The sequence below is a fragment of the Brucella sp. IR068 genome (assembly GCF_049065885.1).
GTDB classification, from domain to species: domain Bacteria; phylum Pseudomonadota; class Alphaproteobacteria; order Rhizobiales; family Rhizobiaceae; genus Brucella; species Brucella intermedia.
Genome location: NZ_JBAKHE010000001.1, coordinates 285,287 through 636,238, shown reverse-complemented (window position 1 = coordinate 636,238; position 350,952 = coordinate 285,287). Strand labels below are relative to the sequence as shown.

Sequence of the window (350,952 nt, the reverse complement as noted above, 5' to 3'; positions counted from 1 at the left end):
CTCAAAGCTAAAGCCGAAGAGGTGGATATTCACCCGCCCCCATTCCTCGCTTGCAACCCTGACCAGCCTCTCGGAATGGGGGCTGAACGTCAGCACCTGTCGCATCTCTAATTTGCTGAAAACGTCGCAACTTTAACTTGCTAAAACAATGCGCGGACCCTCAGGCCTGTTCCCGCAAAGAAAGAAGCGCCTTTTCAGGCGCTTCCTCTATCATCAGAATGTCCGCTGCAGCATGATCAAGCCTTGCCAGGCGTCTGTCCCGTTGAGGACCGACTTCTTGTCGCGCCACCGCACATAAGAAATCTCCGGCGTGACGGTGAAGCCCGGAACCATTTCGTAAGCGACATTTGCGGTGGTGTAGAATGTATTCACGCCGTCATAGGAAAGCTCGGCATTGAATACGCTCTTGTTGGACATCTTGTAGGCGCCGCCGCCCCAGACCGCCCAGTCGCCACCCCATTGGCCGTAGAAACTGTTGATCGCGCGAACCTGCCCCGCGACCTGTCCGTCCTCGCCCTTGACGTCCATATAGCTGTCCTTGTTGGACTTGTAGGCTCCCATGGCCCAAAGGGACAGCTTGTCGGTAATGTTGAGATTGCCGCGCAGCTTGCCCGCCCATTCTTCGTTCCGGGCATCATAGGCAGCGACTGCGATGATGGCGCCCCAGTCCTTGGAGTATTTCACGCCGCCAACGACATGCGGGGCGTAATCGCTTATGGTGCCGTCGTAGCCGTAATCATGATCGGTGTCCTTATTGTTACCCTGTTCGAGCGCAAGGACAGCCGACCAGCCATCTTTGCCGGTATAGGTATAGCTGATCGCGGCGGTGCGTGCGCCGCCAGCCGGGATAACATCGTCGTTGAAGACGTCGCCAAGATAGCCGACGAAAGATGTGAAGACCGAATAATCAAGACCGACACGCAGCCCGCCCAAATCCACATATGCAACGCGCAACGACCCGGTGGAGCTGGAATCCGCGCCATTGCTCCATTCGAAACGGGTTTCCGCATAGGTTTTGAGCGTACCCAACTCCGTCTCGGATGCTGTGCTGGCGCGAAGCGTGAAGCGTGTGGAAATATCCCAGGTGTCGCGCTTGGTGGAGCGTTGCAGATATGGCGCACCGTCCTTGTCGGTAAAGCCGCGGCCATAGACATCATCGCCGCCCTGCATGAGATAGCGGACATAGCCATGCACCCGCAGGCAGGTTTCGGTGCCGGGTATGTAGAAATACCCAGCGCCATAGGCATCGCAGACCCTGACATATTGTGCTGCGTCCGGCTCGGGTGCGACTATGTTGTCCGCACCATATGCCACGGAAAGGCTGCTCAGAGTCGCAATGGAACTCATCGATCATAAAGTAAATCTCATTTCCCCTCACAAATATTTAAAAAGTTATTGTCAAAGATTTGCTTCGTCTTACGATCCGTGAGAATGATAGATGAAAGGAATATTTTTCTCTAATCGCAAGTTGTATTACATTAATTGTATCGCACAATTAGTTGCACGTTATTGGAGAGGAAGTGGCAATAAAGCGGGGGTAATTACTTAAAATAGTAAGCCTGACACTGAACGGATACAGTTACTTATTCTCGCGGCCCTTGGGGCCGCTTTGTCATTGGGAGGGTTTCATGTATCTACGTTTCGTTCTTGCAAGCGCTTGCTGGCTTTCCTTGGCTGGTGCCGCATCGGCTGAAATCGTGCTTAACCGCGACAGCGGCAGCGATCCGTCATCGCTGGATCAGCATCGGACAACAACGGCGCAGGAAGGCGCCCTGCTGCGTGATCTTTACGAAGGGCTCGTCACGGAAGACGGCAAGGGAGAGCTGATACCCGGCGTTGCGCAGTCCTGGGATATTTCGTCCGATGGACTGACCTATACGTTCCGCCTGCGGGAGAACGCGAAATGGTCGAATGGCGATCCCGTCACGGCTGGAGATTTCGAGTATTCGTTGCGCCGCATCATGGACCCGAAAACCGGTGCTGGTTACGCCAGCATCCTCTATCCGATCAAAAATGCGCGGGAAATCAATACGGGCAAACTGCCGGTCGATCAGCTCGGCGTCCATTCGCTGGACGATCATACGCTGAAAATCACACTGGCCTCCCCCACCCCTTATTTCCTTCCCATACTGGCCCATCAAACGGCCTTGCCGCTCAACCGGAAAGCGGTCGAGAAATACGGCGACAAGTTCACCATGGCAGGAAACATGGTGTCGAACGGTGCATACACATTGGTGAGCTTCACGCCGAATGCCCAGATCGTCATGAAAAAGAACCCGTATTTCTGGGATGCCGGAAGCGTCAGGATCGACGTGGTGAACTGGGTCCCGTTTGAGGAGCCTGCCTCGTGCATGCGCCGGTTTGAATCCGGCGAGATACAGATTTGTGGCACGGTTGCTGCCGAGCAGATGGACTATATCAAGGCAAATCTGGGAAAGAATCTGCGCGTCGCCCCCTATTTCGGCATCTATTTTGTCAGCGTCAAAGGCGAACCCGATGGCAAGTTGCGCGATCCACGGGTGCGTCAGGCCATCTCGATGGCAATCGATCGCAATTTTCTGGCCAGTGAAATCAGGCGCGGAATGATGGTGCCCGGCTATTCGATGGTGCCTCCCGGCACCCAAAACTATGTCGAGGATGCGCCACGTCTGGAATATAAGGACCAGGATATTCTCGATCGCGAAGACAGGGCGAGACAATTGCTGGCGGAGGCAGGCGTCAAGCCGGGCAGCCTTTCAGTCAAGCTGCGTTATGCCACCTCGATCAATAACAAGAACTCGATGATCGCCATTGCCGACATGCTCAAGAATATCGGCATAGAGGCGTCGCAGGATGAAGTCGAAAGCACGACCTATTTCAACTATTTGCACGAAAAGGGCATGTATGATTTTGCCTATCAGGCGTGGATTGGCGATTACAACGATCCCTATTCCTTCCTGAGCCTGTTCACCACCGGCAATTACTTCAATATGTCCGACTGGTCGAACAAGGATTACGATGCCCTCATCACCCGGTCGGAAACCATGACCGACGCCAAGGCGCGGGCGGAAACGCTTGCCAAGGCCGAGCGCATCCTGTTGAAAGAAGTACCGGTCATTCCCCTGCTCTATCCCTTGTCGCAAGCGCTCGTATCGGAACGGGTCGAAGGTTATAGCGACAATCTGACGAACGTGCACGCAACCCGCTGGCTGTCCCTCAAAACCAAATGAGGCATGCTCCATTGCAGTCTATCGCGCTTGGGCAGGGATGATCCCTGCCCTTGGCACTTCATTGTCGAAACTCAAAAACGGCTCTTTGCAAAACGTTGCTGCAGCCATTGGGCGGCGGGCCCCTGTCGCCGCCGCTTGTTCCAGATCAGTTCCAAGGCGACCGGATGTGCGCCCTCGTCGAACTGTAACCGGGGAATGACGAGTTCCGGCGCCAGCGGCGAATCCTGCAGTATATGTTCGGGAATGAACGCCCAGCCGATCCCTCTTGTGAGGATTTGCAGGATGACCCAGTGGCTTTCCACCCACCACACATCAGCGCCGACCCGCAGGCGCTGGCTTTCAGCCGTATCGCTGTGCTTTCGCGCCATGATCTGGCGAAACGAACGCAGATCTTCCCAACTGACCGCTGTTTGCGCCAGCGGGTGCGTGCGTCCGCAGACCAGCACCAGAGGCACCCAGCCGATTGTATGGAAGCCAAGTTCATCCGGCATCTGTTCGGCGCGCCACATGACCCCAAGGTCGGCCTTTCCGTCCAGCACAAGCCCGCTTATCGCGGTCGAGGGCGGGAATTTCAGTTCCAGTTCGACATGCGGAAATTCCTGCGCGAAAGCGGCAAACAGCGTGGCGATGGCGGGCTCAGGATAAAGCTCGTCTATCGCGACGACGAGGCGGGTTTCAACGTGATCGCCGAAATTTCTGGCGACTGAAATCAGGTGTTCCCGCCGGGCAAGCAGCAGGCGCGCTTCCGGCAACAGCCGCGCTCCGGCCTCCGTCAGTATCGGATTGCGGGAAGCACGGCTGAACAGTTTGACGTCGAGATCGTCTTCCAGCGAGGAAACCAGCGTGCTGATGGCGGATTGCGCCTTGCGCAGGTGCCGCGCGGCAGCCGAGAACGAGCCGTGGTCCGCGGAGGCCACAAAGGCTTCGAGTTGCTCCAGTTCAATGCTCATCTATCTGAAATCCAGATAATATCTAACTTTTCTTATCGTCAGAATAAGATAGAAGCACGCCCGTTAACAACAGGGATTAAAGGAAATGCGCAGTTTTATGGACCGTGTCCGCCATGCAATGATGTTTGAAATCATCGGTCTGGCGATCTTCATACCCGGTTCGGCCTTCATTCTGGACAAGCCTGCGGCAGAGATGGGCGTCATCGGCATTGTTTCGGCTACCACCGCGACCGTGTGGAATTTTCTGTTCAATCTGGGCTTCGACAAGGCGATGCTGCGCTTCACCGGCAGCGTCAGCAAGAGCATGATTGTCCGGGTGCTGCACGCGATCCTCTTCGAGGGCGGGCTGATCGTGCTCCTGATCCCGTTCATCGCCTGGTATCTTGGAATTTCGCTGTTGGCCGCGCTTGTGATGGATATAGCGATTGTCGTCTTCTATCTGGTCTATGCGTTTGTGTTCAATATCGCATATGACAAGCTGTTCCCCTTGCCTGTCGGTCAGGCCGCGCACGCGGTTTGACCTTTCTTCAGGAGTGATGCAGCCGCACGGAGCGAATTTGGCAGCCGGGCTCTCAACAGGGAGCGCGGCGCTTGCGCAAATTCGCCTGACGCTGTTCCCATGCGATGAGCAGCAGGCTCGCCAGCACGATCAGGAATGCACCGGCGAAGACATTTGTTGCCGGAACTTCCGCCCAGATCAGATAGCCATAGATAAAGGCCCAGATCAGACCGCTATATTCCACCGGCGCCAGCGCGGAGGCCGGTGCGTGGCGAAACCCTTCGTAAAGAAGGAACTGGCCGAGCGTCGAAACCAGCCCGAGACAGATCATCAGCACCCAGCCGGAAAGGTCGGGCTCCTGCCAGGTCCATGGAAAGGAAAGCGCGCAGGCCAGACCGAACAACAGGCTGGTCGCATACATCTGCGTCATCGTGGTTTCGCTGCGGCTGACAAGCCGGATCAGGATCGTGCTCCATGCCCAGCAGAAGCCCGCAACGATGCACATGGCGGCGGGAATGAGATTGGGCGAATGGGTCGGGTTCGCAGCCACGGTCACGCCGATGAAACCGATGGCGCAGGCGATCCACCGCCCCGGCCCGATCTTCTCTTTCAGCACGAGGATCGACAGGAACATGACCATGATCGGCGCGGAGAAATAGAGCGTGGTCAGTTCTGCAAGCTCGAGATGGCGAGCCGCATTGTAGAACAGCAACCACGCGCCGAGCATCAGGCCCGCGCGGAGCACGATGGTGTTGCGATAAGGGCTTTTGAAAATCGACGGATGGCGGTGATAGCGGATCAGCACGCCCGTGATGAGCACGATCACCAGGCTGCGCATGAACAAGATCTGCGGCACCTGATAGGTCGCGACGAGCCATTTCACCATTGCGTCCTGAAGGGCAAAGCAAGCGTAGCCGCCGCAAGCGAGGGCAATGCCTGCAAGCGGTCTTGAACTGACTGACCCGGTATTCATGGATTCCCCGATCCGGTCCAGGAATCCCGTAGCGGGATGGACCACGAACGCTGAATTTGCAGGACTGGAGCCCATAAGCAAGAGGCTGATATATGACGGCTGCAGACGGGAGCGTCAATGTAGCCGGAATGCAACAAATTGGGAGCCTGGAGCGGTTCCGGTTAAAACGGAATCGTCGGAACCGCTCTAGGTATTTGTCTTGTCGCATTATCCACCGCGTAGACGCTTCGCGCTTTTGCTGGAAATGCTCTAGAACACCAGGGATCGATGCGCCGCGGTTCCCGCCGTCACCCCGTCGGCAACCGACCACGCAACGCTGTGCGCACCGCGCGTAATGTCGCCTGCCGCAAAAATGCCCGGCACCGTCGTCGTCTTCAGCCCGTCCGTCCGTATCGTTCTGCCGAGCGGCAGTTCATCCATCGCGCAGCCGAATATGCCGGCAATTTCGCTGTTCAGGCGATTACGGGGGCCGATGTAAAGCGCATCGGCGGGCACCAGTCGCCCGTCGTCAAGCTCGACCTGCGAAAGTTCTTTCCCCTGCCCGCAGAGCGCGCGGACGGGGCTGCGTTCAATCTTCACGCCGCGCCGTTGCAGTTCTGCGAATGCCTCGGCATCTGGCTCCATTCCCTTGTCGATGAAGAAGGTTGTCGGTCCCCATTCGGAAATCAGCATGGCCTGATGCACCGACATGGGTGACAGATTGAGAACGCCAAGCTGCCGGTCGCTGAATTCGTAGCCGTGGCAATAGGGACAATGAATGACGGTATTGCCCCATCGCTCCGCGAGGCCGGGAATATCCGGCAGTTCGTCCGATATGCCGAAGGCAAGGATCAGCCGCCGCCCCTCGACGATCTCGCCACTATCGAGTTCGATCCTGAAATTGTCGATTTCGCCGCTGCCGGAAATGGCCTTGCCTCGTGTGAAGGTCACGGTCGGATAGGCTTCGACCTGCGCTTTCGCGGTTTCCAGCATGGTAAGCGGGTTGCTGCCGTCCTGCGCAAGGAAACCGTGCGAATGTTCGGCAAAACGGTTGCGCGGTTTTCCGGCGTCGATCACGCGGACAGTTCCCCTGCCGCGCGCCAGATAGGTTGCCGCAGACAGGCCGGCGAAGCTGCCGCCGATAATGATCGCATCATGACGCATGACTGCTCTCCAGATCGAACTTTACGCCGCGTTCCAGCGCGCGTTGATGAAAATCCGCGCTCAGCATGGCGAGCGTGACCTCGCCAAAACGCTCCAGAAGAAGGTTTTCAGCGTCGCTGAATGCCTTGCCGAGCGAAGCGTTAACCGCCTGTTCCACCAGGCATTCAGGCTTTTCGGCGCGGTTTCCCATGGCCAGAAGTGTCGGTTCCCCAATGGCTTCGTAAATGTCGCGCAGCGTCACCTTGTCGAGATCGCAGGCGATTTCCCAGCCGCCGCCGTGTCCCTTTTCCGAGCGGACATAGCCCTGCTCGCGCAGACCGCCCATCACGCGCCTGACGACGACCGGATTGGTGGTCATGGCCTTGGCAAGGACCTCCGATGTGACCGGCCCTCTATGTTCCGCCATGTGAAGAAGGACGTGCAGGACGCCCGATAGTTTGCTATCTCTTTTCATGTAACTATAAATGTTACGAGAATCGGCAGATGTCAACACACCCGGCGAAAAACACCGGATCAGATAAATGTGATAGCTATGGCGCGGGCTTGATTATGTAGCTGTTTCAGGCCTGTAGCAGCGCCGTTACATCACCGGGCGTATGATCGTTTTCAAGCCGTTGGCCTCACCGGCTATCAGCCGGGCATAGGCGCGTGGCACTTCATCGAGCGATATTTCCCGGTCGACAAGCTGTAAGAGCTGCGCCTCAAGATCGGGCAGAAGCCTAGCGATTTCATGCAGTTCGTCCTGATAGGCGTGGCAGCCGATCAGGCTTGTTTCCCGCTCGACCAGAATGTTGGGATCGAGTTCTATCCTGCCATGGGATATGCCGACCAGTGCCAGCGAGCCGCCGCTGGAAAGCACGTCGAGTGTTGCCTTGAGGACATTGATATTGCCGGTGGCGTCGATCGCATGGCGGATCGGCTGGCCATTGATTGCGGCTTCAATCGCCGCCTTGTCGAGAGGCACTGCGGTCGCGCCGGTAACGCTTGAAACGAGATTGGCGCGTTGGTCATTGCGGTCGCAGACCAGCACCGGACCGTCATGCAGGCGGGAGAGCAGCAGCGCTGCAAGCCCGCCGATCGGCCCACAGCCGACAACGAGAACGGCCTCGCCCGACGGCACACGCTGCCTGCGGATGGCGTGCAGCGCCACCGACAGCGGCTCGCCCATGGCGGCGACCACCGGATTGATGGCCGGGTCGTAATGAACGAGCAGACGGGCGGGAAGTGCTGTCTCCTCGGCAAAGCCGCCATCGCAGACTTCACCGATGAAGCCCAGCGTTTCGCAGACATTGTGCCTGCCGCTTTTGCAGGACGGGCATTCGCCGCACCAGTAACGGGAGTCCGCGATCACCGTATCACCCGGTTTGAAGCCGGTCACGCCATCGCCAGTCGCGGTCACGATGGCTGCAAATTCATGGCCCGCGACCGAAGGGGAACGGCTGATCCACTGTCCGGTCATGAAATTGTGCAGGTCCGAGCCGCATATGCCCGCAGCCGTCACCTTGAGCCGGACCCAGCCCGGCGCGGGATGCGCCGGCGGGTCGATGGTCTCGACCCGCAAATCCTTTGCCGCATAAAGCCGGACAGCCTTCATCGCAGCCCTCCCGGCCTTAGAGGTAATCCTTGCGGATTTCCGACACGGCGTTCTCGTGCGAGGAGAAGCCTTCATAACGCGCCAGCGTGCGGGCGTGTTTTGCAAATTCCGGATAGGCGGATGCCGTCACATAGCCGATGGACGAACGTTTGACGAAATCCGTTACAGAGAGCGGGCCATAGGTGCGCGCCCAGCGGCTGGTCGGCAGCACGGCGTTCGGGCCGAGGCCGAAATTGCCGATAACGACCGGCGTGTGGGGTCCCATCAGGATTTCGGCTGCTTCGGTGATGTGGCCGAGATGCGCGAACGGATCGGTCGAAAGAAGCTCCAGATGTTCCGGCGCATAGTCGTTGATGAACCTGTAGCTCTCTTCCACGGATGACGTCAGGACGATGCCGCCATATTTGCCGGTAAGCACGGTCCTGGAGAAGCCGACGCGCTGCTCGGTCATGCGCGCCCAATGGTCCGGCAATGCGGCCAGCGCTTCCTCCGCTACGCGGCGGCTGTGCGTGACGAGCCATGCCGATGAATCCGGACCATGTTCGGCCTCGATCAAAAGGTCGAGCGCCGCAAGCCCGCCCTTCACCGTATCGTCGGCGAAAATGACGGCTTCGGAAGGTCCGGCAGGCAGGCCTGGATCGATCACGCCGCCAAGCAGGCGCTTGGCCGCAACCACCCACGGGCTGCCGGGGCCGACGATCTTGAGCGCCGGTTTCACCGTTTCCGTGCCGTAGGCGACGGCAGCGACAGCTTGCGCGCCGCCGACCTTGTAGACGGTTTCCACACCGGCAAGCCGTGCTGCGACGAGCGTGGCAGCATCGACTGAACCATCCGGCGTTGGCGGAGTGACGATGGCAAGATCAGGCACGCCTGCAACGACAGCCGGAACCGCGGTCATCATGGTGACGGACGGAAACGCCCCCTTGCCGCGCGGAATATAGAGCGCGACGGAGCGGATCGGCGTGAAACGATCGCCCGCAAAGGCGCCGGGACGCATTTCCTTCAGCCACATGGCCTCTGGCTTCTGTTCCTCATGGAAATGGCGGATATTGTCGATGCCGAACTGGATGGCCTCGATCACGTCCTTTTCCACCTTGTCGAAGGCGGCATCGAATTCGGCTTCCGTCGCCTTGATGTTGGCCGGGTCGACCTCGGCCTTGTCGAGATCGCGCGCAAAGCGGACGAGTGCCGCATCGCCTTCCGTGCGAACGGCTTCGATGATCGGCTTCACCTTCTCGATAAAACCGGAGAGGTCGGTTTCCGAACGCTTGAGCAGTTCGGCGCGAGCTGCATCGTCCAGTTTTGCCAGTTCGTGAAAAGAAACATCGGACATGATCGGCTCCTTGCCGGTTGCTGTGGAGGCGCAACCGGTCATTTCGATTTGAGGAAGATGTCGAGCCCGACCAGCTGGTCGAGCAGGAATATGGCGGCGGCGGCACAGGCGATGAAGACGACGGAGATGGCCGCAAGGTCCGGCGTGATGATGGACCGGATCGAATTGTAGATCTGCACCGGCAGGGTGACGATGCGGGCATCGACCAGAAGCAGGCTCACCAGAAATTCGTTCAGCGCCAGAATGAACATCAAAAGCGAGCCGCTAATGACGCCCGGCACCACGACCGGCAGGGTGACGAAGAAGAAGGTCGAGATCGGCCCTGCCCCGCAATTGGCGGCGGCAAGTTCCAGATCGGCATCGAGATTGGCGGCACTTGCCGTGACGGCCCAGATCATGAAGGGCAGATTGATGACGCAGGCTGCAATCCCTACCGGCCAGAGCTGGCCCAGTATGCCCGCCTGACCGAAGATCAGCATAAGGCCGATACCGGAGCCGATCAGCGGAATGGTAAAGGGCAGCAGCAGGTAAATCTGGATCGTCTTTTCAAACCGCACGGCATATTTCGCCAGAGCTATACCAGCGAGCGTTCCGACCGGAATGGCGACGATAGTGCAGATGAAGGAGACGTAGAGCGAGCGCAGGAATGCATCCCAGAGGTCGCTCGTTCCGGCGATCTTCTGATACCATTTCAGCGAAAATCCTTCCGGCGGAAAGGTGATCATGTTGCCCGATGTGAACGACGCGCCAAGCACCACGATGGTCGGTGCGGAAAGCAGCACCAGAACGGCGATAACGAATGACCATATGACGATGGATTTCGACAGCGGCGAGGTCATTTGCGCGCCCTCCCCATGGCAAGCGTGCCTGCCCCGAACAACGTGAATACGATCCCGACGAGGATGGAGCCGACGCCGACCAGAAGCAGTGCCAGCGTCGCGCCCAGTCCCTGATCGGACGTGCGGAAGAACTGGTCATAGATCGCATTGGCGATGAAATCCTGCGATCCGCCGCCCAGAATAGCTGGTACGGCGAAGTCGGTAAGCGAAAGCGTCATCACCACCAGTCCCGCGCCGATCAGGCCCGGACGCGCCATGGGCAGCACGACATGGGCGAAGGTCCGCAGCCAGTTCGCGCCGAGCGAGCTTGCAGCCGCTTCCATTTCTTCCGGAATTGCAGTCAATGCCGGTGCGAGCATCAGTACGGCGAATGGCAGCATATACTGGATGAGACCGAACAGAACCGCCGGATAGTTATAGAGGAGCCGCATCGGCGCGATGCCGACAAGGCCAAGCGCCTCGTTGACCATCCCCTGATTGCCGAGAATGATGAGCCAGCCATAGGCGCGCACCACCTGCCCGATGAAGAACGGCAGGAACAGCGCGATCAGCAGGAATTTGCGCAAGGCAGCCGATGGCGTGCGCACCATGAGATAGGCGTAAGGAAAGGCCAGAACGAGCGTGAACACGGTCACGACGAGCGAGCCGAACAGGCTGCGCCATGCCACGGTTGCAAAGAGGCTTTCCGTCAGCGCGCGCTTGTAGTTGGCGAGCGTGTAATAATCCGACATCAGGAATGTCGAAGTGTCGAGCGTGCGCAGGCTGGTATCCGCGATCTGGATCAGGCCCAGCACCAGCAGTCCGACCAGGACAATCGCCGGAAGCAGCATCAGATAAGGTACTGCGCGATTGAACCGCGCAGGCCACAGAAAGGCTGCGATTGCTTCCAGCGCATCCATGATGCGCCAGACAACCGGATAGGCAGTGCGTGCCGCTCGCATGTCTCAATTCCTGAATATCTGAATGGGGAGCCGCCCCTGAAGGCAGCTCCTGCAATAAGGGGGTATCAGCCCTGCATGATGGCCTTGAACTTCGAGAACCACTCGCTCTCGTTTTCCACCTGCACCTTTGCCGAAATGCGGATGAGGTGTTTGAAATCCTCGTCCTTGGTCGGATAGGCCGGATCGTTCACAAGATCGGCGGGCGGGGTCAGGCCCGGCACGACGCCCGGCAGGCCAAGTCCATCGAGCCAGACCTGCTGCGCATCCTTGGTGAGCGCGAAGTTGATATATTCCTTGGCCCAGTAAAGCTCGTTTTCCGGCAGGCCCTTTGGAATCCACAGACCGTCCGTGTCGAACTTCGCGCCCTCTTCCGGGACGGTCCAGTCGATCTTGACGCCGTTCTTCTGGGCTTCGCGTGCATTGGTGGAAATGGTGCAGGCCAGATCGATTTCGCCCTTCTGGAACCAGGTGGTGAAATCCGGGTCCTCACCGAGAAGCGGCTGCTGCTGCTTCACCTTGGCGATGAAATCCCATGCGGGCTGCATATTGCCGGGAATGTCTTCCAGCTTGCCGCCACCGGCAACCTGCGCCGGGAAGTGGAAGCCGATGCCATCGTTATAAAGCGCGATGCGGCCCTTGAACTTCGGATCGAGCAGGGCGTGCCACGACTTCGGCGGGCCATCCGGGAAGGCTTCCGGACGATAGGCCAGCACATAGACATAGCCATATGTGTTGACTATCGGATAGCCATCGAGACCAACCGGCTTGGCAAGATCGGTGGTGTTCTTGAGGTTCGACAGGTCCGAAAGGTCTTCCGTCACGCCGCGCAATGCCGATTTGGTCGCATTGGTGGTCGTATCCCAGTTGACGTGGATCGGCGGAACACGCTTCTGCGCGACCGCAGCCCAGAGCTTCGGCTGGATTTCGTTGTCTTCGGTCAGGTCGTGGCGGACGGCAATGCCGGTCTTGGCAGTAAACGGATCGGACACGCCAGCTTTCAGCGCATCCACCCAGCTGCCGCCCCAGGCCCGCACGATCAGTTCCTTCGGCTTGGCCGGTTCTTCGGCAAAGGCGCGCGAAAGGCCGAGCGACGTCGTGCCGGCTGCGGCGGCAAGAGCGCCCGCGCTTTGCAGGAAGCGACGGCGGTCGAGGATCAGAAAAGGCTTCTTCAGATTGTTCATTTTGTTTCTCCTGTGGAGTTTCCCCGTAATGTTTCACTCATGCGGCAAAGACGATGAGATCGCGGGCGTTCCAGCCAAGATGCACGGTCTCACCTTCCGCAAACTGGCTGTGGCCGATGGGATCGTGGTCGAAGACACGCATCAGCGCGTCTCCCAGGGCAGGAACCCGCAATTCGTAGACGATGCGTTCGCCTTCAAAGATCGCATCGGTTACGATGCCTTCGAGCACTGTATCGAGTGCTCCATGCGCTGCGGCGCTGCCGCCAATGCGGATTTGTTCGGCGCGGATTGCGCAGGAGACATTCGCGCCGGGGGCAACGCCTCCACGCCCCTCGCCTGCCGTGCCTGCCAGAGCCGTTCCCGCATCGACCCGCACCAGATTGCCGTCGACTGAAGATGCCTTGCCGGAAATGAAATTGGTGACGCCGATGAAGTTCGCCACAAAGGCATTGGACGGGTTGCGATAGGTTTCGGACGGCTCAGCCATCTGCTGGATTTCGCCGCCATCCATGACGATAATCTCGTCGGATACGACGAGCGCCTCGCGCTGGTCGTGGGTGACGTTGATCGTCGTGACGCCGAGTTCCCGCTGGATACGACGGAATTCAAGCTGCATTTCCTCGCGCAGCTTGCGGTCGAGCGCTGCCAGAGGTTCATCGAGCAGAAGCAGGTCCGGCTCGAAAACGAGGGCGCGCGCGATGGCGACGCGCTGCTGCTGGCCGCCGGAAAGTTCATGCACACGCCGCTCGCCGAGGCCGTTGAGGCGAACGAGGTCGAGATAGCGTTCTACCCGCTCGGGGATGGAGCGCGCATCGAAACGGCGCATTTTCAGCGGAAAGGCGACGTTTTCAGCCGCCGTCATATGCGGAAAAAGCGCGAGCTTCTGGAAAACCATGCCGATGGAGCGCTTGTGCGGCGGCACGGCGCTGACGGCTTCACCATTGATGAAGATTTCGCCGATGCTCGGTTTCTGGAAACCGGCGATGAGCCGCAGGAGCGTCGTCTTGCCGGAGCCGGACGGCCCCAGAATGGTTAGAAAGCGGCCCTTGGCGAGATCGAAAGATGCCGCACGCACGGCGTGGAAGCCGTTATAGATCATGCTGACATTGTTGACCGATACGGCAGCCGGTCCGTTTGAGATTTTACGGCCAGGTCCGGTGTCGGTTGTATTCATCGCAGTTTCCCATTTCAGTCAAAGCACCGGAAGATGCTTTATGATGTTATTGCAGTCCTGTTTCGCGACTTGCTGATATTCCACTTCAGGAAAATCAGATCGAAGCGAGGTAGCCTCCGTCAATCGGTATCACCTGCCCGGTGACATAGGACGATGCGGCGCTTGCCAGAAACACCACGGCGCCCGCGACATCTTCCATCGCGCCGAAACGCCCCTGCGGAATTTTGGCCAGCATCGCCTTCTGCCACTCGTCATTCTCGTAAAACACATCGGTCATGGCGGTACGGAAATAACCCGGTGCGATGCCGTTGACGCGAATGCCGGAAGGCGCCCATTCGCTCGCAAGCGCGTGGGTCATGCCCATGAGGCCGGATTTGGAGGAGCCGTAAGGCACGGCGGTCGGCACGCCGACATAGGAGGTCAGCGAGCAGAGATTGATGATCGAACCGCCCTTGCCGTTCTCCGTCATCTGGCGGGCAGCGGCCTGCGCGCAGAAGAACGCGCCCTTGAGATTGGTCGAAACGATACGCTCCCAGAGCGCTTCGTCCACATCGAGCGACGGGCGGATTTCTTCATAACCTGCATTGTTGACGAGGATATCGAGACCGCCGAGCGTTTCCGCTGCCCGTGCGACGGCGGAGGCGCAGGCGGCGACATCACGCACATCGAGCGAAAGACTTGCCGAGGCGCGCCCATGAGCGGCGATACGGGATGCCGTTTCGGAAAGATCGCCGGACTTGCGCGCTGTAACAGCGACATCGGCACCAGCTGAGGCAAGCGCTTCGGCAATGGCCTGTCCCAGTCCCCGGCTCGCACCGGTAACCAGCGCTTTACGCCCGCTGAGGTCGAAAAGCGATAAAACCTGCATCATGTTCCCCTGCGGACCTTTGGCAAAACAATATTGTTGCCGAACTTCTACTCGTTCCGGCACTAATGTTTAGCAATTTTTTGTGGTCTCACCGACATAGGACCATCTTTTTTATATGTTGTCTATACATATATAAGCAAAATTGGATTTTAGACTTGGCCAGTCTCTCCTAAAGGCTGCTGACCGGCAAAAAGCTGCGGTCCGGCAGGGGCGAACGCACCGGAAAGTGCGGTCATGCGCTCTGATTCGGCCCCTTTCCACGGCTCCGGCAGTTGTTTCAGTTTGAAAGCAGGTTTCGGGAGGCTGTCGTCTGTTCTTGTGCTAGAAAGTTCCCATGAGAGACCTTTTCGACCAGATGGAACCGCGAGAAGTTCTTGCGCCCGGAGCCGTGCTTCTGCGCGGCTTTGCGCTTTCCCGCGAGGATGCCGTTCTGAAAGCGGTAGCGGATGTTGCTGCTGCCGCGCCCTTCCGGCATATGACGACGCCCGGCGGTTATCGCATGTCGGTTGCGATGACGAATTGCGGGAATTTCGGCTGGGTTACGGACCGGAGTGGGTATCGTTACAGCACCGACGATCCGGAAACCGGCCTGCCCTGGCCTGCCATACCGGAAGCGTTTCGCACGCTTGCCCGGACTGCCGCCGGAGAAGCCGGTTATTCCGATTTCGTGCCGGATGCCTGCCTCATCAACCGGTATGAGCCGGGTGCGAAACTTTCATTGCATCAGGACAAGGATGAACAGGATTTCAACCAGCCGATTGTTTCGGTGTCGCTCGGCCTGCCCGCGACTTTCCAGTTCGGCGGGTTGAAACGAACCGACCCAATCGCGAAATATATCCTGCATCATGGCGACGTGGTTGTGTGGGGCGGACCGTCGCGCCTCTTCTATCACGGCATACTTGCCTTGAAGCGCGGCGAGCATGAAAAACTGGGTCCGTTTCGCTTCAATCTGACGTTCAGAAAATCGCGTTAACCGTCATTAAACGCGATTTTTCGAACAAAAAACGTCATAAAACGCTTCTCAAATGCGGCGAACGCCCGTTCTTTCTGTGGCTATTTTGTGGCAGACGGGGTTTCAGTTGAATGCCCCGCCATCGCTTTTGCTCTCCGGGCGCTCCCTGGCAACCTTGTCGCGGTAGCCGCTCGCCCTGTATGCGGCAATGGGTTCGATGGCCCCGCCGGTGCGGCGGCGCGCTTCCGCAAGGATCGGTTCGACGTCTGTCCGGTAGGCCCGTTTCAGCGTATCGGAAGCCATCAGCGCATCGTTTTCCCGCTGGTAGATTTCCAGTGCCTCGCGGTCCACCAGCAGCGCCTGCGCATAGGCGCGGCGGATTTCATTTGCGGATGAGATGAGGCTTTCCAGCGGATCGGTGACATTATGCGACTGGTCGATCATGTGGGCGGGATGGAAATCCGCCACACCGCGGTAGTCGGCATCCACCAACTCATTGAAAACAAGGAACAATCGATAGGGATCGATGGAGCCGGCGTCGAGGTCGTCGTCACCATATTTGCTGTCGTTGAAATGGAATCCGCCGAGCTTTCCGAACTGGATCAGCCGCGCCACGATCATTTCGATATTGGTGTTGGGGGCATGATGGCCAAGGTCGACCAGACATTGCGCCTTCGGCCCAAGCGTCGAGGCGATGAGATAATTGGTGCCCCAGTCCTGAACCACCGTCGAATAGAAGGCCGGTTCATACATCTTGTGCTCGGAGAACAGCCGCCAGTCGTCTGGCAAGGCCTTATAGATTTCCCCCATCGAAGCCAGATAACGCTCGAAGGCGCGCGTGAAATTCTGCTGGCCCGGAAAGTTTGAACCGTCACTGAGCCAGACGGTCAAGGCCTTGGAACCTATGGCTTTTCCGATTTCGATGCACTCGATATTGTGCTCGACGGCCTGCGCCCGCACTGCCGGGTCGACATGGGTCAACGACCCGAATTTATAGGAAAGCTTCTGGTCCGCCGCATCGGCAAACGTATTGGAATTCATGGCGTCGAAGCCGAGACCAAGCGCCTGCGCATGGGCTTTGAGCTTCTTCGGATCAGCCTTGTCCCATGGAATATGCAGGGAAACATTCGGCGTTGCACGGCATAGCTCGTTGATGACCGCGCAATCGTCGAGCTTGTCGAAAATGCCACGCGGTTCGCCCCTGCCCGGAAAGCGCCCGAACCGTGTGCCGCCCGTGCCGGTGCCCCATGAAGGCACGGCGACGAAATAAGCCGCCACCTTTTCGGTGATCCTGTCGATCTCGATGCCACGGCGCAAAAGCTGTTCGCCAAGCGCCTGATAATCGCTTTTCAGGGCGTCTTCAAAACCGGAATTATGCTCGGCGATGAAATCTGCCGCAATGCGTTGCTCGGACATGGTTCCTCCCAGAATGTCCTGAATTTCATGGACAAAAGGCGCGAAAGCAAGGGCTGTCGCGCCTTTCCCGGATCAGCGCGGAAAGCTCTGCTGGTTTCCGGCGTCCACATTGATGATGTTGCCGGTCGACTTGGCCGAGGCGTCGCTCGCAAGGAAATAGATCGCCTCCGCAATGTCTTCGGGGAAGACATTCAGCTTCAGCATGGAGCGCTTGCGATAATGTTCCTCAAGCTCGGAAACGTCGATTTTGGAAGACGCCGCCCGCTGTTCGCGCCATTCGCCGTCCCATATCTTGGAGCCGCGCAGAACCGCATCGGGGTTGACCACATTGACGCGAATGCCCGCATCCGCGCCTTCCAGCGCCAGACAGCGCGCCAGATGGATTTCCGCAGCCTTTGCAGCGCAATAGGCCGAAGCATTGGGCGAAGCGGCAAGCCCGTTCTTGGATGCGACGAACACCACGTTGCCGCCGATCTTCTGGCGGCGGAACAGGCGGAATGCCTCTCGCGACACAAGGAAATAGCCGGTCGCCAGAATGTCGATATTGCGGTTCCACATGGAAAGTTCGGTGGTTTCCACCGGCGCGGATGAAGCGATACCGGCATTGGACACCAGAATATCGATGCCGCCAAGCTCGACACTGGCTTCAACAAAGGCGTTGGCTACGCCGTGCTCGTCGGTGACATTCAGTTCGACGCTGCGCACCTGATCGGCACCAAACCGCTTTACGAGATTTTCGTGAGCGGTTTTGAGCGATCCTGCGTCAATATCCGCCAGAACCACGCAAGCACCCTCGCCCGCCAGCTTTTCGGCGGTCGCAAAACCAATACCGCCAGCGCCGCCGGTGATGAATGCAACGCGGCCCGCAAGGCTCTTTGGCTTCGGCATACGTTGCAGCTTTGCTTCTTCAAGCAGCCAGTATTCGATATCGAAGGCTTCCTGTTCCGGCAGGCCCTGATATTCCGATACGCCGGATGCACCGCGCATCACATTGATCGCATTGACATAAAACTCTCCGGCAATGCGCGCCGTCGCCTTGTCGCGGGCAAAGGACAGCATGCCGACACCGGGGATCAGGAAGATCACCGGATTGGGATCGCGCATCTTCGGCGAATTGTCATGCCTGCACGCCTCATAATAGCGTTTGTAATCGGCACGATAGGTTTCCAGTGCGCCTTCAAGCCCCGCAACGACCGCATCAACATCCGGCTTGGCGGGATCGAAATCGATGACCAGCGGACGGATTTTGGTGCGCAGGAAGTGGTCCGGGCAGGATGTGCCCAAAGCTGCGAGTGGGCGCAGTTCCTTCGAATTCACGAATTCCAGAACGGAATCCTGATCGTCAAAATGGCCGAGCTTGCGCTCATCCCTGCCGATAAGCCCGCGAATTTCCGGCATCAGCCGCGCGGCGATGGCGCGGCGTTCGGAAGCGGCCAGGCTTTGCGCGGCAGCGCCGCCGAAAGCAGCCTTGCCTGCCGTCTTCTGGTCCAGCCATTCGATGGCCTTGTTGATGATGGCGAGGGTGGTTTCATAGCAGGTCTTCGCATCGTCGGCCCAGGTGAAAAGCCCATGGCTTTCAAGGACAACGCCCCTGGCGTCCGGGTTTGCCTTCACGAAGGCTTCAAGATCGAGGCCAAGCTGAAAACCGGGGCGACGCCATGGCAGCCAGCCGATTTCGTCACCGAAAATCTCGGCCGTCAGTTCACGGGAGTTTTTGGAGGCTGCGATGGCAATGATCGCATCCGGGTGCATGTGGTCCACATGCTTGAAAGGCACGAAGCCATGCAGCGGCGTGTCGATGGAAGCGGCGCGCGGGTTGAGATTGAACGTGCAGTGCGGCAGGAAGCCGACCATGCGGTCCTCGTCCTCGACGCCTTTATAGATGCCTTTCAAAGCGTTGAGCTTGTCCTGATAGAGCGTGGCGAAACCGTCGAGCTTGATCGTGCCGACATCGCCGCCCGAGCCCTTGACCCAGAGAACCTGCACCTTCCCGCCGGTGAGCGGATCGGTTTCCTCGACCTTGGCGGAGGTGTTTCCGCCGCCGTAATTGGTGATGCGCTTGTCGGAACCGAGCAGATTGGAGCGATAGAGCAGCTTGCCCGGCTCATCCATCGTTGCCGCCCTGGCGTCATCCCACCGGTTTTCGAGAAGCCTGCTCTGGGCCACCATGTCATCCTCCCAATGCTGTTATGGTGGATCGCAATCCGCATGTCCGGGCCATGTGCCCGTCCGATGCGCCAGCGATCATGTTAGCGGCAGATATGACGTATGAAAGGAATTGCTGTCAATCACAAACAATCATCTTCAATCATTAATGTGATTTTTGTGCGCTGTTGTGATTGTTTGTGATTGACACGCGCAGGCTTTTTGCCCGATACAAGAAAAAGGAGGAGCCATGCACGAACGAGAGCGCCACCGCATCATCCTGAGCGCAGTTCAGGAAAAGCCGGTGATCACCATTCAGGATCTGGTGGAACTGACGGAAGCGTCGGAAGCGACCCTTCGCCGGGATATCGCGTCGCTCCATATGCAGGGCCGCATCAAGCGCGTGCGCGGCGGGGCCGAGGCCATCCATCCGCCGCAGTTCGCCAGCCTGACCGGACGTCCATTCAAGGTTTCGGAATCGGAAAATGCGGATCGCAAGCGCGCCATCGCCCGCGAGGCCGTGGCGCTTTGCGAGGAAGGCGACAGCATCATCATCAATGGCGGGTCCACGACTTTCCAGATGGTGCATTATCTCGCCCCGCGCCGCTTGCAGGTGCTGACCAATTCCTTTGCCATCGCGGAACATCTTCTGCGCCAGTCGAAAAGCACGGTGATCGTGCCCGGCGGCGCGATCTATCGCGACCAGAGCCTGATCCTGTCGCCGTTTGACAACGACGTCATCCGTAACTTCTACGGACGACGCATGTTCATGGGCTGTCAGGGCATCAGCCCGCTCGGGGTGATGGAGTCCGATGCGCTGATCATCCAGAGCGAACAGAAGCTGATGGGCCAGGCGGACGAACTTGTCCTGATGGTCGATTCAACGAAATTCACGCGCCGTTCCAGCCTCATCCTTTGCCCTCTCGACCGGGTCAGCACGCTGATCACCGATGACGGCATTTCGGACGAAGCGCGGCGCATGGTGGAAAATGCGGGCATCCGGCTCATCGTGGCGCAGGTTTCCGCAAATGCAGGCAGGGGTGACGAAGGCGAAGGTTCCGCCGAGGTAGCCTGAGCCGGACCTGACTTACGCTCCGGTTCCGAACCGGACGAAGCAAACATATGTCTTTATACTGGGAGGAATGAGACATGAAACTTTTCAAGAAACTTGTACTGGGTACAGCGCTGGCCGTGGCCTTCATGGCCACCCACGCGCAGGCCGCCGACATGAAGATCGCGCTTGTCGCAAAGTCGCTCGGCAACGGCTTCTTTGAAGCTGCCAACAAGGGCGCGCAGGAAGCCGCCAAGGAACTGGCCGAGGGAGGGGATAGTGTAGAGGTCATCTATACCGGCCCGACCACGACGACGGCGGAAGGCCAGATCGAGGTCATCAATTCCCTGATCGCGCAGGGCGTTGACGCAATCGCCATTTCTGCCAACGACCCGGATGCGGTCGTCCCTGCCCTGAAGAAAGCCGCGCAGCGCGGCATCAAGGTCATTTCGTGGGATTCGGGCGTCGCACCTGAAGGCCGCATCGTTCACCTCAATCCGTCCTCGAACGAACTGATCGGCAAGATGTGCCTCAAGCTTGCCGCCGATCACCTGCCGGATGGCAAGGGCGATTTCGCGATCCTTTCCGCCACCACCACCTCGACCAACCAGAATATCTGGATCGGCGAGATGAAGAAGCAGCTGAAAGACTTCCCCGGCCTCAATCTGGTGACGACTGTTTACGGTGACGACCTGGCCGACAAGAGCTATCGTGAAGCACAGGGCCTCCTGAAGTCGAACCCGAACGTCAAGGTCATCGTGGCGCCGACCACCGTTGGCGTCCTCGCCGCCTCGCAGGCCGTGAAGGATGCGGGCAAGATCGGCGAAGTCTATGTGACGGGCCTTGGCCTTCCCTCCGAAATGGCCGGTGCCATCAAGTCGGGCGCGACCAAGGAATTCGCGATCTGGAACCCGATCGACCTCGGCTATTCGGCAACCCAGATTGCCTATCACCTCGTCAAGGGCGATGCCGATGGCAAGCCGGGCTCTGAAATCGAAGCCGGACGCATGGGCAAGATCAAGATCGGCGATAACGGCGAAGCTGCGATGAGCGATCCGTTCGTCTATGACGCGTCGAATATCGACGAGTTCTCCAAGGTCTTCTGATCGGAAAAGCGCATCCCGAAAAGTGGAAACCGGTTTTCGGGATGCGCGCACGAAAGATGCATTGGGTGTCGCACCCAATGCCGCCTGTCGCTTTCCAAACCCGATTTCAGGTATCTGCGATGAATGCAGCCTTTCTATCCAACGGCCAATCCGGCGGCCAATCCGGCGGAGAGCCGGCACTTGCCGCCACGGACCAGCCCATTCTGGAAATGCGCGGCATAGCCAAGACCTTTCCGGGTGTGCGAGCGCTTGATGACGTGAACATCGCGCTTTATCCTGGCAAGGTGACGGCGCTGATCGGCGAGAACGGCGCGGGAAAATCCACGCTCGTGAAAATCCTGACCGGTATCTACCAGCCCGACGAAGGCGAAATCCTTATCGACGGCAAGCCGGTGCATTTCGCGACGGCGCAGGATGCGACCGATCACGGCGTTACGGCCATTCATCAGGAAACCGTGCTTTTCGACGAATTGTCGGTGGGCGAAAACATCTATCTCGGCCATGCGCCGCGCACGAGGTTGGGCTTTGTCAACTGGAAGGCCGTTTATGCGCGCTCACAGGCGCTGCTGTCGTCGCTGGAAACGACCGTCGATGCGCGTATCAAGCTGAAGGAACTGTCCATCGCGCAACGCCATCTGGTCGCCATTGCCCGCGCCTTGTCGGTGGATTCACGCATCGTCATCATGGATGAGCCCACCGCTGCGCTGTCGCGCAAGGAAGTGGACGATCTGTTCCGCATCGTGGCGCGGCTGAAGGCGCAGGGCAAGGCCATCCTGTTCATCAGCCACAAGTTCGATGAAGTTTATGAAATCGCCGATAATTATGCCGTTTTCCGCGACGGTCACGCCGTGGGACACGGCGCGCTGGCCGATACGCGGCAGAATGATATCGTGCGCATGATGGTCGGGCGCTCCGTCGAGCAGGCTTTTCCCAAGCAGGTTGTCGCCATCGGCAAGCCCGTGCTGAAGGTTGAAAACTATTCGCATCCGACCGAATTTCGCGACATTTCATTTGAGCTGCGCAAGGGTGAAATTCTCGGCGTTTATGGACTTGTCGGTGCTGGGCGTTCGGAGTTCGCGCAGTCGCTCTTCGGCATCACCAGGCCTTCGAGCGGCCGTGTCGTGCTGGAAGACCGCGAGATCAGCATCCGCCGCCCCGGCGATGCGGTGGCGCATGGGATCGTCTATGTGCCGGAAGAGCGCGGACGCCACGGCGCCGTGCTGCAATTGCCGATCTTCCAGAATGTGTCGCTGCCCTCGCTTGCCCGCACGTCACGCAACGGCTTTCTGCGCATGGCGGAAGAACTGGCGCTGGCGCGCAAATATGCCGAGCGTTTCGACCTGCGCGCCGCCGCACTTTCGGTCCCTGTCGGAACCCTATCCGGCGGCAACCAGCAGAAGGTCGTCATCGGCAAGTGGCTTGCCACCAGCCCGAAGGTCATCATTCTCGACGAGCCGACCAAGGGCATCGACATCGGCTCCAAGGCCGCGGTCCACGCCTTCATCAGCGAACTGGCGGCAGAAGGCTTGAGCATCATCATGATCTCGTCGGAACTGCCGGAAATCATCGGCATGTCGGACCGGGTGATGGTGATGCGCGAAGGGCTGATGGAAGGCATGTTCGAGCGCGCCAGTCTCGACGCGGAAGTGCTGGTGCGCGCCGCCACCGGAAACACGGAGTAGACGATGAAACAGTTGCTCAAGCAGCGCGAACTCCTGCTCCTCGTTATCATCGCGCTTATGGTGGGGCTGTTCGCAAGCCGCGCGCCGGGCTTCGCCAGCGCCGGAAATCTGGCGAATATTTTCAACGATACGTCGATCCTGATCATCATCGCGCTCGGGCAGATGGCGGTGATCCTGACAAAATCCATCGATCTGTCGGTCGCCGCCAATCTCGCCTTTACCGGCATGGCGGTCGCGATGCTGAACGCGACCTATCCCGGCCTGCCGCTGGTGCTTCTCATCGTGCTGGCCGTTGGCATCGGTGCGGTTCTGGGTGCGATCAACGGCATTCTCGTCTGGAAGCTCAACATTCCGGCCATTGTCGTCACACTGGGTACGCTTACCATCTATCGCGGGATGGCCTTCGTGCTCTCCGGCGGCGCGTGGGTCAATGCGCACCAGATGACGGCGCCGTTTCTCAACACGCCACGCACGGTGGTTTTCGGCCTGCCGCTGCTTGGCTGGACGGCGATCCTGATCGTCGCGCTGATCTATGTGCTGTTGACGCGGACCTTCTTCGGGCGCGCGCTTTATGCCTCGGGCGGCAACCCGACCGCCGCCGTCTATACCGGCATCGATGTGGGGCGCACGCGCTTCTTCGCCTTTGTGCTGTCGGGCGCGCTTGCCGGGCTTTGCGGCTATCTCTGGGTGTCGCGCTATGCCGTCGCCTATGTGGATGTTGCAGCCGGGTTCGAACTCGACAGCGTCGCGGCCTGCGTCATCGGCGGCATCTCGACGCTTGGCGGGATCGGTACGGTTGCCGGTGCGGTGCTGGGCGCGCTTTTCCTCGGCGTCATCAAGAACGCCCTGCCGGTCATCGACATATCGCCCTTCTGGCAGATGGCGATCTCCGGTTCCGTCATCATTCTGGCCGTGATCTTCAATGCGCGGCAGGAAAAGCGGCGCGGACGCATCATCCTGCGCGACAAGGCCGCAAAGACTTATGAGGAGGCTGCGGCATGAATAACGAACAGCGCCGTCACATTCCCGACCGGCTCGGAACGCCTTTCTCGCGCATCTTCGCAAGCTGGGAAATGCTTCTGCTTGGCGTGGCGATTGCGATCTTCATCGCCAATTCCTTCGCCTCGCCTTATTTCCTCAATGCCTGGAACCTGTCGGACGCCACGTTCAACTTTACCGAAAAGGCATTGATCGCCTTCGCGATGACGCTTCTGATCATTTCCGGTGAGATCGACCTTTCGGTCGCCGCCATCATCGCGCTTGCCTCCACGGCCATGGGCGCGGCGGCGCAGGCTGGCGTCGGCACTCCCGGCCTCGTCCTGATCGGCATCGGCACGGGTCTTGTCTGCGGCGCGATCAATGGCGGGCTGGTTGCAGGGCTGAAACTGCCCTCTATCGTGGTCACCATCGGCACGATGAGCCTGTTTCGCGGCATTTCCTATATCGTGCTCGGCGATCAGGCCTTTGGCGGCTATCCGGAAAGTTTTGCCTATTTCGGACAGGGCTATGTGTTCTGGGTGATCTCGTTCGAATTCGCGCTGTTTGTGCTCTTTGCCCTGCTGTTTGGCGTGCTCCTGCACCGGACCAGTTTCGGGCGCCGCATCTATGCCATCGGCAACAATGAATTTGCGTCGCGCTTTTCCGGCATTCCGGTCGAGAAAACCAAGTTTGTGCTTTTCCTCATGACCGGGGTGATGAGCGGCATTGCTGCGGTCTGCCTTACCTCGCGCCTCGGCTCCACGCGCCCGTCCATCGCGCAGGGCTGGGAACTGGAAATCGTCACCATGGTGGTGCTTGGCGGCGTGTCGATCCTCGGCGGCTCGGGCACGATCGTCGGCGTGGTGATCGCCGCTTTCGTGATGGGCCTCGTGACCTTCGGCCTTGGTCTTCTCAATGTGCCGGGCATCGTCATGTCGATCTTCATCGGCCTGCTTCTGATCGTCACCATTTCACTGCCCATCCTTGTCAGGCAGCTCAGGGCGAGGCGCGCTGCATGACCAGTGAACGCTATGCATTTCGCATGAAGCTGAACCCCGGCATGGAAGCGGAATATCGCCGCCGCCATGACGCGATATGGCCGGAACTGGTGGAACTCTTGCACAAGGCTGGCGTGTCGGACTATGCCATCTATTTCGATGAGGAGAGCAGTGCCCTCTTCGGCGTGCTGACGCGCAGTGCCAATCACGGCATGGCCGCCCTGCCCGATCATCCGGTGATGAAAAAGTGGTGGGCGCATATGGCCGACATCATGGCGACCAATCCGGACAATTCGCCGGTTTCGGTGGACCTCAAGCCTGTCTTTCATATGCCATGAAGCGCCCATGAAACACATTGCCATTCTGGATATAGGCAAGACAAACGCCAAGGTCGTTGTGCTGGATGCGGCGAGCGGCGAAGAGATTGCGGCCAGCCGCATGCCCAATATTGTGCTGCGCGATGGTCCCTATCCGCATTATGACATTGACGGGCTGTGGCGCTTTTTCTTGAAAAGTCTTGCAGCTTTTGCCCGAGATCCGGGCTTCGACGCCATTTCAATCACGACGCACGGCGCATCAGCCGCCCTTGTCGCGGCGGACGGCACTCTGGCGATGCCTGTCCTCGATTATGAACTCGACTATCCGGCAGAAATCCGTGCCGCCTATGCCGCCATCAAACCCGATTTCAAGGATACGTTTTCCCCGTCGCTTTCGCTCGGCCTCAACCTTGGTGCGCAGCTTCATTTTCTGAAGACCACGTTTCCAGACGATTTTGCGCAGGTGCATTTCATATTCACCTATCCCCAATATTGGGCGTGGCGCCTGACCGGCATAGCGGCCACGGAAGTGACGTCGCTCGGGTGCCACACCGATCTATGGCTGCCGAAGGAATCCGCCTTCTCGCCCCTCGTTGACCGGCTGGACATTCGCGAGAAATTTCCGCCGCTTCGCTCTGCCTTCGATGCGCTCGGCAATGTGCTTCCTGAAATTGCCGAGGAAATCGGCCTAAGCCGGTCTGTGCCGGTTCATTGCGGCATTCACGATTCTAACGCCTCGCTGCTGGCGCATCTGATGGATCGCGATGGTTCGTTTTCGGTGGTTTCGACCGGGACATGGGTCGTCAGCTTTGCCGTTGGCGGCAATCTCGACGGGCTGGACCCGGCGCGAGACACTCTGGCCAATGTCGATGCCTATGGAAGAGCGGTGCCTTCTGCGCGTTACATGGGCGGGCGCGAGTTCGACCTCATGACCGAGGGATTGTCCGTGCCTCCGGCCGCCGAATTGCCTGATATTGTGGCGCGGGTGCTGGAGCGGCGGATCATGGCGCAGCCTTCGGCCGTTCCCGGCTGCGGCCCCTACCCGCATTCCAGCCTTCGCTGGATCAACGCGGAGACGACCAGCGATGCGGAGCGCCATGTTGCCGCCTGCATCTATGCCGCGCTGATGACGGAAACTTGTCTTCGGCTGCTGGGTGCCGATGGCCCGGTCATTGTCGAAGGCCCGTTTGCTGGAAACGTGACCTATCTTGAAGCCCTCGCGAACTTTACGGGCCGCGATGTTGAAGCGGTCACGGGATCGACCGGCACCGCGCTTGGCGCCGGATTGCTTGCAGGCGCAACCGTTCCCGAAAAACATGGCAGGATATTCAAGCCACGCAACGACGCCTATGCCGCCTACCGAAGGCAGTGGCTGGCGAATACAGTATAGCTGAATAAGCCGGAAGCCGGATTGGCTTCCGGGCCTGATCGTCAGTCCAGCGCCTTCTGCCGCGTTTCCACATCGATGAAGAAGGCGATGATGCCGGCCAGCGCCAGAAGCCCCGCAAACAGTGCTACTGCCACATAGAAACTCTGGCTGATGACGAGCGCCAGCGCGGACGGTGCAAGCAGGCCGCCAAGGCGAGCCATCGCGCCTGCCGCTCCCATTCCGCTTGCGCGCAATCCGGTCGGGTAAAGCTCCGGCGTGAAGGCATAGAGCGCGCCCCATGTGCCAAGCAGCGCAAAGCTCATGATGAGAATGGACGCACCCACGACTGCGGAACTGTTGGCGACGGTAAAGAGCGCGCAGGCGGCAGCGCTGATGAACAGGAAGGCAATCAGCGTCTTCTTGCGTCCCCACGCCTCGACGCCATAGGCGGCAAGCGCGTAGCCCGGCAATTGCGCCAGTGCAACCACGACAAGGAAGCCGTAACCGCGGACAAAGCCGAAGCCGTCACCGGCGAGCTTTGCCGGTATCCAGGTGAAAATGCCGTAATAGGAAACCGAAACGAGAAACCAGATCGCCAGTGTCGTCAGCGTGCGCTGGCGCAGATTGGGCGAGAGCAGCTTTTCATTCGTGACCATGAGCGGCGCTTCGAGGCGGGCTTTCGGCGGCAGTTCTGGCTTGCCGTTGCGGCGAAGCACGCGGTTCATGACTGATTTCGCTTCTTCCGGGCGTTCCGACTTGAGAAGATGCATCGGGGATTCCGGCACCCAGAGGCGCAGCCAGATGCCGATAAGAGCGGGGGCTGCCGTGACGATGAAGATATAGCGCCATGCATCCTCGACGCCCGCGAGACTTGTCGCCCAGGCCGCAAGCGCAATGATAACCGTGCCGACCGCCCAGAAGCCTTCCAGCATCACGAGCCAGCGGCCACGGTTCCTCGCGGGCAGGAATTCCGCCATCATCGCGTAATCGACCGGCAAGGTTCCACCCACTGCCACACCCGTCATGAAGCGCAGGGCAAGCAGAATGCCGAAATTTGGCGCAAATGCCGAAAGCAACCCGAACACGGCATCGCAGGCGACGGTAATCAGAAGCACGCGGCGACGACCGTATTTGTCCGCCAGCCTGCCGAATGCGGCAGCACCGATCAGCATGCCGAGGAAAAACAGCGTGCCGGTCTGCAAGGCCTGCGGGATGGTGAGCCCGAATGTCCGCGCGATGGATGCGCCGGTAAAGCCGACCGCCAGCACCTGCATGGCGTCGGCGGCCCAGACCAGACCGAACACGCCCAGAAGACCGCGTTGAAATGCGCCCGTACCTGCCTGATCGAGCGTCTGTTCAATGGTAACTTTCATGCCGCGATGTGTCCCCTGCTACCGGCTGAAGATATGTTGCCTTTTACAGCGCTGACAGCGGGGTGCTGTCAATCGCCCTTTTCAGATATTGCCCGATCTTTTGCCTGCAAATATTCCCAGAAGCTTTCTGCATGGGCCGGAAGTGCTGCATCATGACGATAGATGCGGATTTCGACAGTGACGTCCCAGTAGGGATCGGCAGAAGCCGGTACGAGCTCGCCTCGCCGCAATTCGTCGTAGATGAGGCTCTCCGGCAGCCATGCGGTGCCCCAGTCGGCAACCGCCATGGCCTTGAGACCGATCGACATGGTGTTCTCGTGGACTACCTGACGCTCGAACGCGTTGCCGGATGCAAATTTCTGCGACAGTACGGCCCCGAAGAAGGAAAAGTCGCCATAGCTCAGATATGGCAGCGCTTCTCCGCTGGCAATGGCGTGGTCGAGCGTCGGCCCTGCCGGCGAAGGGCGCGAGACCGGCAACAGCCGTTCCGTGCCAAGCACGATATAGGGAAATTGCGTGCGGTCGATGAGGATCGGCACCGAACTGTGCGCATAGGTCAGGAAGAAATGTACCTCCCCTTCCGTCAGCGTCGCTATGTTGTCCTCGAAGCCGCCGCGATCCGGACTGAGCATTGAGCGTATGCCGCCAATGTCATTCTCGATCTGCTTCAGCCAGTGGGGGAAGAAGGTGACCGTCAGCGTGTGCAGCGCTGAAAATGTGAGGACGGGGTTTTGAACCTCGCGGCTCGGCTGCAGCGCCTTGCGCGTGTTGTAGAACTGGCGAACGGTTTCCTGCGCGACAGGCAGGAAGGTCCGTCCCTCGCGGGTAAGTTCGGCCGGAAACGTCGCCCGGTTGACCAGTGTAACGCCCAGCCAGAGTTCAAGCTGCTTGATGCGGCGGGAAAACGCGGATTGCGTCACATGACGGGTATCTGCCGCGCGCGAGAAACTCGACGTTGCCGCCAGCGCGATGAAGTCTTCCAGCCATTTCAGTTCCATGGGGCGGGCCTTCTCAAGGGGAGGTGATGCGTATGATCATAATTAGCGCTTATTTTCTTCTACACTAATTGCAAATGAAAACGTCATCGGCTCACCATGCCGAAACCCGATTTCGCAGATGTTCTCATGAAATATATATGTAAATAGATTTGAAATTTTTAGGCGATTATTCAATTCAAATGCAGGTGATCTGTCATAGTGGGAATTGAATATAGGTAGTGTAAAAATTGAAATACCAGTCAAATATATAGGTGTTGCGGCAAGTGATGCCGAATGTATATATCACCACGTGATCCGAGAAACGATTTTTCCACCGTGGAAGGATGATAATGCGTTTATATATTTATAGTTTGTGTTTCTTGTCTTCTTTCTCTCTGTTCGTTCCTTTGTCCGCTCATGCGGATGCCAATAACACCCCCGGCGTGAAGAGTGAAAAACTGCTGGAGTCCGAACAATCGTGGGATGGGACGGTTTACAAGTCCTATCCGGAAGGTACGCCTCAGCTCTCTGTTTTGAAAATTACCATTTCACCTTTCACACGTCTGGCGTGGCATGAACATCCGGCCCCGAATGTTGGCTACGTCTTGGAGGGGGTTCTAACCGTGGAGAAAAAATCCACCGGTGAAAAACGCACCTTGAAGGCGGGAGAGGTGCTGCCGGAAACGGTTGATATTGCTCACCGGGGTTATACCGGCAAGGAGGGAGCCACGATTCTGGTCTTCTACGCTGGCAAGAAAGGGCTCCCCCTCTCCCGCCCCGCGCAATGATTTGAAAGGCTGCGGGCCGCGCCGATGCCTGAAGTATGAGAGGCGATCTTCCGTCTCTCATACTGCCGTTCTCGTTTGTTTCCCCACCTCTGCCCCTTATGCAATTTCTGCATAGTTATTGCAAAACATAGCATTGGCGGCTCCAAAAGTTTTTTCCTACCGTCCCGACCAATCAATCACACAGATGTCCGAGGACGTGTTTTGGCCAGGGTAATTTATTTGAACGGCGCTTTCGTCGCTGAGAATGAAGCGAAAGTGTCGGTGTTCGATCGCGGCTTTCTTTTTGGTGACGGGATTTACGAAGTCAGCGCTGTCATCGATGGCCGTCTTGTCGATAACGAACTTCACCTGGCTCGTCTGGAGCGTTCCGTCAAGGAACTCGGAATACCATTGCCTGCCTCGCTGGATGCGATCCGCGCCGCGCAGATCGAACTCATCGTCCGCAACAAGATGCACGAAGGAGTCGTCTATATGCAGGTGACGCGCGGCGAAGCCGAACGCGATTTCGTCTATACGGATGACATCAAGCCCAATTTCGTCATGTTCACGCAGGCGAAGAACCTCGCCAATGCGCCATCGGTCCAGAACGGCGTGCGTGTGGACGTTGCGCCGGATACGCGCTGGGCGCGCCGCGACATCAAGACCGTCATGCTTCTGGCGCAGGTGCTGGCGAAGAAACAGGCCAAGAGCAAGGGTTTCCACGAGGTCTGGCTGGTCGAAGACGGCTTCGTCACCGAAGGCGGCTCCTCGACGGCATTCATCATCACGGCTGACAATGTGCTGGTAACGCGGCCCAACTCGCATGCCATCCTGCCCGGCTGCACGCGCCGCGCCGTCATCAAGATCGCGGAAGAACAGAACCTTCGCATCGAGGAGCGCCTGTTCACGGTCGATGAGGCAAAGGCCGCCAAGGAAGCATTCCTCACGAGCGCATCGAGCTTCGTGACGCCGATCATCGGCATTCAGGATCACACAGTCTCTGACGGCAAGCCCGGGCCACTCACCCGCCGTCTGCAGGAGATCTACATGGACATGGCTCGCACGGGAGCGGAGCCGGTATTTCAACCTTAACCTCAAAAAATGAAAGCAAGAGGGGAAAATGACAATAAAAAGACTACTGAAACAGACAGCCTATGGTGCACTTTTTGCCAGCGCGGCAGCGCTGGCAGGTGCGGGAACCGCATCGGCAGCCACCGAAGGTTACGGCGACTGCCCGCTGACCGGTGAAAAGGGTTCGGCCAAGATCAATCCGGCGGTCGACGGACAGTTCACCGTCATCATCAACCTGCCCGCCCTTGGCCAGTTCAACGGCGATACGCCCGATACCATCAAGGACGGCTATGAATTCTGCATGGCCGTCAACATCGCGCATCGTCTGGGCCTCGACAAGGTAAAGCTCGTCAACGCCTCATTCGATTCCATTGTGGCCGGACAGAACAAGGATTACGACATCGCGCTCGCGCTGATCTCGGTCACCGAACCGCGCAAGAAGGTCGTGGATTTCTCGGTTCCTTACATGAGTTCCGCTTACGGTGTCGCCGCGCGCGCCGACAAGCCGGTGACGGAAGCCGACATGAAGACCGGGAAGATCGGAACGCAGGCCGGTACGACGCTGGTTCAGTTCGCACAGGACACGCTGAAGGTCGCAAGCCTCGACGTGTTCGACGATACGGCGTCGATGTTCACCGCCCTTGCCGCAGGCAAGGTCGATGCCGTGATGACCGATCTTTCGATCATTCTCGGACAGGTGCACAATTCCAACGGAAAGCTGGCGGTTGTCGGCAAGTATGAGTCCGGCGGCCAGACCGCAGGCATCTACCCGAAGGGTTCGGAAAACAAGAAGGTCATCGATCAGCTGATCGAGGACATGGAAAAGGACGGCACGCTGAAGAAGCTCGAAGCCGCCTACCTGCTTCCGTCCTGGGGTACGTCGCCTTCCGACGTTCCGCTCTGGAAGCCTTGATCTGACGGTTCCCGGGTCGCAGCCGCAACGTCGGTTGCGGCCCGGACCGACTGTTCCCCATACTGTTTCAGCGAGAATAAATCATGTCTTATCCGGCACCGGATGCAGGCGCGGAACGCGCGCGGCAATGGCGTGTCCGAAACAAGGTTCGCACCCATGGCGGTCGTTCCCTGTTCGCTTTCGTCTTTTCCTTCCTCACCCTTCTGGCTGCGGGCCAGACGGTCTATAGCGTTTCGGCCTATACGATTTCGCAGGGCTGGCCCGAACTGCCCGTCGTCGCGGTCGGCACGGCCTTGCTGCTGGCGCCGCTCGCCGTCCTGTGGTTTGCATGGCGCGCCGTGCAGATTTCGGGCGAATCCGGAAAGAGCACGGACATTTACCGTGGCCGCGAACTCGGTGCAAAGGCATCCGACCTTTCCTGGCAGGTGATTTCCTATGCGGTGGCGGTCCTCATCATCTGCGCCGGCGCGTGGTTCATGATCGTTAATGACGCAGCCGTCAGCCGGACCTTCTTCGACGTCAGCCTGATCGCCAAATCGGCGGGCACGGTGCTGAAGGCCTTCGGCACGAATATCGTCATCTTCTTCGTCTCGGCCATACTCATCCTCGTCTGGGCGCTCGTCATCGCCATTGCGCGCACCCTGCCGGGTAAGGCTGGCAAGCCGATCCGCGTGCTTGCAACGCTTTACAGCGATCTGTTTCGCGGGCTTCCAGCCATCATCACGATCTATCTCATCGGTTTCGGCCTGCCGCTGACCGGCCTGCCGATCCTCAAGGACCTGTCGTCCAACGCCTATGCCATCATCGCGCTGACGCTGACCTACGGCGCCTATACGTCGGAAGTCTATCGCGCAGGCATTGAAAGCGTGCATCCAAGCCAGATCGCGGCGGCGCGTTCGCTCGGCCTCTCCTATGCGCGCACCATGCGCTATGTGGTTGTGCCGCTGGCCGTGCGCGGCATCATTCCGCCGCTGATGAACAATTGCATCAGCCTGCAGAAAGATACCGCACTGGTCGCCATCATCGGCACCATCGATGCCTTCAACCAGTCGAAGATCATCGCGGCGAACTACTTCAACCTGTCGGCTGTCACCACTGTCGCCATCCTGTTCATCGTCATCACCATTCCGCAGGCCCGCTTTGTCGATCGCCTGATCGAACGTGATCGCAGAAAAATGCGCTCGAGCATGTAAGGGGACGGACAATGGCACTCGTAGAAATCGACAAGGCATACAAGCGCTATGGCGCGCTGGAAGTTCTGTCCGGCATCAGCCTCAACATCGAGGAACATCAGGTCGTGTGCCTGATCGGACCTTCCGGCTGCGGCAAGTCCACATTGTTGCGCTGCATCAACCGGCTGGAAACCATCGACGAAGGCGAAATCCGGCTGCACGGCGACCGGGTCACCGGGCCGGGCGTGGACCTCGACATTCTGCGCCGGGAGATCGGCATCGTCTTCCAGGGCTATAATCTGTTTCCGCACATGACGGTGATGGAGAATGTCACGCTGGGACCGACGAAGGTGCTGGGCATGCCGGTGAAGGAAGCCCAGGAAAAAGGTCTGGCGCTGCTCGCACGCATCGGGCTCGATCACAAGGCGAAGGAATATCCGGACCGCCTGTCCGGCGGCCAGCAACAGCGCGTCGCCATCGTGCGCGCCCTGCTGATGGACCCGACGCTGCTGCTGCTTGATGAAATCACCTCGGCGCTCGATCCCGAACTGGTGTCGGAAGTGCTGGACATTGTGCGCGATCTTGCCAAGAAGGGCATGACCATGGTTCTGGCCACGCATGAAATGGGTTTTGCCCGCGAGGTTGCGGACAAGGTCTGTTTCCTGCAAAACGGCAAGGTCTATGAAGAAGGCCCTCCGTCGCAGATTTTCGGCAATCCGCAAGGGGAGCGCACGCAGGCTTTCCTCAAACGCATCATCGAGGCCGGGCGTCTTTGACGCCCTGCCCCTAGAGCATTTCCTGTTTCCTTGAATCATTGGAAATGCTCTATCTATTTGTTTTGTCGCATTATCCTACGCAAAACCGCTTCGCACTTTTGCTGGAAATGCTCTAGCATCAACGGAAAATGACCATGACTGGCAAGGCACGCGACTACGGCATCATTTGCGGCATCATGCAGCCGGGCGAGAATAACGCCATCACCGATGTGCCGGGCGTGCGCGTGGGGCACCGCACCTTGCGCAGCGGCGATATAAACACCGGCGTGACGGCGATCATCCCGCATGACGGCAACCTGTATCGCCGCAAGGTGCTGGCCGCTTGCGATGTCATCAACGGGTTCGGCAAGAGCACCGGTCTCGTGCAGGTCGAGGAACTGGGCACGCTGGAAACGCCGATCCTGCTGACCAACACGTTCGGCGTCGGAACCTGCGCCAATGCATTGATCCGCGAGGCGATTGCGGCCAATCCCGATATTGGCCGTACCACGGCAACCGTCAATCCGGTCGTTCTGGAATGCAATGACGGCCCGCTCAACGATATTCAGGCGATGGCCGTTACGGAAGCTGACGCAAGGGAAGCTCTGAAGTTTGCTGAAACGACTGTTGGCGAAGGCAATGTCGGTGCAGGCACCGGCATGAGCTGTTTCGGCTTCAAGGGCGGCATCGGCACCTCCTCGCGCCAGTTCGAACTGGGCGGCAAGGTGCATCATCTCGGCGTTCTGGCGCTCACCAATTTCGGTCGGGCCGGTGATCTGGTTCTTCCCGATGGACGCAGGCCCTCGCCCAAGGCCGAAGCGCAACCGGAAAAGGGTTCGGTCATTCTGGTGCTTGCGACCGATGTTCCGATGGAACACCGCCAGTTGAAGCGCGTGACGCGCCGCTGCGGCGCAGGGCTGGCGCGTCTCGGCGCCTTCTGGGGCCATGGAAGCGGCGATATCGCCATCGGCTTTTCGACGGCGGTGACATTCGATCACGATGAAGCGCGTGATGTGGTCGAGATCGCCGTGCTCAATGAAAACCGCATCGATACCTTGTTCCGCGCGGCAGTGGAGTCTACGCAGGAAGCCGTTCTCAATTCAATGTGCATGGCCGAACCGATGCGCGGGCGCGCCGCAAACCGCTGCTCGCTTGCCGACTGGCTGGAAAACGACAGAGGCTAGACCTTGGCGGAAGCTGACGGCTTCCACACACAATCCTGATATTTCCTGTGCATTGCCACAATTGACTTCGATCATCCGCTGATGGTCGAAGGCGAAGGATGGCATTATGCCACCCAAACGCGACTCGACGTGGCCCAAGGTATACTCCCACGAGCTTGGGGTGCCTGGGTGCTGCCGTTGCAGATATAAGGGCGTCTTGTTTTCGGTGGGTGAATACCGTCCGAGGACAGCACCGGAATTTCAGGACCCATTTATTGACGATATCGCTTGTTCGCCTGACCGTATTAGGAAGCATCCTGCCAATGCTGGCGGCGTGCGTCACTGTTGGTCCCGATTATCAGACGCCGAATGTGGTGACGCCTGCCGGTTGGAACAGCAGGGCTGACAGCCGTATCCCGCAACTGGGCGACTGGTGGAAAAAGCTGAAGGACCCGGTTCTGGATCAGCTGATAGCGGACGGTATTGCAGGCAGCCCCGATGTCGCGACTGCGAAGGCAAAGGTGCGGCAGGCTCGCGCCAATTACACTTCGGCGGGCGGCGCGCTTTATCCGAAGCTCGATGGCGACGGGAGCTACAAGCGATCTGACACCCCGGCGACATTCGCCACCAATCAGTCGAGCATGGGCTTCAACACCACGTGGGAACTCGATCTTTTCGGCGGCAACAAGCGCGGCGTGGAAACTGCCTATTACAATGTCGAATCCGCAAATGAACAATTGCGGGCGGCGCTCGTCACGCTGATCGGCGATATCGCCACCAATTATGCCCGGTTGCGCGGTGCGCAGGCCGATATTGCCATTGCGCAGCGCAATGCCGCTTCCCAGCGACAGACCGTTGCACTGACGCGCAGCCAGCTTGAAGCTGGCCAGATTTCTCAGGTCGATCTTCTGAATGCGGAAACGCAGGCCAGCAGGACAGAATCCCAGGTGCCGGGACTGCGGATCAACTATGCCCAGTATCTGAACCAGTTGTCCGTCCTGACCGGGCGGTCTTCATCGTCGCTGGCCAGCGTTCTGGACAAGCCGCGTCCGGTCCCGGCCATTCCGGGCAAGATATCAGCCGGACTTCCGGCCGATCTGTTGCTGAGCCGCCCCGATGTCCGTGCAGCCGAACGCGATTATGCAAGTTCCAATGCCAGCGTCGGCCAGAAGCAGGCCCTGCTCTATCCAAGTGTTTCGCTCACGGGGGCCATCAATACGGGCGGCGCCAATTTCGGCGATCTTGGAAAGCTGTCGACGATCAGCTGGAACTTCGGCCCAAGCCTGACCGTCCCGATCTTCCAGGGCGGGAGATTGAGCGCGGATGTGGATGCCGCGCGCGCTGCGCGCGACCAGTCCTTCATCGCCTATCGCAAGGTCATCCTGACGGCGCTCAGCGAAGTTGAAAATGCCAGCGTATCGCTCAACCAGAACCGTCTGCGCGTTGCGCAACTGCAGAAAATCGTGAGCAACAGCCGGAAGATCAACGAGTTGACGCTGGAGCAGTACAGGGCGGGCACCAAGAGCTTCGTGGATGTGCTGACGGCGCAACGCGATCTTCTCGGCGCGGAAACCGAGCTCAGTCAGGCGCGGACCGAGCTTGTGCTGAATTATGTCGCCTTGCAGAAAGCGCTTGGCGGCGGCTGGAACGGCATCATCGACGTTGCGAAGCCGGAAGTCGTTGACAGCTATACAGGCCCCCGCATCGTCAAAACGACACGGATTCCTCCGCTGACAACCGATAAGAGACCACTATGAAACCCAAGTCGAAACGCCGTTTTCGCTGGCGCCTGTGGCTGGCGGTCCTCATCGCGTTGCTGATCGTCGGCTATTTCGTCGTTCGTGCGCTGACCAAGGAAGAGCCCCTGCCCGCCACGACAGAGATCAGGCGCGGCGAGATTGAAAGCTCGGTTCTTGCCACCGGCACGCTGCGGCCTAAAAATCTGGTCGCAATCGGCGCTCAGGCGACGGGCCGCATTCTTTCCCTGAAAGTGAAACCGGGCCAGCAGATAAAAGCCGGAGAGGTCGTCGCCCTGATCGACTCGACCAACCAGCAGAACGAACTGAACAAGGCCCAGGCGTCACTTCGCCAGAACGAAGCCACCCGTGCCCAGAATCTTGCCGATCTGGAACTGGCCCGGCAGGATCTGGCGCGTAACCAGATGATGATCGGCAAGAATGCCGTAGCGCGCGCCGATTACGACAAGGCGGTCAGCACCGTGAAGGTGAAGGAAGCGCAGGTCGAGAACAGCGAAGCGGCAATCGCTGCCGCGAAGGTCGAGGTGCAGATCGCCGAGACCAATCTCGCTTATACCCGCATAACCGCGCCCATCGATGGAACGATCCTCGCGACCGTGGTTCAGGAAGGCCAGACCCTCAACGCGCAGCAGAGCGCGCCGACAATCGCCATTCTGGGCCAGCTCGACACCATGAGGGTGGAGGCGGATATTTCGGAAGCGGACGTGACGCAGGTTCGCGAGGGGATGCCGCTTTATTTCACCATAGCGGGACAAAATTCGAAGCGTTACGATGCCGAGCTGGAAAAGATCGAACCCGCACCGGATTCCATCGTCAGCGACAAGAGCTTCACGACTACGGCAGTAAGTTCGTCCTCCAGCACTGCCACCGCTTCCGCCATTTATTACAAGGGCATTTTCACGGTTCCCAATCCGGATGGGCTGCTCAGGACCTATATGACCACCGAGGTTCATATCGTGCTCGCACGGGCAAAAGACGCCTTGATCGCGCCCGTAACCGCTCTGCAAGACACGGACGAACCCGGCAAGGCCAAGGTGCGCGTCGTGACCGGCGCTGGCAAGATCGAAGAACGGACCGTCGAAACCGGCATTACCGACAAGGTGAATATAGAAATTCGTTCGGGCCTGAACGAAGGGGACAAGGTCGTGACCGACAATCAGGTCGCGGCCCCCGCCCCGGCTGGTAGCTGACATGGCTGATGCGCCGCTGCTCTCGCTCAAGGGCGTCTCCCGGCATTACCCCTCGGGCGACGACTTCACGACGGTTCTGAACCATGTGAACCTGACCATCGAGCGGGGCGAGATGGTGGCGATCATCGGTGCGTCCGGTTCGGGCAAATCGACGCTGATGAACATTCTCGGCTGCCTGGACCGGCCGTCTGAAGGCGAATATCTGATTTCCGGCCGCGCCACATCGGAACTTGAAGCCGATGAACTGGCGCAGTTGCGGCGTGAGCATTTCGGTTTCATCTTCCAGCGCTATCATCTGCTGGGCGAGCTGGATGCGGTGGGCAATGTCGAAATTCCCGCCATATATGCAGGCCAGAAAAAGGAAGAACGGCGTCAAAAAGCCCGCATGATCCTGCAACGACTCGGGATGGGCGAACGCACGCATCATCGCCCGAGCCAGCTTTCCGGCGGACAGCAGCAGCGCGTTTCCATCGCCCGCGCGCTCATCAACGATGCGGAGGTCATTCTTGCCGACGAACCGACCGGCGCGCTCGACAGCCATAGCGGTGAAGAAGTTCTCGGCATCCTTCAGGAGCTCAACCGTGAAGGGCGCACCATCGTCATCGTGACGCATGACCGGCAGGTCGCCGCCCGTGCGCAGCGCATCATCGAAATTCGCGACGGCGAGATCATTTCGGATACGAGAAACGGTGAAACCGAACGCCCTGCGACGTCCGTGCCGGTTGAACAGGCCCCCGCCAGGCCAAGGCTTTTCGCCGGGATGTGGGATCGCTTCAACGAGGCGTTTTCGATGGCGCTTCGCTCGATGAACGCGCACCGTCTCCGCACCTTTCTGACCATGCTCGGCATTATCATCGGCACGGCATCGGTTGTCTGCGTGGTTGCACTGGGACAGGGGTCGCAGAAGCAGATTCTCGAGCAGATCAGCGATCTGGGCACCAATACGCTCTATATCAGCCCCGGCAAGGGATTTGGCGACCTGAAAGCGGCGCTTATCACCACGCTCAATCTGGCGGATGCGACCGAAATCGCGAAGCTGCCCTACGTTCTGGCGGCAACGCCGTCCAGTTCGACCAGTTCGACGATCCGCGTCGAGGACAAGGAAGTCAGCGTTTCCGTGAGCGGGGTCGGCGCAGATTATTTCGTTACCCGCAACAGCAAGCTGCTCGAAGGCCGCTTTTTCGATCAGCGCAACGTCAACGATCTGGCGCAGGTGGCGGTGGTCGATGAAACCGCCCGGAAGACGCTCTTTCCTCACGAAGCGGGTTCGGTCGTCGGCAAGACTATCCTTCTGAGCAAGGTGCCGGTACGGATCGTCGGCGTGGTCAAGGCCGAGGAACGCGGCATGGGTAGCGCGCAGCGGCTCGAAGTCTATGTCCCTTACACCACCGTGCAGACACGCATGACCGGCTCGCGTTCCCTGCAGATGATCCTTGTGCGCGTCGCTGACACGATGGACCCGTCTGAAGCGGAAAAGCTGATAACGGCATTCCTGACCAAGCGGCATGGCGAAAAGGATTTCTCGATCTTCAACACCGACAGCCTGCAAAAGACGATTCAGGCCACCACTGCGACGCTTGCCCTTCTCGTATCCAGCATCGCCGGCATATCGCTTTTCGTTGGCGGCATCGGGGTGATGAACATCATGCTCGTCGCCGTGTCGGAAAGAATCAACGAGATCGGCGTCCGCATGGCGATCGGCGCACGCCAGAGCGACATCCTGCAGCAATTCCTGATCGAGGCGATTCTGGTCTGCCTGATCGGCGGGGTTCTGGGCGTACTCATCGCCGTCGGTTTCGGCCTGCTGTTCGCGCAGTTCAACTCGATGTTCCAGCTCATCTATTCGCCGGCATCCATCGTGGTTGCGCTTGTCTGCTCCAGCCTGATCGGCATCGGTTTCGGCTTCATTCCGGCCCGAAATGCCTCGAGGCTCGACCCCGTCGTCGCGCTGGCACGGGACTGACGGGTGAGTCTGCCCGCGTCAGCGGCATTTACCTCCGGCGATGCGTGGAATGGCAAAATTAACAGGCCGCCGTCGCTACCTGTAATTGTTCGAATTCGAATAAATCAATATAAGAAACGTCTTTATCAAGCTGTTATTGTTTGGTTTTGTGTTGCAACCGATGGTGATATGCGTTGCGAACTGCCTTCCGGCGGCACGATTTGGCTGCAAGAAATTTCTGTCGTCTGGGCTGTTTCGGAAGGGGGTTGTTAACCTTCATTTTTTATTACTTGGGCTCATTCAGGCGACAGTATCTATGGTTCAGGTATCATGCGTAATTTGAGAGAAAATTTCCCCCCATCGACAGGAAATCGTGCAGAGAACGCTCAGGACCCGAAGCAGCCTCGCGGCCAGACGGGAAGCCACAATCCTGCCAGCGATGATGCCTGGAAAATCCATTTCTCGCTCGGTGAGAATGTTCGCTTTACCCGCACGCCGGAAGTCGAGCTCATGCGTCGCCGGGGCGAGGAACTGCCGAGCATCAATGAGCGGACGCAGGCGCATGCAGCCGACGCGGCGCCAGTGATCAGCGTTGAAAAGGTTGCCGAAGAGCAACCCATGGCTGTTGCCGAGCTTCAGAAAACCGTATCGCAGGGCATGGTTCGTTCGCCGGTGGCGCCCGTTCCCCCTGCAATGCCCGCGGTCCCCGTTGCTGTCGTCACACCGCCTGTAGAAGCCGCCCCGGAAGTGGTTGCTGTTGTAACCGAGCCTGCAACTCCCGAGCAGCCGTCGGCATTCACCTATCTATCCGACTTTGCCTTCTGGGAAGGCTGCGGCGTCGATACTGCGCTTGTGCCTGCGGAGCCTCTCGTTTCGGCTGTTCCGGCTGAACCGCGCAAGCCTTTGCCAACGGTCGAATCCATTCTGGCGCAGTTCCGCATTCGCGAATGGAACAAGCAACCTGAGCCGGTTGCTGCCGCCCCTGTCGAGCCAGTCGCGGAGACGCCGGTTGCCCCTGTTCCGGTCGAAGTGGCTGCACCGCAGCCCGTTGCTGTGACAGAAGTGGAAGCGCCTGCGCCACAGCCTGTCGCGGCCGAGCCGGAGATTGCGCCGGAAGTCGTCGGCGAAGCCACCGAAGATGAAATCGTGCTGACCGTTTCGGAAGCGGAAGAGCATGTCGTCGGGGACGTGGAAGTTGCCGAGCCGGTGATTGAAGCGCCTGCGCCGGTTGCAAAAGCCGCGCCTTCAATTGCGCTTTACCAGCCGCAGCCCCTCCCCCGTGCAGAAGCGCCCGTCATGCACGGCGCTTATGAGTTCCCGCCGCGCGACCTGTTGCAGATGCCGCCCGAACAGGACGGAAATGTCATCACGCAGGAAATGCTGGAACGCAGCGCCGGACTCCTCGAAAGCGTGCTGGAAGATTTCGGCGTGCGCGGCGAAATCATCCATGTCCGCCCCGGCCCGGTCGTCACGCTCTATGAGTTTGAACCGGCGCCCGGTGTCAAATCCTCGCGCGTCATCGGTCTGGCAGACGATATTGCCCGCTCCATGTCGGCGCTTTCCGCCCGCGTTGCGGTCGTTCCGGGCCGCAATGTCATCGGTATCGAACTGCCGAACGCCAACCGCGAAACCGTCTACTTGCGCGAAATGATCGACAGCCGCACCTTCGAGGCATCGAACTATCGCCTGCCGCTTTGCCTCGGCAAGGGGATTGGCGGCGAGCCTATCATCGCGGAACTGGCAAAGATGCCCCACCTTCTGGTGGCTGGCACCACCGGTTCAGGCAAGTCGGTTGCCATCAACACGATGATCCTGTCGCTGCTCTACCGCTTCAAGCCGGAAGAATGCCGCCTGATCATGGTCGATCCGAAGATGCTGGAACTGTCCATCTATGACGGCATTCCGCACCTGCTGACGCCGGTTGTTACCGACCCGAAGAAGGCCGTGGTTGCCCTTAAATGGGCCGTGCGCGAGATGGAAGAACGCTATCGCAAGATGGCCCGCCTCGGCGTGCGCAACATCGAGGGCTTCAATGCCCGTGCTGCTTCCGCCAAGGGCAAGGGCGAAACCGTGATGTGCACGGTCCAGTCCGGCTTCGACAAGGAAACGGGTGAAGCTACCTATATTCAGGAAGAACTCGACCTGACACCAATGCCTTACATCGTGGTCATCATCGACGAGATGGCCGACCTGATGATGGTTGCAGGCAAGGATATCGAAGGCGCAGTCCAGCGTCTTGCCCAGATGGCTCGGGCCGCCGGCATCCACCTCATCATGGCAACGCAGCGCCCGTCGGTCGACGTTATTACCGGTACGATCAAGGCCAACTTCCCGACCCGTATCTCCTTCCAGGTCACCTCGAAGATCGACAGCCGCACCATCCTCGGTGAAATGGGTGCCGAGCAGCTTCTCGGTCAGGGCGACATGCTGCATATGGCAGGCGGCGGACGCATCGTCCGTGTCCATGGTCCGTTCGTTTCCGACGAGGAAGTGGAAAAGGTGGTCAATCACCTGAAGGAACAGGGACGCCCGGATTATCTGGCAACCGTCACGGAAGACGAGGAAGAAGAAGACGCAGCGCAGGAAGCGGCTGTGTTCGACGCAACCGCGATGGGCTCGGAAGATGGCGATGACGTGTATGAGCAGGCCGTCAAGGTGGTGATGCGCGACAAGAAGTGCTCCACCTCCTATATCCAGCGCCGCCTCGGTATCGGCTATAACCGTGCCGCCTCCCTCGTCGAGCGGATGGAAAAGGACGGCCTGGTCGGTCCGGCCAATCATGTTGGAAAGCGCGAGATCCTGACCGGCAACCGCGACTGACCAGTAAGGCATGACAGAATGAAGCCGGATCGCGCCTGCGATTCGGCTTTTCTTCATGCTTTGCAATGGGTTGCAGACTGTTGCGCAGATGCGCTTGTCAAGACATAAAAATTGGTTAATACTTAGTTCATTCGTACATTCTTGATAATCGGTCGAGGCAGCCTCGGAAGCCGTCTCGTGCCCAGAATATAGGGAGAATGATCGATGAAAAGCATTATTATCGGTCCAGCAGCGAGCGATAAGGAACGCACAGTTACGCAGCAGATTCTGCGGCGCATCCATGAACAGATGCCAAAGCCTTCGAAAGACAAGACACAGGTCTGCAACGTATTGCGCCTGTCGAAGGGCGGCTATTCACACCGCAGACGTAAAATCCATAAACTTGCCTGATAACCAAGCGATATACTGAGATTTTTCCCAGCGCCACGCATTCGTCCCGAATGCGGCAGGCGCTGTAATTTTTTTTTGGACAGGCTGTTCAGTGCCGAAGAGCGAGCGCGCTGTAGAGCTTCGCGTCCTCTGGTTCCCCGGTCATACGCTCCGCCAGAATCCGCCCTGTCGTAGGCCCAAGCGTGAACCCCTGATGCCCGTGCCCGAAATTCAGCCATAATCCCTTGTGTCGCGGGGCTTCTCCAACGACTGGCAGCATTCGCGGCATGCAGGGTCGGCTGCCGAACCATGGCGTATGCTCCACGGGTGCGCCAATGTCGAAAAGCTCGCTTATGGCCTTGATAGACCTGTTCAGCTGCTCGTGTCGCGCCACGCTGCCGAGCGGCGTCAGCTCTGCCCCTGTCAGGATGCGCAATCCGGCGCGCATGGGTGTTGCAACGGTCGAATTGCTCACATCGAGAACAGGCACCTTCGGTCCCGCACCGGAGAAATGCTGATGGTATCCCCGTTTGATAACCAGCGGAATTTTATAGCCGAAAGTGCGAAGGATTTCCGGGCTCCACGGGCCGAGGGCGAGCACGACGTGGCGCGCAGCATGTGGGCCATCCGCCGTATCAATCTGCCAGCCGGAACCATCCTGCCGCAAGCCTCGCGCATCGCCTTGCACGAAAGTGCCGCCGCGCTTGACGAACAGGCTGGCATAGGACTGGACGAGCGCGCCGGGATCGGAACATGACCAGGGATCGGTCCAGTGAATGGCTCCGGCCAGATTTGCCTTCAAGGATGGCTCGGCGGCGCTGACTGCCTTGCCGTCCTCGATGATGCTGGCGACGCCGAATTCCTGCCTTTTCAGCTCCGCGTCACGTGCGGAAAGGTCGAACGATCGGGCAGACCGATGCAGTTCGCGCAATCCCGCCCGCCTGATAAGGTTTTCAGCGCCCGCCGCTTCGATCAGCGGCGCATGATCATCGGCAGCGCGCCGGATCATGCGTGCATAGAACTGCGATGCCGTGCGGTGACGCCCCGCTTCCGAATTATGCCAGTAGCGCCACAACGGGCCGACCTGGCGTGGCATGTCGCGAAGCCGCCATGCGACCTGATTATTGGCGCCGAACGCCGCCCTCAGCAGTTCCAGAGGGGCGCGTGGCAAGGCATAGGGGCTGACGGCCTCTGTCTGGATAATTCCAGCATTGCCATAGCTCGTTTCAGTTCCCGGACCGCTTCGGTCCACAAGAAGCACCGACCAGCCCCTTTCCTGCAAGGCGAGCGCTGTACCGACACCCACCATACCGGCACCCACAACGATGCAATCCGTCATATTCAGCCACTTCCAGAACTGGTGCGATTCTCTTTCCGCCACTATGGGAAATCCGGCTCGCAGATGACAAGTTCAGCGATCACGTTCTTTTGTGGTTCTGCCCTTTCTCGCCATTGCATTTTTGCTATAGAAGGCCACTTTCTCTATCAGGCTTTGTAGCTGCCGTGATTGAAGGACAGGATGATGCCCTCCCCCAAGAATGAACAACCCGTCCAGAAGCCTTCCTCGCGTTTCTTCATCGGCCTGTTTTCGGTGCTGGGCGCGGTTTTCTTCGTTCTATTCATGGGGCTTGGCATCTGGCAGGTGGAGCGCCTGCAATGGAAGCTCGATCTTATCGAACGGGTCGATGCGCGGGTCCATGCCGAGCCGGTCGCCGCACCCGCACGGGACGACTGGGCCAATGTCAACCAGAAGGATGACGAGTACCGCCGCGTCAAGCTGACCGGAACCTACCTGAATGACAAGGAAATACTGGTTCATGCGCTGACCGAACGCGGCGCGGGCTATTGGGTTCTGACCCCGATGCGCTCGCCCGACGGTGCGCTGACTTTCATCAATCGCGGCTTTGTTCCGAGCGACAGGCGCGATCCGTCTTCCCGCCACGAAACGCAAATTGCCGGGGAAACGACCGTAACCGGACTATTGCGCATGCCGGAACCGGACGGGTTTTTCCTGCGTCCGAATGATCCGGCGCGTAACGACTGGAACTCGCGCGATGTCGCAGCCTTTGCGCAGAAGCTCAATCTGGGTCAGGTCGCTCCCTATTTCATCGATGCCGATGCAAATTCCGCTGCCGGAGCGCTGCCCATCGGCGGTCTGACGGTCGTGAAATTCCGCAACAGCCATTTTTCCTATGCAATCACATGGTTCGCGCTTGCCGCCATGGTTGCCGGTGCCGCCATCTTTCTCTGGCGGCACGAGCGTAAATCATCAAACATGTAAGGCGTGACCGAGCGCCTTCATGCTGGCTTCGACAAAACCCTCGCTCAATGTCGGATGCGCGTGGATCGTTGCCGCGATGTCTTCCAGCCTTGCACCCATCTCCACGGCTTGCGCGAAGGAAGATGAAAGCTCGGATATGCCAACTCCGACGGCCTGAATACCAAGGATCAGGTGGTTATCCGCACGTGCGACGACACGGATCATGCCGTCTTCCCGCTCGACGGTCATTGCCCGGCCATTGGCCTGGAACGGGAAGATGCCGACCTGAATTTCATGGCCAGCCTTGCGGGCTTCATCCGGCGACAGGCCGACAGTGACGATTTCCGGATCGGTGAAGCAGACGGCAGGGATGCAGCGCTTGTCCCATACCTGGTTGCCGCCGGCAATGATCTCCGCCACCATCTCGCCCTGCGCCATGGCGCGATGGGCCAGCATCGGCTCGCCGGTCACGTCGCCGATGGCGTAGACGCCGCGCATGGAGGTGCGGCAGCGCTCGTCAATCCGGATGAAACGCCCATCCATATCCAGCCGGATTTCGCTCAAGCCCCAGCCATCGGTCTGCGGCTTGCGGCCTACCGTAACAAGTATCCTGTCTGCCTCGATGGTTTTCGTGGTTCCATCGGCGGTCAGGACTTCCAGCCCGGCCTCATCCTTTGAAAGTCCCTTGGCCGAAGTGCCGGTCAGGACTTCGACGCCGAGCGCCTTCAGGCGCGCCATGATGGGCCGCGTGAGTTCCGCATCATATTGCGGCAGGATGCGGTCTGTCGCCTCGACCACGGTGACCTTCGCACCAAGCTTGGCAAAGGCAGTGCCGATCTCAAGCCCGATATAGCCGCCGCCGACGATGGCGAGCTTTTCCGGTATCTTTTCCAGCGACAGCGCCTCGGTGGATGAAATGATTTTTCCGCCGAAAGGCAGCGCCTGAATTTCAACGGGAACCGAGCCGGTCGCGATCACGATGTTTTCGGCGTGGATCGTCTGGCGACCCGTATCGGTTTCAACGAGAACGGTCTTTCCGTCGAGAAAACGCGCCTGTCCATGGAACATGCGCACACGCGAGCGTTTCAGGAGACCGGCAACGCCGCTGTTGAGACGGTTGACGATGCCGTCTTTCCATTCGAGCGTTCTGGCGAAATCGATGGCCGGGTTCTCGGCGGAAATACCGAGCGCGCCCTTGGATGCAAAGACGGAAAGCCGGTGAAATTCGTCGGCCGCATGGATCAGCGCCTTGGACGGGATGCAGCCCACATTGAGGCAGGTGCCGCCAAGGCGCGTCTTCTCCACCAGCACCGTATCAATGCCAAGCTGGCCCGCCCGGATGCCGCAGACATAGCCGCCGGGGCCGCCGCCGATGATCAGGAGTTTGCAGGAAATCTCGCTCATTCGATCAGCCTTCTACAAAAATCATCGCAGGCGCTTCCAGAAGGCTTTTCAGCTTCTGCACGAAGACCGCCGCATCCCAGCCGTCGATCACGCGGTGGTCGAAACTGCATGACAGGTTCATCATCTTGCGCGGCACGAACTGCACCCCGTCCCACATCGGACGCACGGCCATCTTGTTGATGCCCACAATCGCGACTTCCGGACGATTGATGATCGGCGTCGTGGCGATTGCGCCGAGAGCCCCAAGCGACGTGATGGTGATGGTGGAACCGGTCAGTTCCTCCCGCTTGGCGGTGCCGTTGCGGGCGGCATCGGTCACGCGCGACAATTCGGAAGCCGCCGCAAATACGCTCATGCTTTCCGCGTGGCGCACCACCGGCACGATCAGGCCGTTCGGCGTCTGTGTGGCAATGCCGACATGCACGCCGCCGAACTGGCGGATGATGTCCGCTTCGTCATCGAAATGCGCGTTGAGGCCGGGCTGTTCCTTCACGGCTTTCACAATTGCCCGGATGATGAACGGCAACAGCGTCAGGCGCGGACGGCCTTCCTTCTTCTCGTTATTGAGACTATTGCGCAGTTCTTCCAACTGCGTGACATCGACCTCTTCGACGATAGTGATATGCGGAATGTGGCGTTTCGCTTCCGCCATGCGTTCGGCAATCTTGCGGCGAAGGCCGATGACCTTGATCTCATTGACCGAGGTGTCGGTCGCGTAGCCGGATAGAGCGGGAGCCGCGCCGGTTTCCTGCTGGAAATAGAGATCGAGATCGTCATGCGTGATGCGTCCTGCCGGTCCGGTGCCGCGAACCCGGCGCAGATCGACGCCCCCGTCGCGAGCACGCAGCCGGACAGAAGGCGTGGCAAGCGGCTTTTCACCTTCCTGGCGAACCGGTCCCGCGCCGGAGAAGGCACTGCCTGCGGCTTCGCGCTTCGGTACAGCGGGTTTCGGTGGAACAGGCGTCTGCAACAGAACAGGTGTTTCAGGCGCCGGCGCCGGTAGGGGTTTGGCCGCTTGCGCTGCCGCTGGAACCGGCTTTTCCTCAGCCTGTTCCTCCGGCGAGCCGCCCTCGATCTCCAGACGGACCAGTTCGGACCCGACCGCGATCTTCTCGCCTACCTCGCCATTGATGGCGATGACCTTGCCAGCGCGCGACGAGGGAATTTCCACCGTTGCCTTGTCGGTCATGACGGCTGCGAGAAGATCATCCTCGCGCACGACATCGCCGACCTTCACATGCCATTCGACGAGTTCGGCCTCGGCAACGCCTTCACCAACATCGGGGAGCTTGATCGTAAAATGTGCCATTTGCTTCGCCCCCTCAAGCTTCCATGATCGATGTAAGCGCGCGGCCCACCCGGTCCGGACCGGGGAAATAGGCCCACTCCTGCGCATGCGGATAAGGCGTATCCCATCCTGTGACGCGGATGATTGGCGCTTCCAGATGGTAGAAGCAATCACGCTGCACGAGAGCGGCAAGCTCCGCGCCATAGCCGCAGGTCAGCGTCGCCTCGTGCACGATCACGCAGCGCCCGGTCTTCTTCACCGAAGCCATGATGGTGTCGGTGTCGAGCGGCAAAAGCGTGCGAAGATCGATCACTTCCGCATCGACGCCGGTTTCCTCGACGGCGGCAAGCGCCACATGAACCATCGTGCCATAGGCAAGCACGGTCACGTCGCTGCCTTCGCGGCGAATAGCGGCCTTGCCAAGCGGCACGGTGTAATAGCCTTGCGGCACATCGCCGAGATCATGCTTTTTCCACGAGGTCACCGGGCGATCATGATGCCCGTCGAAAGGCCCGTTATAAAGGCGCTTCGGCTCGAACATGATAACCGGATCCGGGTCTTCGATCGCCGCCAGCAGCAGGCCCTTCGCATCGGCAGGCGTGGATGGCATGACGGTTTTCAGGCCCGACACGTGTGTGAACAGCGCCTCCGGGCTCTGGCTGTGCGTCTGCCCGCCATAGATGCCGCCGCCGGAAGGCATGCGGATCACGATAGGACAGGTGAACTCGCCCGCCGAGCGATAGCGCAGTCGCGCCGCTTCCGAAACGATCTGGTCATAGGCCGGGTAAACATAATCCGCAAACTGCACTTCAATGCAGGGGCGAAGGCCGTAAGCCGCCATGCCGATGGCAGTGCCCACGATGCCAAGCTCGCTGATCGGCGCGTCGAAGCAGCGTTCCTTGCCGTATTTCTTCTGGAGGCCAGCCGTACAGCGGAAAACACCGCCGAAATAACCCACATCCTCACCGAACACGACGACATTCTTGTCGCGTTCCATGGCAATGTCATGGGCGTTCTGGATCGCCTCGATCATGGTCATCTTGCTCATGGATTAAAACCCCGCTTCCTGGCGCTGGCGGATAAGATGCGGCGGCGTTTCAGCATAGACATCCTCGAACATGTCGCGCATGGATGGCTTGCGGCCATCATGCAGTGTGCCAATGGCTTCCGCCTCGCGCTGTGCGGCCACCACCAGATCCATCACCTCGGCTTCCGCCTGCTTGTGACGCTCGTCCGACCAGACACCGCGCTTGATAAGATGGTTCTTCAGTCGCAGGATCGGATCGCCAAGTGGCCATGCATCGCTTTCGGCTTTAGGGCGATAGGCGGACGGATCATCCGAGGTGGAATGCCCGCCAGCGCGGTAGGTCACATATTCGATGATGGTTGGCCCGAGATTGCGCCGGGCGCGTTCCACCGCCCATTTTGCAACCGCATGGACGGCCAGATAGTCGTTGCCGTCGACGCGAAGCGCCGGAATGCCGAAACCGTGCCCACGTGCGGCGAAAGTGCCGGAGCCGCCGCGTGCAATGCCCTGGAAGGTGGAAATGGCCCACTGGTTGTTGACGATGTTCATCACCACCGGGGCCTTGTAGGTCGAAGCAAAGACCAGTGCCGCGTGGAAGTCGCTTTCGGCTGTCGAGCCATCGCCGATCCATGCGGCGGCGATCTTCGTATCGTGGCTGATGGCCGACGCCATGGCCCAGCCGACGGCCTGCGTATATTGCGTTGCAAGATTGCCGGAGATGGTGAAGAAGCCGTGCTCCTTCGAGGAATACATCACCGGAAGCTGGCGGCCTTTCAGCGGATCGTGCTCATTGGAGAAAATCTGGTTCATCATGGTGACGAGCGGATAATCGTCGGCGATGAGCAGTCCGGCCTGACGATAGGTCGGGAAATTCATGTCGCCCTTGCGCAATGCCTTGCGGAAGGCGCAGCTTACCGCCTCCTCACCCAGATGCTGCATATAGAACGACGTCTTGCCCTGGCGCTGCGCCATCATCATGCGCGCATCATAGGCGCGCAGGATCATCATGTGGCGAAGACCCTCTTTCAGTTCGTCGTCGGTAAGTGTTCCTGCCCACGGGCCAACCGCCTCGCCATCACGATTGAGAACGCGGATGATGCTGAAAGCCAGATCGCGCATCGCTTCCGGTTTTTCATCGATCTCCGGTCTGCGAACGCTGCCCGCGCGCGGGATTTTGACATGGGAGAAATCCGGCGCGTCACCTGGCCGCCATTCCGGCTCGGGAACATGCAGGGATAGTACGACATCATCGCTCATGCGGGGAACCCTCGAAACTGGCCTGGCCACTGGCCTCGCAAATTTACGGAATGTCGAACGGGAAAATTTAAGACTGGTTCCGGAGCCCCCGGACCCGCTTTCGGCGCGTGAATATCACGCCGCCGATCTTGCTCCTCCCATGCGACATGGCGCCGATTTCCTCCTTCGGCACCATCCGCATTCAGGGTGGAACGGGTTCAAAAATAAAGCAAGATTATTTTTCGTGCCCCTTGGCACTCTTTCGTGAAACGGGTTCGCTCCTACCTGACCAGGGGGCGACGTCCATTGGACGAAACAAGCTTAGTTCCGCGATTTAAAAGGGATTTCAACTCGAATGTTTAGCGTCCCGATACCGCAACATTATTGCTTTTGATTGACGATAACGTCAGTACCCATCGGTACTATTCCGGCTCGTGCGAGCCATGTTGCCATCACTCATGAAACCGTGTGAGGCGTTTTGTCCATATTGGCCCGGCACGATTTGCAGCCACCGGACCAACCCGATTCTCCAAAAGAAAAGCCGCACCCGCGAGGGTACGGCTTCAATAGAAACTACGAATGTGGCTCTAGCGGATCGCCTTGCCGTTCGCATCGAACCGATGCACCTTGCCGTCATCGGGCGTGATGAAGATCACGTCGTCCTCATTGTAGTGGTGCTCGCCGAAGAGCCGCACTGTGATCAGGCCTGCTGCTTCTGTTTCGACGTAAAGGATCGTATCGGCCCCAAGATGTTCGGCATGGATAACCTTGCCTTTCCATCTGCCGCTATCGCGGCTGACGGAAATATGCTCGGGCCGGATACCGACCGTCTTCGCCCCTTCGTCGCCGATGCGGGTGCCGTCAACGAAATTCATCTGCGGCGAACCGATAAAGCCCGCGACAAAGAGATTATCGGGCTTGTTATATAGCTCCATCGGCGAGCCTACCTGCTCGATGCGACCGGCATTGAGAACGACGATGCGGTCCGCCAGCGTCATGGCCTCGACCTGATCGTGCGTGACATAGATCATCGTCGCCTTCAGCTCGCGGTGCAGCTTGGCGATCTCAAGCCGGGTCTGGACGCGAAGTGCCGCATCGAGGTTCGACAGCGGTTCGTCGAACAGGAACAGTTCCGGTTCGCGCACCAGTGCGCGGCCGATGGCGACACGCTGGCGCTGGCCGCCCGACATTTCCGCCGGGCGCCGTTCCAGATACGGGTCGAGCGACAACATGGCGGAAGCCTTCGAAACGCGCGTTTCGATTTCGGCTTTCGGCGTGCCTGCCTGCTTGAGGCCAAGTCCCATATTGTCCTTGACCGACAGGTGCGGATAAAGCGCATAGGACTGGAACACCATCGCAATGCCGCGCTTGGAGGGCGGCGTCACGGTTACGTCCTCACCATTGATGAGCACCTGCCCGGAGGAAACGTCTTCCAGCCCGGCGATGGAACGCAGCAGCGTTGACTTCCCGCAGCCGGACGGCCCGACGAAGATGATGAATTCCCCGTCCTGCACTTCCAGATTAATGTCTTTCAGGACTTCCTGCGCACCGTAGCGCTTGTGTACCGATTTGAGTAGCAGCGATCCCACGTATCAAATTCCCTTACAATTTGACCGGCTTGCCGGTGCGCACACTTTCATCCGCTGCAAGGCAGATGCGCAGCGATTGAAGCGCGTCATCCATATGGCGGTTGAGATCGATATCCTCGCGAATGGCCTTCAGCATGTAGGCCTGCTCGCGTTCACACAATTCCTGATGCCCCGGCTCGTCTGCCATGGAGAGGTCCGTATCCGGTTTCAGGAACTTGCCATCGGCTCCACGCTCGGCGCGGTGAACGCGGATGGTCGAGGTCTTGGTATGCGCGTCTACATCGTCGGATTTCGTCACGGCCTCGTTCATGACGATCGAGACGCAGCCATTGGGCGAGATGACGTCCTTCACGAAGAAGGCGGTCTCCGACATCATCGGGCCCCAGCCCGCCTCGTACCAGCCCACCGTACCGTCATCGAACAGCACCTGTAGATGGCCGTAATTATACATGTCTGGCTTGATCTCGTCGGAAAGGCGCAGGCCCATGCCGCGCACTTCCACGGGCTTGGCGTCGGTAATCTGGCACATGACGTCCACATAATGCACACCGCAGTCGACGATGGGCGACGTGGTGTTCATCAGGTTCTTGTGGGTTTCCCAGGTCGCGCCGCTGGACTGCTGGTTGAGGTTCATGCGGAAGACATAAGGTCCGCCAAGCTGGCGCGCCTCGGAGATGAGCCGCATCCAGGATGGATGATGGCGCAGGATATAGCCGATGACGAGCTTGCGCCCATTGGCCCGCGCGCAGTCGATCACGCGGCGCGCATCTTCGACCGTCGTTGCAAGCGGCTTTTCCACGAACACATGCGCACCCTGCTCCATCGCGGCGACGGCATAATCCGCATGGCTTTCCGAATAGGTGGCGACGCAGGCGAGATCGGGCTTCAGTTCCTTCAATGCTTCCAGGAAGGAAGGATGAATTTCATAGCCCGCCAGCTCGTCCGGAACCGCAACCTTGGTGCGATTGACGAGACCGACAATCTCAAAACCGGGATTGCGATGATAGGCGAGCGCATGGCTGCGGCCCATATTGCCGAGACCGGCGGAAAGAACACGAACAGGATTTTGCATTGCAGAACTCATTTTACAGCTCCCGCGGTAATGCCGCGGATCAGCTGCCGCGAGAAGAGAACATAGAGGATGAGGATCGGGAACATCGCCAGTGAAAGGGCCGAAAGAACAGCGTTCCAGTTGGTGACGAACTGACCGATGAAGAGCTGAGAACCGAGCGTTACCGTCTTGGTGGCTTCGCTTGGCGCAAGGATCAGCGGGAACCAGAGGTCATTCCAGATCGGGATCATGGTGAAGACGGCGACGGTCGCCATGGCAGGCCGGATAAGCGGCAGCACCAGCTTGAAGAAGATGGCATATTCCGACATGCCGTCTATTCGCCCGGCATTCTTCAAATCGTCGGACACGGTTCGCATGAATTCCGACAGGATGAAGATCGCCAGCGGCAGGCCCTGCGCGGTATAGACGAGGATAAGAGCCGTCAGCGTATTGACCAGACCGACCGCCACCATGCCTTGCAGCAGGGCCACCGTGCCGAGCCGGATCGGGATCATGATGCCGATGGCGAGATAGAGGCCCATCAGCGTATTGCCCTTGAAGCGGTATTCGGCGAGCGCGAAGGCTGCCATTGCTCCGAACAGGATCACGAAGAATATGCTGACCACGGTAACGATGGCGCTGTTCTGGAAGTAGGTCAGAAACGAGCCTTGCTTGAGAACCGTCTCATAACCGATGAGACTGAAACTTTCCGGTGTCGGAAACTGCAACGGCGTGCGGAAGATTGCGTTGCGGTCCTTGAAGGAATTGATCAGCGTCAGGGCCACCGGAAACACGGCGATCAGCATGTAGAAGATCAGGGCCGCATGGACGAGCGTGGTGCGAAGGGGCGATGTGCGTGCTTTCGACATGGTCTCGTCCTCAGAACTGATAGCGGCGCATGCGGCGCTGGATGCCGAACAGGTAGAGCGACACGCCTGCCAGAATGATGAGGAACATCACGGCGGCGATGGTCGCGCCCATCGACGGATTGCCAAGCTGCAACTGGAAGCCGAAGAAAGTGCGGTAAAGGAACGTGCCCAGAATGTCGGTCGACTTGTCCGGTCCCGCCAGCGCGCCCTGCATCGAATAGATGAGATCGAACGCATTGAAGTTGGCAACGAAGGTCATCACCGAGATCAGGCCGATCGATGGCAGGATCAGCGGCAGCTTGATCTTGAAGAACTGGCTCCAGCCGGTAATGCCGTCGCATTCCGCCGCCTCGATGATTTCATCGGGAATATTGAGCAGCGCCGCGTAGATCAGCATCATCGGAATACCGACGAACTGCCAGACCGAGACGAGTGACACAGTGACGAGAGCCGTATCGGCCTTGCCGAGCCACGGGCCGAACAGCCATTTCAGCCCGACGAGATCCATCATCCATGGAGCCACGCCCCAGATCGGCGACAGGATCAGTTTCCAGATGAAGCCGACGATAACGAAGGACAACAGCGTCGGAAGAAAGATCGCCGTGCGGTAGAAGGCGGCGAAACGCAGCTTCGGCAGCGACAGCATGGCCGCCAGCAGAATGCCGATCGGATTTTGAACGAGCATGTGAATGCAGAAGAATATGAAGTTGTTTTTCAAGGCATTCCAGAAATCACGCGACCAGTTCGGATCGCCGAAAAGTGCCTGGAAGTTCGCGAACCCCACGAAAGTGCGCTGTCCGTCGACGACATTGAAGAATGCCTGCCGCAAGGTCTCGATCAGGGGCAGGACCATCACTGCCGTGTAGATCAGGACGCAGGGCAGAAGAAACACAAGTATATGCCAGCGCCTCGGGCGCTTGTGCACGATACCTGTCATGTCGGCAGATTGGCTCATATAGGCATTCGCTCTTCAAGAGCATTTCCAGCAGAGGATGAACCGCTTGCATTCGGAAATGCATAAAACCGATGGCTGGCGTTCTTTCTCACGAGAAAGCGTGCAAACCGGAGAAAGCCGGGCTTCCCCTCCCCGCACGCTCGCGTCATTTTAAACTGACACGGAATGCACCGAATGCAAAACGGCATGTCGATGCGCCAGACGAAAAGATATGGGCGGCGCGCCCCCGCGATCGCCGCCCATAAAGCCCCGCGTGTTTATTTCGCAGGCTTGAACCAGCTGTCGAGACCTTCCTGAAGCTTCTTCGCAGCGTCTTCCGGCGTTACGGTGCCGTTGATGACGTTGGCCGACTGAACCCAGGTTTCATTTTCGAGGTTCGGCGTGCCACGCGACAGAATCTGGTAGGTCGAACGAATGGTCGGCTTGCACTTTTCGCGCCAGGAAACAAATTCCTGCGCCAGCGGATCGCTCATCTTCACCGCGGTCGAGTTCAGGCTGAAGAAGCCCGGCAGCGCGTTGGCGTAGATTTCAGCGAATTCAGGCGAAGCAACCCAGTTCAGGAACACCTTTGCCTGTTCTGCGTGCTTGCTCGAAGCGTTGAGACCGAGGCCGATGTCGTTGTGGTCGGAGATGTAGCAGGTGTCGCCTGCATTCTTGACCGGCGGCGGGAACGCGCCCATCTTGAACTGCGCCTGCGTATTGAACAGGCCGATTTCCCACGAGCCTGCCGGATAGATGGCCGCGCGACCGAGGGTGAACAGGTTCTGGCTGTCCGGATAGGTCTGCGCTTCGAAACCGTCGCCCAGATAGTCCTTCCACTTGGCAAGAACCTTGAACGGCTCCACCCACTGCGGGTCGGTCAGCCTCTGCGTACCGGCGATCAGTGCCTTGCGGCCCTCTTCGCCCTTCCAGTAGGTCGGGCCGATGTTCTGGTAGCCCATGGTTGCGGCTTCCCACATGTCCTTCGTGCCCATGGCCATCGGGATGTAGTTGCCGTCTGCCTTGATCTTTTCGAGAACGTCAAAGAATTCGGCTTCCGTGGCCGGAACCTTGAGACCCAGCTTGTCGAAGGCTTCCTGATTGTAGATGAAGCCGTGAATGACCGAAGCCATCGGCACGCAGAAGGTCTTGGAACCGTCGTCGGTGGTCCAGGCGGACTTGGCGACGTCGGAGAAGTTCTTCATGCCTTCCAGATCGGTGAGATCGGCGAGCTTGCCCTTGTTGAAGAGCTCAAGCGAAGTGTCGAAAGGACGGCAGGAAATGAGGTCGCCGCCCGAACCGGCGTCAAGCTTGGCATTGAGGGCCGCGTTGAATTCGGTTGGCGCGCTCGGTGCGAAATTGATCTTGATGCCAGGGTTCTTGGCTTCAAAAGCCGGAATGATCTTTTCCTGCCATATCTGCAGATCGTCGTTACGCCAGCTTTCAACCGTCAGCGTAACGTCTTCGGCCAGCGCAGCCGATCCCGACGCCAGAAGCGTGGAACCCAGCAGCATGAGTTTGAACGTATTACGAACCATTTGACCTTCTCCCGTTTTTTGAGCGCGGATGCGCAAAAGAGGCGAAAGCACGCCAGACCGCTTCGGTACGATCACTCCTCGCGTTACGGGATTGTACCGGGCCCCCGCCGGTTGTCTCCATCCCAAATCCGCGTGACCCACGCACTCAGCGGCACTGCGCTCCCCTTCTGCTGAAATTAATGCCAAAAACGTACCAATTGTCCAGAGAAGTTTACAACTTTCGCGCAGAAAAATTCAGAGCGGCTTTGTTTCCTTAATTGTTTCAATGAATTAATCAAATTTTTCACAAGTCGACAAATCTGCTTGGTTAATGGTATTTTTTTGGTATCTTCAAGCCGGAGGTATCTTCATGACTGAATTCTTCATTGGCGTTGATGGCGGTGGCACCGGATGCCGTGCTGTTGTGGCCGGCAGCGATGGTGCGATTCTGGGTTCAGGGCGCAGCGGCTCTGCCAATATCGTCACCGATCCGCAGACGGCGCTGATCAATGTGATCGCGGCGGTCGACAACGCTTTTGACGATGCCGGGCTGGACAAGGCGCACTATGCAAACAGCCACGCGGTTCTTGGCCTTGCCGGCGGCAATGTCGAGGGTGCGGGCGTACCGATAGAACGCGGCCTGCCCTTTGCGCACTCCGATGTGGAATTCGACGGCGTGATTGCGCTCCAAGGCGCGCTTGGCGATCAGGATGGCATCGTCGCCATTCTTGGAACCGGTACGGCCTATATCACGCGACGGAACGGCCGCATCCATTCGGTCGGCGGCTGGGGTTTTCCCTTGGGCGACCTCGGCAGCGGCGCGCGGCTCGGTCAAAGCCTGCTGCAGGAAAGCCTGCTTGTGCATGACGGCATTCATCGACGCACGCGCCTGACGACCGATCTCCTCGATGAGTTCGACAATAACCCCGACAATCTGGTCGAGTTCGCCTGGACGGCAAAACCCGGCGACTTCGGCAAATATGCTCCGCGTGTTTTCCAATATGCCAGTGAAGGCGATGAAACGGCGCGTATGCTGCTGGAGCGCTCCGCCGGTTATATCAGCGAAACGCTCGACATGCTGATCAATCAGGGCGCCGAACGCATCAGCCTGCTTGGCGGCATGGCGCCGCTCTATGTGGAATGGCTGCCTCCCCACCAGCAGGCGCTTCTGGTCGCCCCCGCGGCGGATGCATTGACAGGCGCGCTTCAGCTCGCTCTCAAGCGATATGGGCCGCAAAATGGAAGGGCGCGCGAATGAGCGGAAATTTCAGCGCTTTCCTTCCCAAGAACCTCCAAGGTTCCGCCCCTTCTTCCGGAGGGCCGCTTTACATGCAGTTGCGCCAGTCGCTGGAAGCCGCGATCCGCGCCGGACAACTGGTTGACGGCGAAGCCCTGCCGCCGGAACGCGACATCGCCGAATATGCCAATATCAGCCGCGTCACTGTGCGAAAGGCCGTGGACGATCTGGTAAAGGCCGGGCTTCTGGTGCGCCGTCACGGTTCCGGCACTTTCGTCGTGCGTCCGAGCGAGCGCGTGCAGCAGTCGCTTTCCATGCTGACCTCGTTCACCGAAGACATGGCACGACGCGGTATCACAACGCAATCCAAATGGCTGGAACGCGGTCTTTACTATCCCTCGCCCGAGGAAATGATGAAACTGGGCGTTTCCTCGGAAACCCGCGTTGCCCGCCTTGGCCGTCTGCGCATGGCGAGCGATCTGCCGCTGGCCATCGAACGGGCCAGCCTCTCGAGTGAAATCCTGCCCGACCCGGATGCGGTCAAGGGTTCGCTCTATGCCGAACTGAACCGTAACGGGTTTCGCCCCGTTCGCGCTGTCCAGCGCATCGCCGCCTGCAACATCAAGGACCCGGATGCACGCATTCTTGGCGTCAAGGAGGGAGACGCTGGCCTGTCCATCGAGCGGATTTCCTATCTGCCCTCCGGCCGGGTGGTCGAATTTACAAAATCACTCTATCGCGGCGATGCTTATGATTTCGTGGCGGAGCTGACGATACCGCAGCCTTGAATGAGTTTATCAATGAAAACGGCCCGTTTCCGGGCCGTTTTGGTTCGTATCAATGATGTTTCTTGCCTTCCCGGGCCATATCCGCCGTCGGATCTGCCGACAGGCGCCTGCGCGCCCGGTCGTCCATCAGCTCATACCACATGGCATTGAGCACGGCGAAAGCTGCTGCAAGCGGAAGCCCCAGTAACCAGGAAAAATACCACATCTTGCTTCCTTTCCGATTAGAGCATTTCCAGCAAAAGTGCGAAGCGGTTTTGCGTAGGACAATGCGTAAAACAAAGAGATAGAGCGCTCCAGCGGCTCCGGTTGAACCGGAACCGCTCTAATAGGCGTGGTTGCTGTCGTCTTCGATCATGTCCTTTTCGACCTTGCCCCACAAAACCTTGTAGACCCAGGACGTGTAGACGACGATCAGCGGCAGGAAGATGAGCGTCACCACCAGCATGATGAACAGTGTCATATGGCTGGAAGACGAATCCCACACCGTCAGGCTGGCGCGTGGATCGAGCGACGATGGCAGGATGAACGGGAACATCGACACGCCGACCGATGAAATGATGCCGAAAATCGACAGCTTTCCAAACAGCAGCGGCGCGACTTCACGACGGCTGCGCAGCGCGACGAAGACCGCAAGCGCTCCAAGGATGCCGAGCGCCGGAGCAATCAGCAGGATTGGATAGTTCGCATAATTGGCGAACCATGCGCCGTGATCCAGTTCCACCGTCTTGCGCAGCGGATTGGACGGGCCGTCCGTGACGACAGCGCTTGTGATGCGGTAGCCCGAAATCCAGAGCCAGCTGATCACCCCGGCCAGAACATAAAGGACAACGGTCAGAAGCGACGCGATGCTGCCATAGAACCGCGCACGCGCCTGTACTTCCCCGGTCGTTTTCAGGACCAGCCACGAGGCGCCATGCATGGAGAGCATCGTGACTGAGAGCACACCGCAAAGCAGCGCGAACGGATTGAGCAGGCCGAAGAACGAACCTTCGTAGAATATCTGAAGGTCGTCGGCGAGCCGGAAGGGAATGCCCTGCAGGACGTTGCCGACGGCAACGCCGAAGATGAGGGCAGGCACGAAACCGCCGATGAACAGCGCCCAGTCCCAGCCCTTTCTCCAGGCTTCGCTGTCCCGCTTGGAGCGATACTTGAAGCCGACCGGACGCAGGATGAGTGCGAACAGGATGACAAACATCGCCAGATAGAAGCCCGAGAAGGACACCGCGTAGAGCGGTGGCCAGGCGGCGAAAATGGCGCCGCCGCCCAGAATCAACCAGACCTGATTGCCTTCCCAGACCGGGCCGATCGTGTTGATGATGATGCGCCGCTCCACATCGGTCTTGCCGACCACCGGCATGAGAATGTCCACGCCGAGATCGAACCCGTCCATCGCGGCGAAGGCAATCAGCAATACACCGAGCAGTACCCACCAGATGATGCGCAGGGTTTCATAGTCCAACAAATCGCTGAGTATCATGATCCTTACTCCGCAGGTGCGATGCTGGCCGGGGCGAGAATTGCTTCCGGCTTGCTGTCGGGTTCAGGTCCGGCCTTGATGGCGCGGATCATCAGGCCCATCTCAATGATGAAGAGAACCGTATAGATCGCCACGAAACCAAGTATCGTCAGCAGCACTGTGGACGCCCCGAGGTTTGAGACGCCGACCGCCGTCGGCAATATGCCCTCGATGACCCAGGGCTGACGGCCGAACTCGGCCACGATCCAGCCCATTTCGGCTGCGATCCACGGCAGCGGTATCGCAAATACGGCTACCCGCAGCAGGAACGGATAACGGTCGAGCTTGCGACGGGCGGACAGCACGAAGAATGTGCCCGTCAGCAGGATCAGGAAGAAGCCGATGCCCACCATGATGCGGAATGCCCAGAACAGGGGCAGCACGCCGGGAACCGTGTCGTTGGCGGCCTGCGTGATCTGCGCGTCGGTTGCCTGACGCGGATCGTCGACATAGCGCTTCAGCAGAAGCGCATAGCCCATCCACTGGCTGTTATCGGCAAAAACGTCCTTCACTTCCTGCGGAACGGCGTTCGTATCGCCAGCCGCGCGGATTTTCTGCAAGGCGTCATAGGCGACGATACCGTTCCTGATATGGTTTTCCGCATTCTGGACCAGATCGTTGATGCCCTGGATCGGGGTTGTGAGAGAGCGGGTGCCGATCAGGCCCATGACCCATGGAATACGCACCGCGAAATGGGTTTCGCGCGCCTCCTGATTGGGGAAGCCGAAGACCGTAAACGGCGCAGGTGCCGGTTCCGTTTCCCACATGGCTTCGATGGCGGCGATCTTCATCTTCTGGTGTTCATTGGCCAGATAGCCGCTTTCGTCACCGAGAACGACAACCGAAAGCGAAGCGGCCAGACCGAAGGAAGCCGCGATGGTGATGGAACGCTTGGCAAGCTCTACCGAACGCCCCTTGAGGAGATACCAGGCGGAAATACCCAGGACGAAAATGGCTGCTGTGACATAACCGGCTGATACCGTATGCACGAACTTTGCCTGGGCGACCGGGTTCATCAGCACGGCGAAGAAATCGGAGATTTCCATGCGCATGGTTTCGGGATTGAACGCCGAACCGACCGGATTCTGCATCCAGCCATTGGCGATCAGAATCCATAGCGCCGAGAAGTTGGAGCCCGCCGCAACCGCATAGGTCGCCATGAGGTGCCCGACTTTCGACAGGCGATCCCATCCGAAGAAGAACAGGCCCACGAAGGTCGCTTCGAGGAAGAATGCCATGAGGCCTTCAATGGCGAGCGGTGCGCCGAAGATGTCGCCGACATAGTGGCTGTAATAGCTCCAGTTCATGCCGAACTGGAATTCCATCACGATGCCCGTCGCAACGCCCATCACGAAGTTGATGCCAAACAGCGTACCCCAAAATTTCGTCATCTGCCGCCAGATGAGTCGCCCCGTCATAACGTAAACGGTTTCCATGATGGCAAGCAGCACGGAAAGACCCAAGGTCAGAGGTACGAAGAGGAAGTGATAAAGTGCCGTGATCGCAAACTGCAATCGCGACAGGGAGACAATATCGAGTTCCATCTCTTTAAGCCGGTAGATCCGGCCCTCCTGGTGTTATGAGCTGCGCTCCAGCGCTGCCCCCTTTGAAAGCGGGCGGGTTCCTGAAAACCCGTTTCCCGCGCTTCAATTCCAACTACCGGTCCAAGTTCCGGTTAAGCCACCGACACGAGCCTTAACCGTCCCGGTGCTGTTCGCTCACCTCATGTTTTCGAGGATTTCGTCAAAGCGCCCTGTCTCCTTACCTACGGACTCAATTAGAGCGCCTTGATTTAAAACAATGATCCGTTCACAAATTCGCGCCTCGCGACGGATATGCGTGGCGATCAGCAATGTACGTGAACCCGCCCGCGCCTTGAGGCGCTCAAGGACATCCTCGGCTGTCGCATTGTCCAGACCCTCGGTCGGTTCATCCAGCAGCCAGAGCGGCGCATCGGTCAGAAACAGCCGCGCAAGGGCCAGGCGGCGGGCCTGCCCGCCCGACAACCCCAGACCGCCCTCGCCCAGCATCGCATCCAGCCCGGCTGGCAATTCCCTGATAAATGTCCCAAGGCCAGCGGCGTCCAGCGCATCCATCAGTTCATGATCGCCTGCATCGGCGCGCGCCAGACGCAGATTATCGCGAAGACTGTCCTGAAAAAGCTCGGTCCGCTGTGTGAGAAGGCGTGTCGGCAACACCGCGACACTGCCCTGCGTTGCTTGAATTTCTCCTGCGAGCAGACTGAACAGCGTCGATTTGCCTGCGCCGCTTGTGCCGACGATGGCGACACGCTCACCAGCAGCAATATCGAGCGTGATATTTTTGAGGGCATCGCGTTCGGCACCCTCATGGCGAGCGGAAACGCTTTTCAGCTGAACCGCCTTGCCATTCGCTGGCCGTTGCGGCGCTGCGGGTTCGGCCTCATCCGTCAGTTGAGGCGCGACGCGCTTCGCAGCGAGGACTGTGCGGCCAAGTTCCATCGCGCCGCGCCGCAATGCGGAAAAAGGCTCCATCGCGCCAAGAATGACGAGCATTCCGAGCGCTGCGACGGGGGCTCCTATCGTCTCTGCCTGCATCAATAATCCAACAGCGACGAGACCGCCTGCAAGCAAGGATGCGTGAACGATGCCGAAACCGGCGCCGGTAACGATTTCTATGCGGTTGAGCCTGCGATCCGATGCGGCGATGTAACCATCGGCGCGGGCCAATGCGAGCTTCTGATCTGCAAGCCGCCCGGCCATCAGAAGTTCGGTCTGACCGGCCACAAGATCGACCGTGCGGGCGCGCAGCGCTTCCGTGCCCTTGGCGCGCCGGCGCATGGATTTTTCGGAACGGCGGGCAGCTGCAAGCGGAATACAAAGACCAGCCGCAAGTAGGACGGTCGCCACCACCAGCCCAAAAATCGGGTTCATCAGACCGAGCGCGATACCGGCAACAAGGGCGGTGGCAAGCGCAGCGCCAATCGGCACCACCACGCGCAGATAAAGCGAGTCGAGCGCATCGATGTCCGCGGTCAGACGGAAGAGAAGGCGCGCCGGACGTTTTAGCAGCGTATTTGCAGCGCTTGGGCGCGCCCAGCTGCGGAACAGTTTTTCGCGCAGGGCCGCGAGGATCGCGAGCGTCGCATCATGGGTGACGAGCCGTTCGAGATAGCGTGAACCGGTCCGCAGGATCGCAAGCAGGCGAATACCGGCGGCGGGCGCGAACACGTCGAACACAACCGCCGTGGCGATGCTCATGCCTGCGATTGCCGTTGCGGTTATAAACCACCCCGACAGGCCAAGAAGTGCAATGCCGGCGAGGACCGTTACGGTTGCCGTTGCGATACCTGCAAGGAGAGCTGTTCCCTTGGTGCGGAAAAAGAGCCTGAGGATCGGCTGCAATGACTGGAAACCATTCATTCAGCTGCCCTCCTCTGCCAAAGCGGATCGTTGCTCACGCCGCCATCCAGACGGACGACGCGATCCATCCTGCGGGCAAGGGTTTCGTCATGGGTAGCGACGATCAGAGTCTTGCCTCTGGCAAGCTTCAAAAGACTGTCGGCAATGAGCGTTGCCGTTTCCTGATCAAGATGAGCGGTCGGTTCATCAGCCAGGAGAATATCTGCACCGGGATCGACAGCCGCACGGGAAAGCGCCAGCCGCAGGGCCTCGCCCCCGGAAATGCCGGCCCCGTTTTCACCAATCAGGCTGTTGCCGGTAACGCCCAGAACATGACCAAGCGCCATGTCGTCGATAATGGCCCTGGTGGCTTCCACGTCGGTGTGTCGGCCAAGGGTGATATTTTGACGGGCCGATCCGGCAAAGATGTGCGGTTTCTGTCCGATCCAGCTCATCCTTGCACGAAGTGCTGCTGCGGTTTCATCTGTCAGCGCCACGCCGCCGATCTCGATCCGGCCAGCCTGCGGAGCCGTCAGCCCGGCAACAAGCGCCAGAATGGTGGATTTTCCGTAGCCACTCGGCGCGAGCAGAGCTACGTGTTCTCCAGCCTCGATGTTGAGGCTGAATTCGTTGAGAACCTTGGCTCCCGTCCCGTAACTGAAGCCGATATTGTGCAAGCCCACTGTGGGGGTTCCGCTCATTGCTGTCGGGCTTTCGCTCTTTCCGACAACGGTCATCGGATGTTCGGAAAGCTTTTCCAGCGCGTCGATAGAAGCTTCACCCGCAGCGCGGTCATGCCAGACGGCGGAAAGATCGCGTAGCGGCTCAAAGAACGCAGGCGACAGAAGCAGGACGAAAAGACCTTCCGCCAACGTCAGCTTATGGCCCCACGCTCCGAAGTTGAGCTGGCCCAGCAAATGAAAGCCAATGTAGACCGCGACCATGGCGACGCCAATTGCCGCGAAAAGTTCAAGCACGGCGGATGACAGAAATGCGATGCGCAGGACGGACATGGTTTTCGAGCGCAGGGTTTCCGCATTCTCGCGCAACCGGTTCGCGGTAGCATCCACGGCATGGAATGTGCGGATGGTGGCAAGGCCGCGCAGGCGGTCGAGCAGAAAACCGTTCATGCCGCCAAGAGCGATAAGCTGCTTTTCACTGGCCGCTTTTGCGCGCCAGCCGATCAGCGCCATGAATATCGGTATCAGCGGGGCTGCAACCATCAGGACAAGCGCCGCAGCCCAGGAATACCAGAGCACGACTGCAATTATGGCCAATGGAACCAGCATGACGCGAATGCGCACCGGCACGAAACGGGAAAGATAAGGAACGACCATTTCCGCTTGTTCGGCAAGAATGCTTGCAGCCTCGCCGGATGATGGGCGCATCACATCGAGGGGCGAGCGCTCCGCAAGCGCCGCAACGGCATTGGTTCGCAGTCGGGAAAGCTCTTGCCGGGCGGCATCGAAAGCCTTCGCCGCACCTGCACTTTCGAGAATGCTGCGCAGGCAGCCAAGAATGAAGATGCCTGCAGCACTGTAATAGACGGAATTGTCGAAGCCGGTATCGGCCAGCCGCCCGATCGCATAAGCGAGAATGCCCGCCTGCGGCAGCCACAAAAGTGCGGCCAATGCCTGAAGATATGCCCCCCGCTTCAGCAAGGACGGAACAGGACGACGTTGCGGGCGGCGCGAACTTTGCCGGATGCCCGTCACTTCGCCGCCTTCTGCCGTCAATGTTTCCGTTCGGGGGACAACGGATGTCACTCTCGCTTAGGCTCCTTTTTGGCCGATGTTCGCCCGCGCCCCAGCGCCACGATCCTGTCCGTGGTCTCAAGGAAGCGGGTCACCTTGGCGCCAAGCGCCAGGAGACTGGTCAAACGGTCCGTATCGAGCCGCTTGACGTCGTCGTACCAGTTGGTCAGCCTTTCGATCAGGCCGTACATGTCCTTCATGCGATCCTGCGCATAAAGATCGCTTTCGCCCTTCGGCTGTTCCATGAGGATCTCGCGCAGAACGGTAAGCGTGGGATCGATCTCGCGCTTCTTGCGCTCCTCGGCGAGCGTGCGCAGGATCTGCCACACATCGTCGGGCGTCGTGAAGAAATCGCGACGATCACCGGGAATGTGCTTCAGCAACACCAGATTCCAGCCTTGCAACTCGCGGATACCCATGGAGACGTTCGAACGTGACACACCGAGAGCGTCGACGATCTGGTCGGCGCAAAGAGGGTCAGGCGATATGTAAAGCAGCGCATATATCTGCCCCACGGTGCGGTTGATGCCCCAACGGCTGCCCATTTCTCCGAAGTGGAGCACGAACGATTGAACGATTGGCGACAATTCCAAAATTCTCTCTCCCGTAAATTCTGAATTTTCAGAAATTACTGAAAATCAGATAATTCAAATGGTCAGTTCCTTCAATCCGCTTGCCCCCGGGTCTGGCCCGAATGGACAATTGGCCGCAGCCCCGGGACACTCCTCCAAATGCCCGAAAAGACGATAGGCCGCTGCATCCCGCTCCGCGGTCGGTGGGCAATGATGCAGGGGATTCGGCAAATGGCAGATAAAGTTCCGGTCGGCAGGATAGCCGGTCTTGAAGCGAACTCCAAAACAGGTCTCCGGTCAGCCCGGAAGCGACAGCCGCCGTCTCCTGTCGGAGCAGGCGGTTTTCCCCATTTGGTGCGGCGGAAAACGCTGGCTTTCCGCCCTCTCCGCACCCTCGAACATCAAACCGACTATAGCGGGTCGGAAGATGAAGGCAGCTCCTTGCTGTCCTGCGTTCTGTCGCGATGGATCACGGCGCGGCTGAGCAGCATGAGCGTTACCGGCGTTGTGACAACCACAAAGACGGTAATGACCACTTCATGCAGAATCGGCTTCGATTGCAAGATGGAGAAAAATATAATCGACGCGATCAGGATCCCGCCCGCTCCGAACGACGAGCCGAGCGTGGGCGCATGAACGCGCTCGTAAAAGCTCTTGAAGCGGACGAGGCCGATGCATCCGACAAGCGTCAGGAACGCGCCGCCCAGCAGGAAAAATGAAATGATGACAGCGGCCCAGACGGGAATTTCGCCTGCATTGATCATTCGATCACCTCCCCGCGCATGAGGAATTTGGACAGCGCCACGGTAGCGACAAAGCCGAGAAGAGCGATAATCAGCGAGGCTTCGAAATAGATGATGCTGCCCGTGCGTATGCCGAATGTAATCAGCAGCAGCAACGCGTTGAGGTAAAGCGCATCGGTCGCAAGAATGCGATCCTGTGCGCGCGGACCGACCAGAAGCCTGTAGACTGCGCAGGCCATGGCGCCAAGAAGCATCAGCTGAGCGAAAAGCAGGGACCAGAAGATGATGACTGCGCTCATGCGGATTTCTCCCCCTCGATGATGTCGGCGGCTGTAAATATCTTGATGAGCGGCTGCTCATACCGTCCCTTGATCGTATCCCGCCACGCCTGCGCATCGTCCAGATCAAGCACGTGGATCGTCAGTTCGCGCCTTGCGGCGTTATAATCCACCCAAGCCGTGCCTGGCGTCGCGGTGATTATGCAGGCGAGCACGGCAAGCGCAGTCCGGTTTTCCAGATCGAGCTGGATGACGACGAAGCCCGGACGCCGCTTGCGCTTGCGCGACAGGATGATCCCCGCAACGGCGATATTCGATTGCAATATGTCATAGCTTATGGCTCCGAACAGCCAGAGCATGGTCGGGACAGAGCGAATATGGTTCTTCTGCGGCTGCAAGGCCGTCATGATGAGGCATGCAATGATTGCGATGATCGCACCGAGCAGGAACTGCGCCCGTGTGAAGCCATTTAAAAGCAGCCAGAACAGAAGCAGCGAGGCGAACAGAAGCGGATAAGGCAGGATTCTCTTCACTGTGCCTCCTCCGTTTGCATGCCAGCGCGCGGCGCATTGAGAACGCTGCTGATATAGGATGCAGGATTGTGCAGCGAACGCGCCGTTTCGTCCATGTAACGCATCGCCGGACCGGCTGCGATCGTCAGCGCCAGACAGATTGCCAGAAGTCCTGCGATCGGCACAACTTCGCGCACCAGAACACGCGGCACGTTACCTTCGAGCGAAGCCCAGAAGGTACGGATGCCGGTACGTGTCATCGCGATCAGGGCCGACAGGCCGGATAGGAGAACAAGCGCAACCAGTGCCCAGCTTGCCGGGCTGACCGGCATTGCAAGCTGCGGGGTTGCACCCTCTCCGTTGAACACCGCCGCCAGGATCAGAAATTTGGCGATGAAGCCCGAAAACGGCGGAAGACCGATCAGCAATATCGCGCAAATCCCGAAGAACGTGCCTAGGACGGCAAGGGTCGCAGGCAATACCGCGCCGATCTCGTCCTCTTCTTCTTCCTCCTCATCGTCACCATAGGCTTCCATGGTAACGGCGAGAACGTTGGCGGCTGCGTCCTGCCCACGTTCGATCAATTCGATCAGCAGGAAAAATGCGGCAATTGTGAGTGTCGAACTGACCATGTAGAAAAGTGCCGCACCTGTCATGGCGGTGTTGCCGCTGCCGATGGCGGCCAGCAAGGTGCCGGAGGATACTAGAATGCTGTAGCTGGCGAGACGTCCCATCGCTTGCGATGCGACGACGCCGATCAGGCCGAAGGCAAGCGTTACCATCCCGCCGAAATAGAGCCAGTCATTGCCGAAGCCATAGGATGAACCGGCACCGATGCCGAACATCAGCGGCGACAGGCGCAGAAGGACGTAGATGCCGACCTTGCTCATGATGGCGAAGACGGCCGCAACCGGTGCTGCTGCTGCAGTATAGGTTGGCGCGAGCCAGAAATTGAGCGGCCACATGCCTGCCTTGACGAGGAACGCTACGCCCAGCACCGCGGCGCCTGCTTCAAGCAGCATACGATCTTCGGGCGCTACCTGTGAAATCTTCTGCGCAAGATCGGCCATGTTCAACGTGCCGGTCACACCGTAGATCAGGCTGACACCGATCAGGAACAGCGACGAGGCGACGAGGTTGACGGCGATATAATGCATGCCGGCCTTCACGCGCGCCGGACCGGAGCCGTGTAGCGCCAGCCCGTAGGACGCAGCCAGCATGACTTCGAAGAACACGAAAAGGTTGAACAGGTCGCCGGTCAGGAATGCGCCGTTCAGTCCCATCAGCAAAAGCTGGAATATCGTATGGAAATGCGGACTGGCCTTGTGCCAATGGGCAAGCGCAAAGCTGAGCGATGCCATGCCGAGCAGGCTTGTCAGCACCAGCATGAGGGCCGCGAGGCGATCAAGCACCAGAACGATGCCGAATGGCGCGGGCCAGTTCCCGATCAGGTAGACCAGAGCGTCGGGCGCCCTTTCGCTCGCCATGCCTGCAAGCGTGATGGCAATCGCGATCAACCCCAGGGTCGAAATGGAGTTGATGGCCATCTTGAGCTTGCGCTTGCGCTCATCGAACAGCAGCAGGACGGCCGCCGTGACGAGCGGCAGGACGATTGGCGCAACGATGAGATGTGTTTTCCAGTCCAACATCAATTCTCCTTGCCGTCCACGTGGTCCGTACGTGTCAACCCGCGTGAGGCGAGCAGCACGACAAGGAAAAGTGCGGTCATTGCGAAGCCGATGACGATGGCGGTCAGAACGAGCGCCTGCGGCACAGGATCGGTATATTGCGTGGCCTGAACGTCAACACCGTTATCGAGTACGGGGGCCGCATTGGTGCGAAGCCGCCCCATCGAAAAGATGAAGAGATTGACCGCGTAGGAAATCAGCGACAGGCCAATTGCCACCTGGAAGGTGCGCGGGCGAAGGATCAGCCACACGCCGGATGCCATCAACACGCCGATTGCCAGAGCAAGAACGAGTTCCATCAGTTCTCCTCCTTCGTTGCGGCCAGTTTCTCGACACGGTGTTTGCGGAGCGATTGGTGCGCGAGAGCGATCAAAACGAGCACCGTAGCGCCGACCACGAGGGTGAAGACACCAAGATCGAACAGCAGGGCGCTGGCTGTCGGCATTTTTCCGATATGCGGTATCTCCGTATACTGGAAGAAGGTTGTGAGGAACGGATAGCCGAAGAACCACGATCCCGCGCCTGTTGCACCGGCCAACAGCAGGCCCATCCCGATCCAGCGCAGGGGCAGGATGCGCAGGCGGTCCTCCACAACGCGCGCGCCTGACGCCAGATATTGCAGCAGGAATGCAATTGCGAGCGTGATACCGGCCGCAAACCCGCCACCCGGCAGATCATGACCACGCAGGAACAGATGCACTGCCAGCACAACGATCACCGGGAAAAGCCATTGCATGATGACGGACGGCACGGCCAGATAATCGGCCAATGTTTCACCTGCCTTGCGGTCGGGCGCTGCCTCGTCATAGGCGTCCTGTATTTTCTGTTGGGCGGTCGATCCGGTCGTGTCAGGCGCTGGACGAAAACGTCGCAGCAGCGCAAAGACCGTAAGACCGACAATACCAAGGACGGCGATTTCGCCGAACGTATCAAAAGCGCGGAAATCGACCAGAATGACATTGACGACATTCTTGCCGCCGCCGCCCGAATAGGCGTTTTCGAGGAAATAATCGCCGATGCTGCTGGGAGACAGGCGCGTCATCACGGCATAGGCGATGACAGCCACACCTGCCCCGCTGCCGATGGCGAGCAACAGGTCGCGATAACGGCGGATGCGCGGGCCGATCTGCACCGGAAGCGGATCCGGATCTTCCCAACGCTTCGGGAGCCAGCGAAGCCCAAGCAGCAGCAGGACGGTGGTTACGATCTCGACGAGCAACTGCGTTACCGCAAGATCGGGCGCGGACAGCCAGACGAAGGTGATGCAGGTGATGAGCCCCGCCCCGCCCAGAAGGATAAGCGCTGCCAGCCGGTGATACTTGGCCTGATAGGCCGCCCCGACGGCACAGGCCCCGCCAAGTATCCAAAGTCCGGCGAAGATCGGGTCCACCGGCTGCGGACCAAGCGAACCGGATTGCAGGCCGGAGGCGAAAATCGGCCAGGCGGCGGCAAGGACCGCCACCGCGACCACGATACGGAGTTGCGGCTGCAGACGGCGCGTGCTGAGGAAAGCTTCCGCCTTGCGCGCCCAGTTCCACGACAGGGTTACAAGAACACGCTCGAAAATGCGCTGTCCCTGCAAGTGCCGGAAAAGCGGAGGGCCGTCTTCGCTCGTCGCGAGATAGTTCTTCAGCATCCAGTGCAAAAGAATGCCGCCGATCATGGCCACGATACTCATCATCAGCGGCAGGTTGAAACCGTGCCAGACCGAGAGGCTATATTCCGGCGTCGCATGACCCAGCACCGACAGCACGGCCGAATGCAGGAACGGCCCGATCGACAGTCCCGGAATGATGCCGATCAACAGGCAAAGCAGAACCAGAAGCTCGATAGGACGGCGCATCCAGTGCGGCGGTTCATGCGGCTCATGCGGCAGATCATGCGGCGGCGGTCCGAAGAACGTCGAATAGATGAAGCGCACCGAATAGGCGACCGTGAAGATGCCCGCGATGGTGGCCACGTAAGGCGTGATCGTGTCGAGCCAGGACGCCATATGGGTTTCGACCGCTTCGGCGAAGAACATTTCCTTGGAAATGAACCCGTTGAGCAGCGGCACACCGGCCATGGCCGCGCTCGCCACCATGGCAAGCGTCGCCGTATAGGGCATGGGGCGCAGGAGCCCGCTCAGCCTGCGCATGTCACGTGTGCCGGTTTCGTGATCGATGATGCCGGCGGCCATGAAAAGCGATGCCTTGAAGATCGCATGGTTAACCATGTGGAAGATCGCGGCGACTGCTGCCAGCGGACTGCCAAGCGAAAGCAGGACTGTAATCAGGCCAAGATTGCTGATGGTCGAATAGGCGAGCAGCCCCTTGAGGTCCTGCTGGAAAACCGCAAAGAAACTCGCGATCAGAAGCGTGATCAGGCCCGCCGAACCGACGATCCAGAACCACTCCTCAGTTCCGCTTAAAACCGGCCAGAGGCGGGCAAGCAGGAAAACGCCAGCCTTCACCATTGTTGCCGAATGCAGATAGGCCGATACCGGCGTCGGCGCTGCCATGGCGTTCGGAAGCCAGAAATGGAACGGAAACTGCGCGCTTTTGGTGAATGCGCCAAGCAGGATCAGGATCAGCGCCACGCTGTAGAGCGGATGCGTGCGAACGAGGTTGCCCGCTACCAGGACCTTGTCGAGATCGTAGCTTCCGACGATATGCCCCAGGATCAGAACGCCTGCCAGCAGACAGAAACCGCCTATGCCGGTCACCGTCAGCGCCATTCGCGCACCATCGCGGGCGCTGGCATTGTGATACCAGTAACCGATCAGCAGAAACGAGAAGATGCTGGTCAGTTCCCAGAATACCGCAAGCAATATCAGATTGCCCGACAGAACCACGCCGAGCATCGATCCCATGAAGGACAAAAGGAACGAGAAGAACCTCGGCACGGGGTCTTCCGGCGACATGTAGTAACGCGCGTAAATGACGACCAGAAGGCCGATGCCCGTGATGAGCATCGCGAAAAGCCAGGCAAAGCCGTCCATCCGGAAGGTGACGTTGAGACCATAGGCAGGGAGCCATTCCACGGTGCCGCGAAGCACCTTGCCGTCCGACACGATGGGATAAAGGCTGGCGGTGACGATAAAGGCGACAAGCGCAATCGCTGCCGTAAACCAGGCCGAACCGCTGCGATCCGCCCCCCTGAATAGTCCGGTTATGGCGCTGCCGAGAAATGGTAGAAGGACAAGCAGGAAAAGCATTCTGCCGTCCATCGTCATGCGCCACAGGCCTCCTAGCCGAAATCAAGGTTGATCCGAAGCAGGCACCGCTCAAGAAAACAGCAACAGAATCGCTCCGGCAAGTTGTAGAGAGGAATCATATGTTCCGATGGCGTTATTATGACGGGCCACGGAACATTATGGCAATAGCTTTCAATGGCTTATCGCGCGAATTTGAATCATTTTATGGTTCATCTTGCCGGAAAATCTATAATTTGTCGGTTGCTGCGGACCGCGATGCCCGACGATTGGACATATTGTCCCGAATATCTTTCAGCCGAATGACATGATCTTATTGGGACGATTGCCGCAGGAATGGCTTTTGGAGAGGTTCTTATCCTTCAAGCAAGATCGCTGACAGCCGCTCGGCCTGAACGCGGATATCCGGTACGGCTGTGACCTCCCAGAATGCGCCTTTCGTGACTGGCCCGATCGCGAAGAACGGACCTGATGGTTCGCCTCGCGCATTGAGAAGCTGAAGGTCGCGGGTAACATCCAATCCGAGATCGAGCGCATCCGGCCGTGCCAGCCCATGCTCCATGAGGCCGATCAAAGCCGCATTGCGGGTTGTCGAGAAACGCGGATTTCCGCCACGGCAATCAATGACGGTCGCGACATGCTGCTTTTCGATCTTCTCACTGCGGCGCGGGCGATAGCGAATTTCCATCCCTCCCCCTTCGTCGCGTACTGAAACGAGATGACCGGCCGTGATTTTGAGTTGCCCGTGCTTCATGGCAGATTCGATGCGATCCGCCACGGCGGGAGCCATGCGGTGACGATGGACATCCCACCATGGGCGCAGATGCCGGAGGAAACTGCGACGCTGTGAGGTCGGCAACCCCGCCCAGACATGCTGTGTATGCGGCCGCAGACCGTCCATTACGCCGCGCCAGCCGGAACCCGATTTTTCCGCTTCCGCCATCATGGTGCGCACGCGTCGCATGAGCTTGGAAAGCCCGAGCGAGACCGGAAGGTCGTCGGCTGCGACGGGAAAAACCTGCGCAGGGGCATGGCGTGCCGGAAGAAGCCCACGGCGCGAAATGGCATATATTTCCGCACGATGACCATTGTCGAGCAGCGACAACACGCTGTCGATCATCGAGAGGCCTGTACCAAATATCGCCACAGGTGCATCCGTCGGCACATCGAAATACCCGTTGCTTGCCCAGTATTCCGCAATCTGGCCGCCCGATTTCGCAATAGCGGCCTCATTGCCCGTTGCAAGAATGACCGCATCCGCGGCGAAGGTTTCGCGGGTTTCGGTGACAACCGTCGGCCTGCCAGCTTTGAGCGCCACATCGACGACGCCTGTCCTTTCGACCGTCAATCGTGAGCTGCCGGCAGAGAGATAAGGCTCAATCAGATGCTCCAGATAGGCGCGATAGACTTTGCGCGGCGCAAAACCGTGCGGTTCCCACCGGTCGCCACTCTCCTGCAACCAGTTGAGGAAGTGATCCGGCTGGTCGGGAAACGCGCTCATATTGCTGGCGCGCACATTAAGCAGATGGCTGGGATTTTCCGTCGCGTAAGCGATCCCCGCTCCCAACCTGCCCGACCGTTCGAAAATTCGCACAGACGATTCCGGTGAACGCCCGAGCAACTGTGCAGCCAGAATGATGCCGCTTGCCCCGGCGCCGATGATGATAAATGACTTCAAACTATCGTGACCTCATCCCAATTCCCGACAACGACCCGAATAGAGCGCCGTCAAAACCCGCCCTATAAATCTCACTAATTTAGTTAGATTCCAATAAAGAACCGCTCTTGTAAACCCCGCAAAACCGGGCCAATTGCCGTACGGCTGATGGACAATGAACCCGTGTTCGCTCCAGGCACATGGCGGGAAAGTAAACAGTCAGGAGAAACCAGCCACGTATCGTTGACAGTGTGTTTCAGAAACACGGGCTGGCCTCAACCGCCCGAATAACAATATCTAGCCCAACACTATCCCAACAGGTTGCCTCGAAATCCCAAGCCGGACAGCCTGCCAGACCGCTGAAACACAGGACCCAGTCATGAATAATTCCCTGCTGAATTCCATCAAGAAGCGCCGTACGCAGTATGCTCTGGGCAAGTCCCTTCCGCTGTCGAACGAAGATGTGGCCGAGCTGATCCGCGAAGCGGTCAAGCACACCCCTTCGTCCTTCAACTCGCAGAGCTCGCGTGCCGTGATCCTGTTTGGCGCCGAGAGCGAGAAGCTGTGGAGCGTCGTGAAGGAAACGCTTCGCCAGATCGTTCCGGCCGACGCTTTCGCGCAGACGGAAGCCAAGGTCGACAGCTTCGCTGCCGGTGCCGGTACGGTTCTGTTCTATGAAGACCAGAGCGTTGTTAAGGGGCTTCAGGAAAACTTCCCGCTTTATGCCGACAACTTCCCGGTCTGGTCCGAACAGTCCGGCGGCATGGCACAGCATTCGGTTTGGACCGCGCTCGCCAATGCAAATATCGGCGCCAGCCTCCAGCACTACAACCCGCTGATCGATCAGGAAGTTGCCCAGACTTGGGACATTCCAGCCTCGTGGAAACTCCGCGCCCAGATGCCGTTCGGCTCAAACGAACAGCCTTTCGGCGAAAAGGCTTTCATGGACGACGGCGACCGTTTCAAGGTTTTCTTCTAATCGTTCATTGTATCGAAAAAGACCGGGCCGGAGGAGTTTCCTCCGGCTTTTTCGTTTTGGCGGTAAAATATTTCACCAGGCCGTTGTCCCCTCTCCAAAAGCTGGATGTAATGGAGATGCTTCAAGAGAGTCGCGCCCAAGCGACAAGCTTGTGAAGCTTCATCAGAACGGGCCGCAATTGCACGACATGTGCAGATTGCGCGGTCCGAAGGGGAATTTGCATGACAACCGTAATACCGCCATTTGCTCATATCAAGGCAGCCCACAACAAGCGCGGCGTTGCACGAAAGCTGCTGCGCGCATCCATGCCGGCTGCGCTCGCGATCACTCTGCTTCTGTCAGCGTCGCCAAAAGCGGTGGAAGCCGCAACACCGGCCGACACGCTCGTCATAGCGATGAGCATCGATGATGTCATTTCACTCGACCCGGCTGAGATCTTCGAGATCACCACATCCGAAATCCTGACCAGCACCTATGAGCGGCTCATCACGACCGATACCAAGGACCCGACCAAGATCGTCCCGCAGATTGCCGAAAGCTGGACCTTCTCCGACGATGGCAAGTCGATTACGTTCAAAATCCGCAAGGGGCTGAAATTCGCCTCCGGCAATCCGCTGACCGCGCAGGACGCCGCCTATTCGCTGCAGCGCGCCATCAAGCTGGACAAGAGCCCGGCGTTCATTCTGAGCCAGTTTGGCCTCACCCGGGAAAACGCCGATCAGAACATCGTCGCGACCGATGACGAAACGCTTGTTTTCACTACGGGCAAGGCATTTGCGCCAAGTTTCGTCCTGAACTGTCTCACTTCCAGCGTGGCGTCGATTGTCGACAGCAAGCTGGTGAAGGAGCATGAACAGAAGGCGGAAAAGACCAAGGATTACCCCTACGAAACCGACTTCGGTTACGAATGGCTGAAGAACAACTATGCCGGTTCCGGTCCCTTGGCGCTCAAGCAATGGCGTGCCAATGAAGTGCTGCTTCTCGAACGCAACGAAAACTATTCCGATGCAAAACCGGCGATGAAGCGCGTCATCTATCGCCATGTGAAGGAGGGTGTTTCACAGCGCCTGCTCCTTGAGGCGGGCGATATCGACATTGCGCGCAATCTGGAACCCGGCGACATTGAAGAACTGAGCAAGAACCAGAAGTATCACGTCCTCAATGCACCAAAGGGCCGCGTCTATTATCTGGTGGCCAACCAGAATGTGCCGGAACTTGCAAAGCCCGAAGTCCGGCAGGCGCTCAAATACCTGATCGATTACGATACGATCGAAGCGAAACTCATCAACGGTATCGGCCGCACACATCAGTCCTTCCTGCCTCTCGGCATGTTCGGCGCTGTCGGTGACAAGCCGTTCTCCTATGATGTCGATAAAGCCAAGGAGCTGCTTGCAAATGCAGGTCTCAAGGACGGCTTCAAGGTGACGCTCGACGTGCGCAACACGCAGCCATTTGTCGGCATCGCGGAAAGCATCCAGCAGACCATGGGCAAGGCGGGCGTTCAAGTGGAAATCCTGCAGGGAGACGGCCGGCTGACGACCACCAAGGTTCGCGCACGCAAGCATCAGATGGCGCTTGGCATCTGGGGGCCGGACTATTGGGACCCGCACACCAATGCGGTCACCTTCACCAACAATCCCAACAATGGCGAAGACGTCTCAATGCGCACGAGCGCATGGCAGGCCCATTGGGATATTCCGGAGTTGACGGCGGAAACCATGGCTGCCGCTGAAGAGCGCGATACGGCCAAGCGTGAGGAGATGTATCACGACCTCCAGAAGAAGTTTCAGGAAACCAGCCCGTTCGCGATCATCTATCAGCAGATCGAAACAGCTGTGACGGCTCCGAATGTGCACGATTTCAACATGGTTGCCGACGCCAACTATGTCCAGACCGTAACGAAGGACTGACGCGATGCGAAAAGGCCGGGCGCTTTGCCCGGCCTTCTTATTTCCCGTCCTCGAAGCTGAAGGGCGGCAATTGCTCCAGCGCCGATTTCAGCGCTTCCGACCAGCTTTCCGATACTGTCTGATAATAAGGATCGGTAGCCTCGAGCCGTTTGCGCGCGCCATGCGCGAAACTGTCGGCTTCGTAAATCTGCATGTCGAGCGGAAGTCCCACCGAAAGATTGGCTTTCAGGGTGGAGTCGAACGAGACGAGCAGCAGCTTCACCGCCTCCTCGAAACTCATCTGCTCCTGATAGGCGCGGACGAGGATGGGTTTACCGTACTTGTTTTCCCCAATCTGGAAGAAAGGCGTGTCTGCGGAACTCTCGATGAAATTGCCTTCCGGGTAGATATAGAAAAGGCGCGGCTGGCCGCCCTTGATCTGCCCGCCGAGAATGAACGAGGCGCCAAATGCATCGGCGTTCTGGCCGCCGGTGGCGGAGTTCTGGATGACTTCCTTGACCGTATCGCCGACAAGACGTGCGACCTGGAACATTGAGGGCGCATCAAAGACCGACGGGTGCCGGTCTGCAGGAGCCTTCATGCGTTCTTCCAGAAGACTTGCCACCGCCTGGGTAGTCGCGAGATTGCCTGCTGAAAGCAGAACGATCACACGTTCACCGGGCTTGGACCAGCTTCGCATCTTCGAGAAAACGGAGATATTGTCGAGCCCGGCATTCGTCCGCGTATCGGACATGAACACAAGGCCGCGATCGATTTTCATTCCAACGCAATAGGTCATAAGCAATATCCGGCAGGCAACTGGCTATTCAGAAGGATCACTGCCCTACATTGATGTGAACCGCAAGACTTTCCGCAGCACCGCCGAGCCGGACGCCCGAGATCGGCGCAGCGTCGCGATAGTCCAGCCCGGTTGCAATCCGCACATAACGGTCATTCGGACAGATATTGTTGGCGGCATCGAACCCCACCCATCCAAGGCCGTCGATATGAGCTTCGGCCCAGGCATGGCTTGCGGTCTGTTCCTCGACGCCTTCCATCATCAGATATCCCGATACATATCGGGCGGGAACGCCGATAAGCCGGGCCGTCGAAAGAAAGATATGGGTGTGATCCTGACAAACGCCCTTGCCGGCGTTCAGTGCATGTTCGGCATCCGTGGAAACGCTCGTCGTTCCCGGCATATAGGCAACCGCCTTGTGTATGGCGTTCATCAGATCGTGCATCAGGGCAAGTCGTTCCTGCCCTGTCGGGAGGTCGCCAGCCAGCGCCTTGATCCGCTCGCCCGGCATCGTCAGCGGTGTCTCACGCTCGAAAAGCCAGAGCGGTGCAAAGCCATATACGGGCCCGAGCACACCGACCCTGTCTTCCACATCGATGCTGCCGCTTGCCGTTATGACGATCTCGCTGACATTGCGGGCGTGCTGGACCAGATCGGTCTTGTTGCCAAAACCGTCGACATAGGAAACCTCCGGCTCGCCTCCTTCAATTTTCAGTTCCCAGTGTTTCACGACCTGACCCGGCACCGTTGGCGGACGCAGCCGCACCCTCTGCACCGCATAGGGAACCGGGTGGTCGTAGCGATAATGCGAAACGTGCCGGATATTGAGCAGCAAGCGAAGACCTCAATAGAAATTATAGGTTTCAGCGATCTCGTTGCCGAGCCGGTTGTTGCGGGTGATGAACTCGGTCAGGAATTCATGCAAGCCCATATCGAAGATCGCAGATATGTCCTGATTTTGCAGGCTTGCATAGATTTTGTCCGCTGTCTCGTGACAGGCGGCGCGATTGTCATAATCTTTCGACAGGTAGTCGAGATGCTCTGCGATGCTGCGATAGCAGTAATGAAGCGAACGCGGCATGCGACCGTTCAAGATAAGATAGTCAGCGACCTGTGCCGGACGATAGTCGCCATCATAGACCCAACGGTAGGAACGATGCGCGGACACCGAGCGGAGAATGGACTCCCATTGGTAATTGTCGAGCGTGGTGCCGACATAGGAAATCGCAGGCAGCAGAACATAGTATTTCACATCAAGGATACGGGCCGTGTTGTCCGCGCGTTCGATGAACGTGCCGAGGCTTGCAAAATCGAAGATTTCGTTGCGCAGCATCGTGCCGTGGAAAGAGCCGCGAATAAGTGCCGTTTCGCGCTTTATCTGGTCGAGGAGTTGCGGAAGGTCGCTTTCCTTCAACGGCTTGCAGAGCGACTTTTTCAGCGACATCCATGCTTCGTTGACGCTCTCCCACGCTTCCCGTGTCAGTGCCGTGCGCACCATGCGGGCATTGGAGCGCGCGGTCTCAAAGCATGTCATCACGCTCGACGGATTATCCGCATCGCGCAGCAGGAAATCGGCGACATTGGCGGCGTTATAGACATCGTATTTTGCCGAAAAACCCTGACTTGCGCCTGCCGAAACCGCCACCGATGACCATTCTTCGGGTGCATCTGAAGTTTTCGTCAGTGCCATGCGAAGACCCGCATCGACAAGGCGCGCCATGTTTTCGGCCCGCTCTATATAGCGGAACATCCAGTAAAGTCCGTTTGCCGTACGGCCAAGAAGCATAAATCATTCCCCTCTTCGCGCCCTGATCTTGCCGTCAGTTGCAGCACGTCAATCCAATTGTTTCAGTCGTCGAGTACCCACGTATCCTTGGTGCCGCCACCCTGACTGGAATTCACGACGAGCGATCCCTCCTTCAACGCCACACGCGTAAGTCCGCCCGGCGTTATGCGGATGCGATCCGAAACCAGAACGAAGGGGCGCAGATCGACGTGGCGCGGTGCAAGTCCGCTCTTGGTGAAGATGGGCGTGGTTGAAAGCGCCAGTGTGGGTTGAGCGATATAGTTGCGCGGCCTTGCTTTCAATTTCTCGGCGAAAACATCGCGTTCGGCCTTTGTCGAAGCGGGTCCGACCAGCATTCCATAGCCGCCAGAGCCATGGACCTCCTTGACCACAAGCTCGGCAAGGTTGTCGAGCACATAAGCAAGGCTGTCCGGTTCGGAGCAGCGCCATGTCGGAACGTTTTCGAGAATGGCCTTGCGGCCCGTATAGAACTCCACGATTTCCGGCATGTAGGAATAGATCGCCTTGTCGTCGGCGATGCCGGTCCCCGGTGCGTTGGCAATCGTGATATTCCCGGCCCGGTAGACATCCATGATACCGGCAACGCCAAGCGTCGAATCCGGCCTGAATGTCAGCGGATCCAGAAACGCATCATCCACGCGCCGGTAGAGCACGTCGATGGCGCGATACCCTTGCGTGGTCCGCATCGCCACACGTCCGTCCACAACGCGCAGATCGCTTCCCTCGACCAGTTCGACGCCCATCTGGTCGGCAAGGAATGCATGTTCAAAATAGGCGGAGTTGTAGATGCCTGGCGTCAGCACCGCGACGGTCGGAACATCTTGCGTGCCGGGAGGCGCAACGCTTGCCAGCGACTGGCGCAGCAATTGCGGATAATTCTCGACCGGGCGAACCTTGACGTTCTGGAACAGCTCCGGAAAGAGCTGCATCATGGTTTCGCGATTTTCCAGCATATACGAAACGCCGGATGGCGTGCGGGCATTGTCTTCCAGCACATAGAACTGGTTTTCGGCTGTGCGCACGATATCGACGCCGATAATATGGGTGTAGACGTTGCCCGGCGGGCGGAAGCCGATCATTTCCGGCAGGAAGGCTTCATTTTTGGAAATCAGCTCTTTGGGAATGCGCCCTGCCCTGACGATCTCCTGACGATGGTAGATGTCATCGAGAAAAGCGTTCAGCGCCATCACGCGCTGTTCGATGCCCTGCGACAGACGCCGCCATTCCTGCCCTGAAATGATGCGCGGAATGATGTCGAACGGAATAAGGCGTTCGCCCGCCTCCTGGTCGCCATAGACGGCGAAGGTGATGCCCGTCTTGCGGAACACGCTTTCGGCGTCGTCGCTCTTCTGCAGAAGTTTGTGCGGATCCTGTTGGTCGAGCCATTGCTTGAGAAATTCGTAAGGCTGGCGGACATTCCCGCCATGGTTGAGCATCTCGTCGAATGGCTTCACTTACTTCCCCTTCTTTTTCCCTATTATTCAGTCCGGGCTCAGGGAAAAGCAAGTCAGGAAATCATGCAAAAGCGCAAAGCTGGGTTGCGCATTTTCATCGCGACAGCAGGACTATGACGCATTCTAATAGCCGCGCAAATGTTGCCCGCGATGGTTCAGCCCGGTCGATGCGCCTTAACGACGCCCGGATCGGTCTCGATACGCCCCGCCCCGATGAGGTCGAGACAATAAGGCACCGCCGGAAAAATCGCCTGCAAGGTCATCGCAATCGAAGCAGGCTTGCCGGGAAGATTGAGAATGAAGCTCTTGCCGCGACTGCCTGCCGTCTGGCGGGACAGGATGGCGGTCGGGGTCTGTTCAAGGCTGACGCGGCGCATCAGTTCGCCAAAACCCGGCAGTTCCTTGTGGAGGACGGCCTGCATGGCCTCCGGCGTTTCATCACGCGGGCTCGGTCCGGTGCCTCCCGTCGTTAGGATGAGATCACAGGCTTCGTTGTCGCAAAGATCGATAAGCGTGTCGCGGACCGATTCCATACCGTCCGGAATCACCCGGCGGACTGTTTCATAAGGTGTGACGACTGCGCTTTTCAGCCATGCTTCCATGGCCGGGCCGCTCTGATCTTCGTATTCCCCGCGACTTGCGCGGTCGGAAACAGTCACGAAACCGATCTTTACCATCACATTCTCACAGCAAGTTTCTGGCTCTCAATAAACGTCTGGCGGACTTATAGGCGCTCGCCGGTTTGATGTGAAGGTTTGCGCGCAAATGAAAACGCCGCCCGAAGGCGGCGCTTTACATAAGGCGTAACTCAGAAGTTATGGCGTAACGTCGAAGCCGAACCACTTTTCCGACAGACGCTTGATCGTGCCGTCAGCCTTCGCGGCTTCAATGGCATCATCAAACATCTTCTTCAGTTCGGTATCGTCCTTGCGCAGGCCGACGGCGACGCCACGGCCCAGAATGCCGCCCTTGAAGAACGGTCCGGTCATGACGATGTCTTCATTACCCGGCTTCTTGGCAGCGTCGGTGAGGTAAGCGAGCGAAGCCACGACGAGATCGACACGACCCGACTTCAGGTCCAGGTCATGCTGTTCCGTGGTCTTGTATTCACGAATGTCGATATTGTCCTTGAAGTACTTGTCGAGGAGCGACAGACCGAGCGAAGCGGACTGGACGCCGACGGTGCGGCCCTTGATTTCGGCAGATACTTCGTCAATTGCCTTCTGTGCGGCCGCTTCGTCCTTGGCGAGATAAAGGGTCTCGCCGGTGTGCGGCAGCTTGGCGTAAGGGCTGTCCTTCAGCGTTGCGAAGGTCTGCGGCGTCAGGCCGTAGGAAATCGAGAAGCTGATGGTTTCTTCGCGCTTCGGCGTTGCCGTGAGGCCGGCCATGATCGCATCGAATTTGCCGGCATTCAGTGCCGGGATGATGCTGTCAAAAGGCTGCGCGACCAGTGTGCACTCGACCTTCATGCGGGCGCAGAGATCCTTGTAGAGTTCGACTTCATAGCCGTCCAGCGAGCCATCGGGCTTGGTAAAGTTGTAAGGACGGAATGCGCCTTCCGTGGCGATGGTGATCTTCGTCCACTTCTTTTCCTCGGCATGGGCCGAAATGCTCGTCAGAGCGAGAGCGGAAATGAACACGGCTTTGAAAAGTCCGATGGTCTTCATTACAGTTATCCTATTGCGGGTGTTTCTGTCCGGCTGGCGCCGGAATACAGAATTTCGATAATCAGGCAGCGTTCTCGTGGCTGATGAATTTACGGAAGCGTTCCGACTTTGAGTTGGCGAAGACGTCTTCGGGCTTTCCGTCTTCTTCCACCAGGCCCTGATGGAAAAACACGACGCGGTTGGAGACGTCACGGGCAAAGCCCATTTCATGGGTCACGACCAGCATGGTGCGGCCCTCTTCTGCGAGGCCACGCATGACGCGCAGCACTTCACCGACCAGTTCCGGATCAAGGGCTGAGGTCGGCTCGTCGAACAGCATGACCTTCGGCTTCATCGCCAGCCCGCGCGCAATCGCGGCGCGCTGCTGCTGTCCGCCCGAAAGGTGCGCCGGATAGAAGTCACGCTTGTCGGCAATGCCGACCTTTGCCAGCAGCGCTTCTGCTTCCGCCACGCATTCCGCGCGCGGACGCCCCTGCACATAGATCGGCGCTTCGATGATGTTTTCCAGAATGGTCTTGTGCGACCACAGATTGAAGCTCTGGAACACCATGCCCAGTTCCGAACGGATGCGCGAAACCTGCTTCTTGTCGGTCGGATAGGCTTCACCCTTCGCATTCTTCGCCATGCGGATGGTTTCGCCCGAAACTGTCACCGTGCCTGATGATGGGGTTTCCAGAAGGTTGATGCAGCGCAGGAAGGTTGACTTGCCGGAGCCGGACGAACCGAGGATCGAAATGACCTCGCCTTCGCGCGCTTCAAGCGAAATGCCCTTCAGCACCTCATTCGCGCCAAAGCTCTTGCGCAGGTTTTCGACTTTCAGAGCCACCGGTGCATTGGGAGAGACGATTTTGCTCACGATGTTTGTCCTTCGGATGAGAGCTTGACGACGGGCTGGCGCAGATAAGGGGTGAGCCTGTATTCTGCAAACATCAGCACACGGGTCAGGACGAAGTTGATGGCAAGGTAGATCGCACCGGCGATCACGAAGATTTCGATCGCCCGATAGCTCTCGGCGATCAGCTTTGCCGCGATGCCGGTCACTTCCATGAGCGTGATGATCGATGCAAGCGAGGTTGCCTTGATCATCGAGATCATCTCATTGCCATAACCCGGCAGCGCCTGGCGGATGGCAAGCGGCATGACGATGCGGCGGAAGCAGGTGAAGGACGACATGCCGCAAGCTTTCGCCGCTTCGATCTGGCCATGCGGCACCGACAGCAGGCCGCCGCGGATGATCTCGCTGGCATAGGCCGCATTGTTCAAGGTCAGGGCGATGATCGCACACCAGTAGGGCTCGCGCAGGATGGGCCACAGGAAGGAATAGCGGATGGCGGGAAACTGGCTGAGGCCGTAATAGATGATGAATATCTGGACCAGAAGCGGCGTTCCACGGAACACGAAGACGTAAAGGCGGGCAATCCAGTCCAGCACCGTGAGGCCCGACAGGCGCATCAGGGCAAAGAGCAGGGCCAGGAAAGCGCCGAACACGATGGAGGATGCTGCAAGCTTCAGGGTCAGCGGCACGCCGCCCAGCATCTGGAAGAATGCATCGGAATAGAATTCAAGGTTCATTTTGCCCTCCTGACGCCGCGCGAGAAGTGGCGCTCGGCCAGTTGCAGAAGCCCGCCGGAAACCGACGAAATCAGCAGGTAGAGCGCTCCGGCAATGAGGAAGAAGTTGAAGGGAAGGCCAGTCGAGCCCGCACCGATCTGCGCTTGGCGCAGAAGCTCGACCACGCCGGCGACCGACACCAAAGCGGATTCCTTCAGCGAAACCTGCCAGACATTGCCAAGGCCCGGCAATGCGTGGCGCAGCGCAAGCGGGGCGATGATGCGGCGGAATTTCAGCATCCGGCCCATGCCGCAGGCGGTTGCCGCTTCGATCTCGCCTTTGAAGACGGCCCGGTATGCACCGCGAAACACTTCGGTGTGATGCGCGCCGCAGGAAATGCCGATTGCCAGCACGCCTGCCAGAAAGCCGGGAAAGCCGACGAAACCTTCCGCACCGAAATATTTGCCGATGGCGGTAACGGCGGCGCTGCCGCCGAAATAGAACAGATAGATGACGAGGAGATCGGGAATGCCGCGAATGATCGTGGTGTAGCCGTCAGCGACGGTGCGCAGCGTGCGTCCGCCGGAAATCTTCGCCCAGGCAGCGAACACCCCGATGGCCGCGCCGAGCAGAAAGCCCAGAACCGCCAAGGCTACGCTCACCAGTGCGCCCATCATCAGCACATAGCCCCAGCCGTCAGGACCGAAACTCAGAATATCGAGAAAGCCCATCTGCTTCATGATGCGTCAGGCCTTGTTGGAATTGGGGGAATGAATGTCATTTCTATTTTCAGAATCTGTCTGCTCGCTGCATCATTTTGCGGTTTCGGGCAGAGCGGGTTGAACGCTGTCTGGAATCGGATTGACGAAAACGGTTCCGCCGAGCCGTTTCTCGTGATCCTGCTTTGCTTTCTCGATCTGTGCCGGATCGCGAAACAGTTCGATGGCCGTGCTACCCATGATCTTTGCAGCATGCGCCATGCCCTTGTGCGCTGCCGGCAGCTTGCCCTGAGCCACCATCTGCCACGAATGAAGCGGCGTGCCGATTGCGCAGGTCGCACCGCGCATCTGCACGGTCGGCACTACCCAGCTCACGCTGCCCACATCGGTGGAGCCGACGAGGGTGTTGTCGCCCTTATAAGGCGTATAGATGTCTTCGCAAAGCGAAAGGCCGTCCTTGGGCTCGACACCGAAGCGGCGGAAGGCATCGGAAATATCTTCCCTGGAAAGCGTCTTCTGGAAGCGGCTTGCCGTTTCGCGGTCCTGATCGTCAAAGTCCGGTGGTCCGAGACGCTCAAGCTGCATCTGCATCAGCTGTTCTAGCGGTGTGTTCCCGATCAGATCCGCATCGCCGCTAACGATCTCGCTGCGCACCGTGGTTTCGGTCATCAGCGCGGCGCCCTCGGCAATTTTCTTGACGCGTTCGAGAAGCGTCTGCATTTCCGGCAGGCTGCGGGCGCGAACGAGATAACGGACCGTTGCCCTGGCCTGCACGACATTCGGCGCAAAGCCGCCTGTATCGGTTACAGCGTAATGAATGCGCGCCGTGGACGGCATATGCTCGCGCATATAATTCACGCCGACATTCATCAGTTCGACCGCATCAAGCGCACTGCGTCCGAGATGCGGTGCTGCCGAAGCGTGGGCCGCACGGCCGCTGAAGTGAAAATTGATTTCATTGCAGGCGAGCGAGACTGGATCGTTTACGCCCGCAAAAGGCGCAGGATGCCAGCAGAAGGCGATATCGACATCGTCGAACAGTCCTTCGCGAACCATGAAGCCCTTTGCCGAACCGCCCTCTTCCGCCGGGCAACCATAATAACGCACGCGTCCCTTGATGCCCTGTGCGGCAAGATAATCCTTCACGGCAGCAGCAGCGAGCAGCGATCCCGCACCCAGCAGATTGTGGCCGCAACCATGTCCGTGACCGCCTGCTTCGACAGGCTTCTCTTCTGCCAGTCCCGATACCTGGCTCAAACCCGGCAGGGCATCGAACTCACCAAGAATGGCAATGACCGGCCCTTCCTCGCCAGCTTCGCCCATTACAGCCGTCGGCAATCCAGCAATGCCGCGTTCGACGCGAAACCCTTCCGCTTCCAGCATCGCCGCGTGGGCATCGCTCGATCTGTATTCTTCATAGTTGGTTTCCGGATTATCCCAAACCGTATCGCTCAGTTCGAAATATGCGGCACTCTTGGCGTCGACAATATCCCAGATATCGTGATGGTTTTTCAACTTGGCTCCATCGCTCATTTCCCCGCCATGTCAGAAACTGGCGGGCCTCCGGAGGTTTCGGCATCGCAATTGCCGATCCTTCCGTGTGCTGTAATTTTTGATGATGCTGATAGAACTCAGGCCCCGCTCCCGCAAGGGCAGATCGGAGAGTTGACGCAAAATTGCAAATTTTCGGGCGGTTTTCAGCCCTCTGTTTGCCGTTCAGGTACCGTCAATCCGATTGAAGTTGGCTTCTGGCCTCCCACACGCCTCAATATTCCTCGCACCTGTACTGAGCAGTACCCGAGACGAATGGCGAGGAGTAGCCGCGATAGTGGTCAAAATTATCGCCGGTTTTTGCAATATGGCACGTTTCATGTGGCAAATTGGAAAAACGTCGCTTTTACGGGGCTGTTGCTTTGAGTATCTGCCCTTGAGTATCCATGGATGAAACGATAGTTCGTTCCGCGAACTGAACTTCCGGGGCAACGTTCATGGTACAGACAAAGAAGCTCGCAGATTTCGCTATGCGTCCGCTCGGAAGAAGCGAAGTGACGGACATCTGGCAAATCGACCGCAGCGAAATCATTGAGGAAATGTATCGCCTGCAAGACGACCAGCTCGTGCTGGAACCGCAGTTCTACGATGTGCGCGGCTGGCCGGAAGGCGAAGCGGAAATCTACACGCCCATCCTGCTCGACTGCTACGACCACGGCGGGGTTTTTCTCGGTGCTGAAGCGGATGGTGCACTGGTTGCCGTTGCGGTTACGGATGTGCGCCCTGTCGGCCTCTATCCAGAACTACATCAGCTTGGTTTCATGCATGTCGATAAAGCCGTCCGCGGATTGGGCCTTGCAGGCGAACTCTATCGGCGCAGCATGGCCGTTGCTAAGGAAGCCGGATCTGAAGGCTTTTATATTTCAGCGACCCCCACGCGGCGAACAATCGATTTTTATATGAAACAGGGCGCGAAAGTTACAATCAGGCCGGATCCGCTGCTCTTCGAGCGCGAACCCGAAGATATTCATCTGATTCATCGATTTACGAGCCAAGCTTCTTGACCCGGGACTGAAACCGCTATCATCGTCAGCCATGCGTATCCTGCTCGTCGAAGATAATCTCACCCTCGCAAACTGGCTGGCAAAAAGCCTGCAACAGTCAAACTATAGCGTCGATACAGTGCACGACGCTGCTGATGCAGAACAGGCGCTCGCCTTCACAGAGTACGATCTGGTGATTCTTGATCTCGGCCTTCCCGACAAAACCGGGCTGGATGTGCTGGAACACGTCCGCGGCAAAGGCAATGAAGTACCCGTCATCATCCTGACAGCCAATGCCAGTCTTGACGGGCGTATCCGTGGATTGGATGCCGGTGCCGACGACTATCTGGCAAAGCCCTTCGAGCTGAGCGAACTCGAAGCGCGTATCCGCGCGCATCTTCGCCGCGCCAGCCAGCGAACAGCGCCCGTTGTGACCTGCGGGCTTTTACGTTTCGACACCAATACCCGGCTATTCTCGCTTGGAGACGATCCGCTTTCACTTGCCCCGAAGGAACATGCAGTTCTGGAACAGCTGTTGCGGCGCATCGGAACCACGGTCAGCAAGACGGCGCTTGTGCAGGGCATCTACAATTTCGACAGCGAAACTGACGAAAACGCCATCGAAATCTACATTCATCGTCTCCGCAAGAAGCTGGAGGGCAGCCGAGCCGAGATCGTGACCTTGCGCGGTCTGGGCTATCTGCTGCGCGAAGCGAGTTGAGATGAAACGGCTGTTCACCCGCCTCTCCCAAAGCCTGCGCGCCCAACTCGTTTCGTGGATCGTAATCCCGCTGATTATCGTGGCAGGGATCAATCTCTGGACAGCATGGCGCGCATCGGAAAACATGGCCGGGATCGTATCAGACCGAATGCTGACAGCGTCTGCACGCGCCATCGGCGAAGCGACTGCCGCGTCGCACAATGCCATCGATGCCGTCATTCCGCCGGTCGCACTCGAAATGTTTTCAACGGGATATGGGGACCGGGTCTATTATCGTGTGGAGACGTCCGATGGACGTCTGCTGGCAGGATTTCCCGACTTGCCCATGCCGGCCGATATCACGAATTACGATCCTCTTCATTATGAAGGCATCTATCGCGACCGCCCCTTGCGCCTGGTTGTGTTGCGCCATCCTGTTGCCGCACCTTCCACGCTGCCACAAGCTGTCGATGTGGTCGTGGGCGTCACCCTTGCGGGATACACCGCCATGCAACGGGAACTCTGGCTGAACTCGGTGCTGGAACAATCGCTGCTCATCATCGTTGCCGGTGCTCTCTCGCTATTGGGCTTGCGCTTTGTGTTGCGCCCGCTGATCCGGCTTCGCAACGAAGTCCGCAATCGCACATCCAAACTGGAACCGTTCGATCCACAGACCGTCCAGACCGAACTTCGACCGCTCGTCACGGCGCTGAACCAGTATATGGAACGCGTACGCAAGCAGATGTCGGCGCAGCACCGTTTCATTCAGAATGCGGCACATCAGTTGCGCACACCGCTTGCGACGCTTTCGACACAGGCCAGCTTCGCAGAACGGGCAACCGAAGAAACTGACCGCAAGGATGTCCTGGCTGGCATCAAGAATACGGCCATGCAGCTGTCACGGCTGGCCGGACAGTTGCTGACGCTTTCCCGCGCCGAACCGGGCAGCAGGCGTCCACGCGCTGATCGGGTTGATCTGGCGGAGGCGGGACAACAAATTCTGGAAAGCCTGGCAGGCAAGGCGTTCGACCGCAAGATCGATCTCGGGTTCGAGCTTAAAGCGACCAAGCCGGTCATTTCAGGCGATGGAACCATGCTGCGCGAGATGATCGTCAATCTGGTGGACAATGCCCTCACCTATACGCCGGAAGGCGGCACGGTCACGCTTGTGATCGATCAAGATGGACACAAAATCAAATTACGGGTCGAGGATAACGGCCCCGGTATTCCGGTCAGCGAATATGAACACGTTTTCGAACGTTTCTATCGTGTTCCGGGCACTCTGGCAGATGGAAGCGGGCTCGGTCTCGCCATCGTGCGTGAAGTGGCCAATGCCGCAGGCGGTGATGTGTCGCTTTCCGAAACGAAAGGCGGCGGGCTCACGGTGACTGTCACCCTGCCCGCCGCCTGAGCTGTTCAAATGTCTGGCTATCAGCTGCCCTGTTCGGAGAGCGCCTGTGGACGCCATTTCACCAGATGGTTTTCGATCAGCGTGATAATATATTCCACGACGAGCGCCAACACCGCCAGAATGACCATGGCAGCAAAGACGCCATTGGCATTGAATGTGCCCTGTGCCGTTGAGATCATCAGGCCGACGCCCTTCTTCGCGCCCAGAAACTCACCCACAACGGCACCGACGAGCGCAAAACCGAAGCTGACGTGAAGGCTTGCCAGAATCCAGCTCATGGCTGACGGCACGATGACGGTACGTGTGATCTGCGAACGGGAAGCACCCAATATCTGTGCATTTGCAATCAGCGCACGATCAGCTTCGCGTACACCCTGAAACGCATTGGCGAACACGACGAAGAACACCATGACGACGGCCAGCGCCACCTTGGACGCCATGCCGAGCCCAAGCGCGATGATGAAGATCGAACCCAGCACGACGCGCGGGATGGAATTGGCGATCTTGATGTAGATCGAGAACACATCGGCGAGGAACTTGTTGCGGCCCAGCAGGATGCCGCAAATGACGCCGCCAACCGCACCGATCAGGAAGCCAAGCGCTGTTTCCTCAAGGGTTACGATGATCTGCTCCGAAAGCGGCCCCTGTGACGTGCCTTCCGTGATCCATATCCATATCTGGTCGGCAATACCGGAAGGGCTCGCGAAGAAGAATGGATCGATCAGGCCCGTCCGTGCACCGAGTTCCCAACCACCCAGAACGGCGACCAGAATGGCGAGGCGCACAAGGATAACCACGGCACGGCGGCGGCGCATTGCAGCGCGAAATTTCGCTTCGGTGCGTGCAAGTTCGTCCGTACTTGCACTGGACTGCAAGTTTGCTGACGCGGAGAGGGTTTGTGTTGTCATTTCATTTTCTCCGATTAGTTGCCGCTTGCCAGCGCGCGCTTCTGACCGATCTGCACTTCCTCGCGCAGATCGTCCCAGATGACCTTGGCAATATCGACAAACTGGCTGTCGTAGCGGATGTCTTCCATGACGCGCGGGCGTGGAATATCGATGTCGTAGACGCTCTTGACCGTAGCCGGACCGGCGGTCAGCACATAAACCTTGTCGGCCAAAGCAATCGCTTCCTCCAGATCGTGCGTAACGAAGATGACCGACGCGCCAGACTGTTGCCAGAGATCGAGCAATTCACCCTGCATCAAGGTGCGTGTCTGCACGTCAAGCGCGCTGAACGGTTCATCCATGAGCAGGATTTTCGGTTCGTTGATGAATGTCTGCGCCAGCGCCACGCGCTTGCGCATGCCGCCGGAGAGCTGGTGTGGATAGTGGTTTTCAAAGCGGGCAAGACCGACGCGGGCGATCCAGCTGCGCGCTTTCGCATAGGCTTCTTCCTTGCCCATGCCGCGATAGCGCGGGCCCGCGCTCACATTGTCGATGACGCTGAGCCACGGAAACAGAGCATCCGCCTGAAACACAAAGCCGATATCAGGGCTGATACCTTCGATGGGCTTACCCATCAGACGAACTTCACCGGCACTTGGCTTGGCGAGACCTGTCACGAGATTAAGCGTCGTCGACTTGCCGCAGCCGGTCGGGCCGACGACACAGGCAAATTCGCCCTGCGCAACATTCATGGTGAAGTCGCGCAATGCGGTCATCATCTTGCCGTCGGGGGTGACGAAACGGCGGGTTACATTGTTGAGCGCGATTGCAGGCACATTGTTGCCATCTGTTTCACGCGCAATGGTACTGGGGGCTTCCATCAGCATGGGTTCCTCGCGGGTATGCGGCACCGCTCGCACGCGACAGTTTCGTTATCGAGCATCCCGCACCAAAACGGTTTTTCCGTTTTGGAGAATTGCTCTGTCGCGTGCCTGCAATGCGGCTGAATATGTTGAAACAGTGAGACTGACGTTCTACCTGAACGTCAGTCGCAGGCTGGTCACTTCGCAGCGTCAAGCGCTGCGTTAGCCTTGTCCACGAACTCGGTCGTGAACGTCTTCGAAAGATCGACCTGTTTTTCCTGAAGCGGCTTCTTGAAGGTTGCGAGAACCTTGAGGACAGTTTCAGGACCATCTTTCGGCATGCGGCCATCCGGCGTGTACTGCGCCTTGCCCTCGGCAAGGCCCTTCACGTAGAGGTCCTTGTCGCCGACATAATAATCCTTGGGCATCTGGTCTGCGATTTCTTCGGCGCTGTGCGAAGCGATATAACGCATGGTTTTGACCAGTGCGTTGGCAAGTTTCTGCGCATCTTCCTTGTGTGTCTCGAGCCATGCGCTCTGCACGTAGAACGAAGCAGCCGGATATGGTCCGCCAAGGGCTTCGATGGTTTTATCTGGCGTGCGCATGTCGACCAGCACCTTCGCATCGCCGCTTTTCAGCATATTGGCGACAGTCGGCTCCGTGGTCATGCCCGCCTGCACGGCATCCTGCTTGAAGGCTGCAATGAAAGTGTTGCCTGCGCCGACCGGCAACAACGTATAATCGCCCTGCTTCAAGCCGTTGCGCATGGCAAGGTACTGGGTCAGGAAGTCTGTAGAAGAACCGAGACCCGTGACACCGAGCGTGTGCCCCTTGAAATCGGCGGGCGACTTGATCTGATCGGCATATTTGCTGGAAACGAGTTCCACTTCACCCGGCGCCTGGCTGAACTGTACGATCGACTGGATGAACTTGCCCTTCGATTGCAGATCGATGGTGTGATCGTAAAAGCCGACCACGGCCTGGGCTGCACCAGCCAAAAGCTCGTTTTCCGCATCGACGCCGGCGCGACTATTGATCAGCTCGACATCAAGGCCTTCATCCTTGAAGTAACCGAGCTTTTCCGTCAGCACGGCTGGAAGGTAAATCTGCTTTTCCATGCCACCAACGATTACCGTCAGTTTTTCGGCATGGGCCGCGTTTGCGCCAATTACCATCGCGCCGCCAATAATGGCTGCGCCAAACAGATGGCGATATGAATCTCTAGAGATTTTCATCTATGCTCCTCCGAGTGCTCCTGCTGGCCCGGCAAAACCAAGCCCCTCCTGATGCCGATTCCTCTATCGGTCTTGAATGGATATCGCAGGCAAGCTTTCAACCAGCTTTCAACACACTTGCAGCGGGATTTAGAGGCCAACGAAGTGGAAGACAGACTTTATCGCTGTTTGTATCCCATGAAACGGGGCTTTCGAAAACACTGTCCAACGTGGCTTGCGTCACTGTCATAAAACGATCAGTTGCATTCCCCTTAAATTAGGCGTTCAATCAGTCGAAGGGGAGGCCCCCAATGCCATTTCGCGGTAACAAATATCAAGGAACATACGCACCTGAAGACCTTCGGGTGCTTCAGGTTGCCTATAACCGTTGCTGTGCGGTTCTGGATCGCTGCCCGACAACACACGAAGATAAAGAGATACTCGCACGAGCAATCATCCGAACATATGAATCCGGTGCACATGACCCGGACAAGATTGCAGAAATCGTGGCCAAGCTCGAACTCTCGCGAGTCTAGTCTGTCGGCGTTGTGCAAGCGCTCGAACTAAGGACTGCCATGTAATTCTTTTGCACCCTGCCCTCACAGAGTATTTTACATAAAGTAAACAATTCTTCGATATAAAGTTTTGCAATCAGCTATATTTTAGTATAGTGGATCACACGGATTTATGGGCTGACAGGACGATCGGTCGGCCAGCCATATGCGGAATGCATAGAATGCCATTTTCGAGAGATTACTATTTCGGGCGCTTCAAACCCGCCGAGTTGAAAGAGCTGCAAGCGGCTTATGTGAAGTCGTGCGAAGCAATGGCGCGTTGCCCGATCACCTCTCCCCATAAGGACGAAATGGCACGCGAAATCATTCAGATTTATGAGTGCGGTGTCTGCGACGCCGAAAAAATCGCGGAACTTATGGTCCAGATCGAGGCGGTCAAGCCGCGTCCGATGAGCGAACTGTTGCTCGCACAGATAAGTGCGGCCCAACCCAAGACCGCCTGATCGAGATCAATTCCATGCGATAACCGGATGCGAGGCTCGCATCCGGTTATTTTTCGTTCAGCGTTTTGCAACGGGCCGGACAAGTGGCGTCACGCGACGGATGGTGACGCGGCGGTTCTCCTGCTCCGCTGCCTGTGTGCGAATTTTGAGGAAGCGTTCGCCATAACCCTGCGTCACGAGATTTTCAGCCGGGATATCATAGACTTCCGTCAAAAGGCTGGCGACGGACTCAGCTCGTTTGTCCGACAGGACCAGATTTGAGCGGTCCGACCCTACGGCATCCGTATGACCTTCGATAAAGAAGGTCTCGCCAGGATCCTTCGCCAGCACCTTCTGCATGGCGGTCGCAACCTTGCGCAAGGTCTTGGCTTGCGACATCGAAACCTCGGCACTTCCAGTCGCGAAGTGGATCGTATCCAGATCGATGCGGCGCACCTTGTCACGCAGACGGGCAGAGTGACGAACTTCATCGATTGTATAAACGCGCTCTACACGCTCCACCGGCGGCATGGCGAGGAAATCGTAGAAATCGCGATCCGGATCGTCGGCAACGTCAATGATATAATCTCTCACCGGAATGGTGAGACGCATTGGCGGCAGTTCATAGCCGACATCGATAATCGAAGCGCGCGGATTGTCATCGTATTCGGGCGCATAGATCATCAGATATTCGTTGCCGTCGCGGTCGATACGGGAACGCTGAAGAATGTCGCCGTAACGATCATAGATCGTGACAATCTGGTTCCCGCCGGGGCGAACGATGGTTTCGCGGGTACGTCCACGCGGCAATTCATCATAATAAGTCTGCTCGGCATCGCGGCGTAGCCTCGGGCGGTCATCCCCGCGAACGAAGATACGGTCGCCGACATCCAGGATGACGCGGTTGTCGACTTCCTCGATCACTTTGACGTTCGTGACATTGTTCGTCACGTTATTAACCGTCGTATTGTTTATGACTGTGTTGTTCACCACCGTGTTGTTGACGATATTGGTGGTTTCCGGCACGGCAAAGACAGGCGCTTCCTTGATCCGAGTGCCTTCTTCCTTGAGATTGGCCTCGATCTTCTGCGGCAGCGCTGCCTTCACTTCTTCCGGAATAGCGACCTGCGCCGCCGCATCATTTGCGGGTGGCGGGGCATTTTCCTCGGCTGAGCGCTGCTGCTCGCGCTGCTTGCGGCGATCTTCACGCGACTGGCTTCCCCCGGAATTGTCGGCATCCTTGTCGCTGTCGAGAATGGCGGCGCCATTTTCAACCGGCAAGACAACTGTGTCGTCGGTCTTCGCGGGATCTTTGGCAATCTCCTGCTTTTCCTCGGTCGAGCGCTGATCGACTATTTCCGGCGCAGGCTTTTGCTGGCCGTCGGTCGATTGCGGCTGTTCCACCGGTTGCGCAGGCTGCGCTTCGTTCTGTGGAGCTTCTGTTGCTTTCGGCTCCTGCGGCGGAACTTCTTCCGGATGCTCAACGATGGACTCTTCTGCAGGTTCTTTCTGCTGAGGCGTCGCCGGAGATGCTTCTGCCGGTTGCTCGGCAGGCTTTTCCGCTTGCGGAGCAGGAGCTTCCTTCCCGGGCTTCTCGGGTGCGGGTTGCTCGGGTTTCGCTTCGGGCTCACTTGCAGGAGCTTCCTTCACAGGTTTTTCGGTGGGCGCTGTCTGCTCCTGCTGTTCAGCATCCTTGCGAGCAGCCTCTTCCTCTGCCTTCTTCTGTTCTTCGGCGCGACGCTGGGCTTCTTCTTCAGCAGCCTTCTGCTGCTGTTGTTCGCTCTGGCGCTGCGCCTCCTCCTCGGCTTTTTTCTGCTCGGCCGCCTGCTTGGCCTGTTCTTCGGCCTGCTTCTGCGCTTCGCGCTCTGCTGCCTTCTGTTGTTCCTCGGCTTGTTTCTGTGCTTCTCGTTCGGCAGCCTTCTGCTGCTCTTCGGCCTGGCGCTGCGCCTCCGCTTCCGCAGCTCGTTTCTGCTCTTCCGCCTGACGCTGGGCTTCTTCCTGAGCGGCTTTCTGCTGTTGTTCTTCCGCCTGACGACGGTTTTCTTCGTCGGCAGCGCGCTGTTGCTCCTCAGCCCGGCGCGCTTCTTCCTCTGCCGCCTTTTGCTGTTCCTCAGCCTCGCGCTGTTGCAGCAATTGCTCGTCGGATGGCTGGTCCCCATTCTCCTGCGCCAACAGGATTGGAGCCGTCAGCGTATCTGCGAGCACGGGCTGCGCGAGAATGGAGGCCGACAGAACCGGCACCGCAACCGTGGCAAGAAGCTTCGAACGAATAGACATATATCCTTCTCCTTCTGGAAGGCAGAATTGGTGTGCGTCTGCCCATGGATTCGCAGGCAAGGACGCCGTACGTCGCCAGCGGTACCCACTGAATTGGGACAAATTCCGGCGACTTCACAAATCCGTTATCGCAATCCACATGAACGCAGGCTGAACTCAACCGTTCCTGAATTGAGAGATTTTTCGCATTCTTTTAGCCAGAAGTTCTATACCTTCCGCGATGCGGTTGAGTGGAATTGAAGAATAGGCGATGCGAAAATAACGGCATGGCCGGTCGTCGCTCCAGAAGAACGGCGCTCCGGACTCTATCAGCACGCCGTCCTCTCGCAGATCACGTGCGAGCTTGTCGGCATCCATGCCTTCAGGTCCCTCGATCCAGAACGCAGTACCGCCAAACGCGGACTTGCCCGCGATTTTCAAACCTTCCCGATCGAGAGCCTCGATCATGGCTATGTGACGCTTGTGATATTCGATCCGCATTCGGTGAATGACTGCATCATAATGGCCAAGCGCCAGAAAATAGGCGGCAGTTCGTTGCAGATGTCCGGGCGGATGACGCAGCATCAGCGCGCGCAACGCCCTCGCCTCGCGAATGACGGGAGCCGGGGCGACGAGATAACCGAGCCGAAGTCCCGGAAAAAGCGATTTGGAGAAGCTGCCCACATAGAGAACGCGACCATACTGGTCGAGCGATTTCAACGCCGGGGTCGGTGGCTGGAGAAAGCTCATCTCGAATTCGTAATCGTCCTCGACGATGACGAAATCTCGTTCCGCCGCCGCTTCCAGCAACGCGATACGCCGCGCCCGGGGCATGGTGGCGGCTGTGGGGGATTGATGACTTGGCGTAACGAAGACCGCGTCAATCCCGTCCGGCAGAAGTTCGGGCGGCAAGCCGCCTTCATCGACATCAAGTGCCGTAACGCGGGCTCCCGTCAGATGGAGCGTAGCGCTGATATCCGGATGGCCAGGATTCTCGCATACGACATGCGAACTCCGCGTCAAAAGCAGATGGCTGATGATCCAAAGCGCGTTCTGTGCGCCAACCGTAACCAATATCTCGTCCGGCTCCGCGCGTATCCCTCGGCTCGGCAGCGTACGGGAGCGGATGTAATTGACAAGTTCAACATCGTCCGCCGCGGCGAAATCACCTGCCATGAGGATGAAATCTTCCCGAGCAAGCGCACGCCGGGCGCAATCGCGCCATGCGGCCAGGTCGAACAGGGTCTGATCCATCTGGCCATAAAGGAACGGATAGCGGTATTTTCGCCAATCCAGCGGCTTGCGGATGGTCTTGGCGATATTGAAGCCGGGACGCAGTTTGGACGACCAGTCAACAGCGGTGTCGGGGGTCTGCAAGAAATCCCTGTCGGGATGACTGATGGGCGGTGTCGTGGCCACATGGTAGGCGCTGCGCGAACGCACTTCCAGATAGCCTTGGGAAACAAGTTCCTGATAGGCAAGCGTTACCGTCAGGCGCGAGACTTTCAGATAATCAGCCAGCCCTCGCGTCGACGGCATGCGCGCGCCCGGGAGAACGGCCCCAGACAGAATGGCCGATACAGTGGTTTCACGGATCTGCGATTGCAATCCGGTATTTCGGCTGCCGTCTATGAAGAATATCGTTGGCGAAACGGCGTCCAAAGCCCTGCTCCATTAGTAAATCTGCAACTGCGCCTCGGTTTGCGTCAGTTTTTCCGCTTCATGCTCCACTTAGCAATAGCGTTTCTTCTTTCTGATTTTCCCCATGGAATAATTGGGCCTGGCGAAAGTGTGTACATGTCCGCATCTCCGGCGGCACCGTCGCCGCCGCCAAACTGGACTTATTGACTATTCCAACTGGATATAAGGCAAATGTGATGACGTGGCTATCGTTTGTAATCGGAACTGGAGATTGGCGAAAAACGCCAACGGTCATGACCAAGTCAGACATGGTTCTTAAATGGAAGGGGAACTCCATGAACTATTTCAACAGCATAAAACGGGTGGTGTTATTTTCAGCCGCAGCAGCGCTTTCCACGTCTGCGGCCTATGCCGAAACCACGGTCGTGGTCGGTTATCAGCAGATCGTAGGGCCGTTTCTGACTGCGATTGCCAACGGAAAATTCGATGCGGCCGCCAAGGAGGCCGGATACAAGATCGACTGGCGCCAGTTCGCATCGGGCGGAGATATTTCCACAGCCCTTGCGTCCGGCAACGTGCCGGTAGGCGTGATCGGCTCGACAGGCATCGCGGCAGCTGCCACACGCGGGGTCGACCTCCAGCTCTTCTGGATCCTCGATAATATCGGCAAGTCGGAAGCACTGGTGGCGCGCGAAGGCTCCGGCATCGAGAAGCCGGAAGATCTCAAGGGCAAGAAGATCGGCGTGCCGTTCGTCTCGACCTCCCACTTTCATCTTCTCGTCGGCATGGACGACATCTGGAAGATCAATCCACGCGATGCGGAAATCCTCAACATGACGCCGCCGCAAATCGTTGCCGCTTGGCAGCGAGGCGATATCGATGCGGCCTATGTCTGGCCCCCTGCTCTTTCCGAAATTCTCAAGTCGGGCAAGGAAATTGCCAATTCGGAAGAAATTGGCGCAAAAAGTGTTCCGACTTTCGACGGGCTCGTGGTCGACAAGAGTTTCGCCAGCGAGAATCCGAAATTCATGACCGCCTTCACCGCCGTGCTCAAGGATGCCTATGCCGACTACAAGGCCAATGGTGGCCAGTGGACGGCAGATTCAGACCAGGTGAAGGGTATGGTCAAGCTGATCGGCGGCAATGCCGCTGACATACCCGGCGCGCTCGCACTGTTGTCCTTCCCAACAGTGGAAGAACAGGCCTCACCGAGCTGGCTCGGCGGTGGCAAGGACAGCGGCGCGCTCAAATCTGTCACCCAGAGCGCAAAATTCCTCGTCGATCAAAAACAGCTCGACAAGGCTCTGGACGACTATAGCGGCAACGTAAATGGCAGTTTTGCCGAAGCAGCCGCAAAGTAATTACGTGAAGTAATTCAAGCGCCTCCACCAGCGCATGTCTTTGAGGGACAGTCGCTGCACCGAGACGGTTCCTGCAATGATGCAACCTTTGGTTTATGCTGGAACCGCTTTCTCGTTCCCGAAAGGTGACGTTATGGAAACTTTGAACGTATCGAATGTCAGTCTGACCTATCCCGGTCTTTATGTGGAAGAAGCCGTGATTGCACTGAAGGGTGTCAATCTGCGGATCGACAGCGGGGATTTCGTGGTGGCGCTGGGTGCGTCCGGCTGCGGCAAGACCACGCTTCTCAATCTGATGGCTGGTTTCATGATCCCGTCATCCGGAGAAATCACGCTGGGTGGACGCCAGGTGCGCGGCCCCGGCGCCGACAGGGGTGTCGTGTTCCAGAAACACGCACTTCTTCCCTGGCTCAATGTCATCGACAACACCGAGTTCGGCCTGAAGCTTCAAGGCGTGCCGAAGGCAGAGCGCCGCGCACGCGCCACAAGAAACCTGGCCCTGGTAGGCCTGCAGGATTTTCATAATCACAAGATCTACCAGCTCTCCGGCGGAATGCAGCAGCGCGTGGGCATCGCCCGCGCTCTTACCTGCGATCCGGCGATGCTGCTCATGGACGAGCCGATGGCGGCGCTCGATGCACTCACCCGCGAGACGATCCAGGAGTTGCTGTTGCGGGTCTGGCAGGTGACCAACAAAATGTTCTTCTTCATCACTCACAGCGTCGAAGAAGCCCTGTTTCTCGGTTCGCGCCTGATCGTCATGTCGCCGCGTCCCGGACGGATCACTCACACCTACGATCTGGATTTCAACCGACGCTTTCTGGAATGCGGTGACGCGCGCGCCGTCAAGTCCAGTCCCGATTTCATCAAGATGCGTGAGACAATTCTGGGGATTATCTATGGCGATGAACGTGCATCAGGAAACCCGGAACTGGTCCATGCTTGAGTTCGTCACTCGGGCACGACCAGTCAAACCCGGTAAAATCTATGGCGCCCCCGGCGATGGCAACAGCGGCTTCATCAGCCTTGTGACCGCACTGATCTTGCTGGGGCTCTGGTTTCTCGTAACTGGAATGGGGTGGGTCAAGCCGCTGTTTCTCCCCTCTCCCTTTGCGGTCTATGGCAAGTTCATGGTGGCGATGACCGACGGTGTGGCAAACTCCACTCTGGCCGAACATACGCTCGCCAGCCTTGGACGCGTATTGGGCGCTTTCGCGATTGCCTGTGTCACGGCAATTCCGATCGGCATCATGATGGGGATGAGCAGTTTCGTTCGCGGCGTGCTGGACCCGATTATCGAGTTCTACCGTCCGTTGCCGCCGCTTGCCTATCTGCCCCTGATCATCATCTGGCTCGGCATCGGCGAATTTCCGAAGGTGTTCCTCATCTTCCTCGCCATCTTCGCGCCGATGGCTATTGCGGCGAGAGCCGGTGTTCGCTCGGTCTCGACGGAACAGATCCATGCCGCCTACGCCATGGGCGCATCCCGGACCCAGGTGATAACCCAGGTCATCATGAAAGCGGCAATGCCGGAAATCTTCACCGGCATGCGCATCGGCATCGGTGTGGGCTGGACGACGCTGGTTGCCGCGGAAATGGTGGCAGCACATCGCGGGCTTGGCTTCATGGTGCTCAATGCCGCGCAGTTTCTGGCAAGCGACACCGTCATCATGGGCATCATAGTCATAGGCGTGTTCGCTTTCGCCTTCGACCTCCTGATCCGCTATCTGGAAAAGGTGCTTATTCCGTGGAAGGGCAAAATCTGACGATGCCTCGACCGCATTAACAACCCGCCCGAAATCCAGTTCGCAACATCAACCGCGCGGCAGTGCTGCCGCGCCACGGGCAGGCTTTGCCCGAAAACAAGACGCATACCAGACTTGGCAGGGAGCAACCGAATGTCCGCAGGGCAACTCACAGAGAAACATTTTTCCGATCTTTTCGACGCCTTCAACCGGCACGACATCGACGCGATCATGGCCTTTTTCGCCGATGATTGCGTGTTCTTCACCATCGGCGGCGATGAGGTCTACGGCACCCGCATCGAAGGCAAGGACGCCATTGCCAAGGCTTTCTCCGGGGTTTGGGCTGCCATGCCCGACGTGAGGTGGGACGGACACCGGCATTTCGTGAGCGGCGACCGCGCCGTATCCGAATGGACCTTTCGCGGGACCGATGCCAGCGGCGCGCGCGTCGAGGCCGAAGGCTGCGATCTCTTCACACAGCGCGGCGGCAAGATCGTCCGCAAGCAGGCATTCCGCAAGAACCGGCCTTTGCTGAAGGCGTAAGCCCCAACATTGTCCGTCGGTGAATTGGAGGACCGACATATGGATACCCACACGCTCAACAGTTTCTCGGCCACCCAACCATTCGATCCCGCCTATGATCCGGTGGTCTCAAAAACGCCGGGACAAGGCCGTGACTATGCGCCGACCTATTGGATCGGAACCGCCGGTTCCGCGCCGGAAGATGACGGCCCCATTCGGGGCGACGTTGACGCAGATGTCGTCATCGTCGGTTCTGGTTACACGGGTCTTTCGGCAGCGATCCACCTTGCCCGCGACCATGGCGTCAAGGCTACGGTACTGGAAGCGAACGGCGTGGCCTGGGGATGCAGTACCCGCAATGGCGGACAGGCGCAGATTTCCGCCGGACGGCTCAAGCGATCGCAATGGATCGAGCGTTGGGGCGTGGACGTTGCCCGCAAGCTGCACAGGGAAATCGCCGAAGGTTTCGATCTCTTCCGGTCTCTGATTGCCGAACCCGAAATCGATTGCGACCCGCAGGACGGCGGTCATCTCTACATCGCTCATCGTGAGAAGGTTCTCCCATCGCTGGAGAAGGAATCCCGCCTGCTGAATGACGTGTTCGGCTATCGCACACGGATGGTCAGCCGCGATGAAATCCACCGCGACTTCATCCGCGATCAGGAAGCACGCGGTGCGATGTACGAACCGGACGGGATGGGCATTCACGCCGCAAAGTTGGCCTTCGGCTATCTCCGGCTTGCCCGCAAGCTTGGAGCGAAGGTACACACTTCAAGCCCCGTTCTAAGTTGCCGCAAGAGCGGCAGTGTTTTCCACCTCAACACGCCGAACGGCACGGTCAAGGCGCGACAGGTGTGCTTTGCGACGGCAGGGTATACCTCCCCCGGTCTTCATCCGCTCACCCGCTACCGGCTGATGCCGGTGCTGTCGAATTCCATCGTCACGCGGCCGCTGACAGCGGAGGAAATCGAGGCATGCGGTCCGAAAACGGGCATCCCGCTGACCGATACACGCACGCTTCGCCACTATTACCGATTTCTGCCGGATGGGCGGATGCAGATCGGCAGCCGCAGCGCCATTACAGGAGCTGATGCTCCAAACCCGAAGCACTACGATCTTCTGCTTTCTGGCCTTTACCGAAAATTCCCGGCCCTGAAAGGCGTCAAGATCGACTATTCCTGGTGGGGCTGGGTCGATGTCAGCCATGACATGATGCCCCGCATCTACCGTCCCGACCCGGCGCAGGAAATCTATTATGCCATGGGTTATGGCGGCAATGGCGTGATGTATTCGGCGCAGGCCGGACGCCGCGTCGCCCAATTGATGACAGGTGGCGGACAGGGACTGGACCTGCCGATCTTCACCTCCGAGTTGCCGAGCTACGGCATGCTCACTCCATTCAGGCGCATAGGCCAGCGCGCAATGTATCGCTGGTATGCGCTGAAAGACGAAGTTCTCTGAATTCCAAGGAAAGGTACGCGCCATGAAAATGACGACGGAAGAGGCATTTGTTAAGGTTCTACAGATGCACGGGATAGAACATGCATTTGGCATCATCGGTTCTGCGATGATGCCGGTGTCTGATCTTTTTCCAAAGGCAGGCATTACCTTCTGGGATTGCGCACATGAGACGAATGCGGCGCTGATCTGCGACGGCTATACGCGTGTGACCGGTAAGATGGGCATGGCCATTGCCCAGAATGGCCCCGGCGTGACCGGCTTCGTGACCGCCATCAAGACGGCCTACTGGAACCACACGCCCATGCTGCTTGTCACGCCGCAGGCTGCCAACAAGACCATTGGTCAGGGCGGCTTTCAGGAAGTGGACCAGATGGCGCTGTTCGAGGAAATGGTCTGCTATCAGGAAGAAGTGCGCGATGCGACCCGCATTCCCGAAGTGCTGAACCGGGTGATTGAGAAGGCATGGCGCGGTTGCGCTCCGGCACAGATCAACGTTCCGCGCGATTTCTGGACGCAGGTCATCGATGTTGACCTGCCGCAAATCGTGCGTTTGGAGCGCCCGAGCGGCGGTCGCGAGGCGATTGCCGAAGCCGCAAAGCTTCTGACGGAAGCAAAATTCCCGGTTATTCTCAACGGCGCGGGTGTCGTCATCGGGGGCGCGATCCCGGAATCCATTGCTCTTGCCGAAAGGCTCGATGCGCCGGTCTGTTGCGGCTATCAGCACAATGATGCCTTTCCCGGCACCCATCCGCTGTCCGTAGGCCCACTCGGCTATAATGGTTCGAAGGCCGCGATGGAACTGATCGCCAAGGCTGACGTTGTTCTGGCCCTCGGCACCCGCCTCAATCCATTTTCGACACTGCCCGGCTATGGCATTGATTACTGGCCGAAAGATGCAAAGATCATTCAGGTTGACATCAATCCGGACCGCATCGGGCTCACCAAGAAAATCTCGGTCGGCATTTGCGGTGATGCCAGGCAGGTTGCACAGCAGATACTCGATCAACTGGGAGCCAATGCGGGCAACACAGGTCGCGATGAGCGTAAGCAACTCATCCATCAGCGCAAGTCCGCCTGGCTGCAGCAGCTTTCCTCAATGGATCATGAGGATGACGATCCCGGCACACAGTGGAATGCGGAGGCAAGGGACCGCGAAAAGGACCGCATGTCGCCGCGACAGGCATGGCGCGCCATTCAGGCCGGCATGCCGAAAAACGCCATCATGTCGACCGACATCGGCAATAATTGCGCCATCGGCAATGCCTATCCAAGCTTCGAGCAAGGCCGCAAATATCTGGCGCCGGGCATGTTCGGCCCTTGCGGATATGGCTTTCCTTCCATCGTCGGCGCGAAAATCGGCCAGCCCGACACGCCGGTGGTCGGTTTTGCAGGCGACGGTGCGTTCGGCATCTCCATGAACGAGATGACCTCCATCGGCCGCAAGGGTTGGCCTGCGATCACCATGGTCATCTTCCGCAACTATCAATGGGGGGCCGAAAAGCGCAACACGACGCTTTGGTACGACAATAACTTTGTCGGCACAGAGCTCAATCCGAACCTGAGCTACGCCAAGGTGGCTGATGGCTGCGGCCTCAAGGGTGTGACCGTTGATAGCCAGCAGGCGCTCACCGAAGCCTTGCAGACGGCGATCGACGAACAGGCAAAGGGTGTGACCACCTTCATCGAAGTGGTGCTCAACCAGGAACTGGGCGAACCGTTCCGCCGCGATGCAATGAAAAAACCGGTTGTCGTGGCGGGCATCGACAAGGCCGACATGCGCCAGCAGATGCCGGTTTGACGATGATGCCGGGAGGTTTTCCTCCCGGCCACTCCGGGGAAACACACTTCCATGCTGCCATTAGAAAAGATTTTTGAAAAAGCGCGTTCGAGGCCGCGTCACATCGTGCTGGCCGAGGGCGAAGACCCGCGCATAATCGACGCGGCGCTGCGTGCGGAGCGCGAAGGCATTGCCCGCATCACGCTTATGGGGTCCGAAAACGTTGTAGGCAATGGATCATCAATTGCAGTTATCGATCCCAAGATATCGGATAGAAGTGTAGATTATGCGCACAAACTCTACCAGCTGCGCCAGGCCAAGGGCATGATGGAAGAACAGGCCGAGGCGATGGTGAGGACGCCGCTCGGCTTTGCTGCCATGATGGTGCGTGAAGACGATGCCGATGGAACGGTTGCCGGTGCGGTTGCGACGACAGCTGATGTGGTTCGCCACGTGTTGCAGATCATCGGCAAGGCCGAAGGAGCATCGCTTGTTTCAAGCTTTTTCCTGATGCTTTTATGTCAGACCTATCATCAGAAGAAAGGCGCTTTCGTCTTTGCCGATTGCGGGCTCGTGGTGGAACCGGATGCCGTACAGCTTGCCGATATCGCCATTCAGTCGGCAGACTCTTACCGCCAGCTTACCGAAAAAGACGCAGCCGTCGCCATGCTGTCCTTCTCCACCGGCGGCAGTGCCGCGCATGAGCGCGTGTCGAAGGTGGTGCAGGCGACGCGGACGGTCAGAGACCGGAAGCCTGATCTGTGCATCGATGGCGAACTTCAATTCGACACGGCTTTTGTGGAGGCGATCAGCCACGCAAAATCGCCGGATTCACCGTTGAAAGGCAACGCCAACGTGTTCGTTTTTCCCAATCTCGAGGCCGCCAATATCGGCTACAAGATTGCCCAACGCATCGGTGGCGCGCAGGCCATCGGTCCCGTGCTTCAGGGTCTGGCCAAACCGGCCAACGACCTTTCCCGCGGTTGCAGCGCTGACGATGTCCTCCACATGATCGCTATAACCGTCAATCAGGCAAAGTGAGGACATCGCGCTATTTGCAACAGCTAGGGCTTGAGGAAGCGCGCGGCTATGTCATAGAGAAACTGCGGCAGCACGGTAAAGGCATAGGGAGCGTAGACCCGTTCCAGCCGCTGATGGTACTCGCGGCCCCAAGGACCGATATTCACCACAGGATATGAAAGCGCCTTCGGATTGGCACGGTCTATGAATTGAGCTGCCGGTGTGTTGGCCGCAATGACCTCACTATCCGCCGCATCCGGCACATGGCCGAAGAAACTCATATCGGAGATACCGGCAAATATCTCCCGATACCGGATAGTCGTATCGAACTGGCGCTCCGCATCCACACGTGCGGTTTCCAGAGCTTCTGCAAAACGCTGTTCTTCTACAGTTTCAACTCCCATGCGAACATGCGGATAGACGAGACTTCCAAAGCCGATAACGACCGTCGGGCCAGTAACGCGCGCCTCCGCGACCATTCGGTCCACAAGTTCGCGCGTAATGAGGAGCGGGTTGTCGCTGCTTGAAAGTTCAGATTCCAAGGCTGTAATCCGTTCCAGCGCTGCATCGCCGCCAACGCGCCGAACCTCCTCGCGCAACTCGGCTGTGGTCAGAATTCGGCCCTTGTGATTGACGTTGGCCTCGCTGCCGACCAGCTTTGCAAACCGGTCCGCCTCGACATTGAAATGTGTGATTGCGCGATCCAGCGCCTCGCCGACAATCGACTTGAAACGCTGAAAGAGGGCATCTGGCGAGACAGAATGGGTCAGCCAGTTGAACGCAACCCATGTCCGTTCCGGCGTGGTCACTTCATAACCGCCCCGGAAATCTCGTGCTTCAAGACAGATAGGCGGAGGCGAGACCTCACCGTCGCCCGTATCGCAAACAGCCGCATTGGCTTCGACCGCCCGCATGATTTCGGACGCGATGAGATGCGCGCTGACACCTTCGAACGGATAGCTCGCATGGGAAGGCTGGCCAACCACGAAAGCAAAGGGAAGCTGTTTGCCGATGGTGCCACGATAGATGGCGCGGCCTTCCGCACCCTCGCCCTGATCGCTTGTCGCATCCAGATTGATACCGGCAGCGATATCGAGGCCCCAACGTTCGACAAGTTCCGGCAGGGCGTCGCGCAGACTGCGCATTCCCCGCGACCCGCGTTCTTCATCAGGTGTAGCGAACAGTATCAAATTGCCTTCCCGGTCCGGCTGTTGCGAGAAACGTTCCAATACCGCAATGCCTGCGGCGACCCCGCTTTTCATGTCGAGCATGCCTCGGCCGGGAATGTAATTTCCGCTCCTGAAATCGGCGAGAGCCTTTTCCTCGTTCGGTGCAAGTGGACGGCTCGAAAGGTCAGCAAGAAGCGCTTCGAGCAAGGCATCGGGTTCGAATGCCAAATGTTTCAAATCCCGGTAATTGCCGGTTTCCACCACATCGAAATGGCCGGCCAGCGCCAAAGTCCGCCGCCCGGTGCCGCGAACGACCGCAACGACATTCCTGGTCATTGGCGAACCGTGGCTGTCGATGACAGCAATGTCGTCAGGATTTTCCTGGAAGTAGGGAATCTCGCGCAAAAGTTCGGCAAGCTTGGGTCCGAACGATGCCTCGTCACGTGTTCCGGTCTCACTTGGCCATTTCACCATGCGATAGGAGAGTTCTCGCACCCGTTCCGTCGGGTTCCATTCATTTGGGCTTGCCACGGTCTTTCCTCGCTCAATAGTTCCCCGTCTCCGTACCTTGGGCAAGGTACAGGCGGGTCATGATCTGTTTTAAAAAGTCACTTACTGGTTGAGATGCTTTTTCAGGAACGCACGCGTTCTCTCATTTTCCGGATTGGTGAAGATCACATCCGGCTTGCCTTCCTCCACCACGACGCCCTTGTCCATGAACAGCACCTTGTCGGAGACTTCAGCCGCGAAACGCATTTCATGGGTCACGATCAGCATGGTCATATGCTCCTGCGCGAGCTGTTTCATGACTTGATTGACCTCCTCGACCAGTTCCGGATCGAGCGCGGATGTCGCTTCGTCAAACAGCATGACTTTCGGCTGCATCGCCAGTGCGCGGGCGATTGCCACACGCTGCTTCTGGCCGCCCGACAGACGCGACGGATACATGGAAGCCTTGTCGGCGAGACCGACTTTCTTCAAAAGGGAAACGGCCAGTTCCTGGGCTTCCTGCTTGCTCTTGCCCTTCAACTTGATAGGCCCGAGTGTGATGTTTTCCATAACATTGAGATGCGGGAACAGATTGAAGTGCTGGAAAACCATGCCCATCTGCTGGCGCACGGCATTGATATGCCGCTCGAAGGCACGTCCGCTCAACGACTGGTTCACCTGTACGCCGTCAAGCAGAATCTGGCCCGAATTGACTGTTTCCAGATGGTTGATGGAGCGAAGCAACGTGCTTTTACCGGAACCGGAAGGACCGATAATGGCAATGATCTGGCCGCGTTCGACCGACAGGTTGATGCCTTTGAGAACCTCGAGTGCGCCATAAGCCTTGTGGACGTCGCGCACTTCCACCATGGGTTTGCTGTTGCTCATCGGTAAGCCTCGACTTTCTTTTCCATCCAGTGCAATCCGGCTTCCAGGATGAGATTGAGTGCGTAGAAGATCACTGCGGCAGTGATGTAGAATTCAAATGGACTGTAGGTTTCACTGATCGCCTGCTGCGATGCATGCACCAGCTCGGTGATCCCGATTACCGACACGAGAGCCGTGTCCTTAAGAAGGGCAATCAGGTTGTTGCCCACCTGCGGCAGCGCATTGCGCACGGCCTGCGGTACGATGATGTAGCGCAAGGTCTGACCGCTGCCGAAGCCTAGCGAACGGGCGCCTTCGTTCTGCCCCGGATCGACGGTCAGGATCGCAGTGCGGAAAAGATCGGAATTATAAACCGCGAAATGCAGGCCAAGGCCTATAACGCCGGTCCACATGGCGGGAATGTTGATGCCGATCTGCGAGAGGCCATAGTAGAGCAGGAAGAGCTGCAGGAGCAGAGGCGTGCCCATGAACAGCCAGATGAAGAAACGAACAGGATACCGTACCAGCCAGTTGCCGTAAAGGACGAGCAAGGCAAACGCGATGCCGCCGAAGAAGCTGACGATAGATGAGGACACAGCGATGATGAGCGTCCACCAGACGCCGGTCATCAGCAGTTCGGTATAAGGCGGGACGATGGAGAAATCGAGTTGCATGGTGTCACCGCCTATTTGAGTGCGTAGCGGGCTTCGAGGAAATCGACGAAGCGTGCAACGATATAGATGAGGACCATGTAGATGGCCGCAGCGATCCCGAAGATTTCAAAGGGCCGGTAGGTCGAGCCGATGAAGCGCTGGGCCGTATACGTCAGTTCGACCACCGAAATCGCTGAAACCAGAGCGGACCCCTTGATGAGCATCACGGTGTTGACGCCGAGCGAGCGGATCATCAGGCGGGCTGCCTGCGGCAGCACTACAAAGCGCATCGACTGTCCGCTGCTGAAACCGATGGAACGGGCAGCTTCGTTCTGGCCGGCATCCACCGTCAGAATGGCGCCTCGCATGGCTTCGGCGTAATAGGCGCCGATATTGAGCCCGAGGCCAATGGCACCGGCTGCGAACGGCTCAAGATTGATGCCGATCTGCGGCCCGCCGAAATAGAGAACGAAGAGCTGCAGAAGACACGGGGTGCCGCGAAACACGCTGACGTAAGCGGCTCCGATAAAACGCAAGGGCCAGAAGCGCGATAGCTTCGCTGCTGTGGCAAGCGCGCCGACGCTCAGTCCTATAAGAATGGCCAGCGCCGATATTTCGACGGTAACCAGGGCGGCTTCCAGAAAATATGGAAAGACCTCCGCCATCAAAGAGAAATTCATCATCTCCCCTTTCCTGTCTGGAGAACCAAGTCGGAAAGACATGTTGCCGGGACAATTGTGGAACAGCCATCCCGGCAAGGGGTTTCAAATAGTTAGCGGATGTCGCGGCCGATCCATTTGGTCGAGATCTTCTCGTAGGTGCCATCGGCCTTCATGTCGTCGAGGGCCTTGTTGATGGCATCCTTCAGCTCGGGATTACCCTTGCGCAGGGCGATGCCGACATTGTCGGTGCCCTGAAGCTCAGGCGTATCGAGCTGGCGAACCTTCTCGCCGCTTTCCTTGATGGCGATCAGGATCGGAATATCATCCGAAGCAATGGCGTCCACGCGGCCTGAACGAAGCTCCAGCAGCAATTCCGGAATGCCCTTATAGGTGCGAACCGTCCAACCGCCCTGCTCGCGCGCCCACTTGTCGCTGGTTTCACCAAGCGTAACGGCGATGGTCTTGCCCTGCTTCAGTTCGTCCATGGACTTGATCGGGGAAGCTTCCGTCACGAAGATGCCACGGCCACCACGATAATAAGGGCCTGCAAAATCGACGGCCTTTTCACGTTCGGGCGTGATGCTCATGCTCCCGACGACCACATCGAACTTGCCCGCGCGCAGACCGGCAATGATGCCATCGAAAGCTGTGGTTACGACAACCGGCTTCACACCAAGGCGCTTGGCGATTTCAGTGCCGATATCGACGTCGAAGCCAACAACCTGGTTCTGACCGTCGACAAAGCTGAATGGCGGGAAAACGCCGCTCATGCCGATGCGCAATTCACCGCTCTGCTTGACCTTTTCAAGGTCATTCGCCTGCGCGGGTGCGAGCATCATCAGTGCACCGATGCCAGCGGCAACAAGTGAAGACAGAAGAGTTTTCATTTCGTTTTCTCCTAAGTGATCGTGACGCGATCACGGGCGACGCCCGTTCCGAGCGCCCGGCTGGACGCATCTTTCCAGATCACCGACGCCTGAAGGGCGGCGGCAAATTGCTCGGGAAAACAGATTCGGAACAGGCAAGATCGTCGCATCCTGGTGATCCAGGAGCGGAAAAACGAAACGTTTCATCGATCCACCTCCGAAATTCCCCCGCCGGTTGCGTTGCTGCTTGTCCGGCTTGTTTGTTTTCAAGCACGCTAACGGAGCAAAGGATCAACGAAAACGCCAATTCTGTATAGAAAAGTCCAGCAATCTGCGATAAACGCAATCAAACTGACGAAATCGTCAAAAGGCGGTGTGACGATGGATGATCTGGATCAACGATTAATCTCGGAACTGCGTATCAATGCACGCGCATCGATCCCGACGCTGGCAAGCATCCTTGGGGTAGCGCGCGGTACGATCCAGAGCCGGATGGAGCGTTTGATCGCATCGGGCGTCATTGCTGGCTTTACGGTCCGGCTGAAAGATCATGGGTCTACAGACATGATCCGTGGCATCATGATGATCGAACTGACTGGACGAAACATCAAAAGCGTTATCGCGACATTGCGTAAAAATCCGGGCTTTTCCGCAGTGAACACGACAAACGGCACCTGGGACCTGATCGCCGAGATCGAAGTCCCCAATATGAATGAATTTCACCGGCTGGTAACAGGCATTCGTGCCATGGACGGGATTGCAAAGTCCGAGACGCACATCTTTCTCGGACCCGCATAAGTCCCGACGGTTATTCGGCAGCTTCCGCCACGTAACCGAACTGCATAACCCCTTGCGGCGCAGAAACGCCGGGCACAATACGACCATCATTCACCGGCGTTCCCATCTGGATAGTCATGGGAATGACACCGGCCCAGATCGGCAGCGCATAATCGGCATCGTCATCTTTTGGCGGGCCGGAACGGACTTTTGCCGAAGCCTCGTTCAGTTCCAGTTCGAGTAGCATGGTGGCCTTCAGCTCCTTTGCCATCATCGGGCGCAAGCCTTCCCAGCGTCCGGGGAAAAGCCCGTTTACGAAACTGCGCAGGTGATGCTCCTTCATCGCGACGTCGGAAACTTTGCGCGCTGTCCCAAAAGCCATGACCGAGCGATAATTGCAGGAATGATGAAACGCGGAACGTGCGAGAACCAGTCCGTCGAGCAGGGTAAAACTGACGCAGACTTCCGCCTGGTCGCAGCTTTCCAGCATTCGGCTGGCGGATGACCCGTGCCAGTAGATGAAATTACCTTCCCGCCAGACAAGCGTCGGCGTGACATAGGGCGTTCCGTTGAACACATAGGCCACATGTGCCAGGGGTTGGGCATCGATGATTGCATGAACCGTGGCTGCATCATAGGCGCCGCGTTCGTGCAGGCGCTTTACGCGACTGCGTTCGGTGGGGGCTTTCGTCATGGCCGATATTTCTCCTTTATATCTGGCCAAACTGCCTGCATAGTGGCTTTGACAAAATAGCCACTTTGACCGAATACGAAGATGCCAATTTCCAATACACTTCCGGAGTTCGGGATCGATCGCGGCAGCGATATTCCGCTTACCGCCCAGTTGGTTGATCAGATAAGGCAAGCCGTTTTAGCCGGACGGCTGAAGCCCAATGCCAGATTGCCGTCCACCCGCGCCTTGTCCTTGGAGCTTGGCTTGTCGCGAACAACGGTCCTTGCGGCATTCGATCAGTTGATTGCTGAAGGTTATCTGGAGGGAAGGCTGGGTTCGGGCACTCACGTCGCCGCTGAACTTCCCGACAGCAGCCTGACCGTAAATCAACCGCCTCTTCATGTGATAGACCAGCAGCATTTTCATCGGGAGAATCCAAAGCCCTTTCGTCTCGGCGTCTTCGACAGCGATCATTTCCCCCACGATGAGTGGGGAAAGCTACTGGGCCGCATCTGGCGGAAGCCTTCCCCGGATCTGTTGAACAGTGACGATGTATTCGGCTTTCATCCTCTGCGTTCATCGTTGGCCCGCCATTTGCACGAATGGCGCGGCATGGTCGTGTCGCCGGAGCAGATCATAATAACCGGCGGCAGCGCAGATGCGCTTTCGCTGATCCGGGAAGCCTTGTTCACCCACGGTGACAGGCTATGGATGGAAGAACCCGGATATCCACCGGCGCGCAAGATTCTTGGCGTCAATGGCCTGGACATCATTCCTGTCCCGGTTGATGGCGGAGGGCTCGACGTTTCCAGCGGACGAAACAAGGCCGATGATGCGCGCGGTGCTTTTGTTACCCCGGCACGGCACCACCCGACAGGCGTAACCATGACCTTGGGACGCCGTCTCGAACTGATTGCCTGGGCAAGAGAACGTGATGCGATAATCATCGAGGACGATTACGACAGTGAGCATCGTTATATCGGCCAGCCGCTGCCGGCGCTGATGTCGCTGGACCCGGACCGTATTCTTTATATCGGAAGCTTCTCCAAGGTCTTCTCTCCCGTCTTGCGGCTCGGCTTTCTGATCGTGCCGTCGCATAGGGTGGCGCAATTTCGGGAGCTACGTCAGACGTTGTTTCCCGCGCCCTCGCCGCTCGCGCAGCCAGCCCTGTCCGCGTTCATTGAAACGGGGGCCTTTGCGCAGCACATAAGACGCATGCGCCGCATCCATGCCTCGCGCCGCCGCAAACTGATAGCTGCGCTTGCACCCGGAGAACCGAACCTGTTTCGGATTGAAGCCCCGCCTGCCGGACTATCCTTACTGTTGGCCTTGCCAGAGGGACAAAGCGATACACATCTCGCATCCGTTCTGGCAGAGGCTGATATCGAGGTTCATCCGCTATCTACGCTCTTTACAAAACTGACGCCACGCCAGGGACTTATCCTCGGCTTCTCAGGATTTGATGAAACCGCACTGGAAAATTCTGCAACAGCTTTGATAAAAATCCTCAAACAGTCGAATTAAAGAATTTGCATTAGCAATTTCGTAAACTTTGGATTCAGCTTTTCCCGGTAAGCTTTGATTAGCAATTAGCTCGGGAGGAGCGTTGCAGCCCATTTGTTTTGCGTCACGGGTGCTCATGCGTTCTTCGGTTGTATCAGTCATTGCCCTTGCCTGCGCCGCCTTGACGGGCTGTACGTCAAGCTCCGACGTCGACAGCATCATGCTCCAGTCGAAAACCTCGGCCGAGACCACGAGTTCGGTAGTCCGCCCGGTTCCGCCCGCTCCTTTGAGTGAAATGGCGAGCGCATCCCAACCGATGCCCGCCGCCAGCCAGGAGGAAGTACTGGCATGGGCAGGCCCAATTCCGGATGCCGGTCCATTCAAGGCAGAGCCCCCAGCACCTGTTGCACCGCGACCGCAGCCACAGGAGCGACCGCAAGCCCGCATTTCGGTACCGGCTCCGGAGGTCGCGGCCTACCCACCCGTGCGCCTTGCACCGCAGGAACGATCCAGAGTCTACAGCCACCGCTTTCGCGATGCGAAGCCAATCAATTTCGGACGTTCATCGCCGCGCAAGCTGGCGGTGCATGGCGTGGATGTGTCCCGCTGGCAGGGCGATATCGATTGGGTGAAACTGCGCACGCAGGGCGCAAATTTCGCTTATATCAAGGCTACTGACGGGGGTGACCACCTCGACCCAATGTTCCACAAGAACTGGCGCGAAGCGAAAGCCGCTGGCATCAAACGCGGTGCCTACCATTTCTTCTATTGGTGCCGCGTGGCAAGCCAGCAGGCCGATTGGTTCATCCGCAATGTTCCCAAGGAAGCCGATGCGCTTCCTCCGGTCATCGATGTGGAATGGAATGGCGATTCGTCCTGCAAGAGACGGCCATCCCCGGCGCAGGTGCGGGAAAAAATGCAGGTCTTCATGGACAAGCTGGAGCAGCATTATGGCAAGCGGCCGATCATCTACACCGCTCCCGATTTCTACGACGACAATCTGGAAGGTGCTTTCACCAATTATCCATTCTGGCTGCGCGCGGTTGCACAGCACCCATCCAAGGTCTATCCGGGTCGTCCGTGGACGTTCTGGCAGTATTCCGGGTCGGGCCTGTCACAGGGCGTGAATGGCAAGATCGACCTGAATGTGTTCCACGGTTCGGAAGACGACTGGCACAGATGGCTGGCGCGTGCCGCCAGCTGATTGCCCTCAAAAGCTGGCGACAGACCAGTTTGAATGATATGAGATCATATCAGGGATAACCGAAGCTTTGCCTCGAAACCCGGCATGCAACATCGCCATGCTGGGTCGCTTGTCGCCCGCATGGTGTTACCATGAAAGGGAACGGCAAACATGGATACCCGGATATTTGTGCTGGCGCTGGCAACATTCGTTACCGGCACCGCCGAGAATATTATTGTAGGCATTCTTCCCGGCATCGCCCGCGGCCTGGATGTTTCAGTCAGCGCCGCCGGTCAGTTGACCTCAATCTTCTCTATTACCTTTGCGCTTGCCGCTCCGCTGACGCTCGTCCTCACCACACGGTTTGAGCGGAAAGCCATTCTGGTCTCTGCGTTGGGTGTTTTCATTGCAAGCAATATCCTCGCGAGCTTGAGCCCCAATTACGGGGTTCTGTTTGCCGCGCGTATCGGGATGGCGATGGCAAGCGCGGCGGTTTGCCTGATCGCCACGATGCTGGCAACGGAATTGGTCACCCCGGCAATGCGCGGGCGCGCCATCGGAATCATATTTGTGGGTATCAGTGGTTCGATGGTCGCCGGTGTTCCCACGGGAATGATGATCAATGAGTGGCTGGGCTGGCGCACGGTTTTCCTTTGCCTGGCATCAACCGCAGCTTTGGTTCTGCTTCTGTCAATGCGTGCATTGTCCAGCGCGGGGCGCAGCCAGCGCGGCTTGCCGCCTTACACGCCGCACCTGAAATCTTTCCGGTTGGTATCGGCGCAACTGGTTTCCATCCTGATGATCGGCGGTCATTTCGTGTTGTTCGCCTATCTCACACCCTACCTTATGGAAGCGGTGCACGTCTCTTCGCAGAGAATTATATGGGCGATGTTGGCCTTTGGGCTGGCTGGCATGACGGGCGGGTATCTCGGCGGTCTGCTTGCTGACAAGCTATCACCGCGACTGGCCATCGTGCTGACGCCGCTCCTCTATCTAACGGCGCTGATGGCAATACCGATTGCGATCAACTCCAGCACTGTTTTCGGTATGGTGCTGATGATCTGGGCTTGTTTGAGCTGGATGATATCGCCCGTCGTGCAGAGTTTTCTCATGACAACCGATCCTGCGACAGGCGAGGCCGGCGTCGGGATCAACCTGTCTGCCATGCACGTGGGCGTGGCCCTCGGCACAGCAACAGGCGGGCTTGCGTTAGAATACATGTCATTGCAGGCCCTGCCCTGGACAGGGTCTGTTCTGGTCGGACTGTCCTTGCTATGTGCTCTTAACGCTTCCCGATCTTTTCCAGGTCGTATGGCGTCGATTGATACATCTCGTTGATCCAGTTTCCGAACAGAAGATGCGCGTGGCTGCGCCAGCGATTTTCCGGCTGGCGCGTCGCATCGTCTCCGGGGAAATAATTTGCCGGAACCTTCGTGTCGGGCTGAGCCTGAATGTCGCGGAAATACTCATCTGCAAGCGATGTGGTGTCATACTCCACATGATTGAACATATGCAGCGAGCGGTGATGCGGATCGTCCAACAGACAGAGCCCCGTCTCCGGACTGTCGACCAGTACCTTCAACCCGCTATCGGCCGGAATGTCACTCTTGCGCACTTCGGTCCACCGGGAAACCGGAATCTTGAAATCATCCGAAAATCCGCGGAGATATGGTGAAGACGGAGCAAGGTTGCGCTGGCTATAGACACCCGAAGCCTTGTCCGGCAGTTCATATTTGCCCATGCCATGGAAATGATGGACGGCAGCCTGCGCTGCCCAGCATATATTCAGCGTCCGGTGCACATGGGTCTGCGTCCAGTCGAAAACACGCTGCATTTCGTCCCAATAGGTGACTTCCTCGAATTCGAGACGCTCGACCGGAGCACCCGTGATGACAAAGCCGTCGAAGCGTTGCTCCCGCACATCTTCCCACGGCTGATAGAAGGACAGCATGTGATCGGCAGGCGTATGGCGCGCCACATGGTTGGTAATCCGAACGAGGGTCAACTCCACCTGCAACGGTGTTGCGCCGAGAAGACGCGCAATCTGCGTCTCGGTGGTGACCTTGTTCGGCATCAGATTGAGGAGACCGATCTTCAGCGGACGAATATCCTGACGAATGGCATCTGCTTCGCGCATGACCATAACGCCCTCGGCCTGGAGAACACTGGTTGCTGGCAGATCGTCAGGAATTTTAATCGGCATGTCGCGTCGGTCCCTAGTTTATGTCGGAGCTGACGCGAGTGGCTTTATCCGTATATTTGCCGGTTGGGCCACATCCTCCCTTTACAGAGAGTACCACCTTGCCCGGAGAGGCAGGTTGGCGTTGGGCGTCGCCCCAACTCTTGATGTGATGTAACTTCTACTCAAACTCTTTCAGGGTGGCAATAGGGTTTAAGTGCCACCTCGAACTGTTTGAGAAATTTCCTTTTCAGCGGCTGGCCACTGCGCGAAATCAGCACTGCCACAGACAAGGAATTTGGAATGAACAGCCTTTAAATATGTCCGATTGCGGCTTTCAACTCACTCACGCGCTGGGCTGATGTTCGAAATGATCGTTCCCCAGCGAAACCGAACGCGATTGCACGAGAATCCTTTTCTTCGACTGCGACGCGACATGAAGCATGAACTTCTGTCGCCCCCGTGGCTTCGATTATCCGACCTACATTGCCGGCACTGACGCCGCTGCCGGGCATAATGCTGATGCGTTTCCCGGCCTTTCCCGCCAAATGCCGCAGATTGTCCAGTCCCTCTTCCGCGGTCAGGGTGAGGCCGGACGTCAGGATGCGCTCGAAACCAAGCGCGATTGCCTGCTCCAGCGCGGTCTCCGCGTCAGGCACGAGATCGAAGGCGCGGTGAAGCGTGGTTCCGAGACCTTTTGCCTCTGCAATCAGTCTTTCCAGCAAGGTAACATCCAGAGAACCATCGGCGAGCGAAGCACCCAGGACGACCCCGGCCAAGCCGGCATTTCTGGCGTTGCCAATATCTGCCGCCATGATGACTTCGTCTTCAGCCGAAAAGCAAAAGCTGCCCGCACGGGGTCTGATCATCGCGTAGACCGGGATCGGCACTGTTGAAGCAAGCTCCATCAATGCCTGCGAGGGCGTCAAGCCGCCCAGTTCAAGGGCGGAACAGAGTTCGATGCGATCCGCGCCACCTTCGATCGCCGAATACAGGCCTTCGGCGCTATCCACGCAGACTTCGAGTAACACGCTCACGCCTGATGCCCCAATATTGCAGCCCCGACCAAACCGCCATCGCTGCCGAATATCCCGGGAACGACTATAGGCTGCTCCGTTTTGCGCAGGATTCGGGCTCTCACTGCCTCGTCAATCGCTGAAATCAGCTCGGACGCCGTGGCAAGCCCGCCACCCACGGGAATGATCGATGTGCCGGTTACGTTGACGACGGCAGCCAGCGGATCGGCAACCAGTTGGAGATAGGCGGAGATTGTCCTTCCGGCCATCTGACAGCCGTCGAGCCAATCCTGTATAATCTCATGGCTCGTTGCATCGGCGGCATTCAGAAAACGGTGCAGCCTCTCAATCCCGCGCGCGCCGCCGACGGTATCGACACAACCGCTTTGCCCGCAACCGCAACTGAAGCGCGGGACCAGTACAGTTTGTCCATCAAGGTCCACCGATGTGTTGAGGATCGGGCCATGTCCCCATTCACCAGTCAATCCGCCCTTACCTCGAACCAGCCGGCCATCGACAACAAGCCCACCACCGACGCCTGTGCCCAGCACTGCGCAGAAGACGATATCGTGGCCTTTACCGGCGCCTTCAATCGCTTCGGCAAGCGTCAGACAATCGGCATCATTGGCCGCGATGACCCGGCGCTGCAGTCGCTCTCCAAGTTCGAGACTTAGCTTGTGACCTGTAATGCAGGGAATATTTGCCGACAGAGCAGTCGTTGTATCCGGATCGACCAATCCGGCGATCGAGAGGGCAAGCGGCCACTCCTCGTTCGGCGCGTGAGTTCGTAGCGTCGTTTCCAGCGCACACCCAAATTCTTCCCAGCTGTCAGCGGGAGTGGGGAGCTTTTCGAGAAGCTCGATATTTCCCGGATGCGTCGAGCGCGCAAGCCGAATGAAGGACCCACCGACATCTGCCGCGAGAACAGTTCCAGACCTTTGAGACTGACGCGTGCTTCTGTCGTGCATGGGTCGATCTTCCGCCGATACGTTTCGATGTATCATCCAATCATCGCAAATGTACCGGCAGTCAATCGCGGGGCGCAGTCTTTTCTAAGGTTTCGACGCTACAAGCGAGATGTTCACACCTTGCGAGTCCTTGCATTGAACGACCCACTCGCCGTTCGGCACCTCCATAGGTCCTTGCAGGACGGCTCCGCCAAGAGACTTGACCCTGTCGGCTGCATCCTTGACGCCTTCCACCATGAAGTAAAAACCCCAGCCGACCGGTGTGCCGGGAGGCGCGGTCATGATGCCTCCATGATCGGCGCCATCGACGCTGAATACTTTGTAATTGCCCATAGGGCCCATGTCGAAATTGCGTGAGAGTTTCCAGCCAAACACTTTCTCGTAGAAGGGAAAAACCGTCTCGCAATCCTTCGCATAAAGTTCGTGCCAGCCCGGATGTCCCGGTTTGCGTGAACCGAAATCATCCGGTGCCGGCATATCCCCCATCGGTTCGAAAAGCGCAAAGATGCCGCCTTGCGGGTCGGACACAATCGCGAACCGTCCGATATTCGGGATATCCTGCGGCGCCCTCAAAACCTTGCCGCCTTCCGCTTCCACTTTCCGCGCATATTCGTCGGCATTCGCCACGCCGACATAACCGAGCCAACCTGCCTGGCCGCCGCAATCCTCCTTCGGCATGTCCGCCATCGACATCATGCCTGCGATCATGCATCCGGGCACTTCGAACAGCGTATATTTCATGCCGGGAACACCGGCGTCCTTCGCCGCCCAACCGACGACTTTGGTATAAAAATCCTGCGCGCTGTCCGTGTCTGTCGTCATAAGTTCGTACCAGACGAACGGAGATGAGCCCTGTTTCATTGAACGTACTCCCTTGGTTCTCTCTTTTGTTCGAACGATCAGCCACAACAGCTATGACCGGATGCCTTTGTTTCGTATTCATCGTGCCGCTTGACGAAATGCATCGTCCCGTTTTCGTTGCGGCCCTTGGGCGCCCGATCAAGGATCATCAACGTGCCTATCCATTCTTCAATGCCGCGGGCATAGCTGGAATAGGTGTGATAGATTGTGCCGTTTTCGTCCTTGTAGAAGGCGCTCATGCCCGGCAGCTCATCGAAGGCGTCTTCTGCGGCAAGCTTGTCGAAATTGTAGAACACCCGATTGTTTTCGAGCTCTTCCTTCGTGAAGGAGACGTGATAATCGAAGTTGAAATCGCTGCCTTCCGATGAGACCCATGGGAAATGCCAACCCATTCGCTTCTTGTAGGCTTCAAGCTTTGCCAGCGGTCCGCGCGAAACGGCAACGAGCGTTACATCATGATTGTTGAGATGCGCCACCGCGCCATCAAAATTGTCGGCAAGAAACGAACAACCCGTGCAGCCTTGATCCCAGTCAGGTCCGAACATGAAATGATAGATCAGCAACTGGCTGCGCCCGTCGAACAGATCGGAAAGCGTTTTCCGTCCCGAAGGCGTATCGAACGTATAGTCCTTGTCTACCTTCACCCATGGCAGGGCTTGCCGCTCACGATTGACCTTGTCGCGCAGATGGGTGGCTTCTTTCTCGCTTGCCAGAAGCGCACGCCGCGCCTCAAGCCAAACTTCTCGGGATACGACCTCGTTCATGGTGCAAGCCCTCCTCCGGCTTTTGCTCCCGCCCGTAGATATCAATGTTCCTGCTTGACGATTTACATTGATATCAATATTAATAAATCATGTCAAATAGCCGTGATGTACCTTTTGAAACAACGCTTCTGGTTCGTGATACCTGCCTTTGCTTGCATGTTCAGCGCGCCGCCCGCGCCCTCGCCCGCCGCTTTGACGATGCCCTGCGCCCGGTGGGGCTAACGAACGGCCAGTTCTCCTTGTTGATATCGCTCAATCGCCCGGTGCCTCCACCAATGAAGCCGGTCGCGGAGCTTCTGGCCATGGATCAAACCACGCTGACCGCGGCGCTGAAGCCGTTGCAGCGGCAAGGCTGGGTGGAGATCATCGTGAATCCCGACGACAGGCGCGAGCGATTATTGCAACTCACACCCGAGGGTAAAGCTATCCTTGCGGCAGCCGTGCCGATCTGGAAGGCTACCCATCTGGACATTGAGAAGCAGCTCGTAAATGGCAATGGCGACGAAGTTCGTCGCAACCTGCTGGTTATGTCATCGGTGTGATTGCTGCACCTCCTTCAGAAATCCCACCCCTCGCAGACAAGCGGTCTGGAAATCGCAATCTACAGGTATACATTGGTGTCGAACGGTCGCGTACTGCTGGGAACGGGCCGGTCACTCGCCGATTGATCCAGCAAGCAGGCGGAAGTAATGAGCGAACAGCGTGTCCCCCATCTTGTCGTTGTCGGCGCCGGTTTTGGCGGATTGCAATTGATCCACGATCTCAAAAACGTCAATGTGCGGATTACATTGATTGATCAGCGTAACCATCATCTTTTCCAGCCGCTTTTATATCAGGTTGCGACAACCATCCTCGCCACATCCGAAATTGCCTGGCCGATCCGCCAGCTGTTTCGCGACCGCACTGAAGTGACCACACTGCTGGGTACAGTTACCGACGTGGATACGGAACGCCGGCAGGTGCAGCTCGAAAACGGCACAGAAATTTCATACGATATGCTCGTCCTCGCCACGGGCGCACGCCATGCTTATTTTGGCAACGATCAGTGGGAAGCGCTGGCGCCTGGACTGAAGGCGCTTGAGGATGCAACAACTATTCGCCGCCGTCTGCTCCTCGCCTTCGAGCGCGCTGAACGCGAAACCGATGAAGCAAAACGGAAGGCGCTGCTGACATTTGCCATCGTTGGCGGCGGGCCGACTGGCGTGGAGCTCGCAGGCATTATTGCAGAGCTCGCCAAGCAAACCATATGGCCTGAATTTCGCAATATCGACACGCGGCAAACGCGCGTAATGCTGCTCGAAGCGGGTCCGCGCATTTTGGCAGCCTTTCCGGAAGATCTGTCCGACTATGCATTGAGAGCACTGGAAAAACTGGGCGTGGAAGTACGGCTCGGGATTCCGGTGAAGGACATAACAGCCGAGGGCGTTACAGTCGGCGAAGAGTTCATTCCGTGCCGCACGGCGATCTGGGCTGCTGGCGTTGCGGCTTCCCCTGCCGCAACGTGGCTGGGCGCGGAGAGCGACCGTGCCGGACGCGTCAAGGTTCTATCAAACCTCAATGTTCCCGGGCATGAAGATATCTTCGTCATCGGGGATACGGCCTGGGTTGAGGGACCGGACGGGAAGCCGGTTCCGGGCATAGCGCCTGCCGCCAAACAGCAAGGTGCCTACGTTGCCACGGTCATAAAAAGCCGCATCGAAGGACAAACGCCGCCAATGCCGTTCCGTTACAAGCATCAGGGCAATCTCGCCACCATTGGCAGAGGCGCTGCTGTGGTCGATATGGGGCGCTTCAAGCTGAAAGGCATCATCGCCTGGTGGTTCTGGGGTATTGCGCACATCTTCTTCCTGATTGGAACACGAAGCCGTGCCGCTGTCGCGTGGAGCTGGCTGTGGACTTATATTTCCGGCCAGCATAGCGCGCGGTTGATCACCCAAGGCAAATCTGTCGAACGATGAATACGAAACGGCCCGCCAGAAGCGGGCCGTTTCCTTTCAAGTCGTCACTATTATTCAGCGGGTTCCAGCTGCGGAATAACATCCGTGATGAGAGGCGCACCGTTCATCGCTGCGGCGAGCTTGTCCGTGTCGAGTTCAATTTCCCAACGCGCCACCACAATGGTCGCCACCGCATTGCCGACAAGATTTGTCAGTGCCCGGCATTCGGACATGAAGCGATCGATACCGAGGATTAGAGCCATGCCCGCAACCGGAACGGCCGGAACGACAGACAGTGTCGCCGCCAGTGTAATAAACCCGGCGCCTGTAATGCCCGCCGCCCCCTTGGAGCTCAGCATCGCCACCAGCAAAAGCAGAATCTGATCGCTCAACGACAGCGGGATGTCCGTCGCCTGTGCGATGAAGAGCGCGGCCAACGTCATGTAGATATTGGTGCCATCCAGATTGAACGAGTAGCCGGTCGGAATGACCAGCCCCACCACCGAACGCTTGCAGCCGGCCTTTTCCATCTTGTCCATCAGCGCTGGGAGGGCCGCTTCCGACGAAGACGTGCCCAGAACCAGAAGCAGTTCTTCCTTGATGTAGCGGATGAGCGCGAGGATCGAGAAGCCATTGTAGCGGGCGACCGCTCCAAGAACGACAAGCACGAACAGCAGGGAAGTAAGATAGAACGTGCCGATCAACAGTGCGAGATTGGCAATCGAACCGATACCATATTTACCGATGGTGAACGCCATGGCACCAAATGCGCCAATCGGGGCTGCCTTCATCAGGATTGCAACCAGCTTGAAAACCGGTGCAGTCAAGACATGAAGAAAATCGGTAACGGGCTTGCCCTTATCGCCGACCAAAGCCAGCGCGATACCGAACAGGACGGAGAAGAACAGCACCTGCAGGATGTCGCCCTCAGCGAATGCGCCGACAATTGTCGTTGGAATTATGTTGCTCAGGAAACCAGTGATGGTCTGTTCGTGTGCCTTGGCGGCATAATTGGCAACGGCTTTCGGATCGAGCGAAGCCGGGTCGATATGCATTCCTGCGCCCGGCTGCACGACATTGGCGACGATAAGCCCGACGATCAGGGCCAGTGTCGAGAATGTCAGGAAGTAGATCATCGCCTTACCGGCAACGCGACCTACCTTCTTCATGTCGGTCATACCGGCGATGCCGGTTGCAACGGTCAGAAAGATGACCGGAGCGATAATCATTTTGACGAGCTTGATGAACGCATCGCCAAGCGGCTTCAGCTGCGTTCCCAGTTCGGGGTAAAAATGACCAAGGAGAATACCGGCAGCAATAGCCACCAACACCTGTACATAAAGGTGCTTGTAAAAGGGAATAGGACCACGCGGCGAAGCCGCGGCGCCTGTCGGTACTGCAATCATGACGTCCTCCGTTCGGCCCAGCCTGGAACTCGTTCCAACCTCCCGAGCCATTCAGTCTCAAGTTTCAGCGATCAGAACCGCTGCTGAGTTGTTTCATTGCAATCTCCGTGCCAGTCTACGACTCTAGGTCTAAGTTATTGTTTTTAAATATTTTAATATGTCTTACGGTGACGGGCCTCGATAAAAAGTGCGATTATCCGCACATTTCTATTTCTCCCATGTCTGAAATATTGCACAATAAAGTGATGAGCCCGCACCCTTCCACCATGGACATTCTAACCCTGCCCACAAACGCCAGCCGTCGCCCATGGGCGCTGTTTGGTTTGTTTTGGGCGGTGGTTTTTGCACTCGCTTTCTGGATCGTCGGCGACCTGGCGCGAGACAAGGCCATGCTGGCATTGAGCGAGCAGGCCCGGATCGATGCCAACCTCAATACGGCATTGTTGCGCGCAGTGCTCGACAAGCAGCGCGCTTTGCCTCTGGTGCTGTCAAAGGACCGGGCACTGGAAACTGCACTGCAGGACAAGACGCCCACGACGATCACTCCCCTGAACGAAAAACTGGAGACGCTCGCGCGCGGCACGCAGGCAGCGGTCATCTATCTTGTCGGTATGGATGGCGTCGCCATTGCTGCAAGTAACTGGCGCGAACCGGACAGCTTCGTCGGCAACGATTACAAATTTCGCCCCTATTTTCACAACGCGCTGAGAAACGGAGATGCCGAATATTTCGCACTCGGCAATGTCAGCAATCGCCCTGGCCTCTACATATCGCGCCGCATTGATGGCCCGAACGGTCCACTTGGCGTGATCGTCGTGAAACTCGAATTCGACCGTCTCGAAAGCGACTGGAACAGTGCCGGCCGTCCAACCTTCGTAACGGACGAACGCAACATAGTGCTGATTACGAGCCTGCCGTCGTGGCGATTCATGACTATCGGGTCAATCGGTCAGGAACAGATCCAGTCAATCCGCGATAGCCTGCAGTTTGGAGACGCACCGTTGGCACCCTTGCCGCTTTCGGTGACTTCATTTGATAGCGGGGACTCTTTGTTGATCGACGCCCTGCTCCCGGGCAACGCCCGCAATACCGACTTTCTTGCAATCCGCTCTGCCGTGCCCTCCACTTCCTGGCAAATGTACAGTCTCGCACCAATTCGTCCGCAAATTCCTGCTGCCGTCCGAGAAGCACGGCTGTTCGCCTTTATCGTTCTGACAGCGATCGCGAGCTTTGCAGGACTTCTCCTGCGGCGCAAACAGAAGCTCGCGGCCCGCATTGCCGATGCCCGACGCACACGGATGGAACTTGAAGAGCGGGTGGAAGAACGCACCCGCGACCTCAGCCTGGCGCGGGACAGGCTGCAAGCGGAGATCAGTGATCATCGCCGCACCGAAACGATGCTGCAGGGCGTGCAGCAGGATCTTGTTCATGCCAATCGTCTCGCCATCATGGGTCAGGTCGCAGCAGGCGTGGCGCATGAAATCAACCAACCGGTTGCAACCATCCGCGCTTATGCAGACAACGCAAGAACCTTCATTGAACGCAAGAGACTTTCGGAGGCAGCCGACAATCTCAACGAAATCGCGGCGCTGACAGATCGAATCGGCACGATCACAGGTGATTTGAAAGCGCTTGCGAGAAAAGGACGTTCTCCCTCCGAGCCAACCTCGCTAAGCAAGGTTATTTCGGGAGCCCTGGTATTGTTGCGCAGCCGTTTTTCCGGACGGATGGACCAACTCGACGTCGTGTTACCACCGCCCGAACTACGCGTCATCGGGCATTCCATCAGGCTCGAACAGGTTTTCATAAACCTGTTTCAGAATGCACTGGAAGCAGTTGATGCAAAAGAAAATGATGGTCGGATAGAAGTCCGAACCCATGTGGAGAATGACAAGGTCATCATCACCGTCTCCGATAACGGACCAGGCATGCCACAGCATATTCGCGACAATCTGTTTTCGCCCTTCAATACATCGAAGGAAAAGGGACTCGGCCTTGGTCTTGTGATCGTCAAGGAAATCGTCACCGATTATGGCGGGACGATTTCTGCCGAAAGCGGCCCCGCCGGCACGTCTTTCCGCATCGAATTGAGAAAAGCATGATGGATAAATCACCCTCCGTTATTCTGGTCGATGATGACAGGGCGCTGCGGCGCGCCACCCGGCAGACGCTCGAGCTTGCCGGTTTCGATGTTGCAGATTTTCCGAACGCTCTGGATGCCTTGAACAGTGTTACATCTGCTTATGACGGCGTCGTCGTCACGGATGTGAGAATGCCGCAAATCGATGGCCTTCAGCTCTTTGCACGGATCAAAGCGGTTGACGCCGAACTGCCCGTCATCCTGATCACCGGTCATGGTGATATCCCGATGGCCGTGCAGGCCATTCAGGACGGCGCTTATGATTTCATCGCCAAGCCGTTTGCAGCCGACAGGCTCGTGCACAGCATCCGCCGCGCCTGGGAAACGCGCCGACTGGTCCTCGAAAACCGCGCTTTACGCGAAGCCGCGCAGAATGCGGAGGGCGATCTGCCGTTGATTGGCCAGACGCCCGCAATGGAAAACCTGCGTCGTACCTTGCGGGATATAGCCGATACCGATGTGGATGTGCTCGTAGCTGGCGAAACCGGCAGCGGCAAGGAAGTGGTTGCACAATTGCTGCACAATTGGAGCCGTCGCCGCAAGGGCAATTTCGTGGCTCTCAACTGCGGTGCCTTGCCCGAAACGGTGATCGAAAGCGAATTATTCGGTCACGAGGCAGGCGCTTTCACCGGAGCGCAGAAAAAGCGGCTTGGGCGGATTGAACATGCAAGTGGCGGCACGCTGTTTCTGGATGAAATAGAAAGCATGCCGGCTGCGACACAGGTGAAACTGCTGCGCGTGCTCGAGATGCGGGAGATCACCCCGCTCGGTACGAACGAGGTGCGCCCGGTCGATCTTCGCGTCGTGGCGGCCGCAAAGATCGATCTTGCGGACCCTGCACAGAGAGGCGACTTCCGAGAAGACCTGTATTACAGGCTGAACGTCGTCACCCTTTCCATTCCGCCGCTGAGAGAAAGACGTGAGGACATTCCGTTGCTTTTCGCGCATTTCCTGTCGCGGGCTGCAAAGCGCTTCAATCGCGACGTGCCCGCAATCGAAGCCCCTACGAACCGCTATCTTATGAGTCACGACTGGCCGGGAAATGTCCGCGAGCTCGCCCATTTTGCCGACCGTGTGGCGCTTGGGGTTGAGAAAGCGGTTCATTCGACAACGCTCACGAGCAGCAATCAGGAGCCGCTTCCCAAACGGCTGGAGCGCTATGAGGAAACGATAATTCGCGAAACACTTGCCGCGCATAATGGCAATGTTCAGGAAACGATTGAAGCCCTCGGTATTCCAAGGAAGACCTTTTACGATAAGATGCAGCGCCATGGCATCAATCGTGCGGACTACCGCAGCAACGGCGATTGAGGTTGATCTGTAGCGATATGGGAGGACCATGATGTCGCTGAAACTCTACCTGCATCCCTTCTCGTCTTATTGCCAGAAGGCCATAACAGCTTTCTATGAAAAGGACATAGCCTTCGAAGCAAGAATGCTCGACGGCACCGAACCGGTTGCCAGCGAGTTCGCCGCGCTCTGGCCTTTTGGCAAGTTTCCAATCCTGACGGACAATGGAAAGCTGGTCTTTGAAGCAACTGGAATAATCGAATATCTCGAAGCTGCCTATCCCCATTCCCGACGTCTGATCCCGTCCGATCCACTTGCAAGCGCTGATGTACGCATGTGGGATCGCTTCTTCGATAACTATGTAAACTACCCACAACAGCGTCTTGTCTATATTGCGCTTGGCCGCGAACATGATGATGGCGGCGACCGCTGGCGAGCGATGCTCGATACAGCCTATGCGTTTTTGGATCGGCACATGGCTGGGCGCGAGTGGGCTTCCGGCGATGAGTTCAGTCTGGCTGATTGCGCTGCGGCTCCCTCCCTGCTCTACGCAGATTGGACTTATGCCATTGCCGAAGAGTTCACCAATGTGTGGGCCTATCGCAAACGTCTGCTTGCACGCCCCAGCTATGCCCGCGCTCTGGACGAAGCACGACCATTCCGGCATCTGTTCCCGCTCGGAGCGCCAGAAGAAGGCCGGGATTGAAACGTGTTTGGTGAGGCAGACTACATAGACTGCATGAACGCATGCAATACCACAGCCTGATTATGCTCTTCGTCTTTCGCACCATATAACAGCGTCAGACGACCGCCTTTCTCGCCAGCTTTGGCCATTAGCTCTTTCAGCACGGGCTTTTTGCGTTCAAGCTCTTCGCGATACTTCTTCTGAAAATCGCTCCATTTTGCCGGATCGTGGCAGAACCATTTGCGAAGTTCGGCTGACGGAGCAATATCCTTGGCCCACAGATCTATATCGGCTTTTTCCTTCGTCATGCCCCGCGGCCAAACTCGATCCACGAGGACACGGTAGCCATCCTCCGGTGAAGGAGCATCGTAAATGCGCTTCAAATCGATCGTCGTCACGGCAACTGCTCCCCTTTGCAAAACCGAAAATATGGCCGTCGGAGAGGTTTCGGCAAGTCCACCCCGAACAAAAGAAAAGGCCGCTGCAAATCGGACATCTCATGTCCGACAGGCAACGGCCTTTGGTGGCAAGAACCGACTGCGAGGGAGCCGCCGGTTATCGCACGAAACGGAAAACTTAGTTCTTCTTGGCCGGAGCGGCCTTCTTGTGCGACTTCTTCGCGGTGTGATGCTTCTTGTGAGCCTTAGCCTTCTTCGCATGATGCTTGGCAACAGTCGTGTGCGTTGCAGCAGCCGGAGCAGCGTTAGCAGCGCTTGCCGTCAGCACAGGAGCGGACAGGCCCAGAACAGCGGCCACACCAAGAGCAGAAATAAGAGACTTCTTCATTTTCCGGTTCCTCAATTGGGTTTTCCGTTCGGGGTCTTCCCCGCTGGAGGTAAAGCACTTTCCTGTCCGCCCGTATCGGCCATGTCAGGTTTGATCCCTAGAAGCTTGAGGGCCTCGGCATAGGCTCGCAAGCCTTGAGCCTCTCTTCTGCTTGCGCAGAATTTCATCCCCCGCTTCTGCAAGGTCTCTGCCTGACGGGCCTGCCGTGTTTCGGCACGACCGGAAAGCGCGGTTTGCAGTTGATGCTGAAGCCTGTCACACCGTTCGCTACGTGTTACGAGTTGCGCTGCCATTGCTCCGTTGGGAAGCGGGAAGGACAGCAGACCCGCAAGACAAAGTGTTGAAAGAAACGCTTTCGTTGCTGTTTTCGATATGAAAACCGACTTGAACATACGAATTCAATCTTTCATTGGACTTCAGTTTCTTCAGCGAAACCGTTATGACACGCCTTGTTTGCCCTTGTTTTTCGCATCTGTTGCAATTTGTTTCTGGATTGTAGCGCTATCCAATTGCCGGTTGAAAACCATTGCCGAAGGCTTTTTATCGTCGCAATCCCGGCGCTACTATCTCGTAACCTTAGGCTATTACGGATACTTCAAATTGAAAGAAGACGCCCACGTTCTGATTGTCGATGACGATAAGGACATACGTGACCTTCTGCATGAATTTCTCAAACGGCGCGGCATGCGCGTTTCAATCGCCCATGACGGCGAAGAAATGCATGATGTGATGAGCCGGACGGCAGTCGACCTGATTATTCTCGACGTCATGCTTCCCGGAAAAAGCGGCATTGAAATCTGCCAGGATATCCGTCGTCATTCGCGGGTGCCGATCATCATGCTTACGGCAATTGCCGATGCTGCCGACAAGATACTGGGCCTGGAAATCGGCGCCGACGATTATCTGGCCAAACCGTTCGATCCGCGCGAATTGCTGGCCCGTATCCGTGCTGTACTCCGGCGCCTGGAAAACAACCGGGCGCCCAGCCGTCCCGTCACTCATAGCTACCGCTTTGCTGGCTGGACCCTCGATTGCGCGCGAAGGAGACTTACGTCCCCATCCGACGTGCGCGTGGAACTTACCACGGCGGAGTTCAATCTCCTCGAAGCCTTCGTCAAAAGTTCGCAGCACATCCTTAGTCGTGATCAACTGATGGAAATGGCCGGAAATCAGGCGGTATACGGCTATGACCGCAGCGTTGATATCCTGATCAGCCGGCTGAGGCGCAAACTGAACGACGATTCTCGCTCTCCCAAATTGATCCTCACCATTCGCGGTGGCGGCTATCAGTTTGGCCATGAGGTCGAGGTGGAATGAGGTTCCCTTTTCCGCGTTCTCTACCGAGCTGGCTTCTCACGATACTGATCAGCGGCCTTCTGATTACCCAGATAGCAACGCTCTGGATCGTTTCGCAGGACCGGAAGGAAGCCAACTATGCGCTTGAACTTTTTCGTCTCAGCGAAAGGGCGACATCACTCGTCAAGCTCTTGAACACGACGCCGGTCAGCGACTGGAACAGCCTTGCCTCCCGCCTGGCAAGCTCAGGTCAGGGCCTCACCATCACAGCGCAACCCGATGTGCCAACCGTGCTGGCGAGTGAAGAAGATCTTGCGGAACTGGAAGATGTCCTTGTCGCGCGTCTGGCGCGCTACGGTGTCATCGATGCCCGCATTCGGCGGGACAAGCTTGCCCACGGCCCGCACGCCACCGTCGTGCCGACCGCTGACAGCAGTGATATTGGTGATGTCGAAAAGCAGATCAATGATCTTGCCGCAACGGCAAATCTGGGCGCCAGCCTGACGACATCCCTGCAGTTTGGCGATGGGCGCTGGATCAATTTTAGCACCCGCATCACCCCGGCTGATCCAATCATCACGACCGAAACCATTCCACTTTTCGCGCTTGTGGCGCTCAGCGTGGTTCTTGTCGCAATATGGGCAACGCGGCGCCTGACCGCACCTTACCGTGTGCTGGAACATGCCGTCCACCGCATCGGAGGCGACTTGAAAAGCTCTCCGCTGCCCGAAGACGGCAGCAGGGAATACAAGGCAGCCGCGCGAGCAGTGAATACGATGCAATCGAAGCTTCTCGATTATGTGGCAGAACGCGAGCAACTTGCAGCCGCCCTTGCACACGACCTCCGCACGCCGCTCACCCGTATCCGGCTTCGCCTGGCGCTGGTTGAAGATGAAGCCCTCGCAAAGTCGCTGGCCAAGGATCTGAGCGATATCGAGGCTATTTCACGTTCCGTGATCGACTTTGCCACGTCAGAACTAGCGAATGAAGAGAAGGAGAAAGTCGATCTCTGGTCGCTTCTCCTTTCCATTGCGGACAACTATCCGGACGCAACTCTGGATGAAAGAAACTCGGACATGCTGGACGCCATAGCTTACTGCCAGCCAGTCTCAGTCCAGCGCAGCATCACGAACCTCATTGACAACGCCATTGCCTATGGCGGCAAAGCGAAACTGTCGCTGCGCCAGGAAAATAACGAGCTTGTGCTCCGGGTCAAGGACAATGGGCCCGGCATTCCGGCAGACCAGATCGAGGAAATGTTCAAACCTTTCAACCGTGTGGAAAAGTCCCGAAATCGGGACTCTGGCGGTTTCGGCCTCGGCTTAACTATCGCCCGCAACGTAGCGCGTGCCAATGCAGGCGATATTCTCCTGAAAAACAATCCGTCGGGCGGATTGATCGCTGAACTGCACTTGCCCGTCTGGCGGGCGTAGCCCCGAGGACTGACCTCGGGGGCAATCACTCATGCAAAGACGGTGTCGACAGCCTTTTTCGTAGCTGCAACAATCTTGTCCGCTTCCTCAGGCGTAAGGCAAAGTGGCGGCGCGAAGCCCAGAATATCGCCTTCTGGCATGGCTCGCCCGATAACACCGTTAGCCAGGAGCGCCGTCGAAACTTGTGCACCGATTTTGAGCGACGGATCGAAAAAACTGCGGTCGTCACGATCTTCGACAAACTCGATCGCCGCCATGAGGCCCTCGCCGCGAATTTCCCCGACATGGCGATGATCACCAAGAGCATCCGCCAATGCCTTGCGGAAATAGGCGCCTGTGGAACCGGCATTTCCGACCAGCTTCAGTTCGTCGATGAGTTTGAGGTTGGCCACGCCTGCCGCTGCACAGATGGGATGGGCCGAATAAGTCCATCCATGGCCGATCGGTCCCATCTTGTCCGATCCCTGAACCAGCACCTGCCACATACGGTCCGATACAATCGAGCCGGAAAGCGGTGCATAGGCCGAGGTCAATCCCTTGGCGATGGTGATCAGGTCGGGCTTCATGCCGTAATGATCGGACCCGAACATGCTGCCCAAACGGCCGAAACCGGTGACCACTTCATCAGCAACAAGCAGAATATCATAGCGATCAAGAACCGCCTGGATCTTCTGCCAATAGCCAGACGGGGGCGGAACGATGCCGCCGGTACCAAGAACAGGTTCACCGATAAAGGCTGCGATTGTATCCAGGCCTTCTGCAAGGATCATTTCCTCGAGCTTGTCGGCGCAATGTTGCGAGAACTGCTCTTCGCTCATAGAGCGATCCGCCCGGCGAAAATAATAGGGTGACTCCGTGTGCAGGACAGGCGCGCGCGGCAGATCGAATGCGTTATGGAACGTCGCAAGCCCGGTCATGCTGCCGGTCATTACGCCGGAGCCGTGATATCCGCGCCAACGAGAAATGATCTTCTTCTTCTCGGGGCGTCCGAGAATATTGTTGTAGTACCAGATGAGCTTGATGTTGGTTTCATTCGCATCCGAGCCGGAAAGGCCGAAGTAAACACGGCTCATATGTTCGGGTGCGCGGTCGATGATCATCTTGGCGAGCGTGATGGACACTTCGGTGCCATGGCCGACATAAGCATGATAATAGGCAAGTTTGCGCGCCTGCTCTGCAATCGCATCCGCGATTTCCGTGCGACCATAACCAACATTAACGCAATAAAGACCCGCGAAAGCGTCGAGGCTCTTTCGACCGTTCACATCGGCAATATAGACGCCCTCGCCGCCCTCCAGCACGCGCGTTGGTGTTTCACCCCGGGCATGCATGCCCATGTGGGTGGAGGGATGAAAGAAATGATCCCGGTCCCAGGCGGTGAGTTCATTGCTATTGTTCAACATGGGTATGTTCCTTTCCTGACGCCACGCTTTCACGCGGCGGTATCGATGCAGAGATATTTGAGTTCGGTAAAGGCTTCGATGCCCTGATGGGAGCCTTCACGGCCAAGCCCCGATTGCTTCCAGCCACCGAATGGGATCGGTGCGCCGGTGATCTTCGCGCGGTTGATGGCCACCATTCCATATTCGAGGACACGGCCCATCCGGAGTTGTCGTGCGCCGTTTGCAGTCACGACATAGGCAACAAGACCATATTGCGTGGCATTGGCACGAGCGACAACTTCATCCTCGTCGTCAAAAGCCGTGACGGCGGCGACCGGCCCGAATGTCTCCTCCCGCATGATTGCAGCGTCGTCCGGCACATCAACCAGCAAAGTCGGCTCGAAGAAAAGCCCGGCTTCTCCAAGCCGGTTGCCCCCGGTGACTATTCTGGCGCCCCGCTGCTTGGCATCGAGCACTTGCTCTTCGACCTTGGCGACCGCGCGACTATGCATCAGAGGGCCTATATCCGATGCCGGATCAAGCCCGTTGCCGACTTTCAGGGCGGCGATGCGCGTAGCAAACGCTTCGGTGAAAGATTTCAGAATACCGCGTTGGACGAAGATACGGTTTGCAGCAAGGCAATCCTGACCGGACGTTGCAAACTTGGCAGCCATCGCCACATCGACGGCCCGTTCAACATCAGCATCATCGAAAATGATCAAGGGTGCGTGACCGCCAAGCTCCATGACGAGCCGCTTCATCGTGTTAGCGCTCTTGGTAGCAATCAACTTGCCGATTTCGGTTGAACCGGTGAAGCTCAGTCCCCGCACCCGCTCATCGCGGCATAAAACATCGACGATAGGCGCAGCCTTACCTGTTACCACATTGAATATGCCTGCTGGCATTCCCGCGCGCTCGGCCAGTTCCGCCAGAGCAAGTGCGGAGAGCGGTGTTTCTGAAGACGGATGCACGACAACTGGGCAACCTGCTGCAATCGCTGCAGCAGCCTTACGGGTAATCATGGCATGCGGAAAATTCCAAGGGGTAACAAGCGCGACGACCCCAAGCGCTTCGCGACGTACGAGCATCTCGGCATTCTGGAGATGGCTTGCTATGGTTTCACCATTAAGCCGCTTCGCTTCCTCGGCAAACCATTCGATGAACGATGCGCCGTAGTCGATCTCGCCGCGCGATTCCGCCAGTGGCTTGCCCTGCTCCAGCGTCATCAGCAATGCGAGGTCTTCACGATGTGTCGTGACCAACTCGAACCAACGCCGCAAAACTGCTGATCGTTCCTGAGGCAGTTTATCCCGCCAGGACGGAAAGGCCTTTACAGCGGCATCAATCGCAAGTGCAGTCTCGGCTTCGCCGAGGCTTGTCACACGGGCAAGCCGCTGACCGGTTGCAGGATCGAGAACAGAAAAGGTTTCAGCCTTCTCTCCTGCTACCCAGCGCCCCTCAACATAGCCCAGTTCACGAAAAAGATGTTTATCGCGGAGCGTGCCAAGCCCGTCATGTCGTATCGGATGATCCAGAACGGCGTTCATTGTTCTTCTCCCAATTCAGGAAGAAGTCTGTCACAGAATAGTTCTGGATTCAGACCAAACCGATCTCCACGAACATGCGAAATGGACTAACTTTAAGAGCCAGACAGTCTGTTTGGGCTAGTCCGCGGCTTCCTTGAACAGCGACAAAGGCGCACTTGTCTTCTCGTCCTTGACCAACTTGGTTACGATATAGGTGAAGTAGCGTTCTATACCGATATTCTGGTCCAGAAGACGGTCAATCAGCCGCTGATAGCCATCAATGTCGCGCGCCACGATCATAAGAAAATAGTCCACCCCACCGCCAACCGACCAGCACGACACGATTTCGGGTACAGCTGTGACGGCTCTCTCGAACCGGTCGAAATCGCTTTGGCGATGATTGCCCAGCGTAATCTGGACTATGACATGGGCAATAGGGGCTATTTTTCGATAGGCGATGCGCGCGTGATAGCCGGTCACAACGCCCGCTTCTTCCAGCTTGCGCAGCCGCAGCCAGCAAGGTGTCGCCGAAAGCCCGACCTTCTCCGCCAAAGCAAGCTTGGTGATCCGCGCATTCTCCTGAACGGCTCGGAGAATACGCAAATCGACGGCGTCGAGCTTCAAGGCGGCTTTCATTCTTTTGATCCAGCATCTGCAAACACTTCTGTTTTCATTGGCACGCCCCCGCGCCGCTGACAAGGCTCCCGCACATAAAAGTCGTTACAGATCATGATTGTAATGATCCAATATAATTATTGACATGATCCGAATGGTCTTTCACACATAGAGCCAAGAACAAAAAATCAGACATATGGGGAACGAGGATGCGGACATACGGTTTCGCACGCGGTGTATCATTGCGCCTTTTGTCCGCTCGTCCATCGCAGCGTTTGACGGAGTTCAACACTGCATTCCCTGTCGTCGTGACGCTATGAGAGGCAGCGCCGTGCCACGAGTGACGAATGAAACGATTGACCTTGAGGATATCGAAGCAGCGCGTGACAGGTTGAAAAGCCTCGTCGCGAAAACGCCGCTGACGCGCTCCGAGCATCTGAGCGAACTCACCGGAACCTCGGTTTATCTCAAACTGGAAAATCGACAGACGACAGGCAGCTTCAAACTGCGTGGTGCGACCAACGCTGTCCTTTGTCTGTCGTCCGATGATCGCAGACGTGGACTTGTGACGGCGTCGACCGGCAATCACGGACGTGCCCTTGCGCACGCTGCTTCCGAACAGGGATTGATCGCGACCGTTTGCCTCTCCTCGCTGGTGCCGCGCAACAAGGTCGATGCAATCCGCGATCTTGGTGCAGATGTGCGTATTGTCGGAAAATCGCAGGATGACGCCATGGAAGAGGTGGCGCGACTGGCTAACGAAGAAGGAATGAACGTCATTCCGCCCTTTGATGATCCGCGCATTATTGCCGGACAGGGCACAGTCGGCCTGGAACTCCTTGATGAGCAGCCGGACATTGGGACTGTTATCGTTCCTCTTTCAGGCGGAGGGCTCGCGGCAGGCATCGCCGCAGCTGTGAAAGCCCGTCGACCTCATTGCTGTATCATCGGCGTTTCCATGTCTCGTGGCGCAGCCATGGATGCCAGCCTCAAAGCTGGCAGGCCGGTCAATGTCGAGGAGCTGAAGACGCTTGCAGATTCATTGGGCGGCGGTATCGGGCTCGACAATCATTGGACTTTTAAGATGTGCCGCTCGCTATTGGACGAAGTGGTCCTGCTCGATGAAGAGGAGATTGCAGCAGGAGTCCGACATGCCGCGACGCGGGAAGGCGAAATCGTCGAAGGTGCTGCGGCAGTCGGCATTGGCGCCTTGTTGAGTGGCAAGATCAAGCCAACGGGGCCGACCGTCGTCATTATCTCTGGCGGCAACATCGATCCTGAACAGCACCGCGCAATCGTGGAAGACCGCTATCGGAGGGCCGGCTGATGGCTGAAATGAGAATTCTCACCGAAGCTGATTTAAGGCAGATCATTACCCTCGACATGGCAAGCGTGGCGTGTGTGGAAAATGCTTTTCAGGCACTCGCCGGAGGCGGTGTCAACATGCCGCCAATACTTCGACTGGACATCCCCGCCCAACGTGGCGAAGTTGACGTGAAAACAGCTTACATTCCCGGGCTTGACAGTTTTGCCATCAAAGTGAGTCCCGGTTTCTTCAACAATCCTTCCATCGGCCTGCCTTCTACCAACGGGCTGATGATCCAGTTCTCGGCGAAGACCGGGCTTGTCGAGGCGCTGTTGCTGGATAATGGCTATCTGACCGATGTGCGTACTGCGGCAGCCGGTGCTGTTGCTGCAAAACACCTGGCACGGGAAGGCGCCCGTGTCGCTGCGATCTTCGGTGCGGGCATGCAGGCAGGAATGCAGCTTGAAGCACTGACACTCGTGCGCCCGATCTCCGAGGCGCGAATCTGGGCACGCAACTTCGACAGCGCACAAAAAGCAGCGCGAACCTTTTCAGAAAAGTTCGCGATACCGGTGACAGCAATCGCTGACGCACGACACGCCTGCGAGGGCGCGGATATTATTGTGACGACAACGCCATCCGAAACGCCGCTTATAAACGCCGAATGGCTTGTGTCCGGCCAGCACATCACCGCAATGGGTTCGGACGCCGAACACAAGAACGAGATCGATCCCGCGCTGTTCCGGCGACCGATCACCTATGTTGCCGACAGTCTCGCCCAAACGCGCAGGCTTGGCGAATTGCATCATGCGATTTCGGCGGGAATTATCGCGGCGGATACGATTTTTCCAGAACTCGGCCAGATCGCGCTCAATGCCTCTACCTTCCAACGAAAGGCAGAGGACATAACCTTTTGCGACCTCACCGGAACGGGCGTTCAGGACACGGCCATCGCTCGTCTTGCGACAGAGCGCGCCAGCCTGCGCGATGCAGGCACGAAAATCGATTCAACCAAAACTGCAGGAGCCAGTCGATGAGTGTGGAACTCAACTTCACCCGCGCGGAATACGATCAGCGGATAGCAAAAACCCGTCGCGCAATGGAGAAGGCAGGCTTCGATGTCATCATCGTCACCGATCCATCCAATATGCATTGGCTGACCGGCTATGACGGCTGGTCCTTTTACGTGCATCAATGCGCTGTGCTTTCGATGGAGGGGGAACCGATCTGGTACGGTCGCGGTCAGGATGGAAATGGCGCGAAACGCACCGCGTGGATCAGCCATGACAACATCATCGGCTACCCCGATCATTACGTGCAGTCGCTCGAGCGGCATCCCATGGATCTTCTGGCATCAATATTGGAGAAAAAAGGTTGGGGCAGCAAGACCATTGCCGTTGAGCTGGACAATTACTGGTACACGGCTGCGGCCCATCACGCTTTGCAGAAACATCTCCCGAATGCCCGCTTCAGGGATGCGCAAGGACTGGTGAACTGGCAGCGCGCCGTCAAAAGTCCGGCAGAAATCGACTATATGCGCAAGGCCGGCCGGATTGTTGAAGCCATGCATCGGCGTATCGTCGATAAGATCGAGCCGGGCATGCGAAAATGCGATCTGGTTGCTGAAATCTATGACGCAGGCACACGCGGCGTTGAGGGTTTTGGCGGCGATTATCCAGCCATCGTGCCTCTGCTGCCTTCCGGGCCCGACGCCTCCGCACCGCATCTGACATGGAACGATCTGCCTATGAAGACCGGTGAAGGCACCTTCTTCGAGATCGCCGGTTGCTACAAGCGGTATCACTGCCCTCTGTCGCGCACCGTGTTTCTGGGCAAGCCGACGCAGGCTTTTCTTGATGCCGAGAAGGCCACGCTCGAAGGCATGGAGGCAGGACTCGCGGCTGCTCGACCCGGCAATACCTGCGAAGATATAGCCAACGGCTTCTTCGCCGTGCTCAAGAAATACGGAATTATCAAGGACAACCGCACCGGCTACTCCATCGGCTTGTCCTATCCGCCGGATTGGGGCGAACGCACAATGAGCCTGCGTCCCGGCGACCGCACCGAGTTGCAGCCGGGCATGACCTTTCATTTCATGACGGGCCTTTGGCTGGAAACGATGGGGCTGGAGATCACCGAGAGCATCGTTATCACTGAAACCGGCGTGGAATGTCTTTCGAATGTACCGCGCAAGCTCGTGGTCAAGGATTAGGACGTTGCGATGATGCACACCTCGCCTCCCTCACGTCCCTCCCCGATCACGCCCACTGTCGACCTCAACCGCGACGGCGTTCAGCACGGACATCTGCGGCTGCCATGGTCCAGAGACGATTCCGCATGGGGATCGCTGATGTTGCCGATCTGCGTCATCCGCAACGGCGACGGTCCGACCGCGCTCTTAACCGGCGCCAATCATGGCGATGAATACGAAGGGCCGGTCGCTCTTTATGATCTCGCAGCCAATCTGAAACCGGAAGAGATCAGGGGCCGCGTCATCATTGTTCCGGCCATGAACTATCCGGCCTTTCTTGCGGGAACGCGAACATCTCCCATCGACAAGGGCAACCTCAACCGCAGCTTCCCGGGCCGTCCGGATGGTACAGTTACTGAAAAGATTGCCGACTATTTCACCCGCTACCTTTTGCCGGCAGCCGATATCGTCATGGATTTCCATTCCGGCGGGCGAACACTCGATTTCCTGCCTTACGCAGCCGCACATGCCTTGCCGGATACGGCACAGGAACTCCGCTGCTTTGCGGCGGTCAAAGCCTTTTCGGCGCCTTTCTCGATGCGGATGATCGAGATTGACGCTGTCGGCATGTACGACACGATAGCAGAGGAAGCGGGCAAGGTGTTTGTCACGACCGAGCTTTCCGGCGGCGGTACGATCTCCGCCCGCACTGCTTCCATAGCCAAGCGCGGCATTCGCAACCTTTTGCGCCATGCAGGCATTCTGCAAGGAGAGGTCGAGCTGTCACCAACAACATGGCTCGATATGCCATCGCATGAATGTTTCGGTTTTGCCGACACCGAGGGTCTGCTTGAACCTTTGGTTGATCTCGGAGCTCAGATACGCAAAGGCGACGTCATTGCGCGGGTTCATACCGTAACCCGCACAGGTGTTGCTCCGCAGGAATACCGTGCCGCGCTCGATGGAATTCTCGCAGCCCGGCATTTTCCAGGCCTCATCAAAATGGGGGACTGCCTGTCGGTCATTGCCACGATCAGTGAGGAGCCGTCTCCGGGATAAGCCGATCATTAACGCCAACTGACAAGCCGGACAATAAAACAACCGGCGTTCATAAAGAGGAGTGAACACGATGCGCATGAAACATCTTACATTTTCCGCTCTGTTTTCGGCAGTTGCGGTCTTGTCTCTCACGCTTCCGTCACAAGCTGTCACCATCGACGATCTCAAGGGTGCGGGCTTTGTTCGTGGGGCGACCGCCAATGAGGTGCCTTACGGCTACATGGACGAGAGCGGTGCGGCCAAAGGGATAGGCCCTGACGTCGCCGCAGCAATCTTCAAGAAACTTGGAATTGAGGAAATCGACTGGACTGTTACCCCGTTCGGCTCGCTCATTCCCGGTCTGAAAGCAAAGCGGTTCGAGTTTGTCGCGGCAGAGCAGAATGTCTTGCCGGACCGCTGCAAGCAGGTCCAGTTCACCGTCGCAAATTCGAGTTACGGTGAAGGCCTCCTGGTTCCCAAGGGCAACCCAAAGAACATTCATTCCTATGAAGACATTAAGAAAGATCCATCGCTGAAAGTCGCAATCGTTTCCGGTGCGGACCAGATCGACTTCCTGCATGGAATGGGTATCGACGAATCCCAGATCGTCATGATCCAGGGCAATGCCGATGCGCCATCGACGGTCCAGACCGGACGTGCAGATGCCTATGCTGCAACGGAACTGACGGTCGCCAAGCTGGTCGACAATTCACCGGAACTGGAACAGGCGCATCCGTTCACCGATCCGGTTGTGAACGGCAAATCTGCGAGAAGCTTCGGCGCGTTCAGCTTCCGTCCGGAAGACAAGGAATTCTATGAAGCTTTCAACAAGGCGCTCATCGAATTCAAGAAGACAGACGACTACAAAAAAATCCTGACGACTTATGGGCTTAGCGAGGAAAGCGTAGAAGCTGCACGAACAGTGGATACAGCCAGCCTCTGCAACGCAAAATAAGTTGATTTGCGCCCGCCGAACCGCTCACGGCTCGGCGGGCATTGTCTCATCTCAATCGGGAGACGATCATATGCATTGGACGGAATACCTTCCCGCCCTTTTCAAGGGAGCGCAAATCACTGCCATTCTTGCCCTCAGTTCGATGGCCATTGGCACCATACTGGCATTTTCCGCCGGAATTGCCCGATTTGCGGGTGGACCGATCCTTTCCACGATTGCGGTGATCTATATCGAGATATTCCGCGGCACGTCTCTGCTCGTGCAGCTCTTCTGGCTCTATTATGCCTTGCCGCTGATCGGCATTTCGTTTGATCCAATCACAACCGGCATCATGGGCCTTGGTCTCAACATCGGTGCCTATGGCGCAGAAGTGGTTCGCGGTGCCTTACAGGCGGTGCCGGAAGCACAACATGAAGCCGCCCGGGCGCTCAATTTCAGCAAGGGTCATACCTTGTTTCATGTCATTCTTCCGCAAGCGGTAGTCGAAATGATGCCGGCCTTCGGTAACCTTGCCATTCACAACCTCAAGGACACCGCGCTTGCTTCGCTCATTGCGATCAGCGACCTCACCTTTCAGGCCCAGCGCCTGCGAAACCTGACGCTCGACAGCGTGACAATCTATTCGCTGACCCTGCTCGGTTATTTTGCAATGGCGCTCGTGCTGTCAGCGGCCATTCGCTGGCTGGAGCGGCGTCTGAGACGCCAGACCATGGCCGGAGGCTTCGCATGATCTACGGTTATGCCTGGGACACCTCGTCCACTCTCTCGTTCGCGATTTCCATTCTGCCAATTCTGGCGATTGGTCTCACCGTGACTTTGAAAGCCGCTGCCGCGGGCTTTGGAATTGCGCTGGTCCTTGGCCTTGTCTTTGCGCTTCTGCGTCGCAGCCCATATAAGATCATATCCTGGCCAACGACGGTCGTGGTGGAGTTCCTGCGTGATACACCACTGCTGGTGCAGCTGTTTTTCCTCTATTACGTGCTGCCCGTATACGGCATTGTTCTGCCTGCATTTCTGACCGGCGCTCTGGCACTTGGTCTTCAATATTCGGCCTATACGTCGGAAGTTTATCGCGGAGGTATCGAAGCGATCCCGCGAGGACAATGGGAAGCCGCACGCGCATTGAATCTCACGCCCTGGCGCACCTATCGCGATATTGTCATCCCCCAAGCCATACCCCGGATCATCCCGGCCATGGGCAATTACCTGGTTTCCATGCTGAAGGAGACCCCGGTGCTCTCGGTCGTCAGCATCGTCGACATGCTGAACCTCGCCAATCTGATCGGCGACCGCACCTTCGAATATCTGGTTCCGCTGTCGATGGTAGGCCTGATTTTCCTGGTGCTGACCTTGATCTGCTCGGCACTCATACGCCTGCTCGAACGCACACTTCCAAAAAACGGAATCGCTCTCAAATGACCCAGGAAATTATCCGCTTTCAGGACGTAACCAAGCGCTTCGGAGCGCTGACAGTGCTGGATCGCTTCAATTTTTCCGTCACATCAGGCGAGAAGGTCACCCTCATCGGCCCCTCGGGCTCAGGGAAATCGACAGTTCTCCGTATCCTCATGACCTTGGAGCCGTTTCAGCAAGGCACCCTCCAACTTGCAGACATGTCCTATCACGAGCCGAACGGCAAAGGACAATTTCAGGCTAGTGAAGGCCATTTGCGCAAGATCAGGTCGCATGTCGGCATGGTGTTCCAGAGCTTTAATTTGTTCCCGCACATGTCTGTGTTACGAAACATAATCGAGGCCCCCATTCATGTTCTGGGCATGAAGCGCGCCGAAGCAGAGGCCCGCGCACTCGACCTGCTGTCCCTCGTGGGCTTGATCGACAAGAAAGACCACTATCCTTCGCAGCTATCCGGTGGCCAGCAACAGCGGGTCGCCATCGCCCGTTCTCTTGCCATGCGTCCACGCGTATTGTTGTTTGACGAACCCACGTCCGCTCTTGATCCGCAACTCGTGGGCGAAGTGCTGTCCGTCATTCGCGGGCTGGCACAGGAGCATGACCTGACCATGCTCCTTGTCACGCATGAAATGCGATTTGCCCGGGAAGTATCTGATCGCGTTTGCTTTTTCGATAAGGGGCGTATCTGCGAGCAAGGCACGCCGGAACAGATATTCCAGACCCCGAGCGAGGCACGCACCAAAGAGTTCCTGCGTTCGGTGCTTTAGAAACTGGCTTTCAGGCAATCGATCCCACATCGTAGACAGGCGGCAATTGCGCAAAGGTCTCGCGGATGGTCTCAAGTGCCGTCTGCAATGCCGGGCGCGAAAGCCGTCCCCCAAGACAGATGCGAATACCACCACTTCCTCGATCAGCACCCGCAACAAATGGGTCCGATGGCGTGACCGCAACGCCTTTATTGGCAAGCGCGCGCACCAGCCCATCCTCAGACCAGTTGCGAGGTATTTTAAGCCAGGCGCATAACGATAACGGATTGTTGCCCGCCACATGCGAACCCAGAATATCGGTTACCTGCGCCTGACGGGATCGCAACTCGCTGCGCTGGATTTCAATCAATTCCGCCGCCGTGCCATCTTCGATCCAGCGGCTGGCCATCTCACCCATAAGATTGACACCGCTCCAGCTTGTAACGCGCAAAATAGATGTGACCCGAATGGAATATTGCGTTGGAACGACGAGGTAACCGGTACGCAAGCCCGTCATTACCGTCTTGGTGAAACTTGTAACAAAGAAGCCAAGATCGGGCAGCAACTCCGGCATGGACGGCAATTTTTCTTCAAGGATGGGTTTGTAAACCTCATCCTCGATAACGCAGACATCGTATCGTCGGGCAATTTCTGCTATGGCGATGCGACGCCCTGCGCCCATCAGATGACTGGTCGGATTGCCCAGTGTCGGGATCATCACGAGCGCACGAACATCACCGGCCTTGCAGGCGGTTTCAAAAGCATCCGGTAGAATGCCCTGTTCATCAATAGGGAGTCCACGCAAAGTAAATCCGAGCACATTGGCAAGACCTATGATGCCATGGTCGGTCAGGCTTTCCGTGAGCACTACTTCTCCGGGCTGAACGACAGCGGCAACAGCGAGAAACAACCCATGTGCGGCACCATTGGTGAGGATGATCCGGCCCGGGTCGACATCAACCGACAGATTGCGCAGCCAATCCCGCGCGACAGCACGATGTCTGTCCAATCCCGCTATAGGACGGCAGGGGCGCATGAAACTTGCATTGTCCGACTGGCTCAATTCCTCCAGCAGACGGCGCGAGGCATTCTCGTGCGCTTCGGTATAGACCGCCCGAATGATCGACAGATCCGCCGTTCCGCTAGGATCACGATCGAGCATGAACCGGTCCGCTCGCTCTGTCACCCGGTTGCAGACATATGTTCCCCGACCAACCTCGCCGCGCAGATAACCACGTCGTTCAGCTTCCTTGTAACTGATACTGACGGTCTGCACCGAAAGTCCGAGCTTGTGAGCCAGGTCCCGATGCGTCGGCATACGCATGGCGGGTTGAAGAATGCCCTTTTCTATATCATCGACAATTTTTTCTGTCAGAAGTCGATGCTTGGTGACGCCCTTGCGCATTTCCAACATAGGTTCCCACATGCGTCCACCGACTCCATCATGACATATTGAGAATTGTCATATTATACTGAATTAATACCATGACATTCCAGTCAAAACAGCACAGAGGACGAAGCGATACAAACTGATGGGGACCATTGCGCCAATTTCCGAGAATATGACTTTGTGGGCGCCTGTCGCGCAGAATAGTTGGTCTGAAATTGTGTCGGAAGTTAGCGATATCGGGTCATAAAAGATGACAAGTCCATCAAAACAAGCTATTGATAGATAAAGCGATTTCTATCGTTTGCCTGTCCACATCGTTCCTCGCCGCCGGACGAAATGCGCATGAATGAAAAACGGAGCCAGCCGGTTTCCAAGCCGCCAAATCCAGCCAAACCGTTCCTCGAAAACGAACGTCCCACGCTGAAGACAATAGCATTCATGACTGGCCTGGGCGTAACCACGGTTTCCCGCGCCTTGAAGGATGCCCCTGAAATCGGCCCCGAAACCCGCAAACGCGTGCAATTGATCGCGAGGCAGATCGGGTATCGCCCCAATCGTGCAGGCGTACGCCTTCGTACCGGTAAAACAAACGTCATTGCGTTGGTTCTTAATACGCAAGATGAAATCATGGGCTTTACCAGTCAGGTCATTCATGGTGTTGCGGATGTACTCGCCGAAACGCAATACCATCTCATTCTAACGCCCTATTTTCATTCAAGGGCACCCATCGAGCCGATCCGCTATATCGTCGAGACAGGTTCAGCCGACGGAATTATATTCTCACGCACAGAACCGGACGACCAACGCGTCCATTATCTGACCGAACATGATTTCCCGTTCGCCACCCACGGACGCACTGATACGGGCATCGAACATCCTTATCATGACTTTGATAATTTCACTTTTGCCCTGGAGATGGTCGGTAAACTGTCAACGCTCGGGCGGAGGCGACTTGCCCTGCTGACTCCGCCAGCGCACCTCACCTATTACCGGCATATGGTGGGTGGATTTTATGAGGGGCTGCGGACCTTTCATTGCAGCGGAACCCCACTTGAAGGGGTTGATCTTGATACATCCCTTGAGGACTTGCGGCTGCATGTTGCTCAACTGATGAAGAGAGCAGATCGGCCGGACGGCATCATCTGCTCCGGCAGTGCGGCTGCATTAGCAATTGTTGCAGGTATCGAAGATGCGGGAATGAACATCGGCAATGAAGTTGATGTAGCAGCCAAACAGTCGACCGAGATTTTGCACTGGTTTCGTCCGGGCCTGATTGTTGTTGAGGAGAGTTTCAAGCTCGCGGGCCAACAACTTGGTAAAGCCATTCTGGGCCGGATCAACGGCAAGGACGTCAAGTCCCTGCAGACAATAGGCTAGGTGGGTGGAGGCCACCCCAATCCCGCGGGATCGGGATAGCCTCCAATCGCTCGGGAGGAGCGATGCAAAGTCAGTTTGCCGCCCGTTTCTTTCTGTTTTCTTCCGGCTGAAGCAAGGCTTCTGCGGCAGCGATATCGAGTGCTTCCGGGCGCGTGCATCGTGTTTCAATGTCGATGAAACGCTTTTCTTCACCTGATCTCAGAATGGCCAACATGACATCGACCCCATGCAGGGCGCGTTCCAGCGAACAGCGCATATCACGACCCTCCAGGATGGCGGCCGCCATATCTGCCAGTCCTGCCGCTCTATAGTTGGCCATCATGCCTTGCGAGTGCTGTTCATTGGCGATGCCAAAGGGGTGTTCCCAGTTTTCGACAGGTTCGGCTGGCTCACCCGGCTTCGCTATCTGTACCTCCCCACCGAAAAAATTTGGGTCCGGCAGATAGAGCGATCCTTCGGTGCCATATAGTTCCATGTTCGCATGGCGGTGCGCCCACACATCCCAACTCGCTGAAAGCGTTATTGTTGCGCCTTGCTCGAATTCCAGCAGTGCGTGAATGGTGGTTGGTGTCTCCACGGGAATCGTTTCGCCTTTGCGCGGTTCCGAACTGATCGTCCGCGTCGGTGTCGCCATGGAAGTCAAAGCCGCGACACGCTTCACAGGCCCGATGAGATTGACGAGATTTGCGATGTAATAAGGCCCGAGATCGAGTATGGGGCCGCCGCCATGCTTGAAGAAGAAGTCCGGGTTCGGATGCCAATGCTCCATACCGTGGCTCATGACGTGGCATGTGCCTGAAGTGATACGGCCGACATTTCCACTATCGATTTCGCGCCGCGCCAACTGGTGCGCACCGCCGAGAAACGTGTCCGGAGCGCACCCCACTTTGAGACCTCGGCCGTCGGCAAGTGCCTTCAGTTCCAGCCCCTGCTCCATTGAAAGAACCAGCGGCTTTTCCGAATAGGCGTGTTTGCCTGCCGCCAGTATCTGCTTGGTTACGGCATAGTGGGCATCTGGAATTGTCAGGTTGACGATGATGTCTATGTCATCATTCCGAAGCAGTTCCTCAATAGTCTGTGCCTTTACGCCGAACTCTTCTGCCCGCGCATTTGCCGCCGCCAGATTGATATCTGCGCAAGCCCTCATTTCGATGTTTCGAAACATAGGCGACAGCCGCAGATATGCAGCCGATATATTACCGCAGCCGATAATCCCGACACCAAGTGTCCTGGTCATTTCTTTCTCCAACTTAGAAAGTTCTTACGGTTTCGATGGAACGGCTCGCAAACCGGGTATCGTCCGACGGGTTATCGTGTTCCATGATGAAATAGCGGGCAGGCGTCTTGCGCAAAGCCGTAAACAAGGCAGGCCAGTCGACGGTCCCGTGACCAACATCTTCCCAACCGTCTTCGTCGGCCTTTTCTCCATTCACCGCGATGTCCTTCACATGAACTGCCAGTATCCGGTTGCCGTAACGCTCGATCCATTCAAGCGGGTCAGCTCCCCCTTTGATGATCCAGGCAATATCGGCCTCCCATACCAGATCGGGCGAAGCATTCAGGATGTGTTCCTGCGGCACGGAACCGTCAGCCAAGGGCCGGAACTCGAAATCGTGATTGTGCCAGCCAAAGGCATAGCCTTCCTTGCGATAAGGCTCACCAGCCGCGACCAGGCGTTTACCAAACTCCTGCCAACCAGCGACACTTTCCGGGCGGCGATCTGCATCGAGATAAGGACAGAAGATCGCCTTCATATCGGCAACCCTGGCAATCTCCAGAACGCGGCTCACTTCATTTTCCAGCATATCCAGACCAAAATGGCCGGTAGGCATGGAAAGCCCCAAAGCATCGAGATCCTTCTTTAATCGAACGGGATCACCATAAATCCCCCCGTAACCTTCTACACGACGATAGCCGAGGTCGCGCAACATTGTGAGTGTGCGCTCCAGCGGCTGGAAATTACGAGAGCTGTAAAGCTGATAGGAATATCCGTTCATGTCCTTATCCTTTGAACTCGTTCCAGAACTACGTTGGTTTTTCTGAGCAAAATGCACCCGTGCGGATCGACGCGGTGTCCGATCCGTCAGCAAAAACAATGGTCGCCTCTTGCTGAAGGCTGTTAAGGGGAGCGTTGTTCTCTGTTCATCTAAAGCCTCTCCTCCGTTTGAGCATCGAAAAGCGACAGAGTATCGGGTTTGAAGCCGATCCTGACCTTGTCTCCTGCCCGATAACGCTTTCCGGCTTCCACGCGCGCGGAAAGCGGATGCCCGTTCAGCCGAAGCCAGACCAGACTATCGGCGCCCATCGGTTCATCCAGATCGACCGTCGCCTCGAATCCGTCCTCGACCTCAAGCCTGACATGTTCCGGACGAACACCGAGTGTTGCCTTCCGACCCGGCTGTAGCGCTCCGTCATATCCGTCCAGCCCTACGGCTGTCTGTCCGATGTGGAATACGGCCTTTCCTTCTGCGACCGCAATTTCACCAGCGAAGAAATTCATCGATGGCGACCCCAGGAAACCCGCGACAAACCGGTTCTTCGGGCGGTTGTAGATCGTCAGCGGGTCGGCCAGTTGCTGAACCACGCCACCTTTCATCACGGCAATGCGATCCGCCAGTGTCAGCGCTTCAATCTGGTCGTGGGTAACGTAGATCATCGTGTTGCCGAGTTTCTGATGAAGACGTTTGATCTCGACGCGCAGCTCGGAGCGCAATTTTGCATCGAGATTGGAAAGCGGTTCATCGAACAGGAACACATCGACGTCGCGCACCAATGCACGACCGATCGCAACACGCTGACGCTGACCACCAGACAATGCCGAGGGTTTGCGTTGCAGCAAGGGTTCGATCTGGAGAATTTCGGCAGCACGCTTGATGCGTTTGTCGATCTCCCCCTTCGGCAGACCGGCCACGCGCAATCCGAAAGAAAGGTTCTTTTCGACAGTCATCTGCGGGTAAAGCGCGTAGGATTGAAACACCATGCCGATGCCCCGGTCCTTTGGCTCATCCCAGGTGACATTTCGGCCCTTGATGAAGATGCTGCCTTCGGAAATATCGAGAAGACCAGCCACGCAATTGAGCAGCGTCGACTTTCCGCAACCGGATGGCCCCAGAAGCACGAGAAACTCGCCTTCCCCGATTTCCAGATTGAGATTTTGCAGCACATTGACCGTGCCGAAGCCAAGCGACAGGTCCTGGATGGAAACGCTTGAATTCATGAACTCATCCTTTCACTGCGCCAGCGGCAATACCGCGAACGAAATAACGGCCGGAGAGGAAGTAAACGAGCAGTGGCACGGCACCGGTCAGGATCGTGGCTGCCATATTGACGTTGTATTCCTTCACGCCCTGCATGGAATTGACGATATTGTTCAACTGCACGGTCATCGGAAAATTCTTCGTTCCGGCGAACACCACGCCAAACAGAAAGTCGTTCCAGATACCGGTCACCTGCAAAATGATCGCAACTACGAAAATTGGCAGTGACATCGGCAGCATGATCTGAAAGAAAATTCGCCAGAAACCTGCACCGTCCACACGCGCCGCCTTGAACAATTCCGGCGGCAGACCGGCGAAATAATTGCGGAACAGCAGCGTGAGGATTGGCATGCCGAAAATCGTATGGATGAAGACAACGCCGGTCAGCGTGCCGAAAATTCCCAGTTCGCGTGTAATGATAACGAGCGGATAGAGCATGACCTGATACGGAATAAACGCCCCGAACAGCAGCACCGCGAAGAAGATTTCCGATCCCTTGAACTTCCAGTTTGCCAGCGCGTAACCATTCACCGATGCGATCGCGATGGAAACGATCACGCTCGGCACGGTGATCTTGATGGAATTCCAGAAACCTGCGCTGATTCCTTCGCAATAAAGGCCGGTGCAAGCCTGGCTCCATGCCTTGACCCAAGGTTCGAACGTGATTTCGACCGGCGGCGCAAAGATGTTACCGAGCCGGATTTCAGGCATACCCTTCAGGGATGTGACAACCATCACATAAAGCGGCAGCAGGTAATAGACGGCAGAAACAAACAGCACGCTGTAGAGCATGATGGTTGCTGGGGCAAAGCGCCGTTTCGGTTTGCGCCCCCAGGGCTGAGAGACCTGCTTCGCCGCAGGACGCGTCTGGTCCGTCGCAGCTTCGGTTCCGGCTCGTACCCTCCCGTTCAGAACAGCTTCCGTCATCGCGTTTTTCTCCGGCTATGCTCAAACATCGTCCACGGAACGAGGATGATCAAAACTGTAGTCAACATGACCGTAGATGCAGCAAGCCCCTGCCCCAGATTGGCCCAGCCGAACATGAAGTCGTAGACGTATTTTGCCGGCACTTCCGATGCGATGCCGGGACCGCCATTGGTCATGGCGACAACCAGATCGTAGAGTTTGACGATGCCGGTCGCGATCAACACGATGGTCGTCACCAGGACGGGACGCATCATCGGCAGGATGATGAACAGATAGGTTTTCCATTTCGGAATGCCGTCAACTCGTGCGGCCTTCCAGATTTCCTCATCGACACTGCGGAGCCCCGCCAGCATCAGGACCATGACGAGCCCTGTCATCTGCCAAAGCCCGGCAATGACAATCGCATAAATGACGTAGGTCCGGCTCGACAGGATCGCGATATGGAAATTTTCAAAACCTACATCGCGGACCACTTTCTCCAGTCCGAGTTGTGGATTGAATATCCACTGCCAGACGAGACCCGTCACGATACACGACAAGGCATAGGGATAGAGAAAGATTGTGCGGAACGTATTTTCGAAACGAATCTTCTGGTCCATCAACGCCGCAAGCACAAAGCCCGTCACGAGCGAAAAGCCCATGCACAAGACACCATAGATCGCAAGATTGCGGACCGACACATGCCAGCGGGTGGCAGAGAACAGGCGCGTGTATTGATCGAAGCCGACAAAGTTCAACATCGGCAGCGATTTGGAAGACGTGAAGGAATAAAGGACTGTCCAGAGCGTGCAGCCAATGAAGACCACGAGAACCGTCGCGATCATCGGAAGGGCTGCAACTTTCGCATTCAGATTGCGAAATATTCCCGGCGGCTTTCGACGATTGCCCTCTTCGATGACGGCCATGATATTCCTCCCTATCCCGGTTTTCGGGGTCCTGCACCGCCATCCTCAGGGACGGCGCAAGACCAGACCGAGACTATTGTGCCTGCTCGATAATCTCGGCAAAACGTTCCTGAATGTCGTCAACGGTCATATCGGGATTGGAGAAAAACTCAGCCGCCAGACTTTCGATCTGTCCTTGCGTGTCCGGTGCGCGCAATTGCTCCACTGATGGAACGATGTTATCCGGGTTCTTCAAAATCTCGATGCCCGCACGCATGCAAGTCGATGCTGCCTCAAGGTCGACATCGCCCCGGATCGGCAGAGAACCCTTGGCAAGATTGAACGCGACCTGCGTATCCTTGGAAACAAGCATGCTAGCCAGCTTTAGCTGCGCTTTCGTAACTTCCGGGTCCTTGTTCTTCGGGAAGTAGATCGCGTCGCCGCCAGTATCCAGATACGGATGGACACCGAGTCCCGGCAAGCAATCATAATCCTTGCCTGCAACCTTTCCGGCTGTACCAAACTCACCCTGCGCCCAGTCCCCCATGATCTGTGTTCCTGCGCGGCCGGTCAGCACCATATTGGTTGCCTCGTTCCATGAGCGGCCAACATAACCCTTATCAGCCAGTTCGCGTGCCTGCGCCAGCGCTTCAAAGACCCTCTTCATTTCAGGCCCTCGCGCCGCATCGGCATCCTTGTCCTTGTTGACCTTCAGGTAAAGGTCCTTGCCGCCAATCGCAGTCGTCAGGACGGTCAGTATGCCGTTCACCTGCCACCCGTCACCGGTTGCGAGAGGAACGATGTTCTTTTCCTTCAGCTTGGGAGCCGCAGCGACAAGATCATTCCAATTCTTGGGCGGTTCTGTTCCGGCATCACGAAATGCTTGCGGATTGACCCACATCCATTCCCAGGAATGAATATTCAGCGGAACGCAGTAAAGACGTCCTTCAAAGGTGCAGGATTCCAGGAGGCTCTTAGGGCGAATGAAATCAGCCCAGCCTTCCTTTTCAGCAAGCTCGGTCAGGTCCATCATCAGGCCGCCTTGCACCAGCTCTTCAGCCTGCCGTCCATGATTGAGCTGCGTCGCCCCCATCGGATTGCCGCCCAGAATTCGGCTGATAATGATCGGGCGTGCGGTAGAGCCGCTACCGGCTATCGCTCCATCGACCCATTTGTCGCCGCCGAGCGCATCAAATTTTTCAGCAAGAACCTTGACCGCCGCAGCTTCACCGCCGGATGTCCACCAATGGGTGACTTCAAGATTGGCCGCCGAGGCCGAACCTACCATTGTCAACGCTGTCATAGCCAGACAAACGGATGCGGTGAGCGTCTTTGCTCTTTGAAGCAACATTCCATCTCCTCCCAAATCTGAAACGTTACAGATATGGTATTCAAAAAGGTCTCACTTGCAACCCCTCTTCTGCGTATCTTCAGAGATTCCGCATCTGTAGGAAAATTAAGTTGTTGTTTTAACGATATTTTTCCGATGGCGTTTTTCTCGGAGCAAAGCATTCCAGTATGTGCCATTTCCGAACGAACGGCTGTCGAAGTGTCAGAAGCCGAAGAATCTGTAACGTTACAGTTACAAGCAATTGCAATAGAAAAAGCGCCCGTTTGGGCGCCTTCTCATATTTTTTCAAAACCAGATTGAATCAGGCGGCTTTTGTCACCAAGCCGTGCGGATCGAGAACAAACTTCTTGGCAGCGCCCTGATCAAAGCTCTCATAGCCCTTTGCCGCATCTTCAAGCGATATCACCTGAGCGTTGACAATATCGGCTATGTTGAGACGTCCATGAAGGATAGCCTGCATCAGCTGCCGATTGTACTTCAGCACGGGCGTCTGTCCCGTATGGAACGACTGCGCCTTGGCCCAACCGAGACCGAAGCGCAGGGACAAGCTACCTTGCTTTGCGGCATTATCGACGGCTCCCGGATCTTCAGTGACATAGAGCCCTGGAATACCGATGGCCCCCGCCGGGCGGGTGATCTCCATCATCTGGTTAAGCACAATTGCGGGTTGTTCGCCTCCGCTGTGGCCCCGTGCTTCGAAACCAACGGCGTCGATAGCACTATCGACTTCGTTACTGCCGGTGACCTCTGCAATCATGTCGCCGAGACGGTCGCTGGCTGAAAGATCGATCGGTTCAAACCCGACCTTCCGTGCGTGATCCAGACGTTCCTTGTTGAAGTCGCCGATCATGACGACCGCAGCTCCCAGAATGCGTGCGGATGCGGCGGCGGCAAGACCGACTGGCCCCGCGCCCGCGACATAGACAATCGAGCCGACTCCGACGCCAGCCTTGACGGCACCGTGAAAACCGGTTGGCAAGATATCGGAAAGCATCGTCAGGTCGCGGATTTTTTCCATCGCCTGTTCGCGATCAGGAAATTTGAGCAGATTGAAATCCGCATAGGGAACCATGACATAGCGGGCCTGTCCGCCGATCCAGCCTCCCATATCAACATAACCATAGGCGCCGCCGGCACGCGACGGGTTGACCGTCAGGCAAACGCCAGTGTCCTGGGATTTACAGCAGCGGCAACGTCCGCAAGCGACGTTGAATGGCACCGAAACGATGTCGCCCACGTCAAGCATTTCAACATCGCTGCCCTTCTCGATAATTTCACCGGTAATTTCATGGCCAAGCACAAGACCGGGCATGGCAGTGGTGCGCCCCCGGACCATATGTTGATCTGAGCCGCAAATATTGGTGGAAATTACCTTCAGTATAACGGCGTGGTCCAGCTTCCTCCCATCCGGTGCCGCCAACACTGGGTCTTCAATATCGCGTACTTCGACTGTCCCGGGCCGCAAATAAACGACGCCACGGTTCTTGCTCATGTCTACCTCCTCCAGGTCGAACAACACTGACAGATTTCAAACAATGCAATGATCGATAGTTTTCCGGGCATACGTTGGAACGCCCGTTTCTCGGAGGTTACAGACAGAACGCGTGTGGTTCAGTCCCAATCGCGACACGTCTCATTCAAATTGACCGTCAGAAGACTGGCTGCGGGCAGTCAGTAGGTAGCGGACTTTGCCTGCGCCGCATCTTCGTCGAAAATGAATGCAGGACCAATCACACGTACATTGCGGTCACTCATGGGAGCAAAAGACGTTGCCGAAATCGCGACCTCATCATTGCGTGTCGGTCGGGTGTCCGGCATGGGCACGACCACGTTTTTGAATGCACGACTGCCTTTGCTATTGGCTCGCAATTCGCTGATCTTGTTGACATAACCAGCCCAATCGCACTTCTTGAAATCGCTGCCGCCTTGATAGGCGTAGGCAGTTGGAAGCTCGATGTAGGACTTGCCGTTGGAAACGGAAATCATGTCCGCTGTTTCGCCATTCGGATCGGTCAAAATATAAAGATCGACATTCTCCCCCTGACAGATAAAGCGGCATTGCGCCAATGTCTCCGTCACATTGTCGGATTTCTGAAACTGCGAATGCGGAGCCGGGAAAAGATAACCGTCCGACAAGCGCACGCAATAGGTCAAGGCGCCCTTCACACCGCTGGGAACCCACGGCTTGCCGGGCGTGTTGACCGAAGACGTTTTCGGCCGATCGAGTTTTACTTTTGCAGTTTGCGGTGCAGTCGGCTGTTCGGCACACGCCCTAGAAGAAAGCGAACTGGACGCGAGTTGCCGCTGGATTTCAGCAACACGCTGGGCAAGATCACGACACGGATTGAAGAAACCTCCACGTTCGTCGCCCCCCTTGCAGCCACGGCTCCGCTCCATTGCGCGCAGGGCTGAAAGCTGGCGTTGCGTCATCAAATCCGCGGCGCCGGCTGCTCGCGTGCAGGACGCGGCAGCCAATTGCGGATAACAAATCAGTCCGATCATAAGCAGCAAGGCGAAAGATTTTGTCACAACAACACCGTTGAACCCCAAGACTTCTGACAATTATCCTGCCGACAAGAGGTGAAGCGGCCTTTCCATTTCCGAATTCCCGCGCTTGGGGTTCAGCACTTCATCCGGGTCCATCTCCGAGACCAGAGCAGCCAACGCCAATCGCAGATAAAGAGGCGCATCAGTCCGATCTATCGCCTTGAGGGCAACTCGCGAAATACCGAGAGAATGAGCCAGTTCCTGCTCGGATGTGTTCAGGGATGCACAGATTCTCGCGAGCTTTTCGTATGCACGTCTACCCATTGCCGTCGTTCCCTCCTCCAATTTTCTGGCGATCCGTTTCGGTCGCCATTGTTTTTCATCGTTCTGTTTCAACCCGAGACGGCCTTACCCTTAACCGGTGATCGCCCCCGACTTGATGAGGGCTGCAATTTGATCCGGGGCGAGCTTTGTCTCGGTCGGAGATGAAGCCGCAGGAGCCCAGATTACGGTCACGCATCATCTCAACTATTGGTCATATCTTGCCCGCAACAATAGAAGGACATTTTCTTACATTAAGCAACGTGAAATATCAGACAGAAAATGAAACTACTTCAACCAAACAAGGATAACCAAACAACCCTTATTCATGCTCCAATATGGCACATGCCGAATTTGAGTATACCGACTCCTTGTATACTTTTTATGCTAAATATTTGATTTCTATATCAAATAAGTCAAAATCCCCTTGAATAGGGGGATGCCAACACCCGCAAATTTTACTATCTTTAATTGAAATACAACAATCACATCAAATCTAAATTGCAGAGATTCCAAACGAAACAAAGGTTACCTTTATCTGGAAGAATGGAGCCCCAATGCGCTTTCGGGTCGGGTGCAGTAGCAGCGCATGGATTGAATCAAAAAACTGGCGAAGAATCGACACCAGGGCGACGCAAGTGCGCGCGACCTTCTGCTCGCCAAGTCGGACGCAAACGGGGATGTGAGTCCCTAGAAGTCATCCCGGTGGCGAATGGATTGCAGATAGGCGTAGGCCGTACCCAAAAGCACGGGCACGATTACCAGAGCGGTCCAGAATAGAATGTTGCTCATCTCTGCCCTCTCCCATAGTGCGTAGCGATGTGCGTTCTGCATCTCTGCAGGCACTATTCTAACACGGAAATGGCCGTCCTGTTTCAAATTCTTAATGGGAGGTTAATGCGCTTCGACGCCCTGACGGGCAAATATCGTCACCAACCAGTCGATAAATACTCTGACCCGCGGAGAAAGCTGACGGTCACGGGGGTATATGACAGAGACTGGTGATGGAGTTGGAGGATAAGCGGTGAGTATCTGCACCAGTTTACCATCAACGATGTGCTTCAACGCATGATAGCGGGGAATCTGTATGATCCCCAGCCCCTCACAGGCAGCAGCGGTATAGCTCTCGGCGGCATTGACCGTGACCGACGCAGGGATCGTGACGGTTCGCAATTTTCCGTCGATCATGAATTCCAGCGGCATGCGCGTAATACTACCGCTCGCCCTGAAACCGATCATCCGGTGACCTTCGCCCAACTCATCGGGGTGTTGGGGGTGTCCAAATCGCGAGATATAAGAAGGGGATGCGACGGTGATCTCATCCAGCATCGTAACCCGCCGGGCAATCATGTCGCTGTCTTGCAGCGAACCAACGCGCAGAACGCAATCGATACCTTCCCGAACCAGATCGACGAACCGGTCTCCCTCGGTCATATAGAATTCGATCTCGTTATATTTTTCCAGAAAGGCGGGCAGTTCGGGAAAAAGAAAATGACGGGCCAATGTTCCTTGAACTTCAACCCGAAGCAGACCTTTGGGCGCAACTCCGGAAAACCCGCCTTCGGCATCCTCCACATCAGCCAGAATTGCTGTGCAACGCTGATAATAAGCCTGACCGTCAAGCGTTGGGTTGACGTGTCGGGTGGTGCGTAGAAACAGCTGCGTACCCAGTCGTCTTTCAAGCTGCTTGATCGCGTCGGTAACGGTGGAACGCGGAATTCCGAGATCTTCGGCAGCCAGGGTAAAACTGCGGCGTTCCAATACGCGGGTGAAGACCCGCATCGCGTCGAACCTGTCCATCTGATTGTTCGCTCTTCTCGGATAGTGATAACAAATAATGCCCGATTAAACGGTTAGAGAAAAGTGCGATCTTGTTGGTGCTTACAAAACGGACCTAAGTGATCGGAGCACAGAATGTCAGATATGAAAAACAGGGTTGCCATCGTCACCGGAGCATCGCGAGGCATCGGTGCCGCCATTGCCGAACGTCTGGGGCGCGATGGTTTTACGGTTATCGTCAACTATGCCGGCAACGCTGCGATGGCCAACGCCGTAGTGACCAGGATCGAGGCTACGGGTGGCGTCGCGCTATCAGCACAGGCCGATGTTGCCGATCCCGTCGCAGTAAAGAAAATGTTCGATGCCGCCGAAACCGCATTCGGAGGAGTTGACGTCCTCATCAATAATGCCGGTATCATGGCCCTATCACCTCTCGCTGCTACCGAAGATTTGGATTTCGACAAGACTGTATCGGTCAATCTAAAAGGGACATTCAATACTATGCGGGAGGCAGGCAGGCGTCTGCGCGACAATGGACGCATTATCAATTTTTCGACCAGTGTGGTTGGCCTGAAACTGGAAAATTACGGTATTTACGCAGCGACCAAGGCCGCCGTCGAAACGCTGACGGCTATCATGGCCAAGGAAATGCGCGGTCGAAACATCACCGTCAATGCCGTCGCCCCCGGCCCCACCGCGACTGACCTCTTTTTGGATGGAAAATCCGAGGAAGTCGTTGCTCGCATGGCGAAGATGAGCCCGCTCGAACGGCTCGGCACACCGGAGGACATCGCAGGCGTAGTTGCGTTTCTCGCGGGACCCGACGGCGCTTGGGTGAACGGCCAGACCTTACGCGCCAATGGTGGGATCATCTGAAATACGGACATGCTCTGCGAGGCAGGTATCTCGCAGAACGTATTTCCCCTAAAACTATCCTAATAGTTGTAGATAATCCCTATTCGCCTTGACAGTTTGTCGCGGTGAGGCTTCACATGAGCCGGATTCTTTTCGCCTTTTCCAGATAAATTGGAATTGGCATCGGTCGTTGTGAGGGGATGCAAATGCTTATTGGTTACAACCGGCTTTTACGGGCCTTTGCAGTCGCAGCTTGCCTTTTGGCAGCTCCACACAGCACGCAAGCCGCCGAAAGTCGGCAGATAGAGATAACCAAAGACAGCGATTATTTCGGCTTCGACCTGCGAACGGAGAAAAATGTCTCCCTTGACCAGTGCAAAAGCATTTGTCTGGGCGACAACGCCTGCCTCGCCTTCACCTACAATCCGAAGGTCAAATGGTGCTTTCTGAAGTCTGATTTCAACAAGCTCAATCAGTCCGTTGGTTCCATCGCAGGCAAGGTTGTAACCCAATCCACAGCAGCCCGCGAAGTTGAAGATATTGGAGCTCCGCCAACTATCTCCTTTTTTGCCGCCAATCTGATTGACGAAGCCCGTCGCTTGAAGCGCGAACTGACTGGTCTCGAAAGCCCCGACAGCCTTCGCTCGTTGAAGAGCGAAGGCGCGTCTGCGGCGTTGAATGGCGACCCTCGCACAGCGATGGAAAAGTTCCGCCTGGCTGTCAGCATGTCCCCCGATGAAAGCGAAATCTGGGCCGGATATGTGCTGTCGGCGCTTGCGACCGAGCCATCCAACGGGCAGGAACGTTCAAAATTCCAACGCGATGCGACGTCCGCCTCCTGGTTTGCCTACCAGACTTCGCGCACCAAGGAGGAGCGCGCGCAAGCGCTTGCCATCATGGCCCAGGCGCTCGAAAAGCGCGATGCATCGCGCCCGGCCTTGCAGGCTTATGAAGCGAGCCTTGATCTCGTCAATTCCGCATCCGTTCGTGCGGCCTATGAAGACCTGAAAGCCCGTAAAGGCTTCCGTATCGTCAACAACACGGTCGATAATGACAATGCCGCGCCGCGCATCTGCGCGCAGTTCTCTGAAGAACTGGTGAAAAGCGGAGTCGACTATTCGAGTTTCGTCACGCTCGACAATGGCGCACCGCAGGCAGTTGAAGCCAAAGATCGCCAGATTTGCGTCGAGGGACTGGAGCATGGCCGCAATTATACGGTGACGTTCCGCCAGGGTCTGCCGTCGACTGTCGGCGAAGTGTTGCCGGCGCCGGTCAATCTTTCGATCTATGTGCAGGACCGTGCCCCATCGGTGCGTTTTACCGGCGACAGCTTCGTGCTGCCTGCCAAGGCGCGTCGCGGCATTCCGTTAGTTAGCGTCAATCTGGATGCAGCCAAGGTCAAGCTCTACCGCGTCGGCGACCGTTCGCTCGCTCAGCTTCTTTCAGGTTATCAATTCCTGCGCCAGCTCGACAGCTACGACATCAGCACGGTATCCGACCAGTTGGGCGCACCCGTCTGGGAGGGCGAGATCGAGGTTGCAGGCAATCAGCTGAACAAGGAAGCCACAACCAGCTTCCCGGTTGATGAGGCGCTGCCCGAACGCAAGCCTGGCGTCTATGTACTGACTGCCGAACCGCTGGTTCAGAAGTCCGATGATGCATATGGCACCAAGGCAACCCAGTGGTTCGTCGTCTCCGACATCGGCCTTTCGACCTATACCGGACAGGACGGCATCAATGTATTTGCCCGTTCGCTGGAAAGCGCAGAACCGCTTAAAGGCGTGAAGCTGACGCTGCTTGCACGCAACAATGAAGTGCTGGGCGAAGCGACCACCGACAGCGATGGCCGTGCGACGTTTACGCCTGGCCTGACACGCGGCATCAACGGCATGGTGCCAGCGGTTCTGATGGCCAGTCAGAATGACGACGATTTCACATTCCTCGATATGGCGCGCGCTGGTTTCGATCTTTCCGATCGTGGTGTGACGGGCCGTGCAGTGCCGAAAGCGCTTGATCTTTATGCATGGACGGAGCGCGGCATCTATCGCGCGGGCGAAGTCGTGCATGTGGGTGCGCTTGCGCGTGACGATACCGCAACGGCGATTGACGATCTGCCGCTCACCTTCATCTTCACGCGTCCCGATGGTGTGGAAGATCGCCGTCTCGTTTCCGACAGCAAACTCGCCGGTGGTCATGCCATCGACCTGACCTTGCCGTCGAACGCCATGCGCGGCACCTGGAACGTCTCAATCTATACCGATCCCAAGCAGCCCGCCATCGCAACGCAGATGTTTCTGGTTGAAGATTTCGTGCCGGACCGGATCGAGTTCGATCTGACGTCCGACAAGCCGGAAATTGCAGTAGGCGAAGCCGCCCATATCACCGTGGATGGTCGTTTCCTCTATGGCGCTCCCGCCGCGGGCCTTGCACTCGAAGGCGAAGTCACGCTTTCCACCAAGCGCCAATGGGACCGCTTCAAGGGCTATTATTTCGGCCTCGCTGACGAAGAACAGGGCGAAGCCACCCGCCTTCCGCTCGATGGTCTGTCGAAGGTCGATGAAAACGGCAAGGCGACTTTCCCGGTTGCGGTCGACGAAATGCCGTCAACGACGCGTCTCGTAAACGCGGCCGTGACAGTTCGCATGCGCGAAACCGGTGGTCGTGCTGTGGAACGCAACATCGACATCGCCATTCAGCCGGAAACCGATCTCATCGGCATTCGCCCGAATTTCGCTGGCGACGAAGTCCCGCAGGGTGGAACCGCGAAGTTCAGCCTGATCGCCTCTGACAGCAAGGGGGATCGCAAGGCGCTTGACGGCGCGCAATGGTCGCTGGTCAAGATCGAGCGTAATTATCAGTGGTATCGCAATGGCAACAGCTGGAACTATGAGCCGGTCACTTTCACCAAGGCGATTGCCAACGGCAAGATCGATCTGAAAACCGATAGTGAGGCTGAAATCAGCCTGCCGGTCGATTGGGGTCGTTACCGCCTGGAAGTCGAAACTGCCGACGCCTCAGGCCCGGCTACGAGCTACGAATTCGATGCGGGTTGGTATGTAAGTTCGACCTCGACCGAAACGCCGGATGGGCTGGAAATTGCGCTCGACAAGGAACATTATGCGGCGGGTGACACTGCAGAACTGAAAGTTTCGCCTCGTTTTGCCGGTGAATTGCTCATCACCATCGGTGCAGAAAAGCTGCTCAAGACCATCACGGCCAGCGTTCCGGAAGGTGGCACGACCATCGATATTCCGGTCGGTGAGGATTGGGGTGCGGGCGCCTATGTCACGGCCACCCTGTTCCGTCCGGGTGAGGCCGCTGAAAGCCACATGCCTGCGCGAGCGATTGGTCTTAAATGGCTGAAGGTCGATCCTGCCGACAAGCAGCTTGCGGTCAAGCTGACCCCGCCTGAAAAGATCGCTCCGCGTTCCACATTTTCCATTCCGGTTTCGGTTGAAAATGCGGGTGGCGAGCAGGCCTATGTCATGGTTGCGGCAGTCGATGTGGGCATTCTCAACCTGACACGCTACCAGCCGCCGAACCCTGAAAACTGGTTCTTCGGCCAGCGTCAGCTGGGTCTTGAAATGCGGGATATGTATGGTCGCCTGATCGATGGTTCGCTCGGCGTAACCGGCAAGCTGCGCACGGGTGGCGATGGTGGCAATATGGCAGCCGAAGGCAGCCCACCCACCGAAAAGCTGCTTGCGCTGTTCTCCGGTCCGGTTGAGCTCGACAGCGATGGCAAGGCGACGATCAGCTTCGACGTACCGCAGTTCAACGGCACTGCGCGTGTCATGGCTGTCGCATGGTCGAAGAAGGCCGTCGGTCACGCGGTTACCGATGTCATCATTCGCGATCCGGTAGTTATCACTGCTGGCCTTCCGCGCTTCATGGCGCCCGGCGATCAGGCAAATATCCGCTTCGATATTGCCAACACGGATGCGCCGGACGGCGATTATCGTGTGAGCCTCGAGACCACCGATAATCTCGGGGTTCAAGTTGGCTCCTATCCTGAAAGCATCGCGCTTACAGGTGGCAAGCGGCAATCGATCACCGTTCCGCTCAGTGCTGTGGCCACGGGTGCCGGTGGTGTGACGATCCGGCTTTCCAACGATGCGGGTCTCAATGTTGAACAGGCTTTGGCATTGCCGGTGCGTCCGGTCGATCTGCCGGTCACGAGCCGCCATGTCGTCAATCTCGCAGCCAATGGCGGAAACCTGAAAGTCGACGGCGGCCTTCTGTCTGAAAGCCTGCTTGATGGTGCCTTTGTCAGCGTCGGTGTCACGCGTAGCGCGGCCTTTGATGTCCCAGCCCTGTTGATGGCGCTCGACCGCTATCCTTATGGCTGCACCGAGCAGACCACCAGCCGTGCCCTCCCGCTGCTTTACTTGAGCGAAATGGCGGCAGGTACCGAAGCGGCGGCGGGTCTGGAAAGTCAGGAAGAACTGAAGAAACGCGTACAGGATTCCATCTTCCGCGTGCTGAACAACCAGTCTTCAAGCGGTTCGTTCGGCCTGTGGTCGCCAGGTTCGGGGGATCTCTGGATGGACGCCTATGTGACCGACTTCCTCACGCGTGCTCGTGAAAAGGGCTATGACGTGCCGCAGCAGGCAATGCTCTCTGCGCTCGCCAATCTGCAAAACGCTCTCGGTTATACAACCGACGTGAAAGAACGCGGTAACGACATTGCCTATGCGCTTTACGTTCTGGCGCGCAACAAGAAGGCATCCGTCGGCGATCTGCGTTATTATGCCGATACCCAGCTTGAAAACTTCGCGAGCCCCATGGCAGTCGCACAGCTTGGCGCAGCACTCGCCCTTTATGGCGATCAGCAGCGTTCCGAACGCGTCTTCGATGCGTCGCTCCAGCTTGCAACCAGCCAATCCAGTTTCGACTATAATCGCTCCGATTACGGTTCGCCGCTGCGTGACGGTGCTGCAATGCTTGCGCTTGCTTCGGAAACCAAGCCTGCGCCGAAAGTGCTGCCGTCGCTCATCACACTGGTCGAGTTCCAGCGTGAAAAGGCGCGTTATCTCAGCACACAGGATCAGGCATGGATGCTGCTTGCCGCACGCGGCCTGCAGGAAGACAATGGCGCAATCAGCCTCGACATCAATGGCACCGCGCATCAAGGCGCATTCTCGGAACGCCTCAATGGTGCAACTCTGGAAGAGCAGCCGCTGATTGTTACGAACAAAGGACAAGGCTCGGTCGACGCAGTCGTGACCGCCGTGGCGCCGCCGGCCCAATCTCTTCCTGCGGGTGGCGAAGGTTTCAATATCGAGCGCACCTATTATACGCTTGACGGTGAACCAGCCAATGTCACCGGGGTCAACCAGAATGAGCGCTATGTGGTTGTCCTGAAAATTGACGATTTGCAGGAATGGCAGTCGCGTCTGCTCGTGACAGACCTGCTGCCAGCTGGTTTCGAGATCGATAATCCGGGCCTCGTTTCCAGTGCCAATCTCGGCAATCTTCCATGGCTTGAAAGCACGCAGGCAGCGCATCTCGAATTCCGCAATGATCGCTTTGTGGCGGCTTTCGACCGCTCTGCAGGCACGAAGAGGCCGATCACACTGGCCTATGTGGTGCGCGCGGTAACGCCGGGTCTTTATACCCATCCGGCGGCCACGGTTGAGGACATGTATCGTCCGCAATTTGCAGCGCGCACGGCAACCGGCATGATGGAGGTGGCTGCGCCGTAAGCAATCCCAAAAGTGGGACCGGCTTTCGGACAAGATCATGGCTAGACATAAATCATGGCCAAAGAGATGAAAAGGCGATGGAAAATAGCCGTTAGCGGTGCCGTGTTCCTCTGCATCGCCGCTTTTGGAACCGTGGTCGGGCTGGACTGGCTCGACCGCGCATATCCACCGCCTTTGCCGGAACGGCTGACCAATTCCACCGAGGTCATGGATCGCGACGGCTCGTTGCTGCGCGCCTATGCGACGCCGGACGGATACTGGCGGCTTAACACCCGGATTGAGGACGTTGATCCAAAGTTCCTGAAAATGCTCATCGCTTATGAAGACAAACGTTTTTACGATCACGGCGGCATTGATTTCCGGGCTCTTGCACGGGCTGCGATGCAGCTTGCGGGCAGCGGCCGCATTGTATCCGGTGGATCGACGCTTTCCATGCAGCTTGCCCGGCTGATCGAGCCGCGCGAAAGCCGCAGCTTCGGTTCCAAATTCAGGCAGTTGGCCCGCGCTATCCAGATCGAACGGCGGCTGAGCAAATCCGAAATCCTCGAACGCTATCTGACACTTGCGCCCTATGGCGGCAATCTGGAAGGTGTGCGCTCGGCGTCATTAGCCTATTTTGGCAAGGAGCCCTTGCGCCTCACCATATCGGAAGCAGCTTTGCTCGTTGCCTTGCCGCAACTGCCAGAACGTCGCCGCCCGGATCGGGAGATGCAGAATGCAGTTGCAGCACGTGATCGTGTATTGAAACGCATGGTTTCGGCGGAGGTGTTTACGGAAGAGGAAGCCGACCGCGCAACGCGTGAGCGCATATACCCTACTCGTCATCCCTTGCCTTCATTGGCCGCCCACTTTGCCGATCTGGCGCTGAAGCAGGCTCCCACCGAAGCACGCCATCACCTCACGCTCAAAAAATCCGTGCAGGCAGGACTGGAAGCCGTTGCGCGGGAAGCCGCAGCGAAACTTGGGCCGAGAGTCTCGGTTGCCATGGTGCTGGCTGACAGCCGCAATGGCAACATTCTGGGCGAAGTCGGTTCCGCTGACTATTTCGATGGCAACCGGCAGGGCTGGATCGACATGACCCGCGCCGTGCGCTCGCCCGGCTCAACGCTTAAACCCTTCATTTATGGACTGGCTTTCGAGCAGGGATTGATTGCCCAGGAAACCATCATCGAAGACCGCCCGCAGGATTTCGCAGGCTATCGTCCGCGCAATTTCGATATGAGCTATCAGGGCGATGTCAGTGTCCGTCAGGCGCTGCAAATGTCCCTCAATGTGCCGACTATCAGCCTGCTCGATGCGGTCGGCCCTGCACGGCTGACGACGCGCATTCGTCAGGCAGGTGTCAGTCTGCAATTGCCGAAAGGTGAAGCGCCGGGACTTGCTATCGGCCTTGGCGGCGCAGGCATCAGCCTGCGCGATCTGGTGCAGCTTTATACTGGCCTTGCCAATGGCGGTCGCGGCACGGCCTTGCGTGATGGCACCGAAAGCTCGGAGCCTGTGCAGCCCTCCGCCCCCATTCTCACCGAGCAGGCGTCCTGGCAGATTGGCGATATTCTGGCCGGTGTCGTGCCGCCGCAAGGGGCGAAACGTATAGGCATCGCTTACAAAACCGGCACATCCTATGGTTATCGCGATGCTTGGTCGGTCGGCTATGACGGCCGTTATGTGCTGGGGGTCTGGGTCGGCCGGGCCGATGGCGGCTCGGTGCCGGGCCTTGCAGGCTATGTTTCGGCGGCGCCCATCCTGTTTGATGCCTTTGTGCGCTCCGGCATCGCTTCCGTACCGCTTCCGCGTGCGCCTGCCGGCGCTTTTCGCACTGCGCGTGCCGATCTTCCGGTGACGCAAATACGCTTTTCATCGGCAAGCGATCCCCTGCCGGTTTTCAAAGCCTCGATTGAGCCTGCGCCGCGCATAGTGTTTCCACCGGATGGCGCGCATGTTGAGCTGAAAGCGCTTACCGACAATGCATCGCCGCTGGTGCTAAAATTGCAGGGCGGGCGCGCACCATTTCGCTGGCTCGCCAATGGCAAACCGATCGCCGAGATCGAACGGAGAAGGACGACAAACTGGCAACCGGATGGAACCGGATATTCGACACTGACCGTAGTCGATGCAGCGGGGCGGGCCGCTAGCGTCAATATTTTTGTTGAATAACGACCTACTGGGCGGCTTCTGATAGCACTGGGTTCTCGGGAGCCTGCTTCTCAAGCGACATGACTTTTAAATTGCCGGAAAACAGGATGCCGGTGATCGGAAGTACCGGTTGCTCGGGCAGTTCCTCATGATGCGTGCTGTCTTTCGGAACATGCAGCTTATGTTCCACGCCCTCTTCAGCACCCGACAGGGTGAGCGCAACATTTCCCCGTGCTTCCAGCAGTTTCGCGCCGTAAAGAAACTCGAAGCTCAGCATCGAAACGAGGAATTTGTAGGTTCCGTCGCGCACGCCTCCCTTCATCATTGCAGCACGATGAACCTCCCCGCCCGTCACCACGTCAAGCGGCGGAATGCGGGGATCGCAGACGTAACCCAACGCAAGCAGCTGTCCGCCCTCAACCTCGAAGCGCATTTTATCCCCGCCAAGATCGAGCGCCGAGATCGAGAAACGGCGATTGCTGTATTGAACAGGAACACGCCCCAGCCGCTTGCACAATTGTTCGCCGCTCAAGGCGCGCGCATTCGCGAAATGGTCTGGATCAATAGCGAATGGCAGTGCTTTTGCGCGATGCGGAACAGAAAGGGCCGGTTCAAGAACATCCGCAATCAAATTCGCAACGATAGTCGTCGAAACCGGTCGCGCGTAATGGCCCTGATCGAGATAGAACGCCGGATTGCCCACGACATCGCGGCCATATTGCTGCATCAGCATTCGGGACACATCGACCGAGATCGTTCCATACCATTGCGAAATATAATTGATGCCCGCGTCGATCGACGGAACTGAATTCAGAAACGAGCCATTGCGAGCGCCAAATACAAGCGTTGCAATTCGCAAATTCGGATTTCGGTCAAGCGCGTAGCGAATGATCCCTTCGTAAAACCGGGCCCAATGGCGGAATGGCCGCCGCTCATCGCCATATACAAAGGCATCGTTGATTGCATATTCAATCAACAGCAGTTCGCAATCTTCGAGTTGTTCGAACTGCTTGAGTTGATAAAGGCCGAGCGCACTCGTCGTGCCCCCCACCGCAAGATCGGCAACAATATCAAGTTCCACACCGCGCCGTGCCATCGTCGACAGAAGAGTGGGCAGATAGCCGGGAAGCATGACGGTGTTCGAACCGCCGATAATTACAGTCTTGAGTTTCATTTCGTCACCGTTGCAGCTTTACCGGCTGGCGTCAGCGCACCGCAACGCCACACACCGTAAGTGCTTGCATCCCAATCAAAATAATAAGCAGCGGCGATCTGGCCGCTATCCATCATCTGTCGAAAGCGGTCGCGCGTCTTTTCGACCAGTTGCTCGCGATTATTGTCATTGGCAGGACAGGCTTTTGAAGTATTGGCAAAACCCCATTCCGTGATCCAGCAAGGCTTGCCGTCCACACCACCGCAAAAAGAAAGCGCATTGTTGATGTGTTTTGCCCGAGCAGCGCGCGTCCCGCTGCTGCCGGGATAGATATGAATACCATAGCCGTCAGCAACGTCGTCCAGACCATATTTCTTCAAAAGATCGGTAAAGGCCGCAGATTCGACAGTGTCTATCCCGCGCCGGTCCGCATCGATGAAAGGGATATCGGACAGGCCAGCAGATATGACTTTTGCCTTTGCGCTGTGCCTGGTTTTCGCCAATTCCGCCCGCACGATGCGCAAAAGTTCGACGTATTTTTCCGCCCCCCTTTCGACCAGAGGAAGCTCCTCCATCTCGGCCAAAGACCGCGCGGTCTTCATCTTCTCCTTGGGCAGAATGGCAAGGTCGCCATTATAGGCGCCCCAGTTGATCTCGTTTCCGGGTTCAACCGCCACAAGAGGCACCCCCAGCGCATCGATCTTCTGCAAGGCATCCGCCATCGCGTTCCGGAACCGCTCAGGAGATATGTCGGAAAGCCGATACATGTCCCATATACGCCCGCGCCCCGGCCGGGGTTTTGTTCCATCCGGATAAAAATCCGCATTGTTGAGCGAGATTTCGAGCAGGACCGCCAGACCCTTCTCGTGGGCAAGGCGTGCGGCATCGATGCTTTGATCGAGCGGTCGGGTGAGCGACAGCCGAACCGCCACTACCCCGTTTTCCACCATCTGATCGAATATCTGCTCGCGCTCGGCGGGCTTGAGCCAGGCCATATTCACCCGGTTGACGCCAAAGCGCGTATCCGCAAGAGCACCGTCGGGCGCAACCGCGAGTAGAACAGCGGCCAAGAAAGCCGCCATTACCCCTTTTCTGCCCCCGATGCTCTCGCGAAGTTTCATCATCGGATACCGATATCTTTCAGCGCGCCGTTAAAGTTGGCCTCGCATTCCGAATAACGGTTGATGGCCGCAGGCACGTCGATCTTGGAAAGGAAGTCGCGCAGGTAGGCTTTCTTCTGCGGCTCGCGGTTCCAGACGCTCGCTTCGATATGCGGAAAACCGACAAAGCCCAGCATCTCGCGCATACGGTCGTCGACTGCGATCATCAGGCCCGGAATACCCGACTGCATGCCGATGATCGTGCCATGGAATCTACGGCTCAGTCCGAAATCCTGGCTGGAGATCCAACTGCGCCATTTGTGCGTGTCGAAGAACACCAGCAGCTCGTTCTTGCGCTGCCATTTTTCCATATGCTTGTAATCGACGGGCGCAGTGATGCGGCTTGCCGCCTGATCATAGGCTTCGGCATGGTCTTCGCTTGCCATGTTCATGTTGTAGACGATCACCTCGTCCTGAATGACATAGCTTGCAACGCTATCCTTTTCGAGCAGCGCGTGGGCGTCCACAATCGTATCGGCAACGCTGCCGAGATAACCGCCAAAGGAGATTTTCTGCGCATCGGCAAGCGTTGGATCGGCGAGGCGGCTCAGCGAGCGTTTCATCTGGTCCGGCGCATAATAAAGCGACGGACAGCCGGTCGGGCGGACATATTTCATGCCCGCATCTTTCAGAAACTCCTCGGTGAAATGCCCGCGCGTGAGGAAGAAGCTTTCCTTGCGGCGCAGAATTTCGAGGAACCGACGCGTGCCTTCGGGCAACTCCGCCTTCAGGTTTTCCTTCTTTTGAATGCCGATGCCCATGACCACGATTGGCATGTTCAGCTTTTCAAAGACGAAGGATTCCGTCGTAGCTGCATAGCCGGGTCGCAAAAGATTGGCGGAGGCAAACAGGCACAGGTCGAAATTCTCATTGAGTTCTGCATAGGTGTCCGGCGAATTGAGGCTGTTGGCCAGATGCCAGAACGGAACGTAGGTCACATCGTGGCCGCGCACTGCGTTGGCCGCGCCCTCACCTATGAGATAATTGCCCGTATTGGCAATCTTCTTGACCTGATCGATCACATCCTTCTTGGTGCGGATGGGCTCGAAATAGGGGCGATGCTTCACTTTTGCCCCGGAAACGCTTTCGACGGTCCGCATCAGATATGACGGGATGCCGGTGATCATTATGCGCATGGTGATCCATCTTCGCTGGAATTAAGGAAACTGGTGAAGAGTGCCTGAGATCAGCCGATGCCGATTTCTGAAAGCACGCTCCGGAAATTGCGTTCTCGCGCCGAGTAAGTTTCGATGACTTCGGGAATGTTCATCGAAGCGATGTGGTCGCTGACGAAAGCCCGCCTGTCGTTGGCCGCGTTGAGATCGCGGGCATCGATCTTCGGCAGGCCGGAGAAATTCAGCATCTCGCGCATACGGTCATCGACAGCGACCATCAGGCTCGGCACGCCCGCCTGCATGGAGATGATATTGCCGTGGAAACGGCGACCGAAAGAAAAGTCCATGGTCGAGCACCAGGCGCGCCATTGATTGGTATCGAGGAAGGCGTGAACACTCACCTTCTTTTTCAGATCGCCCGAGCCCTTATAGGTCAACGGGCCGACAAGTTCGCCCGTGGTGGAGTCATAGGCGCGGCCATTCGCATCCGATTCAAGCTGCATGTCGAAATGCAAGAGCTCATCCTGAACCACGTAAGCTGAACGCCCGTCATCCGAACCGAGCGCGTTCATATCGCCGATGGTTTCGAGTTCCGCTCCCATATAGCCGGTGAAGACGGTACGGCCCTCACCCACCTTCACCTCTGGCAGGCGACTGATCGCTTTGCGCATATTGTCCGGACGGAAATAAAGCGACGGACAACCGACCGGGCGGACATAGGAAAAGCCCTGATCGCGGAGATAGCCGGCTGCATTTTCGCCCCGCGTGAGAAAATAGTGTTCGCGGCTTTTCAGCACTTCCAAAAGCTTCTTCGTACCCGCTGGCAGGCCGTCCTCGCCTTCAATATCGGGGCGGTTCTGGATGCCGATGCCGAGCATCACGACGGGCATATCCAGTTTCGACAGAACAAGCGCTTCTGCATCCGCCGACAAGCCCTTGCGGAGAAGGTTTGCGCAGGTGAAGACGCAGATATCAAACTCCTTGTTGACCTCCTCAAGCCCCGTTCCGTTGTTCACGCAATTGTAGAGGTGCCAGAACGGAATGTGCCTGGCAGACGGCAAAAGCGCTGTCATCGCACCTTCGCCGATCAGATAATTGCCGGTATTGCTGATATTCTTCAGCTCCTGGATAAAATTATCGCGGGCTTCGGAATCCCGCTGCTTTTCCGAATAATAGACCTGCGCCTTATCCGCACGCTGGATGAGGCGAGTGAGATGGCTCGGAATGCCCGTGACGAGGATTCTTGGGTTGGTTGGGCGGCTCATAGGTCGACCTTTCTGGTATAATCAGGCAACTGCACGGCCGGGGAGAACGGCGGTCGCGCTGGCATCGTCTGCAACATCCGGCTGGGAGAACCGGGATTTCGGATAAACGGGGCTTATTTCGTTCGCCCAATCGGTAAAGTCGGAGAACGCCGAGCTCCATGTGCGATGTGCTGCGGAAGCGAGAGCGCCTTCGGCGGTCCGCATCAAGGCTTCGCGATCTTGTGCAAGGATCGTCAGAATGCGTGTCATGTCTGAGACGATCTGCGCATCGTTGCCATTGCGGATGAGAATGCCATCGCGTCCGTGATTGACAAGCTCATCGACGGCGCCGACCGCCGTGGCGACCGGCACGCAGCCAAGCTGCTGCGCTTCGGCGATCATCAGCGGCGCGCCTTCCCAGCGCGACGGCATCAGGAGAACATCGGCCCAGGCCAGATGGTTGGCAATGTCCTTGCCGTCGAAAACCGGCGGCGAGACTTTCACGCCCGCATCCTTCAAACGTGTCATCCACGATGCGCTCGGATCGTCGGAGAGAATTTCTCCGCCGATGGCCTGCGCTTCAAAAGGAATGCCCTGCTCTTTCAGCTTGACGATTGCATCATGCCAACGGTCGATACCCTTCTGGCGGTCGAGGCGTCCCATGTAAAGGATACGCATGGGCTCGCCCTTGCGCCCCTGCTTGCGCGCGGCGGTGACTTGCGCCCGCTGTTTTGTATCGATTGAAAAACTGGCCCCGTTTGGCACCGAAAACACTTTTTCATACGGTACGCCAAAGCTGTGCAGATAAATTTTCAATTGATCCGAACACGTGAGAAAAGCGTCATAGGCATGTTCGAAGGCGATCGCCGCATAGGGTTGGCCTGCCTGACGGCGGAAGACCGTCTCGTCCACCACATGCAGATAGCAGGCGGTGCGGGTGCCTTCCGAGCGAAGCTTACCCATCAGGGGATGAGCGGCCATGACGTGGTTGTTCACGACAAGATCGAAACCGGAAAGCTGGCCGCGCAGGATACTCCAGTCGAGCGGATGATCTTCGGTGATAAAGTCCTGACCGAGGAAGCGGTTTGTGTCACCCCAGGCGGGAATGCCATCCTTCCAGAAATGCAGGTAGTCGAAGGACTGGTCGAACTCATCGAGCACGTCCATCCGCTCATTGCCGAGGACGAAGAGATGGGTTTCAAACCCCTGGTTCTTCAGCTCCCGCCCGGCGGCATAAGCGACCTTTTCCGCCCCGCCGAAAGAAGCATTCGGCACCAGAACGGCAGCGGTCTTTTTCCTTGCGGGGTTATGCGCAAGCGGCAAAACTGGTCCGCCGCCAAGTTCATTGCGCAGCACCTGATACATTTCGGAAAGAGCCGGTAGACGGCGCGGACGCCACGTCCAGCGTGTGGCCGCACTCTGCTTCAGCGGGCTTGTTGCAATCGACGTCACCAGATTGAGCATTGATTGTTCTGGCCGTGAGAGCGCGCGGCGCTGGCGAACACGCGGGAACGGAAAGCGCACCTTCATGCGCGCCGAGGTAGGCCATAGTTGCTGCGTACCCAACGAAGCGAACCAATCGAGCGCATCGTTTTCAATGATTTCCTTTATGAGCCGGGTCGAAACGAAAATCAGGTCGGCATGTGGCTGCCGCGTACCCGACGGCATGATTTCGGTGTCGATGCGCCGCTCGTCCTCGACATTGGTGAGTTCCACAAAGACGATGTTGGCCTGTTCCGCCAGCTTCTCAAGCCGCGACAGGATATTCGGCAACAGTCGCGAACGCGCCAGAAGTTTCAGCGTCTCTGTGTTGGACGAGGCAAGAAATGGCGGGAAATGGAAATTATCCGGCTCGGACACACTGCCCCAGAAGGCACGGATCGCATCATCGAACTTGAGATCGGCAGTGCCAAGGCTGAGATCGGTGAAAAGGCTGACCGTCCCCTCGCCCGCGCGGATCACGCCATAACGCGGGCATTCCTCATGCTCGAAACCTACGAGCGTCGGACGGCGAAACAGCGCCTTGTGCCGCTTGCGCAGAAAGCTGATCGAGCCGGAGCGGTCGCGATTGGCTTCCTTGAAACGGCTTTCCGCACGCAGGCGATATTCAAAGCCGGTATCGTGGCATGGCGTCCCGACAAACCCCGCCTCGATCGCCGAAAGCCAGAACTCCCAGTCTTCAAAACCATTCTGGCGATCATCATCAAAACGGACACCGCTACGGAAAACATCCGCAGAAATCATCGACCCCGTATCGCAGATATTGTCAGTGATGCAGTGGATCAGGCGCGAATAGCTGTTGCCATAGTGTGCGCGCCAATTGACGGAGAAAGTGTCGATATTGGTGTAGACCCATCCGGCGTTCGACGCCAGCAGCTGACGATAGAGCGTGTCGATGGTGTGCGGCTGCACGCGGTTGTCTGCATCGACAAAATATACAGCCTTCACGTCAGGCATTTCTTCAAGAATATAGTCGACAGCGCGATTTCGTGCGCCACCCGGGCCGGCGTTTTCGCCAAAGATGATATGGATGTTGGAATGCGCCGCAGCGTAGAGCGTCAGGCTGTCGAACACTTCGCGGCGCGGATCGCCATCTACCGACACCACGATCTGGGTACGGAAAACCGTTTCTGATGCAAGAATGGTTTCCAGTGCTTCAAGCGCCAGCGCCGCGTGGCCGTAAAGCGGCATGGCAACGACGATCAAATCCTTGGACCTATCGTACATTCGCGGCCTCTTTGGCTAATTCCTGAGCGGGCCGGGCCTCAATGTGCTTGACCAGCCGGAAGTTGAAGACCTTGAGCCAGGAAAAATCGACGGAATCCGCTGCGGCCTTGCTCAGCACAACGAGATCCATCGTCCGGTCGACCGGTCCCTCAAGCATGAAATTGATATCGATCGGGCGATTGGGCGCGACCTCCGACCAACCGCTGAACAAAACCTGCTGACGTCGCCGATCAAGATTGGAAATCGCGTCGATTTCCTCCTTCACGTCTGATGCCAGATTGACCAGCAACAGACCGACGGCACAGGGTTTGCCCTCTGGATGGTCAATCACAGCCCGCGCGGAGACGCGGACCGTACCCGGAGCAACCACACGGCGAATGGCAGCCGCAGTGACGCCCTCCTCGAGCGGATGACAGCCGATGGCATCCTCATGTTCCAGAAAACGCACAGTCGGAAAATCGGGAGTAATGGACGTAACGGACACGTTGGCCACGTTGCGCAGTAATTCGACCGGCAGACGGTAGTCGTCAACCTTTCGGCCATTGATCAACGCAGTCGGCACGATGGCGTTCGGCAACGATGCCGGGCGCACACCCGGCAAGCCGGTGAAAATCCTCAATGCCAGAGGGCGCATGTCGAGATCGGCGTGCGGAATACGGGCACGCGCCGCATAGCGTTCGTTGGCGATCACATTGCCCAGCGACAGTTCCGGCGGCACGCCGCCCGAGGCGGAGATGCGCAGGCGGAGCGTCCGATGGCTGCCATCACATGCCTTGGGAAGCGAGAAGAAATTCCATTCCGACTGCAGCGCGCTGTAGGGCACCAGCCACTCGGCAATTCCCTCACCGTTTTCCAGATAATCCAGCGTTACGATCAGCTGGCCGTTGCGATTGGCCGGCAGATCGCGGAAATGGAGGGCGAAACCGGAAACGGCATAGCTCGAAACCGGAAAAAGCTGTTCGATCTCCGATTCGCGCAGCAGACGCGCAAACCCCTCGTCCTTTGGATCGACCAGAGGGGCATGACTGAAAATCTCCGTCGAAGAATCCCAGTTGCGAGCGTGGAATGCGTCTTCAATCGCCCGATAATTCTCAAACATGGTCTCGCGCTCGCGGCGCAGCATGGCGAGCTCGGTGTGAACCTTGCTGACATGGCCGACAAGGCGATCCAGGCTGCTCTCAAGCAACTGCGTAACCAGCAGCGGAGCTGTTTCGGGGGATGCTTCATCGACCCGCACAACGGGTAGTTCCGGAATGGTGCTCAGACGATAAATCTGCTGCAGAACCGTTTTGAGTTCGTTCTCGCCCTCTTGCGACGCGGCGACGGCAATGAGTGGAAATGTATTCGCCAGACGAAGGCGTTTTCCGTCTCCTTCGACAAAGGTGGTCAGCTCGCCCAGAGACGTCGCTTCCAGCGCTTCACGATCACGCATCGAAGCAATGGCATATCGGCGGGATTTCCGCGCCGAGATCGCAGGAAGTGGTGTGCTCAACATAATCATCCATTGTGTGATGGCCGACTTGGGAGTCTCGGCCTGCACTTGCAATGAGAAAATACAGTCTATGTATTGTCAACAGTCTTATAGCATCAACTATATGATAATATTACGAATATTTGGAACGAGTTTAATTCAAAATTTGAAACAATGTTCATATATATTACAATAACAGCGTAAACACGCAGAAACACGGAGTTTTATATTTACGTTACAGGACTTGCACGCCCGATTGTCGCCACATACCAGCTACCGTCCGTTCAATACTGCCTCGATCAAGGTTTTTTGCTGCCGTAAACAATCCGACAACCTGAACCGGGTTTCCACGGTTCGTCGTGCTGCAGCTCTCATCTGGAGACATGCATCGGGGTCACGAAGCACGTTCATGATCACTTCCGCCAACACGTCCGGCTCAAAAAACGGTACAAGCAGCCCGTTTTGGCCCGAGCGGATCAACTCCCGAACGGGAGGCGTATCCGAACCGATGATGAGCGCGCCGCATGCCATCGCTTCCACGACCGACCAGGACAGGACAAACGGATAAGTCAGATAGATGTGGGCAGTCGATATCTGATAGAGTTTCCGCAACTGGGCGTGCGGGATCGTGCCGGGAAACACGATTCGATCCGGCGGCAGATCAAGATTCCGGACGAGATGCTCGCGCCATGAACCGCCGCCGGGTGGCGGCGTTCCATAGCTGACGCCATCGCCGCCAACAAAAACGAAGATCGCGTCATCGTTCTGCCGGATGACCTTGGCCGCTGCTTCCAGCGCTTGAGGAAAGCCGCGATAGGGTTCGAGATCGCGCGCGACAAACGTGATTACGCGCGATTCTCCTGCCTTCAGCGTCCGCCCATCCGGCAGTTGGATCGTTGCGTGACGATCCGGATAGAAGAGTTTGGTATCGACACCTTCGTGAACCACGGCAATGCGGTTCTGAACGGAACGCGGGTAAAGGCTCTTTTGCCAATGCGTCGGGCTGAATCCGCCGTCGATACCCTCAAGGGTTACCAACTGCGCCATGTTACGCAGGCGCAGGCGCTTGCGGGTTTCAATATCAGGCCGGTCGCCCGGTGCGAAACCGACATCGGCACCATTGGCGCGGTAGAAAAACTCGCAATAGCCAAGTGCGGGGACTGAGGGCAGCACGTCCTTGACGAACATCATGCTGCCCCAGCCAATATGACCGACGACGATATCGGGTGCCTGACCATGATGGGCCATGGATTCCAGGGTTTCGGCCACACGGTACCCGATCCTCGTGTGATGATCGGGTACTTCCAGATATCTGGCCATCGCACCGCCGGTGCGAGGACCAGATTCTACTCTGTGGCGAATGACGCGGACCGCTGGGAGGCGACGGTCCACTGTCTCGCAGATCAGGCTTACATCAAGTCCACTCGTAGCCAGATTCTCGGCTAACGCAGCGAACTGACCGAAACCGCGCCTGTGCACAAATGCTATACGCATGTTACGAAACGTGTTCGGCTGGCGGCCGAAAATAATCGCAACACATCAAATGCCAAACCGTGCGGCATTGCCCCACACGAGTTCCAGTCTGTGCAGTGTCTGATAGGCAATCTCCAGATTGCGAAGATCGTCATCATCGCGGGTGAGGATATGGTTGTAGGACCGGCTCGCATTCCGCAAGCTTGCACACAGCCTTTCACCCTTGTCCGTCAGGCGAATACGGGCAGACCGTTTATCTCTCTGCGAGGTTACACGGTCGACATATCCACCATCGGTAAGCTGTTTCAGATAATAGGAAATGTTGGACCCGACATAATGCCCGCGATCCAATAGTTCACCCACAGTGAGCTCGACATCGCCTATAGCCATCAAAACCAGGGTCTGGGCCGGACCGATATCTTCCACGCCTAACTTCGTCAGCTCGGTTTTCAGCAAGCTTACAAAGCGGCGGTTCACTCGTTCTATCATCCGGGCCAGCTCGAAATGCGTGATAACGACTGTATGAACCGGATGTCTGCGTTCCTGTTTTTCGGCGGTAACTTCAGGAAAATCAACGGCAGTAAAGCCATCGACTGATGTTTCGACTTCCACTCCCTCGTGTAGAAGTTTTTGCATCTCTTGCTCTCCATTTTCAATTTTACTTCAAATTTTGAAGAAATTTGCAGTTATATTTTCTTTGCTCCTTTCGCATTTCCCCGCCGTAAGAACCTTTTTTCTGTCACATTCTCTGCAGTATTACTTTACTGATCTTGAGAACTAGCACACAGTTTTTAGGGATATCCGCCACCTGTGACCATTCCAAGGCAGATAGCGTATGAATGATACTCGCGAAATCAACTCGATTGGCAAGAGCCCTGCACACAAAAAGGGGCAGGACGATTCGGTAACTACGCCGAAAGGCCTGATTTTCAAGGCCCGCCGCGTTTTCCTGTCGGGACTACTTTATGCAGTGCTGCTGAGCGCCTGTATCAATTTGCTACAACTCACTGTACCTCTCTACATGTTGCAGGTTCATGATAGGGTGCTGAACAGCCGAAGCATGGACACGCTCACCATGCTGACCGTGCTCGCCATCGGCGCCATGCTCGTATTCGGGGTGCTGGAATTCATCCGCTCCCTGTCGTTTCAGGCCATGGGCAGCGCACTTGTGCGCCGCCTGAATCTGGCGGTTTTGACGGCAGCGGTGCAGGCATCCGTAAATCAGGGCATGCCCAAAGCGACTCAGACGCTTCGCGACCTCAACGAGTTGCGCAGTTTCCTCACCTCACCGGCGATCAATGCTCCACTCGACGCCGCGTGGTCGCCGATCTTTCTCGGCGTCCTGTTCCTGCTCCACCCCATGCTGGGCGTGATCGGTCTCGTCGCCGTCATTATCCTGATTGCATGCGGTGTGCTGACCGACCTCCTTACCCGAAATCTCATTCAGGAGGCGAACCAGGCGAACATCGAAGCGGTGTCCAAGATCGGCAGCAGCCTGCGGCATGCCGAAGTCATCGAAGCCATGGGCATGCTCCCGGCCCTCGCTCGCCGCTGGCGCACGATGCAGGTTCAGGCGCTTCAAGTGCTCGATCTTGGCGGAACCCGCGCCCGTGCCCTCTCCTCGATTGCCCGCACGGCGCGTTTCATCATCCAGATCGGATCGCTCGGCATAGGCACGCTGCTTGCCATGCAGCAGGAAATCACGCCCGGCGCAATGATCGCGACCAGCATCATCATCGGCCGCCTGCTGATGCCGTTTGACCGAATCGTGGAAAACTGGCGCCAGTGGGTCAGTGCAATCGCCAGCTGGAAGCGCGTCCAGTCATTGCTTTCGGAAAACCTGGCTGTACGCCAGACCATGCCGACGCCACGCCCCAATGGCGACCTCGTGATCGACAAGCTCATCTATGCCGCACCCGGCGTGGATGTCCCGATCATCAAGGGCATCTCCTTTTCGATCTCGCCGGGTGAAGTCCTTGGGGTTGTCGGCCCATCTGCCGCAGGCAAATCCACGCTTGCCCGGCTGCTGATCGGCATCGTCAAACCCACCTCCGGCGGCGTTTTCCTTGACGGAAACAATGTCTATCTCTGGGAACGCGGTTCTTTCGGTGAGATTGCGGGATACCTCCCACAGTCCGTCTCGCTGCTGGATGGAACCATCAAGGACAATATCGCCCGCATGGGTGACAGCGATCCGCATCGCGTGCTGGAAGCCGCACGTCTGGCCGATGTGCATGAAATGATCGGCCGCATGCCGCTTGGCTACGATACCCCGGTGGGCGACGGCCGTCTGACTTTGTCCGGGGGGCAGCGCCAGAGAATCGGCCTTGCCCGCTGCCTCTACAACCGCCCGCGCCTGATTGTTCTCGATGAACCGAATTCGAATCTCGATGCGGTCGGCGAGCGCGCGCTCATCCGGGCGGTCGAACACGCGCGCGACGATGGCGCCATTGTCATCATGATCGCACATCGGCCATCTATCATGCAGGTCGCCGACAAGCTCCTGGTGCTCGAAAACGGACGTATCTCGCAGTTCGGGCCGCGCACGGATGTGGTCGCCTCACTGACACCTGCCAATAATGGCCCGCAAATGGGAGCAGCAAACGCATGATGGGCAAATCGATTATTCCTCGTCGTGTTTCCAGCCTGCTCGCGCCGCGCGCAGAATCGTCGGATCACCAGGCCCTTACCCGTTTTGGCAGCGTCAAACCTGAATGGGCGCTCGATCTGGAGCGCGAGGATTCAAGATCGCCCCTGCGTGGGCTGATCATTGCAGGCCTAGCAACAATCGGCGTCGCTTTCGGCGGGTTCTTCGCCTGGGCCTATTCTGCCAATCTTGGAAGTGCGGCGGTAGCAATGGGCACGGTCATCGTCGATTCCAAACGCAAGACTATCAGCCATCTCGAAGGCGGTATTCTTGATCGCCTGCTGGTGCAGGAAGGCGATATCGTCAAGGTCGGCCAACCGCTTCTGCGGTTGGACGACACAAAGGCACGTTCCGACCTCCAGTCCCTTGAAAGCAGGCGCATCGGCTTGATCGCAAAACTCGCTCGTCTGCGCGCCGAACAGGCGGGGGAGAAGGAGATAAGCTTTCCCGCCAGCTTTGCCGAGGGCGGTGAAAACGCGCAGAATGCCATTCGCGCCGAAAACATCTTCTTTCAGAAACGACTTGCCCAGAAACTGAGCAAGATCGACATACAGCAGAAAACTATCGAGCAATATACGGAGCAAGCCAAGGCATCGACCGCACAGATAGCCGCGACGGACCGGCAAATCGAACTCATCAGCGATCAGCGCAAGGCGATTGCCAGCCTCGTCGAAAAGGGTTTTGCCCAGAAATCGAAGCTTACGGAAATCGATACGCGTCTCAGCCAGCTCGCCGGCGACAGAGGCGAGTATGCCGGTGACAAGGCGAAAGCCGAGCAGGCGAAAGCCGGCGCGGAGTTTGCCCTGACTGGAATCGAAAGCGATCTCCAATCCGAAATCGCAGGAGAAATCACATCGAGCCAGGTCGAGCTTTCCGATGTGCAGGAACGTATCGTCGCGGCCAAGGATGTGATGCGGCGCGTGGAAGTCCGCTCGCCGCAAGACGGGATTGTAGCCAACATCCGGCTGCGTACGCCGGGCGGCGTCATCGCACCCGGCGAAGCGATCATGGATATCGTCCCTGAAAACGAACCCCTCGTCGTTGAAATGAAGATCAGTCCACGTGATATCGACAGCATTTCGGTTGGCGCAGGTGCACAAATCCGCCTGACCGCCTATAATCAGCGCTCAATGGCGCCGTTGGATGGCAAGCTGACCTATATCGCCGCCGATCAGTCACTTGACGAGAAGACCGATACCGCATTTTTCGTGGCACGCGCCGAAATCACTCCGGCATCGCTCGCCGCAAATCCGACCGCCCGGCTTTATCCCGGCATGCCCGCAGAAATCATCATCGTGCACAAGGAACGTCGTGCCATCGATTATCTGGTTTCTCCCATCACGGACAGCCTGAACCGGGCCTTCCGCGAAGATTAATATCCAGAGAATTTCAAAGTAAAACTCGATCATAGGTTGAAATTCCCGAAGGAAGTGTCGCCGCGCATGAAATGACATGTGCGGCGTCATCTTGTTGAAATATTTTCACATTCCCCTCTTCTTGGCCAGATAATTCAAATTTAGAATCAATTTCTGCGTAAACACAAAACAAATATAAATTATAATGACTGCAAATAGATTTCATACTTATGTTTACAGAACTGCAATATAAATTAATGGTAATAATTTGTTACTTACACATGCCGCAATTATACCAAATGACGATGTTGCAATTCCACATAATGCAGAGCAGACTACTAAGAGCATAATGGTCGGAGCATTCCGGCTTGTGGAAACCCCTACAGGAACACAAGGAGAAGCAGATGGCCACTCTAGAAGGCGGCGCCTACGACGACGTGTTGTTCGGCTCCCGCTTTGACGATTTCATCCGTGCCCATGGCGGTGATGATCTCGTATTCGGAGGCGATGGTAACGACACCGTCTTCGGCGGCAACGGGAATGACATCCTTTTCGGCGGCACGGGTAACGACACCCTGTTCGGCGAAAACGGCAACGACATTCTCTTCGGCAATGAAGGAAATGACGTCCTGAGCGGCGGCAATGGCAGCGACGTGCTGTATGGCGGCAATGGAGATGACATTCTCCAGGGCGGCAACGGCTCCGATTTGCTCTATGGCGGCGCACATAATGACATTCTCTACGGTGGGAACGGCAACGACATCCTTGATGGCGGAGCCGGAAACGACGTTCTCATCGGCGGAAATGGCAGCGATACATTCCTGTTCAATGGTGGCGGCGGAAACGACGTCATTCTCGACTTCAATCCCGGCGAAGACATTCTGCAGATTCAGAAGGGTATCAATGGTCTTGATATCTCTTCCGCAGACGATCTTGCCGACCGTGTCACGCAGGTTGGTGGCAATGTCGTTGTCGACCTCGGCAATGGCGACACCGTTACCCTCGTGAACACCAATGCAGACGATGTACAGGCTCATCCCGACCAGTACTTCACTGTTCACTGATTGAACAATTGAGAGCGTGCCCGGCAATCCTCCCGCCGGGCACGTTTCGACTTCGCCGGACACCCAACTTCCCCGTTGGGTGTCCGGACCTCCTGCAAGCTGAACTTTTCTGCAAGAATGAAAGGGCCACACATTGAACCTCGACCATTCGGCGGACATTGAAAGCAAAACCGAGAACCTCTCCATTTGCCGTCTTTGCGCCGATGTGGCTGTGGTCATCTGGGATATTCCAGGCCCGGCTCGCACGACCACCAAATGCACATTTGAAATGCCGGTTCAGCCGGTCCCCTTGCTGAGCGTCGGCATTCCGCTCGAAAATGGCGGCCTGCGCATGTTCTGGGCCATGCGTACAGGCAGTGAACCTGCGGAACTTTCGCTCTCGGCAGGGTCTCTTGGCCCGACGGCGCAAGCGGTCGTATATCCGGCCAAGGAACTCGCCCCTTTCGATGTTGAATATGTCGTAAGCGATCTGACGCTCCCCGGACATATCAAGCTTCTCACCAATATTCTGACCACGTGGCGCAGCACTTTCCGGCTTTCGCGAAACCAGACTTTCGCATCCCTCGTGCGGGACCTGACTTTCGCATTGACGCCGGAACCGCGCGAGGCCCAGCATTGCGGCGAGCCTGTTCAGGGACATCACCTCCTTGAAACAGCGGTCGACCCGATGCTGGGCGAGATTTCGGCTATCTATGGCATCACTTCCGGCAGCGTGATGGTCGTTCCACCACGCTTTGTGGTGGGCAGGCAGGCGCGCAACGCCTGGCAGCCATGCCATCTTCTGCTGGAAGCAGCGCAAGACCTGCCCTCATCGCTTCTGCTGGTGCTCACGGGTCAGAAAGGAGTCGCCGTTCGCAAGCTTGCGAGCGCTAGTGAACAAACGGATTTTGCCAAATGGTGGACCAAATGGCAGGGCAACGGCGCATTGCGGGAATTTCTTGTTCGCCAGCTCGGCAAGCTAAGCCCTGCGGGTGCGGCGGTCGCCATTGATTTGCAAACGCGCACGCCGCTGCCCGTCCGCCAGATTGCACAGTCTGCCACCCATCCGGCCGCTGAAATCGATCTCGCTCTGGCGCTCGATGGCGGGCTGATCGTGGGCGGATGGATGCATGATCCCGCCGCCATGCTTGCGGATATCGAATATCTCCCGGAGAACGGAAGCGCATTGTCGCTGAAGCCGCACTTCCACAAATTTCCCGGCAAGGTGGCCAAGCGCGAAGATGCACCCCAGCAGGATGTGACGGGTTTCGTCGCCTGGCTTCCTTCGGTGCAGAATCTTGGGCCTCTCCTGCAGCCACGCTTCCAGTTGCGCCTTGCTTCCGGCGCGACCGCGCCTCTGGTGCCCGCACCGCAGCCCTTCGAGCCATCAGCGCAGCGCAACCGCATTTTGCGATCCGTGCCGCCGCAACAGGCAAGGCCACACGTATTCTCCCATATTTTGGGACCGGCCCTCACCGAAGTCGAAAAGAAGCTCGCTGCAACGGTGCACATAGCCGAGGTGAAGGAATTCGGAACGACGCCTGCCTCCCCGCTCGCGTCCATCGTTATTCCGCTCTATCGCAACCTTGATTTCCTGCGTTTCCAGTTTTCATCCATGGCGACAGACCCGTGGCTGGTGGAGAATGCAGAGTTCATCTTCGTGCTGGATTCTCCTGAAATTCAGGACGACACCGAGCACATGCTGGGTGGGCTGCACATTCTGCACGATATGCCGTTCAAGCTGGCAATCATGAACCGCAATGGCGGCTATGCGCGGGCCTGCAATGCAGGTGCCAGCATTGCGACCGGAACAACCATCGTCATGTTGAATTCCGACGTCGTGCCTGCGGAACATGGCTGGTTGCAGCAACTGATCCAGCCTTTGTTCGATCAGCCAAAGCTTGGCGCAATCGGTCCTCGCCTCCTGTTCGAGGACGGCTCGCTTCAGCATGGCGGGCTTTATTTCGCCCGCGACCGTCAGGGCATCTGGCTCAACCATCACTATTACAAGGGCATGCCGGGTAACTATCCACCGGCACTCCGTCCGCGTGAAGTGCCGGGCGTTACCGGCGCCTGTCTCATAACGCGCAAGGATATCTTCGATCTCGTCGGTGGCTATACGGAAGACTATGTCATCGGCGACTATGAGGACAGCGATCTTTGCTTGAAGATCAGGCAGCTTGGCTTCCAGATATTCTACGAGCCTTCCGTGGCGCTCTACCACTTCGAGCGCCGCTCGATCCGCCGCAGCGCGGATTACATGCGGGGCCTCGCCAGCCAATACAATTCCTGGCTCCATACACAGCGCTGGGACGACGACATTACCGAATTGATGGCTCTGCCGCAGGAACAGGAGCGCACTGTCGACCTGTCGAATGTCATCATGACCAAATCTGAAAGGAGCGCCGCTTGACGGACGTGGTAGCGCTGAAACAGCCAGAACCTGAAGCCAAACCAGCAATACCGGATGCGCAGATCGACTGGCTGATGCAGTCGGTATTGAAAAACCGCTTCTTGCCCTCGCCCGATCCGAACAGCGTGTTCGTCGGCGATGGCGATTATCGCGCGGTCGGCGCAGAGTTTCTCGGGCATTTCATTCGCATAGGCGGCCTTCGGCCCGACGCGCGCGTGCTCGATATCGGTTCCGGCATCGGTCGCATGGCAGTGCCGCTGACGCAATATCTCGACCCGGCAAAAGCCCTTTATTCAGGTATTGATCCCGTGACAGGTGGCGTAAACTGGTGCCGCCAGAACATCACGTCGCGCTACCCGAACTTCGAGTTCCGCCACATCGATATCGCCCATGACCTCTATAATCCAAAAGGGGCGGTCAACGGGCTCAGTCTCGTCCTGCCTTTCGCTGACAGGAGTTTCGACTTCGTCATCATGACGTCGGTAGTCACCCATCTGCCGTCCGACGAGGTTAAAACCTATCTCGAACAGGTTTCCCGCGTTCTCGCTCCCGGCGGAAAATTGTTCATGACCGCATTCGTCGTGGACGATGTGGCCGCGCGAGACCGTCACGGCAAACGTGACAAGCGACTTGCATTCGAGCGCCATGGCAGCGGACCATGCTGGTTTGTGCCGGAACTGCCGCCGCTGGCGGCAGTCGGGTTTGAAAATGGCTTTCTGGACCGTGCGCTTGCCGGTGCAAAACTGTCGCTCGAAGCAAAATCCTTCGGTCACTGGCGCGGCATCGAGGCGGATCATTATCAGGATATTTTCATCGCTTCGCGAGGTGCTGCCTGATGGCGCAACGTATCCTCATCGCGGCTCATAATCACCCGTCGCTTCATCCCGGCGGAACGGAAATTTTTGCGCACGACCTGTTTCGTGCCTATCAGCGCGCCGGTTGCGAAGCCATGTTTATGGGCGCCACCAACAAGGTGCACCGCGAGGCCCGTCCTGGAACAAGCTTCCAGAGCATTGGCAATGGCGGCGATGAAATCCTGCTCTGGTCCGGTCATTTCGACCGCTTCTACATGAGCCAGATCGACCTTTACGGGATTGTTCCCGACATTGTCGAACTGCTGCAGGACTTCCGGCCCGACGTCGTGCATCTCCACCATCTGCTTTTGCTCGGCGCCGAATTCCCCCATATTGTGCGCCGCACTTTGCCGGATTGCCGTATCTTGCTGACTTTGCACGACTATTATCCCATCTGCCACCATGATGGATTAATGGTCCGCACCACGGGCAAGGAGCTTTGCCATGGTGCAAGTCCCGACCGCTGCCATGCCTGTTTCAAGGACATTGCGCTCGATAAATTCGTGCTGCGCGAACGGCATATCAAATCGCTCTTGAGCGCTGTCGATGCGTTCGTTTCACCCAGCGAGTTCCTCAAGCAACGCTATGTGGAATGGGGCCTCGCGGAAGGGTTGATCAGCGTCATTCCCAATGGTCAACCGCAGCGCCCTTCCCTCGAAACACGGCAAGTGGAGCGCGGGAAGCCGGTCTTCGGCTATTTCGGCAATCTCAATCCGTGGAAAGGCGCAACAGTGCTGCTGGAAGCAGCACGGCAGCTTATATCGGAAGGCTTCGATTTCGAACTGCGAGTCCATGGTGCAGCGCCATTTCAAAGCGAAAGCTTCGTCAGTGAAATCGAGCGCCTCTTTGCCGAGACATATCCTTTCGTCCAGCGTCGGGGTGCTTATCGGCGCGATGACATCGCCCAACTGATCCAGACCGTCGATTGCGCCATCATGCCGTCGATCTGGTGGGAAAACGCTCCGCTTGTCATTCAGGAAGCGCAGGGACAGAACCGTCCCGTCATATGCAGCAATATCGGTGGAATGGCCGAAATGATTGAACATGAGGTCAATGGCCTCACCGTTCCGCCGAACGATCCGCTCGCGCTCGCCCAGGCGATGCGTCGAATGGCGGAAAACCCGGATCTGCGCCACTCGCTTAGTGCGAATGCACGTCATCCGGACACCATCGACGCCACGGCAGCACGCTATCTCGATCTGATCGGGACATTGCGGATCGCGCGCGTCGAGGCAGCATGAGAGGTAAATCATGAACATCGCGACCAAAGTTCCAACCGAGGGGGAAGCAAAGCAGGCAGCGACACCCAACGCCGCCGCCGGACCTCAAAGGACCGAAGCCATGAAAGGACGCGTTGACGCCATCGAGGAAGGCCGCCTCTATGGCTGGGCCTTCGATCCTTCGGTCCCAACCGAACGGCTTCTGATCCGTGTTCTGCTGGATGACAAGCCTATCGCTGAAGCTCCGGCCGACAAGGATCGCCCCGACCTGAAGCGCAATGGTATCGGCGATGGCAAGCACGCTTTTGAAGTGATGCTGCCGCAATTCGCCGCTGCACGGGCAGGCGAACTTGTCGTCGTTGCCGCCAACGCCGCAGGCGGCGAGCAAAAACTGCGCGTGCCGAAGCCCGACGAACAGGCCGCCGAAGCGCTTATCGCAGCACCCATGACACGCATTCTGGACAAGCTCGACATGCTGATGGCCGCGCAACGCCAGTTGCAGGTCAACCAGCGTTCGTTGCAACGCGTCGCGCCGACGCTTGATGCATCCGGCAATGCAGCCCCCGCGGAATTGCTGGACATTGCCAGTTCCGTCGATGGCCTGCGCACCGATCTTCATCAGCGCATGACCGAGCTTGATGTGCATATCATGCGCATGGACGGTGTTGTCGCCGGATTGGAACAGCGCATGGAAGACGTACGCAAGCGCAGCAGCGGCGACATCAAGCTTCTGTTCATGCTGATGTTCGTGCTGGCTGGTTTCGTCGCCGGTGCCCTTCTGACCCTTGCAGTCATGCCCTGAGGGGACGTCCATGGCGCAAGACGAAAGACCTGTCGCACAGCAGCCGGCTGCAAGACCTTCCCGGTCTCCGGATCGTCCTCCCATGATGATGGAGGGCGAAATGGTCGTGGGCAGCGTGATCGAAGACACGCTGGTGCTGGTGCTTGGCATCGGCAGCGCCGCAAACGATCAGGTCACGGCCTTTCTCAACGGCGATCCTGCCATGAGCGTGAAAACAAGCCTGATCACATGGCCGCTCAAGGAACCTTCCCCTGCGGGAACGCATGGTTTCGTCGCCATCGTGCCAACGGCTGCTCTGCGCCGTGGCGTCTTGAAGACCATCATGTTCCAGCATCGGGCGAAGGTCGCTCGCTACAATTTCGCGTCGCGTTCTGCTTCTATCGCGGATTTTGTCGCCATGATTGGCGATTTGGCCGGACCGAGCCTGCCGGGCGTCATCGATGAACTGGTGGAAGGGCTGATCTCCGGCCCTATCAGCCGGAAGAAACTTTCGGCGATCACCGTTCTGTTGCAGGCCGGAGCCCGCTCCGACGGCTGTATCGAACTCATCGGCGGCAGCGACGAAGGCGAAATTTTTGTTCAGGGCTGGGCACAGGACCTGACGCCTGCTGTCACCCGGCTGCTGATCAGCGGCAAAAATCCATCCCTCGCGGAGTGCGCGATCAGCGTCTTTGCACGGCCCGACCTGAATGATGAAGCATCCGGATTTGCAGGGCTTCTGCTCGCCAATGAGCCGGTCGAACCGACCGATATCGAACGGCTTCTGTTTCGCGGGCGGCGGGGCTGGCGTTTTACCGAAGTCTATGACCGCAGGCTCTTGTCCGGCTCGCGTGAGACGCCGGGCCACATACGGGCGATCCTGCCACGGATACGCAGCTCGACCGACATTCTGCTGCGCATGCGGTCTGCCGCCAACCGCTTCGATGGCGCCGACACGGTATCCGGCCTCCCCTTTCCCGTCCGGATGGGAATAGACAATGTCTTCCGTGTGGAAGGAAGTGGCATGCTTGTTTCCGGCTGGCTGCTCGATCCCGACAGCCATGTGGAAAGTGTGAAACTGCGCCGCCATCGCGGTGAAATCCAGATCGACACAAGCTGGACCCGTATAGACAGGCCTGATGTAACCCGCGAATTCGATAATCAGCCGCCGTTCAATGCCGGGCTCGACCCCAGCCGCCATGCCCATGGTTTCGTCGCCTTCGCCCCGGAACTTGCCGGTGACAGCACCTCGCCGTTCTACCTTGAACTTTCGATCAGCGATGGGCGACGGGCCTTTTTTCCGTTGACGCCCACCCGCGTCACGTCCCGCGAAGCCATCGTCCGGCAAATCCGGGCAACCGATCCGAACGCATGGGCTCTGCGCCATATCGTGGACCAGCAACTCGTTCCATTGCTGCGCGGCGTCAGCCGCCCTGCGCCTGAAGTCTTCGGCGTTGTCGATCTCGGCCCCTTCGAGGATGCGATAGGGCCTGCGATCATCATCGGCATCGATGAACGCGTCGAGGAGATCGAAGCCTTGCTTGCACTGCTCGCGCTCGATCCGGAAACCCGGATCGCCCCGATCGTGATCGCGGCGGCAAGCGAGATCATCGACCGCATCGGCGTACAGATCAGACGCCTTGCGGATTTCTACCGCCTGCGCATACGGCTCGTTTCAGCCACCGGTTCCGAGGACCTCTACGATGCGTTGGAAGTCGGCGCCCGCACGGTTACAACGGATCAGGTCATATTCCTGGCCGGATCGCTGCTGCCGCGCCGCGCCGGATGGCTGAACAAGCTCGTCAGCGCCTATGAAGCGCACAAGGACTGCGTTCTGTCACCCACGCTTGCCTATGAGGATGATTCAATCCGTTGGGCTGGAACCTGGGTTGCGGGTCCGCCCTCCGGCATGTCGGCGGATCGGGCCCTGATCAGCCGCTATGCGGGTTATCCCATCGATGCCGTATCGGGAATGTCGTTGACGGAAGTCGCAACAGCGACGTTCGAGTGCTGCATCCTTCCCCGCGAAGCGCTGTTCTCGGTCGGCGGCTTCACGCGCGGCTATCTCGGCACTCACGAAAAGGGACTGGATCTCGGATTGAAACTGAAACAATCGGGCCTGCGCTCCTATTGGTTGCCTTCGGCCCATATGCTTGGAGCGGACGACACATCCGTTACCGACAGGGCATCGACCATTGCACTCATCGAGCGCATTGACCGGCAGGTCTTCGACGCGCGTTGGTCCTCCATTCTCGCTGGCAGGCGCAAGGCTCAGGCGGAGGAACTTGCATGAGCGATAAACTCCGGGTTCTCGTCATCTCGCACGCCCACCCTTCGATCTCTCTCGGGGGCGGTGAAATCGCTTCCTACAATCTGCACAAGGGGTTGAACAGCATTCCCGGGGTGCAGTCGGTCTATCTGGCGCGGGCGGCCCATCCGATCCCGCGACATGGCACGACGGCGCTCATGAGCATGCGGCGCGCCAGCGATGAAATCCTGTTTCATGCCGACGAATACGACCATTTTTATCTGTCGAACAAGAACACCGATGAAATCCGCCGCGACCTGCTGCGCTTCGTCCGAGACTACGACCCTGACATCGTGCATTTCCACCATGTCCTGGGCCTCGGGCTGGAGACCCTTTACGCCATCCGCGAAGCGTTGCCGGACCGGATCATTCTCGTGACTTTTCACGAGTTCCTGTCCATCTGCAACAATGATGGCCAGATGGTCAAAGCCGGCACATCGAAGCTGTGCAGCGAAGCGTCTCCCATCGATTGCCACGCCTGTTTTCCGCAGATACCGCCGGCGCGCTTTCTCAAGCGGGAACGCTTTGTGCGCGGCATGCTGGAACTTGCCGACGCCTTCGTTTCACCGAGCAAATTCCTCGCCAATCGCTATCTCGAATGGGGCCTCGATCCGGACAAGATGGAAGTCATTGAAAACGGCATAGCCATACGCGATGTCACCCCTCCACGTGAGCTGACCGGGCCGAACCCGCGCCGCAACCGCTTTGCCTTTTTCGGTCAGATCAATCCTTTCAAGGGCATAGACGTGCTGGTCGATGCGGTATCCCGTGTCCCGGAACAGGTCTGGGGTGAGGATTCCCGGCTGATGATCTTCGGAGGCAATCTGGAGAAGCAGCCACCCGCCTTTCAGGAGCGCATGCATAAACTGATCGAGGAGGCTGGTCCGCGCGTGCGCTTCTATGGCGCTTACCAGAATGCCGAAATGCCGCGCCTCATGCAGTCTGTGGACTGGGTGGTCATGCCTTCGATCTGGTGGGAAAACTCACCTATCGTCATTCAGGAGGCCTTGCATCATCGACGCCCCGTCATTTGCTCGAACATCGGCGGCATGGCGGAGAAGATTCGCGACGGCGAAGACGGCCTGCATTTCCGGGTGCGCAGCGCCGAGGATCTGGCCGACCGCTTTACGGAAGTGCTGAGCGAACCGGGCGTGTGGGACAGATTGCATCAATCCATCCGCAATCCGGTCCATTATATCGACTGCGCGAAGGAGCACCTCGATCTCTATAACCGGTTGCGGGAGTCAAAACCGCGCAGACAGAAACCGGCAGTTACGCAAACTGCTCTTTCACAGGCAAGCTGAGCCTGGCTTGACCTTATTGAAACAGAAGGAAAACCGTATGGCACGCGCCCTCGTCATGATCCCTGCGGGAGAAGTGTACGATCACGACAATGTCCGCTGGTATCGTCATACCGACGTTCAGGGCAGCATCAATCATTATCACAATATCGGCGACGCCTTCGTCTTCGAGTCATCGTTGAAGCTCATGGATTACGAGAAGGCTTCCGAACTCCCGATCACCAATTTTTCCCCGGAAAAGATTGATCAGCTGCGCGAAGAATATGATTATGTGATCCTGCGTGGCTCGAACTACATCAACAAGGATATGAACTGGCGCGACACGATCCCGGTTTTGCAGCGGCTGAAACTGCCGGTCATCGCATTCGGCGTTGGAGCGCAAGCGCCGGTCAGAGGGGAAATACAGCTTTCCGAAGAGACGAAGGCGGTCCTGCGCATCATCGCGGATTCCACAACGTCCATAGGTGTGCGCGGTGCTTATACGGCCCAGGTGCTCAACGATATTGGCATCCGCAATGTGCGGGTCATCGGTTGCCCGACCGCGTTTCGCCGCAACAACCAGCATCTGCGCATCAAACTGCCGCCGCTGGAAAACGTTGCCCAGGTCGGCGTTACGGTTCGCCGCGAGGTGTCGCCTGCCTATGCGCAGGACATCGAGCAATATCTGACCCGGCACCGCGACCTCATCAAATCCATGGCCCAACGCTTCGATGTAACCTTGATGGCGCAGGGCGAGATCGATGAAAAGAAAATGGTCTTCGGAACAGCGGAGCAGAAGGAAGAGGCCATTGCGGCCCTCAAGGCGCATCGCTGGACAGCAGACTGGTATTTCGACGAAACGATGGAAAACCTCTATCGCCATCGCATGTTCTACTCGGATGTCGTTGCAGATTACGAGGAACTGGTGCGCAAGCAGCAACTCGTCCTTGGTTATCGTCTGCACGGCAACCTGATGGCGCTGGCCAACGGCGTTCCGTCCATCTACTTCACCTATGACAGCCGCACGGCAGAATTTGCAGAAACCTTCAAGATACCGAGCTACGACGTCTTCAGCGACAAGCCCTTCCGGCTGGAAGACTACTGGGACCAGTCTCTTTTCGACAAATACAACCGGGCCTGGTTCGAGACCTATGCCGAAATGAAGCATTTTCTCGATGAAAACGGCGTCCAAAACAAGATGACCGAAACCGGGCTTCCCATCGCGGAACTGAAGGTCGCTTGAGTTCAGCTCTTCGGCAGTTGGGCAGGACCGTTGCCCTTCTGCTCTTCTGCCAGAAGCGACCATGCGGCGATGAACATCGCGGCAATCAGCGGGCCGACCACGAAACCGTTGATCCCGATCAGTGAAATTCCTCCGACCGTGGAGATCAGCACGACATAATCAGGCATGCGGGTGCCTTTTCCGACGAGCGGCGGGCGCAGGAGATTGTCGACCAGTCCGATCACGAATACGCCGACGAAGACCAGAACAGCGCCGCTGATCCACTCCCCGCTTGCAAAGAACCAGGCCGCCGCCGGTATCCAGACAAGGGCGGCGCCGACGGCCGGCAGCATGGAGAGGAACGTCATCATGACGCCCCAGAGCAAGGCTGCTTCCACGCCGAGAAGCCAGAAAGTCACCCCGCCTATCGTTCCCTGAATGATGGCGATGATGATATTTCCCTTCACGGTCGCCCGGATGACGGCTGTGAACTTTTCCAGAAACTGCCGGGTATAATCGTCGTTGAGCGGAATGGCCTGCCTGATCTTCCGCCCCAGCTCCGCACCATCGCGAAACAGGAAGAACAGCAGGTAAAGCATGATGCCGAAGCCGATGAAGAATTGCAGTGTATTCTGGCCGAAGCTCACCAGCCTTCCGGCGAAAAGCTGGCTGCCCTGCATGATGGCGGAGGAAATGCGTGAGCGCCATTCCGCGAAATCACCCAATTCAAACCGGGTCAGCCACTCCTCCAGCGAATCCGGCAAGGCACCCAGGATGCGGGAAATATAACTGTTCAGGTCAAACTCGCGGCTGCTCAGGCGTTGATAGAGGGAGTTACCCTCCTGAACCAGCGAACCGAAAATCGCCAGCATCGGAATGATGACCAGACAGATGCACATCAACACGGAAAGCAGGGCCGCAATGTTCTTCCTGCCCCCGAGCAAACGTTCCAGACGCTGTTGCACCGGCGAGAACACCACGGCAAGAATAACAGCCCACAAGACTGCCGAATAATAGGGCAGCAGCAACCACGCAAAGGCGATGGTGACCAGTGCCAGAAGAATATAGAAGCTCGCGCGCTGGACGGACATGAACACCTGCTGCAGATTTCCGGGTCGGCAAACCCTGCCCGGAAAACCGTTCCAATTCAATAGGGAAGCACGGGCCAGCCGATCATGCCGCTCTCAAAGGCACCAGCTTTTCATTGGGACGCGAACGCGCAAGCGTGCTCAGAAGATCGCTTTGCGATACGAGCCCGATGATGCGGCGCATTTCGTCGATGACCACGACGGCATGCGCCAGTCCATCGGTGAGGCTCGGCACGAGGCTCATCACCGGATCAGACTGTGATGCGGTGGGAGCCTCCACGATGTAGTTTCTGAAATCATCGCCTGGATGCATCAACTCGCGCAAACCGATCACGCCTTTCAGGCGCCCATCCGATGTGCGCACGGGCAGCGTCAGCAGATTGTGCCGCAGGATCAGCTCGCGCGCCTGGCTGGCGGTTGCACCTTCGTCGATACTGACGACATCCCGCGACATGATATCGGCGCATGTCAGGTCCCCGCGCGAGCGAGTGGACACTTCAAGCTCCACCTGCCGCAGCAGACGTCCGAGATCGTTGCGATCAATATCGAAGCTTTCATCCAACGCCAACAAGGCGCGGTCGATATCTTCCTCGCGGATGCCCATGCGGACCGAAGGCGGCAGGTCTTCCGTGCTGTGCTTGTTAACCGGCGCGGCAGCAACCACATGCGGATATTTCCGGCGCGACAGTTTGTGAAACAGGATCCCCAGTCCGACAAGAAGGCAGGAATTCAGCGCAACCGGCACCAACGGGAACAGCAAGCCCCATTTGGCGACCGCCGATCCCCCCAGAACCGCGGTCAGCGCCGCTGCGCCGCCGGGCGGATGAAGGCTGCGGGTGACGGACATGGCAGCGATGGCCAGAGCCACGCCAAGGCCGATTGCCAGCGCCGGATCATCGACAAACTGCGTGACGGCCAAACCGACGAAGGCCGAAATCGTGTTGCCGCCGATGATCGACCAGGGCTGGGCCAGCGGGCTGGTCGGAACGGCAAAGAGCAGAACTGCCGAAGCGCCGATCGGTGCTACGATCAAAGGCAGATGCGGCCCGTTTCCCAGCAACATGCTCGATATGAACCCGGTCAGCGTAATACCGATCAGGGCGCCGAGGCAGGCAATGGATCGTTCCCGCAGCGTAGCGCCGGCAAGAACCGGCTTGAACAGCCGGAAAGCGCGCGACTGGTTTGGTTCGGTATCTCTTTGGGTCATTCCGTCAATCAGGCCGATGATAGGGAGGCTTCAGCAAAAACCGTTGAAGCTGAAGGCTATTCTCTTGGGGGTGAGACAATATCCTGCCCTTGCCGGATTCGAACAAGAAAGCAAATCCGTATCAGCTTGCAGGAACGGAAAAATCCTTCTCCGTTCATCAACTTAACGAGAACAATGGTCTCAATGCCATTTCAAGTCCGAGGACCATGAGGCCTATCAGAAACCAACGACGAAAGCTTTCCGGCCGGATTTTGCGGCGAAAGAATTGCCCGAGGAACATCCCGGCCAGTGCGGGAACGATGGCCAGGACGGAGATCAACAGGAGATCGCCCGAATAGGCCTGCCTGCTTGAAAGCCCAACGCCCAGTGCGGCAGTCGAAACAGTGAAGGAAAGCCCCAGCGACTGCACCAGATCTTCTTTTCTGAGCCCCAGAGAACTCAGATAGGGCACTGCCGGAATGACAAATATTCCCGTGGCACCTGCAATCAATCCCGTCAGGAGGCCGATGACAGGGGATAGCAAACGCTCGAGCTTTTCCGGCACCTGTAGCTGGCGGGCCAATAACGTATAGGCTGCATAGACGACGAGCGAGAAACCCAGCATCGATGTGGTGATTGCAATATTTCCGCCGACCAGAACCGCGGTTCCTGCGATGGTCCCCACCACAATTGCCAGCATCATGCTCCAAAGGCGAAGCATGAGCGCGCCGAAACTCGGCCCCGCCACCAACTGCCACAGATTGGTGACGAAGGAGGGAATAATCAGCAGGCTCGCGGCTGCGAGCGGAGATATGAGCGCGCCCAATATGCCCATCGCGACGGTTGGCAGTCCCATTCCGGTCACGCCTTTGACGAAGCCGGCGCAGAGAAACGTAATCGCAATCGTGAGGATCAGGGAGAAGGAATAAGTCATGTCCCTGCTATAGCGACCTGGCCAGCGGGCGGAATGCGGAAGTTCCTCATCCAGCCTTCGGCTTTCCCATAGGCAGGATTCGCGCTAGTATCGCGCATGCGCTTTGATCTTACCGACCTTCGCCTCTTCCTTGCGGTAGCCGACACCGGCAGCATCACCCATGGCGCGGCGGAAGTAGGCCTCTCGCTTCCAGCGGCAAGCGAGCGTCTGCGCGATATGGAAGCGGCGGGACAGGTTATGCTTCTGGAGCGCGGGCGGCGGGGCGTAACCTTGACTGAAGCGGGCGAAGCCCTTGTCCATCATGCCAGAACAGTGATGCGGCAGATGGCGGATATGCATAGCGAATTGGGTTTGCATGCCAAAGCCATGCGTACAGCAATCCGTGTTGCGGCCAATACGGCGGCGATTACGGAGTATCTTCCGGCAAAACTCGCCGTCTGGATGGCAGAAAATCCGCGCATCGATGTGGAGTTGAAGGAACGGCAGAGCACCGATATTGCCCGGGCCGTCCTGCGCGGATTTGTCGAGATCGGGATATTATCGGACGCGGCAGACGCAACCGGTCTGGAAAGGATTCCGTTTGCTAAAGATCAACTGGTGCTGATCACGGCCAAGCACCATCTTCTCGCCAGCTATAGGCGGGTGAGTTTTCCGGATATCCTGCAGGAGCAATTCATCGGCCTTTCAGCCGGTGCCTTGCAGGAGCACATCGAGAGCCAGGCGAGCCGTCTGGGCGGCAGGCTCAAAATCAGGACGAGGCTTCGCACGTTTGAAGGAGTCGGCCACATGGTGGCTGCCGGTGCCGGGATTGCAATCATTCCGCAGACAGCCGCCCAACGTCTCAGAAAGACGCTGCCAATCGCGACTGTTGCGATCTCCGATGCCTGGGCCAGAAGAAATCTTGTAATCGCCGTGCGGTCCCGTGAGGAACTGACCGCCGCCGCCAGATCCCTCGTCGACCATCTGGCCGAAGAGCGAGCTACCCAGACTTTGGTAGTATAAGCGCTTTCGTTGAAGCTCAGGCATTGGCAAGCCGCCGGGTTGCATCTACATTCTGTTTGAAGCGCGCCGGAAATCATTGCCGATTCAAGAGCAAGTCCGGTGCGGAAGCGATTACTGCAGTGACCTGATAATATCGCATCTGATTGCCCGAAGCGCCCAAAGAGGCGTGGGGAACTGAATTCAGAATACGGGCTCGCCCGCCGCAACATAGTCTGGGAGGACGCTATGATGAAGACTATCGCCGCTCTGGCGACGACACTTGCCATTTCCGCTGCAACTTTCACCGCACAGGCACAAAACTATCCTGAACGGACGATTACCATGGTCGTGCCTTTTGCGGCAGGCGGGCCTACCGACACCGTGACGCGTCTTGTCGCGGAATCCATGTCCAAGGACCTTGGCCAGCAGGTCATCGTCGAAAATGTGGGCGGCGCGGGCGGAACACTTGGCGCCGGGCGCGTCGCAACCGCGGACCCGGATGGCTATACGCTCCTGCTTCACCATATCGGCATGGCCACAAGCGCCACTCTCTATCGCAAGCTTGCCTATGACACATTGAACGGCTTCGAATATGTCGGGCTGGTTACGGAAGTTCCGATGACCATCGTTGCGCGCAAGGACCTTGAGCCGACCGATCTGAAGGGGCTGGTCGAATATGCCAAGGCCAACAAGGATACCGTAACCGTCGCCAATGCGGGCATCGGGGCTGCCTCGCATCTTTGCGGCATGCTGTTCATGAGCGCTATTGAAACTCCGCTCGTCACGGTTCCATACAAGGGAACCGGCCCCGCCATGACTGACCTGCTCGGCGGACAGGTCGATATCATGTGTGACCAGACCACAAACACGACCAAGCAGATTCAGGCAGGCACGATCAAGGCCTATGCCGTCACCTCGCCCGAACGTCTGGACGTGCTGAAAGACCTTCCCACGACCAAGGAAGCCGGGCTTGACGGCATGGAAGTGGGCATCTGGCACGGCATTTACGCCCCCAAGGGAACCCCGGCAGCAATCACCGAGCGGCTGTCGAAATCGCTCCAACTGGCCCTGAAAGACCCGAATGTGGTTGCCCGCTTCGCCGAACTCGGCACAAAGCCGTCATCGGAATCCGACGCGACGCCTGCCGCGCTGAAGGCAAAGCTGGAATCCGAAGTCGCACGCTGGAAGCCCATCATCGAGGCTGCCGGACAATACGCGGACTGACGTCGCGGCCCTCAATCAAGGTGCGCAATCTGGCGCGCCTTGATTGTCATGTCCTGAGGCCGCCTCGCAACCGCAGCCTCGGGATAGCTGATCCCATTCACATGCCGAGCCCCCGGCATAGCCCTTTCAACGGCAAATCCGAAAGATGATTAGCCCATGAATGAGCCCTCAAGGAAATTTTCTATCGATCCGACCAACGGATTATGCGGTGCCCTTCTCACACTGACCGGCGCCTTTTTCGCCTATCAGGCGCTGGGTCTGGACTTGGGCACATCGCTGCGCATGGGACCGGGATATTTCCCGCTTGTTCTCTCAGGCGTACTAGTCCTTCTTGGACTGGTCATACTTATCCAGGCGACGCGCGTCTCCGGTGAGCCAATGGGTCCGATCGCATGGCGCGGTCTGTTCTTCATTCTGCCTGCACCCATATTCTTCGGCCTCACGGTACGCGGCCTCGGTTTCATACCGTCATTGTTCCTGACCTGCCTCATTGCCTCTTTCGCCTCGATGCGCATGAAGCCGCTAGCAGCACTGGTTCTTGCGGCTGCAATCACTGTCTTCTCCGTCATCGTGTTCAGCTACGCCCTCGCGCTGCCGTACCAGCGTTTCGGGCCGTGGTGGCCGTTCTAGGAGGCCGACATGGAACTTTTCAGCAATCTTGCGCTTGGTTTCTCCACCGCATCGACGCTTGCAAATCTCGGCTTCTGCCTGATCGGCGTATTGCTCGGCACCTTGATCGGCGTATTGCCCGGTATCGGGGCGACAGCGACAATTGCCATGCTTCTCCCGGTCACGTTCCAGATCGGCGATCCGGTTTCGGCATTGATCATGCTCGCCGGTATTTATTACGGCGCCCAATATGGCGGGTCGACGACCGCTATCCTCATCAACATGCCGGGTGAATCTTCATCCGCCGTCACGGCCATTGACGGCTACCAGATGGCGCGACGCGGACGGGCTGGCGCCGCACTTGCCATCGCGGCAATCGGTTCATTCTTTGCGGGCACTGTCTCGACATTTCTGGTAGCGGTGTTCGCTCCGCCACTGACTGAAATCGCGCTTAAATTCGGCTCGGCTGAATATTTTTCGCTCATGGTTGTGGGTCTGGTATCGTCCGTGGCACTGGCGCATGGCTCCATTGTCAAGGCACTGGCGATGGTCGTCCTGGGCCTCCTGCTCGGTCTTGTCGGCACCGACATCTACACGGGAGCGCCGCGTTTCACGCTCGGTATCACGGAATATGCAGACGGGCTTAATTTCGTTGCCGTTGCCGTAGGCGTGTTCGGCATTGCCGAAATCCTGCGCAATCTCGAAAGCGAACATACGCGCGAAGTGCTGATGGCAAAGGTCACAGGACTGATGCCAACACGCGACGATTTCAAACGCATGACGGCACCAATCCTGCGCGGAACCGTCATCGGCTCGGCGCTTGGCATTCTGCCCGGAGGCGGTGCCATTCTCGCGTCCTTTGCTTCCTATACGGTCGAAAAACGCATTTCCAGCACGCCCGAAGAATTCGGAAAAGGTGCTATCGCAGGCGTTGCGGGACCGGAATCCGCCAACAATGCCGGGGCGCAGACATCGTTCATTCCCATGTTGACGCTGGGCATTCCTGCCAATCCGGTGATGGCACTTATGATAGGCGCCATGATTATCCAGGGCATTGTGCCGGGGCCGAATGTCGCGACGGAACAGCCTGCCCTGTTCTGGGGCGTGATTGCGTCCATGTGGATCGGCAACCTTATGCTCATCGTCCTGAATTTGCCGCTGATCGGCCTCTGGGTAAAGCTTCTGACCGTTCCTTATTATGTGCTTTTCCCGATTATCATGACGTTCTGTTCAATCGGGGTTTATAGTGTGAATTCGAATGTCTACGACCTCTATGCGGTCGCATTCTTCGGATTCATCGGCTACCTGCTGGCCAAGCTGCGTTGCGAACCGGCTCCCCTGCTGCTCGGTTTCGTTCTCGGCCCATTGCTGGAGGAACATCTGCGGCGCGCCATGATCCTGTCTCGCGGAGACCCGGCAACTTTCTTCACCCGACCGATCAGCGCCATTCTGCTTGCCATAGCGGCAGCCGTTCTCGTGGTCGTGCTGCTTCCATCGGTACGCAAGAAGCGCGACGAAGTATTCGTGGAGGAAGGTTAGAGCATTTCCAGCAAAAATGTGAAACGGTTTTGCGTTGGATAATGCGATAAAACAAATAGTTAGAGCGGTTCTGGCCATTCTGTTAGGACTGGAACCGCTCAAGCGCGGTTAGCGCATTTCCTGTTCAGGCAAAAATTGTTGTTTCAGGCGCATCAAATCATGATGCGCCTGAATTCATCCGCGCCGCGCGCCTGAGGATACGATGTCGAGATAGACAGCCAGAACAAGAATGCTGCCCTTGATGATCTGCTGCCAGAACGTATCGACGCCGAGCATGGACATGCCATTGTCGAGGCTCGACATGATGAGCGCGCCGACCAATGCGCCGAGCACGGAGCCTACGCCGCCGCGCATGGACGTGCCGCCGATGAAGCAGGAAGCGATGGCGTCGAGTTCGCCGCCCATGCCCGCCGATGGCGTACCCGCTGCAAGGCGGGAGGTCGTCGTCAGGCCGGCCACCGCCGCCATCAGCCCCATCAGCGCGAAGACGGCCATCTTGACGAAATTGACATTCACGCCGGAAAAGCGCGTCGCTTCTGTGTTGGAGCCGACCGCATAGATGTGGCGACCGAACACGGTCTGTTTTGCGATCACGGTGAAGACACCGAGGATCACCAGCAGGATCAAGACCGGAACCGGCACACCCTGATAGCTGTTGAGGATCAGGATGAAGCCAAGGATCAGGACGCCGATGCCAAGAAGCCTCGCGACTTCCATGCCGGATGAAAGCAACTGAAGATTATGCTTGCGTTTGCTGGCTCGCGTGCGCAGCGTCATCAGGATAAGCACGCCAAACAGCGCAATGGCGCAGAGATTGCCAAGCCAGCCCGGCAGATAGCCTTGCCCGATATATTTGAATCCCGGCGAGATCGGCGCGATGGTGACGCCGCCCATGATGCCCAGCACGATGCCGCGAAAGACAAGCTGGCCACCAAGCGTGACGATGAAGGACGGTATGCCGAGATAGGCAGTCAGCCAGCCATTGAACGCGCCGAGCGCCACGCCGAGCACCAATACCGTAATGATCGTCGCCCATAACGGCCATCCAAGGAGCACATCGAGGACGGCGGCAATGCCGCCAAGGAGCCCCAGAAGCGCCCCGACCGAAAGATCGATTTCCCCGGCAACGATGACGAACACCATCGCGGATGCGAGCATTCCGGTGATCGCCATCTGGCGCAGAAGGTTGGAGAAATTGCGTGCGGTCAGGAACTGCGATCGCCCCATTTCGGGATCATAGGTGAGGATCGCGAAAAATGCCCATATGAGCGCAACCACGATCAACAGAGCGACGATCTTGTATTCCGCCAGAAACTTTCGAAGGCTTTTGCCCGTCATCGTCATATCATGCACCGGTCATATTTTGAGCATTTCCAGCGAAGACGAGACAGGTTCTTGCGCCCGGAAATGCGTGAAAACAAAGAGTTGATCGCGGATCAGGCCGCATTGCTTGTCGGCTTGCCGATTGCAGCGGCAAGCACCTTCTCCTGGGTCAGATTTTCATTGGGGAAATCCCCGCGCAGCCGGCCCTCGCCGATCACGAGCACACGGTCGCTGATGCCGAGAACTTCCGGCATTTCGGATGACACCATCAGCACCGCAACGCCCTGCTTCGCAAGGGCGAAGATCAGTTTGTAGATTTCATATTTCGCGCCCACATCGACGCCCCGCGTCGGCTCGTCCAGAATGAGCACCTTGGGGTCCGGCAGCATCATTTTCGACAGCACGGCCTTCTGCTGGTTGCCGCCCGACAGCGAGGCGATTTCCAGCATTGGGTCGGCAGTCTTTACCTTGAGACGCAGAATTTCACGCTGGATCGTTGCCAGTTCCGCTTCCTTGTCGAGCAGTCCGCGCAAGGAAAACCGATCCAGCACCGAGATCGTCATATTGTAGCCCACCGGCATGATGGGCAGGATGCCATCCTTCTTGCGGTCTTCCGGCACCATGCAGATGCCTTGTCGAACCGCATCGCGCGGGGTGCGGATCTTCAGTGCCCGGCCCTCCAGGAACACCTGCCCGTCATGAGCGCCTGGCCAGACGCCGAACAGGCTGGACACCAGTTCCGTCCGCCCCGCGCCAACCAGCCCGGCAATGCCGAGGATTTCCCCGCGCCGAAGAGCGAACGAAACATTATCGACCACCTTGCGGTCGGGGTTCGTCACATCCCAGCAATTGATATTGCGCGCTTCGAAAATGACCTCGCCAATATCATGCGGCTCGCGCGGAAACAGGTTTTTCATTTCGCGCCCCACCATCATGGTGATGATGGCTGGCGTCGTGAGTTCCGCCATCGGCTTCGTGCCGATATGCGTCCCGTCGCGGATGACCGTCACCGTATCGGAAATTTCTGCCACTTCGTCCAGCTTATGGGAGATATAGACGCAGGCCATGCCTTGCGCCTTGAAGTCCTTGATGAGATCGAGAAGGACGCGCGTTTCGGATGCCGTCAACGCCGATGTCGGCTCGTCGAGAATGAGCAGCTTCGCATTCTTGTTGATGGCCTTGGCGATCTCGATCAATTGCTGCTTGCCGCCCGGATAGTGGTAGACCGGAAGCGCGACATTGATGTCGTGAATATTGAGCCGCGCCAGAAGTTCCGTCGCACGCGCATTCATCTGGTCGTAATCGATAAAGCCTCCGCTTGTCGGCTCTGATCCCAGAAAGATGTTTTCCGCAACCGACAGATGCGGCACCATCATGAGTTCCTGATGGATGATGACGATGCCCGCCGCCTCCGTGTCGCGGATGCCCGTCGCCTTCAATTCCTGGCCTTCCCAGAGAATTTCCCCGCTCCAGGTGCTATGGGGATAAACGCCGGAAAGCACTTTCATCAGCGTGGATTTGCCTGCGCCGTTCTCACCGCAAAGGCCGACACACTCGCCCGCGCGCACTTTCAGGTAAATTCCGTCCAGCGCTTTCACGCCGTTGAAGTCCTTACCGATATTGCGCATCTCTAGAAGATATTCGGACATCGCATATGACCTTGCAGTAACGTAGAGAATGGACCGCCGGGTTCGAGACATTCCGGCGGAACTCCTCCCAGACAACGCTGTCACCGACAGCATCGACAAGTCGGCGAGGCCAGAAGCTGGATCATGATTTCCAGACTTCCGGCCCCACTGTTTCACATCGGGCTGGCTCACCGGAGCAACTCCGGCGACACCCGCCGGAAAGGCTTACTTTCCGTAGATCTGCTCCTTGGTATAGAAGCCGTCCTGAACGTAGATGTCGATATTGTCCTTGGTCACGGCGGTCGGCGTCAGCAGAAGCGTGTCGACCTGCTTGCCGCCATTGTCGAGCTTGGAATTGAATTCAGGCGTTTCGCCCTTGACCATCTGGACTGTCAGCTTGGCGGCTTCCGAAGCAATGAGCTTCAGCGGCTTGTAGACCGTTACGGTCTGCGTGCCGTCGATCAGGCGCTTGACGGCAGCAAGGTCGCTGTCCTGCCCGGAAACGGCGGTCTTTCCGGCCAGTCCCTGCGCAGCAAGCGCCTGGATGGCGCCACCGGCGGTGCCGTCGTTCGAAGCGACGACCGCATCGATCTTGTTCTGCGCAGCCGTCAGCGCGTTTTCCATGATGGAGAGCGCTTCCGTCGGGCTCCATTCCTTGACCCACTGCGAGCCAATGACCTTCACCTTGCCGGAATCGATGGCTTCCTTGAGGGCCTTTTCCTGACCGGCGCGGAGAAGCTTGGCGTTGTTATCCGTCGGCGAGCCGCCGAGGAGATAATAATTGCCTTCCGGCTTGGCCTTCAGGACCGCTTCCGCCTGCATGAAACCGACGCGTTCATTGTCGAACGAAATATAGGCATCGATATCGGCATTGAGGATCAGGCGATCATAGGAAAGAACCTTGATGCCGGAAGCCTTGGCGTCAGCCACGACGGCGTCGAAAACCTTGGAGTTCATCGGCACGATGACGATGGCGTCAACGCCCTGCGCAATCAGGTTTTCAACCTGCTTGACCTGCTTTTCCTCATTGCCGTCAGCCGACTGCACATTGACCTTGGCGCCCAGCTTTTCGGCAGCTTCGATGAAATAGTCGCGGTCGCGCGCCCAGCGCTCGACACGCAGGTCGTCGATGGAAAAGCCGATAACCGGATTTTCCGGCGAAGCATAGACCGGCGTCGCCGCCATGGCGCCGATGCCCAAAGCCGCAGCAACCAACGCGCCGGTCAGAAAATTACGACGTTTCATGCAAATCTCCTCCAAACAACACCGGCTTGCTGCCGGCTGATACCAATCCGCGCCCCCGAACGTATTCCGCCCCCGGAGTTCGGCACGACAAAACAGCCCACTTTGGAGCTGCTTATTTCTTGAATGGCTGATCCTCCCGAAGGCGCCCCGCGCCAAGATCACTCCATCGGACAGCATTGCAAAAGCGACACTGCCCCATCCTCGAACACCATTGATACGTGAAGAAAAATGAATAGCAAGCATTTTTTGATTTACGTACCTCATTTTTGATCTTATGGTCCGCGTCGAGGAGCGAGGATGAAACCTACAGTCCATGATATAGCCAGAACAGCGGGCGTCAGCCTCGCCACGGTAGACCGTGTGCTGAACGAACGTCCGGGCGTGAGAGCGAAGACGCGCGACCGGGTCATGGCCGCGATGAACACGCTTGGCTATGTCCGCGATGTGGGTGCTGCCAACCTTGCTCGCGGACGGCTTTATCAGTTCGATTTTATTCTGCCGGACAATGAAAACACTTTCATGCTGAGCCTGCGCGCGGAACTGCAATCCGCGACCGAACGGGCCTTGGCCGAGCGTGTGCTGATCAATCTCGTCCTTGTCCCCGCCTTCGATGAAGCGGCGCTCGTGGCGGCGCTGGATGATTGCGCCACGCGCAAGCCTGACGGCGTAGCATTCGTCGCGGTCGATACTGACCCCGTGCGTGCAGCCTGCGACCGATTGGGAGAGCAAGGCGTCCACGCCGTCACGCTCGTATCCGATCTCGGGCATTCCACGCGGACGCATTATGTCGGCGTCGACAACGGTGCGGCGGGACGCACGGCGGCGCGGCTTCTGGGACTTTTCGCCAACGGAACCGAAGGCGCGCTTGCAGTCGTCGCCGGTTCGTTGAAGGTCCGCGACCATCAGGAACGTTTCGAAGGTTTTACCGCTGCCATGAAAGCGGACTTTCCTGGCCGCGAGATATTGCCCGTTCTGGAAGGCTTCGATGAGGGCCCGCGCGTGGAGAAACTCGTAGCCGAGTTGCTTGACGAGCGCAGCGATATCGCCGGAATTTACAGCCTCGGAGCAGGCAATAGCGGTCTGGTGAAGGCGCTGGCAAGGCACAACGCCAATCGGCCGCTCGTCATCGCCCATGAGCGCGATAGCGTGACGTCCAAGGCGCTGACGGATGGCATCATCCACGCTGTGCTGGCGCAGGATGCGGGCCATGAAATCCGCAGCGCCATCAGGGTTCTGAAGGCGTCTGCCGATCGTCTGGCTATCGTGCCCGGACAGGAGCACATCCGTATTGAAATTTTCCTCAAAGACAACCTGCCGCATCTCGACTGAAGCGCAGGCGACAAGGCCTTTCCAACAGGAGCAAATATGTATCTCGGGATCGATCTAGGAACATCCGGTGTCAAGGCGCTGTTGATCGATGACGCACAGACCGTCATCGGGTCGGCCCATGGCGAACTGGATGTTTCGCGACCCCATCCGGGCTGGAGCGAACAGGACCCCGCACATTGGATCGACGCCTGCCGGACAGCGATTGACGGCCTGCGCACGGCCCATCCGAAGGAGTTTTCGGCGATTGCCGGCATCGGTCTTTCCGGTCAGATGCATGGCGCTACCTTGCTGGACGAACGGGACCAGGTACTGCGTCCCTGCATCCTATGGAACGACACGCGCAGCTATCGCGAAGCAGCCGCACTCGATGCCAACCCGGCTTTTCGCGCCATCACCGGCAATATTGTCTTTCCGGGATTTACCGCGCCCAAAATCGTCTGGGTTGCCAATAACGAACCCGATATTTTCGCACGCACCCGCAAGGTGCTGCTGCCGAAGGATTACCTTCGCCTCTGGCTGACCGGCGAGTATGTCTCCGACATGTCGGATTCGGCGGGCACAAGCTGGCTCGACATCGGCGCACGCCGTTGGTCGCGCGAACTTCTGGACAAGACCGGCCTCGATGAAAGCCGGATGCCGCGTCTTGCCGAAGGCACGGACGCAACCGGACGGCTGCGGGCGGAACTGGCCGCCGAATGGGGCATTGCCGGACTACCGGTTGTCGCAGGCGGTGCAGGCGATAATGCGGCATCGGCCTGCGGCATGGGCACGGTCAAACCCGGTCACGCCTTCGTTTCGCTCGGCACATCAGGCGTGCTGTTTGCTGCAAACGGCGCCTATCAGCCGAAGCCAGAAAGCGCGGTTCATGCCTTCTGCCATGCCCTGCCCGATACGTGGCACCAGATGGGTGTCATCCTGTCCGCAGCAAGCGCGCTCGACTGGTATGCGCGGCTTGTCGGAAAGACGGCGCATGAGCTTGTTAGGGAACTCGGCGACAGGCTCAATGCGCCGGGCAGCACGACCTTCCTGCCCTATCTGTCGGGTGAACGCACCCCGTATAACGATGCGAAGATACGCGGCGTGTTTTCAGGTCTGGAACATGAATCCGATCAGCGCGCCCTGACGCAAGCCGTGCTGGAAGGCGTTGCCTTCGCGATCCGCGACAATCTCGCCGCGCTTCAGTCTGCCGGTACCGAGATCAGTTCCCTTACAGCGGTCGGTGGCGGCTCCCGCTCCACCTATTGGCTGAAGGCAATCGCAACCGCGTTGAATGTGCCGATCGCCTTGCCGGAAGAAGGCGATTTCGGCGCAGCCTTCGGCGCTGCCCGGCTGGGTCTCATCGCCGCTACCGGCGTAGACCCGCTGGCTGTCTGCACGCCGCCGCGCACCGAGCGAACCATAGAGCCGGAAGCCGCCCTCATCCCGGCCTATGAGGAAGCCTATCAGCGCTATCGCGCCCTTTATCCGGCACTTCACGCCCTCGCCGGTCAGTGACGTTGCCTCAACCAATCAGACATGACGACATTCGAACGGGAGGACACAATGAGCACCGGATTTTTCGGCGACATTCAGAAGATCAAGTATGAGGGGCCGGACAGCGACAACCCGCTGGCATTCCGTCACTATGATCCGAATGAGATCGTGCTGGGCAAGCGTATGGAAGATCATCTGCGCTTCGCGGTCGCCTACTGGCACAGCTTTGCCTGGGAGGGTGGCGATCCGTTCGGTGGTCGCACCTTCGACCGCCCGTGGTATTCCAACGAGTTGGATGCGGCAAAACTCAAGGCCGACGTGGCTTTCGAGTTCTTTTCCCTGCTTGGCGCGCCCTATTACTGCTTCCACGATGCAGATGTGCGGCCCGAGGGGCGCAACTTTGCGGAAAACACCCGATATCTCAACGAGATCGTCGATATCTTCGAGAAGAAGCAGGCCGAAACCGGCGTAAAGCTTCTCTGGGGCACGGCCAACCTGTTCTCCAACCGCCGCTATATGAGCGGGGCCGCAACCAATCCTGACCCGGACGTCTTCGCCTTTGCCGCGGCGACCGTGAAAAGCTGCATCGATGCCACCAAGCAGCTCGGCGGCGAGAACTATGTGCTGTGGGGCGGTCGCGAAGGTTATGAAACGCTGCTCAACACCGATCTTGGACGTGAACTCGACCAGATGGGGCGGTTCCTCAATCTGGTGGTCGAGTACAAGCACAAGATCGGCTTCAAGGGTACGATCCTGATCGAACCGAAGCCCCAGGAGCCGACCAAGCATCAATATGATTACGACGTCGCGACGGTCTATGGCTTCCTGAAGCGCTATGGCCTCGAAAACGAGGTGAAGCTCAATATCGAGCAGGGCCACGCCATTCTGGCTGGTCACTCCTTCGAGCATGAACTGGCACTTGCCCGCACACTTGGCATTTTCGGCTCCATCGATATGAACCGAAATGACTACCAGTCCGGCTGGGACACGGACCAGTTCCCAAACAATGTGCCGGAAATGGCGCTCGCCTATTATCAGGTCCTGCTCGCAGGCGGCTTCACGACCGGCGGCACGAATTTCGACGCCAAGCTGCGCCGCCAGTCGCTCGATCCGCAGGATCTGCTGATCGGCCATATCGGGGGCATGGATTGCTGTGCACGCGGGCTGAAGGCAGCCGCCGGAATGCTGGAGGACGGCGCGTTGTCCAAGCCGCTCGATGAGCGTTATGCGGGCTGGAACGGCGATTTCGGCAAGAAACTTCTGACCGGCCTCTCGCTGGACCAGATCACGGCGGAAGTCGAAGCGAAGGACATCAATCCGCAGCCGAAATCTGGCCGTCAGGAATATCTCGAAAACGTCGTCAATCGGTATGTCTGAACCGGCAAGGCGGTGAAAACAAAAAAGGGCGCCACTGGCGCCCTTTCTTTATTCCCCTATCAATTTCTAAAGCTTGACCCACCCACCGTTTTTCTGCGACGAGCGCACACAGGCATCGATGAAAGCAACGCCCTTCAAACCGTCATCGACGGTCGGATAGATCACGGCGCTATCCGGCTTCTTGCCATTGCGATGGGCCTCGATGGCATTGGCCGCTTCCGAATAAATGGTGGCGAAAGCCTCCAGATAGCCTTCCGGATGGCCGCCCGGCACACGGGTCACGCGGGTCGCAGCATTACCAACGCCTGCACCGCCCCGCGTGATAAGCCGCTTCTGTTCCCCAAAAGGCGTGAACCAGAGATAGTTTGGGTCTTCCTGCGCCCATTCAATGCCGCCCTTTGTGCCATAGACACGCAAGCGCAGAGCGTTTTCATTGCCCGGCGCAACCTGGCTGCACCAGAGCATGCCCTTGGCCCCGCCTGCAAAACGCAGCATCACATGGGCATTGTCGTCCAGACGACGCCCCTCGACAAAACTGTCGAGATCAGCAGCGAGACTATCGACCGTGAGGCCGGTCACGAAGGAGGCGAGATTGAAGGCGTGTGTGCCGATATCGCCCGTTGCGCCGCCAAGACCGGATTGCGCCGGATCGGTGCGCCAGACAGCCCCCTTGGCTCCGGTTGCCTCAACCGCTTCGGTGAGCCAGTCCTGCGCATATTCCACCTGTACGACGCGAAGATCGCCAAGTTCGCCATTGGCGATCATCTCACGCGCCTGCCGCACCATCGGATAGCCGGTATAATTATGCGTCAGGACGAACAATGCGCCGCTTTCGTCGGCGACCTTCTTCAGTTTCTTCGCATCGGCAAGGGTCGAGGTCAGCGGCTTGTCGCAGATGACATGGATGCCGCGTCGCAAAAACTCCTTGGCAGCTTCGTAATGAATGTGGTTCGGCGTCACGATAGAAACGGCTTCGATGCCGTTTTTCAGGCGCGCCTCGCGAATGGCCATGTCCTTGTAGCTGGAATAGATGCGGTCTTCGGCCAGCCCCAGTTCACGCCCCGAGGCCTGCGCCTTTTCCGCTGACGACGACAAGGCGCCTGCCACCAGTTCAAACCGGTTGTCGAGCCGCGCCGCCATGCGGTGAACGCCGCCGATGAACGCGCCCGCGCCGCCGCCCACCATGCCGAGACGAATACGTGAAACGGCGGTTTCCTTGGTTTTAGCTTCGATGGTCATTGCGTCCTCATAATCCAAGCATGCGTCGGTTGGCGGCGTCGTCGGTGCCACCGGATGCGAAATCGTCAAATGCCTTGTCGGTCACGCGGATGATGTGCGCCTTGACGAACTCCGCGCCTTCGCGTGCCCCGTCTTCCGGGTGCTTCAGCGCGCATTCCCACTCGACGACGGCCCAGCCGTCAAAATCGTTCGCGGCCATCTTGGAGAACACCGCGCCGAAATCAACCTGCCCGTCACCGAGCGACCGGAAGCGACCAGCCCGGTTGACCCAGCCCTGATAGCCGCCATAGACGCCCTGCCGTCCGGTCGGATTGAACTCCGCATCCTTGACGTGGAACATCTTGATGCGGTCCTTGTAGATGTCGATATTGTCGAGATAATCGAGGCATTGCAGGACATAATGGGACGGGTCATAGAGCATATTGGCCCGCGGGTGGTTTTTGACCTGCTCCAGAAACATCTCGAAGGTCACGCCGTCGTGCAGGTCTTCGCCCGGATGGATTTCATAGCAGATATCGACGCCGTGTTCATCGGCATGATCAAGGATCGGCTTCCAGCGGCGGGCGAGTTCCTCAAATGCCGTTTCCACCAGACCGGCAGGACGCTGCGGCCATGGATAGATGAAGGGCCATGCCAGCGCACCGGAAAAGGTCGCATGCGCGCCGATGCCGAGGTTGCGCGATGCACGGATCGCCATCTTCACCTGCTCAACCGCCCATTGCTGGCGCGCCTTGGGATTGCCGCGCACTTCGGGCACCGCGAAGCCATCGAAAGCTTCGTCATAGGCCGGGTGCACCGCGACGAGCTGGCCCTGCAAGTGGGTCGAAAGCTCCGTGACTTCGACACCGTTCTGACGCGCCACACCGGCGAATTCGTCACAATAATCCTTCGATTCAGAAGCCTTTTTCAGATCGATCAGCTGGCTCGCCCATGTGGGAACCTGCACCCCGGCATAGCCTTTTTCGGCGGCCCATTTGGTGATGCCATCCCATGTGTTGAACGGCGCTTCATCGCCTGCGAACTGCCCGAGAAAAATGCCCGGCCCCTTGATCGTCTTCATCAAACTTCTCCTGAATATGCTCGGACCCCGCCATCGACCGGCATCGAGCAATTTGAGAGCGCGCTTCGCGCTGCATTTCGGGATTGAAAAAGAAAAGCGTGCGCCCGCACATGCAGGCGCACGATATCTGTTCACCTTAGAACGGCGAATCCGGGAAATAGAAGTCCTTGGCGTTATCCTTCGTCACGAGCGTCGCATCGAGGATGTAATTGCCGCTCACCGGAATCTGGTCGTAGAAATGACCGGCGGCAAGCTGCATCGCCGTCGAAACCATCGCTGGCGGATAGAGGACATCGACCGGCACGAGCTTGTCGCCGTCCATGACCTTCTTGATCATATCCTTGGAGCCTGCGCCGCCTACCACATACTGAATGTCGGAGCGGTTCGCCTGCTTGATGGCTTCGAGAACGCCGACAAGCATGTCGTCATCCTGTGCCCAGACCACATCGATCTTCGGATATTTGGTCAGGAAATCCTGCATGACGCGGAAGGCATCGTCACGGTTCCAGTTGCCATACTGGCGATCCAGAACCTTCACGTTGGAGCCTTCAATGCCCTTGTCGAAACCGTCCTGACGCTGCTGATCGATCGGGATCGGCAGACCGCGAATGACGACGACCTGTGCGTCGGGCGTGGTCTTCTTGATATATTCGCCAGCCACCTGTCCGAGCGCCGGGTTGTTGCCGGCGACGTAGAGATCGCGGATGGTGTTGTCGTTGCTGCTCGGCGCGCGGTCGACCAGAGCGACAAAGGTTCCCTTGTCCTTGATCTCCTTGATGGCGTTGACGAGCGGATCGGGATCGGTCGGCAGAACGACCAGCCCGTCGAGGCCCTGTACGGCCAGATCCTGCAACGCATTGGCCTGCGATGCCGCATCGGGCGATGTCTTGACGATGACATTGAGGCCCGGATGTTCTTCCATCAGGAGCTTCGCCACGCGTTCGGCGTGATAGACGACGCCCGCCGTCCAGCCGTGGTCGGCAGCCGGGATCGACACGCCGATCGTCACTTTCTTGTCCTGAGCGCTTGCCGCGCCGCCAAAGGCCAGCGCCCCCGCCGTCAGAGCGGCGAAAGCAAGCTTCATCAAATTCCCTCGCATAGTCTTCCTCCCAGTAAACGCGGGGCTCTCATTCCTCTCTGGCTGGAATCGCCCCACCAATCCCGCCAATCTCCAAAACCTATCTCCGCGCCAGCGAACGCTGCACCAGCATGGCGATGATGATAATCGCGCCCTGAATGGCTCCCAGCAGATACTCGCTGATGAAATTCGACAGGATCATGATGTTGCCGATGAACTCCAGTATGAACGCACCACAGATCGTCCCCCAGATACGGCCTACGCCACCGCGCATCAGCGTACCGCCGACGACGACAGCGGTAATGGCATGCAGTTCCCACATCATGCCGGTCTGGGCCGAGGTGGAGCCGAGACGCGGTACATAAAGCAGCACCGCAACAGCCACGCACAACCCTTGCACCACATAAGCAATAGTGCGCACCTTCTTGACCGAGATACCGGAATAGCGCGCCACATCTTCGTTGGAACCTGCCGCCAGCAAATGACGGCCATAGCGTGTGCGATAAAGCACAAAAGCTGCTAGCGCCGCCGTCGCAAAGATGAAGATAACGGGGACCGGAACGCCAGCTATGTATCCAGAGTAAACCGGGCGATACATGGCCTGAACTTCGGAATTGCGAAGGGTGATCGCGCCGCCCTGCGACAGCCAGGTCGTCAAACCTCTGTAGATCCCCATGGTTCCAAGCGTAGCAATGAAAGGCTCAATTCCGCCAACGGTAGTAATGAGTCCGTTCAGAAGTCCGCAGGCTGCTCCAAGTACCAGAGCCAGCAGGACGGCAACCAGCAGCAGCAGGACCGGGTCGGCAATGACGCCGGAATTGATGAAAAGGATCATCAAACTCGCCACAAAGGCCACCATTGATCCTACTGACAGGTCCAGACAACCTGAAGAGATAACATAGGTCGCGCCCACTGCAATAATCGCGATAAATGCAGCGCGTGTCATGACATTGAGCAAATTGTCTAGGCCAATGAAATTCGGACTAACAATAGCACCAAGTACAAGCAGCAAAGCGAGCGCTACAAAAGGCGCAATTGCGCGCAAGTCCCAATCCTTGGACGTCCTCGGCACTCTGCTTTTATCGGTCGCAACCTGTGTCATCTATTTCCCACTTTATTGTTTTTATGCGGCGTCTTCGGCTTCAACGCCGGTTGCAAGCACGACGATGCCATGTTCCGTCATGCGGTCGCCGGATACCTCGCCGGCGACCCGCCCTTCCCGCATCACGACGATGCGGTCGCAGATGCCGATCAGTTCCGGCATTTCCGACGAAACGACGATGATCGATTTCCCCTCATCGGCCAGATTGGCGATGAATTGATAAATCTGCTCCTTCGTGCCGACATCGATGCCGCGCGTCGGTTCATCGATGATGACGATGGACGGTTCGAGCATCATCATCTTGGCGAGCAGCAGCTTCTGCTGGTTTCCGCCCGAGAGCTGGCCTGCAAGAATGTCCTTGCGGCCCGTACGAATATCGAACTCGCGGATCGCATCATCAAGCGCGGTGCGTTCCCTGTTGCGATCGATCTGCAAACCGCGCACGAATTTCTTCAGCGACGCAAGCGTCAGATTGACACCCAGGTCCTTGGTCAGCAGCAGCCCTTTGCCCTTGCGGTCCTCGCTGAGATAAACGATCCCCGCCTTCTGGCTTTCATGCGCATTGCGAAAATGAACCGGATTTCCATTGTGGCGCGCATCGCCCTTGCCGGGCCGCAGACCGACGATGCCTTCCATCAGTTCCGTGCGCCCTGCGCCAACCAGCCCGGCAAAGCCGAGTATTTCGCCCCGGTTCAGGTGAAAGCTCGCATTGTGGACGTAACCCGGCACGCTGAAGTTCTCGATTTCCAGAATGGCAGCGTTGTCATGCTGGCTTGCGCGGTCAGGGTAGAGTTTTGCGACATCGCGGCCAACCATCAGGCGGGCCATATCGGATGGCTGCAATTCGGAAGCCAGATGCGCGGAAACGAGCTTCCCGTCACGAAGCACGGTCACACGATCGGATATTTCCTTAACTTCCGGCAGGCGATGCGAAATATAGAGGACAGCTACGCCCTTGGCGCGAATATCGCGAATGACTTTCAGCAGCGCTTCCGTCTCGAAAGGCGTCAGCGAAGCGGTCGGCTCATCGAAGATCACAACACGATGCGGCACCAGAAGCACGCGGGCGATCTGGACCAACTGGCGCTGTGCAATCGACAGAGAGCCGACGACCGTATCGGGGTCGATATCGGCGCCAAGATCACGGATGGCCTTGCGCGCGCCCTCGCGCATCGACTTGTCGTCGACGACGACGCCCCGGTTCAGTTCACGGCCCAGATAAATGTTCTGCGCGACTGTCAGATCGGGTGCGAGCAGGATTTCCTGATGCACGAGCACGATGCCCTGCGCTTCGGCCTCGACCGGCCCCGAGAAGGACACCGGCTTGCCGTCAATGCGGATTTCTCCGCCCGTCGGACGCTCATTGCCCGCCAGCAGCTTCATCAGCGTCGATTTTCCGGCACCGTTCTCACCGATGATCGCGTGGACTTCGCCGCCGAAAATGCGCAGATCAATGTTTTTCAGAACCTGAACGGGACCGAACGACTTGGAAAGCGACACGGCCTCCAGCAGCGCTGGCCTGCCATCTTCTCCCGGCGCGCTCATAGGCAGCCGCCCACGGCGAATCGCCGCTTCTGGCGCTTTTTCAGCCCAGTCTTTTCCAAAGCTTTCGCCGCTGTTTGTGGCTGCACGTGAACTCCTCCCAAAGCATCACGATTAAAAGATTAGCTTTCGTTTTGAGGTACGTAAAGCAAAATATACGCGTTCTCTCACATGATCCGTCTTTGGGCAAAAGTCCGTCAGTCGTCCTGATGGATGGGCTCATCGACAAATGCGCCGCCCTGGTAGACCGCGAGCGCGGAATCCGGCGCGGGCCGCGGGATCGTGTTCTCCAGTCCGGCGCGGAAGCGTTCGGCATTGTCCTTCGGATGCCAGCCGAGGAAACGGGCGTGGCTGTTATCCCACCACATCGAATCATTGTTGGAAACGCCCCAGATGACGGGGCATCCCAGCATCGGTGCCCGGAAAACGCATTCGATCAGGCTGGCAAAATCGTCATACGACATCCAGGTGGAGAGCATGCGATGGTTGCGCGGCTCCTCAAAACAGGAACCGATGCGAACGATTGCCGTCTCCTGTCCGAACTTGTCGTGATAGAGGCTGGCGATGGACTCGCCAAAGCATTTTGAAACGCCGTAAAGGCCATCCGGTCGCGTGGGCGCCTTTGCGTCGATATATTCGTCCTGTCGATAGAAACCGATCGTGTGATTGGAACTGGCGAAGATGATGCGCGGACGGCCATGCGCCCGCGCTGCCTCGTAGAGATTGTACATCCCGACGATATTCGCGTTCAGTATCTTGCTGAAAGACGCCTCGGTGGAAATCCCGCCAAGATGCAGAATGCCGTCACAGCCCTCGACAAGGCGCATGACCGCATCCAGATCGCCAAGGTCGCATTGCACAAGCTCTTCATGGGGCCCGGCCTCGCCCATATCGACAACATCGGAAAGGCGCAACAGTTCGGCCTGTCCGACCAGCTTTTCGCGCATCACGCGCCCCAGTCCACCCGCAGCACCGGTAATCAGAAGTCGTTTCACGAAAATCTCCATTCGGACGGGATAGGGCATAATTCGACCGTTCGGCTTGCGGCCACCGGCCCTCGCCTACGGTAATCCTATGGATGGAAAAGCAGCGTCCCCTCCCAGGCATCTCGCCGCTCTGGCCATCATACATGCCAGATGGTGACGGTCAACGCCGCCCGGACTCCACTCTGCTCAGTCCGAACCATGGGGATCATTGATCCGGCAACAGGCTTATCAGATTGTCGATCAGCGGAGACCGGTTATTCTTCATCGAAACCAGGCCCAGCCGTGCCAGAAGCGGCTCCCCCTTGATCGGCCTGTAAGTGACACCGGCCAGTTTGATCTGCGCAATGGCGGCGGGAACGATCGAGACGCCGAGATCGGCTGCGACCAGATTGACGACGGACGGCATCTGTGGCGCTTCCTGCGCCACGATCATTTCAAAGCCTGCCTTCCGGCAGGCCTCGACCACATCGTCATAAAGGCTTAGCCCCACTATGCGTGGGAAAAGCACGAATGCCTCGTTTGCCAGGGCTGAAATCGGGAGCTCAGGATGAACCGCAAGCGGATGATGGCTTGGCAGGGCGATCATCATCGGCTCGTCGGCCAGCCGCTTCACGCGCACATCCTTGGGGTTTTCGAGACCGGGTCGGATAAAAGCTGCGTCTACCTCGCCCCGCATCAGGCTCTGCATCAGGAGATGGCTGTTCATCTCGGTCAGGGTCAGCCGGACTTCGGGCCATCTGGCACGAAACTTTCGGATCGTACCGCTCACCACCGGATTGAACGCGGATGATGCGGTGAAGCCCAATGCAAGCCTTCCTGTCTCTCCGCGCGCGGCACCTTGCGCCGCAAGCCTCGCCTTCTCGGCGGCGGCAAGGGAAGCCTTGGCTTCGTCCAGAAACGCCGTACCTGCCGCCGTCAATTCTGCGCCGTGCGGTACGCGGTGAAACAGCGCCACGCCAATCTCGTTTTCGAGATCACGTATCTGCTGGCTGAGCGGCGGCTGGCCGATCCCGAGCTTGGCAGCCGCTCGGGTAAAATTACCCTCTTCGGCCACCGCCAGAAAATACCGTAGATGACGCAGTTCCATCGCCATATCCAAAAGCTATTAAAATCGTCACTTCCATATATTGGACAAATGGAACGGCTTTGACTAGATCGAAAAGCGGGAGGATTTGAAAAGGCAAAGTCATGTCACGCCTCGCAGAACGCAGCCTCGACAGCGTAAGAACACCGGAAAGCCAGCTCAAGCTCGTTTCAGCTCCCGCTGCGTCCGAACAAAGACATTATCTCACCAAGGGAACCCCAGCGTTTCGCAATGCGAGCATCGCGCTGTTCCTGTCAGGATTTGCAACCTTCTCGCTGCTCTACTGCGTCCAGCCGCTGATGCCGCTTTTCGCGCATGATTTCAATATCACGCCTGCGGCCAGTTCGCTGTCGCTTTCCGTTTCGACAGGCTTTCTCGCCTTCGCAATTTTCTGTGCCGCCGCCATATCCGAGCGCTTCGGACGCAGGACGCTGATGTTCGTCTCGCTTCTCGGCTCCGCGCTCTGCACGATAGCCAGCGCGATTGTGCCGGACTGGCATATGCTGCTCGCCATTCGCGCATTGCAGGGCTTGTTGCTGGGCGGCGTTCCGGCAGTCGCCATGACCTATCTTGCGGAAGAAATCGACCCTCGCGGCCTTGGCGCATCGATGGGGCTCTATATTGCCGGAAATGCTTTCGGGGGCATGGCAGGCCGCGTCATTGCCGGAACGCTTGCCGAATATTTCTCCTGGCGTGTCGGGCTCGCGGGCATGGGCCTGCTTGGACTGGCTGCATCGATCGGTTTTCTCTTCCTTCTGCCCCCATCGCAGAACTTCATTGCGCGTCCCGGCTTCAACGCACGATTCCACCTCGGCGCATGGCTCGGCCACATCCGCAACCCGGCGCTGCCGCTGCTCTTCGCCATCGGGTTTCTGGTGATGGGTTCGTTCGTCACCATCTATAACTATATCGGTTTCCGCCTCGTTGCCGCGCCCTATAGCCTTAGCCAGACGGCGCTTGGCGCTATTTTCACGGTCTATCTCTTCGGCATCGCAGCCTCCTGGCTTGCTGGCAGAATGGGTGACAGGCTTGGCTATTTCACGGTTCTTCCCATCGGCCTTGCCATCCAGGCCGCGGGCTGTCTTCTGACCCTGTTTGCGCCGCTCCCCGTCATCGTCGCCGGTATCATCCTTGTCACCGTCGGCTTCTTCGTCAGCCATTCGGTCGCCAGTGCGCTGGTTGGAAGGCTGGCGCTCCAGACCAAGGGTCATGCCTCATCGCTCTATCTGCTGGCCTATTATCTGGGTTCCAGCGTTGCCGGGGCAGCGGGCGGCTATTTCTGGACTGCCGACGGATGGTCCGCGGTCGCTGAGTTCACCTTCGTCATGCTCGCCCTTGCCTTTGCAGCGGCGTTGGGTGCAGCCCGTCTCTCCCGGCGGAAATGACGGCAGGCAAAAAGATAAAATTTTATGGAACCATATCCTCCACGGCGCGTTCATGCGGCTCGGAAGGAGAATTATTGCATGCAAATCGTCGATGCTCTGGTCAAAAGATGCGGCAAGGAAAATTCCTATCAGGTCGAATTCATCGGTGAAGATGGTGAGACTGTCTGCGTTTCCTTCCGCCACGATTCCGAGGAAGAATTGAGCCACCACGACGCCATTGCGAGCGCACTTGCAAAGATGGCGCCGCTCACGGCCTACGGGGCTGCGTTTATCAGCATCCTGTCGGCCAACAAGTTGAACACAGCAGCAACCGCTGCCTGATATTGTCCAGACAGAGCCCCTGCGATCCAGCCGGACCGCAGGGCATTTGTGTCTGCCTGGATGGCCTTTCGTAACCGGTTCGGGATTGATATCCTTCTGGAAATTGCCTAGCTGCTTGACAGGAGCAAGGCGATCGACGGAGGTGCGGACATGAGCGAACTGGCCGATTGGCTATCGGACACCCATCCGGTTACGCGCAAGAATGCGGCAGAAGTCGTATTCGACGATATTCGTTCCGCCATTACATCCGGCCGTCTTGCGGTCGGCACCCGCCTCCCCTCCGAAACGCAACTGGCTGGCCGGTTCGGCGTCAGCCGCCCCATCGTGCGAGAAGCGTTGCGGTCCCTGCAGACGCTCGGCCTTACCCATACGCGGACAGGCAGCGGCACCTATGTCCTGAATGCTTCTCCCGCAAGCGAACTGAATTACGGCAGCTATTCGGCCCGCGATCTGATCGAAGCGCGCCCCTTCATCGAAGTCCCTGCGGCTGGCTGGGCAGCAAAGCGCCGCGACGCCGGGCAGCTCGCCCGTCTGCTCGAACTCTGCGACAAGATGGACCGCCAGACCGACCTCCAGAAGTGGGAGCTGCTCGATTCCGAATTTCATTGCGCCATTGCCGAAGCCTCCGGAAATTCGGTCTTTACCAAGATCGTGGCGGATGCGCGTGAAGCGCTGATCCAGCAATCCGAACTCGTCAACTTCATGACGGGCCGCCGCGAAGCATCGAATGTCGAGCATCGCCGTATCGCGGAAGCCATCGAGGCGGGATCGGAAGCTGAAGCCCGCACCGCCATGGAAGCGCATCTGAGCAAGGTCAAGACGGCGGTAACCACCATCATCGGCAGGGATGAGGTCAGCTGATATTTCCACAGGGTCGCCACCTGCCTTGGTGCCGAACCGGACCGGAACGCTGCTTTCGTGCCATTTTAGCAAATGCCGATAAAGCGTTCTTCCGGCTGAATTTTTCACCGCCAACATAGTTCAAGCGACACAAGCGAAGCTCGTCAGTTGGCGCGCGATACTTGACGCGCGTTCTGCGATATGCGTTAAAACCGCCCAAAACCTGTCATGCAGCTTTACAGAATACCCCATCAAACGGGATGAAATCCGTCCCTCATTGAATGGCTGGCGGCGTGCCCTAAGTGGCCTTGCACGCCCCATGGCCGTCCCCGCAAACCGCGCTCTCAGGGAGGAGCAATGCCGACTGAAACCATGAAAGCCGTCCCGGCCCCACGCGAAGTGTTCGTCGAAGAGGAACGCGGCTATCACAAGGCCCTGCGACCGAGGCAGATCCAGATGATCGCCATCGGCGGCGCAATCGGAACCGGGCTGTTTCTCGGCGCTGGCGGACGTCTGGCGCTGGCGGGCCCGGCTCTCGTCTTCGTCTATGCCCTGTGCGGGTTCTTTGCGTTTCTGGTGCTGCGCGCCCTGGGCGAACTCATCATGCATCGCCCCAGCTCCGGCTCCTTCGTCTCCTATGCCCGCGAGTTCTACGGCGAGAAGCTGGCTTTCGTGGCAGGCTGGATGTACTGGCTCAACTGGGCCATGACCTCGGTCGCCGACGTGACGGCGGTTGCGCTCTACATGAATTTCTTCAAGCACTATGTGCCTTGGCTGCAAGGCATCGACCAATGGATATTCGCGCTGACGGCGCTTGTCATCGTGCTGTCGATGAACCTCATGTCGGTCAAGGTGTTTGGCGAACTGGAATTCTGGTTCAGCCTCGTCAAGGTCATCGCGCTCGTGACGTTTCTGGTGGTCGGCATTTATTTCGTCGTGACCGGAACGCCGATTGATGGCCATCCGGCGGGTTTCAGCATCATCCCGAACAGCGGAGGCCTGTTCCCGAACGGCATATTGCCGGCCTTCATCATCATACAGGGCGTCGTTTTCGCCTATGCGTCCATCGAGTTGCTGGGCACCACGGCTGGAGAAACCGAAGACCCGCGCAAGGTCATGCCCCGCGCAATCCGCACCGTCGTGTTCCGCCTGCTGGTCTTTTATGTGGGTTCGGTCCTGCTGCTGTCGCTGCTTCTCCCCTATACGGCCTATTCCGCAGGCGAGAGCCCCTTCGTCACCTTCTTCGGCAAGATCGGCGTCGAGGGGGCGGATATCATCATGAACCTCGTGGTCCTGACAGCGGTTCTGTCGTCGCTGAATGCCGGTCTCTATTCCACGGGCCGCATCCTGCATTCCATGGCGATATCCGGCTCTGCACCGGCGTCTTTGGCCAGAATGAACAAGAACGGCGTTCCCTATATGGGCATTGCCGTCACCGCCGTCGTCACCGTGATCGGCGTCATTCTCAATGCTGTCGTGCCTGCGGAAGCGTTTGAAATCGCGCTCAATCTTTCCGCGCTCGGCATCATCACGGCATGGGGCGTCATCATCCTTTGCCAGCTCAAGCTTTGGCATCTCGCGCGCCTTGGTGAAATCGCGCGTCCGGATTTCCGCATGTTCGGAGCGCCCTATACCGGTATCCTCACGCTGGCATTTCTGCTGGGCGTGCTCGTCCTGATGGCGCTCGATTATCCGGTGGGCACCTGGACGATCGCTTCGCTGGCTATTATCGGCCCGGCCCTCATCGTCGGCTGGTATATGATGCGGGAACGCATCCATCGACTTGCCGCCGAACGTGCTGTAGACGCCAGCGTTCCTGATAAATAAGAGGATTCGGAAATATGACGCTTGCAACGCCGTCCATAGCGCTGATTACCACTGGCGGGACCATCGCCAGCAAGCGTGGGGAAAATGGAGCAAGCACGCCGGTCCTGTCGGGTGGAGACCTCATGGGACTGGTGCCGGGTGCGGAAGCAAAGCTTCGCGCCGTCAATCTGATGACCAAGGATTCCGCGAGCCTCACCCTTTCAGACATGCAACGTATCAGCAGTGCCGTCGAAGCCGAACTCGAGGATGGCGCGGTCGATGGCATCATCGTCCTGCACGGAACCGACGCGATGGAAGAAACCGCGCTGCTGGTGCAGTTGCAGTGTCGCATCGGCAAGCCGGTGATTTTTACCGGCGCGCAATTTACCGCCGACCACCCCGACGCGGACGGCCCGGAAAACATCGCCGCCGCCATTCGCCTTGCCAGCGATCCGTCCAATGCGGAAAAAGGCGTCCAGATCGCCTTCGGCGGACGCATCATCCCGGCGTGGGGAGCCTATAAATTCAGCAGCGACAATGGCGATGCCTTCCGCTCCGCCCGTCCGCTCATCGTCCAGAGCCCGGTGTTCCCTGCCCCGGTCGGCGATCGCCGCGTCGACCTGATTGCCATCTATCCGGGCTGCGACGCCCTCCATATTGAAGCGAGCATTGCAGCCGGTGCAAGCGGCGTCGTGCTTGCGGCGCTCGGTTCGGGCAACGCCACGCCTTGCATTGTCGAAGCCGTCCGCGAGTGTACCCGCCGCAATATCCCGGTCGTGGTTTCAAGCCGCGTGCCGGAAGGCCTGCTGGTCCCCGGCTATGGCGGCGGCGGCGGCGGATATGATCTTGGCGAAGCGGGCGCCATCCATGCGAGCACGCTTCGTCCCGGTCAGGCCCGCATACTGCTTGCCGCGCTGATCGCCAGCGGCAGCACCAGAGAGGCGATGGTGCAGGCTTTCAGCGACTATCGATAAAGGCGGTTTAGCTCGGAAACTGGCGATAGCATTCTTCCGCCACCTGCCGCAGCCGGTCCCGCGATATCTCGCCGCTCACCGCATAACCGAGATCTTTGTCGATCCAGTAGAAGGTTTCGACGCCGTCGCTCGAAGCGAAGCGAAAACTCGTATCGCGGTTATCCGGATTGCGCCCGACGATCACCGAAAGCCGCTTTCCCGTCTCGTCTTCATACAAGAAGAAAGCGCCAGCCTTGCCCCCGACCGGCAAGAGGCGTCCGCCGACAAGCTGAAAGCCGAGGGAGCGGAGATCGGGTAGCCGAAGGTCGGCTATGTCGAGCCTTTTGCCAAGCCATGCCGCCAGATGTGCTTCTTCGTTGGAAAAGACCTCGACCGGATGCCGCACTTCGCTGGCATAGATGAGATAGGCCGCCTGAGCCTGCTCCGGCAGGGTCTGCACGCTGGCGAGTTGCGGCGCATTTTCCGAAAGCAGGCGCGAACCTGCAAAGCCGCCCGCACCGCCGATCAGCAAGGCCGCCAGAACGGCAGCAGCAACGGCTCCGTGATAGGTTCGCGACTGGCGCGTTTCCGCCTGCCGGATCATTCCGGCGTCTTCGTTCCGGGGCTCGGCATAGCGGGAAAATAAGTGCCTGATCCCCTCGTTCTGCCTGCGCCATTCGTCGGCCAGCGCCGCCTGTTCGGGGTTTTCATCAAGAAGCCCGGCAATGCGCATATGCTCTTCTTCGGACAATTGTCCGTCGACAAAGGCAAGCAGTTCCGCTTCGGTTATGGGAGAATTGGAGGCTGTCATCGGTTTCTCCGAAGCGTTACGATATTTGAGCCGTTCATATGTTCGGCAAGGCGATTGCGCGCTCGCGACAGCCGGGACATGACGGTTCCTACTGGTATGCCCAGCATTTCCGCCGCCTCGCCATAGCTGTAGCCTTCGACGACGATGAGCATCAGCACCGCGCGGTTATCTTCCAGCAGGGTGTTTATCGCCTCTTCCAGCTGCTGCAACTGGAACGGATCGGTTTCGGAAGCCGCAACGCTGACATTCTCGGCGGCGTCCAGCGTTTCGTGCCGGGTGCGCGCGCGGCTTTTATAGCCGTTGCGATAGAGGTTGGTCATCATCGTGAGTATCCACCCACGCAGGTTGAGGCCGCGCCACTGGCCGCGACGGGCCAGTGCCTTGGCCACACAGTCCTGCAGCAGGTCCTCGCCTTCCGCATCGGACTTTGCAAGGCTGCGCGAATAGCGCCGCATGACCGGCAGGAGGGCCAGAAGCTGGCCCTCGAAAGTTTCCGGAGCGGGATGGCTCACATCAGCCTCATGGCTTTGCGACGTGCCAGACCCCATTAACGCCGTCTCCGGTCACATCGCCGGGCTTCTTGTCCTTCACCCAGTAATAGAGCGGCATTCCATCCTTTGCCCATTGCTCGCTGCCATCCTTGCGCTTGACCAGCGTATATGCGCCTGAAGCCTTCGCCCCCTTCATCGCCTTGAAGGGCGGCCAGTTTTTCGCACAGGTATCATAGCAGCTGGATTCGCCCTTGCTATCCTTGTCGAAAGTATAAAGCGTCATGTCCTTGGCGCCTGCCAGGACCTGCCCCTTCGAGCTTTCCATCGTCTTGACGGATGGCGCTGCGACAGCAGCGGACGCCGCGACTGCTGCAATTGCCAGTACGGACATAAAACCAAACGTTTTCATGATTTGCCTCACAGGGTTCCAATCGCGACATGCGATATGGAGGTAAGACAATCGGCAACCGCGATTTATTCCCGCAGGCGCAGATTTTTTTCAGTTCCGTGCTTTGCAGGGGCACACGCGGCATTGATTAGCAGGCAATAAATTATTATGTATAGCTACACATATAATAGATAGCTATACAATGTCTCAATCAAAACTCGATCTCGAAGCGGCCTTCACCATGGAGCTGTCCACGGCCGCGCGCAAAATGCGCAACCTGTTCGATTCCCGTGTTCGCGAACGCGGGCTGACGCTGGCGCGCGCCCGCGTGCTCCTGCTTCTGGCCCAGGAGCGCGACTGGAACCAGCGCGAGCTGGCGGATGCGCTGGAAATCGAGCACCCATCGGTGGTGCGCCTTCTGGATGGCCTTGAGAAGCAGGGTTTGATCTATCGTGCCGCAGTCGAAGGCGACCGCCGCGCGAAACGGATCGAACTGACCGACGAAGCGCAGGCACAGGTGCGCGAGTTGCAGGAAATCACCCGCAGCATCCGGTCGGAGCTTTTGCAGCGCATCGACAGGCCCACGCTGGAAGCCGCGTTATCGGTGCTTCGGGAAATCAGCCAGACGGTAGAGACGACGCTCGCGGATAAAGACCGCTAGAACCATGTCGGAAGAAAACAAAGCCAATCAATCAGACCAGACACCCCCGGCAGCGCAACCGGCTGCGGCACCGCCCGCTCCGCATATGCCGGTTTACATTTCGGCCATCTATATTGCAGCGTCCATCCTCATGTGGTCGACACGCGGTCTCAGCATGTATTTCATTTCTGCCAATACGCAGCAGATACAGGGGTCACTCGGCGCAACGCTGACGGAAACTTCATGGCTGATCGCGGCCTATATGGCTCCCTATGCCAGCCTGACGATCCTTCTCGTCAAGATCCGCACGCAGTTCGGCCTGCGCCGCTTCGCGGAAATCGCCATCGCCGTCTTTCTGGTGTCCTCGCTCTTGCATCTGCTCGTCTATGACATCTGGTCGGCGATCCCGATCCGCTTCATCGCGGGTGCGGCTGCGGCACCGGTTTCGACGATCGGCTTTCTCTACATGCTCGAAGCCTTTCCTCCGCCCAAGAAGATGACGTGGGGCCTCAGCCTCGCGCTCACCTGTTCGGCTGCGGCAGGCCCGCTGGCGCGCGTCATCTCGCCGTTGCTGTTCGACATCGGGCAATGGCAGCAGCTCTATATGGTCGAGATCGGCCTGTCGCTCGCCGCCTTCGCCGTGGTCTATATTCTGCCGATGACACAGGCCCCGCGCGCCAAGGTGCTGCACTGGCTGGATTTCGTCGCCTATGGGCTGATTGCCATCGGCTTCGGCCTTCTCGCGGTGGTTCTGGTTCAGGGAAAGAATTACTGGTGGTTTGAAGCGCCGTGGATCGGCATATGCCTTGCGATCTCGATAGCGGCGCTGGCCTGCGCCGCCGCGCTCGAGCTCAACCGCGAGCAGCCGCTGATGAACCTGCACTGGCTGTTCTCGCCGGAAATCCTGCGCTTCACGCTGATCCTCTTCATATTCCGCATCGTGCTTGCCGAGCAGACGACGGGCGCGGTCGGTCTCTTTCAGGCATTCGGCCTGCAGGACGGCCAGAGCCGCGGGCTTTATCTCGTCATTCTCGCCGCTTCGCTGGCGGGCGGCATTGCCTGCGGCATTTGGATGAAGCTGGAACGTGTATCGTTCATCTTCGGGCTGGCATTGGTTTTCATCGCGGTCGGCGCCTTTCTGGACAGCCATGCGACCAACCTTACCCGCCCGCACAACGCCTATCTCAGCCAGGGCCTGATCGCCTTCGGCGGCGCCCTGTTCCTGCCTCCGGCCATGCTTGCGGGCATTACCAAGGCCCTCAAACAGGGACCGACCTACATGACGAGTTTCATCGTCATCTTCCTTTTCACGCAGAATATCGGCGGGCTTATCGGTTCTGCCGTATTCAGCACGTTCATCACGATCCGGGAGAAATACCATTCCGCCTATCTGGTGGAGCAACTGGTCATGTCCAACCCGATAGTCGCCCAGCGCGTTCAGGCGCTATCCGGCACCTATGCGAAGGTTCTGGCCGATCAGGGACTGACCAGGGCCGAAGGGCTGGCGCTTCTCGGGCAACAGGTCACCAAGGAGGCGACGGTGCTGTCCTATAACGATGCCTTTCTCGCGATCTCCGTCATTGCGGTCCTCTCGCTCGCATGCCTGATCGCCTATCGCCTCTATGAAAACATGCAGGCCCGCCGCCATAGTGCGACGATGGCTGGTTAAATCGACGAGTAATGAAGATGTTAGTTGGAAAACAGTATATTCGCGGCGGTCTCGCCCTCATCATCGGCCTTGCAGGTGTCCTGATGGTACTGTGGGCGTGGCAGTTGCCGCCGTTCAAGCACAGCGTCGAGACGACCGACAATGCCTATGTCCGCGGTCAGGTGACCGTTATCAGCCCGCAGGTCGCCGGCTATGTCACCAAGGTCAATGTGAACGACTATCAGTCCGTGAAGCAGGGCGACCTCCTTTTCGAGATCGACAGCCGCAGCTATCAGCAGAAGCTGGATCAGGCGCTGGCCGCGCTCAACAGCAAGAAGGCAGCGCTCGCCAATTCGGAACAGAGCCAGCGCTCGGCGGAAGCGACGATCCAGTCGCGGCAGGCGCAGATTTCCGGCGCCAAGGCAGCACTTGAGGTTGCCGAAGCCAATGCCAAGCGCGTCGAGGCATTGCTGCCGCGCGGCGTGACCACGCAAAGCTCCGCCGACACGGCGCATGGCAGTCTGCTTCAGGCACAGGCCGCAGTGGAGGAAGCGGAAGCCGCGCTGGCCGTCGCGCAACAGGACCTGCAATCCATCATCGTCAATCGCGACAGCCTCAATGCCGATATCGCCAATGCGGAAGCAACTGTCGAGCTGGCGCGGATCGACCTTCAGAACACTCATATCATCGCCCCGCGTGACGGCACGCTCGGCGAAGTGGGCGTGCGGCTTGGGCAATATGTGACAGCGGGAACGCAGCTCGTCTCCGTCGTGCCGAAGTCCAAATGGGTGATGGCCAATTTCAAGGAAACACAGCTCTACGGCATGAAGGTCGGCCAGCCGGTCACGTTCACCGTCGATGCGCTGCGCCATGCGAAGCTGACCGGGCGTATCGAAGCCTTCGCGCCTGCCGCCGGTTCAGAGTTCAGCGTGATCAAATCCGATAACGCCACCGGCAACTTCACAAAGATCACGCAACGCCTTTCCGTTCGCATCGCCATCGACGAAGATCAGCCGGATGCAGCACGTCTGGCGCCGGGCATGTCGGTGGTCGTCCGTGTCGACACCAATGCGGAGCCGATTGCAAACTAGAACAACCGCAGCTTTCTGGCATGAAAAGCCTCGGCATAAGTCTCGGGCGCACGGCATTCCATGCCGCGCAGCCGCGCCAGACCGCGAAATGTTTCGGAGTCGAACCAATCCTTGGAGCGCTGGGTGCCGAAGTGCTTCATCAACAGTTCGATCTTGCGATCCATGATTGCGACCGGTAGCGCCGAATAGGCGTTGGGCTGGCCCAGATCGCCATCCCATTTCGGAATTTCATATTCGAGGATCACCTGATCCCGAAACAGGTTCCATGTCAGTTCATTGACCGTCCGGTGATCCTGATGAGCGTCGCCATGGCGATGGGTGAACACCATGTCCGGCACCCTTCGCCCGCGCTGTTCGATCAGCCATTGCTTGATTTCGCGGCCCTGCGCGGGAAAGTAGCTATCCTCGAAAGAGGCGAGATGAATGTTGAAACTGTCTATCCCACGCAGAAAATCGCGGGCTGAAGCTTCCGCCTCCGCCCGCCTTTCCTCATTTCCCGAAAGCACGCACCATTCCACATGCAGCGGCGCGCCGCTCTCGATCAGGCTGAGAAGCGTGCCGCCGCAGCCGATCTCGATATCGTCCGAATGCGCGCCCAGACAAAGCAATTGCAGCGGGCGGCTGTGATTTGCGAGCGAACGCAGGTCGATCATAGCGCTATCGCGACATTGGTGGCGCGGCGCCTGGCCTCTTCCGCCTTGTGCCTCTTCCAGGGCATGTCGCCCTTCTCCACCATATCCTCAAGCGTCTGCCAGTCGCGCAGCGTATCCATGGAGCGCCAGAAGCCCTCATATTTATAGGCCATCAGCTGGTTTTCCGCGATCAGGCGGCCAAACGGCTCCAGCACCAGTTCCTCACCCTCGCGCATATAGTCGAAGATCTCCTTGCGGAAGAGGAAGTAGCCGCCATTGATCCAGATGTCCGAAGTGTTCGACGTCCGGAAAGCACGCACGTCGCCGCCTTCGGCAATATCGGCAAGGTGATAGGTCAGCGGCGGACGGACGGCGAGAAAACAGGCGATCTTGCCGCTGGCACGGAAGCGTTCCGTCATGTCGTCGAGGTCTACATCGCTGAGACCATCGCTGTAATTGGCGAGGAACATGTCCTCGTTCGCCACATGCGACCGGGCGCTCCACAGTCTTTCGCCGATATTGCGCCATATGCCGGTATCGAGCAGCGTGACACTCCAGTCGCGATCCACTTCCTCAAGCAGTTGCACATTGCGCCCGCCATCGGAAACCACACAGTCCGCAAAGGTCTGTGGGCGGATGGTCAGGAAGAAATCCTTCACGACATTGGCCTTGTAGCCGAGGCACAGAACGAATTCGTTGTGCCCGTAATCGCCGTAATATTCCATGACGTGATGCAGGATCGGCTGATGGCCGAGCGGGATCATCGGCTTCGGTATATTCTCCGAATATTCGCGAATTCTGGTTCCAAGACCGCCGCAGAACAGAACGACTTTCATGATTACCGCTCCTCAGTGAGTAGTGCCGGATCAATCAACGTGACGTGCGGAATGGGAATGATGAACTTCGCCCCCCATTCGACCACGTGCTGCATTTGCCGGATGATCTCATCCTTGAAGTTCCACGGCAGGATGAGGATGTAATCGGGCCGGTACTTGTCGATTGCCGATACATCATAGATCGGAATGTGCATGCCGGGCGTGAAACGGCCATGCTTGTACGGGTTTCGATCCACCGTGAAATCCAGGAAATCCGTGCCGATGCCGCAATAGTTCAACAGCGTGTTGCCCTTGCCCGGCGCGCCATAGCCGCAGATGCGCTTGCCCGCATTCTTGGCGGCGATCAGGAAGGACAGGAGATCGCGCTTGGTACGCCGGGTCTTTTCGGCGAACTGCTCATAGGTCGAAATCTCGTTGAGGCCGAAACTCTCTTCGCGCTTCAGGAGTGCCGCGACACGCGGTCCCGCCTTCCGCTTGCTGCTGTTATGCGCAAGATACACCCGCAGCGACCCGCCATGGGTCGGCAGTTCCTCCACGTCGATGACCTTGAGGTGGTGGCGATGCGCCATGAAGCGGATCGTCAGCAGCGAGAAATACGAGAAATGCTCGTGATAGATGGTGTCGAACTGGTTCTGCTCGATCAGGTTGGCGAGATGCGGAAACTCCAGCGTGATCACACCTTCCGGCTTCAACAGCAGTTGCAGGCCACGAACAAAGTCATTGAGATCAGGCACTTGCGCCAGAACATTGTTACCGATCAGGAGGTCGGCCTTGCGTCCTGCGCCGACCAGTTCGGCGGCAAGCGTCGAGCCGAAGAAATCCACGCGCGTCGGCACGCCCTTGGCGATTGCCGTTTCGGCCACATTGGCCGCCGGTTCGATGCCAAGGATCGGGATGCCCTTCGGCAGAAAATGCTGCAGCAGATAGCCGTCATTGCTGGCGATCTCGACCACGAAGCTGTTTTCATTCAACCCCAGCCGCTCGGTGATCTCGTCGCAATAGGTCTTCGCATGGCTGACCCAGCTTGTGGCAAAGGATGAGAAATAGGCATATTCGGTGAATATCTCGGCAGGCGAGAAATACTCCTTCAGCTGCACCAGATAGCAATGATCGCAGACGAGCGCATAGAGCGGGTAGTATGGCTCCATACGGTCCAGGCGATCCGCGGTGATGAAGCTTTCACAAGGCGGCGACATACCGAGGTCGACAAAGCTATGCTTGAGTAGTTTACCGCACAGCCGACAGCCGGTCTGCTCTTGCGCCATGCTCGTGCTCCGCGAAATATCCGGCGTCTGGATGGTCATACGTCATTCCTCGCCTTTTAAACCTATATGGCCGGGTCTTCTGTAGGGTTGAATTCCGATCCGCGTCGGATAGCCAAAACTACTAAGCGGTCTAAAAATTGCCGAGACTGTCATCAGGGGCGAGCCGTACATACGATCGGGCGCAACATTCACCGGATGGACTATGAAGCGTAGATACCCGATCTTCGCCCAATGGCGATGGGGGCGTAGGCGCGTACCTCTTTCGGGCAGGGTCGGCTCATCCGCAAGCCTGCCAAATGCGTCGAAGAAGGTCCTATCGCCCGAAATACCCGCTGGCAGAATGACGCTTGCACAAATCGGGGCACGACATGCGTTTCACTTCGCTCAATATTGACGGCGCCTGGTCCATCGAGCCTGAAAGGCTTGAGGACGAGCGCGGCTGGTTTGCACGCGTCTTTTGCGAAGGCGCCTTCGCCGAGCGCCAGATGGAAACGCATTTTCCGCAGCACAGCCTCTCCTTTTCCCGCGAGGAAGGAACGTTGCGCGGCCTGCATTATCAGAGCGAGCCGCACTCGGAGACAAAGCTCGTCACCTGCCTGCAAGGCGTGATCTGGGACGTTCTTGTCGATCTGCGTCCGCATTCGCCAACCTATCGGCGCTGGACCGGCGTGGAGCTTTCAGCGGAAAACGGCGTGCAGCTCTATATTCCGGAAGGCTGCGCGCACGGTTTCCAGACCCTGACGCCTGATGTGCTCGTGCGATACATGATCTCGAAGCCCTATGCGCCTGATTATGCAACAGGTTTGCGCTATGATGATCCTTCATTGGGCATTCCCTGGCCCAACAGGCCGAGCGTCATTTCCGACAAGGATCTGGCGTGGCCGCTGCTTTAGGTCGCCGCCAGCAAACCCGCATCGCGGAGCCGGTCGGCCGCATCGGCAAGGGTTGCGAAGGGCAATTTCGCCCGCTCTGCCATATCGAGGATGGAATGCTCGCCATCCGCCAGATTGAGCACCCATAACAGCGCCATTGCGTTTTGTGCGGCACGGCTGTCGCCGCCCGTGCTTCCATAAAGCCCGCGCCTTCCAAGCTGCGGTTCTCCCTTTGGAGAAAGGTTTACTGGACGCCAGTTTCGTTCAGCGATTTCAATGGCCTGCATGACCAAGTTGAAAGATTGATCGAGATATTCGGGTTTGATGAAATCGAGATTGTCGGCCGATGTGTGGTATTCGGGAAAAGTGCCATAAAGGCTGCGCTGGAACATGCCGACCGGTAGATCGAATCCCGGCGAACAGAACTGGCGCTCGTCATAGCCATAGGGCCAGAAATCATGGAGCGCCGCATCGGCGCGGCCGGCAAGCACATGGCCCATGATCCGATCGATCTCGGCATCGCCGCGACGGCTGCGCTTGTAGTTCGGCCCGCCCGCATCGCCGACGCAGGACAGGACCAGCCCATGCCGCACCAATCCCAGATGCGCCTCGTTCTGTTGAAGCCATGCAAGCGCGCCGAAAGTCGCCGGACCGAAAAGCAGGCGATAGGTCAGGCGCGTGCGCCTTGATTGCAGCACTTCGCCGAGGTGGGCCAGCAGCGCCAGTCCGGAGCAATTGTCATTGGCGAGCGACGGATGGCAGAGATGGGCTGACAGGATAAACGTCTCGTCGGTCTCTCCCCGGTGAATGAACTCGCCGAAGGTCAGAAAGCCGTCGCGCCGCTCCGCGTCGATCACAACGTCATAATCGCCATCCTGCATCACCAGAAATTCAATATGCGCCATGCAGAAACCCCATCCCTCCGCATGATAACAGGTACGGTAGGGAATGAGGTCCGGCTGGTCGGGCAGCGTATGAATATGCGCCTTCAGCGCACCGAGCGGCATTCGCGCCCGCACGCCCACGCTGAAATTCACCACATGCAGATTGTGCCGGGCGAAATCGACGATGCGATTGCCGCTCGTATCCGCGATATAGGCCTCACGAATGATCCATTCCTGCGGCGCTTTCCAGTCGTAAAGCGGCGTGCCGCTCGGCACCTGATGGACCGTCAGCGGCAGATTTTCGCCGATGATGGCGAGCGTCTCGCGCACGCCGTCGCCCGCCAGACTGCGGCAAAGCGGATAAAGGCGGGCAGCAAGTTCGTATATGGCCGTTCCGTCCGTTGGCGGTGGAACGGCCCATTCGGTGCTTCTGCCCGCCCCCGTATCCATCATGCCGTGGCCCGCAGAGGTTGCGACTGTTCTTCGACACGCCGCAGATCGGCATCCAGCACGCCTTCGGCTATCAGCTTGCGGATATGGGCGATGCGCTGGAACCGTGGCCCCTCGAACTCCTCAAGCGTGAGGGTCGAGCGGCTATAGGCTGCAAGCAGTTCACGCGTGCCGGCAACGGCATCCCATTCCGGCTTGGCTTCCGGCAGCACCCGCGCCAACTTTTCAAAACTGACGCGATAGGAGCGCGTATCCGGCCCCGCATCATCCGCATATTCGATGCGGCAATCGGGGACATTCTCGGCAACGATCCCCGCAATATCGCGGATGCGGTAATTGTGCTCGGTCGAGCCGACATTGAAAGCCTCATTCCAGACTTTCTCGCGCGGGGCTTCCATCGCCACCATGAAGGCGCGGGAAATATCGCGAATATGGACGATGGGACGCCAGGGCGTGCCGTCGGACTTGAGATAGATCAGTCCCTTCGTCACCGCCCATGCCACCAGATTGTTGAGCACGATATCGAAGCGCAGGAAGGGCGAAACGCCGTAGGCGGTCGCGGGCCGCAGATAGACCGGGCAGAAGCTTGCATCGGCGAGTTCCCGGATTTCCTGTTCCGCCCGCACCTTGGACCGGCCATAGGCCGTTACCGGCTTCAGGTCGCCGGTTTCATCGATCAGGTCGGCATCGCTGATGCCGTAATTGCTGCAGGATGAGGCAAACAGAAAACGCCCCACACCGGCGCGCTTGGCAGCTTTGGCCATGGCGACGCTCGCCCGGTGATTGATGTCGTAGGTCAGTTCCTCATTGAGATTGCCGAGCGGATCGTTGGAAAGTGCTGCAAGATGAATGACCGCATCGAACCCCTCGAGATCGCGCGGCGACACATCGCGCACGTCCTTGCGAATGGTCGGCACATTCATCACCGCGCCGCCTTCTTCAAAATGGCAATGTTCGTAAAGGCCAATGTCATAGCCAGACACTTCATGCCCCGCATTTATCAGGACCGGCACCATGACCGACCCGATATAGCCCTGATTGCCCGTAACCAGTACCTTCATGTCCGACTCCTCAAGCTTTGATAAATGCATGTTAGCGATGGAGGGCGGGAGCGACGACTTGACCGAAGGCATGTCCGGTTAGGACAAGCGTTTATGAAAGGGGGAAAAGGGCGTATCGCCTACTCCTTTCGGATGCAGCGCAGGCGCTCGGTGCTGCCGATCAGCAAAAGCCAGTCGGTTCCCCCGCCCGCGTTTTTTGCCTGCGCGGGCATATAGGTCGCAACCGTTCCCTCGATCTTCGGCGGGCCCGCATCCGCGAACATGCCGGAAACCGGATCGAACCAGATTGCCTTCCTGCCTTGCCCGACCGCTTGCTTTGCCACCGCAAAGCCGTCGGCGTCGCCATAGATGACCGACAGCGTGCCATCAGGCAGGGACGAGGCGTAGCTTTCCGGCTTCAATGCGATCCGCTTTTCACGATCAGGTTGCAAATGCGGCCATGGCAGCCTGTCGAACAGTTTCTTCATCACGGTCATCGATCGCGCGCCGGGGCTGCCGAGCGCTTCCTGCCAGCTGCGGTCAGCGTTGAAGATACCGGGGCCGGTGAAATGCCAGATCGGGTTATTGCCGAAGAACTGTCCGGCGGCACCGGCCAGAAGCGCGCCATAGGCATTGCGGCGGATCATGCGCGCCGTGGCTTCGCGCTCGAACTCATAGGCGCCTTCCAGCAGGATGACGGGCATCCTGCCCGCTTGCCGCCGGGCAGAAATCGCCGCATGAACATCGTCATAGGTATAAACCGTATCGAGGCTCAGCCATGGCTGGTCGGCCCAGAGTTCCGCCGTATCGGTGTTGCGGCCGGAATGTATCGTCTGGAGCGCATTGGGGGAAACCAGCGCTATGCCCTCGGCCAGATCAGAGACGAGCTGGCGATCCGGCGCATTGAAATCACCGCCCAGAACCCAGACGATATTGTGAAATCCGGCAAATCGCCGGGCAATCGCTTCGCCATAGCCCCGCATTTTCGCCGGTCCCGCAGCCTGAACCTTGGAAAACCAGCCCTGACTGTTGCCGTTGACGCCCAGATAGGCGGGCGCCAGAAAGACAGCCATTCCCAGTTGCTCCGCCCGCCCGATCACCCAGGCGGCATGGTCGAAATATCTCGGATTGAGCTCACCGAACGCATCGCCCTCGAAGGGCTTCTCTCCATAGGCATTGGCAGGCGGATGGCTGGAAAACCGGTGTTCGAGAAGATTGACCAGAATGGCGTTGAAGCCGCGCTTCCTGCGATCCTGAAGATAGATTTCGACGTCTTCCCGTTTCAATTCGGCGATCAGCGACCATGCCGTATCGCCCTGCAACAGGAAGGGCTTGCCCATCGCATCCTCGAAAATACGTCCGTCCTCAGCGACCCTGATCGGAAACTGGCCAGCCGCATGGGACGACCCTGCCGCCATAGACAGCAGGATCGTGGCGATCAGAACCGCCGCGAGGCGCTTCATCGCATCGCGGGCGGATAGGTCGGCGCTTCGTTGAAGCGGCGATAGACCACCTGCGAGGGACGCCCGGTCAGATAGGAACCTACCCCGTCATTGAGGGCGCGAACATAAATGCCGAGCGCACCGTCGATTGCATCCACCGTGCGCGCAATGTCGGTGTCGCTATGGGTGTAGCTGACGACCAGCGACGGCATCAGCACGCCGCGCCGGATCGTCTCCTGAAGGAACAGCGTGCGGAAAGCCTGCGACGACTGGCCCGCTTCATCGAGCGTTCCATAGGCAAGGCAGCACGGACGCCCGAACAGGCGAACATGGTTCTGAAGTCCGTGGGCGGCAATCGCCGCATTCACGCCCGCCGCCAGTTTGGAACCCTGCTCATAGAGCCTTTCGATCACCGGTTCGTCGCGATAGATCGTCATCGTGGCAATCGCCGCCGCCATTGCATGGGTTTCCGCGCCATGGGTGGTGGAAAGCAGGAACACACGGGGGTGATCCGTCTGGATCAGACCGCCAAGCTGCATATATTCCGCCTTGCCCGCGAGCGCCGAAATGGCAAACCCGTTACCCAGCGCCTTGCCGAAACAGGAAAGATCGGGTTCGACATCGTAAAGCTTCTGCGCCCCGCGCATATGCCAGCGAAAGCCGGTAATCATCTCGTCCAGAATGAACAGGGCCCCGTTTTCATGGGCGATGCGCCTTGCTTCGTGCAGGAAATTGTCCTGCGGCTCATCGGCCTTGGCGGGCTCCAGGATAATGGCGGCGATCCGCCCCGGATAATCGTCGAACACGGCCTGCACGCTTGCGATGTCGTTGTAGCGGAAAGTCGCCGTCAGGGCCGAGACCGATGCGGGAATGCCCGCATTCATTTTCGTGGTTCCGATAAACCAGTCATCGGTCGAGAGGAATGGATGATCGGCGCAGCAGGCAACCATGTCGCGCCCGGTATAGGCGCGCGCCAACCGCACCGCGCCTGAAGTCGCATCGGACCCGTCCTTGCAGAATTTCACCATGTCCGCGCTGTCGATCAGCTCGAGAAAGCTTTCCGCGCATTCGACCTCGATAGCGCTCGGGCGTGTGAAATTGCATCCATCCTGCAAGGCATCGCGCACCGCGCGGACGACTGGCGGATAGGCATGACCGAGCCCGACGGCGCGATTGCCCATGCCGTATTCGATATATTCATGGCCGTCGACATCGAAGACATGCGAGCCGGAGCCGCGCTGGATGAAGCCGGGCGCCAGAACCGGATACTGGTCGTCGCCCTTGGCATAGGTGTGACAGCCGCCGGGAATAAGCGCATGCGCCTTGCTGGCGAGCAATTGCGAATTGCGGAACTGCGGTGTGAAAAGGTTCATGCCCTTCTCCTTTCTATTCACAGGTCATGCTGCCGACCATCCCGCATGCAGGCGCTCGCGCATCTGGCGCAGCCAGTTCTTCACGGGCTTCGGCAGGCGGCTGCGCAGGCTGGAATGAAGCGCGTTCGGCATCGCCCATTGCGAAAGCGCCAGCGGCGGGGCGATGGCAGGGCGTTCCGCCGCCAGATGTTCGAGCAGGCCCGCATAGGCGCGCCCGACAACATCATTGTCGAACACCGTTTCCACCTTCTGCCGGGCGGCGGTGGCCATGCCCGCAAGCAGTTTCCGGTCACTGGCAAGCCGTTCGATATGGCGTGCCGCCTGGCGAAAATCGCCGACGCGGAACAAGAGCCCGTCCTCGCCATCGGTGACGATGGTATCCGTCACGCCGGCGATCCTCGATACAACCGCAGGGCAACCCTGGCTCATCGCCTCGATGAGCGTGAGGCCGAACCCTTCGAAGCGCGAGGGCATGACCAGCACGTCATGCTGGCTGACCCGCCACGGAACATCGGAAGGCGCAACCCAGCCGGTAAAGCTGACGTTATCGCCAAACGGCGCCAGACGGCGGCGCAGTTCCGCCAGATCGGGGCCGTCACCGGCGACTGTCAGGTGATAGGGGCAGTTGAGCTCGCGCAATATGTTCGGCAGCCAGAAAATGCCCTTGGAGTTGTCCTCGATGCGCCCGAGATAAAGCAGGCGCAGCGGCCCGCTTTCGTCCTGCTTCGTCACATTGCGCGCCAGATGAATATCCCGGTTCAAACCGTGCGGGATGACCAGAGTCCGGGCGGCATCGAAGCCGTGCTGGCGGACGAGGTCATCGCGGCAGCGCTTTGAAACGCCAACCGTCGCATGGACATGATCGCGGATCGCCCTTGCCGCCGCATAGGTGCCGGGCGTGATGTTGTGCACGATCATGACGCGCAGGATATCGGCAGGCAGATAGCGCACCAGATTGGTTTCAAAACGGTTCGCGAGAACATTGACGAAAACGGCGTCGAAGCGATTGTCGCGCAGAAAGCCGATCATGTGCCGGGCGCGGGTTTCTTCATCCAGCAGCCCCATGCGGTCGATCGCATCGCCCTTGCGCAGCGCATCCTCAAGCCCCTGCCCGCTTGGCACGTTGACCGTATCGCCAGCAGCGCCCGCCGCAAGCCAGCGAAGCTCGATCCCGGACTGGCCGAGCGACGAACGCAGCCGCGTGAAGACCGAATAGGTCCCGCCGATGTGAGGACGGACAAAGTAAGCACATTTCATGGCCAGAACCTTGTTGCCCACCTTGCAAGGGAGAGAAGACTTCGAGGGAACAACTCCCTCGAAGCCTTACTCCGGTATATCGGGGGGCAATGGATATACCGCAGGCCAGTGTATCGAAATCGCAACGCTGCGCATTTCGGCTATGAGGGGTACATGCCCTCCTACAATAGAGGATGGTGTTCACCCTTCTGCCAGTTTTCCCGACAGCGCGTCCGGCATTAGCTTCTAGCTGTAGCGGGAGACACGCGTATGAGAATTGGACTTTTCGGGCAGTTTGGTTCCGGCAATACCGGCAATGACGGTTCGCTGGAGGCCATGTTGCAGCTTTTGAAACGCAATTGCCCCGGCGCTCAACTTGTCTGTATCTGTTCCAGACCCGACATCGTTGCGCAGAAGTTCGATCTTACGGCCCGTCCGGTCTCTCAGCCCTACCCGTCCAACTGGCTGCTGCGCGCCGTCAACAAGGCCATGCTGCATGTTCCGCGCAGAGCAGTCGGCTTCTGCTGCGCGCTGCTACTCGCTTCCCAGCTCGACCTCATCGTCGTGCCGGGAACGGGCATTCTGGACGACTTCAACGAGAACCCGTTCGGCTGGCCTTTCGCGGTGCTGCGGTGGTCTCTCGCAGCGAGGCTCACCGGCACGCGCATGATTTTTGTGTCGATCGGCGCCGGGCCCGTCAGTCATCCATTGAGCCGGCGCTTCGTTCGCTGGGCCTCGACGCTTGCCGCTTTCCGCTCCTACCGGGATCAGGTTTCGCACGACTTCATGAAGCAGCTCGGCGTTGCCCCTTCCGGCGATTTCGTCAGTGCTGATATCGCCTTCGCGCTGCCGACGGCTCCCGATGGACGACAGGACGAAAGGGATCAATGTGTCGGCATCGGTGTAATGTCCTATCGCGGGTGGAAGAAGAAGAGCAGTGACGGGGATGCCGTTTACGCCGATTACCTCGCCAAAATGACCACACTTGCAAAAAGACTTCTTGGTGACGGACGGCAGGTCCGGCTGCTGATCGGCGACAAGGGCGACATGGAAGCGGCGCGCGATATACTGGAGCAGCTTGGCCCGGCGGAAGCGGGCAAGGTGATATTTGAACCCTCCGCATCCCTGCACGACCTCATGCAGCAGATCGCAAGGACCGACATCGTGGTCGCCAGCCGCTACCACAATATCGTCTCAGCCCTTGCCATGGGGCGTCCGGCAATTTCACTCGCTTATGCGAGCAAGAACGATGCCTTGCTGCACGATACCGGGCTTTCGGCATTCTGCCACCGGATCGATAGTTTCGACCCCGAAACCATTCTCTCCCAGATCGATTTTGCCTTTGCGGAGCGAACGGCATTGACCAGACAAGTCGAGGCGGGCGTGGAGCGCTATCGAAGCCGGCTGGCCGGACAGGAAGAAATCCTTCGCGCCCTTTTTCTCGATCCGACAACGCAGAAGGCTGATTGCGCGGCCCAGTCATGCACCCCGTCCGTTTCGCCAGGCGGATCGTTTCAACAGGTAGTCGAACGGGGGCATGACTGCCAGTAAGGGCTCCCGCTTCAGCGCGAACGCCATCAGCGAACCCGCCACTTTCGGCTGCCGCGCCAGACTGGAGATCGCAGACCAGTAGGCGCGCTTGGTCAGGCAATCCCGCACCATCGCGAACAACCGGTCCCGTTGCGGCAGGCTGGCACCTTCGTGCTCGAAAAAGGACCGGAAGCCGGCCTCGAATTCCCGATTCCAGTTCAGGATGCCATTCACCGCCGCCGACTGGTTCTGCGGATGCGAACGCGCGAAAGCCTGTATCCGGTTCGTCGATGCAACGCATCCACGCATGGCGATGCGCAGCCACATCTCCAGATCGTCCGTATGGGATAGCGACGTGCGGTAATATCCAGCCTGTTTTTGGATCGCGGTCCGCACCACCGCCGTCGGACCGATCACCGGGTTAATCGCATACCGGCATGCAAATTCTATGAATTCTTCCCCGGACCGTATTCGCCATTCATCCGGCACGGTGTCTGCAACGGCCAGAGGTGGCTCGCCGTCATCGGCCTTCATCCTTCCGGTCGCACCGTGCGCCAGATGAACGTCCTCCTGTTGCGAAAGCAAACCTGCCGCCCTTTCCAGCGCACCGCCTGCCAGCAGGTCATCCGAACACAGGATCAGGAAATAGTCCGATGCGGCCCAGTCTATGCCTTCGTTGAACGAAGCATGCGGCCCCCGGTTCTTCCGGCGCAGAAGCAATTCCACACGGCTGTCCCCGGCAGCAAGGCCCTTCGCCACGTCGACGCTGTTGTCGGTCGAGGCATTGTCAATAATGAGCAGGCGGACATTGACGCCTGTCTGTCCCAGAACGCTGTTGGCGCAGAGGGAAAGATAGCGGCCATAGTTGAAATTGGGGATGACAACGTCGATCGTCGGCAGTCTGTTTTCGCCCATGACCCGCCGCCCTATTCCGCAAGCCTGGAAGCTGGCGGATGCACGCTCCGCGTCCGGATCTTACCGGCAAGCCAGCCCAGTATCGGTTCAACCTCGATGATGAAGGGATGCCGCACCACGAACAGCGCGCCAAGCCAGCTGAATGCCGCGATGAGGCCCATCACAACGCCGCGCGACCAGTGAACTTCGAGCGAAAAGCCGTTCGCCGCCACCATGGCAAGCGGTATGGCGAGCGTGATCAGGGTTACGAGCCCGCTTCTCAGCAAGGCCCGGCCAAGCACCGCATAGGAAAAGGCCACATGCCTGCGCACGAACACGATGGCGATGACCATCTGGATCGGCAGGCTGATGAACTGGCCGAGCGCAACGGCAAGCAGCCCGTAGAAAGCGGCGGCGCTGATGACGGTGACCGCCACCAGCCGCGAAATCAGGTTGGACAGGAATGCCTCGCGGTTCTGGCCCAATGCCATCAGCAGCGGATAGGTCAGGATGGATGGAAACCAGAAAAGGCAGGCCAGGCTGAGGATCGCGACGATGGGTGCCGCTTCGGACCAGCCGGGACCGAGAACGATATGCACCGCCGGATAGGCAAGGAGCGCAAGCAAAGCCTGCGCAGGCCAGTAGACCACGGTGATATAGGACAAGGCCCGTATGTAGGATTGGCTGATATCGGCTCCTTCACGGACCTGTGCCGAAAGCATCGGAAACGCAACCGTGAAAACGGCGGAAAGGATGATGCGATCCGGCAGGCCGCTCAGCGTGTCGGCACGATTGTAGATTCCGACCGCCGATATCGGCATGAAGCGCCCGAGGAGGAGCTGCGGAAGCGTCATGCAGATCTTGTTCAGCCCGGCATTGCCGCCAAGAAAAATCCCGAACCGCCAGGCCGTATCGAAACTGGCCAGCGATGGGCGCAGCAAGGTGCCCAAAGGATGGATCGCAACCGCCAGCCCCGTCGTCATCAGCGCGCTTGCCAGCAGGCCGAAGGCAAAACACATATGCCCGAACCCGCAGAAGGCCATGGCAATGGTTACAAGTGCGCCGAGCCCGGAGCCTGCGGTCCGAATGCGCGCCAGTCTTCCAAAGGCCATTTCGCGCCTCAACAGCGCAACGATCGGCAAGGACAGGCTTTCGACCAGCGCAGCCACAATCGTGATGCTGAGGAAAAGCTTCAGTTGCGGATCATTGTAGGTTTCGGCGAAGTAGCCCAGCGAGAGATAGAGAGCGGCGGACAGCAGGACCGTCACGCTCATCAGGAACGTAAGCGAAGTCCGGATGTCCTGATCGCGCACCTTGTCGATCTTGATCAAGAACTCCGGACTGGCGAATTCACGCAGTGAAAACACGATTGCCGTAAGGCTGAGGCCAATCACACCCATTCCGGTTTCCGCTGGCCCCAGAAAGCGCGATACCGCAGCAACCGTCACGAAGTTGAAGAGCAGCCCCGCATACTGCTCCAGCGCCGCCATGAGAAAGCCTCTGCGACCGCCATTCATGATGCGCTCCAACAAGTGGTATTCCCCGGCGCGGCCGGCGGTTTTCGTGTCACCTTTTCGTCCCCCATCCATTTCAATCCGGCAGCAGCGCCCGCAGGCGCAATCTTCCCGTTTCCGCCCAGAATAGTCTTTTGCGACAGGCACGAAATGTCGCCCTTGGTGTTAGCACCCGACCTGAAAGGAGTATGCGGCACGCTCTAAAGCCAAGTCGTGGACCCGGGTCGCAATGCGTAAAAATTTGCCGAGTTCTATCTTTTGCACGCGCCCTTTTGCACACGCCTTGGAGGAGACATGGCGAGTCTTTCCTGGATCCCGCTTCTGGCCTTTGTCCTTTCCGTGGCCTTTTGCCTCGGCTTTCGCGGGCTGGCACGCGAATGGTATCTCATCGACGTCCCGGACGCCCGCAAGACGCATGACGGAAATGTCCCGCTTTGCGGAGGCATCGCCATTTTTCTGTCGTTTTCCGTTGCCGCGCTGCTGGCGCTCGGCGTTTCCGGTCATGCCAATGCCGTGACCCTGCTGCCGGGGCTGGTGCTGATCCTCGTTACCGGCGTTCTCGATGACCGCTTCAATCTGCCCGTAGCGCCACGCCTTGCGATTCAGCTGCTGGCAGCCTTCCTGATGCTGGGCATGGCCGGGGTTTGGCAGATCTATCTGGGCCTTGCCCCGGACGGGATCGCAACGCCCGCCGCTGACATGCTGATCCAGCTTCTTACCGGACCGCTTTTCCTCTTCATCGCGCTTGCTTTCATTGTCGGCCTCGTCAACGCGGTCAATATGAGCGATGGCGTCGACGGACTGGCGGGATCCGCGAGCGCCGCCGCCTTCTTCTGGCTGGCCGTCATCGGCTTCGGCGTGGGCGAGCATCGCCTCGGCCTGCAGGCCCTCGCCATTGCCGCCGCCTGCCTCGGCTTTCTGGTCTTCAACATGCGGCACCGCTGGCGCGCGAAGGCAAGCCTTTTCCTCGGCGATGGCGGCAGCACCTTTCTGGGCGCAGCCCTTGCCGGATTTATCCTCATCCTCGCAAGCCGAACAGCCGCCGTCCCCTTTCCCGTCCTGATCTGGATCGTCATCGTGCCAGTCATCGATACGCTGAGCCTGATCGTGCGCCGCATGTCGGCGCGCCGGAGCCCCTTCTCGCCAGACCGGCAGCATCTGCATCATCTGCTGATGGATGCAGGGCTTTCCTGTGGGCAAACAGCCGTCGCCATCATGGGGCTCAACCTCATCGCCGGTGCCGTCGCCTATGTCGCCGTCCGGTTCGACATGCCTGTCTGGCCGATGCTTCTGGCGCTGGCGATCCCCGCTGCGACGCACACGCTTTTCGTACTGCACATGACCAGAGGTCCGCGTCAGGCCGTCGCCGCCTCAATGGCCGAGGCCAATCCGGCCACCAAACCGAAAATCACTTATCCCGGGGCAACTTCATGAATGTTTCCGTACTCATCATGACGCTGAACGAAGAGGTCAACCTGCCGGCCTGCCTGGCATCGCTGGACTGGTGCGACGATATCGTCGTGCTCGATTCCTTCAGCAGCGACCGCACGGTCGAAATCGCCAGGGCAGCAGGCGCCCGCGTTTTCCAGCGCGCCTACAACACCGAGGACCGCCAGCGCATGTATGGCCTGACGGAAATCAAATTCAAGCATGACTGGGTATACACGCCTGACGCGGACGAGATCACCCCGCCGGATCTGCGTGACGAAATGCTGGCAATCGCCGCCGACCCCGACCGGCCGGAGGTGTTCTTCAAGGCGCGTTACAAGAACATGTTCATGGGGCGCTGGATTCGTCATGCCAGCCTCTATCCCACCTGGATCACACGGCTGGTGAGGCCGGACCGCGTGCGGTTCGAACGTTCGGTGCATTCGCGCGCCAGCGGCGGGCCGGAAGGTGCCTTGCAGGCCCATTTCATCCATTACAGCTTCAACAAGGGCCTCGAAGCCTGGTACGACAAACATAATCGCTATTCTTCCGCCGAGGCTGATCTGTCCGCCTCGCGCCAGCTCGAACGCAAGATCGACTGGGGCGGCATGCTTTCGGCAGTGCCGGAACGGCGGCGGCGGGCGCTGAAATCGCTTTCCTATCACATGCCGTTCAGGCCGGGCCTGCGCTTTCTCTACATGTACCTGCTGCGCGGCGGCTTTCTCGACGGCAAGCCCGGCTATCTCTATTGCCGCCTGCTTTCGGCTTACGAGTTCATGATCGTGGTCAAGATGGAAGAGCAACGCCAGCGCCGGTTGGCCACCCTCGCGGAAACAACTCCGGCGAGGCAACCGCTGGAAACCGAAGCACCAGAACGGCGTATGGTATGATGCTTCTCGTCGTTCTGCCCTGCGCCATCCTGTTCGGGATTGCCGCGATGTTCTTCTCGCAACCGGTCCTGACCTTGCAGGACGATGGCGGCAGGGCGGATGTCATCGTCGTGCCGGGAGGAGACGGCCCGCCCCGCGCGGCGCAGGCCGCACGCCTTTGGAAGGAAGGCCGCTCGCCGGTGATCCTCGTTACCGGCGATGGCGACTGCCTCTATAACAAGCGGATCATGGTGCGCAACGGCGTGAACCCGTCGGCGATCTTCGTCGAATGCCAGTCGGGCAGCACCTGGCAGAACGCGCAATTTTCCGCTCCCGTCCTGCGCGAAATCCGGGCCAGAAGCGCACTGGTCGTAACCAACTGGTATCACTCGCGCCGGGCCATAGCGAGCTTTCGCGCCGCCTGCCCGCAGATGCGCTTCATCTCGTCACCCATCGGCGGCGATGACGGACGCCCCGGCTTTCCGGCAACGCCCGCAGACATGGAACTCGTCGCCAAGGAATATGTGAAGCTCGGCTGGTATCTGGTTTCGGGCCGCATTTTCCCGCACGATCTTTCCGCGGGCGAACCCGCGCCCGACCTTTCAGACACATGCGCTGCGGCGGGGGTCACGCAATGAACCTGTCGCTCACCTGGATCTTTGTCGGCTTCGTCCTCTACCTTCTGGCTGGCGGCCTCTTCTCCCGGCCGGAGCGCATGTATCAGTTTCCCTTCCTTGCCGGGGTGATGACCTTCGGTTTCCTGCTGCCGCAGCTCCCGGCTCTCGTCTATGACCAGTTCCTGCCTTCCGGCGCTTATGCCAAGACGATGATCATGGGCATCCTGTCATTCGCAATGCTTGTGATCGGGTGGCGGATGACGAAAAAGCCGATCCGGTTTCTCCGCATGAGTTTCAGCGAGCGGCGCCTGATCTGGGCCGCAGCAGGGCTGTCGGCTTTCGGCGCCGTATTCTATTTTCTCCTGAGCCGTCTTCCCGGAGATGTCTCCATCGGCATGCAGATGACCGGAATGCCTGTTGTCTACCTCTTCTTCGCGCAGCTCATGCCCTATGGTCTTGCCATCGCCGTCCTGTGTTTTGCGCGGCGTCCCTCATGGTCGGCGCTGGCGATCATCCTGTTCGATCTGGTTTTCTATCTGGACCGGATTCTGGTGACGGGAAAACGGGCAGAGACAATTCAGCTCGTCCTCATGTTCCTTCTCGCCTTCTGGTTCTACCGGCGGATCGTCGTGCCTCGAACCGTCATGGCGATCGGCATCCTCGCCGGCACTTTCCTGATGACCAGCATGGGCGATTATCGACAGGTCACCCGCACGGATGCTAGTTTCGTTCTCGATGAGATTCTGGAAATCGACTATGCCGCCAATTTCCGCAGCACCCTTGAGCGCGGCGGCCCCGAAATGCGCAATGCCGTGCAGCGCATCGATGAAATCGACCGTCGGCTGGAATTCGACTACGGCAAATATCACTGGAACCGGATCATCTTCACATTCGTTCCGGCGCAGCTCGTCGGCGGCGACGTCAAGGAAGCGCTCTATCTCAACGTCCCCGAACCCAGCCGCGATTACAATCCGCTGACCGGCACCACCGAGACCGGGCTGGTCGACGCATTTTCGTCGTTCTGGTATTTCGGCGCGCTGAAATTCCTGGTGCTCGCCTGGGCGATGCGCAGGCTCTGGGAAACCGCGATGGCGGGCGAAATGCTCGGCCAGCTGGTTTACATGCTTTCCATCGTCCCGGCCATGCATTCCATTTCCCACCACACGGATTGGGTCGTGCCGGTCTGGATTCACATGTCATTGTTCCTCATTCCCGTTCTTTCGTTCTGCGTGATCCGCAATCGATCGATCCACCTGCCGCTTCCGGCATCGCCCAGCGGCAAGCTTCAGGAAGGATGGTCATCATGACCGTAACGTCGAACCACAATGCACTCGGAGAAGGCATCAGGGGCAGAATGAATGCGTCGCGTCCGCTTGAGGGCGGGGCGACCTTCACGCTCGGGCATCGCGTCCAGCGCCTGTGCTGGCAGGCAAGCTGGCTGCTGCTCGCCGCATGGACGCCGTCCTTCCTGTGGCGCTGGCGCGGCGCGGTGCTGCGCGCCTTCGGTGCGAGGCTGCACAAGACGGCCATCGTGCGCGGCAGCGCCCGCATCTGGTGGCCGGGCAACCTGACCATGGGCGCGCATTCATCGCTTGGTCCCGGCGCGCTATGCTACAACGTGGCCCATGTGACGCTTGCGCCTTTCGCCATCGTCTCGCAGCGCGCGCATCTGTGCACGGCCGGACATAATATCGATCAGGCCGACTTTCCGCTGACGGCGGCGCCCATTCATGTAGGCGCTTATGGCTGGGTTGCGGCGGAAGCCTTCGTCGGACCGGGGGTGAATATCGGTGAAGGGGCGGTTCTGGGCGCACGCGGGGTCAGTTTCCGCGACATGGAACCTTGGATGGTCTATGCGGGCAATCCGGCCAAGCCGGTGCGGCCAAGGCGAAAGCCCTGACCCTCAGCTTGCAGTAACGGACCGGAGCGCCTTGCGGCTTGCAACCGCGTCCGGCTTTTGTGACTGAAAATCCTGATAGGCCGCAATCGTCTGGACCGCGATGCGCGGCCAGGTGTAATTGTCGCGCACCAGTTTTGCACCGGCGACACCCATCCGCGCCGCGCGATCCGGGTCTTCCAGAATCCGCTCAAGCGCCACAGCGACCGCCATCGGATCAAGCGGGGAAACAATACCGGCCCCCGCCTCGCCCACCTCCGGAAAATGGCAGGCATCGGTAATCGCCACCGGCACGCCGCAGGCAAGCGCCTCGGTAATGGCGACGCTGAACCCCTCCTGACGGCTGGGCAGGCAGAAACAGGCCGCTCGCTTGAGGGCGGCGATCTTGGCCGGGCCGTAAAGCCCGCCGGTCATGTGCACGCGCTCTTGCAGCCCGTATTGACGGATACGCTCGCGAAATTCGTCTTCCGCCCCGCCATCGGGACCAGCCACCACCAGATCGACATCGGGAAACAGGGGTGCAACCCGGCGAAAGGCATCGGCAAGAATGTCGAGACCCTTCTTGTAGTGAAGCCGCGACAGAAACAGCACATAGGGCCGTCCGGGCAAGCCGCCCACATCGGCCTCTCCCCCCTCCACCTCGTTCAGAAAAATCCCGTTCGGGATAATCACCGGCGGAGCCTTCAGGCCCAGGGGCCGCATCAGCTCGATCTCATCCGCATTCAGCGCATGAATAAAGGCCGCGCCGTCGAGCATCCGGCGAAACCCCAGCCTCATCGCGAGTTTCTTCTTCCACGCGCTTTGCTGCATGCTCCACACGTCGAGCATCCCGCAGCAGCACACGCAATAGGGCACGGAAAAGCGGCGGCAGAGCATCGATGCGCGCAACAGATTGGTTTCCCACACGCCATGCAGATGCACGAAATCCGTGGCCCGCAACAGTGCCTCCATCGCCTTCGCTGCGGCGCTTCCAGACAGCGTCTCGCGCAGATCGGGCATCGGCAGCAACAGGGTGCGCACCCTGTCGAACCCGGGAATTGCAGCAGTCGCCGCGACAGCGCGACTGCTCACCTCATCGTCACTGTAGCTTACGATTGTCACCTCATGGCCGAGCGCCGCCTGTGCCGCTGCCAGCCGCACCACGACCGCCTGCGGCCCGCCCTTCGCAGGATCGTAGGAGCCGATGACATGGACGATGTTCATGCCGCCCTCTCCCCGAATATCGCCGCAGCAAGCCTTTCGCCATAGCGTGACAGGGTATAATCGGCCGCACGCTCGCGTGCATTTTCCCCCATCCGTTCCAGTGCCGCCGGATTGCCCGCCAGTTCCCGCAAGATTTCGGACGTCTCCCTGACGTCGCGGATCGGCACGATGTAGCCATCGACACCGTTGCGAACCACGCTGCCAGTGTTCTCGGTACAGATCACGGGCAGTCCTGCGGCCAATGCTTCATAAACGGAAATCGCCGACCCTTCGCACAAGGACGGAAGCAGGAAAGCATCGGCCCATTCAAACTGCTTGCGCATTTCGCTGCGCGGAATGGGGCCGGTCAGTTCAACTGTTGCAGCCAGCTTTGCCTGCGCGTCGGGCAGGAGTTCCAGCGGCCCCACCATCCGGAACTCCGCCTGCTCCGCCAGCAGTTTTGAAACCGCGCCGACATAGGGCGAGCCCTTGCGCAACCCCACCGCGCCCACCGTCAACACGCGCAATTTACCCGGCGCCCGCGCCTTTCGTTCGATCTGGAAGCGTGTATCGACCCCGGTCGGAACCACCACGATCTTTTCGGGCGCGCAGCCTTCCTCGGCAACATGACGGGCAACGAAAGGCGACGGACACACGACCAGATCGGCGAGCTGCCATTCGGTTCGCTCACGTTCCGCGAAAGCCTCGCAATAGCCATCGTCTTCGACTGGCAATTGCCAGCCCGGATTCAGCAATTCCTCTTCCTGCCCCAGCCGATCGACAATCGCGCGCGGCGCGATGACCTGATCGACAGCGGTCCACAGCCCCGCTTTCCGCGCAGCAGACAGCACTTCCACGGCTTCGCCGCTGAACGCATAGACCCCGCCCGCGCCGTGGAAACCGCTTTCGGCCACCAACCTGCCGAATGTTTCGCCCGCCCAGATCGCATTGGCGGTGGATTTCGGCCCGGTCTGGTTCGCCAGCCTGCGGATAGCGGAATGCAGTCCGAAAACCGGAAAGGTCGTCATCTGCTTCAGTGGGATTCCCTGCGGCTTGCGCCCGACCAGCCGGCGCACCGAGGATGGGAGCGCATTGGGCGGAACGTTACCGAGCAGACGCGGCCATCCCTGAAAGGCGCAGATATCCGTATAGAAATGCGCCAGCCTCTGATTGTTTGCGAAAATGCGCGGGACCGCATAATGCCGGCGCGCGCCAAGCTGGCTGACAACGACCGAGCCTTCCATCACAGTTCCCTCGGCTGGAACTGGCGGTCGAGAACCGGCATGGCCTGCGGCACCACCTTTTCCTCAAGCCGCGAGATGGCGGACTGCCAGACGGCTGCGCCATATTCCCGCGAATAGGCGGTTTCCATCAGATAGCGGGCATTGTTGCCCATCGACATGCGTCCGACCGGCGAGTGGCGCAGATGAAGGATCGCATCGACCAGCGCATCGACATCGCCCGGCCTCAGCGCCATGCCGCACTGGAAATCGCGGACAATCGTGCCGATCTCGCCTTCCGTGTCGCCGATGAAGATTGTCGGGCGGGCGGCGGCAAGGACGCCGTAAAACTTGCTGGGGACGATGCAATGTTCCAGTTCCGGCTTCAGCGAAACCAGATGCACATTGGCCGCGCCAAGGCTTTCGGAAAGCTTTTCCACGGGCTGGAACGGCTTCATCATCACATTGGTGAGGCCCCGCCGCCTGACCTCGCTTTCGACGAAACCGCGCTGCTGCCCTTCACCGATCATCAAAAACACTATGCTTTTCATGTGCTTGAGCCGCTCGGCTGCATCAAGCACCGTCTGAAACTCATGCGCGCGCCCGAAATTGCCCGAATAGCCGATGACGAATTTGCGCCCGAGGCCCCAGGCGCGACGGAGCGGATTTTGCGCGGGTTCCACCGGAACGATCTCGTTTCGGTCAGCCCAGTGGTGAACCACGCTCAGGCTTTCCGCCGGAATGTCCCGCGTCGAAAGATAATGCGCCATGCGCTCGATCGGACAGATGGTCAGCGCCGACTGGCGCATCGACCAGTTGCGCAGGATCAGCGCAAGCTTGCCGGAAACCGTATTGGACCTGATGAGCCCCAGTTCCATCGCCGTTTCGGGAAAAAGGTCCATCACCCAGTTGACGAGCTTTGCCCGGCGAAGACGGACGGGCAGCGCAGCCGAAACCGACAGAAGCGGCGGATCGGTGCAGACGACGCAGACATCGTCCTTTTTGGCATTGGACGCGAACCATACGGCAGCGGACAGATGGAAGGTCGCATAATCGACCGCACGCCCCACGAGCCTGCCCCGACCGAAGCCGGAGGTCCATATGCGGTGCACATCCACGCCGCCGATGGTCTCGCGCGCCGGGAGCACGTCCTTTCGCCGGTCGTGATAGCTGCGGCTTGCCAGCACCGTCGTTTCGATGCCTTCGCGCACCAGCGTGTGGGCAAGGCTCGTCACCATCCGGCTCGTCGCCGACTGGTCCGGATAGTAGTAACGATTGGCAAGCACCACACGCATGATTTCGCTTCCTGTGCATGTTTCTCTTGAACAGAGGATCGCAACAGCGCAGCCGAACCCGCAAGAAACACAAAGGCATGGCAGGCACCGACAGCGGGCGAACCGCCTACCTCTTTGGGTGAAACAGGCCATGCCGGGCGCGCCGCCAGCCTCATCCTAAGAGGGAGGTTACCGCCCGCGATTGCCGTTTTGGAGCCGTTCTGCCCGCGCCGGAAATCGCTAACATGGCTTCATCGAGTTTCTGATCGGAGGCAGGGTCTTGCAGGAGAAAACAGCTCTCATCGTCGGTGTGACCGGACAGGACGGCGCTTATCTAAGCGAGCTTCTGCTCAAGAAAGGCTATCGCGTGCATGGTCTGAAACGGCGGTCTTCCTCGTTCAACACGGCCCGCATCGACCATCTCTATCAGGACCCGCACGAAGACGACATTCGCTTTCGCCTGCATTTCGGCGACCTGACGGATGCGACCAATCTGTGCCGGGTCATTCAGGAAGTGCGGCCCGACGAGATTTACAATCTCGGCGCCCAGAGCCATGTGCAGGTGAGCTTTGAAACGCCTGAATACACGGCAAATGCCGATGCGCTCGGCACGCTTCGCCTGCTTGAATCCATGCGGATTCTGGGGCTCGGCAAGACATGCCGCTTCTACCAGGCTTCCACATCGGAGCTTTTCGGCAACAGCTCGCCCACGGCCCAGAACGAACAGACGCCTTTTGCGCCGCGCAGCCCTTATGCGACCGCGAAGCTCTATGCCTACTGGACAACGGTCAATTATCGGGACGCCTATGGCTTCCATGCCTCCAACGGCATTTTGTTCAATCACGAAAGCCCGCTACGCGGCGAGACCTTCGTCACCCGCAAGATCACGCGGGCCGTCGCGGCAATCGAACGCGGCCTTCAGGACAGGCTTCGCCTCGGCAATCTCGATGCCCGCCGCGACTGGGGCCATGCCCGTGATTATGTCGAGGGCATGTGGCGCATCCTGCAGGAAGATGTTCCCGACGATTATGTGCTTGCCACCGGCGAAACGCATACGGTGCGTGAATTTGTCGAACACGCCTTCAAGGCGGTCGACAAGGAGATCGAATGGCAGGGCGACGGCGTGGAGGAGATTGGCCGCGACCGCAAATCCGGCAATTGCCTGATCGAGATCGATCCGCGCTATTTCCGCCCGAACGAAGTCGATTTCCTGCTCGGCGATGCCTCCAAGGCGAGAAACCGCCTCGGCTGGCAGCATACGACCGGCTTCGACAATCTCGTCGCCGAAATGGTCGACTGGGATTTGCGCAACATCATGCGGGAGGTCGGACGCAATGACTTCTACGGCTGAGATCGCCCCTCTCTATTCGCTCGAAGGCAAGAAAATCTTCGTTGCCGGGCATACGGGCATGGTCGGTTCGGCCATCCTTCGCCGCCTGCAAGACACGGATTGCGACATCATCACTGCCGCGCATAACACGCTCGACCTGACCCGGCAGGGACCGACGGAAAATTTCATCAGCGGTCGCAAGCCGGATGTCATCATCATCGCCGCCGCCCGCGTCGGCGGTATTCTTGCCAATTCGCAATATCCGGCGGATTTTCTATACGACAATCTCGCCATCGGCATGAACCTCATCCGCGCCGCCCACCAGAACGGCGTCGAGCGCCTCTTGTGGCTCGGCTCAAGCTGCATCTATCCCCGCGACGCGGCGCAGCCGCTCACCGAGGACGCGCTGCTGACCGGCCCTCTGGAGCCGACAAATGAAGCCTATGCCATCGCCAAGATCGCCGGACTGAAATATGCCGAGGCCTGCGCGCGGCAATATGGCAACCGCTTCATGACGGCGATGCCGACCAATCTCTACGGCCCGAACGACAATTTCGATCCCGAAAGCTCGCATGTGCTGCCAGCGCTAATCCGGCGGATTCATGAGGCCAAGGTGCGCGGCATCGATCACGTCACGCTGTGGGGCAGCGGCAAGCCCTTGCGGGAATTTTTGCATGTGGACGACCTTGCCGATGCCTGCCTGCACATGCTGCGCTTCTATGACGGCATCGAGCCGATGAATATCGGAACGGGCGACGAGATTTCGATCAGGGACCTGGCGCTCACCGTCGCCCGCGCCGTCGGCTACGAGGGCCGCTTCGAGCATGATCTCAGCAAGCCCGACGGCACGCCGCGCAAGCTTCTCGACACGTCGCGCATGCGGGCGCTTGGCTGGAAACCGCGCATCCGTCTGGAAGACGGCCTGCGCGACGTCTATCGCGATTGGGCGCGGGAAACCGCCGATCCTGTCGCGGCCTGAAAACCGGCGCTGAAAAATTCCTAATCCTGACTGAATCTTGGCTGAAGAAAAAGCTCGCCCTATGAGGGCGAGCCGCCGACCCTGCTCATGTCGAGCTCGACGCGCAGGATATCGCCGGGCCTGATCTCCGTGCGCTCATCGGCAACGATATCCTGGAAACTTCCATCAACGATGCGGCTGATCGAGAAGATCAGCTTCTGGCGCAGCGTGGACGAGGCGATATTGCCGGAGGACTTGGCGATTTCGGCCATGGTCTGAAGCTGCGCATTGCTGCGGCGCTCCATCCGGGCAATGTTGAGGTCTATGTCCTGCAAGGCCGTCGCAGCCTCGCTCTTGCGGATTTCGTCCAGATTGGCGATGCGCTGCTGCATGGCAAGCTGGTTCTGCCTCGCCCGCGCGAGGAAGGAGGCAAGCTCCAGCGCGGCGCGCCGGGTCGCCGACAGATCGCGCTCCATGTCGCGCAGGTTGGACTTGGCGGCCAGCCCACGATCCACCAGCGACTTGCTGGAATCCACATTCTCCTGCAACAGCCCGATTTCCGTGTCGTGCAGCTTGATGCTCTGCTGCAAGGTCTCTATTTCGTCGCCATAGCTCGCGGCCTGCGCTTCCAGCGCCTGACGTTCAGCGGCGAGATTGTTGCGGCGGACATTGAAGACGGTCTTTTCCCCGTCCAGCATCTGCTGCGTCAGCGCCGCCGTTTCCTTGCTGGCGGCAGGCTGTTCCGGAAGGACATAGTTGAATTCCGTGCCGTTCAGTTCCGCCTCGAAGCGGGCGCGCCGTATCGTCATGGCGGTGATCTGCATCTGCAGATCCACATATTCCTGCTGGACGGTGATAAGCTGCATCCCGGCGGTCAGCGCCGGCGTCTCCGCTTTGCCGGCCCCGCCGCCCAGCGCCATCAGTTCAAGCGCCACCATGCCGGGCCGGAACTGGTATTTTCCCGGCGCCTTCACGTCGCCGACGACAAACACCGGCGCGTACTGGTTGATGGTTGCGGTAACCGTCAGGCCGGGAATGTGCTGCGACAGCGACCCGGCGATTTTCTCGCCGATCTCGTTGATGGTGAGCCCGCTCACCGGAATATTGCCCACGATCGGATAGCCGATATTGCCGTCCACATCGACCGGGTAAAGCCCCGTCAGGGACGGCTGGCCATAAACTGTCACCTGCAACACGTCGTTGGCCCCGACCCGGTAGGCCTGCCCTTCGCCAAGCGCGGCGAGGCTTCCGCCAACCAGAATGAGCCCCGCGAGCATGGTGGCCCGCAGATGGGCGGCGATGCGGTTTTTCATGATCCTGTGTGCCATTGGCTTGCCCTCACGCCTGTTCCTGAACGCTGCCTGCGACCGGTTTTCGCCGTCGCGTGAAAATGCCGCCTATAGCCTGCCCCGTCTTGCGCAGGCCCAGCCCGCACAGCGCGACGGGAAGCGAGATCCAGCTTCGATAGGAGGCAATGTTCTGATTCACCACCGCCAGCGCCGGCTTGCGCCCGAAGGAGGCCATCGTCTGTATCAGCGCATTGGTTGCAAGCTGGTCCTGGCGGTCTGACTGGACCACGAGCAGCGCCGTATCGGTTGCCCGTGAAAGGAGAACCGAGCGCTTGTCTTCCATGACCGCCGGAAGATCGACGAGAATGATCTTGTGATCGGCGCGAAGCTGGGCAATCAGTTCGGCCAGCCAGTCTCCCTCGCGCATCAGGCTGTTCGGCTTGATGATATCGATACCGGAGCCATGGTCGTGCACGAGCGTCGCGCCGGTGAGCTGCCGACCGGTGGACACACCGCCAAAATCATTGTGCGGCAACCCGAAGGCCTCCGCCAGCCCCGACCGCCTGTTGGTCGCGTCGATGACTGCAACCGTCAGTCCGGTGGCGGCGATCTGTTGTGCGAGCGCGGTGATCAGCAGTGTCTTTCCTTCGCCGCTGGACAGGGAAACCACCGAAAGCGCCAGCGAATCCCGACCGCGCGTCAGCGCCCGAACACGATCATGCACGGACTTGATGGCGCGACCGAACGGGCTTGCCGGATCGAGACCGCGATTGACCAGAAGCGGCACGGTCATCTGCGGCGAGACCGGCAGCAGCGTCGCCGCCGGAATGCCGGGCAGCACCAGCGATGCCGTCTGTGCGGGCCTGATCTTGTCGAATGTTTCCTTCAGCATCGTGCCTGCAAGCGCAACCAGCCCGCCAAGCCCCAGCCCCAGCAACAGCCAGTTGGGCAGGTTCGGGCTGGCCTTGGCCATTGCCGGTTCCGCCGGAGAAATCATCTGCGCTTCCGGCGCAGCCATGCCGTCCTGCTCGATCAGTTGCTTGTAACGCGTCAGATAGCTTTCATAGACCGTGCGGCTGGCATTGGCTTCACGGTCAAGCTGCACGGCTTTCACCTGCGCCTGATTGGCCTCGGCAAGGTCGGCCTCCGCCTTCTTCAACGCTTCTTCCAGTCCACTGCGCCGCTGGCGCGCTATCTGGATTTCGTTGCCAAGGCTCTTGATGATATCGCCGACCTGGCTGGAAATCTGCTGTTTCAACGCTTCCTGTTCGGCTTTCAGCACGGGGATTTCGGCGCTCTTCAGCGCACCGTTCGACTGCAATTCGCCAAGCTGCCGCTCGACGCGCGCCTGCTCGCTGCGCAAGGTCTGGATCGCGGGCGACGCCAAAACTTCAGCCAGCGCGGGCGCTTCATCCTTATCCTTCAATTCTTCCGCCGTGCGCAGCCGCGCCTCGGCAAGCGAAACGGCGCCCGTTGCGGCGACGATCTCGCTGTTCAGCGCCGCCACGCGCTGGGCCTGAAAGCTGATCTGCCCCTGATCGCCCGCAAGCCGCGACTTCTGGCGGAATTCTTCCGCGGCACGCTCCGCGCTTTCAAGGTCGCTGCGCAAGTTCCCAAGCTTGTCGCCAAGCCACTCGCTGATGCGCCGCGTTGCCGATTGCTGCACGTCGATCTGGTGGTCGAGATAGGCCGTGGCGAACGCATTGGCGACCTGTGCCGCATAGACCCGGTCGGATGCGCGATAGGAAATGAAGATCGTGTAGGACCGTCCGTCATTGGTGACGCGCAACCGCGAAAGAAGCAGGTCTATCTGCTGGCGCTCACGCAGGGCCGGATCGACCTCGCGCGCGCCCTTGGCCTGCGACGCCGCATCCGAGGCGGACGACAAGACCGTGCGCGAGCGGAATTGCGTCGGCACGGTTATGTTCTCCGCTTGCAATATGTCGATGACCTTGCGCGCCATCATGCGGGAATTGATGATATCGAGTTCCGAACGCAGAACGGGACTGTCCTGCGGCAGCGGCGTGATGGCGCTTTCATTGGGAAGCGCCTGCAACCGCCGCATATCCAGCACCAGCACGGACTCCGACACATAACTGACCGGCGCTGTGAGATAGCCTGCAAAACCGACGCCAATGCCCGCGACCACCGGCACGATCAGCATCATTTTTCTGCGTTTTATAATGTCGAGCAGGTCAGCCACCGGCTGCCGCCCGTTTCCTGCCGAAACGTCGGAGATAATCACCCAAATTCTCCTTCACGGAATAGTTCAGTCCGCTGAATGTCCCCTTGCCCCTAAAGCGGGCGTCGGGTCGCGCCCTATTGCAGGTCGGAAAACGATGTTTCCGACGGGAACAGCTCGTTGATGATGCAAGCCACCTCGGTGCGGTTGGATGCCTTCAGCTTCTTCATGATGTTGCGGATATGAACCTTCACGGTGCTTTCCCGCAGTTTCAGTTCATAGGCGATGATCTTGTTCGCCTTGCCGCGGCGCAGCGCATTGACCACTTCGGCCTGGCGCTGGGTGAACATTCCGCCGAGAGGCTGCAGGCGCTGCGAATTCGGATCGGTGGCGTGCCGCAGGGCGAGCACGCTGCTGGCCGGCACGAAGGTTCCTCCCGCCATGGCAAGCCGCAATGCTTCGACGCAGACATTCACATTGACCGAGGTGGGGATATAACCCTTCACTCCATGGTCGAGCGCCTTGAGGACCTGCGAGATTTCTTCCTTGTCGGCCAGAAGAATGACGGGCGCCGGGGCGCAGTCCGTAACGATGCGATTGAGATAATTGCCGACCGCCGGGTCGGAAACCTTCTGGCCGCCGATATTGAAAAGCACCGCGCCCGCCGTGCGGCCCCGACGCTGATGCTGCCACTGCTCGAACGAGCTGAATGTGGCAATCGACATTTCGATACTGTGATTGGTCAATCCGTGTGCCAGGCACTCGCGATCCAGCGCACGGTTATCTATGATAACCAGCAACGGCAACACGCTGTCACTGGGCAGTTCAGGCTTGAAGGAAGCATCTCTTGTCGCTCCAAAGCCGTTATTCTTTATTTCAGTGGTTCTGTTGCTGAATTTTGGTGAAATGTTCATTTGTTCGCCCTCTAACCCAATTTAATTACACGCCTCCGTTTCTTGCGCATGACAATCAAGCATGCGCATCGGTTACCCTGTTTTATTGATCTTTGTGATATATAGACAACCAACGGGGGAAACTAGTCTGGAAAGTTGCCTGAAATTTTCTACAGTGTCATTAACCTAGATTAAGGGCTTCGGCAAAATATGGTTTAGAAGAAGCGCGGATATATACCCAATTAGTGGTAGAAATTACTACCTTGCCAAAACAACCGCCCTCGATAAAACTCTTGCGATGCCCCGCTTCCGGGCGAGAGCGGGGAAAAAACGAATGCGGGGACACCTGACTTAAAATTTATATTTCCTTTGCTGGGCGAAACGGCAGGTAGGCTCAATGGTGGTAAATGCCGACGAAGCAAAATCGCTGCGCCATTTTCTGGAAAGCGCGCCCATAGGCGCGGTTTTTGAAGAAAGCGATCTCAGCGTGCTCGCCGCCCTGCCCATGGCTTCCAAAACCTATGCCGCCCACACCGTGGTAAGCAGCCAGGGAGACTGGGCCAATTCGGTCCATATCATAAAGAGCGGCTGGGGCTGCATCTATCGCGATCTTCCCGATGGTGACCGCCAGATACTCGACTTTCCCATGAAAGGCGATTTTCTCGGTTTCCGCACCGGGCTCGGTTTCAACTATTACACGCTCATTTCGGTTACGGAGCTTTCCGTCCTCGAAATCTCGCTGGACCATCTCACCGAAAGCCTGCTCAAGTCGCCCCGCCTCGCCATGACGTTCATGGAACTGATGGCCCGGCAGCGTGCTATCCTGATCGAACATCTCATCAGCATCGGCCGCCGCAGCGCACTTGTTCGCATCGCGCATCTTCTGCTGGAACTCGGCCACCGGGCGCGCATCAACGGCACGGGCGACGAGAACAGCTTCTTTTGCCCGCTGACCCAGAGCGAACTTGCCGATGCGCTCGGGCTGACGCCGATCCATATCAACCGCATGCTGCGCGAACTTCGCGAAGACGAACTTCTTGTGTTCCGCAACAATGAGGTGGAGTTCTTCAACCGGTCCGCCCTCGTCCATATTTCCAGTTTCGACGAGCACTACCTGACCATGGAAATTTTTCCACGCGTCCGGATCAGCCGGTAGGTCCGGGTTTCCGGTTTTGCGGTTCTTCAACAGTTCGTCATTTGCGGCGGGCTGGAATAGTTGCTCTCGTCGTCCTAGATTCTGGAGACATATCAAGGGAGCGCACATCATGACCTACAGCAAGAACCCGGAAGCGATTGCCAGGCTGACGCCGGAGCAATATCGCGTCACGCAGGAAAGCGGCACCGAGCGCCCTGGAACCGGCGAATATCTCTATAACAAGGAGCCGGGAATCTATGTCGACATCGTTTCGGGCGAACCGCTTTTCGCCTCTGCCGACAAATATGAGTCCCATTGCGGCTGGCCCAGCTTCACAAAGCCCATCGAACCCGCCAATGTCGCGGAACTGACCGATGTTTCGCATGGCATGGTGCGGACGGAAGTGCGTTCGGCCCATGGCGACAGCCATCTGGGGCATGTCTTTCCTGACGGCCCGGTCGATCGCGGCGGGCTTCGCTACTGCATCAATTCCGCATCGCTGCGCTTCATTCCGAAGGACCGGATGGAAGCCGAAGGATATGGCCAGTATCTCGACCAGGTCGAAGATATCGGCTGAACGGAAGTCAAATCAAAGGCATGGCCGTGCGAAGTATTTGAAATAAAATTTGTGCGATTTGAAATTAATCCGGGTCCGGATTAATTGATCCACAGCCATTCCTTGCCCCTACGAAGTAAGACTTCTTTCTGTCGCAATGATCACTAATCTGATTTCGCGCACCGCTTCGGCGGAATCAGGCAAATGCGCAGCCTCGGTATGATTATGCTATCACCACACATACCGAGGCTTTTTGGGGCTATCGACCGGCTTTCCGCCATCCCCTCGCCAATTTCGTCCCCTTACCACCGGACGAGCCGCCAGTAACATCGGTTGTATTGGCCGCGTGAATTCCATTGCAAATAGCGGGCAATTATATTCAATATACTGTCTTGCTATTACTGGATGACGGATTTCGATCACGCGACATTTTGGGAGGCGGCTTGGATAGTGCGGTTGGGGCCTATCGGATCTATTCCGAAACGGAGTGCGCGGAGGCGCCGGCACTCGACTGGCCCTATGTCTGCGCATTGCATCTGCTTCGGAAACCTGTCGGAAACGCCATTTCGGAATTTCTCGCCGCCGTCGGCAATGCTTCGCGGGCGGACCGGGCATGGATGATCGAATATACGCCCGATCTCCTGCGGTTTCGCAATTCGCATGAATGGTGCAAGGGCAGTACGACGCCCTATATCGCCGAGCTTCAGGAAATTCCGACTACGCTGATCGCATGGCTGCACCGCTATCTGACCAGGGGACAGGCCGTCGCGGTTCACGACGTCCGAGGGCTGCCACGCACCGCCCGCGCCCTTCAGGCGGAGTTTCTGCGGCAGGGAAACCAGAGCATTCTCAGCATTCCCCTCTTTCATCACGATCGGCTGCGCGGGATCATCGGCTTCGATACGACAGTGGAAGCCAGACGATGGTCGCGGGCCGAGATCAAGGCCATGTTCCAATGCGCAAGCCTGATCGCCCAGGCGAAATATGCGACGCCTGAAGACGAGCCCGTCAGGCATGAGGAAACCGACCCGACCTCGGTGATCTATGTCAGCAAACGCGGCGTAATGCGCGGTGTTTCACCGGAAGAAATCATAGGGGTCCGCTCGGCAGGCAATTACAGCGAGATATGGTTTGGCGACGGTTCCAAGGTTCTCGATTCCCGACCGCTCGGCATATGGGCGGGCATTCTTCCGCCAAGTCTCTTTTTGCGCATTCACCGCACGACATTCATCAATGTTCTGCATGTTTCGGACATAGACAGAAGCATGATCGACAAATGGCTGATCAGGATGCGCGGCGTTGATCAGTCATGGCCGGTTTCGCGATCCTATCGGAAGCCCCTGCGGGAGCGAATGGGCTTCTAGCCTTGATTTCGCCATGATTTAGTCGGTTCTTCGCCACAAAAATCGATGCGAAAAGGGCACACTTTCGTTCCCCAAGCAGCGTTTCGCTGCCGGTTTTGCGGAATTCGCGGTTCTGCCTCAATTTGAAATCGCTGCTCAAGACAGGTCGAGATGCGCCTTGAGCGGCATGTCGTCATGCACCGGAACCGTCTGCCTTTCGATCATGCGATGGACCAGCGGCGGCTTGTCTCCCTTGTGCAAGGCGAGCAGCCTTTCCGACACTTCGGCATCGGCCTTGGTCCGGCGCTGGTTATGGCGGACATATTCCACCCAGGTCGGCACGTGATAGCTTTCCGTCCAGGTTTCCGGGTTCTCAAGATCGCGCAGCAGCACCCATTGCCGGGCGCCGTCGCGGATACGCATGCGCCGCCGCAAGGCCATGGCGGAAAGGAATGCGGGAACGTCTTCCTGCGCGATCTTGTAGTCGACCATGATCATGATCGGGCCGCTGCGTGAGCGAAGATCAAGCCGAAGCTGCGGCTCGCTGAAACGGTTGAGCGGATCGAGATTGAGGGATTCGAACTCGGGCTGCGGCAGGAGAAGACCGATCAGAGCGCCGAAAACGAGCACGACAGCGGCAGCAAGAAGCGCACCCGGCACGTTATATTCATCCGCCACGGCACCCCAGAGCCAGCTGCCCGCAGCCATTCCGCCGAAGGTCGCCGTCTGGTAAAGCGCCAGCGCGCGCCCCACCACCCAGCGCGGCGTGGAAAGCTGCACGGTGACGTTGAACAGAGACAGCGCCAGGACCCACGACACACCGGCAGGCAGCAGGAAAATGCAGCTGAGCCACATGTTCCGGCTGATCGACAGCAGGCCGCAGCTGACCGCAAAGGCCACGAAAGCTCCGCGCACCAGCCATTCATTGCCGAGAAGCTCGCGCAGCCGGGCGCTGAGCAAGGCACCGCCAATGGCGCCAAGCCCGAAGAAACCCAGCATGATGCCGTAGGTCAGCGCCGTTCCGTGGACGAGATCGCGGGCGACCAGCGGAAGAAGCGCCAGGATGACGATCGCGGACAGGCCGAACAGAAAGCCCCTGAACATCACTTTCAGCAGGTTCGGCGACATGGCCACATAACGCAGCCCCGCCATCATGGCCGGTCCCAGCGTTTCGCGCGGCAAGGTGGATTTGACCGTTTCGGGCTTCCACTGCCAGAGCGCCAGAATGAGCGCGCAATAGCTGAACGCATTGAAAATAAAGGCAAAAGCAGCACCAGCCGCCGCAACGATGATACCGCCGATGGCCGGACCGATGCTGCGCATGAGATTGAAGCTCATGCTGTTGAGCGCCACGGCGGCAGGCAGGTCGGTGCGGGGCACGATGTCGCCCATCGACGCCTGCCATGAAGGATTGTGCAAGGCCCCGCCGCAGCCGATGAGGAACGTGAAGCTCAGCAGCATCCAGGGCGTCAATATGCCAAGATAGGCGAAAGCCGCCAGCGCGACCGAAATGACCAGCAGCAGAACCTGCGCGGTGAGCATGATGCGGCGGCGGTCGAAATTGTCGGCCAGGGCACCGGCGGCGACCGAAAAGATCATCACGGGCAAGGTTGTCGAAGCCTGCACCAGAGCAACCATATCGTCCGAATGGGCGATGGTTGCCATCATCCAGCCAGCGCCGACGGTCTGCACCAGACCGCCAAGGTTGGAAACCAGTGTAGCTGACCAAAGCGCCCGGAATGTCTTGTATTGGAAAGGCGCGAGGGGGGAAATTCTCTGCGGCACCGGACGACCTCCCGTTCCATCTGCCTCACATAGGCGATACGTGAATCTCTCCCGGGGGACAAGGGGGATAGTGCCAAACTTGTCACGACATCCCATCAACGTTTATATGTGCTGTAAATATTGAGCCAAGCCTTTATTCCTGATTATTATTTTTCCTGTTGGAGTGCAGTTGCCCATGGGCTTGCGAACAGCACAAATTTCTGACGCTTCTGTTCTCGCAGCCATCTCGATTGAGGTTTGGCTGGGCACCTACATCCGCCGGGGCGTGAACGCATTTTTTGCCGATTATGCTCTAAGCGAGTTCACGGAGGAAAAATTCCGGAACCTCATCGAAGACGCCGATGAACATATTGTCGTTTCGGAGAATAAAGACGGTCTGGATGGCTTCACCCGGATCAGTTCCAAAAGCTCCGCTCCGATAGATAATTGTTCGACAATGGAAATTTCGACGCTTTACGTCCAGCCGCGACATCACGGAAACGGGATCGGGCGAGCACTGTTGCAGGAAGCCTTGCGCCACGCGCGCGATGCGAGGGCTCCTTCCGTATGGCTGACCACGAACTCGGAAAATACCTCCGCAATCAACTTCTACACGTCCCAAGGCTTTGAACGAATTGGAACGACGCACTTCCGATTCAGAATGAGGCCTATTTGAACGACGTGTTTCGATATGCCTTTCCCTGACAACTGACAGGTCTGTTCGGGTCAGACGTCAAGGCTGACCCCGGATTGACTCCATCCTTCGATTAGGTAGACTGGTCTACCTAATCATCTAGGCATGTATTATGAGCGATTCCGTCACACCAACTTCAAAACCGGCGCGGGAGCGGCTTCTGCAAGCGGCAGCAGAACTGTTTTACGACGAGGGCATTTCGGCCACCGGGATCGACGCGATCATCCAGCGCGCAGGCGTGGCGAAGCAGAGCCTCTACAACAACTTCACCTCCAAGGCGGAGCTGGTGGCAACCTATCTGGAGCATCGCCACGCCGAATGGCTGAACCTCTATGAAAAGCGGCTGGAGAAGGCAGCAGGCCCGATGGGCGGGCTGCTGGCGGTGTTCGACGCCTATCGCGATCACGCGGAATTTGCCTATGAACACGGGTTTCGCGGCTGCGGCCTCCTGAATGCGGCGGCGGAACTGCCCGCTGGCGATCCGGGCCGCGAGGCGGTGAGAAAGCACAAGGAAGAGGTCGAGGGCCTGCTCGTGACCCACCTCACCGGCCTGATCCCCGACGATCCGCCACGCGTCCGCCAGCTGGCCGTGCAGCTCTCCTTCATACTCGAAGGAGCGATCATGCGGGCCGGGCTGGAGGGCAACAGTGCGCGTCTTGGCGAAGCCAGGGCGATGGTCGCAACGATTTTGAAACCCGTGTAAAAATGCAATCATCGAAAAGCTATTTTCTGGGCGTGGCCGCCATCATCGCCGCTTCCACGATCTGGGGGACAACCGGCACCGCGGCGACTTTCGCGCCCGAAGTCGGCGCGGCTGCAATCGGCGCCGCCGCCATGGGCCTTGGCGGGCTTGCACAGGCGGCAATCGCCTGGCGCGGCATCATCGCCTCGCGAAAGGCGCTCGCCGATCAATGGCGCATCCTAATGCTAGGCGCGATCTGCGTCGCCATCTATCCCCTCGCCTTCTATGCCTCCATGCGGATGGCGGGCGTAACCATCGGGACGGTCATTTCGCTCGGCTCCGCCCCGCTGCTTTCCGCCGGGATCGAATACAGGCAAAGCGGCTTTCGCCCATCGCTCCGCTGGCTGGCGGGGGCCACGATAGGCATCATCGGCATGGTCCTGCTCAGCATATCGGAGGATGGCGGCAGTCACGCCGTCTCCGCTGACGGCTCACCACTCATCGGCTCGCTGCTCGGCCTCGTGGCAGGCTTTACCTATGCGCTTTATTCCTCCTGCGCGCGCCAGCTGATGCAGGGCGGCATATCGTCGACGACCGCCATGGGCGCAACCTTCGGCATAGGCGGCATTCTGCTGATGCCGGTTCTGATCGCGACCGGCGGACCGTTTCTCGCCTCCTGGAACAATGCGGCAGTCGGGCTTTACATGGCTTTCGTGCCGATGTTCCTCGGCTATGTCTGCTTCGGCTACGGCTTGAGCCGCGTGGAAACAAGCGTGGCGACCACGATCACCCTGTTCGAGCCGGTCGTCGCCGCGTTCTTCGCGGTGGTGATCGTCGGCGAGCGACTGTCCGCCCTCGGCTGGTTTGGCGTCCTTCTGGTCGTCATCTGCCTCGTCTGCATCACCATGCCGGCCCGCAGCCGCAAAAATCCGCTGGAAGTGCCTGAGCCATCAACCTGATGGGCTCGCGCTTTATCTGCATTGCGCGCATCTTTTCCAAAAACCGTTTCACACTTTTCGGGATGCGCTTTTCAGCCAGCCCTTCACGGCCTCAACGGATTCAGGATGGCGCGGTTTTCGCAGCGAAACCGCATAGAAATCCGCGCCCACCCGCAATTCGGTGGCCAGCGCCTGAACGAGACTGCCCGCGGCAATTTCCTTTTCCACGAAGAAGCGGCTTGCCAGCGCCAGCCCGTGCCCGGCGATTGCCGCATCGATGGCGAGCGAGGTCTGGTTGAAGCGCGTATTTTTCGGTGAAGCCGACACGCCGCCGGGAAACGCCTTTTCCAGATATCGCGGCCAGAAATTATGCGCATCGTGCAGCAGCGGATAGCGCTGCAGATTTTCCGGCAGGCCCGGATCACCCAGCCTCTCAACCAGAACCGGACTTGCGACGGCAACGATCACGTGCTCGAAAAGCAGCTCCGCATTCAGCCCCGGGCCGAAAGGCGGCTCGCCATAACGCACCGCAAGATCGACGGCATCTGTCTGGAAATTGGCGACCTTGTCGCTGGCGACAATGCGCAATTCTATATCGGGATGCGCTTGCGTAAATTCGGCCAGACGCGGGATCAGCCATTTCGACGCGAAGGTCGGCGTCACGCTCACGGTCAGGTGCTGCGGCTCGGGTCGCAGCATTTCGGTCGCTTCCGAAAGCAGGTCGAAGGCCCGCCGCACACTGGCGATATAGGCGCGGGCCGCCTCGGTCATGACCAGCGTGCGGGGTTGGCGTTCAAAGAGTTTCAGTCCAAGCTCCGCCTCAAGGCCGCGTATCTGCTGGGCCACCGCCGCCTGCGTCACGCCAAGTTCTTCCGCCGCCAGACGGAAGTTCAGATGGCGCGTGACGACTTCGAACACACGCAGACCATTGAGCGAAGGAAGCCTTTTCATGAACTGAACCCGATAGGTTTTCTACTGCCTGACGTTACGCATTTTCGTTCGTCAGGATAGTGGCTCTCGGCTATAACTGCAAAGAATGGTTATCGGCGGCTGACCGCTCGTGCAACATTTTTCCCGAAAGGAAAGCATCATGACAGTAGAAAAAGTAGCGATTGTGACGGCTGGCGGAAGCGGCATGGGCGCCGCCGCCGCACGCAGGCTTGCGCAGGACGGTTTCAAGGTTGCAATCCTTTCGTCCTCCGGCAAGGGCGAGGCATTGGCGCAGGAACTGGGCGGCGTCGGCGTCACGGGCTCCAACCAGTCGAACGATGATCTGAAGCGCCTTGTTGACCTTGTTCTGGAAAAATGGGGCCGTATCGACGTGCTGGTCAACAGCGCAGGCCACGGCCCGCGCGCGCCGATCCTCGAAATCACCGATGAAGACTGGCACAAGGGAATGGACACCTATTTCCTCAATGCGGTTCGCCCGGCCCGTCTTGTCGTGCCGACGATGCAGAAGCAGAAATCCGGCGTCATCATCAATATCTCGACCGCATGGGCCTTCGAGCCGAGCGCCATGTTCCCGACTTCGGCTGTGTTCCGTGCCGGGCTTGCCTCCTTCACCAAGATTTTCGCCGACACCTATGCCGCCGACAATATCCGCATGAACAATGTTCTTCCGGGATGGATCGACAGCCTGCCGAAGACGGAAGAGCGGCGCGCCAGCGTTCCGTTGCAGCGCTATGGCAAGAGCGAGGAAATCGCCGCGACGATCTCCTTCCTCGCATCGGATGGCGCCGCCTATATCACCGGGCAGAACCTGCGCGTGGATGGCGGCTTGAGCCGTTCAGTGTGATTGGTGTTTGAAACGGTCGTCCGCCGCATGGGGGCGACCGTTGTGCGCACCGGCGAAGCTGCAAGACTGGAGATACAGCCTTGCTCCTTTTTCGGTTTAAAGCACGATCTTTTGTAACATCAATAGAAATACAACTTGTCACGCCAGATCGTAACCGCAGCAAAAATACCTGCAAAGAGCGCGACAATCATAATAGCACCACCGGCTAAAGCGGCTCCAAACACTTCTACAAAGACGCTGAGAATGTCTACGACAATTTTCATAATCCCGTGATATCCGCCATCGGAGATATTCACGCCCGCCTGAATCGTGTATCCAACAAGAAATATAAAGCCGAAGACAGCAGAGGTAAGAGCGATGTAAAACAACTTCCTTAATCGTATCATTAGTGCCTTCCATTATTCATTTCATTCTACATTACAATATTATTGGACCGCTATTCAGCGCCATCCATCCAGCTCATCGAACTTGATTACGTCCGGACACTCGCCCAGCTTGATGCCGGGGCTTCCTTACGGTGAAAACGAGGGGCTTTTCAATCGCCTCTGTCGTCTCGGGTCGCTTGATCTTCACGCCCTGGATTTTTTCCGCGTCTTTTTTGCTTGATTATGCGCGATGGCAGCGTGAACGAGCGCGATGAAGGCGTCTTCATCCACCGTTTCACCCTCGCTGATATCCAGCGCGCGGCGCGTATTGCCTTCGAGACTGGAATTGAAGATGCGGGCGGGGTCGTCCAGCGCCGCGCCATTGGCGAAAGTCAGCTTCACGACTTTCTTGTAGGTCTCGCCGGTGCAGATGATGCCGTCATGCGACCAGACCGGAACGCCGCGCCATTTCCATTCCTCGACCACTTCCGGGTCGGCCTGCCTTATGAGTGCGCGCATTCTGGCCAGCGTCTCGCCGCGCCAGTCGCCAAGCTCCGCAATGCGCCCGTCAATCAGCCTGGACGCCTCGTTATCGTCTGCCATGAAGGCCTCCCGTAGTCTAAACTGCAAATTCCTCCGGCCGTGGCGCATCACGAATCTGCGCCTACATTTTCTCGCCCGGCAGGCGGCTCGCCTGTCCGATCCAGTCCGCAAGCTGGGCTTCGTCCACCGCGTCATGCTCGTGGATGTGGAAGTAGCGCGTGTCCTTGCTCTTCGATCCGACGGGCGGCATCGGCTTCAGCCCTGCACCGCGAAAGAACGCAACCTTTATATATTTCTCGAAGCAATGATAGCTGAGGAACCAGCCCTCTCCCTTCATGCCGTAAAACGGTGAGTTCCATTTGACCGCCTTATGCACGTCCGGCACCGTGCGCACGATCAGGGCATCGAGGCGGCGGCCTGCCTCGCTCTTCCAGCCCGGCATGGCCGCGATATAGGCCTGCACCGGCCCGTCCCCTTCCCCCTTGGCGATCTGCGGGTTGCCGCCCGATAAAAGTACCGGGCCGTCAGGTTTCTTGTCGGCCATGATGCTTCCTCCACCTTTTCCAACGCGGACCATAACATCTGGCCCGGCTTGCGCCCAAGCCCCGGATGACTGGAAAGAACGACTCCCGTTTCTGCCCGGCCTCATGTAAGCCAGACGCACGATATCAAACGAGAAAATTGCGATGAGACGATTTTTCTACCTTTCGGCCCTCGGATTTGCGCTGGCCTTTCTGTCGCCGGGCCAGATGAACCGCGCTTTCGCGGAAGAGGATCTTCCGCGCCTCCTGCCGGAACCGGGCGTGAGCGCGCATATCGAAAGGCGCGAAGAGGGTTATGTTCTGATCCAGCCCGACGGATCGAAACTGGTCTTGCTGGATTCCGACTGGCTCACCGGGCTCGACGGACCTGTCGGCTTTGACACCGCCGACTATGATTTCGATGGCTATACGGACCTAGCCTTGCGTGCCCGCGAGGCGGGAAGCCTCGACGTCGGCGTCGCCCTTTATCTCTACGATCCGAAATCCAGATCTTTTTCTCCCCTGATCATCGAGGACGAACTCGGCGGAAAACTGAACTGCGGCGAACTGTGGAACGTCGAGCGCCTGGCGGAGCGAAAGCTGATCAAAAGCAGTTGCAGCCGCGACGGGCATTACACCCGGGTCGATATCCTGTCGATCGGCCCTGACAGGTCGCCACGGCTTGTGGAACAGTCGCGCCCGGAGGAACAGATGTCCGGCTGGCCCTATATGGAAAAACCCATGCGCATGGTCACTTACGACCCGCAGGGGAATATCGTCCTCGAACTGCCGCTGGCGCCCGATGAAACGGAACAGGGCTGGGAAGTTCCGATAGAAAAGCTGGCGCTTTACAGCAATCCCGACCGGGAAAGCGCCACAAATTCCCATCTGGTCCGGGGCGACAAGGCGCGCAAGCTCGCTTTTGCCGGTGGCGACTGGATGAAGATCGCTTATCAGGACAAAACCGGGCCGCTTGAACGCTGGATATCCCTGAGCGAAGCCTATGACCTTGCAGAATGGCAGGCCGAAAACGGGCAGAAGCCGCAATCCCTGCAGCTTGGTCTCGCGGATTACAGCGATGTCGACAAGGACCGGGATTACTACAGGCACCTGTTCACCCTGACGCTGGCGAACAAGGGGAGCGAAGCGGTGGAACTGAGCTATGCCGAGTTGCATCTGCTTTTCACCTCCGCCGACGGCCAGCAGACCACCCACAAGCTCTACGACCTTTTCAACAAGACCATTGAGCCGGGAAAAAGCGAAACGCTCGACGACAATCCCGTCCAGAAGCGCGACGGCCAATATGTCATCTACCATCCGGTTGGCGATGAAGACGCCTATTCGCCGTTCTTTCCGCAAGGACTTCCCGCCGGGAAATACAGAATCCGCCCTGTCGTGACCGGCCCCAACCTCACGGCCCCCATTTACGGCCGGGACGAGATCGAGATGGACTATCCGCCCCGGCTACCGGACAGCCTGATCGACCCTTGAACCGGCGCTCGACCGGGCAAGGGCTGCGAGCGCCATGCCCATCGGCAGGGCGGGGGCGAACAGGAAGCCCTGCCCGCTGCTGCAGCCAAGCGCGCACAGCATGTCCCGGTCTTCCTCCGTCTCGATGCCTTCGGCGGTCACCTTGACGCCAAGGGCGTCGGCCAAAGCGACCATCGCCCGCACGATGTGCTGGTCGCCCTCCGATTCCGCGATGCCGCGCACAAACACCTGATCGATCTTGATCTTGTCGACGAGACCTTTCTTCAACGAAGCAAAGGTCGCAAAGCCGGTGCCGAAATCGTCGAGCGCGATGGAAACACCGGCATTCGACAGCGCATCCAGACTGTCATTCATCCCGCGCTGGTCGAAGGGCGCTTCCTCCGTGATCTCGATTTCCAGCATGGAAACAGGCAGGTCGCGTCGTTCCATCTGGGACAGGATTTCGTGCGGAATGCGGCCTCCCGCCATTTCGCGCGGCGACAGGTTCATGGCAACCGTCAGATCGCAGCGACCGCTTTCGGTGAGCTTGTCGATCATCTCGCAGCAATTGAAGAAGACATTCTTCGTAAGCTGCCGCACCACGCCCACTTCGCAGGCAACATCAATGATTTCAGGCGGGGCGATGGTGCCGTGCTGCGGATGGTCCCAGCGCAGCAGCGCCTCGAATCCCACCATCTTCCCGCTGGAAAGTTCCACCACCGGCTGGAAATAGGTCTGTATCTGCCCGGTCTCGATGGCGATGCGCAGATCGCGCTCGATGCTCTGCTTGCGCTCCCACTCGTGATGCAGGCGCTTTTCAAAAAAGAAATATTCGTTGCGGCCACGCCTCTTGGCGGCATAAAGCGCGAAATCGGCGCGCAGCAGCATTTCAACCGGGTCGAGCCGCTCCAGCCGGCAGATGCCGACGCAGGCACCGATCTCGACCGACAGGATGCCTTCGTAATGCGCGCTCAGGCTGCCGATGATGCGCGCTGCCACCAGCCCCGCCTCGATGGTCGCCGATGGTTCGGGATAGACGAGCACGAACTCGTCGCCACCGATGCGCGCCAGCACGGAGCGCTCGGGTGAAATCTGCCGGATACGCTGCGCGATGGCGACGAGGAGATCGTCCCCGACCTTGTGTCCGTAGGTATCGTTGACGGACTTGAACCCGTCGAGGTCAATCAGCATGACGATGAAGGGACCTTCCGCGACGGGAAAAAGCCGGATGGAATTTTCCAGCCCGCGCCGGTTGAAGAGGCCGGTCAGCGGGTCTTCCTGCGACTTGAGCGCCATTTCGTCGGCGAGTTGCTTGGCCTCGTGCTTCAGCCTGCTTGTCTGGATGAAGCGGTTTTGCCCCAGTAGCGCGCCGCGCGTAAGCCCGCACCAGAACAGCACGACTGAAACGGCGATCACGCCGCGTTGCAGGTCGGCTTGCACGGCCAGACATATCACCGTGACGACGAGCGGCGGGGTTATGAAATTGATCGCAATCGAAGCATAGGACGAACCGTAGGTGACGGCGCCTGCGCAAATTCCGGCAAGGATGACGAGATAGACCGGCGATTGCGGGTCGGTGAACCCACTGGAAAGGACGGCGACGCCGGACCAGAAAAAGCCCGACAGGGCGGCAAGAAACTGGAACCGCCTGATCTGGCGCTGCAAATCCGCGACATTTTCAATGGGCGCCTGACGGCGGCTATAGGCAATTGCCTCGAAGAAGCGCAGCGCATTAACGATATTGACGAGCGCGAACCAGACAATCGACTCCCAGAAATGCCCGGCGGCGCTCTGCACCAGCACGATGAGCACCGAGAGAATCGTGCTTATGGGCATCGAGAAGCGAGCGCCCTCGCAAATCTCGCCAAGCTGGTCCGCCAGTATCTTGTCGGCTATCGGACTGTCGTGGCTGCCATATGCCGACCTGACCAGTTGAAGCCAATATGCAGTTTTCGACCCCATCGATACGCAACCACCGGCCAGAGCACGTTCAGCTTTTCCCGATCGGGACGCCCCCGAGTTTCCGACCAGAAAGGAATGCAGAAAACCTGCCCCCAACTGCCAAGTATAACATGCACTTTATCTAAAATGCCAATGGTCCAGCGGTTCAATCGATACAATTACTTCGGTGGATGGGGCATACCACCCGGCAAGCCCCATCCAGCGTGGTTTCAAGAAAGCAGGGTCACTCGGTCGCGGGTTCTTCCGCCGTCAGCAGCAGCTTGTCGATACGGCGGCCGTCAAGGTCGACGATCTCGAACACCCATCCGTTCTTGACGAAGGTTTCGCCCACGTCCGGCAGGTGTTTCATTTCCTCGAGCGCCAGTCCGGCAACAGTGTTGTATTCCGCGTCCTCGTCGATCGGGAAACGCAGGAATTCCGAGAATTCGTCAATCGGCATCCAGCCGGAGACAAGATAGGAACCATCCGCACGGCGAACGATCGCCTTTTCCTCGATATGGTCCTCTTCCTGCATGGCGCCGATGATTGCCTCGATCACGTCGCCCGCAGTAATCACCCCTTCAAAATGGCCGTATTCGTCATAGACGAGCACCATATGTGTCGGCGTACCGCGAATGGCCTCCACCACGTCCAGCGCATCGGAAAAATCCGACACGACCGGAACGTCCCGGACGATCTCGCGCAGATTGACGCTGCCCGTGGAGGAAAGCTGGTTGAAGAAATCACGCACTTGCAGGACGCCGATCACTTCATCGGAATTCTCGCCGCGTACCGGCAGCCGTGAACGGCTCGTATTGTGAAGCTGTTGGCGGATTTCATCGAAACTGTCTTCAATATCGACCATTTCGACGTCCATGCGCGGCGTCATCAGCCCGCGCGCCGTCCGGTCCGCAAGGCGCATCACGCCTGCGATCATGCGGGATTCTTCCGTCTCGATCACGCCCGCGCTATGCGCTTCGGCGAGAACGGACTTGATCTCTTCATCGGTCACGCTGTCGCTCGACTTGCCGGACTGACCGAGCAGCTTGAGGACCAGACGGCCCGACGTATCGAGAAGCCAGACGAGCGGCGCAGCCATTTTCGACAGGAGCGTCATGGTCGGGGCGACGCGGCTTGCTACCGCCTCCGGCTCGCGCAGCGCGATCTGCTTCGGCACGAGTTCGCCGACGATCAGCGACAGATAGGTGATGACCACCACGACCGAACCGACGCCGAGCGCATCGGCAAGGGCTGGCGATATGCCCTGCGCCAGAAGCCAGCCGGAGAGACGGGCGCCCAATGTCGCGCCCGAAAACGCACCTGACAGAATGCCGACCAGCGTAATGCCGATCTGGACGGTGGACAGGAAACGGCCTGGATTATCGGCAAGTTCGATGGCCATGCGGGCGCCGCGGCTGCCCTTGTCCGCCATTACCCTCAGTCGTGCCGGGCGGGATGAAACCACTGCGAGTTCCGACATGGCGAGAACACCATTGAGGATCGTCAGCAGCACGACCGTAATTATTTCAAAATACAAAACTGCCCCTCGGGATCAGATGATCGGAATATAGAGCGTTTCCAGTTAAAACGGGTTCGCAGAACCGCTCCATCTCTTTTTGTCTACGCATTATCCTATGCAAAACCGCTTCGCGCTTTTGCTGGAAATGCTCTAATAATAGAAAGGAACGCCCCCTCTTTCCAGAGGCGGCCCGCATAAAATACTGCGATACTGTCACAATAACAGTCATGATGCGCTTTCTTCTGGCTCGCTTCTGATCGACAGCAGCGGCCATTTGTCGTCCTCATAATAAATGATTCACAATTCAGGCAAAACGAGAAAAGAGAAGTTTGGTCAGGCCAATTGGGTCTAACAATAGCAATTAGGGGCCGAGCCAACCGATCATAACGAGTTTGTTGCTGCCTGCACAAAATTGGCTTGACCAGAAACCGCGTGCCTTCTACTTCTTCTGTCAATAGTTGACGAAACTTTGCGCGAGGAGGAAGCGCGATGGGAGGATTACCGTCAGCATCAGCGCGCGCGGATGCTGCGCCTGTATTGCTGAATCTGGATTCCGTTTCCAAGGAATTTCCGGGCGTCAAAGCCCTGTCGAACGTCAGCTTTGAATTGCGGGCGGGCGAGGTTCATGCCGTCTGCGGCGAAAATGGTGCGGGCAAATCAACCCTGATGAAGATCGTCAGCGGCGTCTATCAGCCCGATGGCGGGACGATCCATTATCGCGGCCAGCCGGTTCGCTTCGGCTCCACGCTTGAATCGGAAGCGGCAGGCATCGCCATCATCCATCAGGAACTGAACCTCATTCCGCACCTGAGCGTTGCGGAGAATATCTATCTTGCCCGCGAGCCGAAACGCGGTTTCTTTGTCGACCGCCGCAAGCTGAAGGAAGACGCGCAGCACTGCCTCGACCGGCTTGGCGTGAAGATCGATCCGTCCACGCAGGTGCTGAACCTTTCCGTTGCCCAATGCCAGATGGTCGAGATCGCCAAGGCGCTTTCGCTCAATGCCTCCGTCCTCATCATGGACGAGCCTACCTCCTCGCTGACCGAGCAGGAAGCGCAGCTTCTGTTCAGGGTCATCCGCGAGCTGAAGGCGCAGGGCACCGGCATCGTCTATATTTCGCATCGTCTCGATGAAATGGCGGAGATTGTCGACCGCGTCACCATCCTGCGCGACGGGCGCTATGTCTGGACCAAGGATTTCCACGATGTCACCGTCGATGAGATCGTGGCCGGGATGGTCGGGCGCTCGCTGGACGAGAAATTTCCCGAACCGACGCGAAAGCCGACGCAGGAAGTGATGTTCTCCGTCGCCGGGCTGACGCGGGGCGGTGTCTTCGAGAATATCGGCTTTGAACTCAGGCGCGGCGAAATCCTTGGCTTTGCCGGGCTGATGGGCGCGGGACGAACCGAAGTTGCGCGCGCTATCTTCGGCGCCGATCCGCATGACGCCGGAACCATCGTGCTCGAAGGCGAAACGCTTTCCATCACCAGCCCGCGCGACGCCATCGAGGCAGGCATCGCCTACCTGTCGGAAGACCGCAAGGCGCAGGGACTGGCCGTCAAGATGCCGGTCGATGCCAATCTGACCCTCGCCAATATGGAAGCCGTCAGCAGCGCCTATGGCGTTATCGATTTCGAGCGCCACCGGCAGGCAAGCCAGCGCTATGTCGATCTTCTCAACATCAAGACGCCGGGGCTGGCCCAGCCCGTTCGCCTGCTGTCAGGCGGCAACCAGCAGAAGATCATCATCGGCAAGTGGCTCTTCCGCGAGCCGCGCATCATGTTCTTCGACGAACCGACGCGCGGCATCGACGTGGGAGCGAAATTCGCCATCTACCAGATCATGGACGAACTGGCCGCAAGAGGCATTGGCATCGTGCTGATCAGCTCGGAACTGCCGGAAATTCTGGGGCTTTCGGACCGCGTGGCGGTCTTTCACGAGGGGCGCATCACCGCGGTCCTCGATACGGCTGCGACAACGCAGGAAGAAATCATGACCTATGCCTCCGGTCGGGGCCGGCAGGATAAATGAGGACGCAGTAATGGCCGAAATCACCACGGACAAGCCCCAGCAGACGGCAAAATCCAAAGGGCTCAGCGACCGCCAGAAGGATATCATCCAGAAGTTTGCGGCCGTCGGCAGCCTGATCATTCTGGCGGCGATCTTTTCCGTCACCAGCAGCGCTTTCATGACCGTCAACAATGCGATGACCATCGCCTTGCAAGTGACGTCCATCGCGCTGCTCGGCATCGGCGCGACCTATGTCATCATCACCGGCGGTATCGATCTTTCGGTCGGCTCCGTGCTGGCGCTTGCCGGTGTGGTGGCGGCGCTTGCGGTCAAGGAACTTTCACTGCCGATCCCGCTCGCCATGCTGCTCGGCATCCTGATGGGATCGCTCTGCGGTCTCATCAACGGCTTTGTCATCACCAGGCTCAAGCTGCCGCCCTTCATCGCCACGCTTGGCATGATGCTGATCGCGCGCGGCGTCGCGCTCCAGATCACCGGCGCGCGCGCCGTCTCCGGCCTTGGTGAATCCTTCGGCGTGCTCGGCAACGGATCGCTGTTCCGCATCGAGAGCATCGACGAACAGGGCTTTCCGGTCGTCACCTTCCCCGGCATCCCCTATCCGGTGGTGCTGATGATCGTGATCGCGATCGCGGCTGCACTCGTATTGAACCGCACGGTGCTTGGCCGCCACATCTATGCCATCGGGTCGAACGCCGAGGCAGCGCGGCTTTCCGGCGTCAATGTCGCCCGCGTGACAGCCTTCACCTATATCGTTTCGGGAACGCTTGCCGGGCTTACGGGCTGCGTTCTCATGTCCCGCCTCGTGACCGCACAGCCCAATGAGGGCGTCGCCTACGAACTCGACGCCATTGCGAGCGCGGTCATCGGCGGCACGTCGCTCATCGGCGGCGTCGGCACCATTTCGGGCACGTTCATCGGCTCGTTCGTCATCGGAATCCTGCGGAACGGCCTCAACATGAACGGCATTTCCGCTTTCACGCAGCAGATCATCATCGGCCTCGTCATTCTGGTCACCGTTTGGATCGACCAGATGCGCAACCGTCGATGAGAGGGGAGACGGAATGCGAGGCATTCCGGCAAGGGTAGAGCCAAGAGCTCGATAACAGGAGGAAAACATGCGTAAACTGGTGTCTGCATTGATGGCTTCGGCCTTCGTCCTTGCCGGGGCGGCAAGCGCTTCGGCTGGCGAAATCGCCGTTATCGTGAAGACCGTGAATTCGACTTTCTGGCAGAACGTCCAGAAGGGCGCCGAAGCCGCGATCAAGGATTCCAAGGACCACACCATGACCTTCCAGGGTCCGGCGGCTGAATCGGCCATCGCCGACCAGGTGAACATGGTGGAAAATGCCGTGAACCGCAAAGTGGACGCAATCCTGCTTGCACCTTCCGACCCGGACGCGCTGACGCCCGCCGTGAAGAAGGCATGGGAAGCTCGCATTCCGGTCGTCATCATCGACTCGCAGCTCGCCGATGGCGGCGACAAATATTACCAGTCCTTCCTCGCCACCGATAACCGCAAGGCCGGTGAAGCCGCGGCCAAGGCCCTGATCGACAAGGCTGGCACCACCGGCAAGATCGCCGTCATGTCCTATGTCGCGGGCGCAGGGTCCGAGATCGGCCGCGTCGGCGGCTTCGTGGACTACATCAAGGCCAATTCCAAGCTGGAAATCGTCGGTCCCTATTACTCGCAGTCGCAGATGGCGACCGCGCTCAACCAGACCACCGACGTTCTGGCGGCCAATGGCGATCTCGTCGGCATCTTCGGCGCCAACGAACCGACCGCCATCGGCATGGGCCGCGCGATCAAGCAGGCAGGCAAGTCCGGCAAGCTGACCGCCATCGGCTTCGACGGCAATCAGGACCTGCAGGAATTCGTCAAGGACGGCACGCTGAACGCCATCGTCGTTCAGGGTTCCTACCAGATGGGCGAAAAGGGCATCGAAACCCTGCTGAAGGTGCTGAACAAGGAAAAGGTCGAGAAGTTCGTCGATACGGGCGCCGTTGTCGTCACCAAGGACAATATCGACAAGCCGGAAGCCAAGAACGTGCTTTATTAAACCACGGCAGTCCCAAATGTTCGAAAGGGAGGCGCAACGCCTCCCTTTTTTGTTGGAGCGCATCCCGAAAATTGTGAAATGATGCGCGTTCCAATCGGACCGAAACTGCTCTAACGGCCCTTCCTTTCGCGCCAGTTCTGGAACTTGCGCTCGTTCTCTTCCTTCGTGCACGGATAAAGGCCCACAATGGCTGCGCCGTTCAGCACCTCTTCCAGCACGAAATCCTCATAGGTTTCCATGGCCGTGCATTCGGCGGCAATCTCATCGGCAAGATGCGCGGGAACGACCATGACGCCATCGGCATCGCCGACCAGCACATCGCCGGGAAACACCGCCGCATCGCCGCAGGCGATCGGCACGTTGATGTCCACCGCCTCATGCAGCGTCAGATTGGTCGGCGCGGAGGGCTTTGCGCAATAGGCGGGCATGTCCAGCTCGCCGATGCCGCTCACATCGCGAAAGCCGCCGTCCGAAACGATGCCCGCCGCGCCGCGCAAGGCGAGCCTCGTCACCAGAATCGATCCGGCGGTCGCCGCGCGCGCATCCTTGCGCGCGTCCATCACCAGCACGCAACCGGGCGGGCAGGTTTCTATCGCAACGCGCTGCTTGTGGTCCGGATTGCGGAAAACCGTGATGGGATTGCGATCCTCGCGCGCCGGGATATAGCGCAGCGTGAAGGCCTGCCCGACCATGTTCTCGCGCTTGCGCGCTACCGGCAGCACGCCCTGGATGAACTGGTTGCGCAGGCCACGCTTGTAAAGCGCGGTCGCGACGGAAGCCGTCGAAACCGCCTTCAGCTTCGCCCGCGTTTCGTCGGAAAGCACATAATCTGACATCGAAGCTGCCTCTCAATAGATGACCGGTTCGTCGACGGGACGGCCGAAATCGGTTTTCAGGAAGTCGAAATCGCAGCCCTTGTCGGCCTGTTCGACATGCTTGGAGAACACAAACCCGTAGCCGCGCTCATATTTGGGCGGCGGCGCCTGCCAGGCTGCGCGCCGTGCCGCCAGTTCCGCCTCCGAAACCAGCGTGTTGAGGCTGCGTGCCGGAATGTCGAGTTCCACCATGTCGCCGGTCTTCAACAGGGCGAGCGGCCCGCCGATGAAGGATTCAGGGGCGACATGCAGGACGCAGGCGCCGAAACTGGTTCCCGACATGCGCGCATCCGAAATGCGCACCATATCGCGCAGCCCAAGCTTCAAAAGCGCCTTCGGCATAGGGATCATCCCCCATTCCGGCATCCCCGGCCCGCCCTGCGGACCGGCATTGCGCAGCACCAGAACCGTGTCCGGCGTCATCGGATAGTCGGGATCGTCGATGATCTTCTTCAGGTCGGGATAGCTGTCGGCCACAAGCGCCGGTCCCGTGTGGCGGTGAAAGCGCGGATCGCAGGCCGCAGGCTTTATCACCGCGCCATCGGGACAGAGATTGCCTTTCAGCACCGCAAGCGACCCCTCGTGATAGACCGGATTGGAAAGCGGGCGGATCACGTCCTCATTCCAGATTTTGACGTCCTCCAGCCCATCGGTGAGCGGCTTGCCGGTCACGGTTATCGCAGACGGATCGAGCTTGCCGCCAAGCTGCTTCATCAATGCCCGCAGCCCGCCCGCATAAAAGAAATCCTCCATCAGATAGGTGGTGCCGGACGGCCTGATATTGGCGATCACCGGCGTCGTGCGGCCGATGCGGTCGAGATCGTCCAGCTCCAGCGGCACGCCCGCCCGGCGCGCCATCGCGATCAGATGAATGATGGCGTTTGTCGAGCATCCGGTGGCCATCGCAACCGTGACCGCATTGGTGATCGCGGCAGGCGTCATGATCTTTTCCGGCGTCAGGTCTTCCCAGACCATTTCCACGATGCGGCGGCCGCACTGCGTGGACATGCGCTGGTGATTGGCGTCGGCGGCCGGGATGGACGACGCGCCGGGAAGCGTCAGCCCCATGGCTTCGGCAATCGCGGTCATGGTCGATGCGGTTCCCATGGTCATGCAATGGCCGTAGGACCTTGCGATGCCGCCCTCGATCCCCTGCCATTCCTCCTTCGAGATGGTGCCTGCGCGGCGCTCGTCCCAATATTTGAAGCCGTCGGTGCCGGAGCCCAGAAATTTACCGGCATAATTGCCGCGCAACATCGGCCCGGCAGGAAGGAAGATGAACGGCAGGCCCATGCTGACCGCGCCCATGACGAGGCCCGGCGTGGTCTTGTCGCAGCCGCCCATCAGCACCGCGCCGTCGATCGGATGCGAGCGCAGCAGTTCCTCGGTCTCCATCGCCAGCATGTTGCGGTAGAGCATGGTGGTCGGCTTCACGAAATTTTCCGACAGCGACAATGCAGGCAACTCCATCGGGAAGCCGCCCGCCTGCAGGATGCCGCGCTTGACCCACTCCACCCGGTCCTTGAAATGCATGTGGCACGGCTGCGCATCGGACCATGTATTTATGACGGCGATGATCGGACGGCCTTCCCAGTCGACCGGATCATACCCCATCTGCATGGTGCGCGAGCGATGCCCGAATGAACGTTGGTCGTCCGGCAGCATCCAGCGCGCCGAACGCAGATCACCATAGGTCTTTCTGGTCATTTCCTACCTTCCCGATCAGAGCGCGTCCCGAAAGGCAAAAGCGGCTTCCGGGAGAAATAAATGGTTTGGGAGCATCCGGGCGGTCACGTCACACGCCCCTCATCCGGTGCACCGCGGCTCCGGCAACCGAAGCTGCGGCCAGAAACACGCCGCCCGACAGGGGTGCTGCGTCCAGTGCCGCGCCCGGCACCTGCCGGTGCGAAGTGATGGCCAGAAGTGTGAGGTCCGGTCCGCAAAAACAGGGCATTGTCGGGGCTGGAACCGGGACCGACACCTTTTCCAGCAGATTGCCGTCACGGTCGAAGCGGTTCAGGACACCCGCCGATACGCCCGCGCTCCAATAAGCGCCCCCGGCATCGCAAGCCCCGCCATCCGGCCTGCCGCCCTGCTCATCAAGATCGCGAATGCGCTTGCGCCCGCTGACGCCGCCTGTCTCCGGGTCGAAGTCATAGCGGTCGATCCACGGCCCGCGTGAATCCGTATGGAACATGGTTCTGCCATCCGCCGTCCAGGCGAGGCCGTTTGAAATCCTGAAGCCCTCGGCCTTCACGGAGGCATCGCCATCCCCCGTCACCCGATAAAGCCGCGATATGGGTTCGCGCTCGGGACGGCCATCCATGCTGCCGACCCAGAACGCGCCGTCGGGACCGACCTTGCCGTCATTGAGGCGGGACGTTGCAGGCTCATCAAAGGCGGACCATAACGCTTCCTGACTGCCGGTTTCAGGATCGAACAGCACCACCTCGCGCGAAAGCGCCACGACAAGCCGTCCGCTTTCGGTCAATCCGAGGCTTGCCACCTTGCTGTCGAAAGACCATTCGCGAAGCGGGCCCCGGTCAAGGTCGATTTCATATATGCGTCGCCCCTCGATATCGCAGGCAAAGAGTGTCTGCCTGCGGTCATCCCAGACCGGGCTTTCCATCAATTCCCCGCGCAGATCGGCTATGCAGCGAAACGGCCCCATCATTCAGCCTCCGTCTTTCTCCTGACGACGTCAGGGTGATCGAGCACGAAACCGGAGAGTTCCAGTCCAAGGCCCGCGCCTTCGAATGGATAGATCACGCCTTTTTCGATGCGCGGCATCACCGTCACCAGATCGCGATACCAGGACGTGTAATAGGCGCGGACCGACTCCTGATAGATCGCGTTCGGCGCATTGAGCGACAGGTGGATGGAAGCGGCAAACACCACCGGGCCGGTGCAGTCATGCGGCGCGATGGGTCGCTGGAAGGCCTCGGCCATGGTGGCGATCTTCTTGGCTTCGGAAAGCCCGCCGCACCATGAAATGTCGAGCATCACATAGTCGGACGCATCGGCGCGCAGCACATCGAGAAACTGCGCGCGCGTCGCCATGGTTTCGCTGGCGCAGACCGGAATGCCGGACTGGCGCGCATAAACGGCAAGCGCCTGCGAGTTCATCATCTTGATCGGATCTTCCGACCAGAATGGCCGGAAGGCCTTCAGCTCGCGCGCGATGGCGAGCGCCGATGTGAGGTCCCACATGGAGTGGAACTCGACCATGATTTCCATCCGGTCGCCAACCGCATCGCGTATCTGGCGGAACGGTTGCAGCGCCTTGTCGAGATCACCGGCATGGATGAAGTTCCCGCCGGAAGCGACGGCAAACGGATCGAAGGGCCAGATTTTCATGGCCGTTATGCCTTCCGACAGAAGGCTTTCGGCAAGCGCGCCCGCATCCCTGTGAAAGGCGACCTGGTCCTCGTATGGCCCTTCCTTCGCTTCGTCCGCATCGCCGATATAGCGGCGCGCCCCGCTCTTGTTATAGGTGTAACCGGCGCAGGTATTGTAGGTCCGGATCGATTGGCGCGACAGGCCGCCCAGCAGCTGGTGGATCGGCTGGCCGGTCAGCTTGCCGAAAATATCCCAAAGCGCGATGTCGATTGCCGATGCGGCGCGGATTTCCACGCCCGAGGAGCGAAAGCCGACATAGGGTTCCAGCAGCAGTTTTGAAATGCGGTCGATCTCCAGCGGGTTCTGGCCAAGGAGCAGCGGCGCAACATCGCTGTGGATATAGGCTGCAACCGCATTTGCCCCACGAAATGTTTCGCCAAGCCCGACGATACCTTCGTCGGTGTGAACCTGCACCCACAAGATGTTGTTGAGGTGCGGAAGCTGCACCGTTTCGATTGCGGTGATTTTCATCCCATAGCCTCAATGCGCGGACGGTTGACGGTTGCGTGCCACGATCTGCGTCGGATTGACGAAACGCAGCGCCAGAAGCAGCCAGACCAGCGAAGTGACCATGTAGATGACCGCCATGGCATCGATGGACTGCACCGAGCGGACCCCGGCGGCGAACACCGAATAATAGAGCGCGACCACCAAAGTTTGCGACGTCGGCCCGGCGGTGAGGAAGGTCAGTTCGAACATCGCCACCGTGCGCACCAGAACCAGAAGCATGGCCGCGAGAACGCCCGGCATCAGCATGGGCAGAAGCACATGGATGAAGAGCTTGAAAGTGCCTGCGCCGAACACGCGCGCCGCCGCTTCCACCTTCGGGTCGATCTGCTCGATGAAGGGGATCATCACCAGAATGACGAAGGGAACCGTCGGCACGAGATTGGCGAGCACCACGCCCCAGAAAGTGCCGCCCACGCCGAACTTGTAGAGCACGGTCGCCAGCGGAATGCCGAAGGTTATCGGCGGCACCAGAAGCGGCAGCAGGAAGACCAGGAGCACCAGCTTCTTGCCGGGAAAATCGCGGCGCGCCATGGCATAGGCTGCCGTCACGCCCAGAATGCCCGACAGGATCACCACGGCAAAGACCACCTGAAACGTGACCAGCAGCACCTGATCGAGCTGGAATTCGGCCCAGGCCGCCGCATACCAGCGCGTGGTGAACGCTTCCGGCAGCCAGGTGCCGAGCCAGCGCGTGCCGAAGCTCGAAACCACCACAGCCGTGATGACCGCAAGGACATTGAACACGAAGAAGCCGGTCACGAGCCAGACGAGGGTGATCCAGAGTTTGGAAAGGACGGAAGTATCGCGGATCATGGCCTATCCCTTTCCGCCGGCGGTGGAACCGCGATAGAAGAGCGAACGCACGCCGAGCAGCGCGCCGACGACAAGCAACTGCACGCCCGCCATGATCATCGCGATGGATGAAGCCATGGAGTCGTCATATTGCTCGAACGCCGCCTGTGCCGCGGCAATCGAGATCACCCGCGTCGGACCCGACGGCGCACCCAGAAGGACGGCGGAGGGAAACACGGCGAATGCCTGCACGAAGGTGAGACAGGCCGCGACGACCAGCCCCGGCACCAGCAATGGCAGCATGACATGGCGAAAGCGCTGCCAGCTGTTTGCGCCATGGGTGGCGGCGGCGCGTTCCAGCGCGGGATCGATGCCGGTGATATAGGAAAGCGTCAGCAGGAAGGTGAACGGAAACACCGTGATGACCAGCGATGCGAAGACGCCCCAGTAATTGTTGGTGAGCTTCAACGGGCTGTCGATAAGGCCGATGGTGATCAGCGTGCGGCTGAACCAGCCTTGCGGTCCCAGATAGTTCAGCAGCCCCTCCGCGATCAGGACGGTGCCGAGCGTTACCGGCAGGACGAGGATCGTGGTCAGCAGCCGCTGGCGGCGCATCAGCCGCACGCGCATGGCAATGGGAACCGCGAAAAGGACGCTGATGAGGGTAACGGGAACCGCCAGCCACAGCGTCGCGCCGATGGTCTTGTAGAGGTAGGGATCGGAGAAGAACTTGCTGTAATTGGCAAGCGCCCCCCCACCGTCGAGCGGGTTGAAGGACAGGACCAGCCCGTAAAGAAACGGATAGATAAACACGCCCACCACAAAAAGCAGCGCGGGCAGGATCAGAAGCGTGACGCCATCGAAGCCGCGATTGGCGAGGCGTTGCCGCAGGCCGGGCCGCAAGGCGGGATTGAGCGGTGCGTCTACATAGGTTTCAACTGCCATCGCTCAGCCCTCCGCCGGAAAGACCAGCGCATGGCCGGCATCGATGCCGAGCACGATGCGGCTGCCGGGTTCAACGCCGTGCGGCCCGTGAAAGATCAGTTCCATCCCGGTTTCGGTGCGGGCAGTGCCGACATATTCGCGCCCGCGATATTCGATGGTCTCGACGGTGGCCTGCAAGTCGTTGCGATGGCCCGAGCCAGACACGACATCATCGCCGCGCGCCATCAGCACGGCATCATCGCCCGGCCGAAGCTCGTCCATGGCGCGCCCGATGAGTTCGCTTCCGGCCACGGCAATGACCGCCTGCCCGTTTTCGACGCGCAGGACCTTGCCCGGCAAGGCGTTGCGGAAGCCCATGAAGGCGGCAACGTCGCGATAGCGCGGCTCTTCGTAAAGTTCGTGCGGCTTGCCGACCTGACGGATTTCGCCATCGCGCAGGACCACGATGCGGTCGGCAAGCGACAGGGCCTCGTCCTGGTCATGGGTCACATAGATCGTCGTCGAGCCGAGCTGGTTATGGATGCGGCGGATTTCGGCGCGCATCTCAAGGCGCAGCTTGGCATCGAGATTGGAAAGCGGCTCGTCCATCAGAACCAGCGGCGGCTCGATGACGATGGCGCGGGCAATCGCCACGCGCTGCTGCTGGCCGCCGGAAAGCTGCCCGGGCAGTTTTTCTTCCTGCCCTTGCAGGCGCACCAGAGCCAATGCGGCTCGCGCGCGCTTTTCGATCTCGCTTTTCGCCAGACCGCGCATCTTGAGGCCGAAGCCGACATTCTGCAAAACGTTCATATGCGGAAACAGCGCATAATTCTGGAACACCATGCCGAAGCCGCGATCCTCGGGCTTCAGCTGGTCCACCCGCCGCTCGTCGATATAGATGCCGCCGCCCGTCGTGCCGAGAAGTCCGGCGATGCAGTTGAGAGCCGTCGATTTTCCGCAGCCCGAGGGCCCCAGAAGCGCGATGAACTCGCCCTTGCGGATGGTGAGGTTGATATCCCTCAGGGCAGCGAAAGTCCCGAATGAACGGCTCATGCGGTCGAGCCGGAGTTCTTGAAATGACATTGACGCAAGCACCATGGTTTGGAATTGGCGAGTATCGGCGCCCCGCGACGGGCCGTTTGAGCCCGTCACGCAGCCGTCGGTTCATCAGCCCCCGGCGACCTCTTCGTCCCAGCGGCGGAACGCGGCGACCAGCGCCTCCGGCTCAAGCGGCAGCTCGATCGGATTGTTGGCGATCCAGTCAGCATATTCCGGACGGCCGAACTCCGCGATGATGTTCTGGCTTTCCTTCGGCGCCATCTCGATGGTGACATCCTTCACCGCCGGGCCCGGATAGAAATATCCGGCGTCATAGGAATAGGCCTGCTGGTCGGGCTTGAGCGCGAACTTGATGAACTCCATCAGCACCGCCACCTTTTCCTCCGGCACGCCCTTGGGGATCGCGAAATAATGCGCGTCGCAAACCCAGTGGAAGCCGTCGAGCTTGCTGACGCCCATCTCCTTCGGCACCACGCCCAGCGCACGCGGGTTGATGTCCCAGCCGGTTGTCGTCACCGTCATGTCGCGCGTGCCTTCGCCCAGTTCCTTCATGAGCGCGCCCGTGCCTGCCGGGTAATATTCGATGTTCTTGTGCAGTTCCTTCAGATAAGCCCAGGTCTTGTCCCAGCCCTTGACCGGGTCTTTCGGGTCGCTGTCCTTCAGAAGATAGGGAAGCCCCATCAGGAAGGTGCGCCCCGGACCGGAATTGGCCGGGCGGGCATAGATGAACTTGTTCGGATTTTCCTTTGCCCAGGCGAGCAGTTCTTCCGCGGTCTTCGGCGGCGTCTTCACCTTGTCGGGATGATATTCAAGCAGGGGGCCGGAAGGATAATAGGAAACGACGACGCCCTTGCCCTTCGACATTTCCTGCATGCGCCAGGCGGGTTCCAGATATATATCCTGCAACTTCGGCAGGCCGTTGTCCGGCAGCGCAATGATGTCGGTCCATATGTCGTCGGCAAGCCCGGCGGAAAGCGCGTCCGGTCCGACGATCACCATGTCGATGTCGATGCGGTTGGCGCGCTGCTGCGCCTTGATCTTTCCCGGCAGTTCCGGCGCCGGTGCCTTGTTGAAGGTGAAGCGCGAGACGAGCGCCTTCTGCCCGGCTGCGAAATTATCGAAGATCGGCTGTGTCAGCGCCAGATTGCCAGCGGCATCGATGACGTTGAGCGCCACCGGCGAGGACGGCAGCTTCGCCGACTGCGCCCATGCGCCCTTCGGCAGCATGATGCCCATGCCGGTCGCAATCCCGGCCCCCGCCATGAATGTGCGGCGTGAAATTCCCTTGTTCATGTTCTCCTCCACTTTCTGGTTATCCGGTGCGCCCCTCTTCTCCCTGTCAGGACGCCCGGGTTCATTTGTCAGACAATGCCATCGGTCTCCCAGCCGGAGACGATCTTGCGAAGCGTCTCGCGATCATTCGCTTCAAGCTGCGGCAATCCGGGAAGCCGCACCTTGCCCACATCGAGCCCCTGAATCTGCAAGGCTTCCTTCACAACAGTCACATTGGCGCCGTTGCGGTATTTGGTGCGCATGGTCTCGAAATCGGCAATGCTTTCGGCCACTGCCCGCGCCCTTGCGAAATCTCCCGCCTCCAGCGCGTTCCACACGGCGAGCGAGCGCTTCGGCGCGACATTGACGAGGCCGGAGGTGAAACCGCGCCCGCCAAGGGCATAGAACGGCAAGGCCCAGCTTTCCGCCAGACCGCAGATCCAGGTCGCTTCCATGCCCTTCGTCGCCCGGCAGCACTCGAAGAAAAGCATCGTGTTCTGCGATGCGAACTTGACGCCTGCGACCTTCGGATGGGTGGCAAGGCGCACCATTTCTTCGAGCGGGATCAGGTCCGAGCGGATATAGGCGACGATGGGCAGATCGATGGCTTCGGCAATGGCGATGAAGTAATCCACCTGCGCGTGGGGTGCGGCGAAGGGATCGAGCGGATGATGGATCATCACGCCATCGGCTCCCGCCTTTCCTGCCGCGCTCGCGACCCGGATCGCCTCACGCACCGAACGCCCGGCGGCAGCCGTTACAGCCGCCTTTCCGTCAACCGCGGCAATGGCAATCGCCTGAAGCCGGATGACTTCATCCTCGGTAAGACTGTAGAATTCGCCGGTATTCCCCCCGGTGACGATGTTATGAACACCTGCCTGCGCGATGCGCCCGACGATTTCACCCGTCAGTCCGGCATCGATCTCGCCCCTTGCGTCATAGGCAGTCGCATGCACGCCCGAAATGCCGCGAAGCACCCGGCGGTAGCCCGCTAAATCCATTATTTCCTCCCAATGTACCGGTCAGAAGACCAGTTCGATATGCGTATCCCCCGCTTTCACGATGTGCTCACGCATCAGCCGCTCGGCCAGATCGCCGTTGCGCGCCGTGATTGCCTGCATGATAGCCTCATGCTCCTTGAACGACTGGCGGCGCACATCCTCGCGCGACAGGACTGTCACCCTTGCGGCGTGGTCGTACATGCGCTGCGCATTCTGCAACCGGCGCAGATATTCGCAGCCCGATGCCTCGTGGATGCCGTCGTGGAACTTCTCGTTCAACTCGATCAGCAGATCGACATTGCCCGCTTCCACCGCCGCGCGCATTTCCTCGATCACCGCGCGAAGAAAGCCGAACGCCTCCTCGCCGCCGTGTTTGGCCGCCTGCCGCGCAATGATGCTTTCCAGCGCGGCGCGGGCGAGCGTCATTTCCTCGGCCTGCCGCGCATTGAACGATACGAACGTCCCGCGCCGCGCCTCGGTCCTGACCAGCCCTTCCCCTTCGAGCTGGCGCAGCGCCTCTTTCAACGGGCTCGTGCTGATGCCCAGATCGGAAGCCAACTGCCTCTCGTTCAGCTTCTCGCCAGACTTGATGCGTCCGGAAATGATCGCCTCCCGCAGATTGTCATGCACATGGTCTCTGAGGCTCTTCACCTTGATCGGAGAAAGGGGGGAAACGTTATCACCCAAGGCAGCACCTGTTTGTCACGAACTTTCGGCCACGATCCTGAAACAGCGAATCTGATATGTCAATATCTGATACATCAGATATCAAATGAAACTGACTCACAGACTGACGGACGGCAAAAAGACGGCGAAACGCCGTCTTTCCCGGATAGGTTCATAAAGAATATGGGAATGGGCCGTGCCTGAAACCGGCAGCAAAATGGGAGCGGTTGTTCGGGTGGGCCTGATGCGCCGCCAGAGCATTTTCAGCAAAAGTGTGCAACGTCCACGCGGGGAAATCAGTTCACTGGACTGATTTCTATCCCGCTTTGATGCGTTGGATAATGCGATAAAACAAATAGTTAGAGCGGTTCCGGCGTTTCTGCCAGAACAGGAACCGCTCTAGAACTGATCCAGCCCGGCCTGCGCGACATGCAGGCGCCTGTAGCGCCCATCCTTCATTTCCAGAAGCGCCGCATGACTGCCCTGCTCGGCGATGCGCCCGCCCTCCACCACCAGAATGCGGTCGGCATTGACGATGGTTGCGAGGCGATGCGCGATCACCAGCGTGGTGCGGCCTTGCGAAAGCTCGGCCAGCGACTGCTGGATGGCGCGTTCGGTTTCCGTATCGAGCGCCGACGTCGCTTCATCGAGGATAAGGATGGGCGGGTTTTTGAGGAATATGCGCGCAATGGCCAGGCGCTGCTTCTGCCCGCCGGAAAGCTTCACGCCACGCTCGCCGATAATCGTGTCATAGCCGTCCGGCAGGCTGGCGATCACGCCATCGAGCCGCGCGCGGCGCGCGGCCTCGGCGATTTCCGCGTCGGTCGCATCAAGACGGCCATAGGCTATGTTTTCCCGGATCGTTCCGGCGAACAGGAAAACATCCTGGCTGACGATACCAATGTTGGAGCGCAGGGATTTCAGCGTCATATCGCGAATGTCGATGCCATCGGCAAGGATCGCGCCCTTCGTCACGTCATAAAAGCGCGGCAGCAGCGAGCAGATCGTGGTCTTGCCCGCACCCGATGGACCCACGAAGGCAATGGTTTCGCCGGCGCGGATAGAAATATCGAGGCCGTCGACAATAGGACGCGCGGCGCTGTAGCCGAAGCTCACATCGCGATATTCGATATCACCGGTCAGGCGCGTAACCGTCTGCGCACCGGGGCGGTCCGCAATATCCGGGCGCGTGTCGAGAAACTCCGTATAGCGCTGGAAACCGGCAATGCCCTTGGGATAGGTCTCGATGACCGAATTGATCTTTTCGATCGGGCGGAAGAACACGTTGACCAGCAGCAGGAAGCCGACAAACCCGCCAGCCGTCAGTTCGCCGCGCACCACGAACCACGCGCCCGCCAGCATCACCACGACCTGCACGAAACGCATTGACAGATAGGAGAGCGACATGGACGCCGCCATGATCTTGTAGGCAGCAAGCTTGGTGGTCAGGTATTTGTCGTTGCTTTCGGCGAAAAGCTGCCGCTCATGGTCCTCGTTCGTAAAGGCCTGAACGACGCGGATGCCGCCGACATTCTCCTCGATGCGGGCGTTGAAATCGCCGACGCGCCGGTAAAGCGCGTGCCATGTGTTGGTCATGCGCCCGCCGTAACGGGTGGTGACATAGGCCGACAGCGGAACGATGACGGCGGTAATCAGCGCCAACGGCGGATGCACCCACAGCATAAGGATGAAGGCGCCGATAAGCGTCATGATCGCGATGAAGACATCCTCGGGGCCGTGATGCGCCACCTCGCCGATTTCTTCCAGATCCTTGGTCAGCCGCGCGACCAGATGGCCGGTCTTCTGGTTGTCGAAGAAGCCGAAGGAGAGCTTCTGCAAATGATCGAAAGCCTTGCGCCGCATCTCTGTCTCGATCTTGATGCCGAGCATATGCCCCCAATAGGTAACGATGACCTGCAAGAAGGCATTGAGAACATAGATGGCAAGCAGGCCAACCGCAGCGATGGCGATCACGCCGAGCTGCCCGGTGGGCAGCAGCTTGTCGATGAAAAGCGTGACGGCGACCGGAAAGGCAAGCTCAAGCAGGCCGGATGCCACCGCACTGGAAAAATCCAGAGCGAACAGCCCACGATGCGGACGGTAATATCCGGCAAAGCGTTTCAGCAACCCAGCCATGATGCGGCTCCCTCGAAATCAATCACAGGGTGCCTAACTCATTCATCTCCCTATTAAAAGGGTAATCTGACCCCATAGTTCAAGATTGAGGCGCCACCGTTGCCCTCCGGTTGAGAAAGCGGTCGTGGAAAAGCATTCCCAGACACATCATCGCGACGAAGAGCCAGACCTGCGGCAGGCCCATCGAGAGCGCCGATACGACAGGGCCGGGACAGAATCCGGCGAGCCCCCAGCCCGCGCCGAATATCGCGGAACCGGCAATCAGCCGCCGGTCGATTTCGGTCTTTTCCGGCAGATGGAAGGATTGGCCGAGCACGGGCCGCGCCATGCGCCGCTGCAATAGGACGCCGGGGATTGCCACCAGCAGAGCACCGCCCAGCACGAAGGCAAGGCTCGGGTCCCAATGGCCGCTGGCAATATTCAGGAATCCCGTCACGCGGGCGGGATCGATCATGCCCGACAGCGACAGGCCGAAACCGAAGATCGCACCGGCAAGCAAGGTCACGGAGAGACGCGCGAATACCGACTGTTTCATAGGAACGCTCCCGAAATGGTGGCAACCACGATGCCGGTTATGAGGAAAGTGAGCGTCGCCGCTATCGAGCGCCCGGAAAACCGCGCCATGCCGAGAATGCCGTGGCCTGACGTACAGCCCGACCCCATGCGGGTTCCGATGCCGACCAGAAGCCCGGCCACGACGATGACGGGCCATGACATGGCCATGGTGACGGGGGGAAAGGAGCCATAGATTGCGGCATAGATAATCGGTCCCAGAACGAGGCCGACGACGAAGACCGCATTGGCCGGAATCTGCTGGCCACCCAGAAGCCGCCCGACGATGCCGCTGATACCGGCGATGCGCCCGTTCACGACAAGAAGCAGGATAGCGGAAAGGCCAAGCAGCATTCCGCCTGCCAGCGATTGCAGATAGGTGGCGATCATGACCGGGCCTCCGATACACAGAAAATGCCGTAGAGAGCCTCGATCAGCTGCGCGGCCCTCGCTTCCGTCAGCCGGTAAAAAATCTGCTTCGCTTCGCGGCGGGTTTCGACCACGCCCGCCTCCCGCAGCACGCCCAGTTGCTGCGACAGCGTCGGCTGATGGATGCCTAGCGCTTCCTCCAGCTCGCCGACCGAATATTCACCTTCTGCAAGCGTGCAGGCCAGCATGAGCCGCGCCGGATGCGACAACGTCCTGAGGAGTTCGGCAACCTCTGTTGCCCGCCCTTCCATTTCCGCGCGCGTCATCCTCTTTTCATCGGCGGGCGCACGGCCCGAAATCGCATCCATCTCGTCACCTCATAATCAATATACAATTAAATATAATATATAATGAGTTTTGCAAGAGGAAGCCGGAACAATGATGCCGCCGTTCATTTCCGAACGGCGGCACCAAAGTCAGTATGCGAGAAGCGACTGGACTGCGGCCAGTTCCGTCTGGCGCAATTCGTGCCCGCCCGGATGCCAGACAAGCTCGACATCGGCTTTCTGGCGCTCGAAATATTGCGCCAGCGCTTCCGTCAGGTCCGGCGGACAGATGGGGTCCATCCGCCCGGCGGTCACGAGGATTTTCGCTCCTTCAAGCGCCGGATTGTCCTTCGGCCTGAACGGAACCAGCGGATGCAGAAGCGCTGCCTTGTCGAAGACCCTGCCTTTCTCGATCAGCAGGTTCGCCATGATGTTGGCCCCGTTGGAATAGCCGAGCCCGATCACTTCGGACGGCTTGTATTCAGCCGCAAGGGCGGCAATGAACCCGGCCATCTTGTCCGTGGCGCGGGCAAGGTCTTCCATGTCATAGACGCCCTCGCCCGTGCGGCGGAAGAAGCGTGCGGCGCCATATTCCGACACGTCGCCGCGCGGCGACACGATGGTCGCGTCCGGCAAAAGCTGTTCCGCCAGTCCGAAGAACTGGTTTTCGTCGCCGCCTGTGCCGTGAAACACGATGAAGAGCGGCGCACCCTTTGCACCGGCCTTCAGCCGGTGCTCATAGGTTTGAGTGGTCATGTTCGTTTCCTCCCTGCGCCTCATATCTTGTCGAGATGTTCTTCAAGATAGCTGCGCAGATGCTGGTGCTGCGTCGGCAGCTTCAAAGCTTCGCCAAGATGCGCCGTGTCCTCGTCGCGGTCGAAACCGGGTTCGTTGGTCGCCACCTCGAACAATACGCCGCCCGGCGTGCGGAAATAGATCGCCCAGAAATAATCGCGGTCGATGACCGGCGTGACGTGATAGCCCGTATCCATCAGCGCCTTGCGCACTTCCAATTGCTTCTCGCGATTTTCGACGGCGAAAGCCACATGATGCACGGAACCCGCGCCCTGCTGGTTGCGGCCGAGTGCCGGAAGTGTCTCCAGATCGACGACGCCCGCGCCATTGCCCCCCGGCATGATGAAGCGGCTGACGCCGTCCTTCGCGTCGAGCTTCTGGTATCCCATATATTTCAGCAGTTCGGCTGTAGCGCCCTCGTCGCGAAGCCGCATCGAGACCGAATGAAAGCCACGGATGGCATTGTCGGGATCGATCCCTTCATGCGCCCATGGCGCACGCGGATCGTCCTTCACTTCGACCAGCGCAAAGCTGTCGCCGTCCGGCCCACGAAAATGGACACGCTTTTCGCCGAACGCCTCGCCTTCCGATTCCACGTTGACGGCAGACTGATCGAACCGGTCCTTCCAGAAACCGAGCGAGCCCTGCGGCACCGCAAAGACGGTCGTTCCCACCTCGCCCGTGCCGTCGCGTCCGCGCGGTATGCCGGGGAACGGGAAATAGGTCATGACAGTACCGGGCGTGCCAACTTCGTCACCATAGTAAAGGTGGTACACGCTCGGATCGTCAAAATTGACGGTTTTCTTGACGCGGCGCAGCCCCAGGACATCGGTAAAGAACCGGTTGTTGGAGCGCGCATCGGCGGCAAGCGAGGTGACGTGGTGGAGGCCCTTGATCTGGTTAAGCATGGCGATCTCTCCTATTGTGTTGCCGCTAATATAACCATCGTCATGGGACTTGAAATATTGACGATGCTACACAGATTGTATCTGTTTCAGATACAGTTGCGGGCAATCGCGATTTCCATCTGGACGCAGCACCCTTTGAACGTTTAGCTACCGCTAACCCAACACAGAAAGGTTTCCCATGGCATCCGGCTTGTTCGCACTTCTCGATGATGTCGCGGCCATTGCGAAAATGGCGGCAGCCTCGCTCGACGATGTCGCAGGACAGACGGCAAAGGCCAGCGCCAAGGCGGCGGGCATCGTCATCGACGACACGGCCGTCACCCCGAAATATGTCGTGGGGCTGAAGCCTGAACGCGAATTGCCGGTCATCTGGAAGATCACCAAGGGATCGCTGCGCAACAAGCTCGTCTTCCTGCTGCCGCTGGCGCTCATCCTCGGCTATTTCGCGCCGTCCTTCATCATGCCGCTTCTCATGATCGGCGGTGTCTATCTGGCTTTTGAAGGAACGGAAAAGCTGGTGGAATTCTTCATTCCGCACAGCGAAGATGCACATGAGGAAACCAAGGCCGGCACGCCACAGGAGATCGAGGAAACGACCGTCAATGGCGCGATCCGCACCGATTTCATCCTGTCAGCGGAAATCATGGCGCTGACGCTTGCGGGGCTCGCCCCTTCAAGCATCTATACGCAGGCGGCTATCCTCGCCAGCGTCGCCATACTGATCACCTTCGTCGTTTACGGCGTGGTCGGCATCATCGTGAAGCTCGATGACGTGGGCGTCTCGCTGGTGCGCAACAGCCATACCGCTTTCGGCAGGCAGCTCGGCAAGGGGCTGGTCGCGGGCATGCCCATCATTCTCAAGGTCCTGAGCACCGTCGGCACCGTCGCCATGCTCTGGGTCGGCGGCAGCATCATCGTTCACGGGCTGGATTCCATCGGCATCCACAGTGTCGAAGCCTTCATCCATTCCCTCGTTTCGCACCTGCCGACCGAAGGCACCCGTTTTGCAGCCGTCTTCGAATGGATCGCAACGTCCTTCCTGCAGGCAGTGCTCGCCGTCCTGATCGGCATTGTCGTGGTTATCGTCGTCAAGGGCTACAAGTCCCTGAAGGCGAAGGCCTGAATGAGAAAGCCCGGCAAAGGCCGGGCTTTTCAATGAATTATATCGTGAAGCTCAGATATTGGGCTCGATCTTGCCCTTCCCCTTGGCTCCGCCCTTGTCCTTGGCGGTGAGCCTGTCGATATAGGCGAGGAACAGCGCCGAGAATACGAATGCCAGATGGATGATGGTGAACCACATCAGCTGGCCCGACGTATAGCTGGTCGCGTTGAGGAATATCTGCAGCAGGTGGATCGACGAGATCGCAACGATGGTCGAGGCGACCTTGATCTTGAGCGAACCGGCATCGATGGTGCCGAGCCAGTGCACCTCGTCGCCCGCCTGATCGAAGCGGCTGACGAAATTCTCATAGCCCGAAATGATGACCATCACCACGAGGCTCGCAATCAGCGCCGCGTCGATGAGCCCGAGGACTTTCAGGATCGTGTCGGTGTCGTTGAGCGCGGTGACTTTCGTGGCAAAATCGAACAGCTTGCCCACGAAGGATACGGCATAGATCGCCAGCGCCACGGCAAGGCCGAGATAAAAGACCACCAGCAGCCAGCGCGACGCCAGAATGATGTTTTCGATCAGGAGTTCAATTCGTTTCATCGATCCGTTTCCAGGTAATCATGCGGATACCCTCTTAAAAAACATCGCGCCTTTGACAAGCGCGCGAGATATTGAATGATGTGCAAAAGTAGGAACGCGACCGCTTTCCTGCAATATCAGCCTGCCTCTGTCGCCTCGAGCAATTCCAGCGCGAGCCTTCGTGCGCCTGCGGAAATATCCGGATTGAAGATCAGCCAGTAGCCCTTGTCGCTCGTCTGCGACACCTCGCAGGCGTGGACAAGCTGACCGCGCTGCACGGCGCCGTCGATCAGCCCTGCCCAGCCGAGCGCCACGCCCTGATCGGCAATCGCTGCCTCGATCACCAGGTTATAGGTGTTGAAGACCAGCCCGTAATTGCCGTCCTCAATATCTTCACCGATAGCATCGAGCCATGACTGCCATGTGAACCAGCGGTCGCCCTGCAAGGTGTCGAGATGCAGGAGCGAGGCCGCGCCGAGCCGTTTTCCGTCCGGAAACGGACCATGCGCGGCAAGATAGGCCGGAGAGCAGACCGGCACGACCTTTTCGCCGATGAAGGCTATGGCGTCCTTCGGGAAGTCCCCGCGTCCGCCGAAGAGGATTGAAATGTCCGCGTCGCGCCGGTCGAGCGGCTGAAGCATGGACGATGCCGTGATGCGCACATCCACTTCCGGATGTTTCGGGCGGAATTGCGCGACACGCGGCATCAGCCAGAAGGTTGCGAAGCCGTAATCGGTCGCGATGCGCAATCCCGGCGCACGCTGGCGACGTCTGATCTGCTGCACCGCCTCATCGATTCCATCCAGACCGCTGCGCACCGCATCGTAAAGAATGCGGCCTTCGGGCAGAATTTCGACCCCGCGGGCGCGCCGGGCGAACAGCGCGACACCCAGACGCTCCTCGATGCGTTTTATCTGATAACTCACTGCCGGTTGTGTCATGCCCAGTTCACGCGCTGCGAGGGTCAGATTTTCCAATCGTCCCACCGCTTCGAAAACGCCAAGGCTGCCTAGATCCCAGGATGGAGAAACCATAAAAACTTTCTATAGCTTCGATAAAAAATGAATGGGTTTCTCCTTAGCCTAAATGATGTTTTCCTTAAAGTAGGAATGCGAGACATAACCGGTTTTAATCTATAAGAGGGGTCATCAAATGCGCTACTTCAAGATTGCGGCACTGGCGTTCACGGCACTGGCGGGGCTTTCGGGAACGGCTTCCGCTGCCGATCCGGCGGCTTGCGAAACCATCCGCCTGTCCGATCCGGGCTGGACCGACATTACCTCCACCAACTCCATCGCCAGCGTCTTGCTGGAAGACCTCGGCTATAAGCCGGATGTAAAGACCATGTCCGTGCCGATCGGCTATGAGGCGCTGAAAACCGGCAATCTGGACGTCTTCCTTGGCAACTGGATGCCCGCGCAGCAGAAATTCCGCGACGATCTCGACAAGGCCAAGGCTGCCGAAGTCATCGTGAAAAACCTCGAAGGTGCGAAGTTCACGCTGGCCGTGCCGGACTATGTGGCAAGCGAAGGCGTAAAGAATTTCACCGACCTTGCCGCCCATGCCGACAAGTTCGGCAAGGAAATCTACGGCATCGAACCGGGCGCGCCCGCCAACCAGAACATCCAGAAGATCATCGAGGACCAGAAATTCAAGCTCGACGGTTGGAAGCTGGTGGAATCGAGCGAGCAGGCGATGCTCGCGCAGGTGGACCGCAAGAACAAGGACAAGAACTGGGTCGTATTCCTCGCCTGGGCACCGCACCCGATGAACACAAGGCTGAACATCGAATATCTGGCGGGCGGCGATGACTATTTCGGCCCGAATTTCGGTGGCGCGGAAGTCTACACGCTTGGCCGCACCGGATGGGCCGCACAGTGCCCGAATGCGGCAAGCTTCTTCAAGAACCTCGTCTTCACCGTCGACATCGAGAACGAACTGATGGGCAAGATTCTCGATGGCGGTGCGGAAGGTCCCGCAGCCGCGAAGGAATGGCTGAAGGCGCATCCCGACCAGATCGACAAGTGGCTTGCAGGCGTCACCACCTTCAAGGGCGAACCGGGCGCGGAAGCCGTCAAGGCAAGCCTCGGCCTCTGATCCTGACAAGCACGACGAGCAAGGCGGGCGTTTCGGCGCCCGCCATTTCGCGTTTCCACACCTGCCAACGGTTCCGCACAATGAAAAAGCCGAATATCCTCATCCTCATGGTCGACCAGCTGAACGGCACCTTCTTTCCGGACGGCCCGGCCAAATTTCTCCACGTTCCACATTTGAGAAAGCTTGCCGAACGCTCTGCCCGTTTTGCCAATTGCTACACGGCCAGCCCGCTTTGTGCTCCCGCGCGCGCATCGTTCATGTCAGGCCAGTTGCCGTTCCGCACCGGCGTCTACGACAATGCGGCGGAATTTTCGTCGGAAATCCCGACCTATGCGCATCATCTGCGCAACGCCGGCTACCAGACGGCGCTTTCCGGCAAGATGCATTTCGTCGGGCCGGACCAACTCCACGGTTTTGAACAGCGGCTTACGACCGACATCTACCCGGCGGATTTCGGCTGGACGCCCGATTATCGCAAGCCCGGCGAGCGCATCGACTGGTGGTATCACAATCTCGGCTCCATCACCGGAGCAGGTTCCGCCGAAATAACCAACCAGCTCGAATATGACGATGAGGTGGCCTATCAGGCCGAAGCAAAGCTCTATGATCTGGCTCGCGGCCACGACCAGCGGCCATGGTGCCTGACGGTCAGTTTCACCCATCCGCACGATCCCTATGTGGCGCGCAAGCGCTTCTTCGATCTCTATGCGGATATTCCCGAACTCGATCCGAAAATCGGACCGCTTGATGAAAGCGGGATCGACCCGCATACCGAGCGGCTGCTGCGGGCCTGCAAGGCGGAGGACTACGACCTCACCCGCGAACAGGTTCGCGCGGCGCGGCAGGCATATTTCGCCAATATTTCCTATGTGGACGAGAAGATCGGCGCGCTGCTCGATGTAATCGAGCGCTGCGGCATGGCTGACGACACGATTGTGGTCTTCACTTCCGACCATGGCGACATGCTGGGCGAACGCGGCCTGTGGTTCAAGATGAGCTTCTTTGAAGGTTCCGCCCGCGTTCCTTTGATGATTGCCGCGCCGCAATTGCAGGCTGGCCGCGTGGACGCGCCGGTCTCCACGCTCGACGTCCTGCCGACACTGGCAGACCTTGCCGGCATAGACCTCAAGGGCATCATGCCATGGACCGATGGCGTTGCGCTGGCAGGCGTTGCTTCGGGCTCCGCCGAACGCGGCGCGGTGCCTGTCGAATATGCCGCCGAGGGCACGGTCGCGCCGATGGTTTCGCTGCGTGACGGAGACTGGAAGCTCAACCTGTGCCGGGCCGACCCGCCGCAACTTTTCAATCTTGCCGACGATCCGGACGAGATGCGCAATCTGGCGGAAGATCCGGAGTTCAAGGCAGTTCTGGACAATCTTCTGGCCAAGGCGGAACAGCGCTGGAATCTGGATCGCTACGATGCCGACGTTCGCGCCAGCCAGGCGCGCCGCCATGTCGTCTACCCGGCGCTGCGTAACGGCGCCTATTATCCGTGGGATTACCAGCCGCTGCAAAAGGCGTCCGAGCGCTATATGCGCAACCATATGGACCTGAACGTGCTGGAAGAAAACCAGCGCTTTCCACGCTGAGTGAGAAAGCGGGGCCTCGCGGCCCCGCTTGATCAAGTTCTTACTGTTCCGAGAACTCCAGAACCGTGCCGCTGGCATTTTCCGGCAGCACGGCGATGCCTGCCGATGTCGTCACGTGGGAAACGCCGTTGGCATCGAGAACGCCACGCGCCTTGTCCAGCGACCCAACGCGAATGCGCAGGGCGGCAAAAGCCTTGCCCGGCGTCTGGCCGAAATCCACACCGGGATAGAGTGCGGCGGCTTTCTCGGCGGTCACAACCCATATGTCAGCCGAACGCGTGCCGGTCGAAACCTTCCATCCGCCATCCTGCGCACCGGCCTTGCCGTCCGCGAAAAGGCGGGCAAACCCCTTGGCGGCTGTTTGCGGGTCGGACGAAATGGCAATAATGGCGGAAAGGCCATTCGCGCCATTTGCATGTTCGATCAGCTCCGGCAGCCAGACAGTCTCGCGGGTCTTGTGCTGGCACATGAACACCATGCCTTGCGGAACTTCGCTTTCCGCGAAGGATACGGTTTCAAAGGCCGCCACACCCTCGCCGCCGCCCGGCAGTTGAACCGGACGCTGGAACGCGCCGACCTCACCCGTCTCTATGCCGAGCGCGCCCAGTTCCGCCTTGGCGTCGCGCGCATTGTCGATCCGGCAGGCAATGGCATGGAGGCCTTCGCCTTGCGCCGCCAGTTTCTCGCGCTGGTGCAGATTGCCCGGCGTCTCCGCGACGATGCCAAGCAGCTCGAAATAATCCTCCGGGAACATGATCGTGTAGTTGCCGGTTCCCTTCTCCTTGCTGTGCAGCCCGCGCGGGCTCAGCGTGAAACCGAAACGGCGATATTGCGCGGCACTTTTCTCCAGGTCGCCGACCAGCAGGAAAATATGATCGACGCCTTTGACCGGATGAGACATGCAAAACTTCCTTTTACTTCTTGGTCGGAGCCAGAACGATCTCGTGGATCGTAACCTTGGGATTCATATTGGCAACATAAAGTGCCGTTTCAGCCATATCCTCGGGCTGGATGACCTCATCCATGCGGGAAAGATCGAAACCCGGACGGCGTGCCAGAAGCGGCGTCGCCACCTCGCCGGGGCAAAGCACGGTCGACCGGATGCCGTTCTGCCCTTCCTGCGCATTGAGGCTGGCGCTCAGATCGTTGAGCGCATGTTTGGACGCACCATAGGGAACGCCGCCGCCGGGCGACGAAAACCGCCCTGCCCATGACGATGTGTGGATCATCAACCCGCCCCCTTGCGCGCGCATGGGCGTCAGGGCGGCAGCAATCACGTTGATCGCCCCCTTGATGTTGATATCGATGACATCGTCCCAGGAATCGAAATCGATATCCGCCCAGCTGCGGCGCGGAATATTGAGACCGGCATTGTTGCAGAGCACGTCCAGACGGCCCGCCCATTCGACGATAGCTCCGGCAGTAGCGGCGATTGCCTCCCGGTCGAGAACATCTGCCGGAAAAATCCGCGCCTCGCCGCCATTGGCAGCAATTTCCCCGGCAATTGCTGCCAGCGCATCCGCCTTGCGGCCCGTAAGCGCCACCCGCCAGCCTTCACGAGCGAAGCGGCGCGCCATGGCAGCGCCGATGCCCGACCCGGCGCCGGTAATCCACACCGTACCGGGTACGATTTTGCCCGAATTGGCGTTCAGCTCGGGAGAATTTTGGCTCATCAACAAACTCCGTCGTAAAAAATCGACATTTAATAACGCAGGCTGGTCGAGAATTTTTACCAATTTTGCGACGCATATTAGTTTATCTTGACAATATCGCCACGGAATCTAGCATATCAATGCTTGCATACAATAACGACCCTCTGAAGCGGCATTTCGTTGCAATTTCAGGGGCTTGCACAATATTGGGACGTGCGGGAAAAGAGGCTGGAAAGCCCTCCCTCAACGTCCTTCAGGGGAACAGAGAATGCATATCAGAAAAGCTGGCCTTGGCCTGTTTGTTGCGGCGTTTTCGCTTGCGGCGGTGTCTTCGCACGCCGAAGAAGTCAAGCGCGGCGGCACTGTCATCGTCCATATGAACACCGAACAGGGTGTACTCAACCCTGCGCTGCGCGCCTCCACCGGCGTCTATCAGATTACCGGCCGCATCATGGAGCCGCTGATTGACCGCACCTATGAGGGCTATGTGCCGGTTCTGGCCACAAGCTGGTCGTCCTCGGAAGACGGCAAGGCCATCACCTTCAAGCTGCGCGAGAATGTGCGCTGGCATGACGGTCAGCCCTTCACCTGCGATGACGTTTCGTACAGCGCGATGAACCTCTGGAAGAAGCTGCTCAACTATTCGACGACGCTTCAGGCCAATCTCGAAGCCGTGGATTGCACCGATCCGCACACGGCGGTGTTCCGCTATTCCAAGCCGATGCCGCTCGACCTTCTGGTCGCCGCCATGCCAGATCTCGGCCACCCCGTGCCGAAGCATCTTTATGAAGGCACGGATGTTCTGAAGAACAAGTACAACGCCGCGCCGGTTGGCACGGGGCCGTTCAAGTTCGTCGAATATGAACGCGGCCAGCACATCATTGCCGAGCGCAACGAAGATTACTGGCGCGGCAAGGAATATCCTTACCTCGACCGCATCATCTGGCGCTTCATGCCGGACAAGGCAGCGGCTGCGGCGGCGCTCGAGGCCGGTGAAATGATGGAAACCGCCTTCAACGGCATTTCCATGTCGGATACCGAGCGTCTCCAGAAGGATGGCCGCTTCGATACCGGCACCAAGGGTTTTGAAAACAACGTCGCCCACTCGACAATCGAGTTCAACCTGCGCAATCCGATCCTTTCCAATCTGAAGGTTCGTCAGGCGATCTACCACGCGCTCGATATCGATTTCGCGATCAAGACGATCATGCGCGGCTATGCCAAGCCGGGTCGTGGCCCGATCCCGAGCACCGGCGGTGCCAACTATACGGATCAGGTTCAGACTTACCCGTATGATGTTGAAAAGGCAAAGAAACTGCTTGACGAAGCCGGATACCCCGTCAAGGAAAACGGCATCCGCTTCAAGCTGCGCCATCGCCCGGCACCATGGGGCGAATATACGCAGCTCTGGGCTGAATATTACGCTCAGGCGATGAAGGAAGTCGGCATCGATGTCGAAATCCTCACCAATGACGCACCGGGCTTCCTCAACGGCGTTTATCGCGATCATGACTTCGACACCGCCAATGGCTGGCACCAGTTCCGCTCCGACCCGGCGGTTTCCACCACGGTGTGGCTGCGCTCCGGCGCTCCGGTCGGCACGGCATGGTCCAACCAGTTCGGCTACCAGTCCGACGAAATGGACAGCCTGATCGACAAGGCCGCGTCGGAACTCGATCCGACCAAGCGCGCCGATCTCTATCATCAGATCCAGCAGCTTGAGATGAAGGACCTGCCGGTCATCTTCGCCATCGAACATCCGTTCGTCGGCGTGACCAACAAGGTGTTGAAGAACCACCACAACACGCCGCGCTGGGATTCTTCCAGCTGGTATGACCTGTGGATCGACCAATAAGCCAAAGGCAGTCGCTGCCGGTCATCCGGCAGCGGCTTCTCTCTTAAATCAATGCCGAAATGAATATCTTGCAGGATAATCCGCAATGCCCCTGCCCCCGATCCTGACCTTTGCGCTGCGACGTATCTTGCAGGCGATCCCCGTCATTCTCCTCATCATGATCGGGTCATTCCTGCTGATCAAGCTTGCCCCCGGCGACACGGTGGACGCGCTTGTCGGCGATATGGGCGGCGCCGACCCGCAATTCGTCGCCAATCTGCGCACCGAATATGGCCTCGACCAGCCGGTCTGGACGCAGCTCTGGATCTACATGACCAAGCTGGCGCAGTTCGATTTCGGCTGGTCCTATGTCTACGAGCAGCCGGTGCTGGACGTGCTGATGGCCCGCCTCGTGCCGACCCTCCTGCTGATGGTTTCCTCGCTTTCGGTGGCTTTCATTTTCGGCATCGCGCTCGGCGCTTTTGCGGCGCGACGCGCCTATTCGCTCACCGACAATGCGATCTCCACGCTCGGCCTCGTCTTCTATGCCATGCCAAGCTTCTTCCTCAGCCTCATCCTGATGTTCATCTTTTCCGTCAAGCTCGGCTGGCTGCCGGTCGGCGGCTACAAGACGCTGGGCGGGTTCTATACCGGGTGGAAGAATGTCTGGGATATTGCCGTCCACCTCGTCATGCCGACAACGGCGCTGTCACTCATCTATCTTGCCTTCTACATGCGCCTGATGCGCACCAGCGTGCTGGAAGTGGCCGACCTCGACTATGTGCGCACAGCGCGCGCCAAGGGCGCCAGCGGCGCAAGGCTGATGTTCCATCACATCATGCGCAACGCATTCCTGCCCGTCGTCACGCTGCTCGGCCTGCAATTTTCCACCGTTCTCGGCGGCTCGGTCGTGATCGAGACGATCTTCTCGCTGCCCGGCCTCGGCCAGCTTGCCTACACCTCCGTGATCAAGCGCGACCTCAACACGCTGATGGGCATCATCTTCCTGTGCTCGGTGCTGGTGGTGATCGTGAATTTCATCACCGATCTCATCTATGCGCGGCTTGATTCCAGGATCGAACTGTCATGACTTCCCAGGACCTCTCCCTCACTCGCCCGCAGGTCTCCCGCACGAAAATTCTGTGGCAGCGCTTCAGCCGCAACCGCGCCGCCGTGCTTGGCCTTGTCCTCTTCATCGCCGTGGTCCTGATCGCACTGCTGGCGGATATCATTGCGCTCGGCGATCCGCTGCGGCGCGCTGGCGATCCGCTCGTCTGGCCGTTCCTCAACGCGGCAACGCCGCTCGGCACCGACCAGCTTGGCCGCGATATCATGGCGGGCATCTTCCATGGCGCACGCATCTCGCTGCTGATCGGCGTGGTGGCCACCCTGATTTCCATCGTGATCGGCATCATCATCGGCGCGCTTGCCGGATATTACGGCGGCTGGGTGGACGACGTTCTGATGCGCATCACCGAAGCCTTCCAGACCGTGCCGAGCTTCGTGCTGCTTTTGACACTGGTGGCGATCTTCGGCTCGTCCATCGAGAACATCATCATCTGCATCGGCATCGTTTCGTGGACAGCGCCTGCCCGCATGGTGCGCGCCGAATTTCTGGCGCTGCGCAAGCGCGAATTCATCGACGCCGCACGCAATCTGGGCGTCGGCAATGTCTCGATCATCTTCCGCGAAATCCTGCCGAATGCCCTGCCGCCGGTGATCGTCTTCGCATCCGTAGTGATGGCAACCTCCATCCTGATGGAAAGCGCGCTCGCCTTTCTTGGTCTCGGCGATCCGAACTATGCAAGCTGGGGCAACATGATCGGCCAGGGCCGCGCCGTGCTGCGCACCGACTGGTTCTGCTCGGTCATTCCCGGCATCGCCATTCTGCTTACCGTCCTGTCCTTCAGCCTGCTCGGCGAGGGCCTCAACGACGCGCTTAATCCGAGGCAGAAGAAATAATGACGGCCGCACCTGTTCTTGAAATCAAAAACCTGCAAATCGCGCTGCCGAAAGGCGCCGACCGGCCTTTTGCCTTGCAGGACCTTTCGCTAACCATCAATCCCGGCGAGATCGTCTGCCTCGTCGGTGAAAGCGGCTCCGGCAAATCGCTTTCGGCGGGTGCGATTATGCGCCTTCTGCCGGAACCGCATGTGCACGTGACCCATGGCACGATCAGGCTCGAAGGCACCGATCTTTATTCGCTCAGCGAAGCGGATATGAAGAAGCTGCGCGGCAACCGCATCGGCATGATCTTTCAGGAGCCGATGACCGCGCTCAATCCCCAGAAGACGGTCGGCTGGCAGATCGATGAGGTGCTGCGCCTGCACACGAAACTCGGCCGCAAGGAGCGCCGCGCCGCCGTGCTGGACATGCTAGCAGAAGTGAAGATTCCGGACCCGGAATCCGCCTATAACGCCTATCCGCACCAGATTTCCGGCGGGCAGCGCCAGCGTGTCATGATCGCCATGGCGCTGATCCTGAAACCGCGCCTCATAATCGCCGACGAGCCGACAACCGCGCTCGACGTGACCACGCAGGCGCAAATCCTGAAACTGATCCGCGACCTGCAACGCGAGCACAATACCGGCATTCTGTTCATCACGCACGACTTCGGCGTGGTGGCGGAAATCGCCGACCGCGTGGCCGTGCTGCGGCTTGGCGAACTGGTGGAGGAAGGTCCGGCCAACGAAGTGCTGAACCACCCGCAGCACCCTTACACCAGGGCGCTGATCGCATCGGTTCCGGCGCTCACCCCGCCGCCAGTCAAACCGTCTCTTGAACAGCCGATCATTCTGAGGGCGACCGCCCTGCGCAAGACCTTCAAGGCGCGCGGCGGCTTGCTCACCGGCAAACGCAGCGCCGTGTCCGCCGTGAAGGACCTTTCGTTCGAGTTGCGCCAGGGGGAAACGCTGGGCGTCGTCGGTGAAAGCGGCTCCGGCAAGACGACCGTCTCGCGCATCGTCACCCGCCTGCTGGAAGCCGATAGCGGCAAGGTCGATGTGAATGGCAGGGATTTTCTGAGCGCCAGCCCGCGGGAAGTCCGCGCCATGCGCAAGGACATCCAGATGGTCTTTCAGGACCCTATGGCCTCGCTCAACCCGCGCCGCCGTGTCGTGGACCTCATTGCGCAGGGACCGATCGTCCATGGCGTGCCGAAGGAACAGGCACACGCGAAAGCCCGCGAATTGCTGGAGCTGGTCGAGCTTTCGCCCGCTGCCGCCGACCGTTTCCCGCATGAGTTTTCAGGCGGACAGCGCCAGCGCATCGGCATCGCCCGCGCTTTGGCGCTTGAACCCCGCATCATCGTCGCGGATGAACCGGTCTCCGCGCTCGATGTTTCGGTGCAGGCACAGGTGCTGCGTCTTCTGGCCGACCTGCGCGAAAGGCTCAACCTGTCGCTGCTTTTCGTAACGCACGACCTGCGCGTTGCAGCACAGCTTTGCGACCGCATCATCGTCATGTCGAAGGGCGAGATCGCCGAAGCCGGGTCAACGGCGCAAGTCTTCGCCAATCCGCAACATGAATATACACAGCGCCTGCTTGCCTCCATTCCCGGCAAGGGCTGGACACCGCCTCGTTTGGAACATGCGTGAAGCCATGCAAAAAGTAGAATTTCCACCCTCCATATGGGCTGCAACCGCCCCGGCTCGCACCCCGGCCACGCCGCTGACAACGGACGCGGAAGCCGATGTCGTCATCGTCGGCGGCGGTTTTACGGGGCTTTCGGCTGCACTCCATCTTGCAAAGCGCGGGAAGCGCGTCATCCTGCTGGAAGGCAATGCCGTCGGCTGGGGCGCATCGGGCCGCAATAATGGCCAGGTGATCCCCACCATGACCTCGGCGGAACCTGATGCAATCGCCAAACGCTACGGCGCGTCGGGCGAACGCTTCGCCAGACTGATCGGCAACAGCGCCGATATTCTTTTCTCCATCGTGCGCGATGAGAATATCGATGCCGAAGCCGAACAGAACGGCTGGTTCCAGCCCGCTCATTCGCCGGGCCGGGTGAAGCTGTCGCAAACCCGCGTGGAAGCATGGAAACGTTTCGGCTTCCCGGCAGAATTTCTCGACCGCGCCGCGACATCGCGTCTGCTGGGCAGCGATTTCTGGTATGGCGGCATGTTCAACCCGACCGGCGGTCATATCAATCCGCTGGCATTTGCTCGCGGGCTTGCAGCCGCCGCCGAGCGCCACGGCGCAATCATCCGCGAGCAAAGCCCGGTCATTTCCTATGCCCGAGCGGGCGACCACTGGGAGGTGAAGACCGCAAGCGCCACCGTGCGCGCCAAGGGCTTCCTGCTCGCCACCAACGCCTATACCGGCGAGTTGCGCGAGGGGCTGGCCCCGCGCCTTGCCCGCACCATCGTGCCGGTTCTCTCGTGGCAGATGGCGACAGCGCCCGTCAGCGACAATCTGCGCGCAACCATCCTGCCCGGACGGCAGGCGGTTTCCGATACACGCGGGGACCTGCGCTTCTTCCGCTACGATGCCCGCAACCGGCTCATTACCGGCGGCGTGGTGATGGGCGATTTCAACGTGGCGGAGCGCGTCAGGCGCAAGACGGCGCGCAACATGGCGGAAGCCTTTCCAGCGCTGGGCGAGCCGGAAATCACCCATGTGTGGAGCGGCTATATCGGCATGACGTGGGATCGTTTCCCGCGTGTCCATCAGCTCGGACCCAATGGCTGGGCGTGGATCGGCTGCAACGGTCGCGGCGTGGCGCTTGGCACATCGCTTGGCCGGGAGTTTGCGCGCGCGCTGGATGGCGAGCCTGTGCAGGAGCTTGCGCTTCCCGTCTCGGAACCTGCGCCGTTGCCTTTTCACAAGGTCGCACGGAAGATTGCGCCGTTCTATCTCGCATGGCTTCGGCGCAAGGATCTCTCGGAACCGAACCTGTAAATCCGCTTCTTCAATGTTCATGTGAAAGGTCAGGTCCATGAATCAAATGTCAATTCTCGAACGTCGCCGCATCGAAGCGCTGGTTCTCAAGAACGTCTACGAAGTCATTCGCGAGCGTTCCGGTGAGGACGAAGCGCAGGCCGCAATCGGCGAGGCAGTCAGCCGCTCGGCAATCGAACAGGGCAAGAGCTTTGCCGATGAGCTGGGCCGCACGCCGACGATACAGGATTTCGCCGATATCCAGCCGCTGTGGACGAAGGAAAACGCGCTGGAAATCGATGTTATTTCGCAGGGCGAAGATCATTTCGATTTCAACGTCACGCGCTGCCGCTATTCGGAAATGTATCGCGACATGGGGCTTGGCCATATCGGTCACCTGCTGTCATGCAATCGCGATGGCGATTTCTGCATCGGCTACAACCCGGCCATGAAGCTGGAGCGCACGCAGACCATCATGAAGGGCGCCAGCCACTGCGATTTCCGCTATCGCCTTGAACAGAACGACACGAAAGACGGGGAAGCCTGACATGCCGGTTGAAAACTGGACTTCAAACCAGATCGAGGAACTGGTCGCATTCCGCCGCGACCTGCACCAGAATCCGGAATTGCTCTATGACGTCAACCGTACCGCCGAAAAGGTGGCCGAAGCGCTGCGCGCCGCAGGCGTCGACGAGGTGGTGACAGGCATCGGGCGCACCGGCGTCGTCGGCGTCATTCGCGGCCAGTCGAACCGCTCCGGCCGCGCCATCGGCCTGCGCGCCGACATGGATGCGCTGCCGATCCTCGAAGAAACCGGGGCTGAATGGTCGTCGAAAGTGCCGGGCAAGATGCATGCCTGCGGTCATGACGGCCACACGACCATGCTTCTGGGCGCTGCCCGCGAACTGGCGCAAAGCCGCGCCTTTGACGGCACGGTCATCGTGATCTTCCAGCCTGCCGAAGAAGGCGGCGCGGGCGCAAAGGCGATGATCGATGACGGCCTGTTCAAGCGCTGGCCGGTCAATGAAGTCTATGGCATGCATAACCGTCCGAACCTCGCAGTGGGCCATTTCACCATCAATTCCGGCCCGATCATGGGATCGGTCGATGTTCTCGACATCACCATAGAGGGCGTCGGCGGCCATGCCGCTTCGCCCCACCAGACGATTGACCCCATCCCGGTGACCGCAGCGCTTATTCAGGCGATCCAGACGCTGACGGCGCGCACCATCGACCCGCTCGATTCCGCCGTGATTTCCATCACCACCATTCAGGGCGGCGACGCGTTCAACGTCATTCCGCAGAAAATCCGCCTCACCGGCACTGTCCGCACGTTGCGCGAGGAAGTGCGCAACCATATCGAGGAAAAGCTGACCCGCGCCGTGCAGGGCATTGCCGATGCTTTCGGCGCAAAGGCGACGCTCGACTACCAGCGCAACTATCCGGTGACGGTCAATCACGAGCAGGAAACGGAACTTGCAGCGATTGCCGCCGAGGCGGTGGCCGGCGCGGAACGCGTCACCCGCGACATGCCGGCGACGCTTGGCGGCGAGGACTTCGCCTTCATGCTCAATGAAGTGCCGGGCGCGATGATCAATATCGGCAACGGCCCCAGCGCCAATCTGCATCATCCGAAATATGACTTTAACGATGATGTGATCGCCTGGGGTTGCTCCTACTGGACGACGCTCGTCCGTCACCGGCTGCCGATCAGCAACTGAATAATCGAGTTTGACGCTTTATGACGGGCGGTCCAGCGGGCCGCCCGTTCTTTTTTCAAGCTCAGGAAGCCGCCAGTGCGGTGGCTTTGAAACCGAAATTCCTTAGCAACACTGCTCCAAAGTTGTACGAAATTCGGATTTGCCGCACTAGTCTATCCAAGATAACCGTAATATAAGGCCCTCCCAATAACCATCGCGGCTTTTCCCGATGGGACGGACAACGCATCCCGGACATTGTGAGACGGCTTTCCATCTGGACACGTGTTTCGGCAAAAAGTTGGAACGGAATCCATGAATATCGAGTCTGCCCTGAGCGACAGCGCCAATATTTTTGACCTCGCCCCAATCTCCCTGTGGCTTGAGGACTATAGCGGCCTGCGCAAGCAGTTCGAGGAATGGCGTGCGCTTGGCGTTACCGATCTCAGGGCCTTCCTGCATGAGGACACGACCCGGCTGCGCATCTGCACCAGCCATATCCGCGTTCTCAAGGTCAATCGCAAGACGCTTTCGCTCTTCGAGGCCGATAGCGTCGACCATCTGGTGACCAATCTTGAACGCGTGTTCCGCGACGACATGCTGGACCCGCATATCGAAGAGATGGTGCAGCTCTGGGAGGGCGGCAACGCCTTTTCCAGCGATACCATCAACTATACGCTCAAGGGCAAGCGGCTTGATATCCAGCTCAAGGGCGTCGTGCTGCCCGGCTATGAACACACCTGGGAGCGCGTCCTGCTTGCCATCGAGGACGTGACCGCCCGCGAGGATGCCCGCCGCGAACAGGACCGCCACAAGCAGCATGCGCAGGGGCTTTTCGAGCATTCGCCGGTTTCGCTCTGGGTCGAGGATTTCAGCCGCATCAAGCATTTGATGGACGATGTGCGCCAGCGCGGGATCGTCGATTTTCGCGTGTTCACCGACGTGCATCCAGAATTCGTGCGTCAGTGCATGAGCGAGATCCGCGTGCTCGAAATCAACTCCGAAACGCTCGCCCTCTTCCTCGCGCCGGACAAGAAGACCCTGCTGCAGAACCTGCCGCACATCTTCAAGGACGAGATGGAGGCATCATTCCGCGAGCAACTGATCGACCTGTGGAACGGCGTGCTGTTCCAGCGCCGCGAGGTGGTCAATTATGCGCTCGACGGCACCGAGCGGCATGTGCTGCTGCAATTCTCTGTCCTGCCTGGGCATGAGCAGGACTGGTCGCTGGTGCAGGTCGCGCTCACCGACATTACGGCCCGCAAAAAGGCGGAAGCCTATCTGGAATATCTCGGCAAGCACGATGTGCTGACAAAGCTGCACAACCGCGCCTTCTATGTCGATGAACTCAACCGGCTCGAGCGCAAGGGCCATGCGCCGATCTCGATCATCATCATCGATCTCAACGGCCTCAAGGCCGCCAACGATCAATGGGGCCATGCGACAGGCGATGGCTTGTTGCGGCGCCTTGGCGAAGTGCTGAACGAAGCGGTAAGGCAGCCGGGCCATGCAGCCCGCATCGGCGGCGACGAATTTGCGGTCGTGCTGCCTTATGTGGACGAGCGCGGTGCGGAAGCGATGGTCGAGGACATCCAGCGGCTGGTCGATATCAACAACCAGTATTATTCCCAGCTGAAGCTCAATCTTTCGATCGGCACGGCCACCAGCACGCCCGGCGAAAAGCTGGAAACCGTCGCGAAACGCGCCGACCTGCTGATGTATGAGAACAAGCGCCAGCAATATACGAGCCGGGTCTAGAGCATTTCCAGCAAAAGTGTGAAACGGTTTTGCGTTGGATAATGCGACAAAACAAATAGTTAGAGCGGTTCCGGCGATTCTGTTAGAATAGGAACCGCTCTAGGTGCTAATCATCAAACTTGATAACAGTCTTTCCGCGTGTCAGGTCGGTCACCAGCCTTGAAAGATCGTTCTGCGCGGCAATGGGCATGAGGCCTGCAAGCTCGACGCCCGTTCCGGTAAAGTTTTCTTCGGTGATGGCGAGATTTTCAACCGCGGTGAGACGCGCCTTCAAAAGCGCATGATCGGAAAAATCGCAGGCAAAATGAAAGCCGACCAGCGGAATGACTTCGGTCTTTTCGGCCTGTCGCAGACAGGTCGCGGCCGTGCCGCCATAGGCGCGCATCAAGCCGCCGCTGCCGAGCAGAATGCCGCCGAACCAGCGTGTCACCACCACCACGATATTGTCGAGCTGCTGGCCGTCAATGGCTTGCAGGATCGGCTTGCCCGCCGTGCCGCTCGGCTCGCCGTCATCGCTGAACCGGTAGTTCTGCCCCATGCGCCACGCCCAGCAATTGTGGTTGGCGGCAAGGTCCGAATGCTCGCTCAAAAAATCCTTCGCCGCCTGCTCGTTCGCAACAGGCGCGGCAATGGCAAGAAACCGGCTTTTCCTGATCTCCTGACTGAAGGTTTCAACGCGGCTGATCGTGAACATGGCAATCCCGAAAATATCATCCTTTGCGCCCTAACATTTTCCATTGAGAATGACGACCCCTGCCGACCTTATATCAGGGCACCGGCATGCTGGCGCATCACGCCCGGAAAATGCGCAATCGCCGCACGGGCCTGCCCAAAACTCGCTGAGCCAAACTCATTGGGTTTTGGCATTTCCCGGCATTGCGCCCACCGGTTATAGGGTATAAGGCAATTCAAAAATGAGCCCATCTTTTTGGGCTCGGTTCTTGCATACCCAGAGGAAAGGTCCCGCCGATGTTCGATTTGATCGTGAGAAACGCCAATCTCCCCGACGGTCGCGAGAAGCAGGACATTCTGGTCAAGGATGGCAAGATTGCCGATATCGTGCCTTCCACGGGAGAGCATCAGGCGGCTCAGGAAATCGATGCGACAAACCGGCTCGTAACCCCGCCTTTCGTCGACCCGCATTTCCACATGGACGCGACGCTGTCGCTCGGCCTGCCGCGCCTCAATCGGTCCGGCACCCTTCTGGAAGGCATCGCGCTGTGGGGCGAATTGAAGCCAATGCTGACCGTGGAAGCCATGGTCGAACGCGCGCTGCGCTATTGCGATCTGGCCGTCAGCCAGGGCCTGCTTGCGATCCGCAGCCATGTCGATGTCAGCGACCCGCGCCTCCTCACTGCTGAAGCGATGATCGAAGTGCGCGAGAAGGTGAAGCCTTACATCGACCTGCAACTGGTCGCCTTCCCGCAGGACGGCTACTACCGTTCGCCGGGCGCGGTCGATCTCGTCAACCGTTCGCTCGACATGGGCCTCGACGTCGTGGGCGGCATCCCGCATTTCGAGCGCACGATGGTCGACGGCGCAGCCTCGCTGGAAGCGCTCTGCCGCATCGCCGCCGAACGCGGCCTGCCGGTCGATATCCATTGCGACGAAAGCGACGATCCGATGTCCCGCCATGTCGAAACCCTGGCGGCTGAGACCATGCGCTTCGGACTGCAGGGCCGGGTTTCCGGCTCGCATCTCACCTCCATGCATTCCATGGACAATTATTACGTCTCCAAGCTCATTCCGCTGATCGCGGAAGCGAAGATGAACGCCATTCCGAACCCGCTCATCAACATCACGCTGCAGGGACGCGCCGACACCTATCCGAAGCGCCGCGGCATGACCCGCGTGCCGGAGCTGATGGCTGCCGGCATCAACGTCGCCTTCGGCCACGACTGCGTCATGGACCCGTGGTACTCGATGGGCTCCGGCGACATGCTGGAAGTCGGCCACATGGCGATCCATGTCGCGCAGATGACGTCCATCGAGGGCAAGCGACAGGTTTTCGACGCGCTGACCGTCAACTCCGCCAGGGCGCTCGGTCTGGAAGGCTATGGTCTCGCCAAGGGCTGCAATGCCGATTTCGTGGTGCTGCAGGCACGCGATCCGATCGAAGCGCTGCGCCTCAAGGCGAACCGCCTCAAGGTCGTGAAGCGCGGCAAGATCATCGCCGAAACCCCGCAGCGCGTAAGCGCGCTCAACCTCGAAGGCCGCCCGTCTTCGGTTGACGGAGCTGACTACGCACCAGTCGGCCAGCTTTAGAATCTTCTTGAATTAAAGGCGGTTTGGGCAATGATGGAAATCGTTGCTCATCAAATCCGCACGTCAAAACGAAGCAACCGGCTGCGCGCACCCGCGCGCCGAAAACACACATGAGGGGTCCCAGACCAAATGACCAAAATCATCAAGACATCCAACTTCACCCGCCGCGATATTCTTGCAATGTCGGCGGCACTGGGCGCAACGGCGATCACCAGCCGGGTCTTCGCCGCCGATGAAAAACTGAAAGTGGCGGGCATCCACGCTTCGCCGGTGGAAAATGCCTGGAACTCGCGCCTGCATGAAGCCCTGAAACAGGCCAACGACGCAGGCGTGATCGAATATGTCTTCTCGGAAGGTGTTTCGGCGAGCGACTATCCCCGCGCCATGCGCGAATATGCCGAACAGGGCATCAAGCTGATCGTGGGCGAATCCTATGCCGTGGAACGCGAAGCGCGTCAGGTTGCGGGCGACTATCCGCAGACGGCTTTCGTCATGGGCTCTTCCGGCAAGCCGCAGGGCGACAATTTCGGCGTCTTCGGCACCTGGAATTTCGAAGCGGGCTATCTCACCGGTATGCTGGCGGGCGCGATGAGCAAGTCCGGCATCTTCGGTTCCGTCGGCGCAGTGCCGATCCCGGAAATCAACATGCTGATCAACGCCTTTCAGGACGGCGTGCGCGAAACGCGTCCGGACGCGAAGTTCGTCGCGTCCTTCATGGGCACCTTCTTCGACCCGCCGAAAGCACGCGAGGCAGGCCTTGCGGCCATCGATTCCGGCGCCGACATCCTGTTTGGCGAGCGCATCGGCACGGCCGACGCGGCCAAGGAGCGCGGCATCAAGGCCATCGGCTCGCTGACCGACTATACGCCGCGTTATCCCGACACGGTTTTTGCCAATGCAATCTGGAACTTCGGGCCGATCCTTAATGCTGCAATCGCAGACGTGAAGGCTGGAAAGCCCGCAGGCAAGGACTACACGCCTTTCAGCATGATGAAGGAAGGCGGCAACGACATCATCTACGTCAAGGGCGTCGCACCGGCGGAAGCCGAAGCGAAGATGGAAGCGCGTCGCAACGAGATCAAATCGGGCGCATTCACGCTCAAGCTCAACGCCGAAGAGCCGAAATAATCACGCCTCGCGCCGGTGCCTGACACCTGTTCCAGCACCGGCGCGCCTTCTGGTTCGGATAACAATCCGCAAAACCGGCTCCCGCTTTTCAGGCCCGCTTCATGTCTTCAACCGTCCTCGAACTTCGCAACATAACAAAGCGCTTTGGTCCCCTGACCGCCAATGACGATATTTCGCTGAAGCTCGGACGCGGCGAAATTCTCGCTTTCCTCGGGGAAAACGGCGCTGGCAAGACCACGCTGATGAACATCCTGTTCGGCCATTATGTGCCGGATGAAGGCCGTGTGTTCGTCAAGGGCGAGGAAATCCCGCAAGGCAAGCCCCGCGCCGCCATCGAGGCGGGGGTGGGCATGGTGCACCAGCATTTTACGCTCGCGCCCAATCTTACCGTGCTTGAAAACATCATCACCGGCACGGAAAGCCTCTGGAAGCTCAAATCCGCGCACGGCCCCGCACGCACCAAGATCGCCGCAATCGCGAAACGCTTCGGATTGCAGGTCGATCCCGATGCGCGGCTTGGCGATCTCTCGGTAGGCGAGCAGCAGCGCGTCGAAATTCTGAAAGCGCTCTATAACGACGCCGATATCCTCATTCTGGATGAACCGACGGCGGTTCTCACCACGCAGGAAGCCGAAAACCTGTTCGCCACGCTGAAAGAGATGGCGCGGCAGGGTCTGTCGCTGATTTTCATTTCTCACAAGCTGCATGAAGTCATGTCCGCCGCCGACCGCGTGGTCGTCCTGCGCGGCGGCAAGCTTGTGGCCGAACGCAAGGCTTCCGAAACCTCCAAGGAGGAACTGGCCGAACTGATGGTCGGCCGCCGCGTCTCGCGCCCTTCCCGCGCCGCTTCCACGCCCGGCGAAACCCTGCTGGAAGCACGGAATGCAACGGTTGTGGAGGACGGCGCAACCCGTCTTTCTGACCTCGACTTTCACGTTCGCGCCGGTGAAACGCTGGGGATCATCGGTGTGTCGGGCAATGGGCAGGCAGCGCTTGGACGCCTCGTTTCCGGCCTCAGCCAGCCGGCAAGCGGTGAACTTGTCATGTTCGGGCAGACGGTGACGAAATTCGACCCCCGCCAGTTCGTGGCCGAAGGTGTGGGCCGCATTCCGGAAGACCGCAATGCGGAAGGCGCAATCGGCGATCTGACGCTTTGGGAGAATGCTGTGCTGGAGCGCGTGCGCGACCGGCAATTCTCCAATGGTCTTCTGGTCAACCGCGCGGCAGCGCGCGAGTTTACCGATCGTATCATCAAGGATTTCGATGTGCGCGGCGGCACGCCTGACAGCCGCATTCGCCTGCTTTCCGGCGGCAACATGCAAAAGCTCATTCTGGGCCGCAATCTGGAAACCGCCCCGCGTATCCTGATCGCGGCACAGCCGACGCGCGGCCTTGACGAAGGCGCAGTAGCGGCTATCCACGCCCGCATTCTGGAAGCGCGCGCCAAGGGTGCGGCGGTGCTGCTCATCTCCGAAGATCTGGATGAAATCATTGGCTTGGCGGATCGTGTTCAAGCGATTGTCAAAGGTCGGCTCTCGCCCCCGATCGATGCCGGGGAAGCAAACGCGCAACGACTGGGCCTGATGATGGCAGGTGAATGGGGCAAAGCATGATCCCGAAAAGTGTGAAGCGGTTTTCAGATAAGATCATGCTCAAGCAATTGAAGGGGCTGAACTGATGCGTATCGAACGACGCGAAACCCTGCCCGTGGCACTGGTGGCAACCGCACCGGTCATCGCCGTTCTCGCCGCCTTCGTGCTTGCCGGCCTGCTGATCGCCGCCGCCGGTGCGCCGGTTCTGGAATCCTTCCGCCAGATCGCCATCGGTGCCTTCGGCAACAAGCTTTCGATCACCGAAACGCTCACCCGCGCAACGCCCTTGATGCTGACCGGTCTGGCCGCTGCCGTCGCCTTCCGCTCCAAACTCTGGAATATCGGTGCCGAAGGCCAGTTCTACATGGGTGCGCTGGCGGTCGTCGCCTGCGGCACGCAGTTGCAGCTTCCAGCCGCCATTCTCATTCCGCTTCTGCTGATCGTCGGTGCGATTGCAGGCATGATCTTTCTTCTCATCCCGCTCGGGCTTCGCCTGCGCTTCGGCGTCGACGAGGTTGTGACGACGCTGCTCTTGAACTTCGTGGCGGTGCTTATCGTATCCATGATGATCGAAGGGCCGATGAAAGACCCCCTCGCCTTTGGCTGGCCGCAATCCGAGCCCGTACCGGACGCGGCGGTGCTGCCGAAAATCATGTCCGGCATGCGGCTTCACATCGGCATCGTGATAGCCATCGCCCTGGCGCTCATCATCGCCTATGTGCAGAAGCGAACCGTCTTCGGCCTTGAAACCAAGGCTGCGGGCCTCAATCCGCGCGCCGCGCGCTTTGCCGGTGTCCCGCTGGCAAGGACGCTGGTAAAGGTCGCCTGCATTTCCGGTGGCCTTGCGGGGCTTGCAGGCGCGATACAGGTCATGGGCGTGAAAGGCTACGTCACGACCGATCTTTCGCCGGGCTTCGGCTATTCCGGCATCATCGTCGCCATGCTCGCCAATCTGAACCCCATCGGCGCGATCTTCTCTGCACTTTTTGCTGCCGCCATGTTTGTCGGCGCCGACGGCATGAGCCGCGCCATCGGCATTCCGAGCTTCATCGCCGATGTCACCGTCGCGCTGTCGCTCCTGACCATGCTGGTCGCTCTGTTTTTCACACAATACAGGATCGCCCGATGAACGAGCTGATGGATATTCTTCTCTCCGCCGGCCTGTGGGTCTCGGTCCTGCGCATCGCAACACCGCTTATCTTCGGCACGCTCGGCGCGCTTTATTGCGAACGGGCGGGCGTACTCAATCTCGGCATTGAAGGCATCATGACCTTCGGCGCAATGATCGGCTGGCTGACTGTGTTCAACGGCGCCGACCTGTGGACCGGCGTGGCGGTTGCGGCAGCTTCCGGCGCACTGTTCGGCCTGCTTCATGCAGCGCTCACCGTGCCGCTCGGCCTGTCGCAGCATGTGGTGGGCCTCGGCATCACGCTCTTTGCATCGAGCCTCAGCTATTTCCTGTTCCGGCTTCTGGTGCCGCTGTCCTCGACACCGCCGTCCATCACGCCTTTTCAGCCGCTCAATCCGTCATGGCTTGCGGAAATCCCGTTCATCGGACAGGTGCTTGGCACGCAGACGGCGCTGACCTGGATCGCCATTCCGCTGGCGCTTCTGCTCGGTTACGTGCTTTTCCGCACGCCGCTCGGCCTTGCCATCCGCATGACCGGCGAAAACCCGCATGCAGCGGAAGCGCAGGGCATCAACCCGATCCGTGTGCGCATTTTCACGATCATGTTCGGCAGCGCGCTTATGGCTGTCGGTGGAGCATTTCTTACGCTCTCCGCCTTCAACTCGTTCTTCCCGACCATGATGCAGGGGCGCGGCTGGGTCTGTATCGCACTTGTCGTCTTCGCCTCGTGGAAACCGGCGCGTGCGCTTGTCGGCGCGCTTTTGTTCGCGCTGTTCGATGCGTTCCAGCTTCGATTACAGACGGTCTACGGCAAGGCCGTGCCCTACCAGCTCTTCCTGATGATCCCCTACATCATGTCGATCGTGGCGCTCATCGTCATGGCGCGGCGCGCACGTGTTCCGCAGGCGCTGATGCAGCCCTATCGTCGCGGAGAACGGTAAGCGCTTCACGCACACCAGCTCCTCATACTGAGGACCGCCCCACGCGCGCCCTGAGCCCTGAGCTTGGCGACAGGGCGACGAACCTGTGCTTGAGATTGGCCGCTACGCAAGCCCCTCATCCTGAGGAGCCGCCGCAGGCGGCGTCTCGAAGGGCAAGGGGCGGCAATGCCGTGCGGCAGCGCGGTTTAGACGAGATAATTTCAAATAAAAACGGCGCCCGAAGGCGCCGTTTTCTTTATGCTGTCGGGCTTATGCAGCGCTCGACTTGCTCTTTTCAAAGCGCTTGCGCTCGTTCGGGTCAAGATAGAGCTTGCGCAGGCGGATGGACTTCGGCGTCACTTCCACCAGCTCGTCATCCTGAATCCACGACAGGGCGCGTTCCAGCGTCATCTTGATCGGCGGGGTGAGCTTCACGGCTTCATCCTTGCCGGCGGCACGGATGTTGGTGAGCTTCTTGCCCTTGAGCACGTTGACTTCCAGATCGTTGTCGCGGCTGTGAATGCCGATCAGCATGCCCTGATAGACTTTGACGCCAGCGTCGATGATCATCGGGCCGCGATCTTCAAGGTTGAACAGCGCATAGGCGACAGCTTCACCCTGATCGTTGGAGATCAGAACACCGTTGTTGCGGCCAGCGATTTCGCCCTTGTATGGCTGATAGTCGTGGAACAGGCGGTTCATGATCGCCGTGCCGCGCGTATCGGTCAGAAGTTCCGACTGATAGCCGATAAGGCCACGGGTCGGAGCGTAAAACACCATGCGAACGCGATTGCCGCCCGAAGGACGCAGTTCGACCATTTCGGCCTTGCGTTCGGACATCTTCTGCACGACCGTGCCGGAATATTCTTCATCGACGTCGATGACGACTTCTTCCACCGGCTCGAGCTTTTCGCCGTTCTCGCCGTCCTTCATGACGACGCGCGGACGCGAAACGCCAAGCTCGAAACCTTCGCGGCGCATGTTTTCGATCAGAACTGCAAGCTGCAATTCACCGCGTCCGGAAACGAAGAACGAATCCTTTTCGTTCGATTCCTCGATCTTCAGCGCGACATTGCCTTCAGCTTCCTTGAGCAGGCGGTCGCGGATGACGCGGCTCGTTACCTTGTCGCCTTCCGTGCCCGCATATGGGCTGTCATTGACGATGAAGGACATGGTCACGGTCGGCGGATCGATCGGCTGTGCGGCGAGCGGTTCGCTCACGGACGGGTCGCAGAATGTGTCGGCAACCGTACCCTTGGAAAGACCGGCGATAGCGACGATGTCGCCCGCATGCGCTTCATCGATGGCCTGGCGCTCGATGCCGCGGAAAGCGAGGATCTTCGAGATACGGCCATTTTCGAGCAGCGAACCGTCCTGACCGAGAACCTTGACGGCCTGGTTCGGCTTGATCGAGCCGGAATGGATGCGCCCGGTGATGATGCGGCCCAGGAACGGATCGGCTTCGAGGATCGTGCCGATCATGCGGAACGGACCTTCAGCAACCTTCGGTGCCGGAACGTGCTTCAGCACGAGGTCGAACAGCGGTGCGAGGCCTTCGTCCTGCGGACCTTCCGGGTTCAGCGCCATCCAGCCGTTACGGCCTGAACCGTAAAGGATCGGGAAGTCGAGCTGTTCGTCGGTCGCATCGAGATTGGCGAAGAGGTCGAACACTTCGTTGATGACTTCCTCATGACGGCCATCCGGACGGTCGATCTTGTTGATCGCAACGATCGGACGCAGACCAACCTTCAGCGCCTTGCCGACGACGAACTTCGTCTGCGGCATCGGGCCTTCGGCAGCGTCGACGAGAACGATAGCGCCGTCCACCATCGAGAGGATACGCTCAACCTCACCGCCGAAATCGGCGTGGCCCGGCGTGTCGACGATGTTGATGCGCGTATTTTTCCAGACAACCGAAGTGGCCTTGGCGAGAATGGTGATCCCGCGTTCCTTTTCGATGTCGTTGGAATCCATCATGCGTTCTGCAACGCGCTGGTTGTCGCGGAACGAGCCGGACTGCTTCAGGAGTTCATCGACCAGAGTTGTTTTGCCATGATCGACGTGTGCGATAATAGCGATATTACGCAATTCCATATGGAGATCACTTCTATATGAGTTGGGAGCCGCGCCAACAGACCCGCGCGGAAAAACAATGCAGCGCTCTTACAGGTTTTTTTGCATTTTAGAAAGGGGCAGCACGAAACTGCCCCTCAATTAACCCGAAAAACCCGGATTTCATTGCGTTTTTACACTGTCAATTTGACAGTTTTTTGTACTCATTAGGGCATGTCGTTGTTACGCCCATGGCTGGCCTTACAAAAGCGTACCGGACAGAATGACCATCGCCACGCTGAAATAGATGACGAGACCCGTCACGTCGACCAGTGTGGCGACGAACGGCGCCGATGCGCTGGCCGGATCGAAACCCAGCCTTTGCAGGATGAATGGCAGCATGGAGCCCGTCAGCGAGCCGAAGGTGACGATGGCCACCAGCGCCATGCCCACGGTGAGCGCCACCAGCATCCAGTGCTCGCCATAATCGTAGATGCCGAGCGTCTGCCAGGCGATGATGCGCAGAATGCCGATGCAACCCAGAAAGCTGCCGAGCGCAAGACCGGACGGAATTTCACGCAGCGCGACACGCCACCAGTCCTTGAGCCTGATTTCCTGCAAGGCAAGCGCGCGGATGATCAGCGACGTTGCCTGCGAGCCGGAATTGCCGCCCGAAGACATGATGAGCGGAATAAAGAGCGTCAGCACCAGCGCCTTTTCCAGTTCCGCCTCGAAATGCTGCATGGCGCTTGCCGTCAGCATTTCGCCGAGGAACAGGATGCCGAGCCAGCCGGCGCGCTTCTTCAGCATCTCGCCGAAGCCGATGCGCATATAGGGCTTGTCCAGCGCCTCCATGCCACCGAAACGGTAAGCGTCCTCGCTTGCCTCTTCGGTCATGGCGTCAAGCACGTCATCGACGGTCACGATGCCGATGATATGGCGGCTCTCATCCACCACGGGCACGGCCAGAAGGTCGTGCTTGCGGAAAAGCCGGGCGACTTCCTCGCGGCTTGCCAGCGGGGAAATCGTGATCGGCTCGTCATCCCGCGCGATGGACAGAATCGGTTCGTCCGGCTGGCGGATAATAAGACGGCGAAGGCTGACCACGCCCAACAGGACGCGACTGGCCGGATCGACGACATAAATGGCATAAACCGTTTCGCGCGTGCGCTCGACCTTGCGGATATAATCCAGCGTCTGGCCGACATTCCAGTTGGAAGGCACCGCGATGAATTCGATGGTCATGAGCGAACCCGCCGTGTTCGGCGGATAGCCCATCAGTTTCTTCAGCGCGACCTTGGTTTCAGGCGCGAGGATGGGAAACAGGCCCGCGCGGTCATCGTCTTCCAGTTCCTGAAAAACGTCGGTTGCACGGTCCGCCGACATGCCGTCAAGCAGGAGGCTTGCAAGGCCGGGCGGAAGCATGGCGATGATTTCGGTGGCACGGTGCAGTTCCGGCTGATCGAGCAGACGGATGGCATCTTCGTGCGAAAGCTGTGCGATGACGGCGACTGCATCATCGGCATCGAGTTCGTTAACGAGTTCCACTGCGTCGCCGGTACGCATGTCCGCAATGCGGCTTGCGATGGCAGCAGCAGGGAGGTCGGCAACATTGAGTACTTCCGGGAAGAAGTTGTTGTCGGTCATGGGCTTGCCTTTCTGTCGATCCGCCGTCAAAGGCAGACCGTGCAAGCCGACCGCGAGCGATCAGATCACGAACTGCCTTGACGGCTGAAACAATCGACTGTGACTGTCGCTTGGCATAAGAGAATAAAACTCCGGTTGAAAATGCTGCCGCAGAAATTCGGCTGCGGGCGTGATTTGCGCTTGGTCGCCCATAAAGTCAAGCCCTGACGGATAATGTAGAACGGTTTTCCCGCAGCCTGTCATAACGACAACTTGCCCTTGCCGGCATGCAAGGCAGCGCCTAAATCTGGTTCAGCTTATCAACACCATCCGAACCGGAGTTCATCATGTCCGACAACACCGCCCACAATCACGCGCTGACAGACTGGAGCGGACCGTTGGGCCTGTCGGATTTCACCGCGTTCGGCGACGGGGATTTCGCACCTGCCTTCGATGTGGCGCTGGCTGAGGACCTCGCGGAAGTGGAAGCCATCGCCGGGGCGACCGAAGACGCCACCATCGAAAACACACTCAAAGTCCTGCAACTGACCGGCAAGGCGCTCGACCGCGTGTCAGCCATTTTCTGGCTGCGCGCCGGTGCGCACAGCAACGACACGATCCAGGCGCTGGAGCGCGAAATCGCGCCTAAAATGTCGCGTCATTATTCGCGCATCATGATGGACCCGGCGCTTTTCGCCCGCATCGACGCGCTTTATGAAAACCGCGACATGCTGGATCTCGACACCGAGACCAGACGGGTCCTTGAAAAGACCTGGAAAGGTTTCGTCCGCTCGGGTGCGAAGCTTGATGAAGCGGGCAAGACGGAACTTGCCGGCATCAATGAAAAGCTCGCCGGGCTTGGCGCCCGTTTTGGTCAGAACGTATTGAAGGATGAATCAAGCTGGGCGCTGTTCATCACCGATGAAGCCGACCTCGCGGGTCTGCCTGATTTCCTGAAAAACGCCATGCAGAGTGCTGCCGCCGAGCGCGGCAAACCGGATGCATGGGCCGTCACGCTGTCGCGCTCGATTGTGGAGCCGTTCCTTTCCTTCTCGCAAAACCGTGCACTCCGCGAACAGGCGTTCAACGCCTGGGCAAAGCGCGGTGAAAATGGCGGTGAAAGCGACAATCGCGACATCGTGCGCGAAATGGTGGAACTGCGCGAGCGCAAGGCGCATCTGCTCGGCTACGCCAACTTTGCCGCCTACAAACTTGACGACACCATGGCCAAGACGCCCAAGGCAGTCATGAACCTGCTGGAACCGGTCTGGGACAAGGCCCGCGCCAAGGCCCGTGAGGAAGAAGTCGAACTCGAACGGCTGATCGCAGGCGATGGCGGCAATCACAAGGTCGCACCGTGGGACTGGCGCTTCTATGCGGAAAAACTGCGTGCCGAACGCTTCGCCTTCGATGAAGCGGAACTGAAGCCTTATCTGCAGCTTGAAAAGATCATCGAAGCCGCCTTCGACGTCGCTCAACGCCTTTTCGGCATCCGCTTCGAGGAAAAGAAAGGCATCGCCGCATGGCATCCGGACGTGCGCGTGTTTCAGGTGCTCAATGCTGATGGCAGCGAACGCGGCCTGTTCCTTGGCGACTATTTCGCCCGGACATCGAAGCGTTCAGGCGCATGGATGAGTTCGCTGCAATCGAGCCACAAGCTCGATGGCGGGCAGAAGCCGATCATCTACAATGTGATGAATTTTGCCAAGCCAAAGGCCGGTGAACCGGCCCTGCTCTCGCTCGACGACGCACGCACCCTGTTCCACGAATTCGGCCACGCGCTGCATGGGCTTCTCTCGGATGTGACCTGGCCCGCTGTTTCCGGCACTGCCGTTTCGCGCGATTTCGTGGAACTTCCGTCGCAGCTTTACGAACACTGGCTCACCGTTCCGGCGGTCCTCGAAAAATACGCCGTGCACTATCGCACCGGCGAGGCCATGCCGAAGGCGCTTCTGGACAAGGTTCTCGCAGCCCGCACCTTCAATGCAGGTTTCAACACGGTCGAGTTCACTTCATCCGCGCTGGTGGACATGGCATTCCACACCGGCACGGAAAAGATCGCCGATCCGCTCGCCTTCGAGGTAAAGACGCTGGAAAAGCTTTCCATGCCGGATGCGATCATCATGCGCCATCGCACGCCGCACTTCACCCACGTCTTTTCCGGTGACGGTTATTCCGCGGGCTACTACTCCTATATGTGGTCGGAAGTGCTGGACGCAGACGCGTTTTCGGCATTCGAGGAAACCGGCGATGCCTTCAACCCGGAACTGGCAGCGAAGCTTAAGCAGCATATCTATGCCGCCGGTGGCAGCCGCGACCCGGAAGAGCTTTACAAGGCCTTCCGTGGCAAGATGCCGACACCGGACGCGATGATTGAAAAGCGCGGCTTGAACTAGAACCAAAGCAAAAGGCCGGGAAACCGGCCTTTTTCAATTCTTGTGGGTCAGGATATTCACGAGCCGCCCATGGGGATCACGCGTGAAGAAACGGCGCACGCCCCATTCCTCATCCGCCGGGCCGTATTCTACGGGAAATCCCAGCGCGATCGCGCGCTCCAGCATGGCGTCGACGTCATCGACCTCGATGGAAAGGTCGGGTACCGGCGTGCCGGACCCGCCTTCGCTCATTATGCTCACCTGCACCCGTGCCTGCGCATCCGCGGCATAGGTGACGATCCAGCCGAAATCCATCGCCACATCGAGGCCCAGCAAGTCGCTGTAGAAGCGCTTTGCCGCCGCCGGGTCGCCGGCTGCGATATTGGCAACGATGCGGCGCACAGTCATCAGTATTCGCCGAGCTTGATGTCCGGCGTGTAATCGACGCCGTCGACTTCCTTCACCACCGGCTGGCCGCAATGCATGACACCCGTGGCGGCATTGAAGGCGTAGGTCGGCGAGCCGTAAAGCTGCCAGCCCTTGTTGAGCGCCGCCGTGACGCGATGGCAGAAAGCGGAATCGTCCGGGCCTGTAATGAAACGGTATAACTTCATGCTTTTACTTCCTCTGTTATAACTTCACGCCGGTTCTGGCGAGCACGCGCTCGGCCATCTGAAGATGCAGGCGCTCGACCATCTGCCCGTCCAGCGAGATGACACCCTTATCGGCATTTTCAGGGCGGGCAAAGATTTCAACGACGCGGCGGGCGTGTGCCACTTCCTCCTCGCTCGGGGAGAATGCCCGGTTGGCCGCTTCGATCTGCCCCGGGTGAATGAGCGTCTTGCCGTCAAAACCCATGGCAGCGCCTTGGGCGCATTCTGCCTCGAAACCCACGCTGTCGCGAAAATCGTTATAAACGCCGTCAAGCACGGTGATCCCGCCAGCGCGCGCGGCAAGAACGATTTGCATCAGCCAGGGGATCAGATAGGGTCGCCCCTGCTGCGGACGCACACCCGTTTCCCGCGCGATATCATTCGGCCCGACGACAAAACAGGCAAGCCGCACTGCCGAACGATGTCCAAGAACCGCAATTTCGTCGGCGTTGAGAATGCCCCTTGGCGTCTCGATCATCGCCCAGACACCAACGGCCGGATCGGCGTCATGGCGATCAAGCCGGTTGGCTGCGTCGATTATATCCTGCGGACGTTCGACCTTGGGCAGAAGGATCGCATCCGCGCCCATATTCGCAGCCGCCGCAACATCGTCCTTGCCCCACGGCGTTTCTGCCGTATTCACCCGCACGACCCGTTCGAAGCCTGCCTTCGGATGGTTTGCTAAATGCGCCGCCAGCGCATCGCGCGCCGGAACCTTTGCATCGGGCGCTACGGAATCTTCCAGATCGTAGATCACACAATCCGCCGGCAGCGTCAGCGACTTCTCCAGGGCGCGGGCATTGGAAGCAGGAACGAACAGGACGGAACGGCGGGGGCGAACAATGGTTTTCATGTCCCGATTTGTGCACCGAACCGTGTAAACGCGCAAGGTCCCGAAGCGTTCGGCGTGGTCCCGCAAGCCTTCCCGGAAAGGGACTTGAAATCCGCATCACGGCTGCCTATTTTCCGGCCTTCGGTTGAATGCACCTGCCGCCCGCAGCTTCCAAGCCATGGTAAAGCATTCTGAAACTTCGTTTTTGTTCCGGTGACGGCAGAAACGGCAATGCGGGCACCCGTTCATGAAAACGCCGCTCACAATCAGGAGCGAAAACAATGACCACAGCTATCATCGCTGGGACCAATAATGTTGACTTCAAGCATCAGGCCCGCCGTCTGCGGCAGGCTTTGAGCGAGGAAGGCATCGCCATCAGCCACGGCAAGGCCCTCGACCTCGTGGCGCGCCAGTCCGGCAAGCGTGACTGGAACACACTTGCCGCCAATGGCAGCAAGGTTGAAGCCGCATCCATGCAGGACGATACCGCGCCTTACCGCGTCGGCCAGCGCATCACCGGCCTGTTTCACACCACGCCGTTCGACGCCCGCATTATCGCGGTCGAGGAAACGATCAAGCCGGAGTTGTGGCGTATCACGCTTCAGTTCGATCCGGCTATCAATGTGGCGGTTTCGCCCAACCTTTCGATGCTGCGCAGGCGCGTCACGGCTGTTGTCGGCACCGACGGGAAATCCCGCCGCCTGACCGGCAGCGAGACCGGCGGCATCGCGTTGAACGTCTGATAATTGCTCAAATTGCATCGCATACGCATGATCCGCAAACCTTGACGCGGTTTACAGACAGGATTATGCGCATAACCCGACAGTCGAACTATCCGGCGTGCTTGCAAGCGCGCCGGATAAATCGCAAGACGGGTCGGGAGTTGCGACCTATTGGGCAGTTTCGGCCTCAAACGTTGACTCTCGGTCAAGCTGATGTAAACCAGTTTGCAAATTGCAAATTCCCAACCGACAGGTTCAGGACATGGATAAGTTCACCAAGCTCACGGGCGTCGCCGCCCCCCTGCCGATCGTCAACATCGATACGGACATGATCATTCCGAAGGATTACCTGAAGACGATCAAGCGCACGGGTCTGAGCAAGGGTCTTTTCGCCGAAATGCGCTTCAACGAAGACGGCACGGAAAACCCGGATTTCGTCCTGAACAAGCCGGGGTACCGCAACGCGCAGATTCTCGTCGCAGGCGACAATTTCGGCTGCGGTTCGTCGCGCGAGCATGCGCCGTGGGCCCTGCTCGACTTCGGCATCCGCTGCGTGATCTCGACTTCTTTCGCCGACATCTTCTACAATAACTGCTTCAAGAACGGCATTCTGCCGATCAAGGTCAGCCAGGAAGATCTGGACAAGCTGATGGACGACGCTTCGCGCGGCGCTAATGCAACCCTCACCATCGATCTCGAAGCCAAGGAAATTCACGGGCCCGATGGCGGCACGATTTCCTTCGACCTCGACGATTTCAAGCGCCATTGCCTGCTCAACGGTCTGGACGATATCGGCCTGACCATGGAAAAGGCTGGCAGCATCGACGCATTCGAGGCCAAGCGCGCCGAACAGCGTCCCTGGGCATAATGACGGCATGCGCTATATATACTCGGCCAGAATGCCCGCCAGAACGCCCGGCTGCAGGTCTGGCGGCCTGCACAAGTGAATAGGACACGATTGGCTGGAATGGCCCGAGAAGATCAAAGCGGCGACTGGGCGGGACGTCTTTCGCCCTCGCTGGACGAAATCGAATCCATCGCGATTGAAGCTCTTGCGCATCTGCCGCAGGAGTTTCGTGCGTTGTGCGGCGACATCATCATCCAGATCGCCGACTTTCCTGACGACCAGATCATCGAGGATATGGGGCTGGAAACGCCTTTCGACCTGCTCGGCCTTTTTGAAGGACGCGGCATCGGCGAACGTTTCAGCCTGCAGACCGGCGAAGGTCCGAACCGCATCACGCTTTATCGTCGCGCGATCCTCGACTACTGGTCCGAACATGAAGAAGTGCTGGGCGATATCATCACCCATGTGCTGATTCACGAGATCGGCCACCATTTCGGCCTGTCGGACGACGATATGGAAAATATCGAGGCTCAGGCGGAGTAGCCGCTGCCGATTTTTTTTGGAGCGGCTTAAAACGCGCCATCTTCCTCCAGGAATTTGATCGCCATGAGCGCAGCGCATCGGCTGAGCAAGATGTCTCGTTCATCTGAAAGGTCGGCGGCAAAGCGATCCGCAAGCCTGCGATATGAAGAGTCAATTGCCGGATTTATAAGGTAGCGCGTTTCCATTCTGTCACAAGTCGAGCTATCCGGTTTTATACTCATCGACATGGCTTCCTGCTGAAATCCGGAAAGTATCATAAAAAAGGCGCCCTCACCGGGCGCCTTTTCCATTTCCTGTTACGCCACGCTCAGGCGAACATCGATATTGCCGCGCGTTGCATGCGAGTAGGGGCAGACGATGTGCGCTGCCTGAACCAGTTCTTCGGCCTTCGCCTTGTCCACGCCCGGCAATGCCACTTGCAGTGCGACATCAAGGCCAAAGCCGGTGCCGTCCTCACGCGGACCGATACCGACCGTCGCGGTCACGGTGCTGTCGGCTGCAATGGCAACTTTTTCCTTTGCGGCAACGAACTTCAACGCACCGAGGAAGCAGGCCGCATAACCGGAAGCGAAAAGCTGCTCGGGATTGGTGCCCTCGCCGCCCGAGCCGCCCAGTTCCTTCGGCGTATCGAGAACGACGCTCAGCCGTCCGTCAGCGGTTTTGGCGCTTCCCGTGCGGCCGCCGGTTGCTGTGGACTGGGTGGTGTACAGAATTGACATCTGGGTTTCTCCTTTGGTTTGTCTTCGCAGCCAAACTCGCAGATTTTTAAATTGCGCGCAATCTAATTTTGCAAAATATAATATCACGATTATATGATGCACAATCCAATTGCGTATGCTGTATATATCGACCAAGGAGTTGTCTGAATGAAGCGCGACGATCAGGATTCGAATCTCGACCTTTCCAACATGGTCTGCTTTGCGATCTATTCGACCGCAAATGCGTTGACGCGCGCCTATCAGCCGATCCTCAACAAACTCGACCTCACCTATTCGCAGTTTCTGGTGATGATCGTGCTGTGGGAACAGGACGATCGGACAGTCTCGGAGATCGGCGCACAACTCAATCTGGACTCAGGCACGCTGACGCCGCTGCTGAAACGCCTCGAAGCAGCCGGACGCATTGCGCGGCGACGCGATGCGCGGGACGAGCGGCAGGTGCGCATCACATTGACCGACGAAGGCCGGGAATTGCGCAAGCAGGCCGAGAACATCCCGGAGCAGGTGTTCTGCGCACTGGGTCAGCCTGTCGATGAGTTGCAGGATCTGCGCGCACGCTTGCTCGGTATACGCGGCAATCTCGCCAACAGCCTCAACCGCTAACAAAAAGCGCCGGAAAACCGGCGCTTGGACTTCTGATAAGGCTACGCAGATCAGCGATAATGGTTGTTGAAACGCTTGTCGTACCAAAGCCAGCCAAGACCGGCGGCCGCTACGATCAGCGGGAAAATGTACCAAAAGAAGACCCCCGAAGTCATGGCTTCAATCTCCCTAAAACGCGTCTTGCCATAAGATGTAATACGATCGCCGGCAAAATCCAAGCTGTGACGCCGAGAAAAGAGACGACCAGGCCGCTCCCCGGCGTGAAATTAAAGGTGTTGCCCAGAACCCCGACAGCGAGAAACGCCGTGGAAAGGCGATCAAGATTGTTCGCCAGCAACTTGGTTCGTTCGTTGTGTATCAAACTCATATCGCCCCCATCCCGATCAATTCTTATCCCGAAGCTTAAGGGACCGCCACCCGCATCAAACAAAAAGCGCCGGTTTCCCGGCGCTTTTCAATCTCAGTGCTGAGAAAGCAGATCAGACCGCAAGCGCCTTCGGCTTGATGAGGCCGCGCGCGACCAGCAGTTCAGCAATCTGGATCGTGTTGAGAGCAGCGCCCTTGCGCAGATTGTCCGAGACCACCCACATGGCAAGACCGTTTTCGACGGTGATATCCTCGCGGATGCGGCTGATATAGGTCGCGTCTTCGCCAGCGGATTCATAAGGCGTGATGTAGCCGCCATTCTCGTGCTTGTCGACAACCTGGCAGCCCGGGGCTTCGCGCAGGATTTCGCGCGCTTCTTCCGGCGTGATCGGGTTTTCGAACTCGATATTGACCGCCTCGGAGTGGCCGATGAAGACCGGAACGCGGACAGCGGTTGCCGTCAGCTTGATCTTCGGATCGAGCATCTTCTTGGTTTCGGCCACCATCTTCCATTCTTCCTTGGTGTAGCCGTCTTCCATGAAGACATCGATATGCGGGATCACGTTGAACGCGATGCGCTTGGTGAACTTCTTGGCCGTGACCGGATCGGCTACGAAAACAGCGCGTGACTGTTCAAAAAGCTCATCCATGCCTTCCTTGCCCGCACCCGAAACCGACTGATAGGTCGACACGACAACGCGCCTGATCTTGGCGACATCGTGCAGCGGCTTCAAGGCCACGACGAGCTGGGCGGTCGAGCAGTTCGGATTGGCAATGATGTTCTTCTTGCGGAAGCCTTCGATTGCGTCCGGGTTCACTTCCGGCACGATCAGCGGCACTTCGGCGTCATAACGCCAGGCCGAGGAATTATCGATGACGACACAGCCCTGCTTGCCGATCTTCGGCGACCATTCCTTGGAAATCTCGCCGCCGGCAGACATCAGGCAGATGTCCGTATCGGAGAAATCATACGTGTCGAGCGCCTTGACCTTCAGCGTCCGGTCACCATAGGACACTTCCGTACCCTGGCTGCGGCGCGATGCAAGCGCGACAACTTCGTCAGCCGGAAAGCCGCGTTCCTCGAGGATATTGAGCATTTCGCGCCCGACATTTCCGGTGGCGCCGACAACTGCAACCTTGAAACCCATTTTTCGTCTCCTGTCCCTCTCCGCTTCCAGATTCGGAACCCCGCAGGCCACGCGGGACTTCCGCCCCCGGGCCAGACCCGGGGAGAGGGCGAGCAGGCCAAGGGAATCAGACCGTTTTCGTGGTCGTTTTGGTAATGGCCGTGAGTGTTTTGGAAATCGAAGGCATGCGCGCTGCCCCGGCAAGAATGCCGGCAGTTCCAAGCGAAACTGACGCTACGTTGACGCGATCCACGCGGGTTCTCCTTCGTTCGCCACTGCTTTTACGCGGTTTATAGATGGAGTCAATTCTCCATCCCCGCAAGGAGCGCATTTTTTGGCGCTTTATTGCTTCCCTTCAGTATTTCAAGCCGTCAGTTCTGTCTCATACTAAAGACTACTGCACGAATCCCCTTTTTCGGTTCATCATGCAAGTGTGAGGAGAGCGCCCGGACAGTTGAGAGGAATTGTCCCGGCGCACCAGGCGAACTTCATTTACCCGGTGAAGAAGTATCGCCCTACATTTGCCCGCAGGGCTCTGTTTGGGAGGACAGATTAATGGCAGTCTCGTCAAGTGCCGAGGTCGGCACGCAGAAAATGACGAGCGAAGAACGCAAGGTAATTTTTGCGTCATCGCTTGGTACCGTCTTCGAATGGTACGATTTCTATCTCTATGGAACGCTTGCAGCCTTCATCGGCGCGGCATTCTTCAACGAATATCCGGAAGCAACCCGAAACATCTTCGTTCTGCTCGCCTTCGCGGCAGGCTTCCTCGTGCGCCCCTTCGGCGCCCTTGTTTTCGGACGCATCGGCGATCTCGTCGGGCGTAAATACACATTCCTTGTGACCATCGTCATCATGGGCGCGTCCACGTTTCTCGTGGGTATCCTGCCCGGCTCGGCCACGCTTGGCATTTTCGCACCGATCATCCTGATCGTCCTTCGCATGCTGCAGGGTCTCGCACTCGGCGGTGAATATGGCGGTGCGGCAACCTATGTTGCGGAACATGCTCCGAACAATCGCCGTGGTTTCTTCACGTCATGGATCCAGACCACGGCAACGCTTGGCCTGTTCCTGTCGCTGCTGGTCATTCTGGGCATCCAGACCATGATGAGCAAGGAAGCCTTCGCCGCCTGGGGCTGGCGCATTCCGTTCCTCGTCTCGATCCTCCTGCTTGGCATTTCCGTCTGGATTCGCATGCAGATGAGCGAGTCGCCCGCATTCAAGCGCATGAAGGAAGAAGGCAAGACTTCGAAGGCACCGCTTTCTGAAGCTTTCGGCCAGTGGAAGAATGCAAAGATCGCGCTCATCGCCCTTTTCGGCCTCACCGCCGGTCAGGCCGTCGTCTGGTATTGCGGTCAGTTCTACGCCCTGTTCTTCCTTCAGAACGTTCTGAAGGTCGAAAACCAGTCGGCCAATATCATGGTCGCCATCGCACTCCTGATCGGCACCGGCGGTTTCGTCTTCTTTGGCTGGCTGTCCGACAAGATCGGTCGCAAGCCAATCATTATGGCGGGCCTGCTTCTGGCCGCCGTAACCTACTTCCCGCTGTTCAAGGCGCTGACCCATGCCGCAAACCCGGCTCTGGCCCAGGCCGAACAGACGATCAAGGCGACCGTTACGGCTGCTCCCGGCGATTGCAACTTCCAGTTCAACGCCACCGGCACGTCGAAGTTCACCACGTCTTGCGATGTCGCGACAAGCTTCCTCGCCAAGAGTTCGGTGCCTTATGAGATCGTGCAGACGGCAGCGGCCGGAACGCCTGCAACCATCACGCTCGGTGACAGCACGATCACGTCTTACGACGCCGTTCAGGCTGGCGCCGATGCTGCGGCCAAGCAGTCGGCTCTGTCTCACGACGTGAACCTTGCCTTGCAGAAGGCTGGCTTCCCGCTCGTTCGCGATCCCGCGAAGGTGCCGGACAGCAAGCTCGACGCATTTGTCGCCGCCAATCCGGAACTTCAGCTGAATGCCGAAGCGATCCGCGGCGGCGAGAAGGCCATGGTTCCGGCTGCCGATCTGGTGAAGCAGAAGCTTCTGACCCAGACTGAGGCGGACGGACTGGGTGTCAGCACGCCACAGGCCGTCTTCACGATCCCGGGCGCCGGCGCATTCAAGATGGTTGCCGACCCCGCAGAGGTCAATTGGGTTCTGACAATCGCTATCCTGACCGTCCTCGTCATCTATGTGACGATGGTGTATGGCCCGATTGCCGCGATCCTCGTCGAGATGTTCCCGACCCGCATCCGCTACACCGGCATGTCGTTGCCATATCATATCGGCAATGGCTGGTTCGGCGGTCTGCTTCCGGCTGGCGTGTTCGCACTCAGCGCGGCCAAGGGCGATATCTACTACGGCCTCTGGTATCCGATCATCATCGCCTCCATCACCTTTGTGATCGGCATGATCTTCGTCAAGGAAACCAAGGGCGTCGACCTGCACAAGCTCGACTGACCATCGTCAACCGCACAAATTGAAACGCCGCCCTCCCGGGGCGGCGTTTTCATGTTCGTATGGTGCCACTATCGGCGGTATTGCGCCTCGATTTCGATCAGCTTCTGCTTGCGCCACAGACCGCCACCGTAGCCCGTCAGCGATCCGTCCGCGCCGATCACGCGATGGCAGGGGATAATGATGGCAATCTGGTTCGCCCCGTTGGCCCGCGCCACCGCGCGCACCGCAAGCGGCTTTTCCATGGCCTGCGCAAGTTCGCTGTAGCTACGCGTGTCCCCTGCCCGGATATTCTGAAGTTCGCGCCAGACATGCTGCGTGAAAGCACTGCCATGCAGAACCAGCGGCAGGTCGAACGTCGGGGAATTGCCCTCGAAAAAGGCATTCAGCTGTCGCTCGACAAGATCATGCGTGTCGAAACGGCCAATCCCCAGATCGCCGCGGCAGGTGGCATATAGTTTCTTGAGCTCAGCGGGCAGCGCCTTGCGATCGACGAATTCGAGAAGATGCAGGTTTCGCGCGTCACAGATGGCTATCATCGTGCCGAGCGGCGTCCTGATCCAATCGGCCCGCAGCAAGCCATCGCCGCGCAATTTTCCGGGCGGCAGTCCGAGAATACGCGCAAAGGCGCCGCGGAAAGCTTCGGGAGATTCAAATCCCGCGTCGATCTGCGCATCGATCACACGCCCGCCATCGGCAAGCGCCTGGAACCCGTGCCGCAGGCGCTCCTGCCGCGCCATTTCGAGAAACGTCATTCCGAAATGGCGGCGGAAACTGCGACGGACGGTCGAAGGATCAAGCCCCAGCCGGGCCACATCCTCTTCGCTCCAGCGTCGCTCCGGTTCGGCTTCAAGCGCGTCGAGAAGCTTCCTGACGGCCGGTTCCGCTTCGGCGGCGGGCTGTAACGGATGGCATCTTTTGCATGGCCTGAATCCATCGGCCATGCATTCGGCAACCGATGCGAAGAAACGGCAGTTTTCCTGTTTCGGTTTGCGCGCCGGACAGGTCAGGCGGCAGAAAATTCCGGTCGAGATAACGCCGACATAGGCCCTGCCCTCAAAAGCGGCATCGCGGGCGACAAGTGCATCGTAAAGTTTGTTTTGATCAGGGAGCGTGAACAACATGCCGCTATTCTTATGCAGCGAAGCACGAATTTACAGCCTCAAATCGGGCACTTATTCAAAAAAGAAAAGCCCGCCATGCAGAATGCATGACGGGCCATATATCAAGCGATCCTGTCGCGCTTATGCAGCGGAAAGCTTAGAGAACTTGTCGAGGATTGCGTCGCCCATTTCGACGGTGCCGACCTTGGACTTGCCTTCCGACCAGATGTCGGCAGTGCGCAGGCCATCATTGAGAACCTGTGCAATCGCTGCTTCCAGACGATCCGCTTCGTCGACGAGATTGAACGAATAACGCAGGCACATGGCAAGCGAAGCAATCATCGCAATCGGATTGGCAACGCCCTTGCCGGCGATATCCGGTGCCGAACCGTGAACCGGCTCGTAAAGCGCCTTGCGCTTGCCGGTTTTGGAATCGACCGCACCGAGCGAAGCCGACGGCAGCATGCCCAGCGAGCCGGTCAGCATCGCGGCCACGTCCGACAGCATATCGCCGAACAGGTTGTCCGTAACGATGACGTCGAACTGCTTCGGCCAGCGCACAAGCTGCATGCCGCCAGCATCGGCCAGCATATGCTCCAGTTCCACGTCGGCGTGTTTTTCCTTGTGGCGCGCGGTGACGACCTGATTCCACAGAACGCCGGACTTCATCACGTTGCGCTTTTCCATCGACGTGACCTTGTTGCGGCGCGTGCGCGCCAGCTCGAAGGCGACATCGGCGATGCGTTCGATTTCGTAGGTGTCGTAGACCTGCGTATCGATGCCGCGCTTCTGGCCGTTGCCGAGGTCGATGATTTCCTTAGGCTCGCCGAAATAGACGCCGCCGGTCAACTCGCGCAGGATAAGGATATCGAGACCTTCGATAACTTCCGGCTTCAGCGAGGAAGAATGGGCCAGTGCCGGATAGCAGATGGCCGGGCGAAGATTTGCATAAAGCTGCATCTCCTTGCGCAGACGCAGAAGACCGGCTTCAGGGCGCACTTCATAAGGCACGCTGTCCCACTTCGGACCGCCAACGGCACCGAAAAGCACGGCATCGGCGGCCAGCGCCTTCTCCATATCCGCATCGGAAATCGCCTGGCCATGCGCATCATAGGCGGAACCGCCAACCAGACCTTCTTCCGTCTCGAAACCGAGATTGAGGCCTGAGTTGAGGAAAGCGATGATCTTGCGGACTTCCGCCATCGCCTCTGGGCCGATGCCGTCGCCGGGCAGGAGAAGGAGTTTTCTGGATGCCATAATGCCAAGCCTCTGTTTTATTTCGCATATTCCACAAAACGGAGATCCGCTTTTTTCAAGAATATCGCGTTCAAATTCACGACAACAACAAACAGCAGGAGGCCGTCCGCCATCATCTTTATCAAGTTCCGCGAGGGTTATAGAGCCCCGTTGTCCGACAAGCAATAATGCGCGTGGCTGAAACTAATGAAAAAGATAGGGGCTTGTGTGGAAATTATATAACAGCGGGAAAAGCAGACATGTTCCGCGCGCCAAGCCTCCGGCCAGCACCAGAAAGGCCCGCTATCACTCCGTCAAACTGCGCGCTTCTGACGGGAGCATGATGGGAATGCCGCCCCGGACCGGATATGCAAGCTTTGCCTTGTGCGAGATCAGTTCGCCATGTTCCGCGTCATATTCAAGCGCCCCTTTGGTTATAGGGCATACGAGAAGTTCCAGCAGGCGCACGTCGATATTGCCGGTTTCCGTCTTGTCGTCCATGATCCTATTCCTGAAATCTACTGTAAACGCGATCCGAAATCGTCGTCCTTCACTCGGGCCAGCACCATTTCGGTGATGGCGATCAACGTCGCTGCACGCGTCTTCAAATCCGGGGCTTCCAGAAGCGCCTGTTTTTCAGCCGGGCCGAAAGGCGACATGATGGAGAGCGCATTGACGAGGGTCTCGTTGTTTGCCCGCGCGATGCTATCCCAATCGGCTTCCAGATTGTGCGCCTCGAGATAATCCCGGAACGCACCCAGCAAGGCTTCACGGTCGATCTCCGATGACTCCCGCGACTGCTCCAGGTCGGCAAGGAACGGCATGATCCGGCACTGCCGATAAGGCTGGCGGCAATTGATCTCCTCGCGCACGCGAAAACGGCAGATGCCCTGCAAGGTGATCAGCAAGCGGCCATCGCCGGTTTCGGCAAAAGTGGTGATACGGCCAAGACAACCGACACTGCTCAACTGCGGGCGAAGGCTTTCGTCCAGTTCGTCGGTCGGCTCATCATCCTCGCCGTCGATTTTCGGCTGGATCATGCCGATGATGCGCTTGCCGGCCAGCGCATTCTCGACCATCGCCAGATAGCGCGGTTCGAAAATGTTGAGCGGAAGCTGGCCACCGGGCAGAAGCAGCGCCCCTTTCAACGGGAAAACCGGCACAGTCTCAGGAATATCCGCGCCCGTCCTGTAACGGGCATTGCCCACTTGCATTACAACCTCCCTTTAGGGCTCACGCGACATGCGCCCTAACAGTTGGAATCCGCATGGCGGGCAAAGCGCAATTTGTCCGCCATGCTCCCGACCGCTCGCGGTCAGGAAAACAGAAGCGACGACAGCTTGCGCCGTGCGCCGAGCGTCGCGGGATCGGCATTGCCCCACGCCTCGAAGAACTGGAGCAACTGCTTGCGCGCACCGTCATCGTTCCACTCGCGGCTGGCCTTCATGATGAAAAGCAGCTCATTGGCCGCATCTTCACGCCGCCCCTGCGCGTTACGCACCTGCGCAAGATCGAACCGGGCCTGATAATCATTGGGATCAGCCTGAATTCGCTTTTCGAGTTCAATCGGATCACCGATGAGCTTGACCTGGTCGGCCAGTGCAAGACGTGCTTCCAGCGCCCGGACGGCAGGCGCGTTCTGCTTGTCTGCAGGAATCTGGGCCAGAATTTCCCGCGCCTTTTCCGCGTCGCCGGATTCCAGAAGGCAGGTCGCAAGACCGACAACTGCGTCGACATTATCCGGGACGGCATGAAGGATCGACGAGAATATCTCAGACGCCTGAACGAAATCGCCAGCTTCAACCAGTTCGTTCGCCGCCGCGATTGCCTCGGCAATCGCAGTTTCAGCGTCACTCGGCCCGCCAACCTTGGCGATGAACTCCTTCACCTTCGATTCAGGCACAGCCCCCATGAAACCGTCAACCGGCTGGCCGTTGACGAAAGCGATGACCGCCGGAATGGATTGAATGCCAAGCTGGCCGGCAATCGCCGGATGGTCGTCGATATTCATCTTGACCAGCTTGACGGCGCCGCCAGCCTCGCGGACCGCCTTTTCAATGATCGGGGTCAACTGCTTGCAGGGACCGCACCATGGCGCCCAGAAATCCACCAGCACCGGCTGCTTGCGGGATTCTGCGATTACATCCGCCTGAAAGCCTGCCGTCGTGGTGTCCTTGACGAGATCCGCTCCTCCAGCAGCGGCCTGCGGCGCGCCGAAAGAGACATTCGCCGTCATCTGGCCACCCGCGCCAGCATAAGGATTGTTTTGGCTGCTCATAAGAAATTCCTTCGTATTTTCCGGTCGATGCAACGCTCCGCATGCAAGCCCGCGTCGTTCATTCAGTTCGTATCTTCGAAAGCCAATTTCAAGACGGTCGATTCAGCAGTTGCGCTGTAACTTAGCGCTTCTGTTTCCCACTTCAATCGCCAATCGCCGCGTGGGAAAGCTGCCGTTCCGACCACCAGTCTATACCTAAGCATCAGCCTTGGCACGCTCGGAAACGGCCAGAATGCGCGGTTCGTGTCCCGTGGACTTGAGGAAAGCAACCAGATCATCGCGCTTGATGGAAGTCGTGGCTTCGTTGGTCAGCGGATGCCCGTTGATGACATCATGCTTCATGAGATCGGCATCAAGGATTACCTGCACATTGTGTGCGGTATCGTTGACCGCGCCGAACACGGTGACCGAACCGGGAATCACACCCAGATATTCCATCAGCTTTTCCGGCTTGCCAAACGAAACACGGCTTGCCGCACCGATCAGTTGATGGATCGATTTCAGATCGACCACCGCGTCCTCCTCGACCGTCACGAGAAAGAAATTGTCCTTCTTGTCTTTCAGGAAGAGATTCTTCGTGTGACCGCCCGGAATTTCACCGCGCAGGCTTTGGGAATCGGCAACCGTGAACAAAGGAGGATGTTCAACAGTCTTTACTTCGATACCGAGTTTATCAAGATAGTCGTGTAGCTCGCTCGGCGACAAAGGCATGGTCCCACCCCATTCTGTTCGGCATTGAATATGTTGCACATGTCGCCGCGCTCCTCACGCTTCGGCGACACACCACAGCTTATAGACCATGGATAGAGGCTTAGAAACCACGCAAAACAAATTGGATTGCTTGTCAGAAGCACAGCGGTTTGACTCGCACCAATCCTACAGAGTTCAGCCCCCCGAGCAGGCGCTTACCTCCTGTCTGGGGAAGAAATCACAGCGGAATCCAGGCCCTACACCTCAAAATAACGACATGAATACAGATAGTTAGCCAACGGCTCACAGCCAATTTCGTCGAAAAGACATTTTCATGTAATTTCCCTGTTGCAATCTCGGAAGCGTTAGTTCATATACCGCCTGCCTGACGGAAACGACTGGCGCGAGCGGGTGTAGCTCAGGGGTAGAGCACAACCTTGCCAAGGTTGGGGTCGAGGGTTCGAATCCCTTCGCCCGCTCCAGTTTTCCGATCAGATAGGCAACAAAGTCCCGGCTTCGTCCGGGATTTTTGCTTTTTCAGGCGTGTTTCCATACGATTTCTGCAAGGTCATCTGTTCAGCCAGCGCCAAGCGCCAGCTGAATCCTCGACCTGTGAATAAAGCGAACGTCACGTGACCACGTTTTCTTCGTATGTCCGTTTAACCCCCGGCACACAGAGACAAGCTGGTACGATCAACACGGCAATAAGCATCATCGCTATGAAAGTCGTGTGCAGCGCGTGTTGAAGCGCCAGTCGAAGTTCCTGCTGATCTATGAGCATGTCGGCGCCATTCAGGAGATCCCGCAGTTGGTCTGACGTAATAGCCTGGCCATGATTGGCGTTGGCAAGACCGTATGTCAGCACCGCGCCCAGAATGGCCGCTCCGAGCGTGCTGCCAAGATTGCGCGAAAAGACATTCGATGCAGTGGCACTGCCGCGTTCGGACCAGTTCACGCTGTCCTGCGTCAGGATCAGCGCCCCGATGTTGAGCAGGCCCATTCCGAAACCCATGATCAGCGAACCGGCGCCCGCCATCGTGGCCGAGCTGGACGGGTCAAGCATGACGAGCAACGAGGTTCCGATCGGAATACAAATGCTTCCGACAATCATGATCGGGCGCAATCCGAACCGCGTAAACTGCCGCGAAGCAATCGTCGCCCCGCAAGGCCAGCCCAGCAGCAGCATGGTCAGGGCAAAGCCCGCGACCACCGGAGAACGGTCGAGAACCGTCTGCACATACATCGGCAGAAACGTCGTCAGTCCCATGATCGACATGCTGGCAAGGAAAACCGCCAGATTGGAAAATGCTATCGGGCGCTTCAGCCACAAGCCGGGCGCGACCATGGGTTCCTTTGCGCGCCGTTCCTGCCAGATGAAGGCAACCAACGACAAGCCGAAGAGAACCAATGCCAGAATCGCTTCCGGCGAGACGGCGCTTTCCATGAGGGTAAGCGCAATCATCAGAGATGAAATCGAGACGGCAAAAAGCGCTGCGCCAAGCACATCGACCGATACGGGTTTGGAGCGTTTTTCTTCATGCAGGAAGAGGAGAAAGCCCGACGCCGCCAGCATACCGACCGGCACGTTTATCCAGAACACCCACGCCCAGCTGAGATTGTGAATGATCAGGCTGCCCAGGAGCGGGCCGACAACGGCTGACAGCGCCCACACGCTGGCGAGGTATCCCTGAACCTTGCTGCGCTGTGCGCCCGGAAAAAGGTCGGCGACAACAGTCATGGATGCGGGCTGGATCGCCCCTGCCCCAATGCCCTGCAATAGCCGGAAGACAATCATGGAAGGCATCGACCATGCAAAGCCCGCCAGTATCGACGCGATCAGGAACAGGGCAATGCCGAAAATGAGCACTGGCTTGCGACCGTATATATCGGCCAGTTTTCCAAACACGACGGTCGTCGCGGTCTGGGTCAAGAGGAACGATGAGAAAACCCAGGAATAGAGATTGAGCTGACCCAATTGCGCAGCGATCTGCGGCATTGCGGTCGATACGATTGTAGCCTCGACTGCAATCATGGCCATGCTTGCCATGATCGCGGCAACAACGAGCCCGCGATGAGAATGTTTTTCTGTCATGGATTGCCTTCAGACCGGAACGGTCGTCGTTGAGTGGAAGCCTCCTCGCTCCCAACCCTGTTTCTTAGACCTGCCCGATCACCACCGCAATAGGTTGCCCGCCCCGGTCGGTACACATTATTGCTACCACGTTTCCACCTATCAGCGGTCAGGCGTGCCAGAACAGCTATCGAGCCGTTTGTCCATCACGATGCGGCTTGTTTTAACAGGCAACCTGTCCGACAACGCTTCACACTTTTGAGACTCTTGGAGAATGACCATGACAAACAGCACGACGCCCTATTTCCTTGAAGACACGGACGAGAGCGAGATTTCCTCCGATGTCGCAGGCATCGGCAACTTGCTGGTAACCACGCATATTCCCATCCGGGCAGATGGCACAATGGAAACCGGCGATATAACCGCTCAGAGCGAATGCACGCTCAACAGTCTCAGGATCTCACTGGAAAAGGCAGGCAGCAGCCTGGCAAACGTCATTCATTTGACGATCTACCTGACCGATATCAACGAACGTCCTGCCTTTAACGAGGTTTACCTGCGCTTCTTCAAGAAACCTTTTCCGGTTCGCTGCGCTGTCGGCGTGGCGGGACTGGCCACGCCGGAGATGCGGGTCGAAGTCACGGCTATGGCGGTACGCAATCAGTAGCCGCCGACACACGGCGTAACTCGCCTTATCGGGGCCGCGGGACATGAACGGCCCCGAATTCGCGCTCCCTCAGCGGAATCCTGCACGATAAGCATATAATCATACGCTAATTTCATAATTCGTTTCCGCGAGCGGCCTAGCCGACGCTTGCGTGTTTATGCAATGCTCGTGCGTCAGACCAGTGGAGGGGTCGATAAGATGAGAAAAATCATAACAATAATGGGTATCGCAGGCGCTATTCTGGCAACGGGGTTCGCGGCTCATGCGGGAGAGACGCTGGATCGCGTCATGGAAAAGAAGGCCATGGTTGTCGCAACCAATGCAGGCTGGCCTCCGCAAAGCTTTCTGGACGATTCCAACCAGCTCGTGGGATTCGACGTTGACGTTGCCAATGAGATCGGCAAGCGTCTGGGCGTCGCCGTATCCTTCGAGACACCGGACTGGGCAACCTTGACCGGCGGACGCTGGCAGGGACGCTATGACGTAGGCGTCGGATCGGTCACGCCGACCAAGGCGCGCGCCAATGTCATCGATTTTGCCGGTATTTATTATTACAGCCCATATGTCTATGTCGTACACAAGGACAGCGAAGCGAAATCGGTCGCTGACCTCAAAGGCAAGGTTATCGGCGTCGAGACAGCCACCACGTCGGAAGATTATGCGCGTCACCAGCTGGAGATCGACGCCCCCGGCCTTCCCCCCATCGAATACAAGCTCGAACCCGGTGAAATTCGCACCTTCGCGGATTCCATGCTGCCGTTCGACGACCTGAGACTGGGAGATGGCGTTCGTATCGATGCGATCGTCGCACCGGAGCAGACGGCCCAGAACGCCATCAAGAACGGCTATCCCGTAAAAATCCTCGAAGGCGACTATGCCTTCCGTGAGCCGCTCGTCGTTATCGCCGAAAAGAACGATCCCGAATGGACCGCCAAGATTGGCGAAATCATCAAGCAGATGAAGACCGACGGCACTCTCGGGACACTCACCGCAAAGTGGTACGGCAAGGACTACAGCGCCGACTGACCTGTCCCTTGCTTCGATATTGAAATGAGCCATCCATGCGGTGGCTCATCCGATACCCCTATTTTGGTGTTACGATGACATATCCCGTCACTTACTACAGCCGTACCAAGGCAGACGACTTCGCACGTCCGACGCTGGAGCGTGAGATAACAGCAGATGTCGCGGTGATTGGCGGCGGACTTGCCGGATTGTCGGCGGCCTTGCAGATGGCGCGCGCCGGCAAGAAAGTAGCTGTTCTGGAAGCCGAAAGCATTGGCTTTGGCGCATCAGGGCGCAATGGCGGATTTGTCAGCCCCGGTTTTGCGACCGGCGGCGATGCGATTGCCGCCCGTGCCGGGAGCAATGTCGCCAGAACGCTTCACGAAATGTCGATCGAAGGCGTCGAGTTCGTTCGCCAGAACATTGCCTCGCTGAATATCGAGGAAGCCCAGCTATCACCCGGCATCATGAGCGTTCGTCGCCATGACGATGGCGACAGCCTGAAACACTACGCCGACGAACTCTACCGCGACTACGGCTACAAGCTCGATTTCCATACAACAGCCGAAACCCGCAACATTTTGAATTCCAGGCGCTATTTCCAGTCTGTCACTGATCCCAATGCCTTTCATATCCATCCCTTGAATTATCTGCGGGCGCTTGGGCGCGAGATAGAGCGGCTTGGCGGACGGATATTCGAGCACAGCCGTGTCGTTCAATTGCTCGACCACGGTGATGGCAAGCTTGTAAAGACGGCTCAGGGACAGGTCAAAGCAGGCGCCGTACTGATAACCACCGGCGGCTACACAGACGGTCTCGTCGGGCAGATCAAGCGGGCCTACCTGCCCATCGCAACCTATGTGATGGTAAGCGAGGAAGCGCCCGAACTGATTGCGTCGGCAATTCGCACCACATCCGCCATCGGTGATAACCGGCGGGCGGGCGACTATTACCGTGTGATCGACGGTGGCCGCAGACTGTTGTGGGGCGGACGCATCACGACAAGAGCAGCGGATACCCCCGGCGTCGTGCGGGAACTGCGCAGCGAAATGGAGGGGACCTACCCTCAGCTCGCTTCGCTGAAGACGGAACTCGCATGGTCGGGCCTTATGTCCTATGCGAGACATCTCATGCCACAGATCGGCAAGCTGGACCGCGCCACATGGTATTGCACGGCATTTGGCGGCCACGGGCTCAATACGACCGCCATCGGCGGCAAGGTCGTCGCCGAAGCCATCTGCGGACAAAGTGACCGGTACAAGCTTTTCGAGAAATTCGGGCTGGTCTGGGCCGGAGGAGCTGCGGGTCTCGCAGCTGCCCAGCTGACCTATTGGAAATTGCAGATGCAGGATTGGCTTGCCGAGCGAAAAGCAGGCTGACAGGGGAGAGAATATGCTCGGGAGGTTTTTTCTGACACGGCCAGAGGCCGCTAAACGGACTGTTCAGGTAGCGTTTTTTGTTATCCTGACAGCGCTCTTCTGTTTCATGAATGTCCGGTTCTCGGGCATAACAAACTGGCTGGGGATCGACCCCAAAGTCGCGAAGGCGGGTTTCACCAAGGCGACGTTGCTTTCCTCCGTTCTGCTCAGTCTCATAATCTTCGCCAATTGGAGCTTTCTGAGACTTTTTCCGCGTTGGGCACAGATCATCGCCATTTGGACGGAACTGTTCCTGCTGCTGATGATCTTCTTTTATTCATTCAATCTCTCGTTTGAATTCATCGCCAGAAAGATCGGATTTCTCATCAGTCAGGGCGTCGTCACGACGCTTTATATTTCCACCGCCTCCATCTTCTTCGCAACCGTTCTGGCGCTCATCGGCGCCGTGGCCAAACTCTCCAAGAACGGTCTGGTCTACGGTCTGGCGACGTTCTACACATCGCTCTTCCGCGGCCTGCCATTGCTGATGCAGATTTACATTATTTACCTGGGCTTGCCGCAGGTGGGTTATGTCATCGGGCCGATTCCCGCCGGTATTCTGGCGCTGTCCCTGTGCTATGGCGCTTACATGACGGAAATCTTTCGTGCCGGCATCGAAAGCATCCCGCGCGGACAGCAGGAAGGTGCCGCGGCCTTGGGCCTCGGACCATCACAAACAATGTGGCTGGTCATTCTTCCTCAGGCGATGCGCATCATCATTCCGCCAACGGGCAACCAGTTCATCGCCATGCTGAAAGACTCGTCGCTGGTCTCCGTCATCGGCGTATGGGAACTCATGTATCTTGCCCGCACACAAGGCCAGACCGAGTTCCGGCACATCGAAATGCTCATAACCGCATCGATGATCTACTGGGCCCTGTCCGTCGTTCTGGAATATGGCCAGGCGAAACTCGAAGCTCGCTTCAAACGTTCTCTCGTGCGTTGAACGCGTCATCGTAGAGGCGTCGGGCCTGAAGCAACATCAAACGAAAATCGGCGCGGAATTACCGCGCCGATCCATTTTTAGAACCTTTTTTTGACTATCGCCGCCATCTGAGCGACATGCATGACAGGCCTGCATCGATCCGCCCGATTTCGCCTGTCTTGAGGGCAACAACCTTATATCCCTCCTTATCAAGCTTATCGATCGTGCGGGGATAGTCCGCGCCGACGAAAACGACATCGTTGACCCGAAGCGCATTGGCGGCTGCCTCTTCACCTTCCGGCGTCACAATTTCACGCATGCCTCGAAAGAAGCCGGAGCCCGCCAGCCTGTGCGTCGCAAGCACCGTCTCCTCGTCCAGCAGCGAACAGTCGGTCTTGAAGTGCAGTACACCCTTGGGCGTCTCTACAATTTCGGCGGCGTGTCCGAGCGCTGCCAGTGCAGCCCGAAGCCCTTCGGCGCCACTCTTGTCGGTACGCGCCGACAGGCCGATCATCACCACCTTGGGCGTCACCAGCACATCACCGCCATCGGCAAAACCGGGCGAAGGGAGCGACACGACATTCTCAAAGAGCGAACGCAGAACCGGTTCGATTTCAGCCGTCTCACCCATGCGCGATGGTGCGCCAGGACGCAGCAGAACTGCGCCTTCGTGGAACACCAGCGCCGGATCTTCTACAAATATCGAATCCGGAAAATCCTCCATCGGCGGCAGAACCGTCACCTCGACACCAGCGTTTCGCAACGCCTGCACATAGGCTTCGTGTTCTTCCCTGACACCTTCGTAGGTCGGATTACCCCTGTCATCGGCGCGCAAACCATTGACGACGGATCGTCCCGGCGTGCGGACGATAGCTGCATTGAATTGATAAACGGCGGTCATGGAAATCACTCGGGTTTGAGATAGGCTTCAGCAAGCTCGGTCCAGAAGGCCGCGCCGATGGGGATCAGATCATCGTTGAAATCGTAAGACGGGTGGTGGAGCTGGAAATCGTTCTCGCCCTTGCCGCCCCCCACAAAGAAGTAGGTTCCGGGTCGCTCACGGAGCATATAGGCAAAATCCTCGCTGCCCATGAAAGGACGCTCCAGATCGATCACGTTCGTCGCGCCAAACGACTTCACCGCCAGGGAGCGTGCGAAATCAGTTTCCGCGGTATGGTTGATCGTCGCATCATAACTGCGCAGATACTCCACTTCAGCAGTTAGTCCGAAGCTCTCTGCCTGATGCGCTGCAACACGTTTGATGCGTTGCTCGATCTGATCGCGGATGGTGGGCGAAAAAGTGCGAATACCGACGACGATTTCTGCCGTCGACGGAATGATATTGCTGGCCGAACCACCATGGAATGCGGCAACCGTCACAACTGCCGGATCGAGCGCTGGCACGTTACGCGACTTGATGGTCTGCAGGGCCATCACAATCGAAGCCCCCGCTGTTATGGGATCGGCAGTTTTTTCCGGTTCCGAACCGTGACCGCCGTAGCCGTTCACCCTGATAAACGCCTCATCGACCGCAGCCATGATCGGCCCATCGCGGAAGGCAAACTTGCCGAGGGGAATGCCGGGATCGTTGTGAAGGGCAAAAACAGCATCACAAGGAAAACGGTCGAACAATCCTTCGTCTATCATGATCTTGGCGCCGCCGAAATTCTCTTCCGCCGGCTGGAAAATCAGATGAATGGTTCCGTCGAAATTGCGCCGCTCAGCCAGAGCCTTGGCAGCACCGAGCAACATGGTCGTATGGCCATCATGTCCACAGGCATGCATCAGACCCGGGGACTTGCTGGAATAGGGCAGATTTGTCTGCTCATGAATGGGAAGCGCGTCGATATCGGCACGAATGCCGACCGACTTCCGGCCCGATCCATTCGTCAAAGTCCCGATGACCCCGGTTTTCGCAAGTCCTCGCGTGACCTTGTATCCCAGAGCCTCGAGCTGCCGCGCAATGATATCGGAAGTCCGTTTCTCCTCGAGTCCCAGTTCGGGGTGGGCATGAAGGTCGTGCCGCAAGGCTGTCAGCTCTGGAAGGTTGTTGCGAATAGCAGTTGAAAAATCGCGCATTCAAGCACCTCTTGTCGGAATTCGGTTCTCGAGACGCCGGAAGACCAGGACCAGACCCGCGGTCAATATCATGTAGATCAAGGCCAGCAGCAGAAGCGGCTCATAAGTGAGATAGGTTTCCTGGCGCACCCGCGAAACGACGCCGTAGACATCGACGACGGTTATGGTTGCTACCAGCGGCGTCGCTTTCAATTGAAGGACCGTTTCGCCGTTCAGTGTCGGCAGGGCGCGATGGATCGCGCGCGGCAGCCAGATGCGGCGAAACACTTTCCAGGGCGACATGCCGAATGCACGACCGGCCTGCAGCTCACCGGACGGCACACCGGCAAACGCACCGCGCATGACCTCCCCCTCATAGGCCGCGAAAGAGATCGTCAGCGCGGCAAGTCCATACGGCCATGCCTCGCGCAGATAAGGCCAGATAAAGGAGCCGCGAATGCCGGGAATGGAGGGGAACAGCGAACCAAGGCCGTAATAGAGCAGCCAAAGCTGCAGCAGCAATGGTGTTCCCCGGATGACGGTGCAGAACGCCTTCGCTGGCCAGCTCAACCACCATGGGCCAGTCACCTGAAGCAATCCCAGCGGCAGAGCCAGCATAAACCCCAGAATTGCAGACCCGAACAGCATGAACAGAGTTACCACGATGCCGGAACCCAGACGGGGCAGGTATTGCGGCAGCCAGTCCCAGCGGCCAAACACCACCGCCGAGGTGAACAGTGCGATAGCGATGACAATCAGCACAAGGCGGTGCGGTTCGAGCCAGTTTCTGGCGGATGTCCGGTTTTCCAATACTGCTGAAGATGTGCTCATCTCAGTCAATCCGTGCGAAACCACGGCGCGCGCGCCGCTCGACAATGCCGATGAAGACGTTCGAAATCAGGGTAAGCCCGAGGTACAGCACGCCAGCCGCCATGAAGAACAGCAGATAATGCTTGGTCGTGCCCGCTGCCTGTCTCGTCACCAGCGTCAGTTCGCTAAAGCCGACAACCGCCAGAAGTGCTGTATCCTTGGTTGAGATAAGCCACAGATTGGCAAGGCCAGGTATGGCGAAGGGCAGCATGGCCGGTATCGTGATGCGTCTGAGCATCTTGGACGGGGGCATGCCGAATGCGCGGGCCGCCTCGATCTGGCCGGGCGCGATCGCTTTGATCGCACCGCGCAGGACTTCCGTCGAATATGCGCCCTGCACGACACCGATGACGAAAATGCCGGCCGCAAGCCCGCTGATATCGACTTTGCCATGGCCAAACAGAGCAAGCAGCTGGTTCAACAGGTCGGTGCCCGCGTAGTACAGGATAAGGATCAGGACCAGTTCCGGCACGGCGCGGACCACTGTCGTATACACTTCCAGAAGGTCGCGAATGATCGGGCCGCCATAGAGCTTGCCCAGCGCACCGAACATGCCGATCAGCAGACCGAGCGAATAACCGCCAACGGCAATTTGCAGCGTGTGCCAGAAACCCTGCAGAAGCACCCCTCCCCAACCCGGCGGATTGAGAGCAAGCAGGCTCCAGTTGATCAGTGGTGCATCCATGGGCAGTTCCGTTCATGCTGAAATCAGGGAGGCCAGCCGAAGAGATACCGGCTGGCCAGGAAACTCACTGGCCGTAAATGTCGAAATCGAAATATTTTTTGGTGAAGGTATCGTAGGTTCCATTCGCGCGGATGGTCTTGATCGCGGCGTTCAGCTTGTCCTTGAGTTCCGTATCGCCCTTGCGCAATCCGATGCCCACGCCCGGCCCCAGAACTTCAACATCCTTAGCGACGGTTCCCTTTTCCTCGCAGCATGCCTTGCCGTTATCCGTCGCAAGGAACGTCCGCAGAGCCAGCGAGTCCGCCTGCACGGCATCGATGCGCCCGGCGGTGAGGTCGTTGTTGGCTTCGTCCTGCGTCTGATACTCCTTGATCGTGGCACCGGCGGGCGCGAAATGCTTCACCGCGTAAGCCTGATGGATGGTAGAAACCTGCACGCCAATCGTCTTGTCCTTCAACCCCTCCGGCGTCGCGTCGAATTTGAGATCCTTGGTGCCGATGACAATCGTCGGTGTATTATAATATTTGTCCGAGAAATCGATCGTCTTGAGACGTTCAGGCGTCATCGACATTGAGCCGACGATCATGTCGATCTTGCCGGTGGTGAGTGCGGGAATGATGCCATCCCAGGCGACCGGCGTGACCACGCAATCAAGCTTGGCCTCTTTGCAGACTGCATCCGCAAAATCGATTTCCCAGCCGTGCCATTTTCCCGTGGCGTCCGGTTCCGTGAAAGGGGGATAAGGTTCGGCTGCGATACCGAGCTTCACCTGTTCAGCACTTGCCGCCCCCACGCCCGCAAGGGCAAATGCTACACCGACGCACAGACTAGCTAAAAGACACTTCATTGGTACTCCTCCCATTCCCATTTCAGTGTGTTGAACTGATAAATTTCTTCAATCGCTCGGATTTGGGCGCCCCGAAGACCTCTTCGGGAGGTCCCTCTTCCTCAATCCTGCCATCGTGCAGAAAAACGATGTGATTGGCGACCTTGCGGGCGAACTTCATCTCGTGCGTAACCAGGATCATCGTGCGCTTTTCCTTGGCCAGATCACCGATAACAGTGAGAACCTCGCCGACCAGTTCAGGGTCCAGCGCGGATGTCGGCTCGTCGAAAAGCATCACCAATGGCTCTATCGCCAGCGCCCGCGCAATCGCGGCACGCTGCTGCTGGCCACCGGACATGAAAGCCGGATAGACGTCTCGCTTCTCGTAAAGTCCGACGCGCCTTAAAAGCGCTTCGGCCCGCTCTGTCGCTTCGGCCTTGGGCACGCCCAGCACATGCACAGGCGCTTCGATCACATTCTCCAGAACGGTCATGTGCTGCCATAGATTGAAGCTCTGGAAGACCATTCCAAGCCGCGTGCGAATACGCTCGATCTGCCTTCGGTCCGCGGGTATCTGGCCGCCATTGCCGGTGTTTCGCATGGCGATGGTTTCACCGTGGATGGTGACCGCCCCCGATGTCGGCAATTCCAGCATGTTGATGCAGCGAAGAAATGTCGATTTGCCGGAGCCCGATCCGCCAATAATGGCGATAACATCGCCCTCGCGCGCCCTGAGTGAAACGCCTTTAAGCACCTCGAGATCACCGAAACGCTTGTGAAGGTCGACGACGGAGATCGCCTCTTCGCCTTGACTCATGCGGCACAAACCTCCCTTGGCCCGACACCTTTACGGTTTGTCGCAAGCCACCTGGATATTGCTTTATTATCAGCCACTTCGGAGTTCTTTCGACTTCTCGACAAGCGGCCAACCGTTCCCTTGACGTTGACTATACACTTGAATAAGTATTGCGCAAGTGCATAGTCAGACATCGAGGGAGGAGAGGATGACCGCATCGTTTCGACGTGCGCCGGACTTCGATCGTCGCACGGACATGATAGAGGCAACGCTCGACTGCATTGCCGATCTCGGAATACAGGCGACAACGGTTCGTGCAGTTGCGGCGCGTGCAGGCGTGAGCAATGGCCTGATCCGCCATCATTTCGCATCGAAGGCCAATCTCATCGCCGCCGCCTACCAGCGCATGATCGAAATGATGACCCTGCCCGCATTGAGCGTTCTGGAATCGGACGGCGGCACGCCTCACGACCGGCTGACGCGGTTCATCGCAGCCAGCCTTGGCGGAGCCGTGGCCGATCCCCGGATGCTTTCGCTCTGGGCGACTTTCGTGAGCCAGGTTCATCTTGATCCGGATCTGGAGCACGAACATCGCGAAGGGTATCTGGCTTTCCGGCGGGCCACGGAAACCTTGATTGCCGAGGTGTTATCGGCAGAAGGCCGGGAACCGGCCCCGCAATCGTGCCGAAACCTTGCCATCGCGGTCAACGCCCTGATTGACGGCCTTTGGATCGAAGGCTGTCTCAGCGCGGATGAAATCGACGAAACCACGCAAATTGGCATCGGACTAAGCTCAATCGGCGCTCTTCTCGGCATCGAGCTTCCTGACGCGCCACCACTTCCGAGAGAATGACATGCATTACGCCTCCATCACCGATAGACTCTCAGGGCTGGGTTCGGACAAATGGCGGGTCCATGCACGAGGCAGGGAACTGCGCGCGCTTGGCCATCCCGTCATAGAATTTACGATCGGCGAACCTGACGTTGCCCCAGATGCCTCGCTGCTCGAAGCCTGCAATAATGCCATGCGCGCCGGACGCACACGCTATTCCAGCGGTCGCGGCGAACCGGCGGTGCTGGCGGCCCTGGCGGCAAAATATTCAAAGCGCACCGGCCGTGCCATCACGACCAGTAATGTCCTCTATTTTCCCGGAACCCAAACAGCGCTTTATGCCGTTCTGACAGGATTGGTCGAGAGCGGCGACAAGGTTCTCGTCCCCGACCCCTATTACGCGACCTATGAAGGCGTCGTGCGGGCGCCGGGAGCCGATATCGTCCCGGTGCCACTGCGGGCCGAAGATGGCTTTCATCTTCGAGCGGAAATACTGGAAGCGGCAATCACGCCCGGCTGCCGGGCATTGCTTCTCAACAACCCGCACAATCCGACCGGAGCGGTTCTCACAAAACCCGAAATTGCTGCGATCAGCGAAGTCTGCCGCAAGCACGATCTCTGGATCGTGTGCGATGAGGTCTATGAAGAGCTTACTTTCGGCGCCGCATTTGCGTCGCCGCTCGACCTTCCTGAAATGGCTGACCGCACCATCGTGGTCTCCTCCATATCGAAGTCACACGCGGCCCCCGGCTTTCGTGCAGGCTGGGCAGTCGGTTCCGAGGAGTTTTGCCAGAGATTGCTGCCTTTCTCTGAATCCATGCTCTTCGGTGGACAGCCGTTCATTGCCGACATGGCAGCCTATGCGCTGACACATGATCTGCCTACAGCCTCAATCATGCGCGCGCAGTACCAGGCGCGGTCCGAGCTGATCGTAGAGCGTTTGCAAGGCGTTGCGGGGATCAAGCCCCTGATGCCGGAAGCGGGCATGTTCGTGCTGCTGGATATTGGCGGCACTGGCCTCGATGGCGAGGAATTCGCCAGCCGGCTGCTTGAGGAACACTATGTCTCGATGATGCCTGGCACGTCTTTCGGTCAGGTCGCGAAGAATCTGGTCCGCATGAGCGTCACCGTTCCTGAAGTCAGCATAATCGAGGCATGTGACCGCATTGCCCGTTTTGCCCGCAGCCTCAACTACAGAGCGGAAAGTCTGGTTTCATGAGCAGCGAAATAACGGTCGGACAAGCGCTGATCCGCCTTCTGGAAGCTTACGATGTCGATACAGTATTTGGCATTCCGGGCGTGCACACAGCCGAACTTTATCGTGGCCTTGCCGGATCGAGCATCCGGCATGTTACCCCGCGCGACGAACAGGATGCGGGCTTCATGGCAGATGGCTATGCGCGAGTTTCGGGCAAGCCGGGTGTCTGCCTGCTGATTACCGGTCCGGGCCTCACCAATGCGATAACCCCGATGGCCCAGGCCCGAGCCGATTCCATACCGATGCTCGTCATCTCGGGCGTCAACGCGCGCCACACGCTTGGACAATATAAGGGGCACCTGCATGAGCTTCCCGACCAGTCCGCGACCATGCGAACAATCGCCCTGTCGTCAGAGCGACTGGAACAGCCCGGCGATCTTGCAGAAGTGGTTGGCCGTGCCTTCGCCCGGATGAAATCCGGACGTCCGGGCCCTGTCCATATTGAAATCCCGACGGACCTTATGGAAGCTCCGTTTGAAGGAAACTTGCGCAAGTCCCCGGCAACTGCGACCGCTACGGCTGTGGGTTCCAATGTCGGAAAAATCAAAGCCGCCGCAACACTTTGCGCCGAAGCCCGCCGTCCTTTGATCCTCGCAGGCGGAGGCGCCAACCGGACGGGTGATGCGGTTTCCACCCTTTCGCAGATGCTCGACGCCCCGGTGGTGACCACAACGAACGCCCGTGGTTTGCTTGGCCGTCATCCGCTCGTAGTGCAGGCAAGCCCCAGCCTGCCGCCTATCCGCCAGCTGATCGCCGATGCCGATCTCGTCATTGCGATAGGAACCCAGTTCGGTCCGACCGATTACGATATGTATGTGGATGGAGGTTTCGAGCCTCCTGCCAGAATGATCCGCATCGACATCGACCCGGATGCGGAGGCAACCGGCGCCCCGGCTAGCCTGATGATCGTGGGCGATGCCGCCCCAATAACGGCAGAGCTCATCTCTGCTCTGCAGCTTCTTCCTCAGGCACCACGTGAGGACGGAAAGGAGCGCGCAACGGCGGCCAAGGCTGCGGCATACGACTTCCTTTCACCCAAGATGCAGGCTTTGACCGGAGTTCTGGACACCATTCGGGATGCGCTGCCCGGCAGTATCATAGTCGGGGATTCCACGCAGCTCGCCTATGCTGGCAACCTTTTCTTCGAGGCCGATGGCGCACGAAGCTGGTTCAATGCTTCGACCGGGTACGGCGCGCTCGGATTTGGTCCTCCGGCCGCAGTGGGCGCCAGTCTTGCGCAGGCCGACACACCGGTGGTCTGCCTGGTGGGAGACGGCGGTTTCCAGTTCTGCCTCGGCACCCTCGGTACTGCCGCAGACGAAAAAGCGCCGGTGATCTTCGTCGTCTGGAACAATCACGGTTATCAGGAAATCGAAGATTACATGCTTTCTCGGGGTATCGAGCCCGTGGGCGTGCGCCCGACACCTCCCGATTTTCTCAAGCTCGCGCAGGCCTATGGCATCCCGGGGGAACATATCCGTCTGACTAATCAACACAATCAGGATGCGCTTCATCCAGGCGCCCTCGACCTTGCGCAACTCGCCGGTGCGCTTCACCGCGCCCAGGCGGTCGAGGGGCCCGCACTTATAGAAATAACGACGCCATAGGCCGGGACGGTCTGGCAAAGCGACTGGGAGGAACGCTATGCATTTCGGACTGACTGAAGAACAGGAAATGATCGTCTCGACAGTTCGAAGCTTTGTCGAGAACGAGATTTATCCGCATGAAACGACCGTCGAGCGGCTTGGTTACGTGCCGGAGGAAATCGGTGACGAAATCAAGCGGAAGACCATCGAACTTGGCTTCTATGCCAGCAATTTCCCGGAATCGGCGGGTGGCCCCGGACTTTCCCATCTGGAGTTCGCGCTGGTGGAGCGCGAGCTGGGACGCGGGTCGATGGCGCTCACCCATTTTTTCGGACGCCCGCAAAATATCCTGATGGCCTGCAAGGGTGAGCAGATCGAGCGCTATCTCCTGCCAGCGGTGCGCGGCGAAAGGATGGATGCACTTGCCATGACAGAACCTGACGCCGGCTCCGACATTCGGGGCATGAAAGCCAATGCGCGCCGCGATGGTGACGACTGGGTACTGAACGGCACCAAGCATTTCATTTCCGGCGCCGAGCACGCCGACTTCGTCATTGTCTTCATGGCGACGGGCGAGGAACAGTCCTCCGCCGGAACGAAGAAGAAAATCACGACCTTTCTGGTGGATCGTGGAACACCGGGCTTCACCATCCGCGAGGGTTACAAATCCGTCAGCCATCGCGGCTACAAGAACATGATCCTTGAATTCGACGACTGCCGTCTTCCCGATGCGCAGGTGCTCGGAGAGGTGGATGGTGGCTTTGCGGTCATGAATGAGTGGCTTTACGCTACCCGCATAACAGTTGCGACAATGGCGGTGGGGCGCGCGCGCCGCGTATTCGACATGATGGTCGACTACGCCGCCCAGCGTAAGCAATTTGGCCAGCCCATCGGTCGCTTTCAGGGCGTCGGCTTCCAGCTTGCCGATTCCGTCACCGAAATCGATGCCGCCGACTGGCTGACGCTGGCAGCGGCCTGGCGTCTCGATCAGGGATTGCCCGCAAACCGCGAGATCGCCTCGGCGAAAGTCTACGCATCGGAAATGCTGGCTCGCGTCACCGATCGGGCCATTCAGGTGCATGGAGGCATGGGCCTGATGGACGACCTCCCGCTGGAACGCTTCTGGCGTGATGCGCGTGTCGAGCGGATATGGGACGGCACAAGCGAAATCCAGCGCCATATCATCGCCCGCGACCTCCTTCGCCCGCTCGGAGCCTGACCGTGAGCAAAAAGAACCTGTCTCGTGTCTTGCGTCCCCGTTCCATAGCCATCTTTGGCGGAGGATGGTCTACGGCTGTGCTCAGGCAATGCCGCAAAATGGGCTTTGAGGGAGAACTCTGGCCTGTCCACCCCACCCGCGATACTATCGACGATATTCCCTGCTATCGATCTGTCGCCGACCTTCCCGGCGCACCGGATGTAAGCTTCATCGGCGTCAACCGCGACGGAACAATCGAAATTGTTCGCCAGCTCTCGGCGCGAGGAAGTGGCGGCGCGGTGTGCTTTGCATCTGGCTTCAACGAAGTATCCGACGGCGCCGAACGCAATCAGGCCCTGCTGGCGGCGGCAGGCGAAATGCCGATCCTCGGCCCCAACTGCTACGGCTTCATCAACTACCTTGATGGAGCCTTGCTGTGGCCCGATCAGCATGGCGGCAAGAGGGTGGAAAGCGGCGCCGCCATCGTCGTGCAATCGTCCAATATAGCTATCAATCTTACGATGCAGCGTCGGGGTCTTCCCATAGCCTATGTGCTGACAGCCGGAAATCAGGCACAGACCGGTCTTTCCGAATTGGCGGAAGCCGCGCTCGAAGACCCGCGGGTTACCGTTCTAGGTTTGCATATAGAAGGCTTCGACAATATTTCACGGTTGGAACGTGTTTTCGCCAGAGCACGTGAGATGAGAAAACCGGTTGTCGCCATCAAGGTCGGAACTTCCGCCGCGGCACAGGCGATGACCCTCTCACACACGGCATCGCTAGCTGGAGCCGACACGCTTGCCGACGCTTTCTTTGCGCGATGTGGCGTCCTGCGTGTTGGAACGCTCGACGAATTTGTCGAAACGCTGAAGCTGCTTCATGTGCTTGGCCCCTCACCGGACAACAGCCTCGGCTCTATGAGCTGTTCGGGCGGCGAAGCTTCACTCGTCGGCGATCTTGCAAGCGCCGCTGGTCTCGATCTCAGACCGTTGGCGCCGGACGAGGCAAACAGGCTTCGCGCCACCCTGCCCGAGATGGTTACCATCTCGAACCCCCTCGACTATCACACCTTTACATGGGGAAACGGGCCGTCGCTGACTGAGACCTATCGCGCTATGCTCGATGGCAATTTCGGTCTGACCATACTGGTGCTCGACTTCCCCCGTGGGGACCGTTGTGTTGACAATGGTTGCGAAACATCGCTCGAAGCGGCGATAGCGGCGCACGAAGCTGGAGGCGGTCGCTTTGCGCTGGTTGCCAGTTTGCCGGAGAATATGACGGAAGCCCACGCCGAACGTCTGATAGCAGCTGGAATAGCCCCGATGATGGGGCTTGCAACTGCGCTTGCGGCAGCAGCCAATGCTGCCTGGATTGGCGAAATCTGGTCGAAACCGCAATCTCCAATGCTGGCTGACCAAGCGCCGGCGTCGCCATCTGCAGCCACCGCATTGGACGAGTGGTCATCGAAATCCGCCTTGCGCGAAATCGGCCTCATCACCCCGACGGGCGGCGTAGTATCGACTATCGACGATGCTGTCGCCCTTGCCGAAAAGCTGGGTTACCCCGTCGTCCTCAAGGGGGTGGGTGAGAACTTGCTTCACAAAACGGAAATGGCGGCGGTGTGCCTCAATCTGGCGAATGCCGAAGCAGTACGCGCTGCCGCCCTTTCGCTTGCCCCTTTGAAATGCGATTTTCTGGTCGAGAAAATGGTTCAGGGTGGTGTGGCTGAACTGATTATCGGCATCGCGCGCGACCCGCAATTCGGGCTTTATCTGACCATTGGCGCAGGTGGCGTGATGGTTGAGCTTTGGAACGATACACGGTCGCTGCTCTTACCTGCGAGCCGCGATGAAATCCGCGAGGCGCTTCTTACCCTGCGCTCCGCCCCCCTTCTCACCGGCTTTCGCGGCAGGCCAAAAGCCAATATCGAAGCCGCCGTCGAGGCCGCGTGGCTGGTTGGCAACTATGCGCTCGAACAGGCAGGGAAACTTGAGGAACTCGACATCAACCCGCTCATTGTCACAGCGGACAATGCAATCGCCGTCGATGCCCTGATACGCAACAGGAGAGCTTGATGACTGACGAGGTAAAGGCCGTTCGCAACGGTCAGATATTGGAGATCACGCTCGACCGGCCAAAGGCCAATGCCATCGACCAGCCAACCAGCCGAAAGCTGGGCGATGCCTTCGCCATGTTTCGCGACGACCCGGATCTGCGCGTTGCTATTTTCACAGGTGGGGGCGAGAAGTTTTTTTCCGCCGGCTGGGATCTGAACGAAGCGGCTTCGACCGGCGGAGATGGCTATATCGCCGACTATGGTCAGGGCGGAATCTATGGCTTTTCCGAATTGCCCGGATTGGAGAAGCCCATCATCTGCGCGGTCAACGGTTATGCCATCGGCGCGGGTTTCGAAATTCT

At 58.5% G+C, this 350,952-nt stretch carries 313 protein-coding genes, 1 tRNA gene, 1 pseudogene and 1 riboswitch (1 of these 316 running past the window's edge); of the genes and pseudogenes, 140 read left to right on the top strand and 175 right to left on the bottom strand.

All coding sequences use genetic code 11. The features are described 5' to 3' along the window. Nucleotides 1–213: 213 nt before the first annotated feature. A complete protein-coding gene (locus ACOWVS_RS02910) occupies nt 214–1,347 on the bottom strand; it encodes a porin (protein ID WP_075041429.1) in 1,134 nt (377 codons plus the stop codon). 281 nt (nt 1,348–1,628) lie between these two features. Here ACOWVS_RS02910 and ACOWVS_RS02905 point away from each other — a divergent pair, with 281 nt between their 5' ends. After that, nucleotides 1,629–3,209, top strand: a complete 1,581-nt coding sequence (locus ACOWVS_RS02905) for a peptide ABC transporter substrate-binding protein (protein WP_075041430.1) — start codon at nt 1,629–1,631, stop codon at nt 3,207–3,209. Between the two features lie 71 nt (nt 3,210–3,280). Here the strand turns inward: ACOWVS_RS02905 and ACOWVS_RS02900 are convergent, their stop codons facing one another. Further along, on the bottom strand, nt 3,281–4,159 hold the full coding sequence (locus ACOWVS_RS02900; protein WP_075041431.1) for a LysR family transcriptional regulator: 879 nt from the start codon (nt 4,157–4,159) through the stop codon (nt 3,281–3,283). Between the two features lie 85 nt (nt 4,160–4,244). Here ACOWVS_RS02900 and ACOWVS_RS02895 point away from each other — a divergent pair, with 85 nt between their 5' ends. Then, nucleotides 4,245–4,679 carry a PACE efflux transporter gene (locus tag ACOWVS_RS02895; RefSeq protein WP_075041432.1) on the top strand — a complete coding sequence of 145 codons (435 nt, stop codon included), beginning with the start codon at nt 4,245–4,247 and terminating at the stop codon, nt 4,677–4,679. Between the two features lie 52 nt (nt 4,680–4,731). Here the strand turns inward: ACOWVS_RS02895 and ACOWVS_RS02890 are convergent, their stop codons facing one another. From ACOWVS_RS02890 to ACOWVS_RS02845, 10 genes are all read right to left on the bottom strand, one after another. Further along, nucleotides 4,732–5,631 (bottom strand): DMT family transporter, encoded by a 900-nt coding sequence (locus tag ACOWVS_RS02890; RefSeq protein WP_006471021.1) that lies wholly within the window; start codon nt 5,629–5,631, stop codon nt 4,732–4,734. A 249-nt stretch (nt 5,632–5,880) separates the two neighbouring features. Further along, the gene (locus tag ACOWVS_RS02885; RefSeq protein WP_075041434.1) at nt 5,881–6,774 is read right to left on the bottom strand and encodes an NAD(P)/FAD-dependent oxidoreductase; all 894 of its coding nucleotides are present in this window, start codon (nt 6,772–6,774) and stop codon (nt 5,881–5,883) included. Further along, nucleotides 6,764–7,228, bottom strand: coding sequence for an Rrf2 family transcriptional regulator (locus ACOWVS_RS02880; protein WP_075041435.1), 465 nt, complete (start codon nt 7,226–7,228; stop codon nt 6,764–6,766). Before ACOWVS_RS02880 ends, ACOWVS_RS02885 begins: the two co-directional genes overlap by 11 nt. A gap of 126 nt (nt 7,229–7,354) precedes the next feature. Further along, nucleotides 7,355–8,368, bottom strand: a complete 1,014-nt coding sequence (locus ACOWVS_RS02875) for a zinc-dependent alcohol dehydrogenase (protein ID WP_075041436.1) — start codon at nt 8,366–8,368, stop codon at nt 7,355–7,357. Nucleotides 8,369–8,384: 16 nt separating this feature from the next. Next, complete coding sequence (gene hisD, locus ACOWVS_RS02870) at nt 8,385–9,701, bottom strand: histidinol dehydrogenase (protein WP_031346404.1); 1,317 nt, start codon at nt 9,699–9,701, stop codon at nt 8,385–8,387. 38 nt (nt 9,702–9,739) lie between these two features. Next, on the bottom strand, nt 9,740–10,540 hold the full coding sequence (locus ACOWVS_RS02865; RefSeq protein WP_021586040.1) for an ABC transporter permease: 801 nt from the start codon (nt 10,538–10,540) through the stop codon (nt 9,740–9,742). Next, nucleotides 10,537–11,481: an ABC transporter permease gene (locus ACOWVS_RS02860; RefSeq protein WP_021586041.1), complete on the bottom strand. Its 945-nt coding sequence runs from the start codon at nt 11,479–11,481 to the stop codon at nt 10,537–10,539. The genes ACOWVS_RS02865 and ACOWVS_RS02860 overlap by 4 nt, the downstream gene beginning before the upstream one ends. 65 nt (nt 11,482–11,546) lie before the next feature. Then, nucleotides 11,547–12,662 carry an ABC transporter substrate-binding protein gene (locus tag ACOWVS_RS02855; RefSeq protein ID WP_021586042.1) on the bottom strand — a complete coding sequence of 372 codons (1,116 nt, stop codon included), beginning with the start codon at nt 12,660–12,662 and terminating at the stop codon, nt 11,547–11,549. A gap of 37 nt (nt 12,663–12,699) precedes the next feature. Beyond that, on the bottom strand, nt 12,700–13,836 hold the full coding sequence (locus tag ACOWVS_RS02850) for an ABC transporter ATP-binding protein (protein ID WP_021586043.1): 1,137 nt from the start codon (nt 13,834–13,836) through the stop codon (nt 12,700–12,702). 94 nt (nt 13,837–13,930) lie between these two features. Continuing rightward, nucleotides 13,931–14,704, bottom strand: coding sequence for an SDR family NAD(P)-dependent oxidoreductase (locus ACOWVS_RS02845; protein ID WP_021586044.1), 774 nt, complete (start codon nt 14,702–14,704; stop codon nt 13,931–13,933). 334 nt (nt 14,705–15,038) lie between these two features. Here ACOWVS_RS02845 and alkB point away from each other — a divergent pair, with 334 nt between their 5' ends. Beyond that, complete coding sequence (alkB, locus tag ACOWVS_RS02840; RefSeq protein ID WP_075041437.1) at nt 15,039–15,677, top strand: DNA oxidative demethylase AlkB; 639 nt, start codon at nt 15,039–15,041, stop codon at nt 15,675–15,677. A gap of 102 nt (nt 15,678–15,779) precedes the next feature. On the opposite strand, the gene rhaI is transcribed toward alkB, so the two are convergent. Together rhaI and ACOWVS_RS02830 are read right to left on the bottom strand one after the other, a co-directional pair. Continuing rightward, nucleotides 15,780–17,072, bottom strand: coding sequence for an L-rhamnose catabolism isomerase (gene rhaI / locus ACOWVS_RS02835; RefSeq protein WP_021586046.1), 1,293 nt, complete (start codon nt 17,070–17,072; stop codon nt 15,780–15,782). 72 nt (nt 17,073–17,144) lie between these two features. Beyond that, nucleotides 17,145–19,241, bottom strand: coding sequence for a bifunctional rhamnulose-1-phosphate aldolase/short-chain dehydrogenase (locus ACOWVS_RS02830; RefSeq protein WP_075041438.1), 2,097 nt, complete (start codon nt 19,239–19,241; stop codon nt 17,145–17,147). Nucleotides 19,242–19,467: 226 nt separating this feature from the next. On the opposite strand from ACOWVS_RS02830, the gene ACOWVS_RS02825 reads away from it, so the two are divergent. The 7 genes from ACOWVS_RS02825 (at nt 19,468) to ACOWVS_RS02795 (ending at nt 26,739) form a co-directional block, all read left to right on the top strand. Further along, nucleotides 19,468–20,292, top strand: coding sequence for a DeoR/GlpR family DNA-binding transcription regulator (locus ACOWVS_RS02825; protein ID WP_021586048.1), 825 nt, complete (start codon nt 19,468–19,470; stop codon nt 20,290–20,292). Between the two features lie 74 nt (nt 20,293–20,366). After that, nucleotides 20,367–21,374 (top strand): rhamnose ABC transporter substrate-binding protein, encoded by a 1,008-nt coding sequence (gene rhaS / locus ACOWVS_RS02820; RefSeq protein WP_021586049.1) that lies wholly within the window; start codon nt 20,367–20,369, stop codon nt 21,372–21,374. A 119-nt stretch (nt 21,375–21,493) separates the two neighbouring features. Further along, the gene (locus ACOWVS_RS02815) at nt 21,494–23,056 is read left to right on the top strand and encodes a sugar ABC transporter ATP-binding protein (RefSeq protein WP_031346408.1); all 1,563 of its coding nucleotides are present in this window, start codon (nt 21,494–21,496) and stop codon (nt 23,054–23,056) included. A gap of 3 nt (nt 23,057–23,059) precedes the next feature. After that, a complete protein-coding gene (locus tag ACOWVS_RS02810) occupies nt 23,060–24,058 on the top strand; it encodes an ABC transporter permease (protein WP_006468840.1) in 999 nt (332 codons plus the stop codon). Then, nucleotides 24,055–25,053, top strand: a complete 999-nt coding sequence (locus ACOWVS_RS02805; protein WP_006471016.1) for an ABC transporter permease — start codon at nt 24,055–24,057, stop codon at nt 25,051–25,053. Before ACOWVS_RS02810 ends, ACOWVS_RS02805 begins: the two co-directional genes overlap by 4 nt. Continuing rightward, a complete protein-coding gene (gene rhaM / locus ACOWVS_RS02800; RefSeq protein ID WP_006468839.1) occupies nt 25,050–25,370 on the top strand; it encodes an L-rhamnose mutarotase in 321 nt (106 codons plus the stop codon). The genes ACOWVS_RS02805 and rhaM overlap by 4 nt, the downstream gene beginning before the upstream one ends. Nucleotides 25,371–25,377: 7 nt before the next feature. Continuing rightward, entirely contained in the window at nt 25,378–26,739 is a 1,362-nt protein-coding gene (locus ACOWVS_RS02795; protein WP_006468838.1) for an FGGY-family carbohydrate kinase, read from the top strand. A 41-nt stretch (nt 26,740–26,780) separates the two neighbouring features. On the opposite strand, the gene ACOWVS_RS02790 is transcribed toward ACOWVS_RS02795, so the two are convergent. Both ACOWVS_RS02790 and ACOWVS_RS02785 read right to left on the bottom strand, forming a co-directional pair. Beyond that, entirely contained in the window at nt 26,781–28,091 is a 1,311-nt protein-coding gene (locus ACOWVS_RS02790) for an MFS transporter (protein WP_006468837.1), read from the bottom strand. A gap of 68 nt (nt 28,092–28,159) precedes the next feature. Beyond that, the gene (locus tag ACOWVS_RS02785; protein ID WP_006468836.1) at nt 28,160–29,089 is read right to left on the bottom strand and encodes a LysR family transcriptional regulator; all 930 of its coding nucleotides are present in this window, start codon (nt 29,087–29,089) and stop codon (nt 28,160–28,162) included. Nucleotides 29,090–29,418: 329 nt separating this feature from the next. On the opposite strand from ACOWVS_RS02785, the gene ACOWVS_RS02780 reads away from it, so the two are divergent. The 12 genes and pseudogenes from ACOWVS_RS02780 to ACOWVS_RS02725 all read left to right on the top strand — a co-directional run bounded on the left by ACOWVS_RS02780 (nt 29,419) and on the right by ACOWVS_RS02725 (nt 43,008). After that, nucleotides 29,419–29,856, top strand: coding sequence for a cupin domain-containing protein (locus tag ACOWVS_RS02780; RefSeq protein ID WP_006471015.1), 438 nt, complete (start codon nt 29,419–29,421; stop codon nt 29,854–29,856). 201 nt (nt 29,857–30,057) lie between these two features. Further along, on the top strand, nt 30,058–30,927 hold the full coding sequence (locus ACOWVS_RS02775; protein ID WP_006471014.1) for a D-amino-acid transaminase: 870 nt from the start codon (nt 30,058–30,060) through the stop codon (nt 30,925–30,927). A gap of 28 nt (nt 30,928–30,955) precedes the next feature. Continuing rightward, entirely contained in the window at nt 30,956–31,819 is an 864-nt protein-coding gene (locus ACOWVS_RS02770; RefSeq protein ID WP_006468833.1) for an ABC transporter substrate-binding protein, read from the top strand. 83 nt (nt 31,820–31,902) lie between these two features. Then, nucleotides 31,903–33,012: an amino acid ABC transporter permease gene (locus ACOWVS_RS02765; RefSeq protein ID WP_006468832.1), complete on the top strand. Its 1,110-nt coding sequence runs from the start codon at nt 31,903–31,905 to the stop codon at nt 33,010–33,012. An 11-nt stretch (nt 33,013–33,023) separates the two neighbouring features. Next, on the top strand, nt 33,024–33,767 hold the full coding sequence (locus ACOWVS_RS02760) for an amino acid ABC transporter ATP-binding protein (RefSeq protein ID WP_006468831.1): 744 nt from the start codon (nt 33,024–33,026) through the stop codon (nt 33,765–33,767). Nucleotides 33,768–33,901: 134 nt separating this feature from the next. After that, on the top strand, nt 33,902–34,930 hold the full coding sequence (locus ACOWVS_RS02755; RefSeq protein WP_006471013.1) for a P1 family peptidase: 1,029 nt from the start codon (nt 33,902–33,904) through the stop codon (nt 34,928–34,930). Between the two features lie 254 nt (nt 34,931–35,184). Continuing rightward, nucleotides 35,185–36,666 carry an efflux transporter outer membrane subunit gene (locus ACOWVS_RS02750; protein WP_139309249.1) on the top strand — a complete coding sequence of 494 codons (1,482 nt, stop codon included), beginning with the start codon at nt 35,185–35,187 and terminating at the stop codon, nt 36,664–36,666. After that, a complete protein-coding gene (locus ACOWVS_RS02745) occupies nt 36,663–37,856 on the top strand; it encodes an efflux RND transporter periplasmic adaptor subunit (RefSeq protein ID WP_006468827.1) in 1,194 nt (397 codons plus the stop codon). Before ACOWVS_RS02750 ends, ACOWVS_RS02745 begins: the two co-directional genes overlap by 4 nt. A gap of 1 nt (nt 37,857) precedes the next feature. Then, entirely contained in the window at nt 37,858–39,819 is a 1,962-nt protein-coding gene (locus tag ACOWVS_RS02740) for a MacB family efflux pump subunit (RefSeq protein ID WP_006468825.1), read from the top strand. A gap of 309 nt (nt 39,820–40,128) precedes the next feature. Beyond that, nucleotides 40,129–40,498: pseudogene (locus ACOWVS_RS02735) on the top strand (DNA translocase FtsK); the annotation flags it as partial. Beyond that, nucleotides 40,492–42,618, top strand: coding sequence for a DNA translocase FtsK (locus ACOWVS_RS02730; RefSeq protein ID WP_410171135.1), 2,127 nt, complete (start codon nt 40,492–40,494; stop codon nt 42,616–42,618). The pseudogene ACOWVS_RS02735 and the gene ACOWVS_RS02730, both read left to right, overlap by 7 nt. A gap of 204 nt (nt 42,619–42,822) precedes the next feature. Beyond that, on the top strand, nt 42,823–43,008 hold the full coding sequence (locus ACOWVS_RS02725; protein ID WP_075041440.1) for a hypothetical protein: 186 nt from the start codon (nt 42,823–42,825) through the stop codon (nt 43,006–43,008). Nucleotides 43,009–43,096: 88 nt separating this feature from the next. Here the strand turns inward: ACOWVS_RS02725 and ACOWVS_RS02720 are convergent, their stop codons facing one another. After that, nucleotides 43,097–44,326, bottom strand: coding sequence for an NAD(P)/FAD-dependent oxidoreductase (locus tag ACOWVS_RS02720; RefSeq protein ID WP_021586059.1), 1,230 nt, complete (start codon nt 44,324–44,326; stop codon nt 43,097–43,099). 180 nt (nt 44,327–44,506) lie between these two features. On the opposite strand from ACOWVS_RS02720, the gene ACOWVS_RS02715 reads away from it, so the two are divergent. Then, nucleotides 44,507–45,268, top strand: a complete 762-nt coding sequence (locus tag ACOWVS_RS02715) for an SURF1 family protein (protein ID WP_021586060.1) — start codon at nt 44,507–44,509, stop codon at nt 45,266–45,268. Here the strand turns inward: ACOWVS_RS02715 and lpdA are convergent. From lpdA to ACOWVS_RS02670, 9 genes are all read right to left on the bottom strand, one after another. Next, on the bottom strand, nt 45,257–46,651 hold the full coding sequence (gene lpdA, locus ACOWVS_RS02710; protein WP_021586061.1) for a dihydrolipoyl dehydrogenase: 1,395 nt from the start codon (nt 46,649–46,651) through the stop codon (nt 45,257–45,259). The two genes, ACOWVS_RS02715 and lpdA, sit on opposite strands and share 12 nt — an antisense overlap. A 4-nt stretch (nt 46,652–46,655) precedes the next feature. Continuing rightward, the gene (locus ACOWVS_RS02705) at nt 46,656–47,960 is read right to left on the bottom strand and encodes a dihydrolipoamide acetyltransferase family protein (RefSeq protein ID WP_021586062.1); all 1,305 of its coding nucleotides are present in this window, start codon (nt 47,958–47,960) and stop codon (nt 46,656–46,658) included. Between the two features lie 13 nt (nt 47,961–47,973). Continuing rightward, nucleotides 47,974–48,987 carry an alpha-ketoacid dehydrogenase subunit beta gene (locus ACOWVS_RS02700; RefSeq protein ID WP_075041441.1) on the bottom strand — a complete coding sequence of 338 codons (1,014 nt, stop codon included), beginning with the start codon at nt 48,985–48,987 and terminating at the stop codon, nt 47,974–47,976. Nucleotides 48,988–48,990: 3 nt separating this feature from the next. Continuing rightward, nucleotides 48,991–50,223, bottom strand: a complete 1,233-nt coding sequence (locus tag ACOWVS_RS02695) for a 3-methyl-2-oxobutanoate dehydrogenase (2-methylpropanoyl-transferring) subunit alpha (protein ID WP_021586064.1) — start codon at nt 50,221–50,223, stop codon at nt 48,991–48,993. Nucleotides 50,224–50,789: 566 nt separating this feature from the next. Further along, a complete protein-coding gene (locus tag ACOWVS_RS02690) occupies nt 50,790–51,791 on the bottom strand; it encodes an ABC transporter ATP-binding protein (RefSeq protein WP_021586066.1) in 1,002 nt (333 codons plus the stop codon). A 13-nt stretch (nt 51,792–51,804) separates the two neighbouring features. Beyond that, entirely contained in the window at nt 51,805–52,875 is a 1,071-nt protein-coding gene (locus ACOWVS_RS02685; RefSeq protein WP_006468814.1) for a Gfo/Idh/MocA family protein, read from the bottom strand. Continuing rightward, complete coding sequence (locus ACOWVS_RS02680; RefSeq protein WP_021586067.1) at nt 52,872–53,711, bottom strand: carbohydrate ABC transporter permease; 840 nt, start codon at nt 53,709–53,711, stop codon at nt 52,872–52,874. The genes ACOWVS_RS02685 and ACOWVS_RS02680 overlap by 4 nt, the downstream gene beginning before the upstream one ends. Before the next feature lie 10 nt (nt 53,712–53,721). After that, nucleotides 53,722–54,666: a carbohydrate ABC transporter permease gene (locus ACOWVS_RS02675; RefSeq protein ID WP_006468812.1), complete on the bottom strand. Its 945-nt coding sequence runs from the start codon at nt 54,664–54,666 to the stop codon at nt 53,722–53,724. Nucleotides 54,667–54,923: 257 nt separating this feature from the next. Next, a complete protein-coding gene (locus ACOWVS_RS02670) occupies nt 54,924–56,183 on the bottom strand; it encodes an ABC transporter substrate-binding protein (protein WP_021586068.1) in 1,260 nt (419 codons plus the stop codon). 349 nt (nt 56,184–56,532) lie between these two features. Here ACOWVS_RS02670 and ACOWVS_RS02665 point away from each other — a divergent pair, with 349 nt between their 5' ends. Together ACOWVS_RS02665 and ACOWVS_RS02660 are read left to right on the top strand one after the other, a co-directional pair. Beyond that, a complete protein-coding gene (locus tag ACOWVS_RS02665) occupies nt 56,533–57,420 on the top strand; it encodes an N-acetylglucosamine kinase (protein WP_021586069.1) in 888 nt (295 codons plus the stop codon). Beyond that, complete coding sequence (locus tag ACOWVS_RS02660; protein WP_021586070.1) at nt 57,417–58,187, top strand: GntR family transcriptional regulator; 771 nt, start codon at nt 57,417–57,419, stop codon at nt 58,185–58,187. Before ACOWVS_RS02665 ends, ACOWVS_RS02660 begins: the two co-directional genes overlap by 4 nt. 49 nt (nt 58,188–58,236) lie before the next feature. Here ACOWVS_RS02660 and cydX read toward each other — a convergent pair whose 3' ends face one another. The 13 genes from cydX to ACOWVS_RS02595 form a co-directional block, all read right to left on the bottom strand. Then, the gene (cydX, locus tag ACOWVS_RS02655; protein ID WP_006468808.1) at nt 58,237–58,392 is read right to left on the bottom strand and encodes a cytochrome bd-I oxidase subunit CydX; all 156 of its coding nucleotides are present in this window, start codon (nt 58,390–58,392) and stop codon (nt 58,237–58,239) included. Between the two features lie 117 nt (nt 58,393–58,509). Further along, nucleotides 58,510–59,664 (bottom strand): cytochrome d ubiquinol oxidase subunit II, encoded by a 1,155-nt coding sequence (gene cydB, locus ACOWVS_RS02650; RefSeq protein ID WP_021586071.1) that lies wholly within the window; start codon nt 59,662–59,664, stop codon nt 58,510–58,512. A gap of 5 nt (nt 59,665–59,669) precedes the next feature. Next, nucleotides 59,670–61,247, bottom strand: a complete 1,578-nt coding sequence (locus ACOWVS_RS02645) for a cytochrome ubiquinol oxidase subunit I (protein ID WP_006468806.1) — start codon at nt 61,245–61,247, stop codon at nt 59,670–59,672. A gap of 174 nt (nt 61,248–61,421) precedes the next feature. Then, a complete protein-coding gene (gene cydC, locus ACOWVS_RS02640; RefSeq protein ID WP_021586072.1) occupies nt 61,422–63,104 on the bottom strand; it encodes a thiol reductant ABC exporter subunit CydC in 1,683 nt (560 codons plus the stop codon). Then, nucleotides 63,101–64,849 (bottom strand): thiol reductant ABC exporter subunit CydD, encoded by a 1,749-nt coding sequence (gene cydD, locus ACOWVS_RS02635; protein WP_031346420.1) that lies wholly within the window; start codon nt 64,847–64,849, stop codon nt 63,101–63,103. The genes cydC and cydD overlap by 4 nt, the downstream gene beginning before the upstream one ends. Next, the gene (locus ACOWVS_RS02630) at nt 64,846–65,430 is read right to left on the bottom strand and encodes a GbsR/MarR family transcriptional regulator (RefSeq protein WP_006468803.1); all 585 of its coding nucleotides are present in this window, start codon (nt 65,428–65,430) and stop codon (nt 64,846–64,848) included. Before ACOWVS_RS02630 ends, cydD begins: the two co-directional genes overlap by 4 nt. Before the next feature lie 389 nt (nt 65,431–65,819). Beyond that, on the bottom strand, nt 65,820–66,173 hold the full coding sequence (gene mnhG / locus ACOWVS_RS02625) for a monovalent cation/H(+) antiporter subunit G (protein ID WP_006468802.1): 354 nt from the start codon (nt 66,171–66,173) through the stop codon (nt 65,820–65,822). Next, nucleotides 66,170–66,451: a K+/H+ antiporter subunit F gene (locus ACOWVS_RS02620; RefSeq protein WP_006468801.1), complete on the bottom strand. Its 282-nt coding sequence runs from the start codon at nt 66,449–66,451 to the stop codon at nt 66,170–66,172. Before ACOWVS_RS02620 ends, mnhG begins: the two co-directional genes overlap by 4 nt. Continuing rightward, entirely contained in the window at nt 66,448–66,963 is a 516-nt protein-coding gene (locus tag ACOWVS_RS02615) for a Na+/H+ antiporter subunit E (protein ID WP_021586074.1), read from the bottom strand. Before ACOWVS_RS02615 ends, ACOWVS_RS02620 begins: the two co-directional genes overlap by 4 nt. After that, a complete protein-coding gene (locus ACOWVS_RS02610; RefSeq protein WP_025090358.1) occupies nt 66,960–68,588 on the bottom strand; it encodes a monovalent cation/H+ antiporter subunit D in 1,629 nt (542 codons plus the stop codon). The genes ACOWVS_RS02615 and ACOWVS_RS02610 overlap by 4 nt, the downstream gene beginning before the upstream one ends. A 2-nt stretch (nt 68,589–68,590) precedes the next feature. Then, complete coding sequence (locus tag ACOWVS_RS02605) at nt 68,591–68,929, bottom strand: Na+/H+ antiporter subunit C (protein ID WP_006468798.1); 339 nt, start codon at nt 68,927–68,929, stop codon at nt 68,591–68,593. Beyond that, a complete protein-coding gene (locus ACOWVS_RS02600) occupies nt 68,929–71,844 on the bottom strand; it encodes a monovalent cation/H+ antiporter subunit A (RefSeq protein WP_021586076.1) in 2,916 nt (971 codons plus the stop codon). The genes ACOWVS_RS02605 and ACOWVS_RS02600 overlap by 1 nt, the downstream gene beginning before the upstream one ends. A 334-nt stretch (nt 71,845–72,178) precedes the next feature. Further along, nucleotides 72,179–73,501, bottom strand: coding sequence for an FAD/NAD(P)-binding protein (locus tag ACOWVS_RS02595; protein ID WP_075041442.1), 1,323 nt, complete (start codon nt 73,499–73,501; stop codon nt 72,179–72,181). Nucleotides 73,502–73,859: 358 nt separating this feature from the next. Here ACOWVS_RS02595 and ACOWVS_RS02590 point away from each other — a divergent pair, with 358 nt between their 5' ends. Continuing rightward, nucleotides 73,860–74,459: a nitroreductase family protein gene (locus ACOWVS_RS02590; protein WP_021586078.1), complete on the top strand. Its 600-nt coding sequence runs from the start codon at nt 73,860–73,862 to the stop codon at nt 74,457–74,459. Between the two features lie 221 nt (nt 74,460–74,680). After that, a complete protein-coding gene (locus ACOWVS_RS02585) occupies nt 74,681–76,369 on the top strand; it encodes an ABC transporter substrate-binding protein (protein WP_021585595.1) in 1,689 nt (562 codons plus the stop codon). Nucleotides 76,370–76,406: 37 nt separating this feature from the next. Here the strand turns inward: ACOWVS_RS02585 and ACOWVS_RS02580 are convergent, their stop codons facing one another. The 10 genes from ACOWVS_RS02580 to ACOWVS_RS02535 all read right to left on the bottom strand — a co-directional run bounded on the left by ACOWVS_RS02580 (nt 76,407) and on the right by ACOWVS_RS02535 (nt 85,878). Next, complete coding sequence (locus ACOWVS_RS02580) at nt 76,407–77,147, bottom strand: proteasome-type protease (RefSeq protein WP_075041443.1); 741 nt, start codon at nt 77,145–77,147, stop codon at nt 76,407–76,409. A 37-nt stretch (nt 77,148–77,184) separates the two neighbouring features. Beyond that, nucleotides 77,185–77,982, bottom strand: a complete 798-nt coding sequence (locus ACOWVS_RS02575) for a transglutaminase family protein (protein ID WP_021585596.1) — start codon at nt 77,980–77,982, stop codon at nt 77,185–77,187. 9 nt (nt 77,983–77,991) lie between these two features. Beyond that, nucleotides 77,992–78,933, bottom strand: coding sequence for an alpha-E domain-containing protein (locus tag ACOWVS_RS02570; RefSeq protein WP_006468791.1), 942 nt, complete (start codon nt 78,931–78,933; stop codon nt 77,992–77,994). A gap of 62 nt (nt 78,934–78,995) precedes the next feature. After that, the gene (locus tag ACOWVS_RS02565) at nt 78,996–80,408 is read right to left on the bottom strand and encodes a circularly permuted type 2 ATP-grasp protein (protein WP_025090364.1); all 1,413 of its coding nucleotides are present in this window, start codon (nt 80,406–80,408) and stop codon (nt 78,996–78,998) included. Nucleotides 80,409–80,563: 155 nt separating this feature from the next. Next, nucleotides 80,564–81,085, bottom strand: a complete 522-nt coding sequence (gene mog, locus ACOWVS_RS02560) for a molybdopterin adenylyltransferase (protein WP_021585598.1) — start codon at nt 81,083–81,085, stop codon at nt 80,564–80,566. A 138-nt stretch (nt 81,086–81,223) separates the two neighbouring features. Further along, nucleotides 81,224–82,075: a transporter substrate-binding domain-containing protein gene (locus ACOWVS_RS02555; protein ID WP_006468787.1), complete on the bottom strand. Its 852-nt coding sequence runs from the start codon at nt 82,073–82,075 to the stop codon at nt 81,224–81,226. A 61-nt stretch (nt 82,076–82,136) separates the two neighbouring features. Further along, a complete protein-coding gene (locus ACOWVS_RS02550; RefSeq protein ID WP_006468786.1) occupies nt 82,137–82,931 on the bottom strand; it encodes an ABC transporter ATP-binding protein in 795 nt (264 codons plus the stop codon). Then, on the bottom strand, nt 82,928–83,647 hold the full coding sequence (locus ACOWVS_RS02545) for an ABC transporter permease (protein WP_006468785.1): 720 nt from the start codon (nt 83,645–83,647) through the stop codon (nt 82,928–82,930). The genes ACOWVS_RS02550 and ACOWVS_RS02545 overlap by 4 nt, the downstream gene beginning before the upstream one ends. Then, nucleotides 83,644–84,366 carry an ABC transporter permease gene (locus tag ACOWVS_RS02540; protein WP_006468784.1) on the bottom strand — a complete coding sequence of 241 codons (723 nt, stop codon included), beginning with the start codon at nt 84,364–84,366 and terminating at the stop codon, nt 83,644–83,646. The genes ACOWVS_RS02545 and ACOWVS_RS02540 overlap by 4 nt, the downstream gene beginning before the upstream one ends. 72 nt (nt 84,367–84,438) lie before the next feature. Continuing rightward, nucleotides 84,439–85,878, bottom strand: coding sequence for a M20 family metallopeptidase (locus ACOWVS_RS02535; protein WP_075041444.1), 1,440 nt, complete (start codon nt 85,876–85,878; stop codon nt 84,439–84,441). 455 nt (nt 85,879–86,333) lie between these two features. On the opposite strand from ACOWVS_RS02535, the gene ACOWVS_RS02530 reads away from it, so the two are divergent. The 3 genes from ACOWVS_RS02530 to ACOWVS_RS02520 are packed head-to-tail and all read left to right on the top strand — an operon-like array spanning nt 86,334 to nt 88,990. Next, nucleotides 86,334–86,900, top strand: coding sequence for a GNAT family N-acetyltransferase (locus tag ACOWVS_RS02530; RefSeq protein WP_075041445.1), 567 nt, complete (start codon nt 86,334–86,336; stop codon nt 86,898–86,900). Nucleotides 86,901–86,931: 31 nt separating this feature from the next. Then, entirely contained in the window at nt 86,932–87,600 is a 669-nt protein-coding gene (locus tag ACOWVS_RS02525) for a response regulator (protein ID WP_075041446.1), read from the top strand. Nucleotide 87,601: 1 nt separating this feature from the next. After that, nucleotides 87,602–88,990, top strand: a complete 1,389-nt coding sequence (locus ACOWVS_RS02520) for a sensor histidine kinase (protein WP_075041447.1) — start codon at nt 87,602–87,604, stop codon at nt 88,988–88,990. Between the two features lie 20 nt (nt 88,991–89,010). Here ACOWVS_RS02520 and ACOWVS_RS02515 read toward each other — a convergent pair whose 3' ends face one another. The 3 genes from ACOWVS_RS02515 to ACOWVS_RS02505 form a co-directional block, all read right to left on the bottom strand. After that, nucleotides 89,011–89,898, bottom strand: coding sequence for an ABC transporter permease (locus ACOWVS_RS02515; RefSeq protein ID WP_006468779.1), 888 nt, complete (start codon nt 89,896–89,898; stop codon nt 89,011–89,013). 14 nt (nt 89,899–89,912) lie between these two features. After that, on the bottom strand, nt 89,913–90,764 hold the full coding sequence (locus ACOWVS_RS02510) for an ABC transporter ATP-binding protein (protein WP_075041448.1): 852 nt from the start codon (nt 90,762–90,764) through the stop codon (nt 89,913–89,915). A gap of 173 nt (nt 90,765–90,937) precedes the next feature. Further along, nucleotides 90,938–91,975, bottom strand: coding sequence for an ABC transporter substrate-binding protein (locus ACOWVS_RS02505; protein ID WP_075041449.1), 1,038 nt, complete (start codon nt 91,973–91,975; stop codon nt 90,938–90,940). 715 nt (nt 91,976–92,690) lie between these two features. Here ACOWVS_RS02505 and ACOWVS_RS02500 point away from each other — a divergent pair. Beyond that, the gene (locus tag ACOWVS_RS02500; protein WP_021585606.1) at nt 92,691–92,972 is read left to right on the top strand and encodes a hypothetical protein; all 282 of its coding nucleotides are present in this window, start codon (nt 92,691–92,693) and stop codon (nt 92,970–92,972) included. Nucleotides 92,973–93,029: 57 nt separating this feature from the next. On the opposite strand, the gene ACOWVS_RS02495 is transcribed toward ACOWVS_RS02500, so the two are convergent. Then, nucleotides 93,030–95,228 (bottom strand): OmpA family protein, encoded by a 2,199-nt coding sequence (locus tag ACOWVS_RS02495; RefSeq protein WP_063620433.1) that lies wholly within the window; start codon nt 95,226–95,228, stop codon nt 93,030–93,032. Nucleotides 95,229–95,384: 156 nt separating this feature from the next. Then, the gene (locus ACOWVS_RS02490) at nt 95,385–96,869 is read right to left on the bottom strand and encodes a PLP-dependent aminotransferase family protein (RefSeq protein WP_021585608.1); all 1,485 of its coding nucleotides are present in this window, start codon (nt 96,867–96,869) and stop codon (nt 95,385–95,387) included. Nucleotides 96,870–97,183: 314 nt separating this feature from the next. Between ACOWVS_RS02490 and tauA the strand changes: the two genes are divergently transcribed. From tauA to pta, 7 genes are all read left to right on the top strand, one after another. Further along, nucleotides 97,184–98,209 carry a taurine ABC transporter substrate-binding protein gene (gene tauA / locus ACOWVS_RS02485; RefSeq protein ID WP_021585610.1) on the top strand — a complete coding sequence of 342 codons (1,026 nt, stop codon included), beginning with the start codon at nt 97,184–97,186 and terminating at the stop codon, nt 98,207–98,209. 133 nt (nt 98,210–98,342) lie between these two features. Continuing rightward, complete coding sequence (locus tag ACOWVS_RS02480; RefSeq protein WP_006471747.1) at nt 98,343–99,155, top strand: taurine ABC transporter ATP-binding protein; 813 nt, start codon at nt 98,343–98,345, stop codon at nt 99,153–99,155. Then, nucleotides 99,148–99,975, top strand: coding sequence for an ABC transporter permease subunit (locus ACOWVS_RS02475; protein ID WP_006471746.1), 828 nt, complete (start codon nt 99,148–99,150; stop codon nt 99,973–99,975). The genes ACOWVS_RS02480 and ACOWVS_RS02475 overlap by 8 nt, the downstream gene beginning before the upstream one ends. Nucleotides 99,976–100,107: 132 nt before the next feature. Beyond that, entirely contained in the window at nt 100,108–100,497 is a 390-nt protein-coding gene (locus ACOWVS_RS02470) for a nuclear transport factor 2 family protein (RefSeq protein WP_063620434.1), read from the top strand. Between the two features lie 39 nt (nt 100,498–100,536). After that, nucleotides 100,537–101,937, top strand: coding sequence for an NAD(P)/FAD-dependent oxidoreductase (locus ACOWVS_RS02465; protein ID WP_021585613.1), 1,401 nt, complete (start codon nt 100,537–100,539; stop codon nt 101,935–101,937). A 22-nt stretch (nt 101,938–101,959) separates the two neighbouring features. Next, on the top strand, nt 101,960–103,735 hold the full coding sequence (gene xsc / locus ACOWVS_RS02460) for a sulfoacetaldehyde acetyltransferase (protein WP_021585614.1): 1,776 nt from the start codon (nt 101,960–101,962) through the stop codon (nt 103,733–103,735). A gap of 51 nt (nt 103,736–103,786) precedes the next feature. Further along, entirely contained in the window at nt 103,787–104,755 is a 969-nt protein-coding gene (pta, locus tag ACOWVS_RS02455; protein WP_075041451.1) for a phosphate acetyltransferase, read from the top strand. 23 nt (nt 104,756–104,778) lie between these two features. Here pta and ACOWVS_RS02450 read toward each other — a convergent pair whose 3' ends face one another. The 5 genes from ACOWVS_RS02450 to ACOWVS_RS02430 all read right to left on the bottom strand — a co-directional run bounded on the left by ACOWVS_RS02450 (nt 104,779) and on the right by ACOWVS_RS02430 (nt 109,461). Then, a complete protein-coding gene (locus ACOWVS_RS02450) occupies nt 104,779–106,377 on the bottom strand; it encodes a M20/M25/M40 family metallo-hydrolase (RefSeq protein WP_081252482.1) in 1,599 nt (532 codons plus the stop codon). 138 nt (nt 106,378–106,515) lie between these two features. After that, complete coding sequence (locus ACOWVS_RS02445) at nt 106,516–107,280, bottom strand: amino acid ABC transporter ATP-binding protein (RefSeq protein WP_006468764.1); 765 nt, start codon at nt 107,278–107,280, stop codon at nt 106,516–106,518. Continuing rightward, nucleotides 107,277–107,933, bottom strand: coding sequence for an amino acid ABC transporter permease (locus ACOWVS_RS02440; protein WP_021585617.1), 657 nt, complete (start codon nt 107,931–107,933; stop codon nt 107,277–107,279). The genes ACOWVS_RS02445 and ACOWVS_RS02440 overlap by 4 nt, the downstream gene beginning before the upstream one ends. A gap of 11 nt (nt 107,934–107,944) precedes the next feature. Continuing rightward, on the bottom strand, nt 107,945–108,592 hold the full coding sequence (locus tag ACOWVS_RS02435; RefSeq protein WP_006471742.1) for an amino acid ABC transporter permease: 648 nt from the start codon (nt 108,590–108,592) through the stop codon (nt 107,945–107,947). Between the two features lie 92 nt (nt 108,593–108,684). Further along, nucleotides 108,685–109,461, bottom strand: a complete 777-nt coding sequence (locus ACOWVS_RS02430; RefSeq protein WP_025091980.1) for an ABC transporter substrate-binding protein — start codon at nt 109,459–109,461, stop codon at nt 108,685–108,687. Between the two features lie 360 nt (nt 109,462–109,821). Between ACOWVS_RS02430 and ACOWVS_RS02425 the strand changes: the two genes are divergently transcribed. Then, nucleotides 109,822–110,238 carry an Lrp/AsnC family transcriptional regulator gene (locus ACOWVS_RS02425; RefSeq protein ID WP_006471741.1) on the top strand — a complete coding sequence of 139 codons (417 nt, stop codon included), beginning with the start codon at nt 109,822–109,824 and terminating at the stop codon, nt 110,236–110,238. A 10-nt stretch (nt 110,239–110,248) separates the two neighbouring features. On the opposite strand, the gene ACOWVS_RS02420 is transcribed toward ACOWVS_RS02425, so the two are convergent. Further along, nucleotides 110,249–110,911, bottom strand: a complete 663-nt coding sequence (locus ACOWVS_RS02420; RefSeq protein WP_075041452.1) for a pyridoxamine 5'-phosphate oxidase family protein — start codon at nt 110,909–110,911, stop codon at nt 110,249–110,251. A gap of 81 nt (nt 110,912–110,992) precedes the next feature. Here ACOWVS_RS02420 and ACOWVS_RS02415 point away from each other — a divergent pair, with 81 nt between their 5' ends. The 3 genes from ACOWVS_RS02415 (at nt 110,993) to ACOWVS_RS02405 (ending at nt 114,914) form a co-directional block, all read left to right on the top strand. Further along, nucleotides 110,993–112,414 carry a PLP-dependent aminotransferase family protein gene (locus ACOWVS_RS02415; RefSeq protein WP_075041453.1) on the top strand — a complete coding sequence of 474 codons (1,422 nt, stop codon included), beginning with the start codon at nt 110,993–110,995 and terminating at the stop codon, nt 112,412–112,414. Between the two features lie 115 nt (nt 112,415–112,529). Beyond that, nucleotides 112,530–113,597: a GH25 family lysozyme gene (locus ACOWVS_RS02410; protein ID WP_075041454.1), complete on the top strand. Its 1,068-nt coding sequence runs from the start codon at nt 112,530–112,532 to the stop codon at nt 113,595–113,597. A 150-nt stretch (nt 113,598–113,747) separates the two neighbouring features. Continuing rightward, nucleotides 113,748–114,914, top strand: a complete 1,167-nt coding sequence (locus tag ACOWVS_RS02405; RefSeq protein WP_075041455.1) for an MFS transporter — start codon at nt 113,748–113,750, stop codon at nt 114,912–114,914. Here the strand turns inward: ACOWVS_RS02405 and metA are convergent. The 5 genes from metA to ACOWVS_RS02380 form a co-directional block, all read right to left on the bottom strand. Next, on the bottom strand, nt 114,859–115,779 hold the full coding sequence (gene metA, locus ACOWVS_RS02400) for a homoserine O-acetyltransferase MetA (protein ID WP_025091985.1): 921 nt from the start codon (nt 115,777–115,779) through the stop codon (nt 114,859–114,861). The genes ACOWVS_RS02405 and metA overlap by 56 nt on opposite strands. 42 nt (nt 115,780–115,821) lie before the next feature. Beyond that, nucleotides 115,822–115,931, bottom strand: a riboswitch (SAM-I-IV-variant riboswitch). A 138-nt stretch (nt 115,932–116,069) separates the two neighbouring features. Next, nucleotides 116,070–116,792 carry a copper homeostasis protein CutC gene (locus ACOWVS_RS02395; protein ID WP_075041456.1) on the bottom strand — a complete coding sequence of 241 codons (723 nt, stop codon included), beginning with the start codon at nt 116,790–116,792 and terminating at the stop codon, nt 116,070–116,072. Next, nucleotides 116,789–117,739, bottom strand: a complete 951-nt coding sequence (locus ACOWVS_RS02390; RefSeq protein WP_021585627.1) for an ROK family protein — start codon at nt 117,737–117,739, stop codon at nt 116,789–116,791. The genes ACOWVS_RS02395 and ACOWVS_RS02390 overlap by 4 nt, the downstream gene beginning before the upstream one ends. Before the next feature lie 84 nt (nt 117,740–117,823). Continuing rightward, nucleotides 117,824–118,600: a VOC family protein gene (locus ACOWVS_RS02385; RefSeq protein ID WP_063882445.1), complete on the bottom strand. Its 777-nt coding sequence runs from the start codon at nt 118,598–118,600 to the stop codon at nt 117,824–117,826. 38 nt (nt 118,601–118,638) lie between these two features. After that, a complete protein-coding gene (locus ACOWVS_RS02380; RefSeq protein WP_021585629.1) occupies nt 118,639–119,364 on the bottom strand; it encodes a DUF899 domain-containing protein in 726 nt (241 codons plus the stop codon). 89 nt (nt 119,365–119,453) lie between these two features. Here ACOWVS_RS02380 and ACOWVS_RS02375 point away from each other — a divergent pair, with 89 nt between their 5' ends. Together ACOWVS_RS02375 and ACOWVS_RS02370 are read left to right on the top strand one after the other, a co-directional pair. After that, nucleotides 119,454–119,906, top strand: a complete 453-nt coding sequence (locus ACOWVS_RS02375) for a MarR family winged helix-turn-helix transcriptional regulator (protein WP_031346211.1) — start codon at nt 119,454–119,456, stop codon at nt 119,904–119,906. Between the two features lie 147 nt (nt 119,907–120,053). Then, nucleotides 120,054–121,322, top strand: coding sequence for an NAD(P)/FAD-dependent oxidoreductase (locus ACOWVS_RS02370; RefSeq protein ID WP_021585631.1), 1,269 nt, complete (start codon nt 120,054–120,056; stop codon nt 121,320–121,322). A 50-nt stretch (nt 121,323–121,372) separates the two neighbouring features. Here the strand turns inward: ACOWVS_RS02370 and ACOWVS_RS02365 are convergent, their stop codons facing one another. Further along, on the bottom strand, nt 121,373–122,707 hold the full coding sequence (locus ACOWVS_RS02365) for a dicarboxylate/amino acid:cation symporter (protein WP_075041457.1): 1,335 nt from the start codon (nt 122,705–122,707) through the stop codon (nt 121,373–121,375). A gap of 266 nt (nt 122,708–122,973) precedes the next feature. On the opposite strand from ACOWVS_RS02365, the gene ACOWVS_RS02360 reads away from it, so the two are divergent. From ACOWVS_RS02360 to ACOWVS_RS02350, 3 genes are read left to right on the top strand one after another with little or no spacing between them, the layout of a single operon-like run. Continuing rightward, entirely contained in the window at nt 122,974–124,809 is a 1,836-nt protein-coding gene (locus tag ACOWVS_RS02360) for an ATP-binding protein (protein ID WP_052018819.1), read from the top strand. After that, entirely contained in the window at nt 124,809–126,158 is a 1,350-nt protein-coding gene (locus tag ACOWVS_RS02355) for a sigma-54-dependent transcriptional regulator (protein WP_031346214.1), read from the top strand. The genes ACOWVS_RS02360 and ACOWVS_RS02355 overlap by 1 nt, the downstream gene beginning before the upstream one ends. Before the next feature lie 31 nt (nt 126,159–126,189). Further along, entirely contained in the window at nt 126,190–126,843 is a 654-nt protein-coding gene (locus ACOWVS_RS02350) for a glutathione S-transferase family protein (RefSeq protein ID WP_025091995.1), read from the top strand. A 20-nt stretch (nt 126,844–126,863) separates the two neighbouring features. On the opposite strand, the gene ACOWVS_RS02345 is transcribed toward ACOWVS_RS02350, so the two are convergent. The 3 genes from ACOWVS_RS02345 to ACOWVS_RS02335 form a co-directional block, all read right to left on the bottom strand. After that, nucleotides 126,864–127,220 carry a DUF488 domain-containing protein gene (locus ACOWVS_RS02345; protein ID WP_021585636.1) on the bottom strand — a complete coding sequence of 119 codons (357 nt, stop codon included), beginning with the start codon at nt 127,218–127,220 and terminating at the stop codon, nt 126,864–126,866. A gap of 178 nt (nt 127,221–127,398) precedes the next feature. Beyond that, nucleotides 127,399–127,608, bottom strand: coding sequence for a hypothetical protein (locus ACOWVS_RS02340; protein WP_021585637.1), 210 nt, complete (start codon nt 127,606–127,608; stop codon nt 127,399–127,401). Nucleotides 127,609–127,619: 11 nt separating this feature from the next. Continuing rightward, the gene (locus ACOWVS_RS02335) at nt 127,620–128,000 is read right to left on the bottom strand and encodes a hypothetical protein (RefSeq protein ID WP_021585638.1); all 381 of its coding nucleotides are present in this window, start codon (nt 127,998–128,000) and stop codon (nt 127,620–127,622) included. 208 nt (nt 128,001–128,208) lie between these two features. On the opposite strand from ACOWVS_RS02335, the gene ACOWVS_RS02330 reads away from it, so the two are divergent. Then, complete coding sequence (locus ACOWVS_RS02330; RefSeq protein ID WP_021585639.1) at nt 128,209–128,925, top strand: response regulator; 717 nt, start codon at nt 128,209–128,211, stop codon at nt 128,923–128,925. Further along, a complete protein-coding gene (locus ACOWVS_RS02325) occupies nt 128,922–130,337 on the top strand; it encodes an ATP-binding protein (protein ID WP_075041458.1) in 1,416 nt (471 codons plus the stop codon). The genes ACOWVS_RS02330 and ACOWVS_RS02325 overlap by 4 nt, the downstream gene beginning before the upstream one ends. A 29-nt stretch (nt 130,338–130,366) precedes the next feature. On the opposite strand, the gene ACOWVS_RS02320 is transcribed toward ACOWVS_RS02325, so the two are convergent. The 3 genes from ACOWVS_RS02320 to ACOWVS_RS02310 all read right to left on the bottom strand — a co-directional run bounded on the left by ACOWVS_RS02320 (nt 130,367) and on the right by ACOWVS_RS02310 (nt 133,881). After that, nucleotides 130,367–131,740, bottom strand: a complete 1,374-nt coding sequence (locus ACOWVS_RS02320; protein WP_075041459.1) for an aspartate aminotransferase family protein — start codon at nt 131,738–131,740, stop codon at nt 130,367–130,369. Nucleotides 131,741–131,769: 29 nt separating this feature from the next. Continuing rightward, complete coding sequence (locus tag ACOWVS_RS02315) at nt 131,770–133,266, bottom strand: NAD-dependent succinate-semialdehyde dehydrogenase (protein WP_075041460.1); 1,497 nt, start codon at nt 133,264–133,266, stop codon at nt 131,770–131,772. A gap of 117 nt (nt 133,267–133,383) precedes the next feature. Then, nucleotides 133,384–133,881 carry an Lrp/AsnC family transcriptional regulator gene (locus ACOWVS_RS02310; RefSeq protein WP_021585643.1) on the bottom strand — a complete coding sequence of 166 codons (498 nt, stop codon included), beginning with the start codon at nt 133,879–133,881 and terminating at the stop codon, nt 133,384–133,386. Nucleotides 133,882–134,176: 295 nt separating this feature from the next. Between ACOWVS_RS02310 and eutB the strand changes: the two genes are divergently transcribed. From eutB to ehuA, 8 genes are all read left to right on the top strand, one after another. Then, nucleotides 134,177–135,187 (top strand): hydroxyectoine utilization dehydratase EutB, encoded by a 1,011-nt coding sequence (eutB, locus tag ACOWVS_RS02305; RefSeq protein WP_075041461.1) that lies wholly within the window; start codon nt 134,177–134,179, stop codon nt 135,185–135,187. Then, nucleotides 135,187–136,203 (top strand): cyclodeaminase, encoded by a 1,017-nt coding sequence (locus ACOWVS_RS02300; protein WP_075041462.1) that lies wholly within the window; start codon nt 135,187–135,189, stop codon nt 136,201–136,203. Before eutB ends, ACOWVS_RS02300 begins: the two co-directional genes overlap by 1 nt. Next, a complete protein-coding gene (gene doeA, locus ACOWVS_RS02295; RefSeq protein WP_075041463.1) occupies nt 136,200–137,378 on the top strand; it encodes an ectoine hydrolase DoeA in 1,179 nt (392 codons plus the stop codon). Before ACOWVS_RS02300 ends, doeA begins: the two co-directional genes overlap by 4 nt. A 9-nt stretch (nt 137,379–137,387) precedes the next feature. After that, entirely contained in the window at nt 137,388–138,416 is a 1,029-nt protein-coding gene (gene doeB, locus ACOWVS_RS02290) for a N(2)-acetyl-L-2,4-diaminobutanoate deacetylase DoeB (protein ID WP_075041464.1), read from the top strand. Nucleotides 138,417–138,486: 70 nt separating this feature from the next. Further along, nucleotides 138,487–139,350 (top strand): ectoine/hydroxyectoine ABC transporter substrate-binding protein EhuB, encoded by an 864-nt coding sequence (ehuB, locus tag ACOWVS_RS02285; RefSeq protein ID WP_075041465.1) that lies wholly within the window; start codon nt 138,487–138,489, stop codon nt 139,348–139,350. 70 nt (nt 139,351–139,420) lie between these two features. Continuing rightward, a complete protein-coding gene (ehuC, locus tag ACOWVS_RS02280) occupies nt 139,421–140,080 on the top strand; it encodes an ectoine/hydroxyectoine ABC transporter permease subunit EhuC (RefSeq protein WP_075041466.1) in 660 nt (219 codons plus the stop codon). Beyond that, on the top strand, nt 140,077–140,769 hold the full coding sequence (gene ehuD, locus ACOWVS_RS02275; protein WP_075041467.1) for an ectoine/hydroxyectoine ABC transporter permease subunit EhuD: 693 nt from the start codon (nt 140,077–140,079) through the stop codon (nt 140,767–140,769). Before ehuC ends, ehuD begins: the two co-directional genes overlap by 4 nt. Continuing rightward, on the top strand, nt 140,766–141,530 hold the full coding sequence (gene ehuA / locus ACOWVS_RS02270) for an ectoine/hydroxyectoine ABC transporter ATP-binding protein EhuA (RefSeq protein WP_075041468.1): 765 nt from the start codon (nt 140,766–140,768) through the stop codon (nt 141,528–141,530). Before ehuD ends, ehuA begins: the two co-directional genes overlap by 4 nt. 10 nt (nt 141,531–141,540) lie before the next feature. On the opposite strand, the gene ACOWVS_RS02265 is transcribed toward ehuA, so the two are convergent. Then, nucleotides 141,541–142,935 (bottom strand): PLP-dependent aminotransferase family protein, encoded by a 1,395-nt coding sequence (locus ACOWVS_RS02265; protein ID WP_075041469.1) that lies wholly within the window; start codon nt 142,933–142,935, stop codon nt 141,541–141,543. Between the two features lie 306 nt (nt 142,936–143,241). Here ACOWVS_RS02265 and ACOWVS_RS02260 point away from each other — a divergent pair, with 306 nt between their 5' ends. Next, nucleotides 143,242–144,276: a LacI family transcriptional regulator gene (locus ACOWVS_RS02260; protein WP_021585652.1), complete on the top strand. Its 1,035-nt coding sequence runs from the start codon at nt 143,242–143,244 to the stop codon at nt 144,274–144,276. A gap of 70 nt (nt 144,277–144,346) precedes the next feature. Here ACOWVS_RS02260 and ACOWVS_RS02255 read toward each other — a convergent pair whose 3' ends face one another. From ACOWVS_RS02255 to ACOWVS_RS02230, 6 genes are all read right to left on the bottom strand, one after another. Next, on the bottom strand, nt 144,347–145,513 hold the full coding sequence (locus tag ACOWVS_RS02255) for a Gfo/Idh/MocA family protein (RefSeq protein WP_021585653.1): 1,167 nt from the start codon (nt 145,511–145,513) through the stop codon (nt 144,347–144,349). Between the two features lie 13 nt (nt 145,514–145,526). Next, entirely contained in the window at nt 145,527–146,273 is a 747-nt protein-coding gene (locus tag ACOWVS_RS02250; protein WP_021585654.1) for a sugar phosphate isomerase/epimerase family protein, read from the bottom strand. 149 nt (nt 146,274–146,422) lie between these two features. Further along, nucleotides 146,423–147,493, bottom strand: coding sequence for an ABC transporter ATP-binding protein (locus ACOWVS_RS02245; protein WP_021585655.1), 1,071 nt, complete (start codon nt 147,491–147,493; stop codon nt 146,423–146,425). A 4-nt stretch (nt 147,494–147,497) separates the two neighbouring features. Next, entirely contained in the window at nt 147,498–148,460 is a 963-nt protein-coding gene (locus ACOWVS_RS02240; RefSeq protein WP_006468713.1) for a carbohydrate ABC transporter permease, read from the bottom strand. Then, a complete protein-coding gene (locus tag ACOWVS_RS02235; RefSeq protein ID WP_075041470.1) occupies nt 148,457–149,365 on the bottom strand; it encodes a carbohydrate ABC transporter permease in 909 nt (302 codons plus the stop codon). The genes ACOWVS_RS02240 and ACOWVS_RS02235 overlap by 4 nt, the downstream gene beginning before the upstream one ends. A 73-nt stretch (nt 149,366–149,438) precedes the next feature. Further along, a complete protein-coding gene (locus tag ACOWVS_RS02230) occupies nt 149,439–150,695 on the bottom strand; it encodes an ABC transporter substrate-binding protein (protein WP_075041471.1) in 1,257 nt (418 codons plus the stop codon). 33 nt (nt 150,696–150,728) lie between these two features. On the opposite strand from ACOWVS_RS02230, the gene ACOWVS_RS02225 reads away from it, so the two are divergent. Continuing rightward, on the top strand, nt 150,729–150,995 hold the full coding sequence (locus tag ACOWVS_RS02225) for a hypothetical protein (RefSeq protein WP_139309250.1): 267 nt from the start codon (nt 150,729–150,731) through the stop codon (nt 150,993–150,995). 1 nt (nt 150,996) lies between these two features. Here ACOWVS_RS02225 and fdhA read toward each other — a convergent pair whose 3' ends face one another. The 4 genes from fdhA to ACOWVS_RS02205 all read right to left on the bottom strand — a co-directional run bounded on the left by fdhA (nt 150,997) and on the right by ACOWVS_RS02205 (nt 155,303). Further along, nucleotides 150,997–152,187 carry a formaldehyde dehydrogenase, glutathione-independent gene (fdhA, locus tag ACOWVS_RS02220; protein WP_006472269.1) on the bottom strand — a complete coding sequence of 397 codons (1,191 nt, stop codon included), beginning with the start codon at nt 152,185–152,187 and terminating at the stop codon, nt 150,997–150,999. Nucleotides 152,188–152,366: 179 nt separating this feature from the next. Beyond that, nucleotides 152,367–153,125, bottom strand: a complete 759-nt coding sequence (locus ACOWVS_RS02215) for a DUF2865 domain-containing protein (protein WP_241083975.1) — start codon at nt 153,123–153,125, stop codon at nt 152,367–152,369. A 132-nt stretch (nt 153,126–153,257) separates the two neighbouring features. Next, nucleotides 153,258–153,506 (bottom strand): hypothetical protein, encoded by a 249-nt coding sequence (locus ACOWVS_RS02210; RefSeq protein ID WP_006472270.1) that lies wholly within the window; start codon nt 153,504–153,506, stop codon nt 153,258–153,260. 891 nt (nt 153,507–154,397) lie between these two features. Beyond that, nucleotides 154,398–155,303 carry a LysR family transcriptional regulator gene (locus ACOWVS_RS02205; protein WP_021585661.1) on the bottom strand — a complete coding sequence of 302 codons (906 nt, stop codon included), beginning with the start codon at nt 155,301–155,303 and terminating at the stop codon, nt 154,398–154,400. Between the two features lie 114 nt (nt 155,304–155,417). Between ACOWVS_RS02205 and ACOWVS_RS02200 the strand changes: the two genes are divergently transcribed. The 3 genes from ACOWVS_RS02200 to pbpC all read left to right on the top strand — a co-directional run bounded on the left by ACOWVS_RS02200 (nt 155,418) and on the right by pbpC (nt 163,996). After that, on the top strand, nt 155,418–156,158 hold the full coding sequence (locus tag ACOWVS_RS02200) for an SDR family oxidoreductase (RefSeq protein WP_021585662.1): 741 nt from the start codon (nt 155,418–155,420) through the stop codon (nt 156,156–156,158). A 179-nt stretch (nt 156,159–156,337) separates the two neighbouring features. After that, a complete protein-coding gene (locus ACOWVS_RS02195) occupies nt 156,338–161,842 on the top strand; it encodes an alpha-2-macroglobulin family protein (protein WP_075041472.1) in 5,505 nt (1,834 codons plus the stop codon). A 54-nt stretch (nt 161,843–161,896) separates the two neighbouring features. Next, nucleotides 161,897–163,996 (top strand): penicillin-binding protein 1C, encoded by a 2,100-nt coding sequence (gene pbpC, locus ACOWVS_RS02190; RefSeq protein ID WP_075041473.1) that lies wholly within the window; start codon nt 161,897–161,899, stop codon nt 163,994–163,996. A gap of 4 nt (nt 163,997–164,000) precedes the next feature. Here pbpC and ACOWVS_RS02185 read toward each other — a convergent pair whose 3' ends face one another. The 8 genes from ACOWVS_RS02185 to ACOWVS_RS02150 form a co-directional block, all read right to left on the bottom strand. Then, on the bottom strand, nt 164,001–165,149 hold the full coding sequence (locus ACOWVS_RS02185; protein ID WP_021585665.1) for an SGNH/GDSL hydrolase family protein: 1,149 nt from the start codon (nt 165,147–165,149) through the stop codon (nt 164,001–164,003). Next, nucleotides 165,146–166,252, bottom strand: a complete 1,107-nt coding sequence (locus ACOWVS_RS02180; protein ID WP_021585666.1) for a hypothetical protein — start codon at nt 166,250–166,252, stop codon at nt 165,146–165,148. Before ACOWVS_RS02180 ends, ACOWVS_RS02185 begins: the two co-directional genes overlap by 4 nt. Further along, nucleotides 166,249–167,424 carry a polysaccharide pyruvyl transferase family protein gene (locus tag ACOWVS_RS02175; protein ID WP_021585667.1) on the bottom strand — a complete coding sequence of 392 codons (1,176 nt, stop codon included), beginning with the start codon at nt 167,422–167,424 and terminating at the stop codon, nt 166,249–166,251. The genes ACOWVS_RS02180 and ACOWVS_RS02175 overlap by 4 nt, the downstream gene beginning before the upstream one ends. A 50-nt stretch (nt 167,425–167,474) precedes the next feature. Then, the gene (locus ACOWVS_RS02170; RefSeq protein ID WP_063620446.1) at nt 167,475–168,668 is read right to left on the bottom strand and encodes a polysaccharide pyruvyl transferase family protein; all 1,194 of its coding nucleotides are present in this window, start codon (nt 168,666–168,668) and stop codon (nt 167,475–167,477) included. Between the two features lie 21 nt (nt 168,669–168,689). Next, nucleotides 168,690–171,374, bottom strand: coding sequence for a glycosyltransferase (locus ACOWVS_RS02165; protein WP_075041474.1), 2,685 nt, complete (start codon nt 171,372–171,374; stop codon nt 168,690–168,692). Then, complete coding sequence (locus ACOWVS_RS02160; RefSeq protein WP_075041475.1) at nt 171,364–172,869, bottom strand: DUF6212 domain-containing protein; 1,506 nt, start codon at nt 172,867–172,869, stop codon at nt 171,364–171,366. Before ACOWVS_RS02160 ends, ACOWVS_RS02165 begins: the two co-directional genes overlap by 11 nt. Before the next feature lie 249 nt (nt 172,870–173,118). Next, the gene (locus ACOWVS_RS02155; RefSeq protein ID WP_075041476.1) at nt 173,119–174,339 is read right to left on the bottom strand and encodes a glycosyltransferase family 4 protein; all 1,221 of its coding nucleotides are present in this window, start codon (nt 174,337–174,339) and stop codon (nt 173,119–173,121) included. A gap of 45 nt (nt 174,340–174,384) precedes the next feature. Beyond that, nucleotides 174,385–174,954, bottom strand: a complete 570-nt coding sequence (locus tag ACOWVS_RS02150) for a MarR family transcriptional regulator (RefSeq protein WP_006468694.1) — start codon at nt 174,952–174,954, stop codon at nt 174,385–174,387. Nucleotides 174,955–175,153: 199 nt separating this feature from the next. On the opposite strand from ACOWVS_RS02150, the gene ACOWVS_RS02145 reads away from it, so the two are divergent. From ACOWVS_RS02145 to ACOWVS_RS02100, 10 genes are all read left to right on the top strand, one after another. Next, nucleotides 175,154–176,929 (top strand): type I secretion system permease/ATPase, encoded by a 1,776-nt coding sequence (locus ACOWVS_RS02145; protein ID WP_075041477.1) that lies wholly within the window; start codon nt 175,154–175,156, stop codon nt 176,927–176,929. Beyond that, nucleotides 176,926–178,341, top strand: coding sequence for an HlyD family type I secretion periplasmic adaptor subunit (locus tag ACOWVS_RS02140; protein ID WP_025092027.1), 1,416 nt, complete (start codon nt 176,926–176,928; stop codon nt 178,339–178,341). The genes ACOWVS_RS02145 and ACOWVS_RS02140 overlap by 4 nt, the downstream gene beginning before the upstream one ends. Before the next feature lie 383 nt (nt 178,342–178,724). Then, a complete protein-coding gene (locus tag ACOWVS_RS02135) occupies nt 178,725–179,384 on the top strand; it encodes a calcium-binding protein (RefSeq protein ID WP_006470323.1) in 660 nt (219 codons plus the stop codon). Between the two features lie 133 nt (nt 179,385–179,517). Beyond that, nucleotides 179,518–181,776, top strand: coding sequence for a glycosyltransferase family 2 protein (locus ACOWVS_RS02130; protein WP_021585674.1), 2,259 nt, complete (start codon nt 179,518–179,520; stop codon nt 181,774–181,776). Beyond that, complete coding sequence (locus ACOWVS_RS02125) at nt 181,773–182,612, top strand: class I SAM-dependent methyltransferase (protein WP_021585675.1); 840 nt, start codon at nt 181,773–181,775, stop codon at nt 182,610–182,612. The genes ACOWVS_RS02130 and ACOWVS_RS02125 overlap by 4 nt, the downstream gene beginning before the upstream one ends. Next, nucleotides 182,612–183,871, top strand: a complete 1,260-nt coding sequence (locus ACOWVS_RS02120; protein WP_075041478.1) for a glycosyltransferase family 4 protein — start codon at nt 182,612–182,614, stop codon at nt 183,869–183,871. The genes ACOWVS_RS02125 and ACOWVS_RS02120 overlap by 1 nt, the downstream gene beginning before the upstream one ends. A gap of 10 nt (nt 183,872–183,881) precedes the next feature. Next, nucleotides 183,882–184,652 (top strand): hypothetical protein, encoded by a 771-nt coding sequence (locus ACOWVS_RS02115; RefSeq protein WP_006468687.1) that lies wholly within the window; start codon nt 183,882–183,884, stop codon nt 184,650–184,652. 10 nt (nt 184,653–184,662) lie between these two features. Beyond that, nucleotides 184,663–186,924 (top strand): glycosyltransferase family 2 protein, encoded by a 2,262-nt coding sequence (locus tag ACOWVS_RS02110; protein WP_081375252.1) that lies wholly within the window; start codon nt 184,663–184,665, stop codon nt 186,922–186,924. Then, entirely contained in the window at nt 186,921–188,243 is a 1,323-nt protein-coding gene (locus ACOWVS_RS02105) for a glycosyltransferase family 4 protein (protein WP_075041480.1), read from the top strand. The genes ACOWVS_RS02110 and ACOWVS_RS02105 overlap by 4 nt, the downstream gene beginning before the upstream one ends. A gap of 37 nt (nt 188,244–188,280) precedes the next feature. Further along, complete coding sequence (locus tag ACOWVS_RS02100) at nt 188,281–189,462, top strand: polysaccharide pyruvyl transferase family protein (RefSeq protein WP_021585680.1); 1,182 nt, start codon at nt 188,281–188,283, stop codon at nt 189,460–189,462. A 2-nt stretch (nt 189,463–189,464) separates the two neighbouring features. On the opposite strand, the gene ACOWVS_RS02095 is transcribed toward ACOWVS_RS02100, so the two are convergent. The 3 genes from ACOWVS_RS02095 to ACOWVS_RS02085 form a co-directional block, all read right to left on the bottom strand. Next, on the bottom strand, nt 189,465–190,532 hold the full coding sequence (locus ACOWVS_RS02095) for an AI-2E family transporter (protein ID WP_025092035.1): 1,068 nt from the start codon (nt 190,530–190,532) through the stop codon (nt 189,465–189,467). A gap of 82 nt (nt 190,533–190,614) precedes the next feature. Continuing rightward, nucleotides 190,615–191,736, bottom strand: a complete 1,122-nt coding sequence (locus ACOWVS_RS02090) for an HPP family protein (RefSeq protein ID WP_025092036.1) — start codon at nt 191,734–191,736, stop codon at nt 190,615–190,617. A 157-nt stretch (nt 191,737–191,893) separates the two neighbouring features. After that, nucleotides 191,894–192,649: a sulfite exporter TauE/SafE family protein gene (locus ACOWVS_RS02085; RefSeq protein WP_021585683.1), complete on the bottom strand. Its 756-nt coding sequence runs from the start codon at nt 192,647–192,649 to the stop codon at nt 191,894–191,896. Between the two features lie 96 nt (nt 192,650–192,745). On the opposite strand from ACOWVS_RS02085, the gene ACOWVS_RS02080 reads away from it, so the two are divergent. The 4 genes from ACOWVS_RS02080 to ACOWVS_RS02065 all read left to right on the top strand — a co-directional run bounded on the left by ACOWVS_RS02080 (nt 192,746) and on the right by ACOWVS_RS02065 (nt 197,002). Next, complete coding sequence (locus ACOWVS_RS02080; RefSeq protein ID WP_021585684.1) at nt 192,746–193,651, top strand: LysR family transcriptional regulator; 906 nt, start codon at nt 192,746–192,748, stop codon at nt 193,649–193,651. A gap of 225 nt (nt 193,652–193,876) precedes the next feature. Then, complete coding sequence (locus ACOWVS_RS02075; protein WP_006468679.1) at nt 193,877–194,854, top strand: tripartite tricarboxylate transporter substrate-binding protein; 978 nt, start codon at nt 193,877–193,879, stop codon at nt 194,852–194,854. 156 nt (nt 194,855–195,010) lie between these two features. Next, on the top strand, nt 195,011–195,484 hold the full coding sequence (locus ACOWVS_RS02070) for a tripartite tricarboxylate transporter TctB family protein (RefSeq protein ID WP_006468678.1): 474 nt from the start codon (nt 195,011–195,013) through the stop codon (nt 195,482–195,484). A 9-nt stretch (nt 195,485–195,493) separates the two neighbouring features. Then, the gene (locus ACOWVS_RS02065; RefSeq protein ID WP_006468677.1) at nt 195,494–197,002 is read left to right on the top strand and encodes a tripartite tricarboxylate transporter permease; all 1,509 of its coding nucleotides are present in this window, start codon (nt 195,494–195,496) and stop codon (nt 197,000–197,002) included. A gap of 174 nt (nt 197,003–197,176) precedes the next feature. Here the strand turns inward: ACOWVS_RS02065 and ACOWVS_RS02060 are convergent, their stop codons facing one another. The 3 genes from ACOWVS_RS02060 to xylF all read right to left on the bottom strand — a co-directional run bounded on the left by ACOWVS_RS02060 (nt 197,177) and on the right by xylF (nt 201,198). Further along, a complete protein-coding gene (locus tag ACOWVS_RS02060) occupies nt 197,177–198,346 on the bottom strand; it encodes a sugar ABC transporter permease (protein ID WP_021585499.1) in 1,170 nt (389 codons plus the stop codon). A 92-nt stretch (nt 198,347–198,438) separates the two neighbouring features. Beyond that, complete coding sequence (locus tag ACOWVS_RS02055; RefSeq protein WP_021585500.1) at nt 198,439–199,974, bottom strand: xylose ABC transporter ATP-binding protein; 1,536 nt, start codon at nt 199,972–199,974, stop codon at nt 198,439–198,441. A gap of 204 nt (nt 199,975–200,178) precedes the next feature. After that, on the bottom strand, nt 200,179–201,198 hold the full coding sequence (gene xylF, locus ACOWVS_RS02050) for a D-xylose ABC transporter substrate-binding protein (RefSeq protein ID WP_075041481.1): 1,020 nt from the start codon (nt 201,196–201,198) through the stop codon (nt 200,179–200,181). Between the two features lie 297 nt (nt 201,199–201,495). Between xylF and ACOWVS_RS02045 the strand changes: the two genes are divergently transcribed. From ACOWVS_RS02045 to xylA, 3 genes are read left to right on the top strand one after another with little or no spacing between them, the layout of a single operon-like run. Beyond that, nucleotides 201,496–202,527: a LacI family DNA-binding transcriptional regulator gene (locus ACOWVS_RS02045; protein WP_075041482.1), complete on the top strand. Its 1,032-nt coding sequence runs from the start codon at nt 201,496–201,498 to the stop codon at nt 202,525–202,527. Nucleotides 202,528–202,563: 36 nt separating this feature from the next. Beyond that, nucleotides 202,564–204,021: a xylulokinase gene (gene xylB / locus ACOWVS_RS02040; RefSeq protein ID WP_075041483.1), complete on the top strand. Its 1,458-nt coding sequence runs from the start codon at nt 202,564–202,566 to the stop codon at nt 204,019–204,021. 48 nt (nt 204,022–204,069) lie between these two features. Then, nucleotides 204,070–205,377 carry a xylose isomerase gene (gene xylA / locus ACOWVS_RS02035; RefSeq protein ID WP_075041484.1) on the top strand — a complete coding sequence of 436 codons (1,308 nt, stop codon included), beginning with the start codon at nt 204,070–204,072 and terminating at the stop codon, nt 205,375–205,377. Between the two features lie 66 nt (nt 205,378–205,443). On the opposite strand, the gene ACOWVS_RS02030 is transcribed toward xylA, so the two are convergent. The 7 genes from ACOWVS_RS02030 to ACOWVS_RS02000 form a co-directional block, all read right to left on the bottom strand. Continuing rightward, the gene (locus ACOWVS_RS02030) at nt 205,444–206,616 is read right to left on the bottom strand and encodes a Gfo/Idh/MocA family protein (protein ID WP_075041485.1); all 1,173 of its coding nucleotides are present in this window, start codon (nt 206,614–206,616) and stop codon (nt 205,444–205,446) included. Nucleotides 206,617–206,623: 7 nt separating this feature from the next. After that, nucleotides 206,624–207,676, bottom strand: a complete 1,053-nt coding sequence (locus ACOWVS_RS02025) for a sugar phosphate isomerase/epimerase family protein (protein WP_075041486.1) — start codon at nt 207,674–207,676, stop codon at nt 206,624–206,626. 136 nt (nt 207,677–207,812) lie between these two features. Next, a complete protein-coding gene (locus tag ACOWVS_RS02020) occupies nt 207,813–208,775 on the bottom strand; it encodes a substrate-binding domain-containing protein (RefSeq protein ID WP_006470336.1) in 963 nt (320 codons plus the stop codon). A 79-nt stretch (nt 208,776–208,854) separates the two neighbouring features. Further along, nucleotides 208,855–209,856, bottom strand: coding sequence for an ABC transporter permease (locus ACOWVS_RS02015; protein ID WP_063620452.1), 1,002 nt, complete (start codon nt 209,854–209,856; stop codon nt 208,855–208,857). Between the two features lie 21 nt (nt 209,857–209,877). Next, a complete protein-coding gene (locus tag ACOWVS_RS02010; protein ID WP_063620453.1) occupies nt 209,878–211,401 on the bottom strand; it encodes a sugar ABC transporter ATP-binding protein in 1,524 nt (507 codons plus the stop codon). Nucleotides 211,402–211,595: 194 nt separating this feature from the next. After that, complete coding sequence (locus tag ACOWVS_RS02005; protein WP_075041577.1) at nt 211,596–212,393, bottom strand: NAD-dependent epimerase/dehydratase family protein; 798 nt, start codon at nt 212,391–212,393, stop codon at nt 211,596–211,598. Between the two features lie 196 nt (nt 212,394–212,589). Continuing rightward, on the bottom strand, nt 212,590–213,471 hold the full coding sequence (locus tag ACOWVS_RS02000; protein ID WP_075041578.1) for a LysR family transcriptional regulator: 882 nt from the start codon (nt 213,469–213,471) through the stop codon (nt 212,590–212,592). A 101-nt stretch (nt 213,472–213,572) separates the two neighbouring features. Here ACOWVS_RS02000 and ACOWVS_RS01995 point away from each other — a divergent pair, with 101 nt between their 5' ends. The 5 genes from ACOWVS_RS01995 to ACOWVS_RS01975 all read left to right on the top strand — a co-directional run bounded on the left by ACOWVS_RS01995 (nt 213,573) and on the right by ACOWVS_RS01975 (nt 218,794). Next, the gene (locus ACOWVS_RS01995; protein WP_075041487.1) at nt 213,573–214,853 is read left to right on the top strand and encodes an MFS transporter; all 1,281 of its coding nucleotides are present in this window, start codon (nt 213,573–213,575) and stop codon (nt 214,851–214,853) included. A 78-nt stretch (nt 214,854–214,931) separates the two neighbouring features. Beyond that, on the top strand, nt 214,932–215,174 hold the full coding sequence (locus tag ACOWVS_RS01990; RefSeq protein ID WP_010658600.1) for a hypothetical protein: 243 nt from the start codon (nt 214,932–214,934) through the stop codon (nt 215,172–215,174). A gap of 150 nt (nt 215,175–215,324) precedes the next feature. Continuing rightward, nucleotides 215,325–216,035 carry a FadR/GntR family transcriptional regulator gene (locus ACOWVS_RS01985; RefSeq protein ID WP_075041489.1) on the top strand — a complete coding sequence of 237 codons (711 nt, stop codon included), beginning with the start codon at nt 215,325–215,327 and terminating at the stop codon, nt 216,033–216,035. 336 nt (nt 216,036–216,371) lie between these two features. Further along, the gene (locus ACOWVS_RS01980; RefSeq protein WP_075041490.1) at nt 216,372–217,841 is read left to right on the top strand and encodes an amino acid permease; all 1,470 of its coding nucleotides are present in this window, start codon (nt 216,372–216,374) and stop codon (nt 217,839–217,841) included. 14 nt (nt 217,842–217,855) lie between these two features. Beyond that, entirely contained in the window at nt 217,856–218,794 is a 939-nt protein-coding gene (locus ACOWVS_RS01975; RefSeq protein ID WP_075041491.1) for an asparaginase, read from the top strand. A gap of 7 nt (nt 218,795–218,801) precedes the next feature. On the opposite strand, the gene ACOWVS_RS01970 is transcribed toward ACOWVS_RS01975, so the two are convergent. Genes ACOWVS_RS01970 through ACOWVS_RS01960 form a run of 3 tightly spaced genes read right to left on the bottom strand, consistent with a single transcriptional unit; the run spans nt 218,802 to nt 220,484 of the window. After that, nucleotides 218,802–219,584: an anti-sigma factor family protein gene (locus ACOWVS_RS01970; protein WP_075041492.1), complete on the bottom strand. Its 783-nt coding sequence runs from the start codon at nt 219,582–219,584 to the stop codon at nt 218,802–218,804. Beyond that, complete coding sequence (locus ACOWVS_RS01965) at nt 219,581–220,132, bottom strand: RNA polymerase sigma factor (RefSeq protein WP_075041493.1); 552 nt, start codon at nt 220,130–220,132, stop codon at nt 219,581–219,583. The genes ACOWVS_RS01970 and ACOWVS_RS01965 overlap by 4 nt, the downstream gene beginning before the upstream one ends. After that, the gene (locus ACOWVS_RS01960; RefSeq protein WP_063620460.1) at nt 220,104–220,484 is read right to left on the bottom strand and encodes a hypothetical protein; all 381 of its coding nucleotides are present in this window, start codon (nt 220,482–220,484) and stop codon (nt 220,104–220,106) included. Before ACOWVS_RS01960 ends, ACOWVS_RS01965 begins: the two co-directional genes overlap by 29 nt. A gap of 181 nt (nt 220,485–220,665) precedes the next feature. On the opposite strand from ACOWVS_RS01960, the gene ACOWVS_RS01955 reads away from it, so the two are divergent. Genes ACOWVS_RS01955 through ACOWVS_RS01945 form a run of 3 tightly spaced genes read left to right on the top strand, consistent with a single transcriptional unit; the run spans nt 220,666 to nt 223,842 of the window. Further along, nucleotides 220,666–221,124 (top strand): MarR family winged helix-turn-helix transcriptional regulator, encoded by a 459-nt coding sequence (locus tag ACOWVS_RS01955; protein WP_075041494.1) that lies wholly within the window; start codon nt 220,666–220,668, stop codon nt 221,122–221,124. A gap of 4 nt (nt 221,125–221,128) precedes the next feature. Continuing rightward, on the top strand, nt 221,129–222,772 hold the full coding sequence (locus tag ACOWVS_RS01950; protein WP_075041495.1) for an MFS transporter: 1,644 nt from the start codon (nt 221,129–221,131) through the stop codon (nt 222,770–222,772). A 17-nt stretch (nt 222,773–222,789) separates the two neighbouring features. Continuing rightward, nucleotides 222,790–223,842, top strand: a complete 1,053-nt coding sequence (locus ACOWVS_RS01945) for an HlyD family secretion protein (RefSeq protein WP_006470344.1) — start codon at nt 222,790–222,792, stop codon at nt 223,840–223,842. Here the strand turns inward: ACOWVS_RS01945 and ACOWVS_RS01940 are convergent. Genes ACOWVS_RS01940 through ACOWVS_RS01930 form a run of 3 tightly spaced genes read right to left on the bottom strand, consistent with a single transcriptional unit; the run spans nt 223,839 to nt 226,614 of the window. Beyond that, on the bottom strand, nt 223,839–224,495 hold the full coding sequence (locus ACOWVS_RS01940; RefSeq protein WP_075041496.1) for a PIG-L deacetylase family protein: 657 nt from the start codon (nt 224,493–224,495) through the stop codon (nt 223,839–223,841). The two genes, ACOWVS_RS01945 and ACOWVS_RS01940, sit on opposite strands and share 4 nt — an antisense overlap. Then, nucleotides 224,492–225,310, bottom strand: coding sequence for a sugar phosphate nucleotidyltransferase (locus ACOWVS_RS01935; protein WP_063620463.1), 819 nt, complete (start codon nt 225,308–225,310; stop codon nt 224,492–224,494). The genes ACOWVS_RS01940 and ACOWVS_RS01935 overlap by 4 nt, the downstream gene beginning before the upstream one ends. A 2-nt stretch (nt 225,311–225,312) precedes the next feature. Further along, a complete protein-coding gene (locus tag ACOWVS_RS01930) occupies nt 225,313–226,614 on the bottom strand; it encodes a class I SAM-dependent methyltransferase (RefSeq protein ID WP_021585523.1) in 1,302 nt (433 codons plus the stop codon). A 329-nt stretch (nt 226,615–226,943) separates the two neighbouring features. On the opposite strand from ACOWVS_RS01930, the gene rfbC reads away from it, so the two are divergent. Further along, the gene (gene rfbC / locus ACOWVS_RS01925) at nt 226,944–227,468 is read left to right on the top strand and encodes a dTDP-4-dehydrorhamnose 3,5-epimerase (protein WP_075041497.1); all 525 of its coding nucleotides are present in this window, start codon (nt 226,944–226,946) and stop codon (nt 227,466–227,468) included. On the opposite strand, the gene ACOWVS_RS01920 is transcribed toward rfbC, so the two are convergent. The 5 genes from ACOWVS_RS01920 to ACOWVS_RS01900 form a co-directional block, all read right to left on the bottom strand. Then, entirely contained in the window at nt 227,465–228,784 is a 1,320-nt protein-coding gene (locus ACOWVS_RS01920) for a DUF4910 domain-containing protein (RefSeq protein ID WP_075041498.1), read from the bottom strand. The two genes, rfbC and ACOWVS_RS01920, sit on opposite strands and share 4 nt — an antisense overlap. Beyond that, nucleotides 228,781–229,842 (bottom strand): NAD-dependent epimerase/dehydratase family protein, encoded by a 1,062-nt coding sequence (locus tag ACOWVS_RS01915; protein WP_075041499.1) that lies wholly within the window; start codon nt 229,840–229,842, stop codon nt 228,781–228,783. Before ACOWVS_RS01915 ends, ACOWVS_RS01920 begins: the two co-directional genes overlap by 4 nt. Nucleotides 229,843–229,961: 119 nt before the next feature. After that, on the bottom strand, nt 229,962–231,284 hold the full coding sequence (locus ACOWVS_RS01910; protein WP_075041500.1) for a DUF4038 domain-containing protein: 1,323 nt from the start codon (nt 231,282–231,284) through the stop codon (nt 229,962–229,964). Beyond that, nucleotides 231,281–232,636 (bottom strand): glutamate-1-semialdehyde 2,1-aminomutase, encoded by a 1,356-nt coding sequence (locus ACOWVS_RS01905; protein WP_075041501.1) that lies wholly within the window; start codon nt 232,634–232,636, stop codon nt 231,281–231,283. The genes ACOWVS_RS01910 and ACOWVS_RS01905 overlap by 4 nt, the downstream gene beginning before the upstream one ends. A 24-nt stretch (nt 232,637–232,660) precedes the next feature. Then, a complete protein-coding gene (locus tag ACOWVS_RS01900) occupies nt 232,661–233,893 on the bottom strand; it encodes a glycosyltransferase family 4 protein (protein WP_075041579.1) in 1,233 nt (410 codons plus the stop codon). A 249-nt stretch (nt 233,894–234,142) separates the two neighbouring features. Here ACOWVS_RS01900 and ACOWVS_RS01895 point away from each other — a divergent pair, with 249 nt between their 5' ends. Further along, entirely contained in the window at nt 234,143–235,423 is a 1,281-nt protein-coding gene (locus ACOWVS_RS01895) for a polysaccharide pyruvyl transferase family protein (protein ID WP_075041502.1), read from the top strand. Here ACOWVS_RS01895 and ACOWVS_RS01890 read toward each other — a convergent pair. Both ACOWVS_RS01890 and ACOWVS_RS01885 read right to left on the bottom strand, forming a co-directional pair. After that, nucleotides 235,352–236,317: a glycosyltransferase gene (locus ACOWVS_RS01890; RefSeq protein WP_075041503.1), complete on the bottom strand. Its 966-nt coding sequence runs from the start codon at nt 236,315–236,317 to the stop codon at nt 235,352–235,354. The genes ACOWVS_RS01895 and ACOWVS_RS01890 overlap by 72 nt on opposite strands. Nucleotides 236,318–236,328: 11 nt before the next feature. Continuing rightward, entirely contained in the window at nt 236,329–237,813 is a 1,485-nt protein-coding gene (locus ACOWVS_RS01885) for an oligosaccharide flippase family protein (protein WP_075041580.1), read from the bottom strand. A 291-nt stretch (nt 237,814–238,104) separates the two neighbouring features. Here ACOWVS_RS01885 and ACOWVS_RS01880 point away from each other — a divergent pair, with 291 nt between their 5' ends. From ACOWVS_RS01880 to ACOWVS_RS01860, 5 genes are read left to right on the top strand one after another with little or no spacing between them, the layout of a single operon-like run. Then, the gene (locus ACOWVS_RS01880) at nt 238,105–239,244 is read left to right on the top strand and encodes an MraY family glycosyltransferase (protein WP_075041504.1); all 1,140 of its coding nucleotides are present in this window, start codon (nt 238,105–238,107) and stop codon (nt 239,242–239,244) included. Further along, nucleotides 239,241–240,128, top strand: a complete 888-nt coding sequence (locus tag ACOWVS_RS01875; protein ID WP_075041505.1) for a glycosyltransferase family 2 protein — start codon at nt 239,241–239,243, stop codon at nt 240,126–240,128. The genes ACOWVS_RS01880 and ACOWVS_RS01875 overlap by 4 nt, the downstream gene beginning before the upstream one ends. Further along, nucleotides 240,128–240,745 (top strand): YdcF family protein, encoded by a 618-nt coding sequence (locus ACOWVS_RS01870; RefSeq protein ID WP_025092056.1) that lies wholly within the window; start codon nt 240,128–240,130, stop codon nt 240,743–240,745. The genes ACOWVS_RS01875 and ACOWVS_RS01870 overlap by 1 nt, the downstream gene beginning before the upstream one ends. Beyond that, entirely contained in the window at nt 240,742–242,031 is a 1,290-nt protein-coding gene (locus ACOWVS_RS01865) for a hypothetical protein (protein ID WP_075041506.1), read from the top strand. Before ACOWVS_RS01870 ends, ACOWVS_RS01865 begins: the two co-directional genes overlap by 4 nt. Next, nucleotides 242,028–242,624: a putative colanic acid biosynthesis acetyltransferase gene (locus ACOWVS_RS01860; protein WP_006470352.1), complete on the top strand. Its 597-nt coding sequence runs from the start codon at nt 242,028–242,030 to the stop codon at nt 242,622–242,624. The genes ACOWVS_RS01865 and ACOWVS_RS01860 overlap by 4 nt, the downstream gene beginning before the upstream one ends. Nucleotides 242,625–242,627: 3 nt before the next feature. On the opposite strand, the gene ACOWVS_RS01855 is transcribed toward ACOWVS_RS01860, so the two are convergent. Genes ACOWVS_RS01855 through ACOWVS_RS01845 form a run of 3 tightly spaced genes read right to left on the bottom strand, consistent with a single transcriptional unit; the run spans nt 242,628 to nt 246,318 of the window. After that, complete coding sequence (locus ACOWVS_RS01855; RefSeq protein ID WP_075041507.1) at nt 242,628–243,824, bottom strand: glycosyltransferase; 1,197 nt, start codon at nt 243,822–243,824, stop codon at nt 242,628–242,630. Next, on the bottom strand, nt 243,821–245,047 hold the full coding sequence (locus ACOWVS_RS01850) for a glycosyltransferase family 4 protein (RefSeq protein WP_075041508.1): 1,227 nt from the start codon (nt 245,045–245,047) through the stop codon (nt 243,821–243,823). The genes ACOWVS_RS01855 and ACOWVS_RS01850 overlap by 4 nt, the downstream gene beginning before the upstream one ends. Further along, the gene (locus ACOWVS_RS01845) at nt 245,047–246,318 is read right to left on the bottom strand and encodes a glycosyltransferase family 4 protein (protein WP_075041509.1); all 1,272 of its coding nucleotides are present in this window, start codon (nt 246,316–246,318) and stop codon (nt 245,047–245,049) included. The genes ACOWVS_RS01850 and ACOWVS_RS01845 overlap by 1 nt, the downstream gene beginning before the upstream one ends. 259 nt (nt 246,319–246,577) lie before the next feature. On the opposite strand from ACOWVS_RS01845, the gene gmd reads away from it, so the two are divergent. Next, a complete protein-coding gene (gene gmd, locus ACOWVS_RS01840) occupies nt 246,578–247,648 on the top strand; it encodes a GDP-mannose 4,6-dehydratase (RefSeq protein WP_075041510.1) in 1,071 nt (356 codons plus the stop codon). Then, nucleotides 247,632–248,606, top strand: coding sequence for a GDP-L-fucose synthase family protein (locus ACOWVS_RS01835; protein ID WP_075041511.1), 975 nt, complete (start codon nt 247,632–247,634; stop codon nt 248,604–248,606). Before gmd ends, ACOWVS_RS01835 begins: the two co-directional genes overlap by 17 nt. A 59-nt stretch (nt 248,607–248,665) precedes the next feature. Here ACOWVS_RS01835 and ACOWVS_RS01830 read toward each other — a convergent pair whose 3' ends face one another. From ACOWVS_RS01830 to ACOWVS_RS01820, 3 genes are all read right to left on the bottom strand, one after another. After that, nucleotides 248,666–249,913 carry a polysaccharide biosynthesis/export family protein gene (locus ACOWVS_RS01830; protein ID WP_075041512.1) on the bottom strand — a complete coding sequence of 416 codons (1,248 nt, stop codon included), beginning with the start codon at nt 249,911–249,913 and terminating at the stop codon, nt 248,666–248,668. A 10-nt stretch (nt 249,914–249,923) separates the two neighbouring features. Beyond that, nucleotides 249,924–252,119: a GumC family protein gene (locus ACOWVS_RS01825; RefSeq protein ID WP_075041513.1), complete on the bottom strand. Its 2,196-nt coding sequence runs from the start codon at nt 252,117–252,119 to the stop codon at nt 249,924–249,926. 74 nt (nt 252,120–252,193) lie between these two features. Then, nucleotides 252,194–252,970, bottom strand: a complete 777-nt coding sequence (locus tag ACOWVS_RS01820) for a response regulator transcription factor (protein WP_006468628.1) — start codon at nt 252,968–252,970, stop codon at nt 252,194–252,196. 376 nt (nt 252,971–253,346) lie between these two features. On the opposite strand from ACOWVS_RS01820, the gene ACOWVS_RS01815 reads away from it, so the two are divergent. The 3 genes from ACOWVS_RS01815 (at nt 253,347) to ACOWVS_RS01805 (ending at nt 256,004) form a co-directional block, all read left to right on the top strand. Beyond that, on the top strand, nt 253,347–254,105 hold the full coding sequence (locus tag ACOWVS_RS01815) for a Crp/Fnr family transcriptional regulator (RefSeq protein ID WP_075041514.1): 759 nt from the start codon (nt 253,347–253,349) through the stop codon (nt 254,103–254,105). Nucleotides 254,106–254,214: 109 nt separating this feature from the next. Continuing rightward, nucleotides 254,215–254,661, top strand: a complete 447-nt coding sequence (gene msrB / locus ACOWVS_RS01810; RefSeq protein ID WP_006468626.1) for a peptide-methionine (R)-S-oxide reductase MsrB — start codon at nt 254,215–254,217, stop codon at nt 254,659–254,661. A 422-nt stretch (nt 254,662–255,083) separates the two neighbouring features. Further along, nucleotides 255,084–256,004 (top strand): GAF domain-containing DNA-binding protein, encoded by a 921-nt coding sequence (locus tag ACOWVS_RS01805; RefSeq protein WP_075041515.1) that lies wholly within the window; start codon nt 255,084–255,086, stop codon nt 256,002–256,004. Nucleotides 256,005–256,139: 135 nt separating this feature from the next. Here the strand turns inward: ACOWVS_RS01805 and ACOWVS_RS01800 are convergent, their stop codons facing one another. After that, on the bottom strand, nt 256,140–257,768 hold the full coding sequence (locus ACOWVS_RS01800; RefSeq protein WP_021585546.1) for an MFS transporter: 1,629 nt from the start codon (nt 257,766–257,768) through the stop codon (nt 256,140–256,142). A gap of 175 nt (nt 257,769–257,943) precedes the next feature. Here ACOWVS_RS01800 and ACOWVS_RS01795 point away from each other — a divergent pair, with 175 nt between their 5' ends. From ACOWVS_RS01795 to ACOWVS_RS01785, 3 genes are all read left to right on the top strand, one after another. Beyond that, nucleotides 257,944–258,423 carry a GNAT family N-acetyltransferase gene (locus ACOWVS_RS01795; RefSeq protein ID WP_247644410.1) on the top strand — a complete coding sequence of 160 codons (480 nt, stop codon included), beginning with the start codon at nt 257,944–257,946 and terminating at the stop codon, nt 258,421–258,423. A gap of 130 nt (nt 258,424–258,553) precedes the next feature. After that, nucleotides 258,554–259,144 (top strand): TetR/AcrR family transcriptional regulator, encoded by a 591-nt coding sequence (locus tag ACOWVS_RS01790; RefSeq protein WP_075041516.1) that lies wholly within the window; start codon nt 258,554–258,556, stop codon nt 259,142–259,144. A gap of 2 nt (nt 259,145–259,146) precedes the next feature. Then, entirely contained in the window at nt 259,147–260,082 is a 936-nt protein-coding gene (locus ACOWVS_RS01785) for a DMT family transporter (RefSeq protein WP_075041517.1), read from the top strand. 48 nt (nt 260,083–260,130) lie between these two features. On the opposite strand, the gene ACOWVS_RS01780 is transcribed toward ACOWVS_RS01785, so the two are convergent. Then, complete coding sequence (locus ACOWVS_RS01780) at nt 260,131–261,012, bottom strand: LysR substrate-binding domain-containing protein (protein ID WP_075041518.1); 882 nt, start codon at nt 261,010–261,012, stop codon at nt 260,131–260,133. Between the two features lie 139 nt (nt 261,013–261,151). Between ACOWVS_RS01780 and ACOWVS_RS01775 the strand changes: the two genes are divergently transcribed. Beyond that, nucleotides 261,152–261,856: an SDR family oxidoreductase gene (locus ACOWVS_RS01775; protein WP_075041519.1), complete on the top strand. Its 705-nt coding sequence runs from the start codon at nt 261,152–261,154 to the stop codon at nt 261,854–261,856. 119 nt (nt 261,857–261,975) lie between these two features. On the opposite strand, the gene ACOWVS_RS01770 is transcribed toward ACOWVS_RS01775, so the two are convergent. The 3 genes from ACOWVS_RS01770 to ACOWVS_RS01760 form a co-directional block, all read right to left on the bottom strand. Further along, the gene (locus tag ACOWVS_RS01770; protein ID WP_075041520.1) at nt 261,976–262,242 is read right to left on the bottom strand and encodes a hypothetical protein; all 267 of its coding nucleotides are present in this window, start codon (nt 262,240–262,242) and stop codon (nt 261,976–261,978) included. 183 nt (nt 262,243–262,425) lie between these two features. Beyond that, nucleotides 262,426–262,824, bottom strand: a complete 399-nt coding sequence (locus ACOWVS_RS01765) for a DUF1801 domain-containing protein (RefSeq protein WP_075041521.1) — start codon at nt 262,822–262,824, stop codon at nt 262,426–262,428. Between the two features lie 61 nt (nt 262,825–262,885). Continuing rightward, the gene (locus tag ACOWVS_RS01760; protein WP_063620489.1) at nt 262,886–263,308 is read right to left on the bottom strand and encodes a DUF1801 domain-containing protein; all 423 of its coding nucleotides are present in this window, start codon (nt 263,306–263,308) and stop codon (nt 262,886–262,888) included. Nucleotides 263,309–263,450: 142 nt separating this feature from the next. Here ACOWVS_RS01760 and ACOWVS_RS01755 point away from each other — a divergent pair, with 142 nt between their 5' ends. Next, on the top strand, nt 263,451–264,776 hold the full coding sequence (locus tag ACOWVS_RS01755; protein WP_247644411.1) for a hypothetical protein: 1,326 nt from the start codon (nt 263,451–263,453) through the stop codon (nt 264,774–264,776). On the opposite strand, the gene ACOWVS_RS01750 is transcribed toward ACOWVS_RS01755, so the two are convergent. The 3 genes from ACOWVS_RS01750 to ACOWVS_RS01740 all read right to left on the bottom strand — a co-directional run bounded on the left by ACOWVS_RS01750 (nt 264,750) and on the right by ACOWVS_RS01740 (nt 268,489). Further along, entirely contained in the window at nt 264,750–266,717 is a 1,968-nt protein-coding gene (locus ACOWVS_RS01750; RefSeq protein WP_075041523.1) for a putative bifunctional diguanylate cyclase/phosphodiesterase, read from the bottom strand. The two genes, ACOWVS_RS01755 and ACOWVS_RS01750, sit on opposite strands and share 27 nt — an antisense overlap. A gap of 223 nt (nt 266,718–266,940) precedes the next feature. Continuing rightward, a complete protein-coding gene (locus tag ACOWVS_RS01745; RefSeq protein ID WP_006468612.1) occupies nt 266,941–268,233 on the bottom strand; it encodes a hemolysin family protein in 1,293 nt (430 codons plus the stop codon). Then, a complete protein-coding gene (locus ACOWVS_RS01740) occupies nt 268,223–268,489 on the bottom strand; it encodes a hypothetical protein (RefSeq protein ID WP_075041524.1) in 267 nt (88 codons plus the stop codon). Before ACOWVS_RS01740 ends, ACOWVS_RS01745 begins: the two co-directional genes overlap by 11 nt. Nucleotides 268,490–268,704: 215 nt before the next feature. On the opposite strand from ACOWVS_RS01740, the gene ACOWVS_RS01735 reads away from it, so the two are divergent. From ACOWVS_RS01735 to ACOWVS_RS01725, 3 genes are all read left to right on the top strand, one after another. Beyond that, nucleotides 268,705–270,246, top strand: coding sequence for a sugar ABC transporter ATP-binding protein (locus ACOWVS_RS01735; RefSeq protein WP_021585558.1), 1,542 nt, complete (start codon nt 268,705–268,707; stop codon nt 270,244–270,246). 10 nt (nt 270,247–270,256) lie between these two features. Beyond that, on the top strand, nt 270,257–271,294 hold the full coding sequence (locus ACOWVS_RS01730) for an ABC transporter permease (protein ID WP_075041525.1): 1,038 nt from the start codon (nt 270,257–270,259) through the stop codon (nt 271,292–271,294). 67 nt (nt 271,295–271,361) lie between these two features. After that, complete coding sequence (locus tag ACOWVS_RS01725; RefSeq protein WP_006468607.1) at nt 271,362–272,303, top strand: ABC transporter substrate-binding protein; 942 nt, start codon at nt 271,362–271,364, stop codon at nt 272,301–272,303. A 110-nt stretch (nt 272,304–272,413) separates the two neighbouring features. On the opposite strand, the gene ACOWVS_RS01720 is transcribed toward ACOWVS_RS01725, so the two are convergent. The 16 genes from ACOWVS_RS01720 to ACOWVS_RS01645 all read right to left on the bottom strand — a co-directional run bounded on the left by ACOWVS_RS01720 (nt 272,414) and on the right by ACOWVS_RS01645 (nt 287,887). Next, nucleotides 272,414–273,139 (bottom strand): ribonuclease activity regulator RraA, encoded by a 726-nt coding sequence (locus ACOWVS_RS01720; protein WP_006468606.1) that lies wholly within the window; start codon nt 273,137–273,139, stop codon nt 272,414–272,416. Between the two features lie 12 nt (nt 273,140–273,151). Then, entirely contained in the window at nt 273,152–274,885 is a 1,734-nt protein-coding gene (gene araD, locus ACOWVS_RS01715; RefSeq protein ID WP_075041526.1) for an L-arabinonate dehydratase, read from the bottom strand. A gap of 88 nt (nt 274,886–274,973) precedes the next feature. After that, a complete protein-coding gene (locus ACOWVS_RS01710) occupies nt 274,974–275,852 on the bottom strand; it encodes an SMP-30/gluconolactonase/LRE family protein (protein ID WP_075041527.1) in 879 nt (292 codons plus the stop codon). Beyond that, nucleotides 275,849–277,048: a mandelate racemase/muconate lactonizing enzyme family protein gene (locus ACOWVS_RS01705; RefSeq protein WP_075041528.1), complete on the bottom strand. Its 1,200-nt coding sequence runs from the start codon at nt 277,046–277,048 to the stop codon at nt 275,849–275,851. Before ACOWVS_RS01705 ends, ACOWVS_RS01710 begins: the two co-directional genes overlap by 4 nt. 9 nt (nt 277,049–277,057) lie before the next feature. Next, entirely contained in the window at nt 277,058–277,900 is an 843-nt protein-coding gene (locus ACOWVS_RS01700) for an ABC transporter permease (protein ID WP_075041529.1), read from the bottom strand. A 3-nt stretch (nt 277,901–277,903) separates the two neighbouring features. After that, nucleotides 277,904–278,824 (bottom strand): ABC transporter permease, encoded by a 921-nt coding sequence (locus ACOWVS_RS01695; RefSeq protein ID WP_075041530.1) that lies wholly within the window; start codon nt 278,822–278,824, stop codon nt 277,904–277,906. 3 nt (nt 278,825–278,827) lie between these two features. Continuing rightward, nucleotides 278,828–279,901, bottom strand: coding sequence for an ABC transporter ATP-binding protein (locus ACOWVS_RS01690; RefSeq protein WP_170873239.1), 1,074 nt, complete (start codon nt 279,899–279,901; stop codon nt 278,828–278,830). A gap of 69 nt (nt 279,902–279,970) precedes the next feature. After that, nucleotides 279,971–281,125: an extracellular solute-binding protein gene (locus tag ACOWVS_RS01685; protein WP_241084143.1), complete on the bottom strand. Its 1,155-nt coding sequence runs from the start codon at nt 281,123–281,125 to the stop codon at nt 279,971–279,973. A 98-nt stretch (nt 281,126–281,223) separates the two neighbouring features. Next, entirely contained in the window at nt 281,224–282,135 is a 912-nt protein-coding gene (locus ACOWVS_RS01680; protein ID WP_063620500.1) for a dihydrodipicolinate synthase family protein, read from the bottom strand. Between the two features lie 21 nt (nt 282,136–282,156). Then, entirely contained in the window at nt 282,157–282,765 is a 609-nt protein-coding gene (locus ACOWVS_RS01675) for a GntR family transcriptional regulator (RefSeq protein WP_006472239.1), read from the bottom strand. Between the two features lie 435 nt (nt 282,766–283,200). Next, nucleotides 283,201–284,937 carry an ABC transporter ATP-binding protein gene (locus ACOWVS_RS01670; RefSeq protein WP_075041532.1) on the bottom strand — a complete coding sequence of 579 codons (1,737 nt, stop codon included), beginning with the start codon at nt 284,935–284,937 and terminating at the stop codon, nt 283,201–283,203. A 79-nt stretch (nt 284,938–285,016) separates the two neighbouring features. Next, a complete protein-coding gene (locus ACOWVS_RS01665; RefSeq protein ID WP_075041533.1) occupies nt 285,017–285,472 on the bottom strand; it encodes a YeeE/YedE family protein in 456 nt (151 codons plus the stop codon). After that, nucleotides 285,469–285,879, bottom strand: coding sequence for a YeeE/YedE family protein (locus ACOWVS_RS01660; RefSeq protein ID WP_075041534.1), 411 nt, complete (start codon nt 285,877–285,879; stop codon nt 285,469–285,471). Before ACOWVS_RS01660 ends, ACOWVS_RS01665 begins: the two co-directional genes overlap by 4 nt. Then, nucleotides 285,876–286,226 carry a sulfite-sensing transcriptional repressor BigR gene (gene bigR / locus ACOWVS_RS01655; RefSeq protein WP_075041535.1) on the bottom strand — a complete coding sequence of 117 codons (351 nt, stop codon included), beginning with the start codon at nt 286,224–286,226 and terminating at the stop codon, nt 285,876–285,878. Before bigR ends, ACOWVS_RS01660 begins: the two co-directional genes overlap by 4 nt. 108 nt (nt 286,227–286,334) lie before the next feature. Then, nucleotides 286,335–286,940 (bottom strand): alpha/beta hydrolase, encoded by a 606-nt coding sequence (locus ACOWVS_RS01650; protein ID WP_075041536.1) that lies wholly within the window; start codon nt 286,938–286,940, stop codon nt 286,335–286,337. 20 nt (nt 286,941–286,960) lie between these two features. Next, nucleotides 286,961–287,887 carry a VOC family protein gene (locus ACOWVS_RS01645; RefSeq protein WP_075041537.1) on the bottom strand — a complete coding sequence of 309 codons (927 nt, stop codon included), beginning with the start codon at nt 287,885–287,887 and terminating at the stop codon, nt 286,961–286,963. 178 nt (nt 287,888–288,065) lie between these two features. Between ACOWVS_RS01645 and ACOWVS_RS01640 the strand changes: the two genes are divergently transcribed. After that, nucleotides 288,066–289,010, top strand: coding sequence for a DUF808 domain-containing protein (locus tag ACOWVS_RS01640; protein WP_075041538.1), 945 nt, complete (start codon nt 288,066–288,068; stop codon nt 289,008–289,010). A gap of 51 nt (nt 289,011–289,061) precedes the next feature. Here ACOWVS_RS01640 and ACOWVS_RS01635 read toward each other — a convergent pair whose 3' ends face one another. Then, a complete protein-coding gene (locus tag ACOWVS_RS01635) occupies nt 289,062–289,598 on the bottom strand; it encodes a TIGR00645 family protein (protein WP_075041539.1) in 537 nt (178 codons plus the stop codon). 116 nt (nt 289,599–289,714) lie between these two features. Further along, the gene (locus ACOWVS_RS01630) at nt 289,715–290,611 is read right to left on the bottom strand and encodes a LysR substrate-binding domain-containing protein (RefSeq protein ID WP_025092064.1); all 897 of its coding nucleotides are present in this window, start codon (nt 290,609–290,611) and stop codon (nt 289,715–289,717) included. A gap of 118 nt (nt 290,612–290,729) precedes the next feature. Here ACOWVS_RS01630 and choX point away from each other — a divergent pair, with 118 nt between their 5' ends. Beyond that, on the top strand, nt 290,730–291,674 hold the full coding sequence (gene choX / locus ACOWVS_RS01625; RefSeq protein ID WP_075041540.1) for a choline ABC transporter substrate-binding protein: 945 nt from the start codon (nt 290,730–290,732) through the stop codon (nt 291,672–291,674). An 80-nt stretch (nt 291,675–291,754) separates the two neighbouring features. Next, nucleotides 291,755–293,263, top strand: coding sequence for a choline-sulfatase (gene betC / locus ACOWVS_RS01620; RefSeq protein ID WP_075041541.1), 1,509 nt, complete (start codon nt 291,755–291,757; stop codon nt 293,261–293,263). A gap of 40 nt (nt 293,264–293,303) precedes the next feature. Here betC and ACOWVS_RS01615 read toward each other — a convergent pair whose 3' ends face one another. Together ACOWVS_RS01615 and ACOWVS_RS01610 are read right to left on the bottom strand one after the other, a co-directional pair. Further along, nucleotides 293,304–294,164 (bottom strand): VOC family protein, encoded by an 861-nt coding sequence (locus tag ACOWVS_RS01615; RefSeq protein ID WP_075041542.1) that lies wholly within the window; start codon nt 294,162–294,164, stop codon nt 293,304–293,306. 13 nt (nt 294,165–294,177) lie between these two features. Next, on the bottom strand, nt 294,178–294,936 hold the full coding sequence (locus ACOWVS_RS01610; RefSeq protein WP_063620513.1) for an SDR family oxidoreductase: 759 nt from the start codon (nt 294,934–294,936) through the stop codon (nt 294,178–294,180). 247 nt (nt 294,937–295,183) lie between these two features. Here ACOWVS_RS01610 and ACOWVS_RS01605 point away from each other — a divergent pair, with 247 nt between their 5' ends. The 8 genes from ACOWVS_RS01605 (at nt 295,184) to ACOWVS_RS01570 (ending at nt 305,085) form a co-directional block, all read left to right on the top strand. Then, complete coding sequence (locus ACOWVS_RS01605; protein ID WP_075041543.1) at nt 295,184–296,770, top strand: ABC transporter substrate-binding protein; 1,587 nt, start codon at nt 295,184–295,186, stop codon at nt 296,768–296,770. 85 nt (nt 296,771–296,855) lie between these two features. After that, nucleotides 296,856–297,839, top strand: a complete 984-nt coding sequence (locus tag ACOWVS_RS01600; RefSeq protein WP_075041544.1) for an ABC transporter permease — start codon at nt 296,856–296,858, stop codon at nt 297,837–297,839. Further along, nucleotides 297,836–298,711: an ABC transporter permease gene (locus ACOWVS_RS01595; RefSeq protein ID WP_075041545.1), complete on the top strand. Its 876-nt coding sequence runs from the start codon at nt 297,836–297,838 to the stop codon at nt 298,709–298,711. The genes ACOWVS_RS01600 and ACOWVS_RS01595 overlap by 4 nt, the downstream gene beginning before the upstream one ends. After that, entirely contained in the window at nt 298,711–300,345 is a 1,635-nt protein-coding gene (locus ACOWVS_RS01590; protein ID WP_075041546.1) for an ABC transporter ATP-binding protein, read from the top strand. Before ACOWVS_RS01595 ends, ACOWVS_RS01590 begins: the two co-directional genes overlap by 1 nt. 4 nt (nt 300,346–300,349) lie before the next feature. Continuing rightward, complete coding sequence (locus ACOWVS_RS01585) at nt 300,350–301,651, top strand: NAD(P)/FAD-dependent oxidoreductase (protein WP_075041582.1); 1,302 nt, start codon at nt 300,350–300,352, stop codon at nt 301,649–301,651. A 37-nt stretch (nt 301,652–301,688) separates the two neighbouring features. Next, nucleotides 301,689–302,177, top strand: coding sequence for an L-2-amino-thiazoline-4-carboxylic acid hydrolase (locus ACOWVS_RS01580; RefSeq protein WP_006468580.1), 489 nt, complete (start codon nt 301,689–301,691; stop codon nt 302,175–302,177). 1 nt (nt 302,178) lies between these two features. Further along, on the top strand, nt 302,179–303,351 hold the full coding sequence (locus ACOWVS_RS01575; protein ID WP_075041547.1) for a M20 aminoacylase family protein: 1,173 nt from the start codon (nt 302,179–302,181) through the stop codon (nt 303,349–303,351). A 291-nt stretch (nt 303,352–303,642) separates the two neighbouring features. Further along, nucleotides 303,643–305,085 carry a sensor domain-containing diguanylate cyclase gene (locus ACOWVS_RS01570; RefSeq protein ID WP_075041548.1) on the top strand — a complete coding sequence of 481 codons (1,443 nt, stop codon included), beginning with the start codon at nt 303,643–303,645 and terminating at the stop codon, nt 305,083–305,085. A gap of 106 nt (nt 305,086–305,191) precedes the next feature. On the opposite strand, the gene ACOWVS_RS01565 is transcribed toward ACOWVS_RS01570, so the two are convergent. Further along, nucleotides 305,192–305,779: an IMPACT family protein gene (locus ACOWVS_RS01565; protein WP_075041549.1), complete on the bottom strand. Its 588-nt coding sequence runs from the start codon at nt 305,777–305,779 to the stop codon at nt 305,192–305,194. A gap of 275 nt (nt 305,780–306,054) precedes the next feature. On the opposite strand from ACOWVS_RS01565, the gene ACOWVS_RS01560 reads away from it, so the two are divergent. The 5 genes from ACOWVS_RS01560 (at nt 306,055) to ACOWVS_RS01540 (ending at nt 312,140) form a co-directional block, all read left to right on the top strand. Further along, nucleotides 306,055–307,350 carry an amidohydrolase family protein gene (locus ACOWVS_RS01560; protein ID WP_075041550.1) on the top strand — a complete coding sequence of 432 codons (1,296 nt, stop codon included), beginning with the start codon at nt 306,055–306,057 and terminating at the stop codon, nt 307,348–307,350. A gap of 129 nt (nt 307,351–307,479) precedes the next feature. Then, the gene (locus ACOWVS_RS01555; RefSeq protein ID WP_021585589.1) at nt 307,480–308,478 is read left to right on the top strand and encodes a BMP family protein; all 999 of its coding nucleotides are present in this window, start codon (nt 307,480–307,482) and stop codon (nt 308,476–308,478) included. A gap of 101 nt (nt 308,479–308,579) precedes the next feature. Further along, nucleotides 308,580–310,091, top strand: coding sequence for an ABC transporter ATP-binding protein (locus ACOWVS_RS01550; RefSeq protein ID WP_075041551.1), 1,512 nt, complete (start codon nt 308,580–308,582; stop codon nt 310,089–310,091). Between the two features lie 64 nt (nt 310,092–310,155). Then, the gene (locus ACOWVS_RS01545) at nt 310,156–311,199 is read left to right on the top strand and encodes an ABC transporter permease (protein ID WP_075041552.1); all 1,044 of its coding nucleotides are present in this window, start codon (nt 310,156–310,158) and stop codon (nt 311,197–311,199) included. Further along, complete coding sequence (locus ACOWVS_RS01540; RefSeq protein ID WP_075041553.1) at nt 311,196–312,140, top strand: ABC transporter permease; 945 nt, start codon at nt 311,196–311,198, stop codon at nt 312,138–312,140. The genes ACOWVS_RS01545 and ACOWVS_RS01540 overlap by 4 nt, the downstream gene beginning before the upstream one ends. A gap of 249 nt (nt 312,141–312,389) precedes the next feature. Here the strand turns inward: ACOWVS_RS01540 and typA are convergent, their stop codons facing one another. Next, complete coding sequence (gene typA / locus ACOWVS_RS01535) at nt 312,390–314,213, bottom strand: translational GTPase TypA (protein ID WP_006468571.1); 1,824 nt, start codon at nt 314,211–314,213, stop codon at nt 312,390–312,392. 219 nt (nt 314,214–314,432) lie between these two features. Next, nucleotides 314,433–315,818, bottom strand: a complete 1,386-nt coding sequence (gene mgtE, locus ACOWVS_RS01530; protein ID WP_006472231.1) for a magnesium transporter — start codon at nt 315,816–315,818, stop codon at nt 314,433–314,435. 326 nt (nt 315,819–316,144) lie between these two features. Between mgtE and ACOWVS_RS01525 the strand changes: the two genes are divergently transcribed. Then, nucleotides 316,145–318,193, top strand: coding sequence for a M3 family metallopeptidase (locus ACOWVS_RS01525; protein ID WP_075041554.1), 2,049 nt, complete (start codon nt 316,145–316,147; stop codon nt 318,191–318,193). Nucleotides 318,194–318,226: 33 nt separating this feature from the next. On the opposite strand, the gene ACOWVS_RS01520 is transcribed toward ACOWVS_RS01525, so the two are convergent. From ACOWVS_RS01520 to ACOWVS_RS01510, 3 genes are read right to left on the bottom strand one after another with little or no spacing between them, the layout of a single operon-like run. Further along, nucleotides 318,227–318,580 (bottom strand): VOC family protein, encoded by a 354-nt coding sequence (locus ACOWVS_RS01520; RefSeq protein ID WP_075041555.1) that lies wholly within the window; start codon nt 318,578–318,580, stop codon nt 318,227–318,229. After that, nucleotides 318,580–318,786: a DUF1737 domain-containing protein gene (locus tag ACOWVS_RS01515; RefSeq protein ID WP_002965766.1), complete on the bottom strand. Its 207-nt coding sequence runs from the start codon at nt 318,784–318,786 to the stop codon at nt 318,580–318,582. The genes ACOWVS_RS01520 and ACOWVS_RS01515 overlap by 1 nt, the downstream gene beginning before the upstream one ends. 16 nt (nt 318,787–318,802) lie before the next feature. Then, the gene (locus tag ACOWVS_RS01510) at nt 318,803–319,678 is read right to left on the bottom strand and encodes an HpcH/HpaI aldolase/citrate lyase family protein (protein ID WP_075041556.1); all 876 of its coding nucleotides are present in this window, start codon (nt 319,676–319,678) and stop codon (nt 318,803–318,805) included. Between the two features lie 260 nt (nt 319,679–319,938). Between ACOWVS_RS01510 and ACOWVS_RS01505 the strand changes: the two genes are divergently transcribed. From ACOWVS_RS01505 to ACOWVS_RS01495, 3 genes are all read left to right on the top strand, one after another. Beyond that, nucleotides 319,939–320,400: a glyoxalase superfamily protein gene (locus tag ACOWVS_RS01505; protein WP_075041557.1), complete on the top strand. Its 462-nt coding sequence runs from the start codon at nt 319,939–319,941 to the stop codon at nt 320,398–320,400. 241 nt (nt 320,401–320,641) lie between these two features. Beyond that, entirely contained in the window at nt 320,642–321,247 is a 606-nt protein-coding gene (gene leuD, locus ACOWVS_RS01500; protein WP_006472229.1) for a 3-isopropylmalate dehydratase small subunit, read from the top strand. A 99-nt stretch (nt 321,248–321,346) separates the two neighbouring features. Continuing rightward, entirely contained in the window at nt 321,347–321,769 is a 423-nt protein-coding gene (locus ACOWVS_RS01495; protein ID WP_006472228.1) for a metallopeptidase family protein, read from the top strand. Between the two features lie 26 nt (nt 321,770–321,795). On the opposite strand, the gene ACOWVS_RS01490 is transcribed toward ACOWVS_RS01495, so the two are convergent. Continuing rightward, on the bottom strand, nt 321,796–322,059 hold the full coding sequence (locus ACOWVS_RS01490) for a hypothetical protein (protein ID WP_075041558.1): 264 nt from the start codon (nt 322,057–322,059) through the stop codon (nt 321,796–321,798). A 6-nt stretch (nt 322,060–322,065) separates the two neighbouring features. After that, complete coding sequence (locus tag ACOWVS_RS01485) at nt 322,066–322,488, bottom strand: organic hydroperoxide resistance protein (RefSeq protein ID WP_075041559.1); 423 nt, start codon at nt 322,486–322,488, stop codon at nt 322,066–322,068. Between the two features lie 147 nt (nt 322,489–322,635). Between ACOWVS_RS01485 and ACOWVS_RS01480 the strand changes: the two genes are divergently transcribed. Beyond that, a complete protein-coding gene (locus ACOWVS_RS01480) occupies nt 322,636–323,091 on the top strand; it encodes a MarR family winged helix-turn-helix transcriptional regulator (protein ID WP_021588127.1) in 456 nt (151 codons plus the stop codon). A 151-nt stretch (nt 323,092–323,242) separates the two neighbouring features. On the opposite strand, the gene ACOWVS_RS01475 is transcribed toward ACOWVS_RS01480, so the two are convergent. The 3 genes from ACOWVS_RS01475 to ACOWVS_RS01465 all read right to left on the bottom strand — a co-directional run bounded on the left by ACOWVS_RS01475 (nt 323,243) and on the right by ACOWVS_RS01465 (nt 324,837). After that, complete coding sequence (locus tag ACOWVS_RS01475; protein WP_230349924.1) at nt 323,243–323,458, bottom strand: hypothetical protein; 216 nt, start codon at nt 323,456–323,458, stop codon at nt 323,243–323,245. A gap of 112 nt (nt 323,459–323,570) precedes the next feature. Beyond that, nucleotides 323,571–324,605 carry an aspartate-semialdehyde dehydrogenase gene (locus ACOWVS_RS01470; RefSeq protein WP_021588129.1) on the bottom strand — a complete coding sequence of 345 codons (1,035 nt, stop codon included), beginning with the start codon at nt 324,603–324,605 and terminating at the stop codon, nt 323,571–323,573. Between the two features lie 106 nt (nt 324,606–324,711). Continuing rightward, on the bottom strand, nt 324,712–324,837 hold the full coding sequence (locus tag ACOWVS_RS01465) for a hypothetical protein (protein ID WP_006472225.1): 126 nt from the start codon (nt 324,835–324,837) through the stop codon (nt 324,712–324,714). A 302-nt stretch (nt 324,838–325,139) separates the two neighbouring features. Between ACOWVS_RS01465 and ACOWVS_RS01460 the strand changes: the two genes are divergently transcribed. Further along, complete coding sequence (locus ACOWVS_RS01460) at nt 325,140–327,035, top strand: MFS transporter (RefSeq protein ID WP_021588130.1); 1,896 nt, start codon at nt 325,140–325,142, stop codon at nt 327,033–327,035. Nucleotides 327,036–327,103: 68 nt separating this feature from the next. Here the strand turns inward: ACOWVS_RS01460 and ACOWVS_RS01455 are convergent, their stop codons facing one another. The 6 genes from ACOWVS_RS01455 to ACOWVS_RS01430 form a co-directional block, all read right to left on the bottom strand. Continuing rightward, complete coding sequence (locus tag ACOWVS_RS01455) at nt 327,104–328,156, bottom strand: bifunctional transcriptional activator/DNA repair enzyme AdaA (protein ID WP_021588131.1); 1,053 nt, start codon at nt 328,154–328,156, stop codon at nt 327,104–327,106. 120 nt (nt 328,157–328,276) lie between these two features. Beyond that, nucleotides 328,277–329,392, bottom strand: a complete 1,116-nt coding sequence (gene leuB / locus ACOWVS_RS01450) for a 3-isopropylmalate dehydrogenase (RefSeq protein WP_021588132.1) — start codon at nt 329,390–329,392, stop codon at nt 328,277–328,279. A 285-nt stretch (nt 329,393–329,677) separates the two neighbouring features. Then, nucleotides 329,678–329,872: a Trm112 family protein gene (locus ACOWVS_RS01445; protein ID WP_006468553.1), complete on the bottom strand. Its 195-nt coding sequence runs from the start codon at nt 329,870–329,872 to the stop codon at nt 329,678–329,680. Nucleotides 329,873–329,889: 17 nt separating this feature from the next. Then, nucleotides 329,890–330,585, bottom strand: a complete 696-nt coding sequence (locus tag ACOWVS_RS01440) for an LON peptidase substrate-binding domain-containing protein (protein WP_006468552.1) — start codon at nt 330,583–330,585, stop codon at nt 329,890–329,892. A 101-nt stretch (nt 330,586–330,686) separates the two neighbouring features. After that, nucleotides 330,687–331,649: a thioredoxin gene (trxA, locus tag ACOWVS_RS01435; protein ID WP_021588134.1), complete on the bottom strand. Its 963-nt coding sequence runs from the start codon at nt 331,647–331,649 to the stop codon at nt 330,687–330,689. Between the two features lie 195 nt (nt 331,650–331,844). Continuing rightward, nucleotides 331,845–332,360, bottom strand: a complete 516-nt coding sequence (locus ACOWVS_RS01430) for a prolyl-tRNA synthetase associated domain-containing protein (RefSeq protein WP_021588135.1) — start codon at nt 332,358–332,360, stop codon at nt 331,845–331,847. A 386-nt stretch (nt 332,361–332,746) separates the two neighbouring features. On the opposite strand from ACOWVS_RS01430, the gene ACOWVS_RS01425 reads away from it, so the two are divergent. Further along, nucleotides 332,747–332,821: transfer RNA gene (locus ACOWVS_RS01425), tRNA-Gly, on the top strand. A gap of 146 nt (nt 332,822–332,967) precedes the next feature. On the opposite strand, the gene ACOWVS_RS01420 is transcribed toward ACOWVS_RS01425, so the two are convergent. Further along, nucleotides 332,968–334,431, bottom strand: a complete 1,464-nt coding sequence (locus tag ACOWVS_RS01420) for an MDR family MFS transporter (RefSeq protein WP_021588136.1) — start codon at nt 334,429–334,431, stop codon at nt 332,968–332,970. Between the two features lie 259 nt (nt 334,432–334,690). Between ACOWVS_RS01420 and ACOWVS_RS01415 the strand changes: the two genes are divergently transcribed. The 4 genes from ACOWVS_RS01415 to ACOWVS_RS01400 all read left to right on the top strand — a co-directional run bounded on the left by ACOWVS_RS01415 (nt 334,691) and on the right by ACOWVS_RS01400 (nt 338,446). After that, entirely contained in the window at nt 334,691–335,077 is a 387-nt protein-coding gene (locus ACOWVS_RS01415; RefSeq protein ID WP_021588137.1) for a RidA family protein, read from the top strand. Nucleotides 335,078–335,275: 198 nt separating this feature from the next. Continuing rightward, nucleotides 335,276–336,103, top strand: a complete 828-nt coding sequence (locus ACOWVS_RS01410; protein WP_025092069.1) for a transporter substrate-binding domain-containing protein — start codon at nt 335,276–335,278, stop codon at nt 336,101–336,103. Nucleotides 336,104–336,177: 74 nt separating this feature from the next. Next, on the top strand, nt 336,178–337,461 hold the full coding sequence (locus ACOWVS_RS01405; RefSeq protein WP_025092070.1) for an NAD(P)/FAD-dependent oxidoreductase: 1,284 nt from the start codon (nt 336,178–336,180) through the stop codon (nt 337,459–337,461). A gap of 13 nt (nt 337,462–337,474) precedes the next feature. Beyond that, nucleotides 337,475–338,446 carry an amino acid ABC transporter permease gene (locus tag ACOWVS_RS01400; protein ID WP_021588140.1) on the top strand — a complete coding sequence of 324 codons (972 nt, stop codon included), beginning with the start codon at nt 337,475–337,477 and terminating at the stop codon, nt 338,444–338,446. A gap of 94 nt (nt 338,447–338,540) precedes the next feature. Here ACOWVS_RS01400 and ACOWVS_RS01395 read toward each other — a convergent pair whose 3' ends face one another. From ACOWVS_RS01395 to ACOWVS_RS01370, 6 genes are all read right to left on the bottom strand, one after another. Then, on the bottom strand, nt 338,541–339,326 hold the full coding sequence (locus ACOWVS_RS01395) for an arginine deiminase family protein (protein WP_025092071.1): 786 nt from the start codon (nt 339,324–339,326) through the stop codon (nt 338,541–338,543). A 5-nt stretch (nt 339,327–339,331) separates the two neighbouring features. Next, nucleotides 339,332–340,504, bottom strand: coding sequence for a M20 aminoacylase family protein (locus ACOWVS_RS01390; protein ID WP_021588142.1), 1,173 nt, complete (start codon nt 340,502–340,504; stop codon nt 339,332–339,334). Further along, nucleotides 340,505–341,314 carry an ABC transporter permease gene (locus ACOWVS_RS01385; protein ID WP_051556979.1) on the bottom strand — a complete coding sequence of 270 codons (810 nt, stop codon included), beginning with the start codon at nt 341,312–341,314 and terminating at the stop codon, nt 340,505–340,507. It lies immediately after the preceding gene. Between the two features lies 1 nt (nt 341,315). Continuing rightward, entirely contained in the window at nt 341,316–342,038 is a 723-nt protein-coding gene (locus ACOWVS_RS01380; RefSeq protein ID WP_021588144.1) for an ABC transporter permease, read from the bottom strand. Between the two features lie 64 nt (nt 342,039–342,102). Beyond that, on the bottom strand, nt 342,103–342,885 hold the full coding sequence (locus ACOWVS_RS01375; protein ID WP_021588145.1) for a transporter substrate-binding domain-containing protein: 783 nt from the start codon (nt 342,883–342,885) through the stop codon (nt 342,103–342,105). A 22-nt stretch (nt 342,886–342,907) separates the two neighbouring features. Beyond that, nucleotides 342,908–343,681, bottom strand: a complete 774-nt coding sequence (locus ACOWVS_RS01370) for an ABC transporter ATP-binding protein (protein WP_021588146.1) — start codon at nt 343,679–343,681, stop codon at nt 342,908–342,910. 187 nt (nt 343,682–343,868) lie between these two features. Between ACOWVS_RS01370 and ACOWVS_RS01365 the strand changes: the two genes are divergently transcribed. The 6 genes in view from ACOWVS_RS01365 to ACOWVS_RS01340 are tightly spaced (at most 37 nt apart) and all read left to right on the top strand, a layout consistent with a single transcriptional unit that may run on beyond the window. After that, on the top strand, nt 343,869–344,513 hold the full coding sequence (locus tag ACOWVS_RS01365; protein ID WP_021588147.1) for a TetR family transcriptional regulator C-terminal domain-containing protein: 645 nt from the start codon (nt 343,869–343,871) through the stop codon (nt 344,511–344,513). A 1-nt stretch (nt 344,514) separates the two neighbouring features. After that, the gene (locus ACOWVS_RS01360) at nt 344,515–345,711 is read left to right on the top strand and encodes a pyridoxal phosphate-dependent aminotransferase (protein ID WP_021588148.1); all 1,197 of its coding nucleotides are present in this window, start codon (nt 344,515–344,517) and stop codon (nt 345,709–345,711) included. Beyond that, nucleotides 345,708–347,357: a 5-guanidino-2-oxopentanoate decarboxylase gene (locus ACOWVS_RS01355; RefSeq protein ID WP_021588149.1), complete on the top strand. Its 1,650-nt coding sequence runs from the start codon at nt 345,708–345,710 to the stop codon at nt 347,355–347,357. Before ACOWVS_RS01360 ends, ACOWVS_RS01355 begins: the two co-directional genes overlap by 4 nt. 37 nt (nt 347,358–347,394) lie before the next feature. Beyond that, the gene (locus tag ACOWVS_RS01350; RefSeq protein ID WP_006468536.1) at nt 347,395–348,555 is read left to right on the top strand and encodes an acyl-CoA dehydrogenase family protein; all 1,161 of its coding nucleotides are present in this window, start codon (nt 347,395–347,397) and stop codon (nt 348,553–348,555) included. After that, entirely contained in the window at nt 348,552–350,609 is a 2,058-nt protein-coding gene (locus ACOWVS_RS01345) for an acetate--CoA ligase family protein (RefSeq protein ID WP_025092074.1), read from the top strand. Before ACOWVS_RS01350 ends, ACOWVS_RS01345 begins: the two co-directional genes overlap by 4 nt. Next, nucleotides 350,609–350,952, top strand: partial view of an enoyl-CoA hydratase-related protein gene (locus ACOWVS_RS01340; RefSeq protein WP_006472212.1) — the 5' end (the start) only. 445 nt of this gene lie beyond the right edge of the window; the window shows 344 of its 789 coding nt (coding positions 1–344); its start codon is at nt 350,609–350,611; its stop codon lies off the right edge, out of view. The genes ACOWVS_RS01345 and ACOWVS_RS01340 overlap by 1 nt, the downstream gene beginning before the upstream one ends.

Coding starts and splice junctions, on each gene's coding strand:
- ACOWVS_RS02910 (WP_075041429.1), bottom strand. CDS start 1,347: ATGAGTTCCATTGCGACTCTGAGCAGCCTTTCCGTGGCATATGGTGCG.
- ACOWVS_RS02905 (WP_075041430.1), top strand. CDS start 1,629: ATGTATCTACGTTTCGTTCTTGCAAGCGCTTGCTGGCTTTCCTTGGCT.
- ACOWVS_RS02900 (WP_075041431.1), bottom strand. CDS start 4,159: ATGAGCATTGAACTGGAGCAACTCGAAGCCTTTGTGGCCTCCGCGGAC.
- ACOWVS_RS02895 (WP_075041432.1), top strand. CDS start 4,245: ATGCGCAGTTTTATGGACCGTGTCCGCCATGCAATGATGTTTGAAATC.
- ACOWVS_RS02890 (WP_006471021.1), bottom strand. CDS start 5,631: ATGAATACCGGGTCAGTCAGTTCAAGACCGCTTGCAGGCATTGCCCTC.
- ACOWVS_RS02885 (WP_075041434.1), bottom strand. CDS start 6,774: ATGCGTCATGATGCGATCATTATCGGCGGCAGCTTCGCCGGCCTGTCT.
- ACOWVS_RS02880 (WP_075041435.1), bottom strand. CDS start 7,228: ATGAAAAGAGATAGCAAACTATCGGGCGTCCTGCACGTCCTTCTTCAC.
- ACOWVS_RS02875 (WP_075041436.1), bottom strand. CDS start 8,368: ATGAAGGCTGTCCGGCTTTATGCGGCAAAGGATTTGCGGGTCGAGACC.
- hisD (WP_031346404.1), bottom strand. CDS start 9,701: ATGTCCGATGTTTCTTTTCACGAACTGGCAAAACTGGACGATGCAGCT.
- ACOWVS_RS02865 (WP_021586040.1), bottom strand. CDS start 10,540: ATGACCTCGCCGCTGTCGAAATCCATCGTCATATGGTCATTCGTTATC.
- ACOWVS_RS02860 (WP_021586041.1), bottom strand. CDS start 11,481: ATGCGAGCGGCACGCACTGCCTATCCGGTTGTCTGGCGCATCATGGAT.
- ACOWVS_RS02855 (WP_021586042.1), bottom strand. CDS start 12,662: ATGAACAATCTGAAGAAGCCTTTTCTGATCCTCGACCGCCGTCGCTTC.
- ACOWVS_RS02850 (WP_021586043.1), bottom strand. CDS start 13,836: ATGAATACAACCGACACCGGACCTGGCCGTAAAATCTCAAACGGACCG.
- ACOWVS_RS02845 (WP_021586044.1), bottom strand. CDS start 14,704: ATGCAGGTTTTATCGCTTTTCGACCTCAGCGGGCGTAAAGCGCTGGTT.
- alkB (WP_075041437.1), top strand. CDS start 15,039: ATGAGAGACCTTTTCGACCAGATGGAACCGCGAGAAGTTCTTGCGCCC.
- rhaI (WP_021586046.1), bottom strand. CDS start 17,072: ATGTCCGAGCAACGCATTGCGGCAGATTTCATCGCCGAGCATAATTCC.
- ACOWVS_RS02830 (WP_075041438.1), bottom strand. CDS start 19,241: ATGGTGGCCCAGAGCAGGCTTCTCGAAAACCGGTGGGATGACGCCAGG.
- ACOWVS_RS02825 (WP_021586048.1), top strand. CDS start 19,468: ATGCACGAACGAGAGCGCCACCGCATCATCCTGAGCGCAGTTCAGGAA.
- rhaS (WP_021586049.1), top strand. CDS start 20,367: ATGAAACTTTTCAAGAAACTTGTACTGGGTACAGCGCTGGCCGTGGCC.
- ACOWVS_RS02815 (WP_031346408.1), top strand. CDS start 21,494: ATGAATGCAGCCTTTCTATCCAACGGCCAATCCGGCGGCCAATCCGGC.
- ACOWVS_RS02810 (WP_006468840.1), top strand. CDS start 23,060: ATGAAACAGTTGCTCAAGCAGCGCGAACTCCTGCTCCTCGTTATCATC.
- ACOWVS_RS02805 (WP_006471016.1), top strand. CDS start 24,055: ATGAATAACGAACAGCGCCGTCACATTCCCGACCGGCTCGGAACGCCT.
- rhaM (WP_006468839.1), top strand. CDS start 25,050: ATGACCAGTGAACGCTATGCATTTCGCATGAAGCTGAACCCCGGCATG.
- ACOWVS_RS02795 (WP_006468838.1), top strand. CDS start 25,378: ATGAAACACATTGCCATTCTGGATATAGGCAAGACAAACGCCAAGGTC.
- ACOWVS_RS02790 (WP_006468837.1), bottom strand. CDS start 28,091: ATGAAAGTTACCATTGAACAGACGCTCGATCAGGCAGGTACGGGCGCA.
- ACOWVS_RS02785 (WP_006468836.1), bottom strand. CDS start 29,089: ATGGAACTGAAATGGCTGGAAGACTTCATCGCGCTGGCGGCAACGTCG.
- ACOWVS_RS02780 (WP_006471015.1), top strand. CDS start 29,419: ATGCGTTTATATATTTATAGTTTGTGTTTCTTGTCTTCTTTCTCTCTG.
- ACOWVS_RS02770 (WP_006468833.1), top strand. CDS start 30,956: ATGACAATAAAAAGACTACTGAAACAGACAGCCTATGGTGCACTTTTT.
- ACOWVS_RS02765 (WP_006468832.1), top strand. CDS start 31,903: ATGTCTTATCCGGCACCGGATGCAGGCGCGGAACGCGCGCGGCAATGG.
- ACOWVS_RS02760 (WP_006468831.1), top strand. CDS start 33,024: ATGGCACTCGTAGAAATCGACAAGGCATACAAGCGCTATGGCGCGCTG.
- ACOWVS_RS02755 (WP_006471013.1), top strand. CDS start 33,902: ATGACTGGCAAGGCACGCGACTACGGCATCATTTGCGGCATCATGCAG.
- ACOWVS_RS02745 (WP_006468827.1), top strand. CDS start 36,663: ATGAAACCCAAGTCGAAACGCCGTTTTCGCTGGCGCCTGTGGCTGGCG.
- ACOWVS_RS02740 (WP_006468825.1), top strand. CDS start 37,858: ATGGCTGATGCGCCGCTGCTCTCGCTCAAGGGCGTCTCCCGGCATTAC.
- ACOWVS_RS02730 (WP_410171135.1), top strand. CDS start 40,492: ATGCCCGCGGTCCCCGTTGCTGTCGTCACACCGCCTGTAGAAGCCGCC.
- ACOWVS_RS02725 (WP_075041440.1), top strand. CDS start 42,823: ATGAAAAGCATTATTATCGGTCCAGCAGCGAGCGATAAGGAACGCACA.
- ACOWVS_RS02720 (WP_021586059.1), bottom strand. CDS start 44,326: ATGACGGATTGCATCGTTGTGGGTGCCGGTATGGTGGGTGTCGGTACA.
- ACOWVS_RS02715 (WP_021586060.1), top strand. CDS start 44,507: ATGATGCCCTCCCCCAAGAATGAACAACCCGTCCAGAAGCCTTCCTCG.
- lpdA (WP_021586061.1), bottom strand. CDS start 46,651: ATGAGCGAGATTTCCTGCAAACTCCTGATCATCGGCGGCGGCCCCGGC.
- ACOWVS_RS02705 (WP_021586062.1), bottom strand. CDS start 47,960: ATGGCACATTTTACGATCAAGCTCCCCGATGTTGGTGAAGGCGTTGCC.
- ACOWVS_RS02700 (WP_075041441.1), bottom strand. CDS start 48,987: ATGAGCAAGATGACCATGATCGAGGCGATCCAGAACGCCCATGACATT.
- ACOWVS_RS02695 (WP_021586064.1), bottom strand. CDS start 50,223: ATGAGCGATGATGTCGTACTATCCCTGCATGTTCCCGAGCCGGAATGG.
- ACOWVS_RS02685 (WP_006468814.1), bottom strand. CDS start 52,875: ATGAGTTCTGCAATGCAAAATCCTGTTCGTGTTCTTTCCGCCGGTCTC.
- ACOWVS_RS02680 (WP_021586067.1), bottom strand. CDS start 53,711: ATGTCGAAAGCACGCACATCGCCCCTTCGCACCACGCTCGTCCATGCG.
- ACOWVS_RS02675 (WP_006468812.1), bottom strand. CDS start 54,666: ATGAGCCAATCTGCCGACATGACAGGTATCGTGCACAAGCGCCCGAGG.
- ACOWVS_RS02670 (WP_021586068.1), bottom strand. CDS start 56,183: ATGGTTCGTAATACGTTCAAACTCATGCTGCTGGGTTCCACGCTTCTG.
- ACOWVS_RS02665 (WP_021586069.1), top strand. CDS start 56,533: ATGACTGAATTCTTCATTGGCGTTGATGGCGGTGGCACCGGATGCCGT.
- ACOWVS_RS02660 (WP_021586070.1), top strand. CDS start 57,417: ATGAGCGGAAATTTCAGCGCTTTCCTTCCCAAGAACCTCCAAGGTTCC.
- cydX (WP_006468808.1), bottom strand. CDS start 58,392: ATGTGGTATTTTTCCTGGTTACTGGGGCTTCCGCTTGCAGCAGCTTTC.
- cydB (WP_021586071.1), bottom strand. CDS start 59,664: ATGATACTCAGCGATTTGTTGGACTATGAAACCCTGCGCATCATCTGG.
- ACOWVS_RS02645 (WP_006468806.1), bottom strand. CDS start 61,247: ATGGAACTCGATATTGTCTCCCTGTCGCGATTGCAGTTTGCGATCACG.
- cydC (WP_021586072.1), bottom strand. CDS start 63,104: ATGAATGGTTTCCAGTCATTGCAGCCGATCCTCAGGCTCTTTTTCCGC.
- mnhG (WP_006468802.1), bottom strand. CDS start 66,173: ATGATCAATGCAGGCGAAATTCCCGTCTGGGCCGCTGTCATCATTTCA.
- ACOWVS_RS02620 (WP_006468801.1), bottom strand. CDS start 66,451: ATGAGCGCAGTCATCATCTTCTGGTCCCTGCTTTTCGCTCAGCTGATG.
- ACOWVS_RS02605 (WP_006468798.1), bottom strand. CDS start 68,929: ATGGAACTCGTTCTTGCTCTGGCAATCGGCGTGTTGATGGCATCCGGC.
- ACOWVS_RS02600 (WP_021586076.1), bottom strand. CDS start 71,844: ATGACGATGGACGGCAGAATGCTTTTCCTGCTTGTCCTTCTACCATTT.
- ACOWVS_RS02590 (WP_021586078.1), top strand. CDS start 73,860: ATGAATAATTCCCTGCTGAATTCCATCAAGAAGCGCCGTACGCAGTAT.
- ACOWVS_RS02585 (WP_021585595.1), top strand. CDS start 74,681: ATGACAACCGTAATACCGCCATTTGCTCATATCAAGGCAGCCCACAAC.
- ACOWVS_RS02580 (WP_075041443.1), bottom strand. CDS start 77,147: ATGACCTATTGCGTTGGAATGAAAATCGATCGCGGCCTTGTGTTCATG.
- ACOWVS_RS02570 (WP_006468791.1), bottom strand. CDS start 78,933: ATGCTTCTTGGCCGTACGGCAAACGGACTTTACTGGATGTTCCGCTAT.
- mog (WP_021585598.1), bottom strand. CDS start 81,085: ATGGTAAAGATCGGTTTCGTGACTGTTTCCGACCGCGCAAGTCGCGGG.
- ACOWVS_RS02555 (WP_006468787.1), bottom strand. CDS start 82,075: ATGAAGACCATCGGACTTTTCAAAGCCGTGTTCATTTCCGCTCTCGCT.
- ACOWVS_RS02545 (WP_006468785.1), bottom strand. CDS start 83,647: ATGAACCTTGAATTCTATTCCGATGCATTCTTCCAGATGCTGGGCGGC.
- ACOWVS_RS02540 (WP_006468784.1), bottom strand. CDS start 84,366: ATGAAGCAGATGGGCTTTCTCGATATTCTGAGTTTCGGTCCTGACGGC.
- ACOWVS_RS02535 (WP_075041444.1), bottom strand. CDS start 85,878: ATGAGCGATGGAGCCAAGTTGAAAAACCATCACGATATCTGGGATATT.
- ACOWVS_RS02530 (WP_075041445.1), top strand. CDS start 86,334: ATGGTACAGACAAAGAAGCTCGCAGATTTCGCTATGCGTCCGCTCGGA.
- ACOWVS_RS02525 (WP_075041446.1), top strand. CDS start 86,932: ATGCGTATCCTGCTCGTCGAAGATAATCTCACCCTCGCAAACTGGCTG.
- ACOWVS_RS02520 (WP_075041447.1), top strand. CDS start 87,602: ATGAAACGGCTGTTCACCCGCCTCTCCCAAAGCCTGCGCGCCCAACTC.
- ACOWVS_RS02515 (WP_006468779.1), bottom strand. CDS start 89,898: ATGACAACACAAACCCTCTCCGCGTCAGCAAACTTGCAGTCCAGTGCA.
- ACOWVS_RS02510 (WP_075041448.1), bottom strand. CDS start 90,764: ATGCTGATGGAAGCCCCCAGTACCATTGCGCGTGAAACAGATGGCAAC.
- ACOWVS_RS02505 (WP_075041449.1), bottom strand. CDS start 91,975: ATGAAAATCTCTAGAGATTCATATCGCCATCTGTTTGGCGCAGCCATT.
- ACOWVS_RS02500 (WP_021585606.1), top strand. CDS start 92,691: ATGCCATTTTCGAGAGATTACTATTTCGGGCGCTTCAAACCCGCCGAG.
- ACOWVS_RS02495 (WP_063620433.1), bottom strand. CDS start 95,228: ATGTCTATTCGTTCGAAGCTTCTTGCCACGGTTGCGGTGCCGGTTCTG.
- tauA (WP_021585610.1), top strand. CDS start 97,184: ATGAACTATTTCAACAGCATAAAACGGGTGGTGTTATTTTCAGCCGCA.
- ACOWVS_RS02480 (WP_006471747.1), top strand. CDS start 98,343: ATGGAAACTTTGAACGTATCGAATGTCAGTCTGACCTATCCCGGTCTT.
- ACOWVS_RS02475 (WP_006471746.1), top strand. CDS start 99,148: ATGCTTGAGTTCGTCACTCGGGCACGACCAGTCAAACCCGGTAAAATC.
- ACOWVS_RS02470 (WP_063620434.1), top strand. CDS start 100,108: ATGTCCGCAGGGCAACTCACAGAGAAACATTTTTCCGATCTTTTCGAC.
- ACOWVS_RS02465 (WP_021585613.1), top strand. CDS start 100,537: ATGGATACCCACACGCTCAACAGTTTCTCGGCCACCCAACCATTCGAT.
- xsc (WP_021585614.1), top strand. CDS start 101,960: ATGAAAATGACGACGGAAGAGGCATTTGTTAAGGTTCTACAGATGCAC.
- pta (WP_075041451.1), top strand. CDS start 103,787: ATGCTGCCATTAGAAAAGATTTTTGAAAAAGCGCGTTCGAGGCCGCGT.
- ACOWVS_RS02450 (WP_081252482.1), bottom strand. CDS start 106,377: ATGGTGAAATGGCCAAGTGAGACCGGAACACGTGACGAGGCATCGTTC.
- ACOWVS_RS02445 (WP_006468764.1), bottom strand. CDS start 107,280: ATGAGCAACAGCAAACCCATGGTGGAAGTGCGCGACGTCCACAAGGCT.
- ACOWVS_RS02440 (WP_021585617.1), bottom strand. CDS start 107,933: ATGCAACTCGATTTCTCCATCGTCCCGCCTTATACCGAACTGCTGATG.
- ACOWVS_RS02435 (WP_006471742.1), bottom strand. CDS start 108,592: ATGAATTTCTCTTTGATGGCGGAGGTCTTTCCATATTTTCTGGAAGCC.
- ACOWVS_RS02430 (WP_025091980.1), bottom strand. CDS start 109,461: ATGAAAACTCTTCTGTCTTCACTTGTTGCCGCTGGCATCGGTGCACTG.
- ACOWVS_RS02425 (WP_006471741.1), top strand. CDS start 109,822: ATGGATGATCTGGATCAACGATTAATCTCGGAACTGCGTATCAATGCA.
- ACOWVS_RS02420 (WP_075041452.1), bottom strand. CDS start 110,911: ATGACGAAAGCCCCCACCGAACGCAGTCGCGTAAAGCGCCTGCACGAA.
- ACOWVS_RS02415 (WP_075041453.1), top strand. CDS start 110,993: ATGCCAATTTCCAATACACTTCCGGAGTTCGGGATCGATCGCGGCAGC.
- ACOWVS_RS02410 (WP_075041454.1), top strand. CDS start 112,530: ATGCGTTCTTCGGTTGTATCAGTCATTGCCCTTGCCTGCGCCGCCTTG.
- ACOWVS_RS02405 (WP_075041455.1), top strand. CDS start 113,748: ATGGATACCCGGATATTTGTGCTGGCGCTGGCAACATTCGTTACCGGC.
- metA (WP_025091985.1), bottom strand. CDS start 115,779: ATGCCGATTAAAATTCCTGACGATCTGCCAGCAACCAGTGTTCTCCAG.
- ACOWVS_RS02390 (WP_021585627.1), bottom strand. CDS start 117,739: ATGCACGACAGAAGCACGCGTCAGTCTCAAAGGTCTGGAACTGTTCTC.
- ACOWVS_RS02385 (WP_063882445.1), bottom strand. CDS start 118,600: ATGAAACAGGGCTCATCTCCGTTCGTCTGGTACGAACTTATGACGACA.
- ACOWVS_RS02380 (WP_021585629.1), bottom strand. CDS start 119,364: ATGAACGAGGTCGTATCCCGAGAAGTTTGGCTTGAGGCGCGGCGTGCG.
- ACOWVS_RS02375 (WP_031346211.1), top strand. CDS start 119,454: ATGTCAAATAGCCGTGATGTACCTTTTGAAACAACGCTTCTGGTTCGT.
- ACOWVS_RS02370 (WP_021585631.1), top strand. CDS start 120,054: ATGAGCGAACAGCGTGTCCCCCATCTTGTCGTTGTCGGCGCCGGTTTT.
- ACOWVS_RS02365 (WP_075041457.1), bottom strand. CDS start 122,707: ATGATTGCAGTACCGACAGGCGCCGCGGCTTCGCCGCGTGGTCCTATT.
- ACOWVS_RS02360 (WP_052018819.1), top strand. CDS start 122,974: ATGGACATTCTAACCCTGCCCACAAACGCCAGCCGTCGCCCATGGGCG.
- ACOWVS_RS02355 (WP_031346214.1), top strand. CDS start 124,809: ATGGATAAATCACCCTCCGTTATTCTGGTCGATGATGACAGGGCGCTG.
- ACOWVS_RS02350 (WP_025091995.1), top strand. CDS start 126,190: ATGTCGCTGAAACTCTACCTGCATCCCTTCTCGTCTTATTGCCAGAAG.
- ACOWVS_RS02340 (WP_021585637.1), bottom strand. CDS start 127,608: ATGAAGAAGTCTCTTATTTCTGCTCTTGGTGTGGCCGCTGTTCTGGGC.
- ACOWVS_RS02335 (WP_021585638.1), bottom strand. CDS start 128,000: ATGTTCAAGTCGGTTTTCATATCGAAAACAGCAACGAAAGCGTTTCTT.
- ACOWVS_RS02325 (WP_075041458.1), top strand. CDS start 128,922: ATGAGGTTCCCTTTTCCGCGTTCTCTACCGAGCTGGCTTCTCACGATA.
- ACOWVS_RS02320 (WP_075041459.1), bottom strand. CDS start 131,740: ATGTTGAACAATAGCAATGAACTCACCGCCTGGGACCGGGATCATTTC.
- ACOWVS_RS02315 (WP_075041460.1), bottom strand. CDS start 133,266: ATGAACGCCGTTCTGGATCATCCGATACGACATGACGGGCTTGGCACG.
- ACOWVS_RS02310 (WP_021585643.1), bottom strand. CDS start 133,881: ATGAAAGCCGCCTTGAAGCTCGACGCCGTCGATTTGCGTATTCTCCGA.
- eutB (WP_075041461.1), top strand. CDS start 134,177: ATGAGAGGCAGCGCCGTGCCACGAGTGACGAATGAAACGATTGACCTT.
- ACOWVS_RS02300 (WP_075041462.1), top strand. CDS start 135,187: ATGGCTGAAATGAGAATTCTCACCGAAGCTGATTTAAGGCAGATCATT.
- doeA (WP_075041463.1), top strand. CDS start 136,200: ATGAGTGTGGAACTCAACTTCACCCGCGCGGAATACGATCAGCGGATA.
- doeB (WP_075041464.1), top strand. CDS start 137,388: ATGATGCACACCTCGCCTCCCTCACGTCCCTCCCCGATCACGCCCACT.
- ehuB (WP_075041465.1), top strand. CDS start 138,487: ATGCGCATGAAACATCTTACATTTTCCGCTCTGTTTTCGGCAGTTGCG.
- ehuC (WP_075041466.1), top strand. CDS start 139,421: ATGCATTGGACGGAATACCTTCCCGCCCTTTTCAAGGGAGCGCAAATC.
- ehuD (WP_075041467.1), top strand. CDS start 140,077: ATGATCTACGGTTATGCCTGGGACACCTCGTCCACTCTCTCGTTCGCG.
- ehuA (WP_075041468.1), top strand. CDS start 140,766: ATGACCCAGGAAATTATCCGCTTTCAGGACGTAACCAAGCGCTTCGGA.
- ACOWVS_RS02265 (WP_075041469.1), bottom strand. CDS start 142,935: ATGTGGGAACCTATGTTGGAAATGCGCAAGGGCGTCACCAAGCATCGA.
- ACOWVS_RS02260 (WP_021585652.1), top strand. CDS start 143,242: ATGAATGAAAAACGGAGCCAGCCGGTTTCCAAGCCGCCAAATCCAGCC.
- ACOWVS_RS02255 (WP_021585653.1), bottom strand. CDS start 145,513: ATGACCAGGACACTTGGTGTCGGGATTATCGGCTGCGGTAATATATCG.
- ACOWVS_RS02250 (WP_021585654.1), bottom strand. CDS start 146,273: ATGAACGGATATTCCTATCAGCTTTACAGCTCTCGTAATTTCCAGCCG.
- ACOWVS_RS02245 (WP_021585655.1), bottom strand. CDS start 147,493: ATGAATTCAAGCGTTTCCATCCAGGACCTGTCGCTTGGCTTCGGCACG.
- ACOWVS_RS02240 (WP_006468713.1), bottom strand. CDS start 148,460: ATGACGGAAGCTGTTCTGAACGGGAGGGTACGAGCCGGAACCGAAGCT.
- ACOWVS_RS02235 (WP_075041470.1), bottom strand. CDS start 149,365: ATGGCCGTCATCGAAGAGGGCAATCGTCGAAAGCCGCCGGGAATATTT.
- ACOWVS_RS02230 (WP_075041471.1), bottom strand. CDS start 150,695: ATGTTGCTTCAAAGAGCAAAGACGCTCACCGCATCCGTTTGTCTGGCT.
- ACOWVS_RS02225 (WP_139309250.1), top strand. CDS start 150,729: ATGGTATTCAAAAAGGTCTCACTTGCAACCCCTCTTCTGCGTATCTTC.
- fdhA (WP_006472269.1), bottom strand. CDS start 152,187: ATGAGCAAGAACCGTGGCGTCGTTTATTTGCGGCCCGGGACAGTCGAA.
- ACOWVS_RS02215 (WP_241083975.1), bottom strand. CDS start 153,125: ATGACGCAACGCCAGCTTTCAGCCCTGCGCGCAATGGAGCGGAGCCGT.
- ACOWVS_RS02210 (WP_006472270.1), bottom strand. CDS start 153,506: ATGGGTAGACGTGCATACGAAAAGCTCGCGAGAATCTGTGCATCCCTG.
- ACOWVS_RS02205 (WP_021585661.1), bottom strand. CDS start 155,303: ATGGACAGGTTCGACGCGATGCGGGTCTTCACCCGCGTATTGGAACGC.
- ACOWVS_RS02200 (WP_021585662.1), top strand. CDS start 155,418: ATGTCAGATATGAAAAACAGGGTTGCCATCGTCACCGGAGCATCGCGA.
- ACOWVS_RS02195 (WP_075041472.1), top strand. CDS start 156,338: ATGCAAATGCTTATTGGTTACAACCGGCTTTTACGGGCCTTTGCAGTC.
- pbpC (WP_075041473.1), top strand. CDS start 161,897: ATGGCCAAAGAGATGAAAAGGCGATGGAAAATAGCCGTTAGCGGTGCC.
- ACOWVS_RS02185 (WP_021585665.1), bottom strand. CDS start 165,149: ATGAAACTCAAGACTGTAATTATCGGCGGTTCGAACACCGTCATGCTT.
- ACOWVS_RS02180 (WP_021585666.1), bottom strand. CDS start 166,252: ATGATGAAACTTCGCGAGAGCATCGGGGGCAGAAAAGGGGTAATGGCG.
- ACOWVS_RS02175 (WP_021585667.1), bottom strand. CDS start 167,424: ATGCGCATAATGATCACCGGCATCCCGTCATATCTGATGCGGACCGTC.
- ACOWVS_RS02170 (WP_063620446.1), bottom strand. CDS start 168,668: ATGAGCCGCCCAACCAACCCAAGAATCCTCGTCACGGGCATTCCGAGC.
- ACOWVS_RS02165 (WP_075041474.1), bottom strand. CDS start 171,374: ATGTACGATAGGTCCAAGGATTTGATCGTCGTTGCCATGCCGCTTTAC.
- ACOWVS_RS02160 (WP_075041475.1), bottom strand. CDS start 172,869: ATGTTGAGCACACCACTTCCTGCGATCTCGGCGCGGAAATCCCGCCGA.
- ACOWVS_RS02155 (WP_075041476.1), bottom strand. CDS start 174,339: ATGCGTATAGCATTTGTGCACAGGCGCGGTTTCGGTCAGTTCGCTGCG.
- ACOWVS_RS02150 (WP_006468694.1), bottom strand. CDS start 174,954: ATGCAAAAACTTCTACACGAGGGAGTGGAAGTCGAAACATCAGTCGAT.
- ACOWVS_RS02145 (WP_075041477.1), top strand. CDS start 175,154: ATGAATGATACTCGCGAAATCAACTCGATTGGCAAGAGCCCTGCACAC.
- ACOWVS_RS02140 (WP_025092027.1), top strand. CDS start 176,926: ATGATGGGCAAATCGATTATTCCTCGTCGTGTTTCCAGCCTGCTCGCG.
- ACOWVS_RS02135 (WP_006470323.1), top strand. CDS start 178,725: ATGGCCACTCTAGAAGGCGGCGCCTACGACGACGTGTTGTTCGGCTCC.
- ACOWVS_RS02120 (WP_075041478.1), top strand. CDS start 182,612: ATGGCGCAACGTATCCTCATCGCGGCTCATAATCACCCGTCGCTTCAT.
- ACOWVS_RS02115 (WP_006468687.1), top strand. CDS start 183,882: ATGAACATCGCGACCAAAGTTCCAACCGAGGGGGAAGCAAAGCAGGCA.
- ACOWVS_RS02110 (WP_081375252.1), top strand. CDS start 184,663: ATGGCGCAAGACGAAAGACCTGTCGCACAGCAGCCGGCTGCAAGACCT.
- ACOWVS_RS02105 (WP_075041480.1), top strand. CDS start 186,921: ATGAGCGATAAACTCCGGGTTCTCGTCATCTCGCACGCCCACCCTTCG.
- ACOWVS_RS02100 (WP_021585680.1), top strand. CDS start 188,281: ATGGCACGCGCCCTCGTCATGATCCCTGCGGGAGAAGTGTACGATCAC.
- ACOWVS_RS02095 (WP_025092035.1), bottom strand. CDS start 190,532: ATGTCCGTCCAGCGCGCGAGCTTCTATATTCTTCTGGCACTGGTCACC.
- ACOWVS_RS02090 (WP_025092036.1), bottom strand. CDS start 191,736: ATGACCCAAAGAGATACCGAACCAAACCAGTCGCGCGCTTTCCGGCTG.
- ACOWVS_RS02085 (WP_021585683.1), bottom strand. CDS start 192,649: ATGACTTATTCCTTCTCCCTGATCCTCACGATTGCGATTACGTTTCTC.
- ACOWVS_RS02080 (WP_021585684.1), top strand. CDS start 192,746: ATGCGCTTTGATCTTACCGACCTTCGCCTCTTCCTTGCGGTAGCCGAC.
- ACOWVS_RS02075 (WP_006468679.1), top strand. CDS start 193,877: ATGATGAAGACTATCGCCGCTCTGGCGACGACACTTGCCATTTCCGCT.
- ACOWVS_RS02070 (WP_006468678.1), top strand. CDS start 195,011: ATGAATGAGCCCTCAAGGAAATTTTCTATCGATCCGACCAACGGATTA.
- ACOWVS_RS02065 (WP_006468677.1), top strand. CDS start 195,494: ATGGAACTTTTCAGCAATCTTGCGCTTGGTTTCTCCACCGCATCGACG.
- ACOWVS_RS02060 (WP_021585499.1), bottom strand. CDS start 198,346: ATGACGATGACGGGCAAAAGCCTTCGAAAGTTTCTGGCGGAATACAAG.
- ACOWVS_RS02055 (WP_021585500.1), bottom strand. CDS start 199,974: ATGTCCGAATATCTTCTAGAGATGCGCAATATCGGTAAGGACTTCAAC.
- xylF (WP_075041481.1), bottom strand. CDS start 201,198: ATGAAACGTCGTAATTTTCTGACCGGCGCGTTGGTTGCTGCGGCTTTG.
- ACOWVS_RS02045 (WP_075041482.1), top strand. CDS start 201,496: ATGAAACCTACAGTCCATGATATAGCCAGAACAGCGGGCGTCAGCCTC.
- xylB (WP_075041483.1), top strand. CDS start 202,564: ATGTATCTCGGGATCGATCTAGGAACATCCGGTGTCAAGGCGCTGTTG.
- xylA (WP_075041484.1), top strand. CDS start 204,070: ATGAGCACCGGATTTTTCGGCGACATTCAGAAGATCAAGTATGAGGGG.
- ACOWVS_RS02030 (WP_075041485.1), bottom strand. CDS start 206,616: ATGACCATCGAAGCTAAAACCAAGGAAACCGCCGTTTCACGTATTCGT.
- ACOWVS_RS02025 (WP_075041486.1), bottom strand. CDS start 207,676: ATGAAGACGATCAAGGGGCCGGGCATTTTTCTCGGGCAGTTCGCAGGC.
- ACOWVS_RS02020 (WP_006470336.1), bottom strand. CDS start 208,775: ATGCGAGGGAATTTGATGAAGCTTGCTTTCGCCGCTCTGACGGCGGGG.
- ACOWVS_RS02015 (WP_063620452.1), bottom strand. CDS start 209,856: ATGACACAGGTTGCGACCGATAAAAGCAGAGTGCCGAGGACGTCCAAG.
- ACOWVS_RS02010 (WP_063620453.1), bottom strand. CDS start 211,401: ATGAGCGCGCCGGGAGAAGATGGCAGGCCAGCGCTGCTGGAGGCCGTG.
- ACOWVS_RS02000 (WP_075041578.1), bottom strand. CDS start 213,471: ATGGAACTGCGTCATCTACGGTATTTTCTGGCGGTGGCCGAAGAGGGT.
- ACOWVS_RS01995 (WP_075041487.1), top strand. CDS start 213,573: ATGTCACGCCTCGCAGAACGCAGCCTCGACAGCGTAAGAACACCGGAA.
- ACOWVS_RS01990 (WP_010658600.1), top strand. CDS start 214,932: ATGCAAATCGTCGATGCTCTGGTCAAAAGATGCGGCAAGGAAAATTCC.
- ACOWVS_RS01985 (WP_075041489.1), top strand. CDS start 215,325: ATGAGCGAACTGGCCGATTGGCTATCGGACACCCATCCGGTTACGCGC.
- ACOWVS_RS01980 (WP_075041490.1), top strand. CDS start 216,372: ATGCCGACTGAAACCATGAAAGCCGTCCCGGCCCCACGCGAAGTGTTC.
- ACOWVS_RS01975 (WP_075041491.1), top strand. CDS start 217,856: ATGACGCTTGCAACGCCGTCCATAGCGCTGATTACCACTGGCGGGACC.
- ACOWVS_RS01970 (WP_075041492.1), bottom strand. CDS start 219,584: ATGACAGCCTCCAATTCTCCCATAACCGAAGCGGAACTGCTTGCCTTT.
- ACOWVS_RS01965 (WP_075041493.1), bottom strand. CDS start 220,132: ATGGGGTCTGGCACGTCGCAAAGCCATGAGGCTGATGTGAGCCATCCC.
- ACOWVS_RS01960 (WP_063620460.1), bottom strand. CDS start 220,484: ATGAAAACGTTTGGTTTTATGTCCGTACTGGCAATTGCAGCAGTCGCG.
- ACOWVS_RS01955 (WP_075041494.1), top strand. CDS start 220,666: ATGTCTCAATCAAAACTCGATCTCGAAGCGGCCTTCACCATGGAGCTG.
- ACOWVS_RS01950 (WP_075041495.1), top strand. CDS start 221,129: ATGTCGGAAGAAAACAAAGCCAATCAATCAGACCAGACACCCCCGGCA.
- ACOWVS_RS01945 (WP_006470344.1), top strand. CDS start 222,790: ATGTTAGTTGGAAAACAGTATATTCGCGGCGGTCTCGCCCTCATCATC.
- ACOWVS_RS01940 (WP_075041496.1), bottom strand. CDS start 224,495: ATGATCGACCTGCGTTCGCTCGCAAATCACAGCCGCCCGCTGCAATTG.
- ACOWVS_RS01935 (WP_063620463.1), bottom strand. CDS start 225,310: ATGAAAGTCGTTCTGTTCTGCGGCGGTCTTGGAACCAGAATTCGCGAA.
- ACOWVS_RS01930 (WP_021585523.1), bottom strand. CDS start 226,614: ATGACCATCCAGACGCCGGATATTTCGCGGAGCACGAGCATGGCGCAA.
- rfbC (WP_075041497.1), top strand. CDS start 226,944: ATGCGTTTCACTTCGCTCAATATTGACGGCGCCTGGTCCATCGAGCCT.
- ACOWVS_RS01920 (WP_075041498.1), bottom strand. CDS start 228,784: ATGATGGATACGGGGGCGGGCAGAAGCACCGAATGGGCCGTTCCACCG.
- ACOWVS_RS01915 (WP_075041499.1), bottom strand. CDS start 229,842: ATGAAGGTACTGGTTACGGGCAATCAGGGCTATATCGGGTCGGTCATG.
- ACOWVS_RS01910 (WP_075041500.1), bottom strand. CDS start 231,284: ATGAAGCGCCTCGCGGCGGTTCTGATCGCCACGATCCTGCTGTCTATG.
- ACOWVS_RS01905 (WP_075041501.1), bottom strand. CDS start 232,636: ATGAACCTTTTCACACCGCAGTTCCGCAATTCGCAATTGCTCGCCAGC.
- ACOWVS_RS01900 (WP_075041579.1), bottom strand. CDS start 233,893: ATGAAATGTGCTTACTTTGTCCGTCCTCACATCGGCGGGACCTATTCG.
- ACOWVS_RS01895 (WP_075041502.1), top strand. CDS start 234,143: ATGAGAATTGGACTTTTCGGGCAGTTTGGTTCCGGCAATACCGGCAAT.
- ACOWVS_RS01890 (WP_075041503.1), bottom strand. CDS start 236,317: ATGGGCGAAAACAGACTGCCGACGATCGACGTTGTCATCCCCAATTTC.
- ACOWVS_RS01885 (WP_075041580.1), bottom strand. CDS start 237,813: ATGAATGGCGGTCGCAGAGGCTTTCTCATGGCGGCGCTGGAGCAGTAT.
- ACOWVS_RS01880 (WP_075041504.1), top strand. CDS start 238,105: ATGGCGAGTCTTTCCTGGATCCCGCTTCTGGCCTTTGTCCTTTCCGTG.
- ACOWVS_RS01875 (WP_075041505.1), top strand. CDS start 239,241: ATGAATGTTTCCGTACTCATCATGACGCTGAACGAAGAGGTCAACCTG.
- ACOWVS_RS01870 (WP_025092056.1), top strand. CDS start 240,128: ATGCTTCTCGTCGTTCTGCCCTGCGCCATCCTGTTCGGGATTGCCGCG.
- ACOWVS_RS01865 (WP_075041506.1), top strand. CDS start 240,742: ATGAACCTGTCGCTCACCTGGATCTTTGTCGGCTTCGTCCTCTACCTT.
- ACOWVS_RS01860 (WP_006470352.1), top strand. CDS start 242,028: ATGACCGTAACGTCGAACCACAATGCACTCGGAGAAGGCATCAGGGGC.
- ACOWVS_RS01855 (WP_075041507.1), bottom strand. CDS start 243,824: ATGAACATCGTCCATGTCATCGGCTCCTACGATCCTGCGAAGGGCGGG.
- ACOWVS_RS01850 (WP_075041508.1), bottom strand. CDS start 245,047: ATGGAAGGCTCGGTCGTTGTCAGCCAGCTTGGCGCGCGCCGGCATTAT.
- ACOWVS_RS01845 (WP_075041509.1), bottom strand. CDS start 246,318: ATGCGTGTGGTGCTTGCCAATCGTTACTACTATCCGGACCAGTCGGCG.
- ACOWVS_RS01835 (WP_075041511.1), top strand. CDS start 247,632: ATGACTTCTACGGCTGAGATCGCCCCTCTCTATTCGCTCGAAGGCAAG.
- ACOWVS_RS01830 (WP_075041512.1), bottom strand. CDS start 249,913: ATGGCACACAGGATCATGAAAAACCGCATCGCCGCCCATCTGCGGGCC.
- ACOWVS_RS01820 (WP_006468628.1), bottom strand. CDS start 252,970: ATGAACATTTCACCAAAATTCAGCAACAGAACCACTGAAATAAAGAAT.
- ACOWVS_RS01815 (WP_075041514.1), top strand. CDS start 253,347: ATGGTGGTAAATGCCGACGAAGCAAAATCGCTGCGCCATTTTCTGGAA.
- msrB (WP_006468626.1), top strand. CDS start 254,215: ATGACCTACAGCAAGAACCCGGAAGCGATTGCCAGGCTGACGCCGGAG.
- ACOWVS_RS01795 (WP_247644410.1), top strand. CDS start 257,944: ATGGGCTTGCGAACAGCACAAATTTCTGACGCTTCTGTTCTCGCAGCC.
- ACOWVS_RS01790 (WP_075041516.1), top strand. CDS start 258,554: ATGAGCGATTCCGTCACACCAACTTCAAAACCGGCGCGGGAGCGGCTT.
- ACOWVS_RS01785 (WP_075041517.1), top strand. CDS start 259,147: ATGCAATCATCGAAAAGCTATTTTCTGGGCGTGGCCGCCATCATCGCC.
- ACOWVS_RS01780 (WP_075041518.1), bottom strand. CDS start 261,012: ATGAAAAGGCTTCCTTCGCTCAATGGTCTGCGTGTGTTCGAAGTCGTC.
- ACOWVS_RS01775 (WP_075041519.1), top strand. CDS start 261,152: ATGACAGTAGAAAAAGTAGCGATTGTGACGGCTGGCGGAAGCGGCATG.
- ACOWVS_RS01770 (WP_075041520.1), bottom strand. CDS start 262,242: ATGATACGATTAAGGAAGTTGTTTTACATCGCTCTTACCTCTGCTGTC.
- ACOWVS_RS01765 (WP_075041521.1), bottom strand. CDS start 262,824: ATGGCAGACGATAACGAGGCGTCCAGGCTGATTGACGGGCGCATTGCG.
- ACOWVS_RS01760 (WP_063620489.1), bottom strand. CDS start 263,308: ATGGCCGACAAGAAACCTGACGGCCCGGTACTTTTATCGGGCGGCAAC.
- ACOWVS_RS01755 (WP_247644411.1), top strand. CDS start 263,451: ATGAGACGATTTTTCTACCTTTCGGCCCTCGGATTTGCGCTGGCCTTT.
- ACOWVS_RS01750 (WP_075041523.1), bottom strand. CDS start 266,717: ATGGGGTCGAAAACTGCATATTGGCTTCAACTGGTCAGGTCGGCATAT.
- ACOWVS_RS01740 (WP_075041524.1), bottom strand. CDS start 268,489: ATGGCCGCTGCTGTCGATCAGAAGCGAGCCAGAAGAAAGCGCATCATG.
- ACOWVS_RS01735 (WP_021585558.1), top strand. CDS start 268,705: ATGGGAGGATTACCGTCAGCATCAGCGCGCGCGGATGCTGCGCCTGTA.
- ACOWVS_RS01730 (WP_075041525.1), top strand. CDS start 270,257: ATGGCCGAAATCACCACGGACAAGCCCCAGCAGACGGCAAAATCCAAA.
- ACOWVS_RS01725 (WP_006468607.1), top strand. CDS start 271,362: ATGCGTAAACTGGTGTCTGCATTGATGGCTTCGGCCTTCGTCCTTGCC.
- ACOWVS_RS01720 (WP_006468606.1), bottom strand. CDS start 273,139: ATGTCAGATTATGTGCTTTCCGACGAAACGCGGGCGAAGCTGAAGGCG.
- araD (WP_075041526.1), bottom strand. CDS start 274,885: ATGACCAGAAAGACCTATGGTGATCTGCGTTCGGCGCGCTGGATGCTG.
- ACOWVS_RS01710 (WP_075041527.1), bottom strand. CDS start 275,852: ATGATGGGGCCGTTTCGCTGCATAGCCGATCTGCGCGGGGAATTGATG.
- ACOWVS_RS01705 (WP_075041528.1), bottom strand. CDS start 277,048: ATGAAAATCACCGCAATCGAAACGGTGCAGCTTCCGCACCTCAACAAC.
- ACOWVS_RS01700 (WP_075041529.1), bottom strand. CDS start 277,900: ATGATCCGCGATACTTCCGTCCTTTCCAAACTCTGGATCACCCTCGTC.
- ACOWVS_RS01695 (WP_075041530.1), bottom strand. CDS start 278,824: ATGGCAGTTGAAACCTATGTAGACGCACCGCTCAATCCCGCCTTGCGG.
- ACOWVS_RS01690 (WP_170873239.1), bottom strand. CDS start 279,901: ATGGTGCTTGCGTCAATGTCATTTCAAGAACTCCGGCTCGACCGCATG.
- ACOWVS_RS01685 (WP_241084143.1), bottom strand. CDS start 281,125: ATGGCGGGGGCCGGGATTGCGACCGGCATGGGCATCATGCTGCCGAAG.
- ACOWVS_RS01680 (WP_063620500.1), bottom strand. CDS start 282,135: ATGGATTTAGCGGGCTACCGCCGGGTGCTTCGCGGCATTTCGGGCGTG.
- ACOWVS_RS01670 (WP_075041532.1), bottom strand. CDS start 284,937: ATGGCTGGGTTGCTGAAACGCTTTGCCGGATATTACCGTCCGCATCGT.
- ACOWVS_RS01665 (WP_075041533.1), bottom strand. CDS start 285,472: ATGAAACAGTCGGTATTCGCGCGTCTCTCCGTGACCTTGCTTGCCGGT.
- ACOWVS_RS01660 (WP_075041534.1), bottom strand. CDS start 285,879: ATGATCGCCACCTATCTGCAATCGCTGGCAGGCGGAATGCTGCTTGGC.
- bigR (WP_075041535.1), bottom strand. CDS start 286,226: ATGGATGCGATTTCGGGCCGTGCGCCCGCCGATGAAAAGAGGATGACG.
- ACOWVS_RS01650 (WP_075041536.1), bottom strand. CDS start 286,940: ATGACCACTCAAACCTATGAGCACCGGCTGAAGGCCGGTGCAAAGGGT.
- ACOWVS_RS01645 (WP_075041537.1), bottom strand. CDS start 287,887: ATGCTTAACCAGATCAAGGGCCTCCACCACGTCACCTCGCTTGCCGCC.
- ACOWVS_RS01640 (WP_075041538.1), top strand. CDS start 288,066: ATGGCATCCGGCTTGTTCGCACTTCTCGATGATGTCGCGGCCATTGCG.
- ACOWVS_RS01635 (WP_075041539.1), bottom strand. CDS start 289,598: ATGAAACGAATTGAACTCCTGATCGAAAACATCATTCTGGCGTCGCGC.
- ACOWVS_RS01630 (WP_025092064.1), bottom strand. CDS start 290,611: ATGGTTTCTCCATCCTGGGATCTAGGCAGCCTTGGCGTTTTCGAAGCG.
- choX (WP_075041540.1), top strand. CDS start 290,730: ATGCGCTACTTCAAGATTGCGGCACTGGCGTTCACGGCACTGGCGGGG.
- betC (WP_075041541.1), top strand. CDS start 291,755: ATGAAAAAGCCGAATATCCTCATCCTCATGGTCGACCAGCTGAACGGC.
- ACOWVS_RS01615 (WP_075041542.1), bottom strand. CDS start 294,164: ATGTCTCATCCGGTCAAAGGCGTCGATCATATTTTCCTGCTGGTCGGC.
- ACOWVS_RS01610 (WP_063620513.1), bottom strand. CDS start 294,936: ATGAGCCAAAATTCTCCCGAGCTGAACGCCAATTCGGGCAAAATCGTA.
- ACOWVS_RS01605 (WP_075041543.1), top strand. CDS start 295,184: ATGCATATCAGAAAAGCTGGCCTTGGCCTGTTTGTTGCGGCGTTTTCG.
- ACOWVS_RS01600 (WP_075041544.1), top strand. CDS start 296,856: ATGCCCCTGCCCCCGATCCTGACCTTTGCGCTGCGACGTATCTTGCAG.
- ACOWVS_RS01595 (WP_075041545.1), top strand. CDS start 297,836: ATGACTTCCCAGGACCTCTCCCTCACTCGCCCGCAGGTCTCCCGCACG.
- ACOWVS_RS01590 (WP_075041546.1), top strand. CDS start 298,711: ATGACGGCCGCACCTGTTCTTGAAATCAAAAACCTGCAAATCGCGCTG.
- ACOWVS_RS01585 (WP_075041582.1), top strand. CDS start 300,350: ATGCAAAAAGTAGAATTTCCACCCTCCATATGGGCTGCAACCGCCCCG.
- ACOWVS_RS01580 (WP_006468580.1), top strand. CDS start 301,689: ATGAATCAAATGTCAATTCTCGAACGTCGCCGCATCGAAGCGCTGGTT.
- ACOWVS_RS01575 (WP_075041547.1), top strand. CDS start 302,179: ATGCCGGTTGAAAACTGGACTTCAAACCAGATCGAGGAACTGGTCGCA.
- ACOWVS_RS01570 (WP_075041548.1), top strand. CDS start 303,643: ATGAATATCGAGTCTGCCCTGAGCGACAGCGCCAATATTTTTGACCTC.
- ACOWVS_RS01565 (WP_075041549.1), bottom strand. CDS start 305,779: ATGTTCACGATCAGCCGCGTTGAAACCTTCAGTCAGGAGATCAGGAAA.
- ACOWVS_RS01560 (WP_075041550.1), top strand. CDS start 306,055: ATGTTCGATTTGATCGTGAGAAACGCCAATCTCCCCGACGGTCGCGAG.
- ACOWVS_RS01555 (WP_021585589.1), top strand. CDS start 307,480: ATGACCAAAATCATCAAGACATCCAACTTCACCCGCCGCGATATTCTT.
- ACOWVS_RS01550 (WP_075041551.1), top strand. CDS start 308,580: ATGTCTTCAACCGTCCTCGAACTTCGCAACATAACAAAGCGCTTTGGT.
- ACOWVS_RS01545 (WP_075041552.1), top strand. CDS start 310,156: ATGCGTATCGAACGACGCGAAACCCTGCCCGTGGCACTGGTGGCAACC.
- ACOWVS_RS01540 (WP_075041553.1), top strand. CDS start 311,196: ATGAACGAGCTGATGGATATTCTTCTCTCCGCCGGCCTGTGGGTCTCG.
- typA (WP_006468571.1), bottom strand. CDS start 314,213: ATGGAATTGCGTAATATCGCTATTATCGCACACGTCGATCATGGCAAA.
- mgtE (WP_006472231.1), bottom strand. CDS start 315,818: ATGACCGACAACAACTTCTTCCCGGAAGTACTCAATGTTGCCGACCTC.
- ACOWVS_RS01525 (WP_075041554.1), top strand. CDS start 316,145: ATGTCCGACAACACCGCCCACAATCACGCGCTGACAGACTGGAGCGGA.
- ACOWVS_RS01520 (WP_075041555.1), bottom strand. CDS start 318,580: ATGACTGTGCGCCGCATCGTTGCCAATATCGCAGCCGGCGACCCGGCG.
- ACOWVS_RS01515 (WP_002965766.1), bottom strand. CDS start 318,786: ATGAAGTTATACCGTTTCATTACAGGCCCGGACGATTCCGCTTTCTGC.
- ACOWVS_RS01510 (WP_075041556.1), bottom strand. CDS start 319,678: ATGAAAACCATTGTTCGCCCCCGCCGTTCCGTCCTGTTCGTTCCTGCT.
- ACOWVS_RS01505 (WP_075041557.1), top strand. CDS start 319,939: ATGACCACAGCTATCATCGCTGGGACCAATAATGTTGACTTCAAGCAT.
- leuD (WP_006472229.1), top strand. CDS start 320,642: ATGGATAAGTTCACCAAGCTCACGGGCGTCGCCGCCCCCCTGCCGATC.
- ACOWVS_RS01495 (WP_006472228.1), top strand. CDS start 321,347: ATGGCCCGAGAAGATCAAAGCGGCGACTGGGCGGGACGTCTTTCGCCC.
- ACOWVS_RS01490 (WP_075041558.1), bottom strand. CDS start 322,059: ATGGAAAAGGCGCCCGGTGAGGGCGCCTTTTTTATGATACTTTCCGGA.
- ACOWVS_RS01485 (WP_075041559.1), bottom strand. CDS start 322,488: ATGTCAATTCTGTACACCACCCAGTCCACAGCAACCGGCGGCCGCACG.
- ACOWVS_RS01480 (WP_021588127.1), top strand. CDS start 322,636: ATGAAGCGCGACGATCAGGATTCGAATCTCGACCTTTCCAACATGGTC.
- ACOWVS_RS01475 (WP_230349924.1), bottom strand. CDS start 323,458: ATGAGTTTGATACACAACGAACGAACCAAGTTGCTGGCGAACAATCTT.
- ACOWVS_RS01470 (WP_021588129.1), bottom strand. CDS start 324,605: ATGGGTTTCAAGGTTGCAGTTGTCGGCGCCACCGGAAATGTCGGGCGC.
- ACOWVS_RS01460 (WP_021588130.1), top strand. CDS start 325,140: ATGGCAGTCTCGTCAAGTGCCGAGGTCGGCACGCAGAAAATGACGAGC.
- ACOWVS_RS01455 (WP_021588131.1), bottom strand. CDS start 328,156: ATGTTGTTCACGCTCCCTGATCAAAACAAACTTTACGATGCACTTGTC.
- leuB (WP_021588132.1), bottom strand. CDS start 329,392: ATGGCATCCAGAAAACTCCTTCTCCTGCCCGGCGACGGCATCGGCCCA.
- ACOWVS_RS01445 (WP_006468553.1), bottom strand. CDS start 329,872: ATGGACGACAAGACGGAAACCGGCAATATCGACGTGCGCCTGCTGGAA.
- ACOWVS_RS01440 (WP_006468552.1), bottom strand. CDS start 330,585: ATGCAAGTGGGCAATGCCCGTTACAGGACGGGCGCGGATATTCCTGAG.
- trxA (WP_021588134.1), bottom strand. CDS start 331,649: ATGAGCAGCCAAAACAATCCTTATGCTGGCGCGGGTGGCCAGATGACG.
- ACOWVS_RS01430 (WP_021588135.1), bottom strand. CDS start 332,360: ATGCCTTTGTCGCCGAGCGAGCTACACGACTATCTTGATAAACTCGGT.
- ACOWVS_RS01420 (WP_021588136.1), bottom strand. CDS start 334,431: ATGACAGAAAAACATTCTCATCGCGGGCTCGTTGTTGCCGCGATCATG.
- ACOWVS_RS01415 (WP_021588137.1), top strand. CDS start 334,691: ATGACAAACAGCACGACGCCCTATTTCCTTGAAGACACGGACGAGAGC.
- ACOWVS_RS01410 (WP_025092069.1), top strand. CDS start 335,276: ATGAGAAAAATCATAACAATAATGGGTATCGCAGGCGCTATTCTGGCA.
- ACOWVS_RS01405 (WP_025092070.1), top strand. CDS start 336,178: ATGACATATCCCGTCACTTACTACAGCCGTACCAAGGCAGACGACTTC.
- ACOWVS_RS01400 (WP_021588140.1), top strand. CDS start 337,475: ATGCTCGGGAGGTTTTTTCTGACACGGCCAGAGGCCGCTAAACGGACT.
- ACOWVS_RS01395 (WP_025092071.1), bottom strand. CDS start 339,326: ATGACCGCCGTTTATCAATTCAATGCAGCTATCGTCCGCACGCCGGGA.
- ACOWVS_RS01390 (WP_021588142.1), bottom strand. CDS start 340,504: ATGCGCGATTTTTCAACTGCTATTCGCAACAACCTTCCAGAGCTGACA.
- ACOWVS_RS01385 (WP_051556979.1), bottom strand. CDS start 341,314: ATGAGCACATCTTCAGCAGTATTGGAAAACCGGACATCCGCCAGAAAC.
- ACOWVS_RS01380 (WP_021588144.1), bottom strand. CDS start 342,038: ATGGATGCACCACTGATCAACTGGAGCCTGCTTGCTCTCAATCCGCCG.
- ACOWVS_RS01375 (WP_021588145.1), bottom strand. CDS start 342,885: ATGAAGTGTCTTTTAGCTAGTCTGTGCGTCGGTGTAGCATTTGCCCTT.
- ACOWVS_RS01370 (WP_021588146.1), bottom strand. CDS start 343,681: ATGAGTCAAGGCGAAGAGGCGATCTCCGTCGTCGACCTTCACAAGCGT.
- ACOWVS_RS01365 (WP_021588147.1), top strand. CDS start 343,869: ATGACCGCATCGTTTCGACGTGCGCCGGACTTCGATCGTCGCACGGAC.
- ACOWVS_RS01360 (WP_021588148.1), top strand. CDS start 344,515: ATGCATTACGCCTCCATCACCGATAGACTCTCAGGGCTGGGTTCGGAC.
- ACOWVS_RS01355 (WP_021588149.1), top strand. CDS start 345,708: ATGAGCAGCGAAATAACGGTCGGACAAGCGCTGATCCGCCTTCTGGAA.
- ACOWVS_RS01350 (WP_006468536.1), top strand. CDS start 347,395: ATGCATTTCGGACTGACTGAAGAACAGGAAATGATCGTCTCGACAGTT.